A 461373-nucleotide genomic window follows, 5' to 3' on the forward strand; every position below is an offset into this window, starting at 1 on the left:
GGAAATGCAGTTCACACAGCACTCTCTTTTAATATGGTGGGCGAAGATGTTCTGATCACAGGAGCAGGTCCAATTGGTATGATGGCTGCTATGGTTTCAGACCATGCTGGCGCAAGAAATATTGTGATCACAGATGTAAATCAATATCGTTTAGACCTTATCAAAAAAATTCTTCCACGTGTAATTACAATCAATGTTGAAAAAGAATCAATAAGCCGTGACATGATGAAGTCTGTGGGTATTTTTGAAGGATTTGATGTGGGACTCGAAATGTCAGGCTCCCCCAAAGCTTTTAGTGGGATGTTAAGCCTTATGATTAATGGCGGCCATATCGCTATGCTAGCAATCATGCCTGCAGGTTCTGGCATAGATTGGGATATGGTGGTCTTCAAAGGCCTCACAATTAAAGGTATCTACGGCCGGGAAATTTTTGAGACTTGGTATAAAGGCACCATGATGGTTCAAAGTGGTCTGCCTTTAGAAAAAATGATTACACATCGATTCCCTTACACTGAGTTTAAAGAAGGTTTTGACATTATGCGATCAGGCAAGTCTGGCAAAATTATCTTAAATTGGGAAAATTAATGTTAAGGATCTTTAATGAGCTTTAAAAAAGCTAAAGAAAGTTTTTCGTCTGATTTAGAAGAAATTAAAAAAGCAGGACTATGGAAAACTGAGCGTATTATTAATTCTGATCAGAAAAGTAAGATTCAGCTTTCTGATAATCAAGAAGTTATTAATATGTGTGCGAATAACTATCTTGGTTTGGCTAACAATCCCGAAGTCATTCAAGCGGCAAAAGATGGTCTTGATCGATGGGGCTTTGGTCTTGCCTCTGTAAGATTTATATGTGGAACACAAACACTACATAAAACGCTAGAAGCAAAAGTGAGCGAGTTTTTAGGCACAGAAGATACGATTCTCTATGCTGCATGCTTCGATGCAAATGGTGGTTTATTTGAAACCATACTCACAGCAGATGATGCTGTTATCTCTGACGAACTCAATCATGCGTCCATTATTGATGGCATTCGTTTATGTAAAGCGCAACGTTATCGTTATAAAAATAATGATATGAATGATTTACGTGCAAAACTAGAAGAAGCCAAGAAAAATAAAGCGAGACGTATTCTAATTACCACCGATGGCGTATTTTCTATGGATGGTACGATTGCACAATTAGATAAGATTTGTGATCTTGCAGATGAATTTGATGCCATGGTGCATCATGATGATTGCCATGCAACAGGATTCATGGGAAAAACAGGCCGCGGCATTCATGAGTATTGTAATGTCATAGATCGCGTGGATATCATCACAAGTACATTTGGCAAAGCTTTAGGTGGGGCCACTGGTGGTTTTACATCCGGACGTAAAGAAATTATTGATATGCTAAGACAAAGATCTAGACCTTATTTATTTTCAAATACACTTGCCCCTAATATTTGCACTGCTTCGTTAAAAGTTTTTGAGATGCTAAAAAAATCAACTGCACTTCGTGATACGTTGGAAAAAAATGTCCATTACTTTAGAGCTGGAATGCAAAAAGCTGGCTTTGATGTAAGCGATGGTGATCACCCTATTGTTCCTATTATGTTAGGTGATGCCAATATTGCCCAATCAATGAGTAAAAAATTACTAGAAAAAGGTATTTTTGCGATTGGATTTTTTTATCCAGTTGTGCCGCAAGGAAAAGCTAGAATTAGAACGCAAATTTCAGCTGCGCATACATTTGAAGATCTAGACAAAGCAATAGATGCTTTTGCAACAACCAAAGCTCAGCTAGACTAACTGTCAGAATATTTCGTGCCTATGGCGCTAATAAATCTTTACTGAGCAAATAGGGCAGGTACATTTCCAAGAATGAACAAACCAGTCAAATGCTTCATTTTTATTTTTATATTTCATAGTTTTCTCACAAGTAATTAAACGCAATCGCCCATTGCTGACGAATATCTATGCCAGCAGTCTTTGTCATTCTGTTTACATACAAAATTATTTTCATCTGAATTTTTTGACATTTCTGAATTTTTTAAATTTTCATTTTTCTCTAAAATTTTAGATGTTTTAATTTCTTTTTTTGATTTCATTTTCATTTCCTCACAAATAGTTTCTATGAGCAAATTCTATGTCTCTTGTTTAGATAAATCCAATGAATTGTTCTTAAGTATGTGATAAGTATTACTTATCAATAGCAAAACCTATCAAGGGTAATGGTAAGTCCTAATGATAGATTTTTGGTAAGGCGGTAATAGGGCTATCTTACAAAGCGTCAAAACTTTTAGAGACTTTTAGCTTTATTATTTTTTGCTACTAAGCTTCGACAGCTTATTTTTAATCTTTATATACTCTTGTTCGGTAGGATCGCTCCAGTTGCCGCCAGAAGCATTCACCATATAAATTAAGGCCCCAGAAAAGTCTTCTAAAGTTAAATCAGGCTTCCCGCCTTTTGCCGGCATTTTTCTCACACCGTTATATGCTTCAGCAATTACATGAACCTTGCCTTCTTTAATAATAGGAGCCCAGTCGCGATTATTCTGAAATTTAGGAGCCCCATTCATACCGGCAGCATGACAAGCTATACAAACCGCTTTATAAGTAGACTCTCCATTTGCAGAAGAAGTTAATGGGACTAATGTAGTCAGTACAAAGAATGAAAAAATTATAATTTGTCGTAGCATAAGGTTTATTGATAGCACATTCGATATTTGTAAAATTTGGAGGTGTAGCTAAAAACACATTTTAGCTGGGAGTTTAAAGGGTGTGCAAGCAAAAGCTAGATTTTGTGTTAATTTCTAAGTTATGAAGAATACGAATTAACTAAATGCTACATGTCTACATCTAATCAATCACTATTGAATCAACTATTAAGTAGAGACCTTACTTATACTTACCACTGCTCACCTTTTATAAAAAGGTTATTTGAGGCAGATAAAGCGCTTGAGCAATTCTCACTTCAGCATATTAGTCATCCTTTTAGTCGGCAAGAAATGGAATCATGGCTAGATAGCCGACGAATTTCTGACGAGATTAGTTTAAATAAATCTCTTCGTATACTTCGTCAGCAAGTGATAGCAAATATTATTCTTCGCGATCTTAATAAATTAGCTGATTTAGATGAAGTTTTAAAGTCAGTAACAGCGCTTGCTGAAATCACTCTAATTCATGCACATCAATTTCATTTCAATGCCCTGAAGTCTATCCATGGTGCTCCGATAGGATTAAGGGGAGAAGAGCAGCTATTAAGTATTGTCGGCATGGGAAAGTTAGGTGGAGAAGAGCTTAATGTGTCATCTGATATTGATCTAATCTTTGCTTACCCAGAAGAAGGAGATACTGAAAGTAAGGAGTCTATAAGCAATCAAAGCTTCTTTATTAAACTTTGCAAAAAAATTATATCGAGCCTTAATGATGTGACAGAAGATGGGTTTGTGTTTCGCGTAGATATGCAATTAAGACCTTTTGGTTCTGAGGGGCAGATTGTATGTAGTTATCAAATGCTAGAAGATTACTATCAAAAATACGGGCGAGAATGGGAAAGATATGCTTGGGTCAAAGGTCGAGTTATTGTAGGACCTCAAATAGAGCTTACTAAAATTATTGAGCCATTTGTTTATCGTAAATATTTAGATTACGGTGCATTGAATTCTATGCGTGATTTAAAAACTCAGATTCAAAATGATGTAAATAAAAAGGGCATCCAAGAAAATATTAAAGTTGGTCGAGGCGGTATTCGTAAGATTGAGTTTATTGCACAAGTTTATCAATTGATACGAGGTGGCCAAGATAAAACATTAAGACTTAAATCGCTTTTACCTGCATTAGCACTTCTCGAAACTAAAAATTTATTATCTAAAAATGGAGTTAAGTCATTAACTGAGGCTTATAAGTTCCTAAGAAATTTAGAGCATAGACTTCAGTATATGGAAGACATGCAAACGCAAGAGCTACCAAAAACAGATGAAGGTAAATTAAGAGTGGTTCAGTCTATGCATTACCAGGACTGGAATATGTTTTATCAAGATCTTGAAATTCACAGAGCAAACGTAGAATTCTATTTTGATGAGGTTTTTAAAGAAACAATTAAAGATGAAGATTCGCCGCAATTAAATTTAACTAAAGTGCTATGGAATAGTGCTTTAACTTTAGAAGATGCATATAAGTATCTAGAGGAATTAGGATTTAAATTACCTGATGAAACCTATCAGATTCTTCAAGGATTAAAGGGTAGTTCACGTTATTTACATTTACCTGAAGTAAGTCGACAACGATTCGATCTCCTCATGCCTTTAATTATCCATGAGGTTTCTTCAGCTTCTGATCCTAATTTAGATTCAACGCTGATTAGAATCATTTCAATTTTAGAGAGTATATGTAGGCGTGCGAGTTATCTTGCCATGCTCACAGAAAATCCAAGTGCATTAAAGATACTTATTAAACTATCTAAAGCGGGCCCGTGGCTTACGCAATATCTTATTCAGCATCCGATATTGATTGATGAATTGCTTGATATTAATCATTTTTATTCAAAGCCAGATTTTGTGGCAATAAAAGAAAAGCTTCATAAAGATTTATTGGAAGCTAAAGATGATATTGAGCAGCAAATGAATATCATGCGCAATATTAAGCACGCTAACATTTTTAAGCTGGCTGCATTAGAAGTCATAGGTGATGTGTCAGTTGAAAATCTCTCTGATTACTTAACTGAGCTTGCTGACCTACTTATAGGAGAAACGCTCTTATTGGTATGGCGTCATATGTATCCAGAGCAAAATGACCCACCTAAATTTGCTGTTATTGCTTATGGGAAATTCGGAGGTAAAGAAATGAGCTATACCTCGGATTTAGACATTGTGTTTATCTATGATGACAAGCGAGATGGCATGGCAGAAAAATATGCAAGATTTGCACAGAGGATTAATAGTTGGCTCAACACTTACACATCCTCAGGCATTCTCTATGAAATAGATCTTGCATTAAGACCTGACGGAGCAAGTGGTCTATTGGTGAGTTCTATTGATGCTTTTAAAGATTATCAATCAAAGAGAGCTTGGACATGGGAACACCAAGCAATTACCCGTGCGCGCTTTTGCGCTGGAGATGAAAGTATAGGCAAGCAATTTGAAAAGGCTCGATTAGATATTCTAGAAATGCAAAGAGATATAAAGCAGCTAAAGATAGACGTATTGGATATGCGCGAAAAAATGCTCGAGAAACACAAAGTCGATCATGAGCTTTTCGATCTAAAACAAGATCGTGGCGGCATTATTGATATTGAATTTATTGTGCAATATTTTGTTTTAGCTTTTGGTTCTTCAAATAAGGCACTTACTCAAAATATAGGCAATATTGGATTACTTAATCTTTTTAGTGAGCAAAATTTAATGGACGCTCTCACAGCTAAAAAACTCATCAGCGCTTATCGATTATATAGAGAGCTTCAACATCAATTAGGTCTTGAGACTAAATTAGATGGAAAAATAAAGTATTCTGAAGTTACTAATCACCCGGCTGAGGTTGTATCTATTTGGAAAAGTATTTTCAATAGTTAATTTTTTTTACGCTTGAAAATATTTAATCTCAATAAAAGCAATAGAGAAACTATGACAGCGTAAATAAGTGGCTCAGTCAAATCCTTTTTTACAAGCCATACAAAATGAAGTACACCTAGTATAGCTATGAGGTAAATAAGGCGATGCAATCTTTTCCAATTTACTTTAAGTCTTCTCATCATCCTATCTGAAGAAGTGATAGCTAATGGAAGTAATAAAAGCCATGCTAAAAAACCTACAAGCACATAGCGATGTTTAATAATGTCATTTTTGATATCGATCCATGCAAAATGGTAGTCAAGCCATATATAGCAAAATAGATGAATTGATGCGTAGAAAAATACAAAAAGTCCCAGCATTCTTCTGTATAGAATCCACTGACTAATCGTTGTAATGTTTCTTAAAGGTGTCATGCTAAGTGTTAAACATAAGAAAATGAGCGTCCATTTTCCGAAGTGACGTTCAATAAACTCTATGGGATTAGCTCCAAGATTATTTTGTAATATATCTATGCCGATAGAAAAAATAGGCCAAAGACCTAAAATAAAAATAAAGCGTTTGATATAGATTGGATTTAACTTCAAGGCGAATTAAAAATTTTTATTTAAATCCATACCTTGATAAAGATGAGCTACTTCTTCTTTATAGCCATTAAACATTTGCGTTTTAAGTCTAGGAGATAAAAGGCTTTCTCCAATTCTTCTCTCGGTAGCTTGTGTCCATCGAGGATGATCTACTTCAGGATTCACATTGGAATAAAATCCATACTCTTTGGGATTGGCTTTCATCCAAGTAGATATAGGCATTTTTTCTACTAATCTAATCTTAGTAATTGCCTTGATACTTTTAAAGCCATATTTCCAAGGGACTACCAACCTAATAGGTGCGCCATTTTGTTTTGGTAAAACTTTTCCATATAAACCCACTGCCAAGATAGTGAGTGGATGCATAGCTTCATCTAATCTTAGTCCTTCCGTGTATGGCCAATCTAGCATGTCATCTTTTTGCCCAATCATTTCGCTTGGGCGCTTTAGTGATACAAATTCAACATATTTAGCATTTCCTGTTGGCGTTATTTTTTTAAGTAACGAATTTAATGGAATACCTATCCAAGGAATCACCATAGACCAACCTTCAACACAGCGAAGTCTATAGATGCGTTCTTCTATTGGTATGAGCTTTATGAGTTCATCTATATCAAGTTTTAATGGTTTCGCTACAGAACCTTCAATCGAAATCGACCATGGGTCAATTTTTAATAAATGCGCATGATCTTGTGGATCTGATTTTGAAGTACCAAATTCATAATAATTGTTATAGCTTGTAATATCTTTAAAAGAAGTGAGCTTTTCATTACCATGGTCTTTTGATTGAATAAAGGAAGGGAGAGTATTAAGCGCAGTGAAACCCGTGTTTGTAAATGTGGATAGTGCAGTAGAGCTTAAAATTAGACCTAAATTTTTTATAAAATTTCTGCGGTCATTATAAATATGCTCAGGTGTAATTTCTGATGAGGGTATTTTTTTAAATGTAGTCATAGTGAATTCTAACTATTTTTTCTATATAAAGCTGAGCTAATATCTCTAGAAGTAGATATTTTAATGAATTTGATAGTTTGTCAGAAGTTTTTAGGGTTATGAATTTTGGCAGTATAGAATAGCGAAATACAAATGCAGATTAAATAGTATTGAACTTTAAAAGTAAGAAATGTATCTAGATCACTTCATTAATATGAAAGATAAAAAAATGGCAAAGAAAAAATGTAAATATAATTGGCATATGGCTTTTAGATGCGGCCTTGGTTCAGCATTTTATATATTAGGTATTGCCGCTTTTATTAAATATTTATTCAATTAGGTCTGATGTCAAAAAAAGAGACTTTATTAACCGAAGGAGATATTTCCAGGCTGATCGAAATGGCTTGGGAGGATAAAACACCTTTTGAAGCCATCTTAAAGACGTATCAACTAGATGAGCCTTCTTTAATGAGGCTCATGCAAAAGCACCTTAAGCCTTCATCTTATCGATTGTGGAGAAAGCGTGTTAAAGAGCGATCAAGTAAGCATTTAAAACTTAGATCGCCTGACATTAAGCGAGATCACTGCGTTACTCAATATAAAATTAGCCGTTAAATTATTATGGGAATGGTAAAAAAAGAAAACTTACCGACAAAAATTTGCCTAGTTTGTCAAAAGCCTTTTTCTTGGAGAAAGAAGTGGCAGCTTGTTTGGAATGATGTTAAATACTGCTCAGAGCGATGTAAGCGTCATAAAAATTAAGCATGATCGGAAAAATTAGAAAAAAACTTCTACCACCTATATTATCAGAGGCCATTCCGGACACTATAATATGCCCAATATGTAGCAGAGTTATTCCAGAATCTCAAAAAGATGCGCACCATTTAATTCCAAAATCTAAAGGCGGTAAATCTACGGAATATCTTCACCGAATCTGCCATAAACAAATCCACGCTTTATTTAATGAAAATGAACTCGCTAAAATATTGAATACTGCAGAGTCATTAAGAAACCATTCCGATATGCAAACGTTTATTAATTGGGTGAAAAATAAGCCAGATAATTTTTACGAGAGAGCTGCTAAAAGTTCACGTATTAAGAAATAGTGAGATCATTCATAGTATTTTTTGCAACACATAGAAAAGTATGATCATAAGAATTGTTACCATCATCATTGAAGTGAAGAAGCCATAACCATTTTTAAGTAACCAACTAAATAAAGGTAATACAGGCATTACTGGCAATACGTAAATAAAATTTTCATTGGCTAATTTAGCAATTTTCTCTGTATCTTTGCTTTCAAACCAAATCATCGTATAAGCAGTAAAAGAAATAATTGGCAGCGCTAACAAGAGCGCAGCTAATTTTGTATCTTTCTTGCTTAACTCAGTAACAAGAACAATCACCAAGACAGCGATAATAATTTTTATGAGATAAACCATTAGTAAACGATCTGCATGTTTGGTTTCTCAGGTATTTTTGGTATATATGAAGCTTGATTATTTGCTATTCTTTTAGCGCTCCATAAAACAACGAGGGCATCTAAAATATCATTATCCATTACATCTTTTTTTTGATATTTAGTTCGGATGGCATCAAAATTTAAATTCAGAAAATGTTTATCAAGAAGAGACTTTCTTATTTTAAAGCCTTCATCTGTCTTTTTGCTCTCAAGGATTATTTTTTCATTATTCATAGCTCTAAAGCTTAGCTCCGGATGTATTTCAAATACTTTTATATTCTCATAATGAAGTATATTTTGGACATCCTTTATCTTGGGAAATAAATACCAAGATTGAAGTGACATGGATTTCCCAATAAGTTTTTTAGATACAAGGGATGCTTTCTCATAATTCGGTTGATCTAGCATTTCTGGTGTTGGCGCTGTAAATACAGAAGAGGCTTTTTTACTAAGAAGTTTTCTAGCTAATTGATCGGCTTGTCGAGGCATCACTTCCGATAAGATGACGGGTATATCGATACCAATGATTAACTGATTGGTCCCAATAAAAAAATTCTTGAGATTACTTATGCTTTGAAAAATAGCAGTTTCAATAACCCCCTCTTGATTCTGCCAAGCTGCAAACCAACCAGATTTACATCCATCGATGCCGACGATTAAAGGCAACTAATTCACCCTGCAGTATTTCATTTTATTAAAGCGCCATAGAGCGAAGTATGAATAGAACACTTTACTCAGTTGGTAAATTAATGGCATTTTGATTATAAAACTTAATAATCTCCAGCCTTCTAGGTTGTTCCATATAAGACAAAATGCATCTACACCCCTATAAAGTCTCTCTTTTCCATCGATAGCATGAAGACTTAATAAAGCATCCTTCTGCGCAATGCCATATTTACGAAGTAATTCATGATGCGTATGAAGATTGCACCATAAGAAAACGCCTTTCGGTGCGATTGATTTATAGTAGTTAATCTCTTTTGAACAAAGGCTGCAGTGTTGATCGTAAAGAATTTTTATCATATTTTTTAATCTTTAAAAGAGAAAGGCTCCAAACCATTCGGGGGAAAAATTTGGAGCCGATCGAGCAATATTTCAGCTTATTGCTTCTTAACTAGAGTTTAAAAGCCAATAAAAATTCATTTTTTATAAAAATATACAAAAAATGTAGCCTATAGATAACAGTTTATTAACTGTCAAGAATTTGAGCCATTTCAGGTGGCTTTATTACAATTTAAGCTGAAGATTTATTGTGGAAGATAAAGTAAAAAATCCCCTCCATTCTGCATGTTCTAAAAGGATAGTAAGTAACAAAAACGAAGGGGCGAACTTAGAAAAAATTTACATCAAAATAAATTTTAACTGATCTAATTTATTTATGCTTTTTTTTATAAAAATCAACACATTAAAGCACATTTATTTATTTCCATAATTTAGTTATGGTTAATGATAACCATGAAACAAAATTTAAGTGTTTTGAAAAATTCAAATCACAGGCTAAACTGACATTTAGATAATTTACTTAAACACTAGTTAATTATTTTAGTTCTTGAAAGTTGTTTTCTATCAACCATTAGGAGGTTCCTATGTTTCAAGGTTTTTTTAAATCGGTAAAAAATAAGAGCTTATTAGGTTTGTCTTTATTAGGCTTATCGACATTAGCTTTTGCAGAGGGCCATTCAGCCCAAGTTCTCCAATCAAGTGATTTTGTTGGCATTACTTTTTGGTTAATTTCAATGGCATTAGTTGCTTCAACTGCTTTTTTCTTTCTTGAAAGAGATCGCGTAGTAGGTAAGTGGAAAACTTCTCTTACTGTATCTGGACTAGTTACATTAGTAGCAGCTGTTCACTATTTCTATATGCGTGACGTGTGGATTGCAACAGGATCAACACCAACAGTGTATAGATATATTGATTGGTTAATTACAGTGCCTTTATTAATGATTGAATTCTATTTAATTCTTTCAGCGATTACGAAGGTTTCTACAGGTGTCTTTTGGAGACTTGTAATTGGTACATTAGTAATGCTTGTTGGAGGTTATGTCGGTGAGGCTGGTTATGCCGATGTTATGACATCATTCATTGTTGGTATGCTTGGATGGTTCTATATCCTTTACGAAATTTTTGCTGGTGAAGCAAGTAAAATCGCTGCAAATAAAGCTCCAGCAACAGTTCAAAAAGCCTTCAATACAATGCGATTAATTGTTACATTTGGTTGGGCAATTTATCCATTAGGCTATTACTTTGGTTATTTAACTGGTTCAGATCCTGCAAGCAGCATGGCATCATTAAACATCATCTATAACTTAGCTGACGTTTTAAACAAAATTGCTTTCGGTGTAATTATTTGGTCTGTAGCAGTATCAGAATCAAAATAAGTAAAGTAAGTATGTAATTTCTTTAAAAAACTGTGCAGCTTAGGCTGCACAGTTTTTTTATTTTTACTAATTAAATTTAATAATATCAATAGGTTAAGATAACTAATATCGATACACTAACCCCATGAGCATAGATGAGTTTAATTTAGTATATAACGCGATCTCTTTTGCAATCGCTGCTTTTGGAGCATCAACCGTATTTTTCCTCCTGCAAAGGTCACAGGTTTCACCCGCATACAAAACTGCATTAACCCTTTCGGGACTTGTTTGTTTAATTACAACTTACCATTATTTAAGAATTTTTGAGAGCTTCAACAGTGCTTATATATTGAAAGATGGTCTAGTGATACAAAGTGGTATGCAATTTAATAATGCATATCGATATGTTGATTGGCTATTAACCGTTCCCTTATTACTTCTAGAATTTGTATTAGTCTTAAGATTGCCTCATACGGAAACATACAAAAAAGGTCTGGGGCTAACTTTAGCTTCTGCGATTATGGTTTTATTGGGCTACCCTGGGGAAACCCTTACAATTGGATTTGCTAAGATTATTTGGTGGATTTTAGCAATGATTCCATTTTCTTATATATTGTATGAAATGATTAAAGGGGTCGGTGCATCAATTAAAACTCAACCTTTAGTTGTTCAGCCATTATTCAAAAAAACAAGACTACTGATTATTCTGTCATGGTCATTTTATCCGCTTGTTTATATCCTACCTTTATTTGGTCTGTCCGCATTCGTCAGTGTTCAGGTTGGGTTCACTGTTGTTGATATAGTTGCTAAATCAGTTTTCGGGATTTTGATTTATATTATTGCGCAAAGAAAATCAGAAATTGGCGCTTAGTTAAGTCTTTGACAAACAGATATATTGTATACATATATTCTTTTAAATAAGACTCATTATGATTTCAAACGAAAGTGATTCACTAGAGAGCGTTAAAAAACAGCTAGCCAAGTCTTTCGAGGTGAACGAAAAAAATTTATCTCTATGGCTGAATTGGCATGGAGGGTCGGAAGGAAAATTAATTCGCTCTCACTTGGCACTTTCTACCGGAGAAGCATTAGGACTATCAAAACATACAGCAATTATTTGGGCAGTGGTTTGTGAGTTAATTCATAGCGCCTCGCTTTTGCATGATGACATTTGTGACAGCGATGAGATTAGAAGAGGTAAGGTAAGCGTATGGAAAAATTTTGGTATACCAGCTGCTATATGCACTGGCGACTATTTAATAGCAGAATCCTTTAAAAAAATTACTGAAATTGAGCAGGGCTGGCATCAAAATATTTTACTAGGGTTACTTTCAGGCACCGTTAAGGAAATTGTTTTTGGCCAGTCAGGCGATGTCAACACAAGCTTCTTAAGTCTAGGCTGGGAAGAGTATAAAAGTCTGGCCACAGCAAAAACATCACCCCTTATTTGTTTGCCTATCATGGGAATGTTTAAATGCGCTGAACTAGATGAACCTTATTATATTAATTTAAGAAAAATGACAGACGAAATAGGACTTGCTTATCAAATTGTTAATGACTTAGAAAATATTTTATTAAACCAAGTAGATGAAATTCCTACAGATATTGAGTTTGAAAGAATGAATGCATTGCTAGTTTTAGTTAAAGAAAAGTCTTCTGAAAAAGAAATTAATTTTTTGAAAAAAAATAAAGCTGAATTTAAGCAATTTTTAATATCTTCAAATATTAAAGATGATTTAATTGATAGGATTCAATTGATACTAGAAAATATTAAAAATTCTTTACACCTTATGCCGGTCGTCATCAGACCTATTATTTCTTCTCTTTGTGAAGAGATAAACAAAAAAGCTAGCCAGTTTACACATGCAAAATAAAAAAATAATTGTAATCGGAAGTGGTTTTGGGGGAATCGCTGCAGCTTTGCGAATGAGGGCTAAGGGTTATGAAGTCGATTTGCATGAAAAATTAGATCAAATTGGTGGAAGAGCAAGGCAGTTTAATCGGAACGGCTTTGTTTATGACGCGGGGCCTACAGTCATTACCGCACCCTATCTTTTTAGGGAATTATTTGAAATTTTTAATGAAGAAATTGATGATTTTATTCAATTTATCCCTTTAGATCCTTGGTATCGATTTAGATTTCATGATGGGACATTTTTTAATTATGGCCCAGATCAAGATCAGTTATTAGAGCAAATAAAAGCCATTGAGCCTAGAGATGTAAATGGCTATCTTAAAATGCTTCGGCATGCTGAGAAAATATTTGAATTAGGCTACCTCAAGCTTGCTGATCAGCCTTTTCATAAATTAAGCAGTTTAATTAAATATACCCCCGATATTATTAAGTTAAAGGGCTATCAATCTGTTTATCAATTTGTATCAAACTATTTAAGCCATCCAAATTTAAGGCAAGCTTTCTCAATTCAGCCCTTACTTGTTGGAGGTAACCCTTTTAATACAACTTCAATTTATGCTCTTATTCACGCGCTTGAAAAAAAATGGGGAGTATTTTTTGCTAAGGGAGGAACTGGAGAAATAATATCTCAGTTAAAGATGCTGATGGAGCGCCAGGGTGTAAATATATTTCTTAATAGCGAAATTAAGAAAATTGTTACTCGCGACAAAATGGTTGAAGGCATAGAAACTGAGGAAGGTAAATTTTATAAGGCTGATTATTTAATTACAAATGCAGATCCTATTTATACAAATACCAATTTAATAGAACATAAAAAAATTTCCTTGCATAATAAATTTGTAAAGAAAACAGCCAAGCACTCCATGGGTTTGTTTGTTTTTTTCTTTGGAACAAAAGTTAAATATGAGGATATTGCTCACCATACTATTTGGATGGGGCCGCGCTATAAAGAATTGCTTAGTGATATATTTGATCGCTATAAATTATCCGAGGATTTTTCTATTTACCTTCATAGACCCACAGCAACTGATCCTGATTTTGCCCCTACAGGTTGCGATAGTTTTTATGCGTTAGTTCCAGTACCAAATTTGAAAGGAAATATTAGCTGGAAAGAAGAGGCGCCGAAATTTACACAATCTATTATTAAGGCTCTAGAGCAAACCATGATGCCAAAACTTAGTGAATATATTTGCGAATCTTTTGTAATGACCCCTGACGATTTTCTTCAAGATTACAACACGCCTTTTGGCTCAGGATTTTCTATTGCTCCGTTATTTAGACAATCTGCTTGGTTCAGGACGCACAATAAGGATGATTTATATCAGAACCTTTTTTATGTAGGTGCTGGGACTCATCCGGGCGCTGGTGTTCCAGGCGTCCTGAATTCAGCCAAAGTCATCGATAAATTGATTCCATAGTATGAAGAATAGTTTATTGATGCGTAAGCATGGAAAAACTTTTTATTGGGCCTCTTTTTTTCTTGATAAGACCAAAATGCAAGCGATTTACTCGATTTACAGCTTTTGTCGAAAAATTGATGACATGGTTGATGAAGCTAAAAACTTAAGTGTTGCCAAAAAAAAGCTTCTTATATTTATAGGTGCATGGAATAAAGGCACGCCTCATCCGGTCATTAGCGTATTAAATAATATTCCAAAGGAAAATTGGCCGAACCAAAAGCTTGTAAAAAATTTTCTGAATGGACAAATATACGATATTAAATTTTCCTCATTTAAGTCAGAAAAAGCCTTAATCATTTATTGTTATCAAGTTGCAGGTACAGTGGGATTAATGGTGTGTGACATTTTCGGCGTAAAAGATAAAAAAATGCGTTATTTTGCAATTGATTTAGGCATTGCAATGCAATTGATAAACATTTCTCGAGATATTTATGAAGACAGTTTGCGAAATAGAATCTATCTACCTGAGAGCCTCATGGGTAAACATTCAGCTAAAGAAATAGCCCACCCAACAAAGGAAGCTGCAGCAAAAATAGACTACACTCGAAAAAAACTTATTAACCTAGCAAATATTTACTTTGCCAGTGCTAGTAGTGCGATTGATCACCTCCCTCGAGGTGCCTCTCTTGCAGTTAAATTGGCTTCTGCACTCTACCAGCAAATTGGACATCAATTAATTCAGACCCAATATCAACATAAAGAAAAAAGATGCTATGTGAATACCTTATGTAAGGTGCTGATTACCTTTAAGATTATTACTAAATTTTTGCTTACTTTTAAAGCTAAACTAAAGCCTCATGATAAGAATCTGCATAAATTCATAATGACACTTCCAGATGCTCACTTTTAATATATGAAACAAAAATTTGATATTGGAATTATTGGTGCTGGCTTATCTGGATTAACTCTTGGAAATTCTCTTCTCAGTAAAAAAATTAAAAATTTCATTTTAATTGAAAAAAATTCCCACTTAAAAAATGATAAAACATACAGCTTTTGGTCAGGACCAGGATTGTTTGATATTAAAAAAAGCTTCAGTGTAAAACCGAAAAAAGAATGGTCACAAATAGAAATTAAGGTTAAAAATAAATCTTACAAGATTGATCTTGGTAGTTACAGGTATGCATGTTATAGCTCAGAATCCATTCTAGACGAACTATATAAAAAGATTACTAAAGAGGGGATTAAGGTAGAAAGAGGCCAATCAATTAATCATGTTAAAAAAAATCAAGATGGCTGGGAAATTAAAGTAAAGAATAAAAAAATATTACTGAAGAATGTAATAGATAGCAGACCCAATAAAATATTTGATGATAAGTATCCATCTTTGAAGCAAGTTTTTGTGGGTTCTGAGATTATTTCAAATCAAAATATATTTGATGAAAATGTGGTGACATTGATGGATTTCTCTGAGTCGAACAAAAATGTCATTTTTACTTATATTCTTCCATTCTCAAAAAATAAAGCTTTGATAGAAACAACCTTTTTCTCACCCGAGATAAATTTCAAGCAAGTTGGAAAGATACATGATCTTACTTTAAAAAAGTTTGATATAAAGGAAATAACAAGAACAGAGAAAGCTGTTCTTCCGATGTCGCCATATATTGACAGGAAAATGGAAGAGCAATATTTTAGGATTGGGAACTTTGCAGGAGCATCTAGACCTGCTTCGGGGTATGCATTCACTCGAATCGCACTCTGGGCGAACCAAATTAAAACAAAAAAAGAATTTTGCTATGACATGATTCATCACAAAGAAAATTATCTTATAAATTGGCTAGATAAAATCTTTCTTTCTGTATTGAGATCTAATCCTAAAAAAGCCCCTGAAATATTTAAAGTTTTTTTTACCAAAGTGCCCATTTCATCTGTTATTAGATTTTTATCTGACCAATCAAGACTGGTCGATTATTTTGTGATTATTTTGAAATTACCAAAATTAGTAATGTTTAGAGGCTTAATAAACTTATATGTTAAATAAAGTCAGAATTCACCAGTTCTTTTATTTGATATTAAGTTTTTTCTTAATATTTTTTTCTCAACAGAATAGTTTTTTGAATATTACTGATATCAATTCATCTCTCGCAATCTTATTTCTAATTATTATGTCTTTTGGTATCTCTCATGGAGCTGCTGATTCCATTATCATATGGAAAACTTTTCCTAAATTTAATACCAAAGCTATAGCTTTCTTAATTTATTTATCAATTGTTCTATTGGGGCTTATTTTATGGTTTCAAAGTCCCATATTAGGTTTAGTTCTTTTACTTTTAATGTCAATGTTCCATTTTGGTCATAGCGATCTTTCATACCTAGCTCGGGGCCCTCAAAGCATCAAGATTTCATGGGGTATTGTCATGACATTACTCCCTGTCATTTTTTTTGAAAAAGAAGTTAAATCAATTTTTGATGCTTTAACAAATTCAGATATAAACCTTCAAGTATTTGTTATGCTTAAATTTATTACAATTGCCTTTATAGCTAGTTTTTTAATTTTGCTTTATCTCGATAAGGTTATTACCAAAAAAGATAAGCTCTTTCTTGCCTTCGAGTTTTTAGTTACAATCATTCTTGCTAGTCTTCTGCAGCCAGTTTATTGGTTTACCTTCTATTTCTGTTTTTTACATGGTCTTAGAGCATTAATTAATATTGGAATTAAGTCTTTAAGAGACTTAATGTTTTTAGTAGCTTTTACCTTGCCAGTTACTTTCTTTTCCTACTTTCTTCTTTTTGAGCATTTGCAAATTAACTATTTAAATATCATTTTCTCTGTTTTAATGGCTCTTACAATTTCTCATATGCTCTTACCTTTAATTAATCGCTTACTGCTCAGCAGAGTCTATAAGCGGTAAAATTATTGACGTTCGTTTATTCTGCTACAATCTATTTCAACCAATAACTTGTTAATTAATAACCATGCTTAGTGCTCTCATTATTATTTTTGTAATTACATATGCCGCAATCACACTTGAGCATTCTATAAAAATCAATAAATCAGCCACCGCACTATTGGGAGCAGGTTTGCTCTGGACTATTTACGCAGTTTCAACAGGTGACCATAAACTCGTAGGTCATCAACTAAGTGAATCTATAGCTTCTACCGCAGAAATTGTTTTCTTCTTAATTGGTGCTATGACCATTGTTGAGGTGATTGATGCACATAATGGCTTTGAAGTTATTACATCTCGCATTAAAACTAAAAAACTTTCACATTTATTGTGGATAGTTGGATTCCTATCCTTTTTCTTAAGTGCAGTTTTAGATAATTTAACAGCCACTATTGTCATGATTTCTCTCACAAGAAAACTTTTACAAAAACAAGAAGATCGTCTCCTATTCGCAGCAATGGTAGTGATTTCTGCTAATGCAGGGGGCGCTTGGTCTCCTATTGGAGATGTTACAACGACCATGTTATGGATTGGTGGGCAGATTACAACACTAGCGATTATTCAAGGATTGTTCTTGGCCTCGTTAGCTAATCTCATTGCACCGTTATTGTTTGTTAGTCATGCCATGCGAGGCAAACTTATTTCAACGCAAACTAAAACATACAGCGCCTCTTCAATGATGACATCTGATTTTGAGCGAAATACCATGTTTTATTTGGGGCTTGGTATTTTGATTTTAGTACCTGTATTTAAAACAGTGACGCATTTACCACCTTTTATGGGCATCCTTTTTGGATTAGGAATTCTTTGGTTGGTAGGGGATTTGATACATTATAAGAAGGACGATGCTGACAAACAGCAATTCACTCTAGCCCATGCTTTGCATCGAATTGATATGACTTCCATTGTTTTCTTTATCGGTATTTTATTAGCTGTGGCAACGCTCGAGCATAGCCATATACTTCACTCATTCTCTGAATTTTTAGATAAAACAGTGGGTCGTCAGGATTATATTGTGACGTTATTGGGATTATTGAGTGCTGTTGTTGATAATGTACCCCTTGTCGCAGCTTCAATGGGCATGTATGACTTAACTCAATATCCGGCTGATAGTTTCTTATGGGAATTTATGGCGTATTGTGCAGGCACAGGTGGATCCATACTCATTATTGGTTCAGCTGCAGGAGTTGCTGCAATGGGCTTAGAAAAAATACCATTCTTTTGGTACGTTAAAAAGATTAGTTGGTTAGCTTTAATTGGGTATTTCGCAGGTATAGCTGTTTATATCACTCAATACAATCTAACTCATTAAAACGCTATCTAGATTTAGTGCGCGATGATTAGCTGATTCCAGTTAGTTGTGTAGTTCCTTGATTTGAATTGAGCCTTCATTTCCCATTCTTTTGTTATACCTTCACTTCCTAACTTTAATTTACCTTTCCATCTTTGGTTGATGGTGTCCATGATCTTCATGCGAGAATTTGAAATCGTATCGCTGAATAAATGGCCTTGCATTTTATGTTTGGAAGTTAAATTACATAATGTAATACCAGCTTTTTGATAATCAAAACCCTCACGGTAAATATAATCTAATCCCAATAAGGCTGCATTGGTTAATACCATTGAATCATCACTCGGCTGAAATAAGGGAATGTTGACTCCGTTCGCATATTGTTTCTTATCATCATGTGGACTTGTTCTAATGTAGATATATAAGGATGTAGCGACTGATTCTTGTTTTCTCATTCTTTCAGCAGCGCGGGTGGTATATGAAGTCACAGCCTCTATGAGTTCTTGTTTGTCTCTCACTCGTCTACCAAAAGAACGCGATACTATAATCTCTTTATTAGGTTCTTCTATATCTTTTAATTCTATACACATCACACCATTAAGTTCACGTACTGTCTTTTCAAGGACAATACTAAATTGTTGACGTATATAGTCTGGATCTGCATGTTTTAAATCTAGGATAGACATAATGCCAAGTTGATTAAGTTTAGGCGCTAATGATCTACCAACCCCCCAAACATCAGTAACAGGAAAATGACTCATCCAGGTTTCAAGCGTGTCTTCATCCATGACATTTAAATTACACACACCTTTAAATGATTGATTCTTTTTTGCAATGTGATTAGCTAATTTAGATAATGTTTTGGTTGAGCCTATACCAATAGACACAGGTAATCCTGTCCATTGTTTAATTTTAGTTTTAATTTGTTGGCCATACTTAATGAGATCTTTGGATTTGAATGAGGTTAGATCTAGGAATGATTCATCCACAGAATAGATTTCTTGGTCAGGGCTAAATTTGGACAATAATGTCATTACGCGATGACTCATATCTAAATAGAGTGTGTAGTTAGATGATAGAGCTGTGACATTCTCTTGCTTGGCAAACTCTTTAAATTTAAACCAAGGTGTACCCATTTTAATGCCAAGCTCTTTAGCTTCATTAGAACGAGAGATAGCACAGCCGTCGTTGTTACTTAATACCACCACTGGTTTATTTTCTAGCTTAGGATTAAATACCCTTTCACAGCTTACGTAGAAGTTATTAACGTCAATAAGGGCGATGGATTTCATAAATTTATTTTACTTGAAAACAAGGGCTTCCAGCAGGTTAGGGCGTGCGGATTTTTTAAATAAATCTGTGCTAAACTGCCGTTATGTTTAAGCGCCTCTATAGTATTTTATGTTTAATCTTTTTGTTTGCTTTTAGTCAGCAAGCAGCGATTGCGCATGAAATTTCTCATATACAGGAACACACTCAAAAGACCCAATCTCATAAGTCAGATCTTAGCTCTTGTACCCAGTGTATTGGTTTCGCAAAACTTCAGCATATTAATGATAGTGAATTTGTTTTCAATCTTGAAGAATTAAATCATTACACGGTATTTGTAGTCCAGTCTCATTCATATGAATCTCTCACAGCAATTCACTTTGCTGCTCGCGCTCCACCTCAAACTTCAGTATTAAATTAAATTTAATTTACCTCCTTAAATCTTTTAAGGACGTTTGCTTTACTAATTTTTTATTGAAGAGATTTCAAAATGAAGCTCAAAAAAATAACATATGCATTATTTTTTATGTTTACTTTTCCGGCGGTAGCTGCGGATAAAGGAACTTTAACTATACCCACCACGGCAGTAACTGGAAATCCTTTAGGTGTTGGCTCTGATCAAATGGTGGTCCCCATTTCAATTTTAAATGGCCGTGAACTTTCATTAAAACGAGAAAATACTTTAGCTGAAACATTAAATAGCATTCCAGGTGTAAGCAATAGCTCTTTTGGCCCTTCAGTGGGGCGTCCTATGATTCGAGGTATGGATAGTGATCGCATTAAGATTCTGCAGAATGGTGTTAATAATTTAGACGCTTCTAATTTGAGTTCTGATCATGGTGTATCGATCGATCCTTTAATTATTGAGCAGATTGATGTGATTCGCGGACCTGCGACCCTTCTTTATGGGGGTGGGGCAGTTGGCGGCGTAGTAAATGCCATTGACCATAGAATTCCTAAAGAAAAACTCGAGGGTATTACGGGTCGTGGGGAAGTGCGTTACGGAGGTGCCAATTTAGAACAAAGTAATGCGGCTGTGGTTGATGTGGGCACAGGAAATTTTGTGATGCACTTTGACGCTTATAACCGAGATTCGAAGAATTTACGAATACCCGGTAACGCAATCTCAAGCAGACTTGAGTCCACGCAAGTGTGGGACCCAGCAGCCGGTACTTCTGGAGATGGCGATTACGAGAGATATTCAACTAATCATGGCAGAAAAAAACTTCTTAACAGCCAATCTGAAACAAGAGGTGGTGCAGTGGGAGCTTCGATGATTTTTGATAGAGGTTATGCTGGTGTCAGTTACGCCAAACATCAAACCAAGTACGGTAGCGTTAAGGAGCCCGGTATTCTTTTGGATATGGATACGGATCGTATTGATTTCGCATCTGAAATAAGAGACTTAGGTAGTTTTTTTGAAAGGGCTAAATTTAGAGCTGCTTATACTGATTATCGTCATCATGAGATGGGCGGGGGTGAAATTCATAGCACCTTTAAAAATAAAGGGATAGATGGTACTTTTGAGTTAGCGCATGCTCCGTTGATGGGGCTTAAAGGTATTCTTGGTACGCAATTTGATAATGGTAAGTTTGATGCAATCGGACACGAAGCTTTTCTGCCCAATTCAAAAACTAACTCACAGTCCCTTTATGTTTATGAAGAACTTCCTCTTAACCAACATAAAATGACCTTTGGTCTCAGACATGGTAAACATGAGGTTGAGAGTAAGGGTGGAGGGGAGGATGCACAATTTGGTAATCCTTCAAGAAAGAAATTTAATACCAATAATGCAGCAATTGGCGGTTTATATGCGCTCAATGAGCAATGGTCATTAACAGGTAATTTATCCCATAACGAAAGAGCGCCATCTTATTTTGAACTCTTTGCAAATGGGGTACATACAGCAACAGGAACTTACCAAGAAGGTCAGTCAGATTTAAAAAAGGAAAAATCGAATGGGCTAGATGGGCAGATTCGCTGGAAGTCTGGCCAGGACAGTTTAACTTTTGGGGCTTATTTTAATAAGTTTTCAAATTTTATCGGTCTTTTATCAACTGACTCACCAGGTCTTGCCCATGCCGAGGATGGGGGTGATATTACCTACAAAAAATCTACATTTTCAGGTATTAAAGCTGAATTTAAAGGTGTCGAATTAGAAGGTAAAACTATGTTGACAGATTACGTTCAGTTTAATGTAAGAGGAGATTATGTAGACGCAAAGGATAAAACGAATGGTGGTTATGTACCTCGTATATCACCCCTTAAATTAGGCGCAGGTCTTAAATATGAATTTGATCGTTTTGGCGCAAGGTTAGATGTGCTCCATGCTTTCAAACAAGATCGTGTTGCGACAAATTATAATTACGAAGGAACTAAGGAGCTTATTACAGATGCTTATACAAACATCAGTATGATGGCGACTTATAAATTACCTACACAATTAAATTTAGAAGCTTTCACGCGGGCTAATAATTTATTGGACGAAGAAATTCGTGAGCATACATCTTTCTTAAAAGATATAGCGCCGATGGGTGGACGATCAATCATGTTTGGACTTCGAGGCGAATTCTAGCAGAAAAAATTTGAGGCCCAGGCAAAGGAATTTTGCTTGGGCTGGAGAAGGCCTTTGATGCAAAGGTCTTGAAAAATTTAACTCTTGAATAACCTATTTAATTAGCTGGTTTATTATCTTTATCTAACGACTTAGATTTGTACAATGTCTTTGATTTGACGTCACCATTTCTTTCCCAATAAGTTTCGTATCCCACTTTTTCACCATTGACAAAATTAGATTCAGATCGCTTGGTACCGCTGTCATAAAAAAGTGTAAATAAACCATCTTCTTTTCCATTTTTGTAATGTGCTTCTAGCTTTAGTTGGCCATTTTCGAACCACTGATTCCAGATGCCATCTTCTTTATCATTCTTATAGCTTGTTTGAATATATTTTCCGCCAGTGATGTACCAAAAAGTTTCTAAACCTTCTTTTTTTCCATTAATGTAATTAACTTCATATTTTAAATTTCCATTGTGGTACTTCTCAGTGTATTTGCCAGTTAATGGCTTTTCGGATGTTTCATTGGCATGTGTCGCAAATGAAAAGAGCAGGATACCTAAAAGATAAAATACCTTAAAGTTTTTAATAGATAACATATAGGAATATTACCTTAACTTGCTAAGCAGCTTTTAGAGAAATCTTTAGTTTGTCTTAGTGAAGTTTTAAGATCTTCGCGAGGGTAAAAATGAGGTTCATTAATATAAGACGCTTCAACTTGCTTACAATTTTTATTGTCTAGTTTATTAATGCTCGCAATAAAGCATGAAGGGTTGTATTTAATGAGCTCCTCAAGCACTCCTGCATATTTTGATCTTTTTTCTTGGTCAGAGGTATTTTGAATGGCTTTTTTGATAAATTCATCTAACTGATTAGAGTTCATGCATTGGTTGATTTGACCAATGAAAGCTCTTTGATTTTCGAGCTTCTTTATATCTATAACGTTATTATTTGCAGCCCATAGCTGCTGGCTTAAGGCCAAAAGTAAGAAAATAAGATGTTTCATAAAAATCCATATAAATTTAATGGTTCTTTGTCATATATTCTTGGAAAAAGTTCACAATAAGGGTCAAAATAATTCAAAATGGAATAATCTAAAATCTAGGCATTTTGGATTGAACTCAACGAGGCTAAATTAACTCTTAAAAACAATATGATAAAAAGAATCATTCATCATGAAGCTGGAAGTTTTTCCGACTACTTTGCTTTAGTTTGTACTAAATTTCTACGTGTCTTTGCCGATACTTTCTTTGCAGGACGTTATGGACATAGGGCAGTAGTTTTAGAGACCGTGGCGGGTGTGCCAGGTATGGTGGGTGGCACATTGCAGCATCTTAAGTCTTTAAGGCGTATCGAAAATGATCAAGGATGGATAAAGACACTTCTGGATGAGGCCGAGAATGAACGTATGCATTTAATGACTTTTATTGAAATTGCCAAACCCAATACATTCGAGCGATTTTTGATTATTTTAGCGCAAGGTATTTTCTATAATTTATTCTTTTTGCTTTATTTGATATCGTCCAAAACAGCTCATCGTTTGGTTGGCTATTTTGAAGAAGAGGCTGTCTATAGCTATACAGAATATTTGCAGGGCATTCAAGAAGGCAAGTATGAAAATATTCCAGCACCTCAAATAGCTATTGATTACTGGCATCTTAAAAAAGATGCACGCTTAAGTGATGTGGTTATAGCGGTTAGAGAAGATGAAATGAATCACAGGGATGTCAATCACTACTTTTCGAATCAACTTAATAAAAAAGCCTAGCAGAAGCTAGGCTTTTTAATTTAGGACACTAATAAACAATTACTTGTTCATTACGTACATAGTTACTTCAAAGCCAAAACGCATTTCTGTAGCTGCTGGAGTTGTCCACATAATATTTTCCTTTAATAGTTAGTTGCATTATTTTCTTCACAAGCGTTTAACTTGTTGTAGTGATATTACTCTCACACCTAAAACGCAATAGACGTAGTCCACTCAATAGAGCCTAAGTAAATTCATGAAGAATCATTAAAAAAAGATTAGACCCTAAGTATTTCAAGGGTCCAATTTAGATCTAATGAGGCAATATTTCAGCATATTGCTCATTTAGTTGATTGAATGGAAAAGGAAAAATTTGTTGTATGATTTGTATACTTAACTAAGGATCATTACTGATGAAAATAAAAACTCTTTTATTTGTAGGTGTATTAACTCTCCTTCTTTCCTTAAATATTTTCTCGTACCCAAGAGACGAGGGCGTATTGAATAAGCCCTCAGTAAGCTTTGCTAACCTAAAAGATGGAGATAAAGTCAAAAGCCCTTTTAAGGTTGTATTTGAATTAAGTGGCATGCTTATTAGTCCAGCAGGAGAATATGTAGAAGGCTCCGGCCATCATCATTTATTGATTAACCAGCCATTCATAGCAAAAGGTTTAACAATTCCAGCAGATTCAAATCATTTGCATTTTGGTAAAGGGCAGAAAGAAATCGAGCTCAACTTAACTTCGGGCACCTATAAGCTTACCCTTCAGTTTGCAGATGGATATCATCGCTCGTACGGCGAAGAACTAAGTAAAACTATCCAAATTGAAGTCCAATAGTTATTTCAATTTATGACTCTTCAGCATAAACAAGATAAGCAATTTGCAAAATCAGTTTTATTTGTTGCATTTGCTAATTTAACTTATTTTTTTGTAGAGTTTATAGCAGCAAATACTATACATTCCAGTTCTCTTTTTGCTGACAGTATTGATTTTCTCGAAGATGCGTCAATTAATATTCTTATTTTTTTAGCGCTTGGATGGTCGATCAAAAACAAAGCAAGGCTGGGTAAATGTTTAGCAATGATTTTGGTAATACCTGCCCTTGCTTTTTTATACACAATTTGGCAAAAATTTAATATGCCGTCAGTTCCAGATCCTTCTATTCTCTCTCTGACAGGTTTTGGGGCATTGCTTGTGAACCTTACCTGTACTTTTATTTTAATGCGATTTAGAAATTATCAAGGCAGTTTAACGAGAGCCGCCTTTCTTTCTGCACGAAATGATGCGTTAGCTAACATAGGCATTATTATTGCAGGCTTAATAGGATACATTTGGGTATCGATGTGGCCAGATTTAATCGTTGGGTTTTTGATTATGGCCATCAATCTTGATGCAGCGAAAGAAATCTGGGAAGCTTCAGAGAGTCACGAAATACCCTTGAAACCCTAATTTTCAAAGCGCTGCTATTTAAGGCTAAATTCTGGAACAAAAGATAGATTATAAGGTCGTATAGATATGAAATTTTTCTTTTTGTTAGTTAGTCTTTTTTCACTAATAAGTATTAGTGGTTGCCAGTCCCTTGCAGAGAAAAATCCCACCCTCAAAGCTGAGCTCACTGTCTTCCATGAACTTCCTAATGACTTTAAACCCACTACCATTGCGATAGTTCCATGGCATCAGTCTCAAAAAAGCTCATTGGAATTTAAAAATTATGCAGGGATCCTAAAAGATCGTATCGAGAAATTAGGTTTCACTGTCATTGATCACACCAAAAAACCTGAGTTACTCCTTTTCTTTGACTATGGCGACGACAACGGAAAAGAGATGACAGAGACTTATACAGTGCCTGATTTTGGCATGATTGGTTATACGGGATATTCACTAAATTCATGGGCTATGTATCCTGGCTTGCCAATGTATGGATATCGTGGCTACCAAACGCATACTAATAAATATACTTTGTATACAAGATATATCCATATTGATATAGCAAAACCCAAATCTAAAGACAAAGAGCTCGATAAACTTTTTGAGGGGAGTTTAAGAAGTAAAGGTACTTGTTCAAAACTTACATCAACGCTTCCATATTTAATTGATATGTTTTTCAATAATTTTCCCGGAAAGAATAACGAGACTCAGTCATTAGAAAAATCTTGGAGTGGTATTTGCTAGCTCTTGTGATGAAAAATTTTTCCTTTAAAAAATTTAGCTTTATTTTATTTTTTTTACCAAGCATTTGTTTTGCAAAAGACTGGAACTTTGATGTGCTTATGGATGGTAAATTGATTGGTGAACATACTTTCCAATTAAAAGAAGAAGAAAAATTTCATCAGCTAACGAGTAATGCAAATTTTAAAGTCACAGTCTTATCAATACCCGTTTATAAATACAAACATATATCGCAGGAACTTTGGAGTAAAAACTGTCTTCACTCGATAAACGCTTCAACGCAAGATGGAGGTGATGATTACAAAGTTATTGGAAAATTTGAAACCAATACATTTAAGTTGATTGAGCCTGCAAAAGAAGCTTTTTCTGCCGAGTGTCCTATGACTTTTAGCTATTGGAATCCATTAATGTTAAAGCAAAGTAAATTATTGAATGTCCAGATGGGCGAATACACTGAAGTACAAATTAAAAGTTTAGGCAAGGAAACTATTAAAGTAAAAAATGAAAATATAGAAGCCGACTCCTATCGAATCACGGGACCTAAAATTAATATCCAGATTTGGTATAAAGATAATAAGGAGTGGGTCAAGTTAGAATCAATCACACCTGACGACCATCACATTTCCTATATTTTGAAGTAGATTAGATTTCTCGAGTTGGTCGGCTTAGTTATTTGACTGGGCGAAATTTAGATTATCTTAAAAGCTGTCAAAATTTTGACTCTTATTAAAGTTAAAATATTTAAAAAAATTCTTCAAATTTTTTACATTCAAAATAAGCATTGATAGTTTTTTATTATTTTATTGCTTAATTAAAAAAGGCCTTTATGCAGCTATTACTAAAAGCGTTATTTGTCACGATTGTATTTTCTAGCACCGGTATTTCGGCTCCAGCCTACATTATTCCCGTGGCGCCTGGTTGGAAAGTGCAGCCAATTATCACTGTAGGTGAATCTGCTGGTAATGGCTATGCCATGGCTGGTGTGCCAGATGGTTTAGGTGTTTTTGCAAATAACGATGGTACTTTTAATTTGCTTATGAACCATGAGATTCCTAACGATAAAGGAGCGACTCGCACTCATGGTGAAAAGGGTGCTTTTGTTTCTCGTTGGGTCATTGATATTGAAAGTCTCAAGGTAAAAAGTGGTTCGGACTTAATTAAATCAACTGTTCCAACTGGCTTAAAATTTAATCGATTTTGTTCTGCGGATTTGCCACCTATTTCGGCATTTTATAATGCAGCGACGCGTAAGGGATTTAACGGGCAGTTATTTTTAAATGGCGAAGAAGATAAAGCAGGTGGTCGCGCATTTGCGCACACTCTAGAAGGTATCAGCTACTTAATGCCTGATTTCGGGCATATTGCATGGGAAAACTTATTGGCTAATCCTGTAAGTCAAGATCGTACTTTGGTCATTGGTTTGGATGATATTCAAGATGGTTTGCTATTGGTCTATCTGGGCAATAAAACAAAAGTGGGCAATCCGGTTGAACAATCTGGATTAGTTGGCGGGCAGTTGTATGCGATTAAAGTCACTAACGAGCGCTTTAGTTTAGTGCCTTTGATAGGTATGACAAGCCTAGATGGCAAAACTCTCAGAGAGGAAGCTAAGAAACTTGGCGCTACTGGGTTTGCAAGGCCGGAAGACGGTGCTTGGGATGCTTTAGATGCTAGTAAATTTTGGTTTGCTACGACCGATAAAATTGGGGGCGATAGCCGATTGAATCAATTAGTTTTTGATGACATCTCAAATCCTCTGCATGGCGGACGAATTGGCACCCCCTTAAGCGCTCAAAGTATAGGCGCTGAAATGTTTGATAATATTGTTGTAGATGGTGATGGTCGAGTATTGGCGCAAGAAGACCCAGGAGAAAATGCGCGTTTGGCAGTGATTTGGATGTATGAGCCTATGCTAAATAAAACGACTAAACTATTTGAATCTAATCCAGATTTATTTAAACCCGGAGTAGCTGATTTTATGACTATCGATGAAGAGCATTCAGGTATTGTTGAAATTACATCCTTGTTGCGTAAAGCTTCATGGTTTGATACCAATCGCAGGTATTATCTTGGCACCACGCAAGCTCATCTTGATCATAAAGATACAAAGTTAGTTGAGCATGGACAGTTATGGCTGATATCAGGCCCATCAATAAAAAATTAATCGTTAAATTATTATGGATACATTAAGTCATGCCTTATGGGGCTATGGATTATTTGGATATAAGAGGTATCCATGGGCTGCAATTTTTTTTGGTGCAATGCCAGACTTAATTTCATTTGGCATATTTTTACTCATCAATATCACAACAGGAAATTGGTATTTTGGTAAGCCTGCCTTGGAGTCCATTCCAGATTGGCTCTTCTTGAGTTACTCAGTCGGCTACAGTTTCATTATATGTTTGCCGATTATTTATTGTGTTTATCGGTTTAATCGAGCATTGGCTATGGCCATGCTGGCTTGGCCATTTCATATTGTTCTCGATTTTCCATTTCATTCAAAAGCTTTTTTTGCTACGCCAATTTTTTGGCCAATATCAGATTTTAAGATAGATGGTATTCCATGGACGCATTGGTATATCTGGTATCCAAACATTTTATTTCTTTCTTTTTTACTAATTTATCGCTTTAGAAAAAGATAAATTAAATTCATTTGGATATGTACTAAATCCATCATTTATAACTTCTTATTTTTTGTTGGCTATTAAGGTTTCAATTTGATAGCTATTACTTTACAATTGCCGAAACCTTAAGCTTAATCTGAATTAGAGGCAATTATCATGTCAGAAAAAAACAACATTGATAAGAAATTATCTAGCATCAAAAACTTGCTAGCCAAGCAAAACTTAGTCGGAAACCTCATTCAAAGGCAAGAAATGTCTCGCCAAGACATTGTCGAATCTTTAGTTCAAAAACAAAACTCAATTGAATTAGAAAGACTCATTAAGAAGCTTGAAGTCAATGAAATCGCCCGAATTCTAGAGGCTTTATCAGAACAAGAGCGTATCGTCGTTTGGGATCATATTGAGTCAAGCCGTCGTGACGATGTGCTCCTTGATGTTTCTGATGATATCCGTATGGACCTTGTGTCAGATGAAACGCCAAACAAAGAACAAATTACGGCGATTCGAGTATTCGACCTCTTTAAAGGCCGCTTGCGTCAGATACCTATCTACAGCAGAAAAGATCTTGAAAAGGCCAAGCCTATCTGGGTAGATCTTGTGACACCTGAAATTGAGCAGCTCGAATGGGCAAGGGAAATTTTTGGTGCCCATATCCCCAATCCTAACGAATTGACTGATCTTGAGACAAGCGCACGTTTTTATATTGAAGATAATGGTGAAATCCATCTTCACTCTAATTTCTTGCTAGACACCACTAAAGAATCTAAGAATGTTACCGTCGCCTTTGTGCTTAAAGACAAAATACTCTTTACAGTGCGAAACGAAGAGTTGCCTGTATTTAGACTTCAACGATTAAGAGCGCGTGCAGAGGCAGGTTACGTGTCACAAGCTAAAGATGTCTTATTGGACTTATATGCAGCAGATATTGAGTATTCAGCCAACGCACTAGAAGATGTTTACTCAAGGTTAGAAAAAGTGGGCAGTCAAGTTGTGAAGTCTTACATGACGAATAGCCAAGCTGCGACCATACTCTCTGATATAGCGATCGAAGAAGATTTGAACGGTAAGATTAGACGCAATGTGATGGATACTAGAAACGCGCTATCTTTTTTAATGCGCTCAAAACTTTTATCTGCAAGTCAGCATGAAGATGTTAAAGAAATTTTACGTGACATTGATTCTTTAGATGGTCATACATCATTCTTATTTAATAAGATCAATTTCCAGATGGATGCTACGGTGGGTTTCTTGAACGTAAATCAAAATATTGATTTGAAAAGATTAACAATTATTAGCGTGGTGTTTATGCCAGTGAATATTATTGCAGGTATTGGCGGTATGTCTGAATTTAGCATGATGACTAATGGCATTCCATGGCCATTAGCTTACGGTTGTTTTGTTTTAATTATGGTTGCTATTGGCGCACTAACTTTTATTGGATTAAGAGCTTTTGAAAATAAGCGTATTGAACGATTAAGATCTGAAAATAAATAATTTTTTATAGATATAAAAAAGCCACTCTTACGAGCGGCTTTTTTTTTCATTTCATTCTAACTTCTTGTTGAAGTTAATGTTTATCGAGCACGTTTGAATATTTTTGTTGTGGGCGTTTTATTTCTAGCAAATTGATGCATTCGTCTGGAATGATTTTCAGATAAAGGTTGTCTTGCAGGGATGAGATGTTTTTTGCTATCTCCAATTAAATCAGTTCGACCCATGCGTTGTAATGCCTCACGTAACATTGGCCAATTTTTAGGATCATGGTAACGAATGAATGCTTTATGAAGTCTTCGTACACCACCTGCTCGAGGAATAGGAATTTCTTCACTATCTTTCGTCACTTTACGTAAAGGATTTTTACCTGAGTGATACATAGCTGTGGCCATTGCCATCGGTGTTGGTGTGAATGTTTGCACTTGGTCTAATTTAAAATCGTGCTCTTTCAACCATAAAGCCAAGTTCATCATATCTTCATCAGTGGCACCTGGATGCGCTGCAATGAAGTAAGGAATTAAGTACTGTTCTTTACCAACTTCTTTTGAGAAGCGATCAAACATTTCTTTGAATTTATTATATGAACCTATACCTGGCTTCATCATTTTAGATAATACATTTTCTTCCGAGTGCTCAGGCGCAATTTTTAGATAGCCACCCACATGGTGCTGCACTAATTCTTTTACATACTCAGGCGAAGTAACAGCTAAGTCGTAACGAAGGCCTGATCCAATGAGTACTTTTTTAATGCCTTTGGTATTTCTTGCTTTTCGATAAAGCTCTATGAGAGCAGTATGGTCAGTATTTAAATTTTCACAAATGCCTGGGTAAACACAAGAAAGTTTTCGACACGAAGCTTCAATTTTTTCTGACTTACAAGCCATCCGATACATATTAGCTGTAGGTCCCCCGAGGTCTGAAATGACACCTGTAAATCCATCTACCTTATCTCTAATTTCTTCAACCTCTTTTAGGATACTTTCTTCTGAACGACTCTGAATAATTCGACCTTCATGTTCTGTAATAGAACAGAAAGTGCACCCACCAAAACACCCGCGCATAATATTGACTGAGAAGCGAATCATTTCCCATGCAGAAATTTTCGCATCGCCGTAGCTAGGATGCGGTTTTCTTGCATAAGGAAGGTCGTATACATAATCCATTTCTTTTGTAGTGAGCGGAATAGGGGGCGGATTAAGCCAGACTTCTCTATCACCATGTCTTTGGATAAGCGCTCGCGCATTTCCTGGATTGGCTTCTAAATGAAGAACACGCGATGCATGTGCATAAAGTACAGGGTCATCAACCACTTCCTCAAAGCTTGGTAAGCGAACAACCTGCATACTTCGATCAGCTTTTGTTTTTCGAACCACCTTGATAACTTGCATGCCGTCGGGTAATTTTTCCTCATTCGATTTGGCGTTAGTTTCACATTCAGTGCCTGCGCCCATTTTCATCTCATAAGGATCTATATGTGTTTCAACTTTTCCAGGGCGGTCAAGATGCGTGGAAGCTATTTCCTCCCAGCCTTCAGGAATTTTTTTACGCAAGAAAGCCGTGCCTCGAATATCTTGAATATTTTCTACTTTTTCTCCATCAGCGATGCGATGTGTAAGTTCAATGAGCGCTCGTTCAGCATTGCCATATAACAAGATATCAGCCTTAGAATCTACAAGAACTGAGCGACGCACTTTGTCAGACCAGTAATCGTAATGTGCAATTCTACGAAGACTTGCTTCAATACTGCCAATCACTAAAGGCACATCAGAAAATGCTTCTCGACAACGCTGAGAGTAGACGAGTACTGCTCGATCAGGTCTTTTGCCAGCAACAGCACCTGGTGTATAGGCGTCATCTGAACGAATCTTTCGATCAGCCGTATATCGGTTCACCATGCTATCCATATTGCCAGCCGTGATACCAAAATAAAGATTAGGCTTTCCTAATGCTTTAAATGGTTCGGCACTTGACCAATCAGGCTGCGACAAAATACCTACTCGGAATCCTTGCTCTTCTAGCAGTCGCCCAATTAAAGCCATACCGAAACTAGGGTGATCTATGTAAGCGTCACCTGTCACCAAAATGATGTCACAACTATCCCAGCCTAATGCATCCATCTCCAGGCGTGACATAGGCAGCATAGGGGCAGTGCCAAAGCGCTTAGCCCAATAAGGGCGGTATTTATTAATCGCTTGCGGCGTTGAATGTGTGGCATTTTGCATAGTTGAGTATTTTACCCTGATAATTCTATTAAACGCTTTATAATTAGCTACTTAAAAGAATTTAACTCAGTAAACGAGGGGTCTTTATGTACTTTGAATTGATTGATGTAGCGATTAGCTTTTGTTTATTAATTGGCGCAGTCTTATATACATCGGTAGGACATGCTGGTGCGTCAATCTATATTGCGATTATGACCTTATTTAACATTCCAAGTGCTGTGATTAAACCTACCGCATTAGTTATGAATATTTTTATTGCCTCATTTACGAGCTGGCGTTTCATACGAAAAGGGTTTTTTGATTTTAAAGTTTTATTACCGATCGCAATCGGCGCAATACCTTTTGCATTTTTAGGTGGTTTTATAAATGCACCTAGTCATATCTACAAAACTATCGTGGGCATCATTCTTTTAATATCAGCTATTTCTCTCGTAACGAACCTTTCTACTAAGATCGATAAAAAACTTAAGAAGCCTCCATTTTTTTTAGCAGTTATTATTGGCTCATGTATTGGATTTTTAGCCGGCTTGACTGGAACAGGAGGTGGAATCTTTTTATCTCCACTTATTTTATTTTTAGGATGGAGTTCAACAAAAACAACTTCAGGAATCACAGCGCTTTTTATTTTAATTAATTCAAGCTTTGGTTTACTTGGAAATTATTCTTCAGTACAAAATTTACCAGATCAATTACCGTTATTTATAGGTGCTACATTGATAGGTGCTTTGATTGGCACAACACTCGGCATAAAGTTTTATACAGCCAATACCATTAAAAAAGTATTAGCATTAGTTTTGGTAATAGCAGGCTTTAAATTGTTGCTTACATAAAACAAAAACCCCCACATACCGCGATATATATGTGGGGAAAAAGCTATCCCAAGGGCTAGTTTTTTTATGAGGTCTTAGCTAAAACAGACGGATGAATTCCAAATCTTGCCTTGAAATTCACTGAGAATCTCCCCAAATGCTTATATCCAACGTCTAAAGCAACATCTGTAGTTTTTCTAGTTTTTTTATGGCTTTTAATTAATTCGTACGCAAGCATTAGTCTTTGTTCTTCGATATATTCAAAAGGCGTTTTCGAAAAATATTTTTGAAATAAAAGCTGAAGCGACCTTTCCGAATACCCCGTAAATGTCTTTAAATCAGCCATAGTTATTTTATTAGAAAGTCTAGAATTAATATATTGCGTAGCTAGCTCTAGCGCTTTGTGAGTATTTACTTGAGTCATTTAGCTGAGAGACATATGGTCAGTGTGGAGAATTACATCTGAAATTTTTAGATCAAGTGCTTTAGCATATTTTTTAACACATACTAATTTAAGTGTTGGGGATGGAAAGTGATGAGGTTTATTTTCTTCAATAGATATAATTTGTCTTTCAGCCAAACATAACTCATGAGCAATGTCTAAAGTTGACATACCTCGCTCAATTCTTTTTTGTTTCAATAAGCTAAAGTTATATAAATCTTTTTCCATGGAAAGATAATAAAGTTATATTCGTTCCATGAATATCCTTCAAAAGGATGATGTTGAGGGGGGGCAGACTACCTAGCTAATTCGATCAACTTAGAAAGTGAATTTACCTTCAATTTCCTCATCACTTCAGACTTGTATTGCTTAACGGTAGGCAATGATAAATGGAGCTTGTCGATAAGCTCTTGGTTGTTTAAACCCTGAAGAAGTAAATTGTAGACTTCAAGCTCTCTCGGAGATAAATTTTTGAGTAGGACGTTTAAATTGATTTCCTTTAGTTCGATACGAATAGCTTTTGTAACTGCATTAATCAATTCGTCAATATCAAATGGCTTTACTAGGAATTCAATAGCGCCTTGTTTCATGGCATCAACACTTTGCTGAATACTAGCCTCGCCACTAATAAAAATTATTGGGGGGTTGATATTTTTTTCCAAAAGCATACGATGCAAATCAACGCCGCTTATATCAGGAAGTTGAATATCAACAATTACGATTGCCGGCCTTTCAAAGGGTAGGGTTTGTAAAAAATCTTTAGCCGTATTGTATGATTTTGTAATAAAACCTTTGAAAGCTAATAAAGATTCAATACTACCCCGCTGCGAAACATCATCTTCTATTAGATGAATAGTAATTTTTTTATCTGATTTACTAGACATTGTTTGATATCGGAAGCTCAATTAAGAATTCCGCACCACTTAAGTATGCTTTATTGACGCTCAGGCTTCCCTTATGTCTAGTAATTATATATTTTGATAACCATAAACCTATACCAGAATTCGAAATTTTTGAGCTTTCATAAAGTTTAAATATTTTGCCCTGCATTTTTCTTGATATACCCGGACCGTTGTCAGTAACCGAGCAGAATAATTTATTATTTTTAGTGAAAGTTTTAATTTCAATCACTTTATTTTTTTTTGATGTCAAAGATAAAGCATCAATTGAATTTTGTATGAGATTAGAAAATACCTGCCTTAATTCATCTGTATTCATATTTACCTTTGCAGATGAATTTAATAGAAATTTAATTTTTATATTTTTTTCTTTTATTGATTCTTTAAATATAGGCTCCAAAGACTGAACAAAAGTATCAAATATCTCAGATCGATAAATAGACTTATTTTTTGAAAACATGGATTTCAAAGTTGCTATAATTTTCGCTGCCCTATCATTGTCCTTAATAATATTTTTGATAAGTATTTTTTCTTTTTTACCCTTAATCAAGAGATTTAAATGTTGACTATTTGTTTTCATAGAACCAAGAGGCTGATTAATCTCATGGGCAATGGAAGCAGAAAGGGCAGCAGAAATCGCTGTTTTATTTGCTGTCACGAGTGAATTGATAAGTTTGTATTTTTCGTTCAACAATAGTTTAATTTTGGTATTTTCAATTATATTTTTTGTGTTTAAAGCAGCCATTTTCTCTGACCAATAACCATTAATAGAAATATATGACCATATATTCACAATTAAAAGAACCCAAAGCAGTGCCGCTGGGATTAAAGGTACGTCATTCAGGCTATCAATAAATCCATAATCGCTTGATAGAAGAATGATTATTCGAGCAATAAGTAATATAAATTCAGCAAAAGTTGTAATTGCGAAGATTTTAAGATAATACGACTCACGAAATAATTTCTTCTCTTTAATCTCTGAGAGCAATAAAAAATAAACTATAAATGCCAGACAAGCACTAAAAATTTGTCTATCAATAAAGTTACCTTTATTTCTTATAATTTCAAAGCCTATGGCATAAAAGATAATTAGTAGCGTATAAATTTTTACATGTCGAGGTGTAATTTCTTCTTTCAGACTCTTTGTATAAAAAATCATTAATACAAGTGAGATAAAATAAATAGTGTTACTGAGGGTGAGAAAAAAAGAACCTCGATCTAAGCTTGACATTATCAATGATCCAACAGCGACGCCTAAGATACCAAGCGAACTTAGAATAAGGGATATAGACCAGTATTTCAGTGATTTTTCTTTAGGATATATTTTTACTAAGGATATGGAATTTACAAAAATACCTATTTGTATTAGTGCAATCGTAATAAAAATAAAGGGAATAAGAAAATTCAATTAATTGACCTCTTTAAAATTTAAATGCATATCTTGCAATAAGACGATGATCTTCAATATAGCTATTTTCGTTTGTAAATTCTGAACCATACTGCAGCATGAGTCGACCAAAATTATAGATACCTTGCCCTGTTAATTGGTAGCGATGAATTTTGTTGATATTACCTTGGTCGATACTATCTAATGTATTCTCACCCCCCACAGTATAAAAATAACCAACCGACGCTGAATATGTTGGATTGAAAACATACTGTAATCCGGTTTGAAAATTATAGAGCGGATCTTTTTCTAACTTTCTGTTCCCCAAAAATTGATTGTTATCACTGGCTAAAACTACATCTATCGCGGTCATCCAGTTAATATTATCAACCAGCTTTCTTTGATACCCTGCCTGAAATGCAGTTTGATAAACGTTACTTCCAATATTTACAGTACGATTTTTATCATAATCACCTGTTGGTAGAGTCAGGTAAGTAGCAAGACCAAAGTATTCCTCTTTCGCTCGATCGACATAAGGCCATAAAGCAAATGCAAAAGTAGTGTCACCAATACCATTTGAATTAGCATTAGCTAAACCCACAGGAATATTTGTATGTTCAAGATGATTTATAGATGTTTGTGCATAGACAACAGACGGTATTTGATTAATTTCAAAAGCATGACTAAGTCTTAATAGAAAAGCATTTTGATTGATATTGCTAGTGTTTGGTGTTTTAGAGCCGTGAGAATATTTGTCACCTTTTTCAACATACACATAAGACATCTGTGCCGCATTGAATGTCCCTACGGGCGCTCTTATTTCGCCTGGCTGAAGGTCGATTGCAAAAGTGATGTTACTTATCATCGCGAGTGTGATGACATATAAAAGTTTGAATTTATTCAGATAGTTAATTAACATTAAGTCACTTTAACTGAATAGACAGTTGATTGATTATCCTGCGATCGTAGGATATTGTTCGTCTCGATTTTAAAAAGGCAAAACTGAACCTGGAGTTGCCAAGGTTAAAACATCTCTAAAAGAGCCTTGAATTCTTTCAAGTGCAATTTTATTCTCAGCTTCAAATCTTAAAACAATGACGGGTGTTGTATTTGATGCGCGCATTAAACCAAACCCATCTTCATACTCAACTCTTAATCCATCGACTTTAATAATTTCGAGTGCATTATCGAATTGTGCTTCCGTTTGTAATTTTTTAATTAAAGCGTGAGGTTCACCTTCTTCCATTTTAATTTGAAGTTCGGGTGTGCTAATGCTATTTGGTAAATTATTTAAAACTTCAGATGGATTATCAAAGCGACTTAATATTTCAAGAAGTCGAACGCCTGCATAAATACCGTCATCAAATCCATACCAACGTTCTTTAAAGAAAGTGTGTCCACTCATTTCTCCTGCAAGTGCGGCATTTTCTTCTTTCATTTTAGCTTTAATAAGGGAATGACCTGTTTTCCACATCAAAGGCTTACCGCCTTTATCTTTGATCCACTGAAATAAATTACGTGTTGATTTCACATCAAAAATAATCGTCGCATTTGGATTGCGACTTAATACATCCTCTGCGAATAATAAAAGTTGTCGATCGGGATAAATGATTTGACCATCTTTTGTCACAACACCTAAGCGATCCGCATCACCATCAAATGCAAAGCCTAATTCAGCATCACTTTTCTTAAGGTGTGCTATGACGTCATTAAGGTTGTGAGGTTCGGAAGGGTCGGGGTGGTGGTTAGGGAATGTGCCATCCACATCACAAAATAATTCTTCAACAGAACATCCAATACTTTCATAAATTTTTCGAGCATAAGCCCCTGCAACACCATTGCCACAATCTATGACAATTTTCATGGGGCGTTTCAAATGGATATGATTTTTGATCGCTTCAATATAATCATTCGCAATATCATATTTTTTTTCAATGCCCTGGCCTTCATAAAAACTTTCTTTTTCTATACGGGCGTAGAGTTTTTGTATGGCCTCTGTGGATAGCGTGTCGCTACCTAAAACCATCTTCAAGCCATTGTAGTCAGGCGGATTATGACTTCCTGTCACCATCACGCCTGATTGGGTTTTAAGAAAGAAGGTAGAAAAATAAACCATGGGTGTGGTGACCATGCCGAGATTAATGACGTGAATACCTGTTTTAAGTATGCCTTTTATAAGTGCGTTCGATAGTTCTGGGCCTGAAAGTCTTCCATCAAAACCAACGCAAATTTCTGTTTGCTTTCGGTCAATCGCTTCACTGCCAATCGCGCGACCTATGATTTCTACAAATTCAGGTGTTAGAGTTTTGCCTACAATGCCCCGGATATCGTAGGCTTTAAAAATCTCTTTCGGAAGTAAAGCCATGATTTATTCGGACTCTTCAATCCATGCGAGCTGAATGGCTTCTAGAATTTTTTCCCCGCATTTATTAGGGTCATCCTGAAAGCCTTCAAGATCTAGGATCCACTGGTATAAGTCAGTAAATCGAATTGTCTTAGGGTCTATATCAGGATGTTTGTCGTATAAAGCCTCAGCAATCCTTTGACTATCAGTCCAATGCATAGAAACCTTCCTCTTCAATATAGTTGAAAGGATTATAACTTTTAGATTTTATCTAAGATAGAACTTCATTAAGAAAGATAGGTCAGACCCATGATAAAATATCGATTTTCTGAGATAAAAATCTCTAATCATTTTAAATACATAGCGGAAATATAGACATGTTTAGCAAAGCTCAAAAATTAAGTATGGTGGACCCGGAAATTGCACTTCAAGTCACTCAGGAAGTAAAACGACAAGAAGACCACATTGAGCTCATTGCTTCTGAAAACTATACAAGCCCTGCCGTGATGGAAGCTCAAGGTTCTCAGCTCACAAATAAATACGCAGAAGGATATATTGGTAAGCGTTTTTATGGCGGCTGTGAATTTGTAGACAATGTCGAACAAATCGCGATCGATCGCCTTAAAAAATTATATGATGCTGAATATGTGAATGTGCAACCTCATTCAGGTAGCCAAGCTAATCAAGCTGTTTACTTTTCGATACTGAAACCCGGCGATACGATCATGGGTATGAATTTAGGGCATGGTGGGCATTTAACTCACGGCTCACCTGCAAACTTATCAGGCAAACTTTTTAAAGTCGTACCTTATGGCCTCAATGCAAATGAGGAGATTGATTACGATGAAATGGAAAAGCTTGCGATTGAATCAAAGCCTAAACTTCTTATTGGGGGCGCTTCAGCTTATGCCTTACGTTTTGATTGGGAGCGCATGTCGCAGATTGCAAAAAAAGTGGGTGCTTATTTTATGGTAGATATGGCGCACTACTCAGGACTTATTGCTGCAGGCGTTTATCCTAGTCCAGTGCCTTTCGCAGATTTTGTAACATCCACCACACATAAAACTTTAAGAGGCCCTCGTGGCGGTATTATCTTGGCGAAAGCTGAATTTGAAAAAAGCATTAATAGTTTTGTGTTCCCTGGTATTCAAGGCGGGCCATTGATGCATGTGATTGCAGCTAAGGCAGTTGCTTTTCTAGAGGCTTTAAAACCAGAATTTAAAGTGTATCAAACACAAGTGATTAAAAATGCACAAACGATGGCTGAGTCACTAAGTAAACGTGGTGTACGTATTATTTCTGGCCGCACTGAGTCACATGTCTTTTTAGTTGATTTAAGACCTAAAGGTTTAACCGGAAAAGCAGCAGATGTTCTTTTGGGACAAGCACATATCACGGTCAATAAAAATTCAATTCCTAATGATCCAGAAAGTCCTTTTGTGACTTCAGGGATTCGTATCGGATCTCCTGCAATCACAACCCGTGGTTTCAAAGAAAAAGAAGCTGACATGGTGGCGCAAATGATTGCAGACATCCTCGATCATCCTAACGACGAAAAAGTTATTAATGAGACCAAAGCCAAAGTAGTTGCTTTAACGGCTCAATTCCCAGTTTATGGGTCTTAAATATAGATTTTCATATCCCAAGTGAGATGCCCATTCTGCGGAACTGATGATACCCAAGTCGTTGACTCAAGAGTAAACGATGAAGGCAATTCCATTCGACGTCGACGTCGTTGTTCAGAATGTGATAAACGTTTTACAACTTATGAATCAGTCGAACTCACACTTCCTCAAGTTGTGAAGCAAAACGGTAAACGCGAAGACTTTAGTCGAAACAAACTTCACCAATCATTTAGCCGCGCGCTTCATAAACGCCCGGTGCCTGTTGAATATATAGAGCAAGCCATTGAACGTATCATTCAAAAAGTTTTAGCTTATGGTGAGAAAGAAATCACCGCTAGAGAGCTAGGCGAAAACGTCATGCATGAATTAAAAAAAATGGATAAGGTGGCTTATATCCGATTCGCATCTGTCTATAGAAGTTTTTCCGATGTCGAAGATTTCCATGATGTTATCCGCGATCTTGATTAAATGAACTCACAATCACCTCAATTTTTCATGAGTGAAGCTTTGAGGCTTGCAGAAAAAGCTTTATTCACAACATCCCCCAATCCAAGAGTTGGTTGTGTCATTGTTCAAGATGGTGCAATTGTAGGTCGTGGCTTTCACGAAAAAGCTGGTGAGTCTCATGCTGAAGTGATTGCGTTAAAAGAAGCAGGCAGCCAATCTGAAGGCAGTGATGTATATGTCACATTAGAACCTTGTTCGCATACTGGCAAAACACCACCATGTGTAGATGCATTAATTGAAGCTAAGGTTAAAAAAGTATTCATTGCGATGCAAGATCCGAATCCCATAGTTTCCGGCCGAGGTATTCAAAAATTAAAAGACGCTCATATTGAAGTTGAGCTAGGCGTGATGGAAGCCCAAGCGCAATTATTAAATATAGGTTTTATTTCTCGCATGACAAAGCAATTGCCTTATGTAAGAGCGAAGCTTGCAGTATCAATAGATGGCAAGACTGCACTTCATAACGGCAAGAGCCAGTGGATTACAGGCGATGCAGCCAGGGCTGATGTTCAATACTGGCGCGCTTCTTCCTGCGCAATTATTACAGGTATTGGTACTGTATTACATGACAATCCAAAACTCTCTGTGAGACTTTATAAACATGCGCGGCAACCTTTACGTGTAGTTGTGGATTCAGAATTAAAAATTCCATTAGAGTCAGACATACTTCTTGAAAAACCATTACTTATTGCTTATGCAAATGATAAGCAAAAAAAGTTACCACAATTAAAATCATTGGGTATCGAATGTATTCAATTAGACGATAGCGGCAAAGTTGATTTAGCATCACTTCTAAAAGAGCTCGCAAAAAGAGAGGTGAATGAAGTATGGATTGAAGCGGGAGAGGGTCTTAATGGCGCATTCCTAAAAGCTAATTTAATTGATGAGCTGATCATTTATTATGCACCTGTGATTTTAGGTTCAGAAGCTAAGGGTATGTTTACACTGCCGGCTTTTGAAAATTTAGAAAATAAAATTACCACAACACTTTTAGATCATCGCTGGGTTGGTCAAGATCTAAGAATGCGATTCAAACTAAAGTAACCATTCACCATGCTCATCGATAGCCACTGTCATTTAGATGCATTAGAGTTTAGAGATGAGCAAGATGCAATTATTAAAAACGCGCTTCATCATGGCGTTGAAAAAATTATTATTCCCGCAGTTAACCGAAAAAGTTTTGATGACGTCATCGAGCTTAGAAAAAAATTTCCCAATTGCTTTTACGCTTTAGGTTTTCATCCTATGTATATTCATGACATGAAGGATGGTGATATGGACACGCTGAAATCTTATTTAAAAACATACGAACCGGTCGCAGTAGGTGAGATTGGTTTAGATTTCTTTGTGACTAAAGATAATAAGACCATTCAAGAAGAAATTTTTGTGGCTCAATTAAAATTAGCAAGTGCTTTTGATTTGCCAATCATTATGCATGTCAGACAAGCGATTGATGATGTGCTTAAAAATTTAAGACGCTACCCAGTCAAAGGTGGTATCGCTCATGCCTTTAATGGCAGCATGCAACAAGCTGAAGCTTTTATTGAGATGGGATTTAAATTAGGCTTTGGTGGTGCAATGACATATAAGAGGGCGACACATATTCAAGCGCTAGCTAAATCATTACCTATAGAGTCTATTGTGCTAGAGACAGATGCGCCTGATATTCCGCCATCATGGCTAGGACATCAAGGAAGAAATACTCCTGGAGAATTACATCAGATCGCAACTTTTTTTGCCGAATTACGAGGTATGAATTTAACTTCCGTGATTGAAACGTCACATCAAAATACGCTCGATGCACTCCCCAAAATAGTGCAGTTATGCACATCTGCTGAGAATTTACATTAAGTGTGAACAAAAATCCTAATGGAATTAGGGACATAAGTTAAGTCATTGATTTTAAATAACTTTTATTTAGCTTAAAAAATAAGCGATCCAAAAAAACGCTTATAAATTCAAGAGTTATAAATTTATGTCATCTTTATCCACAAAGTTATCCACAGATTTTGTGGAGATGTTTTTTTAGTAAAACGGGTTGACAGCGCTCTATTTTATCCATTTAAAGAAAGCCTATTTTCTTGTTGATTTAGATAAAAAACGTTGAAATCCCTTTCCCTATTTGAGAAACCTCAAACTTCAATTGTGAGACACATAGCTTTAAAGTAAAATAGACTCCCGTCAGCAATTATTTAAAAGCCTTTCCATGACCAAATACGTGTTTGTTACTGGCGGTGTCGTTTCTTCCTTGGGGAAAGGTATCGCAGCCGCTAGTCTCGGTGCAATCTTAGAGTCACGAGGTATCAAAGTAACGATGCTCAAACTCGACCCTTATATTAACGTCGACCCTGGCACGATGAGTCCATTCCAGCATGGCGAAGTCTTCGTTACAGATGATGGCGCAGAAACTGATCTTGATCTTGGCCATTACGAGCGGTTTATCTCAGCGCGTATGGGTAAGAAAAATAATTTTACGACAGGCCAAATATACGACAGCGTGATTCGCAAAGAGCGACGTGGTGAATATTTAGGCAAGACCGTTCAGGTCATCCCGCATATTACAGATGAAATAAAATTACACATTAAAAATGGCGCTAATGGTGCCGATGTGGCTATTGTTGAAGTCGGAGGGACAGTAGGCGACATTGAGTCACTTCCTTTTCTAGAGGCTATTCGACAAATTGGATTTGAAGAGGGTCGTGAAAATGCATGTTACATCCATCTGACTCTTCTTCCTTTCATTTCAACAGCAGGTGAATTAAAAACAAAGCCAACTCAACATTCTGTTAAAGAGTTAAGAGAGATTGGTATTCAACCAGATATTTTAATTTGTAGAGCTGATCGCGCTATTCCTGATGAGGAAAGAAAAAAAATAGCGTTATTTACAAATGTTGCACCTGAAGCAGTCATCTCAGCAGTTGATTCAGATTCCATTTATAAAATACCAAGTTTATTGCATCAGCAAATGATTGATGAAATCGTTTGTCACAAATTAAATATTCTGGCAAAACCAGCAGACCTATCTAGCTGGGAAAAAATTACCGATGCACTTAAACACACCAAACATAATATTGATATCGCATTCGTGGGTAAATATGTAGACCTCACTGAGTCTTACAAGTCTCTCACAGAAGCATTAATACACGCTGGTATCCATACATCATCAAAAATTAAAATTCATTATCTTGATTCAGAAGAAATTGAAAAAAGTGGTACCAAGCCATTAGCAAATATGGATGCTATTTTAGTGCCTGGTGGTTTTGGTAAGCGAGGTACTGAAGGCAAAATTAAAGCAATTCAATTCGCACGAGAAAATAAGATTCCATATTTAGGTATTTGTTTAGGCATGCAACTCGCTGTGGTTGAGTTTGCAAGACATAAAGCCATGCTTAAAAATGCAAACAGCTCTGAATTTGATCAGGATGCTGAACATCAAGTTATTGGATTAATTACGGAATGGAAATCATCTGAAGGTGCGATTGAAAAAAGAGATGATTCTTCAGACTTAGGCGGCACCATGAGACTAGGCGCACAGAAGTGTCCAATTGAATCTGGAACTTTAGCACATAAGATTTATGGAGCTGAAGTAAACGAACGTCATCGCCATCGTTACGAAGTAAATAATCATTATGTAGATCAATTGATTAAAGCAGGACTAATAATTTCTGCCAGAACGCCTTTTGAACAGCTCTGTGAAATTATAGAATTACCGCAAGATCAGCATCCTTGGTTTATTGGCTGTCAGTTCCATCCAGAGTTTACTTCTAATCCAAGAACAGGTCATCCATTATTCAAAGCGTACATTCAAGCAGCGCTTAAATATAAACAATCTAAAGGAAGTGCATCATGAAACTATGCAACTTTGATGTTGGATTAAATCACCCACTTTTCTTAATTGCAGGTCCATGTGTTATAGAGTCTGAAGCAATGACTTTAGATGTAGCAGGGCAATTAAAAGAAATTACTACAGCGCTCAATATTCCATTTATTTTTAAATCCTCTTTTGATAAAGCTAATCGAAGTTCTAATAAAACCTTTAGAGGTTTTGGTATCGATGAAGGATTAAGAATTTTATCTGAAGTAAAAAAACAAATTGGTGTACCCGTTTTAACCGATGTGCATGATCAATTTCAAGTTGAGCAAGTTGCAAGCGTTGTGGATGTTCTACAAACACCCGCCTTTTTATGCCGACAAACGGATTTTATTAATGCTGTTGCAATTTCAGGTAAGCCTGTAAATATAAAGAAAGGCCAATTTTTAGCCCCTGGCGATATGAAACAAGTGGTTACCAAAGCCAAAGAAGCTAATGGCGGCCTAGATAATATTATGGTGTGTGAGCGAGGCGCATCTTTTGGTTACAACACGCTTGTCTCAGATATGAGAAGTTTATCTATTATGCGAGAAACAAATTGCCCAGTCGTTTTTGATGCAACACATTCAGTGCAGCAACCTGGAGGGCAAGGGGATAAAAGCGGGGGGCAAAGTGAATTTGTGCCTGTCTTGGCAAGAGCTGCTGTGGCGAGTGGTATCGCAGGTATTTTTATGGAAACACATCCAAATCCAAAAGAAGCATTATCTGATGGCCCCAATGCGTGGCCACTTAAAAAAATGAAAGCTCTACTTGAAGTGTTAGCTGAGATTGATAGGTCAGTTAAAAAAGCAGGCTTCATTGAAATGTCTTAAATAATTAACTGCACATGAAGGAATAAGAATGAGTTTTGTGAAACAAATCGTTGCTCGAGAAATTATTGATTCGAGAGGTAACCCAACTATTGAAGCTGATGTTTTTTTAGATTCTGGCGTGATGGGAAGAGCGATGGTTCCGTCAGGTGCCTCCACAGGAAGCAAAGAAGCGATTGAGCTTCGAGACGGTGATGCGAAACGTTATTTTGGAAAAGGTGTGTTAAATGCAGTAAGGCATGTCAATACAGAAATTGCGAAAGCTGTAATAGGTCTTGATGTGGATGATCAAACATTGATTGATCAAACCATGATTGAACTAGATGGAACTGATAACAAAGGCCGATTAGGTGCCAACGCTATTCTTGCGGTTTCAATGGCATCTGCTGTAGCCGCAGCCAAAAATTCTAATGTACCTCTTTATCGTTATCTTGGTGGCTCAAGCCCCATGCAATTACCTACACCTATGATGAATGTGATTAATGGTGGTGCGCATGCAGACAATAATGTCGATATGCAAGAGTTTATGATTATTCCAGCTGGAAGACCCACATTTAGAGAAGCAATGCGCTGTGGTGCAGAAGTTTTTCAATCACTTAAAAAAACATTAAGTAAAAAAGGATTTTCAACCACCGTGGGTGATGAAGGTGGTTTCGCACCGAACCTTCCATCTAATGAGTCTGCTATCCAGATGATTATGGAAGCAATATCTCAAGCGGGATATGAGCCAGGTCGTGATGTCTATCTTGGACTTGATTGTGCAAGTACTGAATTTTATAAAGACGGGAAATATCATCTTGCTTCTGAAAACTTATCTTTATCAGGTGAGCAATTTACTGACTATCTAGCTACATGGTGTGACAAATATCCAATCATCAGCATTGAAGATGGTATGAGTGAGTTTGATTGGGATGGATGGCATGTATTGACACAAAGACTAGGCAAACATATTCAGCTTGTTGGTGACGATCTTTTTGTAACCAATCCAAAAATTTTAGATGAAGGCATTAAGCGTAAAGTAGCCAACTCTGTTTTAATTAAAGTAAATCAAATTGGCACGCTCACTGAAACATTTGAGACTATTGCGATGGCAAAAAAAGCAGGTTATACCGCAGTCATTTCCCATCGTTCTGGTGAAACTGAAGATACAACCATTGCTGATTTAGCGGTTGCTACGAATGCATTGCAAATTAAGACGGGCTCACTTTCAAGATCTGAACGTATTGCAAAATACAATCAATTGCTTCGCATTGAAGAGGAGCTTGGTAGCGCTACATCTTACGCAGGCCTTGCTTGTTTTTATCAATTGAGTAAATAATTTGATATGAAATCTTTAACCATTATTTTTGTTGTGTTAGTAGCTTTAATGCAATATCCATTATGGTTTGGCAAAGGTAGTTGGTTTCGCGTTTGGAGTTTAAATCAACAAATCGAAATTCAAAAGAATACAAATACTGATAATCAGATAAGAAACAATGTGCTTAATGCTGAAGTAAGTGATCTAAAGCAAGGTTTTTCAGCTATTGAAGAAAGAGCTCGCAACGAACTCGGTATGATTAGGCAAGATGAAATATTTTTCCAAGTCACAAATCACGAAAAAGATAAAAAAGACACTGAAGTTCCAAGTAATACAAAAGCTAAAAACTAATCAAATATTTTTTTATCTTCAGACATAATTTCTATTACATGGTTTTTGATAAAGAGCGCTTCTTGCGCTTGATCTACTCTTATTTCAATCAGCATGTTAGTTCTAAGTTCATTTTCTTTCGCTGACCTTACTAGCTGACCTATGACTTCTTTTTTTTCATTGATGATTTGGTCACCAGGCGTCAGATCATCTTCTAATTCGATAAAGGCTCGGAACATTCGTCTTTTAACTTTACCTAAATAGTGAGTTCTCGCAACGATTTCTTGCCCTGTGTAACAACCCTTTTTAAAATTAATACCATCAATAAGATCCATATTTATAGACTGCGGGATGAAAGCTTCTTGTGTGGTTGGGTAAATATTAGGAATGCCATCAAAAATATTTAAATTGTCCCAGGATTCCATACTCATAGACGTATATTCAGGTAAGTTGAGTTTCATAAATGTATTGACTTTGGCAGTGTCACCCATTAATTGATAACGTTCAGTATTTTTTCCTACACGCATAATCATGACGTTATGCGATCTCACAATATCTAAATAAGTTTCCGGAAGTTTAATATCTTGATTAAGGAGAGGTTTAGATCCTACAAAACCTACGCATGTAAATTGATTGTCTAGTAAATTCAAAGAAACTTTTGATCGCAGAACGTACATTTTAAGTCGACGAAGAATAGGTTCTGCAATCGAGCTATCTATCTGTATATGAATTGAGTCATGCTCTTCGAAACACAGCATAAAGGCCAAGACTCTTCCTTTAGGATTGCAAAAGCCAGCAAACAAAGCTTTATCATGTGAGATGAGTTTGATGTCTTGTGTGAGCTGACCTTGCAGGAACTTGACCCGATCGTCACCCTCAACTTTAATCATTGAAGAGGTGCTAAGAAGAATGAATTTATTGTCTAAATTTAATGACATGTTGAATTATTTTTTTTATCGAAATAAATCGAAGACTAAAAATGATGCCTGCGAGCGAAGCAAAAAACCATTTAAGGTGAAAATCTGCTTTATCTTGCCATGCAGGTTTTTGTTTTTTCATCGCACTTAAAATATTAAGGACTGAATCTCCTCTTACATAAATACCATTAATTTGTTTTGTAATATCTTTGAGGTAAGCCTCATCTAATTTAGACATATAACGATCACTTTCACCGCCTGCGACATTATCATCTCGTGTACCAATATTTGCTTCTGAGATTTGTGCTATACCTGGTTGCAAGGCAAAGCTTTCGTTAGACCAATAGCCAATCAATTGATTTTTTCCATCGAGTTTTGGAATAGGGGCTCCCTTCAGGCTTCCAATCCCTACAATCACCCAGTCACTCCCCCCTTGAAATTGAGCTAGGTCTTTTGTATTGAATGCATGAAGCTTTGGTGCTTCTTCGCCATCCGTAAAATAAACCACTTGCGAGTTTTCAGGGAAACTTCTAATTAAACGTGCGAGCGTAAAAAAGGACTCTCGCACCCGAGAATTGCCAGACCAACCTGACCGCCAATCTAGATGATCGATTGTATCTTCAATGGCATCAAAATTTTCACAGACTTCAATAGGCGTATAAGAAGCTGCCACACTTACACCCACGAACATTCCAATACTTACTTTTGTGCCACAAGGGAGTTCAGACATAATTTCATGAAGACTATGCTTCATATACTGGAGTCTTGATACGGGCTTATTCATGATGGACATATCTACTGTGTTCATGCTTTGAGAAATATCAGCCACAAACATGTAGTTATAAATATTATGTTTAAGCGGTATGGATGGATTGATGATGGCGAGCGCCATAAATCCGATAGCTACGATTAGTGAGAGGGTGTCCGAATCGAGATTGGATCTCGATTTTATTTTCTTAAGCCACTCTTTCATAAACTTAAGGTAAGCCTACGGGAATATTCCCCAGAATCAGTCCAGGTGAATCCGAGTCGCCAATACCTGGTGTTGGGTTGGCAGGTAATATCATCAGGACACGATCGAGATTATGTTTCACATCCCACGCATGGTTATCTATTTTAATTGAGAGCATATAAGCTGCTTTTGCTTGCCTAAATAAATACTCAGTTTCATTCTTTACGGTCATATCTGTTCCATTGATCGCTAATGCACGTTTAAAGAAAATATTGCCGACATTATAATGAATGTCTGCTTTCTGTGACTGAGTAGCCACAGGTAAAAGATTTGAAAAAAGAATACCTGCTTCCTTATATCTTTCTTTAGTCGTGAGCCAGTAAGCTGTTGCATAACGAGCCTCAAAACTATTGATGAACATACGAGGCGACTTACCTTCTGAAATGTTTTGATTAAATACTTGAATATTTTTTAACTCGATAAATTGTTTAATAAATATACCGAGAGAGGTGATAAGAAGTGCAACAAAAAGCCAAGTAAGTTTTTTGGTGCTAAAAATATTTTTTGTGATTAAAGCCATGACCTTACCTCTATCAGTTTAAGTGTAAGTAAAGCAATCATTAAAAGTGCAGCCGTGACAAAGCAATGTGTTGAATAATCTTGCCCAGGAATTTTTTCGAAATATTTAATTGGTTTCTTTTCTTTTTGATTAATATCTTCGATCGCTTTTTGGAGTGTTTTAGGATCTTCAGCTTCATAAGCTTGGAAGGGTGAGTTAAGTGACTTAAAGAATTCATTTAATTCGATTTGAGGGGGTAGCGCATCATCATCTCTTGCTTTGAATGATGTGTTAAAAATACTGATACCACCAGGCTGTCTTAATACAATCCAATAAAGACTAATTTTAAGTCGGCCAAACCAATCTTTAATTTTTTCTTGAGTCGCAGCATCAATACGTCCAGCACCATCTGAAAGTAAGATCACAGCTCTTGAGCCTGAGTCTGGTACCTTGTTAAATAATTCTGCGCCTGTCGTCAGTCCACTTCCTATATTGGTTTGAAATAATGCGTTTCCAGCCGTGGCTCTGACCGCTGCAATGATTGCATTTTTATTGTCTGTTAATGGTAAAACATACATCGCAGAGTTACTAAAAGAAACCATACCCATCATGTCGTTTTTTCTTGAGTTTACAAAATCTGTAATCAATCTTGCCGCCGCTGCAGATTTCATTTCGCCTACTTTTGATTCATCCTTCCCTGCAAAGGGATCATCCATACTGGCACTTCGGTCTAATACCAAACCAATTTGAGCGCCTATCCCTGTTTTTTCAATTTCTCTTTGTTGAGAGTGGGGACCGCTCAATCCTACGATAATTGTAATTAGAATGAGTGTGGCAATAAATTTTAAAATGATTGCAATGATGCTTGAGAGACGGTCTTTTGGAATCATTTCATTCCATGAATAATATTGAAGAGAAGTCTCTTTAAAAATTAGCGGAATAAATGCTAAGGGTAAAAACCATAACACCCATGGAAATGAAAGCGTCATTTAGCAATACCTTCCACAAGTGAGCTTTTATCGACGATCAGTTTTCTTTCACAATCTCGACAATGCTTCGAGAAATTCTTCAGCCATTTGAGTATTGCTTCGTTGTCCTGTTTTTTTGATGAAGCATTAAAAAATACGAGCGTTGAAAGCTTAAAAAACTCTCGAAGTTCCGCGTCGATATTTTCAAAAGAATTATTTTTTGCGTAAAGAAGAGATAGCGTGTCTTTAAATAGTGTTTTTCCTGTCACAAGATCGAATGCGCGATGCATATCTGTCATCGCTTTTTCAACAGAAGCAGGTGTGGCTTTGAGTTTACTAATGGTGCGATGTGTTCTTGCAAATACACCCCGCGCATTAGGTAGCCAAGCATATTGACTATAAATATAAAGGAGGCCGATTAATGAGAGAAGCGCAATGATGCCAGAAATTTTTAAGGTTTTAATGGGGCCTGCTTCGTCTATTAAAATGACACCTCGGAGAGGGCTCATATCTTCTTCGATTTTGACATTACCAAATATAGAAAGTGGGGAAATTGCGATTCGACGTTCAGGGATTCTATATTTAAATACTTTCTTTTCAGGGCTATTAGGATTTAAGACTCGAATATATTCAGCGGGTAAAAATCCTGGCTTAGCGACCACGTTATTGGTAAAGATTTGGTAAGTGAGATCAAGCGTTAATGTTGTTGATGTTTTACCTTCTTTTAACACATGCTCCATAGTATCTAAAATAATGCCCAAATCTTGACCCTTGTATTTTCTTTCATAGCCAGGAATGGGGAGAGACTCTTTGATAAGCACATAAGGTTTTTTAATAGTGATTTCAATATGTCTTGAAGATTTATCACCAATCGTATAACCGACTTGCTGTAAAGGCTCTTTGATTTTGATAGATACGATACCCTCTTTAATATCAGGCCATTCTTGAGCATCTAGCGCAAAACTTGAGGTTGACAGTAAAAGCATCCAGAAGGAAATAAGATATTTCATAACCTTAGGCGCCTACAAATTGATTAAAGTATTCAGTCATTTTATTTGCATCGAAATGCTCATCTACAAAAAAAGGTGGGATATCAAAATTCATAAAAGCTTTTGTAATCGCCGCACGTCTTTTTTCAAACGAATCTACAATTTTTTCTTTTAATTCTTTTCTTAAGAAAAGCGTGTCCTTTTTGCCGCTCTCAGGATCGGTAATAGTCACAATGCCAAAATTAGGTAGGTTGATATATTCTTTCTTGTCCCACAGCACAATAGGAACCACGTGATGCCTCATAAGATTCGATAAACAATTTTCCAATTCAACTTCTGGTATATGAAAGTCTGAAATGAAGAAAATAAGTGCGCGCTCGCGCGGCATGTATTGGTAAAGATCTTTAATGGCTCGGTTTGATTTATTTGTGGATGTAAATTTTTTAAGGTCATGGATGAGCGTCATGGCATGTTGCGATCTAAATGAAATAGGCGCTAACCAATCCTCTCTAATTTCATCATCAAAACCTACAAGCCCTAGCGCATCGTGACGGTCAATCACTGAATGTGCAATCGATTGAGCAACTTCGGCTGCAAGATTAATTTTTTTATTTTTTCCACCAAAATTCATACTGGCAGATAAGTCACACACAATCATGACGGGTGTTGCACTTCGCTGATTGAATATTTTGACGTGAATCTCACCTAAAGGATCTCGAATCGATTGACGAATATCAATGCGCCTTGGATCAGGATAAGAGAGGAGTGTTGTGTGACCCGCAAACTCAATACCCATCCCTCTCTGGTTGCTTTTATGGCGACCAGGATGTTTGCCTTTAGATTTCCACCCGATGTGGTAATCAAATAATGGAGCGGCTTGTGTCATGTTCTTTAAGGTGCGTTGATAGCGTTTAGAATACCATTCGTTAAATCGCGAGCAATCACAGTTCTTCGCATTTCATAAACAGGATTAAATACGAGTCGATGTGCAATGGTTTCGTGGAATACGGCATGGATATCTGCAGGGGTTACGGATGTGCGATCATTAAGCCATGCATTTACACGCGCAGCTTTCATCATCATACTCATGCCGCGCGGACTCGCGCCTGATACGATCAATCGGTTCATATCAATATCGGATAGCTTGATGCCATAATCGCCTGGATTTTTTGTAGCTTTCCATAAGCGCAATGCATAATTTTTTAATGCTTCAGTCGCTTTAACATTTTCTTGAATCGTTTCTGAAAGTTCATTGAGCTTATTGAATTTAATCAAATCAGGTTTCACTTCCTCAATGAGCTTATCTGCATTATGAAATTTAGTTTCAAAGACGAGGTCTTTCATCATCTCATCTGCTTTTGGAATAAGAATAGGTATTTCCATCATGAAGCGATCTCGGGCTGCAGAGGGAATCTCAAATGTTTCTTCGCGTTCTACTTGGTTTCGATCCGCGAATACCACCATATGTGGGAAGTAGTGTTCTTTATTAAATGCAGACAATGTTTTCTCTGCCATGATTCTTAAGAGCAATGAATGCACTTGTGGCCTTGCTCGGTTAATTTCATTAAAGAAGAAAATAGATAGATCACTGCCTGACATCAAAATAGGGCCGGGGCTTACATGGGGCTTACCATCTTCACCAAGATAGGTGTGATAAATAAGATCGTTTGGCATAAGATCAATCGTACCTTCAATACGTTGATAGCCGCCACCAATGGCGCGCGTGAAAGCTTTAAGTAGTGTTGTTTTTCCAACACCCACATCACCTTCTAGCAGAACGTGACCACGTGCAAAAATTGAAGTAGTAATAAGCCTTACAGGACTCTCTTGTCCTACAATGACTTTATTAATTTCTGTTTCAAGTTTGACTGCAAGCTTTCTCCAGTCGGCCAGATTTTGGTCGCTCATATGGAATCCCTAATAGATGAAATTGTTTGTTGAGTGTTTTACTATGACTTTCATAGTAGCGTAATAATTTATCAGGGTAAATAGATAAAAACACGATAAAATAGTTGAATTATCAAAGAACATTTTCCACAATTTTTATTATCAACTGCTTATAAATTCAATGTCTAAAAAAAATAGCTATACAAAAGAAGAGCTTTTGTCTTGTGGTCGAGGGGAGATGTTTGGGCCAGGAAATGCTCAACTTCCATTACCTCCTATGCTTATGTTCGATCGTATCGTTGCCATTACAGATGAGGGTGGCGAATATGGCAATGGACAGATTATTGCTGAACTAGATGTCAATAAAGACCTTTGGTTTTTTGGTTGTCATTTTGAGGGTGATCCTGTGATGCCGGGCTGCCTTGGACTCGATGCAATGTGGCAGTTGGTTGGTTTTTATCTAGGATGGAAAGGCGGCTTAGGTCGGGGCCGTGCACTAGGCGGCGGAGAAATTAAGTTTACAGGCCAAGTATTACCTACTGCTAAAAAAATTACCTATGTTATTGATTTAAAAAGAGTAATTATGCGTAAACTCATTATGGGTATTGCTGATGCTAAAATGTCAGTCGATGGCCGAGAGATTTACCAAGCTAAAGATTTGCGTGTCGGTTTATTTACGCGTACTGACAATTTTTGATCGTTATTTAATGGGAGGCGACGCATGACCCGTCGTGTTGTTGTTACTGGATTAGGGATTGTATCTAGCCTAGGTAATAATAAAAAAGAAGTTCAAGATAGCTTATATCATGCTCGTTCTGGCATTACATTTCAGCCAGATTATGCTGCCATGGGATTACGCTCACATGTTGCAGGCTCCATCAAAAATCTTAATCTTGAAGAATTAATCGATCGTAAATTATTCCGCTTTATGGCGAAAGGTCACGCTTATGCATGGCTTGCTATGCAAGAAGCCATCGCAGATTCAGACTTGTCCGAAACTATGGTCTCAAATATACGTACCGGTTTGATTGTGGGCGCAGGCGGCGCTTCTCATGAAAGTATTCTAGACGGCATAGATACTATTCGAGAAAAAGGTATTCGACGTGTAGGCCCTTACATGGTGACTAAAGCGATGGCGAGTGGCGTTTCAGCATGTCTTGCCACAGGTGCCAAAATTAAAGGTGTGAACTATGCGATTACTTCTGCATGCTCAACAAGCGCACATTGTATTGGTGCAGGCGTTGAACAAATTCAACTAGGTAAACAAGATATTATTTTTGCAGGTGGCGCTGAAGAAGAGCACTGGACACTTTCTTTCATGTTTGATGGTATGGGGGCTCTTTCAAGTAAATACAATGAAACTCCAGAAAAAGCCTCGCGTACCTATGATGTGAATCGCGATGGTTTTGTCATCTCAGGTGGCGGCGGTATTTTAGTTCTAGAAGAATATGAGCATGCAAAAGCGCGCAATGCAAAAATTTATGCAGAAGTCGTAGGTTACGGTGCGACATCTGATGGTTATGATATGGTGGCACCAAGCGGCGAAGGTGCTGAGCGATGTATGACGCTTGCACTTCAAGGAATCGACCATGTCGATTACATGAATACACATGGCACAAGCACCCCTGTGGGTGATGTCAAAGAACTTGAAGCAATTCGTGCTGTATTTGGGGATAATAAATATGGCCCTATGCCACATATTGCGTCGACGAAATCTTTATCTGGCCACGCATTAGGTGCAGCCGGCGTCAATGAAGCGATCTACAGTCTTATCATGATGGAAAATAAATTTATTGCGCCATCAGTCAATATCGAAGAATTAGATCCTTTAGCGAATGGCCTTCCTATTGTGACAAAGCGTATTGATAATATTGAAGTGAAAACAGCTATTTCAAATAGCTTCGGTTTCGGCGGTACAAATGCGTGTCTTGTATTTTCAACAAAAAATCTTTAAAGCATAAGCGCAAGTAATACTTTACGCTCTTCGTTTGCCAAAATATTGTAGGTTCTGCATGCGGATTGATTGCTCATAGATTCAATAGCTATATTTTTCTTTGAAAAATATTCCAAGAGTCTGGGCTCAAGATGTTCTTGAGTATTGCCAGTACCCAATAAAATAATTTCAATATCTAAAGATTTGATAGCTTCAAAACTATTCTCGTTGATATCTTTAATGGTTTTGACCGACCATTCAAGAAGCAGTTGATCAGGGGTCACAATAAGACTTGATTGATGACGCACTTGGTTAACTTCCACCCAGTTTAAATCGTACCCCGTAATGAGATTTTTATTGTCAGATTGAATTAAGTGAAATTTCATAACATCGTGTTTTTAAAGAAATAAATTAAATCAAAACCCTCTCATTTGTTGGCGGAATGCGCGTTCACAAGGTAAGATATCATATATTCAAATATAGGTAATTAAATTGGCTCAGCTTAAAAAATCAACGAAATTAAATAACGTCTGTTATGACATTCGCGGACCTGTTTTAGCGCACGCTAAAAAAATGGAAGAAGAGGGTCATCGCATTATCAAGCTTAATATTGGTAATCCAGCAGCCTTTGGATTTGAGGCGCCCGAAGAGATTGTGCAAGACGTTATTCGTAATATGGGTAAAGCATCCGGCTATACAGATAGCAAGGGGCTTTTTGAGCCTAGAAAATCTATCATGCATTACACGCAGGAAAAAAACATTCCAAATGTGGATGTTGATGATGTGATTATTGGTAATGGCGTTTCAGAGCTTATCGTGATGTCGATGCAGGCATTGTTAGACAACGATGATGAAGTATTAATCCCAATGCCAGATTACCCACTATGGACTGCGGCTGTGACGTTGGCAGGCGGAAAACCTAGACATTATTTATGTGATGAAGCTTCTAATTGGTATCCTGATCTTAAAGATATCGAAAGTAAAATTACAAGCAAAACAAAAGCGATCTTAGTTATTAATCCTAACAATCCAACAGGCGCGCTTTATCCAAAAGAAATTTTAGAGGGCATTATTCAGATTGCAAGGAAACATAAGCTTGTTGTTTTTGCAGATGAGATTTACGACAAAGTGGTTTATGACAAAAAGAAACATATTTCGATCGCATCCCTTGCAGACGATCTTCTTTTTGTGACATTGAATGGCTTATCAAAAAACTATCGCGCATGTGGTTATCGTGCAGGATGGTTGGTCGTGTCTGGAAACAAAAAAGAATCTGGGGATTATATTGAAGGCCTTAATATGTTAGCTTCCATGCGTTTATGTGCGAACGTACCTGGACAGCTTGCCATTCAAACCGCTTTGGGCGGATATCAAAGTATTGATGATCTCGTAGCACCTTCAGGACGACTTTTTAAGCAAAGAGAACTTGCATACGACATGCTTGTGTCTATACCTGGTGTAACTTGTGTTAAGCCAGAAGCTGCGATGTATCTATTTCCTAAATTAGACCCAAAGATATATCCAATAAAAGATGATCAAGAATTTATTTTAAAATTATTAATTGATAAAAAAGTTTTATTAGTTCAAGGCACAGGATTTAACTGGAAAGATCCCGATCATATAAGAATTGTATTCTTACCCAATGAAGATGATCTTAAAGAGTCAATTAAGCGTATTGCAAATTATCTTGAAAACTTTAAAAAAAATACTGCGAACTAGAAAGTCATAGCCGATGAAAAGAATGAATATAGGTTTATTGGGTATTGGCACAGTCGGTGGTGGTGTATTTGAACTTCTAAAATCAAACATTAACGAAATACAGCGCAAGACTGCGACTGATATGAAAATTGTTGCTGTTGCAGACAAGAACATTGTGCGTGCAAAAGAAATTGCAGGAAGCGCTATTGAAGTGACTGACGATCCATTTAAATTAGTCGCTGATAAAGAGATTGATGTCATTGTTGAGCTTATTGGCGGTACAACCATCGCAAAAGATTTGGTTGTAAAAGCCATTGAAAACAAAAAACATGTCGTAACAGCCAATAAGGCATTGCTAGCAAATTTTGGAAATGAACTCTTTGCATTAGCCAAAAAAAATAATGTCACTTTAGCTTTTGAAGCTTCAGTTGCTGGCGGCATACCTATATTAAAATCAATCAGAGAAGGTTTAGCTGGAAATAAAATCGAGTGGGTGGCAGGCATTATTAATGGCACTACAAATTTTATTTTGACCGAGATGCAAGAAAAGGGTGTTACTTTTGCTAAAGCTTTATCTGAAGCTCAATCTTTAGGTTATGCGGAAGCAGACCCTACATTTGATATTGAAGGTATTGATGCTGCCCATAAGTTAACAATTCTTGCTGGTTTGTCTTTCGGTATTCCTATGAATTTTAAAGATGTTTATGTGGAAGGTATTAAAGCGCTTGAGCAAAAAGATATTCAGTACGCAGAAGAATTAGGCTATCGCATTAAATTATTAGGTATTGCTAAAAGCAGAGACAAAGGCATTGAATTAAGAGTGCACCCAACATTAATCCCAGAAAAACGTTTGATTGCCAATGTAAATGGCGCAATGAATGCCATCGTGGTTAAAGGCAATATGGTTGGACCAACACTTTATTATGGCGCTGGCGCTGGTGCGCTTCCAACAGCAAGTGCCGTAGTAGCTGATCTTATTGATATTTCTAGATCATCTCATGTGCCACCTCATGGATTTGAAGACAATAAGATTAATTCGATTCCTATCTATAAAATTGAAGATGCAATCAGCGGTTATTATTTAAGAATTAGAGTTTCAGATAAACCAGGTGTGCTAGCTGAAATTACAAAATTATTCGGCGATAAGAAAATTTCAATTGATGCAATGCTTCAAAAGGAATCTAAAGAACATGAATCTGAGGCAGATATCGTCATACTCAGTCACTTAGCTGTTGAAAAAGATATCAATACTGTAATTCTCGCTATTGAATCCTTGTCAGCCACCATTGGTAAAGTTATTAAAATTAGATTAGAAGAGCTTAGCAAATAAAGGTTTTATGAAATATATTTCAACGCGCGGCCGGTCAGAACCACTTTCCTTTTCAGAGATTTTATTAGGAGGTCTTGCTCCTGACGGTGGCTTGTACCTGCCAGAGACGTATCCAAAATTTTCATCGCAAGATTTAAATAGCATGCAAAGCATGACCTATCCTGAGCTTGCCTTTCATATTATTTCTAAATTTGCAGATGACATCCCGAAAGATGATTTAAAGACGATTATCAATAAAACATATACAAAAGAAGTATATGCGTTTTCAAGGTCAGAACAAAAAGCTGAAGACATTACGCCAATTTTAAAAGTTAAAGATAATCTTTATATTCTTTCACTTTCGAATGGACCAACGCTCGCATTTAAAGATATTGCAATGCAATTACTCGGCAATCTTTTTGAGTATGTACTCACAAAAAATAACGCTGAAATTAATATTTTAGGAGCAACTTCCGGAGATACAGGTTCAGCTGCGGAGTATGCAATGCGAGGCAAAAAAGGTATCAATGTCTTTATGTTGTCACCTTATCAAAAGATGAGTCGTTTTCAGTCTGCCCAGATGTTTAGTATTCAAGACCCTAATATTTTTAATTTAAGCGTCAAAGGTGTTTTTGATGACTGCCAGGATATTGTAAAAGCTGTATCTAATGACTTAGATTTCAAAAGAGATTTTAAAATTGGAGCTGTGAATTCAATTAATTGGGGCAGAATTTTAGCGCAGATCGTTTATTACTTTAAAGGTTACCTCGCTGTTGCCAAAAATAATGAAGAAGTTAGCTTTACAGTGCCCACAGGTAACTTTGGTAATATCTGTGCAGGCCATATTGCTCGCATGATGGGTCTACCTATTAAGAGGCTTGTGGTTGCTACAAATGAAAATAATGTTTTAGATGAATTTTTTAAGACAGGTGTATATAAGCCTCGGGATTCAAAGAATACTTTCCACACATCAAGCCCTTCGATGGATATATCCAAAGCGTCTAATTTTGAACGTTTTATTTTCGATTTACTGGGACGTGATAGTAAAAAATTAAATGCGTTATGGAAGTCAATTGATCAAGGCGGTAATTTTGATCTAAACCAAGAAGGTATCTTCGAAAAAATTCAAGCTTTTGGTTTTACATCTTCCTCAAGTACTCACAAAGAACGTATTCACTATATTAAAGAAATCTTTAACCAATATAAAATTGTTATCGATACACATACGGCAGATGGTTTTAAAGCAGCTTATGAACATACAGACGACAATGTCCCAATGATTGTTCTTGAGACAGCGTTGCCTACTAAATTTGAAGATTCTATTGTAGAAGCCATAGGTCAAAAACCTGAAAGACCGGAATCATTAAAGCATTTAGAAGATCTCCCACAAAAATTTAAAGTTTTTGATAATCAAGTAGATCTTGTTAAAACATTTATAAGGCAAAACGTTTAAGATCATGAAGCAATATTTAGATTTACTTAATCACGTTAAAAATCATGGCGACGTCAAACATGATCGAACAGGCACAGGGACTATTTCTGTGTTTGGCTATCAAATGCGTTATGACTTATCACAAGGCTTTCCTCTTCTTACCACTAAAAAAGTCCATCTAAAGTCGATTATTCATGAGCTTTTATGGTTTTTAAGTGGCAGCACAAATATCAAGTATTTAAAAGATCATGGTGTCAGTATTTGGGATGAATGGGCTGATGAAAATGGTAATCTAGGCCCTGTCTACGGCTACCAATGGAGAAGCTGGCCTTCCTCAGATGGGAAGCATATTGATCAAATAACCGATCTTATTGAATCGATTAAAAAGAATCCAGACTCAAGAAGATTAATTGTATCTGCTTGGAACGTTTCGGAAATTTCTAAAATGAAATTGCCTCCTTGCCATGCATTTTTCCAATTTTATGTTTCGAATGGCAAGTTATCCTGTCAGCTTTATCAGAGAAGTGCAGATATATTCCTGGGCGTACCTTTCAATATAGCGTCTTACGCACTTCTTACAATGATGGTAGCTCAAGTATGCTCATTAGAGCTTGGTGATTTTGTCCACACATTAGGTGATGCGCATATTTATTCTAATCATATGGACCAAGTGAATGAACAATTATCAAGAACACCTAAAACTTTACCTCGTATGAAAATTAATCCTGAAGTTAAAAGTATATTTGATTTTAAATTCGAAGATTTTGTTTTAGAAAATTATGATCCTGATCCTGCAATTAAAGCGCCTGTAGCAGTCTAGTGTCTAAGTTATCTATTATTGTTGCGATGAGCTCTAACCATGTCATTGGTGTCAACAATACCCTGCCATGGCATTTAACTGAAGATCTAAAGTATTTCAAATCTTTAACAACAGGTCATACCATTATCATGGGCCGAAAAACATACCAGTCCATTGGTCGTCCTCTTCCTCACAGACGAAATATAGTAATTAGTCGAAATACTGAAACTTCTTATGAGGGTGCCGAAGTTGCCCATAGTATTGAAGACGCTATTTCTATCTCAAAGAATGATAAGGAAGTGTTTGTGATTGGCGGAGCAGATATATACAAACAAGCACTAAACCAAGTGGATCATTTGTATATTACTGAGATTAAGAAAAGTTTTTCAGGGGATGCCTTTTTCCCTGAGATTGATAAATCAAAATGGAGTGAAATTTCCAGAGAAGACCATGCGACAGAAGATGGTCTTGAGTTCTCTTTTGTAAGCTACCAAAAAAATACTAAATAGAAACGCAGTCTACAAAGTAGTGTGCTTTGCCATCAATCTTTTGTTTAACTAATCCGTGGTTGTCTGTTTCGAATCCAGGAAATTTTTCATTAAAATCTCGCGCAAACTTTAAATAATTCACAATAATATTATTAAAGCGCTCGCCAGGAATCAAAAGTGGAATGCCAGGTGGGTATGGGGTGAGGAGCACCGCAGTAATTCTACCTTCTAGATCATCAATCGCGACACGCTCAATTTCTTTATGGGCCATTTTTGCAAAAGCTTCTGTAGGTTTCATTGCGGGCACCATATCTGAGAGATACATTTCTGTTGTAAGTCTTGCGATATTATGTTTTTTGTAAATTTCATGAATTTCCGTGCATAGATCTCTAAGACCGATGCGCTCATAACTTGGCTGTTTCTGAATAAACTCAGGCAACACTTTCCACAAAGGTTGATTCTTGTCGTAATCGTCTTTGAATTGCTGAAGGGCAGCCACAAGCGTATTCCAACGACCCTTAGTAATACCGATAGTAAACATAATAAAGAATGAGTAGAGGCCAGTTTTTTCTACAATTACGCCATGTTCTGCCAAATACTTCGTAACAATAGATGCGGGTATACCAAACTCTTCAGAAAACTCGCCATCTACATTAAGTCCTGGGGTGATAATGGTTGCTTTAATAGGGTCGAGCATATTGAAGCCATCTGCGAGATCTCCAAAGCCATGCCAATGGTCATTAGCATTTAACATCCAAGCATCTCTATCTTCGAGACCTTCATCTGATAGGTCGTTAGGACCCCAAACTTTAAACCACCAGTCAGATCCCCATTCAATATCTACTTTTCGCATCGCGCGTCTAAAGTCTAACGCTTCCATAAGTGACTCTTCTACAAGAGCTTTACCTCCAGGCTCCTCCATCATTGCCGCTGCAACATCGCAACTCGCAATAATTGAATATTGTGGACTGGTAGAGCTATGCATAAGGAATGATTCATTAAAGACTTCTCGATCGAGTTTATTTTTTTCTGCATCCTGAACGAGAATTTGCGATGCCTGACTTAACCCTGCCAAAAGTTTGTGTGTAGATTGTGTTGAAAAGACTAAGCTGTCTTTACAGCGGGGACGATCAGCACCAATCGCATGATAGTCACCATAAAAATCATGGAACGTTGCATGAGGTAACCAAGCTTCATCGAAATGTAGTGTGTCAATTTTTCCATCTAACATTTCTTTAATTTCTTCAACGTTATAAAGAATGCCATCATATGTTGATTGGGTAATTGTTAATACACGAGGCTTATCTTTTTTGTTGGTGATGAATGGATTCTTTTGAATTTTATCTTGAATATTTTTCCATTCGAATTCCTTTTTAGGAATAGGTCCAATAATGCCAAAGTGATTTCGAGTGGGCATTAAGAAGATTGGAATAGCGCCTGTCATAATAATAGAATGCAGCACTGATTTATGGCAATTACGATCAACAATCACAATATCACCTGGTGCAACAGTTGAATGCCACACCATCTTGTTTGATGTTGATGTGCCGTTTGTCACAAAGTAGAGATGATCACAGTTATAGATGCGCGCTGCATTTCTTTCTGAAGCGCCTACCGGTCCTGTATGGTCGAGTAACTGACCTAACTCATCAACTGCGTTGCATACGTCCGCGCGAAGCATATTTTCACCGAAGAATTGATGAAACATTTGACCGACGGGCGATTTGAGAAAAGCGACGCCGCCAGAGTGCCCAGGGCAATGCCAAGAGTAGGAGCCGTCACCTGCATAATGCGTCAACGCTTTAAAAAATGGCGGGGGTAAGCTGTCTAGGTAAGTTCTTGCTTCTCGAACGATATAACGCGCCACGAATTCTGGCGTATCTTCGTGCATATGAATAAAGCCATTTAACTCTCTTAAAATTTCATTAGGAATGTGACGGCTCGTTCTGGTTTCACCGTGAAGAAATATTGGAATTTCTTCGTTACGATATCTGATTTCATCTACGAAGCTTTTTAATTGCTGTAGTGCAGTTTGATTTTCTTCGACAAATTCTTCATCATCAATAGATAGAATAAATGCAGATGCTCGGCTTTGCTGTTGTGCAAATGAAGTTAAGTCACCATAACTTGTAACTCCTAGCACCTCAAAATTTTCTTCCTCAATCGCTTTTGCTAAAACTCTAATACCAAGACCAGACGAATTTTCGGATTTAAAGTCTTCATCAATAATGACGACGGGGAAGTTAAATTTCATATGAACCCTTTATATTTTAGGTAATGTTACACCTACTTGGCCTTGGTACTTTCCACCACGATCCTTGTAGGATGTTTCACATACTTCATCGGACTCAAAGAATAGCACTTGAGCGCAACCTTCGCCTGCATAAATTTTTGCAGGAAGGGGTGTTGTATTACTAAATTCTAAAGTGACATAACCTTCCCATTCTGGTTCGAAGGGGGTGACATTCACAATAATGCCGCATCTAGCGTATGTTGATTTACCTAAACATATAGTGAGAACGCTTCTGGGTATTCTGAAATATTCAACTGTTCTTGCAAGTGCGAATGAGTTTGGAGGAATGATGCAATAATCCCCGTTAAATTCAACAAATGAATTAGGATCGAAATTTTTTGGATCCACAATAGTGCTATTGATGTTAGTGAAAACTTTAAATTCATTAGCACAACGGATGTCGTACCCATAACTCGATGCGCCATAAGATACAATTTTTTGATTATCTTTTTCGCGAATAAGCTTAGGCTCAAATGGCTCAATCATGCCATGTTCTTCAGCCATTTTTCTTATCCATTTATCTGATTTTATCGTCATAATTTTCTTGTCTCAAAAAAGAAAAATCCCGTTTGCACAATCTTGACGCTACGGGATTTCCAATGATTTAAATTTTCATTACTTTAGAGCTTATTTTCACCGATTTCAATACTCTGACGCCAAAATTGTTCAGGCTTATCAAAAATGATTTTGGATTCAGCAGGATCTGCACTTCCAGCAGGGTAGGTAAAGACTGGGCTCTTATCTTCATTCCAGGCTTTAATGACTGGATCAAGGAGTCTCCAAGACGCCTCTACTTCGTTAATATGAAGGTATAGCGATTGATCACCTTGCATAAGGTTAAGGAGAAGTGACTCGTAAGCATCTACACTCTCATCCCCTGTAATTCTATTGGGAGCATCCATCGCTACTGTTCTTACCTTAGTATCGAGTCCTGGAATTTTCGTTTGGATTTCAAAGCGGGTAAATTCTTTAGGTTGAATACTAATAACGAGCCAGTTGTCTGCTTGAACAGGAAGCGAAAGGGGTGCTTTTTTAAATTTAATAGCAATAGCAGTATCGGATGCATGAAGACGTTTTGCTGTTCTGACATAGATAGGTACACCCTTCCATCGAGGCGTGTTGATGTAGAACTTGAGTGCCGCATAAGTTTCAACCACACTTGCCGGATTTCCTAATTCTTCTAGGTAACCTTTGACTTCCTCACCGTTGATTTTTCCCCGTCCATACTGCGCCCTAAAGGTATGTTTTTTAAGCTCACCAAGCGGAATAGGTGTAATCGATTCGAGTACTTTTATTTTTTCAGCGCGAATGTTTTCAGGGCTTAATGTTTCGGGCATTTCCATCGTAGTTAATGCAAGCATTTGCATCAGATGACTTTGAATCATATCTCTTAGGGCACCTGTTGCATCGTAAAATTGCGTTCTTTCGCCGACACCTAGCGTTTCGTTATTAGTAATTTGGATATGATCAATATGCTCATGCGTCCAAAGAGGATCAAATATATGGTTTGCAAAACGGGTGAGCAGAATATTTTGTAATGCAGATTTACCAAGATAATGATCGATACGATAAATTTGTGTTTCTTTTAAATGTTTAGTGATTGATTTTTGGAGAGCTTGTGCTGTTTCTAAGTTGGTACCAAATGGTTTTTCAATGACAACACGACGCCAGGCTTTGGTTTCATCTGTTAAGCCAACGCTTGCAAGTAAATCCACAATAGATGCAAAGTCAGACGGTCTAACAGATAAAAAGAAAGCTAGATTTTGTGGGAAAGTTGACGCATCAGAAAGTCTTTCGCTAAGACGTTTAAAAGCATTTTCATCATCAGGAGGATTTGCGTGATAAAAATTTCTAGCAATGAAACGGTCAAATACTTTTGCGTCGTAATTTTTTTTAAATTTAATATCAAGCATCGACTTAATGTCATCTCGCCATGCTGATTCTTTAACATCAGATCTACCGACAGAAAGAATTTTCATTTTTTCAGGGAGTCTGCCAAGAGAGTCAAGCCTAAAAAGACCTGGAATAAGTTTTATTCTAGAAAGGTTTCCGCTTGCACCGAAGAGGACTAGGGTGCAGTCATCAATTTTTGTCATAGATAATTTGAGATTGTATAAAAGTTATTTAGATTTTTTTACTGCATGACCACCAAATGCATTACGCATAACTGATAGCAATCTATAACCATAACCTTGTTTTTCTTGGCTTCTGAATCTTACTTGCAATGCAAGTGTAAGCACAGGCGTTGGAATACCTTGTTCAATGGATTCAACAACAGTCCATCTACCTTCGCCTGAGTCGGCTACATAAGGAGCAACTTCATCAAGTGTTTGATCTTCCTTGAGCGCATCTGCAGTTAAATCTAATAACCAACTTCTAACAACTGAACCATGTTTCCATAATTCTGTAATTTGCGCTAAATCAAGTTTAAATTCGCTTTTTCCTTTAAGGAGTTCAAGGCCTTCAGCGAATGATTCCATCATGCCGTATTCGATACCGTTGTGAATCATTTTAGTAAAGTGACCTGAACCTACAGGGCCTACATGAGCCCAGCCACGATCTTCGTGCGCTAGTGCTTGGAGAATAGGTTTTATTGTTGCTGCAACTTCTTGTTTTGCACCCACCATTAAGCAGTAACCGTTTGCTAAACCCCAAACGCCACCTGATGTTCCACAATCCATAAAGCCAATACCTTTTTCTTCAAGGAATTTACCGATACGCTGAGAATCTTTGTAATTTGAATTACCGCCATCAATAATAATATCGCCTTTATTGAGCATGGGGATGAGTTCATTGATTTGTTCTTCGGTAGGGTTGCCTGCTGGCACCATAAGCCATACGATTTTTTGACCATCTAATTTTGTTAAAGCATCAGCAACTGAAGTTGCACCAATAATCTTTGCTTTTTCTTCTAGCGTTTTTACAACTTCTGCACTTCGGTCAAAGCCTACAACTGAAATACCTTTTTGAACGAGGCGAGTAGCCATATTGCCACCCATTTTTCCGAGACCAATCATTGCTAATTTCATTTTTTTACCTTTTTATGGAAGATTTGTCCTTACTTAATCTTTTGGATTAAAGCAAATTAGTTTAAAGTGCGATACAAGTTAAATTATATCAAACGCAAGCCCCTTCAAGGAATTGATTTCGATATAAAATCTTCATTATTTTGAAAGATTTTCATGAATTTGAAAAATATTAAATGGCAGTCATTTGAGAGCCAGGTTTCCCTTGATCGAGCTGCTATGGCGAGGGTTGAATCACTCTCCGAGTCTTCAATTGAAGCAAGAGGTCAATTTCATCTAGTATTGGCAGGAGGGTCGACGCCTAAAAACGTCTACACCCTGCTTAAAAACATCAGCACAGACTGGCATAAATGGCAGATCTATTTTGGCGACGAGCGCTGTTTAGAGTCGGGTCACCAAGAGCGAAATAGCACTATGGCATTTGAAGCGTGGCTTAATCATGTCGATATCCCTGAACAAAATATTCACGTTATCCCCGCTGAACTAGGGCCGGTTGAAGGTGCTCATTTATACAATCAAACATTAAGCAAACTAGGTGATTTTGATTTGGTTCTTTTAGGGCTTGGCGAAGACGCCCATACAGCAAGCTTATTTCCTGGGCATAGCTGGGATAACAATTTAGATGCTTTAGCGGTCTTTGATGCGCCTAAACCGCCTCCATTAAGAATATCGATGTCGCCCGCGCGCTTAAGCCGATCTAAATCTGTACTTTTCTTAGTCAGTGGAAAAGAAAAACAAACGGCGATAAATCAATGGAAGGCTGGGGATGCCATACCTGCAAGCACAGTCACTTGCGATAATGGCGTAGATGTATTTTGCTTTAACGTAAGTTAGGTTTTTTGAATCACAATATTTGGGAACTTATTGCTGTAATCTTGAGCAAGTTTAGATACCTTAATTGCTGTTAGTCGAGCAATTTTCTTATAGGTTTTTGCAGCACTACTTTCAGGTTCCGCTACTACCGTTGGGTTACCGTTATCAGATTGTTCCCTAATCTTAATATCTAAAGGCAAGCTTCCTAAAAGAGAGACGCCATAATCTTTACACATTTTTTCAGCGCCACCCGATCCAAAGATATGCTCCTCATTGCCACATTTTGAACAAGTATGCATGGCCATATTTTCTACAATACCAATAATTGGAATATTTACTTTTTCAAACATTTTTAATCCTCGTCTAGCATCTAGAAGCGCAATATCTTGAGGTGTTGTGACGATAATAGCTCCTGTTACAGGCACTTTTTGAGATAAGGTAAGCTGAATATCACCGGTACCTGGCGGCAAATCGACGACAAGGTAATCAAGATTATCCCACCTTGTTTCTTTTAAGAGCTGCTCAAGCGTGCTTGTGACCATAGGGCCGCGCCAGACCATAGGTGTTTCTGTGTCTACAAGAAACCCAATCGACATAGCTTGAATGTTGTGAGCCATAACGGGCTCCATAGACTTCCCATCTTTACTTTCTGGTTTCGTATATATCCCTAACATTTGTGGCTGGCTTGGGCCATAAATATCAGCATCTAAAATACCAACGCGCGCACCTTCAGCCGATAAAGCGAGAGCGAGATTGACTGCAGTTGTAGATTTTCCAACACCACCTTTGCCTGAGGCGACAGCAATAATATTTTTAACGCCAGGAATAAGTGCGATACCTTTTTGTGCTGCATGGGAGGTAATCTTGAAATCAACCTCAATGTTTAAATTAATTTTGGGCAGTGTTTTTTGAATTTGAGTGGTAATTAAATTCTTGACCTCATTCAGTTGGCTTTTGGCAGGGTAGCCAAGCACGACTTTGATATTAAGATCATTATCCTTAATGGAAATGCTCTTAATAGATTTATCATTAATGAAGCTGTCGTTTGTATTTGGATCAACAACATCCTTTAATAGATCTTTTATTTGTTCTTCTGAGTAAGCCATGAGGCAGTAATTTTAACCTATCTTAGTTAAGGCGTCATTTGATAGAATAGGGACTTAGTCAAATCCATAAAGTTTCTCAATTCATGCGAAAGATCTTAATTACATCAGCTCTGCCTTACGCGAATGGAAGCATTCATTTGGGCCATTTAGTAGAGTATATCCAAACTGATATTTGGGTGAGATTTCAAAAGATGCAAGGCCATGAAGCATACTATGTATGCGCGGATGATACCCATGGAACTCCTATTATGCTTAGGGCTGAAAAAGAAGGCATTACGCCGGAAGCGCTTATAAAAAAAGTCCATGTCGAACATTCAAAAGATTTTTCTGATTTCTTTGTAAATTTCGATAATTTTTATTCTACAAACTCCCCTGAAAATCTTGAGCTATCTCATATTGTTTATAAAAAACTTAAACAGAACAATAAGATTTATACGAAAACGATAGAGCAATTTTACGATCCAGCGAAAGAAATGTTTTTGCCTGATCGCTTTATTAAAGGTGAATGTCCAAAGTGTCACGCCAAAGATCAATATGGGGATTCATGCGAAGTTTGTGGTGCCACATATGCACCTACAGAATTGATTAACCCTACATCCTCTGTCTCAGGTGCTGTGCCCGTCAGAAAAGAAACGGAGCATTACTTCTTCAAACTATCAGAGTGCGAAACATTTTTAGCCGACTGGACATCTTCTGGAACGCTTCAACAAGAAGCGGCCAATAAAATGAAAGAGTGGTTTAAATCGGGCTTAGCGGATTGGGATATCTCGAGAGATGCACCTTATTTTGGGTTTGAAATTCCAGATGCACCAGGCAAATATTTTTATGTATGGCTTGATGCCCCCATTGGTTACATGGCTAGCTTTAAAAAACTTTGTGAAGATAAGAAAATAAATTTTGACGAGTTCTGGAATGCGGATTCAAAAACTGAGCTCTATCATTTTATTGGAAAAGATATTCTTTATTTTCATGCGCTATTTTGGCCTGCAACCTTAGAATTTTCAGGCTACAGAAAACCTACTAAGATTTTTGCGCACGGTTTTCTCACAGTGAATGCGGAGAAGATGTCTAAATCGCGTGGCACTTTTATTACTGCCCGAAGTTATTTAGATCATATTAAAAATCCAGATTATCTTAGATATTATTATGCAGCTAAGTTAAATAGCACAATGGAAGACATTGATCTTAATTTGGATGACTTCCTATCTCGGGTTAATAGTGACCTTGTAGGTAAGTTTATTAATATCGCAAGTCGAACATCAGGATTTATTCATAAGTATTTTGAAGGCAAACTTTTTCTTGATGATTCAAAAACTGATCAAGAGCATATTTCTATTACGCAAAAATGCAAAGATATAGAAAATGAAGTTAAAAATTGCTTCGAGTCCAGAGAGTATGGTCGTGCGGTTCGTGAAATAATGCGTGTAGCAGATATTACAAATGAGTACGTGAATACAAAAGCGCCTTGGACGCTCGCAAAAGATGATGCGCAGCATAAACCTGGCTCAGAGTTACATATTATATGCAGCCGAAGTCTTGAAGCCTTTAGAAGACTTTCTATTTACCTCACGCCAATACTTCCAAAGCTCACGAAAGATATCGCAATATTCTTTAATGAAAAAGAATTTGCGTCGTTTAAAGATATTGATAAGAAAGATATTACTGTCAATGAGTACCAACACATATTAACTAGAGTTGAAAAGAAAGATATCGACATGATGATTGAATCAAACAAAGAATCGCTAGACAAACAAACTGAAGCCCCGAAAAAAGTAGAAGCTGATCAGTCAACTATTTCGATTGATGATTTTATGAAGATTGATTTAAGGGTCGCGCTGATTAAAGAAGCCTCTTTCGTAGAAGGCGCAGACAGTCTTCTTAAGCTAACTCTCGATCTTAATGATGGTCGACCAAGACAAGTTTTTGCAGGTATCAAGTCTAAGTATAATCCTGACCAGCTTGTTGGAAAATTAACTGTGATGGTTGCTAATTTAAAGCCTAGACAAATGAAATTTGGTTTATCCGAAGGTATGGTGTTAGCCGCAAGTAATGAATCAGAAGGACCGTTTGTTTTATATCCAGATCAAGGCGCTAAACCTGGGATGCGTATTAAATAATTAACTTTGGTTAATTTCGAAGTAAATCTTTTCTAAAGTTTTTAATGGATCATCTGATTGAGTAATGGGCCTTCCGATCACTAAGTGACTAGATCCAGCCTTTATAGCATCAGAAGGTGTCATAGTTCTTATCTGGTCATCCGCAACATCACCCGTCATTCTTATACCTGGTGTTACAAATAAAAATAATGAGTTAAAGTGATTTTTTAGAAATGCTAAATCTTTTGCTGAGCAAACAATGCCATTAAGTCCACTTTTTTCAGCTAACTTCGCAAGGCGCAATACCTGGTCTTCTAAATTTCTAGATACACCAATTTCTTCTAAAGTTTTTTGCTCCATACTTGTTAATACAGTTACCGCAATGAGAAGAGGGGATTGCTTAGCTTTACTTACTCCTTCTAAAGCAGCCTCCAACATCTTACTTCCGCCTGAAGCATGAACGTTGATCATCCATACCCCTAACTGACTTGCAGCCTCACATGCTTTTTTAACTGTGGTAGGAATGTCATGAAATTTAAGATCAAGGAATACTTTGAAATTTTTACTATGCAGATATTCAATGAAGGCAGGGCCGGTTGCAGTAAATAATTCTTTACCGACTTTAAGATTGCAATATTCTGGATTTAGTTTCGAAACTAATGATTTTGCATCTGCGAGATTTGCATAATCAAGTGCTACAGTAACTTTATGAGCTGCTGCCATCAACTAATTTCATTCATCTCTGTTGGTTCTGATGGAAGCGCTTCCCAAGCATTACAAGCAGGACATTGCCAATGATGCTGTTTAGCTTTAAATCCACAGCCGCTGCATGTAAATAATCGTCTATTACCAATAGCATTTCGAACAGTTTGTTGAATAAGTTGAATATCTTGTTCCTTATGTTTGCTATTCATAGCGCGTGCTTGAAATAATTGATCTAAGGCTTGAAGGCTTGGTTTTCTTATAAGCTCTTTTCGTGCAAGCTCTTCCGCCATTTCAAAGCCTTCTAATTTTAATGTCGCTTCATAGATCACATTTAGCAATGATCTTAATTTGTAATTTTCAAAATACAGATTTAAAAGCGATAAACCTTCTTCAGGTTTTTTGAGTTTTTCAAACGAATTAAGTATTTTAGATGCTACAAGACCTAGAGACTCTGGGTCTTGAAACTCAATTTTTTTCCAATAATTGATCGCTTTATTGTGTTCGCCATCTTCTGCATCTAAGTCACCGAGTAAGATATTTGCACGAACACATTTTTTATGAGCGTTAAGCGCATCATTCAGTGATTTAGACGCTGACTTCTTGTCTTTATCTAGAATCGCATTAAGCGCAATCTCGCAATGGTAATGGCTAATTTGTAATCTAAATGAGACGCCTGATTCTTTTTCTAATTTCGTTGCCATCTTAATTGCATTTTGCCATTCGCGTTCTTTTACATAAATTTCCAACAGTGCATTAGATGCATATTGTTTATATTTGCCAGATTCTAATTTTAGGAATAATTCTTCAGCGCGATCAAATAAGCCGGCTTTAAGATAATCTTGCGCGAGCTCTGCTTTTACAGACTCTTCTTGTGCTGGATTAAGGTCTCGATTTTCTAATAAATCTAGGTGCATATTAATAGCGCGATCTATATGACCTATTCGTCTTAAGATGCTCCCTAAAGCAAAGTGCAACTCAAGAGATTCATTGTTAATTCGAACCGCATCCATAAAAGCATTAACTGCTTTTTCATATTGGTTAGTAATGAGGTAGTTAAGACCTTTAAAGTAGGTCGCAGGAAGGCTCGTAGATTCTTTCATGAGCTGTTTAATATCTATGCGAGCGGCTATCCACCCCAGCGCAAAGAAGAAGGGGATAACAAGGAGCCACCAATATTCGAATTGAATCATAATTGATTTATTGTATAACTATTAATTGATAGATCAAAAAAAAAGCATACCCCGGTAAGGAGATATGCTTTTAAATGGTGTTTAGTCTTATTTATCAACGCGATCTCTAAGTTCTTTACCAGCTTTAAAATGTGGAACATATTTTTCTGGTACTTCCACTTTTGAACCTGTTTTAGGGTTTCTACCTAAACGAGGTGGTCGGTAATTTAAACTGAAACTGCCGAATCCTCTAATTTCGATTCTTTTACCTTTAGAGAGCGTTTCGCCCATAGCATCAAGAATTGTTTTGACGGATAACTCAGCGTCTTTATAGACTAACTGAGAGAACCGGCTAGCAAGTAAGTTGATTAATTTAGACTTGGTCATAATCTTAATTATTTTTTACTATCTAATTTTGCTTTTAATAAGGCGCCAAGATTAGTTGTGCCGGCATTATCAGAACTTTCTTCAGCCTCTACTTTTTTCTTAGCCGCTTTAGGTTTAGTTGCATTTTTAGCTTTAAATGAAAGCTGAATTGTTTTTTCTTTTGCGTCGACATTAAGAATTTTAACTTCAATTTCGTCGCCAACTTTAACAATAGCCGAAGCGTCGTCAACTTTATCTTCACTTACTTCGCTAATATCAACTGTACCTTCAACCTGGTCAGCTAAAGTTACTAAGATGCCTGTAGCATCTGCAGACTTAACTGTGCCTTTAACAAAACTACCTTTGTCATTAGCTTTTGTGAAGCCTGTAAAGTTATCGCCTGATAATTGTTTAAGACCAAGAGAAATTCTTTCTTTCTCAACATCGATCGCCACGATGAGCGCTTCGAGTTCGTCACCCTTTTTAAAGTTTCTAATAGCCTCTTCACCTGTTTTATCCCATGAGATATCAGATAAGTGGATAAGACCATCTATGCCACCATCAAGGCCAATAAAGATACCGAAGTCAGTGATTGATTTAATCGGACCGCTAACTTTGTCACCTTTTTTGTGTGTTTCAGAGAACTCTGCCCATGGGTTTGATTTACATTGCTTCATACCCAATGAAAGTCTTCTTCTGTCTTCATCAATTTCAAGAATCATCACTTCAACTTCGTCGCCGAGTTGTGCAATTTTTCCTGGGTGAATATTTTTATTAGTCCAGTCCATTTCTGAAACGTGAACTAGACCTTCAATACCTGCTTCAATTTCAACGAATGCACCGTAGTCAGTTAAGTTAGAAACTTTACCGAATAGACGTGTACTTACTGGATATCTTCTAGATAAGCCTTTCCAAGGATCATCATCGAGTTGTTTTAAACCTAATGAAACACGATTTTTTTCTTGATCAAATTTAAGTACCTTAGCTTCAACTTCATCACCAATATTTAAAATTTCAGATGGATGTTTTACGCGTCTCCATGCTAAGTCAGTAATATGAAGTAAGCCATCAATACCACCTAAGTCAACGAACGCACCGTAATCAGTAATATTCTTAATGATGCCTTTTACAGTCGCACCTTCAGTAAGCGTGCCAATAACAGCATCTCTGTCCGCACCTGAAGATTGTTCCATCACTGCTTTTCTTGAAACAACCACGTTGTTTCTTTTCTTATCAATTTTAATAACTTTAAGATCCCATTCTTTGTTTTCAAATGGTGACGTATCTTTAACTGGTCTTACATCAACAAGCGAGCCTGGAAGGAATGCTGTGATTCCGTTTACAGAAACTCTCAACCCACCTTTGACACGGCTACTTACAAAGCCTTTAACTACTGTGCCTTCGTTCATTGCATCTTCAAGATCAAGCCATGCTTGCATTTTCTTAGCTTTATCTCTTGAAAGGATCGTTGATCCAAAGCCATCTTCTAATTTTTCAATTGCAACTTTAACAAAGTCTCCCACTTTAACGTCAAGTTCGCCTTGGTCATTAAGGAATTCTTCTGCTTTGATAACACTTTCTGATTTAAGACCTGCGTTTACAATCACAAAGTCATTATCAATAGATATAACTTCTGCTGTAATTACTTCGCCCGAGCGCATTTCTTGAAGCGCTATGCTTTCTTCAAATAGAGCTGCGAAACTTTCTGTGGAATTTGATTCTGTATTTTTTGCTGTCGTTGCCATTAATTGTTACCTATAAAGTCCTACCTAGCGATAGGGATGTTAAAGTTAGCAATAGATCTTTGAAATCTATTACACCTAATATTGTTTAAGACGTTTGAGACTTTAAACTGAAGAGATGGGTGATGTTATCAACGGCATCAGATATGCTTAATGAGTCTGTATCTATTTCTATAGCGTCTTTTGTTTTCAAGAGGGGAGAGATTTCTCTTTGTAAATCCCGCTCATCTCTTAAAATAATTTCACTTAAAACCGAGGCCATATTAGCAGGGTTTCCTTTTGAGATCAACTGTTTATATCTTCTTTCAGCTCTGATTTGGGCGCTTGCAGTTAAGAATATTTTGATACCAGCATGCGGGAAAACTACTGAAGTCATATCTCTTCCCTCAGCAACCAATCCAGGGCTTTTTTCAAAGCTCCTTTGAAACCCAAGAATCGCTTCTCTGAGAGCTCTGTGAACCGCAACTTCAGAGGCTCCTCGACCAGATTCCTCGCTACGTATAGCCTCAGATACATCTTTACCATTGAGTAAAATATGATCATTTTTAAAGCTTAAGTTAGCTTTCTCGAGAACTTTAAGAAGTAAAGCCTCATTATTGAGGGGTATATTTTGTAAGCGACCTGCATAAGCGATCGTTCGGTAGATTGACCCTGAATCTAGATAGTGAAAATTTAGTTTTTCCGCAACAAGTTTAGCAACTGTTCCTTTTCCAGAAGCTGAAGGGCCGTCAATCGCGATAATAGGAACGTGAGATGTCATTTATGTCTTTACTATACTTTCTAGGACCTCAAAGTAAGTTGGAAATGTTTTGTTAACACACGCCGGGTCGTTAATTGTGATTGGTATATTTCTTAGACTAACTAGAGAAAAACACATAGCCATTCGATGATCGTCATAAGTATCAATCTCAACATGCTCTTTAATCTTAAGAGGAGGTGTGATTTCTATAAAATCATTACCTTCAGTAACAGCCGCACCTAATTTTCTAAGTTCAGTTGCCATGGCTTTAATGCGATCAGTTTCTTTAACGCGCCAGCTTCCAATATTAAGAAGCTTAGTCGTGCCTTTTGCAAATAGGGCTAATACCGCAAGCGTCATCGCAGCATCTGGAATATGATTACAATCAAGATTTATTGCTTGAAGAGCAGCGACTTTTGTAACCTGAATAGATGCTTCAAGGATATTTATGTCAGCGCCCATAAGTACTAAAGCCTCAGCGAATTTCACATCACCTTGAATGCTATTTCTACCAATACCTTTAACTTCGATATCGCCGGCAAGCGCCCCTGCTGCTAAGAAATAAGAGGCCGATGAAGCGTCACCTTCAACAAATATTTCACCTGGGCTCACGTAGGAACTTGAACCGGGAATAACAAAATGTTTCCAGCCTATTTTTTTAACATGTATACCAAATCGCGCCATTAGATTAAGCGTAATATCAATGTAAGGTTTTGAAATTAAATCACCCTCGATTTCAATAACCACTTCTTTTTTTGTAAGTGGCATTGCCATTAGAAGAGATGTTAAAAATTGACTTGAAATATCCCCTCTAATTTTTATAGGACCGTTAATCATAATTTCAGATGGAGATATCTTTAAAGGAGGATAACCTTCTTGACCGAGATAGGTTATATCTGCATTTAATTGCAAGAGCGCGTCAACAAGATCTTTAATAGGGCGTTCATGCATTCGAGGCAAACCGCTTAGCGTGTATTGGCCCTTGGAAAAAGATAATGCCGCAGTTAAAGGCCTAAATGCAGTACCCGCATTACCTAAAAAAATTTCAGCTGATTTATTTTTAAAATTACCTCGAGTACCATGAATGAGAATGTCACCATTATCTTTTTGCGTAAGATCAACTTGAAGTTTTTTTAATGCATCAATCATATGAAGCGTGTCATCAGAAACAAGAGGCCCTATGATAGTTGTTGCACCATCTGCAATGGCAGACAAAAGAAGAATACGGTTAGTGATACTTTTAGATCCAGGGAGAGTAACTTGACCAGAAACAGATTGAACAGCTTTTAATTTCTTTTGATTTGTCATGCGCTTAAATTATCGAGACCATTCGCTTCGAGTTTTGCTTGCATTTTCGAATAACATCAAAATCTTTTTTTCATCTTCATGCTCAATAGCTTCTTTTAGCAATTTGATTTGATTTTCAAAGTGCTTAATATCATCAAGGATAAATTTTTTATTTGCGAGTGTAATGTCTTTCCACATCTCAGGAGAGCTTGCTGCAATTCTTGTAAAATCTTTAAATCCACTTGCAGCAAATTTTAAAAGTTCATTTGCATTTGCTCTTTGGGTAATCATATCCACGAGTGAAAAAGCTAAAAGATGTGGAAGATGGCTGATTGTTGAAAATATTTTGTCATGATCGCTATGAGACATATTTGAAACTATAGCGCCTGCATTTTTCCATAGCCCTTCAATTACCTCTTTTGCGCGAGGAGATGTATCATGATCTGGCGTTAAAATCACATTTTTATCTTTAAATAAATCAATATGAGCTGCCGTTGCACCATGTTTTTCTGATCCAGCAATAGGGTGACCGCCAATAAACTGTGAGTATTGACTACCTAAAATTTGTTTTGCTGACTCAATAACACTTGTTTTGGTACTTCCAACATCAGTGATAATTGTATGTGAAGATAAATGAGGTTGAATCGTTTTAAGTATCAAGGGGAATTGCGCCACCGGTGTTGCAATAATAATGATATGAGCCTCTGCAATATCTTTATTTAATTCTTGGCTCGTACGATCAATAAGTTTAAGTTTAATGGCATCATTGAGATTATCTTGGTTTCTGCCGACGCCAACAATATCTGAAGCGAGACCTGATTTTTTTGCAGAGAGTGCAATAGATCCCCCGATAAGACCGACACCAAAAATAAGAATTTTATTCACTGTATATAGTTGATTTATTTGATATTGTTTAACAATTGAATTGTATCATGTTCACTATTAAATGATCGCCATTCGTTATTGATGAATAGCTCAAAAGGTTTAAAGTGAGTTTTGTAATTCATCTTTTTGCTTTCTTGAATCCAGTAGCCCAAATAAACATAATCTAATTTTTTTTCAGCACACCAATTAATGAGCCATAGTATGGAATAAGTTCCATAGCTGAATGATTTATCAGACGTATCAAAAAATGTATACACCGCAGAAATGCCGTCTTCAACTATATCGACAAAACTTACAATTTTTAAATCCCCTTGATCTTGAAATTGAATTAATCGACTATCAATATTGCTTTGTAATAAAAACTCACTGTACTGATTAACATCATCATCCGTTGCTTTTATTTTTTCATGTCTATTTTTTTGATATTCCAAATAAAGCTTGAAATGATCCTCGTGAAAGGAAAGGGGAAGTACAGAAGTTTGAAGATGCTGATGATTTTTAATAATTCTTTTAGCGCTTTTTGAGCGCATAAAATCTTTAACATTAATACGAATAGGAATACATGCACTACAAAGTTCGCAATAAGGTTTGTACGTAAATTTACCGCTCCTTCGAAAGCCTTTTTTTATAAGATCATCGAAGTGTTTTTGGCTAATAAGGTGATGAGGCGTAGCAACTAATGATTGAGATGCTCGACCTTCTATGTAGCCACAGGCATAACTTGTTGTGACGTAGAATTGAATCTTATGACTTGATAATTCGTCAGGAAGGCTCATGTTTTAATATAAGTATTAAGTAGTTGAATAAATCGGTCACGAGAGATCTCTTTAGCACCTAAACTTAAAAGATGGTTCGTTTTCATCTGACAGTCTACCATCTTAATGCCTATGTTTTTTAGATGCTGAATGGCAAGAACAAAAGCTATTTTAGAGGCGTCTCTTTCATAATGAAACATAGATTCACCAAAGAAAACGCCATCTAAAACTATTCCATAAAGGCCGCCGACGAGATTTTCATTAACGTAGATTTCAAAAGAATGAGCAATTTTTGATTGATGTAATTCTGTGTATGCATTAATAATGCGATCGTCAATCCATGTGCCATCTTGGCCTTTTCTTTTAATCTCACTGCAATGTTTAATAATAGATGAAAAATCATTGTCTATTAAAAATCGATAATTATTTTTCCTAATTTTCTTGGATAGTGACGATGAAATTATAAGGTCTTCAGGGAACAATATTAATCTTGGGTCGGGTGACCACCATAAAATAGGTTCGTGTTTATTGAACCAAGGAAATATTCCTTGCTTATAAGCCTCAATAATTTTTTTAGCTTCAAGTGTTTTTGATATTGCGATAAGGCCATTAGGTTCAATAAGCGCTTGATCAGTCTTAGGAAAGGGGTCATGATTACTAAGTAAAGCGATGGAACCGAATTCAGTTTTTATCCATTGAGCCATGTTTTTGTGAGGAAAGCTTAATTTAATTTCAAGGTATGAAACGTTTTTTAATATTAGTTATATTACTCTTAAATACAGTCTCATTTGCTAACGCTAGTGAGCGAGGATTATTCTGGAAATTAAAAGCACCGAATGGTTTGACGCATTATTTATTCGGCACTATTCATACAGATGACAATAGAATTATTAAGTTCTTGCCTGCCGTTAAAAAATCCATCAATGCATCTGATCTTCTTTTGGTTGAGATTACCCCTGGCGACCATTCACAAAATCTTTTTATGAAGAATTATTCTCTCGTATCAAACTTAAATGCTGAAGAGCTTAATCAAATTAAAAAACTTTCAGAATTTCATGTTATGTATTTCGAGAATGTCATAAGAATGAAGCCTTGGCTCTTGGCTATTATCTTCGACTCTCCTAAGCCCCATACCGAATTTAATCAAGATTATCTTTTAATGGCAATGGCTGAGGATTTAGATAAAGAAGTGTTAGGAATTGAGTCATCAAAAGAACATTTTGCTTCGATGGACTCCCTCTCGCTAGATGAACAACTAATGATGCTTAGAGCGGTTTTAAAAAAAACAGAGAAAGAAAGATTGTATGATTACAATCTGCTCATGAAGGAATATCTCTCGGCCGATGTTGAGCAAATACGTAAAACTGACGAACAATTAACAGGTAAGTTATTACCCAAAGCTTTGTGGGCTAAAATTAAAATTCAGCTTATGGATGAAAGAAATAAAAAGATGGCCATAAAAATTAAAGAGCTTGCACAAGACAAACAATTATTTATTGCAGTCGGAGCATCACATCTTTCAGGTAAGGATGGCTTGTTAAGTCAGTTAAGAGATTCAGGGTTTAAATTGACACCTTTAAAAGCATTTGAATAGTATGAAACGACAGCTCATCTCATCTCGTGGCAATCAGCATTTCAAGCACTTAAAAAAACTTAACGAGTCACCTCGTTATCGGCATGAGGTTCAGCAAACTATCTTAGATGGTATTCATCTTATCGAATCTTATGCTGAGCGCTTTGGTTCACCCGACTCTGTGGCTTTAATTCAGGGCAGTGATATTGATAAAATTGCACCATATCTTAATGAAGATACACAAGTATTGGAATTTCCAGCGGGGCTCTTTTCTGAAATAGCACCAGTGATATCACCTACAGGCATTCTTGCATCTATTAATATTCCACATTTAGAAACTCCAGAAAATCAAAACTGTATTTTATTGTTAGAAGATATTCAAGATCCAGGCAACTTAGGTAGCATATTAAGATCTGCAAGTGCCTCAGGTGTAGATCTTGTTTACTTGTCTGATCATTGCGCTGATATTTGGTCGCCTAAGGTATTAAGAGGCGGACAAGGCGCACATTTTTATTTGCCATGTATTGAGAATGCAGTTTTTTCTGATATTACAAAAGCATTCAAGGGAAAAATTTTTGCAACTGAATTAACTGGGAAATCTGTATTTAAAGAGAATTTAAAAGGACCTGTTGCTTTTATTTTTGGTAACGAGGGCAATGGGCTTCAGTCAGAAACAATAGGCTTAGCTTCCGATTCAATTCATATACCTATGGAAAAAGGTATTGAATCTTTAAATGTTTCCGCTGCTGTATCGATTTGTTTATATGAAAAATATAGACAAGAAAATTCTAATGTTTAACCGAATTATTTGACTCGTTAAATACAAAAACTACTTCATCTTCTGAATATTTGTAACATTCATTGCAGAAATCGCAGTGAATCGTAATCGACGCTTGTTCTTCGATGATAGATTCACACTCTTTTTTCCCAATAAGGCGAAGCATATTTTCCACACTTTTTTTAGAGCAGCTGCAATAAAAACTAAGATAGGTAGGATCGTATAGGCGAATTGTCTCTGTTAAAAATACATTCTGAAGAATTTCAGATGCCTCTAATTCTGGACCAAGTGAATTAAAAGATTGGTTGGCAGATTTCACAACACTTTCCCAAACCCCTCTCATTTCATCCTGATTTAATTCCTGTGTTGAAGAATTAAATGGAAGTTTTTGAATAAGAAGCCCACAGAAAATATCATTTTGAGAATGAATCCAGAGTTTGGTTTGGATCTGTTCTGACCTTAACATATAATTTTCAAGGAGCTCGCTGATTGAATTCCCTTCCATAGGCACGATACCTTGATAAGGCGTCTTTGCATTTTTTTGTACTAAAGTAATAATGAAGTGACCTTCTTTTATAAGGTCAATGGGCGATAGAGATTCTATAGGGCCGCTCCATTTTACTGTGCCCCGCATACCTAAATTTCCATTGCATTCAGCAATTAATAATTTTAGTGGTCCATTGGTTTGAATTTGTAATGTGAGTGAGCCATCTAGCTTAAGAGTGGAAGCTAGAAGGGCACTTGCCACCATAAGTTCTCCGAGAGCGGTATGAAGATTTTTTGGAAGTGCTTGATGTTGTGTGGCCTCTTCGATTGTATGACTTAACTTCACATAGTTACCTCGAATGTCCGTATCTTCAAAAATAAATCGATATAATTTGTCTTCTGAGTTATGCATAAAATTTAAATTTCAATAGTTTTTATTTTGGGCACAAGTGAGATGTCCCATAATTGAATAGCTGTGGTCCAAAAGTTTGTAAGTGTATTTTCTTTTCTAATAACTTCATAGTCTTGTCCAAGAAATTTAAGGCATGCAATTAAATTATCTTTTACGTTTGAAATGTTAATAGGCATAGATTGGTTTTCTTTACTTAGTTTTTTTTGATTTAAAGTAGCCACAGGGACATGGCCATAGGTGACTTTAGGTAGCGATAAAATTTTTTGTAAGTATATTTGTCTTGATGAAGAGTCAATGAGGTCGCTTCCTCTTATGATGGTATTGATATTTTGCAATGCATCATCAATCACTACAGCAAGTTGATACGCATAAATGCCATCTGATCTTTTTAAAATAAAATCTCCAAATTCTTTTAATATATTCTGTTTAATCCCGCCTTGAATTTTATCTTCAAACTCTATGAATAAATCTTCTACTTTCACTCTTAAGGCGTGATGATTTGAATCTAATATTTTATTTCTGCAAGTCCCCGGGTAAATCATTCCATCAATACCAGTTATGGCTGAGTCGGCAATTTCTTTTCTGCTACATTCGCAATAATAGGTAATTTTTTTTTCATTTAATTTCGATAAGAAAGACTGGTATATATCTAGTCGGTGGCTTTGATAAACAACTTCATCATCCCAATGGAAACCATGCTGATGAAGCGTATCCAAAATTGTTTTGTCACTTCCTTTGACAGTTCTTGGTTGGTCGAGATCTTCTATGCGCACCTTCCAAATACCATGTTGGTGTTTAGCATCAAGATAACTTGCGACTGCGGTAATTAGTGATCCAAAATGCATTGGGCCTGTTGGAGAAGGTGCGAAGCGACCAATATACATTTAAGAAACTGTATTGATGTAGGGTGGAATATGCCAGTTATGTAAGTGCTTGCCCAAGAGGAAGAGATTACATTTGATTCGATCATTTGTGGAGCTACTTACCATGAATTCGTAACATCTTAATATGGCAACCTGACCTTCTTCATTTCGTTTTAAAGTAATTTTTTCGCATGCAACCGTTTCGTCTAAAAATTGTAGATCAAATTGTTTAGATAAATTTTTCCCAAACTGAATAGCAAGTTCACGTTTTGAGATTGAATCAATCCAAAACCAAACGATCACGATTAGTAAAGCAAGAAGGGTATATTCCAGCATAAATGTAATTTAAAAAATGATCTTCATATCTTAAACGCGCTTCACCATCACTTAGTGGTTATTTTTATGCATTATTTGTGTGCATAAAAACATTAATTCATAAAAATGCACATAAATAGTGCTTAAAAATAGAAATTTTGAAAATTTTAAGATAAAAAAAACACAATTTCTTATTTTTATTCATTCTTATATAAAATTATATTTAATTTAATACTCTAAAGATAAGGAATGTCCGCCATGGATAACTTAATTGGTGCAAATGATGTTTTATTTGTTTTATTGGGCGCGATTATGGTGCTTGCTATGCATGCGGGTTTTGCATTTCTAGAAGTGGGCACTGTGCGTCATAAAAATCAAGTCAATGCCCTTGTTAAAATCCTTGTCGATTTTTCAGTATCTACACTTGCCTACTTTTTTATAGGTTATGGCATTGCCTATGGGGTGAGTTTCTTATCACCTGCAGAAACATTGTCTGCTAAAAATGGCTATGAACTCGTAAAGTTTTTCTTTTTACTTACTTTTGCTGCAGCTATTCCTGCAATTATATCTGGGGGCATAGCTGAAAGAGCTAAATTCAATTCTCAATTAGCAGCTACCTTCGCTTTGGTGGGTTTCGTATATCCATTTTTTGAGGGTATTGCTTGGAATAATCATTTAGGTGTCCAATCTTTCCTCGAAGGTAATTTTGGATTTAAATTCCACGATTTTGCAGGCTCAGTAGTTGTGCATGCAATGGGAGGCTGGATTGCTTTGGCGGCGGTTTTATTGCTTGGGGCAAGACATGGAAGATATGGTAAAGATGGAAGGCTTCAAGCTTACCCACCATCTAATATTCCCTTTTTAGCTTTAGGAGCTTGGATCTTAACTGTAGGGTGGTTTGGCTTTAACGTCATGTCAGCGCAAACAGCGAATGGTATTTCAGGGCTTGTAGCGATTAATTCTCTGATGGCATTAGCAGGGGGCACCATAGCAGCTCTTATCGTTGGAAAAAATGATCCTGGCTTTATTCATAATGGACCTCTTGCAGGCCTTGTTGCGGTGTGTGCAGGATCAGATATTTTTCATCCCATAGGCGCTCTTATGACTGGCTTAGTTGCAGGCATTCTTTTTGTATGGGCTTTTACCCTTACACAAAACCGTTTAAAAATTGATGATGTATTGGGCGTGTGGCCATTGCATGGACTTTGTGGTGCTTGGGGTGGTATTGCCGCTGGTATTTTTGGATCTACTTATTTTGGTGGCATGGGAGGTGTTAGTTTTGCATCTCAACTTATAGGAACTTTATTAGGCGTATTTACAGCGCTTGCCGGGGGATTTTTAGTTTACGGCATTATTAAGTATTTCTTTGGGATTCGACTAACGCAAGAAGAAGAATTTAATGGCGCTGATATTTCGATTCATAAAATTGCAGCTAATTCAGAAGATTAATCTTATCTCTTAAAAGCATTACCTGATGCCATGTTAAAATTTCCCATGGCAAAATTTCACATCATTATTCCAGCAGCAGGCTCAGGTTCAAGAATGGGGTTGGGCCAACCCAAACAGTACCTTAAAATTCATAAAAAAACTTTCATTGAAAGAGTAATTCGAGTTTTTGAAAATATCTCTCACGTCGACTCTATTCATATTGCTCTTCACCCAAATGATGATATGTGGAATACACTCAATCTTTCTTTGTCATCTAAAGTTAGCACGCATTATTGTGGCGGTGACTCTCGAGCTAAGACGGTCCTGAATACATTAGAAACTATAAAAAAACATACGGACGAGAATGATTGGATTTTAGTTCATGATGCGGCCCGCCCAGGCATTCAAGAAAAAGATGTTATTCATCTAATAGAGACTTTAAAAAATGATCCCGTAGGTGGCTTACTTGCTTACCCTATAGCTGACACTATAAAAAAATCTGACAAAGAAGATAGAGTTATTGATTCGCCAGTAAGAGATCATTTATGGCAAGCGCAAACACCACAAATGTATAGGTATAGAATGTTAACCGAGGCACTTAAGTCATTTAATGGCATTCCAACCGATGAGTCTCAAGCAATCGAGAGTTTAGGAATGAAACCAAAATTAATTAAAGGTGATTTTAGAAATTTTAAAGTAACTTACCAAGAAGACCTTAATATTCTTGAACATTTAATAACTGAATAGGTATTTATGATGATAAAAGTGGGGCAAGGTTTTGATGTTCATCAGTTAGTTAGTGGAAGAAGGTGCATTATTGGGGGGGTGGAAATCCCTTTTCATAAAGGATTAGACGGCCATTCAGATGCTGATGTTCTTTTACATGCAATTGCAGATGCAATTCTTGGTGCTGCTGGTTTAGGAGATATAGGCCAGCATTTTCCAAATACAGACCCCTCTATTAAGGATATAGACTCCAGAGATATTTTAAAAAAAGTAATTTTATTAATTCAAGAAAAAAAATACTCGATTATTAATATTGATGCCACGGTGATTTGTGAATTACCTAAATTGGCACCGTATATTGATCGCATGAAAAATAATATCGCATTAGATTGCGGTCTTGATATCAAAGCAGTCAATGTGAAAGCAACAACAACTGAAACTCTTGGATTTACTGGAAGAGGCGAAGGTATTGCAGCTCAAGCTATTTGTTTGATAGAGTCGCAATAAGTTTTATGTTTCAACGCTTTGAAAAACTCCTTAATCCTTTCCCCGAGTACTTTTTAACCACGCCACCCAAAACCCTGTTGTTGTTTGTATGGGCATGCACTAAAAATCTTAGGTGGCTCATTTTATTTATGGCCCTATTAACAGCGGTGATAGGGAGCTTTGAAGCTATTTTATTCTCATATATGGGTTCTTTGATTGACTTACTAAATCATTCAAGCCCAGAAAATTTTTGGTCTCAAAATACTTCTATGCTTATTTCAGCATCAGTAGTTTTAATCTTAAGTACATTACTTGTTTTATTCCAAACCTTAATTAAACATCAATCCCTTGCAGGTGCATTTCCAATGCGAATGCGTTGGAATTTTCACCGATTACTTCTTAATCAGAGTATGAATTTTTATCACAATGAATTTGCAGGGAGGGTTGCTGCAAAAGTGATGCAAACTGCTCTTGCGGTTAGGGATTTATGGTTCATTTTGGCTGACATTTTGGTCTATGTAGTTATTTATTTTTTAACGATGATTTTTGTTGTAGGCCAATTTAATTTGATACTAATGCTTCCATTTCTTAGCTGGTTTCTTTTGTATATTTTGGTCCTTATTTATTTTGTACCCCGCTTAAGTAAATTGTCGAGAAATCAAGCTGATGCAAGGTCATTAATGACGGGGCGCATTACAGATGCTTATACGAATATAAGCACCATTAAACTCTTCTCGCATGCTGGACGAGAAGCGAACTTTGCTAAAGTTGCAATGAATGATTTTTTAGGCGCTGTAAATATGCAAATGCGATTAGTCAGTTGGATTGAAATTATTAATCATTTTTTAAGTATGTTACTTGTGATTGGGACAGGTATTGTTTCAATTTGGCTTTGGTCGAAGAATGAAATCATGGTGGGAGTGGTCGCAACTTCTACAGCAATGGCTTTGAGATTGAATGGCATATCGCACTGGGTCATGTGGGAAATGACATCCTTATATGAGCAAGTTGGAACTCTTCAAGACGGCCTCAATACACTTTCAATTCATCAAGAAATTCAAGATGTTGAAAATGCAGAAGATCTCATCATCAAAAAAGCTTCAGTTTCATTTAAAAATATTGTTTTTAATTATCCTAATCAAAAAACATCAGTCATTCATAATTTTTCATTGAATATCAAGCCTGGAGAAAAAGTTGGTCTAGTAGGTAAGTCTGGATCAGGTAAATCTACACTCGTAAATTTATTATTGCGATTTTATGACCTTAAATCAGGTGTAATTACTATCGACAATCAAGATATATCAAAAGTAAATCAAAATAGCTTGAGAGAAAAGATTGGTATGGTTACACAAGATACATCCTTACTTCACCGCTCAGTTAAAGACAATATAGTTTATGGACGGCCTAATGCCACTCGAAACGAAATGATTGGCGCAGCAAAAAGAGCTAAAGCTCATGATTTTATAATGCGACTGGAAGATAATCTTTCTAGAAAAGGCTATGAAGCTCATGTCGGAGAAAGAGGTGTTAAGTTGTCGGGTGGTCAAAGGCAACGTATTTCTATTGCAAGAGTTATGTTGAAAGATGCACCTATATTGTTATTAGATGAAGCGACAAGCGCACTTGATTCTGAAATTGAAGTTGTAATTCAACAAAGTCTTTATCAATTAATGGAAGGTAAGACGGTAATCGCAATTGCACATCGACTATCAACGATTGCTGCAATGGATAGGCTTATTGTGATTGATAAAGGCAAAATTATTGAAGAGGGGTCTCATAATGAGCTTATTAAAAAGAAAGGGTTGTATGCGAGACTTTGGAAGCATCAAAGTGGAGGCTTTTTAGGCGAAGCTTAATGCGCAGTTAATAAAACAATAACTGCTCCACTCCCTCCGTCGTGAGCTCGAGCTTGAGCGTATGCGATGACTTCTTCTTTTTGCGCTAACCAATGCTTAAGTTTATTTTTAAGAATGGGTTCTTTGTTTTTAGAGTTATAACCTTTTCCATGCACGATACGAACGCAGCGTATATTATTTTTTTTACATTCAGCTATAAAGTGAACTACATATGCTTTCGCTTCATCGGAAATCATGCCATGAAGATCAATAGATTTTTGAACGACCCAGTAACCTTTCCTTAGTTTTTTTAAGACATCGGGCGAGTGACCTTGCCTGATATAGAAAAGCTCCTCACCATTTTCAATATCATGCAGCGGCTCGTAATGATCGCTAATAGAATCAATCAGCGCTTGTTTTTCATCCCTAATAAAATTTAGAGGTACGGGCTTGGGTTTTTTTTGAGGTGCTTTATGTTCTTTTTTTTTCGAACTGATTTTTAATGGAGTTGCGCCTTTAATGGCTTCCCTGAATAAATCAATTTCGTCTTTCTCATTTTCATTTTTTGCCATGACATTATTTCGTTAAAAATCTTTCTGCATCGAGGGCTGCCATACAACCGGTTCCAGCACTTGTTACTGCTTGGCGATAAATATGATCTTGAACATCCCCAGCTGCAAATACGCCAGGTATTGAAGTCGCAGTAAAATTACCATGACGACCCGCATTTGTGATGATATAACCATTTTCCATATCCAACTGACTTTCGAAGATTGAGGTATTAGGTTGATGACCAATGGCAATAAAAACACCTTTGAGTGCTATCGATTTACTTTCATTTGTATTTACATCTTTAATTTTGATTCCAGTTACGCCTGAAGCATCACCTAGAACTTCCTCTAGAGTTTTAAATGTTTCAAGGACAATTTTTCCTTCTTTCACGCGATCGTGAATTTTATCCATTTGAATAGCTTCAGCTTTGAATTTGTCGCGCCTGTGAATTAATGTCACTTTATTTGCGATATTGGATAGATAGAGCGCCTCTTCGACAGCTGTATTTCCGCCACCAACAACAGCTACCTCTTGGTTTTTATAAAAAAAGCCATCGCATGTTGCACAAGCAGAAACACCCTTGCCTAAAAATGCAGTTTCACTATCTAATCCAAGATATTTTGCTGATGCACCAGTTGAAATAATAAGTGCGTCACAAGTGTACTCAGATGAGTCCCCAATAAGTCGAATAGGTTTTTCTTTAAGGTGTGTTGTATGAATATGGTCAAACACAATTTCAGTGTTGAAGCGCTTAGCATGTTTTTCAAAGCGTTCCATAAGCTCAGGCCCCATAACCCCATCAGGATCTGCAGGCCAATTATCAACATCTGTCGTAGTCATTAATTGACCCCCTTGAGCAATCCCTGTGATAAGAACGGGATTAAGGTTTGCTCTGGCAGCATAAACTGCAGCAGAATAGCCTGCTGGACCAGAGCCTAAGATGATAAGTTGGGCATGTTTTGCCATAAAAAATTCCTGAAAAGAGTGTGAAGTTACAAACGATCAATTTTAGTTTTCATCGTCTGATTAAGCAAACCTATTTTTGACAGAAGGGCCTTTTTTTGAGGCTTTTTTCATCATTTTTTGGCACTTCAAACTGATATAATTGATGAAACATTCCGAGCACTTATAACCTTGTTTTTTAAAAAAAAATCAGAATCTGGAAAAGCTAGCCAAACTCCACAGGATAATAAACTTAGTGGGATTAAAAGTAAGCTCACACGCGAAGCTTGGTGGTTAAGTTTAATTTTTTTAGGCTTTTATTTAACCATCACCCTTGCGACATACTCTAGCCAAGATCCGTCGTGGTCTCATAGCGTCAGTGGCACACATTCAATTCATAATGCTGGCGGAATTATTGGTTCGTATTTATCTGATTTACTCCTCTATATTTTCGGTTTATCAAGCTGGTGGCTGAGTTTCTTATGTTTCTTTAGTATTTGGCTTCTCTACCCTCAATACAATAAAGATTTAAAAGGCTATCGCTCTTTTTTGCTTTTTAATTATTTTGGTTTCTTTCTATTAATTTCTGCTTCATCTGCTTTTGAAGCAGGTCACTTAATAGACCTTCCAGCCCAATTTCCACTAAGCCAAGGCGGCTTGCTTGGAAGATTATTCGACCAAGCATTGCGTTCGTCTTTAGGTTATGTCGGCTCAAGTATTTTCTTGATCACATCGATTGCGATCGGATTCAGCTTATTTACAGGATGGTCATGGCTTAAAATTTCAGAGCATTCTGGACACTTTACTTTCGCTCTATTCCAAAGAGGTCAGTATCGATATAGAGATTGGCAAGATCGCAAACATGGGAGAATTATTGAGCAGCAGAGATTAGAGCTCTTAGAGAGTGAACGAAGAAAATCTGAAAATAGATCCCCAGTTAATATTGAGTCTCCGGACGTACAAATTAAAAAGAGTGAGCGCGTACAAAAAGAGAAACAAATTCCATTATTTAATTTTAGTGACAATTTACTACCACCTCTTCATCTTCTAGATCAGCCATCTCATCAAGTCGAACCTCAATCACCAGAAACAATTGAATTTATATCCCGACTCATTGAAAAGAAATTAATGGACTTTGGTATTGAAGCCAAAGTAATTTCAGCCCAACCTGGTCCTGTGATTACCCGTTATGAGTTTGAGCCAGCACCAGGGGTTAAGGGTAGTCAAGTCACTAACTTATCGAAAGATTTAGCGCGCGCATTGTCTGTAGTGAGTGTTCGTGTTGTTGAAACCATTCCTGGTAAAACATGTATGGGCTTAGAGATACCCAATCCTAAAAGGCAGATTGTTTACTTGTCTGAAATTATGAGCTCTCAAACCTTTGCAGATACGAGCGCTTCTCTCACAATTGCTTTAGGAAAAGATATTTCTGGTCGCCCAGAGGTTGCTGATTTATCGAAAATGCCACATGTATTAATTGCAGGTACTACGGGTTCGGGTAAGTCGGTTGCGATCAATGCATTAATTTTAAGTCTACTTTACAAGGCCAACTCTGAAAAAGTGAGGATGATTTTCATTGATCCTAAAATGCTTGAGTTATCTGTTTATGAAGGAATACCGCACTTATTAGCGCCGGTCGTAACTGATATGCGTCAAGCTGCCAACGCATTAAATTGGTGTGTAGGTGAAATGGAAAGACGTTATAAGCTGATGTCGATGTTGGGCGTTCGAAACTTAGCTGGTTACAATCAAAAAATTAAAGACAGCATGAAGGATGGCTCTCCTATTGCAGATCCTGTAAACCCAGAAAATACTGAACCATTATCTGAAATGCCACTGATTGTGATTGTGATTGATGAGCTTGCAGATTTAATGATGGTAGTAGGCAAAAAAATTGAAGAGCTCATTGCTAGACTTGCTCAAAAAGCTAGAGCTTCTGGTATCCATTTAGTGTTAGCTACACAAAGACCATCAGTAGACGTGATCACAGGACTCATTAAAGCTAATATTCCTGCAAGAATTGCATTCCAGGTATCTAGCAAAATTGATTCCAGAACAATCTTAGATCAAATGGGTGCCGAGACGTTACTTGGACAGGGTGATATGTTATATCAGCCAGCAGGCTCAGGTTATCCTCAAAGAATTCACGGAGCATTTGTTTCTGATCAAGAAGTACATAAAGTTGTGAGCTATCTTAAGTCACATGGTGAGCCAAATTATATTGAAGGTATTTTAACCAATGAAACTTCAGAGAGCGGGGATTATGGCGACTCATCTTCGAATTTCTCAGGCGAAAAAGATCCGCTTTATGATGAGGCTGTGGAATTGGTATTGCGAACAAGAAAGCCATCCATCTCTTCAGTTCAAAGACACTTGCGTATTGGATATAACCGTGCCGCAAGAATTATTGAGGATATGGAAAGAGCCGGACTTGTTTCAGCAATGCAAAGCAATGGTAATAGAGATATCCTAGCTCCAAATCAAAATGAATAAACTGTTTTTTGTTTTTCTAATGCTTTCTTTAAATGTATTTGCAGAAGGCATCTCAGATCTAAATGCTTTTGTAAATAATGTATCAAGCATGTCTTCTGAATTTAGTCAGGTTGTTTTAGATAAAAAGGGTTCTAAACTTCAAGATGTTGAAGGTGTAATGCTATTTAAAAGACCTAACAAGTTTAGATGGGATTATTTAAAGCCATATCAAAATCAAATTATCAGCGATGGTGATCGATTGTATATGTACGATCAAGATCTTAGACAAGTTTCTATTAATTCGATAGCCAAAGTGGGCGGCTCAACTCCGCTTTTAATTATCGCAGGCAAAAACATTGAAAAATATTTCACTCTTAAAAATATAGAATCTCAGGCTGGAGATGAATCCAGTCAAAATATTAAATGGGTCGAGGCTATTCCGAAGGAAGAAGGTGCTGGATTTAGTAAAGTCATGCTTGGTTTAACTGAAAATAAATTATCAGTGATGAAAATTGTTGATGCATTTGAACATATAACAACGATTAGCTTTAAGAATGCTAAATACAATGTGAGCTTATCTGATAATGATTTTTTATTCAAACTGCCTAATGGTGTTGACGTTGTTCAAAATGGCGGTGTACCAACCAATTTATCGACAACTTCTAATCCTAATAAAAATAAAGACGCGGAGTTAATTGCTTTTGCTAATGACTGGGCGAATGCGTGGTCAGCTAAAGATATCGATCTTTATTTAAGTAAATATGCACAAGATTTTAAAACTCCTAATGGCGGTGCATTTTCTTTGTGGCAAACCTCAAGGAGACAAAAAATTTCTTCTCAAGGAAAGATTCTCGTTGAAATAGAAGATATAAAACTAAGCATGAAGACCGAAAATTCTGCTCGCATACAATTTAAACAAAAATATACCTCCGATAAGCTGACTGAGATGTCTAATAAATCGCTCGTAGTTAAAAAAATTGATGGCCGTTGGTTAATTCAAGAAGAAATCTCAGGTAAATAACACCAATGAATCAAATGTTCGAACCTAATCAATCTCAATTGCCACTTGCTGAGTATTTAAGGCCTAAATTTGTTGGCGAAATAGCAGGACAAAAACATATTTTAGGTGAGGGCAAGTCTTTGCGTGTAGCTATTGAATCTGGCAATTTACCTTCAATGATTTTATGGGGGCCGCCAGGCGTAGGAAAAACTACTATTGCTCGAGTCATCGCTAATTCTATTGATGCAGAATTTATATCTGTATCTGCAGTGCTATCTGGCGTTAAAGATATTCGAGAAGCTATAGATAAAGCCCAGCTTAATTTGCAGCAATATAATAAAAAAACAATTTTATTTGTAGATGAAGTTCATCGCTTTAATAAAAGTCAGCAAGATGCATTTTTGCTACATGTTGAATCAGGATTAATTACTTTTATTGGAGCGACTACAGAGAACCCATCTTTTGAAGTTAATTCAGCTTTATTAAGTCGATCTCAAGTTTATGTTTTAAAAACGCTTGATGAAGAAGATCTTTTTTCAATTTATGAAAAAGCTAAGATATACATTGCGCCAGAAATCGAGGTGGATCATGAAGCACAGCAAGAGATTATTGCTCATGTGAATGGCGATGCTAGAAGACTGCTCAATTTTCTAGAATTGCTCTTTAATACAGCAAAATCTTTAAAAGCCAATAAAATTGATCGAGACTTTTTAAAGAAAACAATTACAAGCAAGATACGACGTTTTGATAAAGGTGGAGATCAATTTTACGACCAAATTTCAGCGCTTCATAAATCTGTGAGAGGGTCTGATCCAAATGCTGCTTTATATTGGCTTCATCGTATGTTAGATGGAGGCGCTGATCCACTTTATTTGGCGAGAAGAATCGTTAGAATCGCTGTTGAGGACATAGGCTTAGCTGATCCAAAGGGGCAAACTATGGCGCTCGAAGCTTACCAGATATATGAACGCCTTGGTTCACCTGAGGGTGAGTTAGCGCTTTCTAACGCAGTGATTTACCTATCAATTGCCGCCAAAAGCAATGCGGCATATATGGCTTTTAATGAAGTAAAAGCATTTGTAGCCGAAGGAGATAATAGTGATGTACCAGTTCATCTTCGAAATGCCCCGACTAAGCTGATGAAAGAGTTAGATTACGGAAAAAACTACCGTTATGCTCACAATGAACCTGATGCTTATGCGGTGGGTGAAAAATATTTTCCAGATAATTTAGACCCTATTGAATTTTATAAGCCTACAACTCGAGGATTAGAGGGTAAAATTCTCGAAAAAATGAATTATTTAAAATCTCAGGACAAGCAAAAGAAATAGGTTATTTATGATTGATATTCAAATACTAAGAAACGATATTGGGATTGCTAAAGATAAGCTCTTAAGCAGAGGATTTGATCTTGATGTAGCTACCTTTCAAGCATTGGAAAATGTAAGAAAAGATCTGCAAGTTAAGACGCAAGATCTTCAAGAAAAAAGAAATTCCATCTCAAAAGAAATTGGTATTTCTAAATCTAAAAATGAAAATACTGATTTACTGATGAAGAGCGTTAATGCACTTTCAGATGATTTAAAGGCTGGCGAATCAGAATTAGCAGAGCTGCAAGAAAAGATTAATCAATTCATGCTAAATATCCCTAATATTCCTCATGATTCTACCCCGATAGGTAAGTCCGAAAACGACAACCAAGTTGTGAAGACAGTTGGCGAGCCTAGAAAATTTAATTTCAAAGTTAAGGATCATGTCGATGTAGGTGCTCCGCATGGTCTTAATTTCGATTTAGGTGCAAAGCTCTCAGGCGCTCGTTTTGTTGTAATTGAAGGTAAGCTTGCGAAATTACATCGGGCTATTACGCAATATATGCTTGATACTCAAACAGATAAACATGGCTATAAGGAATGTTATACACCTTATTTGGTTAATAGCGATTCATTAATAGGCACAGGGCAGCTACCTAAATTTGAAGCTGATCTTTTTAGTCTTTCACATAACGAAAGTAAATTGTATTTAATCCCAACTTCTGAGGTGACTCTCACAAATTTTGTTCGTGACGAAGTCGTTAAGCAGTCTGACCTTCCTATTAAATTGACTGCTCATACACCTTGCTTTAGATCAGAAGCAGGATCTTACGGTAAAGATACTCGGGGCATGATTAGACAGCATCAATTTGATAAAGTTGAGATGGTTCAGATTGTGCATCCAGACAAAAGTTATGATGCGCTAGATGAAATGGTTTCCCATGCTGAATTTATACTTACCTCACTAGAGCTTCCATATCGATTACTATCCTTATGCACAGGTGATATGGGTTTTGGAGCTGCGAAAACCTTCGACTTGGAAGTTTGGCTTCCATCACAAAATACTTATCGTGAAATTTCGTCTGTTTCAAATTGTGAAGCGTTTCAAGCAAGACGCTTAAAGGCAAGGTTTAAGAGTGAGGATGGAAAAAATTTATTTGTTCACACGCTAAATGGTTCTGGACTTGCAGTAGGTAGAACATTGGTAGCGATTATTGAAAACTATCAGAATGAAGATGGCAGTATTACGATACCTAAAGTCTTAGTTCCTTATATGAGTGGTATTGAAAAGATTTAGTTTTTCCAAATCTCACGAACTTTTCCATTGCTACTAATTAAAGCGCCATGGGCGATATTGTAAAAAATACCATGTTCTACAATCCCAGGTGTTTGACACAGAAGCGCGTTTAATTTTTCAATATTTTTTTCAGTATAATTAAAATCGAGTACGAAATTACCGCAAGAGGTAATTGCATATCCATCTTTTGCTGAGTTAATTCTAATGTCGCCTGTTCCTTTTTTCATTAAGATATTTTTGACAAGCTCCCATGCAAAAGGTTGAACTTCAGAAGGAACAGGAAAGTTATCTCCAATATTTTCAACAATTTTAGATTCGTCAGCAATAACAATAAATTTTTTAGCAGATCGAGCTAACAGCTTCTCTCGAACGAGATCGTAACCGCGTCCTTTAAGTAAAGTAAGGTCTGGTGTAATTTCGTCTGCACCATCAATATAAAGATCAATTTCATTGATTTGCTCCATAGCTATAATTGGTAAGCCAGCTTCTTTTGCTTTAATCATGCTTACCACAGAGCTTGATACTGTTCTTATGTTTAGCTTTTCTTCTTTATTTCGCTTAGCTAAAGCGTCAATGAAGCAGTTAGCGGTTGATCCTGTACCCAAGCCGATAATCATATTCTCGCTAACATATTGTAAGGCTTGCTGCGCGACTAATTCTTTATCATTCATGACATTCCCTCTCAATGAATACTAGCTTTAAAGCTTATAATATTGTTAATCATTTATACATGCAATATATGCCATTAGAAGCAAATTATCAAAGTAAAGAATCACTATCAACGGCTGAAATTGACGGCTCTGATAGTTATTCTCTAGTTAAATATATTCGAGATGAAATTGTTAAAAGTAAAAAGTCTTTAGCAATTTTTACGGAGACAGCATTTGAAGCAAGGCGTCTTATGGAAGAGATGCTTTGGTTTAGTCCAAATTTAAAAATTAACTTATTACCCGATTGGGAGACTCTTCCTTACGATCACTTTTCACCGCACCCAGATCTAATATCAGAAAGACTTCTAACTCTTTATCAAGTCACTCAGAAAAGTTTTGATGTAGTTATTATTCCAGTAACTACAGCTCTTCACTTATTACCCCCTAAAAGTTATATACAACTATTTAGCTTTCATTTTCGTAAAGGCCAAAAAGTTGATATTGAGGCTTTTAAAAACCAACTAACATTAAATGGATATATGAATGTGGTTCGCGTCATGGCTCCTGGGGAATTTTCAGTAAGGGGAAGTCTTATTGATCTATTCCCTATGGGCAGCATAGTGCCGTATCGCTTAGATTTCTTTGATAACGAAATTGATTCAATTCGAACATTCGATGTTGATACACAAAGAACACTTTACCCAGTCAATGAAATTAAGTTACTTCCTGCCCGTGAATGTCCCATGGATGAAAATTCTATTAGTACATTTCGACAAAATTATCGAGAGCGTTTTGAAGGAGATCCTTCCCGCTCTTCTATTTACAAAGATATTAGCAAGGGCATACCCATTGGCGGCATTGAGTGGTACATGCCGCTATTTTTTGAAGAGATGAGTGATATTTTTAGTTATTTTTCAGATGACACGATCATTTATAAACACGGTAATCTTGATCTTGCTTGCAGTCATTTTTGGCATGAAACCGAAAAACGATTTCGGTTGTTTGCTTATGATGCTGAGAGGCCAATTTTAGAGCCTCAAAATCTTTTAATTAAACCCGATCAATTTTTTAAATCTATCAATGCCTATAAGAAGTTTGATTTAAAGCGCGTAGAAGTAAATGAAAAAATCCCTGATATATCTATTGACCGAAAGAACATTAAACCTTTAGCGAAGCTTGAAAATTTTATTATAGAAAATCCTAAAAGAGTTTTTATTTTGACGGATAACTTGGGTCGTCGAGAAACTGTCTCTGAACTTCTAAAGTTAGCTGGCATTAATTTTAAGGCGACAGATGATTGGTCATCGGCTGCAGATATAAGCGATCAAGTGGTGTTGACTGTCAGCCCAATACATCAGGGCTATATTTCATCTGAGCATGTTGTAATTACAGAATCCGAGCTTTATGTAAATACTGTGCGTCAAACAAGAAGACGTCATCGTGATAAAAATTTCTCAACTGATGCAATGATACGTGATTTGTCTGAATTAAAAGAAGGTGACCCTATTGTGCATGAGCAGTATGGTGTAGGCCGATTTAAAGGATTGTTTAATTTAGATTTTGGTGAAGGGGAGAGTGAATTCTTACTTTTACAGTATTTTGGTGACGATAAACTTTATGTACCTGTATCCAATTTAGACCTTATCTCAAGATACTCGGGAGGTCCGGCTGAAACTGCGCCTTTGCATAGGCTGGGTTCAGATCAATGGGATAAGGCGAAGAAAAAAGCCTTAAAACAAATTCATGATACTGCTGCAGACCTCTTAAACATTTATTCACAGCGCTCCATTAAAAAAGGCTACGCCTTTAAAATTAATTTACAGGATTATGAGAGATTCACCGATGGATTTCCATTCGAAGAAACCGATGATCAACTAACAGCAATTAATGCTGTGATCAATGATATGGAGTCTCAAAAGCCGATGGATCGTCTTATATGTGGCGATGTGGGGTTTGGCAAGACGGAGGTTGCATTAAGGGCGGCTTTTATTGCAGCTAATGATGGAAAGCAAGTTGCCATATTAGTCCCAACAACACTCCTTGCTGAACAGCATTACAATAATTTCATGGATCGTTTTTCAGATTCAGCTATTAGAATTGCAGAAATTTCTCGTTTTAAATCTAAAAAAGAACAAGCTGAGTCACTCATTAAATTAGCTAATGGTGAGATCGATATCATTATTGGCACACATAGACTTATTCAAAATGATATTAAATTTAGAAATTTAGGGTTAATTATTATTGATGAAGAGCACCGTTTTGGTGTGCGTCAGAAAGAATTACTTAAATCCATGCGAGCAGAAGTTGATGTCTTAACTCTTACAGCGACTCCAATTCCTCGAACGTTATCTATGGCTATGGAAGGTTTGCGAGAGTTTTCTATTATTTCTACTCCCCCACAAAAACGTTTATCAATTAAAACATTCGTAAATAACTATTCAGAAGGCATTATTCGTGAAGCAGTTTTAAGAGAATTTAATCGAGGCGGCCAAGTGTATTTCTTACACAACGATGTTGACACTATTGCTTCGATGAAAGAAAAATTAGAAAAGTTAATACCTGAAGGGGTAATTGAGATTGCACACGGACAAATGAGAGAGCGAGAGCTTGAAAGAGTGATGCATGATTTTTATCAACAAAAGGCTAACATCTTGCTTTGTACAACAATTATTGAAACCGGTATTGATATTCCATCAGCGAATACAATCATAATGAATCGTGCAGACATGTTTGGACTAGCTCAACTTCACCAATTAAGGGGTCGGGTGGGGAGGTCTCATCATCAAGCATACGCATATTTGCTTATTGATCCAGATAGAAAGATTAGTGGCCACGCACAAAAACGATTGGAAGCTATTCAGCTTCTTGAAGATTTAGGTGCAGGGTATTATCTTGCTATTCATGATTTGGAGATTCGAGGAGCAGGGGAGTTGTTAGGTGACAATCAGAGTGGGCAAATGCATGAAATTGGATTTAATCTGTATGTAGAAATGCTTAATTATGCTGTGAAGCAACTCAAAATTGGCAAAAAATTAAGTCTTGATACCCCGCTTCAAAAAAATACAGAAATTAATCTTCATACCCCAGCCATCATTACTAATGCTTATTGTGGCGACATTAATGAAAGACTTGTTCTCTATAAGCGCTTGTCAGGACTTAATGAGGAAGAGCAATTAACCGAAATGAAAGAAGAACTAATAGATCGTTTTGGTGTGATGCCCGAACAAACACAATCTCTTATTTCTTTTCATGATTTAAGAATTTTTATTCAACATCTTGATATTAAAAAAATAGATGCAAGTGATGTATCAATTCAAATCACATTTGCGAGTGACAGCAAAATTGACCCTCTCAAGCTTATTAAGTTGCTAAGTGAAGACAAGCGTTGCCGTATGAATGGACCAGACAAGATTAAGATATCTGTTTCACTTTCCGATATCTTAGAGCGTGTAAAATTTATTAAAGACTTCTTAAGTAAAATACTTTTGACTTGATAACTGTAATAGGATACTTATTTGATTTATGCTTCTTTTCCGATAGATTAGAATCGATTCTAAATTAACTTCAATCGCATAAGCTTTGGAACAAACTCTTCGATTTTGCCGCTTTCAATGTCTATATCAATATTTTCTATAGGTTTTACCTCGTAAAAATTATTGCCGTATATGTTCCATAGCATTGATAAAAAAGAATTTGAAGCAGGCTTTATTTCATCCTTATGCATAACTGACCCTACAAGGTGAAGTTTTGTTTTTGCTCTTGTCATGGCAACATAAAGAAGTCTTTTTAATTCATTTTCTTCCCTACTTTTTTCTATTCCATAAATTAAATCATGCAAATGAGGGGATTTATTATCAGGCTCGCTAAATGCTGTGATGTCAAAGATACGACTATTTTTTACCGAAGCGTCAGATACAATCATCTTTTTGTCTGATGCTCGTGTTGTTGAATTAAGTGAAGGAATAATGACAGTATCAAATTCGAGACCTTTGGCTTTATGAATTGTAAAAAATTGAATACGTTCTTCAGCTGAAGGAATATCGGATAAATACGTTTTTGTAATTTGATGTTCGACAAGTTCAAAGTCGATAGCTATAGGGGAACTTGATGTTTGTAGTATGTTGAAAAATTTATTAATGTCTACAATATCATTAGGGTTATGAAGACATAGTTCACCACCTAAATTCATCCAAACTGATTCTATAAGTCTTCTAATGTGAGTCTTGCTTTGATTATCGAATGCATTTTTTAGGATATCGATGAGTCGTCGAATTCTTCTCCTTCCATCAGGGGAAATTTCACTCATTTTTTTTTCATCTTGAATAATTTCCCATACTGTTGAGGTATGGTCATTTTGAAATAGGAGCGCTAGGTCACTCAATATAATCCCACACCAGGGCGCACGAAGAATCGCAAGCCAGTGAATCCGGTCATTTAAGTCAAGCATAGCGTAGCTTAAGGAAAGAATATCCTGAATAGATTGATGCTTGTCTAAGGCATCAATTTCTACTGCATTAAATTTTAGAGTAGGTTTGAATTTTCTAATGTAATTAATTAATTCAGAGAGATGGCTTCTGGATCTAGTGAGAATAGCGATTTTTTCATATTCAGGAAATGTATCAATAAGATTACATACATACTTTGCTTCTTCAGTATCAATATCTGTACTTTCAGTGAATGTTAATGCATGAAATTTGAACTCACTTACATTAGAATCATGCTCTTTTTTTGCCGATACAAAAGGTTTGTAGGATACAGCGCCTTCTTGAATTGAATCTTCTTTTGGAAGTATATTTTCAAATATCTGATTTATTTCATTCACAATAATAGAAGAGGACCGGTAATTATCTCTAAGCTGAATAGTTTCTAAGGGGATGGTATTAAAGCCATTTTTTTTGGCTTCAATAAAAATACTGACATCAGCCTCCCTAAATTTATATATAGATTGCATAGGGTCACCCACACAGAAAATGGTTTTTTGTGCTTCAGGAGTCCAGCCATCCACAATTTTCTTTAGGAAATTAAAATGACTTCTGCTTGTATCTTGGAATTCATCGATAAGTAAGTGTGAAATTTTATAATCTAAAGATAATAAAAGATCGCTTGCCGCATCATTTTTACCAAGCGCCTCATTAGCAATCTCTATAATTTCAATAAAATCGACAGTATTTCTTTGTTTAAATAGCTGTCGTAGTTTTTTTTCGCACTGTAAGAGAATATTTGCAATAGATCTTAGTTTTAAAGCATATGTTTCGCTAAGAGGTTCCGGTATAGCTTTAATAGCCAATAAAAAATCGATATTTGGGAGATTGCGACATTTATTTTTATATATTTCTCCTTCGTCATCGTTCTTAAATCCTTCTCGGGCTGTAATGTTTTCGCGTCTGGTATTTTTATCTGTGAATAAAATTTTTGTGATCGTTTGCCATAATGGGATTTCTTCTGAATCAAAATTAAAACTGTTTTTATTTTTTAGCTTTATATCTTCTCTAAGATTGGTACTTTCTAAGTAGTGAAGAATTTCAATAAGATCATTTAGTTGATCTTGATTGAGTTCAGCCCTAATTTTTTGATATATAGGCTTCGTCAAATGTTCAAGGTAAGCATTGCCTTCCTCAATAATTTGCCCACTTGATTTTTGGGTAAGCATATAACATCGATATTTCCACTGGTCTCGAATTGACATCATCGCCACTAAACGACGATTAATCTTTTCATACTCATTGTCATAATGAGTGAAGACAACTTTAATGTCCTCGATGCCATCTTTAGCCTGTAAAGTTTGTTTGACTGACTCTTCGTAAAATTTTTCAGGGGTATCAGTAATATTAGGCTTGCTCCCCATTTTGCTTAACACAGGAATTTGACTGACCACGTTATGACAGAACTTATCAATCGTCATTACTTTAAGTCGGGAGAGATTATGTTCAATATCCCAACCTTTCTCTTCTGACCGCTTTAGAATTGTTTGAGCAAAAGGACTTTTGCTTTCTTTAATTCGCTCAATGATCTTAGCCTTCATTTCTGAAGCTGCTTTTTTTGTGAAGGTGATTGCTACAATCTCTTCTGGCATATCAACGACGGTAAGCAATTTTAAAAATCGATCAGTAAGTAAGCTCGTTTTACCAGAGCCTGCCGGCGCCTCTACTATAAACGAGCTTAAATGAAGCGCTTTCTCTTTTAATTCGCCGTCATTCATTGCTTAGTTTTCTCAAATTGTAATGTTCGCTCAGGGAGCCTTAGGATAGGTTTAACATGACAGTAAGTCATGTCTTTTTCACGTGCAAATCTAACAGCTGCATCGCCCAATTCGTAGCTTTTAGCCGCATCATTGATGCGATACCTCCAAAAGGCAAGTAAATCATCCCAAGATTGGTATTGAGCAGAGCAGGAAGCATCCTTTATGCCTTTAAGAAGTTCCATATCGCGACCTATGCCAACCCATTGAGGTTTTGATGAATTAATAACGCCAATAGCAATTGCATCAATAGGCTTATCTGACGCAAAGAGGGCATAGAATGGCATTTGCAACTCTCCATAGGCATTTAGAAACCATTCGTTAAGGGTTTTTGTGGCTCCAGATTTGTAATCAATAACAATCTTGTTTTGATTGACTTCATCAATACGATCAATCTTGATATTAAAGTTAAGACAACCTAAATGGATGGGTATATTTTTTTCTGTCTCTTTAACTTCAAAGTCACCACGCTTTAACTCAAATTGAATCCAATTTTCAAGGTAATTAATTAAGCGTATTTCTTCAATATTGAAAAACTCAGGTAAGATTCTGGGGTACTTTTTCTTTTCCGCTGAAATGTTCTTATGCGCAATATCTTGAATTTTCTTTGAGAGCTCGTCTTTGCTAAAAGCACTTACTAGAAATGATGATTTATATTTCATCCAAAACTGCTCTAAGGTTTTATGAAAGAGATTTCCGCGAAGTCTAGTAGTTAAATTTTCCTCATCTTCATCTTCTAGTCTTTTGGCCCCGAGCCTAAATTCATAGAAAGCCCAAGCGGGGCAGATGGACTGTGCTTCAAGCAGTTTAATTCCCGATTTTGAAGTTTGTGCAACGTCAATTTTAATTGAAGTATTATCTTCAATATATTCTATAACATTATGATTAAATGTATCTTTTTTATAATTAAAATTAATATCTTCATGTGGTTTCGAGGATATGAATGGGTACAAAATAGGCGACGGAAAGATATCTTCTTCTCCCATTTTTTTAGCGTAAGAAAGTGTTACCAAGCCGGACGTATGAGTGAATTTGTCTAAAATATTTGTGGCATGTAAATGGCGTTTTTCATGGGTATTGATGTGGCAATCATGCTGAATTTTGATAGGGATAAAGGGATTAAATTGCTGAGGTGTAGGCCAATTATGTTCATTTAAATTCATAATCCACGTAGCATCATAGGTTTCATAGGTTATTTCATGAAAGCCTAAAATATCAATTTTAAAAATACCCTCGTGTTGATGTTGATGGGTAGTTTTCTTGAGGTAATACTGAAGTGTCTCTAACATATCTTGAATAGATATTTCATCTGTAAGCCTGTCTAGCGAGGATACAGTTTCAGTAATTTTCTTCCACGCCTCATAAACACCCTCTTCATAACCATCTTTTGGATTTAAAAGGCTGGATTGAATATTCTTTAAATACGCATCAAATGTTTTAATCCATGCGGAAGGGGCTCTTTTTTCTCTCCATTCATGATGTGAGACTTGTATTTGATCTAAATGCTTCATTAGAGATGGCGTTGAATGAACTAACCCCTCAGCTGTCTCTAGGATTTCAATAAGCTCGTGAATTGAGACATTACCTCTACGTTTTCTCTCTAGTTGGTGAATAAGCCTATAACGAAGAAATAACTCTTGATCATTTGACCAGCCGTTATTACACAAGATATTTTTCAGGTCTTTAATATTAAAAAACCCTCGCGCGCCAAATTCTATTAGCTTTATATTTAAATAAATCATGGATAAATGAAATAAAGGCGTATTTAATGAGAACTGATAAATTCTTTTTTCTTGAGATAGGCTTGGGGTGAATGATTCAGGATGGAATGTTTTGTCAAGTAAGCTTGTGAGACGATCTATGATTTGATCAAGCTGGGGCGTCACAATAAGTATTTTTTTATTTTGTTCTATTTGATTTCTGCACCATTCCACAACCTGCATACATTCATGCTCTTCATTAAGAAAAATACGCGACTCAATAGAAGGCTTTATTTTAGTATCTACAAAAAAAGTCACGTCAATTTGAGTTTGACATGCATTAATAAATGATTCTTCAATCGGCGTTCTAAAATCAAAATTTACAAAATGAATTGGGCAGTCAATAGATATATCCTTCGATGTGATATGTTCAATTGCTATTTTTATAAGACCATTGAAGGTGATGATACTTTTATCGTTGCAATATTTTTTAAAGATTAAACGCCAAGCGTTAAAAAACGCATGCTCTTCACTGCGCTCTTCACTTTTTAAGGTATTTTCGCCAATAAGAAATTGATCTATGAGTCGATTAGCCTCGCTAGCAGTCTCACTTAAGCTTTCAATATTAGATAAATCAAATGAGGATTTTTTGTATTGTTTAATGCTGCTTTCCCATAGCAATTTTTCTTCGATACCATTAAGAACTCGGAATGGCATGTTGATGTTTGGGTGTTTTTTAAAGAGATTATTGATGAAGTCATGAAGAGCCATCACTTTTTCTTTTGAGTTAAAGTGTTGGCTTAATTTAAAAGCTTCTTTTGAATTACGACAGAGATAGATAGGCTTTTGCTCAGAATGCATGCTTCTATTGTAAACTTATCCCCGTTAATTATTATTAAAAAATATGGCTGAACGCAAAAATTACATTACTAAACAAGGATATCAGTGCCTAAAAGATGAGCTTGATTTTTTAGTTAAAGTTGATCGTCCTAAAGTAGTAGCAGACGTTTCCTGGGCAGCAAGCAATGGAGATCGCAGTGAGAATGGAGATTATATATATGGAAAAAAACGCCTCCGTCAGATAGATGCAAGAGCGAAATTCTTATTTGGTCGGATTGATGAGGCTGTAGTGATTGATCCATCCTCACAAGAACAGCAGGATAAGATTTTTTTTGGCGCGTGGATCACACTTCTTAATGAGTCTGATAACTCAGAGCATCATTTTCGTATTGTAGGGCAAGATGAGATTGATACAGAAAAAGGCTTTATTAGTTGGGTTTCACCTATTGCTAAGGCGCTTTTAGGAAAAGCCTTAGATGATGAGGTAAAAGTCGAGACTCCGGGTGGCTTAGTTAATTTTAGAATTATTGATGTGTCGTATCATGAGTAACAAAAGTCTTATAGCTTGTCATTTAATATGCAAGGTGATTGATTTTTTCGGTGATATTGGTGTTGCATGGCGCATAGCAAAACAACTCAAAGTTGATTTTAATATTGAGGTGCATCTCCTTGTGGATGATCTTATGACTTCTAGAAGGCTCATCCCTTCATTAGATATTTCCTTAAAAAAACAAACGGTCGATGGTATTACTATTCATCATTGTGATTTTAGTGAAGATTCAAAATCACTTCCGCCACCTCCAGCTTTTGTATTTAATCTTTTTAATATTGATTTACCTAATGCCTATAAATTGCTTATGCAAAGCGAAAAGTCCAAATATATTGCCATTGAATATTTGTCAGCTGAGCCATGGGTCGAGAATTTTCATTTAAAACCTTCAATAGATCCTGAATCAGGCCTTATTAAAACTTTCTTTTATCCTGGCTTTACTGGTCAAACAGGCGGCCTCATCCGTGAGAAGGATTTACTATCGCGTCGAGAGTCTTTTGTTCAAGCTAATCGTGATAAATTTATTAAGTCATTTGGCGGAAATCCTAACCTCTATTCAATATCACTTTTTTATTACCCAATACAAAAAATTGAAGCTTTTTTAGATGTTATGGAGCTTATGAAAAAGCCTATTCAATTTTTCATACCTCAATATTTATTTGATCTTTTAAAAGCAAAAAAGAATTATCAGTATCTTCATATCATTTCCTATCCATTTTTAAGCCACGATGATTTTGATGATCTACTTCGGTCATGTAATCTTAATTTTGTGCGCGGTGAAGATAGCTGGATAAGAGCAATTTGGGCCGGCAAACCTTTTATTTGGCAGCCATATATCCAAGAAAACAGTATCCATTTAATTAAACTAAAAGCTTTTTTGAAGAGCTATTGTGAGGATTGTGAACAAGAGTTATCAGAGGTTTTATTTAAAATGCATGACGATTGGTCGAATAATAAATTTAATGAAGCTTTATGGCTCGATTTTTTCAAAAATCAGTCTTCTTTGGAGTCTTTCGCATTGAAGCGAAGTCATCACTATTTCAAAGAGCCATCATTTGTCGAGAGTTTGGTTGATTATTGTTCTGAAACATAATTTTCGAGTATAATTTCTCCCTTTTATTTAGTAAGCATTCCCAAGGATCAATATTATGAAAATCGCTCAAGAGCTTCGCGCTGGTAACGTTATTATGGTTGGCACTGACCCAATGGTCATTTTAAAAGCTGAATATAATAAATCAGGTCGAAATTCAGCTGTGGTAAAGATGAAAATGAAAAATCTTTTGACTGAAGCGCCTAGCGAAAACGTTTATAACGCCAGTGATAAATTCGAAGTGATTGTGTTGGATAAAAAGGATGTTACTTATTCTTATTTTTCAGATCCTGCTTATGTGTTCATGGATGGTGAATATAATCAATATGAAATTGATGCTGAAAATATGTCAGAAGCTTTAAATTTCTTAGAAGATGGTATGCCTTGTGAAGTTAAATTTTATAATGGGAAAGCTATTTCTGTAGAGCTTCCAAATTCTGTTACCCGAGAAATTACTTACACTGAGCCTGCTGTAAAAGGCGACACTTCAGGTAAGGTAATGAAGCCAGCTAAAATTAATACGGGCTTTGAAGTAATGGTGCCTTTATTCTGCAATACCGGTGACAAGATTGAAATTGATACGCGTACCTTAGAATACAAAAACCGCGTTTTATAATCCTAAGCAGTTCCACCTACAACTAAACTGTCAATCTTGATAGTGGGTTGGCCTACACCTACAGGAACACTTTGACCTTCTTTACCGCAGGTTCCTACCCCTGAATCCAATGACATATCATTGCCAATCATACTGACTTTCTTTAATACTTCAGGGCCATTTCCTATCAACGTTGCGCCCTTGACTGGATAGAGCAGTTTCCCGTCTTCAATCATCCAAGCTTCAGCTGCAGAAAATACAAACTTTCCGCTTGTGATGTCTACTTGGCCGCCGCCAAAATTAACTGCATAAATTCCTTTTTTTACTGACTTGATAATTTCTTCCGGAGTTTTTGTACCATTTAGCATATAAGTATTTGTCATTCTTGGCATGGGCAAATGTGCATATGATTCTCTTCTTGCGTTTCCAGTAATAGGCATATTCATAAGTCTCGCATTTAATGTATCTTGAATGTAGCCTTTTAGAATGCCATTTTCAATAAGCACGGTTCTTTGTGTTTCATTACCTTCATCGTCAATATTAAGTGACCCTCGTCGATCCTTGATAGTGCCGTCATCAACGACAGTAATATCTTTTGCAGCAACTTGTGTACCAATTTTATTGCTAAATGCGGAGCTACCTTTTCGATTGAAGTCACCTTCGAGACCATGACCAATAGCTTCGTGAAGAAGAATACCAGGCCATCCGGGACCCAAGACAACTGTCATACTTCCAGCAGGAGCCGGCTTAGCATTTAAGTTGGTTGTGGCTTGGTGAACCGCTTCTTGCGCATATTGTTTTAATATTTCGTCTGAGAAATATTCAAATCCAAAACGTCCACCCCCCCCTGATGAGCCTTGCTCTCTTTTTCCATTCGATTCTGCAATAACATTAATAGATAATCTTACTAAAGGCCTAATATCAGCAGCAATTTTTTGTTCATTATTGATTACTAAAATTACTTCATACTCCCCAGCAATTGAAGCTGTTACTTTAGTAATCCGCTCATCCATTTTTTTAGCAAAATTTTCTATTTTTTCAAGAATCTTAATTTTTGTTTCTGCAGACACGGCCGAGAGAGGATCTTGACCTCCATATAAATTAGCAGTTATTTTTGGATGATCTAATTTATGAATTTGATTTAAGTTTTTCGAAGCAATAGCTTTAGCAATGCTTGAGGAAGATAAAAGAGCTTCAATAGATATATCATCTGAATAAGCAAATGCAGATTTATCTTTATTAACTGCTCTAACACCTACACCTTGATCGATTGAGAAGCTCCCTGACTTAACTTGACCCTCTTCAAGACCCCAATATTCATTTTTTGTGTATTGAAAATATAGGTCTGCATAATCGACACCATGAGCCATCATGCCATTAAGTATTTTATTTAGATCGTTAATTTCAATGCCAGATTGAGAAAGAAGCAAATTTTTTGCATGAGAAATTTTATGTTCCATAAGAAGTATTATTTTATAGTTCGATGTTTAAGAGCAGGCAAAGATTTGCGAATGGATTTGATATATTCCTTGTTAAGATATCCGGTAATTACTCCAGAGCCTCGCGATAGACGATCTAATATAGTGCCCCAAGGATCAACAATAAGTGAGTTACCATGTGTTTCTCTTCCAGATAGGTGATAGCCACCCTGAGCAGGGGCTAGCACATAACATTGATTCTCTATAGCTCTTGCTCGAATCAGAATTTCCCAGTGAGCCTTTCCGGTCGTTTCTGTAAAAGCTGATGGAATTACTAGAAGGTCTATTTCCTTCATTGCTCGAAATAATTCTGGAAATCGAAGGTCATAACAAATCGCAATTCCAATTTTACCAAATGGAGAGTCGACAACTACAACATCAGAACCCGCTTCAATTAATTTATCTTCTCGATAAAATTCCTCGCCCATATCAAATCCAAAAAGATGTATTTTGTCGTAGCGATGAACTAAATTTCCTTTGTCATCATAAATTAAACAACTATTTCTGATTTTATTTTTATCTTTCGAAACTAAAGGAATAGAACCACCAATAATCCACACTTTATTTTTTTTGGCTTGCTTTGATAGGAAGGATTGAACGAGGCCGTGATCAGGCTTCTCCTTCGCCTTTAATTTTTCAGAGTCCTTAGAGCTCATAATAGAGAAATACTCAGGGAGGGCAATAATTTTAGCGCCTTGATTAGCGGCAATTGTAATTAAATTTTCAGCTTCATTAAGGTTTGATTTGATATCTGGCCCAGATGCCATTTGTATCCCTGCAATTTTTACGATATCTTTATTAACTAATCTTGCTTTAGTCGTTTTTACTTTAGATTTAATTGCCATTTTTATTTTTTATCATTAAATAAGTTTTTGGTATTATCAATTGTCGTTTTAATTTTATCTGACGCAGAATTATTTACTTCTTCTGGATTTTCCCATGTACCAATAATTCTATATTCAGAGGTCAGTACTTTGTTAAGAGGATCTTTAAGTATTTTTTGTGCAATAAATGCTGCCGCTCCTACAAGTGGACCTCCTGCAAGAGCTGCAATAGATAGGCTATCGCTAATATGAGGGGTAACTTTCACGTTTAAATCTTGAGTTTCATGGATAATATTTGTTTCACCAGTCATAAATACTTCAGCCGCCGGGCCATTCATTCTAAAATTACTTGTTTTCATGATGCCATTATTTACTCGAACAGATGCATTCATAGTATCAAGCACAAATCCGCTGCCAAATAAATCTCTGAAGTCTAAACTGAGCCTTCTAGGTAAGCTTTGCAGGGTAACAAGGCCAAAAAGTCTTCCTATGCCAGGCTCAACTTTTTGAATTGTTCCTTTACGTACATCAAGGTTAAATGATCCATCCACTTTGGTTTTATCGAAGGATAAGGGATTACCAGGCCATCTAAATTGACCAGATAAGTCGGCTTCACCATCTTTTATAAAATTAGGATAGCCAAGGAAATTGAGTGTATCGCCAAGATTATCAATCTTCCAGCTAAAATTAATATTTGATTTAGAATTCTTATTCCAATCTACCCACTCCCCATCTGCTTGAAAAACATTTTTATCATTTACAATTTTAAATTTTTGAATATTAATATTTTGATTTAAGGTATTGGAGACGAGTTCAAGTTTCCCGACTTTCTTGCCATCTAACTCAAGCGAATCAATTTTAATGTCTAAATTAGGTACCTTTTGAGTAGCTGAGCTTTGAGTTGAAGATATTTTTTTAATTTCACTTGGCATCTTGAATCTATTTAATCTAGCTATCAGTTTGTTTTCCTTTTCAGCCCACAAAAGACTTCCCGATGTTTCATTGGAGTTTATTTTGAATTTTGTGCTTCCACTGGCTGGCGCTATTTCTATTTTGATATTACTAAAACGCCTATCAAAGAGATCAGCATTTCTGAGGGCTATATCAGCTTTGTCAATTTTAAATCCTCCACCACTATCTTCTCCACTATAAATACTTATAAAGTCATCTAAGTTTACATAGGGTAAATTAGCCTTGAGATAAAGTCCTTTTTGAACACTTGTTTTAATGTCTGAGTTAATTGAGATATAACCCTTATCTACTGACATGATATTATTTTTTTTGATACGAGTTATTTTTGAATTCACAATATTGCTATATTTAAATTCAATTTCATCTGTTTTTGTATTATTTTGTTTTTTTGTAAAATAGAGTTTCTCTTCCTTATCGCGTGCTTTATTGAATGGAGCAGGGTAGCTCATTTCAATTCCTTTTAGATCCGAAGATAATTGTATGTTGAGTAAAGGTTTTTTATATTCCACTAGTCCGTCCCAATTAGCCGATCCGTTTATTTTAGAAAAACTTGTTCCTAATTTTTCTTCAATACCTTTGTCAGTAAACTTACCACTTAATTTCACCTTAATGGCCTTGCTTGAGTCTGCAGTAAGTAAAATATTAGTATTGCCTCCAAACATAATGCCAGTGAGATTTTCAGTTTTAACATTTTTTTCATCAAAAATTACTAAACCCTTTATTTTTTCGATCTTTGGAATCCCCATTGATGGATTGGCTAGATTGCTATCTAAAAATTGGTAATTACCTTTAAAAGTAATGGCGTCAAGATTATCCATAGGGATATCAATATTTACTCTGAGCTTACCTTCTCCAGATCCAGTTGCCTCATCAAATAAATGTTGAACAGATTCTTTTATAGGACTGTTATTAACAAATTTAATAGCCTCACGTGTAGGGCTATTTAGCGTGCTTTGCAGATTTAGTAGGGGATGCTCGATCGCTATTGCGGGAATGGTTGTTTTAAGCTCTTTAATAGTGTTACCTAGGAATTGACCTTTCTTGCTTAGCAGTTCGAAGGTCCCAGCATTAACTGACGCATTAAAATCAAATTTTTCAATAACTGGCCATCCCGTACCATATTCGATCAAGGTATTTTTGCCTGTAGTTGTAACAATAAAGTTACCTTTATTGGGATCAGCACGGTTCTGCGCATCAACAAATGGGAAATCAGCTGACAAACCTTTAATTGAAACTAAAGTATTTTCTAGGCTGCCCTCAAGTAGCGAGGTGTCAAGCCAGTGCAGACCTTCGGCACCTATTGTTTTTGGGTAATAAGCTTTTGCATGCTTTAAGTCTATAAAAGGAATTGAAGCTTGAATATCTAAATAAGCATCTTTTTGAGACATCTGTTTGATGCTGCCATTAATTGAACCATTAATAAATGGGTTATTAAAACTAATATTTTTAAACATTAAATAATTTTTTGTCCATTTTAAATCACCATGCAAATCACTAAATTTGAGTGCTTCTCTAAATAATTTATTATATGTAAGTGAAACATCAGTTGACTTAAATTTTATAGAGCCATCTTCATTAGATAGATGAATTGAGCCTGTTAGATTTTCGAATCCTGGCAAATCTTCAAAAGTTTTTAAGCTTAATTTATCAAATTGAGCTTTGAGGCTTAATTCAATTTTTTTATTGTCCATCCACCTAAGATCAATGTTAGTAAGTGAGCCCGATGGTTGGATTGCACTAACTTTATTTTTAATATCATCAAAGTAAGGAATTGTTTGCAGTATTTCATTTGCTGCATCTAGCTGAATCTTATTTATTTTAAGAGAGAAGGCGATTGGTTTATTCGTTTCACCTGAAATGGTAATAGCCGTATTTGCATTTTCAATATTAATTCCATTATTTGTAAGAAGATAAAGGTTATCAAATATGACTTCGTGACTATATTTATTTGAAAGCCAAATAACATTACCTGAAAAATTCTTCAGATTAAGCTCATTTTTATTAGCTTGATTTAATTCAGTTTTAAAATTTGTGAGTTTGATTGATGCTTTGATTTTAGCGATTGCTGCATTGGTGATGCTTGCAGTTAAATTTAAATCACCAGTGCCAGTATTAATTTTTAGTGGGTAGTTCACCCAGGGCGTATAAGCTGATAGATTAATATTGTTAGCTTTAATTTTTACTTCAGAATCCCAGGAATTTATATCTTCAATCTTTTTCGCATAAATTTTTCCGCTAAGACCAACAAACTGGTTATCACTATTGCTGATTCTAAAATTGAGATCGAACTTATGTTGACCAATGAGCTCGATGATAAAAGGTGTTTTATAGCTAAGATTTAAATCTTTTAGCGTGAGCACTGGCGCTTGTTTATATTCATCCAGCCAATCAATCTCGCCTTGCTCGATAGACACTTTCTTCTGATTAAGAAGCCAGTTTGTTAATTTATTATTAGCAGGACCATCAATTGATATGCCCCCAATAAAAATTTTATTAGTCATATCTCGTCGGATTATAAGTTTGGGCGTTTTTAATTTTATTTCAGAAAGTGTTGGACTTAAATAAAATGGACTTAACCAAGAAAAGTCAGCACTAATTTTTTTCAGCGCAAGGGTTGTATTATTTTGACTGTCATAAAATACAACTTCATTTAAGGCAAACTCCGGATTAATAAAATCCCATCGACCTTCAAGTGAATTTATTTTGATCGTTTGCCCTGTTGCCTCTGAAGCAAGAATTTCAATCCTTGATTTATAGTTATTTAAATTAGGCTTAATATAAAATTGAAACGCAAGGCTAGAGATAACGATAAAAAAAAGGTAGGTAATTACGAATGCAATACCTATTTTTTTTGCGTAAGGAATTAATTTTTGTTTCATTGGTCTTTCTTAAACGTACTTAAACTTAAACCGCTTACGCTATTTTACTTTAAATTATTGAATTGATTGTTTTAGTTGTTCAAGAATAGATGGGTTGTCGAGGGTTGAAATATCAGATGTAATTTCTTCTCCTTTGGCAAGAGAGCGTAAGAGTCTGCGCATAATTTTACCTGAACGTGTTTTGGGTAAGTTATCTCCAAATCGAATATCGTCAGGTTTAGCAATAGGACCTATTTCTTTTCCAACCCAATCCCTGAGTTGATTAACGATCGCTTTAGCTTCGTCGCCTTCAGGCCTTTTGCCTTTAAGTACCACGTAAGCTACGATAGATTCACCTTTAATTTCATGGGGCTTTCCTACTACTGCTGCTTCAGCCACAAGAGGATTTGAAACTAATGAAGATTCAATTTCCATGGTGCCAAGCCTATGTCCTGAAACGCTCAATACATCGTCGATGCGACCCATAATCGTGAAATATCCAGTCGTTTTATCTCTAATAGCCCCATCTCCTGCCAGGTAAACATTTCCGCCTAGTTCCTGAGGGTAATAACTCTTCTTATATCGCTCAGGGTCACCCCAGATGGTTCGAATCATTGAAGGCCAGGGTTTCTTGATCACCAATAAACCGCCTGTGCCCCATGGGACTTCATGCCCCGCTTCATCAACAATAGCAGCATCAATACCAGGGAAAGGAAGTGTGCAAGAGCCTGGGACTAATGGTGTTGCGCCAGGCAATGGTGTAATGACGTGACCACCTGTTTCTGTTTGCCAAAATGTATCTACAATAGGGCAGTGATGATGGCCAATTTTTTCGTAATACCACATCCATGCTTCGGGATTGATAGGCTCACCTACTGAGCCTAAAAGACGAAGACTGGATAAATCGTAAGTGTCAGGGTTAGATTCTTTATTTAATTCTGAAGCTTTAATGAGGGATCTGATTGCTGTGGGCGCTGTATAAAAAATAGTAACATGATGCTTTTCTATCATTTGCCAAAACCGACCTGCATGAGGAAAAGTCGGAATGCCTTCATAAATAAGTTGTGTGGATCCCGAAGCAAGAGGACCATAAACCACATAGGTATGTCCTGTTATCCAACCCACGTCAGCCGTACACCAATAAACATCATCCCCTTTAATATCAAATGTCCATCTCATAGTATTTAAAGCATGGAGAAGATAGCCTGCTGAAGAGTGCTGAACGCCTTTAGGGGTTCCAGTTGAGCCTGACGTGTATAGTAAAAATAAGGGGTGTTCGGCATTAACATATACCGGATCACAATCGGTCAATTGATTTTTAATTAGCTCATGCCACCAAATTTCTTTAGCTTTTAACTCAATCACTTCTTTTGATTTCTTTAACACTACAGTGCCAATCACTGATTCACATCCGCCTAAACTAAATGCTTCATCCACTGCAGATTTAAGGGGAAGTGTTTTGCCGCCTCGAAATTGCACGTCTGCTGTAATGACAAGTCTAGCTTGAGCATCTTTAATCCGCTCTTGAATACTTTTTGCTGAGAAACCTCCAAAGACAACTGAGTGTGTTAATCCAATTCTGGCACAAGCAAGCATGGCGACAACCGCTTCGATTCCCATAGGTAGATAAATAAGAACTCTGTCAGCTAGATCTAAATTGAATGTTTTTAGGCCATTGGAGAATTGACAAACTTTTTCATAAAGCTCTTTGTAAGAGACGTTGCTAATATCACCATTATCAGCTTCAAAAATAATTGCGGTTTTATTAGGTTGAGTAATTAAATGCTTATCAAGACAGTTATATGAAACATTTAATTCGCCATCTTCAAACCATTTATAAAAAGGAGCATTAGAATCATTAAGTGTTTTAGTAAACGGTTTTTTCCAAATGATTAATTCGCGAGCGAGGTCAGCCCAAAATTTCTCATAATTTTCGTTTGCAGAAGAGCAAAGTTTTTCGTAAGCAGCCATGCCAGATACATTGGCATGATCTACAAATACTTGATCTGGATGAAATATTCTATGTTCGCTTAAGACTGATTCAATACCCATACGTTTTAACTTAAAATCAACTTTAAAATTTAAACCTATTATTGGTAGTAATTTATTTTATGTAAAGCGAAAAAATTACACTTCAATTATTTTCATTATTTAACGCTTGTGAGCTAGGCTTTATGTGTGGTAAAAGTCATCCATTACTATGATTATTATCAGTACATTATGAATTTAAGAGTTAGATTAAATCTTTTAATTACAGCCATCTTGCTGATCTTTTTTGTTTCAATGGGTTACACCATGATGAAAGGATCAAAAGAATCTATTCAAGAAGGTGTAGAGTCAGCTAATCGCGTGACGATGCAGCTATTAGATACAGTCATCATAAGCTCATCTCAAAATCCAGAATGGGGCTATACCCATGACGTCTTAAAGAGATTTTTAGAAGAGCTAGGCCATGTTAGAAGCAGTAATATTTATTTATATACCCTTCAAGGCGAACTTCTTTACGCCTCCCCACTTTCTAAATATCGTATAAACGATCCCCCACCACCCAAATGGTTTGAATCTTCTCTAGCACCAAAAGAAGTTATAGATACCAGAACAGTAAGGTTTGGTAAGCTCATTGTAAAAACAAATCCTACCGGAGCTATAAAAGAGTCCTGGGCCAAGATGAAGCACTTCTTTTTGATCACGTGCGTATTTTTTGTATTGTTAAATATATTGGTGTATTGGATGCTTGGTTTTTGGTTGCGACCACTTGAACCAATGGTTGAGGCAATTACTAAAATGGGTGAAGGTGATTTTGAAGCGAGACTTCCTGATTTTAATCTTCCTGAATTTGCAGTCATAGCAAAAAACTTTAATCGTATGGGCGATTCACTCCAAGCGAAAGTTCGCGAAAATCAAAGTCTCGCATTAATTGCCCAACAAACTGCAGATGCTATTGTTATTCACGATCTACAATCTAAAATTTCCTTTTGGAATGCTTCGGCAGAAAAAATATTTGGGTATTCTTCAAAAGAAATATTGGGGAAGTCTGCTTACGTTCTTACCACCAAAGCTCATGAAAATGAGTTAAGAAAAAGCTTTCAACTAATTCATTCAGGAAAAAATATCCATAATGTTGAAACACAAAGAACCAAGAAAAACGGAGAAGTGGTTGATGTCGCTATATCATTTTCGCCGCTTAAAGATCCTATAACTCATGAAATCATTGGTGATATTTGTAGCATGAGAGATATCAGTGAAAAGAAAATTGCAGAAGAGTCAAAATTAAAACTCGAAGAAAATAGAAAATTCACTCAATTAATTCAAAGTCATATTGAAGATGAAAGAAGAAGTTTGGCAAGAGAGCTGCATGATGAATTAGGACAGTACGTATCCGCTATTAAGATATTCGCTTCTAATATTTCAAATAAGGCTAAAAAATTATCACCTGAAATTGAAAAAAATGCAGACTCTGTCATCTCTGCTGCAAATCAGATTTATGATGGAATGCATAGTATTATTAAGCAGTTAAGACCAGGTTCTCTCGATAACCTGGGTTTAGCTGAAACCATTAAAGACACAGTGAATACCTGGCAAAAACAATATGAACATTTAAAAATTCATTTGTTAATTAAAGGCGATCTTAATCATCTAAATGAAACTTTAAATATTAATATTTATCGAATTATTCAGGAGGCTATGAATAATGCTTTAAAGCATTCTAAAGCTAAAGCGATTAACATTAATTTGGTATTAAATAAAAAAGGATTTTTGGAATTAAACTTTAGTGATGATGGTCAAGGTATGGATCTTAAAAAAGTAGATCAAACAAAAAATTTCGGTATTCTGGGTATGCAGGAGCGCATTCAATCTTTGAATGGTTCGTTTGAATTAATTTCTAAAAAGAATCAAGGTACGCAGATTTTAATCTCTGTACCAACTTAAAAAGGATATAGATTGAGTCAAATTAAGATTTTGCTTGTCGACGATCATGCAGTAGTTCGCATGGGCTTTAAGATGCTTATAGAAGCCGAAGATGATATTACAGTCATCGGTGAAGCAGAGAGTGGTGAGGTTGCTATTAAATTATTTCAAGAATTGAAACCCGATATTATTGTGATGGATATCACAATGCCTGGTATCGGAGGTCTAGAAGCTATTGATCGTATTATAGCTAAAGATAAAAATACCAAAATTCTTGTTTTATCAGCCCATGAAGATTCAGTTCATCCCAAGCGAGTGCTTAATGCTGGCGCGATGGGCTATTTGACAAAAAGAAGTGCTGCGGAAGAGTTAATCAAAGCAATTAAATCTATTCATCAAGGAAAGCGTTATCTAGAGCCTAATATTGCGCAACAAATGGCTATTACACAATTATCAGGAGAAACAAATCCAGTTGAAATTCTTTCAGACCGAGAGTTTGAAGTTTTTATAGCATTAGCTAAAGGTAAAAGTACAAATGAAATTGCAGATACCTTATGTCTCAGTCCAAGAACAGTTGGTACGCATTTATATAATATTAAGCAAAAGTTAAATGCAAATAATTCAGCCGAGATTGCTTTGATCGCTATTCGCTGCGGCTTAATTGATCCTTGATTTCAAGCTAATATTTGAAGCGATAGCGCCACTTATAATAATCATAAGCGCGCCCAATACATCCTCAATCCTCATTGACTCGTTAAAATAAAGAAGGCTGATAATGCCGGAAAAAACGATTGCTAGATAAGATAGCGTGCCTATGACAATAGAATTGCCAAGTCTGTATGCGCGTGTCATTGCAATTTGTGCAATGGTGGCAGACAAGCCAAGAGGGATTAATATCCAAATATCATTCCATACCAACTTTTGATAGTCGGTAAAACTAATCCACAATCCCGATCCTATTGAGGATACAAGCGTAAAATAAAAGACAGTTCGCCAATCAGGCTCGTTAAGTTTGCTTAGCTGTATGACGTGAATGTAAGCCAAAGCAGCACCAATACCCGAGACCAATCCCACTAAACCCGCAAACCAACTTTGCCATTCGCCGTGGGGATCAAGAATTAATAAAGCGCCAGTAAAGCCAACGATTGTGCATATAAAAATCGATTTTTTTATTTTTTGGTGCGAGATAAAGGGCAAGAAAAATCCAAGAAATATAGGCGAGGTGTAATTGAGGGTCATGGCAGAGCCTAAATTGAGATGTGCGATGGCATAAAAGAAAAAAGCTAAAGATAAGAAACCTACGACACCGCGGTCAATTTGTTTTCTAAGGTGCGGTGTTTTAATTTCTTTGTGACTTATAACAATGTAAAGAAAAAGAAATACGAGACTTATAAATGAACGGTAGAACACAAGTTCAACACTAGAAAAATGTGTAGAACCAAGTTTTACAAATGACCCCATGAGGGAAAAAAAGAAGGTCGCTATAATAATCCATAGCATGCCTTTTTTCTGATCTGTCATAGATGGGAAGACATTTCTGTTTGATACCACTGATGAAAATGTTTTAAGCCATCTTCCAATGGTTCGTGATAAGGGCCCATATCTTCTTGTTTGTTTTTGAAAAGTGAGCGTCTTCCCTCATGCATTTTTTCACAAATAATTTTATCTTCAAGAGCAGTTTCGTTATAGGCAGCTTGTTGCGCAGTAATATAGTCTTGATCAAAGAGAATGGTTTCTTCTGGATAATAAAACTCAATAATATTTCTGCAATGATCGGCTTCATCAGGAATGAGATGAGAGACGACGATAACATTCGGATACCATTCGATCATGAAAAAAGGATAAATCGTTAGCCAAATTGCTCCAAATGGTGGTTTTGAATGCCCACTTTGCTCATTGATTTTGGATTTCCAAAGGTCATAAACTTTAGAGCTTTTTGAGTGATTTTTTTCTCTAAAAGGTACTTTTTGAATAGATGAAAATGCTTTAAATTCCCATGATAAATCATCACAATCTACGATGTTATTAAGACCGGGGTGAAATGCCCAAACATGATAGTCCTCAAGATAAACCTCAATAAATGTTTTCCAATTAAAATCGTAATGATCAATTTTGACGCTATGAAGTTTATATGCATCAAAATTCAATAATTGATTTAATTGTTTAAACTCCATTGCATCTTTGACATTTATCGATGACTGCTTATATGTTTGTTTAAAAATGAGATTGTGAATTTCTTCGGCTGGAAATGACTCTAAGTTTAAGCATGGATTTTCCTTGAAGTAGGGCGCGCCTTCCAATGTGCCATCAAGCCCATAAGTCCAACGATGAAGAGGGCAGACAATATGCGAAGCTGAACCTTGATTTTCCAGCATAAGCGCTTGTCTATGACGACAAACGTTACTTAATACGTTAATTTTGCCGTTATTATTTACAAGCACTGCTGATTTATTAAGCGCTTCTAGAACATGGTAATTACCGTGTTGAGGCACCATTAGCCGATGACCTAAATATTTTGGATATTTATCGAAAATTACTTTTTTTTCTATTTCGAAAATATGAGGGTCTATATAGCTATGAACAGGTAGCTGACTAAAATTCTTAGCTTTGGAATCAACCGTCTTGAGTGTCAACATACGAGATTATTATGTATTAGGAAATGATTTTTAAAAACTAGGGCAATTTTGCCTTAAATCGGTTTTTTTGCAAACTTAATTCGCCTTTTAAGCCCGCTATCTTGCTTAAATCGGGTATTTAAGCTACTCTCATTCTTTGAATATTTATGCATTTTTTTAGAGGAGTTTTTAGATGAAAAATCCACTTGATTCAATTTTAGGAACAATCATTTCAGGCTTGGTTCTAACGCTAGTGCTCTACGTTTTTCTTAAAAACTTTATTTTGTAGGAGTTTGAATAATGGAATTTATACCTGGACTTGCTAGATGGCTTCATGTTGTAGCCGGTATTACATGGATTGGTTTACTTTATTACTTTAACTTAGTGCAAATTCCTGCATTAAAAGACGCAGCTGCAGATGGGTCAGCGGGCGGTATCACAAAGCATGTTGCACCTCGTGCTTTATTATGGTTTAGATGGGCTGCTGTAGCAACTTGGTTAGCAGGCGCTGCAATTCTGCAAGAAAATTTCATTGCTGCATTTACATTGCAAACTGGCTACGAAGGTATTGGCATAGGTTCTTGGTTAGGCACGATCATGCTATTTAATGTGTGGGTTTTAATTTGGCCAAACCAACAAAAGATTCTGGGTATGGTTCAAGCTACTGATGATGAAAAAGCAAAAGCTCGCAGAGTCGCATTTCTAGCATCAAGAACCAACTTAATGCTTTCTCTCCCAATGCTTTTCTTTATGGCAAATGGATTGAGTCATCGCGCATTAATCGGTCTTTAATTTAATTTAAGCTGAAACAAACGGAGGCTTAAGCCTCCGTTTGTGTTTATAAGTACGGAAAATTGTATGTCAAAAATGATGGATACTTACGCTAGACAACCCGTAACCTTTGAAAAAGGCCAAGGCGTTTGGCTATGGGCTAAAGATGGTAAAAAGTATTTGGATGCACTATCCGGGGTAGCTGTAAACGGCTTAGGCCATACACACCCAAAATTAATCAAAGCCATTAGCGAGCAAATATCACGACTCATTCACGTATCTAATGTTTACCATATTGCTGAACAAGAAAAATTGGCTGAAAAGCTCACAGCAATTTCTGGCATGGATAATGTATTTTTCTGTAATTCAGGATGCGAAGCGAATGAAGCGGCTATCAAATTAGCAAGGCTTTATGGACATCAAAATGGCATTGATACGCCAGAAATTATAGTAATGGAAAAAGCGTTTCATGGTCGAACGATGGCAACGTTATCAGCGACTGGTAATCGAAAAACACAAGCTGGCTTCGAGCCTCTTGTGGGCGGATTCATTCGAGTAGCTTTTGATGATTTAGAAGCCATTCAGCAGATTGCTTCAAGAAAAAATAATGTAGTTGCAATTCTTGTCGAGCCGATTCAGGGCGAGGGTGGTATTAATATCCCAAACAATATTCAAAATTATCTCAAAGGTTTAAGGGACATCTGTGACCAGCACAATTGGTTATTAATGTTAGATGAAGTACAAGGCGGTATTGGCAGAACTGGAAAGTGGTTTGTGCATCAACATAGCTCTATTAAGCCTGATGTCATGACGCTTGCGAAAGGCTTAGGTTCTGGCGTGCCTATTGGCGCTTGTCTTGCAAAAGGGAAAGCAAGCCATGTCTTTACACCAGGTAAGCATGGATCTACATTTGGTGGTAATCCATTAGCAACTGCTGCAGGTTTCGCAACATTAAATATTATTGAAGAGGATAAGCTTTGTAATCATGCATTAAAAATGGGGACACTAATTAATGAAGAATTTACTAAGCAATTAAAAGATTGCCCTCAAGTTAAAGTGGTTCGTAACTTAGGTCTCATGATCGGTATAGAGTTTGATCAGCCATGCGGTGAATTAACCAAATTAGCTTTAGATGAAGGGCTGCTTATTAATGTGACAGCGGAGAAAGTGATTCGTCTTTTACCGCCTCTGATTATTAAAGAAGAGGAAGTGTTGGAACTTGTAGAAAGATTATCCAAAGTGATTAAATTTTTTTTAGCAAAGTAATATAAGCAGAATTTCCTTTATGAAAACAAAACATTTTTTAAGATTTAATGATCTCAAGCGAGATGAGTTTGAATATATTTTCGCGAGAGCAAGTTGGATCAAAAAACAATTTAAAGAGTACAAGCAGTACTGGCCTCTTGTCGACAGAACTTTAGTAATGATTTTTGAAAAAGCTAGCACTCGGACGAGGTTATCGTTTGAAGCAGGCATTCAACAGTTAGGCGGCTCAGCAATTTATTTAAATACGAGAGACTCTCAATTAGGAAGGGGTGAGCCTGTAGAGGATGCAGGACAGGTTATTTCCCGCATGTGTGACCTTGTGATGATCCGAACATTTGAGCAAGACATCATTGACCGATTTGCACAAAACTCGAGAGTGCCTGTGATTAATGGATTAACCAACGAATATCATCCATGCCAAATTCTTGCAGATATTTTTACCTATATTGAACATAGAGGCTCCATTCAAGGCAAAACAGTTGCATGGATTGGTGATTCGAATAATGTATGTAATACATGGCTCCAAGCGGCTGAGGTATTAGATTTTAATGTGCATGTTTCTACGCCTAAAGGTTATGAGGTTGAAGTTGAGCGAGCAGGCTTATACGGCGATAAACATTTTGAAGAATTTGAAGACCCTATGGATGCAGCGAAAGACGCTGAGATTGTTACAACTGATGTATGGACGAGTATGGGATTTGAATCTGAAAATGAAGAACGTTTAAAAGATTTTGCAGATTGGCAAGTAGATCAGGAGATGATGTCAGTTGCATCATCAAATGCATTGTTTATGCATTGTCTTCCAGCACATCGAGGTGAGGAAGTCACAGCAGAAGTTATTGACGGTACTCAAAGTGTTGTATGGGACGAGGCTGAAAATCGTCTTCATGTTCAAAAAGCATTAATGGAGTACCTGTTATTAGGAAAAATGAAAAATGAGTGATATTAAAAAAGTTGTTTTAGCTTACTCCGGTGGATTAGACACGTCAGTTATTTTGAAGTGGCTACAAGAAACCTATCAATGCGAAGTGGTAACTTTTACAGCCGATTTAGGGCAAGGTGATGAGCTAGAGCCTGCAAAAGAAAAAGCTAAAGCTGCCGGCGTCAAAGAAATATTTATTGAAGACTTGAAAGAAGAATTTGTTCGAGACTTTGTATTCCCAATGTTTAGAGCAAATGCTGTTTATGAAGGTGAATACTTGCTTGGCACTTCAATTGCAAGACCGCTTATAGCAAAACGTTTAATTGAGCTTGCTAAAAAAACAAATGCAGATGCTATTTCTCATGGCGCGACAGGTAAAGGGAATGATCAGGTTCGCTTCGAATTAGGAGCGTATGCACTTAATCCTGATATTAAAATTATTGCACCATGGCGTGAGTGGGATTTACTTAGTCGAGAAAAACTACTTCAGTTCGCTGTCAAAAATAATATTCCAGTGGAGATGAAGCATAAAAATGGTGGAAGCCCTTACAGTATGGATGCCAATTTATTGCATATTTCTTATGAAGGGCGTCATTTAGAAAATCCTGGCGCTGAGCCTGAAGAAGATATGTGGCGATGGACTGTAAGTCCTGAAAAGGCACCTAATGAATCTGAAACGATTGAGATTCAATTCAAAAAAGGTGACCCAGTGAGTCTTAATGGCAAAACCATGAAGGCGCATGAACTATTAGCGGCTCTTAATCAATTAGGCGGTAAGCACGGTATAGGCAGATTAGATCTTGTAGAGAATCGATATGTAGGTATGAAATCTCGAGGCTGTTATGAAACACCCGGCGGCAGTATTTTACTAAAAGCGCATCGAGCAATTGAATCTATAACACTAGATCGTGAAGTGGCTCATCTTAAAGATGACTTGATGCCAAGATTTGCTTCTTTGATTTATAACGGCTACTGGTGGAGTCCTGAGAGGCTTGCATTACAAACACTCATCGACCATACGCAAAATAATGTGAATGGTTGGGTTAAATTGAAGCTTTATAAAGGCAATGTGAGTGTGATTGGAAGAGATAGTGCAACAGACTCTCTTTTTGATACATCCATTGCAACATTTGAAGATGACGGAGGCGCATACGATCAAAAAGATGCGGCAGGGTTTATTAAACTCAATGCTTTAAGAATGAGAATCGCAGCAAAAATTAAAAAATAAGGTGAATTTAAATGGCTCAATTTGACAATGTAAGTGTAAAGAAAAAAGCAAATATTTATTTTGATGGTAAATGTGTGAGTCATACCATTCTTCTTCCAAATGGAACAAGAAGTACGGTCGGCGTAATTTTTCCAAGCACATTAACTTTCAATACTCAGGCGGCTGAAGTGATGGAAATTCTTGCTGGCCAGTGCCGCGTAAAATTACATGGCGCTTCTGAATGGGTCGAGTTTAAAGAAGATCAAAAATTTTCTGTACCCGCAAATTCATCATTTGAAATTGAAACATCAGACACACTTCACTATGTTTGTCATTTCGAATAAATAAATTTTTTAAGTAAGGAGATTTTGTATGCCATCTTTTGATGTTTCATCCGAAGTAAACATGGCTAATTTAACTAATTCCATCGATGTCGCGTCTCGAATGATTATTAATCGATATGACTTTAAGGGAACGAGCGCGAAAGTTGAATTTTCAGAGAAAGACTTAACGATTACTCTCTATGGAGATTCAGATTTTCAGTTAGGTCAAATTAAAGATATTTTGCTACCTGCTATGGAAAAAAAAGAGGCTGATAGCTCTAAAAGAATAGACCCTCAAGACATTCAAACCGTATCTGGAAATAAAACAAAACAGGTGCTGAAATTAAAGTCAGGTATCGATACTGAACTTGCAAAAAAAATTGTTAAATTACTCAAAGATAGCGGTCTGAAAGTTCAGTCAGCTATTCAAGGTGAAAGTGTTCGTGTTTCCGGCGCCAAAAGAGATAACTTGCAAGATGCTATTGCATTCATTAAAAAAAGCATTACAGACTTTCCCCTTCAATTTGGAAATTTTAGAGATTAGTTAGACGCATGCAACCCAAAACACTTTATGAAAAATTATTTGAGAGCCATATTGTTAGAGAAGATGCTGGCACTTATCTCATATACATTGATCGTCATCTTGTTCATGAAGTCACAAGTCCACAAGCTTTCGAAGGTTTAAGAATTAATCATAGGCCTGTATGGAGAAATAAATCTGTTCTTGCGGTCCCTGACCATAACGTCCCTACAACAGATCGTTCACTTGGAATTTCTGATCCTATCTCTAAGATTCAGGTCGAAACGCTCGATGAAAATTGTAAACATTTCGGATTAACACAATTTCCTATGAATGATAATCGCCAAGGCATTGTTCACGTCATTGGACCTGAGCAAGGAAGTACATTGCCTGGCATGACTATAGTATGCGGCGACTCTCATACCAGCACGCACGGTGCATTTGGTGCTCTTGCTATGGGTATCGGAACTTCTGAAGTTGAACATGTTTTAGCTACTCAATGTTTAATCCTAAAAAAATTTAAAACAATGGAAGTTCGGGTAGAGGGAAAGTTAAATAAAGGTATTACGGCAAAAGATATTGCTTTGGCTTTAATTGGAAAAATTGGAACAGCAGGTGGTACAGGCTACGCGATTGAGTTTACTGGTGAATCTATTCGTACTCTTTCTATGGAAAGCAGAATGACGATTTGCAATATGGCAATTGAAGCGGGCGCTAGAGCCGGTATGGTTGCAGTTGACGAAGTCACGATATCCTACATTGAAAATAGACCTTTCTCACCTAAAGGTGAAGCATTTGAAAAAGCAAAAATCTATTGGAAAACATTACATAGTGATAAAAATGCAAAATTCGATAAAACAATCACGCTTAACGGAAATGAAATTCTCCCTCAAGTGACTTGGGGAACTTCACCTGAAATGGTGGTAGGTATTGATGGCATGACTCCTGATCCAAGAAAAGAAGACGATTTGTCGAAAAGAAAAAGTATTGAAGATGCATTAGCCTATATGGGCCTTGAACCGAATCTTCCCGTAAATCAAATTAGTGTTGATAAAATTTTTATTGGGTCTTGCACTAATTCGCGCATCGAAGATCTGCGAGAAGCTGCAAATGTGCTTAAAGGTAAAAAAATCGCCAAAAATATTAAATTAGCACTTGTGGTTCCTGGGTCAGGCCTTGTAAAACTTCAGGCCGAAAAAGAAGGCTTGGATAAAATTTTCATAGATGCAGGATTTGAGTGGAGAGAGCCTGGTTGTTCAATGTGTTTAGCTATGAATGCAGATCGTTTAGAATCAGGCGAGCGGTGCGCGTCAACTTCAAATAGAAATTTTGAAGGCCGACAAGGTCAGGGGGGTAGAACACATCTTGTAAGCCCCTCAATGGCAGCAGCAGCAAGTGTTCATGGCCATTTTGTAGATATAAGAGCTTTAAGTTAATTTATGAAACCATTTGTTACTCATACAGGTATTTTGGCCCCACTTGATCGTGCAAATGTAGATACGGATGCAATTATTCCAAAACAGTTTTTGAAATCGATTAAGAAGACAGGTTTTGGGGCACACCTTTTTGATGAATGGAGATATCTCGATCACGGGGAGCCTGGTATGGACTTAACGCAAAGAAAAAAAAATCCTGACTTTGTTCTCAATCAAGACCGATATGAAAAAGCTACTATCTTAATCGCGCGTGAGAATTTTGGTTGTGGCTCAAGTCGAGAGCATGCCCCGTGGGCAATTGAAGATTTCGGCTTTAGAGTAATTTTGGCGACTAGTTTTGCTGATATTTTCTTTAGTAATTGTTTTAAAAATGGCTTACTACCCATCGTTTTGCCAGCTGAGACCATCGATCATTTATTTGATTTAACTTATTCAAATAAAGGTTATGCAATAACGGTTGATTTGGAAAATCAATCCATTATTCTGCCTTCTAAAGAAAAAATAAGTTTCCAGGTGGATACGTTTAGGAAGCATTGCCTAATCAATGGATTAGATGATATTGGTTTGACAATGCAGCATAGCGAAAGCATTAAAGCTTTTGAAAAGACTTACTACCAAAAAAATTCATGGCTACTTTAAAATTAGAAAGACTTTCTAAATAAAATGAAAATTGCAATATTACCTGGCGATGGCATCGGACCTGAGATTACAAAACAAGCGGTTGATGTTTTAAAAGCGCTTAATCTAGGTGCAGAATTATTAGAGGCAGAAATTGGGGGAGCTGGTTATGATAAGTTCGGCGATCCACTTCCAGACTCAACACTTGATCTAGCCGTCAAATCTGATGCTATTCTTCTTGGTGCAGTAGGTGATTGGAAATATGACGCACTTCCAAGGGATAAGAGACCCGAGCGTGGATTGCTTCGCATTAGAAAAGAGCTGAATCTATTTGCTAATTTAAGACCTGCTATTTTATATCCTGAGCTTGTTGGAGCCTCTTCACTTAAAGCTGAAATTGTATCTAACCTCGATATTATGATTGTGAGAGAACTCACAGGTGATATTTACTTTGGTCAGCCTCGCGGTATTCATGTGAATGAAAAAGGTGAGCGTGAAGGTATCAACACAATGCGATATTCAGAATCTGAAATTAAACGCATTGCTCATGTCGCGTTTAAGATCGCAATGAAGCGATCGAAAAAACTATGCTCTGTAGATAAAGCTAATGTTTTAGAAGCAACAGAGTTATGGCGTCAAATTATGATCGATATTTCAAAAGAATATCCCGAGGTTGAATTGACTCATATGTATGTTGATAATGCCGCGATGCAACTCATAAAAAATCCAAAACAATTTGACGTATTAGTTACAGGAAATATCTTTGGAGACATTTTATCGGATGAGGCTTCTATGTTAACTGGCTCTATCGGTATGCTCCCTTCCGCATCTCTCGATAGCAATAATAAAGGTATGTATGAGCCTAGTCATGGTTCAGCGCCTGATATTGCTGGAAAAAATATTGCAAATCCGCTTGCCACAATTTTATCTTTGGCCATGATGTTTAGATACACATTCAATGATGAAAAAAATGCGAATAAAATTGAATCAGCTGTAAAAAAAGCATTAAGCCGCGGTTTCCGAACAGCAGATATTTATTCTGCTGGTGATAAAAAAGTAAGCTGTAGTGAAATGGGTGAAGCGGTAATTGCATCACTTAACTAATTAAAGAACAGGAATTTTAATGAATCGAGTTGGTTTTGTCGGTTGGAGAGGTATGGTAGGTTCAGTTCTCATGCAACGCATGCAAGAGGAACATGACTTTAAGGAATTTGACTCAACCTTTTTTTCTACTTCTCAAACAGGAAACGTAGCGCCATCTTTTTCTGGAAGTAAAAGTGCTTTGAAAGACGCACATGACATTAAAGAACTAGCAGCCATGAATATTATTCTTTCTTGTCAGGGCGGAGACTATACATCTGAGGTATACCCTAAATTAAGAGATTCGGGGTGGCAGGGACATTGGATTGATGCGGCTTCTTCATTGAGAATGGAAAAAGACGCAGTAATTATTTTAGATCCCCTAAATAGTGACCTCATTCAAGAAGCATATAAAAAAGGCAATAAAAATTGGATTGGTGGAAATTGTACTGTATCCCTAATGCTTTTAGCGCTTGATGGCTTGTTCAAGAAAGATCTTGTTGAATGGATTTCATCAATGACCTATCAGGCAGCAAGTGGAGCTGGGGCTCAAAATATGAGAGAGCTTATTTCTCAAATGGGAGATATTTACAACCATGCAAAAGATTTAATCAATGATCCCAAGACATCTATTTTAGATATAGACAAAAATGTTTCCTCTACACTTAAATCTCGAGATTTTCCAATTGATAATTTTGGTGTCCCTTTAGCGGGAAGCTTAATTCCTTGGATTGATAAAGATTTAAATAATGGTCAAAGTAAGGAAGAGTGGAAAGGTTCGGCTGAAACCAACAAAATTCTCGGAAGAGAAAACAATCCAATTGTCATTGAGGGATTGTGTGTGCGCATTGGCGCTATGCGATGCCATAGTCAAGCCTTAACAATTAAATTAAAAAAGAGTATTTCTTTGGAGGAAATTAATCAAACCATAAGTAACGCTAATCCATGGGTGAAGTTAATTCCAAATGAGAGAGAAATTTCAATGAAAGAGTTAAGTCCTGCTGCAGTCTCAGGCAAGCTTTCTATTCCTATAGGCAGAATTCGAAAACTTAATATGGGGCCTGAATATATTTCAGCTTTCACAGTGGGTGATCAATTGCTATGGGGTGCTGCAGAGCCTCTTAGACGTATTTTAAGAATACTTATTAAATCTATTTAAAAGAAATTTATGAGCCAAAAAATTAAAAACTTATTTTTATTTTGCTTACTTTTGCTACCGCTTGTTGGCAATGCGTTGCAGCTGGGTAAAATCGTTGTGACATCATCTCAAGGGCAGCCTCTAAATGCTGAAATTGAAATGATGTTAACGCCAGGTGAAGATTTATCGAAACTTAAGACATCACTGGCAACGAAAGAGAGTTATGAGTCGCAAGGTATAGAGCGTCTTGCTATCCATAATAATATTTCTGTTGAACTACAAAAAAATGAAAAAGGTCAGACCATCCTAAAGCTGAAAAGCACTCAGCCTGTGCCGGATCCATTTTTAGATTTGCTCATTCAAGTCGATTCAGCAAAAGGAAGAAATTACCGTGAATATACCGTACTTCTCGACCCACCAGAGACACCTATTATTCAGCAGGAGAAAATTGTAGCTATTGATAAAGCAGAGCCATTGCCGATGAATGATAAAAATGAGGTAAAGGAAAGCGTTGATAAAAATAAGATTATTCTTGAAAAAGAAAATAAAAATAATCTTAAGCCTTTAGAGAAAAATAAGCCTGCTGATCTATCCTCAAAATCAATAACAGTTAAACCTGCAGATACTATATATAAAATTGCAAGGGAAAATAAAATACCTGGTATTACTACCGAACAAATGGTTGTTGGTATTTTTAATCTTAATGAGCTTGCTTTTACGAATAAAAATATTAACGGTTTAGAAGTTGGACAGAAGATTGCCTTGCCAACAAAAGATGATTTTATGAATTTAACCCATGCTAAAGCGATGGCTGAAATTAAAATTCAATCTTTGCAATGGAATAAATATAGTACAAAAACTGCTGAGGCTGTTGCAAATAGCCCGAAAGTAATTTCGACTCCGCCTGAAGTGCCTTTAACGCCTGCAACCATTATTCAAAATCAGCCAGCTTCTTCTTCTGCGCCGCGCATTAAATTAACAGGTGATACGTTAACTAATAATAAAAATAGTAAAGAGATTGTTCAAAAAGAAATTAATCAGATTAATGATGATAAGACAGCCTTAGAAAAAAATATCAAAGATGCCGAACAAAAAATTATTCTTTTGGAAAAAGAACTCGCTGATGCAAAAAAAATATTAACCATATCTAATCAAGCCTTATTCGATCTTCAAGAGAAATCAAAGCAAGTTAATCAAACTAAAGATTCAACTACCAAAGCACCCATAGTTGAATCTAAACCAGAACTTACCTCGCTCATCAGTCAGGCAAGTGAAGCAGATGCGAATAAAAATGATATAGCCGTCCCTGCGGACACATCTTTTAAATCTTCTATTTCTGATAGCCCTAGTGAGGAAAAAGCAAATGCGCAATTGGCATCTGATAAGGAAGCTTCAAGCGTATCATCGTCTAGCGGCCTATTTATTTTCTTAGGTGTTCTATTGGCTATCTTAATTATGCTTTTTGTTATTAAAATTAAAAGACAGAAAGAGCAAAAAGAACTTATTGATTCAATGAGTATTGATAAAGATAAACTTTATTCTGAAGTAGCTGGTTCTGAAGCGGCACCAATCAAAGAACAAAGCACTATAGAAGATATCGATTTATCAGGCACTACAATCAATTTATCGGATAAAGATCAGAAGCCAACTCATTTTGATTAGGCCATTGAACGATTAAACTATCGTGCATGCATTAGTTAAATTGGTAGGTATTTTATGTGCTTTATTGCTAATCAATAAATATAATTTTAGTTTTAATCTTTTTTTGCTTTTTTTTATTTTAGTTTTTTCTTTTTTTATAAAGTTTTCAATACCTAAACTTATTATTAGGTTGAAATTTTTTCTTATCATCACCTTTTTGCTCTATGTTTTTAATACGCCGGGTGAATATGTGTTTCTTTGGCCCTACCTATCTCCATCATACGAAGGTCTTTTATTAGGTTCAACTCAAATTATGCGTCTTATTAATTCAGTTGCTATTATTACGATGATGATTTCATTAATGACTTATCAAACCTTAATCGAGACTTTTTATTTAATTTTTAAGCCATTAAAACGATTTGGTATTGATGCAAAACGTTTTGCTGTTCGTCTTTATTTAACAATGGAATATGTGAAGACTTTTCAATCAAAACGTAAACTTCGCTTTACCCTTAACGATTTGTCTTCGTTACTCCTATATTCAAGCAATAAAAATCATATGAATCTTTCACATATTCAAATTAAAGAAGAAAGAGTTAATGGCTCATCTTTACTTTTAATTATCTCAATGATCTTCACTACTCTATTTTTAATTTTTTACTTATAAACTGCTATGAAAATCGCATTGTGTATTGAATATGATGGATCTAATTTCTCTGGATGGCAGAAGCAAAACGATGTGGATTCGATTCAAGGTGAAATTGAAAAAGCGCTTGAAAGTATTGCGCTAGAAAAATTGGATACTTACGCTTCGGGTCGAACCGATACTGGTGTTCATGCGCTCGTTCAAATAGTTCATTTCGAAACTAAAATTCAAAGACCTATCACTGCTTGGGTAAGAGGTGTTAATGCCTTTTTACCATCATCTATTCGAGTGTTATGGGCGCAAGAAGTTGATGATACTTTCCATGCGCGGTATTCAGCCTCACAACGTCATTACGAGTATTTAGTTTATAACGCTTCTTTTCCGTCTGCTTTGTGGGCTAATAAGGCAGGATGGATTCATGATGAGCTTGATTTTAAAAAGATGAAAGAAGCCATTCAGTATTTTGAGGGTGAGCATGATTTTAGTGCGTTTCGATCTTCAGAGTGCCAGGCCAAAAGCCCCATAAGAACAATGTCCCGAATATCTCTTATAAACTACCATCCTTTTTATCTATTTAAGTTTTCGGCGAACGGTTTCCTTCACCACCAAATTAGAAACATGATGGGAGCTATTTTGTATATTGGTAAAGGAAATTACCCAAGCGATTATATTGAAGAATTATTGTTATCTAAAGATAGGACAAAGTCACCCCCTACATTTTCACCTGACGGTCTTTATTTGTCTGGTGTGGATTATGACGTGAGATACGCATTTCCTTTTATGCGCAGAACTCTCAATATTTTTGACAATAATCATTTATGACAAGATCGTTAATCCTTATAATGAATATCTTTCATCTTGAATTGATTTTACATTGAGAACACGCACTAAAATTTGCGGCATTACTCGCTTGGAGGATGCAAAAGCTTCCATCCTTGCAGGTTGTGATGCGCTTGGTTTCGTTTTTTATAAAGAAAGCCCACGTTACATTCCTTTAGATGCTTTTAAAGGTATTGCTAGAGAGTTACCTCCATTTGTGACTAAAGTTGGCCTTTTTGTGAATGCTGATCCTACTTTAATAGAAGAGGTGATTCGATCTGGATTAGTGAATGTTTTACAGTTTCATGGCGATGAAACACCTGATTTTTGCAGACAATTTAAATTTCCTTATATCAAAGCAGTTGCAGTCTCCTCTTCGGTAGATTTGTTACAATATGCCAAGGATTTTTATGATGCAGAAGCTTTATTACTTGATGCGTCTCATGAGTACCTTAAGGGCGGCACAGGCCAAACATTTGATTGGAATTTAATTCCCCATTCGCTCTCTAAACCAATTGTATTGGCGGGCGGACTTAATGTGGACAATGTTAAAGAAGCTATAAACCAAGTGAAACCTTATGCAGTTGATATCAGCGGTGGCGTTGAAGATTCAAAAGGTATTAAAAATTCTCTTAAAATTCAAGCATTTATAAAGGAAACTCAAGATGCAACCGTATGATATGCCAGATGAAAAAGGCCATTTTGGTCAATTTGGCGGCGTATTTGTCGCAGAAACTTTAATTGAAGCGCTTGATGAATTAAGAACGATGTATGAAAAATATCGTCACGATCCTGATTTTCTTGCTGAACTTCAATACGACTTAAAGCATTTTGTAGGTCGTCCAAGCCCAATCTACCATGCTAAAAGGTGGTCTGATCGAGTGGGTGGTGCGCAAATTTACTTGAAGCGGGAAGACTTAAATCATACAGGCGCTCACAAAGTTAACAATACTGTAGGTCAAGCTTTACTCGCGAAACGTATGGGCAAGCCACGCATCATAGCCGAGACGGGGGCAGGGCAGCATGGGGTTGCAACAGCGACTATCTCAGCACGTTTAGGCCTTGAGTGTGTAGTTTATATGGGAGCTGAAGATGTAAAAAGACAGGCGCCTAATGTATACCGTATGAAACTTCTTGGCGCTACGGTTGTTCCTGTAGAAAGCGGGTCTAAAACTCTAAAAGATGCGCTTAATGAAGCGATGAGAGATTGGGTGACTAACATCTCTACTACCTTTTATATCATTGGTACTGTGGCAGGACCTCACCCTTACCCTATGATGGTTCGTGATTTTAATTCTGTCGTAGGTGTTGAATGTAAATCGCAAATGAATGAAATGATTGGTCGGCAACCAGATGCAGTGATCGCTTGCGTGGGCGGCGGTTCAAATGCGATGGGTATTTTTTATCCCTATATAGATTTGCGCGAAGTTCGATTAATTGGCGTTGAAGCTGCAGGGCATGGTATCGAAACAGGCAAACACGCAGCACCTTTAACTGCCAATAGCCCTATAGGTGTATTGCATGGCAATCGAACATACTTAATGCAGAATGAAGAAGGTCAAATTATTGAAACACATTCAATTTCAGCAGGTCTTGATTATCCAGGCGTTGGCCCTGAACATGCTTGGTTAAAAGATATAAAGCGCGCTGAATATGTTGCTGTTACAGATACAGAGGCTTTAGATGCGTTTCATAGTCTATGTCTTACCGAAGGTATTATTCCAGCGCTTGAAACTAGCCATGCTCTCGCATATGCAGAGAAGCTTGCGAAAACGATGAAGCCTGACCAAGTCATTCTTGTTAATTTATCTGGCCGTGGTGACAAGGATATTAATACTGTGGCTAAAATTTCAAATATCAATCTATAAAGTTTTTATGTCGAGAATTACAAATACATTTAAAACGCTTAAAGAAAAAAATAAAAAAGCTTTAATTCCTTATATTACAGCGGGGGACCCCCATCCTGATCTCACCGTATCTATGATGCATGCTTTGGTAGATTCGGGTGCTGACATGATTGAATTAGGTATTCCTTTTTCAGACCCAATGGCAGATGGTCCCACTATTCAAAGAGCAAGCGAAAGAGCTTTGGCCCATCATGTAGGTTTATCTCATGTATTTAAAATGGTTAAAACTTTTAGAGAAAACGATGATAAAACACCCATCATCTTAATGGGCTATGCAAATCCTATTGAAGCGATTGGTGCTGAGACTTTTGTGGAAAGAGCAAAATCTTCTGATGTGGATGGAATTATTACTGTAGATTACCCTCCTGAAGAGTGCGTGGAATTTACAAAACTTCTAAAAGAAAAAAACATTGATAGTATTTTTTTATTGTCGCCAACCTCAGAATTAGACAGAGTAAAATTAATTATCGAGCAAGCTTCTGGATTTTTATATTACGTCTCCTTAAAGGGCGTTACAGGCGCTGCTAATATTGATATTGAGCAGGTGAAGTCTAAAGTTGGTATGATTCGGGAATTAACGGATCTTCCTATTGGCGTGGGTTTTGGAGTAAAAGATGCAGCAACAGCGAAAGAAGTTGCTAAGATTTCCGATGCAGTTGTCGTTGGCAGTCGCATGGTTCAGGAAATTGAGAGTTCAAATAAAGAAAATTTAATTCAAAACATTTCGAAGTTAATGAAAGAATTAAGAGAAGCAGTTAATTAATGAGTCGAGTACAACTATGAGCTGGTTAAAAAATGTTATACCTCCAAAAATAAAACGTATTGTTGGAAGTGTATCTAAAAAAAATATTCCCGAAGGTTTATGGTGTAAATGCCCTTCATGTCAGGCTGTGCTCTATCGAACAGACCTTGAGCAAAATATGGAGGTTTGTCCAAAATGTTCTTTTCATAATCGAATTTCAGCTCGCTCACGTATAGATACCTTATTAGATAAAGACAAAAGAAAAGAAATTGGTGCGCTCATCCAGCCTTTAGACTCTTTAAAGTTTAACGATACGCAAAGTTATGCTGATCGTATTAAGTCATCACAAAAAGATCTGAACGAAAAAGATGCAATTGTTGTGATGCAGGGTTTAATGGAAGGCAAACCTGTTGTGATAGCCGCTTTTGAATTTAAGTTCATGGGCGGGTCTATGGGCTCAGTCGTGGGTGAAAAATTTGTACGCGGTATTCAGGCTGCTATTAAAGCGAAAGCCACATTCATATGTGTCTCAGCAAGCGGTGGCGCCAGAATGCAAGAAGGATTACTTTCACTTATGCAGATGGCAAAAACGAGTGCTGCTTTAACTAAACTAAGCGAAGCTAAATTACCTTATTTTTCAGTTCTCACCGACCCAACTATGGGTGGTGTATCCGCTAGTTTTGCAATGTTAGGCGATGTAATTATTGCTGAACCTAAAGCATTAATCGGTTTTGCAGGTCCTCGTGTGATCGAACAAACCGTGAGAGAAAAATTACCTGAAGGATTCCAGCGCTCTGAATTTCTTCTCACACATGGTGCCATTGATATGATTGTAGATCGCCGTGACATGAAGAAAAAGCTTACTAATTTAATATCTAAATTATCTAAAAATTAATTTAACCCCCTCCAAGTTCTCGCACAATCGCCCTATGAATCTTACCGACTGGCTAGGGTATATCGAATCAACACATCCTTCCACGATTGACCTCACGCTAGAACGTATCAGGATTGTTCTTGAACGTTTAAATTTAAATGTTTCCTTCCCTATCATTTCTGTTGGCGGCACTAATGGTAAAGGCTCAACTTGCAGCATACTAGAATCAATTTATAAAGAAGCTGGTTATAAAGTTGCTTGTTACACCTCGCCACATTTTTTACATTTTAATGAGCGTATTAAAATTCAAGGCGTGGCTGTTTCAGATGAGCTTATTTGTGAGGCTTTTTCAAAAATTGAATCGGCAAGAGAAGAAGTAACACTTACTTACTTTGAATATGGAACAATTGCCGCCATGATTATTTTTTCAGAAGCCGATGTTGATGTTGCTGTTCTCGAGGTAGGCTTAGGAGGAAGATTAGACGCTGTAAATGTTTTTGATGCCGACTGTGCCGTTGTCACAACTGTTGATCTTGATCATATGGATTATTTAGGGCACACAAGGGAAGCTATTGGATTTGAGAAAGCTGGCATTTACCGTACTGAAAAAACTGCAATTTTTGGCGACCTCGATCCTCCACAATCTCTAATAAAACATTGTGAATCAATTCGTGCTAATTTAAAAATTATAGGCAAGGATTTTGATTATAAAACCCATCATGATTCTTTTGATTTTTTAATTGAATCGTCATTCGTAATGAATGTACCTATGCCTAAGTTACAAGGTGATTTTCAGTTAGCTAATGCAACAAATGCGCTTATGGCAGTTACAGCCATGGAAGATAAATTACCTTTAACTGAACTTTCAATTCAAAAAGGTATTTCATTGGCATTATTACCAGGGAGATTTCAAGAGGTTAAAAAAATGCCTTCTTTGATTTTTGATGTGGCTCATAACCCACAGGCTGCAAGATCTTTAAGCCACAATCTAAAGGCACATGCTATTTCCGGTAAAACCATTGCAGTGTTTTCTATACTTAAGGACAAAGATATTTTCGGTGTAATTACAGCATTAAATTTCGATATTAACGATTGGTTTATTGCAGAAATTCAAAACGAGAGGGCGGCAAGTATTGAAATTATTTCTAATGCTATCCAAAAAATTAATCCATCTGCTCATATCAAGTCTTTTAAAAATATACAAGAAGCATATCAATTTGCGTCCAATGAAGTCACGAGAAATGATAGAATAATTGTATTCGGATCTTTCTTTACTGTTGCCGATATTATGAAACTCATTTCCTAGGTTATGAACGAAGACAATTCAATACAGCCTCAAGAAGATAAACTGATTAGTCAGGCCAAAAAGAGGCTTCTTGGCGCAAGTGTCATTTTATTTATTCTTCTTATATCAGCGCCTTTTATTTTAAAAAATCGTAATGAGGAGGGTGCTACTGAACCCATTAAAATTTCAATGGAAAGCACACCTGAAAATGTTGATGTTAATGTTGAAAGCATTAAACCGCCAGAGACTAAACAGGAAATTACAGAGTCATCGATCTCTCCGATTAAAAAAGAAGCACTCCCACCTAGTGATGTAAAAACAAAAACTGAAGTAGTAATGACTTCTAACTCTGGTATTTATATTCAGTTGGGTATTTTTTCAGATAATGAAAAAATAGAATCTCTTCAGCAAAAATTAAATCAATTAAATATCCAAACTAAAAGTGAAACAATTAAAGTTAATGGCGCTGATAAGATAAGATTGATTACAGACGAATTTAAAACAGAAGCTTTGGCCAAAGAAGTACTAATCAAAATTAAAAATGCAGGGATCACCGGCATTATCAAGAAGACTAGTTAATGACTTTTGTTGATTATGGTTTTTTTATGACCATCATCATCTCTTCTCTTCTCGGTTGTTATCGTGGCTTTGTGCGCGAACTTCTTTCCATCATTGCTTGGTTTTTTGCTTTCTACTTAGCGCAATCTTTTTCTCCTGCTCTTGCTTCCAAATTGTATTCGATTGATACAGAGTCGGTCCGTGACTTAGTTGCTTATTTTCTGATTTTTATAGCTGTTCTTATTTTATCCATGGGTGTGATTGCTATCTTGAATAAATTTATTAAATACACCGGACTCACCTTTCCTAATATTTTATTAGGTGGATTATTTGGCATCGTTCGAGCTCTTCTTATTGCGCTTGTCTGTCATTTTGTTATTCAGTCAACCTCATTTGAAAAGAGCGCTGCATGGCAGGACGCCCTGATTAAACCTTATTTCGAATCTTTTACAGCTATAGCAGGTGTTTATTTGCCACTTGATATCCTTAAGCATGTAAAATATTCCCAACGAACATAATTTTAAGGCGCTGAAATGTGTGGAATCCTTGGAATAGTCGGTAAAAACCCGGTTAATCAGCTACTTTACGATGGCTTGTTAGTTCTCCAGCATCGGGGTCAAGATGCCGCTGGTATTGTTACTTGCGACGGCAATACTTTCTTCATGCATAAAAATAATGGTCTCGTGAAAGATGTATTTCATACGCGCCATATGCGAAATCTTATTGGCAATGCAGGTATTGCTCACGTCCGCTACCCGACAGCAGGTTCATCTTCAGCTGCAGAGGCTCAACCATTTTATGTAAATTCGCCTTTTGGAATTGTCTTAGGCCATAACGGTAATTTAACTAATGCTGAAAAGCTTAAAGAAGATATTTTTAGACAAGACCTTCGTCATATAAATACTACATCAGATTCAGAAGTTTTACTTAACGTGTTAGCGCACGAAATAGAAGAGTCTGCAAAGAGTACCGTGCTTAATAGTGATGTTGTTTTTGATGCTGTCACTTCAGTTCATAAGCGATGCAAAGGCGCTTATGCTGTTGTTTCAATGATTGCCAATTTTGGCCTTCTTGCGTTTAGAGACCCCCACGGCATTCGCCCGCTTGTGATTGGTAAACACGAAGGTCCTCAAGGTGTTGAATATATGGTGGCATCTGAAAGTGTAGCCATTGATGTACTAGGATTTAAGTTAGTAAGAGATGTAGAGCCTGGCGAAGCAGTCTTTATTGATATGAATGGTAATTTTTATTCTAAACAATGCGCTAAACCTAATCATCATCCTTGTATATTTGAGTATGTCTATCTTGCAAGACCTGACTCCGTGATCGATGGTATTTCTGTTTATCAAACACGACTTAATATGGGTAAGACATTAGCGCAGAAAATTAAAAAAGCTTGGGCCCATCTCGATATTGATGTTGTGATTCCTATTCCTGATACGAGTAGGCCTAGCGCTTTACAACTCGCACTCGAATTAGGTCTTGATTATCGCGAAGGTTTTATTAAAAATCGTTATATTGGCCGTACGTTTATCATGCCGGGTCAGGCATTAAGGAAAAAATCAGTACGACAAAAACTTAATCCGATTAAAATTGAATTTCAAGACAAGAATGTTTTACTCGTAGATGATTCGATTGTGCGAGGCACAACATCAAAAGAGATTGTTCAAATGGCCAGAGAGGCGGGTGCTAAAAAAGTTTATCTAGTTTCAGCAGCGCCACCTGTAAGATTTCCTAATGTTTATGGTATTGACATGCCTTCGCGCACTGAATTACTAGCGCCTAATAAAACGGACGAAGAAATTCGAAAAGAAATTGGCGCAGACGAATTGATTTATCAGGATCTAGATGCGCTCATTGAAAATATTGCATCTATTAATCCAAAACTTAAAAAATTTGATGCCTCTTGTTTTGATGGCAAATACATCACAGGTGACATTGATGAGTATTATTTAAAAAATATTGAAACACTTCGTGCTGACTCTTATATGTTTGATAAGCCTTCAAATGCCAGCACACAAATGGATTTAAATTTAAGTAAAAACGAAGAGGAAGCGGCTTAATAATAAGCGTTTCTTGACGTATTTTTTTTATCGTGCATAATTTCAAGTGCGCTGATTTGAGTGATAAAGTTATTTCTCAGCTTGCGGGCGCGTTAAAAATACAGCTAAAGCGAGGTCTGTCCCGTTTTAGCTTTTTGTGAAACGGGTTTTTTTATGCCCAAAAAAAGGTAACAGATTATGAATAACGATCCATGGAAATTTGACACACAAGCGATTCGAGCGGGCTCATTACAATCTGAGTTCGGTGAGAATTCTGAAGCTATCTTTTTAACTTCAAGCTATGTGTTTGATTCATCTGCGCAGGCTGCCGCAAGATTTGCAGGTAATGAGCCTGGCAATATCTATTCACGTTTTACGAATCCTACAGTGACTATGTTTCAGGATCGCCTTGCAGCTTTAGAGGGCAGTGAGACATGTGTCGCGACTTCAAGTGGTATGTCAGCTATTTTAGCAACGATTATGGGCCTATGTTCTGCTGGAGAACATATCGTGGCGTCTAGAAGCATTTTTGGTACAACCGTGCAACTCTTTAGCAATATTTTAAAGCGTTGGGGTTTAGAGGTTACTTTTGTATCACTCACTAATCTTAATGAGTGGGAAGATGCTATTCAAAAAAATACAAAACTTTTCTTTGTAGAGACTCCGTCTAATCCTTTAACTGAAGTCGCTGATATCCAAGCACTTTCAAAAATTGCACATCAAAAAGATATTAAATTAATAGTGGATAATTGTTTTTGTTCGCCTGCACTTCAAAAGCCTTTGTTATTGGGTGCTGACATTATTATTCATTCTGCTACTAAGTATCTTGATGGACAGGGACGATGTTTAGGTGGTGCAGTGTTAGCAGATAAAAAAACGATAGAGCCGGTTTATCAATTCCTGAGGTCAGCAGGACCTACGATGAGCGCATTTAATGCCTGGGTCTTTTTAAAGGGTCTAGAAACACTCCCTATTCGCATGGATGCTCATTCTAAGAATGCACTTCATTTAGCAAGTTGGCTTGAGTCTCAACCTCAGGTCGATCGTGTTTACTATCCTGGATTAGCCTCTCATCCGCAGCATAAACTCGCTTTAACACAGCAAAAAACGGGTGGAGCTATTGTATCTTTTGAGGTAAAAGGTGGCCAAAAAGAGGCATGGAGCTTAATTGATTCCACTCGATTGATCTCTATTACGGCTAATTTAGGTGATGTTAAATCTACGATTACACATCCATCTACGACGACTCATTCAAGAGTCAGCCCTGAAGAGCGTCAAAAAGCTGGTATCAAGGACAACCTTGTCAGAATCGCTGTAGGCCTTGAGGATATAGAAGACCTAAAAGCCGATTTGTCTAGTCTTTCGCGCTAAAAAATACCTTTAGCAGGGTAAAAATACAGCCCTGCTACATGCTAAAATTTGGGTACTTTTCTACTTGAATTATCGATCTAAATCCTATGAATCAATTTGCTAAAGAAACCATCCCAATAAGCCTTGAAGATGAGATGAAACGCTCTTACCTCGACTACGCTATGAGCGTTATTGTCGGACGAGCGCTTCCAGATGTCAGAGACGGATTAAAGCCTGTTCATCGTCGTGTGCTTTTTGCGATGCATGAACTTAATAACGACTTTAATAAACCTTATAAAAAATCAGCACGTATTGTCGGTGATGTAATTGGTAAATACCATCCTCATGGTGATACAGCTGTGTACGATACGATCGTTCGTATGGCGCAGGATTTTAGCTTGCGATATATGTTAGTAGATGGTCAGGGAAATTTTGGCTCAGTGGATGGTGATAATGCTGCTGCGATGCGTTATACGGAAATCCGTATGTCTAAAATTGCACATGAGCTTTTAGAAGATATTGATAAAGAGACGGTGGATTTCGGTCCTAATTATGATGGCTCCGAACAAGAACCTCTTATTATGCCGGCGCGTATTCCTAATCTTCTTATCAATGGAAGCTCTGGTATTGCTGTAGGTATGGCAACCAATATTCCGCCTCACAATTTAAATGAAGTTGTTGATGCGTGTTTATTACTTCTAGAAAAACCTGAGTCATCGATTGATGCATTAATTAAATTAATACCAGCACCAGATTTCCCAACAGCCGGAATTATTCATGGCACTACAGGCGTTAAAGAAGGCTATAGGACCGGTCGAGGCCGCGTTGTTATGCGCGGAAGAACGCACGTTGAAAAACTCGATAAGGGTAATCGTGAAGCCTTGATTGTTGACGAACTTCCATACCAAGTTAATAAAAAAACATTTATCGAGAAAATTGCAGAGCTTGTTAACGATAAAAAGATTGAAGGCATTTCAGATTTAAGAGATGAGTCAGATAAATCAGGTATGCGTGTTGTGATCGAATTAAAGCGCGGTGAGAATCCTGATGTTATTTTAAATAATCTTTACAAACAAACACAGCTTCAAGATAGTTTTGGTATGAACATGGTAGCGCTCATTGACGGGCAGCCAAAACTTCTTAACTTAAAACAAATTTTAGACGCCTTTTTAAGGCACCGTCGTGAAGTTACTACAAGAAAAACCGTATTTGAATTAAGAAAAGCGCGCGAGCGTGGGCACATGTTAGAAGGTTTAGCAGTCGCATTAGCTAATGTCGATGAGATGATTAAAATCATTAAAGCTGCACCAACACCACCTGACGCCAAGAAAGAATTGATGGCACGCACATGGAAATCTTCTGTGGTTGAAGCTATGTTGAATGGTGCCGCGATGGAATTTTCTAGACCTGAAGGGCTGTCGAAAGAATTTGGATTGACTGAATCAGGCTATAAGTTATCAGATGTTCAAGCACAAGAAATTCTCCAATTAAGATTACAACGCTTAACAGGCTTAGAACAAGAAAAAATCGTTAATGAATACAAAGAGATTATGAATGTCATCACAGATCTCCTAGATATTTTAGCAACCCCTGCAAGAGTCACGGCGATTATTGTCGATGAACTTAAGGCGATTAAAGACCAATATGGCGACAAACGTCGAAGCGAAATTGTCGAGAATGCATTAGATTTATCTACAGAAGATTTAATTACACCTGAGGATGTTGTGGTCACGCTCTCCCATACAGGCTATATCAAATCACAAGTGTTAGATGAATATCGTGCCCAAAAACGAGGTGGTAGGGGTAAGCAAGCAGCGACTACCAAAGACGATGACTTTATCGACAAAATGTTTGTAGCAAATACTCACGATAATATTTTATGTTTTTCAAGTCGTGGTCAGGTGTATTGGTTAAAAGCTTACGAAGTACCACAAGGAAGTCGCACAAGTCGAGGTAAACCTATTGTTAATTTATTCCCACTTCAAGAGGGTGAAAAAATTAATGCGATTCTTCCTATCAAAGAATTTGATGATAAGCATTATATTTTTATGGCCACTGCATTAGGCACAGTTAAAAAAACACCGCTTACAGATTTCTCTAATCCACGTAAGTCAGGCATCATTGCAATTAATCTTGATGATAATGACTTCTTAATTGGCGCTGAAATTACTGACGGCTCAAATGATATTGTTTTAGTTTCAAATGGTGGCAAAGCCGTGTGGTTTGACGAAGAGGACGTCAGAAGTATGGGTCGGAATACCCGAGGTGTTCGTGGTATGAAATTACAAGAAGACCAACAAGTGCTATCTCTTCTTATTGCCAGTGATGATCAACAATCTATGTTAGTTGCTACTGAAAATGGCTATGGAAAACGAACTGTTTTATCTGACTTTAGACATTCTGGACGAGCCACGCAAGGCGTCAAAGCGATACAAGTGAGCGAACGTAATGGTCTTGTTGTTGCTGCAAAACTTGTAAACGATGAAGATGAAATTATGTTGATTACAACAGGTGGTGTGCTCATCCGAACACGTGTAAGCGAGATTCGCGAATTAGGCCGTGCGACACAAGGTGTGACATTAATTAATTTAGGTGAGAATGAAAAATTATCAGGCCTCGAGAAGATTGTAGAAACTGATGATGATCTAGAGGAATAGCTTTTAATTCATCATGAAATGTACTTATAACTTTTCAGCGGGTCCTGCCGTATTACCCAAGTCAGTGATGCTTCGGGCTCAAGCCGAGATGATTGATTGGCATGACTCAGGAATGTCTGTGATGGAAATGTCTCATCGTGGCAAGCACTACATGTCGATCATTGAGAAAGTGGAAAGTGATTTTAGATCACTCTTTAATGTGCCTAAAAATTATAAGGTACTCTTTCTTCAAGGCGGTGCCATTGCTCAAAATTCAATGGTGCCCTTGAATCTTCTTAATGGTAAAAAAGCTAATTATGTTGTAAGTGGATACTGGTCTAAGCGCTCTTATCAAGACGCACTTCCTTTTGGCGATATGTCTATTGCCGCTTCATCCGAGTCTATTGGTTATACGAAAGCTCCTGATCTTCAAGAGTGGAAGATAGATTCTTCAGCTTCATATATTCACTTCTGTTCTAATGAGACTATCCATGGCGTTGAATATTTTGATTTGCCTTCCGTTAAAACTATTCCAGTAGTTGCCGATATGTCGTCCCATATTCTTTCAAGACCAGTCGATATTAGTCAATTTGGGGTTATCTATGCCGGTGCGCAAAAAAATATTGGCCCAGCAGGTTTAACAATTGTGATCGTGAGAGACGATTTGTTAGAAGTGGCTTCGCCATTGACACCTTCCGTTTTCAATTGGAAGACGCAAGCTGAGAATCAATCCATGATTAATACGCCAACGACTTATAGTATCTATATGGCAGGACTTGTATTTGAATGGTTGATCGAGCTTGGCGGCCTTGCGGCGATTGAAAAACAAAATATTAAAAAAGCTGAATTGCTATATAGCTACATCGACTCTTCAGATTTTTACTCAAACCCTATTGATATCAAAAATCGCTCGCGTATGAATGTCCCTTTTAGAATTCAAAATGAAGATTTACATACTTCTTTTGTAACAGGTGCTGAAAATTTAGGTATGATCGGTTTAAAAGGTCATCGACTTGTAGGTGGTATTAGAGCCTCAATCTACAATGCTATGCCGATTGAAGGTGTTCAAGCCCTAGTTGATTACATGAAAGACTTTGAAAAGTCACATTAATATATGACAGATGAATTAAAAAAATTAAGAGATGCGATTGATAAAATCGATAACGAACTTTTGGATCTTATTTCTAAAAGAGCAACGTTAGCATCGAACATTGGAAGTCTTAAAACAGACGGTGTGATTTATCGTCCAGAGCGTGAAGCTCAAGTCTTACGTCGTTTGGTTGAGCAAAACCAAGGACCGCTTTCTAACGAAAGTATCGAAAGTATTTACAAGAGCATTATGTCTAATTGCAGAGCGCTTGAGAAACAAATCACCGTTGCATTTTTAGGTCCACTTGGTACGTTCAGTGAAGAAGCCTCCATGAAGCAGTTTGGAGAATCGATTGTGTCTATGCAAACATCGAGCATCGATGAAGTGTTTCATCTTGTGGAATCACATAAAGCGCATTATGGTGTTGTGCCTGTTGAGAATTCGACTGAAGGTGCAATTAACCGCACACTTGATTTACTCCTCACATCTAACACAATGATCTGTGCCGAGATTATTTTGCCTGTGCATCATAATTTAATTAGCAATGAAAAAGATGTCTCGAGCATTAAAAAAATATATTCACACACGCAATCTTTATCTCAATGTCATCAGTGGTTACTTAACCATGCACCGGGCATTGAATTGCAATCTGTTTCTAGCAATGCTGAAGCTGTGAAAATTGCATCAAAAGAAAAGGGCGCAGCTGCTGTTGCAAGTGTCCGAGCTGCAGCGTTATTTAATGTTCCTCTATTGGCTGAAAATATTGAAGATGATCCTAAGAATTCAACTCGATTCCTGGTGATTTCGAATCACGAGGTTAAACCTTCCGGATTAGATAAAACGTCGATTATTGTTGCTGCAAAAAATCAGCCCGGTGCGATTGCATCTATGATTGAACCTTTTGCAAAAAACAAAGTAAGTATGACTAAGCTTGAATCTCGCCCTTCAAAAACAGGCCTTTGGGAATACGTTTTCTTTATTGATGTCGAAGGTCATATGACTGACTCAAAAGTAGCAGACTCGCTTAAAGAAATTGAATCTAAAGCGTCATTTTTAAAAGTCTTAGGATCTTATCCGCAGTCTAATTTGACTTAATGGATTGATGTTTTAGCATGCCATTTAAGATTTTTTAATATTTTATTATGTCGATTCATTCATTAATCCCAAAATATATTTGTGATATTGCGCCTTATCAAGGTGGCAAACCAATCGCCGAGCTTGCGCGCGAATATCAACTCGAAGAGTCTTCAATTGTGAAGTTGGCTTCCAACGAAAATCCATTGGGCATGAGTCCTAAAGCTCGTGAGGTGATTTTAAAATCCATTGATGAGATTTATCGTTATCCCGATGGCAATGCCTTTCAGCTTAAAAAAGCTGTCAGTCTTAAGTTTAATTTACATCCTGATAGTTTAATTTTTGGAAATGGATCAAATGATATTTTAGAATTGTCAGCGCGCACATTCTTAAAAGTCGGTGATGAAGCTATATTTTCTCAGCATGCTTTTGCTGTGTACAGTCTTGTGACTCAATCCATGGGTGCAATTGGGGTCAAAGTGCCCGCCAAAGATTTTGCGCATGACCTTGCCAAAATGTTCGCGGCAATCACTTCAAAAACCAAAATGATTTTCATCGCTAATCCTAACAACCCAACAGGAACTCTAATTGCCAAGGATGAACTGAAAGCCTTTTTAATGAAGATTCCTCCACATATTATTGTGGTCTTGGATGAGGCTTACGATGAATATTTGGATACTGAATATAAGTCCGTGAGTTTTTCATGGCTTACTCAATTTCCCAATTTGATTATTTCAAGAACTTTCTCAAAAGCTTATGGTTTGGCTGGGCTAAGAGTGGGTTTTGGAGCGTCAAATCCAGAAATTATTCAATTTATGAATCGTGTGAGACAGCCTTTCAATGTAAACAGTCTTGCTCAAGATGCTGCAGTGGCAGCATTAATGGATGACGCATTTGTCAGTGAGAGTAAAATACTGAATAATAATGGAAAAAAACAATTAGAATCAGCACTTCAAAGGTTAAAGTTAAGTTTTATTCCTACTTTTGGTAACTTTATAAGTTTTAAAGTAGATAAAGCATTCCAAGTCTACGAAGCCTTACTAAAGGCAGGTATCATTGTGCGTCCAGTGGCTAATTATGAGATGCCTGATTATTTGAGGGTGAGCATTGGTCTTAAAGAAGAAAATGAAAGATTTATTCAAGCACTAGAAGCGATTATTTAAATAGGATCTAGCATGATTATTGTAATGAGCAACGCAGCAACCGAAGAGCAAATTGAATCGGTTATTAAGCGTATCGAAGAAAAGGGACTGGAAGCTAATGTTTCCCGTGGCACCGAAAGAACCGTTATCGGCGCGATTGGAGATGAGCGAAGTCTTGACCCTGAGCTTCTAGAATCTCTTCCTGGTGTTGAGCAAGCGCTTCACATTGTTAAGCCTTATAAAATTGTTGCGCGTGAGTGGCATAAAGAAGATACCGTTATCGATATTCAAGGTAATCTCATGGGCGGTAAGCAGATCCAAATTATTTCAGGCCCATGTTCCGTTGAAACACCCGAACAGATGGAAAAATCTGCGAAAGCAGTTAAAGCCGCTGGTGTAAGACTTATGCGTGGCGGTGCGTTTAAACCACGAACAAGTCCTTATACATTCCAGGGTACAGGTGTTGAAGGCTTGGAAATGTTTAGAAAGGCTGCAGATAAAGAAGGCTTGCCTATAGTCACTGAGCTTATGGATGCAAGACAGCTCGACACCTTTATGAAATATAAAGTGGATGTGATTCAAATTGGTACGCGCAGCATGCAAAATTTTGAGCTTCTAAAAGAAGTTGGCAAGGTCAATGTACCAGTCATTTTAAAACGCGGGATGTCAGCAACGATTTCAGAATGGTTAATGGCTGCAGAATATATAGCAGCAGGTGGCAATCATAATATTATTTTCTGCGAGCGCGGTATTCGAACTTTTGAAACTTATTATAGAAATGTATTAGATGTCACAGCGATCCCGGTGCTTAAGAAAGAAACGCATCTTCCTGTTATCGTTGATCCTTCTCATGCAGGTGGAAAAGCATGGATGGTGGCAGCATTATCTAGAGCGGCAATTGCAGCAGGTGCAGATGGTCTTTTGGTTGAAATGCATCCTAACCCATGTGAGGCATGGTGTGATGCAGATCAAGCTATCAATCCGCAAGAACTTATTTCACTCATGGGTGAGTTAAGAGGTATTGCTAAAGTGATTGGCCGCGAAATTCTTTAAGGAACTCATGGATTTCATGAGTTCTATTTAGCTAATTTCCACTATGACATTAGGTGCTTTTCCCGCAGTATCATTTCATTATTAAATATTAGTCTCATTGACAGGGTTCTATGCATATTCATGTCTTAGGTGCAGGTGCGGGTGGTGGATTTCCTCAGTGGAATTGTAATTGTCAAAATTGCGATGGTCTTCGTAAAGGGACTATTAAAGCTACAAAACGCACACAGTCATCTATCTGTGTAAGTTCTGACGGCGTTCATTGGGTGCTATTTAATACATCGCCTGATGTGTTGCAACAAATTCAAGATTTTCCTCCTTTACAACCGGGTCGTGCTATTCGTGATAGTGGTATTTCAGCCATTATACTTATTGATGCACAAATTGATCACACGACAGGATTGTTAATGCTTCGTGAGGGCACACAAAAACGTGAACTCTATTGCACAGATATGGTATATCAAGATCTCACCACAGGTAATCCACTCCTAAAAATTTTAGATCACTACTGTGGAATTAATCATCACGAAATTCCAACTGATGGCAAAACTTCATTTGAAATACCTAAAATAGAAAATCTTACATTCACGCCTGTTGCATTAAAGAGTGCTGCACCACCATACTCACCGCATCGAAATAATCCCCATCCAGGTGACACGATTGGTATGCTGATTGAAGATAAAAAAACACAGAAGCGATTATTTTACGCACCAGGCTTAGGTGAAATTGAACCTCACCTACCACCTTTATTTGAAAAAGCAGACTGTATTATGGTCGATGGTACTTTCTGGACGAATACAGAAATGATGGATATGGGTTTAATGACAAAGAAAGCACGAGACATTGGCCATAATCCTCAGTCAGGTGAGGGCGGTATGATTGAAGTGTTAGATCGTTATCCCAACGCTAAAAAAGTGCTTATACACATTAACAATACAAACCCAATTTTGCGAGAAGATTCAAAAGAGCGTCAGATTTTAACTGACCATGGCATTGAAGTGGCATATGACGGTATGGATATTGTTTTATAAAAGGATTCGTTAGACATGGATAAAATTTGGACAAGAGAAGAATTTGAAGAGAAGCTTCGCGAGAAGGGTCGTGGTTATCATATCTATCATCCTTTCCATGTGATGATGTACGAAGGAAAGCTCACCAAAGAACAACTCCAGAGCTGGGTACTAAATCGCTTTTATTATCAAATTGGTATTCCACAAAAAGATGCAGCCATACTTTCTAATTGCCCTGACGTTGAAGTCAGAAAACAGTGGATCGTTCGTATCACAGATCATGATGGTGTGGATGATGCGGTAGGTGGAATCGAAGCTTGGATTAAATTAGGTGAAGCGGTTGGCTTAACGAGAGAAGATGTCACTTCCTTAAAGCACGTGAGCCCAGGTGTTCGTTTCGCAGTGGATGCTTATATTAATTTTGCAAAACAAAGACCTTGGCAAGAATCAGTATGTTCATCGCTCACTGAGTTGTTTGCGCCACATATTCATCAACAGCGCATAAGCTCATGGCCTGAAGTCTACCCATGGATCAATGAATCTGGACTCTCATATTTCAAAAAACGCTTAACAGAAGCAAGGCGCGATGTTGAACAAGGCTTATCCGTGACGCTAGATTATTTTAGTCAATCTCGTGCGATGCAAGAGCGCGCATTGGACATTCTTCAATTTAAACTCAATGTGCTATGGGTGATTGCAGATTCCATTATGCTCGCATCTTCAAATATTAAAGTTGAAGATCGCGATTACCTAAGACAGCCTGTATTTTAGTCATGACGATCGAACGCCAAGATATTTTAAAGATTGCAGCACATCACAGATTCCAGTGGGAAGAAGCGCAGCAGTCTCATGTCATTTTATTTCCAGAAGGCATGGTCAAATTAAATGGAAGTGCGGGTGAAGTTTTAAGTTTGGTTGATGGAAAAAACTCAGTCGATCAAATTGTCAGCGCCTTAAAAGAAAAATTTAAAGATGTCGAAGGTATCGAAAAAGATATTTTATCTATGATTCAATTCGCTTTAGATAAAGCCTGGATTGAGAAAGCTAATTAAGGGGAAATACGATGGCAATACAAAATAATGGTGTAGCAGCATCCGTCACACATACACAACCTTTATGGCTATTAGCTGAAATCACATATCGATGCCCACTTCATTGTGCATTTTGTTATAACCCTACTGATTATGACAAGCATACACAGAATGAATTATCGACAGAGCAGTGGATTAATGTTTTACGTGATGCAAGAAAATTAGGCGCACTTCAATTGGGCATTTCAGGTGGTGAACCGCTGCTTCGTGATGACATTGAAGAGATTGTGGTAGAAGCAAAAAAATTAGGCTATTACAGCAATCTTATTACTTCAGGTGTAGGCTTAACTGAAAAAAGAATCCAAGCATTCAAAGAAGGCGGATTGGATCATATTCAGCTATCAATGCATGACATTACTGAAGAAATTAATAACTTCATTACAAATACCAAAACTTTTGAATTAAAGAAAAAAGTCGCAGCAATGATCAAGAACCATGGCTATCCAATGGTACTTAATGTTGTAATCCATCGCTATAACATTGGCCATATCAAAGAAATCTTAGAGATGGCTGAAGCTTTAGGTGCTGACTATGTTGAATTGGCTAATACGCAATATTACGGATGGTCACTAGTGAATCGTAATCAATTAATGCCCACCAAAGAGCAAATTGATCACGCAGAAAAAGTTACCAATGAATTTAGAGAAAAAGTTGGTAACAAAATGAAAGTTTTCTTTGTGGTGCCTGATTATTTCTCAGATCGCCCTAAGAAATGTATGAATGGATGGGGTGAAGTCTTTATGATTGTCACTGCCAATGGCGATGTACTACCTTGCCATTCAGCACGGGTATTGCCTAATATGGAATTCCCAAATGTCCGAGATAAAGGCCTTATGTGGGCATGGCAAGATTCTCCAGCATTCAATCGATATCGAGGTGATAGTTGGATGAAAGAGCCTTGTAGAACCTGCCCTGAAAAAGAAAATGATTTAGGCGGTTGCCGTTGCCAAGCATTCCTTTTATCAGGCGATGCAGAGAGTGCTGACCCAGTATGTAGTTTGTCGCCCAATCATCACATCATCGAAAAAGCGATTGAAGATGCTAAAAATCCTGTTCTTCAAGCGCAACCGATTCTTTTTAGAAATGATAAAAACTCTAAGAAAATTCTCTCCGGCGAAGCGAATGATTTAATTAAAGACTTTCACGCAACACCCTAAAATCTTTTAGTTTCATCTTTCCTCTATAATCTAAAACTATGAACTCATCTCATATGGTGCGTGTTTTTGTATTGGCTAGCTTGGCTGCATTAGCGCCATTTGCTATTGATACTTATTTGCCTGCATTTCATGTGATGACTAATGATTTAGAGACAAACCCTCACGCTATTCAGCAAAGCCTTACCTTTTATTTATTTCCTTATGCATTGATGACTTTATTTCATGGTGCTATTTCTGATGCGATTGGTCGTATTGATACAATCAAAATTGGCTTAGGTATTTTTATAGTAGGTTCTCTCTGTGCTGCATTTGCAACGAGTGTAGAAATATTATGGCTGGGTCGAATTTTGCAAGGCATAGGGGGAGGAGCAGGTAATGTGGTTGCTCGCGCTATGGTGCGTGATTTATTTCAGGGCCCCGAAGCTCAACGTGTTATGGCAACTATACAAATGTTATTTGGTATTGCGCCTGCAGTAGCACCTATGATTGGCGGCCTTCTATTAGGTATTCATTGGCATAGTATTTTTATATTCTTGGCAATCTATGCGACTATTTCATTAATTGCTGCAATTAAATATTTACCTGAAACAATGCCAGAATCAAAACGCGTTTCTTTTTCATTCTCAGCAGTCACACATCGATATAAAACTATTTTTTCAGATAAAGAATTTTTGCTGCTTGTCATTGCACTAGGCGCAAATTTTTCAGGATTCTTTTTGTATGTTTTATCAAGCCCGATATTTATTGTTGACCACTTAGGCTTGAGTTCGACACAATTCGCGTATTTATTTATACCCACTGTGTCAGGCATGATTTTTGGCTCTTACTTATCAAAAAAAGCTGCCGGAAATTTATCTCATAAAAAAACAATTCAAATTGCCTACATATGGATGGGTCTTATAGCCTCTCTTAATGTGCTTTTTTGTACCTTCTTTGAAACGAACTTATTAATTAATATTGGTTTCGTGGCTCTCTATAACATAGGAATGTCGCTTGTGATGCCAGTACTATCGATTGCAGCGCTTGATCGTTTTGAAAAGATACGGGGCACAGCTTCCTCAGGACAAGCTTTCATTCAAATGCTGCTTTCAACAGTATCAGCAGGTCTGATAGTTCCTATTCTTTGGTTTTCACCTCTTGGCTTGTCTATTGGTATGTTTGGATATTTTATTATTAGTATTTTAGTAATTTCTCAAACAAAATCACTAAGTTAATTATCCAATAAACTTCTTTTATTTGGTTTTCCGTTAAAAGAATCTGCATCAGGAAGCGGTTCTTTTCTTGAGGAAATCACAGGCCAAATTTTAGACATGTCTGCATTGATCTTGATAAAATCTTGCTGATCTGCTGGCACATCATCTTCTGCAAATATAGCTTCAGCAGGACATTCAGCCACACATAATGTGCAGTCAATACATTCATCTGGGTTAATAGCTAAGAAATTAGGGCCTTCAACAAAACAATCGACAGGGCAGACGTCCACACAGTCGGTATATTTACATTTAATACAATTTTCGGTTACCACGTAGGTCATATCTGTCCTTTTATCTCTTCAATATTGTTATTTTAATCTATTTTTTTTCTTGATCCAATAATTATGCAATCATACCGGCACCTACCGTATGGTAAGTGGACTCATCAATAATGATAAAAGACCCTGTGGATCTATTATTTTGATAGGGGTCGGCCATAATAGGTTGCGCCAATTTAAATGTCACTTGAGCAATATCATTCATACTTAAATTTGAAATAGCTTCGTGAGCCAGTGTTTCGATATTCACTTTAAAATCGATTTTATCTAATTTCGCTTTGGATTCTCGAGAGGTATGACGAATTAAATAAGTTCTCGATGAAGCCATAGGTGTCTCAGATAGCCAACACACCATCGCATTAATATTTTTTGTAGGCTCTATAGCATCATCTGACTTGATAATCATGTCACCACGTGAAATATCAATTTCATCTTCCAGAAGAATGGTCACAGATTGTTCGGAGATCGCCTTTTTAAGTTCTGTATCACCCAATTGAATTGATTTAATTTTTGATTTGTATTGGGAAGGCAGCACTGTAATTTCGTCCCCAACAGCAATAGATCCAGATTCCACTCGACCCATAAATCCTCTAAAGTCGTGGAGGTCAAGATTATCGGAAGCATGTGGACGGCAAACGAATTGCACGGGGAACCTAAAGCTCTTATCTTTGCCAGCATAATCTGCGGTTGTTTTTTCTAAAACATCAAGAAGTGTAGGGCCTTTGTACCAGTTTATAGATTCGCCGCGATCTACAAGCATGTCTCCATTAAGCGCTGACATAGGGACAAATTCAATAGTACGATTTTCTGATAGTTTAATTTCCTTTGCAAAAGCTTTATAACTTTCGCAAATTGCTTTGTACTTACTTTCATCGTAATCGATTAAGTCCATTTTATTAATTGCGACAACAATATGAGGAATACCAACTAGTTTTGCTAAAAATGAGTGACGTCTTGTTTGAGTGAGTACGCCTTTTCTTGCATCAATGAGAATAATAGCTAAATGAGCGGTAGAAGCTGCAGTTACCATATTGCGTGTGTATTGTTCATGGCCTGGAGCATCCGCAATAATATATTTACGTGTACCTGTACTAAAGTATCTATACGCAACATCGATCGTGATACCTTGCTCACGTTCTGCTTGAAGTCCGTCAGTAATCAAAGATAAATCAACGGCTGTCATACCTCTTTTTTTAGAGGTTTTTTCAATTTGAGTGAGTGTATCTGTAAGAATGGTTTTAGTATCAAAAAGAAGTCGTCCGATGAGTGTACTTTTGCCATCATCAACACTTCCGCATGTCATAAAACGTAATAAGCTATCTTGAATATTTTCTTGTGACATTTTAGAAGTAACCTTCTTTTTTACGTTGTTCCATGGACGCATCTGAAGTTTGATCATCCAATCTTGTTGCACCACGTTCTGTGATAGTTGTACTCGCGGTTTCAATAATAATTTTCTCCACACTATCAGCCACACTTTCAACTGGGGCTGTGCAAGTAATATCTCCGACTGTTCTATAGCGCACCATAATTTCTTCAACGACTTCATTATCTTTTTTGGGCGTAAGGGGTGTAATGGGAACAATGGCACCGCCACGTCTTACAATGGGACGCTTATGCGCGAAGTAGATGCTAGGTAAACCTAATTTTTCTCGTTCAATATATTGCCAAACATCCATTTCAGTCCAATTGGAAATAGGGAAGGCACGAATATTTTCACCCTTATGAACTCTTGCGTTGTAGAGATTCCATAACTCAGGCCTTTGGTTTTTCGGATCCCATTGACCAAATTCATCCCTAAAGCTCATGATCCTTTCTTTAGCGCGCGCTTTTTCTTCATCACGTCTTGCTCCACCAATACAACAATCAAATTCAAATTCTGCTATAGCTTCTAAAAGTGTGACTGATTGATGTTTATTGCGTGGCTCATCTGCTGATTTTAAAACCACTGTTCCGCGCTTCATCGAATCTTCGAGAGAACGCACAATTAATCTTTCATTAAGTTCTTTGGCACGAAGATCTCTAAACTGAATCACTTCATCATAATTGTGACCTGTATCAATATGAAGCAGGGGAAAAGGAAAGCGCCCTGGTCTGAATGCTTTTTCTGCTAACCTTAAGAGACAAAGTGAGTCTTTGCCGCCTGAGAAAAGAAGTACTGGATTGCTGCATTGACCAGCGACTTCTCTTAAGATATGAATAGCTTCAGACTCAAGCCAATCAAGATGCGTTAAATTTGAAAGTGTTGTCATATTATTTTACGTGTAGTCCACATTCTTTATTTTGAGGATCTTCCCACCACCAGCGCCCAGCTCTTACATCTTCTCCTTCAGAGATAGCCCTCGTGCACGGTGCGCAACCGATGCTTGGATAAAAATGATCATGAAGTGCGTTATAAGGCACTTCATAGTGTTTAATATAAGCCCAAACCTCTAGCTCACTCCAAGCGCTTAATGGATTCAGTTTTTGAGACTGATGTGCTTCATCAAATTCTTCTTCTTGAAGCGTTTGTCTTGTTTGAGATTGCTCTTGTCTCATACCTGTGATCCAAGCTTTTTTATCTTTTAAAGCGCGATTTAGGGGTTCAACTTTTCGAATACCACAACACGACTTCCTTAAGTCTAAGGAATTATAAAAAGCATTGATGCCATTTGTATTGACATAGTTTTCTACTTTTTCTTGGTTAGGGAAATAAAGTTTAATTTTGAATTGATACTTGTCTTCTACCATTTGAATTAAATTATACGTTTCAGATGGCAGCCTTCCTGTGTCAATAGAAAATATCTCAACATTAAGTTTATTTTTTTGGATGAGATCAACAAGCACCATGTCTTCAGCCCCCAAACTATTTGCAAAGGTGACAGAGTTATGTTTTTCAATATTCTTTTGAATAAGTGAAATGACTTTTTCTGATTTTTCTTTAATCGTTTTAATAAGTGCATCATTGATATCGATTTTATCGATATGTTTTTTCTGGGGCTTTATAGGTTGGATACTCATGAACGCACCTTCCTTTTCCAGATAGGCTCTTTAATATCGACAGCCCCCTGATATGGATCACTAAATGACTGAAGGGCTTTTAATGCCTCATTGGCATCTTTGCCAGCTTTAATCAGGTAGCTATCAAATCCTGAACGTTTTAGGTAAAACAATTGATCTTGTAAGACATCACCAAAAGCTCTTAATATATTTTTAAAGTGATAACGTGAGCGCAGTAAATTGCCTAATGTAAATATGCGACCATCTTGAAATCGTTCCACAAATACAGCAATCAGTGGAAATACATTAATGTCTTTTTCTAGAAGTAATAACGCATCTAAGGTTTCATGTGTCGCTACCCACAATGCAATTTCTTTATTTTTAACTCTTATCTGCAATGCATCACGATTTTTTAGATATACACTTAATGGCAAAATAATTTTTCCAGTTTGCGGGATGACCGTTTCACTGATTTGTAAGTCGGTAGGGAGTGATTCACCAGTTAATTTAAATAACACTACTTTACCCGCTTGTTTTTTTACTTCTTCATTACCACTTGGCAAGCTTACAAATGTCCATTCATCTTCTACAATGGACTGATTGAGAATAAGCTGAGAATTAAGCATACACATGCTCTTTAAAAGGATTCACACCTAAGCGTCTTACAGTGTCTATAAATCTTTCTTCAGGGTTGCGATGTTTAATATAAACATCAATAAGTTTTTTAATTACGCCAGGCATTTCTTCGGCAGCAAAAGAAGGGCCTATCACAGAACCTAAGCTTGCATCATTGCCTTGTTTGCCACCAATAGTGACCTGGTACCATTCAGAACCGTCTTTATCAACCCCTAATACGCCGATATGGCCAATATGATGATGTCCACATGCATTCATACAGCCTGAGATATTAAGTTCCAACTCTCCAATATCATGAAGGTAGTCAAGATTATCAAAAGCTTCTTGAATAGAAGTTGCAATTGGAATACTTTTCGCATTAGCAAGCGAACAGAAGTCCCCACCAGGGCAACAGATAATATCTGTTAATAAACCTATATTAGGCGTAGCTAATTGATGTGCTTTTGCTTTTTCCCAAACCTTAAAAATATCTTGTAATTTAACATCCGCCAAAATGAGGTTTTGTTCGTGCGATACACGTAGCTCACCAAAGCTATATTGCTCTGCAAGTTCAGCCACAATTCTCATTTGGTCTGACGTCGCATCACCTGGAGCTAAGCCGTGCGGTTTTAGGGACAAGGTAATAGCTCGATAACCTTTTTGTTTGTGAAGATGAACGGATCTTTTCGCCCATGATGCAAAAGCTTTATTATTTTGAATAGCTTCATCATAAGTATCATCTTGATCATTTAATTTTTCATAAGGCATTGCTGTAAAAAATTTTGCAATGCGTTTTAATTCAGATTCATCAATGGTATTTGGTGAATTTTTTAAATGGTGCCATTCGGCTTCCACTTGTTTTTTAAATTCTTCAATACCTAAAGCCTTCGCTAAAATTTTAATGCGTGCTTTATAGATATTATCGCGACGTCCATGAAGGTTATAGACACGAATAATAGCTTCGCAATAAGTGAGCACATGCTCCCATTCAAGATGTTCACGGATAATAGATCCAAGAATAGGCGTTCTACCTAAGCCTCCACCCACCCATACACGAATGGCCATCTTTTGATCTTTATCATAATAAAATTCAAGCCCAATATCGTGAGCTTGCACAATCGCACGATCTTGTTGACTCCCTGACACTGCAATTTTAAATTTACGCGGTAATAATGAAAATTCTGGATGGAAGGTACTCCATTGTCTTAAGATTTCAGCAATTGCTCTTGGATCAATAATTTCGTCAGGTGCCACACCTGCAAATTGGTCAGTAGTGATGTTGCGAATACAATTGCCTGATGTTTGAATAGCATGCATTTCAACTTTAGAAAGCTCTTCTAAAATATCAGGCGTTTCTTCTAATTTGGGCCAATTGAGCTGAAGATTTTGTCTGGTACTAAAATGACCGTAACCTCGATCAAACTGATCTGATATGTCTGCCAATTTACGTAATTGTTTTGAAGATAAAAGACCGTAAGGAACTGCAATACGAAGCATAGGTGCGTGACGTTGAATGTATAGACCATTCTGTAGACGAAGTGGTCTAAATTCATCATCGGTAAGCTTACCGCTTAAATAACGTGATGTTTGATCGCGGAATTGTGCAACGCGTTCATTGACTATGGTTTGATCGATATTATCGTACTGATACATAATTTTTTTTAATGCTTAATGAAAAATAAGTTTCTGGCCAACATAAATTAAGATCAAAGCCAATACATAGCGAACAGATTGCTCGCTGACTTTAGAACTTAAATGACTGCCTATATAAATGCCTGGAATTGAACCAATTAAAAGGACGCCTAGAAGTGAGTAATCGACGGTGCCTAAACTTGCATGGCCTATCCCAGCAACAAGGGTCAATGGTACCGCATGTGCAATGTCGGTTCCAACAATTTTTGTAATGCCAATCTTAGGGTAGATAAGCAATAAAGCTGTGACACCAAGTGCACCTGCGCCGACCGAAGTTAAAGTTACTAAGCCACCTAAGATTAATCCTAGAATAATGGTTGCTATCTCGATGGCACTATCCGTTTTCAAAAGAGTGACTTTTGATTTTTCAATGAGATAAGGCCTAAAGATCACAGCAATTGAAGTAAGTAATAGCGCAATACCTAAATAAAATTTGATGATATCGACAGCCCCTGTAGATGCCACATCAATTTGTCTTAAATAATATGTCGTGAGAATGGAAGCGGGGATGCTACCTACCATAAGTCTTTTGACAATTTTCCAGTCAATATTACCTAGTTTTCCATGCGCAAAAATACCAACAGATTTAGTCACTGATGCATAAAGAAGATCAGTGCCTACAGCAAGCGCTGGTTTGATGTGGAAAAATAACACGAGGATAGGGGTCATGAGGGATCCGCCGCCTACGCCTGTAAGACCGACTAATAGACCAACTATAAATCCAGAAAATATAAACCCAATATCCATTATTGCCCTTTTTAAAACATTAACTTTTTGGTGTTAAAGTGGACGTCACTATAGCAAGTTTTGATATTATAAAATAATAATATAATATTGTACCTTTATATCTTTTAGTTATATGGGATTAAGGCATGAAACTCCAACAGTTGCGCTGTATTCATGAGGTGGTCAAAAATGGTTTTAGTATTTCTAAAGCCGCCGAGGCATTACACACATCTCAACCAGGGGTAAGCAAACAAATCCAGCTTTTAGAAGAAGAGGTTGGCCTTCATATTTTCATAAGACATGGAAAGCGTTTAGTAGGGCTTAGCGAACCTGGACAACATGTTTATCAACGTATCAATGAAGTCATACGAGAAATCAAAAGCATTAAACAAGTCAGCGAAGAATTCAGTCAATCAAGCCTCGGTGTGTTGACTATAGCAACGACGCATACGCAAGCGCGATATAAGCTTCCAAGTGTTGTTCAGGCTTTTATGAGTAAATATCCTGATGTAAAACTTAATATTCACCAAGGAAACCCGACACAAGTGACTGATCAGGTTGTGAAAGGCGAGGCTGATATTGGCATTGCTACTGAGTCCATAAGCCATAATGATAAATTATTTTGTTTGCCTTGTTACACGTGGAATCGTTGTTTAGTGATGCCAGCAAAACACCCACTTGCCAAAGAAAAAACAGTTACGCTCGCTAAACTTGCCACTTACCCTATCATTACTTATGACTATGCATTTACAGGAAGCACGATTGTGTCAAAAGTTTTTCATGATGCAGGCTTAACCCCCAACATTGTCCTTACAGCGATTGATGCTGACGTGATTAAAACATATGTAAACCTGGGTTTAGGTATAGGATTAATTGCACAAATGGCTTACGACTCTAAAAGAGACCAAGGTCTAGTCAGTATTGATGTGAGTCATTTATTTCCTACAAGTACAACCTATTTAGGTATTAGACGTGATGTATTTTTAAGAGGTTTTATGTATGATTTTATTGAAATGTTTATACCGGAGTATCCAAAACAAGTTGTTAAGAAACTTATATTAGAACAGGAAAATATTTAATTTAAGCCCTTATGAACTCTGATGTAGAAATTAATCAAGCAGCACAATTAAAATCGATCGATGAGATAGTCAAATCACTTGATATCAAAATAGACGACTTATTTTTCTATGGCCCGTATCAGGCTAAATTAAAGCCTTCTTTCACAAACACTTTAAAAGAGTACAAGACATCTAAATTAATTTTAGTGACGGCAATGAGTCCCACACCTGCAGGCGAAGGAAAAACAACCACAACGATTGGTTTGGCTGACGCACTTTTTTCAATCGGTAAAAAATCAGCTGCATGTCTTCGTGAACCTTCTTTAGGCCCGGTCTTTGGGATGAAGGGGGGCGCCACGGGTGGCGGTTATGCGCAAGTAGCCCCTATGGATAAAATTAATTTACATTTCACAGGTGATTTTCATGCCATCACATCTGCTAATAATCTTTTGGCAGCTCTAATTGATAATCATATTCATCACGGCAATGAACTCAATATTGATATCAATCAAATTTCTTTTAAGCGATGTCTTGATATGAATGATCGCGCTCTAAGACATGTCGAATTAAAGCTTGGTCAAAATCATCGAGATACAGGTTTCGATATTACAGTCGCAAGCGAAGTCATGGCCATTTTTTGTTTAGCAGAATCATTGGAGGACCTTCAAAATCGATTGGGAGAAATTGAAGTAGCCAAAAGAGTAGATTCAACATCCGTTTATGCTAAAGATTTAAAAGCGCAAGGGGCTATGACAGCACTTTTAAAAGATGCATTTCAACCCAATCTGGTTCAGACATTGCATGGAACACCCGCTTTTATTCATGGCGGCCCATTTGCTAACATTGCACATGGATGTAACTCAGTCATCGCCACAAAAACGGCATTGAAGTTAGCTGATTACGTAGTTACAGAAGCGGGCTTTGGTGCAGACTTAGGCGCTGAAAAGTTCATAGATATCAAATGTAGGCAGTCGGGTATTAAGCCCGATATTATTGTTTTAGTGGCTACCATTCGTGCACTTAAATTTCATGGAGGCATAGGTGTTTCTGAATTAAATCAAGAAAATCTAAAAGCACTCGAACTTGGTTTTAATAACTTAAAGCGTCACATTGAAAATTGCTCAGAACATTTTGGACTAGATGTCATTGTTTCAATCAATCAATTTAGTTCTGATACAGAAAAAGAAATGACATGGCTTCAAAGCGCAGTAGATAAGTTGGGATTCAAAGCAATCCTTTGTTCGCATTGGTCGGACGGCGCTAAAGGTGCTAAAGATTTAGCTAACGCTGTTTTGGGTCAGTTAAGCAAACCTAAAACATTTAAATTCTTATATGAAGATGATTTGAGCTTAAAAGACAAAATTACCACCATTGCTTTAAAAATATATCGTGCGAAAGAAGTGCAGTTTTCCGATAGTGCTTTAAATAAACTGTTATCACTTGAAAAAAACTATGCAAATTTACCTGTCTGTATTGCTAAAACACCTTATTCATTCTCAAGCGATCCTAAGGAATGTGGCGCGCCTGAAAACCACACGCTTATGATAAGAGAATTAAGATTAGCAAGAGGTGCGGGTTTTGTAGTTGCGATTTGCGGTGATCTTATGACCATGCCAGGACTTCCCAAAAGACCTGCAAGTGAAAAAATACAATTAAACTCAAAGGGTCTTCTTGAAGGGCTAAATTGAGGGGATGAATTGTTTTAAAAGTATTTCAACCCAAGAACAAACTATTCAAAAGTCTAGGTTTATTGGATACACCTTTATAGGTGAAACAAAACAGGATATTTTGCGTACTTTACAATCCATTGCCAAAGAACATCCACATGCAAGTCATTTAGCTTTTGCCTATCAACTCAAAACAGAACATGGATTTGAGCCTTATTATTCCGATGCAGGTGAGCCTTCAGGTACTGCTGGAAAACCTCTCTTGCAATTAATCGATGCACATCAAATTATAGGCGGCGGTATTGGCGTCATTCGTTATTATGGCGGCATTAATTTGGGTACAGGTGGCCTTACAAGAGCTTATGGAGGTACCGGCAAGCTTGCTCTAGCACATTCAACTATTGAGGCTTATGTCGAATATATTAAATTAAAATTAAATATAAATTACAATGAGTTAGATAACTATATTCATGTTATACATTCAATGAATGGGAGCATTCTAGATAAAGGGTTTGACGAAAAAGTGAGCCTTTTGGTGAAGCTACCCGAAACGCAGCTTGGTAAATTAAAAGAGCGTTTTCCCATGACAGAAATGAATCGTTTTTAATATGTTAGATAATAAAACCCCCTAAAAAACATCCGTTATAATCAAGTTATGCTTAATTTTATTTTTGTGCTTCTTATTCTTTTGTGCGGTTTAGCAGGTTATCTATTATGGCGTTTTCAAAGTCAATCACCTGAAGCTATTATGCTAAAAGCTCTTGAAGAAAAACACCGAGAAATGATTGTCGGTTTAAACGATAGTTTAAATAAATTGACCGATCGCCTTAACTTAGCCCTTGCTGAACAAGGCAAGATACAAGGTGAGATTATTCGTGACACCATGGATAACGCGACGAACCAATTGAAAAATTTGCTTAATATGAGGTTGCAAGACATCGATAGCAAGGTTAAAGAAAGTTTGGAAGAAGGGTTTAAGAAAACTAACGATACGTTCGATCGCGTCATGAAACAGCTCTCTACGATAGATGAGGCACAAAAAAAGATCGATGGCCTCACCACCAACATTGTGAGCTTTCAGGAGTTATTGGGAGATAAAAAATCTAGAGGCGCATTTGGAGAAGTCCAACTCGAAGGTCTTGTTCGTAATGCGTTACCACCTGATGCATTCTCAATGCAGCATACATTATCGAATGGCAATCGAGCGGATTGTGTTCTATTTTTACCAGAGCCAACAGGCAGTGTCGCTATTGATTCTAAATTTCCATTGGAAAGCTACAGAAAAATGTTGGATACCAGCTTGCCACCAGATGAAATTAAAAATGCGCAAAAGCAGTTTAAGCTTGATATCAAAAAACACATTCACGATATCGCGAGTAAATATATCATTTCCAATGAAACGTCGGATGGCGCAGTCATGTTTATTCCTGCTGAAGCAGTTTTTGCAGAGATTCATGCTTACCATTCTGATTTGATAGAAGAGGCGATGAGTCAAAGAGTATGGCTCGTATCACCTACCACACTTATGGCTGTTCTCAATACTGCAAGAGCCGTATTAAAAGATGTTGAAACACGTAAACAAGTCCATATTATTAAAGCTGAACTTGGAAGACTTGGGCAAGAGTTTGAACGATTTGATGTGCGTATGAAAAAATTAGCTGACAACATTAGGCAGGCGCACGAGCACGCTCAAGATGTTCATGTCACAAGCCAAAAAATATCTAGACGTTTTTCGCAAATTGAACGTGTTGAGTTGAAAGATGATCCGAACGCTTTATTAGAATTTGAAGAAGAAATTTATACACAACAAGAAGAGCAAAATAAAGATGAGAGTTAAGTTATTTTATTTTGCAAAAGTGAGAGAGGCCCTAGGGGTTGATCGGGAAGAAATAGATCTTGCAGGTAGCATTCAAACAGTTGCTGACTTGGTGGGGTTTTTAAAAAGTAGGGGCAGCGCTTGGCATACTACCTTTAATGAGCTTTCATCAATCAGAATGGCGGTTAATCAGGAAATAGTTGAAGATGATCATGCGATAAGAGCCAATGATGAAGTTGCCTTTTTTCCGCCTATCACGGGCGGTTGATTATGGCTGTCCATGTTCAAGAAGGTTTATTTGATTTACAAATCATCGCCCAAAAACTAAAAAAACTACATAATAGTGGTGCTTCAGTTACCTTTGAAGGGTATGTAAGAGATTTTGATCTAAATCAGGATAAGTTGGACATACTTGAGTTGGAACACTATCCTGGAATGACTGAAAAAGCATTATTAGATATTGAGCTGTTAGCATTTCAGCGATGGAATTTAGATGATATTTATATTGTGCATCGATATGGCAGGTTAAAAGTCGGTGAGCCCATTGTTGGTATTATTGTATTTTCAAAACACCGAAAAGAGGCCTTTGAGGCTTGTCATTTTATTATCGATTTTTTAAAAACAGATGCTCCTTTTTGGAAAAAAGAGATTACCAACCAAAAATCATACTGGGTGGAAGCTAAAAAGTTAGATGACGAAGAAAAGAATAAGTGGAGTTAAATTTTTTAATAAATACATGTACTTATATATTTAAACTAAAGTTAAGTATTAAATAATAAACGCCTATGAAAGTGATTTTATCCCTATGAAAGCTATAAAAAAAGCTGTATTTCCGGTAGCCGGTCTCGGTACGCGTTTTTTACCTGCCACGAAAGCCAATCCAAAAGAGATGCTTCCAGTTGTTGATAAACCTTTAATTCAATATGCGGTAGAAGAGGCAATTCAATCAGGCATTACTGAACTTATTTTTGTCACGGGTCGAAACAAAAGATCTATCGAAGATCATTTTGATAAGAATGTTGAGCTTGAAGCTAGTCTAATCGCTTCCAATAAAAATCTTCTCTTGGAATCTATTCGATCCATCATTCCTTCTCATGTGAAATGTATCTATACCAGACAATCAGAACCCTTAGGTTTGGGTCATGCTGTTCTTCAAGCAAAAACCATTATTAACGATGAGCCATTTGCTGTTTTATTGGCTGATGATTTAACTGATGCTAATACGCCTGTTTTAAAACAATTAATCATGCAACACCAAAAAGAACAATCATCAGTTATTGCGATTGAAGATATCCCTAAAGAAAAAACGGTGCAATATGGCATCGTCGATGTAGGGGGTTCCAATAATAATTTATACAAAATTAATTCAATTGTAGAAAAACCCCAGCCAATAGATGCACCATCTACATTAGGTGTCATTGGTCGCTATGTATTTAATCCAGAAATTTTCGATTGTCTAGAAAAAATTAAACCTGGGAAGGGTGGAGAAATCCAGCTCACTGACGCTATTCAAATGCTACTTGATCAGCAAACTATCTTCGCATATCTATTTGAAGGTAAGCGTTATGATTGCGGTGATAAATTGGGCTTCATGAAGGCCAATATTGAATTTTCAAAAAAACATCCAGAAATAGGAAAAGAATTCATAGCATTTCTAAAATCAGTATCATGATTCAGTTTATTAATTGATGGATACCATCCAAACATTAATTAGTAAATCTTCTGTCATCTATTCAGAAATTGAAATAAAAACTGTAATTCAGAATATTGCAGATCAAGCCAATCAAACAATTAAAACTGATGATCTTTATGTTTTATGTGTAATGAATGGCGCATTAATTTTTGCAGGACAACTTTTACCTCGGCTAGAAAAGAATGTTCAATATAGCTACATTCATGCAACGCGTTATGCAGATTCTCTGACTGGTGGATCCATTGATTGGCTCGTAAGGCCGCCTAAAGAAATTGAAGGGAAGACGGTTTTGATTCTTGACGATATCTTGGATCAAGGCATTACACTTAGAGAAATTGTTGCTACATGCGAAGCAATGAAAGCTAAGGCTGTCTATACCGCTGTGTTATTTGATAAAGAGATAGCAAAAGAAAAATCTTACTCTCCAAATTTTATAGGCCTTAAAGTGCCTAATCGTTTTGTATTCGGATACGGCTTAGATTGCAAGGGTTTGGGTCGAAATCTTCCACATTTGTATGCTTTGGATTAAAAGCATCTTATGTTTTCTTAATTTAATGTCACAATGACACACATATGAGTAAAAAAAATAAATCTATAAGACAAGATGATCCTCAAAAAGAACGTGAGGCTATGTTTTATGAAAAACCTCTCCCTAGTCGAGAATTAATATTAAAGATAATGGCTGATCAGGGCGTTCCTCTTTCAATTTCAAAGCTGAATGAATTACTTGAAATTGCTGATGACGAATCCGAAGCATTTAATAAGCGTATTAGAGCCATGGAAAGACAAGGCCAGATTATGCGAAATCGAAAAGACGATTTTTGTATTTCTGAAAAGTTAAATCTTATTCCAGGACGCATACAAGGCCATGCAGATGGATTTGGCTTCCTTATTCCAGACCAAGGAGGCGATGATATTTTCTTGTCTTCTAGAGAAATGATGCAAGTCCTTCATAACGATCGCGTTATGGTTCAAACCATAGGACAAGATAGAAAAGGTCGTCCTGAAGGTAAAGTGATTGAGATTCTTGAAAGAAAGAATGAGACTTTAGTAGGCAGGGTAGTGCAAGGGCAAGGCGTTACTATCGTTGCTGCTGAAGATAAGAGAATTAATCAAGACTTCCTCATTCCCTATCATCTTGATATGGGCGCTAAACCGGGTCAAATTGTTGTTATTGAAATTACTGCTCAGCCTTCATTTAAATCCAGACCTATGGGCAAGGTAATTCAAATCCTTGGTAATTATGCAGACAGCGGCATGGAAATTGAAATTGCCTTAAGAAAACATCAACTTCCTTACAATTTTTCAGAAGAGACAGTTCGCATTGCGGAATCTTTTTCTAAAAAAGTATCCGAAAATGATTTTAAGGGAAGAGTTGATTTGCGTGATTTACCTCTTATTACTATTGACGGAGAAACTGCAAGAGATTTTGATGATGCAGTTTATGCAGAAAGTGTCGATAAAAATTGGCGTTTAGTTGTCGCTATTGCTGATGTAAGTTTTTATGTACAACCTGATAATGCTCTAGACAAAGAAGCTTTTGATAGAGGTAATTCGGTTTATTTTCCAAGAAGAGTCATTCCAATGTTGCCGGAGGCACTATCAAATGGCCTTTGCTCACTTAATCCACATGTCGATCGATTATGCATGATTTGTGACATGCTTATTGACCAGCACGGAAAAGTTCTTTCTTATAAATTTTATCCGTCTGTTATGGAGTCAAAAGCACGTATGACTTATACAGACGTAAGTGCGCTATTGAAAGAAACATCACCTGAGCTAACAGAAAAATATAAATCGATTATCCCGCACATTAAAAATCTTGAGTCAGTATATAGAATACTCACCAAGCAAAGACATATAAGAGGCGCTATTGAATTTGATTCCTCTGAAACCATTATGATTTTCAATGATCAAGGAAAAATTGATCGTATTGAGCCTGTGATCCGAAATGAAGCACATCGTCTTATTGAGGAGTGCATGTTAGCGGCCAATGTGTGTGCAGCTAATTTCTTAATTGAACAAGAACATCCAGCGCTTTATAGAATTCATGAAGGCCCAACTGAAGAGCGTTTAGAAAATTTGCAAATATTTTTAGCTGAATTTGGATTTATGTTAACTGGTGGAGATAAGCCGAGCATTAAGGATTACGCTGCTTTAATTGAAAAAATTAAAGGTCGACCAGATGAACATTTATTGCAAACGGTTTTATTAAGGTCAATGCAACAGGCTGTTTATAGCCCAGACAATATTGGTCACTTTGGTTTGGCTTATGAGGCATATGCACATTTTACTTCTCCGATACGTCGATACCCTGATCTTTTAATTCATCGTGCGATTAAAGCTACTTTAGAAAAGAAGAAAATGCCTGCCTCAAATTGGCATGTCTTAGGCCAACATTGCTCTATGACAGAAAGAAGAGCTGATGATGCTACGCGAGATGTTTCAGCATGGCTTAAGTGTTATTACATGCAGGATAAAATTGGTGAGATATACGAAGGTACTGTTGCAGGTGTAACAAGTTTTGGTTTATTTGTTTCTATTGACGATATTTATATTGAAGGTTTGTTGCATGTGACAGAGTTAGGTAACGATTATTTTACTTATGACAAAGCAAGGCACGCAATGGTTGGTGAAAGATCTCACGTCATTTATCGCTTAGGAGATCGCTTAAAAGTAAAATTAGTGCGTGTGGATTTAGAGCTTAGCAAAATTGACTTTAGCCTTGAAAGCCATCAAGAAGTTCAAAAGTCTTCATTAAAAGATAGAAAGCCAAAAAATTTCTTTAAAGAGAAAGTAGCACATAAAAAGAAAGCCCATCCTGGAAAACATAAAAGTGGTTCAAAGGTATCTGGTTCACCAAGAAGTAAAAAGAGAATAAGAGCTAAATAACATGTCTCAAAGCCAGATTATTTTTGGGTTTCATCCTATTATCAGTCAATTAAGACAATCTTCAAGAAGCATTCAAGAAATCTATTTGGATAGCGATCGTAACGATCCAAGAGCTAAAGAAATTGTTGAGTTAGCTAAAGAAAATAATATTCGTATACTCATGGTTGATCGAGCAAGATTAGACGGCATTGCTTCACAAGCCAAACACCAGGGTGTAGTAGCAAAAATTATTCCTTTAGTAATTCCTTATAAAACGGTAGAAGATATTTTAGAGGGTGACCTCAAAGAGCCCGCTTTTTTTCTCATACTAGACGGTGTTGAAGATCCTCATAATTTAGGAGCATGTTTACGCGTTGCAGATGGTATGGGTGTCCATGCTGTTATAGCACCTAAAGATCGAGCGGTAGGGTTAAATGCTACTGTGAGAAAAGTCGCTTCAGGCGCTGCTGAATCAGTACCTTTTATCGTGGTGACAAATTTAGCGAGGACTATTCGTCAGCTTAAAGAGCAGGGCGTGCTTGTGGTTGGAACAGCAGAAGATGGGGCCGAATCTCTTTACCAATCAAATTTAAGCGGACCCATTGCTGTCGTATTAGGTTCAGAAGGTAGCGGCCTTAGAAGACTCACTCGTGATGTATGTGATTTATTAATTAAAATACCTATGCTAGGGGCTGTTGAAAGTTTAAATGTGAGTGTTGCTAGTGGAATTGTCTTATCAGAAATTAGACGACAGCGTTTTAAATCTTAAATCCCAGTGTTTTGTAAGTAGATCGTCGAGTTTTATTAAATAAAGATGGCTGCTTACTCAAGTCTTGATTATATGATGGCACCATCTTTTCAATTTTATCCTTCCATATCTTGGAATTTATTCTTCCCTTAAAGCTTTTCTCAATCACATTCAACATTGAGAAAACAGATGTGGAGGCTCCAGGAGAGGCGCCCAAAAGTGCGGCGAGTGATGAGTCGTCTGACCAAACCACTTCTGTTCCAAATTCTAATTTGCCACCAATTTTTTTGTAAGGCTTGATGATTTGAACTCTCTTACCAGCTGATGCTAGCTTCCAATCTTTTTCATTAGCTAAAGGATAAAACTCTTTCAATGCATTCATTTTATCTTTGTAGGAGCTGCCTGACTCTTTAATAAGATAAGTTAGAAGATTTAAATTGCAAATAAATACATGTAGCATTGGCAAAATGTTTTGGATGCGAATCGATTTCAATAAATCGAAATACGAGCCCGTTTTTAAAAATTTAAATGTGAAACTTGCAAATGGGCCAAACATAAGTTGCCTTTTACCATTAATAATCCTTAAATCTAAATGAGGTGCCGACATCGGAGGCGCTTTAGGACCTGCTATGCCATAAATTTTAGAAAAATGTTTTTTTGTAATAGAAGATTTCTTACATATTAACCATTCTCCATTCACCGGAAACCCTGCATAGCCAATTTGATTTTTAATATTACTTTTTTGAAGTAAATGAATGGTGGATCCGCCGGCGCCAATAAAAATAAATTTTGCATTTACTGAAATTACTTTTTTGCTCTTCGCGCAGTAAATTTTTATATCCCAAGTTTTATCATCAGCCTGTGATATAGATTTAATTTCATGGTTTACATGAATTGAAAACTTTTTATTTGTCGATAAAATTTTTAACATTTGATGACTAAGTGATTCAAAATCAACATCACTTCCGTAATTTATTCTTGTCATCGCAATATCATCTTTTAAGTCTTCAGCTATGAGGGGCGCCCATTCTTTAATTGTTTCTTTGTTTCGAGAGAATTGCATGTCTTTGAATAGGGGAGTTTTGCTTAAGGCTTCATATCTTCTCTTTAAAAAAGATATATTCTTTTCACCTTTAACATAGCTTATGTGAGGTACTTGGGTAATAAAGGATTTAGGCTTAAAGCTTTTATATTTCCTAGTTAAAAAACTCCAAAACTCAAGTGACACTTCAAATTCTTTGTTAATCTTTAATGCCCTATCTACATTTATATTTTGTTGCCTATTCATAGGGGTGTAATTAAGTTCACAGAAGCCAGCATGACCAGTTCCTGCGTTATTGATCGATTGAGAGCTTTCTAGGGCGCAAGAAGCCAGCTTCTCGTAAATGGTAATATCTATATCAGAATCTAACTCTTGAAGTAATCTGGCTAGTGTGACGCTCATGATTCCACCGCCAATACAAACGACATCTTTTTTAATGTTCACTATCTACCAACCTAATTTCCTTAATTTTATTTTTTTGATTTTATAAGTTGTTATAATCTATCGAAATAATTTACCTTTAAATTAACCATTAGTCACTAAATTAATGCCTAAACTTTCCGTCATTATCATTGCAAAGAATGAATCTGAAAATATTGCTGAATGCATTAAAAGTGCAAGTTTCGCTAATGAAGTTATTGTTTTAGATTCAGGTAGTTCTGATAATACCGTGCCTCTTGCAAAGAAATTAGGCGCTAAAGTTTTTAATAGGCCATGGAAAGGTTATGGCCAACATAAAAATATGGCCATTCAATTAGCTAAGCATGAATGGATTTTTTCTTTGGATGCTGACGAAAGAATTTCGCCCGCGCTCAAACAAGAAATTTTAAAAGTGATTAATCGACCAGACTTCAATGTTTACGATGTTCCTAGACGCTCCTTATTTGTTTCAAGATTTATAAAGCACTCAGGTTGGCAGCCAGATAGGACAAAAAGACTTTTTAAAAAAGGCAGCGCTAAATTCTCAGAGCATCATGTGCATGAACATCTTGAAAGTAAATATGAAATAGGGCATTTACTGCAGCCTTTAATTCATTATTCATACAGAGATTTTGAGACGGTATTAAAAAAGATCAATGTCTATTCAAGCTTGGGCGCCAAAGATCTTAAAAGCAAAGGCAAAAAAGGCAGCCTTAAAAAAGCAATTCTTCATGCTTTATGGGCTTTTATTCGAACCTATATTGTAAGGTTTGGTTTTTTAGACGGTCGCGAGGGCTTAATGCTTGCAATCTCTGTAGCAGAAGGCACTTATTATCGCTATATCAAACTTATCTATTTAAAATAAAAAAGCCCATATGCATGGGCTCTTTGAATTTGGCTCCTCGACCTGGGCTCGAACCAGGGACACACGGATTAACAGTCCGTTGCTCTACCAGCTGAGCTATCGAGGAATTGAGAACGTGATCATAAAACAGTTATTGCTGTAAGGTCAACTTAAACAAGCTGTAAATTATACTTGAATTGACCCCTCATTTAAACAGAGAGGGCACGTTTGATGCGTTTCATTGCCTCTATTAGATTTTCCATGGAAGTTGCAAATGAAATTCTGAAATAACCATCCGAACCAAATGCAGATCCAGGAACTACTGCAACACCTTCTTTTTCTAGTAAGTAGTCAGCTAAAGCAAGATCTGTTTTTTCTTTTAAAACCTTTTGATTAAACAAATGTTCGATGGCTTTTCTTGCATCAGGGAAAGCATAGAATGCGCCTTCAGCTTCTATGCATGATAAGCCAGGGATTTCATTAAAGCTTTTTACAACATAAGCGTGTCTTTCTCTAAAGGCTTTAATCATAGGATCCATGCAGGCCTGATCTCCTGAAAGAGCAGCTTCGGCAGCAACTTGGGAAATTGAGGTAGGATTAGAAGTCGATTGTGATTGAAGTATTTCCATGGCTTTAATAATATAACTTGGCCCTGCTGCATAACCTATTCGCCATCCAGTCATCGAATATGCTTTAGATACACCATTCATAACTACACATCGATCTTTTAATGCTGGGTTTACATTTAGAATGTTATAAAAGGGCATATCTTTTAATTTGACATGTTCGTACATATCATCAGTGCCAATTAAAATATTAGGGTGTTTAATAAGAACGTCAGCAAGTGATGTCAATTCTTCTTTTGAATAAACAGCACCTGTTGGATTTGAAGGTGAATTTAAAATTACTAATTTTGTTTTCGGTGTAATTACTTTTTCAAGTTGTGATGCGGTCATTTTAAATTTTTGTTCAATGCCACATTCAATAATGATCGGTTTAGCATCAGAAACTAAAGCAATATCAGCATAAGATACCCAGTAAGGTGCTGGAATAATAACTTCATCACCTGAATTTAAAACTGCAAGACAAAAATTAAAAACACATTGCTTACCACCCACGCCAACAATAACTTCATTAAGACCATATTCGAGATTATTGTCACGTTTAAATTTTTCAATAATTGCTTTTTTTAAAGAAGGAATGCCTGAAACTGGCGTGTATTTCGTGAAACCATTGTCGATTGCTTTTTTTGCTGCGTCTTTAATGTGTTGGGGTGTATCAAAATCAGGTTCGCCAGCGGCAAGTCCAATAATATCCTTGCCTTCTGATTTATAGCGCGCAGCTTTTGCCGTAATAGCAAGCGTTGGAGATTCTTTGATACGTCTGACACATTCAGATAATTTGATGGCTGACAATTTTAATCCAGGGATGATTAATCAATGCCCTTATTTTACGCAAAAAGAACTTGAGTTGAAATAGACTTTTAATCTATTCGCAAGTCTTAGAGCATCCAACGAGCTTATAATAATCTTCAAGTAGGTCAGGATTAATTTTAGAAATTTTTTCTTGAATTGCCTTAATTTCCTTCTTATCGTCTTTAGATTTGGCAATAAATCCTAACCTCAAAAGTGCATCTGTATTTTGGTCATCTAACATGATGGATCGGCGATATGCTGTTTCAGCTGCATTAAGATCCTTAAGACGTTCATTTGCTAAACCAAGTTCAAACCAGGCTTCAGCATTATTATTTTCTTTTTTTGTCCATTCTAAAGATATATCAAGTAATTTTTTCCAGTCTTCTTTAATGGTTGGAATAGCTATTTGAAGGAAGAGTGGTTTTTTGTCCTCTTCTTCTTCCCATAAAGCTTTTCCGACAACTGGAAATGAAGTTTCATTGGGTTTGTTCTTGAGTGCATTGAGCCATTCAATCGGCAGGGCATAGTAAAAAGAGTTTCGTCCAGAAGTTTTAAAGGTGTTGATGCCGATTAGCCTTCCTTCGGTATCAAATAACCCACTTCCAGAAGCGCCCATTCTGAATTGCGCTGTACTTAAAATAATTTTACCTTGATCAAGATCGTAGGTCGATTTCACAACGCCTGCTGAAGTTAAGGGGGCAGGAGCTCCATTAGAATGTCCGATAGCTATGACTCCTTGACCTTTTTTTAGGTCAGTACTTTTACCTATCAGGACGGGTTTAGTTGCCATGCCAAAAGTTGTAACTAAACATAAATCATGCCAATGATCAGCTTTTACTGCTGTCACTGAATACGTCTCTTCACCTTGGGATACCCAGGGCTGTTTTGTTTTTCTTAAAACATGACAGTTAGTTATCACTTGATTGTCGCCTACAACAACACCGGATCCATAAGCCAGACCACCTGCATCGTTATATCCTCTAATCATAACAACACTAAAAAACGAACTCATTAATTGATCTTTATTTAATGACCATGCATTTCCGGAGTAAAGAAAGATACTTACGAGTACAAGGGATATAAATTTAAATAATGGGTACATAAGATAAAGTTTCTAAAAAGTATAATATTTACTTGACTGGGTGCTCCATTAAAAGTTCTTATTAGTTTTGCACATATTTTCTTTTCTAAATCTTTTTTAAAAGTAGAATATCACTATCTTGTTACTTTCATTTCCAAATAGCCCATATCAGTTATTTCAACCATTCTCCCCTGCAGGCGATCAGCCTCAAGCCATTGATCTTTTAACAAAAGGCATTGTAGATGGAAAGAAATTTCAAACGCTTTTAGGTGTTACAGGCTCAGGTAAAACATTTACGATTGCAAATGTCATTGCAAGAATAGGTAAGCCTGCCATTGTCATGGCCCCTAATAAAACTTTAGCAGCACAACTTTACTCAGAATTTAGAGAGTTTTTCCCACAAAATGCAGTGGAATATTTTGTATCTTATTACGATTATTACCAACCAGAAGCTTATGTCCCTGCACGAGATCTTTTTATTGAAAAAGACTCGAGTATTAACGAACATATCGAGCAGATGCGGCTATCCGCGACTAAAGCACTTCTTGAGCGTGACGACAGTATTATTGTAGCTACAGTTTCGGCAATCTATGGCATTGGGGATCCTGTCGATTATCAGGGTATGGTCATGCAACTGGTACAGGGCGAAAAATTGTTACAACGTAATATTATTTTACGGTTAGTTTCCATGCAATATGATCGCAATGATTTTGATTTTTCACGTGGAGCTTTTAGAGTTAGAGGCGATACGATTGATATATTCCCCGCTGAAAACTCAGAAACCGCAATTAGAGTCACTTTGTTTGATGACCTCATTGAATCTATTACGCTATTTGATCCTCTAACAGGACAAATGTATAAAAAGGTAAGTCATTTTACTGTGTATCCATCAAGTCATTATGTTACCCCTCGAGACACGGTAGTTAGAGCTATCGAAAAAATTAAAAATGAATTGAGAGAGCGCTCTGATTACTTTGTTAAGGCAAATAAATTAGTTGAAGCACAAAGGATTGAACAGCGGACTCGTTTTGATATTGAGATGTTAAATGAAATAGGTTTTTGCAAGGGCATTGAAAATTATTCGAGACATTTGTCAGGAAGAAATCCAGGCGACCCACCCCCAACTTTAATTGAGTATTTACCTAAAGATGCTTTAATGATTATTGATGAAAGCCATGTCACTGTCCCTCAGGTAGGCGGCATGTATAAAGGAGATCGCGCAAGAAAAGAAAATTTAGTGGAGTATGGTTTTAGATTGCCTTCAGCCTTGGATAATCGACCTTTAAAGTTTGAAGAGTTTGAAAAAACAATGCGGCAATGTATTTTTGTATCTGCAACGCCAGCCGATTATGAGGCCGCCCATACAGAGCAAATTGTAGAACAGGTCGCAAGGCCTACTGGACTTATTGACCCGGAAATTACTGTGAAACCGGCAGATACCCAAGTGGACGATTTGTTGAGTGAGATTAATCTCCGTGTTGTTAAAAATGAAAGGGTATTGGCGACTACTTTAACTAAACGTATGGCTGAAGATTTGACTGATTATTTATCTGAACACCAAATAAAAGTGCGTTATCTTCATTCCGATATTGATACCGTTGAACGTGTTGAAATTATCCGTGACTTAAGATTGGGTAAGTTTGATGTTGTCGTAGGTATTAATTTATTAAGAGAGGGCTTAGATATTCCTGAAGTTTCATTAGTTGCTGTCTTAGATGCTGACAAAGAAGGATTTTTAAGATCCGAACGTTCGCTTATACAAACAGCTGGGAGAGCAGCCCGGAATCTCAATGGACAAGTGATTTTTTATGCTAATAAGATCACGCGAAGCATGAAGATTGCAATCGATGAAACTAATCGAAGACGCACTAAGCAAATTGCATTTAACCTCGAGAATGGCATTACGCCAGTGGGGGTGATTAAAAAAATTAAAGACATTATTGAAGGTACTTTTGATAAAGAAGAAGTGGACTTTAATCGAGCTCTCAAGAAAGAAGAGGCTCGCTATGACCATCTTAATGAAAAGCAGATGGCCAAAGAAATCCAAAAAATTGAAAAGGGCATGCAAACGGCGGCTCGTAATTTGGAGTTCGAAAAAGCGGCTCAACTTCGAGATGAGGCCAAATTCCTTAAAGAAAGGCTTTATGGGGCAGGGCTTAAGGACCGAATTGACCTTTAAAAACCATTGATTTAATTCAAAAAACACCTATAATACTCGATCTTTCTACCTTGCTTTACAGTGAGTTGCATCACTGAAGGCTTTTAACCATAAGGGGATTTATATGCGACATTATGAAGTAGTATTTATCGTACATCCTGATCAAAGCGAACAAGTGCCTGGCATGATTGAACGCTACAGATCTCTAGTAACATCCAAAGGTGGAAAACTCCACCGCCTCGAAGATTGGGGTCGCAAACAGCTTGCTTACATGATTGAAAAAATTCATAAAGCTCATTATGTGCTTATGAATATCGAATGCGACATTGAAACACTTGCAGAATTAGAGCATGCATTTAAGTTTAATGATGCCGTTTTACGTCATTTGATTATGAGCACAAAAACAGCCGTGACTGCACCATCGATTATGATGAAAGAAGAAAAATCAAAATCAGTGCTTGATAAAGATGAGCGCGCTGCACCTGAGGTTGCTGTAGCTTAATCTAGATTGAATTGCTTAGAGATTTCTGGGGAAGTGTGCCATGTGGATCCGGTACGTTATACCCCCGCAGGAATGCCAGCACTTAATCTTATTTTAAAACATAGCTCAGAGCAGATTGAGGCAAATTTAAAGCGAACAATCAATTGTGAGTTAAGCGCAAAAATTATGGGTAATGATGCATTGATACCTTTAAAAATTGGCGACAGAATTAAAACAAAAGGGTTTATTGGAAATAAAAGCGCAAAAAGTAATCAGCTAATTTTCCATATTAATTTTATAGAATATCTATAGGAGTTTACGATGGCTAGAGAAATGTACAAAAGAAGACGTTACTGCAGATTTAGTGCTGAAGGCATTAAAGAAGTGGATTACAAAGATGTTGATTTATTAAAAGACTTTATTACCGAAAATGGAAAACTTATTCCAGCTCGTATTACAGGTACTAAGGCGATTTATCAACGCCAACTCAATATTGCGGTGAAGCGTGCTCGTTTTTTAGCGCTTTTACCATACACTGATAAGCACTAAGGAGATTACAAGATGCAAGTTATTTTATTAGAGAAAGTAGCTAATTTAGGAAACCTTGGTGACATCGTTAAAGTTAAGGACGGCTTTGGCCGTAATTTTTTAATTCCACAAGGTAAGGCTAAACGCGCGACAGATTCAAACAAGGCTGAATTTGAGGCAAAACGTGCAGAGCTTGAAAAACAACAAGTGGTACTTCTTGACGCTGCTAAAGAAAGAGCGAAAGCGCTTGCTGGTTTCACTTTATCTGTCACGCAAAAATCTGGCGTGGATGGCAAACTTTTTGGGTCAGTTACAAATACAGATATTGCTGAAGGTTTAACAGCAAAAAATATCAAGGTTGTGAAAGCTGAAATTCGTATGCCAAACGGTCCACTTAAAACAGTGGGTCAACATCAAGTGACTATTGCTTTACATCATGATGTAACAGTTGATATTTCAATTGACGTGATTGGTGAACCTGCTTAATAAAAAGCAATCTATTTTTTTAAGGCTGCCTAGAGCAGCCTTTTTTTATTCCGTTATAATTAATCCATGGCAGACGATATTCTTAATAATCTTAAATTACCACCTCACTCTATAGAGGCTGAGCAGTCCTTATTGGGCGGCTTGCTGATTGAAAATGAAGCGCTCGATAAAATCGCCGATCTTGTATCGCCAAATGATTTTTATCGTCAAGATCATCGCTTAATTTACCAACATATTATTAAGCTTGTTGAGCAAAATAGCCCAGCCGATATTGTGACGGTTGCCGAATCCTTAGAAAAGAATGCTGAATTGGTGACGGTAGGGGGTATAAGCTATTTGGGCTCATTGGCACAGAATACCCCAACTTCTGCAAACATACGTCGATACGCCGAGATTGTTCGCGAACGTTCAATTATGAGACATTTAGTTGAGGTGGGATCTGATATTGCTGATAGCGCATTTGCTCCTCAAGGACGAGATGCTCAGCAGCTCCTTGATGAGGCAGAGGCAAAGATCTTCCAAATTGCTGAAAAAGAGAAGCATGATCAATCAGGCTTTAAAGATATTAAAGAGCTTTTACCCCAAGTAGCTCAAAGAATTGATGATTTATTCACTGCGGGAGCTAGTGATGTTACAGGTGTTCCTACAGGCTTTTCAGATCTAGATGCTATGACTTCAGGACTTCAGCCTGGCGATCTTGTGATCGTTGCAGGACGCCCTTCAATGGGTAAGACCTCATTGGCACTTAACATGGCAGAGAATGTAGCCTTAGATACAGGGTTGCCGGTTGCAGTATTTTCAATGGAAATGGCATCTACTCAATTAACGATGCGTCTTTTAGGTTCGGTTGGTAGGCTGGATCAGCACAAAATGAGAACAGGGCGCCTAGAGGATGATGATTGGGAAAGATTAACACATGCATTAGGCAGGCTTAATGAGGCGCCTATACATATTGATGAAGGCGCTGGTTTAAACTCTTTTGATATTAGAGCTCGCGCCAGAAGACTTTCAAGGCAGTGCGGTAAATTAGGCTTGATTGTTATTGATTATCTTCAGTTGATGTCGGCACCTGGTGGTCGACAAAGCGAAAATCGTGCGACAGAAATTTCTGAAATGTCACGATCGTTAAAAGCATTAGCAAAGGAACTAGATGTACCAGTTGTCGCATTATCTCAGCTTAATCGAAGCGTTGAGCAGCGACCTGATAAACGGCCTGTAATGTCAGATTTAAGAGAATCAGGAGCGATTGAGCAAGATGCCGATTTAATACTTTTCATTTATCGAGATGAAGTCTATAACCCTGATACGCCAGAAAAAGGTGTGGCAGAGATCATTATCGCAAAACAAAGAAATGGCCCTATTGGAAGAGTAAAACTGACATTCTTAGGCGAGTATACGCGCTTTGAAAATTTTGCTAACCCAGCCTTTCAATCTTACGACGAATAAATTAGATGCGCCCTCTTAAGGTATTTGTTGATCAGGCTTCGCTGCGACATAACTTCGCCATTGTTAAGCAATTAGCTCCTAAATCAAAGATCATGTCAGTTGTAAAAGCAAATGGCTATGGACATGGGCTTATTAATGTCGCACAAGGCTTAAGCGAGAGCGATGGTTTTGCAGTACTTAATTTAAATGAAGCTATTGATTTGAGAGAGCATGGTTTTGAGCAAGATATTTTATTGCTAGAGGGTGCATTTGAATCTTACGAAATTTCTATTGCAGCAAAAATGCGTTTTAATCTTGTAGTTCATAATCTTCATCAATTACAAATGATTGAAAAATTAAAACTTAATCATCCAATCGACATTCACTTTAAGATTAATACGGGTATGAATCGTTTAGGTTTTAATCCTAAAGAAGCAAAAGATATCCTTAAATCCATGAAAAAAACATCTTATTTTAAATCAATTACATTGATGACTCATTTTGCAACTGCGGATGAGCCTAGAGGTGTTGATTGGCAATTTGACGTTTTTAATGACATTGCTAATGATTTTGATTTTTCTCGCTCAGTTGCAAATTCTGCATCTATCATAAATTTTAAAAATACTCACCTTGATTGGGTGCGTCCTGGGATTATGCTTTATGGAGCGTCGCCGATTGTGGGTCGAAAAAGTAGTGCACTAAACCTTAAACCAGCTATGTATTTGAAAAGCAAAATTATTGCATTACAAAATTTATCTAAAGATGATTCAGTTGGTTACGGAGAAACTTTTAAAGCTAAAAATGATATGCGGATAGCTGTTGTTGCATGTGGCTACGCTGATGGTTATCCTCGTCATGCACCATCGGGAACGCCTGTATATGTTGAAGGAAAAAAAACTTCGACAGTTGGAAGAGTTTCGATGGACATGCTTTACATTGATGTTACCGACATACCTCATGCATCCATTTCAAGTGATGTTGAGTTATGGGGTGAACATATACCTGTAGATGATGTTGCAGAAAAAGCCGGTACAGTTGGTTACGAACTGCTCTGCGCTATGTCAGCTTCAAAAAGAGTTCCTATAGAAATAATCCATGGCTAAAAATAAAGTTGCCTATGTTTGTACTGAATGTGGCGGCCAATCAACTAAATGGCAAGGTCAATGCCCACATTGTATGACTTGGAATACAATGGCTGAAAGTATTATTGAAGCTTCTGTTCCCAGTCGATATGCTTCTTTGACACAAACTTCAGAATTAAAAAAACTTAATGAAGTGAAAATGTCAGCCGTTTATAAAAGAACGACTTGTATCAGTGAATTTGATCGAGTCCTCGGAGGTGGTTTTGTTCCGGGTGGTGTCGTTTTAATTGGCGGTGATCCAGGTATAGGTAAATCAACACTTCTTATTCAAGCGCTTTCTCACATGACGAATGATAAGACTCAAACGCCATGCAAAGTCATTTACGTAAGTGGCGAAGAATCTCCCCAGCAAATTGCGATGCGAGCAAAACGATTAGAGCTCGAGGTTTCAGATATTTTTATATTGTCTGAAATCAACTTAGAAAAAATTATTCAGTCAATTGAAAAAAATAAACCAGATGTAGTTGTTATTGACTCCATTCAGACAATATATTCAGAAGAGTTACAGTCTGCTCCAGGTTCAGTCACACAAGTAAGAGAGTGCTCTGCACAATTAACGCGTATCGCAAAACAATTAGAAGTAAGCATGATATTAGTAGGGCATGTTACAAAGGAAGGTTCTTTAGCAGGACCTCGTGTATTGGAGCATATTGTAGATACTGTGCTTTATTTTGAGGGTGATCAAAATTCAAGTTTTAGAATGGTTCGAGCATTTAAGAATCGTTTTGGTGCTGTGAATGAGCTTGGGGTATTTGCTATGACAGAAAAAGGTTTACGTGAAGTGACAAACCCTTCTGCATTGTTTTTATCACATCACCACGAAGAAGTTTCTGGATCATGTATCACAGTGACACAAGAGGGCACAAGACCGCTTCTGATAGAAATTCAAGCTCTTGTAGATAACGCCCACGGAGCTTCACCTAAACGCTTAGGCGTAGGTTTAGAGCAGAATCGACTCTCCATGCTTCTTGCAGTATTAAATCGACATGGTGGTATTGCATGTTTTGATCAGGATGTTTTTGTGAATGCAGTGGGGGGTGTCAAAATTACTGAGCCAGGTGTGGACCTTGCTATTTTATGTGCCATCGTTTCTTCATTTAAAGATCAGCCCATTAATCAAAAGACAATTATTTTTGGTGAGGTAGGCTTAGCAGGAGAAGTAAGGCCTATTCAAAGAGGCCAAGAGCGCATCAAGGAAGCCGCAAAATTAGGATTCACACGAGCTATCATTCCCAAGGCAAATATTGCAAAACAAAAAATTGCAGGTATTGAGGTATTAGGTATCGAATACCTTTCTCAAGCACTTCAGTTGCTCAAAGCGTAAAATTTATTTTTAAAGAAACATGCAAGTATGACGAGCACTTTTCTAAAAGGGGGCAGTAAGACTTTATGATTGAGTGTTTGTTCTGGCTTGTCTCTCTTAATTTCAAGGAGTAATGTTTCATAAATTTTACCCATGATCAATCCAGGAATTTGTGGATTAATATCTTCTTTCGGTAGCTTTTGGTAAGCGTTTTTATAAAAAACTTCTGCGCGTGCAATTTGATGGAACATTAGGTTTGATAGATGATTGCTTTCCTTAAATTTTAGAATTTCATCCTCAGACACACTAAATTCTTTAAGTTCGTCGAGCGGAATGTAGATTCTATTTTTTCTTGCATCCTCTCCAATATCTCGAATAATATTTGTAAGCTGAAGTGCGATGCCAAGATCATGTGCATATTTTAAAGTCGCTTGATTTTTAAAGCCTAATATTTTCACGCTGAGTATACCGACCACACCTGCAACTCGATAACAGTATAGTTGAAGCTGTTTAAAGTTTTCGTAGCGGTTAAATTTTAGATCCATTTCCATGCCATCTAACATTTCTATGAAATAGGCTTCATTAAGCTCATAGATGTGGATAAATTTTAAAAGTGATTTCGTCACAGGGTGCTGAGGTGTTTCATGAAATAAACGATTGATTTCAGCTTTCCACCAATTTATCTTTGCTGTAGCAACCTCAAGTTCTAAAGTCTCATCGACAATGTCATCAATTTCTCTGCAAAAAGCATACAGTGATATCAGTGCATCTCGCCTATCCTGGCTAATAAAGTAAAAAGCCCAAGTAAAATTTGATTTACTTGTTTTGACTTTTTCGTAGCAATATTGAATAGGTGTCATATTGAGCGCAGTGCAACCTTAAAAAAAATGAAAATCCAATCTGATGTATTAATTTTAGGTGGGGTAATGAATAAATTACAGCTATTTCTTCCCAGTCTTTTTAAAAGCAAGAGTGCTGCACATTCGACCATTTGTATTTCAAAACCTAGCCTACCCTTTATTTTTTTTCCAAGACCCAGTCCTTTCTTAAGGATTTCATAATTACGCTCGACCCAATATTTTTTATACTTTACCCACTGACTCGTAAAATTTCTTTTTTGGATGTCCTCAACCTTTAAATTAAATCTTTTCATTTCGTTTTTAGGTATATAAATTCGGCCTTTCTCAAAATCTTCCACAACACCTTGAGCGAAATTAATAAGGGCTAATGCTGTGCAAATCGCATCGGATTGGCGAACATTTTCTTTGTTATCTAGCTCTACAAGACTTAAAATAAGTTCGCCTGCAGGATTTGCAGCGTCATCACAGTATCGCAATAAGTTATTAAATCTAGCGTATTGTTTATGATTAATATCTTCATTAAATGCGTTAATAAATCTTTTTAAGTTATTGATTTTAAATTTATATTTTAAGTGTAATTTATGTAATAAATTAAAATAACTATCATTAGTTTTTTGATTTAATTCAATTTTTTTGAGATGATTTTTGAGATACATGATTTCCTTAGAACGTTCTTTTTTTGACTTATTTCCTTCATCCGCAATGTCATCACCAAGTCTAGCAAAAGCATATAGAGTAATAATTGCCTCTCGCATTTCTTTACCTAGAACTAAAGACCCTACGGTAAAATTTTCGTAATGGTTTTTTGATTGAGCAATTTTGTAACGGCTCATTATTGATTGTGTCGGTTTCATATGCGCTAGTATGTTATAGAATAGAAATCTTTAATAGATAAGGTGAGTTTCATGTTCGGTATTATTGGTGGTACTGGGTTGGCATCAATCCAGGAACTAAAAGTTTTAAAGCGAGAACTTATTAGGACCCCTTACGGAGAACCATCTCAACCCCTTATTTTTGGAACTTTGTCAGGCAAAAGTGTTGTTTTCTTAGCTCGTCACGGCTCAGGTCATACGATTCCGCCCCATGAAATTAATTATCGCGCCAATATATGGGCATTACAATCAGTGGGTGTTACAAAAATAATTTCTGTAGCAACAGTTGGCGTGATTGACGACAAAATAAAGCCTGGCACCATTTGTATTCCTGATCAGATCATTGATTACACTTATGGTCGAAAAAATACTTATTTTGATGGCACTGAAATGCCGGTGAAGCATATTGATTTTACTTACCCTTATGACGAACCTTTAAGAAAAACTATTATTGATATCGCACAATCTTCTTTAAATACATTAATAGCTGAGGGTGTATATGCTGCAGTTCAGGGGCCAAGATTAGAAACAGCCGCCGAGATTAATCGTCTTGAAAAGGATGGGGTTACTATCGTTGGCATGACTGGAATGCCAGAAGCTGTCCTAGCAAAAGAACTCAATATAGCTTATGCGGCAATATGTCCTATGGTAAATCATGCTGCAGGAAGAGGGCAGAGTAAAGATGCTATTTCATTTTCTAGTATCAATGAACTTTGTGATAATGATGTATGTCGCTTAATGATGACGGATGTGGTTAAGTTGATTCAAGAAGTCATCTTAAAAAATTAAATGACTATTAGGCAAGTATTAAAAATGGGAGACCCGTTGCTCTTGAATATTGCAGAGCCGGTTCATGATTTTAAGAGTCAAACCTTAAAAGCTCTCATTGAAGATATGCAAGATACGATGCATGCTCTAAATGGTGCAGGTCTTGCAGCACCGCAAATAGGCGTTAGCTTAAGAGTTGTTATCTTTGGTGTAGAAAAAACACCAAGGTACCCAGATGCAGAAGAAGTACCCTACACCATTTTAATTAATCCAAAACTTACTTTCCTTGACGATGAAATGGAAGAAGGTTGGGAAGGGTGTCTTTCTGTTCCTGGTATGAGAGGATTAGTCCCAAGATTTAAAAAGCTTCGCTACCAAGGCTTTGATTTGAATCACAATCCAATTGATCGAACAGTGAGCGACTTTCATGCACGAGTTGTTCAGCATGAGTGCGATCATCTAGATGGTGTTCTCTATCCTATGAGAATAGAAGATTTAAGTAATTTTGGATTCTCTGAGGTTTTATTTCCAGATTCAGACCTTCAAGATGATTAAAGGTTATGATAGAATTCTCGCTCCGGAAGAGTGGCTGAGCGGTTTAAGGCAGCGGTCTTGAAAACCGTCGAGGGTTCATAGCCCTCCGTGAGTTCGAATCTCACCTCTTCCGCCAAATCAATATCAGTTTTTTATAATATAAATCATTTAAAATCAATAGTTTACACACAAATATACTGCATTTTTAAAGTGTATTTTTTGCAATTTTGTCCATAATTTTGTCCACTTTAGACTAAAAATTTTGATATTTCTTCTACTTAATCAAGTTGGATACCTATTATTGATATGTATCAAATTTGTCAATGATTCTTCAACCTCTGTAAGTTGATAAACAGAAAAAGAGTGATGATTAAGTTAGCGTATTAATTTATAACGATAGAAGAAAAGATATCCTGAATTGACTGTGAGTTCTATCTTGTCTAGGTCGACACTAAAAATTTAAGCAGTTCACGATAAATTAAGAGTCCGCTGCTCTACCAGCTGAGCTAATCCCCCAGGAACGGATATTTTACAGTAATTGTCTGGGTTGTAGAGGAGGTTTCAGTGTGCTAACAGTGCTCTAAAGTTTGTGGTGCGTAATTGAAAGTTAAAAAAAAGTAGATTTTTGTCTTCGCTTAGAGGGCTTTTTTTAACTATTTCCCTTAAGTATTCCTACGGTCGCAGGATAGTCAAAGCAAGGGGGGGGTAGATATTATCTTCATGCACTGTAAAAGTATACATTGTGATGCCTATTTTGATATAGGCTTTTTTTGAAATTTATCACCATTTTTAGCATGGAAAATTTTGAATATAACTTTGAGCTATTAAAAGCTACACGCCTAAGCAAAAAAATCTCAGCGCAAAGTATAGCTGCTGATTTATGTTTAGCAGAACGTCAGATCATTTCTATCGAAGAAAATAGCGCTCAATATTTTCCTTCTAAATCTCTTAAATACACCAGCTTAAAAAAATACATAGCAGCACTTGGTTTAAAAAATGAGGATGTCATCTTCAATTTTAATGAAGTTGACCCCACCCCAAGTTTGTTAAAGAAGCCATAGAGTATGCGAGCATTTGGTAATCTATTAATAATCTTAAGTGCGATCATCCCAATACTCTTTGGACTTGAGTATTTTTCTGAAGCTACAATTGTGTTCTTAGCATTTCTTTTATATCTCACCGGTCATTATGTGAGGCATGATTTTACCTATCGCAATTTTAAGATAAGCACACGATCAAAACCTTTTTTTGAATCAATATTAAAAAATACAATACAAGCCATTATCTATATAACGATTTTCACCTTTGTAGGCTATTTACTGCTAGCCATCTCAAAAACTGATTTTTATCTAAATCATCTCCAAAGTTTGATGCAAGGCACTATTAATTTAATAGATGAAATGATTAGATTTTGGATTAACTTACCTTATCGATTGATGAAATATGGACAATAAGCATCCTTTATTGACGAGTGCTTGTGAATATATAGAAATAAATCTTCATCTTAAGATTTCGATGTTAGATCTCAAGCGCCATACTAAATACTCTGAACGATCTTTACAGTTAATATTTAAAAAACATTTAAATAAAAGTCCATTTGAATATATTGAAGAGCAAAGATTGTTAAAGGCCTACGAATTAATTAAACAACATAAACAATCAAAGAACACCACTGACATTGCTTCAGAAGTAGGATTTAGACATTTGGGAAGATTTTCTGTGAATTTTAAAAGAAGGTTTGGCATTCATCCTTCCGCATTGGCTCGAAGTTAGTGTAGTTAATTTTTAATCATCAAGTTCGTGTTGAATCCGCCAAAGAGCTATTCTCGTTTTAGGTCCAATTTTCCCGGTTTGCTCTAAATCTTTAGATTTTTGAAAGGCTTTTATCTTTTCTGGAGTTGAGACATCAGGCATAGGTGTTTTGCATATTTTCTTTTTATCAAAGATATTAAATACGCGACAGTCTTTTCCTGATAATGCACTTAAAGCATGATCGGTTAAAGTTTTCTTTGTGACGGCAGCGCTTCCAACATCACCAGCTGTTTTTAACATATCAATGGTTTGTGCGGTCTGAACAGTTGCCACTGAACCACCTGCAGATGACGCTAGCAAAACACAGCCTTGGAGGCAGGTTGATAGCAGGAATAACAAAATAAGTTTTATTGAAATTTTCATTTAACTTGCAACGTTAAACTGATTATGTGGCTAGTTTGTGACAACGTCAAAACTTTTGACACTCGGTGTGCTTAGGTGTGCTTGCTGAAATTACTTCCGAAAAAACTTCTACTTCTGCCACTGCTAGGATCTTACAGGGTCTCTAGTCTTGATATTTAACTGATACTGCGAGTCCGCTGCTCTACCAGCTGAGCTAATCCCCCAGAAAGTGATATTTTACAGTATTTGTCTGGGTTGTAGAGGGTTCAAGGCGGGGGGGATTTTGGCAGGGGTGGAATAGGGGTGTGTTTGTAAGTGCTGGTTTTTTTAGTTCAAATTTCTCTAATAGCCGTGCTAATGACTTTATAGGATGAGCGTAGCAAAAAGATTGATAGTGCTAATCCCACCACGATATCTGCCCAACCACTCTGTGTAAACCACACAATAAGTGATGCAATGATGACAGCAATATTATTTGCAATATCATTTCTTGAACATTCCCAAACAGATGACATATTAATATCTTGATCTTTGTGTTTTGTAAGCAAATACAAACAAGTTAAGTTTCCTACTAATGCTATAACACCTACAATACTCATGATTTCAAAAATAGGTGTCGTATGGTCAATGATATTTTGAGTGACTTGTGATAAAACAAAGAGCGCACCTATTAAAATTAATATCCCTTTAAAAAGTGCTACACGAGCTTTAGCTTGATTACTTTTGTAAATAACAAATAGACTTAATGCATAGGTGATTGCATCTCCTAAATCATCTAAGCTCTCTGACATAAGACCTGTGGATTGAGCAATCAAGCCTGAACTAAAAACAACAATAAATAAAAAGACATTAATCGCTAAAACGATTTTTAATGTTTTAGACTGATTCACTTTCATAGCTTCAATAGCACAGCTTTTATTTTCGCAGCAATCTGACATTTCTTATCTTATTAAGTTGAGTTTTAGCTGCTTGACCCTTTGAGCTAATCCCCCAGAAAAGAACATTTTACAGTATTTGTCTGCTAGACAGAAGGTTCAAGGCAGGGGATTTTGGCAGGGGTGGAATAGGGGTGTGCTAGGAAACATCCAGAATCAGGAGATTTTTGGATGATATTGAACTTTCAATAATAAAAGCGTATCATAAAAGTATGAAAGCTATTAGAAATTATCTAGTTTTATGTTTATTGCTTGCAATGCCACTGCAAAGCATTGCAGCTAGCTTCCAGCTTGTCTGCCAGAACGACCACAAAACTTCAGTGACTACTGAAACAAAGATGAGTCATTGCCACCAAGCTCAAGCTAAAGAAAATAAACAATCAAAAGAAGTGCAAAGCCAGAATACTTCCCATCATTGCTTATCATTTTGTGCACACGCAGGCATGGCTGCATTAATTCAGGATGCTACTTTAATATTTTCTCAAGATAGCGAAATTGTTTCTAACCAGTATTCATATCATTACGATTCTGTAATTTCCCCGAGCATTCAAAGACCACCCATCAGCTTTTCTTAAAAATTGAGTTGGGCTTAATTTAAGCCTTATTTTTATTATTTAAGGAAATCTATGTTTACATTTAACATGAGATTATGGGCTATCCCCTTAATCTTTTTATCAAGTCACCTAGCATTTGCAGCACCTATGGGTTTTGAGGGTTCTGTGATGACTATGGGGGACTTCAATCAAAATTGGCGTGAAGTGGGATTCAATTATGCGATTACATCTCGTGACGCTTTGGGATTAATGCATCTTGAGTTTCGTTCAGATAATTACAAAGATAAACGTGAAGTCGATACGCTTAATTACACACGTCTATTGTCTCGTTGGAATTCAGAGCATGCTCAAAGTAATCTTTGGCTGTTTATGGGGTTAGGTGAAGTAAGAGGAGTCGCTAATAATCAAAGTATAGATAGTAAAGTCATTGCATCCCCAGGCTTTCAGTTTGATTATGAAACGACGCGCATTTACTTTGCGGCCACTCATAAACTTTACCGAGCTTCAAATTTAAATCACGACAACACATCAATTCGTGCTGGTTTTTCTTTTTACGAAGCTGATTACAATCAAACACAGCCGTGGTTTATTTTAGAAACAAAATATACCAATCAGATCTCGGACAAGATTGAAGTGATCCCTATGTTAAGACTTATTAACAAAAATATCTTTGTGGAGGGCGGTGTGAACAATAGCGGCCAACCTCGTTTAAATTTTATGTATACATTTTAAGGAGCTTTTATGAAACATTTACTATTAGTAGTAGGTTTAGGATTATCTTTAACTAGTTTGAGTGGCTTTGCGACACCATCTTACAAAGTCACTATGAAAGGCATGGTATGTTCTTTTTGTGCGCAAGGCATTGAAAAGAAGATGAAAGCTTTAAGCGAAACAAAGGACGTATATGTTGACATGAAGAATCGTCTAGTCGTAGTTGAAGTCAAAGAAGGTTTAACTTTGTCTCAAGATGTCATTAATAAAATCATCAAAGATGTAGGCTATGAAGTTAAAAGTATTGAAGTAAGCGAGCATCCTATTGAGCATATCAAATCAGGAACGGATAAATGATGCCAAAAGATCATTTACATCCCAATCTAGTTAAGACTAAACATTTATCCTTGCTTAGTTTATTTTCGTCGGGAGGCACACTGATTTGTTGTGCCTTGCCTGCGTTATTAGTAAGTTTAGGCGCAGGTGCTGTGATGGCGTCTTTGGTGAGTTCTGTGCCACAAATTGTTTGGTTTTCAGAACATAAATTAGGTGTGTTTATATTTGCAGGAGTGATGTTATCAATATCTGGATTTCTACAATGGAAAGCTAGATCCTTACCTTGTCCGAGTGATAAAGAGTTAGCGGAACTTTGTAATAAAACTAGAGTAAACTCACTAAGAGTTTATTTTTTTTCAGTTAGTGTATTTTTGATAGGTGGCTTTATGGCTTTTGTAGCACCTTGGTTAATCAGTTAATTTTTCATAAGGAGAAATAGTATGGAACATATGATGGGTGAAGCACACTGTTGGCATATGGTAATTATGTGTTTACTAATGACAACGTTTTTGGTTTTAGGTATTGCGTCATTTATTAAGTATTTGTTTTATAGCAAAAAGAAATAAGAAGTAAGAAGTAAAAAGCCACTCTTGGTAGTGGCTTTTCTTATCTGTGGTGTGCTTAGGTGTGCTTCGAAGAAAGCTTAGGAATAGACTTCTGTAGCTATTAATCTTTAATTTTTGCCAAAAATTTTAGTGTCACATCCCCTATATAAGACGAAGGGGTGGAGGGGGTATACACCTCTTTTATAACTCCGTTTTATTCAATTCTAAATCCTTAAAAGTTAATTATATTCACACTTAACTATATGATTTATATAGGATTTATGTAGCTGACTTAGAGTAAACTCTAAGCACTCTAGATGACTCTATATTAGAGATAGCTAGATGGAATATAAACTCTAGCTCTCTATACACCCTAAGGGGGTAGAGAAGCTGGAGTTATTCGTTCATACCTTTGTCAGTAATCCATATTTGGTCACTTAAATTACCTCTTAAACCAGTTCCAACCAATCCTTTGATAACTAAGTTGCCTATAACTTCTCTCATGTCATGACTTCTTTTCGCTGACGGATGTTCAGTCCAAAGTTTGCAGCATTGTTCTATTACCTTATCCATATCATCATGACTTGATGACAATGTTAGAAGCCAATCTTTAACTAAATTAAGCACTCTTGTTTGCTTGTCTGATAATCTAACTTTTTTCTTTTTATCTAAAATTTCCCCAAGCTTATCTAATGTGCATGTTGTTTCAACTTCACCATTCATTTCTACTTCAATAGTTTCTAATCTATAGCCGTATCTAATTCCACATTCACTATCTTTGGATTTTTCTAAAGACCATTCACAATTTCCATTGCTATCTTGTTTGACATAAATGATGGTATCCATTGACGCTTTAAGACTTGAACTTCCTCTCATTCCTCTAGACTCATCTTTACCTGAATGATGAATGATTAATACAGTAGAGTTTAGTTTCTCAGTAATTAATTTTGCTTGCCTAATAACACCACTCATTTCAGACGCAGAGTTCTCTTCTATATTTGGACAAGCCATGTTTAATGTATCAATGATGACCATCCCACTATGAAATTCTTTTTCCTTATAATGATTGATAAAGCTTTCAACAGAGCCATTCTCACCCAAAAGTAAAGTGTCAGGCGTTATAAGCATATTGGAAGGTGATATGGAATTTTTCTTACACCATCCTAATATTCTCTTTCGTAAACCTGTAAACCCTTCTAATGCTGTATAGACAACTGGTATTTCTCTTGAAACTGGAAGTCCAAACCATTCTGACCCAGAGGCTAAATGCAAAGCTAAATCTATAGCTAGGAATGATTTTGTAGAACCACTTTCACCATAGATGGTTGCTATACCTCTATCAACTAAGATATCTTTTATAAGCCAATTAATCTTAGGAAGATTTTCAAGTTCATGAATTCTATAACTTCTTCTTGTTTCTATTTTGCTAATTTCTTGTGAGCTTATTTGCATGATTTTTCCTTAGCATTTTGACTATCTAACCATGCTTGGATATCTTCTTCTTTCCAAAGTGTAAGTCTTGAGGTGATTTTTATGGGCTGAGGAAAATTACTACTTTTATCTGAACATAGCTTCCAGATGGTTGATTCACCCATTGATAACATTTCTGCTAAATCTTTAACTCTATAAGTCTTTTTTTGCATTCCTATTTCCTTTTTAAAGTTTCTATAAATATCCCTATTAGTTCTGGGATTAAACGAGACTATAAAATTGAAATGAAATCTGAATTCAGATTGGCAAAGGTATTCAATCTGACTTTTGGATAGGCGTTTCTTTTAAGTTAATTATTCCACCTTGTTCTGATATACCAATATCAAAATACTTTTTTAATGCTTTTCTTTGTTTTTCTGTGAGGTCTTTATTAAGATTAGTAAACTTAACTTTATTAACAACACGCTGATGAACAAACCAATTTTGAAGGCAATATAAGGAATATTCATTAAGTTGCTGCATAAGATATTTCACTTCTTTATCAACGCCTCTTAGCTGGGCTTCTTTGCATGCCTTAGTTAAGTCATATTCATTATCCAAAATATCTTTAGTGATATCGTCAAGGTAATCAGGATATAAGAAAGGATGTTTTTGTTTTCTTCCTACCAAGTTTAGACAAGCGTCAGTTGTTAGTCCGCCTTTAAGAATTTTTGTAAAACAATCTCTACAATACTCTAATAACTCTTTAGGAATTTCCTTTTTATTGTTTATACAGTAACAAAAATACTCAAGCATTGCTCTTGCACTATCAGGATAGTATTCCTCATCAGGAAAGCTATTAAAAATATCAGGTCTTTTATTATAAGTTTCCAATCCAACATGCACGACATATTCCAGCATCAAATTTTTATCAATATTTCCCTCAAATTTTTTGCCTAATCTTTTTGCTTCTTCAATACCACTTTTAACCCTTTCTGTTTCTTGTTGAATTCTTTGAAGCAGGTCTAATTCTTTGTCTCTCTTACTCACTTAGTATTTTCCTTTTTTCTTTTACCAATACTTATAGTTTGTTCATAATCTTTTTTTCTAGCTTCTAAATAACTTAATAACCAATCAACAAGCTTTCTTCTTTCATCCAGCCAATCATAATCAGCCATATAAGACCTTTCAACTGCTGAACCATACTCATGGTCAAGTTGTTTCTCAATAACTACATTTGGAAATCCAGAATGTCTTAAACAAGTTAATTTAACTATTGTTCTATTTCCATGAGCTGTAGCATCAAATCCCATTTCCTTAATTAATAATCTAGGTCTGCTTGATGCATAGGCATCACCAAAACGATTAGTAAATATGAAATCATCTTTGCTTGCCTTGAGAATGTCTTTAAGTTCATTAAGTAAATTTACCGCAATGTTTGGAAGGGGAGTTACAAATGAATTGCTGCTCTTCATAAACTCTTTAGGAATACTTAATGTTTTTTTAGCTGGGCTATACCAACTCCATTTTGCATTAGACAAAGAACCAACTCTTAAGCCTGTAACAATATTTATGATGAGATATACCTTATCTTGAACAATTGGGAGTTTTTGAACCTTAGACCAATACATTCCTAAGTCTTCTAAATCAACAGACTTATGGCTGATTGTTTTGGTTTTCTTAAATACTTTATTTTTTCTAATCTTATCTAGTGGGTTATCCCCTTTATATGCTCTTTCTTCAGATGCATATTCATAAACGAGGTTGATAAGTGACTTGGCTAAATTCATCGTAGTGGTTCTGTTATATCGTTGGATATCTTTCTTTCCACTCACTAATTTAACTGGATTGGATTTAACTTTTTTTAAAGTTTGGAGTAGGTCAGAGTCAGTAATTGATAGGATGGATTTATCCTTTAAATCTGCCTCTAAATAGTTCTTATAAATGCCTCTAGAACGCTTAATATGAGACTTAGACCACACTTTATCAAGCATGGTAGAGCGATACTCCACCATATCTTCAAATAGGGTAGAGAACATGAATTTATCACTAGATTTCTCTAGGTTTTTATTCTTAATATTGTTGAAATAATCTCTAGGATGAATACCTTGTTTGAGCTGTTGCTTAGAGATATCCCTTAATCCTCTGGCTTCATCTAATCCAACAGAAGGGTAAGTGCCAAAACTTAATTGTATTTCTTTACCACCTAACTTGCCTCTGAATAGCCAATACTTGGAATTTGGTTCAACACGCAACCTTAATCCACCCCCATCATTCTCATAGATGTAAGCTTTGCCATTAGGGCAAGTTGAATTTTTTACTTTAACGTTGCTTAGAAGGTTAACGCCATAACCCATAAATTTTTGTCCACTCTTTTGTCCACAATTGAGAAAGATTCTAATATAGGGTTATAGACTAAGCAAGAGTAATTAATGCCTTAAGGCTTATATATAATGGTTATTTGAGGGGTATTGGTAGGGTGTAAGAGGGTGTTAGAAATTAAGTGTTAGAGGATAAATAGGTCACACCTCTTCCGCCATTTTGTTTTAATCTAATTCGCATTAAATCTATTCCTTATAGCTTTGCCATAAACTTCCAGAGATGATTTATACATAACATCTAAAGTAAAGGGCCTGTGTATATTTTTCATTTGTTTTGTATTGGGAGTTTTCATAATTTTTAGCATTGCTTTTGATAATGGTTCTGGACTTTGAGGTTTCACTAAGACAGCTTTTTTGTATTTACTTAAAGTTTCTGGAATGCCTCCGACTGGGCAGCTAATTATTGAAAGACCCACAGACATCGCTTGCAATAATGCTTGAGGAACACCTTCATTCGCATAACTTGGCAATACAAAACAATCCATTGCTTGCAAGTAGGGTACGATATTTCTAATATCACCAACTAATTTTATATTTTCAGGATAAGAAGAAGCTTTAGCCAATTTTTTACAATTTTCCATTTGTGGGCCATCGCCTATGATAATTAAAGTACACATTGGATTTTTTAAAAGATTAAATGCTTGAATTAAATCACTGTGTCCTTTCCATGATCTCAATGTGGCCGCAATGCCAAAAATAAAATGTTTCTGTGGAAGATTTAGTGATTTTCTTTGTTGTATTTTATTGCCAGGTACAAAAATATCAGTGTCGATTCCAGTGGGGACAGATTTAGTGGGGGTGCGAACAAATTTATCTATAGTTAAATCATCTTTTATAGATTCGCTCGTTGTCATGATTGATTCACAGCCTTTGTTATAGAGCCATTTGGAAGACATATTTCTATGAACATGAGTGCTTATATGCCTCGTTCTTACAATCGCTGGTTTTATATTTAAGGTTAATCTAGCAAGCGCTGAAAGCCAATGATCGGTGCTTGAATGACAAGAAATAATATCCGGCTTTACTTTTTTAATAAGTTTTCTTAAAGAGAGTAAATCAGCAAAGCGCTTTTTTTGAAGATCAATACCCTCACACCTTACTCCGTAAAGATGAGCTCTTTTGGCAATTAAACTTTTTTTATCTGCTGCGATAATGACTTCATGTCCATATTTAGAATATATCTTTGCTTCCGTAAGCACTCGAATTTCTTGACCACCCCAGCCTAATGAAGACTCCGTGTGTAAAACTTTAATTTTCTTTTTATTTGCTAATTCATTGTATAAATGAAGCCATTCTTTATTTTTAATATTTATGTCAAAGGCTTTAGCTGCTTTTAAAGCATTTTTTGAAAATAATTTTCTTTTTCCCCATGCTTTAATTAAAGCATCAGCAATACTATGTTTATCTTTCTTGCAAATGACACCCGCAAGATTCTTTTCAATATGAGGGGCTAAGCCAACATCTTTTGTTAAAACGATAGGTAGTCCACAACAAAGCGCTTCAAGAGCTGCATTAGGAAGGCTGTCATAAAGAGAGGGTAGGCAAAATATATCTGATGCATCTAAATATTTTTGAATATCATCTTGGGGTCCAGTGATAAGAACGTTATGCCCGCGAGCAAGATCCCTTAATTGTTGAATTTTCTTATCTTGACCTACGATAATGGCCTGAAATTTTGGGAGCAATTTAATGGCTTCAACAATTTCAAAAGCACCTTTTCTTTCAAAACCTGAACCTACAAAAAGCACTACAGGTAATTTTGGATTAAGTGCTAATTGTTTTTTAGTGGCTTCTTTTTTTGTAGCCGATACAGGATGAAATGATTTTATATCAATACCATTTTCAATCACTTTAATTCGAGATTCTGGTACTTTGTAGTATTTATATAATTCATTTTTAACAAGATCACTATTTGCGACAAAAAAAAGGCTTTTGTCTTCAGACATCTCTTTTTCGATACACATTATTTTTTGATGGTAGGGGTCAATGCTAAGCCAAGCCTTTTTATACCAGGGGCTAATTTTTTTCATTCTATCGATCCAGGCTGCATGAATGCCATCTCCCAATCTGTAAATGTCCACTCCGGTCAATCTTTCGTGAGATTGAATAAGATCAAAATTATTTAGACTAATAATTTTCATAACGGATTTTTGGAAGCTTAGTAATTTTGAGAATCTAAATAAGCCATGTGACTTGGCTTCTATCCAATGAATGTTTTTTGAGTTATTGGCATTTTGCTTCCAAAGCTCGGAAATAATAAAAAAGTTAATGCCAAGCTGACTTAATCCAGACGATGCTCGCAGAATGAAATTTTCCGCACCCCCAAAGGCTGTAAACTTTCGTCTAATAATTGCTATTTTCATATGACAACATTGTATATATTAATGGGATTATAGGTGACCAACATCTCACGCTATGACAGCTTTTAATTTTTCAACTAAATTATCTATCTTATTTTGATTCATTTTTAAGTTATTTTTGTATGCGACTAAGAATGTATCTTCAGCTCTAGACCCCAGCGTATTTATTTTTGCTTGATTAATAGATATATTTTCTTTTGAAAGTTGATCAGAAATCAGGCTCAAAAGTCCATTTCTATCGTCTGTAATGATATCCAATTGGTAAATAGGCGATTCGTCAACCTGAGCGATAGAAATCTTTGTATCAAAAGCGAAGTGTGTGGCTTGCCGGCTTCTTTCCGAAAGCTTTGTTGGTTTAGTTTCTTTGCTAGTTTCCAATCGACCTACTAATTCTTTTTCGATAAATTTAAATAAGCCTTCATAGCTCACAGATTTTGGATTGGCATCAAGCAAATCAAAAAGATTGAGCGCATAATTATGTTGCGTTGTGAATATTTTTGCTGCTGCTATGCTGTATCCAATTTCATCAAAGAAATGGCAGGTCTTATTAAAAATATGCATTGTATTTTTTTGGTAAATAAGAACTTCAATACCTTCGCCATTTGAGCGATGCCTAACTCGAATGATAGGTTTTTTTGGCGCCGTGTGGGTAAACAGAAGTCTCGTTTGCCATGCAATTTCTTCTTCCGTATATTTGTAAAAGTAGTTTTCTCCAAAATTCTCCCAAAGATCCTTGTAATGATCATCTCTGATATTGTATGTATTCAGTATTAATGCTGCTTTCTCTTTTCTTTTTGCAATTGAATCTTCGTGTGATAAATTGCCTTGTTCTAAATAGTTGAGCGTATATTTAAAGAGATTTTTTAGGAGGGTGGCTTTCCACTGATTCCAAACGTGTGGACTGGTAGCTCGAATATCTGCAACCGTTAAAAGATAAAGTGAAGTCAAATTTTCTCTATTGACAACTTTTCTTGCAAATTCTTCAATAACCCTAGGATCTGATAAATCTAACTTTTGCGCTGTATGTGACATTACCAGATGCGATTTAACTAACCATTTGATGAGCGCTTCATCATGAGATGGTAAATGATTTAGTTTTGAAAACTCATGAACATCTTTAGCTCCAAGTTCAGAATGATCTCCACCCCTACCTTTTGCAATGTCATGAAATAGTGCTGCAAGATAAAGAATATGTTTATGGGTATAGTTTTTAAACAAATCATGGCAGTCAGGAAATTCATGTTTTAACTCATCTTTTGCAAATCTTCTTAAATTTTGAATGACATTGAGAATATGTTCATCAACTGTGTAAATATGAAATAAATCGTGCTGCATTTGACTTACAATTTTCCCAAAGGCAGGAATGTATGATCCAATGAGATTGCATTTATTCATGATTCTTAACGATCGATTGACCTTCTCATTTGACTTAAGTATGGATAAGAACTTTGCTTGCTGGTTCTTATCTTTTCTAAATGTATGATTTATTCTGTTTGCAGCACTTCCAAGTAGCAAGAGCAAGTTGGGACCTAGAGAATTGAGCTGTTTATATTTTTGAAAGGTCATGAATACATCAAAAATATATGGCTTTATATTTTTATTTTGAAATTTAGAATTTATTTCAAGATAATTATTTTTGATTATCAAGAAATGACTATCAGTAATTTTGGTTATCTTGTCTGATTCGATTGGATTAAGTTTTTTTAAAAGCACTTCGTTAATGAAAGTTGTAAAATTAATTGCCTCATAAACATCCTTCATAAATAACTCACTTCTTTTCTTATGAGTAGTTTTTTTATACTTTAATAACAATGCCAATTCATTCTGGTAATCAAAAAGCAATCTATCTTCACTTTGTTTTGCTGTGACATGAAGAAGGATTCTCAAGTTTTTAAAAAAGATGTCAGTTTTAATAAGTTTCTGATAATTTTTCTTATCAAGATATTTTTTTTGATTTAACTTTGTTGGTGTAAATCTTTTAATACAACTTTTGCCTACCCATTGAATCATTTGCAGGTCCCTTAAGCCGCCGGGACTTTCTTTTATATTTGGTTCTAATTGATAGGCAGATTGGTTATATTTTTGATGACGATGGTCTTGTTCTTTTATTTTGCCTTGATAAAACTTTGCAGGAATAAGCGTTTCATTAATAATTTTTTTTAAATTTTTATAAAGTACCTTGTCACCATTAAGATATCTGCTCTCCAAAAGGTTTGTTTGTACTGTAATATCCCTTTTGATTTCAATTTTCGTTTGATTTATATTTCTAACGCTGTGGCCGACTCGTAAGCCAAGATCCCATACCAAACTAATAAACTGTTCAATTTTTTGACTTAGAGACTTGTGAAGGCTCTTTGGGATTAATATTAGTAAATCAATATCAGAGTAAGGAAAAAGTTCTTGGCGGCCATAGCCTCCGCAAGCTATAAGAGTTGCGCTATTTCTTAATTCTAGATCTTGCCAAAGTCTGCTTAACGTTTTATCAATAAGCTGTGAGTGATTTTGAAGATAAGAAATACCATCTCTTTTTTTCAAAAATACTTTAATGAGATTTAACTCATTTAAAGCTAATTCTTTTTTAAGGCTTAGTATTTCTTTTTGAATCAAGATTTAATTAGCAAATGCTGGAGGAGGGGGTGTTTTTTCAGAAACTGTAAGGACTTCATAGCCGCTATCCGTAACTAATATTGTATGTTCCCATTGTGCTGATAGGCTTCGATCTTTGGTGACGATAGTCCAGCCATCGGGCATTTGTTTAATATCTCTTTTGCCTGCATTAATCATAGGCTCAATCGTAAAAATCATACCCGCTTCTAGAGTAACTCCTGTGCCAGGCTTTCCATAATGAAGGACTTGAGGCTCTTCATGAAAACGCTTACCAATGCCATGACCACAAAATTCTCTCACAACACTAAACCCATTTTTTTCAGCAAAGTCTTGAATGACAAATCCGATATCACCTAATTTTGCACCTGGCTTAACTTTTTGAATACCAAGCCACATAGCTTCATAGGTGAGTTTACATAAACGCTTAGCTTGAATTGAAGTATCTCCCAAGAGAAACATGCGGCTTGTATCGCCATGGAAACCATCTTTAATAACCGTAATATCTATATTTACAATATCTCCATCTTTAAGTGCCTTTGGGCCTGGCACACCATGGCAAATCTGATGATTGATGGAAGTGCAAATAGATTTTGGATATGGAGTATGTCCATCCGGTGCGTAATTTAAGGGGGCCGGGATTGTTTTTTGTACATTCACCATGAAATCATGACAAAGCTTATCAATTTCTTCAGTGGTAATGCCTGGAATAACAAAAGGTGTAATATAATCAAGTACTTGTGATGCTAGCGCACCAGCAATACGCATTTTTTCTATTTCTTGGGAATTTTTGATGTGTATTGTCATGATTACTACGTTTAGATTACGTTTGAACTTGTTTTTTGTGCTATTATAGCGCGCTTCTTCAAGGTTCTTGAGGAAATAATTTTGCATTACCTAACGTTAGGGTGTCTATGAAAATAGATGTAATTAGGTGATGTTTTTTTAACCCATAACAACGGAGTCAATTATGTCAGTTACTATGCGTCAAATGTTAGAAGCGGGGGTCCATTTCGGCCACCAAACCCGTTACTGGAATCCAAGAATGGCACCATATATTTTTGGTGACAGGAATAAAATTCATATTGTTAACCTAGAAAAAACATTGCCAATGTTCCAAGAGGCCTTGAAGTACATCCGCACTCTTGCTGCAAACAAAGGACGTATTCTTTTTGTAGGTACGAAAAGACAAGCCCGAGAAATTCTTAAAGAAGAAGCTTCTCGCGCTGGTGTTTCTTACGTGAATCATCGCTGGTTAGGCGGTATGCTCACAAATTTTAAAACAGTGAGACAGTCTATTAAACGTCTTAATGATTACGAAGCGATGCTTGAAGATGGAAGTTTACTTAAGTTTAATAAAAAAGAAGCATTAGGCTATAAGCGTGACTATGAAAAATTACAACGCTCAATTGGCGGTATTAAAGATATGACAGCACTGCCTGATGCAATTTTTGTAATCGACGTAGGTCATGAGAGTGGCGCTATAGTTGAAGCAAATAAGCTTGGTATACCTATCATTGGTGTTGTTGACACTAATAATTCACCTGATGACATTTCATATGTGATTCCTGGCAACGACGACTCAAGCAGAGCCATTAGACTTTACGCAAGAGGTATGGCTGACGCAGTATTAGAAGGTAAAAGTCAGGCATTAAATGAACTTGCTAAGTCAGTATCGCAAGAAGAAGAATTTGTAGAAGTGACTGAGGCGGTCGCTGAGTAATTTTTAAAGCATTATTTAAAAGGGGCTTCATGCCCCTTTTTTAATAATAAATTTATTCATACAGTATTTAAGGAGTAATCAAAGTGGCAGAAATAACAGCAAGCATGGTCAAAGACCTACGTGATCGCACAGACGCACCTATGATGGATTGTAAAAAAGCATTAACTGAAGCTGATGGTGACAGTGTGCGCGCTGAAGAAATTTTAAGAGTTCGTTTCGGAAATAAAGCAAGTAAGGCTGCGGGAAGATTGGCCGCTGAGGGTATTGTGATTGCTTTTGTAGCTAAAGACGGCAAAACAGGAACGCTGCTTGAAGTTAACTCAGAGACAGATTTTTGCGCCAAAAATGAAGACTTTTTAAAGTATACAAACGAACTTGTAAGCACCATCAATGAAAAGAACCCAGCCAACATTGAGGCTTTAACAAGTTTAAATATGGCTTCTGGCAATGCTGAGGAAGTTCGTACTCAGCTTGTGGGTAAAATTGGAGAAAATATTACACCACGTCGATTCGTTCGTTATCAAACAACGGGTCAAATATTTAGTTATATCCACAGCGGAAGAATTGGTGTGCTTCTAGATCTTCAAGGTGGAGATGAGGCTTTAGGAAAAGATTTGGCTATGCATATTGCAGCAAATAAACCCAAAGCACTTAATGCATCTGGCATTGATGCTGCATTAATTGAGGTTGAGAAACGTGTAGCGATTGAAAAAGCAAAAGAGGCTGGAAAACCAGAAGCTATGTTAGAAAAAATTGCAGAAGGCACGGTGCAAAAATTCCTTAAAGAGGTCACATTACTGAATCAACCTTTTGTGAAGGATGACAAAGTAAGCGTTGAGCAATTATTGAAAGCTAACAACGCAACTGTGAATGCTTTCAGCATTTATTCTGTAGCTGAAGGCATTGAAAAGGCGGTAGTAGATTACGCTGCAGAAGTTGCAGCGGCAGCAAAGGTTTAGTCTTATCAAAGCACATAAAGGATTGTATGATTTATACAGTCCTTTTTTTATGTCCCCTGGTTTAAAAATACGTTAAACTTTAAGGAAAATTATGGCCCAATCTGCATACAAAAGAATTATGTTGAAAATATCAGGCGAAGCCTTGATGGGCGAAGATCCGTTTGGTATTAATCAGCATACTATTTCAAATATAGTTCATGAGATTAAAGAAGCGCTCGATTTAAAAATTCAAATGGGTATTGTGATTGGTGGTGGCAATATTTTTAGAGGTGTAGCTTTAGGCGCTGCAGGCATGGATAGGGCGACTGCAGATTATATGGGCATGATGGCTACTGTGATGAATGCATTGGCTCTTCAAGATGCCATGAAACATGCAGGAATTGTAGCCCGTGTTCAATCAGCGCTAAATATAGAACAAGTGGTAGAACCATATATTCGTGGCAAGGCTATTCGCTATCTTGAAGAGGGTAAAGTGGTTATATTCGCTGCAGGAACAGGCAATCCCTTCTTTACGACTGATACAGCAGCAGCATTGCGAGGCGTAGAAATGAATGCAGATATTATGATTAAAGCGACCAAAGTCGATGGTATTTATTCAGAAGACCCTAAAAAAAATCCAAAGGCAAAGCGATACGAAGTTGTCAGTTTTGATGAAGCCATTCAAAAGGATTTAAAAGTCATGGATGCCACTGCCCTAACTTTATGTCGAGACCAACAATTACCGATCGCAGTATTTAATATATTTAAATCAGGGGCATTAAAAAATATTTTATTAGGACAAAATGAAGGCACGCTCGTGATGCCTAATATACATTGATTAAAGAGGATGGTCATGACTGAAGCAATTAAAGTAAATGTAAGTGAAAAGATGCAAAAATCTCTAGACTCTTTTAAGTCTGATCTTGCAAAAGTTAGAACAGGTAGAGCACATACTGGACTTTTGGATCATATTGTCATTGATTATTATGGTTCTATGGTTCCTATTAATCAGGTAGCTGGTGTTAATTTAGGGGATGCAAAAACAATCAATGTGCAGCCTTATGAGAAGAGTATGGTCGGTAAAATCGAAAAAGCGATTCGCGATAGCGACCTTGGGTTAAATCCCGCAACATCTGGTGACCTTATTCGCGTCCCTATGCCCACACTGACAGAAGAGCGTAGAAGGGATCTTATAAAAGTTGTTCGAACAGAAGCTGAGTCAGCTAAAGTTGCGATGCGAAATATTAGACGCGATGCAAATGACTCCCTAAAAAAATTAATCAAAGAAAAAGAAATCAGTGAAGATGATGAACGAAGATCGCAAGATGAAGTTCAAAAAATTACAGATAAGTTTATCGCCGAAATCGATAAACTTCTTCAAACAAAAGAATCTGAATTACTCGCAATTTAGTGTTTAATTTCTTTCGTCCATTACGAGCCAAAGAAGCACTATTAGAAAAACCTAAACACATCGCTATTATTATGGATGGTAATGGGAGATGGGCAAAGAAACGACTAATGCCACGCATTTCCGGCCATAAAAAAGGTTTAGAATCAGTTAGAACAGTCATTACGCAATGCCAAAAATTAAACATACCTTTTCTAACATTATTTGCTTTTAGCACAGAAAATTGGTTGAGACCTGCACAGGAAGTTAATTTTTTAATGTCATTGTTTCAAGAATCAATTAAAAAAGAATCGTCAGCTCTCATTAAGCATAATGTCAGATTTAAGTTAATTGGCGACAGAAAACCGTTTCCAAAAAAACTCGTTGATAAAATAAAAGAACTTGAAAAGCTTACTGAAAAAAATACCGGGCTAACATTAAGTGTTGCAATTAATTATGGTGGAAGATGGGATATTGTGAATGCAGTTAATAAGCATCAAAAAGAAACGCTTTCTAAAAAACCATTAACTCAAAAAAATCTCATTCAAAACCTATCTTTAAATTACGCACCAGATCCGGACCTCTTAATTAGAACCGGCGGAGAAAAACGTATTAGTAATTTTTTAATTTGGCAGTTTTCATATTCTGAGCTTTATTTTACAGAGACGTTATGGCCTGATTTTAATGAAAGGGCGCTTATGACTGCATTGTTTGAATTTCAAAAAAGAGAGCGCCGGTATGGCAAAACAAGCGAGCAATTATAAATGTTGATATCAAGAATATTCTCAGCTTTTATTATGCTTTTAGTTTTTTTATCTTCTTTATTTCTATTTTCAGGAAGTTTTTTTTCATTTGTCATCTATGTAACTTCACTCTTAGCGCTCTATGAATGGTCAAAACTTTTATATTTCAAATCTCTTGAAAAAAAGATTTTTTTAGCCATCTCGTTATGCTTCATTTATCTAATTGATAAATTTCTCACTTATGATCATGCTAGATTTATTTTAATTGGCGCCTCCATCTTTTGGATTTTTATAGCACCTTTATTTTTAGTATTTAAAATACATCTTAAAAATTTCTACTTTAGTTCTTTGATTGGCTGGATGTTGATCATTCCACTTATTGTTGCTTTAAATTATTTGATTCAATTAAGTCCTTGGGCTGTGCTTCTCGTTTTAACGACTATTTGGCTTGCGGATTCGGGTGCTTATTTTTTTGGAAAACAATTTGGTAAGAGAAAGCTTGCGCCGTCTATTAGCCCCGGCAAAACATGGGAAGGCTTTATAGGAGCTCTATTTGTTGTTTCATTATTTTCGATCACACTGACTTATTTTGGCTTTGTTAATTCTTACGAATCTATTTTATTTTTTATTTTAATTTTATTGTTAAGTGTTGAAGGCGATTTATTTGAGTCATACATTAAGAGAGTGGCTAAAGTTAAAGATAGTGGCGATTTAATCCCTGGTCACGGTGGCGTTCTTGATCGGATTGATAGTTTGTGTTCTAGCCTTCCTCTCGCGACTTTAATACTTGTTTCACCGTCTTTTTTCGGGCAACTTATTTAAGTGGAAACAATTGTTATCTTAGGCTCAACTGGAAGTATTGGTTGCAATGCGCTTCAAGTTATAAACCTTCATCAAGACAAATATAAGGTTTTTGCGCTCACAGCCAATGGAAATGTTGATCTATTAACAGAGCAATGCAGTGAATTTGAACCTCAATTTGCCTTTGCTTTAAATCGAGAGGCAAACCAACAACTTAAGAAAAATCTACTTGCATTGAATTCAAAAACAATCGTTTTAGATGATGAAAATTCTCTAGATTGGCTTGCCTCTCATAAAGAAACGAACACAGTTATTTCAGCTATTGTAGGTGCGGCAGGACTTAAGCCTACAATGGCAGCTGCAAATAGTGGAAAAAAGATTTTGTTAGCCAACAAGGAAACGCTTGTCATGGCCGGGGAATTGTTTGTTAAAGCTGTAAAACAATCCAATGCCACCTTAATACCTATAGATAGCGAACATAATGCGATTTTACAAGTGCTGCCACAAAGTAAAAAATTAAACTATAAATCCAATGGCATTAGAAAAATTTTATTGACTGCATCTGGCGGACCTTTTAGGACTTCTACTAAGGAAGAGCTTAAACATGTGACACCGAAAGAGGCTTTACGTCATCCAAATTGGATTATGGGCAAAAAGATTACGATCGATTCCGCAACGATGATGAATAAGGGTCTTGAAGTAATTGAGGCTTGTTGGTTATTTGATATTCCAGCTTCAGATATTGAAGTGGTTATTCACCCTCAGAGTATTATTCATTCCCTTGTAGAGTATGTTGATGGAAGTACGCTTGCGCAATTGGGCAATCCCGACATGAGAACGCCTATTGCTTATGCATTAAGTCACCCTGAAAGAATTGAATCTGGAGTTTTGGGGCTTGATCTTATTAAAACAAAAAGACTTGATTTTGAAGCGCCTGATTTAGATAAATTTCCTTGCCTTGGATTGGCTTACAAAGCGCTTCATATAGGCAAGAATGCACCTACCATTCTTAATGCAGCTAATGAAGTAGCTGTCGAAGCTTTTTTAAAAGAATCTATCACTTTTAATCAGATCGCAGAATTGATTGAATTTTGTATGGATGCTGTTGAGCCTCAAAGCTTGGATTCTATCGAAACAGTTTTAGAGGTAGATAGTAAGACACGTCATCTTGCACTTTCTTGGATTGATTGCCACAACTTAACTTCATGATAACTTTTTTTGTCTTTATTCTTACGATTAGTATTGTTGTAGGTATTCATGAATTTGGCCATTTTCAAATGGCGCGTTGGTGCAATGTTAAGGTATTAAAGTTCTCAATTGGATTTGGCAAACCTCTTTTTACTTTTCGTTTTGGCAAAGATAGAACCGAATTTGCTATATCTTCGATTCCCTTAGGTGGCTATGTAAAGCTTTTAGACGAAAATAATATTGAGACAAGTGAAAAAGTTAACAAAATTGATCTTAAAAGAGCATTTAATCGACAGCCTTTAATCAAACGTTTTCTTATTGTGGCTGCCGGCCCCTTAATTAATATTATTTTGGGTATTTTGATTTTTTCTTTTATCTTTATGCATGGTTCAAAGCAAATTAAGCCATCCATTAGTGAACTTCCAATTTCGAGCGAAGCTTACCAGTTAGGACTTAGAGCGGGGGATGAGATCGCATCCCTTGATGGCAGTGAAATCGAATCTTTAGAAGACTTACTTACTTCCATAAAAGACCAAAAAAATGTATTTCAAGATGTAGGCTTGAAGCGGAATGGCGAGATCACCCATATTAAAAATCTTTTATGGACCGATGAAATCAAGGTTTTTCCATATGGACTCCCCATTTTAATTCAATCAGTGGAGGCAGGAAGTATTGCTGAAAAAATAGGGTTACAGACACATGATCAAATGCTTATGGTAGATCAAATTCCCATTAAAGACATTCCGGATTTGATCGCTAGTGTGCAAAAAAACTGGTCACAATCTTACACTTTAACGATAAAAAGAGAAAATATTATTCAATATATTCATATAGATAAAGAACTTTTTGAAAGCAAAGTCGATAAAAAAAGAATTGGGATTGCACTAGGTTATGATGATGTAATTATTAAGACTCATTTGGTTGAAGTAAAGCGTACATTTGAAGAGTCTATTAAAAAATCATTGGTCCAAACTTATGCTTTTTTCAACCTAACCTTAAAAACATTTAAGAATCTACTTACACAAAAAACCGATTTTAAAGATTTGGGTGGGCCTATAGCAATTGCACATATGGCGTCTTCTTCATTTGTGGAAGGTACTTTCCCTTATATTCAGTTTATTGGATTGATTAGTTTAAATATTGGGATATTGAATTTATTGCCTATTCCATTATTGGATGGGGGTTACTTGCTTTTCTATCTCATTGAGTTTGTTAGAAGGAAGCCCTTATCAAACAAAAAAATGATGATAAGTCAAAGGGTTGGAATGTTAATTTTGGGTTTACTTACTGGAATTGCGTTGTATAATGACGCCTGTCGATACCTATTAGGAAGCTAATGACTTTAAGATCTAAACTAGCTTTATTCATTTCACTCCTCCTACTTTCTATTGCAGCCTTTGCTATGGAACCTTTCGTCATCAAAGATATTAAAATTGAAGGTCTTCAAAGGACGGAGCCTGGCACCGTTTTTAATTACCTTCCAGTGCAAGTTGGCGATACGATGACTGAGGATAAATCATCCGAAGCCATTAAATCACTTTATCGCACAGGCTTTTTTAAAGACGTGCGTATAGAAGCTGATCAAGATATTCTTCTTATCACCGTGCAAGAGCGACCTTCGATCGCTGATATTCAGTTTTCAGGTAACAAAGCTTTTCAGTCTGACAAGTTAAAAGAAGGTATGAAAGCAATCGGTCTTGCTGAGGGCCAGATTTATGATAAATCTAAACTAGAGTTCGCTCAGCAAGAAATTAAAAAACAATATTTAGCTCAAGGTAAATATACAGCTATTGTTAAAACTTCAGCTTCTCCTTTAGAGAGAAATAGGGTGGCAATTCGCTTTGATATTGAAGAGGGTATCGTTTCACGTATTAAAGAAATTAACGTAGTTGGAAATCAGCTTTATAGTCAAAAAGACATTACGTCTCAATTCCAACTTCAAACAACGAATTGGCTGTCTTGGTGGTACAAAGATGACCAGTATTCAAAACAGAAACTAACAGCTGATCTCGAAACATTAAAATCATTTTATATGAATCGTGGGTATTTAGAATTCTCAATAGACTCAACACAAGTTTCTATTACACCTGATAAAGATGATGTCTATATTACGATTAATATTTCAGAAGGCCCTAAATATAAAGTATCGGATGTGAAACTTGCGGGTGATCTCCAGCAAGTCCCTGAGGCTGAATTACAAAGCTTAATTAAAATTAAAAAAGATGATATTTTTAATCGTGAAAAAATTACTGAATCAACTAAAGGCATGAACGCTCGTCTAGGTAATGACGGTTTTGCATTTTCAAACGTCAATGCAATTCCGGAAATTAATAAAGAAGAGCACACTGCTTCTTTTACATTTTTTGTGGATCCCGGAAGAAAGGTATCTGTTAGACGAATTGACATTGAAGGTAATCAACGTACGCGAGATGATGTTATTAGGCGAGAATTTAGGCAGCTTGAATCAGGATGGTATGCAGCAGATAAGATTGATCGCTCTAAAGTGAGGCTCAATAGAACACAGTTCTTCTCCGACGTTAATATCGAAACGCCAGCAGTTCCTGGAAGCGCAGACCAAGTTGATTTAAAAGTTAAGGTTACTGAAAAAAATACAGGTAGCATTATGCTTGGTGCGGGATTGAGTAGTAGTGAGGGTGTTGTAGGAAGCTTTAACGTGACTCAGGCCAACTTTCTTGGAACAGGTGACCGTGTTTCTGCCCAAATTAATACTGGCAGAATTAACAAGACCTATTCATTGAGCGTAACAAAGCCATTTTATACGCCCGAAGGCATTAGTCTTAGTTATGACATCTATAGACGAGATGTTAATACCTCCGCATTAAGAACAGTTAGCTATAATACTTCATCATTTGGTGCGGGTATTCGATTTAGCGTACCTCTTACTGAAAAAAATTCCATCTCATATGGCTTAACCCTTGATAATACCGAGGTAAGTAATTTGGCGTTAGATAGGTCGCCTACGCGCTATATTAATTATTGCTCATCTGTAACCAACACAATCAATTCTACTGGTTGTACGATGAATTCATTAACTGCAAGCATTGGCTGGGCGATAGATAGTCGTGATGATATTTTGTTTCCTAGAAAAGGTGAGTTAAGACGAGCAAATGCTGAAGTTTCAACTCCTGGCCTGGACATTCAGATATATAAAGTTACTTTGCAAGAGAGTTGGTATAAAGACATAAGCAAGGATCTTACGGTCATGTTAAACGGTCAGATTGGCTATTCAAATAGTTATGGCGGAAAAGAATTTCCATTCTTCAAAAACTTCTATGTAGGTGGCGTTAATTCGGTTCGCGGATATAGGCAAAGCTCAATAGGCCCTGTTTGTTTGCAAGGTGATACCTCCTGCGGAATAAGCACTACTACAACCAATATGTTTTTGGGCGGTAATAAGCAGATTATTGCGAATGCAGAATTATTTATGCCAGTGCCATTTGTAAAGAATAATAATAATCAATTTCGCTTGAGTGCATTTATAGATGCTGGTAATGTATATGGGCATGATGAGTCGATAAATTTATCTACCATAAGATATTCCGCAGGTATGGGTGTGTTATGGGTCTCACCGTTTGGACCCTTAAAAATTGTGTACGCTGTTCCATTTAATAACCAAAGTACTGATAGAACTGAAAGCCTTCAGTTCCAAATGGGCCAGCAGTTTTAAATTGTTAACTTAAAAAATCCTAGGAGAAAGTAATTGAAATTTAAATTTTTAGCTTTTACAAGTTTGTTTCTTATAAGTTTAAGTGTGTATGCTGACCTTAAAGTAGGATTTGTTCAGGTAGATAAAATCTTACAAGAAGCGCCACAAACAATTGAGAGTAATAAAAAACTAGAAAAAGAATTTAGTTCGCGCACAGACAAACTAAAAGCAGATGTTAAAACCTTAAAGGAAAGGGAATCTTCTTTTTCTAAAGATGCTTTAACAATGAAAGATTCCGAACGTGATACTAAAGAAAAGTCACTTTCTCAACTCCGTGTTGACGTTCAGCGTAAAGAGCGTGAATTAAGGGAAGATATTAATATTAGACGAAATGAAGAGCTTGGCGGCCTTCAAGAGCAGATTAATAAAGCTGTCACATCTGTTGCTAAAGCAGAAGGATTTGATCTTGTTTTATATAATGGCGTTGCTTACGCTAGTGAAAAAATTGATATTACAGATAAGATCTTAAAATCATTAGGTAAAAAATAATAGCTGGCCTAAATTGTTCTTATGGGCCATACAGTCACATCTGGTGATCTAGTAAAAAAATTAGGTGGCGAGTTAATAGGCGATCCAAACTTACTTATTAACTCGGTCGCCTCTCTTGAGTCAGCCAATCAAAATTCAATTTCTTTTTTTAATAATCCGAAATATTCAGATTTATTAAAACGCACAAAAGCAGCAGTTGTTATAATTAATAGAGATGATCTTCCTGATCGCTCAGGCGCCTACATAGTTATAGATAATCCATATTTGTATTTTGCCAAGGTATCTCAGTTACTAAATCCTAGCAAAACTTTAAAAAAAGAAATTCATAAATCCACAATTATTCATCCGAGTTGCAAATTGGGTAAGGATATATATATTGGCCCCAATGTTGTTATTGAGGAAAATGTTTCTCTTGGTGATGACGTCGTTATTCATGCAGGCTCAATAATTGAGTCTGATAGTGTAATTGGTAATGCTTCAGTTATTCATCCCCATGTTGTCATAAAGGCAAATACAATTATCGGTCAAAACTGTATCCTTTACGCCGGCTGCATCATTGGCTCAGATGGTTTTGGTTATGCAAAAGGTGATAGCAAGTGGCTAGCGATTCCTCAAATAGGAAGAGTGATTTTAGGTGATAACGTTGATATTGGCTCAAATTCAACCATAGATCGAGGTGCTTTAGATGATACTATTATCTTTAGCGGCGTAAAAATTGATAACTTAGTGCAAATTGGTCACAACTGTTTGGTTGGTGAAAATACGATTATTGCAGGATGTGTTGGTATTGCAGGCAGCGCTAAAATCGGGAAAAATTGTGCTATCGGAGGAGCTGCTATGATCTTAGGGCATTTATCAATTACAGATAATGTGACTATCTCACCTGGCTCAATGATTACAAGATCAATCAAAACTTCGGGAACCTACACTGCGCTTATGCCTTTCCAAGATCATGAAACGTGGCTTAAGACAGCAGCAAAAATTAAAAGACTAAAATAATAGGAATAGCAAAGATGGCTGAAAATACTGCAATGGACATTCATGAAATTTTAAATCACTTACCGCACAGATATCCTTTTGTGCTTATTGATAGAGTAATTTCAATGGAACTCGGGAAAGAAATTTTCGCCATCAAAAATGTTTCAATTAACGAACCTTTTTTCCCAGGCCACTTTCCTTACTATCCTGTAATGCCAGGCGTTTTAATTGTAGAAGCAATGGCACAAGCTGCAGCTATTTTATCTTTTAAAACAATGGATACAAAACCATCAGATGATTCTGTTTATTATTTTGCTGGAATAGATAGTGCACGTTTCAAAAAACCAGTTTCCCCTGGTGATCAACTTATTATCCATGTAAAGATAGATCGCGTGTTAAAAGGTATATGGAAATATATTGCAGTCGCTAAAGTCAACGATGAAATTGTGGCTGAAGCAAGTATGATGTGTATTTTAAAACCTATCGAAAAAAAATAAATTTATAGAGTTGTAACACTATTTTGATTCATCCTACCGCAATTGTTAGCCCTAAAGCCAGTTTAGATTCCAGCGTTAAAGTTGGGCCTTATTCTATTATTGATGCAGAGGTTAAAATTGGAGCAGGTTCAGTTATTGGAAACCATGTAACTATTACTGGTAATACTACAATTGGAAAAAATAATCATATCTACCACTACAGCTCAATCGGCGAAGCGCCTCAGGATAAAAAATATAATCAAGAAAAAACATTCCTAGAAATTGGTGACAATAACACCATTAGAGAATTCTGCACTTTTAATCGAGGTACAGCTCAAGATCATGGAATAACAAAAATAGGTAATGATAATTGGATTATGGCCTACGTCCACATAGCCCATGACTGTGAAATTAAAAATCAAATCATACTAGCGAATAACACATCCCTAGCAGGCCACGTATCGATTGATGATTACGCGATTCTTGGAGGATTCACTCTTGTTCATCAGTTTTGTAAGATTGGCAGCCATATCATTACAGCAGTCAATACAGTGGTCTTTAAAGACATCCCGCCTTATCTTATAGCAGCTGGCTATGATGCAAAGCCAAATGGTATTAATGCAGAAGGGTTAAAAAGAAGAGGCTTCGATCCAAAGATTATTGCAAAAATTAAAGAAGCTTATAAGATTTTATATCGCCAAGGCCTTTCTCTAAACGAGTCTGAAGAAAAAATTAAATTGCTAAGTAAAGATACCGACGCTCTGAATCTTTATATTGATTTTATTGAAAAATCTACCCGCGGTATTATTCGTTAATTATGAAAACGATTGCCATAGTTGCCGGAGAATCTTCCGGAGACTTGCTAGGAAGTTACTTAATTAAGTCGTTAAAATCAACCCGTTCTGACCTTAAGTTTATAGGTGTCGCTGGACCAAAAATGGTTAAAGAGGGTGCCTTATCATATTTCCCAATGGAAGAGCTTTCAGTAAGGGGTTACTTTGAAGCTATCAAAAAGTTATTTCACCTCTTAAAATTAAGAAAAAATCTTTTAAATCAAATTCTCGATGCAAAACCTGATTTGTTTATTGGCGTTGATGCCCCTGACTTTAATTTTTGGATTGAAAGAAAATTAAAGAAAAAAGGTATTCCTGTGATTCACTACGTCAGTCCATCTATATGGGCGTGGAGAGGGGATAGACTTAAAATGATTAAAAAATCGATAGATCATATGCTGACTATATTTCCCTTTGAAAGAAAAATTTATTCAAAAGCTAATATCGAATCTACTTTTGTAGGGCACCCGCTTGCTGAAATGATTCCCCTCAATCCAAATAAAAAGAAAGCTCAAGCTAAACTTAAAATTATTAAAGCTACTAAAGTTATAGCACTTCTTCCTGGAAGTAGGCAAGGGGAAGTGAAATGGCATGCGCAACTCCTTATTGACTCAGCGATTGAACTTTCAAAAAAAATACGAGATGTGAAATTTTTGGTACCACTACCTACCAGACAGACATATGATATTTTTTCGAGAGTTTTATTTAAAAATACTCATGCTGAGTTAGATATCCAGCTTCTTATTGGCCACGCCTCAGATGCAATAAACGCTGCTGATTTAGTTATTGTTGCATCAGGAACTGCAACGCTTGAAACAGCTCTTTATAAAAAGCCTATGGTAGTTATCTATAAAATGTCATCGATCAGCTGGCAAATTCTTAAGCGCATGCGTTATTTGCCTTATGTAAGCCTTCCAAACATACTTCTTAACAAATTTTTTGTACCGGAGCTTTTGCAAAAAGAAGCTACACCGGAAAATATCACTTCAAAGGCTATCGAAATTTTAAAAGATGCGCCTTATAGAAAAAATCTTTTAGTTCAATTTACGAAAATACATCACCAACTAAAACAAAATACATCTGATCGCTTAAATAAAAATATTTTAAAATTCATTAAATAAAAATGCGGACAAATTTAATTTGTGGTGTTGATGAAGCGGGAAGAGGACCTTTGGCCGGGCCAGTTTATGCAGCTGCCGTTATTTTGGGTCCTGATTTCGACACCGAAGGCTTGCGTGACTCTAAAAAAATATCCGAATCTAAAAGATATACTCTTGCAGCACATATAAAGAAAAATGCTTTAGCTTGGTCATTAGGCATATGTAGTGCATCAGAAATTGATGAGCTTAATATCCATCAGGCAACATTATTAGCTATGAGAAGAGCAATTGAAGGTTTAAACGGCTACACCTCAATCAAAATTCTGATAGATGGATTATTTTGCCCTCAAGTAGATCATCCTTGTGAGGCGATTGTCAAAGGCGACGATAAAGTTGCTGAGATTTCAGCGGCTTCAATTATTGCAAAAACAGAACGTGATCTTAAAATGATAGAGATTGATAAGATTTATCCTAAGTATCAATTTAAAAAACATAAGGGTTACCCAACAAAATTACATATAGAAATGATTAAATACGAAGGTCTTTGTGAGTATCACCGAAGAAGCTTCTCACCTATAAAAGAAATGTTAGCATTGTAGTAAAAATACGCAGGGCTTATTTTTTAAATCTGGCGTCGTTTCTTTTTTCCATTCTTTTATATTTTTCATTAAAATAAATTCATTTTCTGATGACATATCTAATGCAACACAAAGCTTTGTTCTGTCCTGAAGTTTACTTATCAAATCATTAAAAATATGCTGGTTTCTGTAGGGCGTTTCTATAAAAATCTGAGTTTCATGATTCTTGCTTGAATCATTTTCAATTGAAATAATTTTCTTTATTCTGTCTTCTTTATCTGAAGGAAGGTAGCCATGAAACTTAAATTGCTGCCCATTAAGGCCTGATGCCATAAGGGCTAAAATGATTGACGACGGGCCTATCATCGGTATGACCTTAATATTTTTTTGGTGGGCCAAAGCAACCATTTTTGATCCAGGGTCAGCTACTGCTGGGCAGCCTGATTCTGAAATTAAACCAATATCAAAACCTTCCAAAAGCGGCCTTAAATAATTTGTAATTTCTGCTTCAATTGTAGATTTATCTAATACTTCAAAATGTAATTGATTGATAGGTTTTTGAAGATTAAGAGCGCTTAAATGAAAACGTGCTGTCTTCTCATTTTCCACTACAAAATAATCCAGACGTTCGACAATTTTTCGATGGTATTCTAAAAGAACAGATTCCTTAGCATTTTGTTCAATCGGAACAGGGATGAGGTACAAACACCCATTTTTCTTATCTGTCATTACAATGCTAAACCTTCATTTTCAAGCATGTTCGATAGCTTAATGAGTGGCAGTCCTATGAGCGCTGTAGGATCCTCGCCTTTAATATATTCAAGAAGAGTAATACCAAGACCTTCAGACATGACGCTTCCTACACAATTATATGGCTGTTCTTTCAGCAAATAAGATTCAATTATTTTCTGATTTAATTTTTTATATTTCACCTCAAAATCAACGACACATTCTTGCACTTGTTGTGTTTTCGTATTCAACAAACAAAGCGAGGTATAGAAAGTTGCAATTTTCCCACTTAAAAATTGAAGTTGTTTTACAGCATTTTCATGTGTGTTTGGTTTTTCAATAATTTGATTTTGACATTCCGCTGTTTGATCAGAGCCGATGATCAATGAATTTGCATAGTGGGGAGCTACTTTAAATGCTTTTTCTCGTGCAAGTCTGAAGGAGATGTCTTTTGCTTTTTCATCCATGTGAGGGGTTTCATCAATATCAGGACTAAAGACATCGAAAGGTAATTTAAGTCGTGATAGTAATTCTCTTCTATAAGGCGATGATGAGGCCAAAACAATCGTTAACATGCATTGGTTTCTTTATGATTCAGGCTGAATTTCAAGTAGCGTTTCATCTGGGGACACTGCTTCACCTTTTGCTACATGAATCGCAACTATAATACCCGAAGTAGGGGATTGAATTTCATTCTCCATTTTCATAGCCTCAATCACAATTACACTGTCTCCAGCCTCAACTCTGTCGCCAATTTTAACTTTAACGTCAATAATTGTTCCTGGCATAGCTGTAGTAATACAGCCCTCGTGATTGGGTCTAGATCTTGCTGATTTAGATGTTTCTTGAGACTGTTTTTTTGAAGATTTTTTTCCATTCGTGACTTCAACTTCATGTAAAGTTTCGACTAACACCTCTTCCGAAATGCCATCTACGGATACATAAAATGGCCTTCTTGCTTCACCGGTATAGCCTGATCCCGTTAATTTGATATTGAATGTTTCGCCATGAAGCGTGACATTAAATTCACTAGGTGCAAATTTTTCAGCAGATGAAAATATATTGTCTTTTGGAAGAAGTGGTTCGGGTTGAATGCTACCTGCATTTCTTTCTTGCAAGAATATCTTGGCAACGTCAGGAAACATGGCATACGTTAAAATATCATCATCAGATTTTGTAATTTGCTCTGCTTCAATTTTAAGTTTTGCAAGTTCAGGCTCCAAAAGATCGGCAGGTCTAGATGTCAGTGGTTTTTTTTCACCGATGGCCATCATTTGAATTTTTTGATTCACTTTACCAGGTGCTTTTCCATATTCGCCCATGAAATAACTTTTTACCTCATTGGTTATCGATTTATATCTAGCGCCTGTTAAAACATTTAAGACTGCTTGTGTACCTACAATCTGGGAAGTCGGTGTCACAAGTGGTGGGTAACCTAAATCTTCACGCACTCTAGGAATTTCAAGAAGCACTTCGTTCATACGATCAAGTGCACCTTGCTCTTTAAGCTGATTAGACAAATTAGAAATCATACCGCCAGGGACTTGATTACTAAGTACCCGTGTATCTACGCCAGTGTAATCAGATTCAAATTGCCAATATTTTTTTCTTACAACCTTTAATTGCTCGCTAATCTCTTCAACTTTTTTAATATCAATACCCGTTTCGTAGCCTAAATCCTCTAAGACAGCAATTATAGATTCTGTTGATGGATGACTTGCACCTTCTGCAAAGCTTGAATTACATGTATCAATAATGTCCGCACCATTTTGTACAGCAGTTAAAAGATTAATACTTGCTAATCCTGAAGTTGCGTGTGAATGAACGTGAATTGGTAAGGAGGTAGATTTTTTTAAAGACGTTACAAGCTCTTTAGTGGCTGACGGCGTTAAAAGACCCGCCATATCTTTAATGGCTATTGTGTCACATCCGTAACTTTCCATTTCTTTTGCAAGATTAACGAAATACGGGATGTTATGCACAGGGCTTGTGGTATAGCTTAATGTACCTTCTGCGTGTTTTTTATATTTTTTGACTGCTTTTATTGATGTTGTAAGATTTCTTACATCATTCATGGCATCGAAAATTCTAAAAACATCGACACCATTATTGGCTGATTGTTTGACGAATGCGTCAACAACATCATCTGAATAATGACGATAGCCTAATAAATTCTGACCTCGAAGTAACATTTGTATACGAGAATTTGGGAGGGCTTTTCTTAAAAGTTTTAGACGCTCCCATGGATCTTCTTTTAAAAATCTTACACAAGCATCAAACGTAGCTCCACCCCATGCTTCAATTGACCAAAAGCCAAGTGAATCTAATTGTGGACATATAGGAAGCATGTCCTCAGTGCGAAGTCTAGTCGCAATTTGACATTGATGCCCATCCCTTAAAACTAATTCTGTAATATGTATTTTTTTCATATCTATTTAAATACCTTCATGTGCTGCAATCGCTGCTGAAATAGCTGCAGCCATTAACTCAGGTGGAAATTGACTTTGATAATTTATAAGCTCCGGATGGTCGTCCACAAAGCTTGTATTGAAATTCGCTTCTTTAAACTGTTTATTATTCATAATTTCTAAATAATAAGGGATTGTTGTTTTAACTCCAAATACAACAATATCATTGAGGGCTCTCTTGCCACGTTGCATCACACTTTCCCAGTTTAACGCCCATACAGTTAACTTTGCGCACATAGAGTCGTAATAAGGGGGAATGACATAGCCAGTATATATCGAAGCATCAATTCTAACGCCGGGTCCGCCAGGCGCATAATAACGCGTAATTTTTCCAAAGGATGGCATGAAGTCATACTTTGGATCTTCCGCATTAATTCGATATTCAATTGCAAAGCCTCGAAACTGAATTTCTTCTTGTTTGTATTGTAATGATAATCCAAAGGCAATTCTTATTTGCTCTTGAACAATATCAATACCGGTAATTGATTCAGTAATTGTATGTTCAACTTGAAGACGGGTATTCATCTCCATAAAGTAAAAATTATTTTCAGCATCCAAAAGGAATTCTACGGTACCCGCGTTCTCGTAATTCACAGCTTTGGCAGCTTTCACTGCAAGTTCACCCACATAATTTCTTTGAGCGTTTGTAAGCTGAGGGGAGGGTGCGATCTCAATGAGTTTTTGATTGCGCCTTTGAATAGAACAATCCCTTTCAAAAAGATGAACCACATTGCCAGAGCTATCAGCCAGAATTTGAACTTCGATATGCTTAGGCGATACGATACATTTCTCAATAAAAACCTCGGGTTTGCCAAAGGCTTTTGTAGCTTCAGAAATTACTCGATCATAATTAGCAATGAGCTCTTTTTCATTATTACAACGTCTAATACCTCGTCCACCACCACCGTTAGTCGCTTTAAGCATGATAGGGTAACCAATAGAAGAGGCAAGTTTTTTAGCTTCATCAAGACTCTCAATATTGCCTTCACTTCCAGGAATAACAGGTATTACAGCTGCAATCATTGCTGTTCTTGCTTGAATCTTATCTCCCATTTGACGAATAATATCGGCATTAGGGCCAATAAATTTGATATCTCGTCTGGCACATATTTCGGCTAATTCAGGGTTTTCAGATAAAAACCCATATCCTGGATGGATTGCATCACATCCTGAAGTAACGGCGATATTCACAATATTATGTGCGTTTAAATAGCCGGCAAGAGGGTCTGCACCTACATTGTAGGATTCATCGGCTTTTTTGACGTGAAGCGCATGGCGGTCAGCATCTGAATAAATGGCTACGGAAGTGATATCGAGCTCAGAACAGGCACGAATCAGCCTTACCGCTATTTCACCACGGTTCGCTATGAGAATTTTTTTAAACAATGAAAAGCCTTAAGTTTTTAGTGAAATGTCACTAAATTAGGGTTAATTTAAGAAAATTATAGCATGTCATTTCTTATATAATAATGATGTCTTTTACCCCGAAATCTATTGATGGAACAGCATATAGACAATATTGATTTTTCAAGAAAATCGAGAGAAATTCGTGATATAATTCGCCTCTCTGATTTTGAGCGATTGCAAGATTTATGCTTAAATCTCGAAGATTCAATTGCTTTTGTTTTAAGAGGCTTCGAAAATAAACATAGAGAAGCTTGTTTAGAACTATTCATCGAAGGTAAATTAGATTTAATTTGCCAAAGATGTTCGGAAAAATTAGAGCATACGATTTTTTTAAAATCAGGATTTTTAATTAAAGAAGAGACGCAGTTAACTGATTTTCAAGTTGACGATCATGCGGATTACGACTTAATTGAGGGTAGTGCAAAGATGGATGTATTAAGTCTTATTGAAGACGAAATCTTACTTTCTATGCCTGGTGCACCAAAACATGAAAATGATAAGTGCTACTACAAAAAAACTGATGGTGTGTTAGATCGCATTCATCCGTTTGCTGATTTAAAACAAAAATTATATAAAAATTAAATTTAGGAGTTGCTATGGCTGTTCAGCAGAATAAAAAATCACCTTCAAAACGTGGAATGCATCGTTCTCACGATTTTTTATCAAATCCCCCACTTGCTGTAGAACCAACTACTGGCGAAGTTCATTTACGTCATCACGTTAGTCCAACAGGCTACTATAGAGGCAAAAAAGTTATTCAGAATAAATCAGAATAATTCTTCTTAATTATTCTGATTTATTACTTTCATTGCTCTTAAACGTTAAGAGAACAAATGACAATTACCCTAGCAGTTGACGCAATGGGAGGGGATCATGGTCCCTCAGTCACTATCCCAGCCTCCATAAATGCGCTATCAAAATATGACCAACTTCACATTATTTTAGTTGGCGATAAAGAGCTTATTCAAACAGAGCTCCAAAAAAATAAATATACCAATACCCGTTTATCTATTCAGCATGCAAGTGAAGTGGTTGAAATGGATGAATCTCCTCAAAGCGCTTTAAAAAATAAAAAAGATTCTTCCATGCGTGTTGCAATTAATTTAATTAAGGAAGAGAAGGCTCAGGCTTGCGTAAGTGCTGGCAATACCGGTGCACTTATGGCAACCGCCCGTTATGTATTAAAAATGTTGCCAGGGATTGATAGACCTGCCATCGCATCGAGCTTGCCTAGTCAAAAAGGTACAACTTACATGCTGGACCTAGGCGCCAATACAGACTGCACGGCCGAGAATTTATTGCAATTTGCAGTCATGGGCGCCATGCTTGTCAGTTCTGTGACGGGCAATCCAAAGCCTTCCGTAGGGCTTCTCAATATTGGCTCAGAAGATATGAAAGGTACTGAAGTTATAAGGCAAGCAGGAGAATTACTTCGTCGAAGTCATCTTAACTTTTATGGTAACGTTGAAGGTAATGACATCTTTAAAGGTACAACTGATGTCGTTGTATGTGATGGGTTTGTGGGGAATGTTGCATTAAAAACAGCTGAAGGTATTGCGCAGCTTATGGGCCGATTTTTAACACAAGAATTCAAACGTAATTGGATTACAAAATCTATGGCATTTGTTTCTTTGCTTGTCCTTAATCGATTCAAAAAAAGGCTTGATCCTAGAAGATACAATGGCGCTAGCTTTTTAGGTCTTAAAGGTATTGTAGTTAAAAGTCATGGTGGGGCTGATAGTTATTCTTTTTTCTATGCTATTCGGACAGCCATTGAAGAATCCAAAAATAATGTTTTAGAGAACATACAAAAACAACTTGAATTAGAAATGCCCCTAGGTATTTCATCGTCAGAAAATTTATGATTTATTCAAAAGTTACAGGGACTGGAAGCTATCTTCCCGAAAAAATATTAAGCAATCTTGATCTTGAAAAAATGTTTGAGACGACGGACGAATGGATTACGACAAGAACAGGTATTAAAGAAAGACATATTGTTTCAGCGCATCAATATACAAGCGATTTAGCGACAGAAGCGTCTAAACAAGCAATAAAGGCTTCTGGTATTGATGCAAATAAAATTGATCTTATTATTGTGGCGACAACTACGCCCGATAAAGTATTTCCAAGCACAGCTTGTATTGTTCAAACAAAGCTTGGCTTATCTTTATGTCCAGCATTTGATATTCAAGCGGTATGCAGTGGTTTTGTGTATGCGCTATCTGTTGCAGATAGTTTCATTAAAACAGGTGCAGCAAAATGTGTGCTAGTGATTGGTGCAGATACTATGTCTCGCATTACAGATTATTCAGATCGAAGCAATGCTATTCTTTGGGGTGATGGCGGGGGTGCTGTTATTCTTGAAGCATCAGATGAACCGGGTATCTTGTCTACCCACATTCATGCGGATGGCGCTTATGAGAAATTACTCCATGTCCCCAGCGGTGTATCTCACCAAAAAGGTAAATCTACTATAGAAATGCAAGGCAACCAGGTTTTCAAAATAGCTGTGAATACATTAGATTCTATTGTAGATGAAACACTTGAAATGAATCAATTAGATAAGTCAGACATTGACTGGCTTGTTCCCCACCAAGCCAATATTAGAATTTTAGAAGCAACTGCAAAAAAATTGAATATGAGCATGGATCGCGTTATTGTTACTATAGACCGACATGGAAATACTTCAGCTGCTTCGATCCCTTTGGCCCTTGATACGGCCATTCGTGAAGGTAAAATAAAAAGAGGGGAAACGCTTTTGATGGAAGCATTCGGTGGTGGATTTACCTGGGGATCTGCTTTAATAAAGTATTAAAAATCATATAGTTAATGATAATATATCAAGTAAATTATGAATAAGTTTTCTTTTATTTTTCCTGGTCAAGGCTCACAAACTGTCGGCATGATGGCGGATTTTAATAACCATCCATTAATTCAATCGACTTTTAATGAAGCGTCTCAAATTCTTAATATTGATTTTTGGAAAATGGCGACCGAGCCTAATGAAGACATAAACCAAACAGTTCATACGCAACCTATACTTCTTACAGCGGGCATAGCGACTTGGCGTGTTTGGAAATCTAAAACAGATCTACTCCCTAGTTATCTTGCAGGTCATAGCCTGGGTGAATATACCGCTCTTGTTGCTTCAAATGCGATGGAATTTAAAGACGCGTTAAAGCTTGTCAAATATAGAGCTGAAGTCATGCAAAAAGCTGTGCCTGAAGGTGTAGGTGCTATGGCTGCTATTCTTGGTATGTCTGACTCAGATGTCATGAATGCATGCAAAGAAGCTCAAGGAAATGAGGTTGTAGAAGCAGTCAACTTTAACTCACCAGGGCAAGTTGTGATTGCTGGAAATGTTTTAGCAGTAGAACGAGCTATTGAAATAGCAAAATCAAAAGGCGCTAAGCGAGCGATTCTGCTTCCCGTTAGCGTTCCTTCACATTGCTCTCTTATGCAAAAAGCATCTGAAGAATTAAAAGAATATTTAACCAATATTACAATTAAAAAACCAAATATTCCTGTTATCCATAATGTGGATGTTTTGGAACATAATGATGCAAATGAAATTAAAGATGCACTTTCAAAACAACTCTGTCATCCAGTAAGATGGGTTGATACCATTGAAAAGATAGCATTTAATAAAATTAGTGATATTGCAGAATGCGGCCCAGGCAAAGTTCTTACAGGCCTAACCAAGAGAATCTCTCCTGAATTAAAAGGTGTTTCTCTTGTTAATGAAAGTGCAATAGATGAATTTAAAGCACTTATACAATAAAACTATCTAGGGAAAATTATGTTTATTAATCTTGAAAATCAAGTTGCACTTGTCACTGGCGCTAGCCGAGGTATTGGACAATCAATTGCTTTAAGTTTAGGAAAACAAAATGCTTTTGTCATTGGCACCGCAACAACGGAAGATGGCGCTCAAAAAATTTCAACATTTCTCAAAGAGCAAAATGTTTTAGGTAAAGGTATTAAATTAGATGTGAATGATAATGAAGCTATCTTAAAAACTGTTGATGGCATCATTAAGGAGCATGGTGATATATCAATCCTTGTAAATAACGCCGGGATTACTAAAGATATGTTACTCATGCGCATGAAAGAAGAAGAGTGGGATGATGTTATGTCAACCAATTTAAAATCTATTTTTCGCATGAGCCAGGCCCTTATTCGCAGCATGATGAAAAGTCGCTACGGTAGAATTATTAATATCACTTCTGTAGTTGGTCATATGGGTAATGCAGGTCAAACAAATTACGCTGCCGCAAAAGCTGGCGTAACTGGATTCACAAAATCATTAGCTAAAGAAATTGGTAGTCGAGGCATCACTGTCAATTGTGTTGCGCCTGGCTTTATTGATACGGATATGACAAAAGGATTGTCAGATGAACATAAAAAGCAGCTTCTCGATCATGTGCCATTAGGACGACTAGGAAGTCCTGAGGATATTGGTGCTGCAGTAAGCTTTTTAGCTTCAAAAGAAGCTTCTTATATCACAGGTGAGACACTTCATGTCAATGGCGGAATGCTAATGATTTAGTTATTTTTTTAACTTTATTACAAAATTCTTAACAAGATTTGTTAAAATAACGCATGGCCTGAGGGTCATTTCTTAAATAAAGGGGTATTTTAGATGTCTGACATCGAACAACGTGTAAAAAAAATTGTTGCAGAACAACTTGGCACTAAAGAAGCTGATGTAAAAAATACATCATCATTTGTAGATGATTTAGGTGCTGATTCACTTGATACAGTTGAACTCGTAATGGCTTTAGAAGAAGAGTTTGATTGTGAAATTCCTGACGAAGAAGCTGAAAAGATCACCACAGTTCAGCAAGCTGTTGATTACATCAACAAAAATCTAAAATAATTCATATGTTATTTAACCTTTTCTAAATATTGAAAGGGTTGGGTTTATTCCATGACGAAGAGAAGAGTTGTAGTCACCGGTTTAGGTTTGATTACTCCTGTTGGTATAGGGGTAGCAGAATCATGGGCTAATATCATCAATGGTCAATCAGGCATAGGTAAAATTACCAAATTTGACTGCTCAGCATTTCCTTCACAAGTTGCAGGTGAGGTCAAAAATTTCGACCCGCTTGCGTACATTCCTCCCAAAGATGCAAGACGCATGGATACCTTTATTCAATTTGGTATCGCAGCAGGCATAGAAGCATTTAAAGATTCCGGTATTGAAGTAAATGACAGCAATAGTGAGCGCATTGGCGTATCGGTTGGGTCTGGCATTGGTGGCATTAATTTGATTGAATCTACAGGTGAAGTATTTGATGAAGGTGGTGTTCGGAAGGTATCGCCATTTTTTATTCCTGGCACGATTATCAATATGATTTCCGGCAATCTTTCTATTATGCTTAATTTAAAAGGCCCTAATGTTTCTATTGTTACTGCATGTACAACAGGAACTCATTCAATAGGTGATGCGGCACGTATGATCGAATATGGCGATGCAGATGTGATGTTAGCTGGGGGTTCGGAAGCTGCTATTACTGAATTATCAGTCGCTGGATTTTCTTCAGCCAAAGCACTTTCATCACGCAATGATGATCCAAAAACAGCAAGTCGCCCATGGGACAGAGACCGCGACGGTTTTGTTATTGGCGAAGGTGCTGGAGTAATGGTGCTTGAGGAGTATGAACATGCAAAACAAAGAGGCGCTAAAATTTATGCAGAACTATCAGGCTACGGAATGAGTGCTGATGCATATCATATTACCGCGCCCAATATGGACGGTCCAAGACGCTCAATTGTCAATGCATTGAAAAATGCGCATGTGAATACAGATAATGTGCAATATATTAATGCGCATGGAACATCTACACCTCTTGGCGACCTTAATGAAACTAATGCGATTAAAGCCTCATTTGGAAACTACGCAAAAAATCTTGTTGTAAATTCTACAAAATCAATGACAGGGCATTTATTAGGCGGGGCAGGCGGCATTGAGTCCGTATTCACTGTGCTGGCTATTCATAACCAGATTTCTCCGCCCACTATTAATATTTTCAACCAAGATCCTGAATGTGATCTTGATTATTGTGCCAATGAAGCAAGGCCAATGAAAATTGAGGTTGCACTTAAAAATAACTTTGGCTTTGGTGGCACTAACGGAAGCCTTGTATTTAAAAGGCTATAGATTTTTATAAATGGGTTTAATCCAAAATGAACTCATTGATTAATTCACAACTGGCCGTTTAACTTGTCAAAACAATTCCTCATTAACGGTAAATTTCAGCATATCAGTCCATTTGACCGTGCATTCCAATATGGCGATGGTATTTTTAGAACTTTTGTAGTGGAAAATAAAAAGCCTCGCCATTGGAAATATCACTATAAAAAAATAGCTCAGGATTGTCTTGCGATTAAAATCAAGCCTCCCAAAGAAAAAGAATTGCTTTCTGATATTGCTTCTTTGTTTAGAAGTAATAAAAAAGCAGTAGGAAAGTTTATTATTTCGAGAGGCCTTAGTCAGCGAGGTTATAAATTCAATAAGGACATCGTTCACAATCGTTTTTTAATTAAAACTAAAATGCCAAGCTACCCAAAGGCGATCTTTAGGTCAGGCGTCAATCTTTATGTATGCAAGCACAAACTTAATCCTACTGTTCTTTCAGGAGTTAAACATCTAAATAGACTAGAGAATATTATGGCAAGACAGGAGTGGAAAAGTGATCAGTATGCCGATGGTATTCTTCTTGATAGTGATGGTAATGTCATCGAATGTATTTCAAGCAACATATTTATGCGTATCGGTAAAGTTATTTACACTCCGAAAATAAGCAACATTGGCATTAAAGGAGTCACAAGAGAATTAATCATTAAAATATCAAGTCAGTTAGGCTTTAAAGTGAAAGAAGCTATATTTAGTTTAAATAAACTTTTAGAGGCTGATGAGGTCCTAATAACAAACAGTTTGTTTGGTGTCTTGCAGGTTAAGAAAATTAAAAATATATCTTGGAAACATCAAGATTCAGCATCACTATTTAACCAGTCACTCGAGAGTTTAAATACATGAAAAAATGGTTAATTCGATTAATGATTATTTTCATACCTTTATTGGTTTGGATCATTCACTTCTTGGTAACACCGCTTAATATCAATAAAGCAGATTTAGCCATTGAAATTGAACCTGGCAGCAGTCTTAAGGCGATAGCCTTTCAACTTGTTGATGAAAAAATACTTAATGAACCATGGCGATTTATTATTCTCACTAAAGCATTAGACCAATCTAAAAAGCTAAGACCAGGCAATTACAACCTTAATCCAAATATTACGCCTTATCAGTTATTAAAATCATTCGTAGAGGGAAGGGCAACCGAAGGATCAATAACTTTTATAGAAGGACAAGACTTTCAATCAATGTTGGAAAAAATAAAAGCTAACGATAGTATTAAAAAAACAATGAAGCCTTATGATACTAAAGCTATTGCAGCAGCAGTAGGTATTCCATACGAATCAGTTGAAGGACAATTTTTCCCTGATACTTATTATTTCAGTAGAAATACTTCAGACATTGAAATTTTAAAAAGAGCTTATAAGGCCATGCAAAAAAAATTAAATTATGAGTGGGCCCGCCGAGCAGAAGAGGTCCCCTATAAGAATAGTTATGAGGCGCTGACGATGGCATCCATTATTGAAAAAGAAACAGGAAAATCCATAGAGGCTAATCTTATTTCAGGCGTATTTATACATCGATTAAATATTAAGATGAAACTTCAAAGCGACCCTACAGTCATTTATGGGCTTGGTAAAAAATTTACGGGTGATATTACAAAAAAAGACTTGCTTACAGACACCCCTTATAATACTTATACAAGAGAAGGATTGCCCCCAGCCCCTATTACTATGCCAGGTTTAATTTCTATTCGGGCCGCACTTCACCCTACAAAAACTGATGCACTTTATTTTGTGGGAAAAGGTGATGGGACCCATTATTTCTCTGCAAATTTAAATGAACATAATAGCGCTGTTAGAAAGTATCAGATCAAATGACAATTAAAGGTAAATTTATTACGTTTGAAGGTGTCGATGGCGCAGGTAAAAGTACACATATAGATGAAGTTATTTCATTCTTTGAGTCACAAAAAATTGCAGTGAAAAGAACAAGGGAGCCTGGTGGAACAAAACTTGGAGAAAAATTAAGAGAATTGCTTCTTTATGATGATATGGATCCAGAAACAGAAACGCTTCTTATGTTTGCCGCTAGAAGGCAACACATAGCAGAAATAATTAAGCCAGCCCTAGATGCAGGAATTTTTGTACTGTCTGATCGGTTTACTGATGCAACTTATGCATATCAGTATGGTGGTAAACAAGTGGCCTACTCTAAAATACAAACACTAGAAGCATGGGTTCACCCTGACCTTAAGGCTGACCTTACATTGCTATTCGATTTACCTGTTGAGATAAGTATTGATCGGTTAAAGAGAAATAGAACACCTGATAAATTTGAAAAAGAAAGTGAAGCTTTTTTTAACCGGTTGAGAAATGTCTACCTAGATCTTGCAAGGCAAAATCCTAGTCGCTATAAAATCATAAATGCAAATCAACCCATTGAAGCTGTGTCTCAGGATGTTATTGAGGCTATTAAAACTATCTTATGATCGATTCCATTTACCCTTGGTTTCAAGATACTTGGACTGCCATTTATAAAAATGAAAAATTACCGCATGCATTAATTTTTAAAGGCAAAGAGGGAATTGGAAAATACGATTTTGCAATCACATTTGCAAAGTCTTATTTATGTCAAACTCCTCTTTCTAATCATTTGCCTTGTGAGACATGTTCAAGTTGTGAGTGGTTTCCAGATTCGCATCCAGACTTTAAACATATTGCACCTATTGAAAGCGACGATGATACATCTTCAAAAAGAAAAACTATCCGTAAAAAGAGTATTGTTATTGATCAAATTCGTGAGCTTTCAGAATATTTAGAACTTTCAGCTCATCAAGAAAAAGGTAGGCGTATTATTTTAATTGAACCAGCAGATTCACTTAACCAGCCTGCGTCGAATGCGCTCCTGAAAATTTTGGAAGAACCACCAGAAAATACTCTATTTATTCTGATAACCAGCCAAGCACAAAAATTAATTGCTACTATTCGTAGTCGCTGCCAATTGCTAGATCTTCGAGGTCCATCATTAGATGAGGCGAGACTATTTTTGGATGGAAAAAAAATAGCGCATGAGGAAAGTTTGCTTTCATTTACTGGTGGCTCGCCATTCAACGCTATTAAAGAGTTAGAAAATCAATCGGAGAGAACTGTTATTACACAACTATTGTCTCAGGGACATAAGATTGATCTTACTAAAATCAATTATACGATTCTAACTCAAGGATTAGATTGGACAGTAAATATGATTCAAAAATGGGCTTTTGATTTATTGCTTAGTTTCCATACACAGCAAAGTTATTATTTTAAAAACGAAGAAGCGCGAATCCATTCACAAGCTAAGCAGGTTAACTTAGGTGCATTACTTATATTTGCAAATGAATTGAATGAATTAAAAAAAATTGCATCTCACCCCATTAATCAAGAACTTCAATTGCAAAATATTTTTATTAAATATAAACAGATTTTCGAGCCGTCATGACTAGTTTTGTTGATTCTCATTGCCATATTAATTTCCCAGAGCTTTACGCAAATATAGATACTATTTTTTCTAAAATGGTGTCTAATAAAGTCACACATGCCTTATGTGTGAGCGTAACTTTAGATAAGTTTCCTGATATTTTTAAAATAGCAAATACCTACCCACATATTTTTGCTTCCGTAGGTGTCCATCCTGATTATGAGGACATTGTGGAGCCTACCGTTGAAGAGTTGTGCCGATACGCTAAAGAGAAAAAGGTGGTAGCTATTGGCGAAACTGGACTTGATTACTTCAGAGTCCAGGGTGATCTTACATGGCAAAGAGATCGTTTCAAAACGCACATTCAAGCTGCTATTCAATCAAATTTACCCCTTATTATTCATACACGAAATGCTGCAGAAGACACTTTAAAAATTATGAGAGAAGAGGGCGCTGATAAAGTAGGTGGCGTGATGCACTGTTTTACAGAGTCGCTTGATGTAGCGTTAGAAGCTATTAAGCTTAATTTTTATATTTCATTTTCAGGCATTGTGACCTTTAAGAATGCCACTGAACTGAAGGAGGTTGCAAAATCTATTCCTCTTGATCGCATCCTTATCGAAACTGATTCACCTTATTTAGCGCCTGTGCCTTATCGAGGAAAAATAAATGATCCATCAAATGTAATTCATGTGGCAGAAGAAATAGCGAGACTAAAAAATATTTCAGTGGAAGAAGTGGGTCAAGCTACAACCAATAATTTCTTTAAGCTTTTTTCGAAATGCAGCCAACCGAATTAACAATACTCGGCGCTGGCTCAAGTGCGGGCACACCGGTAGTCGGATGTCATTGTCAGACTTGCATATCAACTAACCCCAAAAATAAACGTACCCGCTGCTCTTCGCTTATTAAATTGGGAACAGGAGAGCATATTCTTATTGATACGAGCCCAGACTTACGTTTTCAATCCTTGCGAGAGTCCATCCCTAAAGTTGATGCAGTCCTTTATACCCATACCCATGCTGATCATCTTCATGGCATTGATGATTTAAGGGCTTTTTGTCAAATACACAAAATGCAAATACCTATTTACGGAAAGAAAGATGCGCTTGATCATATTGCTTTAAAATTTGGCTATGCTTTGGGAGAGCCTAAGGGTTTTTGGGAAATGCCGGTTTTAAAAGCTATGCCTATCCAATCGCCATTTCATCTCTTTAGTGAGATTGTTACCCCCATACCCGTCATGCATGGAAAAGCAGAAATTTATGGTTATCGCATCGGAAACTTTGCTTATTTGACTGATGTATCTCATATCCCTGAAGATTCATTGAAACTTTTAGAGGGGCTAGATATCCTATTATTAGACTGTTTGCGCTTAAAGGAACATCACACACACATCAATCTTGAACAAAGCTTGATGTTTGCAAATCAAATAAAAGCAAAGAAAACATACTTGATTCATATGACACATGATTTAGAATATGAGTCACTAAAAAAAGAATTACCTGATCATATCGATGTGGGGTACGACGGGCTTAAAATCACCATTAATTAAAGGTCAATATGTCAAAATTATTTAAAAAATTATTATTTATATTCATAGCTTTAGGATTATCTTTTCAAGTATTAGCTGAAGGAAAGAAACTCTATACTGAAAATGAATTTCTCGATGCATTTGGAGCTAAATCTAAAGAAAAAGTATTGCAAATTCTAGGTGAGCCAGCCAGAAAAGAGATGTCTGTTAAACCTACAAATGCTAGCTCTGTGATTGGAAGACCTACAGAGAATCGAGTAGGCGCTAGCAAGCGTGTCAATATTGAGATGTGGTATTACAACAATCTTGTGAAATCTGACGATAAAAATGTCTGGAAACAAACCGAGCTTACGATTATGGATGGTAAAGTAAATAACATTGGCTTCTTTAATATTCGTTAATAGTTATGCGTGGCTCCGAGGATAAAGAGCTCCTTAACCAAGCAATTGTTTTCGCAATCAACGATTCATGGGATGCCTCCCACCAAATTGTTCAGGACCTTCACTCCTCAAAAGCTTACTGGATTCATGCAGTACTTCATAAGATTGAGGGCGATGAATTTAATAGTCGTTATTGGTATGAAAGGGCACAACAATCTTACGATGCTTATAATGACCCAAAGCAAGAACTCACCTTCATACAAAACAACTTATAGGAAGGCTTTATGGACAATCAAGACGCTGTTGACGTTACCTGCACAGATAATGGTAAGAAGGTCACTGGATATATCCTAAATTACAGAGCAAAGGACCAATTAGAAATTTCCTTAAATACAGTTAAGATTCGAATGCAATATAAATCAGGTATTTTTGTAGGCTCTATGGCAGGAATGGAATTTGTGGTGCAAGAAGAGGCTTTACCAAGGCAATTTAAAGACTTTCATCGTTAAAAGAAAAAAATCTCCTTATTTGGACTGGTTAGGTTAAGCTTGTATCCTGTTTAAGCCTTGTATCCTGTTTAAGCAATCTTTATCTTAAAAATAGTTAACAAGGACTCTCTGTGAAAAATGCCTCATATCTCTTCTTCTTATATCTTCTTCTTATATCTTCTTCTATTATTGCAGGGGAGAGGTATGACCACTCCGGGATATATTTAGGCTTAGGCGCTGAGAAGTCATGGATTCATAATCAGATAAGAACAGTAAGCCCTAATGGTGGATCACAGGGCACGCTTGGTGGAGGCACCCTTACTTTTACTTGTGGTCATTATGCGATCGGTTGCGGAGGCGGAGAATCAATTAATCTTAATGATGCTTCTATTGCGCCATTTTTTGGCATACAAAAACAATTTTCTAATAATATCGTTCTTGGTATTGAGGCTAAATATGACTCTTTATCTGCAAGTCAACAAAAAATTCCCCCTTCTTCATTTAATAATGATATAGCCTCTGTAAAAATTAAAAATATTGCAACAATCGCTGCGAAATTTGGCTATGCTTTTCAGGCAACAAATCCTATATTAGATAATGTCTTGATATATGGAAGACTTGGTTATGCATCCGGTAGGTCAGAGACCGACTTATCCGACCAAGAGGGCGATCATCAAATGCAAGGAAATAAAATAACACAGCATGGTGTTGCCTATGGTTTTGGGGTAGAGAAGCCCTTAGGTTTTGTTTATAAGTCACTTGAAAATACATTAATCGGCATTGAGTATGCCCGTATCAATCTAAACTCAAAAACTAATAGTGCTATTGATAATTATTTTGAGGGTCCTATCGATGGGCAGGGTGTAGCATCTAAATCTGATATTGATTCATTAACCTTTAAGCTTCAGTATAAATTTAAAGGTTTGTAATTCGATTCGGTTTTATCACTTCGCATAATGTATATTATGTAAAATAGAATATACAGTCTTACTTAAAGAGTCTTAAAAAGCGTTTTTAAGTCCTCTGCTCCAATATCGTTAGCAATCTTATTTGCTTCATCTAACTTAGACTTACTAAGATCCATATTTGATTTCTTTTTGTAATAATTACTTTGGGTGAACAATACTTTAGCAAGATAATACATTCCCCCGTTCTCTCGAGAAAACTTCTCAAATTTTAAAAGTGTTCTTTCAGCTGAGGCTTGATCATTAGCCTCTGAATAATACAAAGCGAGATTGATACCAGACTCTACATATTCTCCTAACAAACCCGTACGATCGAAAGCCATATTAGCCTTTAATTCGTACTCAACAGCTTTTGTGTAATTTTTAAGTAACGCATATGAAAAGGCAGTTCGATCTAAATTAGAGGCACGTTCTTCATCATTGGCAGCAAATGCGTAAGCCTCAAGGAATGTATTTACTGCTTCATCATATTTACTAAGGAGCAATAAAGTCTCAGCAATTTCAACTAAATAAAGGCGCTTAAAGGTTTTATTAGCTTTAATGAATGAATAAGAATTATTAAAATGTATAAGAGCATCATCTAATCTTTTAGCTTCTTTTAATGCCATGCCTACAAGTAAATCAGCCATAAAATGATCAGTATCACTTTTGGATAACTTACCCGCTAACTTAAAGTTTTTTATAGCTTCATCGAAATTTTTAAGCCTTAAATTAACTTGTCCGTGACAAAAGGTCGACTTAAATTCACCTTTTTTTGTTTTTAAAGCTTCTTCATATTGGTTATCACTTAATAACTCATCGCAAGTTTTGATCGCCTCTTTAGAATAAATATTTGTTGAAATAAATAGACTAAGTAGCATCAATAAAAATTGTGTTGTAAATTTCATAGTTTTTAAATTATAAGTTTTAAAAGTTCTTGTTGCGAAATAATTTTAAGACCAAGCTCTTGTGCTGTGGTTAATTTACTACCAGCATCTGATCCAGCAACAACATAATCAGTCTTCTTAGAAACGCTTCCTACAACCTTTCCACCGTTCATTTCAATGATAGATTTTGCTTCTTCACGCGACATGGAAGGCAGGGTGCCAGTTAGTACAAAAGTTTTGGTTGCAAAAATTCCTGAAGAAGATTTTTTAATATCGTACTTGGGCCAATGAACGCCTAATCCTATCAAGGAATTAATAACTTCCCTGCTCTTGGTTTGTCTAAAAAAATCACTGATTGATTTTGCAACTGTAGGGCCAATATCTGGAACAATCTGTAAACTTTCCTCCGTTTGTTTCATAATTTCATCCAGATCACCATAAAAGCCAGCAAGATCTTTAGCTGTAGACTCGCCTACATTACGGATACCAAGCGCATAGATAAATCGAGGTAGTGATGTTGATTTGCTTTTTTCAATAGCGTCTAATAAGTTTCGGCTCGACTTTTCTGCCATACGATCAAGGTTAATTAATTGTTCAAGTTTTAACTTAAAAATATCAGGTAGCTCATGAATCAAACCTACAGTAACTAATTGCTCAACAGATTTATCTCCCAGTCCTTCTATATCCATAGCTTTTCGAGATGCAAAATGAATAATAGATTGTTTTTGTTGTGCAGGACAGACTAGCCCTCCAGAGCAACGAATGATGGCTTCATCATCAATTCTGACAAGAGCCGAACCACATTCAGGACATTCTGTTGGCATTCTAAATTTCTTAATTGTCTTGGGCCTTTTATTAATAAGCACCCTTACAATTTCAGGGATCACATCCCCTGCTCTTCGAACGCTTACTATATCTCCAATATGAACATCTTTGCGAGTCATCTCATCTTCATTATGAAGGGTTGCATTCGTGACAGTCACTCCACCTACAAAAACTGGTTTCAACCTTGCTACAGGTGTTATAGCACCTGTACGACCAACTTGAACATTGATGTCTAAAATTTCAGTTAAGGCTTCTTCTGCAGGAAATTTATGCGCTATAGCCCATCGAGGAGCGCGAGATAAAAAACCCAGCTCATTTTGATAGTTAAACGAATTAACTTTGTATACAACACCATCAATATCATAGGCTAATGCGTTCCTTAACTTTGATACTTTGTCATAAAAACTTTGCAACCCTTTTACACCTTTAACACTTGTAGACAAATCAGAAATAGGCAAATTAAATTGCTTTAAAAGCTGAATTGTTTGTGTATGAGTTTTTAAATTTAAATTGGGTTCGCATACACCGAGACCATAAGAAAAAAATGTAAGTGGTCTTGTTGCAGTTATCCTTGGGTCAAGCTGCCTTAAACTTCCTGCTGCAGCATTTCTCGGATTTGCAAATTGTTTTTCGCCCAAAGACTCCTGTTTTTGATTTAGCAATTCAAAATCTTTCTTAAGCATTAAGACCTCACCCCTTACCTCTAGGAGCTTAGGTGGATGAATGTAATTTAGTTTGGTTGGTATGGAGCGAATAGTTTTTAAATTATGTGTGACATTTTCCCCTGTATAGCCATCACCACGGGTTGCTCCTTGCACAAAAATACCATTCTCGTAAGTAAGTGTGATTGCAAGTCCGTCGAATTTTGGTTCAACCGCATACTCAACTTCGTCGATGCCAATATCATCTTTTATGCGCTTATCAAAAGCTATAAGCTCATCCTCATCGAAAGCATTATTTAAAGATAGCATTGCTTGACGGTGAATGACGCTTTCAAAAGCATCTAGTGCCTTACCCCCTACCCTTTGAGAAGGAGAATCAGGCCGAATGAGTTCTGGATTCTCATTCTCTAAATCAACAAGTGACCTAAAAATTTTATCGTATTCAAAATCTGAGATAGAAGGATTATCTAAAACGTAATATTGATAATCGAATGTGCTTATCTTTTCGATTAGCTCTTGAATTTTATCCTTAATATTTTCTTTATTTGCTTTCATTTAAGAAAATAATCTTCGAGCGCATGAGCTTCCAGGGGGAATATTTTTAGCTACCATTTGATTTTCAATTTTTTCAACTTGATATCTAATGCGCTCAATATGGTTAATATTTAGTTCTTTTTTGTTGGAATCAACTAGCATACATTCAAGTTCTTTTTGAAAATTAGTAATAGATTCCAACATTGCATCAAATGAATCTTTACAACTTAAAGTAAGTGGCAGATCCATTTGAAAAAGAATACCTTGAATGTATGGATCAAGATTAAAGCTTAAGGGCTGTTGATTCAAAGAAGTCACTCGAAATAAAGGGTGCTTATCGCGACCCTTGAAAACATGATAGCCATCTTTATCTACTTTAAAACCATCTACTTTTAATGTTTCAATAAGTTTTTCGTTATCGAACATGCCATTATTTTTTGGGATGAGAGTTAAGGTCATCATATGATCAACAAGAGCACAAAATTGATTTAGCTCATTTGCATCTTCTTCAATATTTGCGTGAGAAAGCCAAATCAGACTACCGTCTAAATCATTCTTGGTTTTCTCTGATAGCATTCTAAATGTTTGTGTGTGTGCTTGTGAAATTGGGCCTTGGCGATCAACCAGCTGAATAGCTAGAAGTATTTGGTCGAATGAAGCTGAGCCACTTAAGTCACCTGTAGACTGCCATACATCTTCATTTCTACGAATGAAACTATGAGCATTTGGAAGCTCAACAAAGTCTCTTAGGCTTAATTTAGAAATAGCATGACTTGGTTTGTTAAGTTTTATAAAAGCAATAGCATCGATATCACGATAGATATCTTGAGGTAAATTTGAAAGTAAATATTTTTCTGAGATGCTTAAATCTTGAACGTAAGGATTTTTTTCTTCTGGGCTTAAATCATTTTCATCTCTATATAAAAAAGAATTTTCTGCATGGTTTTTTTTACGGTACTGGATAAGACGAATCCAGTTAAAAATGATCATAATAAGGATAATTATTACAGCTAGAATCGTCAGGGCAAACTGAATGTCAGACATGCTTGTAATAAGTCCTGTTAACTTAATTTGCGAGCTCCATCTTCTTGACTTCCTCCAATGACACCTCAACAATTCTTGATACACCAGATTCTTGCATCGTAACACCAATGAGTTGCTGGGCCATTTCCATCGCTATTTTATTATGTGACACGTAAAGAAATTGTGTATTTTTAGACATCTCTGTAACCATATTTGCAAAGCGAAGTGTATTACTATCATCAAGTGGTGCATCAACCTCATCCATAAGACAGAATGGCGCTGGGTTTAGTTTAAATAAGGCAAATACAAGGGCTGTAGCAGTTAATGCTTTTTCTCCACCGGACAATTGACTGATGGTTGTATTCTTCTTGCCTGGGGGCTGGGCTGTAACTTGAATACCTGTATCTAAAATCTCTTCGCCTAATAGTTCAAGTTTTGCTTGGCCTCCATTAAAGAGCACTTTAAAAAACTCTGTAAAGTTCTTATTTACTTCATTAAAAGTTGCGATTAATCTATCCCGCGTTTCTTTATCAATACGTTTTATAGCGTCTTCTAAGGTGTTGCTTGCTGAAGTTAGATCCTCCACTTGACTATCAAGATAACCTTTTCTTTCTTTTTCAGAGGTAAGTTCATGAATAGCAGCGAGATTGACAGGGCCTAATAAATTAATTTCTTCTTGAAGTTTGTTACAAAACTCTTGCACTTCTTTAACGGTTGTTTTGTCTGTGATTGATTCCGAGAGTATCACCTCATCTAATTGCGACTCATTGATCTCATTTTGAAATTGTTCAAATAATAATTTTGATTCTTGCTCATTCAAGCGAGATTGTTCGAGTTTGTCGCGAATTGGGTGAACTGCTTGTTCAGTTTGTAAGCGCTTTTGTTCACTTTCACGTAGATCAGTTTCTTTTTGAGCAAGATTATCGCGGGATGCAATAAGGACTTTTTCCCGCTCATCTTTCACTGTAAGTTTTTCTCTTAAACTAGCTTGCAGTGTATCAATTTGTTCAGTGTTGATTGAGGCTTTAGCAAGATTTTTTTTATTATTAAGGGAATTATTATCTTCAGATAACAGGGTTACTCTATTATTTAATTCGCCAATTTTATTATCAATAATTTTTAAATTGAAATGGCTTTCCTGAAGTTGAATTTCTGCTTCGTTGACTTGCTTTCTAGCGCTTTCGTATTCAAATTCATGGTTCTTTTTAATCTCTTCAGCAGCAGTTCTTTTCTCCAAAAATCTAAGTAAATCACCTTCTAAATTTTGAATAAAGCTCGATTTAGATGTCTTATCTATCTCAATTTGAGTCAGTTTCACCTGCAGTTCATTTTGCTCGCGCGTAATATTGCTATGCTTTTCATTAGCATAAGCAATGCTTTGTTGAATTTTTTCTACTTCAATCTCTCTTTGATGAAGCTCATTTAAAGCATCTTTCAATTCTTCACTGTATGAGTCTGCCTGCTCTTCATAGTCACTTAATTGGATTTCGGCTTCATTGAGCTTATTTAATACATCTTTATAATTATTTTCTATAGACGGGAATTTAACCTGAAGCGCTTTGAGTCTCTCTTGGCGGATAAGAATCCCATTGAGGGATGCATCTTTGCCGTAGAAAGAAACGCTATTTTTAGTAAAAATATCACCTTGTTGGTTAACTAAGAATTCACCCTGCTCTAAATTACCAATGAAATTTTTATAACTTTCTCCCTTTGGAATAAGATAACAATCCGATAGCCATTCTGATAAAAGATTCATCAAAAGTGGATCGCTAATTTCAATAACATCTAAAGCGGAATTTAATTTATTATTTTTTGGCTTGTAAGCATGAGTAGTATTTAAATTAGCAAGTACCATAGACGCAGGTGGTCTATGAGCTATTGATTCATATTGAGCTAAGATCGCATTCAATTTTCCGCCCAGTGCAGATTCGATAGCTGTTACCCAGTCTGTTTTAATCTTGAGCTTTTCCCACAAGCGATTTGAAGTATTTATATTATGCTGAGAAGTCCAACTTTTAAGGCTTTCATTTCCTTGGGTATCATCCTGAATTTGAGCAAGCGTTTTGATCTCACCCTCAATTTGACTTAATTCCTTTTGTATTTCAATTTGATGCTGTCTTAAAGTATCAATTTCTTCTTCAAGATCGGATGAGAGTGATTTGTTTTCACTTATCTTGTCTTCAATTTTTTCTGCATCTGACCGCTTGTCATTTAAATCAGTTTCTTTATCTTCAAGTTGAGATTTACCAGACAAATCAATATTGATAATCTCATTATTTAGAAAGGAGATACGTGCATTTGTTTCTTCTTCAGTTTTATGAATAAAGTCTATCGTTGCCTTCTCAAGATTTATTTTCTCTTGCGTTGACTGGAATTGATTTACAGTTTGATTAAATTGTTCTGATGATGAAAGGTATTGTGCTTCTACTGATTGAATTGATGACTTAAGAGTATTAAAGCTCTCTTCTTTCGTCTTAAAGAGTTCGCTTAATGCATCTTTCTCAATAACTGCTTCTTCAATTTCTTTTGTAAATTTAAGCTGGTCTTCCGAATTCTTAGCAAGATTAGCTTCAATTTCAACCAATTCTTTTTTACTTCGCTCTAAAAGCTCATTTTGATTTCTAATGTTATTTTCAATATTAGAAACTTCAGAATTGATTTCATAAAAGCTTGCTTGGTTCTTATTGATTTCATCAGAAGCATTAATATGAGCTTGTCTTAAATTTTCGACCTCAGCTTCTATCTTTCTTAAAGCTGCGGTTTGCTGTTCTAACTCATTTACAAGCTTTTCAACTTGAGACTGATGTTTTTTCCAAACGATACTAGCATCACGTTTTTTTAAAACCCAAACTTGTGCTTGATGAAATTTATGTTTCTCGGTTAATTCGTTATACTTTGTTGCAATAACTGCTTGAGATTCAAGCTTTGCAATTTGCTGAATAATTTCATTTACAACGTCCTGAATGCGGCTTAAATTTTCTCGCGTGTCTCTGAGTCTGAATTCTGTTTCACGACGACGCTCTTTGTATTTACTAACGCCCGCAGCTTCCTCAAGATAATTTCTTAATTCCTCAGGTTTGGCTTCAATAATTTGTGAGATGGTATTTTGGCCGATGATGGCGTACCCTCTTCCACCTAAGCCTGTTCCTAGAAAAAGATCAGCAATGTCTTTACGTCTTACAGCTAAATTATTGATGTAATAGGTAGAACCCTTTTCTCTTTCGATAACTCGCTTTACAGATATTTCTGCATACTGCGCCCATTCCGTAGGGGCTTTACCCAAAGAGTTATCAAAAATAAGCTCTACGCTTGCACGAGAAATCGGCTTACGATTTTCTGACCCATTAAAAATAACGGAATCCATATTTTCACTTCGCATCTCCTTAGCTGAAGACTCACCGAGAACCCATTTGACAGATTCCATGATGTTGGATTTCCCACACCCATTAGGGCCTACAATGCCGACTCTTTGACCTTGAAGTTGAATAGTGGTGGGATCTACGAAAGATTTAAAACCGGCTAATTTAAGTTGTATAAGTCGCACAATATTCTTTTATTGAAGTGAAGTAGGTGTTATCTAATAACAGTATAATAACTTTTTTTACTTTCTTATTTTAATCTATGAACGCACTTTCTTTGGGAAAAAAACCAAGCGCAAAACCTACTAAAAAGCTTGAAACTTTCGTTAATCCATGCCCTTCTCGTGACTTCCATATTCATATGCAAATCCCTGAATTTACCTGTTTATGCCCTAAGACAGGGCAGCCAGACTTTGCGACTTTATATCTTGATTACATTCCTAATAAAAAATGTGTTGAGTTAAAAAGTCTTAAGCTTTATATCTGGTCTTTTAGAGATGAAGGCTGCTTCCATGAGGCCGTTACTAATCGAATTTTAGATGATTTAGTAAAGGCAACAGAGCCTCGATTTATGCGTCTTCGAGCTGAATTCTTTGTACGTGGCGGTGTCTTTACGAACGTTGTAGCTGAACACAAGAAAAAAGGTTGGAAGCCTGAGCCTACAATTGACTTAACGCAATTTTCAAAACAATCTAACACCCGATCCTAAAAGGATTGACGCGCCTATCGCTAGAACCTAAGATGGCGTCTTTGATAAATTACCTGGGGGTATAGCTCAGCTGGGAGAGCGCTTGCATGGCATGCAAGAGGTCAGCGGTTCGATCCCGCTTATCTCCACCAAATACCTTATATCAAACGCTGTTCTATAGTAGAATAGCACCTTCTTTTCTTAGGTCCCCATCGTCTAGAGGCCTAGGACACCTCCCTTTCACGGAGGGAACAGGGGTTCGACTCCCCTTGGGGACGCCAATTACCAAGCTAGCTCATCAATTCAGAGATAGCTTCAAACATGCTAGAATCACTTTTTTTAAATTTTCCCATAAAAACTTATGAGCTTAGATAACGTCCTTCCTGGTAAAGATGTTCCAACACATTTCAACGTCATTATTGAAATACCCATGAATGCTGATCCAATCAAATATGAAGTCGATAAAGAGTCCGGTGCGATCTTTGTAGATCGATTTATGGGTACTGCAATGCACTATCCTACTAACTATGGCTACGTTCCAAAAACAATTGCAGGTGATGGTGACCCTGTGGATGTGCTTGTTGTTACACCATTACCTTTAATACCAGGTGTGGTTGTGAGTTGTCGCGCTGTTGGCATATTAGATATGGAAGATGAACAGGGTCAGGATGCAAAAATTTTAGCAGTTCCTGAAGATAGAATTCTTTCAATCTATTCTCACTGGCAAAAACCTGAAGACATGAATCCTTTGCGCCTCAATCAAATTCAACACTTTTTTGAGCACTATAAGGATTTGGAAAAAGGTAAATGGGTTAAAGTTAAAGGATGGAAAGGCCCTCAAGATGCGCACAAGGAAATTCTCGAAGGCATTGAAAGATACAAAAAGAGTTAGTTATTAAAATCCATGGCGACCCACAATCTCAGACGGGTCTTCATCTTTAAGAAATACGTATTCGCCTGTGACATCAATTTCTACCCAGTCACATACCAAAGACAAAGTTTCGAAGTTTTCATCAATGACGCAGCAATCCAGCCACTTTTTTTCGCCATTGATTAAAATAGCTTGAAAGCCAATTTCTCTCCAAGCATTCACTAAATTTTCCATATCAATAGGATTCATAGCGCCATCTCGAAAGAGGTGTTCATCGTACCAAACTCTAGTGCCTAGCGAAGAAGCATGGTCAATCAAGCACTGATCCCATCCGCCAGGATATTTATCTTCTATGGTTGATCTTCGAACAATAAAATTAAAATGCTCTAATGCAATAGCCATTTAAAAATTTTCTTTCTCTTCTAAAAATCTCCACATACCTGTGGGCAGATCACCAAGTAAAACACTACCAATTCTTACCCTTTTTAATCCAGTCACACGAAGCCCAACAAGCTCGCACATTCTTCTAATTTGTCTATTTCGTCCCTCAGTTAAAACAAAACGCAATTGATCGTCATTTTGCCATTCAACTTCCGCATGCTTTAGCTTGTAGCCATCGAGAGAAAGTCCATGTCTTAATAACTCCAAACCTTGATTTACTAACTTTCCTTCAACTCGAACTAAGTATTCTTTTTCGATAGCACTCTGCTCACCAATAATTGTTTTAGCAATTCTTCCGTCCTGCGTAAGCACCAACAATCCGGAAGAATCAATATCAAGTCTTCCAGCTGGAGCCAATCCATCGGTATTAAATCTTGGATTTCGAGACGAGTGCTGTTTAGAAACCTGAAAATTATCTTGGGTCACGAGACTGGCGGCAGGCGTAAAAGCTTTATCGTCATCAAGATGTGAAATATAACCCACGGGTTTATTTAAGATAACGGTAGCTTTGGAAGACTGCTGAATAGCTGCTTGCTTTTTTAATTCAACTTTTTGTGATCGGAAAGCGCGTGTACCTAATTCAGTGACAACCTTTCCATCAAGCATGACAAGGCCTTGTTCAATATAAGTATCAGCTTCTCTTCTCGAACAAAGGCCAAGCTCAGATAGTATTTTTGAAATACGAACAGCTTCTTCCATTTATATAAGCTTTATGATTATTTAAGTTTGTAAACCAAGATGTTGTCACCCTCTTTAAAACCAAAGATAGAATTACCACCTGCAGCAACAGCAATATATTGCGTACCATCAATCTCATAACTAATAGGTGGTGCATTAACACCTGCATCAACTTTATTTGTCCAAAGTAACTTTCCAGTTTTAGCATTGTAAGCATTAAAATTCCCATTACCCTCACCCATGAAAACAAGATTACCTTCAGTCGCTAATAAGCCTCCTGTTAATGGTTGATCTGTCTTAACTTGCCATTTAATTTTTTTACTATTTAGATCTATAGCAGAAAGTAGTCCCCATCTCTCATCTTGCGTAGGTTCGGAAGAAGCATATCTAATCGCAGGTAAATCATCACGCGCAGGCTCATCAACTAATGTGTATTTAATAGGTGCATGAATAGCTGAAACAAATGCAATTTGATTTTTTTCATCTAGGGAAGTTGGGCCCCAATTAGCACCACCTAAAATACCCGGGTATAAAACTGTACCCTCAGCTGAGGCTTTTGCAAAAAGATTTTTTTGTGGCACAAAGGGTTCTGTTTTTGCCAAAAGATCACCCGTGACACGATTGTGAATGTAATACCAGCCGGTCTTACTGGCCTGACCTACAGCAGGAATCGTTTTACCATCTTTCTTATATTCAAATAATACTGGAGGGCTAGCAACATCATATCCCCATACATCATGAGGAACTTGCTGATAAAACCATTTTAATTTACCTGAGGTTGCATCAAGCGCTACAAGGGAAACAGTATATAAATTGTCTCCGGGTCTTGAAATATCATTCATCTGTGGAGAAGGATTACCTGTACCAAAATATAAAGTATTTGCTTCTTCATCAATAGCTGGGGTGCTCCATGCTGAGCCTCCTCCATACTTCCAAGCCTCTTTATTATTTTTAAGACTTTCTTTTTCTTGAGCAATATTACGGTTTAAAGAAATATTACCTTCAATTGTTTCTCTAAATTTACCCTCCCATCCTTCTGATGGAATCGTATCGAACTGCCAGACACGCTTACCTGTTTGAATGTTATATGCTGCCAAAAATCCTGGACGTCCAAAACGACCATCCACCCCAATCACAGCGCCCATTGGTGCATCTGGTCTGGGTGTATCGACATGTAATCCATATCCCACCCCTGTAATGCCCACAATTACTAAATCTTTGTAAGTTACTGGTGCCATAGCAATGCCTACACCAGTTTGACCATAAACATCCTTTTGACTCTTGCTGTCGGACTGACTTAGTGAGTTACTACTTTCAAATTTATTATCATTATCAGCAACATCAATATCCCAGATTTTTTTACCTGTTTTCGCATCTAAAGCAACCAGTCTTGCATCAACGGTACCTATAAAAATTTTATTACTTGAATATGCCAATCCTCGATTTGCAGGACCGCAGCACATTCTCCAGCTATCTCTTTTTTTATGGTTATAACGCCATAACTCTTTACCTGTCTTTGCGTCTAATGCGACTACATGGTTATGCGGAAGACTGATGAACATTACATTATTAATAACCAATGGGGATGCTTGAAATGTCGCTGCAACACCCGATTTAAATTTCCAAGCGAGTTCAAGATTTTTGACATTATCTTGATTGATTTGAGTTAAGGTCGAAAAGCGTTGATTGGTAAGATTCTTACCATATGAAGGCCATTGCTCGTCTGAGCCAAATTTGAATGACGGAAGCTTGGGTAGAGAAATCTTATCTAAAGACAATGCATCCAGGGAAATAGAATCCATAGAAGCGCAACCTGTGAATATAAGAAAAAAGAAGCTTAATAGAGCCGCTCGGATAGATTTCAACGTATACCCTTTCAAAACGATCGTATGAGATTACTAGATTAAAAAAGCACTTTATGGTTAATGCCTAATACTGATATCTTATCGCAAGCAATCTTTTTTTAATACCAGATATAGACTGACAACCTTACATGCAAAAAAATATAGCAATCATTGGAGCAGGCATTACAGGCTGTTCATTGGCACATTTTTTAGCAAATACCGGATGGGATGTCACATTAGTAGAGAGCCAAGATGATATAGCTTCCGGGGGCTCGGGAAATCCAGTGGCAGCAATTTATCCCAAATTTATGCTTAACGATAAGGCATACAATGATTTCATGCTAAAAAGTTTTATGTTTACGACAGCATGGATAGATAAATCAGGTCTAAATAAAGATGATTATCGATTTAATGGTGCGATTGAAATTTTAGAGGGCGCATATGCTCATAAATTAGAAATTAATTTATTAGGGAAAATGTTAGAAAAAGAAAAATTTTTAAGCTTAATAGATAAGTCTATGCATAAAAAATATCTAATAAAGAAAGATTCAAGTGGTCTTTTTTTTCACCAAGGGGGTTGGGTAAATCCAATTGCTCTATGTCGCCATTTAACAAATCATTCGAATATTAAAGTAATCACAAATCAGGAAATAGTATCAATTGAAAAATTAAATGATCAATGGACGCTTAAAACTAAAGATCAAAAAAATTTCAATGCTTATCATGTTGCTATTTGCAATGCAGCGAATCTACATCAATTCGATTTAACACAACATCTCTATACAGATGCGTTCCGAGGACAAATCAATTGGGTGAATTCAACTTCATTCCAAATGCCGTCAGTCGTGATTTGTGATGAAGGATACCTATCTCCCCTCATTAGAGATAAACATATTTTTGGTGCAACCTACGCCATGAATGACTTTAATAAAGATTTAAGAATAAGCGATACAAAAAAGAATATAGCGTCCATTAAAGAAATACATCAAGGGTTTCATAAACATTGTCTAGCGCAAAAAAAAATTGCTGGTAGAGTGGCTTGGCGAGCATCTCCAAAAGATAGAAAACCCTATGTAGGTCGTGTGTTTAATAATCAAATATTTGAAAAAATGCGCATAAGAGAGCTAGCCCAAGCAGATCATCTTCCATGGTTAGAAAATTTATATATTGCAAGTGGATTTGGTTCCCGAGGGTTCACATTTGCCCCCTACTGCAGTTCTGTGCTCGCAAATTTAATTAATGATAATTTATCACTAGAAGATAAAAAAACATTAAATTATACAAATCCAGAAAGATACCGACTTAAAAAAATGAGTTTAAAAAAAGTGGCGAGCCAAATTTTTAAGGTATAAATTTATATTATGTCGAAAATATTGATTCAAGAAGCAAAAAAATACGAAAGTGAAGGGAATGTTTCTCAAGCTATTATTTCATTTAAGAAAGCCCTGCAATTAGAGCCTGAAAATTACATCATTCAATTGGAATTAGGAAATCTTTGTGCTTCTAACAAACAATTTGAAGAGGCTGCCGGCTATTTTAGAAGATGTCTATATCAGTTCAAAGATAATATAGAAATTAAAAATGCACTTTGTTTTTCTCTTACTTCATTCGGTAACGAGTATTATTTAGAATCAAATTTTCAATTATCAGAAGCTTGCTTTGAAGAAGTTTTAGAATACGAAAAAAATAATTGGGTTTACTACTACAATCTTGCAAATACACAAGATAAGCTTAATAAAATTTCTAAAGCTTATGAGAATTATCAAAAAGCTATCCAACTAAATCCGAATGATGCTGATCTTTGGAATAACAATGGCAATTCAGAACGCAAACTGGGCTATTTGGATAAAGCATTAATATCCTACGAGAATGCCTTGAAGATCAAGCCTTCTCTTTTTCATGCACTAGCCCACCTTACTCATCAAAAACAACATATGTGTAACTGGCATGATATTGACAAATATTTCCAAAAAATATGTTCTGTTGTAAACACAAATGCAGAAGCACTAATTTCACCTTTTGCTTTCGTTGCAAATCCACTATCGTCTTCTCAAGATCAGCTAATATGTGCAAACCAATGGACACAAAATCATTTTAAAGACCGACCTTTTAAGAAAGAAAAATGGAAACAAAAAAATAAAGTACGTATCGGATATTTATCTTCAGACTTTAAACTTCACCCGCTATATTTTTTAATTCGCGATGTTATCAGATATCACAATCGGGATATTTTTGATATTTATGCATATGATGCAAGCCCACATGAAAATACCAATGAGCGAAATACACTTATTAGCTTATTTGATTTTTATAGGGATATCTCAAGCCTCAATGATGAAAAGGCTATAAGCCTTATTAATAACGATGAAATTGATATTTTTATTGATTTAACAGGCTATACCAATAATAGTCGTGCATTTATTGCACCGCAACTTAAAAATACAACGACTATAAATTGGCTAGGCTATCCAGGCTCGATGGGATTAACCCAAGAAAAACCACTTTATGATTTTATCCTGGCTGATGACTTCATTATTCCTGAAAATGATGAAAAATATTATGCAGAATCTATTTTAAGACTACCCTTTGCCTATCAGCCGAATATAGAAAATCGTTACCAATTGAATCATAAAAATCGCCAAGATTACGGCATACCCTCAGATGCATTTGTATATTGTGCATTTAATCAATCATTCAAAATTACTGAATTCATATTCAAAGCCTGGCTTACTCTTTTAGAAAAATATCCGAAAAGCATTCTTTGGCTGACAGAATCTAATAGCTGGGCAACAAATAATTTAAAAAACTACGCAGAGAGGCACGGCATTAACTCTGAGAGAATTATTTTTGCCAAACGGGTTCCCAATGAAGAGCATATTGCTCGTCACGCCTTGGCAGATATTTATTTAGATACCTTACCTTATAACGCACATACCTCAGCAAGTGATGCATTAGCTATGAATATACCTATCGTCACACTTAAGGGCAAAACATTCCCTTCGAGAGTGGCGGGAAGTTTGCTTCATAGCTTAAATTTAGATGACCTTATTACGGAAGACATTGAAAGTTATATTAAATGCGCTTCTAAGCTGACTGAAGATTCAACATATAGACAAGATATTACTCTTAGACTAACAGAGGCCAAAGCAACTTCGCCGAACTTCAAGCCGCAGTTATTTGTAAAAACTTTGGAGAATATCTATCAAAAACTCATTTAATTTTTCGAAGCAAGAATAACACCAGCGATAATTAAAATTCCACCTAGCCACTCTTGAAGCGCAATAATTTCACCTACAAGAAAATAAGATGAAATTGCAGCGACCACAATTTCAAATAGAAAAAAACTAGAAGCCTCTACTGCTTTAATTTGTGTAACGCCAAATTGTACAAGTAATGTTGAAAAAAAAAGGCTTAATGCAATCACCATCATAATCATGGCATCCACCGGTGTAAAAAAATCCAATGTTGGCATAGTGTTTCTATCAAACATAATACATATAGTAGCTACTAAGATTACACCAAGCCATATTGCGAGTGCTTTTTGGTCGATCGTCATATGTTCATGCTTCCGTGTCATAACATTTGTTATGGCAAAGCCTATACCTGAGCTAAGAGCTAACCAATCACTTTTTGAATCTAAATGAATCAGATAGCCAGGCTCCCAAAGCATAATGAAAGCACCAATAAGAGAGATAAAAATAGCAATGTAGTGCCGTTTTTGTGTATCTTCATTCAACATAAAATGCGCTAAAAAAATAGTCCAAACAGGAGAGAGGTAAAATAAAAGCATGACACGCACTACCTCTCCGTCAATAACAGCAAGCACATAACTAATATTTGTATAACCTGCGACGAGAGAGAGAAGCCAAAAATCTCTTGACCATATAGGAATCTTTTTCTTAGCAATAAAAAAATAAGGCAGCGCTATTGCAAGTGTCAAAGTAAAAACATAAAGACTGGAATAAATACCTGAAACCCCTACTTTTGCCATCAAGCGATAGGGATACCAAATAATTCCCCAGACAAGAGCACCAAAAAGTAGGGCAAAAATTGGAGGGTAAAGTTTTGTGTTCATGAGAGTCTTGCCCTAACGAAAGCTATCGCTTCATTACATATGTCGTCATTGGAAGCATCAAATAAATTAAGATTTTCCATACTCCTCATCCAAGTCATTTGTCTTTTGGCTAGCTGGCGAGTTGCAAAGACAATCTTATCGATACATTCTTTTTCTTCAATGTCCCCATTAAAGTACTCAAGAGTTTGACGATATCCCACTGATCTCATGGATGGCATATGACTCTGAAGTGTAGGATATTTTTGAAGTAAAGATCTCACCTCTTCAAATAAGCCGGCCTCTATCATTTCATGAACTCTAAACTCAATTCGCTGATGAAGAATTTTTCTATTGCTTGGCATGAGTCCTAATTTACAAACTGAAAACGGGAACACATCTTTATTTTTTGATTGATGATAAGAAGATAGAGGTTTTCCTGATGAGTAAAAAACTTCTAAAGCACGACTGATGCGCTGGGCATCATTAGGATTTAACTTTGCTGCCGTTTCTTTATCAACGGATTTAAGCTTTTCATAAAGCTTAGGCCAGCCGACTTGGCGCGCTTCTTCTTCTATAACTTTTCTAAACTGATCATCAGTCGCTGGCATTTGATTAATTCCTTTTTCAAGGGCATTAAAATACATCATAGTGCCTCCAACAAGGAGCGGAATACGCTTTCGCAATAAAATTTCATCAATACGCTGTAGAGCATCTTGTGTAAATTGCGCTACGGAGTACGATTCATTTGGCTTCATGATATTAATAAGGTGATGAGGTGCCTTTTCTAGAATGTCTTGATTTGGTTTAGCTACACCAATATCCATGTCTTGATATATTTGTGCTGAATCAACGCTAATAATTTCGAAAGGAAAGGTTTTAACAAGCTCAACAGCAAGACTTGTTTTGCCTGAAGCTGTAGGACCAATCAAAAAAAATATAGTTGGCTTGTCTATAGCCATAGTTTAAAAATTCTTAGCGATATTAGGATTGGAAGCTAAATATTTTTTTATACCAATTAAAATATTTTTAGCTAGAAGTTCTTGGTGCTCTTCATTATTTAAAATCTGCTCTTCCTTTGGGTTGCTTATAAAAGCTGTTTCCACAAGAATAGATGGAATATCAGGCGATTTAAGAACTGCAAATCCGGCCTGTTCTACATTTGACTTATGTAGATCATTAATGTCGCCCAATTGCTCCAGCACAAAATTTCCAAGTTTTACACTGTCATTGATCGTTGCTGACTGAGATAAATCGAGCAATGTCTTAGCAAGCATCGGATCTTTATCATCCAAACTTACGCCACCAATTAAATCAGACTCATTTTCTTTATTCGCTAAATATTTAGCGGAAGCTGATGTAGCTCCTCTTTCTGACAATGCAAATACAGAAGAACCTTTAGCCTCTGGATTTGTAAAAGCATCTGCATGAATAGAAACAAAGAGGTCTGCTTTTAATTTTCTTGCCTTAACAACACGTCCATGAAGAGGTACAAAATAATCATCATCCCTTGTAAGCACAGCTCTTAATTGCTCATCATCATCAATAATTTTTTTAAGTTTCCTTGCAATAGATAAGGTAATATTTTTTTCTAAGCTGCCGGCTGCCCCTCTAGCTCCAGAATCTTCACCACCATGTCCAGCATCCAAGGCAATCACGATTTTTTTGTTTAAATTTTTATTTACTTGAGTTGGTAATAGGGCCTCTTGAGATGTTTTTTCTTTTTTAATTTCTGGAGCTGTTAAGACAATCTCTTTTTTTGACGGCGTGAGATCTTTTTTTTCTTTATCTTGAACGAACGCCATTAATTCATCAACTCTTGGATACACATCTATGACCAAACGATGTTTGTATCCACCTGCAGGCTTTAGAGAAAAAATATTAATTTTAGACTCTGTTCTTAATTCAATCACGACTCGAGAAACCTGGTTATTAAACTTCGCAACACGAATTTGTTTAATATTAGGATCGCTTGATAATATTTTAGTGCTTAAATTTTTTAAATCGTCATTAAGGTCAATATCATGAAGATCAATGACCAGGCGATCTGGATTTTTTAATATCATTTGATCATTACTAATAGCTTTAATGGACTCAAGAGTTACACGCGTATACTCTCTTGCGGGCCATACACGTGCTGATTCAATCGAATTTTTTGCCCAGACGTGATTGGAAAATATCCCCAACGTGAGGATAAAAATAATTTTTAGATAATAGTTTTTAAGCATTCACTTCCTATAGTAGTGCAGCCAATCAGATGAAGATGACGGCCAAATGACTCATGGCTTAGCTCAATCGAAATATCAGGCTCCGGAAGAAAATGCCCCGCTTTTTCTGGCCACTCGATTAAACAAATAGACTTTTCATTAAAGTATTCTCTAAATCCAGAATCATCCCACTCATGCTCGCCTTTGAAGCGATAAAGATCAAAGTGATAAATCATAAATTTTTCAAAGTGATAAGGCTCGACTAATGTATAGGTTGGGCTTTTCACTTTATCCTGATAACCAAGCCCGCGAAGGAGACCTCTCACAAATGTCGTTTTTCCTACACCTAATTCGCCTTTTAAATATAAATTCATACCGGGATGTAAATGGTTCGCCATGCTTTCTGCGAAACGAAGTGTTTCACTTTCATCTTTTAAGTCATAATTAGAATCAAACATCATAGACACTACTTATATAAAAAATAATTAAAACATGGCAGACATTTGGGATCAATTAGCATTGCAAATTAAAGACTGGGGCCGAGAAATTGGTTTTAATCAAATTGGCATTGCTGATATAGACCTCAATCATACAAAAGATCATTATCTAGAATGGATTAAACAAGGGTTCCATGGTGAGATGCATTATATGGTAAAACATGGTTCTCGGCGATATCAGCCAGCTGAGTTGGTGCCAAATACCATCCGAATTATTACGGCCAGACTCAATTATCTCCCCCACTCTCACAATTCAGAAACTATTTTAGAGGATGGTCAAAAAGCTTTCATTTCTCGATATGCTTTAGGCCGTGATTACCATAAAGTGATGCGTACTAAATTAAAAAAACTTTCAGAAAAAATTCAAAAAGAAGCATATAAAACATTAGATCGATCATTTGAATTTAGATTGTTTACAGATAGCGCTCCTGTCATGGAGGTTGAGCTTGCTGAAAAATCTGGACTTGGTTGGAGAGGAAAACATACCTTACTCATCAATAAAGAGCATGGCTCCTGGTTTTTCCTAGGTGAGATTTATATCAATTTACCCCTACCCGTTGATAAAAAAGTAGAAAATCATTGTGGAACATGCACAAGTTGTATCGATGTATGTCCCACCAAAGCTATCGTAGGGCCTTATATGCTTGACGCAAGAAAGTGCATTTCATACCTCACTATTGAACATAAATCCTCTATACCTTTGGAATTTAGAAAACAAATTGGCAATCGTGTTTATGGTTGTGATGACTGCCAATTGTTTTGTCCTTGGAATAAATTTGGCCAAATAACTAATGAGGAAGATTTTAAAGTGAGGCACGGTTTAGATGATATTGAGCTTGTGGAATGCTTCTTATGGACTGAAGCAGAGTTCATCAAATACATGGAAGGTAGCGCAATCCTTCGTATTGGTTATGACCAGTGGTTGAGAAATATTGCGATAGGACTTGGGAACGCTAAAACATCTGAAACTATCGTGAATGCTCTTAAAGGAAGATTAAATGAAGCCTCTCCGCTTGTGAAAGAACATATATCCTGGGCACTTGCGCAACATAATTTTCATATGAATTAAGTATGTCTTTGCTATAATGAGCGGCTATATTGAAATTTTCATCATTAAATCCTTGAGTTGAACGTTATACATGTCGCAAATTAATCAGTCGCCTATCTGGCAAGCGCTAAATCAACATAAAAAAGATATCGAACCCATTTCACTCCGCGAGATGTTCAAATCAGACGCTACTCGGTTTGATCAATTTCATATTCAGTTTAATGATTTACTTCTAGATTATTCAAAACATCTGATTTCAAAAGAGACGATCAACCTCTTAGTTAAGCTTGCAAAAGAAGCTGATATAGAAGGTTGGCGAGATCGTATGTTTAAAGGTGAAAAAATAAACTCCACTGAACATCGTGCAGTGCTTCATACAGCACTTCGTAATCAAAATGAAACACCTATCATGTCCGATGGCGAAGACGTCATGCCTAAAGTTAAAAATGTACTCAAAAAAATGAGACGTTTTAGCGAAGAGGTAAGATCAGGTCAATGGAAAGGCTTCACTGGTAAAGCAATTACGAGTGTTATTAATATCGGCATAGGCGGTTCTGATTTAGGTCCTGCTATGGTATGCCAAGCCTTGAAACCTTACGGCTCAAAAACTATTACACCCTATTTCGTTTCTAACGTAGATGGTGCTGATCTTTCCCAGGCATTAGAAAAATGTGATCCAGAAACAACACTTTTTATTATTGCCTCTAAAACATTTACAACGCAAGAAACAATGACCAATGCATATTCAGCAAGGGATTGGCTTCTCAAGGCTGCAAAAGATAACCAACATATTAAAAAGCACTTTGTTGCATTATCTACAAATCAACATGTCGTATCGCAATTCGGTATCGACACAGAAAATATGTTTGAGTTTTGGGATTGGGTAGGCGGTCGTTACTCTCTTTGGTCTGCGATCGGGCTTTCTATCGCGCTATATATTGGTATGGATAGCTTTGAAGAGTTACTTAAGGGTGGATTTGAAATGGACGAGCATTTTAAAACAGCGCCCATACAACAGAATATTCCAATGATGATGGGATTGCTAGGCATTTGGAATATTAATTTCTTCAACTTTTCAACCCATGCGATCTTAGCTTACGATCAAGGATTGTCAAAACTCGCACCTTATCTTCAACAAGCAGATATGGAAAGTAATGGTAAATTTATCAATCGCGATGGCGAGCACATCGACTTTCATACAGGCCCTGTGCTCTGGGGTGAGGTCGGCACCAATGGCCAGCATGCTTTCTATCAACTCCTGCATCAAGGTACTGAAATCGCCCCTGCTGATTTCATCATGCCTATAGAATCCCATTATAAGATAGGTAAAGACGGTGATGAGCATCACAAAATCTTGCTTTCAAACTTTATTGCGCAAACACAATCCCTCATGCTAGGGAAAACATATGATGAAGCGCGAACTGAGATTGAAAAACAAGGCTTCGAAGGGGAGGATATTGAAAGCTTTATCCCCCAAAAAACATTTGAAGGTAATCGGCCCACTTCATCCATACTTTTTCAAAAACTAACCCCAAAGACTTTGGGTCAACTTATTGCGATGTATGAACACAAGATCTTCACCCAGGGCATCATATGGAATATCAATTCATTTGATCAATGGGGTGTGGAATATGGCAAGCAAATTGCAAAACAAGTTTTACCTAAACTGTCTGAAAAAACACCTACACATGACTTTGACAGCTCTACAAATGGATTAATTAATTACATTAAAAAATATCTATAACCTATTGATATTATTTAATAATCAATTTTTGATTTAATATAGCTGTTCGTAAAGATTCATTCATAGAAGAGCCTAAGCTTGCACCAAATTTACGTGCAAAACGATCAGCAAAACCTTCGTAAGTCGTGAAATCAACTACCTCTTCAACTTTAATAATTTCACGCGCAACATAATCGTAATTACCAAAACTGTCAGCTAACCCTAATTTTATTGCAGCCTCACCATTCCAAAAAAGACCACTAAATGTGTCTGGGGAGTCTTTGAGTCTATTACCACGGCCATCTTTTACCACTTGGATAAATTGTTGGTGCACCTGATTTAGCATTTCTTGAACAAAAGCTTGTTGCTTTGAATTAACTGGAGAGAAAGGGTCAAGCATGGCTTTGTTTGAGCCTGCTGTCATAAGTCGTCGTTCAACCCCTACTTTCTTCATGGTATCTGTAAAACCAAAGCCATCCATAAGGACGCCAATAGAACCTACGATACTCGCTTTATCCACAAAAATTTCGTCGGCAGCCACAGCAATATAATAACCACCTGAAGCACAGATATCTTCTACTACAGCATAAACAGGAATATGGGGATGTAATTTTTTTTGTCGTTTAATTTCATCATTAATCATTCCTGCTTGAACTGGACTTCCGCCTGGGCTATTAATTTTTAAAATAATGCCTTTTGTGCCGCGACTGTCATAAGCCCTTTGTATGCTCTCGAAAAAGTCTTTTGCATTAACCTCATCCTTTTCACCTATCACGCCATTTATTTCAATCAATGCAGCGTGGCTGCTAGAGCCGCCTTTGGTATGCGTAGCGCCAAATGCAAAAAACAAAAGCACAAAAAGATATAAAAATGTAATGGATTTGAAAAAAATACCCCAGCGCCTTGCAATTTTTTGCTCACCTAAAGCTGAAAGCGCAATTTTTTCTAAAGCCTCTCTTTCCCAATGCGTATTTGTTTTGCTTGTCGTTTTTTTTCTCACTGCCATTTGCTATGCTCCATAAATGCTTTAAATAATTTCAACACATAATACATTGTTTGATTCTGTTACATTTAATTTTTGTAAAGCTTCACCGCGACAAGGACCTGAAATACATTCTCCAGAAGCAGGATGGTATATGGCGCCATGCGTAGAACATACAATCCATTCTTTTTGGTCATCCATAAACTCATTGGGCTTGTAATCAAGCTCAATTGGCATATGCCGGCATTGATTAAGATAGGCATGGTACTTGCCTTCAAAAAGAACTACAAAACCTGATTGCGTTGCAGAGGCTATTTGATATTCAAATTTAACGGTTGAGCCTTCACCCTGAAAATCTTTTTTATCTATTTCAATTTTTACGTTTGCACTCATGACAACAAGAAATCTACAACTTCATTAAAAGAGTCAAAACAAGCCAAAGGCTCATAACTCAACAACACGTCTTTAGGCTGAGCTCCGTAAGTCACTGCTATAGTTTGAATATGTGCATTCTTTCCCATTTCAAGATCGTAGTGAGTATCACCTACAATCACTGCGCGGTTAGCTGGAATCTGAGTTTCTTCTAAAATAGCTTCTACCATATGAGGATGGGGTTTAGAAAAGCACTCATCGACAGTTTTAGTTGATAAAAAATATCTATTTAATTCAGTATCTTGCAATGCAAACTTCAACCCTTTTCTGCTTTTACCTGTAGCAACAGCGAGCTTACATTTATTCTGATAAAGTCGCTCAATACCTTCTTTTACCCCATCGAAAAGATATGAATTACCTTCATTTGCATGATAATGCGAGCGGTAACCTTCAGCCACTTTCTCTAATAATTCAGAGGATAAATGAGGAAACAATTTAAGTAATAATTGGTTTAAGCCTAGACCCAAAGTTTTTAAAATTAAAGCTCTGGGGGGTGCTATAACACCAGCGCCTTCGGCTGCTGAAATAACGGCATCCACAATGATGCCTGTCGAATCTGCTACAGTGCCATCCCAGTCTAGAATTACTAAATCAAAACGTGGTGATTTCATATAGCTTGCTGACTTAAAAATGCATCAAGTTCCCGTGGCAAAGGGGCTTTTAACTCCAAAGGCTCCTCAGTTAAGGGGTGTTTCATTTTCATAGAGAATGCATGAAGAAACATCCGTTTTAAGCCCTTTTTTTGGAGCACCTTGTTTAAGGAAAAATCTCCATATTTATCATCTCCTAAAATAGGAAAGCCTAGATGCGCAAGTTGAACCCTTAGTTGATGGGTTCTGCCAGTGATAAGCTTAGCTTCAAGGAGGGTGTAAGGCCCTAAAGATTTTTTTAAATAGAAGATGGTTTTGCTCATTTGATTTTGGCTATCATCTTCATCCTCAGTCACATTGACACGCCTCTCGCCCCCTTGGGTGAATGTTTTTTTGAGCAAAAGTTCGACTGTTTTTTTGGGGTCAGTCCACTCTCCCTCAACCATCATGGTATATTTTTTTTCAATGCGATTATGTCGCATCATGTCGTGCATATTCACGAGCGCCGACCGCTTTTTAGCAATCAATAAAATGCCGGAAGTTTCTCGATCAATACGATGAACGAGCTCTAAAAACTTAGCCTTAGGTCTTGCATGACGAATCAGTTCTATAACACCAAAGTTGAGGCCACTGCCACCGTGGACAGCATAGCCACTTGGCTTATTAATTGCCAATAACGCGTCATCTTCGAAAATAACATTTGTGTCTAACCAAGCCGTTTGTTGTTGTTTGGGCTCAATAACATGTGGCGCTCTTTCTCCTTCAACAGCGATAGGAGGGATTCTTACTTCATCATCTATTTGAAGACGATAAGTGGTATCGACTCGCTTTTTATTCACTCTCACCTCGCCGCTTCTAAGGATTTTATAAATATGGCTTTTAGGCACATTTTTTAAAATTTTTAAGAGAAAGTTATCGATTTTTTGTGTTTCACTTGCTTCGTCCACAATAACAAATGTGGCTTTTTCATGAGAAAAAATATTTTTAGTGTTTGTGTTTTGCGTCATATTTTGTTTAATTGGGTTTATACCCTATACTAGATGTGTTCAGTCTCTCTTAATCAATTGAATTGAAGAGATAATTTAAGCTGAATTATACCGTGACAACAAATTACTAAGGCTTTTTCCGCTCGCCTTATTTTAAGTAGCGGCCTTGAAACAAGGTTTAAAAATTTAAAGAATATTTTAGTTTTATTGCACATGTACATAACAAAGATTCATAAATATTTTGCTCAACAATCTTACAAATAAGATCTGTGACTAAGTAAATAATTTAAAAAAACTTTTTGAATAGAAAAAGTTTTAATTTAAGAAATACTAACCTTCCTTAAGGTTAGATGTGCACCTGAATAGCTGAAATACATTCTTTATCTTAAAACCTACTTGTAGGAGTTTTAGATAATGAAACGTATGCTTTTTAATGCAACCCAATCAGAAGAATTGCGTGTTGCCATTGTAGATGGTCAAAAATTAATCGATCTTGATATTGAACGTGGAAGTCGCGCTTTAAAGAAAAGTAACATCTATAAAGGCATTGTGACTCGTGTAGAACCTTCACTTGAAGCTGCTTTTGTAAACTATGGTACAGAGCGACATGGCTTTCTTCCCTTCAAAGAAATTTCTCCGCAATATTTTAAAGATGCAACTCAAAATCGCCCTCGCATTCAAGACGTTATTGAAGAAGGTCAAGAAATTATCGTTCAGGTCACAAAAGAAGAACGAGGCAATAAAGGGGCTGCACTTTCAAGCTACCTTTCTCTTGCAGGACGATACATTGTATTAATGCCAAACAATCCTGATGGCGGAGGCGTTTCAAGACGTGTTGAAGGCGAAGAACGTAATGAATTCCGCGATCATATTTCAAACTTAGATATTCCAGAAGGCATGAGTGTCATTGGTCGAACAGCAGGCGTGGGTTCGTCTCTTGAAGAACTGCAATGGGATTTAAATTATTTAAAGCAATTGTGGACAGCAATTGCTGAAGCATCCCAAGGTCAATCAGGCGCATTCCTGATCTATCAAGAAGGCAATCTTGTGATTCGCGCCATCAGAGACTATTTCCATCCTGAGATAGGTGAAATTCTTATCGATACGCAAGAGATCTATGATCAAGCCACACAATTTATGAATCATGTGATGCCAAATTATGTAGACCGCGTAAAACTCTACGAAGATGAGGTTTCTTTATTTTCCCGCTTCCAAATTGAACATCAAATTGAATCTGCTTTTTCAAGAGAAGTTAGATTACCTTCCGGTGGCGCTATTGTGATTGATCATACAGAGGCTCTTGTTTCTATTGATGTGAACTCATCAAGAGCTACTAAAGGAAGTGATATTGAACACACCGCATTTAATACCAATATTGAGGCTGCTGAAGAAGTGGCTAAACAATTAAGGCTTCGCGACTTGGGCGGTCTAGTTGTAATTGACTTTATTGATATGGAAAGCCAAAAAAATCAACGTGAAGTAGAAAATCGATTTAGAGATGCGCTTCATCACGATCGCGCAAGAGTCCAAACAGGCAAAATTTCGCGTTTTGGATTGCTCGAGCTTTCGCGTCAACGACTTCGTCCAAGTATTGGCGAGTCAAGTAATAGTATATGCACTAAATGTAATGGCACGGGCTCAATTAGAGATATTCAATCTTCAGCATTACATATTCTTCGTATGATTCAAGAAGAAGCAATGAAAGAACATAATGCAACTATCTCAGCTCAATTACCAATTGAAGTTGCTACATTCCTTTTAAATGAAAAACGTTCAGATATCTTTAGTCTTGAACAACGCTTAAAAGTTGAAATTATATTAATCCCTAACAAACATCTTGAGCCTCCAAATTATTCTATCTCAAGCGCCAAGCAAGAGGATCTTGCAAATCAATCTAAGCCAAGCTATCAAATGATGGAGTCACTTAACGAGGGCAATCAAGTCTTAAATTATAAACAGGCATCTAATGAACCAAAACAAGAGCCTTTAGTAAAAGGTATCATTCCTGACACCCCTGCTCCGTCAGGATCAGGCAAGCCAAATAAAACATTATTTGGCTTCTTTAAAAATCTGATTGCTGGTGATGATGAAAGCACTGGAAATTCTAGTGAAGAAAAAACGGAAGTTTCTGAAGCAACAGAAAACAATCGTCCAAGACCGCAGCATAATAATCGAGGACGTAATAATCGTAATCAGAAATTTAAACAGCACAATAAAAAGCAACCTCAAGGAGAGATTCAGCCTTCTGAAACGGATGCAAGTTCAGCTTCAGAAAAAGTAACTCCTCCAGTTTCAAGACCAAATCAAGATAATAATAAACGAGGAAGAAACAATAATCGCGGACGATTTAATAAAGATCGTGGTGCGAGATCTAATCAGGGTCCAAATGATTTTGAGAAAAAAGCTTTAGCATCTCAAGAGGCACCCATTTTGAATAAATCTGCTGCTGAAGCAAGACCTAGTCAAGTAACAAAAACAGAGTCTAAGCCAATTGAAGCATCGAAAAAACCTGCTCCTCCCAAGCCTAGAAAAAAAGTAGAAGAAAAGCCAGTTGACCTAAAGGCAATCGGTCTTGAGCTTGTAGAAACAAAAGCTAAATCAAAACCTAAGGTTGCAAAAGAAGTAGAAGAAAAGCCGAAAAAAGTAGCGCCAAAGAAAACAGCTGCTTGGCAAAAGAAAGAAAAAGCTAAAGATGAGCCTATCGTAATGGTTGAAACAAAAGCTGCAAAGAAAAAATCTACTAAATAGATTGTTTAATGAAGCTTACTGATAACCAACCAAGGTAAGCGATTAATACTGACCCAACGACATGAAGCGCAATAAGAGTGAGTGAGGCGACAAGCTCATTCTTTTGCAGTAACTGAAAAATCTCAGCAGTAAATGCAGAGAATGTAGTAAGTCCCCCTAAAAAACCTATATTAATAATAAGTTTCAAATCTGGACTTAAGTCACTAAATAGTTCAAAAGCCCCCATCGATATCCCCATTAAGTATGCGCCTGCAAGATTAACTGTTAATGTGCCCATCGGATATATCGGATGAAGGGTATTTAATAAAATACCTATGCCCCAACGACTCCATGCGCCCATAGCTGCAGCAAAACCTATATATAGAAAATTTTTCAAGATAATTTTAAGAAATGCTCTCGATAATATTTTAATTCGTCGATCGAATCATATATATCCGATAAGGCTTCATGTTTGCTTGTTTTTTTAAAGCCTTGATAGAGCGTGGGTCTCCATCGACGTGAAAGCTCTTTAAAAACACTGACGTCTAGATTTCTATAATGAAAATAACTTTCCAAATTGGGCATATGCTTTGCCATAAAACGTCGATCTTGACAGATTGAATTGCCGCACATCGGAGATTTATTGGGTGCAATATGTTTTTTTAAGAATTCAATGGTTGCTTCTGAAGCGTAATTTTCATCAAAAGACGACTTTTTAACTCTTTCAATCAACCCTGATTTTGAGTGGGTAGATTGATTCCATGTATCCATACCATTCAATATCTCATCTGTTTGATGAATAACAATGACTGGGCCTTCTGCAATAATATTTAAATGGGGATCAGTCACCACAGTTGCTATTTCAAGTACTTTGTCGGTCTCGGTATTAAGGCCGCTCATTTCCATATCAAGCCATATTAAATTATCGTCCGAAGAGCTCATCATGATTTCCATTAAAATAATACTAATTGAGTGAAACAATCTACAACGCAAGATTGTTTTCATACAGAATACTAGAATATTAACTTAATTCAGAGACATTATGGACGAAATACTACGCAACACCTTTATTGCTGTTCTTACCTTAAGCACAGGCATTCATCTATGGCTTGCGCGAAGACATATTAACTTTGTATCCAATCATAAGAACAAAGTCCCTGATGCGTTTAAAAAAAATATCACCCTTAAAGATCATCAAAAAGCTGCAAATTATGCAATCGCAAAAAGTGAATTAGGTTCAAAAGATACAATCATCCAAGCTTCATTGCTTCTTCTTCTTACTCTAGGAGGATTGATTAGTGCGATCTCACATCTTTTTGATTCAATTTCATCGCCCCTCTTAAAAGATATTGCACTAATCTTGAGCGTCATGCTTGTTACCAGTCTGATTGATCTACCTTTCAATTACTACAAAACATTTAAGATTGATGAAGCATTTGGCTTTAATCGTATGACAAAGAAACTATTTTTTTCAGATCTTTATAAGCAGATGATTTTAGGGTTATGTCTTGGTCTGCCTATTTTATTTGTTGCATTATGGATGCTGCAAAATGCTGGGGTCTATTGGTGGTTTTATCTATGGGCAGTTTGGAGTTTATTTAATCTTTTAATTCTTGCAATCTACCCTACTTGGATCGCTCCATTTTTCAATAAGTTCTTACCTCTCAAAGATAAGACCTTAAAAACTAAAATTATTGCGCTATTAAAAAAATGTGGTTTTAAGTCTCAAGGATTATTTGTCATGGATGGATCTGCAAGAAGTAACCATGGAAATGCTTATTTCACAGGCTTTGGCAAAAATAAACGTATCGTATTTTTCGATACGCTTTTAGAACGTCTTAATCACAATGAAATTGAAGCTGTCCTGGCTCATGAGCTTGGGCATTTTCATCACAATCATGTTAAAAAAAGAATTGTAATGATGTTCCTTGTAAGTTTTATTGGCCTTGCAATTTTGGGCTATCTAAAAGATCAAACATGGTTTTATCATGCGCTGGGTATTAGCGAGCCAACAAATGGTAGCGCCTTACTTCTTTTTATGTTGGTTGGCCCCACTTTCATTTTTTTTATAAGGCCTATCATGGCATTCTATTCAAGGCAAAATGAATTTGAAGCTGATCGCTACGCTAAAACACACTCGAGCGCAAAATATCTTAAAGAGTCATTAGTTAAACTTTACCGAGATAATGCATCAACTTTAACGCCCGATCCATTATATTCGGCATTTTATGACTCTCACCCCCCTGCATTACAGCGTATTGCAAGACTGTAACATTTCAAGGAAGCTTTTTTAACAGCACCAATGGTAAAATGTCGTATACCTTTACGGCACAGCGCTTATAAAAATGGATATTACAACACGCCTAGAATTTGATGCGGGGCATCGCATACCCAATCACAAAAGTAACTGTAAAAATCTACATGGTCATCGTTACGCAATTGAGGTCACGGTTACGGGCCCTATTCATGACGACAGAAAAAGTTCAGACTTTGGTATGGTGATTGATTTCTCTGATGTAAAGCAAATCATTAAGGATTTAGTAGTTGAGCCTTGGGATCATGCGTTCATTGTTTATCAAGACGATAAAGAGATTGTGAATTTTTTAAAAACACTACCAGATCATAAAACCGTTATATTTCCAGTGGTACCAACAGCAGAAAATATGGCATCAGAAGCTCACCGAATTTTAAATAGTGAATTTAATAAACGCTTTGATGGCCAACTTAAAATAAAACAAATTCGTATGTATGAAACGCCCAACAGCTGGGCTGATGCTATATAACTCAGATTACCAAATAAGCTTTTTTTCGCCTTTCATTTTATCCAAATAAGCTTCGTGACTTTTAAGCTCTTCGTCACTTGCTTTAAGAATAAAAAGATTGGCGGGGCGATGAGTATTTTTTTCTCCTGCAATATCTGTTCCACTATATTGAAAATCAATCATTAGATCTTCTTGTCCGCGAGTCATAGCAAGGTAAACTTCAGCTAAAAGTTGTGCATCCAGCAAGGCACCGTGGAGACTTCTTTGCGAATTATCTATATTATAAAAACGGCATAAAGCATCTAAACTATTTCGCTGGCCTGGCCTCATATCCTTTGCCATTTTTAACGTATCAATAATATTAGCGACCACGTTTTCAATAGGCTGTCTTTCGATTAGTCCAAGTTCCATATTAATAAAACCCACATCAAATGGCGCATTATGAATAATCAGCGTTGTATCTTTTATGAATTCAATAAAATCAGAAGCTATTTCCGTAAATTTTGGTTTGTCTTGCAAGAAGTCTAGAGTAATACCGTGAACTTCTTGAGCTGCAGGATCTATTTCCCTGTCTGGATTCAAATAAAAATGAAAAGAATTATTTGTGGGTCGGCGATTTACGATTTCAACCGCTGCTATCTCAATAATTCGATGGCCCTGATTTGCATATAAGCCAGTTGTTTCTGTATCTAAGAAAATATGTCTCACTATAACCCTTTCAATAAGTTATCAACGCCCTGATTTGCTAGTTGATCAGCTTTCTCATTTCCATCATGACCTGCGTGCCCTTTAACCCAAAGCCACTCAATAACGTGCCCGGAAGCCAATTCATCAAGTCTTTGCCATAAATCTATATTTTTGATAATTTTCTTACTGCTATTTTTCCAGTGATTACGTTTCCATGTATGGATCCACTCCGTAATTCCTTTTTGCACGTAAGTAGAATCCGTGTATATTTTAATCTCTGAAGTCTGCTTAATGATTTCAAGGGCTTTAATTACAGCTAATAGCTCCATACGATTATTTGTAGTATCTTTTTCACCGCCACATATAGATTTCTCATTAGCTCCAGAGATTAATAATGCACCCCATCCGCCGTCTCCAGGATTACCTCTGCAAGCACCGTCTGTATATATGGTAATTGCAGGCTTCATCATTTGACTTTGAAAGTTCTGGATTTTTGTGCTGAATACACCGGCGCTTTAATCAATTTCTTTTTCCATGAAGGTTTAATAGTCGTCATACCATGCACTCTCTTTTGTATAACAAGAAAATAAAAACCTCCCAACATAGGCCACCATCGATCTCCTAGTTTCTCTATAGCATGTATTTTTTTTAACCATGATACTTGCTGAATAGGGGGAACATAACATCCCATTTTCCCTTCAGCCATTTCTAATCCCACAATAGGAAGCCATTCTTTAATTTTACTAAGTGATATAAATTTTGTATTCCAAGGGTAATCAATATCAAAACTTAAAAGTCTTTTTAAACCCCATAAGCTCGCTGGGTTAAATCCAGTAATGATGAGACGCCCTTCCGGCATAAGAACTCGATGGATCTCTTTAAGCAACTCATAAGGCTCGACCATTTGCTCAAGTATATGGGGTGCGATAAGTAAATCTACCGATGCTTCATCAAAAGGTAATGCATCGTTCGACGTCATTAAATCAGCGTGATTTGAGTTTAATGAAAACTTATTTTGGATGCGTGATTGATCTAGAAAGTCAATATCGAAATTACCCATTTGAAACGCATAAAATCCAAACGTATCCATGACCACAGGATTTATATAATCATATTCTAACGTAAGTAAATATTGGCCTAAGGGGCTTTTAAACCATTCTTGTGGTGAAATTTTAGGCATAAATGTATCTTATAATGATCGAAATACTTTACTATGAATACAAATGACAGGCTACAAAGAAAATCAATTAATTCATATAGATCCCATTGAAGCTTTTCAAGATAATTATATTTGGTTAATTCATAACGATCAAAATAGTATTATCGTTGACCCAGGTGATGCTAATCCCGTCATAAGCGCCTTGGAGAGAAAAAAACTAAATCTAGTCGCTATTTTAATCACCCATCATCATGCCGATCACATTGGCGGTGTTATCGCTCTTCAAGAGAAATATCCACATATAAAGATCTTTGCGCCACAAAAAGATAAATATGACTTTGTCAATATAAGCCTTAAAAATGGGGACGAAATTAATATTCCGGAGCTTCAAATAAACTATAAAATAATTGAAATTCCTGGGCATACCCAAGGTCATATCGCGTATTACGATATGAAAAACCTTTTCTGCGGCGATACACTTTTTGCCTGTGGTTGCGGAAGAATATTTGATGGAACCCATGAGCAAATGTATAACTCGTTAAAAAAAATTAGCGCACTACCCAAAAGCACAAAAGTTTATTGTGCGCACGAATACACTAAAAAAAATATTGCATTTGCCTTATCCCTTAATCCAAATGATGTAAATCTCAAATCAAGAGAAAAACTTCTATCTAATGTAAAAAATACGATTCCATCCTCTCTCGAGGAAGAATTAAAAACAAACCCTTTTTTAAAATGCACTTCTTTTGAAGCATTTAAGAAGCTTAGAGATCTCAAAGATCAATATTAATATGTCATCGCTATTTAAATATGCCTTATTTTTTATTTGCATCTCAGTATCGATGGCACCCATTGCTTTTGCCGAAAAAAATACCCTAGGAGAAGAAATTAGTATTCTAGATGTCGATGTACTTGATCAAGAAATCAATAAGCTAAATTCATTAAACCTAAACTCAGCAGCCCCACCAAGTAAAACACAAAATTACCAAGCCAATAAAGTCGAAATAAATCTATGGCAACGTATTTATTCTAGATTTGAAATTAAGAATGAAAATAATTCAAGATCTAAGAAATATGAAGATTGGTATTCTGCGCGGCCTGAATATGTAGAAAGAATGATGGATCGCAGCCAAAAATATTTATTTTATGTTGTAGGTGAAGTTGAAAAAAGGGGTATGCCATCAGAAATAGCCCTTCTTCCCATGATAGAAAGTGCTTATAACCCTATTGCAAATTCAAGGAGCAAAGCTGTAGGAATATGGCAGTTTATTCCGTCTACAGGGCGAGTCTATGGTTTAAAACAAGATTGGTGGCATGATAAAAGACGTAATGTTGTGGAAGCAACAAATGCTGCTCTTGATTACCTTCAAAAGCTTCATGCATTGTTTGGCTCATGGGACCTTGCTTTGGCTGCTTACAATGCTGGCGAAGGTACTGTAGGTCGGGCCATAGCTAAAAATAAAGCGAAAGGGCTCCCCACTGACTATGCGTCTCTTAAGCTTCCAGGCGAAACGAAAGATTACGTACCGAAGCTGCAAGCTATTAAAAATATTGTTTCAAACCCAACTCAATACGGACTTTATATAGATCCCATACCTAATAAACCTTACTTTACATCTGTGGAAGCACCTGCCGTTATTGATGCTGATCTTGCTGCAAATCTTGCTGAAATTTCTTATGATGAATTTTTACTTTTAAATGCTGAACATAGAAGACCTCTTATTAGAACAAACGATAAATCACAACAACTTATTTTGCCTATCAATGCTGCAGATACGTTTGTAAAAAATCTTAGTCAAAATGAAAAACCTTTGGTGTCATGGAATATATACCAACCAAAACATAACGAGAAAATAAAAGCGATAGCAAATAAATTTGACATGCAAGAAAGCGATCTCATCAAAGCAAATGATTTGAATCCGCAAAGAACAATCAAGACCTCAACGATGATATTGGTATCTAAAAAAGAAGGTGCGGGATCTAGTGCGATCCAAGAGATTGATGAGTTAAAAATTCAAAGTAATAAAAAAACTGAAAGCTCAGTTAAGCCAAACAGGCATAAAGTAAAATCAGGAGATACACTTAATAAAATTGCAAAAAGATATGATATGCATATTGATGAATTAAAAGATATCAATCAAATGACTTCCTCAGATATTCAAATTGGGTCTATCCTTCAACTTCAAAGAAGTAATTAATTGACTACACATATGTATTTCAAATATATATTCCTCTTATTCGTTTTGGCTAATATAACATCGTGCAGCGATAAAAAAGAAATCGCATACAACTATGAAGGCACATTCCAAAGTGAAAGAGGCGGAATGCTTATCGATGCCATGTCTGGTGAGCCAAGCAATCTCATTTCCATGATTGCAGGAGACTCAGCATCATCAGCTATCTCAGGAAATATTTTTAATAAACTTATTAAATACGACAAAAATTTAGAGCTTGCTCCTGAAATAGCAGAAAAATGGACGATTTCAAGCGACCAAAAAACAATTACCTTTTATTTAAAAAAGAATCTTAAGTGGTCTGATGGTCATGATTTAACCAGTGAAGATGTTCTTTTTACATGGAAACTTGTTACCGATGACAAAACAAGGACTCCTTATGGCTCCGATTACAAGCTAGTGGATAAGGCAGAAGTTCCAGATCTTCATACGTTCAGAGTTGTATATAAAAAAGCTTATGCGCCTGCCTTAGATAGCTGGGCAACACTTCAAATTCTTCCGAAACATATTCTGAAGGATGAGGATATTAATCGCACTTTTTTCTCAAGAAAACCTGTTGGCTCTAGTTACTATAAATTAGCAAATTGGGTAAATGGTGAGAAATTAACTCTGGAGGCTAGCTCCTCTTCTGTGATGGGTGAGCCTAATATAAGTAAACTCACTTCCCGTTTCATACCTGATACATCGTCTCAATTTTTAGAATTGATCGCTGATAATATCGACCTTATGAATATTAATCCTATTCAATTTGCTCGCGTTATTCCTTCTAGACCAGACCTCAAGAATAAATTAGCACTTTATAAAGAGCTTGGAAATAGCTATACCTACCTTGGCTTTAACTCAAAACGTTCTCCATTTAATGATATTAGAGTCAGGCAAGCGATTAATTATGCGCTTGATAAACAGGAAGTTATAGATGGCGTTCTCTTAGGCCTGGGAGAGCCTGTCGCATCACCCTATAAACCTGGGACTCGATGGAGCGATCGAGCACTTCACCCCTACCCCTACGATAAAAATATGGCACTTAAGTTACTCCATGAAGCAGGCTTTAATGACACTAATCATGATGGTATTTTAGAAAAAGATGGCAAACCTTTCGCATTTGAAATTCTCACCAATCAAAATAAACAAAGAGAGATGACTGCAGTTCTTATTCAAAGAAGACTTAAAGATGTGGGTATTGATGTGAAGATTCGTGTGATTGAATGGGCAAGTTTTGTAAACCAATTTATTAAAACGAGTGATTTTGATGCTGTTATTCTTGGCTGGAGCTTATCGCTCGATCCTGATCAATATAATATTTGGCATTCATCTCAACAAAAACCTGGCCAATTTAATTTTATTGGATACAGCAATAAAGAAGTTGATCAATTACTTGAAGAAGGTCGAACTGAATTAAATCCTGATAAACGAGAAAAAATTTATCATGCTTTTTCAAAAATCTTACTCAGAGAAAGCCCTATAGTTTATCTTTATGCTGGATATGGTCTAACTGCTATGAGTAAACGTATCAAAGGTATTGAGTCACCTACGCCACCTGCCGGAATTGCGTATAATTCTTACGAATGGTTTATTCCTTCCACCCTTAGAAGAAATGAAATAACGCCATAAAATGCTTAACTATCTAATTAAACGTTTGTTATGGATGATTCCAATGTTAATTGGTATCAGTCTTATTTCTTTTTTTATTATGCATCTAGCTCCAGGGGACATCACCGCATCAGAATCAGCCTTTAATCCAAAAGCATCTGAAGAATCTCGTCAAAAACTAAGAGCACTTTACAATTTAGATAAGCCCTTGATGACGCAATACAGTTTATGGTTAAAAAGAATTGTGAAATTAGATTTTGGGAATTCTTTTGCTTCGCATCAGCGTCCTGTTTTATGGGAAACGAAAGATGAAAAAGGCAATATCACCAAAGGCATGATTCAAGATGCCTTACCAATAACGCTTATGATTAATCTGATAGGCCTACTTATTATTTTTGTGCTTTCGATATTTTTGGGCGTTGTTTCAGCAGTAAATCAAAATAAATGGCCGGACCGACTCATAACTATTATTGTATTCGTAGGCTTTGCTATCCCTGGTTTTTGGTTAGCACTTTTACTGATGTATTGGACTGGGGTGACACATTCTTGGCTCCCCATTTCAGGTCTCCATAGCGCAGGGTATGAAAATATGGATTTAATTTCACAATATCTAGATTTATTTAAACATCTGATACTACCGGTCTTTGTTTCAAGTTTAGGCGGCCTCGCAAGCATTTCTCTGTATGTGAGAAATGGAATGTTAGATGTGCTGCAACAAGAGTTCATAACAACTGCACGCGCTAAAGGACTCACGGAAAATAAAGTGATTTATGGTCATGCATTAAGAAATACATTATTACCGCTTATCACTATTGTAGGCCTATCAATTCCTGGCTTGATTGGTGGCTCTGTAATTGGGGAATCTATTTTTGCAATTTCTGGTATGGGTAAATTATTTTTTGACGCTGTATTAATGAGAGACTTTCCTGTGGTCATGGGAATCCTTACAATTGGATCCGTCTTAACGCTATTTGGAAATCTAATCGCAGATATTGGTTATGCTTGGGCCGATCCGCGAATTAGACGAGGTATTTCAAATTGAATATCCTCACGCAAAACCCATTAACTTTAAGTGGAATTATAATTATTTCCCTCGTTTTATTTATTGCGGTATTTGCACCATGGCTATCGCCTTACGATCCAAATTACATTGATATTCATTCAATACTTTTGCCACCTTCCGTCTCGCATTTTATGGGAACTGACGGACTAGGAAGAGATGTTTTTTCACGCATGCTTTATGGATCTAGAATTTCACTTTTAGTAGGCATTGTAGCTGTAGGCATTGCTACAGTAATTGGCACTTTTTTAGGTGCCATTGCTGGATTTTATCGTGGATATATCGATTCTATAATCATGCGCTTTGTAGATATTATGTTATCCATTCCTACTTTTTTTCTGATACTTGCGGTCATTGCTTTTTTAACACCGTCAATTTGGAACATTATGATTGTGATTGGACTGACTTCCTGGATGGGTGTTACTCGCCTTGTTCGGGCAGAGTTTTTAAGTCTCAGAAATCGAGAATATATATTAGCAGCTGAAGCTATGGGCGCTTCAGATTACAGGCTTATTTCAAAGCACCTACTCCCTAATAGCCTAACGCCCATCATCGTAACTTCTGTTTTAGGAATTGCAAGTGCAGTATTAACCGAATCTGGATTGAGTTTTCTTGGGCTTGGAGTTCAAGCACCACAGTCCTCATGGGGTAATATTTTGACTGATGGTAAAGAGTACATTCAGTTTGCATGGTGGCTATCATTATTTCCAGGACTGGCCATTCTGATTACAGTCCTAGGTTATAATTTACTCGGTGAAGGGTTAAGAGATCTGCTTGATCCGAAAAATAAGAATCAAAGAAAATAAAGGAATACATGATGGGGTTTTTAACTGGTAAACGGGTTTTAATTCTCGGTCTTTTGAGTGATCGATCTATTGCTTATGGTATTGCTTCCGCAATGAAACGTGAAGGAGCTGAATTAGCCTTTACTTATCAAATGGAAAAACACGATGAACGAGTAAAAAAACTTGCTCAAGATTTTAATTCAAACATCGTGCTACCTTGCGACGTTTCAAGTGACGAGCAGATCGATAATCTATTTCCTTTGTTAAAGAAACACTGGGATAAATTAGATGTTATTGTTCATTCGCTAGCCTTTGTTACTAAGGAAGCTTTAAAGGGAGATTTCGTTGAGGCAACAACGCGTGAAAACTTCAGAGTAGCTCATGATATAAGCTCTTACAGTTTTACAGCATTAGCTAAAGCAGCACTGCCGATGCTGAGCGAGCATGCCAGTTTACTTACATTGAGTTATCTTGGCGCGGAAAGAACAATGCCAAACTATAATGTGATGGGACTTGCCAAAGCAAGTTTGGAGGCTAATGTAAGATACATGGCTCAAAGCTTGGGGCCAAAAGGTATTCGAGTTAATGCAGTTTCAGCAGGACCAATAAAAACCCTTGCTGCATCAGGAATTGCTGACTTTGATCGCATGATAGGCTTCAATGAGAAACATGCTGCATTAAGACGAAATGTTACGATTGAAGAAGTTGGAAATGCTGCTGCATTTCTATGTAGCGATCTTGCATCAGGTATTACAGGCGAAATTACTTATGTAGATGGCGGCATGAATATTACTGCCGCAGGTTCAATCGATTAATTCTTTTGCGTTGCTTCAAAGAATTTTTGATTAACTGATACACTCGACTTTGCTTTTAATCCTTTCAGATAAGCACTCAGGTATTCACTTGATAATGCCTCTGTATAACTAGACGCAAATTCTTTTTTATTCTCTTCATTGTCATCGTTCGGAAATGCTACTTTACTTACTTTAACAATCACATAACCGTTATTACCATCTACAAAACCACTATAGCTCGGAAGCTTGTCTGTAGGCATCTTATAAGCGTGATTAGTGACAGCCTGACTCAAGCCTTTTGTGTTTTTGCGGTCGACTAAAACTGTAGCCTGCCAATCAATTTTACGAGAAGCATCAGCAACAGACTTTAATGCTGCCTCACCTTCAGTAGATACTAATTTTTTTGCAGCTTCAAATTTTAAATAATCTTCAATGCTCTTTTTAACCTCAGCAAATGGTTTTGTTGATTGCGCTTTGTAATCAACTACACGGGCAGAAATTAAGTTATTAGGAGTGACTTCAATCGCTTCAGTATTCCTTCGGTCCTTAATTGATTCTTTTGAATATAAAGCATTCATCAGTGCTTCATTTTTAAAAAATTTATCTGATTCGTTACGGCTAATCCAATCAGTTTTTTGAATGGGCAGATTAAATTTCTTCGAAACCACATCAAGACTTGATGACTGCTCGTAAACTTTATTACTAAAATCTTCTGCAAGGGCTGCATATTTATCTTGAGCTTTTTGGTAGATTAATTCGGCTTTAATTTGTGGCTTTATGGCATCGAAACCACCCCCTTCGCCTATGACTTTTGTTAGCTTAATAATGTGGTAACCAAAGTCAGACTCAACAATACCGCTAATCTCGTTAACTTTCATTGAGAAAACAGCATCATCAAAAGGCTTAACCATCATGCCACGGCCAAACGCACCCAAGTCACCGCCTTTTTTAGCGGATTCAGGATCTTGTGAGTATTTTGTTGCTAGCTCCTCAAATTGCTTAGGATTCTTTTTAATCTGACTTAAGATATCTTCAGCTTTTGCCTTAGCCTTAGCTTTTTCTGCAGGTGCGGCATTCTTAGATGCAGCTATTAAAATATGACTTGCTTCTCTTTGCTGCTGATTTTGATATTTATCTGCATTTGTTTTATAAAAAGCCTTCACTTCATCTTCAGATACAGTAATGCTCGGAAGAATGCTTGTTAATGAAAATACAACAAATTCGGCTTTCACCTGTTCAGGTGCTAAGAACTTTGATTTATTTTGATCATAGAAAGTCTGCATGTCTTTTTCGGAAATATTTGCCTTAGCCATATATTCTTTTGTTTTGAATTCAGCAACAGTCACTTCTCTTTGTTGAGATGTTGCTTTTAATGTTTCTGTTAAATTATTTGGTGGAATAAATGTAAGTTTTTGAAGCCCATCTCGCACTTGCTGAATGAGTAAATCGTTTCTGATGCTTTCTTCAAATTTCTTAGGGTTAAGCTGATTATTTTGTAGAACTTTATCGTAAAGTTCCTGTGAAAACTTTCCATCTTTTTGAAAATCAGGCATACCAATAATATATTGGCTTAATTGTTGGTCTGTGATTTTAAATTGAGATTTTTTAATATCGTTGTTGATTAATTGTTTTGTGATAAGTCCATCAACCACTGACTCTTTGAATTCAAATGAATCAAACATTGCTGGGTCTACTTTCTTGCCTTCACTCATCATCCGATTACGGACATTTTCAATGGCACGGTTATATTCTGGAAGTGCAATTTTATAACCATCAACTTTAGCAATGCTTAAATTATTGCCGGCTTGGTTGAGATATGAATCAATGCCAAATAATGCGAAAGGAATAAGAACGAGCGCTAAAATAACTTGGGCAGCCTTAGTTTGAGCGTAACTTCTAAATTTGTCTAACATTGGATTTATCCTATTATCTTTATAAGCTTTATGATAAAAAAAGTTACCAAAAAGTTCTCACTGAATGAACAAAAAGGCGAATCTTAAGATTCGCCTTAATGATTTGGCGGAGTGGACGGGACTCGAACCCGCGACCCCCGGCGTGACAGGCCGGTATTCTAACCAACTGAACTACCACTCCAAAACTTGTTACTAAAATTGGTGGGTGCTGACGGGGTCGAACCGCCGACATTCGCCTTGTAAGGGCGACGCTCTACCAACTGAGCTAAGCACCCATGCACACTCGTTAGTAAGGCGGCTATTTTACAACATAGTCCTTACCAACGCTAGGTTTACGCTAATGTGTAATGGATTTTGTGATAGTGCTGGCGTTTTTATGGGGTACAGGAACGGCTTTTTGGTCCTTTGTGGCAATATTTTTTGGCATTTTAGTCAAAGCAAGCTCTAAAACTTCGTCTATCCAGCGCACAGGATGAATTTCTAAGGCATTTTTAACTTCATCAGAAATTTCAGTTAAATCTTTGACATTTTGCTCTGGAATAAGCACGGTTTTGATGCCGCCTCTATGCGCTGCAAGCAGCTTCTCTTTTAGGCCGCCAATTGGTAAAACTTCACCTCTTAATGTTATTTCCCCTGTCATAGCGACATCAGCTCGGACTGAAATATTAGTTAAGGCCGATACAATCGCTAAAGTAATGCCAATACCGGCACTTGGGCCATCCTTAGGCGTTGCTCCTTCGGGTAAATGAATATGAATATCATTTTTTTCGTAAAAATTTTCGGCTATTCCTAGTTTGTTGGCACGACTTCTCACAACGCTCATCGCAGCATGAATAGACTCTTGCATGACTTCGCCTAACTTACCTGTAATGATTGTTTTTCCTTTGCCTTGTAAAACGACAGCCTCAATCGTCAATAATTCTCCTCCGACCTGAGTCCAAGCGAGCCCCGTAACCTGGCCTATTTGATTTTTCTTTGAAGCAAGTCCAATGTCGTAGACTTTAACGCCTAAATAAGCCTCTAAATTCTTGCTATTCACAATGACTTTTTTGAGCGATTTTTTGCTCAATAACTCCTTAACTGCCTTTCGACATATTTTAGAGATTTCTTGTTCTAATTTTCTAACGCCCGCTTCTCTCGAATAATACTGAATAATTTCTCTTACAACTTTAGAGGTAATGCTAATTTCAGATTTTTTTAAACCATGCATTTTAAGTTGCTTGGGTAATAAGTATTGCATTGCAATATTAAGCTTTTCTGCCTCTGTATAACCCGATAGACGAATAATCTCCATTCGATCCAAAAGTGGTTCAGGAATATTCATTGAGTTAGCTGTTGCGACAAACATCACATCAGATAAATCATATTCGACTTCTACATAATGATCTGTAAAAGTATGATTTTGTTCTGGGTCTAAAACCTCTAAGAGCGCTGAGGCTGGATCACCCCGATAATCTTGACCCATTTTATCTACTTCATCTAGTAAGAATAATGGGTTAGTCACTCCAGCTTTGGTCATGCTTTGTAAAACTTTACCGGGCATAGAGCCAATATAAGTTCTTCGATGGCCGCGAATCTCCGATTCGTCTCGCACCCCGCCCAAAGCCATACGAATAAACTTACGATTTACTGCTTTGGCAATACTTTGTCCTAAGGATGTTTTCCCGACCCCCGGAGGGCCTACCAAACATAAAATAGGCGCTTTCAGTTTATCAACTCGTTGTTGAACTGCAAGATACTCAATAATACGTTCTTTGACTTTCTCGAGACCGTAGTGATCTTCATCCAAGATCTTTTCTGCAAGCGCTAACTCACGACTAATTTTAGTTTTTTTCTGCCAAGGCAATCCTATTAATGTATCAATATAATTTCTTACTACTGATGCTTCAGCCGACATTGGCGACATCATTTTTAATTTTTTGAATTCAGACTTAGCTTTATCGAGAGCCTCTTTTGACATGCCAGATTCTTGAATACGTTTTTCAAGCTCATCTAAATCTGCTCCTTCATCCTGCTCACCCAATTCCTTTTGAATGGCTTTGACTTGTTCATTAAGATAGTATTCCCTTTGGCTTTTTTCCATTTGACGTTTAACGCGGCCACGAATTCTTTTTTCAACTTGAAGAATATCGATTTCAGATTCCATGATCTTCAGAAGATGATCCAAACGATTTTTAATTTTTAATGTTTCTAAAATTGTTTGCTTCTCTTCTAACTTTAACGTGAGATGCGCTGCGATCATATCTGCCAGCCTGCCAGGGTCTGTAATAGCAGCAAGAGATGTTAAGATTTCAGGAGGGATTTTTTTATTTAATTTAACGTATTGATCAAACTGTGAGAATACTGTCCTCATCAATGCTAATGATTCTTTATCTTTAGGTTCAGGGATATTGATTTCATCGAATCGAGCGACGAAACAAGCTTCTTGGTCAAGTACTTCTTTAATTTTTACGCGGCTTAAACCTTCAACTAAAACCTTGACTGTGCCGTCAGGTAATTTAAGCATCTGAAGAATAGATGCAACGGTGCCGTATTCGTAAAGATCTTTGGCATCAGGCTCATCTTTACTTGCAGATTTTTGAGCTACTAAAATTATCTTTTTATCTTTATCAGATGCAATTTCTAAAGCTTTTACAGATTTTGTTCGTCCAACAAACAGTGGAATCACAAGATGCGGATAAACAACTACATCCCTTAAAGGTAAAAGGGGCATGAAATCTTGTTGGGGATCTTTAATTTTAATTTCTTGAGCCATTAGGAGCTTTCATAAGCGTTAATTAATCTTGAACATTGGGTCAGTTTATAATATTTCAAGGCCTTACTGACCAACTGCGAAGCTTATTTTTTTCCTGAAACTTGTTTCTTTTCTGAGAATAAAAGTATAGGTTTGCTTGATTGTTCGATCACACCATCATCAATGACAACCTTTTCAAGATTCTTAATTGAGGGTAATTCATACATCGTATCTAATAAAACATGCTCCATAATTGAGCGAAGACCACGCGCTCCCGTCTTTCGTTCTAGCGCTTTTTTTGCAATTAGCCTGAGTGCTGAAGTTCTAAATTCTAGCGATACATGTTCCATCGCGAAAAGTTTAATATATTGTTTGGTTAGCGCATTTTTAGGCTCGGTAAGAATCTGAACTAGAGCATCTTCACTTAAGGACTCAAGAGTTGCAACAACAGGAAGTCTTCCAATAAATTCAGGAATTAAACCAAATTTAATTAGATCTTCCGGCTCAACATCTTTAATGACATCACCGATTACTTTAGCATCTGCCTTACTATTTACTTGAGCTCCAAAACCAATGCCACCTTTTTCTGATCTTTGTTTAATAATTTTTTCTAGCCCATCAAAAGCACCACCACAAATAAACAATATATTTGTAGTGTCGAGCTGAACAAATTCTTGATTTGGATGTTTGCGACCACCCTGAGGCGGAACTGAAGCGACAGTGCCCTCAATAAGTTTTAAAAGAGCTTGCTGAACACCCTCTCCTGATACATCTCTTGTAATTGAAGGATTTTCAGATTTTCTTGAAATTTTATCGACTTCATCGATATAAACAATCCCTCTTTGGGCCTTTTCAATATCGTAATCACATTTTTGTAATAATTTTTGCATGATGTTTTCAACATCTTCACCAACATAACCAGCTTCAGTAAGTGTTGTTGCATCTGCCATTACAAAAGGAACATCAAGTAATTTTGCTAGCGTTTGTGCTAAAAGTGTTTTTCCGGAACCTGTGGGACCAATAAGAAGAATATTACTTTTAGAAATTTCAACATCTTTGTGTTCAATATCTATCTCAGAATTACTATCTCTAAGTCTTTTGTAATGATTGTAAACAGCCACAGCTAAAGTTTTTTTAGCGCTTGTTTGTCCAATGACATGCTCATCAAGTTGATCACAAATTTCTTTTGGTGTGGGAAGCTGATCGTGATCTTTAGCTTCTTTTGACGGGCTTTTAACTTCTTCTTTAATAATGTCATTACATAAATCAACGCACTCATCACAGATGAAGACAGAAGGACCTGCAATTAGTTTTTTTACCTCATGCTGACTTTTGCCACAGAATGAGCAATAGAGTAATTTTTCGTTATCGCTTTTAGTAGCCATAAATAGATAACATCAAATGACTTGGGATCTCTTTGAAATAACTTGGTCTACCATACCATAATCTACAGATTGCTCAGCACTTAAGAAGTTATCTCTATCTGTATCTGCAGCAATTTTTTTAAGTGTTTGCCCAGTATGGGTTGCTAAGATTTGATTTAACTTTTCTTTTAAAAATAAAATTTCTTTTGCGTGTATTTCTATGTCTGATGCTTGCCCTTGGAATCCACCTAAAGGCTGATGAATCATTACGCGAGAATTAGGTAAACAGAACCGTTTTCCTTTTTGCCCTGCAGCAAGTAATAAAGCACCCATGCTGGCCGCTTGTCCAATACATAAAGTACTTACATCAGGTTTAATAAATTGCATTGTGTCGTAAATAGCCATTCCTGCCGTGACAGAACCGCCTGGGGAATTGATATACAAAGAGATGTCTTTATCGGGATTGTCTGCTTCTAGAAAGAGTAACTGGGCAACAATAACATTCGCTGTCATGTCATCTACGGGACCTACTAAAAAAATGACACGCTCTCTTAAGAGTCGCGAATATATATCGTAAGCTCGCTCACCTCGACCGCTTTGCTCAATCACCATAGGCACATAGCCTAAATTATTTGGGGTTGTATAAGCCATAATTATGCTTTAGCTGGTCCAGACATAAGCTCATCAAATGTTGTTTTTTTATTTTGCACTTTACACTGCGTCATAAACCACTCAACTACATTTACCTCAGTTGCAAGAGCTGTTGGCTCTTCAAGTCTTGAAGGTTCGGCATAAAACCATTGAACGGCTTCTTCTGTGTCATCAAAATTAAGTGCAAACTCATTCACCATCGCTTTAATTTGATCTGCAGTAGCGCGCAAATTATTTTTTTCTACAATTTCAGCGAGAATCAGTCTGAGCTTGCATGTTTTCTTCGCTTGATCTTCAAACATTGAGGGTTCTAATTTGAATTGTTTTAAATCAGCTCCACGCTGTTTTAAATTAGCGTAGGTCGATTGAGCCATGCGATTGATTTCAACATTAATTAATGTTTTAGGTAAATCTGCCTTACAAATATCTAATAACTGAGTAAAGACCTGCTCTTTTAATTTAATTTTTACTCTTTTGTCTAATTCTTGCTCTAGACTTTGTTTAATTTCTTCACGCATTTGATCAACATTACCATCAACAACGCCTAGCGATTGCGCAAACTGCGCATTAACTTCTGGAAGCTTAGGTTTTGCAATTAAAATAAAATTCACATTATATTGAACTGTTTTTCCTGCTAATTCTTTGGGGTTATGTGTTTCTGGATAATTCACTTCAAATGTTTTGGACTCACCTGCTTTTCCACCAACAAGATGATCATCAAAAATTGCGAAACGAGAATCGTCACCAAGGATAATCTGAATAGGTTTATCGCCTGTCGTTTCAACTTGTTTGTCATTAATAAAGGAAGTTAAAGTTAAAGTAAGTCGATCGCCTTTAGCGGAAGCTTCTTTAGACTCAATAAATTGGGCTCTTTGTTTAAGGAGGACATCGATGGTTTTATTCACATCTTTATCGGTAATTTGAGCGTCAGGCTTATCAATTGAAGCAGCTTTAAAGTCGCCTAAAGTGACTTCAGGGAATACTTCGAATGTCGCTGTATATTCAAAATCTTCATTTACTTGATTAAGGGGCTTATGCTGAATATTAGGCATGCCAACAACACGCAGTTTATTTTCTTGAATAGCTTGGCCAAATGAAGTCTCAATAGCTTCAGAGAAAACTTCTTCTTTTACTTGAGGACCATATTGTTGCTCAATCATCTTTAGAGGCGCTTTACCGGGTCTAAAACCAGGAACTTTTGCTGTTCGAGTTAGACGTTGAAAACGACTCGACATCTCTTTTTGAAGAGGTTCGACAGGCACTTTAACGGTTATGCGTCTTTCTAAATTACTTAATGTTTCAACTGCTGTAGCCATACTTAAAATTCCCTAAAATTCATATCTGTGGTGCGAAAGGAGAGACTCGAACTCTCACGCCTTGCGGCGCTGGAACCTAAATCCAGTGCGTCTACCAATTCCGCCACTCTCGCGATGATTAAAAAAGTTATATATAACAAAAATTTAGCTCTATTTTATAACAAGTTAGTCTTTATCTAAAAGGAATAATTCAATGAATCAATGAAATACGTAGATATTTTGATTTAAGATGTCATAAATTATTAGAAACTATAAAGTCACAAACCCAAAAGATTCAAATTGAAAACACGAGCCCTTAAATTGCAATTTCTCCCGTCCCTATTTTTCGTATGTCTTATGGCGTTCTATCTATCGGGCTGCAATTTTATCAGTTATGAGACCAAACCTATTGCGAATCAACAGGTTATTGAAAAAATCACCGCCAAAGAACCAGAAGATCCGAGATTTAAAGAATTTTTAAAAATTCAGGGATTTAAGGAGGATAGCCTTCCAATTAAAGAATGGGGGCTTAATGAGCTTATGCTTTGCGCACTTTTTTTCAACCCAAGAATTGAAATTGCAAAAAAAGAATGGGATGTTGCAAAGATTCAAGAAATGATCGCTCCAATTAAAGCGCCCTCCTCTGTTGGTTTTGAAAGCGGCAGACAAACTACAGGCGTCAAAGAAAACTCAAGAGATGCTTTTGGATTAAGTTTCACCACGTTATTTGAAACAGCTGATAAAGCTAAAATTAGAGAGGAAAGAGCAAGAAATCAGTCTTTGATCAAACGCTTAGAGCTAAGAAAGCTCGCATGGGATATTAAAACAGATCTCACATTAAATTATCTTCGCTATCATCAACTACTTCTAAATCTTCAAATAATAAGAAGCGAAATTAAACTGCAAAATGAAATCTTAAATATGTTGAAAAAAAGAAAGTCACTTGGGCTAAGTTCATCAATAGATAGCAATTTCAATCAAATTGAACTGAATAAAAACATACAAAAATTAAATGAGGAGCAATACCAACTTAATGAAACAAAATCAAAATTAGCCTCGATTTTAGGTATATCAGCAGAAAAACTTAATACAATGAGAATTGCAAATATAAATATGGATCAAAGCATTGAGATCTTCAGCAAAACGCTTGATGATGAAACAAAACAACGGGATGTTATCAATCTTGGGCTTTTTAATCGTATTGATTTAAGAATAGCTTTAGCAAAATATGCAGTTTCAGAATCGCAACTAAAATTAAATGTAGCAAATCAATATCCAGATATTAGATTTTCACCTGCTTATATTTTTGATTACGGATCCAGCAAATGGCTTCTTGGTGTAACTTCACTAATTCCAACAGTGGAAAAAAATAAAAATCTAGTTGAAGAAGCAAAAAAACTAAGGGACATTGAAAGCTTACAAGTTGAAAAAATCCAAACGTCTATCATTAATGAACTCGCAAAACTAAGAGATAATTATACAAATGCTAAAGATATGGTGAGAAAAGATACTGAGGATCTATCTGCTGCAAATGCCTTAGAAAATTCAATTGAAAGTAAATTTAACCAGGGTGAAATTGACCGAATTGAATTAACTCAACAAAAATTAATTACTATGCAATATAAGCGAAGATTTTATACCAACAAAATTACACTAATGAAAATAGGATTTGATTTTGAAGCGCTTTTACAAGAACCTCTAAACACTAATAAAAATAATGAAAAATAAACTGAATGCCTTTCTTGTCATCCAAGCAATACTAATCCTAATTCTGGTTTGGTTATTAACTTATTTCGGCCGAGATGAATTTAACAATATAAAACCTAATTCAGATATTTCAAAAAACACTCAAAGTTTAATAAAGTCAGCCAATGGGGTTAACTATATAACTCTTAGCCCAGAAATACAGTCAAATAGCGGAATAAAGACCCAACCGGTTCAAACTTCAGATTACATAAAGAATCTTACAAATTATGCAACAGTCCTCAGCATTGACTTATTGATTGAACAAAAAAATAGATTTAATGAAATTAAAAATCAAATAAGCCTCTTATCCAATGAGTTAGAAAGGGATAAAAAAAATTACGAAAGATTCAAAGCTCTTAATGATGATAATAAAAACGTATCAGACAAAGCTTTACAAGAAATGAAAGTCAATTTTGAAAATACAAAAATAAAACTTCAGACCACCCAAGAACTTATAACTGGGATTAAGCAAAATATTAGAGCTCAATGGGGAGAAATAATACTATCGATGATTGACGCTGGGGCACGAAAAGAATTATTTGAATTTCTTGTTCAAGGAAAGGCAAGGATTATAAAAGTAACATTACCTGAAAATGCTGATAATCAACCTCCGAAAAATATTAGTTTAGCTTTAATCGACAATCTAAATGAAAAATTTTTAGCAAGTTATCTTGCAGAATCGCCTACATTAGATAAGTCGATAAAAGGAAAAACTTATTTTTACATTGTTTATAGCAATCAATTAAGAATTGATTCCAAAGTAATTGCAAATCAAGTTCAAGATAAACTATCTTCTGAATCCGGCAAGTACTTAGCAATTCCAAAAGAAGCAGTAATATGGAACTCAGGCCAAGCATGGGTTTACGTTCAATCAAGTGAAAATAAATTTTTCCGTAAATCTATTGAAACAAATACTGAGAGCTCAAATGGTTGGATTGTCAAAGAGAATCAAATTAAAGAAAATGACCTTATTGTAATTAATGGCGCTCAACTTTTACTCTCGGAAGAATTTAAATATCAAATAAAAAATGAAAACGATGATTAAATCAAAATGATGTCTTCTATCGTAAAGTTTTCAATAAGATATACAGGGGTCATCATCGGCCTTGCAGTTATTGCAATAATATTTGGGTTATACCAAATTACCAGAAGTCCCTTGAATGTTTTTCCTGAGTTTGCTCCTAACCAAGTTATTATTCAAACAGAATCTCCAGGACTTTCATCTGATTTAGTAGAGTCGCTCGTTACCCTACCTATTGAGAAAAATTTAGGGGGAACTATCGGCATTGAAACAATAAGATCCCAATCCATCCCTGGACTATCGGTTATCACAATCATTTTTAATGAGCAGACAGACATCTATAGAAATAGGCAGGTAATTTCTGAAAGACTTTCTTCGATTTCAAGCAGTATGCCTCCAGGTATTATCCCTAAAATAACGCCACTAACATCGGCAGCATCATCAGTTTTGGGTATTGGAATTACATCAAAGACAAAATCTTTAACTGAAATTAGGACAGTGACTGATCGAGTAATTATTCCTCATCTCTTGTCAATCCCAGGCGTTGCAGATGTAAATATATTTGGTGGCAAAGTTAAGCAATATCAAATTGAAATCCAGCCAGAAAAATTGATTCAATCAAATATTTCGATTGAACAAATAATTAATGCGGCTAGCAAGTCTTCTGGGGTAAGAGGGGCAGGTTTCATTGAAAATAGCAATCAAAGAATTATTGTTAATACAGAAGGCCAATCTAAATCTTTAGAAGATATTGGTAAAACACCTGTAATTAGTAATAAAAATCAGATCATTTATCTTAAAGATCTAGCTGTGATCAAAGAAGGGTCAGTCCCCACGATCAGCGCAGCATCAATCAATGGTGAGGAAGGAATTTATTTATCTGTCCAAGGCCAGTTGGGTTCTGACACTTATAAACTCACCCAGCTAATTGAGGCAGCAGTTTTAGATATAAAACCATCACTTCTTGATCAAGACATTCAAATTAACCCCGAATTATTTAGACCTGCAAATTTTATTGATGCTTCGATAAAGGGCGTTCGTCTTGACATATTAATTGGCTCATTGCTTGTTATTATAATTTTATTTTTATTTTTATTTAACCTAAGAACGGCTTTTATATCAGCAACAGCAATACCACTTTCACTTCTAAGTGCAATTATTGTTTTAAGCTATTTTAATCTTGGTTTAAATATTATGGTTTTAAGCGGTCTCGCTATTGCTCTGGGCGAGGTTGTTGATGACGCTATAATTGATTCTGAAAATATTTTTAGGCGATTAAAAGAAAATATAAAATTAAAGAATCCACTACCAATTAGCAAGGTTGTTTACGACGCATCAATGGAAGTGAGAAGTTCTGTAGTATATGCCACGATGATTGTTGTAACTGTTTTTCTTCCTCTTCTTTCGTTAAATGGCGTTGCTGGAAAACTTTTTGGCCCGTTGGGTATTGCATACATCCTATCAATATTAGCTTCTTTAGTTGTCGCGCTAACAGTCACCCCTGCTCTATCTTACCTCCTTCTTGGTAAATCAAACTTCAAGTCATCTGAATCACCATTAATGTCTTACATAAAGAATAAGTACATTGATGTACTTCATTTCATAGAAAAAAAATCAACTGCAATCATTTTGCTAACGTTCACATTTATCTTAATAGGATTTTCATTAGTCCCATTATTTAAAACACAATTCATTCCTCCACTTCACGAGGGTCACTTCATTATGCATATGACTACACTTCCGGGGACCTCAGAAAAAGAATCCTTGCGCATAGGAAACGAAATAAGTAAAAAAATTCGTGATATAACCGGGGTGAAATCTGTTGCACAGTGGGTAGGTAGATCACCAATGGGCGCTGATACATTTGGGACGCATTATAGTGAATTTGAAATTGAACTTAAAAATTCAGACGGGCCAACACAAGATAAAATCTTAGAGCAAATTGAAGACTTAACACAAAATAATAATTATGTAGGACTAAATTTTGCTATTAATACATTCCTAACAGAACGTATCGAAGAGACGATTTCAGGTTACTACTCTTCGGTAGTAATCAATATTTTTGGCACAAATCTTGACACTATTGACCAAGATACTCAAAAAATATCTTCTACTCTGGCTTCTATTAAGGGTGCAAAAAATATTAATATAGTATCCCCTGCTGGTACTCCTCAAATTACGATACATTTTTTATCTGAAAAATTAAGCCAATGGGGCATTCAAAAAACCGATCTTCTGAATGCTATTCGTGCAGCGTTTGAAGGTCTTCCAGTAGCGCAAGTATACGAAGGAAATGCAAAGGTAAATATTTCTATTATTTTAAACAAAAACTTTCGAGATGATATTACAGATATTCAAAAATTACCTATCATGGCAGCAGATGGCAAAATTGTTGAGCTAGGACAAGTTGCCTATATTGCTCAAGAAAACGGAAGGTCTAAAATTCTTCATCAAGGAGGAAAGCGCATTCAAACTATAACAGCTGATATTGATGAAAGAGATATTAATGATTTTAATAATGATCTAAAGAGTGAACTAAATAAACTTAAGTTAAATCAAGGTAACTACTATGAAATTACTGGGGCAGCTCAGGCGAATGCAAAATCACAAGAGGAACTTATAGTCCACTCTATTATTGCAGGTGCAGGCATACTACTAATGCTATATATAGCTTTTGGAAATCTGCGAAATTTATTACTTACATTATTTAATCTACCTTTTGCATTAATTGGGGGTGTATTTGCTGTTAGTTTTAATGCAGGTTGGATATCTATTGGCTCACTTGTTGGGTTTGTAACGCTTTTTGGAATTACCTTACGAAATTCAATAATGCTGATATCTCATTACCAACATTTAATTAATGTTGAGAATCACACTTGGAATTTGGAAACATGTATTAAAGGGGCTTCTGAAAGACTTCCTTCTATTTTAATGACTGCCATAGTCACTGCATTAGGTTTGCTTCCATTGGCTCTGGGAAGTGGTCAGCCAGGTAAGGAGATTGAAGGTCCTATGGCTAGTATTATTGTAGGCGGTCTTGTCACATCTACTATATTGAATCTTCTAATACTGCCAAGCATTATGTTACATTTTGGAAAATTCGAAAAAGAAGAATAAATTAATTTTCTTTAAAGAAATCAATCCATTTTTTAATATTAGAAGCCTTGTAAGCAATTTCATCAAATTCGCTTTTTGGATTCGATTGCGCAACAATCCCTCCTCCCGAATAGAAATGAAGCGTGTTATCTTTTTTGATCAATGTACGAATTGCAATATTAGTATCCATTTGGCGATTAAACCCGATATAGCCAATCGAGCCACAATAAATGTCACGTCTATGGGGTTCTAACTGATCAATAATTTCCATTGATCTAATTTTTGGAGTCCCTGTAATGGACCCTCCAGGAAAAGAATCTTTAAGTAACTTAGGCAGAGATGAGTGAGGCTTTAAAATACCTTCTACTATACTTTCAAGATGATGCACATTGCTATATGACTTGAGTTCACAAAGCGCTTTAACATTTACACTTCCAGGAATACAATTTTTACCCAGATCATTACGTAATAAATCAACAATCATTAAATTTTCTGCGCGATCTTTTTCGCTCTTAAGTAAGCGCTCTGCATTCTCTTTATCAATTGAAGGATTTGGATCTCTCGGCTCAGTGCCCTTAATAGGCCTCGTTTCAACATTTCCATCCGTTGATTTAATAAACCTCTCAGGAGATCCACATAAAACATCAAAATCTTCATGATGTAAATAGGCCATAAAAGGTGAGCGATTAATTGTTCTTAATTTTTTATATCCTGTCCAGCCACTACCTTCACACTGAGCATGATATTTATTGGAAATATTTATTTGGTAACAGTCGCCTGCTTTAATAAAAGCTAAAATTTTATTTACAATCAACTCGTAGGCATTGAAATCTAAAAGTGGTTTAGTTGATGAGCGAGTCTTAAATGAGTGATGACTAGCTTTTGCATTCTTAAATTTTTCAGCAAGATCGTTTAGATAATTATTTGTATCTTTATTTAATAAATGAGATGCAATACATGCTTTTTTTTCTTGATGATCTACAATCAAAGCCCAGTCATAGATACCAACCATCATAAGGGGAATGCCAACATGATCTTTATCGTTCTGAACGTATGTTTGCCCTAATTCGTAAGAAAAGTATCCTAAAGCTCCTCCAGTAAAGGGTAGCGAGGAATTTTGAACTTCAAATCGCGCAAGAACTTTATCTAAAACATCAAAAGCATTTTCCTTAACAATTTTTTTTTGATTGTCTTCTTCAATGCTGACAGTATTTTCATCTGCGATTATTTTGATAAATGGACGGCTGACTATAATGTCGAATCTAGATTTATCTGAAATATTTTTATCTAAATCATCATGAATACCGCTATCTAAATAGCAAGACCATGAATCATCAGCAATAGCTTCAAAATAAACGGAGCTATCCGAAAAGTAAGGCAATGAAATGAGGTGTGTATTATTCAACGGCTGTTGAGATTTAAACTTAATGATCTGAAATTATATGCTGATTAAATAATTAAGGGCGCATAAAGCGCCCTTAATTATTTAATGCCTTATAGAAATTTACTCTAGGTTTGCGTGAATTGCGCGCATACCTTCTTCAGTCAATCCTTTAGCATGAATTAATTCTGAAATAACTGCTTCAAGGTAGATCAATGTAGATAATTCAAATGAAGTGCCCATAGGCATTCCTTGGGTAAGACCAAAAGAATCATCATTACCAATTTGTACAGTTAAATCAGCCATATCCGACATAGGTGATTTATTTTTCATTGAAACAACAACGATCTTAGCGCCTTTTGATTTAGCAGTTTCAAGAAGCGGCAAAAGTGTTTTTGTGCCTCCAGAACCTGAAATCACTAGAAATAGATCGCCTGCTTTAATTGCTGGCGTCACAATTTCGCCCACCATATTAACCTGATAGCCACTATGCACGAGACGCATTGCAAAAAAGCGTGAAACAAGTCCTGATCGCCCAGCGCCACCTACAAAAATACGACCTGCTTCATCTATAAGCTTAAGAAGCTTAGCCGCATTACTTTGCTCAGTCACTGCTAAAACGCTTGAAATTTTATCTAATAGTAATTTTTGATGCATGTTGAACCCTTTTTATTTAAAAATAAACAGCCTATAAAAAAAATCCCGACTCATTGCTAAGTCGGGACTTGATTTAGTTTATCAATAATTGTTTCTTAACAATTATCCATGAGCAATTTTTGTGATTTCTGCAGCAGCAGCAGCTGGATCAGCAGCGCCGTAAATTGCAGCACCAGCAACAATAATAGATGCACCAGCATCTTTAACTTGCTGAGTCGTAGCAGCTTTAACACCACCAGCAACTGAAATTTTAACGCCAGTTTTTAAACCAGCAATCATAGCTAAGTCAGCAAAAGGAGTGTGACCAGCAGCTTGTGCATCAAGACCAGTGTGAACACCGATAATTTGAACGCCTGCAGCAACACATTCTTTTGTTAAAGCTTCTTTGTTTGCAACGTTGATCATGTCAACTTGAACTTCTTTACCATATTTCTTAGCAGCAGCAACTACGCCTTTGATTGTAGCAATGCCTGAAGCGCCAAGAACTGTACAGATGTCTGCGCCAGCTTTGTAGAATGGCTCAGACTCATATTCACCTGCATCCATTGTTTTTAAGTCAACAAGGATTTGGTTCTTTGGGAATTTTGCTTTTAATGTTTCAAGAAGCTTGATACCGTTATGCTTAATGCATGGTGTACCAATTTCAAGGATGTCTACGTGTGGAGCAACTTTAGCTGCTAATGCAACTGTTGCGTCAAAATCTAATGAATCTAATGCCATTTGTGTTAAAGCCATGGTTTTTCTCCGTATTTATTACAAGTTTTCTAAAATAGTTCGTTGCTAAAAGGAAGTTTGAACTTCATGAAGCAGGAAACCGATCATATAGGGCTAATCATTTTGTGTCAATAATCAACCCTACTCACTCTATAGTCATTTAAGGTCATTTTTATGACAATAAATGGTTTATAGCTTTTCGTTTAAAGCTGTTTCGAGTTTGTTTTGATCCACTACGAAACCACGAATACCTTCTGAAAGTTTTTCAGTTGCCATCGCATCTTCATTCAATGCAAAGCGGAATTCATCCTCAGTCATTTTAGCTGGGGCTGATTTTGTAGCGCCGCCGTCTTTGAGTAACCTTGGCAAATCTCCCTGGGTTGCTTCAAGCTCCTGAAGTAAATTTGGTGCAATTGTTAAGCGATCACAACCAGCTAGTGCTGTAATTTCACCGATATTTCTAAAGGATGCGCCCATCACAACTGTTTTATATCCATGCTCTTTATAGTAAGCGTAAATTTTACGAACAGATATAACGCCTGGATCTTCTTCTGAAGAATAAGTATTACCAGTTTTAGCTTTATACCAATCAAGGATACGACCAACAAATGGTGAAATAAGAAATACGCCAGCCTCAGCGCATGCGCGGGCTTGTCCGAAACCAAAAAGAAGTGTTAAGTTACAATTAATGCCTTCTTTTTCTAAAATTTCGCCTGCTTTAATCCCTTCCCATGTGGAAGCCAATTTAATAAGTACGCGATCTTTTTTAACGCCAGCCTCATCGTAAAGACCAATTAATTTTCTACCCTTTTTAACCATCGCATCAATATTGAAGGATAAGCGCGCATCTACTTCAGTAGAAATACGGCCAGGAATATGTTTTAGGATTTCAAGCCCTACAAGCACAGCTAACTTGTCAGCTGCATCTTCAACTTGCTGAGCTTTGTTACTGCTTTTAGATTTAGCGTATGCAATAGCTTCTTTAATCATAGGCTCACACTGAGGGAGCGTACTTGCTTTTAATAACAAAGATGGGTTAGTCGTTGCGTCGTAAGGTTTTACTGTTTTAATTGCTTCCACGTCACCAGTGTCTGCAACGATCGTTGTCATGCCTTTTAATTGCTCTAATAATGTTGCCATTGCTTTAAATCTCCAAAAAATGATGTCTTTGAAATCGGATCGTAAATTATATATGAATTGACTCTCAATCCTAAGATTTCAAAACATGTTTTACGCTTTAAATCACTAATTTTTGAGTAAACCTAGCATTTCTTCATAAAAATAAATATGAATATTACATTTTAATGAAAATTAACAGACTTTAATGCTTTTTAAATGCATTTTAAGAGTATTTAGCTACATATTTTGTAATATGATGCTGATTTTCATTACCTTTTCCACCCTCCACAATCACCAGCACATTAAACCAAAACACTAGGATAAGGATTCAGATGACAATAAGGTGTTAATTTGGCAAAATGACGTCTTTTTATGACGCCTCACATTAAAGATTTTTGAAGTTAACTGTCTTTGTCTTAAAAACCAATTAAACTAAAACACCATTACTAAAAATTAAATTCTAAGTTCTTCAAGTTACTAACCTAAGGGCCTTTATGTCAGCACATGTCATTCCACTAGAAAATCTTCGAAATACAGATGTTGGGTCTGTTGGAGGGAAGAATGCATCTCTAGGTGAAATGATTTCTCAACTTCATGCTAAAGGTGTTCGAGTACCTACTGGATTCGCAACCACAGCACATGCATTTAGAGAATTTTTAGCCCATAACGCGCTCGACGAAAAGATTGCCAACGAACTTAAAACATTAAATACAGACGATACTTCTGCACTCGCAATTAGCGGAAAAAAAGTAAGGCAATGGATTATTGATACACCCTTCCCGTCTTCTTTAGAAAAAGCTATTGAAGAAAACTATACACGACTCACAAAGAATTCTGCAGAAGGGATGACTTTCGCAGTGAGATCTTCTGCTACCGCAGAAGACTTACCTGACGCCTCATTTGCAGGCCAGCAAGAAAGTTTTTTAAATATCCATGGTGTAGAAAATATTAAACATGCGATCAAGGAAGTTTTTGCGTCACTCTATAATGATCGGGCTATTTCATATCGCGTACATAAAGGTTTCGTGCATGCTGATGTTGCAATTTCAGCAGGCGTGCAACAGATGGTAAGAAGTGATATTGGCTGCTCAGGTGTAATGTTTACGATCGACACCGAGTCTGGATTTAAAGATGTTGTATTTATTACCGCCTCTTATGGTTTAGGAGAAACGGTTGTTCAGGGGGCTGTTAATCCAGACGAATTTTACGTCTTCAAACCTCTTTTAAAAGTAGGTAAACCAGCAATCGTCAGACGCTCCATTGGATCTAAAAAAATTAAAATGGTTTTTAGTGACGCAACACAAGCTGGGAAAAGTACACATACGATTGATGTAGATCCTAAAGAAAGTGATTCGTTTAGCTTAAACGATCAAGATATTTTAGAGCTTGCTCAATATGCCGTCACTATTGAATCTCATTATGGATGTCCTATGGATATTGAATGGGGTAGAAATGGTTTAGATGGAAAAATTTATATCCTCCAAGCAAGACCTGAAACCGTAAAGTCTCAATCAAAAAACGCAATTGAAGTTTTTAAATTAAAGGGAACTGGTAAAGCCATTGTCGCTGGACGTGCGGTCACCCAAAAAATTGGTGTTGGTCCCGTTCGCATTGTGAAAGACCCATCTGAAATGCATTCCGTGCAACCTGGCGATGTTCTGGTTGCAGATATGACTGATCCAAATTGGGAGCCTGTCATGAAAAGAGCTGCAGCACTCGTTACTAACCGAGGTGGTCGCACATGTCATGCCGCGATCATTGCGCGCGAACTTGGTATTCCAGCTATTGTAGGAAGTGTCGATGCAACTGAGCTTCTTCAGGAAGGTGAGATTGTCACCGTATGTTGTTCAGAAGGAGAAACTGGATTTGTTTTTCAAGGTGCCCTTGAATATGAGGTGAATACAGAAAAAGAAACTATCCTTTCTACCCCACCAGTGAAAATTATGATGAATGTCGGCAATCCAGATATGGCATTTACGTTTGCTCAAACACCAAATGATGGCGTAGGTTTAGCGCGTCTAGAATTTGTGATTAATAATATGATTGGGATTCATCCTAAAGCCATTTTAAATTATGCCGCCATGCCGCAAGATATTCAAAAACAAATCGCATATCGTGCGCGCGGCTATGCAAATCCTAAACAATTTTATATCGATAAAGTGGCTGAGGGTGTTGCAACGATTGCAGCAGCGTTTTACCCAAAACCCGTGATCGTAAGAACCTCTGACTTCAAATCGAATGAGTATAAAAAATTAGTAGGTGGAGATATTTACGAGCCAGATGAAGAAAATCCAATGATCGGTTTTAGAGGTGCAGCACGTTATATGTCAGAAGATTTTAAAGAGTGTTTCGTCATGGAATGCCAAGCTATGAAAAAGGTACGTGAAACATTAGGCTTAGTAAATGTTGAAATCATGATTCCATTTGTGAGAACACTGGAAGAAGCAAAAGAAGTGACATCAATCATGGCAGCAAACGGACTTAAACGCGGGGAGCACGGACTTCGTTTAATTATGATGTGTGAAGTGCCGTCTAACGCAATCTTAGCTGAAGCATTTCTTGAGTACTTCGATGGATTCTCAATTGGATCAAATGATTTAACTCAACTGACATTGGGTACCGATCGCGACTCTGGTATTTTGGCAGATGGTTTTGATGAAAGAAATGATGCAGTAAAATTATTAATTCAAATGGCAATTAAAGCCGCTAAAAAAACAAAGAAATATATTGGGATTTGTGGCCAAGGTCCATCAGATCATCCCGACTTTGCTGAATGGCTTGTTAAAGAAGGTATTTCATCTATGTCACTCAATCCTGATACAGTGATCAGTACCTGGAAACGTATTAGCCAAAAATAATGTCACAACAAAAAAGAACAGCGTTCTTTATCTCAGATGGAACAGGCATTACAGCTGGCGCATTAGGCCAACTTTTAGCACACTTTCCAGAAACACAATTCACGCAAATTAGAATTCCATTTACTGATTCCGACGCTAAAGTGGATGATGCGCAAAAACGTATCGTCAATGCAAGAATGGAAAATGGGCAAAGACCCATTGTCATCATGTCGATTGGCAATCAAAAACTTCGCGCTGAACTTAAAGAAGTTGATGCTTACTACATCGATCTTTTTGATTCATTTATTGATCCTTTAGGTGTTGAATTAAAAGAAGAACCGCTGACACGACCGGGTGTGGCACATAGTATTTCAGGCACTAATTATTCAGACAGAATGGAAGCAATTAATTTTGCATTAGGCCACGATGACGGCATGACACATAATGGTTTAAATCAAGCCAATGTCATTTTAGTGGGCGTATCAAGATCAGGCAAAACACCAACAAGCATTTATCTCGCGATGCAATTTGGTATTAAAGCCGCGAACTACCCTCTCACACCTGAAGATTTTGAAAGAAAAGCGCTGCCGCCTATTTTAGAAGGTTATATTGATAAAATTTTCGGGCTAACAATACAAGCAGATCGCTTAAGTAGCCTTCGAAGTGAAAGACGACCAAATAGTACATATGCTTCGCTTGATAACTGCAGAAAAGAAATTACTGATTGTGAAAATCTTATGAAGCGAGCAGGCATTCCTTGGGCAGATTCGACTACACGCTCAGTCGAGGAACTATCAGCTATCATCCTACAAAAAATCCGCCAACCAAATACCTAAAAAGTATTACTTTAATTCGGCTTTAATTTTATCTACTATCTCTGGTGAGTCAGGCGCTACATCACTCGTAAATGCATATACTTTTTTACCTTGAGGCAATATTAAGTATTTATGAAAATTCCATTGAGGCATTGAACCTGAGGCCTTAATGAGCTCTTGATAGAATGGATTTGCATTTTTACCAGTGACGTTTGATTTTGATGTCATTGGAAATTCAACCGCATAAGTTAATTTACAAAAATCTTTAACTTCTTTATCAGTACTTAACTCTTGGTTAAAGTCATTAGATGGAAAGCCGATCACCAATAAACCTTTACTATGGTATTTCTTATAAAGCGCTTCTAAAGAATTAAACTGTGGCGTAAATCCGCACTTACTTGCGGTATTCACGACAAGTATAGGTTTTGACTGATAATCACACAGGTTGATTTTCTCACCTTGAAGTGTATTAAATTGATGGTCATATAGAGGAAGGCAAGCTGCATAAGACATAACAGGAATCATCCAAAAAAGTAATAAAGATTTTAAAAGGTTTTTCATGAACTAATTATCCTGAATTAATGTCATTATGACAATTGGCATTTTAAATAATTCAACTATATGAAAAAAATTAAATTTTATATTTTTCTGATTTTCGCTTTTAATATCATTTGTGCGCATGCAAATTCTGGAAATGATTATCTTATATATGTAAGTAGCAGTTTTGATAAGCATCCTACTTATCTCAAATCGTACTCTATAGGCTATTGGATTCCTCAGGCATCTATCCTTAAAAATTCAAGTAAGTCAGTTTTCACTTCAAGCGCTTCTTGCGAAAAAGATCATTATGGAAGGCTGATTCTATCTCTAGAGCCACATCTTTTTTATAACCCACTGATGAAAATACTTTACGGAGGTATTACAACAAAAGTGTATGGATATAACGGAAAAATAATTACAACGATAAAGTCTGAAGATGAGGTGCCAGGATATCTCACCATATTGCACGAAAAATTAATTGATCAGCTTTATAAAAAAATCTTAATAAAACTTCAAAATCAAATTAGTTCTAATGAAGCAGTTAATTTATATTTAAAGCAAAAAAATGGGCCTATTGAAGGGACTTTTTGTTTAATGCTTAACTAAGTTTTTACGAGGAAGCCTTGAGAGGAATCGATTTATTTTTCCATCGAGATGGCGCTTCTGAATAAATAGACTTGCCATGAGCGTCGATAGATACCATTACTGGCATATCTTTCACTTCAAATTCATATATAGCTTCCATACCTAATTCAGGAAATGCAACTACCTTAGATGAAGTAATGGCTTTTGAAACCAAATAAGCCGCACCCCCTACTGCGCTTAAGTAAACGGATTGATATTTTTTGATTGTCTGCACCGCACTTTCACCGCGTTCTGCTTTTCCAATAGTGCCCATAATACCCAATTCGGCTAACATCATTTCCATAAACTGATCCATACGTGATGCAGTTGTAGGGCCTGCTGGACCTATTACTTCATTACGAACAGCATCAACAGGCCCCACATAATAAATAAATTTATTTTTTAAGTTTACCCCAACAGGTAAAGCTTCTCCCTTCTTAAAGAGATCAGCAATTTTTTTATGTGCACCATCTCTTGCAGTGAGTAATTTTCCAGATAATAAAAGTAAGTCGCCTTCTTTCCACTCTTCAATTGATTTTTTATCGATTGAGTCAAGATTAATTCTTTTAGCTTCTTTTTGAGCAGCCCAAGTATCTTTAGGCCATAAACTTAAATCAGGTATTTTAAAATGTGCTGGGCCTGAGCCATCCAAGGTGAAGTGCGTATGTCTTGTTGCTGCACAATTTGGTATTAATGCAACAGGCAAGGAGGAAGCGTGGCAAGGATAATCGATGATTTTAACGTCAAGCACAGTGGTTAAACCACCAAACCCTTGTGCGCCTATACCTAGCTGATTTATTTTATTATAAAGTTCTATACGCAACTCCTCCGTCTTATTCTTTGCGCCGCGCTTAACGAGCGAGTGAATATCGATCGGCAACATCAGTGACTCTTTTGCCATTAACATGGCTTTTTCAGAAGACCCGCCAATACCAATACCAATCACGCCAGGTGGACACCAGCCCGCTCCCATCTCAGGAACGACTTTTAATACCCAATCTACAATACTATCCGATGGGTTAAGTGTTATGAATTGAGCTTTATTTTCTGAGCCTCCACCTTTTGCACTAATAGAAATGCTTACTTTGTTACCTTTGATTAACTTCACGTGCGTGATTGCGGGTGTATTGTCTTTTGTGTTCTGTCTCTTGCCAGCTGGATCTGACACCATAGATGGGCGAAGCGGATTATCTTGATTTGAATAAGCGCGTTTAACACCTTCATTCACCATATCTTCGATTGAAAGATCTGATTCCCACTCCACATTCATTCCAACTTCAATAAAGGCAATCACAATGCCCGTGTCTTGACATATAGGTCTATGACCTAAGGCGCTCATTTTTGAGCTCGTAAGAATCTGAAGCATGGCATCTTTAGCAGGAATAGATGTTTCTTTTTCATATGCTTCACGCATAGATAGAATAAAATCTTCTGAATGATAGTAAGAAATAAATTGCAAAGCATCACTGATGCTTTCGATAAAATCTTCTTTTTTTATAGATGTCTTCATGTATTAAATTTCAGTAATCTCGATCACTTTTTTTGGTTTGTATTCTGGCATCTGATCAAAATTTAAATATCGATAAATTGAATCTAAGTCTTTCGAAAGTTTTTGATTACTAATAGCAAGATATTCATCAAGCGTTGGAATTTTTCCTAAAGAAGCGCAAACTGCTGAGAGTTCTGCAGATCCTAAATATACTTGCGCATCTTTTCCCATGCGATTATCGAAATTTCGTGTGCTTGTTGAAAAAACATGTGCTCCATCATCAACTCTCGCCTGATTTCCCATGCATAGAGAACATCCAGGTACTTCTGTTCGAGCGCCTACTTTATTGAAGACATCATATACACCCTCTTTCTTAAGCTCTGTTTCATCCATACGAGTAGGAGGTACGATCCATAATCGTGTTGGGATTTTATCTGTATCTTCAAGCACTCTAGCTGCTGCTCGATAATGTCCAATATTAGTCATGCAACTTCCAATGAATACCTCATCAATTTTATTACCTGCAATCTCAGACAAGGGCTTAATATTATCTGGGTCATTTGGACATGCAATTAATGGCTCTTTAATTTCATCAAGATTAATTTCAATAATACTTGCGTACTCTGCATCATGATCAGCTTCTAATAATGCTGGATTTTTTAACCAATCCTCCATTGCTTTCATGCGACGCAATAATGTTCTTTTATCTTCATAATTGTTATCAACTAAATTTTTAATAAGCGCAATATTAGATTTGATATATTCAATAATCGGTTCTTTATTAAGTTTTACCGTACATCCATTTGCAGATCTTTCAGCCGATGCATCAGCAAATTCAAATGCTTGTTCAATTTTTAGATCAGGCAACCCTTCAATTTCTAAAATACGTCCATTAAAAATATTTTTTTTATTTTGTTTTGCTACCGTGAGATCACCATTTTTAATAGCAGCATAAGGTATTGCATTTACGAGATCTCTTAATGTAATACCTGGTTGCATCTTTCCCCTGAATCTCACCAAGACTGATTCAGGCATATCAATTGGCATGGCTCCCATGGCTGCTGCAAAAGCTACAAGGCCTGAGCCTGCTGGGAATGAAATACCTATAGGAAAGCGCGTATGGGAGTCACCACCTGTGCCTACAGTATCTGGAAGTAAAAGGCGATTAAGCCAAGAGTGAATAATTCCATCGCCAGGTCTTAAAGTAACCCCTCCTCTACTCGACATAAACTCAGGAAGCTCGTGTTGTAATTTAAGATCTACAGGCTTCGGATAGGCTGCTGTGTGGCAAAAACTTTGCATGACTAAGTCAGCATTAAATCCGAGACAAGCTAATTCTTTTAACTCGTCTCTTGTCATTGCACCCGTTGTATCTTGCGAACCAACAGAGGTGACTTTCGGCTCACAATATGTGCCAGGCCTAACACCAACACCTGCCGGCAAGCCGCAAGCCCGACCGACCATTTTTTGCGCAAGCGTAAATCCTTTTTTAGAAGAGATAGCTGGCGCAGGAGTTAAGAATAGAGTGCTTGCAGATAATTTTAAAAACTCCCTTGCTTTAGATGTTAATCCTCGACCAATAATAAGAGGTATCCTGCCACCTGCGCGATATTCATCTGCAAGCGTAAATGGTATTAAATTAAATGTAGCGATGGATTCGTTTTTACTATTTAGAATTTTTCCTTCAAATGGTTGAATAGTAATTTCATCTCCTGTTTTCATCCGACTAACATCACACTCAATAGGAAGTGCGCCTGAATCTTCTGCTGTATTAAAAAATATAGGCGCAATCTTATTACCTAATACAATGCCACCCGTTCTTTTGTTTGGAATAAAAGGAATATCACTTCCCATGTGCCATTGAAGAGAGTTAATTGCTGATTTCCTTGATGAACCTGTTCCTACAACATCACCCACATAAGCTATAGGTAATTGTCTTGTTTTTAAGTCCTGAATTGTTTTAATGCCGTTTGGCATTTTATTCACTAACATCGCTTTTGCATGTAATGGGATGTCTGGTCTCGACCAAGCTTCTTGCGCTGGGGAAAGGTCATCGGTATTTGTTTCGCCATCTGCTTTAAAAACAATTGCTTTTATTTCTTTGGGTAATGCGGATTTTTTTAAAAACCAATCGCCATTCGCCCATGACTCCATTAGCTTCATTGCAGCTTTATTACCTGACTTTACTTTTTCACTTACATCGTGAAACGCGTCAAAAATTAAAATGATATGAGATAAAACTTTAACAGCATCATCAGCAAGATCTGAGTCTAGAAGAGAAATAAGTGATTGAACGTTATAACCACCAACCATGGTTCCTAATAATTCAATAGCATACTTAGGTGAAATGATTTTTGATTGTTCTATACCCTTCGCAATATCTGTAAGGTAAGCAGCCTTAATATAAGCAGCTTGATCAACACCTGATGGAACGCGATGACAAAATAATTCCATCAACGTCTGAGTATCTTTTGTATCGGGTGACTTTAATAAGGTGACGAGTTCTGCGGTTTGCTTTGCTGTCAGAGGAAGTGGCGGCAGGCCCTCATTTAAACGGTTAGCGGCTTCTTTTCTGTAATCATCGATCATTGGATTTTGATGGGCTTTAAAAAGGTAATTGAATATCGATTAGTATAAAGCCAATGCATTCGTCTTTAAAAGATAAATCACTAGAATATGGCGGAAGGGGCGGGATTCGAACCCGCGTTAGGTTATTCACCTAAACACGCTTTCCAGGCGTGCGACTTAAACCGCTCATCCACCCTTCCGAAAAGAGTCGGCATTATAACTTATGCCTCACTTCGCTTTAAGAATGATCTTTTCTCTCTTGATTAAAATTCGCAGTCGTATTAAGGTTGACCTATTGAATTTATTTACCGTACGTCTACCGCAGTACATCCGTTTTAATAATTTCATAACTTATTGATTTATTTAGCATTTATTATTAATTAACTATTAACTTAGGGGCGATTTATGGGCTTAGAAACATTAAATAATCTTGGAGTAAAACATCCATTTAAGGCCAAATATGACAATTATATTGGCGGTAAATTTGTACCTCCAGTAGACGGCAAATACTTTGAAAATATTTCACCAGTCACCGGCAAAGTTTTTTGTGAGGTTGCACGTTCAAACGAAAAAGATATTAATTTGGCGCTAGATGCAGCGCATGCAGCCAAAGATGGCTGGGCTAAGAAGAGCCCTACTGAACGCGCAAATATTTTGATGCAAGTAGCAGACATCATGGAAAAAAATCTTTCAACGATTGCGATTGCTGAAACAATCGACAACGGCAAGCCTCTCCGTGAAACTACTTATGCTGATATTCCATTAGCGATCGATCACTTCAGATACTTTGCAAGCTGTGTTAGAGCGCAAGAAGGCAGTATCGGTGAAATTGATCACGAGACAATGGCTTATCATTTTCATGAGCCTTTAGGTGTTGTCGGACAAATTATTCCATGGAACTTCCCTATTCTTATGGCAGCCTGGAAATTAGCGCCTGCGATTGCTGCAGGTAATTGTGTAGTCATTAAACCAGCAGAACAGACACCTGTATCACTCCTAGTTGTGCTTGAGTTAGTAGGTCATCTCATCCCCCCTGGTGTATTAAATATTGTGAATGGTTTCGGTTTAGAAGCTGGTAAACCACTTGCAAGCTCGCCACGTATTGCAAAAATTGCATTCACAGGCGAAACATCAACAGGTCGATTGATTATGCAATATGCATCACAAAATCTTATTCCAGTAACTTTAGAGCTTGGTGGTAAATCACCTAATATCTTCTTTGAAGATGTGATGGATAAAGATGACAACTTCTTTGATAAAGCGCTAGAAGGCTTTACATTGTTTGCGCTCAATCAAGGTGAAGTATGTACATGCCCTTCACGTGCCTTAATCCAAGAATCTATTTACGATAAATTTATGGAGCGTGCACTTAAACGTGTTGCGGCAATCAAACAAGACAATCCCCTTGATATGACAACAATGATCGGCGCTCAAGCATCAAGTGAGCAAGTTGAAAAAATTATGTCTTATATGAAGATTGGTCAAGAAGAAGGCGCTCAAATCCTCATCGGTGGTAATCGTAAAAAATTAAGTGGTGAACTCGCAGAAGGATATTACATTGAACCTACTGTATTCAAAGGTCATAACAAAATGCGTATTTTCCAAGAGGAAATTTTTGGACCTGTCGTTTCCGTTACAACATTTAAAGATGAAGATGAAGCGCTTGAAATTGCAAATGATACGCTCTATGGCTTAGGCTCAGGCGTATGGTCACGCAACGGCAATCGCGCATTTAGAATGGGCAAAGGCATTCAAGCAGGTCGTGTATGGACTAATTGCTACCATGCTTATCCTGCACATGCAGCATTTGGTGGCTATAAACAATCAGGTATCGGTCGCGAAACACACAAGATGATGCTTGATCACTACCAACAAACAAAGAATCTTCTAGTGAGCTACAGTGAAAATAAACTTGGTTTCTTTTAAGATTCAATTTAACTAAAATCAAAGGCAGGACTTATACGTCTTGCCTTTCTTTTTTATGGAAAAAACTTTTACACGCATAGATACAACAGAAACTGCAAACACACTGATTGATTCTTTAAAGGAAAAATATGGTGAAATTATATTTCATCAATCAGGTGGCTGTTGTGATGGAAGCGCACCTATGTGTTATCCCAAGAGTGAATTTTATTTAGGCGGCTCAGACGTTGAAGTTGGTATGACGCATGGTGTTCATTTTTATATGGGCGCTAGTCAATTCTCCTACTGGGAACACACACATTTAACGCTCGATGCCATACCAGGCAATGGTGGCCAGTTTTCACTAGAAAATGGAACAGGCATGCGCTTTATTATTCGGTCGCGTTTATATAGCGATGAAGAATGGGCGTATTTAAGCCAACATCCTGTTAAACATTGCGGGTAAAAGGCGTTCCCTTAGGTTAAAATAATCACTGGCGGGCCTCCCCGCATTGTAATTTAGCCAACCTGGTCAGATGCGGAAGCAAGCAGCCACAACTAAAGAAACAAGTGCCGGGGGTCTGGCTCGCCTCTTATTAAATTGGATTGGTTAAAAATTATTCATGAGCTATCAAGTTCTTGCACGCAAATATCGTCCCCGTTCGTTTGATACGCTCGTCGGTCAAGCGCATGTTGTGCAAGCACTCAAAAATGCACTCGATCAAAAAAGACTTCATCATGCTTACTTATTTACAGGTACACGTGGTGTCGGCAAAACGACATTAGCGCGAATTCTAGCGAAAGCGCTTAATTGTGAAAATGGGATTAGCTCCTCACCCTGCGGCACTTGTTCCGCATGTACGGAAATTGATCAAGGCCGCTATGTAGATCTCATTGAAGTCGATGCGGCATCCAATACGCAAGTCGATAATATGCGAGATTTGTTAGATAACGCTCAATACGCACCGACCCAAGGGCAATTTAAAATCTACATCATCGACGAAGTGCATATGCTTTCAAAAAGTGCATTTAATGCAATGTTGAAAACATTGGAGGAACCTCCTGAACATGTCAAATTTATTCTAGCAACTACTGATCCGCAAAAAGTCCCAGTCACTGTTTTATCAAGATGCCTCCAATTTAATTTAAAACAGATGCCGTCTGCTTCTATTTCAGAGTACATGGAAAAGATATTAAAAGAAGAAGCAATTAATTATGAAATCAATGCAATTTATTTAATTGCAAAAGCTGCAAATGGAAGCATGCGTGATGCGCTATCAATCTTAGATCAAGGCATTGCCTATTGTGGTGGAATAATAGAAGAAGCGACAATTAAAAAAATGTTAGGTGCAATAGATCAATCATATTTATTTAATTTAATTCAAGCGGTTATTGATCAAGACGGGCAAAAAGTGATTGAAATTGCAAAACACATGGATGAAAGAAATTTATCTTTTGAAGCGGCACTTAATGACTTAGCAAATCTCATTCAAATAATTAGCGTGACTCAAGCAATTCCAGAGAGCTTAGAAGTTTCTTATCTTGATCGCAATCAAGTGATCACATTATCCAAAAAAATAAGTGCAGAACAATTACAACTTTTATATCAAATTACGATATTAGGTCGACGAGATCTTTATTTGGCACCCGATGAGTATGCAGGCTTCACAATGACGCTTCTTAGAATGCTTTCCTTTTCCCCTCAAGATGCAGTGATTGCCAAAAATCCAGCAATTGCAAAAAATGATGTTGCTCATAGCGCAACAAAAATGGAATCTGCGGCAATATCGAGAGATGTTTCATCTGAAACATTTGAAATTAAAAAAAAAATTGAAGTAACTCAAGAAATTGATGAAGATATATCAGATAAAGAAATATCAAAAGAAGCAGTCCCATTTAATGGAAATTGGCGTGAACTTGTTAACCAACTAAAACTAGGCTTAGTCAAAGCGCTTGCGCAGCAGTCTGAACTTGTAAGCTTTAAGAATAACGAAATAATTTTGTCAATTGCAGATGAGCATAAGCATCTTCTTAATGAAGCCTATCAAAAAAAATTAGAACTGAGTTTGTCAGAGCACTTCAGTCAACGCATTAAACTTGTAATCCTTCAAAAAGGTGCAAATAATTCACCGCTCAAACAAAAACAAGAAGAACGGTCAACACTTATGAAAGATACTGAAAATGCTATCCTTCAAGATCAATTCGTAAAATCACTACTTACTGAATTTAATGCTGAGATTATTCCATCTAGCATTAAACCTAATCAAACTACATAAGGAGTCATCATATGATGAAAGGCGGCATGGGCAATTTAATGAAACAAGCGCAAATGATGCAAGCTAATATGCAAAAAGCGCAAGATGAACTTGGGCTAATAGACGTTGAAGGTTTAGCAAGTAATGGGCTTGTTAAAATCGCTATTTCTTGCAAGCATCAAATTAAAAAAATATCGATCGATCCTTCTGTCATGAATGATCACGAAATGTTAGAAGATCTTCTCATTGTAGCTTTTAAAGATGCATTGCAAAAAATTGAACAAACTACCAATGCTAAGATGGGCAATATGTTGCCTCCTGGCATGAAATTACCTTTCTAAATTCACTGCATGAAAAATACTGAAGCACTGGAACAGCTCGTTGATGCCTTAAGGTGCTTACCAGGTATTGGCCCTAAATCAGCTTTACGTATGGCTTATCATCTTCTACAGCACAATAGAAAAGGTGCCTCGCAACTCTCAAGCGCTATTGCTAACGCAATCGAATTAGTTGGTCACTGCTCACATTGTAATAACTTTTCTGAAGAAGTGATTTGTTCACTTTGCTCATCGAAAGATCGTGATCCATCCATACTCTGCGTGATCGAAATGCCAAGTGATCTCATGATGTTGGAACAAACGCATTCCTATAACGGCATGTATTTTATTTTAATGGGCAAGCTCTCACCTTTAGATGGTATTGGCCCTAAAGACATTCATCTAGACAGGCTTTTAAAACGTCTTGATGCTGGAATTGTTAAAGAAGTAATCTTAGCGAATAATTTTACGGTCAGTGGAGATGCGACAGCCCACTATGTCACTGAGCTCCTTAAAGCACGTGGTATTCGGTTAAGTCGAATAGCAAGAGGTTTGCCCATGGGTGGTGAAATTGAATACGTGGATAGCGGGACTCTTGCTCAGGCAATGATTGAACGTAAAATAATTAAGGACTGAGATAGCTTAAGAGATCAGACGGCTTATCAATAATGTGCTGAGCATTCCAAGTGTTTGCATCATCCCCTGCTTCTAAATAACCATACCGTGCCACTATACTTACCATACCAGCATCATTTGCAGCCATGACATCACGTCGATCATCGCCTAAATAAATAATATCAGATGGTTGTATTGAGAGGAGTTGTGATGCTTTAAGAAGTCCTTCGGGTGAGGGTTTGGGGACGCCAACTTCATCACCTGCAATCAGACATTCTGTACTTGATAAAAGTGGATGAGAAGACACCAGAGGCTGTGCAAATTTCTTTGCTTTATTCGTGACAATACCCCAAGAAATTTCTCTAAGATTTAAAGTATTAATCAATTCTTCAATACCTTCCATACATTGCACATTATGATTAAAAACTTCTTTATAAATATCTAAAAATTCTTGCACACGAGCATCATAAGCAGGATCATTTTTATCCATATCAAAACCTGCTTTAAGCAAACCTGCCGCACCATGGGAAGCAAAAGGACGGCCTACCAAAAAAGGGATGGGGGGTAAATTATACTGTTGTCTTAATTGATTAAGTGCTCCTACAAGTTGTGGTGCGCTATCAATCAAAGTACCATCTAAGTCAAATAGAACAGCTTTCATGATGAATCTTTTGCAACTTCAATTAGATAATTCACCGAAACATCATCGCCTAACTTATACACATCTGTGATGGGGTTATAAGTCATACCTTTTAAAGTCACAATCGTTAAATCTTGCTGCCGACACCAAGAAATGAGTTCAGAAGGTTTAATAAATTTTTCATAATCGTGCGTGCCACGTGGTAATAATTTAAGAATATATTCAGCACCAATGACTGCAAACAAATAAGCTTTTATATTGCGATTAATAGTTGACATAAAAAGCGTGCCACCTGGCTTTAAAAGTTTTGCGCATAAAGATACAACAGCCGAGGGCTCTGGGACATGCTCTAACATTTCCATACATGTAATCACATCAAAAATAGGCTTATGTTTTGACGTAAACGCCTCTAGGGAAGTGCATTGATAATCGATATCTAATTTTGTCTGAAGCGCGTGAAGTTTTGCAATATTGATCACTTTCTCACCCATATCAATCCCTGTGACATCTGCACCTAGATTTGCCATAGATTCAGAAAGAATACCTCCGCCACAACCGACATCGAGCACTTTTTTATTCTTTAAGTTTATTTTTTCATGAATAAAATTAAGACGAAGAGGATTGATGTCGTGAAGTGGTTTAAATTCACTCGTCTTATCCCACCATTTGTGAGCAAGCTCATTAAATTTAGCGACTTCTTCTTCTGAAACGTTTATACGTTTTGTTTTAGCTTGAGTTGCCATCTTAGCGCTATATCCTTACATGTTTGAACATCAATAGATGTGAGATGTCCTTCTTCGTATTGCAATAAACCATTGACCCATACATGACTAACTTCTTCTCGGGTGGCTGCATAAACTAAGTGGCTCATAGGGTCATACATCGGCAATGTAGATATGTGATCCATATTAAATACTGTCAAGTCTGCGAGCTTTCCTTTTTCAATCGAACCAATACAGTCTTCAAGTCCAAGCGCTTTGGCACCATTAATAGTGACCATTTCTAAAGATATTTTAGCATCAAGTATCGCAGGGTTTTTTGTCATGCCTTTAGCAAGCAAAGATGCTAATTGCATATCATGCAATACGTCTTGCTTATTATTGCTGGCACTTCCGTCTGTACCAATACATACATTAATATGTTTTTTTTGTAACGCTTCAATATGAGCGATACCACTCCCTAATTTTAAATTGGATGTCGGACAATGAATGACAGATGCAGACTCTTTTGATAGCGTGTTTAAATCTTCATCGTTCAGATAAACAGCATGCACAGCCATAAATTGTGGGCTCAGAATCCCAAGACGATTCAGTCTCTCAATGGGTCTTAGTTGATATTCCTTTAGACTACTATTGATCTCGTGTTCCGTTTCATGCACATGCATATGAATCGTAAGATTGAGTTGATTCGCATAGGTTACGACTTGATTTAATGTTTTATCTGAGACTGAATAGGGAGCATGAGGAGCTAGGCTTGATGTGATAAGATTTTCATCACGCCAGCCATCTCTAGCTTCAAGCCCTTTCATTAAATAATCCTCTCCGTCATTCGCGTAATTAGAGGGGTAATCCATTACAAAAAGACCGATGTTAGCTCTCATACCAATTTGCTTAATCGCGCGAGAGGCTGCCTCGGGATAAAAATACATTTCATTAAATGTAGTGATCCCACTCTTTAACATTTCAGCGCATGCAATCAATGTCCCGTCATGGACAAAATCAGGTGTGACCCATTTTTTTTCAAGCGGCCAAATAGAGTCATTAAGCCATGTATCAAGGGGTTGATCGTCGGCAAACCCTCTAAATAAATTCATCGCAGCATGTGTATGCGCATTTATAAGACCAGGCGTAACGATATGATGATGAAGCTGAAAGTGTTGATTAGTTTGATAAAGGGATGCGACTTTTTTTGTTTCTATTACATCAATGATTCGATTCTCATCAATAATAATCGAATGATCTTCGAGTACTGTATTCTGGGGTCTCACGGGACAAATCCATTTGGCAGAAATAATCGTGCTGACAATCTGGATACGAGTATCTGTCATGAGCTATTATTCGAAAGGGTGTTTAAGGACGATCGTTTCATCACGCTCAGGGCCGGTCGATACAACATGAATCGGCACTTCACATAATTTTTCTAGTGTCTTGAGGTATAGCTGCGCGTTCTTCGGGAGATCATCCATCGATTTAATACCGAAGGTGCTCTCATCCCAACCATCGACTTCAATAAAAATAGGTTTACAACGCTCTACTTGATCAGCACCCAAAGGTAGAAGATCAATTTTTTTACCATCTAACTCATAGCCCACACAGATACCAATTTTTTTAATGCCATCTAAAACATCAAGTTTGGTGATACATAAACCTGTAAGACTATTAATCATCGCGGAGCGTTTTAATGCAGCTGCATCAAACCAACCGCAACGTCTTTTTCGTTTAGTCACTGTACCAATTTCCTTACCTTTGGTTGACATTTGATACCCTGGCGTCCCTTGAGTTTCTATATCAAGCTCACTTGGAAAAGGTCCGCCACCAACTCGAGTCGTATAAGCTTTTGTAATACCTAAAATATAATGCAACATATGTGGGCCAACACCAGCACCTGCTGCTGCTTGGCCTGATACGCAATTTGACGAAGTGACATAAGGATAAGTCCCGTGATCAATGTCTAGAAGTGAACCTTGCGCGCCTTCAAATAATAAATTCTTATTTTTAGCATTGGCTTCATAAAGTTTCTGTGAGACATCAGCAAGGAAAGGTTTTATTTTTTCTGCATGCGACATAGAAAGATCAAATTGCTCATTGACATCAATCGGATTTTTTTTTAAATAATGCTGCAAGACAAAGTTATGGTAATCCATGACTTCAGCAAGTTTATTTTTGAAATTATCTGGATTTAGTAAATCGTAAACACGAAGCGAACGGCGAGCCACCTTATCTTCGTAAGCAGGCCCAATACCTTTACCTGTGGTACCTATTTTAGCTTCACGCATCGCTTCTCGACCCTGGTCGAGTGCTATATGATGTTTTAAGATTAGAGGGCAGCCTGGACTTACAAATAAACGACTTTTAACTTCAATACCATCGGCTTCGAGCGTCTTGATTTCGTGAAGCAAGTGCTCAATATCTAGCACGACACCATTGCCAATAAAGCAATCTACATTTTTACGAATAATACCTGAGGGTACTAAATTTAGTTTATATTCTTTTTGGCTTGAGCCTTGGCCAATGACTAATGTATGACCTGCATTATGCCCCCCCTGAAAACGAACGACACCTTCTGCGTGATCGGTTAGCCAATCAACAATCTTACCTTTACCTTCGTCGCCCCATTGTGTACCAATGACTACTAAATTTTTTGCCATCTTAAATTAAACCGTTTTAACTTTCCACGCTTTATTCGCGTCTTGCATTAATATGCGATCACAATTATTTTCTTTAGCGTTCATATCACCAAATAAATCAATGGCGACTGTTTCGCCTTGTTGGCGAAGTGATTCAATGGCATTTTGTAAGTCACGCTCGCTACCTTGGGGCGCTAGAATTGCTTTCGCTTTTTTTCCATTTGGGAATAAAGTGACAATATTTTTTAAATCCATCGTGAAGCCTGTGGCTGGTCGGTTACGACCGAATGATGCGCCAATATTGTCGTAGCGACCACCTAATGCAATGGGTGAATAACACTGATCTGCATATACTGAAAACACTAAACCATTGTGATACTGGTAGCCCCGAATATCACTCAAGTCATATGACACTTTAATCTGATTGTTTTTTAAAGCCTGATCAAGTTGGTTTAAAAATTGCAACGCACTTTTAATAGCCTGATCTTGTGGCAATAATTTCTCAGCTTCTTCTAGAACATTGACATCACCATAAAGACTCACTAATTCAATGAGAGCATCTCGATTTTTTTTATCTAATGATTTAGTTAAACCAATCACTTCTGATTTATCTTTTTTCTGCATCGCTTGATACAAAAGATCAAGTTGATCACGTTCCATATTGGATGATGCGATTAAGGACGTAAAAATATCAAGGTGATTAAAATCAATTACTGGATTTTGAATACCGATGGTACTCAGTGTCTTAATTAAAAGCGTTTGTATTTCAAGATCAGCTTCGATGCCTTTAAACCCATAGAGCTCAGCTCCAATTTGGAATGGCTCTCTTGACTGAAGAAAGCTGGCTGGCTTTGTTCTTAACACCGAGCCTGCGTAAGACAATCTTGTGACTTCATCATTTTGAATAAGGTGTGCATCAATACGTGCGACCTGAGGTGTGATATCAGCGCGAACACCCATAAGTCTTCCTGTCAACTGATCAACAACTTTAAATGTATCCAGATCCATATCCTGGCCATTGCCATTTAAGGATTCAATGTATTCCAACATAGGGGGAATAACATATAAATAGCCGTGCGTTTGATAGAGATCAAGAATAGAGCGTCTTAATGACTCGAGATAGACTGCTTCATCGGGAAGCATGTCTTCAACATAATCTGGGAGTGTCCATTGATTCATCAGCTAGCGGCCTAAAAATAAAAAAATTAATCCTAGTGAAAAAGATATCAAACCCATAAAACGAATCTGACCACCTTTCATGGTAATCATTTTTCTGAAAGTATTACGCCAACCCTCTGGAAAAAATAAGGGCATGAGACCTTCTAAAATCAACATAAGACCAAAAGATGAAAAAAGCCAACTTTTCATGGCTAATCTTTTTTCTTCTTAGAACTACGCATGTACCTTAAAAAATCTGAGGTTGGATCTAAGACCAACACGTCAGCTTTATCCTTAAAGCTTTTTTTGTAAGCTTCAATGCTTCGATAAAAGGCATAAAATTCGGGATTCTTAGCATAGGCATTGGCATAGATTTCTGAGGCCTTTGCATCGCCATCACCCTTTACTTTCTGTGCTTCTTTATAGGCTTCCGCAATAATGACATCACGCTGCTTTTCAGCATCAGCACGAATTTTTTCTGAAGCTGCAAAACCTTGTGAGCGCAACTCATTGGCCACTGATTTACGCTCAGCTTCCATACGCTGATAAACAGACTCACTCACCTCTTTAGGAAGATCAACGCGTCTTAAGCGCACATCTAAAATTTGAATACCCATCGAACGTAAATCTCGGTCCGCACGATCTGTCAGAATTTGCATAATTTCACCACGTTCGCCTGATACGACATCATGAATGGTCCTTTTACCAAACTCCGCGCGTAATCCATCATTCACTGTTTGAGAGATTCTTCTCTCAGCTTGCACTTCATCACCCTTCACAGATACATAATATTTTGCAGGGTCGACAATTTTCCATTTAATGAATGAATCAACAAGTACGTTTTTCTTTTCGCTCGTGATAAAACGATCAGGCTCTTGCCAATTCAGTGTCAAAATTCGATTGTCAAAAAACTGCACATTTTCGATGAGCGGTGTTTTGAAATAGAGCCCTGGCTCTTTTTTAATCGATATGATTTCACCTAAGCGAAATACAATGGCGTACTCTCTTTGATCTACAGTGAAAGTAGACATCGCTAAAATCATGATGCCTGCTAAAAAACTCACCAATACATATGTAATATTTTTCATATTCTTTATCTCACTTCTCGTTCTCTTGATTTAAAGGCATCTCGCGTTCGCTCCACATTTTGCAGTGAAGACTGATTCATGTCGACTTGCGGTATGACATCCACCCTGGGCGATGTTGTGTCTGGTGTTGCTTGCTGAATCAATTTATCCAAGGGCAAATAAAGCAAATTATTCGAGTTTTTTTGATCGATAAATACTTTAGAAACACTCGATAAGATTTGCTCTTGAGCTTCAATATAAAGTCGATCTCTCATCACTTCGGGTGCACGATTATATTGCGTCAATATTTGCTCGAAACGACTTGCGTTACCCTTCGCTTCATTTTCAACCCTTAAACGGTAGCCTTGCGCTTCTGCTGTGAGCCTTGATGCTGTGCCTTTGGCTTTCGGGATGATGTCATTGGCATAAGCTTGACCCTCATTTTTTTGTCGCTCTAAGTCTTGCTTAGCTTTTACAGCATCATCAAATGAAGCTTGCACCTGCTCTGGCGGCTGTGCATTTTGCATAGTGACACTTGTCACATTAATGCCCGTATTGTATCGATCCAAAATTTCTTGCATAAGTTTTTTGGCTTTGACTGCAATCTCTTCGCGACCTTCGTATAACGCAAAATCCATTTTACTTTTACCAACGATTTCGCGAATGGCCGTTTCAGCAGCGCCTCTTACTGAGGACTCCGCCGAACGATTATTAAATAAAAAATCTTCCACTGACTTTAAGTTGTATTGCACAGCAAATTGGAGGTCAATAATGTTTTCATCATCCGTTAACATCAATGACTCTCTTAGTTCTTTTGACCTCGCAGCAGCATCGCCTGCAGAACGATAGCCAACTTCAATGGTTCGCACCTGTTCAAGGTTCACAACCTCAGCTGATTCAATCGGATATGGAATGTGCCAACGCGGTCCTGGCATGGTGACTTCTGTATTTTTGCCGAATCTTAAAACAACACCTCGTGAACCCTGATCTACGATATAAAAGCCTGTGGCTGCCCAAAGTAGAACCACAATAAGGAGAATGGGTACGATAGGAAGTTGGTCATTTCCTGAGTTCGGTGTCGGATTACCTCCGGAAGATTTGGGTGTTTTTTGATCTATTTCTTTTTTACCAAATATACGCCCTATTTTTTTTCTTAAATCATTTAAAAGCTCGTCTAGATCAGGAGGTCCTTCTTCTTGGTTATTGTTTTGCCCAGAGTTTTTTGCCATAAATTTATACTATCTAATTAATTAAGGGGATTTTCTTCAAATATTTTGGTTTCAGTTGACTGCTTTGCTACATGTAGTTGGAGGATAGCCTCTTTTAAAAGTTCAATACCCTCGCCTGTCTTTGCAGATAACTGAATAGTAGAAATTCTACCATATTCATCTTTTTCATGATTTGCCTTTATATCAAGTCTATCAATTTGATTTAAAACAAGAATTTGAGGTATTGCCGCCGCTTTTATTTCTTCTAGAATCTTATTCACCGCTGCGATTTGCTCGCTATGATTTGGGTTGGCCATATTCACGACATGAAGAAGTAAATCAGCCTCTCTTGACTCTTCAAGGGTCGATTTAAATGCCTCAATTAAGGTAGTAGGAAGCGCCTTAATAAAACCCACCGTATCTGAGATTACGCATTCCACCCCTTCTTGAATAAAAAGTTTTCGAGAGGTGGTATCTAGTGTTGCGAAAAGCTGATTCATCGCTAATGCATTCGCATGCGTCAGCTGGTTAAAGAGTGTGGATTTACCGGCATTGGTATAACCTACAATGGAAATGTTCAATACATTCGAGCGACTTCTTTTTTTTCGCTGCATCGTGCGTTGTCGTTTTAATTTATCTAGTTTTTCTTTCAACTGCTTAATGCGAAGTTTTAACATGCGGCGGTCAAGTTCTAATTGTTTTTCACCGGGGCCTCCCCTGACACCAATCCCCCCTTTTTGCCTTTCTAAGTGACTCCAGCCTTTAATCAGTCTTGTCGATAAATGATCAAGCTGGGCTAATTCGACCTGAAGTTTTCCCTCGTGACTTTTAGCGCGCTTTGCAAAAATTAATAAGATGAGTGCGGTGCGATCAAAGATGCGTGTACTAAAATATTTTTCTAAGTTTCGCTCTTGGGAGGGGCTGAGGTTATGATTAAAAATGACGGTATCAGCTTTTGACTCTTGAATGATGAACTTCACTTCTTCGGCTTTTCCTGAACCCAAAAAATACTTAGGATCGGGTGCCGATCTCTTAATATTCACTGTGCTCACAATTTTCATGTCAGCACTTAATACGAGCTCTTTAATTTCTTCGACACTCTCTTCGAAATCGGTATCCCCAAAATTAATACTAATAACGCAAGCAGACTTTCCTTCGTTAGGACGTTCAAACATCAATCGTCATCTGCTGGTGGCTCGATATTGACATTGCGCATGGGCACAATCGTTGAAATAGCATGTTTATAGACGAGTTGACTGACAGTATTTTTTAATAAAATAGCGTACTGATCGAATGACTCAATATTACCTTGCAGCTTAATACCGTTCATCAAATAAATGGAGACTGATACATGTTCTTTTCTGAGTTGATTTAAAAACTCATCTTGTAAATGTGTATTCTTTTTTTCCATAGAGGATTCCAAATATAGTTATAAGTAAAGATTCAATCGTTTCATCGTTTCATCGCGTCCTAAGATCGCCATCACAGCATCAATACTTGGTGATTGTGCGATACCTGTCAAAAGAACACGCAGTGGCATCGCAAGTTTTGGAAATTTAATCGCATGTAAAGTCACCACTTCATTCATTACATTATGAATGGCTTCTTTCGTCCAATCAATCTTATTTAAAGAGGCTTGAAAAGATTTAATAAGCTCTAAGGCTTCAGCATTAATATGCTTTTCAAAATCTTGCTGATTCGGCTTTTGAACTTCAAATATATAAGCGATATCCTTCGCAAGATTTGTTAAATGGTTTGCGCGCTCGCGATGAATATCAATTGCACCTATTAAGAGATTTTGATCGATAGGCGTATGAACCACTTTTTTTAGATAGGGCTCTATAGCCGAACTTATGCGATCAAGTGGAAGTGTTTTGATGTAATGGCTATTAAGCCAATCTAATTTTTCAGTATTAAATTGTGCAGATGAGGAAGTGATATGGTCCAAATCAAACCATTGACAAAAGTCAGTCATGCTAAAAATTTCGTCATCGCCATGACTCCATCCGAGCCGGGCTAAATAATTGAGAATCGCCTCAGGCAAATAACCTTGATCAAAATATTGCATCACACTGACAGCGCCATGTCTTTTAGATAGCTTTTGGCCATCATCGCCTAATATCATCGATAGATGCGCATAGGCTGGAATGTTTGCATTTAGAGCTTTCAAGAGATTAATTTGACGTGGTGTATTATTAATATGATCATCCCCGCGAATGACATGTGTCACTTTCATTTCCCAATCATCAATCACCACACAAAAATTATAGGTAGGTGTGCCATCTCCTCTTGCAATGACGAGATCATCAAGTTCTTCATTCGCAATCGTGATTTCACCTTTCACTAAATCATGCCAAGACACAACACCTGATGTTGGATTTTTAAAACGCACGACCGGTTGAATGTTCTTAGGCGTTGGGGGTAAACTTTTTCCAGGTTCAGGCCGCCACTTACCATCATACTTTGGCTTTAAGCCTGCTTTCATTTGTGATTCACGCAACACTTCTAATTCTTCTTTGGATGAATAACAAAGGTAGGCTTTATCTTCTTTAATCAATTGATCAATATATTGTTTGTACACAGCCATGCGTTTTGTTTGATAGATAGGACCTTCATCGAAATCAAGATGAAGCCATGTCATACCATCCATAATGGCTTCTACTGCTTCAGGGGTTGATCTTTCTATATCAGTATCTTCAATACGTAAGATAAATTGGCCCCGATGTCTTTTGGCATAAGCCCAAGAAAATAATGCAGTCCTCGCGCCACCAATATGAAGATAACCTGTGGGGCTCGGTGCAAAACGGGTGACAACGGTCATAGGGATTTCTTCTTAAACATTAGGGCCTGCGAACAAATCATGTTGATCATAAGATTCAATTTTAACATCGACAAAATCACCTGGCTTTAAAAGCTTGCCGTCCCTTAAATAAACTTTGCCATCTATATCGGGTGCATCTGCCATCGATCTTGCAATCGCATAATCACCGTCATGACTATCGACTAAAACGGTGAATGTTTGCCCCACTTTGGATTCGAGTTTTTGATGACTAATGCGCGCTTGGGTTTCCATAAATTTTTGTAATCGTTCTTCTTTAATGTCTTCAGGGACTTGGCCCTCTAGAAGATTTGCACTCGCACCATCCACAGGCGAATATTTGAAACAACCGACACGATCTAATTGGGCCTCTTCAAGAAAATCTAAAAGCGCTTCAAATTCAGCCTCGGTCTCTCCTGGAAAGCCTACGATAAAAGTACTGCGTATCGTGATATCAGGACACACTTCTCTCCATTTGTTGATACGCAAAAGATTATTCTCAGCACTTGCAGGACGTTTCATGAGTTTTAAAATCCGAGGGCTTGCATGTTGGAAAGGCACATCAAGATAAGGCAAAATCGAACCCTCACTCATCAAAGGAATGATGTCATCGACATGAGGATAAGGATAAACATAATGCATTCTGATCCAGACTCCTAAAGATCCAAGAGCTTGAGCTAAATCATACAGTTTAGTTTTAACGGGGCGACCATTCCAAAAACCACTTCGATATTTGATATCCACACCATAAGCACTTGTGTCTTGTGAAATCACTAAAATTTCTGATACACCACTATTAACTAGCGTTTCCGCTTCAGTCATCACATCATCAATCGAACGACTCACCAGGTCTCCACGCATGGATGGAATAATACAAAATGAACATCGATGATTGCAGCCTTCTGAAATTTTTAAATAAGCGTAATGTTTAGGCGTTAAACGAATGCCTTGAGGTGGCACTAAATCACTAAAAGGATCATGTGGCTTTTCTAGGTGGGTATGCACAGCCGACATCACTTCATTTAATGCATGCGGTCCTGTAATGGCGAGTAAATTTGGATACTCTTTTTCAATGATGTCTTTTTTGGCACCCAAACAACCCGTGACTATCACTTTGCCATTTTTTTTAACGGCTTCACCAATCGCATCCATCGATTCTTTAACCGCTGAATCAATAAAACCACAGGTATTCACTACAACCAGATCAGCATCTTGATATGACTTAGAAATGTCATAACCTTCTGCACGTAATTGCGTCAATATTCTTTCAGAATCTGAACCGGCTTTGGGGCAGCCTAAGGATACAAAACCTACTTTAGGAGTATGTAACGCCATTAGCCTTCAACAATCCATTGTGTGAGAGCCACAGATGCAACGCCTAACACGATAAGTGCGACTTGAAATATAGTGGAACGTAATTCAGTTTTTTTATGTAGGCCTGGAATCAAATCAGCGATTGATACATAAATCATACTGGATGCTGCAAGCGCTAAAATAAATGGCACCCAGTCCATCATGGACTCCAAAATGAAATAAGCTAATAGCCCGCCTAAAACAGTAAAAGAACTTGCGAGAAGATTAAAAATAAAAGCTTCTTTTTTCTTATACCCCGAATGAAGCAGAATTAAAAAATTACCTACTTCTTGAGGGATCTCGTGCGCAATAATTGCTAATGCTGTCACGATACCTACACTGGTACTCACCATAAAAGCCGAACCAATTAAGATACCATCAACAAAATTATGAAATAAGTCACCGACCATAATCATGCTACCGCTTCGTCCTGCATCATGACTATGTTGATGATTTTTAGAAGCATGGCTGTCTTGATGCACGTCATGCACTTCACAATGGTCACCATGACAGTGACGCCATAACAATAATTTTTCTAACACAAAAAATAAAAGAATGCCGAATAAAACGACAAAGGTTATCGCTTCTATATGATTGGTAAGTTTAAAAGCATGAGGTAATATTTCTAAGAAAACTGCACCCAACATGGCACCCACAGCGTAACTTACTAAATGAGAAACAAGATGCGTTCTTGTATTCATTGTTACGAGCGCTGCAGCAGTCACGCTTAATAAACCACCGATAAAGCAAGAAAATAGAATCCAAAGAAGTGTATGCATGAGGTTAAACTATGGTGAAATAATTAAGCATTATAACGAAACTTGAAATGATTGGATGTCTTTATGCATCGATCCAGATGAGGGAGGCCATTCTGCCTGTCATGCCATCACGCCTATAGGAAAAATACTCTAATTCATTAGCAAAAGTGCAGTAATCATCCGACATGCTGCCGCCATAAATTTGGTGGACACCACATCCATTGAGTCTTATTTTGGCAAGCGTGTAAATATCAGCTAACCATTTTTGATCTGAAATTAAATGAAAAGCTTTTTCAGACTCAATATGTTTTTCGCAAAAACTATTTTTTACATCAAAGCCTACTTCAAAATGCTTTTGACTGATGGCAGGTCCTAACCACACAAGACAATCATTTGGCGAGACATTCATTTTCTCAATGGTATTTTCAATGACACCATTTAAAAGGCCACGCCAACCGGCATGAATAGCAGCCACTATTGTCCCCTCATTATTTGTCACTAATAAAGGTAAACAATCAGCTGTCTGAACAACACATATTGTATTTGTTTCTATCGTATAAGAAGCATCTGCATTAAATGAGAGTGAAGGGAGTTTTATCACATCCACACTATGCGTCTGATTTAGCCAATGAGGCGCGCTAGGTAAAAATTGATTAAGTCGATCGCGATTCAAATGAACAGCATTGATGTCGTCATTCACATGTGTCGCTAAATTAAAACTGTTGTATTTGCCTTGGCTGTTTCCCTCAGCTCTCAGCGTTTGCATGGATTTAATATGCGAAGGTGCAGGCCAGTCTGGAATAAAAAAATTACTCATCATCCTCCAGCATGTCATCATCGATATCGTCACTGACCTCATCAAGATAGTCATCAAAACTTAAATCTTCTAGAGGTTCTGTAACACCCACCTGCTCAGCTCGAATGATTTCAAGTAAAACCTTCATATCATCGGGTAAATCAATCGACCATTCCATCGCCTCACCACTTAATGGATGAATCAGTCCTAAGCGAATCGCGTGAAGTGCTTGACGATTAAAACCTAACACATGCTGGCGTAACTCATCACTCATGGATTTAATCGGCATAATACTTTTTAAACCATAGACAGGGTCGCCCACAATAGGTGCTTTTAAATATTGCATATGCACTCGAATTTGATGTGTACGACCTGTCTCAAGATTGCATCTTAAGTAAGTGTGAACGCCAAATCGCTCTAAAATCTCATAATGCGTAATCGCTGGCCTACCGGATAAATGAATAGCCATGCGAGTGCGAATGGATGGATGCCGGCCAATGGGCTGATTCACTGTGCCATTTTTCCATAACTGTCCCCACACAATCGCTCGATATTCTCTTTTTACAGATCTTGCTTGAAGTTGTTGCACGAGATGTGTTTGTGCATTTAAGGTCTTAGCCACGACTAGAAGCCCGCTGGTTTCTTTATCCAATCGATGCACAATACCGCAGCGAGGGATATGTGCGATATCTGGCATATGATGCAGAAGCGCATTCAGAAGCGTGCCAGACCAATTGCCAATTGCCGGGTGAACCACCATGCCGGCGGGTTTGTTAATGACGAGCAATGTCTCGTCTTCAAAAATAATATGAAGCGGAATCGCTTCAGGTAAAAATGCATTGTTCTCTGGGTTTGATTGAACGATGACTTTAATTTCATCCCCCGCATACACCTTATGTTTTACTGACACATAGGATTGATTCACCAGCACGAACTCATCTTTAATCCATTCTTGCAATTTGGAGCGAGAAAATTCCGGTAAAAGTTGCTGCAAAGCCACATCCACCCTTAAGCCGGCGTGCGTATCTGGGACGATCAATAATCTTTCATCATCATTCATAATGCTATAATTCTTCGTATATTTTTATAGTTAAAGGTTCGTATGCGTATTGGTATAGTCGTTATTATGATGCTTTTTCTTGGGTCTTGTGCCATTTTTGGCCCGCCTACTGAGCTTGACGATACCAAAGGCTTATCAGCTGAACGCATCTATGAAAAAGCATCGGAAAAAATGACCGATCGAGATTATAAAAAATCTATCGAGTATTTAAAAAAATTAGAATCGCGCTACCCTAATAGCAAATTTGGTGCGCAAGCAAAACTTGATATGGCCTATGCCTATTACAAGCAACAAGATGCGGCGCAATGCGTCTCATCGGTTGAGCGTTTCATTAAAATACATCCTAATCATCCGAATCTCGATTATGCCTATTACTTAAAAGGCGTCGCTTACTTTAAGGAAAGAGGCATCGTCGAAAAAGCGACTTTCCAGGATATCAGTGATCGCGACCCTAAAGTCTTAAGGCAGTCCTTTCTTGCCTTTAAAGATTTACTGACGCTTTACCCCAACACGCGTTATGGCAAAGATGCCACGGAACGTATGATTTATTTAAAAAATAAATTAGCCGATCATGAACTTCATGTGGCGCGTCATTATATGAAAGTGAAGGCGCATGTCGCGGCGTTGAACCGGGCTAAATATGTCATTGAATCTTACCCTGATTCTAATTTTGTTGAAGAAGCGCTTGTGATTATGATCAGCGCTTATGACAATTTAGGGATGGATGATTTGAAAGAAGATACCTTAAGGGTTTTAAAACAAAATTATCCAAATAGTGCTATGTTCACTAAAGGCCAAGATACTAAGAAAAAAGATTGGTGGAAATTCTGGGATAAAGACTAGCGCTTCTTCGCTTCTAGTTTATTTTTATCTGTAAGTTTTTTACGAAGCGCATTCTTGCGACGACGCATCGATACCACACCCTCTTTAGGTTTTCTTTTTTCTTCATCCAGGTAAGGATTTTCACCTTGCTTAAATTGTACCCTTAACGGTGTGCCAATAATTTGAAACGCTTGTCTAAAAGCTCCTTCTAAGAATCGCATATAACTATCCTTAATGGCATTGACATGATTGCCATGAATCACAATGACAGGTGGATTGGATCCGCCTTGATGCGCATAACGCAATTTAGGGCGAATACCTTTTGAGATTGGTGGCTGATGCTGTTGCAATGTATCTATGAGTGCGCGTGTTAGTTTAGGTGTCGACATTTTAATGAATGCACCACGATAAGCTTCATCGACCGATTTTAAAATTTCAGTGAGGCCTTTTTTCTTTAAAGCTGATACATATTGAAATTCTGCAAACTTTAAAAATTGTAATTTACGTTGGATATCTTGCTTGACGATTTCTCTTTCATCTTCTTTTAATCGATCCCATTTATTAATAGCAACCACAAGTGCACGACCTGCTTCTAAGATATAAGCCCCCACGTGCGCATCTTGCTCTGTGATGCCCTCTTCGGCATCTACGACAAGAATCGCAACATTCGCCTCTTCAATCGCTTGCAAAGTTTTAATGACAGAAAATTTTTCAACTGCTTCAAAGACCTTACCTTTTTTACGAATGCCTGCGGTATCGATCAGTGTGTAATTTTTATCATGGCGCTCTATATCAATTTGAATTGAATCACGCGTCGTTCCAGGTTCGTCAAAAGCAATCACACGATCTTCACCTAGAAATGCATTCACTAAAGTTGATTTACCGACATTCGGGCGACCTACAATGGCAATCTTCGGAATTTTTTGCTGCACTTCATCTGTGTCAATGTCTTCTTTTTTAAAAGGTTCCAATGCCATCTGAATCATGTCACGCACACCTTCGCCATGTGCTGACGAAATACCTAATGGATCGCCCAAACCAAGTTCAAAAAATTCGGCCGTGACAATACCTCTTTGCATACCTTCTGTTTTATTGACTAACAAATAAATATTACGATTCATCTTGCGAAGTAAATCTGCAATCACACGATCGTGAGGCGTGACCCCTTGTCTGCCATCGGTAATAAAAAAAATTACATCGGCTTCATCAATGGCGAGTAGCGTTTGCTTCGCCATTTCTTTTTGAATGCCTTTTTCTATCAAAGGCTCGAAGCCTCCTGTATCAATGACGATATAAGGCATGTCGCCCCCTACACCTCGCCCATAATGACGGTCACGTGTTAAGCCAGGAAGGTCAGCTACAAGGGCGTCACGCGATTTCGTTAAACGATTAAATAAAGTGGATTTGCCGACGTTAGGTCGACCCACAAGGGCGATGGTGGGTAACATGATTATTGAATAGCGATGGCGTAGAGTCCGCCATTTCGAGTTTGCGCTAAAAACTTACCTGTTTCAAATTCAACCAGTCGACGCATCACAGGTAAAGCATCGTCGTCTAATTGAATACGGCCTAAAAAAGTACCCGTTTCTTTATCTAAGATATGAATATAACCTTCTAAGTCGCCTACAACCACGTAATCGCCCATGCCTAAGGGTGTGGTGAGTTTACGGTTTAAGAGGTCGCCTTGACGCCAATAGGTCTTACCTGATTCAAGCGCTAACGAATAAACAGCGCCACCTGTATGCGATAGATAAATCCTAGCACCATCAATATTTATACCTGTATAACTTGAAATGTCGCGGCTCCATAAAGTTCTCGCATTCACCCGATCGACTGCAGCCATTTTGCCTTGGTAAGCCACCGTATAAATATTTAAGCCATCGATCACGGGTGAACTTGTGACATCAGATGCACGTTCAATTTCAGTTACCCCTTTCGGTTGGGCCACCGTCATTTCCCAAAGGAGTGAGCCGTTATCTTCTCGAATAGCCGCTAATTTACCACCTGGAAATCCGGCATAAATCACACCGTCACTTGCCACCACCCCTACACTGGATCTTAAACTCAAAGGTGGGCCGACTCTTGAGAAAGTCCATTTTTTTAAACCATCTTTGACATTGACCCCATGAATAAGATTATCTGATGTTCTCACAATCACAAGACCTTCATGAATGGTAGGCGCACTTAAAATTTGGCTCGATAATCTCGTTTTCCAAAGCAACTTGCCATTTAAATCATAAGCCACTAATAAACCCGAAGATGTGCCCACGGTAATTTCATTCACCCCAACACCTACACCGCCTGATAATTTTTCACCCGTATTAATTTTCCAAATGGCTTTACCACTTTTCAAATCAAATTTAGCTAAACTTCCATCGGATGATGCAGCGTATGCTTCTTCTCCAATAATGCCAGGATAGAATTCAAATGACTCAGTGCCTTCTAATTTTGCAGACCAAAGTATTTTAGGGTTAAGTTTCGCTTTAAATTCTTTAAGACTTGCAGGAGGGTCAATGGGATCTTGACCTACAAAGCGCTCCTGAATTTGATCCGTCAAATCTTTAACGGGACCGCAAGCTAAAAGCGAAATAGATAAAAGTGCGAGAAGAAGATAACGAAATAAAATCAAACCCTATACCCCAAGTGATTCTAATTTTTCTTCTGTGAATCTTGCATAAGGGTCTTTAGGTCCAAATCGTTTTAATGCTTCTTGATAGGCTTTTTTAGCGTCTTCTTTTTTACCCATCGCATTTAAAATGTCACCCTTTAAATCATTCGATAGACCAAGGTAACCTTCATTATCGACATCATTCGCTTTCTTTAAAGCATCCTCATATTTTTTTTCTTCAACTAATATTTGACCTAATTGAATGAGCGCTATCGATTCTGTGGCAGATTCTTTTGCGTGGCGAGATGCCCACTCCAATTTTTCTTTGGCCTTGTCTTTTAAACCTTCAGCATAGCTTGCCTTCGCAAATAAAATAGCCGCGCGACTTGCATAAGGTGTACCGCCATATTGATCGATTAAGCTTTGTGCTTTTTGCATAATGTCTTTGGTATTTTTTTCATCCAATACCACAATGCTTTGATAAAGTTCAGAAGCGCTCAATGATTGCTTAGTTTGGTAATAACCCCATCCTTGATAGAGGCCATATAAAACAAAGAATGCAATCACACCCCGCGTAATATAAGTCCCATATTTTTTCCACAGCGCTTTAAGTTCGTCTACCTGTTCTTGTTCTTCTAAATCGAGTGCCATAGCTTTTTATTTCCTTTAAAAAAAAATTAACTGACTTTAAATTTAAAATGATTGCCCGGAATTGCATTTAAGAGTTCACGCGTGTAATTCGCTTTTGGTTTTTCATAAATGCCTTTAATAGAACCTTGCTCTACAATTTTCCCTTGATGCATCACAGCAATACTATCTGCCATATGTCGGACGACTCTTAAATCATGACTAATAAAAAGATAGCTCAAACCTAATTCTTTTTGTAGTTCTTTTAGTAATAATAAAATCTGCGCTTGAATCGACACATCAAGGGCTGAAACAGGCTCATCACAAATCACGAGTTCGGGTTCTACAATTAAAGCTCTTGCAATACCAATTCTTTGTCTTTGCCCGCCTGAGAACTGATGCGGGTATTTATTTAAATCAGACACCTCCAACCCTACTCTTTTAATCATGTCACGCATCTTTTTATCGCGCGAAATTTTATTGCCTAAATCATGAATTAATAAGCCTTCTTCTAAAATCTCAGCAATCTTCATGCGAGGATTTAGTGACGCATAAGGATCTTGAAATACCATTTGTATATGGCGTTTAAGATATTTTTTACCTTGCACATCTAAAGTGGTGAGATTTTTACCTTTAAAGAAAAGCTCACCCTGATCAAGCGACAGCAATTGTAACAGACATCGAGCCAAGGTTGACTTACCACTGCCTGATTCACCTACAATCGCTAACGTTTCTCCTTTTTTAATCGATAAACTGACATTATTGAGCGCTTTGATCACTCTTTGTTTTTTTACAAAAAAGCCAGACGTTTGCGTATAGGTTTTATAAAGGCCCGTAGCTTCTAACAACACTTCATTTTTAACAATTTTTGCCATGGTTTAAATATGACTCTTAAATAAATGTACGATGTTGAATAGGTTTTAATTTATTTATACCTTTTGCATCTGGCACACATTGCAGCAAAGCTTTGGTGTAAGCATGTTTTGGTTTTTTTAATACGTCCTTCACGCTTCCCTTTTCAACAATGTGGCCTTGATACATCACAATGACATCGTCTGCGATTTCCTCTACCACACCAAAATCGTGCGTTATAAAAAGCATGGCCATGTGTCTTTTTTCTTTTAAATCAGATAGGAGTTTTAAAATTTGCGCTTGCACTGTGACATCCAAAGCGGTCGTAGGTTCGTCTGCGATTAAAATTAAGGGTTCACAAGCAATACTCATCGCGATCATGATGCGTTGTCTTTGTCCACCTGACAGCTCATCGGGGTAACTTGAAATACGATCGCCTGGAATACCCACCTCTTTTAAAAGAGAGATCACTTTTTTATTTAAACTATTGTTATCTAAATCAAAATGCACACTTAATGCTTCTTTAATCTGATCTCCAACCGTTAAGACAGGATTTAAAGATGTCATCGGCTCTTGAAAAATCATCGCCATCGATTGACCACGAAAAGGTCGCATCTCCACATTAGATAATTGAGATATATTTTTTCCTTCAAAAGAAATATCACCTGTTTGTTTGAGTTGAGATGACAAAAGTTTCATGATGGAGAGTGCGGTGAGACTTTTACCACTGCCTGATTCGCCCACAATGCAAGTGGTGCGGCCAGGATATAAATCAAATGAAACATCACTCACTAAAATTTTACGTGGCTCATTCATGGGAGACACTTTTAAATGTTTGACTTCAAGTATTTTTTTCATGATGTTTGTTTCAACAAGAATTGAGCTAATTCATCTAATGGCATCTTCGATTGCACATTTTCAACCCTTAAGGATTTCACTTGTGCCACCCCTTCTTTCATTTCATCCTCACCTAAGATGACAGCAAATGCTGCACCACTTTTATCAGCACGTTTCATTTGTGATTTAAAGCTACTACCACCTGAATTTAAAACGACTTTTAATCCTTGAGTTCGAAGCGTTTCAGATAATTTCAACGCGTATTTTTCGGCAGCATCACCTAAGTTCACAAGGTAAATATTGGGTTCGTTTTGGAGAACCACACCCATATCTTCTAAAAGTAAAATGATGCGTTCCATGCCAATACCAAAACCACAAGCAGGTGTTTTGTCTCCCCCTAAACGCTCAATCAAATAATCATAGCGGCCACCTCCTGCAATGGTACCTTGGCTTCCCAAACGGTTGGTCACCCACTCATAAACTGTTCGATTGTAATAGTCTAATCCTCTCACCAATCGGTGATTAAGTTTGAAAGGAACGCCCGCTTCTTTGAGATAGCCACATACTGAATCAAAATGAGCTTTTGCTTCACTGTTTAAATAGTCAGATAGTTTTGGTGCTCCTTCAATCATGTCTTGCATGGCAGGATTTTTACTATCCAAAATCCGCAATGGATTTTGATGGAGTCGCCTTTTGGCATCTTCATCTAGGATATTTTGATGACCTTCAAAATAACGAATGAGCTCAGTTCTATATTTCAATCGATCTTCAGGGTCCCCAATCGAATTAATATGAAGTTCCACGTCTTTTATATCAAGGGCTTTCCAAAGACGGCTTAATAATAAGATTTGTTCGGCATCGACATTAGCGTCAACCAATCCAAAAGCTTCAGCTCCCACTTGATTGAATTGGCGCTGACGTCCTTTTTGCACATTCTCGTGCCTAAACATCGGGCCTTGATACCACAAACGAATAGGTCCATTGTAGGTTAAATTATGTTCAATGACCGCTCTCACACATCCAGCAGTGCCTTCAGGGCGTAAGGTCAATTGATCATCATTTAAAGGATCTACCCATGAATACATTTCTTTTTCAACAATATCGGTATGTGTGCCAACACTGTCAATGAAAAGCGAAGTAGGTTCCACTAAGGGTAAATTGATTTTTTCGTACGCATAAAGATTTAACACTTCACGCATTTTATCTTCGACAAAATGCCAGAGCGGTGTCTTATCAGGTAAGACATCATAGAAACCTTTAACACTTTGTAATTTTTGCGCCATAGTGACTATTTTAACTTTGAATAGTGCGATTCCACATAGTTCATCACAATCGCCTTAAATTCATTCGCGATATTGTCACCCTTTAGAGTGACGGTTTTTTCACCATCGACAAACACAGGGGCCACTGGAATTTCACCGGTACCAGGAAGACTAATCCCAATATTGGCGAGCTTTGATTCTCCAGGGCCGTTGACCACACACCCCATGACAGCGACTGACATATCCTCCACACCTGGGTAGGTATTTTTCCATTGCGGCATGGACTCACGTAAAAATGTTTGAATGTTGAGAGCCAACTCTTGAAAATAAGTCGAAGTCGTTCGGCCACATCCAGGACAAGCCGTGACAAGTGGTGTGAAAGAACGAATCCCCATGGTTTGTAAAATCTCTTGGGCGACCACCACCTCTTTGGTACGAGGCTCATCGGGCGTTGGGGTGAGTGACACGCGAATCGTGTCGCCTATGCCTTGCTGTAAAAGAATTGCGAGAGCAGCGGTCGATGCCACAATACCTTTCGATTCCATACCGGCTTCGGTGAGCCCTAAATGTAAGGGATATGCAGTTCTTTGGGCTAGCTCTTGATAAATGAGAATTAAATCTTGCACATGACTCACTTTGCAAGAGATAATAATTTTGTTTTTTGGGAGTCCCCACAAAATCGCTTGTTCAGCACTTTCTAATGCAGATTGAATTAAAGCTTCATGCATCAATGCATCGGATGATAATGGGTTTTTTAATTTCGCATTTTCATCCATCATGACGGCTAATTTAACCTGATCTAAACTTCCCCAATTAACTCCTATACGAATCGGCTTGTCAAACGTTTTAGCAATTTGAATCATCGCTTCAAATTGCTCATCGCGACGACTGCCCTTACCTACATTGCCTGGATTGATGCGATACTTAGCGAGTCCTTTTGCACACTCTGGATAAGCTTGTAATAATTTATGGCCATTAAAATGAAAATCGCCCACGATCGGCACAAAACAATTTCGCTTATTTAAGGCTTCAATAATGTAAGGAATCGCATCTGCTGAGGCTTCATTATTGACCGTGACTCTCACAATTTCAGAACCCTTTTCCCATAACTCATACACTTGCTCAGTCGTTTTTGCGATATCTGACGTTTCAGTATTGGTCATGGATTGCACCACAACAGGAGAACCACCCCCGACGGGGACGGATCCCACCATCACTTGATAGGTCGGTTTTTTAATTAAAATTTTTTTCATTTATAGTCTAATAATCAATAAGTTATTCAATTAAGTTAATTCTTTTTAGAGATCTTGTCGTCTTATCTTTGACCTGTCCTGCGAGCTGCCCACAAGCGGCATCAATATCGTCCCCCCGCGTTTTTCTGACCGTCACAATATAATTTTGATGCATCAACACTTCTTTAAAACGTCTTATTTGTTCATATGATGAACACTTATATCCGCTATTCGGAAACGGATTAAAAGGGATTAAATTAAATTTACATGGCACGTCTTTGACGATTTGTATTAAAGCTTTTGCATCTTCCACCGAATCATTAATACCATCCAACATGACATATTCAAACGTCACAAAATCCCGCGGTGCTTTTTCTAAATAACGCTGACACCCTGCCATGAGTTCTTTAATAGGAAATTTTTTATTGATGGGGACAATTTCATCCCGCAATTTATCATTCGATGCATGAAGCGATACGGCTAACGCCACAGGACAATCCTCTTTTAAACGATCCATCGCGTTGACAAGTCCACTGGTAGAAAGCGTGACACGGCGGCGACTTAAACCATAAGCTCTATCATCTAACATCAATTTCATCGCACTCACGACATTGTCGTAATTTGCGAGTGGCTCCCCCATGCCCATCATGACGACATTACTGATAATGCGTTCTGAATTCGCTAATCCGTTATAACCTTCTTGCTGCCTGACATAAAAATTAGCGAGCCAAAGCTGGCCTATAATTTCAGCGGTCGTTAAGTTGCGATTAAAACCTTGGCGACCTGTGGAACAAAATGTGCACTCGAGTGCACATCCAACTTGGGACGAAATGCATAAAGTGCCTCGATCATCTTCGGGAATAAATACAGTCTCGATGCCATTATTTCCACCCACATCAAAGAGCCATTTACGTGTGCCGTCATCCGATAGCGCATCACTCATAATACTAGGTAATTGGATGGAAACCTTCTCTTTTAATACATCACGAAATACTTTAGAAATATCCGTCATCTCATTGAAATCAATGAGATTTTCTTGATAAATCCAATGCATTAACTGCTTGGCTCGATAAGGCTTTTCACCAAACGTTTCGATATATGAAACGAGGTGCTCGTAGTCCAAATCGAGCAAGTTTGTCATTTAAAAAATTAACCGAAGAAGTATTTGATTTCAATTTTAGCGTTGTCTAATGAGTCCGATCCATGCACGGCATTGGCATCAATACTCTCCGCAAAATCTGCACGAATGGTTCCAGGTGCTGCATCTTTAGGATTAGTGGCACCCATCAAATCGCGGTGTTTTAAAACAGCATTGTCACCTTCTAAAGCTTGAATCATCACAGGCCCTGAAATCATAAAACTCACTAAATCTTTAAAGAAAGGGCGGTCTTTATGCACCGCATAAAAACCTTCAGCCTCTTGTTGTGTGAGATGTGTCATTTTAGCTTTGATAATTTTTAAACCAGCAGCTTCAAAACGTGCATAAATTTGTCCGATGACATTTTTTTTAACTGCATCAGGTTTAATAATAGATAAGGTTTGTTCGATTGCCATTGTTGAATACTCCGTAAGATTTAAGATCGTTGAAAAGACTGATAAAATAACATTTTTGAAAGAATTAATAAATAACAATTCGTTGATGTCACACACCTATTTAACCACCGCGATGTACTATTTTGTGAGCCTGCCTCACTTTAAAACTTTACGTGAACCACTTTTACATTTTTGTGTGTCGCACGATATCAAAGGTACCCTTCTTTTAGCTGATGAAGGGATTAATGGCACCGTCGCTGGATCTGAAAAAGCGATTTGTGAGTTACTTAATTATTTAAAAACCGATCCGCTTTTTGAAGGTCATTTTAAAAATCTAGGCCATAAAGAATCATGGTCGGATAAACACCCCTTCTACCGCATGAAGGTTAAATTAAAGAAAGAAATTGTGACCTTAGGAGTTCCCGGAGTTTCGCCCACAAAAATAGTTGGTACTTATGTGAAGCCTCAAGACTGGAATGCCATTATTTCAGATCCTGAAGTTGTGTTGATCGATACACGTAACGACTACGAATACGCGATTGGGACTTTTAAAAATGCCATTAATCCTAAAACCAATACATTCCGTGAATTTCCGGAATATGTAAAAACGCACTTTGATCCTAAGAAGCATAAAAAGGTCGCCATGTTCTGTACCGGCGGTATTCGTTGTGAAAAAGCCTCTTCTTATATGATGAGTGAAGGCTTTGATGAGGTCTACCATTTAGAAGGTGGTATTTTGAAATATTTAGAAGAAGTGAAACGAGAAGAGAGCTTATGGCAAGGCGAGTGTTTTGTATTTGACCAAAGAGTTGCAATTAAACATGGGCTTGAGATAGGTGATTATGATCAGTGCTATGCGTGTCGGTATCCATTATCTGAAGATGATATAAGGAGTGATAAATATACCCCTGGCATATCCTGTCCTCATTGCTATAACAAACACACCTCTGAAAAACTCAAAAGCCTTACTGAGCGACAAAAACAAGTAATTTTAGCTAAAAAACGAGGGGTTAATCATATAGGATCATAATTAAATTTCCACTTAATTAAATACTTTAAAAAAGAATTAAGGTGTATCAAAAATAATTTTATAGACTTTGATGACCCTCTTTCAAATCGATGGACTATAGAAAATTGTGATGAAAAGTAATTATTTTTTAACTTATGCATTCGTCGTGAAATATCGACATCCTCCATGTAAAGAAAGAATCTTTCATCAAAACCACCTAGCTTTTGAAAGTCTCTTGTTTGGGCTAACAAAAAACATCCGCTAACACACTCGACAGGGTAAAATCCTGGTGAGTGTTTTACTGAATACTTAAAAAATTTACTCTTAAAAAAATCAAATAAACCAGGAAAAGGTCGAAAAGAAAAATGATGCTTACCATTATAAAATTTTATGGCCGGTATAAGAAAACCAATTCTCTCCCAATTAAAAGATGAAATCATACTCTTTAATAAATTTGGTTCAAAAGAAACATCAGGATTAAGACAAAGATGAAATCTTGAATTCAGAGAACCTAAAATGACAATATTATGAGCACTTCCAAATCCTATATTTGCATGTGTATTTAAAACATGAATTTTTTTATTGCCCAAAATCTCCTTAGGTAATACTTTTTTGCTATTATTTATTATGAAAATTGATAATCTCAAACCTTTGCTATTCAACAAAGATTCTATAGTTTTAAGAAAAATTTCCATTGGAGTATCAAAATAAACAACTGAAACTGACAAATCACTCGTCTCTTGCGATAACAAACTAAAACTAGGAGGAAGAATTTGGTTAGAGTTAAATTGAATTTGATAGATTTTTTTAGATATCTTTTTCAATATACTTAATATGCTGTATTTACCTGAAAATAAAAGCTCGCTATTCGAAGTAAATATTGCAAAAATATTTTTTGAGCTTTTTCCGCCATCTCTCATGACGGTTGTAAAATTATTCAAATAAACAAATCTGCTAGGCTTTAGAGCTTCGACTGTTCTTGAGATAAGATCATAATCTGCAGCAATTTTAAATCTCGTATCAAAAATACCCACTTCTTTAATAAGTGAGGTTCTAACAAAAAAACTTGGGTGTGGGATATTAAGCGGAAGTATCTTATTACTATGTAGATGTGAACGTAAATTTATCCACTTTCTAAAAACTCTAAAAGGATAGTAATTATTTACAATAAATATATTCCCAAAAAGCGCATCAACTTCTTCACCAAGACCTAAAGAGACCTCTTTTAAGACGTCTGAAGAATAATACCAATCATCTGAATTAAGAAAGACTATAAATTCTCCTTTTGCTATTGAAAAAGCTTTGTTCATGCCAAAGTAAATTCCTCTATCTTTAGAAGAAATAAAGATTACATCTTTATATTTACTAACAATTTCTTTAGTTCCATCAGTTGACGCGCTATCTATAACAATATGCTCAAAATTCCTAAACGACTGATCTTTCAATGAAAGTAATGTATCTTCAATTGTAGATGCGGAATTCTTGGTTATAGTAATAACTGAAAACCTTGTGTTCAATTAAAATCCTTTAACTTGCTACAAAAAACTTGCCATGAATTATCTGCCAAGTAAGCTGGAGAAAATTGAGATAAGTTGTTACTAAAGACCTCAAGGATTACCCTCTTAAAATCATCAATATTCTCATTTTGATAAAAAAAGGTACCGATTTTACATACCTCCCTAGAGTAAGGCAGATCAGGGCATATAATAGGAATGCCTAGTGATTGGGCTTCAATTAATGGAAGGCCTAATGATTCTTTTTGAGATAAGTAAACAATACAATCTATAGAGCGATACAACTCGAGTATTTTATTGTAACTAAGAACACCAGTACATTGAATTAATCTAGATCTTGGGGCTGGATTTAAATCAGGATCAATTGTAAGTATGATCTTATCTATATATAAATCTAAAGATTTATCTGAATCTAAAAACTTCAAGAAATCATGATTCTTATGTAAGTAGAATGCAGATGGATATAGCAGAGTAAGCGCTTTTTTGGGCCGTCGATGCTTAAAAGATAATCTAGCATTAAGAATAGCAGGCCTTTTCGCAATAAAATTTAAGCTAAGAGGATTGTCCAATAAGGATAATTGGCTTTTTTTTCTTAAGAAACTTAAATTCAAGGTAAGGCCTGATCTCATCACCCTCGTTTGAACATAAATATTTTTTATATGTGTACTCATTTTAGAGACAAAAAATAAAAAAAGAAGTTTTTTAATCAAGTTTGAAAGATTTATTGGATAATCTGAAAAAGATTCCGAATAAATAGGGTTATGAACAAGAACATTTTGCTTAACTTTTAAGTTAATTGGTATGTCTCCCAGCACAATAGTATTCAGAGGCTGAAAAAAAAAACGGGAAAAAAATAATTCAAAAAATCTAGAAATATAATTAGGGAAGTGTCTCCTAAAAATTGAAATTTTTTTATTTTTTTTAAGTTCGATTGGTAGTGAATCAAAAAGTGATTGCGAAACATACACCCTGAAAAGATTTTCGTCTGAAATCATCAAACTAATAATGTCCCTACATAAAACAACTGCTCCCAATCCGTTTATATTAGTTGCATGTATGCAAAACTTCATAAAAAAAAGTTTACCAATCTAAAATAATAGCTTTTGATATAATAATAAAGTTTATTATCACCGTAGACCGCAAGTCTTACTTTTAATGCTTCACTTCTCGCTTTTGATTCAAATTTGACCATTTTTCGTTCTTTATGAATTCTATTGCATGACACAACCCAATTAGCATGATGCATTTTAATAGAGTTATCTTGCATGAAATGAATCCACAGATCAAGATCCATAGAATAATTTAAATCAGTATTCAATTTATATCTCTCAAAAAGATTCTTTTTAAAAAAACAAGTTGGCTGAGAGAGACTATTAACATAAACTAATTTCATAGTATTCATACCAATAAATGATCTCTCTTTTATATATTCTCCAACTTCATTAACGAGAATATCATTACCATAAATGAAATCATAATTATGTGACTCGAAGAGATTATTAATTTTAAATAATATATTCTCATCGACAAAAAAATCATCATAATTTAACCAAAATAAGACATCGCCAGTGGCCAATGAAAATCCTTTGTTGAGAGCATCAGCTTGACCTTTGTCTTTTTCTGAAATAACTTTTATAAAAGGAAGATGAGTATATTTTTCGATAATTTTTATTGTATCGTCACTAGAAACTCCGTCGATAATTATGTACTCAAAATTTTTATAATTCTGACTTACCACAGAACTAATGGTTCTTTCTATATATTTTTGACCATTTAAAACTGGGGTAACTATTGAAAACTTCATAGTATTAAATAATTTTTAAAGAATTTATATAGATCTCTAGAATATTTAATATACTTTAAATTCACATTAGCGTTCGTTGCGATGAACGCTGCCTGATTCTCACTATACGAAGAATATCCATGCATTGACTTACATGCTCGAACACCAAAGAAATTCGGTACAAACATCATTCCTTCATTTAGCCTAAATATAATATCGCCAAAGTCTTTATTTGTAATTCCAAAAGTCTTTCTCTCCTGTCTGTTAATAATTTTTCCATACTTATACCCTTTAAGGTATTTAAGGATGTCCAAATGAAATACTTTGTCATATGTCCAAAATCTAATAAAGGTAGAATCTATAAAATAATGATAGGTAAAGTCAGAAGGTTTACCAAAAATATGCTCAACATTTAATGCAAGAACTTTTGTAACATTCGACATTCCATGATCTGAAAAAATAAAAATATTTAAAGATTCTAATGGCTTATTAGTTTTAAAAAAATTAATAAGCCTTAACAAGTGAAAATCAAGAAGCTTTAAATGGGAGTCATACTGCTTAGAATTAACGCCGTATATGTGAGAAATATTATCAAGATCAACAAGAGATAAGAAAGTATTTTTTGAGTATGATTTATACAAACTATTAATAGCAATCAAATCTCTTTTGCCAACACTTTTTTTTATCTGTGAGGAATCTGAAATTAAGAAATTAAAATCTTTAATTATATTTGGCGATTTGAAAAAGCTAAAATGATGGGGTCCATTTGATTGGAACATATTAAAATATGAAAAGGGTATATTAAAAAAATTAAAGCCGCATTTTTTTAAAAATAAACGTATGGCAAGATTCAGATACTTAATGCCTCTAAAATAGTCGAGAAATTTGTAAAAAGATACTTTCCGTGAGGTTGGAAATCTACATAATGACCACTCATTGAAATATCCAATTTCGTCTGGTGTTTTACCTGTAACTATCTCAGCGTAAATATTATTACTAAAACCAACTCCTGGAATCACCTTTTTAACTTTAAAAGTATTTATCAGAGAGAGTTTTCTTGAATTTTTGAACGACAAGCCGTCAATAAATATCAAAAGATTCAATGTGTAAACCTTTCTTTACTTGGATTAAATAATATGCAGGAAAAAATACTCTCGAGGTTCTTATATGATTGCATGTAAATTTCATAAGAGCTTCGATTTTTAGTTAATAATTTATTTTTAAAAATTAGATTATGATTTTTAATGATGTTTAATAGCGTTTCTTTAGATTTAACATCTGATTGCTTTTTTGCAATAACAAAGGTATGCATATCTATCAAAAGTTGCGCCAAATTATTCCTAAAGTTTATTGGTTTTTGCTGAAAAATTAGGTGAAAAGCTCTTAATTTGAGCAAAAAAAATCTAAATCTATAGCGAATATCGAATTGTTGACTATCTTTTTTATGCTCAATCTCATGTAATAAATCTTTGTACATCTCAAGAAAATTACTCAATTTTATTGGGCTATTCAATGGATGTTTTATATTTAATTTGATATCTAAAGCGGTTACAAAGATGTTCTTATATTTAGTTGTGAAATCATATCGATGAGTATTTATATAGTCATTTCTTGATTTGTACGAAGATCTAAGTATGCCTTGGTTTGGAAGAAAAATAGTTAGCGCATCCAGGCAGTTTCTCGCAATCATAAAGTTTAGGTTTTCTTTTGTTTGTTTTTCACTTATAAATCTTAATGAGTGCCAAAGCCTGACATAAATCAAATCATTTACAGAGTTTAAAGAGAGATTATTGATATTTATTTGTTTAAAAAAATGATTTAATAATATATTATTTTTTCCCAGTAAAATTCCATTTACGGATAATTCATATTTCCAGATAGAATTTGGTGACATTAGCAATTTAAAAATTGAATAAAATCCATAATCAATCTCAAAGAAAGGGCTGTAACTTAATAGCCCATTATTGTGTTTATCTAAAACTCTTAGAAGCTTTGTTTTAAATATTTTGGTTAGAAAAAAAGGATATAAAACAATAAATTCAATATCACTATAGAATTTTATTCCTTTTTTTGAATATTTATAGGAAAGCTCATTCCTAGAAGTACTTCCTATCAACAAAATATTAACGAAGTAATTCTCATGTATTAATAAGGCCAAATCATCAAACAGAGCTATTAAATATGTAGCTACTATTTCGTGATAAAAAAACTTAATTTTTTTTTTAAATTTACTTGCTTTTGTGTTTTTCAATCAATAATTCCGTAAATTTTTCCATTTTTTCTTTTTTAAGCGTCATGTTCATTCCATGAATATGATATTTATATAAAGGAAGGCTTACATAGCCAATTCGATATTTATGTTTGAATCTTATTCTCAAATCCTCATCTTCTCTAAATAAAAAGTTGGTATCATAAAGCCCAATATCAATAAGCTTATCTGCCCTGTACATGATTCCACATCCAATAGGAAATTCTTCATGTCGTTTTCTTTCTGATACATTTTGTAAATCATCAATTAGTAAATAATCGCAAGCAAATGCGTCAATATCATTATTAAGCTGAAGATGTATCATTAAGATATACAAATAATCTTCATGGACATAGTCATCGGAATCAACTCTCACTATAAACTGACCTTTTGCTTTTAAAATTCCAGCATTTAATGCTGCTGGAAGACCAAGGTTATTGTCATGTTCAATTAACTCAATACTTTCGCTATATTTTTCTAGGATTTTTTTGGTATTATCTGTGCTTGCATCATTAATAATAATTATTTCAAATAATTCTGGATTAATTTTATTATTTAATATCGATCTAATACATCTCCCGATATATTTTTCAGAATTAAATACTGGGACAATAACTGATATTTTCGGATTTTTCATTTTTATATAAAAAACGAGAAGGTAAGGTTATATTACTCTGTTTTATAAATCTATCGGAAAATTCTTCTTTGTTACTATCTATGTAATTCAGGATTGCATTAAGATTATTTGTCTTGGGATCAAAATTAGCCAAGACTTTTTTTATGAAAACAAGATCCTTAGGAGTATCTATAGTCAATGATAGATTTGAAAATATTTTTTTTACTTTTCTAGAATTGTATTTATTTACTAGAAGTTTGTCGGGTCTTTTTAGCATGTATGTCATGTACTCCGTACAATCTTTTCTTCTGATATTTGCATGAGCTTTAATAAGTGCCTTGAGATTTATAATTTCAGAGCGAGTTCCTATTGGCGAATCTACTGTGTAAGTGTAATCGCTCTTTAGATAAAGATGACTTTTTAACATACTTTGCATTAAGTAAGGATCCGTAAGAGGGTTGTCACCTGTGACCCTGATTATTGTTTCGGCATTAAATTTTAAACCGCAATCAATAAACCTTTTCATAACATCAAGCCTGCTCCCAGAAAAAAACCCAATATTATATTTTCTTGACCACTCTGACAGTTGTTGATCTTCGGGGGAGTTTGAAGTACAAATCACAAGATTTTTTCTTGGAATTACTTTTAGTAAATTTCCAATAAGAATAGAAATTAATGGCTCTCCATTAATTTTTCTAATTGCTTTTTTAGGAAGGCGCTTAGAGTTCAATCTTACCGCTATTAAAACAACTGAATTATCCCAAATCTTCATTAGAAATCATCTGTCCAGCATTTAATGTAGTTAGAAAAACTTTGTAGTTTTTATTTGAAAAATCTATTCTAGCAAGCCCAGGGCTCGATGTTCTTTTAAAAACAATTTTATCAAGGCTAAATGGCTGGTTTTTTTCAATATGTTCTTTTGCAATAGCAAATTTTTTCATATTTTCCCTGTAGTTGCTTTCAGCAGGATCTAATAAATTAAATTCACTCATTTTCATCATCTCTGCTACATTTTTTATGTCAGAAATGAAAATCTTAAATTCATCGATATTAAGGGCGGAATGATAGTCTGATTTTTTTAAAAACCTATCTGGTGATATGTGCTTTTCTATATATGACGCTCCAAAAGCAAGCGCGAGGAAGCACGGAATATCTCTAAGTTTGTTGTTGCTATCAGTATGATCAGCATATCCAACATCAAATTTAAATGTATCGGACAGCCATTTAATTTTACTAATATTAACATCATCAATTTGCGTTGGAAAATTTTGAAATCCGTGTAGTAAAATAGTTTTGTTTTTATATTGTTTTAGGTGCTCAGCTAGAATATATATTTCATCTATAACGGCTCCACCCACACCTATAAATACTGGCTTATTATATGAATAGATTTTATGTATAAGTGAAAAGTCATTTATATCAGATGTTGGAATTTTATAGGCATAGATTAATGAGTGGTTGTTTATAAGCCCAACTGATTTTTCGTCATAGAATTCACATATAACCTTTAAATTACATTTCGACGCTTCATGAATTAGTAAATCCCAGTCGCTAGGTTTAATGTAGATCGAATTCAGGGGGGAGTTAACTACAGAGTCTGCAACTAGTTCACTTGTATCAAAAATTTGAAACTTTACAAATTCCACCCCAATACTACTAATAGATCGAATTAGTTGCAAACAGGCAGAAAAACTTCCTTCATGGGATGAAGCAATTTCGCATATTATCTTCGGCACATCATTTAATTTATCCATTCATAAGTATCCTTAAATGAGCAACCCTTGCAAACCTCTATTTTATCGATATTTCCTTCGATATGAGATTGTCTTACTTTATTAATTTCCATGCCATTCCAGATGTCTTTTAAGGAGCTAATTTTTTCCAATGGCTTGTTAAAAACAGGAGGTAGCTTAACTCCTGACATTAAGTCAAAGCCCTTTTTGGATTCATTTATGCTTTTAATAACTATATATTTATCTTTATGGGGGTCCCCAAAAGGCTTGTCTGAAATGAAGCCAACAGGGTGCATCGAACCCCAGTCATAGCAGCACATAGAAACTCTGCCATCGTATGTCACCATAAGCCTCTGAAATGGTTGCTCACATGGCTTGCGCTTATTAGCCACAAATAAAATACCACTTGGATCTTTCAAATAGGCAGGATTATTAACAAGATTATGCTTTTTGCAAAGATTTTGATAATTTTGTAAATCAAATTCAGACAAATGACTCACTTCGCCGCCTCTTTCTGTGTATTGAGTAACAGTTACGTCATCAACATAATTAGAAAATAATTTAAAAAAACTATCAATTTCACTTGAGGTTTGATCTGTGAGAATCATTTGAATTTTTGTCGTAGGAAACTTAGCCCCCAATCCACTTCTAATCTTTTTAAAATTTTTAATATTTTCATAAACATCATCAAAACTATTAAACTTAAATCTGCCAGGCCTCATTTTTTCATAAGTTTCCTTCGATCCGCCATCAAATGAATAAATAAGATGGTCGAGGCCAGAATTAATTAAACTATGAGATTTTCTTTCATCCAAATGAGTGGCATTGGTATTAATAATAGTATCAATAATTCCATTTTCTTTTGAATACCTTATGTACTCATGCAATCTTGGATTTAGTAGGGGTTCGCCCCTCCAATTAAATTTTAGAGATGGAACTCCCAAATCTGCAGCCTGATCAATAACATTAAAACATAGCTCATCCGAAATAATTTTATCTGGCGTAGCTAGTGACTCTCGATAACAAAAAGGGCAAGCTAAATCACAAATTGCAGCAGTTTCAATATCAACACACAATGGAATATTCTGAACTTTTTCTGGGTTATGAATTCTGTTAATTTGATCTGCGGGCTGTCTCTTCCAATTTTTACGATAAGTAATAAAGTTATTTTTAAATAAATTTAATGCCTCATTAAAATTAGCAGAATTTTTCGTCATAAAAGTCTTGAAGGCAAGATTTTCAGACATATTTTCAACCATAAAATTTTCACGATCAAATGTAGTGGTATTTTTTGAAACAATTGACGAGCCTGTTAAAATTTTTTGCTTATATAAATTAATTTTTTCCATCAATCTACTCCAGATCTTGCCATTGAATAATATGATCTTCACTTAAATCAATTTTTACTTTTTTCCCAATTACAGATTCAAGCTTCATCGGGCAAATTCCAGTTCCTGGCCTTTTAGAAATTAGCATAGATTCAGTTATAGTCATTCCCTTGGAAATTTTGCAGTTTGTAACCAGGCTTCTTCTTGCATTTTTAATGGAAAGTAACTCAGAAGCTCTAAATTCCATAGAAAAATTTGGGTTATAAATACTAAAGAATTTATCAATGTTTTTTCTTAAAATAATGAGGTCAGTAACATCCATAGCATGATAATGATCATTGCCAGGAAGAGTTTTATCATAAGTGAAATGCTTTTCTATTATTCTTGCACCAATGGAAACTGAACTAATTAGAGTAAATGCGTCCATTTCTGGAATTGTATGATCTGAATAACCAATCAAGCAATCTATAAAATTTTCCTTGAGTAAATTTATGCCTCTAAGGGAAGCATTTTCGAAGTCAGTTGGGTAATTTAAAATGCAATGTAAAAGTGCAACATTTGGCGCACCATTTTCTTCTAGAATAGTCTTAGCACTTAAAACTTCATTTAAATTACTAGCCCCTGTAGATAAAATAACAGGTTTCGATTTTTGACCTATAGCCTTAAGTAGTGGCAGGTTTGTAATATCAGAAGAGGAAACCTTAAAAAAACTTACTAAAGTGTCTAAGAAGTCAACTCCATCAATATCAAAAGGGGTAGAAGAAAACTCAATCTCCTTATATTTGCAGTACTCAAAGAGCTCTCTATAATCCTCATGGGTGAAATTATCGTATTTTTTAAATAGTTCGTATTGAGACTTTGTTGGTTCCTTTGACAAATCCCAGTATGACGGACTATTTTTCGAAGCTAATTTGTTAGCAGTATACGTTTGAAATTTGACTGCATCAGCCCCGCCACTTTTTGCTAGGTCAATCATTTTCTTCGCTTTTTTGATAGAGCCTTCGTGGTTGACACCAATTTCAGCAATTACAAAAACATAATTGTCAGTATAGGATTCTAGAAAATTAAGGTAAGTCATAACTAGTTTTTTTTAATTTTAATAATATAGTCAAAATATTTAGCAAGGAAGTTATTATGAGTAACAAGAATTACAGTAGCAATCTTGCTCGATTTTAAAATTAATTTAATAGCACTAAACTCACTTTCTTTGTCCAGAGAACTAGTCGGCTCATCTAAAATTAATATTTTTGGCTCAAGATATAAGGCTCTAGCAATGTTAATTTTTTGTTTTTCTCCTCCGGACAAATCCTTTTTTCCAATATTAAGATGATCATCGAGAGATACTGATGTTAGGTTAACAGATTTCAACAAACCCAGCAAAAATTTATCCCCTTTACGTGGAAAATTTTTATCAAGCGTAATATTCGCTCTCAATGTATCAGATAAGATTAATGTATCCTGGCTCAAATAAAAAACCTCATTTGGAAAAAAATTAAAATTCAAATTATAGGGTTTTTTGTCTACGATAATACTGCCAGACTCTGGCTTAAGTAAGCCAGCAATTATATTCACTAATGTAGTTTTTCCAGATCCACTTGGGCCTAAAATACAGTATGTCTTACCTTTTTGAATTTTCAAATTAAAAGGCCCGATTTCACTTTTTTTATTCGGGAATCGGAAAAAAATATCCTTATATTCGATCGTATTCCAGGATTTTTTTATCATAGAAACCTTCGAATTTACTCTCGAAAAATTAAATCTTTGAAAATTACTAATCAAACCTTCACATGTGCCCACTGAAAACTTCAAGTTATTAATATGTGAAATCGACCTCGAATATACAGGCGAAATTCTTAGGGCAATCAAAGTGTAAAAAATAAATACATACGACAGATCATTAAAATTTTCTTTATGAGAAATAAGGTAATAAGAAAATATTAATATAATTGAAACAACAACAAATTCGATGCCAGCCTTGATATTGGATTGGCTTCTGTGCAGCTTAATTGATAACCTAGCAGATTCCTCAACTGAGTTATTTAAACCAACATTAAATAACTTTATTTTATTAATCTTTACGTTTTTAAGAAAAGCCAGGAAGTCACTAAATAAACTATTTTTTTTTCGAACACTCAACCTTCTTAAATTTCCTAACTCAATAAATTTGGCTGAGTATAAATGCTTATACGAAAGGTAAAATAATAAAAGTGTGCTGCTGGCTATCAGTACTGGATAAAAACCCATGTAAATAAGAGGTATGAATAAAATTGCTATAAGAATAAAATCTGAAATAAGTTGAAGGAATGGCATAAAAAAAAGATGAGTAACGCTATCTATTTCATTGCTAATAATTGACTTTAACGAATTTTTGTTAGAGTTAATTATATTTATGTAATCTGATTTTTCGATTCTGCTGAAAAAATTAGAGTGTAATTCTTTGTTTATATAAAAAATAAAATTATAATAATATTTTATATATTGATCATTAAATATGAATTTAACTAGAAAAAATAAGAAAGAAAGAATATAAATTACTTGAAACTCAATTTCATAACCAAAAAAAATAAATTGCTCGTTAGAGAAAATCGCTTTCACAGTTGGTATGAGGATTGTAATCCCAAGTAATTCAAATAAACCGTAAAGAACTGTAAGAAATAAAACTTTGTATATGCTTTTGTATATATACCCTTTAAGTATAGAGTCGAACTTTGATAAAATTAAAAAATAATTTTTCATCTGTCTCTTATTTCAAATTAATAGCCAGCATCTTTTAAGACCAAGCGTTGCTTTGCTTCTATATAATCATTAGATATCATTTCATCAATGAGTAGTTCAAGATCAAATTCAGGTACCCAATTCAAATCTTTTGCTGCTTTAGACGAATCCCCACATAAAGTATCAACTTCCGATGGTCTAAAATATTTAGCGCTCACTTTTACAATTACGTCTCCTTTACTTATGAAGGGGGCTATTTTTTTATCTACCCCTACAACTTTACCTTCCTCTTTAATCCCTTTATTTACAAACTCCAACTCCAATCCAATTTTTTTTGCGCTCGCAACAATAAAATCTCTTACACTATATTGTTTACCAGTTGATATTACATAATCAACAGGTTTTTCTTGTTGAAGCATAAGCCATTGCATCCGGACATAATCTTTTGCATGACCCCAGTCTCTTTTTGCATCTAAATTACCAAGATAGATGCATTTTTCAATTCCAAATGCAATATTCGCTAACCCTCTAGTAATTTTGCGAGTAACAAAAGTCTCCCCTCTTCTTGAGCTCTCATGGTTAAATAAAATTCCATTGGCAATAAACATCTGGTATGACTCTCTATAGTTAACTCCGATCCAATATGCAAAAAGTTTAGATACTGCGTAAGGCGATCTCGGATAAAACGGCGTGGTTTCTTTTTGAGGAGATTCTTGAACAAGGCCAAAAAGTTCAGACGAGGATGCCTGATAAATCTTAACCGAATTCTCCATACTCAGCATTCTTACAGCTTCGAATATCCTTAGCGGACCTAAAGCATTTACATTAGCAGTATATTCTGGAACCTCAAAAGAAACTGCTACATGGCTTTGCGCACCCAGGTTATAAATTTCGTCAGGACAAACTTTCCTTATAATGTCCACGCAAGATAAGCTGTCAGTAAGGTCTCCGTAGTGCAGAATAAAATTTTCACTTGCAGGTCCCTCAATGAGATGGTCAATTCTTTTTGTATTGAAAGAGCTTGATCTTCTTTTGATACCGTGGACTAAATAATTTTTTTTTAGAAGAAATTCAGCCAAATAAGAACCATCCTGCCCAGAAATTCCAGTTATGAGTGCAACTTTTTTCTTCATATAAAACCACTTTCTTTTAGATAAGATTTGTAGGTCATAATTAATCCATCTTCCAGATTAACCCTAGGATTCCAGCCTAAAGATTTTATTAATCTAGAGTCCAAGAGCTTCCTCTCTGTACCATTCGGCATCTTACTATTAAAAACAATTTTTCCTTCATAACCAACTATTTTTTTTATGATATTTGCTAAACTAACGATATCGATGTCTTCACCATAACCGACATTTATATGTGATTGATTTGGAGAAATAAACGTGTTGAATTCTTTTTTTTCTATATCCATTAATTTAAGTGATGCCTCAGCTAAATCATCTACATATAAAAACTCTCTAAGTGCACTTCCCGAACCCCAAATTGATACTTCTTTCGTACTTTTAATTTTGCTCTCATGAAATCTTTTAATAAGACCTGGAATAACATGTGAATTCTCAGGATGATAATTATCGCCAGGACCATAAAGATTAGTCGGCATAACAGATCTAAAATCAGTACCAAATTGACGATTATAGCTTTCGCACATTTTAATACCCGCTATTTTAGCAATGGCATAAGGCTCATTAGTTTCTTCTAGCTTTCCTTTAAGTAAATCTTCCTCTCTTATAGGTCGGTCAAGATTTGCAGGATAAATACAACTAGAACCAAAAAATAAAAGTTTTTTGACAGAATGCAGCATTGAGAAATGAATTACATTCGATTGAATCATTAAATTTTTATAAATAAAATCAGCAGGAAAAGTGTTGTTAGCGTATATACCACCTACAAGAGCAGCACACAAATACACCTCTTCTGGTTTGTGCAAACCTAAAAAATTTTTCACTTGCTGCTGATCCTCCAAGTCTAAATCAGAGCGCCTTACAGTAATAATATTTTTATAGCCTCTCCTTATTAATACTCTATGAATTGATGAACCAACCATTCCTTCATGTCCAGAAATATAAATTGCTTTATTTTTTTTATTATCGTTTTTGTCAGTCATCATGTCTCGATATTTCTACCTATACTATAGATAAACAAGATTGAATTTCCATAACTTATTTATCCCATTAAAAAGTTAAGAATATATATATATTCTCAAATAAATTTAGGGTTTTTGTTTGTAAAATTTGCTTGAAAAGAAGCCATATAGGTTACCCAAAAAAAAAGAAAAAAAATTATCGAATAAAATTTCATAAATATTTATATCAATTTTATTAATACAATATTAAAAGGACCATGCAGCCTTCTTTCTAGAAAATTTCTTGATGATTAAGATAAGAGACTCTACATTATTACTTATTCTATATTTCTTAACCTCTAATTTTCCGAGAGATATAAGTTCTTTACGCTTGTTTTTATCTCGAAGGAGTAAATTTAAATGCTTGGCCATAGATTTTGGATCCTCGAGGTCCATGAACAGAGCCGCTTTGTTAGCCTGGGTTTTGAACTCAGGAAGATTTGAATATAAAACTGGAGTACCTAAGTAAAATGCTTCTAATGGAGGTATATTTGTCGGCCCGAAATATGTAGGCATTACTAACGCAATGGCTTGTTGATAGATCGATGCTATTTCTGAGTTAGCTACAAATCCAATAAAATGAACCCTAGAAGTCAAATCTAACTTTGCAACCTTTTCTTTTATAAAATTCATATTACCGCGATCGGAACCAGAAAAAATAACACTAATTTTCTTATTGTAATATTTTTCAAGAACTTTAATACCTTCTAAGAGATAGCTATGATTTTTATGGGGCCAAAACTGAGCAGGATAGAAAATATATGGATACTTTACATTAAATTTTTTTCTTACATCAATCATTTTTTCTATTTTCACTAAAGCATTCTCACTCAAAATTGCTTTTGAAGGAAAAAGATCAATAATTGCACATCGCTCGGGTTTAACACCATATTGTTCGATTACTTTTTGCTTCCCAATTTCAGATTCAACAATCACAGCAATAGATTTTTTTAAACTTTTTTTATAATAGTTCTCTCTAATTTCAAATTCCTTATGTTCCCGAACCTCTGGAAACTCTGGATGATCAATGTGACATAAATCCCAAACGGTTAAGATAAAATTAATCTCATCTAAATATTCTGAATATCTGCATGGCGAAATAAAATAAATTAAATCAACTTTTCTCTTAATAAAAAAATCTTCAAATTTATTGTAACCAAATAAATATTTGATGGTTTTCGAAATTCTTTTATTGAGAAAGGAATTTCTTATATTAATAATAAATTTATCAAAAAAAGTTATTTTTAATACTTGAGCATCTATTCCGTAATCCGAAAGAATTTCGGCATTTAATTTAGAATTTGTAATTACTTTTACTTTAGCAACTTTATTTGGTATTTTTCTTAAAGCGAATAATATATTTATAGATTGCTGAAATCCTCCACCCGAATGCAATGGCTGATCGAAGAAAACAGCTAACTCTATGGGGCGATGATTATATTTCACGAATTTTTTTCGCAACATAACAAGAACCCCAAGTCTTCTCGGAAAGTTGTTTTGAGGTCATCCACTCAAAATTTTCCATGAGTTTAAATCCGGCTTGTTCTAGAAAATACTCAATTTCACTCTTAAAGTAATAGCGGACACGATGCACCTCATTAAAATCGATATTTTTTTTAGAAATTTTATCGGTAATTCTTATTTTATACTCCACATCAACGACACTCTCTCTTTGGAGTAAGTTTGGATAAGCAACTCTAGTTAATTTAAAATCTTTTTGTTTTATATGTTTATATTTTATTTTTGGCGGGTGGCTAAGAACGGCAGGACCATACCAACAGTCAAATATAAAGAAACTATTCTTCTTTAGGTTGATGTTTGCGGTTTTGAACGTATCTAAAAGATCGTAGTAATTTAACTGGTAGCTTATGACATGAAAAAGAGAAATTACAGCATCAAATAACATAAGACTTCGAAATTTTCTGACGTCACCAATCTCGAAATTGAGCTTAAGGGTTTTTTGTTTTTTGGCCAAACGCACCATATCTTTGCTTATATCTATTCCATGAACTGAATAATTTAATTTTGATAATTCAACAGCATGCTTTCCAGTTCCACAACCCAATTCGAGAATATTTGCTTTTGTTTTCACTTTTAGCTTCATTAAAATCGCATTGAGATAATTTACTTCTTTTTTGTAATCTTTGTGGCTATATATCAAATCATAATAGTCTGCATATTTCTTAAACAAGAAGCTCAATTAAAGATCTCCCAGGCTGCATCTGCAACAATTTCAATTTCGTTATCAGTTATGCCTAATCCACTTGGAATATAAAAACCATGCTTGTAAAGACTTTCTGAATTAGGGAATGTTTCATTTCTAAAGAATCCTTTTTTCTTCAAAACTGGCTGCATATGCATGGGATAGAAAAAAGGTCTACATCCAATGTTTTTGGCAAAAAACTTTTTAATTGCTGTTTCAGCAGTCATTGGATTTGCTCTTTCAATTACTAAGCTAAATACCCAATAAATATTTTCAGCAATTTCATTTTTTTTTACTGGGAGCTGTATATTGGGTAAGCCATTAAGCAGCTTATTATATCTTTTCCCTATGTCTCTTTTACGCTTAATAAATTCCTCAATTCTCTCTAGCTGGGCCACACCAACAGCTGCTTGGATATTTGTCATTCTCATATTCCAACCCAAGCGATTATGAACAAATCTTTTTTTTGGGTTAAAACATAAATTTCTTAAGCCTTTACATGTGTCAGCAAGGGCCTTATTATTGACAGCAACCATTCCACCCTCTCCAGTGGTAATGTGCTTATTTGAGTAAAAACTAAAAGTACTAATGTCTCCGAAGCTTCCACATGGCTTACCTTTATAATCTTGTCCAAGAACCTCGGAAGCGTCTTCAATAATAAAAAGATTGAATTTTTTAGCTAATCTTAAGACTGGATCCATATCTACTGGCATTCCATATATGTGAACTACCATTATAGCTTTAGTCTTTTTTGTAATCTTTTTCTCAATCTCCTCAACATTCATATTGAAGGTAAATGGATCGCAGTCGAGCAAAATAGGAACAGCAGAGCATCTAATAATTTGATTTATGCATGAAATTATTGTAAACGATGGCATTATTACCTCATCCCCAGCACTTATTCCCAATGCTTCAATTGCTAAATCCAGAGCGGCTGTGCCATTAGAAACTGAAATGGCATATTTTTTTTCTATTTTCTTGGCAAACATTAACTCGAAACGCTCAACAAAGGGGCCTTCAGAAGAGATCCATCCCGAATCAATACATTCATTAAGGTACTTTTTCTCATTGCCATTTAATAAAGGTCTATTTACAGGGATAAAAATAAGTTACTCCTTTAGAATAATTATCGTGTAGCTCAGCTGTATTATAATTAACAAGTAGAGTTTTTGCGCAAATTTAGATCAAATCAAGGTTGGAAATCAAGGGGGGGTGCAGTACATTTAAAATATGATTTTTTCTTTTAATATTTGATTTATCTAAATTTCTGTAAATTGAAGATAAATACTCGTAAAGGACTTCTGAATCAGTTACCTTAGTAACGTTTTTGCTATAAAAATCGAATTCATTTTCGTAATCCACCTGAATGCTCACCTTACCAAAAATTGATCCCTCCTCTAAAAGCGAAGTAAATTTAGAAATAATGCAATCTGAAAAATTCAAGATATCATAAGGATCAATATGGTCTTCGAAAAAAAAGAAATTATTTAATTTTTGTTTATTCAAATAATTAAATAAAAAATCAGTTCTGGATGGGCGTTTTTTTAAAATTACACATACGTCTTGATGTTGAGATAGAAACCTAACTAATGTAATAAAAGTTCTATTAAAATCATTGTAAGAATAAAATCCTTTTAAAATCTCATTGGTAACAAAAAAAATTTTCATCTTAAAATTTTTTATGCGAGAAAAAACTAAATTTTTATCCAGTTCTAACGATTTACTAAGGGCGCTATTTCCCAACATTTTTTTCTCAATCAACGATCTCATTATGGAACCTAAAATAATAGTTTTCTTGCTACCTCTAACATTAATTAAGTATTTATGATGATATCGATTGTTAGCAAGATTTAATACATTAAATTTTTCATTTATTCTCCTAATTTCACTAAGTGGATATATAAAATCAAAATTAACATTAAAATCATAATTCATAAAAAATATTGTATCTTTATAAATTTTAGATGACAAATCGAAAGTGATCTGACCATAGTTAAGTGACTGAGTGGAAGGCCTAACAAAATTGAAAACATTTTTAGTGTATAGTTTGGCAAGAGCCATCCTGAATAACATGTGAGAAAAAAGATTCATATGAACGCTAAAAATGATTTCTTTCTTTACAATATCCTTAATATTTTCTGGTAATGCAATATCGCTAACAAAAAAATTTAAATTCGTATAAACAAAATGAAATAATTTTATTTTTTGTTTAAAAGCGCCTATTAGGTTTGTGAGTGATACGTCATTGATTAAGTAATATTGGTGATCATAATTTGAATAAATATTAAATTTTTCTCTAGGATTCCAAATTATTATCAGTGCATTGCGCTTGCCAAATTTAAGTGCTTTCGACAATGCAATTGAGGGGCGAAAATGCTTCTCTAAAACACTATTTTGATGAATAGCAACATCGTATTTAGCTAAACTATAAGCATGAGATCCTACATAAAGAATTTTTCGATATATAAAAAATAAAATTAATCTAAAATCATAAAAATATAATTTCATTTTTTTCTTAATTTTATTCAGTAAGTTCAAGAAATGGAATTTTTTGAACCTGATTGCTATTTTTGCGTCAGTACAATAATTAATTACAGACTCAACTTCAACAATATCAAGGGAATCAAGCACAACAGTATCAAAATTATATTTAGTATGTAATTTTTTTAAATAGTTAAAGTCAAAAAAATAATTTTGAATTTTACTTAAAAAATTATCACCTTCTGCGTGACCTTCAATTTTAAGAAAAAAATAATATATTGAATTAAGTTTACAAAAAGACCTTATCTTTTCATTGATCAATTTATATACTACATTTGTCTGCTTTTGAGACTTATTTAAGCTATCTGCGTGTTCGCCATAAATTAGACATTTGCCTTTATTTACTTGCTTAGAAAATAACAAATTATTTGTAAGGAAGACAGCTGTATGGCTGTCGTAATCGAGAATTTTATTTATATTATTCGTAATGAATAATGTTTCATATTTCGAGCCTAATAAAGGTTTTTTTAAGGCCATTTTTAAAAATCCAGCTTTTTGTTATGCAATCTAATAAAAATTAAAATCTTTCTTTATCCATATCATCATTATAGGGTCCTTGTTTTACCTCGATAATCTCTGTATCTTCAAGCATTTCAAATCCATGCCCTCCTCGAGCCAGAAGTAGAACATCGCCTGCACTAAGAACTAAGGAGTCAAAAAAAATTTTATCCTCAGTATAGAAATTAACTTTGACTTTGCCAGATTTTATAAATAATGTTTCCTGTGTAAGCAATATTTCTCTTTTTGTGATTTTATGAATATGAGGAGGAATAACATAGCCTTTTTTTCTATTCATGTAACCTAACTGCTGCGAGTAATTTTTAGGTGTAAAAAAAGCAATATCGTTGCTTTTGTAATCGCTTCTTAATATAATTGCGTAAGTTGTTGAGTTATAGTTAATAAAATTAATATTAGGGATTTTTGACATTTTGACCCTTTCGTAAGAACTTAATTAATTACTTTTTTTAGATACTATCATTTATTTGATAGTCCACCATTTATTTATTATTAAGTATCAAGGAAAAAATAATGAAAATTATAGTTCTTGGAGGAGATGGATTTTGCGGCTGGCCAACTTCTTTGCACCTTTCAAATTTGGGGCATGAAATAACAATTATTGACAATCTTTCTAGAAGAAAAATTGATATAGATTTAGAAACAAATTCCTTAACTCCGATTAAACCAATTCATAGGAGAATAAAAACCTGGGAAGAAATGACTTCTAAAAAAATTAATTTTTTAAATATTAATGTTGCAACAGATTATGAATTAATTAAAAAAGCGATCGCAGACGTCAGCCCTAATGCAATAATTCATTTTGCTGAACAACGCTCAGCACCTTATTCAATGATATCAGCAACAACAAAGAGATATACCGTCAATAATAATGTGAATGCAACACACAATATCTTAGCTGCTATAAGCGAACTTAAAAAAGATATTCATCTAATTCACCTTGGCACAATGGGCGTTTATGGCTACGGTCAAACTGGAGAGAATCCAATCCCTGAGGGATATTTAGAAATTAAAATTGATCAACCTGATGGAAGTCAGGTCAGCAAAGAAATTCTTTATCCTGCGGCGCCTGGGAGCATTTATCATACAACAAAAACACTCGATGCACTTCTTTTCTACTTTTACAACAAAAATGATAATTTAAGGATCACTGATCTTCATCAAGGCATCGTGTGGGGTACAAATACATTCGAAACAAACCTCCATGAAGATTTAATTAATAGATTTGATTATGATGGTGATTATGGAACAGTTTTAAATCGTTTTTTAATGCAGTCTGCAATAAATCACCCACTAACCGTTCATGGTTCGGGCAATCAAACAAGAGCCTTTATTCACATTCAAGACTCTGTTAAGTGTATAGAAATAGCCTTAAACAACCCTCCTCAGGCGCAAGATAAAGTACAAATTTTTAATCAAATGTCGGAATCTAAAAAGCTGATTGATCTAGCAAATATAGTTTCAAAATTGACAGGCGCAGAAATTTTACTATTAAACAACCCAAGAAACGAAGCTGACTGCAACGAATTAAATGTGATAAATACTAAATTTATTGGTTATGGGCTGTCCCCACTTAAATTGAGCGAAAATTTGATGTACGAAGTTACTGAAATTACTAAAAAATTTACCCACAGAATAAACAAAGATAAGATTTTAGCAAAAGCTAAATGGTAATAAGAACTATTCCGGTTTTATTTTTTTGCTTTAACAGACCATACCACGCTCAAAAGTGCCTAAAATCCCTCAAAAAAAATTATAAATCTCATGAAATTACACTGTACATATTTATAGATGGGCCCAGAAATAGCGATGACCAAAAAAAATTATTAAAAATGGAAAAATTAGCTTTAGGGCAAACCTGGTGTAAAGCCCTATATATAAAAAAGCAAAAAGAAAATATAGGATGCGCTAAGTCCGTTATAAAGGAAACGTCATCAATTTTAAAAAAATATAAAGCTGCAATAATTTTAGAAGATGATAATTATCTAAGTCCATACTTCTATGACTATTTAACAACAGCCCTAAGGATGTATGCTGAAGACATAAGAGTAATGGAAATAAGTGGTTACAGATATCCCTGTGCCACCAAAGATAAAAGTTCATTGTTTATAAATGGCTCTGCTGGGTGGGGTTGGGGAACATGGGCGCGAGCATGGTCTAAATATGAAATGAATGGAATAATGTTAAAAAACAAGATTCTTAAAGATAAAAATTATATTAACAATTTTACTTACGGGAAAACTCTTAATGCAATTGAATTGCTTGATAAACAAATAAATAAAGAAATTGGGGGTTGGGATATATTATGGCATGGAACAATAGTGATAAATAATGGGCTGACTTTAATACCAGCAAAATCATTAGTTAGAAATATAGGACACGACGGATCGGGTACAAATTCAGGGATAACAAAAAAGTGGGATGTTAAGCTAAGCAAAAATAAAATTGAAGATTACCCAGACACAATTTCACCTAACGAAACCTTTCAAATAGCTTTAAAAAAATACTTTTACACTACAAATCGATCATTTAAACATTACATTCTAAATCAAATAACAAGAATATCTAAAAATTGGCAAAGATCGCTATAATAGGCGCAGGCATTTATGGCTCAACGATTGCTATATCGCTAGCAAAACAAGGGATGTATGTTGATCTTTTTGACCCAAATGGCGTTTTAAATCAAACATCATCAATTAACCAATTTAGAGTTCATGCAGGTTATCATTATCCTAGAAGCACTGAAACAATAGACGAAATTCAAAGCTCAAGAATATCTTTTAAAAAAATTTATAAAAATGCAATCTTTAAAGCAAAAAAACATATATACGCAATCCCATTTAAAGACACCAAAATAAACTGTACCCAATACGAACAAATATTAAATGATCACAATTTAAGTTACAAAATAATTAAATCGAGAATTTTTGATAAAGCAAAAATTGAGCAAGCATATGAGGTTGAAGAAGAGCTCTACGATCCAGATCTTCTCAGAAAAATCATCTCGCATAAAATAAATAAATTTAATATAAATCTAAAGTATCAAAAATATAAAGATGACTTCAAAAACGATTATGATTTCATAGTATGGTGTACATATGGATTTAACTATCCGGATAAAAAATTAAATATAAAATATTCACTAGTGGAAAAATGTTATTTTAAGCCCCCAAGCAATTTAGAGGGTTTGTCTGTAGTAATTATTGACGGGCCATTTACGGCTTTTGACACAACAATTAATAATAAAGTTTGTATTTTTGGATCTGCAAAATATACAAATATAAAATCTTTTTCTATGCTACCAAGCAATTATGAATTAAAAAAATATCGAGATTACTTGAATAAGCCTTTTCTAATAAAATCAGAAAAATCAAATTTTCAAATCCTAAAAGAGCATGGATCAGAATTTATCCCGAAATTGAGGAATGCAGAATATTTAGGATCTAAATTTACATTTAGAGTTACAGAAAATAACCCTAATAAAGATAATCGAATTCTACATATAGATAAATGCAATAATGAAATTTATGTGTTCTCTGGGAAAATTGTATCCTGCATTAAAGCAGCTAATGAAATCAAAAAACTTTTACTATAAATCATGGAAACATATAAATACGCCATTATTGGTCACGGAAACTGGGGATTAAAAGTAAGAAATTGTCTTTTAAAAATGGGAAGAGATGTTGCATTTTTAAAAAAAACAAGAATTAACGTAAATGAGGAAATAAAAAATTTTCAAGAAAGAATGGAAGATAAATTCTCAAAAACCTCAGCAAATGTCATTTGGCTTTGCACTCCACCATCAGACATAAGAGATGTGTTAATAATTGCAGCAATTAAAAATAATAAAAAAATAATTGTTGAAAAGCCGTGGGTAACGAACAAAATAAGATCTCATCACATAACAAAATTATGCAAAGAAAATAAAATTAATATATTTTTAACTCTACAATATTTGTTTATTAAAAAATTTTCACAGGTAAATTTAAATAGATTTAATAAAAAAAAATACTATTTTGAGGGAACATTCAATACAAAAAAAGAAAACCCAAGGATTGATGCAAAGTTAAACCTTGGTTTTCATTTAATTTCTATTCATCAGAATTTTTTTAAAAATACAAAAATTAGAAAGATTAATACTTCGTATAATTCAATTAATCAAAGATCAATTAAAATTTATTCAAAAAATGAATTAATTTTTGAGTGTGACTTCACTAAAAATAAAGAACCTATTCTTGAAAGATATATTTTACATTTTGAAGATGAGTCAAAAAAATTAATTTTAAACATAGAATTTTATTCTAGGATATACAAATTAATTAATCAACTGCATGCGAAAGAATCGTCAATGGTAAAATTATTGTAAGATCTTTGTGTGCAAATAAAAATTTATAGAATACAAATTAAATACAAATAGCCCCAATAAATTACAATTCCTCTATTATTTCTAGTAAATAGCTATCTAAAAACTATAATGAAATTTATAAACTTCGCTCGCACATAAAGCAAAGTAGTAAAAGCAAAGTAAAATAATACAAGGCTTGTATTATTGCTATTAAGTCGAAGTAAAATCGAAATAACAAATTACTTCAAAGCAGAAAATAACTTGAGAATTATTTTAGAAAGGCCAAAAAAAAGTTTTTCTTAAATTAGAAAAAAATAATTTAAAAAAAATATTATCATTAATTTAGTCCGATTTTGTAGCCAAAGATTTTTACAGTTTAGGGTATAAAGCATTCCTAAGAATAAAAAGTCTGAGAAATAAGCCCATCAATACGAACTGAAAAATTCTTAATGGCGAAAATATTGGCAGATCCTGATAGAATAAGAAAAAAATAACAAAAATAATGGCACCATTTACCTTAAAAAATCTTTTATTTAAAAGGTAAAATATAACTATTACACTTATGGCTCCAATGTATCCTGCTTCGACAAATAACTGCAATATATAAAAATTTAAAACATATAGTACGTTGCTATTATCGGTAAGTAAATTTACTTTATGCATTGAAGTGTACACAGATAAGTTATTAAATCCTATACCAAAAGAATTATTTGCTAACACATCAAGTCCAGTAAAGATTTTATAGGCTCTATATTTAAGACTCGCGTCTAAAGTATGGTCAGATATTGAAACAAAAAGATTTAAAGAATGTTTAAGTCTATCCATCGAAATCAAAATAAAAGGAAGTAATAAAACAGAAAATAGGTATTTATATATAATTTTTACTCGTAAGTTATACAATTCAAATAAAATAAAAGAAATTAAGAAAATATTAACATATAAGGATCTAGCTATTATTATCCCAAATATTAAAATTAAAAAAAATAAGAATTGTGATTTCCTTTGGATTTTTATTACACCTTTTTTTACTAGCGAATAGTTTAGCAAAAAAATTACAGTTAAAATAAAAGCAAAGTGTGAAGGCTCTTTGAAAATTGAAGTTGCCCTATATATACCGTCATCATAATGAATTGCAGAGTAACCAATCAAACTAGGATTATTAAAAAAAAGAATTGCCCCATAGCTGCAGGAGGGTGATCTACATCCAGTATTGAATATAATAAACTGATAAATGCCATAAAAAACTAGAATAATTGCAACTGAATTTATGAATTTAAATTGATTCAGGGCTTCTCGCACATTTAACTTGTCATAGATTTTTTCTATTGATGCCAAAATAAAAATCATCAATAATAGTTGTAGCAATCCTTTCAAGTGCAAGGAAAGTGAAAAAAAATCGCTATAAAAAAAACCTACTGAGCTGAAAAGAAAAATGATAAAAGATTTTAAACCTAAGCTAAAAAATTCCTTTTTTGATACATGAATTAAAGATAAAGAGATGAGTAATATTTGACCGAGCGTGTCCAATCTAAGTATTGAAGGCGGATATATGTCTTTTGGATTTTCAACTAAAGATACTCCATTAAAGAATTCACTGAATATTACGTGGCCATTATTAAATGACAAAATACTAATTCCTGGAAATAGTAAAGTTAGCAATGAAATACTAATTAATATATTTACCACCCTAGAATTGAGTTTTCTTTTCAAGGCACCTAAAATATTTATACTCATATTTAACAATTCTTAATAGTCTGCTTCAAGGTATTAAATCTTTCACTTCATCTGAAGGGAATTGAATGAGTCAATGCACATTTCTTCTAAGCTTCGAGAAGACTTCCAGCCCAATAGCTTTAAAGCTTTTTCAGCACTTGCGTAAACAATAGCAAGATCGCCTTTACGACGCCCTGAAAACTTAGTGGGAATTTTTGTGCCTGTAGAATAAGCAAATGTTTTAACTAGCTCAAGAATTGATATTCCAAATCCTGTGCCCAAATTAATAGCCACATAACCATTATTTGCTTGAGAGTAGTTTAGCGCGGCTAAATGCCCTTCGGCTAAATCAGAAACGTGAACAAAATCTCGAATACATGTTCCGTCATTAGTTGGATAATCGCTGCCATAAATTTCAAGGTAATCTCTTTTTGCTCTTGCAACACTTAAAATCAAAGGCATAATGTTTGTGGCGGGAGTTCTTGGGTTTTCTCCCAAAAGCCTGGATCTATGGGCCCCGATAGGATTAAAATATCTCAGAGAAACAATACTCCAATTTGAGTTTGCATGCGAAATATCAAAGCATATGTCTTCAATAATTGATTTAGACTTAGAGTAAACATTGCTGGGGTTTTTTTTAAAGTTTTCGAACAACGGAGAATTTTCTTCTTCGCCGTAAACTGAAGCTGAGGAAGAAAAAATTAGATTACTAACACCAAATTCAGACATCACATGCAGTAAATTAGTCGTAGAATTTAAATTATGATAATAGTATTTTAATGGATCATAAAATGACTCAGTAATTGATTTTAACCCAGCGAGATGAATAACAGAAGATACGTTATTTTCAATAAATATATTTCTGACCATGCCAACATCCAATAAACTAGACTGATAAAACTTAGGAACAGTCCCTGAAATTTTCGAAATAGAAATTAGCACCTCTTTTTTACTGTTTGATAAATCATCTAAAATAATAATATCGTGACCTTTTTCTATTAATGTCACGCTCACATGGCTTCCAATATATCCAAGCCCTCCTGTGACAAGAATGCTCATACTAATTTCCTAAAATACATAGTAAAAAACAAAATTGATATGCAAGAGCTTACAATAATACTAATTTCAAAATCATAAAAATTAATCATTAAAAACTTTACAGAAAAAATTAAAATGCTAAAAAATAAAATTGGCAACGAATTTCTCAGAATTAAAGTTGAAGCGCCATGAACAACAATAAAATAGAGTGTAATCACCTCTAAAATAGATCTTAAGGCAAAAGCTGAATACATACTATCTGAAATATAATGTTTATCATTTGATAAAATCAAACCTAACGTATTGATAGAAAAATACAAAAAAAAGATCATACAAAGAGTATAAAATACATTAAATGATTTTAAAAAGCTTTTTGTTCTTAGGTACGTAATATTATTGTTAACTTTACTAAAGGCGATTTGCCCCCAAAACTGATTATTTATTAAATAAAGCGGCTGAATAACAATTTGAAAGATTCGCTGGCAAAGATTAAAGCCTACTAGTCCAAATATTCCATAATATTTAATAGCTATAAAATAGTCGCCCGTTATTAGAATCACATAAGCTAAAGTACTCACAAGATAGGGAAATGAATTAACTAAAATTTTCTTTGTAGTTTTAAAATTACTTAAATTCAAGAAATTTCTAAAAAGCTTTTGCCTAAAATTAAATTTGATAAAAAGTATAAGATTAACGAAAATAGGCACAATAAGATTTAATAATAAAAGTAATGTGATATTTAGTTTAAAACTATAAAAATTTGATAAAAATAAAAAAATCATAGTCAAAAGATACCCGCAGATGCTATATATGTGGAGATAATGCATCTTTAATTGACCAAATAGTATCCTTTCAAAACCATTTGTTATCATCGAAAAGGAAGATAGTATGATAAATATTAAGTACGTAGAATTAAAAATTTCAGTGTACATTTCACCCTGACTTGAAATTATTTTTTTTATTAAGTAGGCCTTAAAGCTATATAAAATCAAGAAATAGGAAATGGCTATTACGGCTAAGCAAATAATAATGTTTACTGCCATCTTATCCAAACGGAATCTATTTGCCTTGGTTGAAACATAGTTAGCAAAAAAACTGTTTATTCCAAGATCCGCAAATAAAAATAAACCGGAAAGACCTGTTAAGGTAAGCCAAAAAGAAATTTGCGACTGATCCAAATATTTACTTGATAAATAAATGGACAGAAAAACAGTTATTATCTGAAGTAATTTCGAAAATAAACTTAGGATAATTGAATTATTGTGTTTGCGATTCCATATATGGGTATAAAATATAAATTGCTTAAAATTTTTCATAAAAAAAATGGCCCATCACAATCAATTAAAATTTATTGAACTTACAATAAACGAATTTTTTAGCAATTCCCGCCACCTTAAAATTCTGGAAATTGGATCTTATAATGTAAACGGTATTGATCTAAGAAAATTTTTTCTAAGTCCAAATTATACGGGCTCAGACATAATAGCAGGTCCTAATGTAGATTTGATATGTGCTGGACAAAAAATAAGGCATCCAAAAAATTACTATGACATAACAATGTCTTGCGAGTGCTTTGAGCATAATCCGCATTGGAAATCTACCCTTGCTAATATGATCAGAATGACAAAAAAAAATGGTTTCGTAATATTTACTTGTGCAACAAAAGGTAGAATCGAGCATGGCACTGCAAGATCTTCACCTGAGTCCTCGCCGGGAAATTGGGTAAGAAAAATTGATTATTATAAGAATCTTACAAGCGATGATTTTCCACCTAGCTTACTTAAAGAATTTTCTACTTTTATGTTTTTTTCAAATAACCAATCTTTTGATCTTTATTTTATTGGAATTAAAAAATTTCGAACTAATAAAATTGCAATTCCTGAAGGGCTAATAAAAAAAATAAATTTAATTAAAGAAAAAAAAGGTGTCTTTTTTTACTTATGGAAAGTACCCCTACTTATTGCTTCGAAGACTCTCTCAGAGGAGTCTTACCAAAAATTTGGAATTAGTTGGTATAGGCTTGCATCAAAAATCAAAAGTTTTTTTAGCCTATACTCGTGATAAATAATACCCCCCCTCTTTTAATTCCGGTAATCCTATCTGGCGGAACAGGAAGTAGGCTGTGGCCTCTCTCTCGTGAAGGGCATCCTAAGCCTTTCATTAAGCTATTCGATGGCGAGACTCTTCTTGAAAAAACTTATCGTCGTATAAGTCTGTTAGATCATATACCCAAAATAAATGGCAAACCTTTCGCCCTAACTATTACAAACCGTGAATATTATTTTATCAGTAAGGATGAACTTGAAAAAACTGATCTTAATAGTTTTTTTCTGCTGGAACCAGAGGCTAGAAATACTGCGCCAGCGATCTCAATGGCGGCTCTTTGGATTAGAGAACATTATGGCCAAAATGCCACAATGCTTGTCTTGCCAGCTGATCATATTATTGAAGATCAAAAGAATTTTGCATTAAATGTGTATGAAGCGCTATCACTGTCACATCAGGACCCAGCATATTTTGTTACTTTTGGCATTAAGCCACAATCAGCAGATACAGGTTTCGGTTACATTGAATCAGGAAAGGCTTTGAAAGGCGGATTTGAAGTAGCTCGCTTCTATGAGAAACCTGATACTAAAACAGCAGAAAACTTTATTAGATCAGAACATTTTTATTGGAATTCAGGTATTTTTTGTTTTAATGTAGGTCATTTTTTTGATGAAATGGCAACGCATTCTCCCGTAGTTTTGCAGCATGCTGAAAAGACATGGGATATCTATTCTAAAAGTCCATCAAAAGACCACTCAAAAATTGAAATTCCACTTCCCTCCTTTAAACAATGCCCCAGCATTTCAATTGATTACGCCCTCATGGAAAAATCAAAAAAAGTTGCTGTGATTCCAGCTAATTTCGGATGGAATGATATTGGTTCGTGGTTGAGCTTTTCAAGACTTATCAAACCTGACTCACATGGGAATAGCATGATCGGTGAAAGCTTGATTTTTAAGTCACAAAATACTTTTATTCAATCAAGTCATCGAGTTATTGCTGCCGTAGGAGTAAATAATCTTATTATTGTCGATACTCCTGATGCGCTTCTTGTTATAGACAAAACACATACTCAAGATATAAAACTAGTCACCTCAGAACTAAAACTAACCCATTCGGAAGTTTTACACTCTCACAAAACTATTAAAAGACCTTGGGGTAAATTTACGACACTTCAAAGCGGGCCTTCTTTTAAAATCAAATGTATCGAAGTTAGTCCATTGAAGTCATTAAGTCTTCAATCTCACAAATATAGGAGTGAGCACTGGATAGTCATCGAAGGTGAGGCGGAAGTTATAAATCAAGACAGGACATATAGGATAAAGACAAATGAATCTACATTTATTTCGCAAGGCTCCAAGCATCGATTAATTAATCCATTACCCAATAAAACTTTGAAAATTATAGAAGTACAATCAGGCTCTTATCTTGATGAAGATGATATTGAAAGATTTGATGATCAATATGGGCGAGTCTAATCTGTTCTTTCGTAAAAAATTCAAGATTAATACATTCTGAAATATATTTAATTGCATAAAATACTTACAACTGGGGGCAAGAGTTTCTTTATTTTTTCATAAAAAACTTTGGGCATCCATAATGCTTTACTTAATCACGCATTTAAATCTAGAGTTAATAACAGGCCTTTTTTATTAACAGTGTTTGATAACAATAAAAGGATATAAGCAGCAGATAAAAAAAGATTGCCATTAGAGCAACCTCTTTTACATTTCACTGGGCCTCCCAGAACTCGAATCAGCGGCCAATCGATTAACAATACTTCGTCAAGCTAATTCATAGATAACTACTTTTGCAGGTTAGTTACGATTGTATAAAGTACGCCATAAAAAAACATAAATAAAATAATGGCAATCCAGATGAAAAGAGATTTGGGATATCCCCAGCAAATCGCAATTAAGGGAAATAACCAAAGCAGGCTTAAAGTTGGAGTTACAAGCGCACTAGCCATTTTTTTACAAGCAGGCCGTGATTTGTAAAAATAAAAAAATTTGAGATGAAGATGAGCTGTATCAGGATGATAAATCGAAACGCCCATGATGGTTCGTCGCAACAAACTAAAGATAACTTCTGTTGCAGGGTAAATTAAAATAAGCACTGCACCCCAAGGAGAAATTTCAGGATGACGGCCAAAAAGTATGATTGTGAGAAGGCTAGTTATAAGTCCCAAGCTATAAGCTCCTAAGTCACCTAGAAAAATTTTTCCATTAGGGTAATTAAGGATTAAAAATGGAATTAAAATTAGGACCGTACTAAAGATAGTCGAAAGCATAACCTCGTCACTTGTTTTGTAGCTTAAAAATAAAAGTGCACCTAAGGTAGATAGAACAACAGCTCCACATAAGCCATTGACCCCATCGACGAGGTTCATGCCATTGGCTACAGTTACCATACTTAATATATAAAAAAAACTAAAACCGCCTTGTAAGGCTAGTAATTTACCTATTAAAGGTATATTGGTCAGATTTGGAACTGGGCCGTTAAATTGGGCTATAAATAGCCATCCCGAAAAAAGAAGCGCGAGCAATCTTATTGCAGGCTCTACATTATGGAAAAGATCTTCTTTGACTCCAATGATAATAATAGGAATCAAACATATAAGTATCAATTTAAGAAGTTGAATACTTTCATTGGTGGGGCAATACATCACGAATGATGCGAGTGAAAGAATAAAAACCAGCCCACCTAATCTTGGCGTTTCATTTAAATGAATGCGCTGAATAGCTTGATAAGATTTAAGGCCTAGTTTTTGATAAAACTTTTTATGCCATAGATATATAATTGAAACATTTAAGACTAATGATATACCCATGAATATAAGGACATTAAAATCAAACCACTGCACGACATTAAAATTCATAGAAATAATTTTATCTTAAATGTTATCTATGGTTATCAAGAAAATAATGAGCTCGATTTAAAGTTTTCACCTAAAAGATCTTTGGGAGATAGTTGAATATTCAAATTTTTAGGCCATTTGATATTTAAAGTAGCATCATTCCATAGAATACAACGTTCACTTTCAGGATGATAAAAATCAGTTGTTTTATACAGAAATTCTGAAGTTTCAGACAACGTTAAAAAGCCGTGGGCAAAGCCTTTAGGAATATAAAGCTGCTTTTTATTATCACTTGATAAAATTTCAGCAATATATTGTCCGCATGTGGGAGATGATTCTCTTATATCAACTGCAACATCTAAGACCTCCCCCTCTAACACACGGACCAATTTGCCTTGCGCGTGAGGGGAGAATTGATAATGGAGACCTCGAAGAATACCTCGAAATGATTTTGAGTGATTATCTTGTACAAATGAAACGTTTAGTGAAGTTTCTTTTCTAAAAATATCTGCTCTAAAGCTTTCAAAAAAAAAGCCGCGAGCATCTTCAAACACGCGAGGTTCAATTAAAAAAACATCAGGAATACTTAAAGGAGTGACCTTCATATTTAAATAATTTTTTCTTGTAAGATACGTTTTAAATATTGACCGTAACCATTTTTCAATAATGGCGCTGCCAGCGCTTCCAGTTCGTTTGCGGTAATCCAATTTTGACGATAAGCAATCTCTTCAGGGCATGCCACTTTTAAACCTTGACGATTTTCTAATGTCGCAATAAAATGACTCGCTTCAAGAAGAGATTCGTGGGTGCCTGTATCTAACCATGCATACCCACGCCCCATCACTTCAACATGCAATTGATTTTGATCTAAATAAAGTCGATTAAGGTCCGTGATTTCAAGCTCATTTCTTTTTGATGGCTTTAAACTTTTTGCCATTTTCACGACATCTTGATCGTAAAAATAAAGACCGGTCACTGCATAATTGGATTTTGGTTGAGAAGGTTTTTCCTCTAAAGAAACGACTTTATTTTTTTCATCAAACTCAGCGACACCATAACGCTCGGGATCATTAACATGATAAGTAAATATGGTGGCACCCTCTTCCCTGTTTTTTGCATTTAAAAGAAGTTGATTAAAGTCATGGCCATAAAAAATATTATCACCTAAAACTAATGTTGAATGATGATTCCCAATAAACGACTCACCTAAGAGAAAAGCTTGCGCTAACCCATCGGGAGAATTCTGCACACAGTAGTGAATATCAATCCCCCATTGACTGCCATCTTTTAATAATGCCTCGAAGCGTAGGGTGTCTTCTGGTGCTGAAATCAATAAAATATCTCTAATACCTGCTAGCATTAAAGTAGTTAAAGAATAATAAATCATGGGTTTATCGTAAACAGGTAATAATTGTTTGGAGATTGCTTGCGTCACAGGATAAAGACGTGTGCCTGAGCCCCCCGCAAGAATCAAACCTTTTCTACTGTTTTTAATTTCTGTCATTTATTGAATGATTTCTTTTAAAATCCTTTTAACTTCCTCTTCCCAATGTGGCAATTCTAGCATGAAGGTCTTTGTAATTTTATCTGTGTAAAGTCTTGAATTAAATGGGCGTTTAACTAGAGTTGGATATAGATCGCTTGCAATCGGTTTGATATCTTTAGATGTCATGGTCGTTTTAAATCCTAAAGCTATTGCTTCATCAACGATAAAGCATGCATAACGACACCAATTAGTATAACCCATTGAAGTCACATGATAGGTACCAAAATCTTTGAAGTTTGGATTATTTAAAATAGTTTTTACAATGTTGTAAGTTACATCAGCTAATACTTCACTTGAAGTGGGTGTGCCTATTTGGTCACTCACCACATTTAAAGAAGATCTTTCTTGGGAGAGTTTGAGTATAGTTTTTAAAAAGCTTTGGCCGTGAAAACTAAAGACCCAGCTTGTTCTTAAAATAATATGTTTCCTGTGATGACGAATGGCTTCTTCACCTTCCACTTTTGTTTGACCATAAAAGGATTGTGGGTTGACTCCGTCAGTTTCTAAATAAGGCTCATGTTTTAAACCATCAAATACGTAATCTGTTGAAAAATGAATAATGGGAATATTAAGTTCGGATGCTTTTTCAGCTAAAACTTTGGGGGCGATCGCATTGATTTGATGGGCTAATGATTTTTCAGATTCAGCTTTATCAACTTGCGTGTATGCAGCAGGATTGATAATAATGTCAGGTTTGGTTTTATCGATAAAGGCTGTAATGGCTTCGGGACTCTCTAAATCAAGCTCATGCCGATTTGTAGCAAGCACTTCACCCAATGATGCTAATTTTTTATGTAATGCAAATCCTACTTGACCATCTTTACCCGTGAGTAAAATTTTCATGAATACTGCTTTTTAACCCAGTGCTGGTATTCACCTGACACCACATGATTGACCCAAATATCATTTTCCAAATACCAAATAATCGTTTTACGAAGTCCCGTCTCAAAAGTTTCTTGAGGTCTCCACCCGAGTTCGCGCTCTAATTTTGAAGCATCAATCGCATAACGTCTATCGTGACCTGGTCTATCTTTAACATAGGTAATTTGATTTTCATATTTTGATCCATCTGCTTTAGGTTTTAATTCATCTAAGATACCACATAAAGTCTTTACGACATTAAGATTGGTCTTCTCATTCCAACCACCTACGTTATAAGTTTCGCCGGGTTGCCCGCGAGCCAAGACTTCACGAATCGCATCACAATGATCTTTCACATAGAGCCAATCACGAATTTGTTGACCGTCGCCATAGATAGGAAGTGGCATGCCGTTCAATGCATTTAAGATACATAAAGGAATTAATTTTTCTGGAAAATGATAAGGTCCATAATTATTTGAACAATTTGTGGTTAAGACAGGTAACCCGTAAGTATGAAACCAAGCTCTGACTAAATAGTCACTTGCGGCTTTACTTGCGCTATAAGGGCTATTAGGTTGATAAGGATGTTTCTCAGTAAAGGCCGGAGCTTTTTCATTTAAAGATCCATAAACCTCGTCGGTCGATACATGTAAAAATCTGAAAGCTTTTTTGGCTGTTTCATCAAGATTGTTCCAATATGCTCTGACTGACTCTAATAAGTGATAAGTGCCAACAATATTAGTTTTGATAAAATCTCTTGGTCCATGAATCGATCGATCCACATGGCTCTCCGCCGCAAAATGAATAATAGCTCGAATGCGATGTTCTTCTAAGAGTTTTGAGACTAAATCATAGTCACCAATATCGCCATGCACAAAATGATGGTGAGGATTTTGATCTAATGAAGATAGATTTTCTAAGTTCCCTGCATAGGTTAATAGGTCTAATGATACAATATCTTCATTAGACTCACTAAACCAATCAAATACGAAGTTGGAACCAATAAACCCGGCTGCGCCTGTGACAAGAATTGTCATATTATGTAACTTTATAATAGATATAAAAATAAATGATAAAGTATAATTAGACTTAATTCTTATAAGTTTTGAAAATTTTATTTATTATGATTAAAAATCTTAAAACTTTCGATTTATTCATGTTAAGTCTCATGATTGTGAGTCTTCCAAGTGTGGAAGCTCCTAAAAATTTTTTTTTAGTGGGCTATCTCCTCACCCGTAGCATCTTTGAATTTATCGAATGGAAGAAAAGAAAAATAAAATGGACCGATTGGGATAGTCTATTTTTTGTATTCGTTTTAACAGCTTTTTTAAGCACAATATATGCTGGCATGCCTCACTTAGAAGAGTGGAAAGGTTATATGGTTCTGTTGACAGCTATTCTTTCTGGGTGGCTTTTAAGTCGAGCCCAATATTCACGGGAAAATTATCAAGGTCTTTTTCAAATAATAGTGCTAAGTGCACTCGCTCCTTTGTTAGTGGGGCTTTATCAATATCTCATTATTCACACTAAACCCGACCTCCAACTTCACTCTGTTGGCCACGTGAACCATTCTGCTATTTATTTAGTAATGATTTTTGGTGCTTCACTTGGCTGGTTCTTAAGTCATGTTAGTTTAGATAAGTTGAAGCTATCTAATCTATATCTTATTGCTCTAGGTATTTTAAGTTTAATTTTCTTTGTGAGTTTAATTATTGGTCAGTCAAGAGCCGCATATGGCGTAGGTATTATTTTAGGCTTATTAATTTTTTACTTTGTAACCAAGAGCAAAAAAATTAAACTAATTGGGAGTATTTCTATAATACTTATAGTTTTACTTTCATTTATTCTTAAAACAAGTGTAATTGAAAAACAAATCGCCAATCAAAAAACCAATAATGTACTTGCTTATAGAGATAAAGTCTGGAATGTATCTCTTGAAGCCTCACGATTCTCTCCTCTTTTGGGTATAGGCCTAAGTAATTGGCATTTTATTACTCTAGATCAACTGAAAAAATCTGTTGAAGGTAGGGGAAAGATATTTGATGCTAAGAATTACATTTTCCCTGGCCATTCACATAATCATTACCTAAGCGCACTGGTTGAGCGGGGTATTGTAGGACTTCTGGTTACCCTTACATTTATGCTACTTTGGATTAGACATATCATTACAACTTTTAAATGGGCAAATAAAACGAAAGAGTCAATTCTTCTATGGTCGGGTTCATTAAGCGCATGGGTTACAACTTTTGGGGTTGGCTTGGTAAATACGACGTTTCATCATGAACACGCTATTCTTGCATGCTTATTTTTAGGTATTTATTTAAGCTATACCCGTCAGTACCTCCCAAGAAAATAACTAAGATAGCTCTTCACTTCGATGATTAAAATAATTATCTTGAAACGCGACAAGCTGGGCGATCTTCTCTTAACAACACCCATGCTTCAACTTTTAAAAAAGCTCCATCCAAAATCCGAAGTTGCTGTCGTTGCGCCAGAATCTTCAGCCTGGATTTTAAAAAATGTATCATTTATCGATAAGCTATATAGCTATCCCCAACCCAAATCTTTTAATTTAAAAAGTATAACTTCTATCTTTATACAACTTTTTATTTTTTTGAAAATAAGACTAAAACATTACGATATTGCAATTGCAGCAGGTGGTGAATATTCTCATAGGGCGGTCAAGCGACTTATCTGGATAAAAGCCAAAAGAACTATTTCATTTATGCCTAAAAATAAAGCCATTACAGGAATTACTGATCCAGTCATTGAACCGAGCCACAAAAAAAAAGGTCGTCATGAGTCACAAAGAATGATCGAGCTACTAAAACCAATCATCAAATCAAAAGAGCAATTAACTCTGCCAAGTATTTATTTTAAACCTCCTCAGGAATGGCTGCAAAAAGCTCAGTTTTTTTTAACGGAAAGCAAGCTTAAAAAAGAGCAATATATAGTATTTGGACTTGGGGCAAGACGAGAAAAAAAACAAGCATCAAAAGAGCAGATTATTGAAACGGCAATGTATGCTTACAAAAAACATAAGCTTAAAACAGTTTTAGTATGGACCCCGGGTGGTAAAAATAATAAAAATTACCCGGGTGACGATGAAATAGCATATGGCATTCTAAAAAATGCACCAAAAGAAATTATTCCTTTAAGGGCCCCGCTTGATCTAACTATCGGGGTCATTTGGCTTGCAAAAAAATCTATTTTTCCTGATAGTGGTTTAATGCATTTTGCTTCAGCAAGTCCGGGTGGAGTTATTGGCCTTTTTGCAGACACTACAATCACTCCCAATCCAGATCAGTGGGCCCCGTTAGGTCTAAAATCAAGTTATATTGAAGCTAAAAAATCTATTAAAGAACTTGGTATCACTTTTTTACATAAAGAAATAAGTCGCTTATAACGATATAATGAAATTAAGATTTCAAATATATCTATTTTAGTCATATTTATTTTTAAAGAGTTTATATCAGAATGAATGATGCCCTTAATATCCAAGCTTCAGAAATTATAGAATTGCACGATGCGTATCTGTTAAATAAGGCTTGGCCAAATGAAACTGAAATGAAATATCAAGCATCCGATTCTCTTTTTAAATTTATTGAAGCCAATCATTTCTTTAATACCAGGCTATGGAACGAAGAAGATCTTGCTCGAAGACAGAATGTTTCAGATAGCGAAATCACAAAAAACAAAAGAGCGATCGACAAATTTAACCAATCCAGAAATGACCAAATAGAACAGATTGATAGTTTTATTCTTGAGTTTGCTAAAAAAGCAATTTTAAAGGAAGCGAAACAAAATAGTGAAACTCTTGGAGCTATGGTCGATAGACTATCTATATTGAGCTTAAAAATATTTCATATGTCCATTCAAACCCGAAGAGAAAATGTTTCAGAGCTTCATATTCAAACATGTTCAAAAAAATTAGAGGTTCTAAAAATCCAACGAAATGATTTGTGCGCTTGTTTTGATGAACTTCTTTATGATTGCATACTTGGCTTTCGATATTTTAAACAATACAAACAATTTAAGATGTATAACGATCCTAATTTAAACCCTCAACTCTATGCTGAAAAATCGGAGTTTAAGCAAAATTAAAAAATTCCACTCATTAAATTAATTAAAGAAAATTATTGAAATTTAATCTGGAACATACCTAGAAGAGAATGAAATTGAGAGATTTGAAAATCAATTTGGGCACGCCTAGGTTCCTCTTGGATCAAGTCTCAACCAAGACATTAATTTTGGCCTACCTTCTGAGGCAATAAGCCATCTATCAGAATCTTCGTAATCAAAGAGCTCAGGAAATTTTGATAAATCTCTCGATGTTGTAGCTAAAGTTGAAATTTTAAAAAAAGGTTTTGCATTCGACAATAATTCAGTCATTTTTTTCTTGCCATCTTTAAAAATCCAATCATGCAATTCAATAAAAATAATTGATTTTTTTAGATTACTAAATAGCTCACTATCCAGCAAGGAAAATTCAGCGCCTTCAATATCAATTAAAATTACCGCTGAATCCAAATCTTTTTTTGGGATATTCTTGTAAAAAACTTTAGTTGCCTCGCCAAATATATGCAATTTATTACTACAATTATTTAAGGTAGCATTTTTTTGTATAACTTGCCTTCCTTTAATTGATATTTCAAAAGCATAACTTACTTTAAATTTTTGACTAATTAATGAGCCAATGCTGTAATAGCCGTCTGCAGCGCCAAGATCAATAAAAACATTATATTTTTTTTGAACAGACATTATTGAATTTAATATCTCTTGCTCATAAATACCAAGAAGCATTGCTCCTCTGTCTGAATTTCCCCACCAATGGTCACGACTAAAAATCATCCCAGCAAATGGGCCGTATTTGATAGTATTTTTAAGGGTCATACTTAATTCCTGTGATAGTAATTTTCGCTTTTTATGAATAGCAATTGACATGCCTCTTTGATCCATTAAAAGCATTGAAAATATTTTTCTTAATCCCATGCTTGATTCCCTTAAGCCCTGAAAAAAATTACCTTAAATTCAAAAGATATATTTTTAGATTTGAGCAAGTTTTAATTTAACAATCTGTTGTATTAATAAATATAAAGTTAGCTTTTTAAAACTCCCTCAAAATATTTAATTGTTTCTTTTAACCCGTCTTTTAAATTTACCTTAGGCTCCCAGCCTAACTTATTCTTTGCTAAACTAATGTTAGGCTGTCTCTGTTTGGGGTCGTCTTCAGGAAGAGTTTTGAATATAATTTTAGATTGACTGGAAGTTAACCTTAAGACAAGCTCTGCGAGTTCTAGCATAGTAAATTCATTAGGATTTCCTATATTCATAGGCCCTGTAATAGTCTTATCACTCTCCATAAACTTAATCATGCCTTCAATTAAATCACTCACATAACAAAAACTTCTGGTTTGAGATCCATCTCCATAAATTGTAATTGGTTTATTTTGCAAAGCTTGCACTATAAAGTTACTAACGACACGTCCATCGTTAGGATGCATTCTTGGACCATATGTATTAAAAATACGCATCACTTTGATCTCAAGATGATGTTGCCTAAAGTAGTCGAAAAATAGAGTTTCAGCGCATCGCTTCCCTTCATCATAACAACTCCGAATTCCTATAGGGTTAACCCTCCCCCAATAATCTTCAGTTTGAGGATGAACTTCAGGATCTCCATATACTTCACTTGTGGATGCTTGCAGAATTCTTGCACCAGTTCTTTTCGCGAGCCCAAGCATATTGATTGCCCCATGAACACTTGTTTTAGTTGTTTGAACGGGATCAAATTGATAGTGAATTGGTGATGCTGGGCATGCAAGATTATAAATCTGATCTACTTCAACATACAAAGGAAAGGTGACATCATGCCGCATCAACTCAAATTTTGAGCTGCTAATTAAGTGTGAGACGTTATCTTTACTTCCAGTAAAAAAATTATCTACACATAAAACGTAATGGCCTTGTTTGATTAGCGCATCGCAAAGATGGGATCCTAGAAAGCCTGCGCCGCCTGAAATTAGAGATTTATGAGACATTTACTAAGAATCTTACCATCGAAAATTGATAATCCTGAATGATAATTTGAAGATAGTTAAGTCAAATGGGCGTTAAATTCAAACATGCATTCCCTTAAGGCTAAAATCATAGGTAGTTTGGGTGTAGTTTGGGTCTTGAACAAGATTTAAATCATAAAACAGACCGATTAACAGCTTCGGGTGTTTCAGGATTAACGAGTGAGAATTTTAGTGGTAACTTACATCACACAAGACCTGTGGAATCTTTGGGTGCTACTTATGACATTGCTAAAACACAACGCCTCACAGGTGAAGTCTTAGCGCAACAACTACCCTTCCAAAGCACTGCGGGTGCTACAGCCTACTTTAATTACATGATTGGGTTTTAAGGTATAAAAAAACCACCTCTCGGTGGCTTCTTACTCTAACTAAGGTGTGGTGGAGCTGCACAAAATGGGATTGCTTTGTTTTCCCGAATTTAATCAATAACCTGTGGGTTTTGAGAACCCCTTCTACCCACAAAACTACCCACAAAAAATTAGGATGGGTTTTGAGGCCCTGCTCCAGTTTTATGGGCAGTTTAGCAGATGTAGGTTTAGGGGGGAGGTTTTCGGGTTTTATGCCTTTATCTCATATACAGTATCTGGATAGTTGTTTATAGTCCTAATATAATTTAGTGGCCCGCTTAAAACCAATGTTACTTCGCACAATTCAAAAACTATTTTTAATTACAACGTTTGCTTTGGTATCAAATGCTAATGCACTTGTTATTAACTTTGACGACCTTCTTAATCAAGGGGAAGGCACAGTAATTTCAAATGGATATAGCGGGTTAAATTGGAGTAACTTTTGGGGGTTTGATGGAGCTTCTGGGACCGGCAGCGGATATTCCGCTGGAACTGTAAGTTCTCCGAATGTTGCCTTCAATGGCTATGGAAACCCTGCTTCATTTTCATCTACTGCGCAATTTAATTTAGTAAGCGCTTATTTCACAGCTGCCTGGAATCCTGGACAAATAACCGTTCTAGGTTTAAATAGTGGTACCCAACTTTACTCAACTACTTTTTCAGTTGTCACAACATCGCCAACCTTAACTTCTTTTAATTGGTCTGGAATTAACGAGGTACGCTTCAGTACAAACTTCGCTCAATTTGCCATAGACAATTTATGTTTAGATGGTTCATGTGGTACAGGTCCCGCAGCTGCTGACACCCAATCCTCCATGCGATATCAAGCAAGCCAATTACGCTCTGCATTTAATGCGCAAACAGTCGCTGCTAACTTTGCTTTGAATTACGACTGTAATGTGTTTGATGTTAAAGGCATGTGTATTTCAGCAGGTGGCAGATACACAACTATTGATAATCCAAACATTAATAATTCAGCAGCGGTTGTGACATTAGGTTACAAGGTCAATCCTAATATCCGTGTGGGTGCTTATTTAGACCAGAACATTAATATCAGCAAACCTACAGGCATTGATATCGGTAACAACACGCCTCTCATGGGTTTATATGCTGTGTGGAATAAAGAACAAAATGGTTTAGGTTATCAAGTGAGACTCGCTAACACTTATCAAGATAAAGATGTGACGCAAACTAGAACAGTATTTGACACTTCAGAAGCAGGTACGGGTAAATCAAGCCTTCAATCACAAAGTTATCTAGCAGAACTCTCTTACGCATTTCAATATGAAGATAAAACACTCGTGCGTCCTTATGCAGGTTTGCGTTACACACATTTAAAACAAAAAGGTTACACAGAAGCAACCACAGATACAGTGACAGATCCTTTAACAGTGGCAGCTTTAAGAGATAAAGGTATCACCGCTTTAATAGGTGTCAAAGTCAATCGTTCATTGACGGATAAAGCCACACTCACAGCCCAATTAGGATTTGAACAAGATGTGCATCACAACGTGGGTCAGTATTCAGCGACCGATTTAAATGGCAGTGATTTAACAGCGGTTGCATTTAATTCAAACATTAAACGCACAAGACCAGTGGTAAGTGCTGGTGCTTATTATGATGTCACCAAAACACAACGCGCATCAGCCACCATCAACTACCAACAAACTGCATTCCAATCGACCGGAAGTGCGACTGCTTATTTCAATTACATGATTGGGTTTTAAGGTATAAAAAAACCACCTCTCGGTGGCTTCTTACTCTAACTAGGAAGTGGTGGAGCTGCACAAAATGGGATTGTCATGTTTTCCCGAATTTAATCAATAAGTTGTGGGTTTTGAGAACCCCTTCTACCCACAAAACTACCCACAAAAAATTAGGGTGAGTTTTGATGCTTTAGCTCCAGATGTTGGAGGTAGTTTAGCAGAGGTGGGTAATTTTAAGATTTTTCTTGTAGGCGAATAAATGGATTCATCAAGTATTCCTTGAGTGAGTCTCCAACAGGGCTTTCTCTTAAACTGATGCCTGATTTCATTGCTCTCATTTGTATAGCTGTTTTTGATACATATGTACCAAATAATCTATCCCAAAAAGAAAAAATAATTCCAAAATTTGAATTACCCTCCTTCATATCCAATGAATGATGGACTCTATGAAAGTTCGGCGTCACAATGAGAAAGCTTAAAATCTTGTTCCATTTTTCAGGAAGTAAAACTTTAAAGTGGGTTAAAGGTGCGTGAATAGAATTCAATACGCCATAAAGTAATATCACTGGAACCGGGACATCAAATAATACAAATATCAAGGCTGCTAAAAAGACAGTTGCAACTTCCTCCAGCGGATGGTGAAAAAAAGTTGTAATGGTATCAACCTCTCTATCAGAGTGATGGAGTTTATGTAACTTCCATAAGACTGAAATTTTATGAAATAACAAATGGGCAACATACCCAGCGAAATCAATAAATACAAAAGAAATTACTATACTTAAATATCTAGGTAATGGTAAATTTGAAAAGCTAAAAATTTCAAATGGTGCTATAAAATTAACAAATAGAAGCACAGCAAAAAATTTTAAGAGCCAAGTAAAAAATTGGCTAATGCCTAATAGCGTTAATATGGAAGCATCTCTTTTCTTAAAGAGCAAATCAGAAGAATTCAGCTTTTCAAAAACAATTAAAGCGAGCGGAAGTGCGATAAGCGCAATTGGCAGTACTCTATCAAACAAGGTATTTACTCCATTTTTAAATCATTTAATCGTGTATATTGTAGAAGGAATTATTGCAAGGCTTTAATTATAAGGAATCTCTTAATGGGATCTATCACTTTCTCAAAACTGGCTTTAGTTTTTTGTTTTTTTCTTTCCTCTTCAGCTTTTGCAGGTAAGGTTCTTGGTTACGACCTTATTCCGGGAGCCACTGGTGCAAGTTTAACTGACAATCGTGCATATGCCGGACTTAAATGGACACTTAATGAAGGCATTAAACCCCAAGCTGTGTTGGGCCTCAAACATGCACGCATTAAATCTAATGGAGATACTGATGGAGGTGATTTATCAATTTCAGCCAAAATTATAGATGGTTTTCAGTTGGGTAAATTACGAGCTAAATACTTCAATGGTAAAGAAAATGTTCAAGGTGAAGTTGGTGCTGGCTATGACTTTACTAAAGGATTATTTACTGGAGTTGGCGTTCATGCGCCTCATTCCTTAATTGGATTAGATTTGCATCCGTTTGTAACTGACAATAAACTAGAGCCTTATATTCAAATTGACACAAATAAAAAATATAAGAAAAATAATAGCACCGCAAGTCAATGCGTCTTCAATCCTGGTAACGTACCATTAGGTCCTTGGCTGGATTCACAATGCACCATATTGAAGTGATTTAGCCCTCATTTACAATTTAGGAATTTCCTACAAGTTCTAATAAAAAAACCACCTCTCGGTGGCTTCTTACTCTAACTAGGAAGTGGTGGAGCTGCACAAAATGGGATTACTTTATTTTCCCAAATTTAATCAGTTAATTACCTTAAGTATTTTGTATTACCTGCCCCCAGACTTGCCCCCATATCAAATTCGGTAAATGGGGAACAAAACCTTGTTCCTTTTCCGAATATTGTAGCAGAGATAGTGGCTGACTTCTTATAACTCCGAAACTTGAAAAACCTTCTACTTTATCAAGTTACCTCTTAATTAATTACCCTAACTCATTCATGGGTAAGTTATACTGCAAACAGTTTCAAACACTAAAGGTTGTTAACCTTTTAGTCTAATCCTCATCATTCTTGTTAATGAGTTTTTCTCTAAAACTTTTTTACAAGGAATTCTCTGATGAGGAATTTTTCTAGTTTATCCCAATGCTTTTTATTCTGCACTGCCATACTTTTTAGTTTCAAAAGTTTTGCAGATTGTCCAGCCCTAGGAAGCGGAATAACTTCAAGCACAACTTGCACAGGCAATATCACGACGAGCAACAGTTGGGTTACTGGCATCTATTTGGAAAATGGTAGTGGTAGCACCAACAGCAACACTGTCAACATGACAGGCAATATCACGACGAGTGGTGGTAGGAGTTACGGCATCCGTTTGTATAATGGCTATGGTAGCACCAACAGCAACACTGTCAACATGACAGGCAATATCACGACGAGCGGCATTAATACTGATGGCATCGATTTGTTAAATGATAGTGGTAGCAACAACAGCAACACTGTCAACATGACAGGCAATATCACGACGAGTGGCATTAATGGTTATGGCATCTATTTGTTAAATTTTGATGGTAGCACCAACAGCAACACTGTCAACATAACAGGCAATATCACGACGGGCACTAATGGTTATGGCATCTATTTGTTAAATGATAGTGGTAGCAACAACAGCAACACTGTCAACATGACAGGCAATATCACGACGAGCGGAAATGGTAATGGCATCTATTTGGAAAATTATAGAAATAGCAACAACAGGGACACTGTCAACATGAACAGCAACACTGTCAACATGACAGGCAATATCACGACGAGCGGAAATGGTGCTTATGGCATCTATTTGTTAAATTATTATGGTAGCACCAACAGCAACACTGTCAACATGACAGGCAATATCACGACGAGCGGAAATGGTGCTTATGGCATCTATTTGTTAAATTATTATGGTAGCACCAACAGCAACACTGTCAACATGACAGGCAATATCATGACGATTGGTAATGAGTCTCACGGCATCTATTTGGATAATTATTCTGGCACCAACAACATCAACATCGTCAACATGACAGGGAATATCTCGACGATTGGTAATGAGTCTCACGGCATCTATTTGGATAATTATTCTGGCACCAACAACATCAACATCGTCAACATGACAGGGAATATCTCGACGATTGGTAATGATGCTTACGGTATCTTTTTGAATAATTATCTTGGTAACAGCAACACTAACACCGTCAATATGGCCGGTCGTATTTCAGCTACCGGCTCTCCCTATGCCATTTATGCCTTCAATTCTAGCTCAACGACTTCCAATACCGTTCAACTGAACAAAGGCTCATCTGTCATTGGTGCTATTAGTGGGACCGGCATTTTTGATTACACAGCAAATAATTTCTTAAAACTGAATCTTGGTGCAGGTGCATCTTATAGTTTTGCAACCACAGGATTTACAGTGCAAGACTTAAATGGTCGTCCTATGGTCGCAGGTTCAGCTCATGCGGCAGGTGTCGGTAATATCACAACTGCTTCACAAAGTTTGTACGAAAGAACTTCACAAATCACTCAAAGTTTAGATGACCGTGTCAGAACTTATGATTTAAAACAAAATACTTCACAAGATTTTTGGGTGAATACTTACTACAGTGATTCCAATCGCGGGGGTCAAGGTTTGTCAGGTTCTAACTTAAGCTTTAATCAATATCGTTCAGGGATTACTGCAGGCTTTAATGTCAAAAACAGCTATACACCCACTGAACTTATTGTGAATTACGAACATGGTAAATTAAATATTGATGAAGGTAATCAAGGTATCACTTCCAACAGTGTCATGGCAGGTGCCTTATTCCCTGATATTAAAAAACTATTCACAGGGACTTTAAGTGCTAAAGCATTAGTCGGGTATTCAGATTTTAGTGGTGACAGAAAAGTCTTAACGAATGATGTTGCATTAAATGGTTCACGTAATGTCACAGCCAACTATCAATCATCACACTTAACGATTGGTTCTGCTTGGACTAAAACCTTATATCAAACAGATAAAGTGATTTTAGATACATTAGTCGGTATTGATTTAAATACACAACACATCAATTCATATAGTGAGAGTGATTTATTTAAATGGAATGGTAGAACGATTAATCAACTTCAAGAGCGTGTGACATTAGGTATGGAAATAAAACCGTTGGTGAAACCACTCACCCTCTTTGGCAGAGTCGGTATTGAACGCCGTGATTTAATTAGTGGTGAAAACCAACACTATGCGATTAATAATACCGCTGTGAGTTATAACGATAGTAACCAACGGAATACCTATGCCACATTAAATGCAGGAGCTTATTACCCACTCACGCCAACAGTCAAAGCATACGCACAAGTGAGATATTACGATTCCACAAAAGACATTGACTCTCTATCAGGCAGTATTGGGATTTCAGGGCAGTTCTAGTTTATTGTCTGCTAGTTTTTAAGGGTATAAAAAAACCACCTCTCGGTGGCTTCTTACTCTAACTAAGGTGTGGTGGAGCTGGGGGGAATCGAACCCCCGTCCGTAAGCACTCTACAGAAAGTTCTACATGTTTAGCTATCGTTGTTTTTGTTTAACGGTTCAATCACCAACGAGCAAGCAATTTCGCCGCGAGTCACCTTAGTTTGATTATTAGTTAAGTGACCCAACCAATAACGAGCTTCTCTTTATGACGCTGCTGTGGTTGCCCACCCGACCGAGAAGCGCTTCGGTGCAGCGTCCAGCTGGATTAAGCAGCTAGAGCGTAAGTTTCGTCGTTTGCGACTATACTTGTTTCTAGATGGATTTACGAGGTAACTAGGCCTCGACATGCCCTCACCTGCTTTGCAACCCACGTCGAAACCGGGTCAGCCCCAAAGCAAGTATCATTATACTACTTCTTGTTAGCAGCCCGCATGATTCTTGCCTTGTCCCGCTCCCAATCGCGCTCTTTTTCAGCGTTACGTTTGTCGTATTGTTTTTTGCCCTTAGCCAAACCTATTTCAATTTTGATACGTCCACCTTTGAAGTGCATATCAATGGGGACTAAGGTGTAACCTGAGCGCTCTACTTTACCGATGAGCTTTGCAATTTCTTCATTGTGTAAAAGTAGTTTTCGGGTGCGAATCGCGTCAGGACGAATATGGGTTGAAGCTGCACCCATGGGCGTAATATGGCAACCAATGAGGTAGATCTCGCCTCTTTGAATAATCACATATGCTTCCTTGATGTTGGTTCGATTATCTCGAATAGCTTTAACTTCCCATCCTTCCAATACGATACCCGCCTCATATTTTTCTTCGATGAAGTAGTCGTGGAAAGCTTTTTTGTTTTGAACAATACTCATGGAAACTAACTAATCCTTTAAAATGTGTATTTTACGCTAATTCAATTTATCTCATGGCTGATGTCAAAAAAAATGTGATCGTGAATCACTCGGTGGACCGGATGTTTAACCTTGTCGATCGTATTGAAGACTATCCTCTATTTTTACCCTGGTGCGGCGGCACTAAAGTCTTAGAGCGAAATAGTGAGATTACAAAAGCTTCGATCCTCATTAAATATAGCGGAGTGAATCAAAGCTTCACCACACAAAATACTAAACATTATCCCAATCGTATTGATTTAAAACTGATCGATGGGCCTTTTAAGGTGCTCGAAGGTTATTGGATTTTTACAAAGATCAATGAAGAAGCATGTAGCATTGAATTTCATTTGCATTACGAATTTTCAAATTTTATTTTAGATAAATTGATTTCGCCAATATTCAGTCAAATTGCGAATACGTTTGTGGATGGTTTTGTGACGCAAGCTGATAATATATACAAAATAACTCAAGATTAAAAATAGCTTATGCCAAACGAAATTTTGATTGAAGTCGCTTATGCGTTGCCAAAGAAGCAGCTCATTATTCCTGTGAGAGTAAAACAAGGCATTTCAGCAGAAGAAGCGATTAAACTTTCAGGTATTGTTAAAAAGTTTCCTGAAATTGATTTAAAAGTGAATCAAATTGGTATTTTCGGAAAGCTGACACAACTAGATCACATCATGCGTGAGCGTGATCGTATCGAAATCTATCGCCCCCTGATTGCTGATCCAAAAGAGATTAGACGCCAACGTGCCGCCGAAGGTAAGGTCATGAAAAAAGGTGGGGATAGCGCATAAAAGCTAGCATTTCTTAGCTATAACGAGACTTTTTCTGTATAATTTCTTTTTGCGCAAAGGATCAAAAGATGCGTTTAATACAACAAGCACTCACTTTTGATGACGTGCTCCTCGTTCCATCTCATTCCACGGTATTGCCTCGTGAAGTTAATTTAACTACGCAATTAACTCGAAAAATCAAACTTCATATTCCTATTGTGTCTGCAGCTATGGATACAGTGACTGAATCTCGCTTGGCCATAGCATTAGCTCAAGAAGGCGGGCTCGGTATTATTCATAAAAATATGACGCCTAAAGAACAAGCTTACCAAGTCTCACGTGTCAAACGTTTTGAGTCTGGTGTGGTGAATGATCCCATTACGATTGAGCCTAATATGTCAGTTCGCGATGTGATGAACCTCACGGCACTTCATAAAATTTCAGGCCTACCTGTGATCGATGGTGGCAAAATTGTCGGCATCGTCACAAACCGAGATTTGCGTTTTGAAACTAATTTAGATCAGCCGATTAAAAATATCATGACACCACGTGATCGATTGGTCACTGTTAAAGAAGGTGAATCCAAAGAAGAAGTGATTCGTTTACTTCATCACCATCGTCTAGAGCGTGTATTAGTGATTGATAAAAATGATGCGTTAAAAGGTTTAATTACGGTTAAAGATATCCAAAAATCATCCGACCATCCTTATGCATGTAAAGACGATAAAGGTCGACTTTGTGCAGGGGCCGCTGTGGGTGTGGGTGAAGGTACTGAAGAGCGTGTTGAATTATTAGCGAATGCTGGTGTTGATGTGATTGTGGTGGATACAGCGCACGGTCATGCACAAGGGGTGATTGATCGTGTCACATGGGTTAAAAAACATTTCCCACATATCGAAGTGATCGGCGGCAATATCGCAACAGCGGATGCTGCAAAAGCGCTAGTGGATGCGGGAGCTGATGGCGTCAAAGTAGGTATCGGTCCAGGTTCTATTTGCACCACACGGATTGTGGCAGGTGTCGGCATTCCACAAATTACTGCGATTAGTAATGTCGCTGAAGCATTAAGTAAACTTAATATTCCATTCATTGGTGACGGTGGCATTCGATTCTCAGGTGATGTTGCAAAAGCGATTGCGGCAGGTGCCAATTCTGTGATGTTAGGTTCCATGTTTGCAGGTACCGAAGAAGCCCCGGGTGAGGTTGAACTCTTCCAAGGTAGATCTTATAAATCTTATCGCGGTATGGGGTCTATTGGTGCAATGCAAAAAGGATCTTCCGATCGTTACTTCCAAGATTCTGAAAACAATGCAGATAAATTAGTGCCCGAAGGTATTGAAGGGCGCGTCCCTTATAAAGGCAGTGTGATTAGTGTCATTCACCAATTGATGGGTGGACTTCGTGCTTCTATGGGTTATGTTGGCGCAAGAAACATCGATGAGATGCGCAATAAAGCTAACTTCGTTCAAATCACAAGTGCAGGTATGCGAGAATCACATGTGCATGACGTACAGATCACTAAAGAAGCGCCCAATTACCGTATTGATTAATTTAAATCTATCAACCAAAAAGCCTCCGACCAATGAAGCTTTTTAAATCCTATGGATAAAATTCTTATTCTCGACTTTGGTTCTCAATACACGCAACTTATCGCACGCCGTGTAAGAGAAATGCATGTCTATTCAGAACTTCATGCGCATGACATGAGTGAAACTGATATCAAAGCATTTAATCCAAAAGGTATTATTTTGTCAGGCGGGCCTAATTCAGTTTACGAATCAGATACGCCAATAGCACCTCAAATCGTTTTTGAATTGGGTGTGCCTGTCTTAGGCATTTGTTACGGCATGCAAACGATGGCAGCTCAACTTGGTGGCAAAGTTGAAAATGCACATACGCGTGAATTTGGTTATGCAGAAATTAGAGCGCATAGCCACTCGCCTCTTTTAGATAATATTCAAGATAAAACGAATCCAGAAGGTCACGGGCTTTTAGATGTTTGGATGAGTCATGGCGATAAAGTCACAACATTACCTCCGCAATTTAAAGTGATCGCAAGTAATGCATCTACCCCGATTGCCGGCATGATGCATGAAACAAAAAAATTCTATGGCGTGCAATTTCATCCAGAAGTGACACACACCAAACAAGGCTTTGCCATTTTAAAACAATTCGTCACTAAAATTTGTGATTGTAGACCAAGTTGGACCATGCCTAATTATATTGAAACGGCAGTTAAACATATTCAAGAGACTGTGAAGGATGATGAGGTCATATTGGGCTTATCGGGCGGGGTCGACTCATCAGTTGCAGCTGCACTTATTCATCGTGCGATTGGCGATCAACTCACTTGTGTATTCGTTGATAACGGTTTACTGCGTTTAAATGAATCGACACAGGTCATGAAAACATTTCATGACAACTTAGGTGTCAAAGTCATTCATGTCGATGCCTCAGATAAATTTTTAAATGATTTAAAAGGTGTGACAGATCCCGAACAAAAGCGAAAAATTATCGGCCGTGAATTTGTGGGAGTATTTCAGAATGAAGCTAAAAAAATTCCAAAAGCGAAATGGTTAGCACAGGGCACAATCTATCCTGATGTCATTGAATCAGCATCTGCTAAAACTAAAAAAGCACATATGATTAAGAGTCACCACAATGTGGGTGGTCTACCTGAAACGCTCAATTTAAAACTCTTAGAACCTTTGCGTGAGCTCTTTAAAGATGAAGTGCGTGAATTAGGTGTGGCATTAGGCTTACCTAAGACGATGGTCTATCGTCACCCCTTCCCTGGCCCTGGTTTAGGTGTGCGTATCTTAGGTGAAGTGAAATCAGAATTTGCAGACTTACTTCGTCGTGCTGATGCAATCTTTATAGGTGAGCTTATCCATTCCGGTTGGTATGAAAAAACATCACAAGCCTTTGCGGTATTTTTACCTGTAAAATCAGTGGGTGTCATGGGTGACGGTAGAACATATGAATATGTTGTGGCATTAAGAGCGGTTGTGACTTCTGACTTCATGACAGCTAATTGGGCAGAGCTGCCTTATGAACTTTTAAGTAAAGTATCGAATCGTATTATTAATGAAGTGCGAGGAATTAATCGTGTTGTCTATGATATTTCAGGCAAGCCCCCTGCAACCATAGAGTGGGAGTAGAAACTCTTACCTAAGCTGTTGATTTATATAGGTTTTGTAGTTACACAAAACAGACACACACCCAACTAAGTTGTTGATTTAGTTAGGCATTGGCAGGACACAGCAATATGGCGACTACACAACGCTACATTGATTTGCGTCCTGCTATGTTGAAAGCTGCTGTTGAGTTGGTTTGATTATATTTTTTCAATAATCTTTTTTTCAACTTCGTAAACAGGTAATCCTTTAATCACGTCGAGTCTCTTATCTGCCGTAATAAATGTTAGGTTTCCGTGCTCGTCTCTGCTTTCGCGGTAGTTTGAAGGCGAATAAGCTGCTTCAACAGACAACACTTTCACCTTGTCATTTAGCAAGTCATTGCGAACATAGAAGGCATTATTGCCTGCGGTGTTAGTTCCTACTAATGAGTAGCCCTTTTTGTCCGCAAGATATGTCATAGCTGCCAATGAAGCTCCCCAATACAAGTTTGAGTGGTGTGTGTTGGTTCTGTAAAAGTCAGCTTGATAAGGAATAGTTATTTTTCTGCTACCACCAAAAACAGGGTTGTATTCGCAAATCAGAATACGTGGACTAAAGTTATTGATTGCTTCAAGTATAAAAAAGTCATTTCCGTCTAAGTCAACGGACAATATTCCTAAATCATTTTCAAAGCCACTTGTAGCGAGAATGTCTTCAATATTTTCTTTGGTAATGAACTTGTCAACCGCGTCTAAGTGGTGCTTCCAATAAAAGTATGAGTTTTTTAATCTCTGAATGTTTGACTTTGAGCCGTCAATAACAAACCCCTTCCAATCGTCCTTCATTAGCAAAAAGCGGCAGTTAGATTCAAAAAAATCTTCTACTCCAAACTCAATAAAAGTCTTATTTTTTATTTCTATTGATTTGGTTAGGTGCTGAATGATTCCATCCTCACCCCATTGAGAGAATACTTTGAACTCATAATCCATTAGATTGCTTGTTGCCTTGCTCTCATTTAGCGAAGAAAGTATTATTCCTTGATTGATTTTTACTTCGTCAAAACGTTCGTTTATCTTTGAAATAGTAGAAAGTGCTTGTTTAAGCCTTACTATTGCCTTTTTAAGGTAGTTCATTGGGTTCTCTGTTGTGCTAACGTGTTGACGATTGAAGTCTATTTTACTTGTAGCAAGAGTGTGTGGCGAGCGAAAAAGCAGCTCAAAAAGTTTTTTTCAGTGTCCTAACAACTTTTAAGAATGAACTACGCAGCACATTGCGTAGGTTGCTGTGTGTAAAATGTAACAAAATCAACAGCTTACACTTTTTTGTGTTGAGCTGATATGCTTTATAAGTTACGCAAAAGTTACACACTCACTTTTTGGAGACGTAAGTGCCTGAAAATGAATAAGAAAAAACATACGTTACTATTGAGTGGGAATAGTTACTTTATCTTTAGGTGAAAAATGAAAAAAAAATTTATCACATATACTTTTTTTATTTTAGTTTTATCTACCTACACATCTGTAATGGTGAAATGGCAATTCTCACCCTACCTATTTTTTGTTAAAGATCTAAAAAAAAATATTGCATTAGTCATTCATCCATCCTTTATAAATACAACAGATTTAACTCTCGAGACTGATAACTCTAAAGATCGAAACTTTGGTGCATTAGCAAATCTTAACAATACTAAAATGACCGAATCTATTACGCTAAATAATTTTAACGTTCATTGGGGTAAAGTTAAAGCCAAGGATCTCAGGAAGATAGGTGCCGCTGAATTAAGGGGAGAAAACATTTGGTATGTTAACCAGGACGATTACCATTTAATTAATAAATTAGGACTCGATAATAAAATTACCTCAAATGGTGGAATAAAATCGATATTTTCAATCAATAACAAAAGTTATGTTTATATTGCTTACGTCGATGGGGTTTGTGCAACTGCTAGATTAGTGGATTTAGCCTCTATGAAAATAGCTTTACAACTCTCATGTTTACCAGACGCAGAGAATGCAGACCTTAATGCCGTCGGAGGTGGTTGGTTAAAAATTTCAAATAATACAGTACTGCTTTCAACAGGAACACCAACTATGGTAAATGTAGATCATAAAATAAACCAAACCGCTCAATTGGATGAGAGCTTATGGGGGAAAATACTAAAGCTACACTTAGTAAACGACAAACTGATGGTCGAAATTTTTAGTAAGGGGCATAGAAACCCACAAGGAATTGTAAAAATCGGAAAGGATATTTTTGCTGTTGAACATGGCCCCATGGGAGGTGATGAAATTAATAGAATTCAGAAGGGTAATAACTATGGCTGGCCTATACAATCGCTAGGCTCTCAATACGACTTAGAGTCTATCAATAAATCATATATAAAACCAACTATGACTCAAGCACCTTTGCTATCCTTTGTGCCTTCAATTGGAATTAGTGATATTGATAAATGCCCTCAGATTTATACTGATTATTATGCACCAAATGATTGTCTGGCCGTTTCTTCGATGCGAGGAAAAGCTATAGACTTTATTGTTCATAAAAATGGTGCGGTATTATTTACAGAAAAAATACAATTCAAAGATCGCATACGTAAGTTTTTTGTTCGGGGAAATACCATTGTTGCAGTTACAGATTTTAAAGGTGTCATTATTGGAAATTTGAGCACGCTACATTAAATACAGTCTGCATATCTTAATATCGAGTCGAACAGAAAATTTATATAGTAAAGACAGGGAAAAAGTAAAGGGTAAGATTAATTGTTTAAATCTAAAAAAAATAAAAAAATAATATCACGCCATATATTATTTGCAATTGATTCTCTTACCGGCCGCGGCGCTGAAAAAGTTGTAATTAATCTTGGTGAAGAACTTCTAAAACTGGGGCATCAAGTCACTTTTGTTATTTATGAGAACATTATTGAATTTAATATTGATCCGCGAATTAATGTTTACAAGCTCAATCCACTAATTCATAAAGGCCTTCGTATTTACAGCCGGATCACTGATCATAAAAATGTAAATTTATTTAACTCCTTATTGCGCAATATAGAAATCCAATTCGGCTATGTTGATCTAATTCTTTCCTCTTTGCCGCGCATGGACAGAATTTTAAGTCTTATCAAAAGCAATAGGGTATATCACATTATTGGCAACCCATTATCAATGCAGAGTGGTATTCGAAAAAATAAATGGCATAAGAAAATCTCACGAATTTGGCATATGAAGAGAATATATGATGGCCGACAAATAATTGGTATGTCTTATGGCATTGGCGATGATCTGGTTGATTATGTTAAGGTTCGCCCTGCTTCATTTAAGGCGATATATAACCCCTTCGATTTTGATCAAATAAAGACTTTGGCAAACAAACCATTTGAATTGCCCAGAAACCTGACTAGCAAAGATTATTTACTACATATAGGTGCATTTACGCTTCAACAAAAACGTCAAGATTTGCTTATCGAAGCCTTCGCCTTATCTAAACTTAAATGCAAATTAGTATTGCTTGGTAAGGGTAAAGATGAGCACAAAATACGTAATCTAATTAAGCGCTACGGAGTCTCTGGTCAAGTTGTACTCGCGGGATTTCAAATAAACCCTTTCCCATGGATAAAGCATGCTCGCTTATTTGTTCTCTCTTCCGATTATGAAGGGTTTGGAAATGTTTTAATCGAGGCTATGATTTTAGGCACTCCCGCTCTTTCAACTGACTGCACATCCGGGCCAGGAGAAATTTTTATAAATGACATGAAGAACTCTTTAGTGAAGTGTGGAGATGCGAAAGCGCTTGGTGAAAAAATGCGGGAGTTCTATTTAAAACCCCCGCTTATTAATGAGAAAAGTTTAAAACGTTTTGAAGCTACAACTATAACAAAAGAATACCTAGAGCTTATTCCTTGATAGCTTGAAAAGTTTTGTTTTATAAATTTCAACATTAATTATTTTAGAGATTGTATTGACTCAGTTTTCGGAGTAATTATTAAAAATATTTCTGTTATATTTAAACTTTCATCAACCTGGAAAATAAATCACTGTTAAGTAAAGTATCTAAAACTTGTTTTGGGGTAATTGCTTCCATACATGCTCCGGGCGTTCTGCATTCCTTAATGCCTCGTCCACACCTCTTGACCCAATTAACTTTACGTCTAAATAAAATTTTTTGGTCTCGACACGGGAAGGAGGAAACAGTGATATTCATATGAGGATTTAATTTCCAAAAATTGCCTGCGCCGTGAGTTACTGGTGAACCAGGACCAAATAGAGTAACAATTGGTGTATTGGAAAGTTTTGCAAGATGAGCAATGCCAGTATCAACAGAAATTAATAATTTGGCATGCTCAATTAAGTACCACATTTCTAATAAAGAGCAGGTTCCAGCAATATGCAGACATTTACTATCGGGATCAGCTTCTCGTATAAGATATTCTTCACCAGGGCCAACTGAAATAAAAATGTCAAATCCCATGTATTTCAATTTATCAATTAACACTTTCCAGGATTCTGCAGGCCAGAATTTTAATGGGTTAGAAGCACCTAAATGACAAACTACGTAAGATTTAGATGGGATAAATGATAATGTTTTTTTTATATTAGGACGCGACCATTCATCTTTTTTGTAAGGCTTGGGGTCTCTACCATCGACTAACCTTCCCATCATGTCTGGCCATGTAGCAGGCTTTAAATCAAAAGATCTAACTTCATCTAACATCCAATTCTTCCATTGCGGTTTGTCGTCACTAATACCTACAATCCACTTTGAGCCTATTGCTCTTGCAAACCAACTGTAGCGATTATCGCCAGCGATGTATGATAAATCATAAGGACCTAAAGAAAACATCTTCCATATATCTAAAAAATTTTTTGGGTCAAATGTAAGCGCTTTAAATCCATATGGTGTATTTGCAAAAAGAGGTATGAATCCAGGTTTCGCTAGAATAAATTTTTTAGCATCAGGATATTTCTCATGAATACGCTTCATTAAGGGGGCTAATAATAAAGTGTCGCCGAGAAGTAAGTTGTGTGCGATAAGAATTTTTTTAGGTACTGTTTTTTTAATTTTCAAGAAAAACACATTTTGGACAATCGCCAATAAAATAATAATCAAACGAATAAGGCCACGCATCTTAAATTGTATTTTTATGAGTAGAAGTTGAATTTATTAGATTTAGCCATGCATCGATAATTTTTGAAGGTTCGATGTCTTTTACATGCTCTGTATTTTTTTGTAATATTTTATAAGGCACCCCCCACGGGCGCCATCTTTTCGGATTAGAATCCCCAAATAAAGCAACGATAGGTCGATTTAATGCAGCAGCAATATGCATTGCACCTCCATCCACCATAATCATGCTGCCACATGTTTGGATGCTTTTAATTAAAGACTCAAGAGTGGGTGTCGGCATAAAATTAACAGGCAAATCTTTAAGTTCTTCTTTTAAAATTATAGCCTTGTCATCATCTCCAGGATGCATAGGACTTTTTGAATCTCCTGGCGACCAAAAAATATGAAAGGTAAGTTTAGTGTCTAAATCATGAAGTGCTCGAATAAGCTTAATCCATTGCGCGACAGGGTATTGCTGTCGGACACGCCGAGCGCTGATATGAATCCCTAGAATTTGGGTATTTTTTATATCCGAAGATGAGGAATAAAGTGATAATGCTAGAGGGCCTGGCACCCCTTTTAAGCCAATTCTTTGGCCTAATTCCCAGGCTCTTTCAACTTCAGTTTGATCGGCCCAATCTTGAATTGGCGTTAGTACTTTAGTTTTTCTTAAATAACGCGTTAAATTTAGGGCGCGGTGATCAAATGCCAAAATATAATCGTAATGATATTTTCTCAAATTGAAAATTAGGCGAAACCTTTCAAATGCTGCATTTAGAAAACTGATGTGACCGTGCTTTAATTTGTGGTAGATATAAAGACTATCAATGAGATGGCTACCTTTTAAAACAGGAGCCACATAAGAATTTGTGACCACATCAAGTCGGCTGACTTTCAACTGATCTTTTAATCCTCGTAATAACGGTGTTGTGCATAATAAATCACCAATATTATCGCGTCTAATAATAAGGATATTCAAGGTACTTTCTCTATTCCTTAAGTTATAAATTGTATTGAAGTTAAGCTATATGAATACTACTACAAATGATAAAATTACGAATTAATAAAACAGTTGCTTTATAAAAAATGAGTCGCGCATTTGTCAAAGAAAATGATTTAGAGCATGCAGGGATTGACATTCCTGAAAGACCCATAAGTGATGAGCCTAATTATGTGACACCCCGTGGATTGAATCTTCTGAATCAAGCCATCGATGATTTGGAAAAAGAACGTGAAGCTTTAAATGATAAAAAAGATGATCCAATGGTGAGACAAAAAGTAGCTGTGATTGAACGTGATATGCGTTACTTTGCAGCACGCATTGAATCAGCGATTTTAACGAATCCTAAAGAAGAAAGTCCCTCTCATGTTTTATTTGGCACGAAAGTGACAGCGGAAGATGAGGAAGGAGATTTGCTCACCTTCGAAATTGTCGGTGAAGATGAAGCCAATATTCATGAAGGTCGTGTGAGCTATCTATCTCCTTTAGCTGAAGCGCTTCTTGGTGGGGCAATTGGGGATGAGGTCTTGTGGGAAAAGCCTTTAGGCAACAGTTATCTTACGATTCAAAAAATCAGCTATTAAATTATCAAAGGGAAATACAAAAAATATGCATGTGAATGAAGCTATCCAATTAAGACGATCCATCAAACATTACGATCCAAAGCATGTCATGACAAAAGTTGAGATTAACACTCTTTTATCGAATGCTATATTGTCGCCCACTGCTTTTAATATCCAAAATTGGCGGTTTGTAGTGGTGACAGATCAGGCCTTACGTCAAAAAATTCGTGAAGTCAGCTGGGGTCAAGCGCAAGTTGAGGAGGCTTCGATTCTTATTGTTTTAGTAGCTGATTTAATGGCTTGGAATAGAGAGCCTGCTCGTTACTGGAAAGATGCGCCGAAACCAGTTCAAGATTACTTGGTACCAGCTATTCAGCAGTATTATCAAAACAAACCAGAAGTGCAACGCGATGAAGCGATGCGCTCTTGCGGCATGGCTGCTATGAATTTAATGCTTACAGCTAAGTCGATGGGTTATGATACCTGCCCTATGGATGGCTTTGATTTTGATAAAGTTAGCAAGTTATTAAACCTGCCAAATGATCATATCCCAGCCATGTTTGTCTGTGTCGGTAAAGGTATTAAAGAAGCCATGCCGCGAGGTGGTCAGCTTCCACTCGATGACGTTGTGATTCAAAACCAATTCAAATAAAAAATTTAAAGGAATTAAAGCGTGCTTATCAGTAACAACATCACCATACAGTTTGGTGCAAAACCTCTTTTTGAGAATGTCTCAGTCAAATTCGGTGACGGCAATCGTTATGGGCTAATCGGTGCTAATGGATGCGGTAAATCTACTTTCATGAAAATTCTTGCGGGTGTTCTAGAGCCCACTTCAGGTAATGTGGCTTTAGATAAAAATGAACGTATGTCATGGCTTAAGCAGGATCAGTTTGCTTATGAAGATCAGCGCGTATTGGATGTGGTGATGATGGGCCATGAAGAAATGTGGAAAGCCAATGAAGAAAAAAATGCGATCTACATGAATCCGGATGCGACTGAAGAGGATTATATGAAAGCTGCAGAACTTGAAGGTGTTTATGCAGAGTTTGATGGATATACAGCGGAAGCTCGAGCGGGAGAATTATTGATAGGCGTAGGCATCCCCATTGAGCAACATCAAGGCCCAATGAGCGCTATTGCGCCTGGTTTTAAATTACGTGTTCTATTAACACAAGCCATTTTTTCAAACCCAGATATTTTGTTACTTGATGAGCCGACCAATAACCTAGATATTCATACTATTCAATGGTTGGAAGATACATTGAATAATCGTAATTCCACCATGATTATTATTTCGCATGATCGCCATTTTTTAAATCAAGTATGCACGCACATGGCTGATATGGATTATGCAAAACTTACTGTATACCCAGGTAATTATGATAATTACATGGAAGCCTCCACCATGTCTCGCGCGCAGAAACTAAAAGATAATGAAAAGGCCAAAGAACAAATTGCTGAGCTCCAAGAGTTCGTTCGCCGCTTTTCAGCAAACGCTTCAAAAGCAAGACAAGCTACAAGCCGAGCTAAACAAATCGACAAAATTAAAGTGGAAGAATTTGTACCTTCGAGCCGTCAATATCCTTATATTCGTTTTGACTATGACGACCGAGAAAAGCTTCATCGTCAAGCAGTTGAGATTAAAAGTCTCACACATGGTTTTGATCATGATTTATTTAAAAACTTTAATTTACTTGTTGAAGCAGGAGAACGTGTTGCGATTATTGGTGAAAACGGAATTGGTAAAACAACATTTTTACGATGTTTAGTAGGCAGTCTTAAACCTAAGCACGGTGAAATTAAGTGGGCCGAAAAAGCTAAGATTGGTTATTTCGCTCAAGACCACGCAAGTGATTTTGAAAAAGATGTCACACTTTTTGATTGGATGAAAGATTGCGCACAGTCAGGTGAGGATGATCAAGCGATACGAAGTATCTTAGGCAGGCTTTTATTTTCAGGAGAAGATACTAAAAAGTCAGTCAAAGTATTATCAGGCGGTGAACAAGGTCGCATGCTTTTCGGCAAACTGATGCTCGCAAAATCAAATGTGCTGCTTATGGACGAGCCCACCAATCATATGGACATGGAGTCTATTGAGTCCCTTAATACAGCGCTTGATAAATATAAAGGTACCCTCTTCTTCATCAGTCATGATCGCGAATTTGTGAGTACGATTGCCACTCGCATTTTAGAAATCAAAGAAGATCGTATTATTGACTTCTCTGGTAATTATGAAGATTACTTACTGACTCAAGTGGCTACAAGTTAATTTTTCATTTAGCGAAGCATACTTAATGCTTCCTGGATAATCATAGAAGGCCTCATTTGAATTAAGCATTGACTTACTTTAGTACCCTCGCATCCATCTTGACCGCAAGGTCTGCATGCAAAAGTGGGTGAATTCTCAGCTGTTAAAGCAATCACACGATGTTTCCCTCCCCAAGGTCCCCAATTTTTTTCATTGCTGGGTCCAAAGATACTGATCACAGGTGTTTGCGTTGCACTTGCGAGATGTGTGGACATGCTATCAATCGTTAATACAAGATGAGCCAGGCTATAAAGTGCTGCTGTATCCTCTAGTGAAAAGTTATGAGTGATAGTAGGCTTCATTCTGCAAGATGCGTGAATAGCTTGGTTAGTTAAAAGATCATCTTTTGACCCACATAACACCACTTCATATTTCATATCCAGAAGCGCGTCAATGACATTAGCCCAGGTTGCAATCGGCAGCTCTTTAAATTTCCAACGTGAAGGTGCATGAATCACCACAAGCTTTTTATTTGAAGTAATAGATTTTTTAGAAAGCCAGTTTTTAATTTTTAATTTTTGTTTTGCTGAAGGCTTGACGAGATAGGATGGTGCTTTAAATTGACCATAAAGACCCACAGCCCTTAATAAATCAACATCTTGCTCGGCGATCGGCCGTATATCATCTAAACTTTCGGTTAAGACATCAAACGATTGATGCCAGAAACGACCTCGACGATGCGTTTTCCGACCTACACTCAATATGGCATCTGAAAAACGCGCAAGTATTGCACCGCGCCAATCATTTGAAAAGTGCGCCAATAAATCATAAGAGTTTGCTGAAATCTGTTGATAGAATTTAAAGTAAGCCATGACTTTTCTAAGCCCTTTTAGATGTCGTGGAATCACAAATACGTGCCTTACGCGAGGATGCATTTTAAAAATAGCTGCACTTTCAGGCAAACACACAATATCAACATAACGATAGCTTTGAGAAAGTGCGGATATAGCGGACGTCAATATAATTGAGTCCCCTATATTTTTCGTTTTTAAAAAAAGAGCTTGTTTAATTTTTCAATCCTAAAACATGTAATTTCAATTTGTAAATAATACGTAATGCAAAATCAATAGCTTGATCAATTTCTTTTTCTAAAGCTTGATACTTATAAACAGTCATCACACCCGCTTTAATATAAGGATTGATAAAAACACGATCTCGAAAATGATTATTATTATCTGCATGGAAAACAAGAGTGGGAATATTTGACATTGATGACATTGTCTTAAAGGCACTTTCTGCACCAATTAAAAGATCACAATATTTAACAACGGCCAAATTAGAAATAATATTTTTGTGTGAAGCAAAAATAAGATTTGGATGAGAACCAAGATGAAGTGTTTTTAGTTCATTTTGTGTTCCAAATAGAACCACAGTCATTTTTTGATCTAAAAGTGTACTGATAAGCTTAAGTGAAAATTTATTATCTAGCTGTCCGCCTGTTTGATTACTTGTACTCATATGAAATCCAATCACTGGCTTTATCTTAAATTGCGAAAGAGCTGTTTGGCTAAAGGGTTCCTTTTTAAAGAAAAGCTCCCTCGGACACACATAGGAATCCTTCTGTTTTTTTAATTTATTTTTAATGGCACGATGCTGCTCACCACTCTCATAATAGTAAATTTTATTTACGCTAATTTTTAATACCCGAAAGAATTCTTTGGCTTTTGAAAAATGTGTTACCACAACATAATTCTCTTTTGGGTGTTTCATCATAAATGGAAGGTGCTGCAAGAAATCGCCAATACCGCCATGGATTTCTAAATAACAGGACTTAGAACTTTTTTCATAAGCATGCATATATTGAAATTGCACATCAAGAAAGAAGGTTCTGAATTGAATAACTTTTGAATAATAAGGGAGTGATCTGTCATAAAAACCAAACAGACATAAGCATCTTGCTAGCAAATAAAAATAATATTTTTTAATATGGCGATTCATAAAAAATATTCTATAGACATTTAATCTATATAGGGATACTTATTCTTTAGATGCGCGTTTACGTTCGTGTTCAAGCAAGAAACGTTTTCGAATACGAATCGATTTAGGTGTAATTTCAACCAACTCATCATCCTCAATAAATTCGACCGCGGATTCTAAAGTAAGTTGTATAGGTGGAACGAGCCTCACCGCTTCATCTGTACCTGATGCACGCACGTTTGTGAGTTGTTTACCTTTAATCGGATTCACAATTAGGTCGTTGTCTCTAGAATGGATACCAATCACCATACCTTCATACAATTTATCACCCGGACTTGAATACATGCGACCACGATCTTGAAGCTTCCATAAAGCATAGGCCACTGCTTCACCATGCTCGGCTGAAATCAACACACCATTTCGACGTCCTGGCATATCAGGTTTGACGGGTGCGTATTCATCAAAGACGTGAGCCATAAGCCCTGTGCCTTTAGTCATCGTCATAAATTCACCTTGGAAACCAATGAGTCCACGTGCAGGAATTTTGTATTCTAAACGTGTGCGTCCGTTACCATCAGACTCCATGTTTTGAACTTCGCCGCGACGGCGACCGAGCTCTTCCATCACAGCACCTTGTGTATCATCTTCCAAGTCAACGGTTAAGACTTCATAAGGCTCACATTTTTGACCATTGATTTCACGATAAACGACACGTGGTTTACCTACAGCCATCTCGAACCCTTCACGACGCATATTTTCTAATAAAATGGTTAAGTGGAGTTCGCCACGACCTGAAACGCGGAATACATCAGCATCTTGGGTATCTTCAACACGTAACGCTACATTGACTAATAATTCTTTTGTTAAACGATCTCGAATTTGTCGGCTCGTTACAAACTTACCTTCAGTTCCTGCAAGAGGCGAAGTGTTCACCATAAAGTCCATCGTAAGTGTCGGTTCATCCACGGCCATGATAGGAAGACCCACTGGGTTATTCGTGTCAGCAATGGTGACCCCAATACCAATTTCCTCAATACCAGAAATAATCACAATGTCACCCGCTTCAGCTTCTTCAACCGGAATTCTTTCCAGTCCTTTAAAGCCTAACACTTGATTGATACGACCTTGAGACACTTGTTTATCGCCATGCATGACGACCACGGATTGGCCTGACTTGATCACACCATTTTTAATTTTACCCACACCCAAACGGCCGGTGTAAGTTGAATAATCGAGGGCTGAAATTTGGAGTTGAAGTGGCTTATCGCGACTTCCCTCTGGAGGTGAGACGTGTTTGAGTACCGTCTCAAATAACGGTTTCATCGTGTCTGATTTTTGGTTCATATCAAGCGTTGCAAAACCATTCAATGCAGATGCATACACGATCGGGAAATCGAGCTGTTCATCGGTCGCACCTAAGTTCGCAAATAAATCGAAGGTATGGTTAATCACCCAATCAGGGCGAGCACCTGGACGGTCTACTTTGTTAATCACGACAATGGGTTTTAAACCGAGTGCCAATGCTTTTTTAGTCACAAAACGTGTTTGGGGCATAGGGCCTTCAACCGCATCCACGAGTAACACCACACCATCGACCATACCTAATACGCGCTCGACTTCACCGCCGAAGTCGGCATGTCCTGGGGTGTCTACAATATTAATGTGGGTGCCTTCAAAATTAACGGCCGTATTTTTAGCTAGAATCGTGATGCCACGTTCTTTTTCAATATCGTTGGAATCCATGACACGTTCGGTCACTGCCTGATGCTGTGCAAAGGTGCCTGATTGCTGAAGAAGTTTATCGACGAGGGTGGTTTTGCCATGGTCCACGTGGGCGATGATGGCAATGTTTCTTAAATTGCGTGACATAAAAAGTGCTACCAAAATTGAATTGAGGCCGAATTCTAGCATATTATGGTCAAAATAAGCTTTGATATTCATGGATTTATCTATATACTGCGCACTCACATCAAGTAACACCTTGCGCGTTTAAATCTAGTGATTGGAAGTTTTGAATTTTTTAAAAGATTAAATGCACCTAACCCTTTTTTAAGGAGTACGACATTGTCTTTTGAATCATTAAACCTCGACCCACAAATCCTGCGCGCTTTAAGTAGCGTAGGCTATTCTACCCCCACCCCTATTCAAGCTAAATCTATCCCTGTGATTATGGAAGGTCATGATCTCATGGCATCTGCACAAACAGGGACAGGAAAAACAGCGGCATTTATTTTGCCAGCATTAAATTTATTAGCCACACCGCATCCTGTAAAAGATCGTGGTCCACGTATTTTGGTACTCACTCCAACGCGTGAATTGGCAGCGCAAATTAATGAAGCCGCACGTAAGTACGGCACATTTATTAAAGCTAAAACAACCAGTATCGTGGGCGGCATGCCTTACCCATTACAGAATAAATTATTGTCACAACCGCTCGATATTTTAATCGCGACTCCTGGTCGACTTCTAGATCACATGGAGCGCGGTCGTATTAACTTGTCACGACTACAAATGTTAGTCTTAGACGAAGCTGATCGTATGCTTGATATGGGATTTATTCCTGACGTTAAAAAAATATGTGCGGCCATTAATACCAAACACCAGACCTTATTATTCTCAGCCACATTAGATGGTCAGATTAGTAAAATCGCAAAAGATCTTTTAACTAATCCTAAAACCATTGAGATATCACACTCTAAAGAAAAACATGAAAATATTACGCAAAATATGTATTTCGTGGATAACTTAAACCACAAAAATAAATTACTCGAACACTTGCTCATTCAACCCGGTGTCAAACAAACGATTATCTTTACCTCGACTAAACGTCATGCAGATTTATTAGCTGATGAGCTCTATAACGCAGGTCACAAGACAGGGGCACTTCATGGTGACATGACGCAAGGGGCTCGTAATCGAACACTGACTAAATTTAGACATGGCGATATCAGTGTATTAGTGGCAACAGATGTCGCAGCACGCGGTATTGACGTCGATGGTATTACACACGTGATCAATTATGACCTCCCTAAATTTGCAGAAGACTATGTGCATCGTATTGGTCGAACAGGTCGAGCTAAAAAAGAAGGTGTCGCAATTTCATTTGTGGCTCCTATGGATGGCAAAGCACTCCGTGATATTGAAAAATATACAGGCCACAAAATTGATGCAAAAGTGATGGCAGGATTTGAACCTAAGGTTCAATCACGTGACCAATTAGGCGAAGAAAGAAAATCTAAATCACGCGGTGGTAAACGTAGCTTCGGAGATAAGAAATCTTTTGGCGACAGAAAGCCTTTTGGTGAAAAAAAATCTTTTGGGGATAGAAGTTCTAGCGAACGAAAATCATTCGGTGATAAAAAGCCATATAGTGATAGACCATCTTTTGGAGAAAAGAAATCCTTTGGAGATAAAAAACCTTTTAGTGATAAAAAACCATTTAGAAAAGATTTTGGTGCGACAGATGCACCTAGACGCGATAGTGAACCTAGAACGCCCAGAAGTCCTTTTGAGAAAAAAGCTGTTGAAAAAAGACTATTCGGAAAAACATCGGACAAAAAGCCTAGCTTCAGTCGAGCAGATGCAGATAAAAAATCATTTGGCGATAAAAAGACTTTCGGTGAAAAAAAATCATTTGGTGATAGAAAACCAAGTGACAGAAAAGTAAGTGATCGAAAGCCAGCTGCCAAACGTGAATCTGCGCCAAAAACATTTGCTAAAAAACCATCTACGATTAGAACATTTAGAGCTTCCGATTCAAAATCAGAAGCACCAAAACGTAAATCACGCGTTTAAAATAATTACTGATTTCGCATGAAGTCAGCGATGGGATAAAGCGCATTCAAAAGCGCTTTTATTTTTTCCTCTTCCATCTTTAAATTAAGCATGCCCTTTGTCATACAATAAATCCATTGATCACGCTCGTCTTCCCCTATTTTAAAAGGTAGATGACGACGTCTTAAGAAGGGGTGTCCATAACGCTCAATATAAAGTTGTGGTCCACCTGTCCAACCACTTAAAAACATAAAAAGTTTTTCGCGGGATGAAGTTAAATCTTCCGGATGCATGAGGCGAATGGTTTTTGCCTTTTCATCACTATCCATCACATCGTAAAATGCTTCGACGATTTCGCGAATTTTGTGCGTAGCTTCTGGCTCACCACCTAATAAATCATATAGTGTTTGAGGAGTTGACGCTGAGGGTTGAGACATTAAACGGATGTTTTAACGAAGGATGCTACTTTTTGGGCTCGCGTTCTTGCTTCACTCACATTGTCTGCAGATGCTAAAGCCACACCCATGCGTCGACGCTTAAATGAAGTGGGCTTACCAAAGAGTCTTAGATCTGATTCTGGAACTCCTAATGCTTTTTCAATATTTTCAAAATGAATACCATCGGCATCGTGATTGCCATAAATGACAGCGCTTGCAGAAGGTCTGGATAAACTTGTATTGACAGGTAAACCTAAAATGGCACGCGCGTGCAATTCAAATTCATTCTGACGTTGGCTCGCCATAGTCACCATACCCGTATCATGTGGCCTTGGACTTACTTCTGAAAACCATACTTGGTCATCTTTAATAAAGAGCTCCACACCAAATAAGCCTAAGCCACCTAAGGCGTCCGTAATTTTTTTAGCAATCTCGCGAGCTTTTTTTAATGCCACTTCATGCATAGATTGCGGTTGCCAACTCTCCACATAATCCCCCTGCTCTTGTTTGTGACCAATCGGCTCACAGAAATATGTTTCGATGTCACCCTTTTCGTTTTGGGCTCTAACAGTCAGTAGCGTAATTTCATAATCAAAATCGATTTGGCCTTCTACAATCACCACACCTTTATTGACCCGTCCTGCAGAGGCTGCGTAATCCCATGCGTCTTTGACTTTTGATGCATCAGTGATCCGTGACTGACCTTTACCGGAAGATGACATCGTGGGTTTTACAAAGCATGGATAACCAATGCCACTATCAATTGCTTTTTGTAATTCGTCTAAACTTTTAGCAAATGCAAATGGGGACGTAGGGAGTTTTAATTGATTTGCCGCTAAATTACGAATACCTTCACGATTCATGGTGAGTTGCACGGCATTGACTGTAGGAATCACAATCGCATCGCCACTTTTTTCGATTTGAGCTAACACGTCAGTATTGATCGCTTCAATTTCAGGAACAATATAATGGGGCTTTTCTAGTTTGACTAAATTTAAGAGGGTATCACTGTTCGTCATATCAATGACATGAGAACGATGCGCAACCTGATGTCCCGGGGCATTTTCATAACGGTCCACCGCAATGACTTCCACACCTAAACGCTGCAATGCAATAATCACTTCTTTACCAAGTTCACCACTTCCAAGAAGCATGACACGCGTGGCATTTGGGGATAAGGGGGTACCGATCTTCATGTTTAAAATGATAGCACGAGGGAGGGCGCTCTTTTAACTTCTTAGGATAAAAAAAGGGATTCAAGAATGAATCCCTTTTAAAAAACCCTTTACTCGTGGAGTCGAGTGCGTCTCATTATAAGCTTTTATGGCAAGTATTAAGACAACACCACTTTAGCTCTTCCCTTTAAATTACACCTGATCTTAACTCCCAAAATTGTTTGAGAATTCTTCCCGAAAAAACCTAATTTTTAATGACACCCACTTTAATCGCATAGCGAATCAGTTCAATCGGGGTATTGATATTAAGCTTTTGCTTGATCATGGTTTGATAATTCGACACCGTCTTAGAACTTATATTAAGTGTTGATGCGATCGCATCAATATCCAAGCCTTCTGCTAACAATCGAAAGATCTCAAACTCACGCGCTGATAATTCGTGGATAGGATCTTGATTCCCTGAAATCGATTGCATGGCCATTTTTTTAGCGATCTCATCACTTAAGAAAACATCTCCCTGAGTTACTGTTTCAATCGATTTTACCAAGTCATCCGCCAATGTATTTTTAGTAAGATACCCTTTAGCTCCTAACTTCAAGGCTTGGTTCGCAAATGATAAATCTTCGTGCATGGATAAGACTAAAATTTTAGCTTTTTCATAGCGCATCAAGATGCGACGAATCGATTCTAATCCGCCCATACCGGGCATTGACAGATCCATCACCACCACGTCAGGTTTCAATTCCCCAAAGATTTGGTAGGCCTTTTCTCCACTTTCAGCTTCGCCTATCACCTCAAATAGAGACTCCTGCTCAAGTAGACGTCTCACCCCTGCTCTTACCACAGCGTGATCATCCACTAATAGGATGGTGGTTTTTTTGGCCATTTATTTTTTTCTTATAATAGGTAATTGAATATTTAACTTAACACCGCGATTAGTGTCACTTGTGATGTTTATTTTCCCATGGATCTCATTAATACGTTCACGCATGCCTGACAATCCAAAGCCATCACGATGAGTTTTACTCAAACCTACTCCGTCATCATTCACGGCAATATCAATAAAAGCGCTAGATGTCTTCTTTTTGATGTAATCAATATGAATCTCAACGTTTTTAGCTTTGGCGTGTCTTGAGATATTCGTTAAGCACTCCTGAATAATGCGATAGCTTGTAATGGATATCGTTTCATTTATCTTAGGCAATGCTTTTAAGTTAATTTGATAGTTAAGATTAATTTTTGGGTATCTTAATTGCCATGTATTTAATAAGTCCTTTAATGCTTCTTCTAATCCCAACTCATGAAGCACACCTAACTTCAAGCTATTTAGCATGCCCCCCACGAGATTCATGAGATGTTTCGAGAGGTCTGAAATCGCATTCACAGAAGGTTTAATCTTTGGGTAGTCCTTATTTGCCAGTACCTTTAATACGGCAGCGTCTGCATGAATCGCAGTGAGGGATTGTCCAAACTCATCATGAAGATCACGCGCCAAACTTTTTCTCTCCTCCTCTTGGATGCGGATTAATTTACGAGAAAGCTGGTGATTTTGTTCGATGCTGGCACTTAATGTTTTAACCATGTTATTAAACTTAATACTAATTGCAGACAATTCTGAAGTTTTTAAGTTAGGCATCTTCACCTTTAAATTACCAGCCTCTAATTCAGTCAAAGCTTTCAAAATAAATTCCACAGGGCTCAATGCTCTAAACACAATCCACGCCACCAAAATATTGGTCAAAATAAAAAAAGCGCATGCCAGATAAAAGATCCCTGCGAATTGATTCCATATCTCACCAAACTCATAACTCGGGTCAGGGGTAATCACGATGGCACCCTTAGCTTGACCTAGAATCTCAACAGGCAAGCGCTGGAGTTGCCAAGGCTCTGATATTAAACCCATAAAGTTCACAAACCAGTTAGGGGCTTGGTCAATGGCTTTGGTATGCGTTTCAGAAACATTACTGTCGACTAACTTACCCTCTAAATTAAAGAACTCGATTTTTAGATGTCGCATGTGGACCAAGCTCTGCAAATTAAGCGGCTTAAATTCGCTCTCAATCGAGTAGTATTTTGGATTGTTTAAAACGCCAATATCAAATAAATAGAGCGCTAATTTTTCAGCCGAGGCTACCTCAGCCCGCACGTTTTTTTTAGCCGTATCAATCGCTAAAACGCCTCCTAAGATGAGAATAAGAAGCAATACCGCGTTGATAATCAATATAAGACGAAGCTTTAAGCTCAAACTCTCACCCTTCTTTATGTGTTTGCTATTGTGACGTAATTGATACGAAAGCATATCAGGAAAACTTCCTAAATAATTTTAGGATGAATTCATGGATAGGTTTGGGAAGATCGTTTTAGGATGGCTCACTTATTTATTTGAATCAACTTTACTATTATGATTTGTTACGAATGCGGTCATCGTATTAGACGAGATTTTGCTAAATTCTGTGATCACTGCGGATCAAGTTTAGAAATCAAACCAAAAAAAGCATTTTTAAAAAAAGAAGTTGTAGTTAATATCGAGTATGAAGTTGATCGGGCAACTAACCTATTCCTATTGTGGAATAGTGTGATTGCCGCGACGTTTGTTTTTTATATCATTCACGTCGTGACGGATGGTTACATCTACTTATTTCTTTTAGTGCTATTTATGTTGGTCTTGTCTTGGATGCTTCTCTTAACAAAGCTCCATGATTTATCTTTAAGACACCATCAGCCCACCAAGCAATTTATACTGACAAATTTTGGATTTCCCATCATCGGTACCTTTTATTCATTTATCAAACTCACACAAAAATAAAAAAAGGGAGCTTAAAGCTCCCTTTTTTTAACTAACTAATATTATTACTTAGTTTCTAGTGCACCACCAAACTCGTAACGAACACCAATCCAAGCTGCACGAGGCGCTCCTGGGATAACACCTCTTGATTTAATTTCTGCACCATAGCCTCCGCTAGCATCAAACATGGTCTCAGCTAAACGACCTGCCACATAATAGTCATTATCGAAGATATTGATTGCTTTAGCGAACGCCTTCCAGCCCCCGCCAAAGTTATATTGGGTATCAAGATTTACAACTGTGTAATCTGAAATTTTACCTGAACCACAAGCTCTATCATTGTTTCTTAATGGCAGACAAGTTGCAGTATTTGCTTCATGTTTATTATTTTCATTACCCATCACGTATTGATCGGAGAAATAAACCAAGTTTGTACCGACTGACCACTGAGGTGTCACGTCATATTGCGCCCTCGCCTTAAACTGGTGCTCAGGAATGCTCGGCATTCTATTTCCCTTAGTCACATTGTAAATATTCTTATTTGGGTCATCATCAGGAGCAGAAGAGTTAGCGCTATTGACTAGTGAAAAATCGCTATCAAACGTGGCGCGGATATAACTATAACTCGCGTTCCATCTGAAACGATCGTGCTGACCACTTAATCCTAAATCTAAACCCTGTCTTTGAGTTCTTCCTACGTTAGAGTAGTAACCGCGCGATGTTGAATTACCAGCTCTAATAAACTGAAGATCCTGATGGTTCATAGCATGATAAATGGAGGCATTCCATTTAATTTCTTCAGTAAGCGATCCTCGAGTACCAAAGTCATAGGTCTTCGCCACTACTTGTTTCAAAGGAGGATCATCCGCCATCGCTGAAGGGAGTAAGCAACCTACAGCAGGATTCGAACAACCGACTTCAATCGATGTGGGTGCGCGACTTGATTCGCTATAGGTAGCAAATATAGATAATTTATCTGTCGGTGTATGAGTAATACCAATAGTTGGATTAAGACGTTTATAGTCATCTGTCGCTGTTAATGACCTTTCGTTCGCGGCTGAATGAGGGCCTCTCAAGATATCATTATTGTCCACTTTGGTATGATTGTAGCGAGCCCCAGCGTTCAGATGCCATTTGTCATTTAAGGATAGCGTATCGGTTGCGAATAGACTTGCTGTCCATTGTTTTCCTGTTAAGCCGACAGTTTGCGTTTGGGGTAGTGCACCAAGCCCAGTTAATATGGCTTCTCGAGAGGGGTCAAAAACCACTGCGGTTGCTCCGCCCTCCTCTTCGTCATAAGAACGGTTACCGGGTAAACCGGTTAAATCACCTTCACTTTGATTTGAGAGATTTACACGTTCGTTTTGTTTAAACCTAATAAGGCTGTAATCAAATCCCGTGCCTGCAATAAATTGATTCTTCATGCCCATGAAGTCTTGATTAAAAGTCATCTGGGCTGAAACACCATAATTATCCTGCTTTGTGTGAGAGGTATTCAATACAGATCCCTTGAGTTCGCACTCAGCGGTGGACAACTCATCACAAATTATATCATTATAATTATCATGCCTTTCTGTGCCATCTATTTCGTATTCATACAAGTCGCCATTTTTGGTATGTCGATTTGATTTTCTCCAGTAAGTGTTTCCTGAGAGCATCACGTCATTATTGATCCAATGTGAACCATTGAGAGCCAAGTGGTGATAATAGTTATTCGTCCAATCGGGTCTTGTATGGATTTGATCGCGATCACCGGATAACATATGCTCAGGGGTAAATCCATTACCGATGAGTTTGTTGTCTGTTCCGATGTAACTTAAATCAAGTTTTGTTTTTTCACTTTGCCAACCCGTTTTAGCAAAAGTTTGATTAAGGTGACTGGGAGAAAATTGACGCCACCCGTCTTCTTTAGTTGTTTGATGACCAATGTAGAAATCCATTGAGCCGTCTTTAGAAACGCCGCCATATTCAACCAACGCACGTTGGCGATTCCAAGAACCATACTCAGCTTCAATACCAACGCCTTGAGCTTGACGTCCACTTTTCGTTTGGATCGCAATTGCACCACCTAATGTGTTTAGACCGTACATTGGATTAGAGCCAGGCACTAATTGCATACCGCCAATCGCAAAGTTAGGAATCTTGTCCCAAAGTGTTACATCACCAAAGGGTTCATTCACACGAACACCATCCACAAAAGTCGACATACCTTGCGGCATACCTAACAATGGCGAAGCTGAGTATCCTCTGAAAGTCACTTCTGGTTGCCATGGATTGCCGCCCATTTCTGTGACAGACACGCTTTGCATGTTAGTGCTCATATAGTCAGCTAAGCTCACGCCAGATTGTGCATTGATCGCCTTAGGTGTGGCGATTTGAATGTTGGCAGGGATAATGTTAAGAGGCAAACCAAGTGAAGGTAATGGTGTTGCACTATAAACGTTGATCGTGCTCGTCGTTAATTTCTCAGCGGCGCCAAGAGATCCTGAGCTAGCGAGTGCTAAAGCAATGATTGCAGATATTCTTAATTTCATGGGTTGAATCCATAAGAAAATGATAATGATGCGACTTTAATGAAACTTGTAATGAATTTCAATGGCTTAGAGCATTAAATGCCTAGGAAAAATTCCCGAAGAAATGCCCCCCCCAATGAACATAAAAAATATTATATAAATCAATAATTTAACATGTTGCAAAAGTAGCAATGTGATCATCATTTTGTTGCCGAAAAACAACAAATCATTTTATAAGCGTAAATTTGATCTCTAAGCCAGTCAATTGCGGTTCTACCTGATATTTTTGATCAACCCCAAAATTCGGTACAGCAGCTAACTTGTCACCTACAAAAATCATAGGAAAAAATTCCCTTTCCCAGGGCGGCAAATCTGATTCCTGTAAAAGCTGTTTGATTTTTTTAGTGGGTCTTTTGGAGTCGGGTTTAAAAAATTCCCCACCTTGTCGATTTCTAATCTTTAACTTTTGATTATTCAAAAGTTTAAAACTTATACCCCTGCCTTTGACTTTTTTAAAATTTAATTGAGTACCATTCGGTAATAAAATTTCAGATTCACCAGCCCAAATAATTTCATAATTTTTTAGGTTTTTATGATTTTTTGTGACGATATAAATCTCATCTTGATAACGACGAATTTCAAATTCTTTTGATAGCTGAATTTTCAATTCTGCATCTTTTTTGGCCGTTAAAACTTGCCTTAAAAGTTCGTCTAAGAGGTCTTTAGATGGCATCATGTGATCATTGATTTCGATCCAGTAGCGCAAGACATTTTTAGCCCTAGAAAGTGACAATTTTTCTAAAGCTTTTACTTTAAGTTTATGTTTATAATTATCTGATTTTAAAGATTTTTTTAAATCTATTTTAGCTAAGTCATCGAGTAAATGTTGTGCCTCTGCTAAGTGTGATGCTGACCTAGAAATCACTTTAATAATATGATTAAACCTATTCTTTAGTAGAGGAAAAACTTTAGATCTGATGAAATTTCGATCAAAATCGATGTTTTGGTTACTTTCGTCCTCAATCCACTTTAATTTGTGCTTTTTGGCATAGCTTTCAATATTAATTCTTGAGGCATTTAGGAGTGGTCGCCATAGTCGTCGAGTGGCATCAAAATGTGCCATGGATGACAAACCTTTCACCCCTGCTCCACGAATGAGTTGGAGTAAAAATGTCTCAGCTTGGTCGTCTTCATGATGGGCTAAAACGACCAAATCTGTTTTGGATTGAAGGAGTTTTTCATAGCGAAGTCGTCTTGCTTCCCCCTCAATACCGAGTGCCTTTTTTTGCGGTAATTGGATATAGTTTACATCCAAAGAAATAGATAATTTTGCACATAATTTCTCACAAAACTTGACCCACTTGTCTGCATTTTTACTTAAACCATGATGCACATGAGATGCTTTTAAAGTGAAATGATGAGTCTTTTGCAGTTGATGTAGGAGATGTAAAAGTACCACCGAATCTACACCACCACTTAAGGCAATAGTCATTGATTTAATCTTCTTACTAGATGCTGGTAAAGATACAAAAGCCTTATCGACTAAATCGGGTAAGGATGGTGATTTGGTTTTTTTGGAGGTAGAAGCTGGAATTTTGTTACTTGGCGGTTTCTTTGAACTTGCCATAGCTAAGTAAACGTTCGTATCTTAAGTCAAGAAGTTGCTTTAAGGATTTCTTTTGGAGTTTAGTTAAGTGTTCTTTTAGAGATTTACGAACCGTTTCCATGAGTTGATTAGGATTGCGATGTGCTCCTCCTAGAGGTTCAGGCAAAATCGTATCGATCAAGCCTAATTCTTTTAAGCGGGTGGCTGTAATGCCTAGAGTCTCGGCTGCAGTGGATGCCTTATCCGCACTCTTCCATAAAATAGAGGCACAGCCTTCAGGGGAGATCACAGAGTATGTTGCAAATTGCAGCATGATGAGATGATCCACGACACCAAGGGCTAATGCGCCACCTGAACCGCCTTCACCAATCACGATACCAATCATAGGCACTTTGAGTTCTGCCATGACATATAAGTTACGCGCAATAGCTTCTGATTGACCGCGCTCTTCTGCGTTAATACCTGGATAGGCGCCTGGAGTGTCGATCAGAGTCACAATCGGTACATTGAATTTTTCGGCTAATCGATAGAGGCGTAGGGCCTTACGATAGCCTTCAGGTTTTGGCATGCCAAAGTTACGGAATTGTCTTTCTTTAACATCGCGTCCCTTTTGGTGACCTATGACCATCACAGGCATACCTTCAAATAAAGCTAAGCCGCCTACAATCGCAGGATCATCCGCAAACGCGCGATCGCCATGTAACTCTTCAAAATCTGTGAAAAGTTTCTCAATATAATCAAGGGTATAGGGTCTTTGTGGGTGACGTGAGACTTGGGAAATTTGCCAAGCGTTTAAGTTGTCGTAGATCTCGTGAAGTAGTTTTTCAGTCTTACCTTCTAACTGACTGAGTTCTTTTGAAATATCAAGATTCTTATTCTTGTCATGCGTCTCTGTGAGCTTCTGGGTCTGAGCTTCAAGTTCTGAGATTGGCTTTTCAAAATCTAAATAGCTAATTTTCATTGATACGAAACTTTTAAAATCGGGAAATCAATTATAAAGGATTTTTACGTTTTCTTCGCTCAACCACTGGGTTAAACCGTCTATCAATTCCTCATGTAAATCGACCTGCCAATCTTGCCCTAGAAGAAGTTCTACATGACCCTTTTCATTATGGTAATCAATTTTAACGCGGCAACGTTTGAGATTATTTTGAGAGGCTCCACAGTAAGGCTTTAGGATGTCTCTTAATTTAGCGGCATCTGATTGACCGTTGCATGAGATTTTTAAATGATGTGCGAATTGATTCCGGGCTGTGGCTAAATCAAAAAGTTTGCGCGCAGTGACACGAATGCCGCCAGTGAAGTCATCATGACTGACCCGACCTTCGACAATTAAAAGCTGATCTTCTTGCACTAACCTTTGTGATTGTGTGAGAAGTTCATTACCTACCACGACATCCACCCGAGAAATCGCATCATCTAATGTGACAATCGCCATTTTGCCGCGCGCCGTCATGCGAATACGAATCGCCACAATCACGCCTGCAATTAAATAAGGTTGCTCTTGCGGTTTTAATTCTTTAATTTGAGTCTTTATAAATGGTCGCACACGCTTTTCAAAGAAAGTGAATGGATGGCCACTAAAATAAAATCCGAGCGCTGCTTTTTCTTCCTGAAGTTTTTGCTGCGGCGTCCATGGATCCACATGCACCATATCCACTTTTTGTGTCTGCTCTTCACCAAATAAACTATTTTGTGCGATGTTCGCCTTGCCTTGTTCGGCTGCCGTGATGGCTAAATTCACACTCGCCAAGAGTGATGCACGATTAGATTCAAGTGTGTCGAATGCACCGCCGCGGATAAGAGACTCCACCACACGACGATTCACTTTTCTTAAATCAAGTCTCGCACAAAAATCAAAAAGATTTTTGAATGGGCCCTTGCTTTCTCGAGACTCTAAAATAAGTTCAATCGCAGCTAAGCCAGTGCCTTTAATCGCACCTAATCCATATAAGATCTGTGTCGTATTGGTTGGAATAAATTCGAAACCACTTTGATTGATATCGGGTGGCAATAATTCCACACTGTTCGGTTTGCAATCCTCAAAAAATATTTGAATGTTGTCGGTGTTATTCATATCAGCCGACATGGAAGCCGCTAAGAATGCTGCGGGGTAATGTGTTTTTAAATATGCGGTTTGGTATGCGACCATCGCATACGCTGCCGCATGAGATTTGTTAAAACCATAGCCTGCAAACTTTTCAAGTAAGTCAAAAAGTTCACGCGCTTGTCTTTCATTGAGTCCATTCTTTAAAGAGCCTGCGATGAAACCTTCGCGCTGCGCATCCATCTCTTCAACTTTTTTCTTACCCATCGCACGACGCAATAAATCAGCTGCACCTAATGAGTAACCTGCAACCGTTTGTGCAATCTGCATCACCTGCTCTTGGTAAACAGCAATACCGTAAGTTTCTTTTAAGATCGATTCAGTGGAGGGATGGGGATATACGATGCGCTGTTGTCCGTGTTTACGTTTACAAAAATCAGGGATCAAATCCATGGGGCCCGGACGATAAAGTGCTACGAGTGCCACGATATCTTCAAAGCAATCTGGCTTCGCTTGTTTTAACATATCCTTCATGCCACGAGATTCAAGCTGGAAAACGGCAGTGGTATTTGCACTCTTTAATAACTGGAACACCGTTTTGTCATCGAGTGGCAAATGATTAAGATCAAGTAGTGGTAGGTTTTCTGCTTCACGCAAAATATTTGCGTTCTTTAATGCCATCGCAAGAATGGTCAGTGTCCGAAGTCCTAAGAAGTCAAACTTCACCAAACCTAAAGCTTCGATATCATCCTTATCAAATTGACTCACCAAGCTATCGCCATTCGCCTGACAATAAATCGGTGTGAAGTTTGAAATTTTTCCGGGAGCAATTAAAACGCCACCCGCATGCATACCGACGTTACGAACCACACCTTCTAACCTTAATGCAAGTTCAATCAATTCTTTAACTTCTTCTTCTTTGTTATAACGATCTTGCAACTGCGGTTCTTTATTTAATGCATCTTCTAGTGTAATACCTAATTCCATAGGGATGAGTTTCGCAATGCCGTCGACAAAATTAAATGGGAGATCAAGGACACGACCTACATCTCGAATCACAGCGCGTGCTGCCATCGTACCGAAAGTGACAATTTGTGAAACCGAACCTGCACCGTATTTCTGTTTGACGTAATCGATCACGCGATCGCGACCTTCTTGGCAAAAGTCGATATCGAAGTCCGGCATCGAGACACGATCAGGATTTAAGAAGCGCTCGAAGAGGAGCTGATATTGAATGGGATCGAGATCCGTCACACCTAAACTATAGGCTACAAGAGATCCAGCACCTGAGCCTCGACCAGGTCCTACCGGGACTTCATTATTTTTAGCCCAATTAATAAAGTCAGCGACGATTAAGAAGTACCCTGCGAAACCCATCTGATTAATGATGGAAGTTTCAAAAAGAATACGTGCATCATAATCATGTCTGACTTCATGACGTTTTACTTCATCTGGGAAAAGTTCTTTTAAGCGAACTTCTAATCCTTTTTTAGATTCTGAAATTAAAAAATCTTCGAGCTTTTCTTGGTTCGGTGTTGGGAAGTCAGGTAAATAATTTTTACCAAGAGTAAATTCAAAGTTGCAGCGTCTTGCAATCTCCACTGAATTTTGAAGCGCTTCTGGAATGTCACTAAATAGAGCGGTCATCTCTACTTCATTTTTAAAATATTGTTCGTGTGAAAATAATTTAGGTCGACGGCTATCTGCCATCATGAAACCTTCGGCGATACAAGTTCTCGCCTCATGCGCCCTATAATCGTCTTGATCCATAAATTGAATCGGTTGCGTCGCTACCACTGGAATTTGTAAACTTGTGGCCAAACTTAAAGACTGATTGATAAAACGCGCTTCATTTTTTTTATCATCGCCCTCAGCAATCCTTTGGATTTCGATATAGAAACGATTCTTAAAATGCGTTGCCCAATCTTTCATAGCGTTCATCGCGACATCGGTATGTTCCTGAAGAATGGCTTGACCCACATCTCCCATAGCAGCGCCTGAGAGAATGATGAGGCCTTCATTCTTTTCAAGTAACCAAGATTTTTTCACTTCAACGCGGCCACGATACTGATTTTCTAAGTAAGCACGCGATAAGATTTCGGATAAAGCTAAGTAACCTTGATTGTTTTGACAGAGCGCTAAGATACGATAAGGTTGATCACGATTAACTTCATTCTCAATCCAAAGGTCAGCACCTAAAATAGCTTTGATACCTTTTTCTCGCGCTGCCTTATAAAATTTGACTAAACCAAATACATTATTTAAATCCGTGAGTGCCAATGCAGGCATATGTTGAGATGAAGCCTTGTCGATATAGTCATCAATGCGCACAATCCCATCGGTGATGGAATATTCACTGTGGCACCTTAAATGAACAAATGAGACGGGATGAGCTTCAGACATGACTCTATTTTAAAGGATGAATGACTTAAAACTGAGGGCTTAGTCACAAAAAAAGTACTTGATCTACCATTCCAAAAATAACTGATGTATATTGTCAACTATTACTCAATTTCAAAGGAATCTTCATCATGGCAGTGACTCTTAAAGGCGGCCCAGTCAAAATAGGTGGTCAATTTTTAAGCAAGGGACAAAAAGCACCTGACTTTAGTCTCGCAGATAAAACGCGTGCAGATGTAGGTTTAGCTCATTTTGCTGGCAAACGAAAAGTACTCAACATTTTCCCAAGTATAGATACGCCAACATGCGCTACGTCTGTCAGAAAATTTAATGAAGCAGCGGCTAAATTAAATAACACGGTCGTTTTGTGTATCTCAGCTGATTTACCTTTTGCGCAGAATCGTTTTTGCGGTGCTGAAAAAATTGAGAACGTACAAACGCTCTCCACCTTTCGTAACACGAAAAAATTTGCAACAGACTTTGGTGTATCGATTGACGACACGAGCTTGGCAGGTTTGACTTCTCGCGCTGTGATCGTGTTAAACGAAAACAATGAAGTACTTCATAGCGAACTTGTTTCAGAAATTACAGAAGAACCTAACTACGAAGCTGCTTTAAACGTACTTTAGTCTTTTGGTTTTCGGTTACTACCTGCCACCATTTTAATTTCGAACAAACGACACTCTAACGCCCCGTTATACAACGGGGTTTTTTTTGAAGGTTTTAATCGCATATCTTTTGGCATCTCAAGATCTGCAGTTAAAAAATAAGTATTCCAACCCCCGAAGGATTCTTTCATATGCTTTGCCCAGACGGGATAAACTTCTTTTAAATCTTCATCCTCCCCTATACGTTGTCCATAAGGCGGATTGGTCACAAGCGTTCCTTCTGATGCGGGAGGTTCTAATTTTACAAAATCACTTTGTATGACTTTTGCAACTTCTTCCAAGCCTGCAACTTTTAAATTGTGACGCGCAACTCGCACTGCCCTTAAATCCATATCTGATCCATAAATATCTAAAAACTCAATAGGCTTCATTTTATTCATAGCTTCGGTTTCAATTTTTTTCCAAAGGCCTTCATCGAATGAAGTAAGTTTTTGAAAACCAAATGTACGTTTCATACCAGGTGGTTGATTCACTGCCATCATGGCTGCTTCAATTAAAAAAGTACCACTACCGCACATGGGATCTAAAAATGGTGTGCCTGGTATCCAACCGGACAGCATAATGATGCCAGCCGCTAGGTTTTCGCGTAAAGGTGCGATCACACTCACATCACGAAATCCTCTTTGATAAAGCGGGGCACCCGAGGTATCGAGATAAAGTTGGTATTGATCTTGTGTGAGATAAGCATGAATACGAACGTCAGGATCTCTGACACTTACTGATGGTCTTAACGCACCCTCTTCACGGAAACGATCACACACAGCATCTTTAATACGGAGCGTCACAAAGTCTAAACTTTTTAAAGGACACTTCACTCCTGTGACTTTGACGCGAATCGTTTGATTCACTTTAAACCATGAAGGCCAATGAAGTTTAAACGTCGCTTTATAAATATCTTCTTCAGTAGCATAACTACCCTGACCTACTCGAGACATAATGCGCGTAGCTATTCGACTATGTAAATTGATGCGATACATCGTGTCTAAACTACCTTCAAACGATACGCCTCCATCAGTCACAACAATCTTTAATGCACGCTGTGCTAAAAGTTCATCTGCAAGTAGGGCTTCAAGACCGCGTGGACAAGTAGCAAAAAATTGGAAATTCAACTGTTTTAACCTTTAAGAATTATTGATCGAATATGATCGTGTTCGACGCCTGGTGATTATGAAGCATAAGCTGATTAAAAAATGCTAAAAATTCGAGCCCATAAGTTTTTTCGAGTGATTTGGCCTTTGATCGCAATGTCTTCACATCAAGCTCAAGAGGCATGTCATTAAAACCTAATACAATTTGATTGCCGGGTTTACCTGTGGGAATAATCAAGATGAGTCCTTCGAAGACACGACGCATGCGATCAATATAAAGATCGTAATGAGGATCACTTGCCCATATGTTCATCACAAAAATACCATGTTTACGCAAAGTCGATTTGCATACATCAAAAAATGAGAGGCTCCTAAAGTTACGCGGGATACCATCAGGATCAAAAGCATCAATCATTAATATATCCGTCGACTCCGGATGCTCTTTCATAAAAGGGATGCCATCCCCATGAATGACTTTTAAAGATTTATCATTCGGCGGGAGATGAAACATAAGATGTGCAACACCAATCACTTTTCGATGAATCTCGAGGGTAATCGATTTCATATCAGGTAAGAACCGGTGAATAAATTTAGGGATGGATGCACCGCCTAAGCCAATCAATAAAATTTTACGAGGACGCGCATGAAAGAGAAGAAACATCATCATCGCTCGCGTGTAGGTCAGCTCCAAATGGAAAGGTTTTTTTAAGCGCATCGAGCTTTGAATCGCGTGCGATGCAAAATGAAGCGAACGAACACCCTCTGATTCACTGACATCAATACTGATGTCATCATCACTCACTTCTTCACGAAAAATTTTTTTAAATAAGTCTCTCATGGGTAATAAGGAATATCCTCCAGCGCTTTTTCTAACCGTTTAAGTGAAACGGGATATGCCGTTTTTAAGTCTTGTGCAAATAATGATACGTGAAGCTCTTCAATCTGCCATTGAAAATCTTTTAGGATTTTAGGTGGTGCCATTTTTTTAGTTATATAAGGCTTTAATCGCTCACCAAGCAATTGATGAATGCGATCAATGTCTTTTTGCATGAGTGCATCTTTATCAACTCTTGAAGGATATTTTTCAATACGAATGATAAGGGCCTTCAAGTATCTGGGTAAATGAGAGAATATATCTGAGGGTGTTGTTAGTATAAATTCATTATGAATTAAAAAATTCATGCGATTTACGAAGATTGATTCTGATCTTTTTTGAACTGGACTTAAAGCTTTTAATAATTGTTTGAGTTGGTGATAATGGGTAGCGCTCAGATGAATGGTATCTAATATAGCCTTCATAGTTTGCGGTAGCATATTTTTGATACGCTTAATGAGTGTAATGAAATCACTTGAAGTCCTGGGCATTGCAATCTCGGAATTCAAAGCTGCATCTAAGACCATTTCAACTACATCCCCTCTCAATTCTTCAGGTTCAATACTATCCCTTAAAAAAAGTTGGGCTTCTTTCAATTTGTTCAAATCTTTTTCAAGCTGTTTGAGTTGTGGTTTTAATTCAAAACTAAGCAACCTTAAAACACCTTGACGATGAGATACTTTGGCCTCTTCTTCGGAGACAAAAACCCGAATAGACACCGCCTCGTCATCATCGGATAATGCCACAAAACCTTTGTAATCTTTTTGATGAGTATTTAATAGAATGTCATAAGGTAACTCATCGAAATCCCATCTTTTTAAATCAAATCGCTCAACCGCATTCGCCTTATCATTCTTTTTGACATGCACTTGCGGCTTGACTGAGCCTTTTAAAAGATTTAAATCACGGCCTTGTGATACGAGTTCATTTTTTTGGTTTCTCACTTCGATATTCATAAAGCAATGGCGAGGGAGACTTTCTATTTCCTCTTCATTGATCATGTGAGGCTCTTTTGTTTTCTTTAAAACAAAATCACTGATGGATTGAAATAAATGATGATGGGTTTTATATTGCGTTAAGAATTCTGTCACGCTATCCGTAAGAGGAAAGAGTTGAGTGCGAATATTTTTTGGCAATGACTTAAAAATACAATTCATTTTTTCACGAATCATACCGGGCACTAGCCACTGTAATATATTTAAATCTAGCTGATGAAAATCAATCTCAGAAATCACAGCAGTGACCCCATCATCTGGATGTCCGGGTTCAAACCGATATTTAAGTGGGATCACAATACCCTCGATAGTTAAAGATTCAGGGTATTGAATCTCAGTGATCTCATTCGCATCCCGCTTCATCAGAAGTGCTTTTGTGAGAAATAAAGCTTGCGGATCTCTCAATTCTGTCTCGCGTCGCCAATCCTCAAATCCATCACCGTTAATAATGCCTTGAGGTATTTTATTGTCATAAAACTCAAAAAGATCTTCTTCATTGACTAATACATCAAGGCGTCTTGCTTTGTGTTCTAAAAGCTCGACCTCTTCGATAAGATCCTGATTATGTTTCCAAAATAATCCTTTTGAAACATAGCCTCCAGAGACAAGCCCTTGTCTAATAAAAATCTCACGCGCAATTTCAGGATTGATGGGTCCAAAGTGCACATTGCGTTTAGGGACAATGGTCAGTCCATAAAGTGTAATTCTTTCATGTGCATTTACACGAGATAATTTAGTGTCCCAATAAGGATCAGTATGATGATGATCAACTAAATGCATACTTAATGATTCGATCCATTCCACATCAATCTCAGCGGCCGTTCTTGCATAAAGTTTTGTCGTATCCACAAGGTCTGCCGCCATGACCCACTTCGACTTTCTTCTTTTTATATTTGATCCGGGTGACAAATGGAATTGAATGTTACGAGCGCCTATATAAGAATCATCTTCTAACGCTTTTATCCCGATATTACCTAAAAGCCCAGACAAGATGGATCGGTGAATTTGGACATAATTAGCAGGCTTATCATTCTCTTTATAATGCATATCTAAAATGAGATCTCGGATTTGATCGTGAAGATCGCGCCATTCCCTCATACGAAGATATGATAAGAAATGGGCATGACAAAGTTTTCTTAAATTGTTTTGTGTTGTCTTCTTCTGAATCGCCTCATCAAAGAATGCCCAAAGTTTTAAATAAGATACAAAATCGGATTTCTCATCAAAGAATCTAACCTGCGCCACTTCACTTTCGGCTTTTTTATCCAAAGGTCGTTCTCTTGGATCTTGGATACTTAATGCACTCACAATAATTAAAAGCTCAGCTAATGCATTTTCTTTTTTAGCTTGGAGTAGCATGCGGCCTAATCTTGGATCCATAGGCAGTCTTGCTAAATCTCGACCAATCGGTGTTAACTCATATTGATCATTCACGGCACCTAACTCTTGTAACAATAAATACCCATCTTGTATAAATCGTCGACTAGGAGGTTGTATAAAAGGAAATTGTGATACGTCGCCCAAATGAAGCGAAGCCATTTTTAAAATAACAGAGGCTAAAGAGGATCGATAAATTTCAGGGTCTAGGAATAAAGGTCTCGCGTTAAAATCATCTTCTGAATAGAGCCTTACACAAATGCCATCAGACACGCGCCCACATCGACCGCTTCTTTGCTTAGCAGATGCTTGAGATATTTTCTCCACCTGCAACTGCTCAACCTTATTCCTCGTACTATATCTATTCACTCTGGCAATGCCTGGATCAATCACATATTTAATTCCTGGAACAGTGAGCGATGTTTCAGCGACATTCGTGGATAAGATGATCCGACGTCCGTTCGATCCTCTAAATATTTTTTGTTGCTCTTCATTGGAAAGTCTTGAAAAAAGTGGAAGGATTTCGTAATGCGGTGGCAATTTATTTTTTAGAAATTCAGCGATATCTCGTATTTCCCGCTCACCCGGCAAAAATACTAAGGTGTCACCTCCTGCCTTTGAGAAATCTTTTACAACATCAAGGATAGCTTCCTCAATTTTTTCTACTTGGTCGTCTTCGTCTTTGACTTCCAAGGGTCGGTAACGAATCTCAACGGGATATGTCCTACCTGACACTTCAATAATGGGTGCCTGGTTAAAGTGTTTTGAAAAACTTTCGACATCAATGGTCGCACTCGTAATAATAATTTTTAAATCAGGACGTCTTAAAGTGAGCTGCTTTAAGTAACCCAAAAGAAAATCAATATTAAGACTTCGCTCATGAGCTTCGTCGATAATTATGGTGTCGTATTGTTTAAGGTCAGGATCTGTTTGAGTCTCAGCTAAAAGGACGCCATCGGTCATCACTTTAATGAGTGTTTGTTGAGACACTTTATCTGCGAATCTTATTTTAAATCCTACTGCATCACCTAAGGGTGACTTGAGTTCCGATGCTATACGAGAGGCCACAGATCTCGCCGCAAGACGTCTAGGTTGTGTATGACCAATGAGGCCTTTGATACCCCGACCTAAATGAAGACATAGCTTAGGCAGTTGTGTGGTTTTACCTGATCCGGTTTCGCCACACAAGATCACAACTTGATGATTAAGAATCGCTTCATTAATCTCTTTGATTCTTTGTGAGACTGGAAGTGTTTCGGGAAAATCAATAGGTAACAAGCTTTCTAGTCGAGCCTGTCTTGATGCTTCAATCGCTACATTTTTATCTTTGTTTTTTAATAGCTCACTCACAATTTAAAAATTACTGCTTCACGCAATCTTCAAACCCTGAATTACCACCCTTAAATTGTGGTTCAAAATAAAACTTATGGAATTGCCATTGGCCTTTTGCATTTTTACTAAACTGTGCAATACCTGTTCCATAATCATGTGTGGATTGGTCTTCTAATGCAAAGTGAATCGCAGCACTTAAACCATTCGCTGCCATATGGCCTGGGTACTTACCATAACCAGGTACCTCGAGTAAAAAGTCATAACTTCCATACTGAGCCTGACTATGTTCTTTTTTTAGCTTGATAGTTACCTTACCTTTATATGTGCCTTCATGCATATCCAGTCCGGTACATTGATAAACGCCAGTGAAATCAGGTCCAGTGAACGCAGGGATTTTATGTGCTGCAAAACTGAGTGACGAGGCAATCAAAAAAATAAAACTTAAAACAAAACGCATACCGCTCTCCTTTTTCTAAATGATAGGTAAAAATCTAGATTTTAAAGACTCTAGATGACATGTTTTTAAAATTTCTTCTAATCGATCTAATGCAATTTTTTTAGGCTGATAAATATTCTCAGCCATGATCAGTTCATTTTTCATGGAGTGTTCCCAACCAACTAACTCAGTAACTGTGACCTTGTAACCCATACCTTCCAGTAATAAACATCTTAATACATTCGTGAGATGACTTCCAAATTCTCTTGTATGCATCGGATGTCGCCATAATTCAGATAATGTATATTTTAGTTGATCTGATTTGTCCGATCGTAAAGTTTTTGATACCTCTGCCTGACAACAAGGAATGAGCACAATATATTTCGCCTCCTTTTTAAGTCCAAAAAGAATGGCATCATCTGTGGCTGTATCACATGCATGAAGTGCTGTCACCATATCTACTTTTTTTGGAAGGCTCGAATCATCCAGTGAATTTTTTATATCGGATGCAAAAAAATGCATGCGGTCAAATTTTAAAGTGTCAGCCAACGCTTTAGCTTTCTCAATGAGCTCTGGTCGGTGTTCAATAGCGAAGAGTGCCCCACCTTTATCTTTTAAAAAAAGATCGTACAAGATAAAGCCTAAGTAAGACTTTCCGGCACCATGGTCTACCAAAGTAAATTGAGGATTCGTAGCTAAGGCTTTTTCAAGATAAGGTTCAATCAACTGATAGAGATGATAAACCTGCTTGAGTTTCCGCCTTGAATCTTGATTCATCCGGCCATCCCGGGTAAGGATATGGAGCGCCTTTAAAAGCTCAATAGATTGCTGGGGTTTAATGTCTTTTAAATCTTCCATAACTTGACCAGTTTAACGTATACGTGTTCACTTATGACAGAGTAAAATGGTGCTGTATAAATGAAAAATTAATTATGAGCATTCAGTGGTTTCCAGGACACATGGTCGCAGCCCAAAAAAAAGCTGCTGAAACCATGGAATTTACCGATGTAGTCATCGAAGTACTAGATGCGAGGATTCCGGGTGCGTCACAGAATCCAATGATTAAGGAGCTTGGTGCTACTCGCCAACGAGCTCATCTTAAGATACTTAATAAGTCCGACTTAGCAGACCCGAATGTGACTGAACAATGGATTCATTACTTCAACAAAATACCCAAAACAAAAGCCGTTGCCATCTCATGCAAAAAAGTGAATGAGCCAAAAAAAATACTAGCGCTTTGTCAAACATTAGCGCCCCATCGAGGCGACACACTCAAGCCTCTTCGTATGATGATTATGGGTGTGCCTAACGTTGGTAAATCAACACTTATGAATGCCATTCTGAATCGTCGAATTGCTAAAGTTGGTGATGAGCCTGCGATCACCAAACAACAACAACGACATCAAATTAACGACCACATGATACTCATCGACACACCTGGCATGATGTGGCCAAAAATTCGCTACCCCTCTGATGGTGATTTATTAGCGGCGAATAACAATATAGGTAAGAATGCTTATTTCGAGGAAGAGATAGCGGATAAATTAGCTGGCATTCTTCTAGAACAATATCCAGCACTTATTAAAGCACGTTATAAATTAGAAAATTTAATTACAGATGGCATTGCACTCTTAGAATCGATTGCAAAGAAAAAAGGATTTCCGCTTAAAAACCATAGTATCGATTTGGAAAGAGCAGCTATTACTTTATTGAATGATTATCGACAGGGTTTATTAGGTCGCATCAGTTTAGAAACGCCTGAGTCTAGAATGCTTATGATGAGCCGTCAAACAACGATAGGAGAAGATAATCCTTCTCAAGATAAAGAAACTTAATATTTTGATGTGCTAAAAAAACTATGTTTAGATCTCTATCTTTTAAAATTATCTTTTTTATATAACTTCAATAGAGCTTTAATGCCTTTGATAATAAAAAAAATGATAAGGCCTGCGTTAATAATGTAAAAGACAAAAATAGAAATATCAATCAAATTAATCTTTGAAATCCATTCCAAAAAATCTACTATGATTTGCATAAAAAAATTGCACCTATATTAATTTATGTATTTAATTTTATACAGCCTACTGAAATAAATAAACTTTTACGTTTAAGAAAATTTAACTAACCGACCTTTCGGTCTTCAAGGGTTTTAAATTTTCCTGCAGCATAAGACGCTGCAAATGCATTGGGTTTGACCATTGGAATCACATTACATGTGCCACGAATATAGCCAATAGCCTCATGAATGACACAATTAGAACCAAACATTTCATCTGGATTGATATCGAGATGAACTTCTACAGCTCTATCCTCTAATATATCGGCTAATTTAAGATACAAGTCGGATACTTTATATACTTCGTTCATTAACCTATAGCGAGGTTTATTCTTTTTTTGATCATAATCTCTCTCGCGCGCTACTTCGCCAAAAATTTTGCATCCGTTATTGCCATTAATATGAACGACTATTGCCATGACATAATCTGCATACCAATCTTTTCCAATTCTAATTCTTTCAGAATCACAACCAATATAAACTTTTGATTCTAAAGTTTGTGCCTCAATAAAATTTCGAACCTCTTCTAAATTTATTTTTTTCATTATTTATTTAATAGTATTTAACAAATTAGTTTCTTCATGACGGCTATACATCTGAATTCTTTTTAACGTCTTCGCTTCTTCCAAGTGTAATCTGACCCATCGGGACACTTGCCTTCAAACACAAAATCAACACCAAATAACCCAATGATTTCAATACCATGACCTTCAATAGTTACTAGTTCATTTATGTCCTTGGCTGACTTCATAGCTTCATCTAGAGTCATCACTTCGATTATTTTTGTTTTGCTCTTAACTTTGTACATTCTGATTAAATAGTCTCAGACTTTATAAGAAAACATCTAAAAAATCTTTTACGTTGCAAATCCTCACTTAATTTATAAAGCTGACTTATTGACTATATTTTGCTCTATTTAACACACTGAGTATAGTTATTACCCTATGAGATATTTTATTCTTGAGTCTGACTCAAAAGATTTATGTTTGGTACAAATCAAGAATCAGAAAGGTTATTGTTATAGTATCCAATCTAGTGATATTAATAATCAGTATTTAGCTATACTAAAATAGGATTGAAATGAAAAAACTAAATTTATTTCTTACTCTAATCTTTATAAGCTCGCCCGTTTATGCCGAGCGGATAAAAATTTGGGAGTCTGATACGAGTGAACATTTTATTAAATCAGACACAGTGAAATACAAAGGTAAATTGGTAACATTTTGGTTATTAACGAATAATTATTTGCCGGATGAATCAGGTCATTTATCTTATAAACAAAAAATTGAAATTGATTGTAGTTATGATCAATTAAGAATGCTCGCACAAATAGGTTATCAACAAACTATGGGATCAGGGACATCAACTCGCTTCCGCAAAACTTATGAAGAATGGGCCGAAATTGTACCTGAGAGCCTTGGTGGTGAGCTTTATAAGTATCTTTGCACAAAAAAATAAAATGAAGTTAATTGCGATGAAATTGCGATATTTCAAAAAAAACGTTACAAATTTTGACCCCTTAACGTTCTGAAGAGTGGCGCCCTCGACACGAATCGAACGTGTGACCCTCCCCTTAGGAGGGGGATGCTCTATCCACTGAGCTACGAGGGCAAAATTTAAAAATTATTTTTGTAAAACTTTTTTCAAAACCTGAATACCAAAACCCACACCAAATCCATTGACTTCACTTAGCGCAGCCCCAAGACCACCCTTTCGATTACTCGATGAGAGATCGGTATGTAACCACGGCACATTGTTTTCGATAAAACGATTTAGGAATCGTGCCGCATGGATATGATCAGCGCCACCTTCAAGCGTGCACTGCTTAATATCAGCGATGCCACTCTCAAGATCCTCTTCATAATCTTCATCAAATGGGAATGCCGCAATCCGCTCTCCAGCATCACTTCCCGCACCCACGGCTAAACAAGATAATTCAGGTCGATTAGATATTACACCACTGTAACGGTCACCCAGTGCTGTTGCCATGCTGCCTGTCAGTGTTGCAAAATCGATCATCATGTCAGGCTTCAAGCGGGAGGCTAACGTTAACGTGTCAGCCAAGACCATGCGCCCTTCCGCATCGGTATGAATAATTTCGATGCTCGTGCCATTAAGAGACTTCACCACATCATTTTGTTTATAGGCTTTAGGTCCAATATGATTTTGCGCAATAGCTAACCAGCAATCAATTTTAATAGGGAGCTTTAAAAGTGTCGCACTTAATAAAATACCAAGGGAGACTGCAGAACCATTCATGTCTTCATGCATGCCATGCATATAACGTGCTGGTTTTAAATTGTGCCCGCCTGTATCAAAACAAATACCTTTGCCAATGACTGCAATATTTTTCTTAATTTGTTTGGGCTTATAAGTGAGATGCACAATTGCAGCATCTTGAGGCTCAGAACCTTGCCCCACTGCCACAAAAGCGCCTGCGCCCATCTTTTTTAATTTCGCCATATCAAACTCTTCGAGCTTCCAGCCATTCGCTTTCGCGAGTGATTTTATTTTTGTGCGATAAATAGATGGGGTTAATTCATTTGGTGGCAACATCGTCAATTCACGTGTCAGTGAATTGCCACTCACAATAGCAATTTCATGTGCAAATTTATCTTTAAGCTCAATACCAAATACTTCAATGGACTTGATATTTTTTTTGGCACTTTCTTTTTTATAACTAGGCAATCTTTGACTGTTCATAAGTGCAACATAGACTGCAGCGCGCGCATTTATCTCTTTTAAATCTTCATCGCCAAATAAAGCGATATTAAGTGTTTCAGGGTTTTCCGCAATTAAAGGCTTGAGTGCTTTTCGAATTAAAGTATGACGCTGAAAAGTATTCATTTTTTGATCTAAGACAACAAAACTTAACAAACGGCCATCCTGAATCTCAATAGTGACAGGCTCCTTGGATAGGCTTGCCATTTTTTTGTGGGCACGCTTTAGTTTTCGATCAAGCTCTTTTATAAAAGGAAATGTCTTTGATGTCGCGTCACTTAAAACACAAAGGAGATGACTCCCTTTGATGTTTTTTTCTGTCGCAACGCCTCTTTTTTGTACAATTTGAATTCCCATAAGCCCTAATCCTTAAATGAAAGTCCTATAAAAAAATATCAATAAAATCAATAGAATATTACTTTTTTTAACACTTTTAACTTGCTTTTTTACTTGACCCAAACGGTTAAAAACGCCAAACTTGAACCTATATGAGTTCATTCAAGTGTTATCGCTCACAAAATTGGAAACCCCTTTAGGCGTTCGGTAAATACTGTAATTATTATACCGTTAGCGTCCTCATAAATTTCTGGAGTTACATTAAAACATGGCATCTATACCTGACATCGACAATCAAGAAACGCAAGAGTGGCTTGACGCACTCAATGCTGTCATTGAAACAGAAGGTGTAGAACGCGCTCATTTCTTAATCGAATCCATGATTGATCAGGCGCGTCGATCTGGGGCTAATTTGCCTTATAAAGCCACCACCGCATACGTCAATACCATCCCTACCCATTTGCAACAACGCCATCCAGGAAACCCTGACATGGAGCGTCGCATTAGAGCCCTCATCCGGTGGAATGCCATCATGACGGTATTACGTGCGAATGAAAAATCACCTGGCGTGGGAGGTCATATCGCAAGCTTTCAATCAGCAGCAACTTTGTATGATGTTGGCTTCAACCATTTCTTTAGGGCAGCCAATGATAAATTCCAAGGGGATCTTGTGTACTTCCAAGGTCACTCGTCTCCTGGTGTTTATGCGAGAGCGTTTCTAGAAGGCCGTATCAGCGAAGACCAATTAACTAACTTCCGTATGGAAACCGGCGGCAAGGGATTATCAAGCTACCCTCATCCATGGCTCATGCCTGACTTCTGGCAGTTCCCAACGGTATCGATGGGATTAGGTCCGATCATGGGGATTTACCAAGCACGATTCTTAAAGTATTTACATGATCGTGGTATTGCAGATACCTCAGATCGTAAAGTATGGGTCTTCTGTGGTGACGGTGAAATGGATGAACCTGAGTCACTCGGTGCTATTTCATTAGCGTCTCGCGAAAAGCTCGATAACCTTATTTTTGTGGTCAACTGTAACTTACAGCGTCTTGATGGTCCTGTGCGTGGCAACGGCAAAATTATTCAAGAACTCGAATCAGACTTTAGGGGTTCCGGTTGGAATGTAATCAAAGTGATTTGGGGCTCGTACTGGGATCCATTAATAGCGATGGACAAAACAGGATTACTCAAAAAACGCATGGAAGAATGTGTCGACGGTGAATATCAAAACTTTAAAGCTAAAGGTGGCGCTTACACACGTGAACACTTCTTTGGTAAATATCCAGAACTAAAAGAGATGGTAGCTGCTATGTCAGATCAAGATATTTGGCGCTTAAATCGTGGCGGACATGATCCTCATAAAGTTTTCGCTGCATACGCTGCAGCCACTTCACATAAAGGCCAACCTTCAGTCGTCTTAGCTAAAACCGTTAAAGGTTACGGCATGGGAGATGCAGGTGAAGGTCAAAATATTACCCATCAACAAAAGAGCATGGATATTGATTCTTTAAAAGCTTTCCGCGATCGTTTTGATTTGCAAATTACTAATGAAGAAGTTGAGAAGTTATCTTTCCATAAACCTGCGCCTGATTCTCCTGAAATTAAATACATGATGGAAAGACGTGAAGCGCTTGGTGGATTTGTACCTCAACGTAAACGTAAAGGTAACTCTCTTAAAACACCACCCCTATCCGCTTTCGAAAATATGCTCACAGCGACAGGTGAACGAGAAATTTCAACGACGATGGCGTTTGTGAGAATTTTATCCACCCTTGTACGTGATAAAGAGCTCGGTAAATATATTGTACCTATTGTGCCTGATGAGGCGCGAACATTTGGTATGGAAGGCATGTTTAGACAGCTTGGTATTTATTCGTCCGTCGGTCAATTGTACGAACCTCAAGATTCAGATCAAGTCATGTTCTATAAAGAACAAACAGACGGTCAAATTTTAGAAGAAGGTATCAATGAAGCAGGCTCATTCTCCTCCTGGGTAGCAGCTGCGACTTCATATACCGTTAACGGCATTCAAATGATTCCGTTTTATATTTTCTATTCAATGTTTGGTTTCCAACGTATTGGAGACCTTGCTTGGGCGGCTGGTGACTCACGTGCACGTGGATTCTTATTAGGCGCTACCGCAGGTCGAACTACATTGAATGGTGAAGGTTTGCAACATGAAGATGGTCATAGTCAATTGATGGCCGCTATGATTCCTAATTGCGTGTCATACGACCCTACTTTTGCATACGAACTTGCAGTGATTATGCAAGACGGTTTAAAACGCATGATTGAAAATCAGGAAGATGTTTTCTATTACATCACAGTCATGAATGAAAATTATAGCCACCCTGAAATGCCTAAAGGTAGTGAAGCAGACATTATTAAGGGTATGTATTCATTCTCCACTTCAAAAATCAAAGGTGAAAAAGTTCAGCTCATGGGCAGTGGTGTGATTTTACGTGAAGTGATTGAAGCGCAAAAAATATTAGAAAGTGATTATGGTGTGTCAGCCGATGTATGGAGTGTGACGAGTTTTAATGAGCTTCGTAAAGATGCATTAGAAGCGGATCGTTGGAATCGCATGAATCCTGATAAACCACAAAAAGAATCCCATGTGGTAAAACTGCTTAAAAAAGCAGAAGGTCCCATCATTGCATCGACCGACTATATGAAATCATTCGCAGAGCAAATTGCTGTCTTCTTACCTCATAAATTTGTGGCTCTCGGTACTGATGGTTTTGGACGCTCTGACTCAAGAGAAAAATTACGTCACTTCTTTGAAGTCAATCGTCATTATGTCGTGGTGGCAACACTCAAAGCTTTAAGTGATGAAGGTAAGATTAAAGCATCAGTGGTCACGGATGCGATTAAGAAATTTAAGCTTGATCCTAATAAACCTAATCCGGTGACGCAGTAATTATGGCTATTGAAAAAATACTTGTTCCCGACATTGGAAACTTTGATAGTGTTGATGTGATTGAAATCATCGCGAAGATAGGCGATGCCATCAAAAAAGATGACCCACTCATTACGCTAGAAACAGATAAAGCTTCGATGGATATTCCAGCCCCTCATGCAGGCACTGTGAAAGAGATTTTTTTAAAAGTGGGTGATAAGATCAAACAAGGCTCACCTATATTGATGCTTGATATTGTGGAGTCTGATAAAAAATCGGAAGTGAAAGAAAGTCCGAAAGAAACTAAAAAAGAAGAAGCGATAAAAACTTCTATGCCTGAACCTTCTCGTCCAGCACCAGAGCCTCCACAAAAAATTATGCCACAGCAAACGCCAGCGCCTATTGGCGATAGTGTGGTTGTGGCGCCCAATAAAAAATCGCACGCGAGCCCTTCAGTCAGAAAATTTGCGCGAGAGCTGGGTGTTAATTTGGCCTTCGTGCAAGGATCAGGTCCTAAAAATCGCATCCTTGAATCTGACATACAAAGTTATGTGAAAAGTGAGTTGGCGCGACCTCGCACGGACAATATGGGTAACGCCCCGACTGTGATCCCAATGCCTGTGATTGACTTTAGTCAGTATGGGGACATTGAAACCAAACCACTTTCAAAAATTAAAAAATTATCAGGAGCAAATCTTCACCGCAATTGGGTCACCGCACCGCATGTCACACAATTTGATGAAGCGGATATCACTGATCTCGAAGCTTTTAGAAAATCGATGCAAGTCGATGCTGAAAAAAAAGGTGTCAAGCTCACTCTTCTTGCTTTCCTTATGAAGGCTTGTGTCAATGCACTTAAGACTTATCCTAACTTTAATGCCTCTCTTTCAGCGGATGGGGATCAACTTATTTACAAGAGTTATTACAACATCGGCTTTGCATGCGACACACCCGATGGTTTGGTGGTACCTGTCGTGCGTGATGTTCATCAAAAAGATGTGCTCGCAATCGCTAAAGATTTAGGTGAGCTTTCCGCCAAAGCGCGCGAACGCAAACTTAAGATGGAAGAAATGCAAGGTGGATGCTTTACGATTTCAAGTTTAGGCGGTATTGGTGGCACGAAATTTACACCGATTATTAATTGTCCTGAAGTGGCCATCCTTGGAATTTCAAGGTCATCCATGGAGCCTATATACGATCCTAAAACGAAAGTATTTGAAGCAAGACTTATCTTGCCTCTCTCTCTATCATACGATCACCGCGTCATTGATGGTGCAGATGGTGCGCGTTTTACCAGCCACTTACGCATGATGCTATCTGACGTGCGTCGATTGCTTCTTTAATATTACATGGCTAATACTTTTCAAATCACGGTACCTGATATCGGCAACTTCGATAGCGTTGAAGTCATCGATGTGATTGTCAAAATTGGTGACACCATTAAGAAAGAAGATTCACTCATTACGGTTGAATCTGATAAAGCATCTATGGATATTCCTTCCACACACGAAGGCAAAGTGACCAAGATTGATTTAAAAGTAGGTGATAAAGTTAAGCAAGGATCCAATATTCTTGTGATTGAATTAAGTGAGTCTAATGACAAACCGCAAAAGGCTGAAACTAAAACAGAAGTTAGGGTTGAAGCAAAAGCAGAAGTAAAAAAAGAAATGTCTTCGGAAGTGTCTTCACAAACCAGCACTAAAAAATCAAACATTACATCGACACATGAAACTGAACTTGTTGTTTTGGGTTCAGGCCCAGGCGGTTACACAGCTGCATTCCGCGCTGCAGATTTAGGTAAGAAAGTAGTGCTTATCGAAAGATATGGAACCTTAGGTGGTGTATGCCTTAACGTGGGCTGTATTCCATCGAAAGCACTTTTGCATACAGCTAAAGTAATCACAGATGCTGAAGAAACAGCAGAGCATGGTGTGACTTTTGGTGACCCTAAAATTGATTTAGAAAAAATTCGTCATTGGAAAGCAAACGATGTGGTCGGTAAATTAACGCAAGGCTTAAGTGCCATGGCCAAACAAAGACAAGTCACTGTGATACAAGGTGTCGGTGAATTCACATCACCTCATCAAATTAAGGTCACAAAAGCAGATGGGAGTTCTGAAACGATAGGTTTCGAGCATTGTATTGTGGCTGCAGGATCGCAAGCGACAAAATTTCCAGGGGTACAAGATGATCCACGTATTATGGATTCCACAGGTGCGCTGGAACTGAAAGACATACCTAAGCGTTTACTCATTGTAGGTGGTGGCATTATCGGACTTGAGATGGGAACTGTATACGATGCATTAGGTAGCCATGTGAGCGTCGTCGAATTATCAGATGGGCTCATTCAAGGATGTGATCGAGATTTAGTGCGTCCATTACAAAAACGTATGGAACAGCGCTTTGAAAAAATTATGCTCAATACGAAAGTTAATGCCATTGATGCTAAAGCAGATGGTATTCATGTGGCCTTTGAATTTGAAGGTAAATCAGAATCGCAAATTTATGATCGCGTTTTAATTGCCATTGGTCGTCGTCCTAATGGCAAAGTGATTAAAGCTGAGTTAGCTGGAGTCAACGTCACGGATCAAGGATTTATTCCGGTAGATAAACAAATGCGCACAAACGTATCACATATCTTTGCCATTGGAGATATTGTAGGTCAACCCATGCTGGCACATAAGGCAACCCATGAGGGTAAGGTCGCAGCGGAAGTCATTGCAGGACATAAAGTTGAGTTCCAAGCGATCGCGATTCCATCTGTTGCCTATACCGATCCTGAAGTTGCTTGGGCAGGTATGACTGAAACAGAAGCTAAATTACATAATATTGAAATAGAAAAAGCAAGCTTCCCATGGGCAGCGAGTGGTCGAGCGTTAGCTAACAATCGATCAGAAGGTACAACTAAACTTATTTTTGATAAAGAAACACATCGACTTATTGGTGCGGGTATCACAGGTATTAACGCAGGAGAACTCATTGCAGAAACGGTATTGGCGATTGAGATGGGTGCTGATGCACATGATCTTGGCTTAAGTATTCATCCCCACCCTACACTATCTGAAACAGTTTGTTTTGCAGCGGAAGTTAAAGAAGGAACGATCACAGACCTATACATTAAAAAACGTTAAAACGTTTTTTAAATATTCGCGAAAACAAAAAGACCTTCAAGCACTAAATCTTTTTTAATTGAGATGTATTTTTTTAAACTTTTATCCATATGCTGATCTATCAACTCAGCATCACCACCGCTTAAAATAATCGCGACATCTTGAGATTCTGAACACGCAATATCAAATAAAGATTTGATATTGCCTAGCACACTCAATACAAATCCTGACTTAATCGCATTGGCTGTATTGATGGGTGGCATTTGAACAACACCCTCGAAATTTTTTAAATCAGCAGTATTATTTGCTAAAGCATTTTTTGTAAGATGCAGCCCTGGCAAAATCACACCACCTTCGAAAGTATACTGATTATTTTTTTGATCAAAGCTCACATAATCTATCGTCACAGCAGTTCCGACTGAGACAATGACTGCAGACTTCTTGATATGATGGGATACACTTAATGCAGACAACCATCTGTCAGCGCCTAGTGTTGTAGGTTCTTGATATCCATTTAAAAGATACTTGTACTTTTTTTGTGGCTTAATAAATTCAACAGGGCACGAAAATTTTTTAAGTTTAATTTTTAAAATGGCTTCTTTTTCAAAGCCTGCCACATTTGAAATAAGTATTTTTTTAATTGCAACATCGAATTCAAAATGATCTTGGTCTATATCTTCCGTTAAAAAAGAATCGTATTTATAAATGCCATGATGATCACGAAGCATCCATTTTGTTTTGGTATTGCCTATATCTATAAGAAGAAACATATTTATACTTTTCTTAATGTAATTTCACCTGATGAGAATGTTTCGAGGCCAGCTGATGGCGTTTCAATGATAAGTGCGCCATCATCGGTCACCCCTTGCGCGAGACCTGTGACTCCTCTTCCGTCACCTAAAGATAATGTCACTGTCTGATGTTGATAGGCATGATAGGACATCCACTCTTCTTTTAATGAGCTAAATTTGGATGTATTAAATTGACCCAATACATCTGCCAAATCTTTTAAGATTTGTCCAAGCAACTCATTAGGATCGATCACTTCTAACCCCACGCTTACAAGATCGATCGCTGGCTGATCAATATGGCTCATACTTTTTTTAGAAAGTTTTAAATTAATGCCAATACCAATGACAGCGCTACTCTGCCCTTCCATATCACCTTGTAGTTCAATGAGAATACCCGCTAATTTTTTATATTGAGACCCATCTTGAATTAACACATCGTTAGGCCATTTAAGCTGTGCCCCCATCACACCGAATCGATGCAAGCTTCGTATGAGAGCAATGCCAACCGCTAAACTTAATCCTGAAAGAGTTGCAGCTCCACCATTAAATCGCCATAGAAGTGAAAAAGTTAAACTTTCACCTAAAGCAGATTGCCAACTTCTACCGCGACGGCCGCGACCTTTCGTTTGAATATGCGTTACTGCTACAGAGGCATGAGGATGGTCTAAAGAGGCCTTTTCCATAAGGTAACTATTGGTGGACTCCATCACGTCAAAAATTTCCATGTTAAACCAGTGGTGAATTTCGCCCATGACGTTTTGGATAGAAGATTTTTTTAAAAGCGTAATGGGTTGAATCAACTTATAACCACGGCCACGCACAGAATAAATCTCCACACCGAACTCTTCCGCTTTTTTAATGGCATTCCAGATCGAGACGCGAGAAATATCGAAAGTTTTAGCAATAGATTCTCCCGAATGAAATTTACCATCGGAGAGCACATCTAAGACTTTAAAAACGAGGCTATGCTGCATAAAACTCGTATGACATTAAAAACTTGATCTTATCATATGAGCCTATGTTTTAGCTTTAAGATCAATGGATTGGGGGAAATTAAGCCATCATTTCAGTGTAGAATATTGCCTATATTATGTCAGACAACAAAACTACATCTCAAGTACCTTCTAATTTTATTCGTGGCGTGATCGAACGCGACTTAACTAATAAAAGTTATGACGGTAAGACCTGGGCAGGCTCTCCAGGAGATGCTGCGCATCATGCAAAAGCACCTATTGATACGGCAAAAATTCGCACCCGCTTCCCTCCTGAGCCAAATGGTTATCTTCATATAGGACATGCAAAGAGTATTTTCTTAAACTTTGGATTAGCTAAAGATTACGACGGTATTTGTCATTTGCGTTTTGATGACACCAATCCTGAAAAAGAAAATCAGGAATATGTAGATAGCATTAAAAACAATGTGTCGTGGTTAGGTTTTTCATGGGAACAAAATAAAATATCACATCTCTATTTTGCGAGTCACTATTTCGACTTTATGTATGAAGCTGCTGAATCTCTTATTCAATCAGGTCATGCTTATGTTGACAAACAAACACCTGATGAGATTCGAATTAATCGAGGGTCTCTAACCGAACCTGGTAAAAATTCTCCATGGCGTGATAAATCATCAGAAGAACATCTTGCATGGTTCCGCGAAATGCGTGATGGCAAACATCCCGATGGGTCGATGATATTAAGAGCTAAAATTGATATGACATCGCCTAATATTAATTTGCGCGATCCTGCAATCTATCGAATTAAACGCGCGCATCATCACAATACTGGAGATACATGGTGCATTTATCCTATGTATACTTTTGCGCACCCCATTGAAGATGCACTAGAAAAAATTACACACTCTATTTGTACTTTAGAGTTTGAAGATCAACGTCCTTTTTATGATTGGATTTTAGATCGACTTATAGATAATGGTTTGTTATCTAAACCCCAACCTCGCCAGTATGAATTCGCAAGGTTAAATTTAACTTACGCAGTCCTCTCAAAAAGAAAACTCATTGAGTTGGTTGAAAATAAACATGTCACGGGATGGGATGATCCAAGGCTACCAACTTTAGAAGGTGCGCGTCGCCGGGGATACACACCTGAAGGCTTTAAACTTTTTACGGATCGCATTGGTGTATCTAAAGCGGATTCTTGGATTGATTATGCAACACTCGAAGAGTCAATGCGAGAAGTATTAAATCTGTCATGTGAAAGACGCATCGCAGTTTTAGATCCCATAGAACTTGAAATTACAAACTATCCAGTTAATACAGATGAAGATTGTTTCGCACCGAATCATCCACTTAAACCTGAGCTTGGTAAACGTGTCGTTAAATTATCTAAGTCTCTCTGGATTGAACGCGAAGATTTTATGGAAGAACCTTCCAAACAATTCTTTAGATTGTATCCAAACAATATGGTGAGATTAAGATACGGCTATGTTGTGAAATGCACATCCTTTGAAAAAGATGCAAACGGTAAAGTTATAAAAGTAATATGTGAATATTTACCTGATACAAAATCAGGCACACCTGGAAGTGACAGTATAAAAGTTAAAGGCAACATTCATTGGGTATCTAAAGCTCACAGCTATCGAGGTGCGATTCGCTTATATGACAAACTCTTCAGCACAGAACATCCTGGCAGTCATGACTCAAATTATTTAGAACAGCTTAATCCAAATTCGTGTATGACGATTGAAGCAGAATTAGAAAAAAGTTTAGAGACTATAAAGCCTGGTGAACAGTTTCAATTTGAACGTCACGGTTACTTCGTAGCAGATATAAAAGATTCAAAAACAAATCTTCCTATCTTTAATCGAACTGCAACACTTAAAGACACGTCACAAAAAATATAATTTCATTGTAAAAGTTACAGACAATAAAAAACCCTAAACTCAAATCTGAGCTTAGGGTTTTTAATATAAGAAGCTTGGCAGTGACCTACTTTCGCATGCAAAAAGCATACTATCATTGGCGATAAGTCGTTTCACTGTCCTGTTCGGGATGGGAAGGAGTGGTTCCAACTCTCTATGTCCGCCAAGCAAACTGGTTGAGATAATGATCAAAGATCAATGTCTCGAATTCGGACAAAATTTGAAGAAGTAAAGTTATTGTGTTTCTTGATTACAATGTCAGCTTTAAAAAAATCATATACCTTAAAAAGAACAAGTCTTAAGGTTATAGGATCAAGCCTCACGAGCAATTAGTATCAGTTAGCTTAACGTATTACTACGCTTCCACACCTGACCTATCAACGTCCTGGTCTTGAACGACTCTTTAGTGTGCTTAAAGCACAGGGAAGTATCATCTCGAGGCGAGTTTCGCGCTTAGATGCTTTCAGCGCTTATCTCTTCCAGATTTAGCTACCCGGCTATGCCATTGGCATGACAACCGGTCCACCAGAGATCTGTCCACTCCGGTCCTCTCGTACTAGGAGCAGCCCCCCTCAAACTTCCAACGCCCACGGCAGATAGGGACCAAACTGTCTCACGACGTTTTAAACCCAGCTCACGTACCACTTTAAATGGCGAACAGCCATACCCTTGGGACCGGCTACAGCCCCAGGATGTGATGAGCCGACATCGAGGTGCCAAACTCCCCCGTCGATATGAACTCTTGGGAGGAATCAGCCTGTTATCCCCAGAGTACCTTTTATCCGTTGAGCGATGGCCCTTCCATACAGAACCACCGGATCACTATGACCTGCTTTCGCACCTGCTCGACCTGTCCGTCTCGCAGTCAAGCAACCTTATGCCATTGCACTATCAGTACGATTTCCGACCGTACCTAGGTTACCTTCGCACTCCTCCGTTACTCTTTGGGAGGAGACCGCCCCAGTCAAACTGCCCACCATACACGGTCCCCAACCCCGTTTCGGGGTCTAGGTTAGAACCTCAACAACATCAGGGTGGTATTTCAAGGTTGGCTCCACATGATCTAGCGACCACGCTTCAATGCCTCCCACCTATCCTACACAGATCTTGTCAAAGTCCAATGTAAAGCTACAGTAAAGGTTCATGGGGTCTTTCCGTCTAGCCGCGGGTAGATTGCATCTTCACAAACATTTCAACTTCGCTGAGTCCCAAGAGGAGACAGTGTGGCCATCGTTACGCCATTCGTGCGGGTCGGAACTTACCCGACAAGGAATTTCGCTACCTTAGGACCGTTATAGTTACGGCCGCCGTTTACCGGGGCTTCAATCAAGAGCTTGCACCCCATCATTTAACCTTCCGGCACCGGGCAGGCGTCACACCGTATACGTCCACTTTCGTGTTTGCACAGTGCTGTGTTTTTATTAAACAGTCGCAGCCACCTTTTCACTGCAACCCCATCGGCCTTCGCAAGTAAATTGCTACAACCTACCGGGGCGCACCTTCTCCCGAAGTTACGGTGCTAGTTTGCCGAGTTCCTTCTCCTGGGTTCTCTCAAGCGCCTTAGAATTCTCATCCTGCCCACCTGTGTCGGTTTGCGGTACGGTCTCAACTTAACTGAAGCTTAGTGGCTTTTCTTGGAAGCATGGTATCAGTCACTTCATGAGCAAGCTCACTCGTTATCACGCCTTGACATTGACTCTCCGGATTTGCCTAAAGAATCTGTCTACACGCTTGAACCGGGACATCCAACACCCGGCTGACTTAACCTTCTCCGTCCCCACATCGCATTAAATTGAGGTACAGGAATATTAACCTGTTTCCCATCGACTACGCATTTCTGCCTCGCCTTAGGGGCCGACTCACCCTGCACCGATGAACGTTGTGCAGGAAACCTTGGGCTTTCGGCGAGGGTGCTTTTCACACCCTTTATCGCTACTCATGTCAGCATTCGCACTTCTGATACCTCCAGCATCCTTCACAAGACACCTTCGCAGGCTTACAGAACGCTCTCCTACCGTGCATATAAATATGCACCCGAAGCTTCGGTTACGTGCTTAGCCCCGTTACATCTTCCGCGCAGGACGACTCGACTAGTGAGCTATTACGCTTTCTTTAAAGGATGGCTGCTTCTAAGCCAACCTCCTAGCTGTCTATGCCTTCCCACTTCGTTTTCCACTTAGCACGTCATTTGGGACCTTAGCTGTCGGTCTGGGTTGTTTCCCTCTTGTCCACGGACGTTAGCACCCATGGACTGTCTCCCGTAATTGCATTTCTCAGTATTCGGAGTTTGCAATAGTTTGGTAAGGTCTTATGACCCCCCTAGCTATAACAGTGCTCTACCCCCGAGAATGATATACGAGGTACTACCTAAATAGTTTTCGGAGAGAACCAGCTATCTCCAAGTTTGTTTAGCCTTTCACCCCTATCCACAGCTCATCCCCAAATTTTTCAACATTTGTGGGTTCGGACCTCCAGTACGTGTTACCGCACCTTCATCCTGGCCATGAATAGATCACTTGGTTTCGGGTCTACACCCAGCAACTGAATCGCCCTATTAGGACTCGCTTTCGCTGCGCCTCCCCTATCGGTTAAGCTTGCTACTGAATGTAAGTCGCTGACCCATTATACAAAAGGTACGCAGTCACCCTTGCGGGCTCCCACTGTTTGTATGCATACGGTTTCAGGATCTATTTCACTCCCCTTCCGGGGTTCTTTTTACCTTTCCCTCACGGTACTAGTTCACTATCGGTCGATTACGAGTATTTAGCCTTGGAGGATGGTCCCCCCATGTTCAGACAGGATTTCACGTGTCCCGCCCTACTTGTCGTTACCCTAGTTCCACACACGGGTTTTCGTATAAGGGGCTATCACCCTCTATGGCCGGACTTTCCATTCCGTTCTACTAACACGTGTGCTAAAAATAACAGGCTGCTCCGATTTCGCTCGCCACTACTATCGGAATCTCGGTTGATTTCTTTTCCTCGAGTTACTTAGATGTTTCAGTTCACTCGGTTCGCCTCTTGTCTCCTATGTATTCAGAGACAGATACCCTTGCGGGTGGGTTTCCCCATTCGGACACTTCCGGATCAAAGCTTGTTTGCCAGCTCCCCGAAAATTTTCGTAGACTACCACGTCCTTCATCGCCTGTAATCGCCAAGGCATCCGCCATATGCACTTATTCACTTGACCCTATAACATTAAAACCTGAGCCCTTTTAAACTCAAATTTTGGTGACGCATGAGACGTCTTGTTATAAGTTTTTCTAAAGCAACTTAAGACCCATATTTACATCCTTATAAAAAGCTACATATATAAGGTATAAACAAAGTCATATGTTGTTTCTGATTTTGCAATCAATTACCCATTTGAATTTATCTGCTCATCACAAGTCAGATAAATTCACTTTACTTCTTCCATTTTGTTAAAGAACATACCTAGCAATAAAGCTAAGCGTTAAAGATTGTGAATCACAACCCTTAAGGCTTGTCTTTAGTTATCAAAGAATTGGTGGAGGATGACGGGATCGAACCGACGACCCCCTGCTTGCAAAGCAGGTGCTCTCCCAGCTGAGCTAATCCCCCATGTTTCGGAAAAAAAGATTAAATCTGGTGGGTCTGGTTGGGCTCGAACCAACGACCCCCGCCTTATCAAGACGGTGCTCTAACCAGCTGAGCTACAGACCCCTTAAATAAAACGGGCCAATGATTCTTTGATAATGCCTAACAACTGATAAGTGTGAATGCTTGATAGTTCAAGACGTTCTCTAGAAAGGAGGTGATCCAGCCGCACCTTCCGATACGGCTACCTTGTTACGACTTCACCCCAGTCATGAATCCTACCGTGGTAATCGTCTTCCTTGCGGTTAGACTAACTACTTCTGGTAAAACCCACTCCCATGGTGTGACGGGCGGTGTGTACAAGGCCCGGGAACGTATTCACCGCGACATGCTGATCCGCGATTACTAGCGATTCCGACTTCATGCAGTCGAGTTGCAGACTACAATCCGGACTACGATCGGCTTTCTGGGATTGGCTCCCCCTCGCGGGTTGGCAACCCTCTGTACCGACCATTGTATTACGTGTGAAGCCCTGGCCATAAGGGCCATGAGGACTTGACGTCATCCCCACCTTCCTCCGGTTTGTCACCGGCAGTCCCATTAAAGTGCCCAACTAAATGATGGCAATTAATGGCAAGGGTTGCGCTCGTTGCGGGACTTAACCCAACATCTCACGACACGAGCTGACGACAGCCATGCAGCACCTGTGTTACCGTTCTCTTTCGAGCACTTGAACATCTCTGCTCAATTCGGTACATGTCAAGGCCAGGTAAGGTTTTTCGCGTTGCATCGAATTAATCCACATAATCCACCGCTTGTGCGGGCCCCCGTCAATTCCTTTGAGTTTTAATCTTGCGACCGTACTCCCCAGGCGGTCAACTTCACGCGTTAGCTACGTTACTCATAGATTTTACTCTACCAACAACTAGTTGACATCGTTTAGGGCGTGGACTACCAGGGTATCTAATCCTGTTTGCTCCCCACGCTTTCGTGCATGAGCGTCAGTGTTATCCCAGGGGGCTGCCTTCGCCATTGGTATTCCTCCACATCTCTACGCATTTCACTGCTACACGTGGAATTCTACCCCCCTCTGACACACTCTAGCCTTGCAGTTTCGAACGCAGTTCCCAGGTTGAGCCCGGGGATTTCACATCCGACTTACAAAACCGCCTGCGCACGCTTTACGCCCAGTAATTCCGATTAACGCTCGCACCCTACGTATTACCGCGGCTGCTGGCACGTAGTTAGCCGGTGCTTCTTATCAAGGTACCGTCAACCTCATGATTTATTCGATCATAAGTTTTCTTCCCTTGCGAAAGAGCTTTACAACCCGAAGGCCTTCTTCACTCACGCGGAATGGCTGGATCAGGGTTGCCCCCATTGTCCAAAATTCCCCACTGCTGCCTCCCGTAGGAGTCTGGACCGTGTCTCAGTTCCAGTGTGGCTGGTCGTTCTCTCAAACCAGCTACTGATCGTCGCCTTGGTGAGCCTTTACCTCACCAACAAGCTAATCAGATATCGGCCGCTCCATTAACGCAAGGTCTTACGATCCCCTGCTTTCCCCCGTAGGGCGTATGCGGTATTAGCGAATCTTTCGACTCGTTATCCCCCATTATTGGACACGTTCCGATATATTACTCACCCGTTCGCCACTCGCCACCAGAGAGCAAGCTCTCCGTGCTGCCGTTCGACTTGCATGTGTAAAGCATTCCGCCAGCGTTCAATCTGAGCCAGGATCAAACTCTTCAGTTTAATCCAAAACTATTACTTGATCCTTATCTTGCGACAAGGATCGGTATATTGCATTTGCTTTATTAAATCTCAAATTCATTGAAAAGGTTATTAGCTCATAAATGAGCTAAATGTCTTGTCATAAATTTAAAAAGTGTAAAGCACTTATATTTTGAGATCCTTATGACGAACAAAGTTTGACCTTTGTAAGTCATAAGGATTTGTCATGAACTATAAGCACTCACACTTATCAGTTGTCTATTTGTTAAAGAACGGTATTTGATCTTGGTTGCGGGGACAGGATTTGAACCTGTGACCTTCGGGTTATGAGCCCGACGAGCTGCCAGACTGCTCCACCCCGCGATCGATCTGCATACATGACGCAGAGAGGTGAGACTATAGCACTTTTTTCGAAGGGCTGTCAAACATTAATAGCCCCAAACTATAGGCTATTCGACTAAAAATTGATTAATTTTCTTGACAAAAGCAACCGGGTCTTTGAGCTGGCCGCCTTCAGAAATCAAGGCCTGATCAAAAATCACTTCAGCGAAATCGTTGAAACGTGCTGAATCATTAGTTTTTTCGAGCTTTTGAATAAGCTTATGCGTGGGATTAATTTCTAAAATCGGTTTTGTGTCCGGTGTTTTTTGACCTGCCGCCTTGAGTAGACGCTCTAGATTGCCTGATAAATCATGCTCTCCAGCCACCAAGCATGCCGGTGAATCCGTTAAGCGATGTGTGACTTTTACTTGTTTAACTTTATCACCCAATGCTTTTTGAATTTTTTCCACGAGTGATTTTGCATCTTTCTCGATTTTCTTTTTCTCTTCTTTTTCTTTTTCGTCTTCTAACTTTCCTAAGTCAAGATCACCCTTGGCAATGGATTGTAATTTCTTACTTTCAAATTCGTTGAAAGTTGAAAGTAGCCATTCATCCACGCGATCGCTCAGTAATAAAACTTCAATACCCTTCTTCTTAAAAATTTCTAAGTGTGGGCTATGCTTCGCTGCCTCATAGGAGTCGGCTGTGATGAAGTAGATAACTTCTTGTCCATCTTTCATGCGAGACACATAATCTTTTAAAGACACTACCTGTGCATCTGTTTCTTCGTGTGTGGAATTGAAGCGAAATAGTTTTGCAATTTTTTCTCTATTTGCAAAATCTTCGCTGTGACCCTCTTTCATCACAACACCAAATTCTTTCCAGAATTTTTTATAGTCATCTGGTTTTTTTTCACTCATATCTTCTAAGAGATCAAGCACTTTTTTAGTAGAGCCTGCACGTATGGCTTCCACTTCTTTACTGTCTTGTAAGATTTCTCGTGAGACATTAAGAGGAAGATCAGCACTATCAATCACACCCTTAATAAAGCGTAAATAATTAGGCATGAGTTTTTCTGACGCTTCCATGATGAAGATACGCTTCACATAAAGCTTCACACTATGATGACGTTCACGATCAAATAAATCGAAAGGGGCCTTAGCTGGTATATAAAGGAGTGAGATATATTCTTGCTTACCTTCAATACGATTATGTGAATAAGTAAGAGGTGGCTCTTGATCATAAGAAAGATTTTTATAAAATTCTTGATACTCTTCTTCTTTAATATCATTTTTATTTCGAGCCCATAATGCTGATGCCGCATTGACTGTTTCATCTTCATCCGTCGGAATTTCTTCGCCATCTTTCCATTCGGATTTTTTCATAACAATTGGAAGCGTGATGTGGTCAGAATACTTTTTAATAATGCTCTTTAGTGTCCAGTCACTTAAGAATTCATCTTCATCTTTTTTAAGATGCAAAATGATGTCAGTGCCGCGCGTTTCTTTTTCAACTTCACTAATCGTATATTCGCCCTCACCTTTAGATTCCCATTGGATAGCTTCTTTGCTTCCAGCACGTCTCGTGATCACAGTCACAAGATCAGCAATGATGAATGAAGAATAAAAGCCCACACCAAACTGGCCAATCAAATTAGCGTCTTTGGCTTCGTCACCCGTTAAATTGTTCAAGAATTCTTTGGTGCCTGATCTTGCAATTGTGCCGATATTACTAATCACTTCTTCACGATTCATCCCAATACCATTATCTGAAATGGTTAATGTGCGCGCCTTTTTATCAAAACTTAATCTGATTTTTAATTCAGAATCCTTTTCATAAAGGCTAGCGTCTTTAAGTGCCTCGAAACGTAATTTATCTGCAGCATCACTTGCATTTGAGATGAGTTCGCGAATCACGATCTCTTTATTACTATATAAAGAGTGAATCATGAGATGAAGTAGTTGCTTAACCTCTGCTTGGAAGACTAATTTTTCAGATGCATTTTCTTTTGTTGCCATGTTCAATTACCTTTTAAAAAAATAATATTGGGATTTACTTAAAATGGGGTTGAGTTATGAAATTTCAAGGGCTTTTATAAGAGTAATTTCTTTAAAGCGAGTGATGCTGCCATAAAACCAAAAGTGGCTGTGATCATCACACTTGAGCCATATCCGCCACAATGAAGGCCTGTGAGAGCTTCATCTGCCTCACATGCATCTTCAGGTTTTATCATAATCTCATCGGTAAAGACCACATCAATCCCTACCTTTTGTGATTCTTTTAATTGCAGTGCTTTTTTGACATCATGCCGAATCTTGGCTGTGAGCCTATCCCCATGCGTTAAACCTAAGTCCGCTATCTTAATAAACGAAGGATCAATACGGCCCCCTGCGCCACCTGTCATGACGAGTGGAATTTTTTCTTTTAAAGCATGAAGTGCCAAACTTGTTTTAATGCTTGCCTGGTCAATCGCATCAATGACGACATTAAAATGTTGCTTAATGAGCGCATTTAAATTTTCGTTCGATATAAAGTCATCCACAGTATCCACCTGACACATGGGATTAATTTCTAGAATTCGTTCCTTCATAGCCAACACCTTAGATTTTCCAAGGGTGTGACTTAGTGCATGAATTTGCCGATTGATATTCGATTCAGCAATATGATCTAAATCGATGAGCGTGAGATGACCTACGGCACTTCGTGCCAATGCTTCAGCCGCCCATGATCCAACACCCCCAATACCAATGACACAGATATGTGCTTTCTTAAAAAGGGTTACAGCATCTTTGCCATAAAGTCGTTCGACACCACCAAAGCGCCGATTGAAATCGATGTCTTCCATTTAATTTTTAAGTTTCGAGAACAACAAAGGCAGTCGCAATATTCTTTTCATCCGAAATAGAAATATGCTGACTTAAGATATTTTTTTGTTTTAAGTAGTCTTGTAATTCTTTATCAAATTCTAGAATAGGCTTTCCTAAATCATCATGGCCTACGATAATATTTTGAAAACGTACCGGTGATCTAAACCCTGTGCCTAGTGCTTTAGCAAAAGCTTCTTTGGCAGCAAAGCGTTTCGCTAAGAAACGAGATTGCGTGGATGATTGTAAATAACTTTCGAACTCGGAATCACTTAAAATACGACGCGCAAAAGTATCGCCAAATTTTTCGATGGATTCGTGAATGCGAGAAACTTCGACGACGTCTGTCCCAATACCAAAAATCATAATAAGGTTGTCTTTTTAAACATTACTTCGAATAATCACGTAACAGTAATTTCATTTCACGGATCGCATTATCCCACCCTACAAATAATGCATGCGCCACAATCGCATGCCCAATATTAAGCTCTTCAATACCAGGAATGGCTGCAATTAAATTCACATTATGATAATGAAGCCCATGACCCGCATTGACAATCAGACCTAATGACAACGCGTGCTCTGCAGCTTCTTTGACGCGTTTAAGTTCTTTCTGCTTTGTCTCTTCATCTTCTGCATCTGCATAACTCCCGGTATGAATTTCGATCACGGGGGCCCCCATCTTTTTCGCTAAATCAATATCTTTTAGATCAGGTGCAATAAAAAGCGATACACGACTGCCTTGCTCTGTAAGCGTTTGTGTTGCGCGGTAAATATGATCATAGGATTCTTTTAAGTTCAATCCACCTTCAGTCGTTCGCTCTTCGCGTCTCTCAGGGACGATGCAAACATCTTGGGGTTTTACGCGTGATGCAATGGCAATCATTTCATCAGTGGCGGCCAATTCTAAATTCATTTTCGTTTGCAGCAAGGGTCGAATGGCAAAAATATCTTCGTCTTGCATATGACGACGATCTTCACGAAGGTGAAGTGTAATACTATCAGCTCCGGCTTGCTCAGCGCGAAGCGCTGCCTCGACAACGCTTGGATACTTCGTTCCGCGCGCTTGTCTTAAGGTGGCAACATGATCAATATTAATACCGAGCTTTATCATAAAAAAATCTTATCCTTGTAAATCAACAAAGAGTTGTTTCGAATGCAGCGGCTTATCGCCTAAATAAAAACCTAATAAATAACGCATCAATTGCTTACTTTGTTGTTGTGTTTCTTTATCAATGTATTGGTCGCTTGCCATATCAAGCAAGGTTTTGCCTAACACTTTAATGCCGCGATCAGTCTTCGTTAAATCACACGCGCCATATTCAGCCTCATAACGGTATATTTTATCAGGGATAATTGGATTTGAATCTTCATCATGATCTAAAGTGACTGCATAACCTAAAGCTTGTAAAAGTTTTAATTCGAATCGACGTAATGTAATCGTGAGTTCATGACCTTCACTTAAGGCTAAAATAGTTTCATGATAGAAATGAAAGAGGTCAGGATGAGGCTCATCTCTTGGCAATAGACGCATCATCAATTCATTAAGATAAAATCCGCACATCAACGCGTCACCTTCTAAAATAGTAAGCTTCTCGCACCACTCCAATCCATTTAAACTTTTAAGTTCAGATTTACCTGACCAGTTCGCAAGCAACACTTGAAAGGATTGAAGCATGCCACGAATAGATGATCTTGGTCGTCGAGCCCCTTTAGCTACCACTGGAATGCGGCCAAATTTTTCTGTGAAAACTTCTGCGATTAAACTTGTTTCTTTAAAAGGATATGTGTGCAAGATATACACACGCTGATTTTCTTGACGATGGTTGGGAGTCGCCATTTATAAAATTAAAGGCCTAATGATTTTAAAACGCGCTGATCTGTCGACCAACCACTTTTGACTTTAACCCAAGTCTCAAGCCATACCTTACCCCCGAAGAGCTCTTCCATGTCTTGTCTAGACTCAGTTGAAATTTGTTTTAACTTTTCACCGTCTTTACCGATCAACATGGGTTTCTGACTATCCTTATCCACGATAATCGCGGCAAAGATGCGACGCAAATTACCTTCGACTTCAAATTTTTCAATTTCGACGGCAATGGAATAAGGCACTTCTTGGCCCGTGAGACGGAAAATCTTCTCTCTGATGATTTCAGACGCAAGAAATCTTTCGCTCTTATCCGTAATCTCATCTTCACCATAGATGAATGGCTGTTCGGGTAAAAAATCTCGAACGGTCGATAGTAAATGGTCTAGATGTTTATTTTTTTTAGCAGACACAGGCACCATAGCTTTAAAAGTATATGTCTCGCTCATGGTTTTGATTTGTTCTAAAAGTGCATTCTTGTCTTTCATTAAATCTACTTTGTTCATGACGAGAATCGTCGGGCGATCTTTAGGAATGAGTTTCATCACGGCTTGATCTTCTTCCGTCATGCCTCGAGACTCAATGACAAAAAGAACTACATCGACATCACTTAATACTTGGTGCACGGTTTTATTTAAACCCTTATTCATGAGGTTTAAATGTTTAAGCTGAAAACCGGGTGTATCAATAAAAAGAAACTGGGTATCATCTATCGTTTGAATGCCTAATAATTGATAGCGTGTGGTTTGCGCTTTTTTTGAAGTAATACTGATCTTGCTACCTACCAAATAATTTAAGAGTGTCGACTTACCTACATTAGGTCGACCAACAATAGCGATCGTACCGCAGCGTGTGATTTTATGTTCGCTCACTAGATGATCTCCAACATAAGTTGATAAGCTTTTGCTGCAGCTTCTTGCTCCGCAATTCTTCTGCTGTTTCCTATCCCTTGCGTTTTAATATCAGATTTCTTAATGATGCATTCAATGGTAAAGGTTTGGCTGTGCGCTTCCCCTTCAATGGAGACGACTGTATAAATCGGTAAATCACTCTTCTTACTTTGTAATAATTCTTGTAGTAAAGTTTTTGGATCCTTTTGAATAAGTTTTGGATCAATCTCATTTAACTGATTTTCAAAAAAACGATGTACAAATTGATGTGTAGGCTCTATGCCACCGTCTAAATAAATCGCACCAATCATAGATTCAAACGTATCAGCTAAAATGGATGGGCGTCGCCATCCTGCACTTTTTAATTCACCCTCGCCTAATCGGATAAAGTCACCCAAACCAATGGATGTGGCAATAGCACTTAATGAGCTTTCTTTAACAAGTTGTGCACGCAGGCGACTTAAATCACCTTCATCAATACGTGGGAATCTTTTATAGAGCTCTTCGGCGATGAGAAAACTTAAAACGCTGTCGCCTAAGAATTCGAGCCGCTCATTATGTTGCCCTGAAAAACTGCGATGCGTGAGAGCCATGATCATAAAAGCAGAATCATTAAACGTGTAATGAATGATTCGACTTAACGAGGCCTGACGCTCTTTATCCATTAATGAATGATAGACCCAATACGTTTAAATTCGCTGAAATTAAACCAAATAAAAAAAGCACGTCCCACTAAATTATGTTCGGGCACAAAACCCCATACGCGACTATCAGCACTATTATCTCGATTATCCCCAAATGCTAAATAGTGGCCTTGAGGCACTTCAAATTTAAAATTTTCTCCAGGCAAATCATGAATCAATATGGAATGATTTACACTACCCAATGACTCCTTCAATTCTTTAGCTTCAATGTGATGAATTTCATTCATGAGGTATGGGTATTTACCAACGAATGTTTGCTCTATTTTTTTATCATTAATATAAAGTGTTTTACTTTTATACTCGATCACATCGCCTGGAAGACCTACGACACGCTTGATATAGTCAATTGATGTTTTAGGTGGGTAGTGAAATACAAACACATCACCACGATGAGGCTTGTCTACTTCTATGATGGTGTGATTCAAAATAGGCACACGAAAACCGTAACTAAATTTATTGACTAAAATAAAATCGCCTGCTAAAAGTGTCGGCATCATGGAGCCTGAAGGAATTTTAAAAGGCTCTGCAATAAATGAGCGAATAAAGAACACTAAAAAAATCACAGGGAAAAAACTTTTCGAATATTCAACCAGGATAGGTTCTTTTGCATTCGCCGCTCTTTTTTTGCTTAAGACAAAAATATCAAGTAACCAAATCAGACCTGTGATGGTTAAGACGATGACCATGATTAGCGCAAACATCATTTTTCTTCTACCCTTAAAATAGCTAAGAAAGCCTCTTGAGGAATTTCAACATTCCCAACCTGCTTCATACGCTTCTTACCCTCTTTTTGTTTTTCTAATAATTTCTTCTTACGCGAAATGTCGCCACCATAACATTTGGCCAACACATTCTTACGCATGGCTTTCACTGTTTCACGCGCAATGATGTTAGCGCCGATGGATGATTGAATAGCAACATCAAACATTTGTCTTGGGATCAATTCACGCATCTTAGATGCCACTTCTCGTCCTCGATAAATACTATTTGAACGATGCACAATTAATGATAATGCATCTACACGTTCACCATTCACCATGATATCAAGCTTCACCAAATCAGCTGCTCTAAATTCTAAGAATTCATAATCCATAGACGCATAACCTTTTGAAATCGATTTCAATCGATCAAAGAAATCGAGCACCACTTCATTAAGTGGCATCTCGTAAGTCAGCATCACTTGTCGACCTAGGTATTGCATATTTTTTTGAATGCCTCGCTTGCCATTACATAAAGTCATCACAGGGCCTACATAGTCTTGCGGCATCAGTAAGTTAATGAGAATAATCGGCTCACGAATTTCTTCGATACGAGATGTGTCAGGTAATTTGGATGGATTTTCAATTTGGGTAACTTCACCGTCTCTCTTAAGAAGTTCATACACAACGGTCGGGGCTGTAGTGATTAAATCCATATCATACTCACGCTCTAAACGCTCTTGCACGATATCCATATGAAGAAGGCCTAAAAATCCACAACGAAAACCAAAACCTAAAGCTGTCGAATTCTCTGGTTCAAAACGAAGGGATGAATCATTTAAACTTAATTTTTCTAAAGCCGTTCTTAAGGCTTCGAATTGATTGGATTCTACAGGGTAGAGCCCTGCAAATACTTGGGGTTTAACTTCTTTAAATCCAGCCAAAGCTTCGGATGCGGGTTTGTCTGCTAACGTAACTGTATCACCCACCTTAGCACTTGCGAGCTCTTTAATACCTGCAATAATAAAACCTACCTCGCCTGCAGACAGTGATTCTTTGCTTCTCGATTTTGGTGTGAAAACACCCACTTGCTCACACAGATATTGATCAGCTGTCGCCATCAATTTAATTTTATCTTTTGGTTTTAAGCTACCATCGACTACACGCACTAACATGACAACACCTACATAATTATCAAACCAAGCATCAATGATGAGCGCCTTTAATGGTTTAGTCACATCGCCTCTTGGCGGTGGCACGCGAGAAACGATTGTTTCTAATACATCTCTCACACCTTCGCCTGTTTTAGCCGAGCAGCGAATCGCATCTGAGGCATCAATGCCAATCACATCGCCTATTTCCTCGATCACACGATCTGGATCTGCAGATGGTAAATCAATTTTATTTAACACAGGCGTGACTTCCACACCTTGCTCAATCGCGGTATAGCAATTAGCGACTGTCTGCGCCTCAACCCCTTGACTTGCATCAACGACTAAAAGCGCGCCCTCACAAGCTGCAAGAGAGCGACTCACTTCATAAGTGAAGTCGACGTGGCCGGGTGTATCAATGAGATTGAGATTATAAATCTTACCGTCAAGTGCTTTATATTGAAGTGCGGCTGTTTGCGCTTTAATCGTAATACCGCGTTCACGCTCAAGATCCATCGAATCTAAAACTTGCGCTTCCATCTCGCGATCTGATAAACCACCGCAATACTGAATGATACGATCCGCCAAGGTCGACTTGCCGTGATCGATATGCGCGATGATTGAAAAGTTTCTAATGTTTTCCATGAAGAATAATGATGCCTTGAGTTACCTAATAACAAAGGCGCTTAAAACTCTTTAAGCGCCTTTGATTGAAAGCATGTATTTTACAACAAAGCTTTTATGCCTAGCTGATTTTATCGCTCATTCGTGATCTTGACCGGCACGTAAAGTGTCTCATCATTTCTTAAAATGAGGAGCGCTACTGTCTTGCCATTTGGGATAGTGGAGATTTCTTTGGTAAAAGCCTCAACGCTTTCGACTTCGCCGTTGTTAAGCGCTAAGATAATATCGCCTCGACGAATACCAGCTGCTGCCGCTGAACCTTGCGCATCAACTACTAACAATCCCTTTTTGCCATTCATTTTTTTGCGTTGTTGTGGAGGGGCTTCTTTTAAAACCAAACCTAAACGATTCACGTCTGCTTTTTCAGGGGCCTTATTACTTGCAATTACTTCAGATTGATCAGATGGCATCTCACCAACAGTTAAGTTGAGCGTTTTGATGCTGCCTTTTCTAAACACTTCAGCAATCACCGTTTTACCTGGTTTCGTATTACCCACCGCTTTAGGCAAGTCAGAAGAGGACTCAATCAACTTACTATCAAATTTAGTAATCACATCCCCAGGCTGAAGACCACCCTTTTCCGCAGGCGCTCCTTTTTCAATCCCAGCGACTAATGCGCCATTGGTATTTTTCATACCGAAGGATTCGGAAAGTTCTTTGGTCACTTCTTGAATCGCAATACCTAACCAACCTCGAATCACTTTACCGTTAGTCCTAAGTTGACCCATGACGTCCATCGCCACATTGATAGGAATGGCAAATGAGAGTCCCATATAACCGCCAGTGCGGCTATAAATTTGCGAGTTAATCCCGATCACCTCACCTTTTAAATTAAATAACGGACCACCTGAGTTACCTGGATTAATCGCCACATCGGTTTGAATAAAAGGTACAAAATTCTCTTGAGGTAATGCACGACCTTTAGCGCTCACAATACCAACGGTCATTGTATTTTCTAAGCCAAAAGGAGCGCCAATGGCAGCGACCCATTCGCCGACTTTAATGGTGTCAGGATTTCCAATACTTACTTTCGGTAAGCTAGTCGCATTGACCTTTAATACGGCAACATCCGTTCTTAAATCAATCCCAATCACTTTTGCTTTGAATTCACGCTTGTCATTAAGTTTTACCATCACTTCATCTGCGTCTTTGACAACATGCGCATTAGTTAATATGAAACCATCTGTCGTCACAATAAATCCAGATCCTGTGGCAGACACTTGTTTATCTGGGGTAGGTTGTTGGCCGCGACCATTATGAGGTGGCATACCTGGCGGTACTGGAATTCCAAAACGCTTAAAAAATTCTTGCATTTGCTCATCTTCAGGCGATCCTTGTCCCATCACATTCGCACGATTTTTTTGAATCGAGCTGATATTGACGACGACAGGACTTTGTTTTTCAGCGAGCTCAGTAAAGTCCGGAAGTTCTTTAGCAACTAATCCGGTCAGAATTAAAAACTGAAATATGCATACATAAAAAAGACGTCTTATCATGGTCTATCTATTCCTTATGTGAATTATTTAAAACGAATGAGTTGTGCTTCATTGTAAAACATTTGCATTTTCTCGTTAATAGCACGCTTAATCATCATGACACCTAAAGATAACCCTAATACTGCACCCATCAACGTATAAAATTCGATCATATGTGTGACGAAACTATTTGCAATCGCCATACCTAAAAACATTAAAAGAAGTGGCACGCCGTAAAGCATGAGCGAACCTTTGAGCATAAGCGTTTCATCGATACCTAGAATCACAACATCCCCTAATTTCGCATTCAAATTGTTTCTGGTTTCAATGAGGCCTGATTGATGTGAGAAAATTTTTCCCCAGATTGAATTACCGCATCCCCTTACCTGTCCACATAAACCACAAGGCTTACTTCGCACCACTTCGAGTGTGACATGCTCTTTTGAAGCTTTGATTACAATGGCTTGCTCTTCGATCATCTAATGCGCTTTCATATCTTGAATCGAATTCGAAATTTTTTGAATGGTTGCTTGTGGCACTGCACCTACCACCATAATTTGATTACCATTCATGACTCTCGCATAAACATGGGATGAGCCCACGCGCGTTTCCCCCACACGAGACTTCTGGTCTTTAGGTATAGGGTTTACAAATAAAGAGACAAAGGAAAGTCCATCTGAGAATACCCAGTGATGAACAAGTTGTGGTTGATTGCCCATGGTTCTGGTCACGTGACTAACTTCTTTATACCCCGCAGGCAAATTAGAAATGGTGCAATATTTTTCGTGGGATATTTTATTTTGAGGCGCTTCATTCATGATGTATTTTTTATGTGTATCAACATTGGGTTTAAACCAATTTAAATCTTGTCCACTAAATAATGCAATTTGATTAAAACTTGCTTGTTCAATCATTTTTTGTTGATGATCTAAAATGCTCATCTTCAGAATCAAGCCAAATTCTTTATCGAGCCATAACTTGTAAAGATATCGAAACTGATCTTTGGGTTCAAGGTAAACAATTTGAGCTTCGCGGCCACCAATTCTTTCTTGATTCGCAAAGCGAAGGGTATAAATCGCTTTAACACTTTCGATGTCTGGAGGCAAAATCGCAGGAAATAAATTCTGACCCTGTCTTTCCTGAATCATGACATTTTCTTTATTCGAATTAAACACCATCATATTTTTGCCGCGTGATAAGGCTTCATGAGGCTGGCCATCTAAAGTCACCATGCGAGCGAATTCTTCCTCGCCATTATTAAGATGGGTGATTTCGATTGAGCGGACATCTTGAAAATTTTGATAAAGAAAAATACCTTTGTAACTTAATTTTCTGGCGGCTTGAGAGGCTTTTTCTAGATGAAGCCAAGGATCCTCAGCGGCTTGTGCATAACAACTTAAGACAAGGGTGATTAAACCAACGACTACTCGCTGCATAAAAAAATTACTTAGCTTGTGTTTCAACATAAAACGCGACATTAGTCGGCGCTAACGTTTGATGCGCTTCAATATATTCATTTGGAATATTCTCGGCAATTTCAATCGTATTCGTTGGTTTCATATGAAATGTATTTGTCGTGATCATCGCACCTACAAAAAGAACAGCAATAAATGATGCCGCTACCGGCCAAGACATCCATGACGCTGCAGGGAGCGCAATCGCAGATTGAAACTTAGAGGACTTATTAAACTTTAACTGGATAGGCTCTTTATCAATGGCATCTAAAATAGATTTGGATGAAAGTGTTGAGTCAATCAATTCATTTTTAATGGAGTCACGAATCAATTGGTAAGTTTCGAAGCGCTCACGTAAACGGCTGTCTTTGTTAATGTCTCTTACCGTTTGACTTGAGCTTTTAAGATCGAGCTCATCATCGAGGAGTGTTGAAATTTTTTCTTTCATATAACTTTTCCTTAAATTTAAATTTACCAACGTTTATTATTGTGTTGTGACAAAAGCGGTTTTAATTTTTCCGCAATCGTTTCGCGCGCTCTAAATATACGAGAGCGCACAGTGCCAATCGGACACTCCATCATCTCTGCAATCTCTTCATAACTTAAGCCTTCAATTTCACGTAATGTAATCGCCACCTTTAATTCTTCTGGTAAGGATTCAATCGCGGCATTGACAGTAATCCCGATTTCTTTCGTGAGTAATGTGGTCTCTGGATTTTCAGCTTCCGCCACTTGGTGCGTTTCTTCAAACTCACCATCCTCATTTTCAAATTCAGTCATATTGCGCGGGCGTTTGCCCATCGCCACTAAATGATTCTTTGCGGTATTGATACCAATGCGATAGAGCCAGGTATAAAAAGCACTGTCGCCTCTAAAATTAGGGAGGGCACGATACGCTTTAATGAATGTTTCTTGGACAATGTCTTCAATCTCGGCTTGATCACGCACCATACGGGTGAGAATGCGACCGAGCTTGCGATGATATTTTTCGACTAAAAGACCGAATGCTTTTTTATCGCCCTGCTGAGCGCTTTCGACTAAAACTTGGTCGAGTGCACGATTCGGATTTTCGATTTTCTCACTCACAACGTCTGATAGCGAAGGTTTAACATGCTCGGAAGTATACACGGCAGACTTATCTTCAACGAGTGATAATTTCTTTTGTTCTATGTTATTGTTAAGTATTGGCATGGGTTTTTAGCTTAATTTTGTTCGTCAAAAAAAACATAAACATACTATATATACATCTCTGACGCCTTCATTCTTAATTAGTTCATGAAAAATACGCAAAATGTTACGTTGTGACGTGCTCATTATAGGTAGCGGTTTAGCTGGCCTTACTTCAGCTTTAAAGCTAGCTGACCATAAAAAAGTACTGATTGTCAGTAAGCGAGAAATTCTAGATAGCTCAAGCCAGTGGGCTCAAGGAGGCGTGGCTGCGGTCATGTCAAATGAAGACTCCATTGAAAGTCATGTGAAGGATACCGAATTTGTTGGGGGTGGTTTAACTGACCCTAAGGTTGCCAATTTTGTGGCATCTCACGGCAAAGAAGCGATTGAGTGGCTTCATGATTTGCAGGTGCCTTTTAGCCGGGACGAAACAACACAACAATTTCATTTAACCAAAGAAGGTGGTCATAGCCATAGGCGTGTGGTTCACGCAAAAGATGCTACGGGTCGAGCGATCCAGGCAACTTTGAGTGAACAAGTCAAAGCGCACGCGAATATCACGATTCTAGAAAACCATATTGCGGTCGACCTCATTACAGAAAAAAAATCTTTAAAAATTAATCACATTAAATCCAATCGTTGCTTAGGGGCTTATGTGCTTAATAACAAAACCGGGAAAGTTGTGACGGTCTCAGCGCAAGAAACCATTCTTGCAGCAGGCGGCGTCAGTAAAGTTTATCTCTATACAACAAACCCTGATGTCAGCACAGGCGATGGTGTGGCTATGGCATGGCGAGCAGGATGTCGCGTTGCCAATATGGAATTTATTCAGTTTCATCCGACGTGTCTTTTTCATCCCAAAGCTAAATCTTTTTTAATCTCTGAAATTGTGAGAGGCGAAGGTGGTCTTTTAAGATTGCCGGATGGATCACGCTTCATGGATGAGTATGATGGAAGAGGTGAATTGGCTTCCCGCGATATTGTGGCCCGTGCGATTGACTTTGAAATGAAAAAACGCGGGATCGATTGTGTATATTTAGATATCTCACACAAATCACCTGACTTTATAAAGTCACATTTTCCAACCATCTATGCCCGATGCTTAGAGCTTGGTATCGATATCACAAAAGAATGGATTCCGGTGGTCCCTGCTGCGCATTATAGTTGCGGAGGTGTGATGACCAATCTTGAAGGTCAAACCGATTTAGCCCATCTTTATGCCATTGGCGAAACAGCCTACACAGGACTTCATGGTGCCAATCGTTTAGCAAGTAATTCACTTCTTGAATGTTTAGTCTTTGGTGACGCAGTGGCGAAACATATTCTTCAATCTAAAGTCGATACCACTTCTTTTGATTTACCTCACTGGGATGAAAGTCGAGTGACTGATGCGGATGAAGAAATTCTTATCACGCATACTTGGAATGAATTACGACGCTTCATGTGGAATTACGTCGGCATTGTGAGAACTAATAAACGTCTATCACGCGCTCTTCATCGCATTCATATGCTGCGTGATGAGGTGCATGAGTTTTATACGAACTTTAAGGTGAGCCATAATCTCATTGAATTAAGAAATCTTTTACAAGTCGCAGAGTTGATTGTGGAATCAGCGATTGCAAGACACGAAAGTCGGGGACTCCATTTTAGCCGTGACTATCCAAAGCCATTAAAGATCGCAAAACCAACCATCATGACGCCATCTAATTTTTATAGTCTCCTTGATCATAATCACGGACATTAAAATAATTTTAAAAAGTCACACCCCATCTCTTTATATCTTCTATAAAATATTAAAAAACATTTGAAGGAATTTTTTATGCAAGTCTCTATGAACACTGTAGTCACGATGACCTACGAACTGAAAGATGCCGACGGCGTTGTTTTAGAATCAAGTGACCAGCCTGTGGCATATCTCCATGGTGGCTATGACAATATTTTTCCAAAAGTAGAAGAAGCGATGCACGGAAAAAATATTGGTGACACGATTGAATTAGCGTTAGAGCCTGCCGATGCTTTTGGTGAGTATGATGCGGAGCTCGTTCAAATTGAACCGGCTTCAGCTTTCCCCCAAGAAAATTTAAAAGAGGGTTCACAATTCGAAGGTGAAGATGAGACGGGTGAAGTTATTTTATATACAGTGACGAATGTTGCAGATGGGAAAGTAGTGGTAGATGGCAATCATCCTTGGGCCGGTCAACGTATTATTTTCAAAGCAACCATTAAAGATGTGCGTTCTGCAAACCAAGAAGAAGTGACTCACCAACACGTGCACGGTGCGGGTGGTCATCACCACTAAGCTTTAATCTCTTCCGTGAGATGAGGCGCTAAAACTTCTAACATGGCATCATAAATTTTAGGTGAGGCTGCCAATATATTTCCTGACTGAAGCCATCCCTCTTTGCCATTTAAGTTTGAAATAATTCCGCCTGCTTCTTGAACTAAAAGTGAACCCGCTGCAATATCCCAGGGCGACAAACCAATCTCCCAAAAAGCATCCAGCGATCCATTCGCCACATAAGCTAAATCGAGCGCTGCAGAGCCTGGACGTCTAATGCCTGTAGTTTTTTGTAGCATTGATTTAAACATGCCCAAATAAGTATCTAGATGTTTAAAATCGCGAAATGGAAAACCTGTACCTACGAGGGACTCTTGAAGCTTGTCGCATTTTGAAACACGGATACGCTTATCATTTAAGAATGCACCGCGACCTTTGGTCGCCGTATAAAGATCATTTCGATTCGGCTCATAAATTACTGCTTGTGTAATTTCGCCTTTATGTTGAAGTGCGATTGACACGCAGTACTGTGGAAAGTTATGCAAGAAATTAGTCGTCCCGTCTAAGGGATCGATGATCCAAATGAAATCACTTGTGTGAGTGGTTGAACCTGATTCTTCGCCCAGGAAACCGTGTGTGGGATACACCTCTTTTAAGGTGTCAATAATCGCACGCTCGGCGGCGACATCCACCTCACTAACAAAGTCGTTAAAGTTTTTGCTCTTCACCGTGAGTGTGCCGATATCTTGAGACGCTCGATTGATAATAGCACCTGCGCGTCTTGCGGCTTTAACTGCAATGTTTAACATCGGATGCATAAAATGAATTTCTCTCTATTTTTATAAGAACGTGTCTATTTAAAGCTTCGTTTTTTAATAGACTTGATAAAATGCTATTTTACATGAAGGAACTCCATGGTCGCTACTTCAGATGCGTTCGATCGCATCCGCATCATACTCTGTCAAACAAGTCACCCCGGAAATATTGGCGCCACAGCGCGTGCGATGAAGACCATGGGTATTCACAGACTCTATTTAGTGAATCCTAAAAAATTTCCGCACCCTGAAGCGACTGCAATGTCATCTGGCGCTGATGATATTTTACAACATGCGTTCGTCGTTCAAGATTTAGAAGAAGCCTTAAAAGGTGTGAAGCTTGCTGTGGGATTATCTGCGAGGCGACGCGAGTTGACACAACCTTATCTAGATGTGCGTGAAGTGGCGCATGAAATGATTCGTGTCGCAGATCATTCAGACGTCGCTTTTGTCTTTGGCACTGAAATGAGTGGGCTCTCAAATCTTGAGGTACACCAATGCCAAATATTAAGTTTTATCGATGCTAACCCGCATTACTCATCCCTTAATTTAGCGCAAGCCGTGCAAGTGGTATGTCATGAATTAAGACAGGCTTCTATTTCGACAAAACCACCCAAGCTCTATACCAAAGACCTAAATCTTTTAGCGGATCACGATAGCTTAATGGGATTTTTATCTCACTTAGAGTTAGTGCTCGAGAAAATAGAATTCTTAGATAAGGTTCAAGGTGAACGGTTAATGCAACGACTGCATATCCTTTTTGCGAGATCACAACTTGAAGTCGATGAGATTAATATTTTGCGCGGCATCTTAACGCAGGTACAAAAAAAATTAAAATCTTAAAGTCCACTTGTATTAACCTAGTAATTTAGTCAAGTTAATCATTTCATGCGATAATTACGCCCATGTTTAAAAAAATTAGAGAAGATATCGCGATTGTCTTTGAGCGCGACCCTGCTGCAAGGTCGACACTCGAAGTCTTAACGACCTACCCTGGCGTGCATGCATTGCTGATTCATCGGGTGGCCCATGCATTATGGCGGATCAAGCTTTACTGGCTAGGCCGCTTCATTTCCCATATCGGACGCTGGTTTACTGGTATTGAAATTCACCCAGGGGCGACTATCGGTCGTCGTGTTTTTATTGATCACGGCATGGGTGTCGTGATTGGGGAAACCGCGATTATCGAAGATGATTGCACGCTTTATCATGGCGTGACATTAGGTGGCACCTCTTGGAACAAAGGAAAACGTCATCCGACTTTAAAACAAGGTGTTGTGATTGGGGCGGGTGCAAAAATCCTAGGTCCTATTACTATTGGGCGTGGCGCTAAAATCGGATCGAACGCCGTGGTGGTAAAAGACGTGCCAGCTAAAGCAACAGCCGTGGGAATTCCTGCGCGCATTGTCGAAGAAGAAGGGCAAACCAAACAAAAAAGTGCAGTTCAACTTCCAGCCTTTAACGCCTATGCGTTGGGCCGAGATGAGGATGACCCGATGCACAAAAATCTTGATCAGTTGATGCAAGCCATCAAAAAACAAAATCAAACCATTGAGCGTTTAGAGGGCCAAATCAAATCCTTGAAACCTCGTACCAACGAGGATCTTAAACTCGCCAAAGCCTTCTCGCACAAGAAAAAGGCGTCCAAATAATACTTGATTAAAATAATGGGTTATTCTATACTTTAAGCTTCAGAAACTTAACGTTTCTTATGAGTCTTAAAGATAAAGGATCTTATTATGCGTCTCACCACTAAAGGCCGTTTTGCAGTGACTGCTATTTTAGATCTCGCCCTGAACGAGAAAGAAAAGCCTGTGACCTTAGCTGACATCAGCGATCGACAAGCGATCTCTTTATCCTACCTCGAACAACTTTTTAGTCGTATGCGTCGTGGAGGCATTGTAAAAAGTATACGAGGGCCTGGCGGTGGGTATCACTTAGCCAAAAAACATCAAGAGATTACTGTGAAAGATATCATCACAGCGGTCGATGAAGAAATTGATGCAACGCAGTGCTCCGGTAAAGAGAATTGTCACGATGGTGGTCGTTGTATTACCCATGATCTTTGGGTGTCCATCAATCATAAAATATTAGACTATCTTGAGAGTTTAACTTTAGCGCACTTAGTTGAGGCGCAATCTAAAGATAGCAAGAATCGTGAGAGTGCGATTTTTTTCTTAAACGATAAACTTAGTCAAGGAAATTTAGCGAAAGCTGTTTAATAAACATAATGCAAAAAGTTTATTTCGACCATAACGCAACGACAGCCATAGATAAAAAAGTCTTAGGCGTCATGATGCCTTATATGGAAATGCAACAAGGCAATCCTACAAGTCAGCACAGCTTTGGTAGGCATGCCAGAACCGCCATTGAAGAAGCGCGTGAACAAGTAGCCCTTGCTATTCATGCACACCCGTCTGAAGTGATCTTCACATCGGGAGGCACTGAAGCAAACAACATGATCGTGCATGGTGCTGCTATCAAACATAGAGAAAGTACATTAGTAAGAAGTAATATTGAACACCCATGTGTCGCTCGTCCGATGGAGGCAATGAAGCATCAAGGTTGGCAACAGGCATTATTAAATGTCAGTGAAGATGGTGTGGTCAGAAAAGAAACTTATAAAAATATTTCAGCTGAAAATGTCAGTCTTGTATCGGTCATGTTAGCGAACAATGAAACAGGTGCCATTCAAGACATGGCACTCCTGCATGATTTTGCAAAAGAAAAAAAAGCACTGTCGCATACAGATGCAGTGCAAGCGTTCGGAAAAATAGATGTGCGCTTTGATGAGCTTCATATCGATGCCATGACACTCTCGAGTCATAAAATATATGGCCCGCAAGGTGTAGGTGCATTAATCTTAAATAAACGTAGTGATATCGAACCTTTGATTTACGGTGGCGGGCAAGAAAAGAATTTACGAAGTGGCACTGAAAATATTGCAGCGATTGTAGGATTTGGAAAAGCATGTGAACTCATTTCAGAATCTATGAAGACGACTTCAACGCATACACGTGAACTTCAAAAAATTCTTGAAGTCCATTTAAAAGATTTAGGAGCTGAAATTTTTTCTGAAAAAGTTGCGCGTTTAAATAACACGACATTTTTTGCTTTTAAAGATATTGAAGGGTCGACACTTCTTACCGCTCTGGATAAAAAAGGCTTTGCCATTGCAAGTGGCTCTGCATGTTCAAGTGTGAATAAAGAGCCGAGTCATGTATTGCTTGCGATGGGTATTGATGAAGATTTAGCGCGTGGTGCACTGCGTATTAGTTTCGGACAAAAAAATTCAGTGACTGAAGTCAAAGACTTTATAGAAGCATTAAAAAAAGAATTACAAACCTTAAAACAACTTACAGCGATAGCGGCATAACATATGACAAAAGACATAGCACGTAAACCGATTTATCTAGATTACTCGTCGACGACGCCGATCGACCCACGTGTTGCTGAAAAAATGATTCCATTCATTACAGAACATTTTGGCAATCCCGCATCAAGAAGTCATAGCTTCGGCTGGACGGCAGAAGAAGCCGTTGAAGAAGCGCGTGATGAAGTAGCTAAACTTGTCAATGCGGATCCTCGAGAAATTGTATGGACATCAGGTGCGACTGAATCGAATAACTTAGCTATTAAAGGTGCGAGCCATTTTTATAGTACCAAGGGTAAACATATTTTAACTGTCGCCACTGAACATAAGGCAGTAATCGATGCAGTGCGTGAACTTGAGCGTGAAGGATACACAGCCACCTATTTAGAACCTGAGCCAAATGGCATGGTCGATTTAGAAAAGTTTAAAAAAGCGATTCGCCCTGATACAGTTCTTGCGTCAGTGATGATTGTGAATAATGAGATTGGTGTCATTCAAGATATTGAAGCGCTTGGCAACATCTGTCGCGAACATAATGTCATCTTTCATGTTGATGCTGCGCAAGCAACTGGAAAAGTGGATATTGATTTAGAAAAACTGCCCGTCGATCTTATGAGTTTTTCTGCACACAAAACTTACGGGCCTAAAGGTATTGGCGCACTTTACGTGCGACGTAAACCACGCATTCGTATTGAGGCACAAATGCATGGAGGTGGTCATGAGCGCGGTATGCGTTCAGGTACGCTTGCTACCCATCAAATTGTAGGTATGGGTGAAGCTTTTAGAATTGCACGCATTGAAATGCAATTAGAAAATGAACGGATCAGAAAATTACGCGATAAATTATTACATGGCCTTCAAGATATGGAAGAAGTCTATGTGAATGGTGATTTGAAACATCGTATTCCACATAACCTTAATATCAGCTTCAACTATGTGGAAGGTGAGTCGCTCATTATGGCGGTAAAAGATATTGCAGTCTCCAGTGGATCTGCTTGTACATCGGCAAGTTTAGAGCCAAGTTATGTATTACGTGCTTTAGGGCGCTCAGATGAATTAGCACATAGCTCCATTCGTTTTTCTATTGGACGATTTACGACAGAAGCTGATGTAGATTTTACGATTCAATTACTTAAAGAAAAGATTCAAAAACTCAGAGAACTCTCACCATTGTGGGATATGTTTAAAGAAGGTATTGATATTAGTAAAGTTGAGTGGGCTGCCCACTAAAATTTTAAAAGGATATATATGGCTTACAGCGATAAAGTATTAGACCACTACGAAAACCCAAGAAATGTGGGCACACTTGATAAAGATGACCCGCATGTAGGGACTGGTATGGTGGGTGCGCCTGCCTGTGGCGACGTCATGAAATTACAAATTAAAGTGAGCGATGATGGCGTCATTGAAGATGCAAAATTTAAAACTTATGGTTGCGGATCTGCGATCGCTTCCAGCTCACTTGTCACTGAGTGGCTTAAAGGTAAAACATTAGATCAAGCCTCTGAGATTAAAAACTCAGCGATTGCCGAAGAGTTAGCGCTACCTCCTGTCAAAATTCACTGCTCAGTCTTGGCAGAGGATGCTATTAAATCTGCGATTGCTGACTTAAAGAGCAAGCAAGGTAAATTAAACTAAGATGGCGATTTCCTTAACACATAAAGCTGCAGAGCGTGTTGAAAAATATCTAAAGAATCGAGGCAAGGGCTTAGGGCTTCGACTTGGTGTTAAAACAACGGGCTGCTCTGGTATGGCATACACGCTAGAGTTTGTCGACGAAGCTTTGCCTGAAGATCAAGTCTTTGAGAGTCATGGCATAAAGATCATGATAGATCCAAAAAGCTTGGTCTATATTGATGGGACAGAACTTGATTTCGAAAAAGAAGGTTTAAATGAAGGGTTTAAATTTAATAACCCTAACGTCAAAGCAGAATGTGGCTGTGGTGAAAGCTTTACAGTGTGAGCTTAAATTTTTTCACCCTCCTTCAACTTCCGGAAACATTTGTTATTGATTTAAAAAAGCTTGATCAAAATTACCAGAGCATCCAAAAAGAAATTCACCCTGACCGTTTTGCATCCCTTGCTGATGAAGAAAAAAAAGCCTCTATCAAAAAAACAGCAGAAGTGAATGATGCTTATCAGACCTTAAAATCTCCGATTCGACGTGCTGAATATTTACTTCACTTACATGACATAAATATTCATGATGAGAAATATACAGCAGTATCGCAAGATTTCTTAATGCAACAGATGGAATGGCGTGAAAAGCTCGAAACACACAAACAAAATAAAGAAGCACTCGAAAAGTTAGCGGGTGACATTCAAAAAAATAAAAATGAAATTATGAGTCAACTTCCAGAAATCTTTAAAAACAATCTTCATGATGCTATCAAGATAACGCGTGAACTTAATTTCATTGAGAAAATTGAACAGCATATTAATGATGCTTTAATTGAAATTATTTAAAAATATGGCACTTCTTCAAATCGCAGAACCTGGACAAAGTACACTGCCTCATCAGCACAAGCTCGCAGTGGGTATTGATTTGGGCACGACAAATTCTCTTGTAGCAAGCGTTCAAAGCGGGCTTCCAACCATCTTAAAAGATATGGGTGAGCATAAGCTCATTCCCTCAATCGTCTATTACGGTAAAAATGAAACTAAAGTAGGTCAGGCAGCATTACCCTATTTATCCACTGACGCTAAAAATACGATCGCTTCAGTGAAACGCTTTATGGGCCACGCGCTCTCTGATATTCAATACCGAGAATCACTTCCTTATGAATTTAATGGATCGAGTGCTGATATTCAAATTAAAACCAGCCAGGGATATAAACATCCTATTGAAATTTCATCTGATATCTTAAAAAAATTAAAAGATACAGCTGAAGTTTCTTTATGTGGTGAAATTACAGGCGCGGTGATTACGGTCCCCGCCTATTTTGATGATGCTCAGCGGCAAGCCACAAAAGATGCTGCAAAATTAGCAGGACTCAATGTATTAAGACTCATTAATGAACCTACAGCAGCAGCGGTTGCATATGGTCTCGATCAGAAAAAGGAAGGCACCTTCGTTATTTATGATTTAGGTGGTGGAACATTTGATGTCTCTATACTAAAACTTCATAAGGGTGTTTTTGAAGTCCTAGCTACGAATGGTCATCCTTATTTAGGTGGTGATGATTTTGATCAAGCGATAGCCGAGATGATAAGACAAGAGAATCAACTCGATCAGCTTTCGTATGAAGATAAGCGCTCTTTAATCACGCATGCTAAAACATTGAAAGAAAAGCTCACGAAGAGTTCATCTGCTAAAACAATCATCAAGTTTTCAAGTGGCAAGGAAGTTACATTTTTACTTGATCAAGATACTTTCTTTAAAGCCACACATGATTTTGTACAAAAAACAATTCAGCCTATCCGGCGCGCTTTAAGTGACGCTAAATTATCTATAGACTCGATTGATGGCATTGTGATGGTCGGAGGGGCTACACGCATGCCTCACATACAATCCGAAATTAAAACATTCTTTAAGAAAGATTTGCTTAACGACCTCAACCCAGATGAAGTAGTAGCATTAGGTGCTGCAAGACAAGCGCATACATTAGCTGGTAACAAATCAGAACAGGATTTACTTCTTCTTGATGTGACCCCTTTGTCGTTAGGTATTGAAACTATGGGTGGTTTAGTTGAAAAGATTATCCATAGAAATTCCACTATACCGATTGCTAAAGCACAGGAATTTACGACATATAAAGATGGACAGACAGCCATGTCGATCCACGTATTACAAGGTGAGCGTGAGCGTGTATCTGATTGCAGATCGCTTGCCAACTTTACCTTAACTGGTATTCCGCCTATGGTTGCAGGTGCTGCAAAAATTCGCGTGACTTTTCAGATTGATGCAGATGGGCTGCTCTCGGTATCAGCGTCTGAGCTATCTACAAATAAAGAAACAACCATGACTGTCAAACCTTCATACGGTTTATCTGAAGAGCAAATTACAAGCATGCTAAAACAATCATTTGAAAAGGCTAGTGAAGATAAAGAAATCCGTGCACTCGGTGAAGCTAAAATTGAAGGAGAACAAATTATCACCGCAGTTCAAAATGCATTAGATAAAAATGGTAGTCAATTATTATCAGATGATGAAATCAAAAAAATTGAATCTGCAATGCTTTTACTTTCATCTTCACTTCAACTCGATGATCCTGATTTAATTATCAGTCATACAAAGAATTTAAATACGCTCACTGAATCTTTCGCAGCAATGCTAATGGATGAATCAGTGGATAAAGCTCTTAAAGGTCAGTCAATAGATAAGGTAAACTTGTAATATGCCAAAAATTATTATTTTGCCTCATTTTGAAATTTGCCCTAACGGTGAAGTGATTGACGCTAAACCAGGACTTTCTATTTGTGAGAATTTACTGCAAAACCACATTGACATAGAGCATGCTTGTGATCAGGTATGTGCTTGTACAACTTGCCACGTGATTGTGCGCGAGGGATTTGATACATTAAATCAAGCGGATGATTTAGAAGAAGATCTTCTTGATAAAGCGTGGGGATTAGAACCTAAATCCAGACTCTCCTGTCAGGCGATAGTTGATAAGCATGACCTCACGATTGAAATTCCTCGTTACACTATCAACATGGCAAAAGAAGGTTAGGTTTTAAGTTTTCTTTTTGCCGGTTGCGCCGCAACGCTATACTTAAGTAATAAATTCTGCTGGCCTGATAATTTAACGTTTGAAGATGGTATCGATTGTTTGTAAAGTCCATCGGCATTCATATTCCAGCTCGAAACATCCTTCAACAATTCATTTAAGCCTTCATTAATTACTTTTTGTTTTAATTCAGGATCGAGTATAGGAAATGCCACTTCAATTCTTCGAAATAAGTTGCGATCCATCCAGTCAGCCGAAGATAAATAAACCTCTTCCTTGCCATGCGCATAAAAATAAAAAATACGGTGGTGCTCTAAAAATTGTCCCACGATAGATCGCACACGAATATTTTCAGAGAGTCCTTTGACTTTGGGCTTAAGTGCACATACACCTCGCACAATCAAATCAATCTTGACACCCGCTTGTGATGCTTTATAGAGTTCATTAATGACAGCAGGCTCTAAAAGTGAATTTACTTTTGCAACAATTCTTGCGGGTTTGCCTAACTTTGCTGCCTTAGCCTCATTTTGGATGTGCTTTACAATCTGATCAAACATCGTGAATGGTGAATGCCATAAAGACTTCAGTTTGATTAAGCGGCTCGTACCTGTAAGTTGCATAAATATCTTATGTACATCATCACAAATTGATATATTTGATGTCATTAGGCCAAAATCTGTATATAACTTTGCTGTTCTTGGGTGGTAGTTTCCAGTACCTAAATGTACATAGCGTTTTAAAATGTGCTCTGGTTTTCTTTTTCCTTTTGCCGGCAGTAATTCTTTTCGCACAATCATGATCATCTTGGCGTGACATTTGTGCTTTACCACACCATAAACAACGTGAGCACCGACTTCTTCTAATTTAGCAGCCCATGAAATATTTGTCTCTTCATCAAAGCGCGCTAAGAGTTCTACAATCACCGTCACCTCTTTGCCGTTCTTAGCTGCTTCAATGAGAGCATCCATGACGGGCGATATATTACCTGTTCGATAAATGGTTTGTTTGATGGCTAGAACATCAGGGTCCTTTGAAGCTGTCTTAAGCAAATTTAAAACCGGCTCAAAACTTTCGTAAGGGTGGTGGAGTAAAATATCTCTCGTTTTTAGTTCGTCAAAGATAGTGCCTTTGATGAGAGGTAACTTCGGCGTATGGGCTGGAAACTTTAGATCGGGTCTATTCACAATGTCAGCTACTTGCATCAGTCGCATTAAATTTACAGGGCCATCAACGCGGTAACAATCTTCAGGATTTAAATCACAAGATTTTCTTAAATATTTAAGAAGATGATCTGGAATATCTGAGGATATCTCGAGCCTAACCGCATCGCCCAAATGTCTTGTGGATAACTCTCCCTTTAAAGATTCTTTTAAATCGGAAATGTCGTCATCGGATACAAATAAATCTGAATTTCTTGTGACTCTAAATTGATAACATCCTGTAATTTTCATGCCCGGAAAAAGCTCATGCACAAATGATTGCATAAACGTCGATAAGATCACAATCCCGTAAGGTTTTTGGCTGATGCGAGCTGGCATTTGAATGACACGAGGTATTGATCTTGGTGCCTGAACTACTGCTAATTTCGGCGTCCTCCCAAAATCGTCTTTGCCTTCTAGCGTCACAAAAAAGTTCAAGCTTTTATTAATGACTTTAGGAAAAGGATGTGCGGGATCTAAAACAATAGGCGTAAGAAGTGGGACTAATTCTTTTTCAAAATAGGTTTTAGCCCAGCGATGTTGGCTTGGTGTCCATGCACTTTCAAAATGAAGGTGAATCCCCTCCCTCTCAAGTCTCGGTAAAATATCTTTCTGAAATATTTTGTATTTATGGCTAACAAGTGTTTGTGTTTCTTTCACAATGTTTAAATACGCATCGCCTACTATGAGGCCATCTTGTGTCTTGCTTTTAGGATTTTTTCTTAACTGTTCTTTGAGGACCGCGATACGAATTTCAAAAAACTCATCCATATTACTGGAAACAATACAAATATATTTTAGGCGCTCTAAAAGTGGTATTTTGAGATTTTGAGCCAAAGAAAGGACGCGTCGGTTAAATTCGAGCGCCCCTAATTCACGATTTAATAAATTAAGTTTAGATTTCACAGCATTCATACTATCATTGTGATTAATGAATGTGACATTTACATGACATTTATAAGATATGTCATCGATATGTCACAAACTTGATTTAAATTAGCGTCCTTTATGATCTTACCTAAACTCAAAACAGAAAAATCTCCAGAACACGTCAACGGCTTATATGCCTCTATTGATCTAGGATCCAATAGTTTTAGGATGATGATCGCTAAAATTAACTACCTTCCTACAGGCGTTCAATTTCAGACCATTGATACCCTAAGAGACACGGTAAGGCTTGCCGGTGGTCTTAATAAAGATAATGAATTGAGCGAAGAATCCATGACTAAGGCGCTGGCTGCCATTTTAAGATTTGGTGACCGTCTTCGTAGCTTTAGTCCTAATCAAGTTGTAGCGGTTGCTACCAACACTTTCCGTGTCGCTCGAAATGCCAAAAAATTTGTTGATGAAGCCGAAAAACTTTTAGGTTTCCCCATCGACGTCATTTCAGGTAATGAAGAGGCAAGACTCATCTATATTGGCGCCTCTCATATCGCACCCATGTGCATTGGCAAACGTCTTGTTTTTGATATTGGTGGCGGCTCTACCGAGATCATTATTGGTGATGGCCACGAGCCCAAGCTTTTAGAGTCGCTTCCTATTGGATGTGTTTCTTTTAGTCAAAGATTTTTTTCGGAAGGTATCGTTGATGAAGAAAATTTTAAAGCAGCTCAAAGTGCGGCCTTAAAAGAAATAAAAACGATCGCTCCTTTCTATAAAAAAATGGGTTGGGAGCAAGCAATTGGTTCCTCAGGCACCGCAAGGGCGATTGCAGAACTTATCGCTCTGAATGGTTTAAGTGGGGAGCCCCACGATCTTCCCGTTGAGGAAACGGGTGGTGTCATCACGCGTCATGGATTAGATCTGCTCAAAAAAACTGTGCTTGAAACAAAACATATCGAACGATTAAATTTATTAGGATTAAAAGCGGATCGAAAACCTGTACTTCCCGGAGGTCTCGCTATTATGATTTCAGCCTTTGAGGAATTAGGTATTGAGCATATGGAAATTACTGAAGCCGCGCTTCTTTTTGGCTCACTTCATCATCTGTACGATCAATCTAAAAATGGGGCACATACTAAGAAAAAAGGCATTCTTAAAACGCTGTTTAACTCTTTTGGTAAATTAGAAAATCTAGACAAGAGACACGGGCTTATTGAGCAATTAGGTAAGCGCTTTAATGTAGACGAAGCACAGTTTAAAAGTGTCAACGAGACCGCAGATTTTTTTCTAGATCAATTACCTACCTTCAAAAATGAGGACAGGAAAAATAATCGTAAACTTTTAACCTGGGCGTCATTCTTGCATGAAATTGGTTTGGCGGTATCTCGTACTGACTATCAAAAACATTCGGCTTATATTATTTCTAATGCTGACCTCCCGGGCTTTTCTAGATTAGATCAGGCAAGGTTAGCTGGACTTGTGTTAGGTCACAACGGCAAGCTAAATAAACTTCCTATGAGCGCAGGTTATATCGACTGGCATCTATTATTCTGCTTAAGACTTGCCCATGTGGTCTCTAGAAAAAGAGAGAGTGGGGCATTGCCACTTATAAAAGTGCAACAAAGTCCTAAAGGATTTAAATTAAAAATTTCCAAAGCTTGGTTAGACAAAAACCCATTCATTCAATTTGGACTCAATAAAGAAGCGTCGGACTGGAAAAAGATTGAATGGAAATACGAAATCGAACTTTATTAAGTTGATTCTTTAGCGTTACTGATTCTAGTATCCATGTATCGTGATAAAGAGGACTTTTGATTGATAGTGCTCTTATAAAACTTAGCTACTTTTTTAGCTAAAACACCCGCTCCCCATTTCTCTTGCGCATATTGTTTGCCCTTTTCGCCAATCATCTGACGTTTGGGAGCATCAGAAAGAAGAACACTTACTTTATCTGCAAAGTCATTAATATCATCTTTTGCAATAAGTACGCCCTCACCTTCAATTAAAATCGATTTAGTACCAAGTTCTGCAATAGCGACGACAGCTGTACCTTGAGCCATTGCTTCCAAGAGCACCAGACCTTGTGTTTCACTTTTTGATGCAAATACAAAAATATCCGCGGCTTTATAACAGGCAATTAATTCATGACCGCGATCAAGATAACCAATCATTCTGACTTTGTTTGAGATACCTAATTTCTCAATGGATTGCTTAATCGACTCCTCAGCTGGCCCCTCTCCTGTAATCACGAGCAACGCATCAGGATGGTTTTTAATAAGCTCTACATGCATTTCAAGCAAGAATCCAATATTCTTTTCGTGCGCAACACGGCCTACAAATAAAAGCATGGGCTGGGTTAAAGGAATGTCATGACTCATACGGAAATGCTCTCCATCCACGCTCGCAAAACTCGAGTCATCTAACCCTGTTGCAACCACTTCGGCAGGGGTTTTAATCCCGTATTGTTTTAATACATCTAACATCGGCTTTGAGGGTGAAACAATCCCATCTACCGCATTACATTGTCTTCTTGATATCGTTCTTGCAAGTTTTCTTGAAATAAACTGTGGAATGAAAGGGAGGTAGTGATGCAGATAATCCTCAAAGAATGTATGGTAAGTTTCAACCACAGGGATGTCTAATTTTTTACCAAAGTGAATACCAACATAATGCGCTGTAAATGGCGTATGAATATGAATCACATCAAAATGTTTATCTCTGATCCATGGCAATAAGGCTTTTAATTTACCAAAGTTCATTAAACGATCTTCGGGATCAAAATAAATCTTATGGGAAGGCACTCTAACAATCCATTCTTCTTGTTTATCTTCATCCGTGTAAGAAGGTGCTATGAGTGTGACTTGATGTCCAAGCGCTCTTAATTCTGTTGCAAAGGTATTAATTGAAGTGGATACCCCGTTGACTCGCGGGAAAAAAACGTCTGAGATAAAAAGTATATTCATTTAAATGATAGAAAAAGAAATAAGTGAAATTAAAGTGCCAATCAAAGCACCTACTAAAACATCGCTTGGATAATGGAGTCCTAGTATAGGTCTCGATAATCCAATTAAAATCGTGAATGGAATTAAGCCGAGAGATAGCATTGGATAATAATGAATAGCAACGAGGGTAAATATAACCGCATGCAATGTATGGCCTGAGGGAAAGCTAAATTGGTCTAAAGGAATACTTCTGAGTGAAATTTGTTGATACACATTATAAGGACGTGGGCGCAAAGTTTTCACTTTCAACCACTTATAAATTAAGGTACCTGTAAATCCTGCGATTATCATATGAAGAACAGGCAATAGCGCTTGAGTTTTGTCTATAAGCAACATCAAAGCCATAAGGCTATACCAAAAAATACCGTCGCCAAGACGGCTAATCGCTTTAAAGAAATTTCTGATAAGAATATTATGGCTTGTTCGATTAAATGTAATACATAAATGACTATCAACATGATGGAAATGATTCATGTATAACCGAAGCTTATTTGGCATAGTATTGACCCATACATGTTATTTATGACACCAGGTTAAAGTCTAATTGTGAAATTTTTATGACAAATTCTGTGATAAATTTTTGTGGATTATTTCTTGTATATAAACGGCTAACTCCTTCCGGTTTCCACGAGGTCTTATGGGCTGAAGCACATCGACCTCAACACTGATATCATTTTCATTTTTAATTTTCATAATCGAATCTACAAGCGACATATCCCCAACAAATGCGACCTTATCTGAATAGATGCTCTTCTGTTTGTATCTTAGGCATAAAGGCAAAATACTTTTATTTGTGTCAATTGACGCCTGAAATAAATTACTTTTAAAAGGGAGTAGGTATCGCCCATTAGTTGAAGTTCCCTCTGGGAAGATACATACTGACCTCTTCATTAAACGTCGCTTCATCTTCTTTAATGCTTTTTTTATGTCTGATACCTTCTCGCGCTTAATAAATATAGTACCTATCATTTGTGCAACCCAACCAAAAAGAGGCCAAGATGCCACATCAGATTTAGCAACAAAAATCGAGGGTTTAATGGATTGAATCACAATGATATCTATCCACGAAATATGGTTAGCCACCATTAAATATTGCTTTTGGTTAGAAAGAAAGCTATCAAGGCCTAGCACTTCCACTTTAATTTTAAAGATTGATAGAAGCCTCTTACACCAAAACTGAATTATTTTTTCTTGTTGTCTCTTTGTAGAAATAAGGATTAAAAGACAGAGCGGTATCACAAACAGTATATGTAAAAGTATTTTTAAAGTTTTCATTGCCATATATTAATCATCTTCTATGTCATATTTGTGACACTGTTTTGTCACGAAACTTTCACACTCATCCTATTTAATGCACACATATGAAACGTTATCGTGCAATTTGGATTTCTGATGTACATCTTGGCACTACAGAGTGCAAAGCCGATTATCTTCTCGACTTCCTTAAAAACAACACCGCAGAAACCATATATCTTGTAGGCGACATCATTGATGGATGGGCTCTAAAAAAACGTTGGTATTGGCCACAAAAACATAATGATGTCATTCAAAAGCTCCTTCGAAAGGCTCGAAAAGGCTCGAAGGTTATTTATATTCCTGGAAACCATGATGAGCTAGGTCGTCAATTTATTAATATGACATTTGGTGATATTGAAATTAAAAATGATTTGATACATACCACGCTCGATGGTCGAAGACTATGGGTCACACATGGCGATTTATTCGACAATATCATTGCATGCGCTAAATGGCTTTCATTTGTGGGTGACACGCTTTATTACGTGATCTTAAGAATAAATCATTTCTCGAATACCTTAAGACATAAATATGGCTTTCATTACTGGTCATTTTCTTCTTATATCAAGAATTCAATTAAGAATGTCGTGAAGTATGTTGAGAATTTTGAGGGGCTTATGGCACGAGAAGCTAAGCGAAAAAAATGTGATGGCGTTATTTGTGGTCATATTCATAAGGCTGCGATAAAGAAGATTGAAGGTGTTGAGTATTATAACGATGGTGACTGGGTCGAAAGCCTTACAGCGCTTGTTGAAACTAAGAATGGTAAGTTAAAGCTTGTTCATTGGCATAAGAAAACATTGTCATAAAAAATTAAAGCTACCTTCACATAAATGAAATATTGCAGTTTTAAAGTGGTACAAACTTTACAGAGGAACTTGTTATGAGCGAATTAACTTTAGATCCAGCATTACTAAGCGAATTATCAACTCAAAATCAAGAACAACTTCATTCCCATCAGAATCAAAAAGATGCCATCCAAATCTCTTGGGCACA

434 protein-coding genes, 12 tRNA genes, 3 rRNA genes, 2 other RNA genes and 1 pseudogene (2 of these 452 only partly in view) are annotated in these 461373 nt (G+C 37.0%); 230 read left to right on the forward strand and 222 right to left on the reverse strand.

Annotation, left to right across the window (positions count from 1 at the left end; all coding sequences use genetic code 11):
* Together tdh and kbl are read left to right on the forward strand one after the other, a co-directional pair.
* On the forward strand, positions 1 to 585 hold the 3' portion of the coding sequence (gene tdh, locus FIT70_RS02595) for an L-threonine 3-dehydrogenase (RefSeq protein WP_028817815.1). The gene continues 450 nt to the left of window position 1, outside the view; 585 of the gene's 1035 nt are visible here — the last part of the coding sequence; its start codon lies beyond the left edge, outside the window; the stop codon is at positions 583 to 585.
* Between the two features lie 15 nt (positions 586 to 600).
* Positions 601 to 1791, forward strand: coding sequence for a glycine C-acetyltransferase (gene kbl / locus FIT70_RS02600; RefSeq protein WP_139884289.1), 1191 nt, complete (start codon positions 601 to 603; stop codon positions 1789 to 1791).
* A 134-nt stretch (positions 1792 to 1925) separates the two neighbouring features.
* Here kbl and FIT70_RS06895 read toward each other — a convergent pair whose 3' ends face one another.
* The gene (locus FIT70_RS06895; protein ID WP_189340871.1) at positions 1926 to 2090 is read right to left on the reverse strand and encodes a hypothetical protein; all 165 of its coding nucleotides are present in this window, start codon (positions 2088 to 2090) and stop codon (positions 1926 to 1928) included.
* 210 nt (positions 2091 to 2300) lie between these two features.
* Complete coding sequence (locus tag FIT70_RS02605; protein WP_139874405.1) at positions 2301 to 2681, reverse strand: c-type cytochrome; 381 nt, start codon at positions 2679 to 2681, stop codon at positions 2301 to 2303.
* A gap of 150 nt (positions 2682 to 2831) precedes the next feature.
* On the opposite strand from FIT70_RS02605, the gene glnE reads away from it, so the two are divergent.
* A complete protein-coding gene (glnE, locus tag FIT70_RS02610; RefSeq protein WP_139930495.1) occupies positions 2832 to 5552 on the forward strand; it encodes a bifunctional [glutamate--ammonia ligase]-adenylyl-L-tyrosine phosphorylase/[glutamate--ammonia-ligase] adenylyltransferase in 2721 nt (906 codons plus the stop codon).
* On the opposite strand, the gene FIT70_RS02615 is transcribed toward glnE, so the two are convergent.
* Positions 5549 to 6136: a protein-methionine-sulfoxide reductase heme-binding subunit MsrQ gene (locus FIT70_RS02615; protein WP_139930497.1), complete on the reverse strand. Its 588-nt coding sequence runs from the start codon at positions 6134 to 6136 to the stop codon at positions 5549 to 5551. The two genes, glnE and FIT70_RS02615, sit on opposite strands and share 4 nt — an antisense overlap.
* A 6-nt stretch (positions 6137 to 6142) precedes the next feature.
* Positions 6143 to 7090 (reverse strand): protein-methionine-sulfoxide reductase catalytic subunit MsrP, encoded by a 948-nt coding sequence (gene msrP / locus FIT70_RS02620; RefSeq protein ID WP_139930499.1) that lies wholly within the window; start codon positions 7088 to 7090, stop codon positions 6143 to 6145.
* Between the two features lie 324 nt (positions 7091 to 7414).
* On the opposite strand from msrP, the gene FIT70_RS02625 reads away from it, so the two are divergent.
* The 3 genes from FIT70_RS02625 to FIT70_RS02635 are packed head-to-tail and all read left to right on the forward strand — an operon-like array spanning position 7415 to position 8175.
* Positions 7415 to 7684 carry a TIGR03643 family protein gene (locus FIT70_RS02625; protein ID WP_139867384.1) on the forward strand — a complete coding sequence of 90 codons (270 nt, stop codon included), beginning with the start codon at positions 7415 to 7417 and terminating at the stop codon, positions 7682 to 7684.
* A 12-nt stretch (positions 7685 to 7696) separates the two neighbouring features.
* Positions 7697 to 7831, forward strand: coding sequence for a DUF2256 domain-containing protein (locus FIT70_RS02630; protein ID WP_082092869.1), 135 nt, complete (start codon positions 7697 to 7699; stop codon positions 7829 to 7831).
* 2 nt (positions 7832 to 7833) lie between these two features.
* On the forward strand, positions 7834 to 8175 hold the full coding sequence (locus tag FIT70_RS02635; RefSeq protein ID WP_189340872.1) for an HNH endonuclease: 342 nt from the start codon (positions 7834 to 7836) through the stop codon (positions 8173 to 8175).
* A gap of 9 nt (positions 8176 to 8184) precedes the next feature.
* Here FIT70_RS02635 and FIT70_RS02640 read toward each other — a convergent pair whose 3' ends face one another.
* The 3 genes from FIT70_RS02640 to FIT70_RS02650 are packed head-to-tail and all read right to left on the reverse strand — an operon-like array spanning position 8185 to position 9554.
* Positions 8185 to 8511 (reverse strand): hypothetical protein, encoded by a 327-nt coding sequence (locus FIT70_RS02640; protein ID WP_139870203.1) that lies wholly within the window; start codon positions 8509 to 8511, stop codon positions 8185 to 8187.
* Entirely contained in the window at positions 8511 to 9197 is a 687-nt protein-coding gene (locus FIT70_RS02645; RefSeq protein ID WP_139930501.1) for a DUF429 domain-containing protein, read from the reverse strand. The genes FIT70_RS02640 and FIT70_RS02645 overlap by 1 nt, the downstream gene beginning before the upstream one ends.
* A complete protein-coding gene (locus FIT70_RS02650) occupies positions 9198 to 9554 on the reverse strand; it encodes a thiol-disulfide oxidoreductase DCC family protein (RefSeq protein WP_139930503.1) in 357 nt (118 codons plus the stop codon).
* A 563-nt stretch (positions 9555 to 10117) separates the two neighbouring features.
* Between FIT70_RS02650 and FIT70_RS02655 the strand changes: the two genes are divergently transcribed.
* The 8 genes from FIT70_RS02655 (at position 10118) to nhaD (ending at position 18463) form a co-directional block, all read left to right on the forward strand.
* Positions 10118 to 10909 carry a bacteriorhodopsin-like gene (locus FIT70_RS02655; RefSeq protein ID WP_139867393.1) on the forward strand — a complete coding sequence of 264 codons (792 nt, stop codon included), beginning with the start codon at positions 10118 to 10120 and terminating at the stop codon, positions 10907 to 10909.
* A gap of 124 nt (positions 10910 to 11033) precedes the next feature.
* Positions 11034 to 11759, forward strand: a complete 726-nt coding sequence (locus tag FIT70_RS02660; protein WP_139930505.1) for a bacteriorhodopsin — start codon at positions 11034 to 11036, stop codon at positions 11757 to 11759.
* A gap of 58 nt (positions 11760 to 11817) precedes the next feature.
* On the forward strand, positions 11818 to 12762 hold the full coding sequence (locus FIT70_RS02665; protein ID WP_139930507.1) for a polyprenyl synthetase family protein: 945 nt from the start codon (positions 11818 to 11820) through the stop codon (positions 12760 to 12762).
* On the forward strand, positions 12752 to 14221 hold the full coding sequence (gene crtI / locus FIT70_RS02670) for a phytoene desaturase family protein (RefSeq protein ID WP_139930509.1): 1470 nt from the start codon (positions 12752 to 12754) through the stop codon (positions 14219 to 14221). Before FIT70_RS02665 ends, crtI begins: the two co-directional genes overlap by 11 nt.
* Before the next feature lies 1 nt (position 14222).
* A complete protein-coding gene (locus tag FIT70_RS02675; protein ID WP_139930511.1) occupies positions 14223 to 15113 on the forward strand; it encodes a phytoene/squalene synthase family protein in 891 nt (296 codons plus the stop codon).
* A gap of 3 nt (positions 15114 to 15116) precedes the next feature.
* Positions 15117 to 16244: a lycopene cyclase family protein gene (locus FIT70_RS02680; protein ID WP_139930513.1), complete on the forward strand. Its 1128-nt coding sequence runs from the start codon at positions 15117 to 15119 to the stop codon at positions 16242 to 16244.
* Positions 16245 to 16368: 124 nt separating this feature from the next.
* On the forward strand, positions 16369 to 17115 hold the full coding sequence (locus FIT70_RS02685; RefSeq protein ID WP_189340873.1) for a Brp/Blh family beta-carotene 15,15'-dioxygenase: 747 nt from the start codon (positions 16369 to 16371) through the stop codon (positions 17113 to 17115).
* A 64-nt stretch (positions 17116 to 17179) separates the two neighbouring features.
* Positions 17180 to 18463 (forward strand): sodium:proton antiporter NhaD, encoded by a 1284-nt coding sequence (gene nhaD, locus FIT70_RS02690; RefSeq protein ID WP_139930517.1) that lies wholly within the window; start codon positions 17180 to 17182, stop codon positions 18461 to 18463.
* 14 nt (positions 18464 to 18477) lie between these two features.
* Here nhaD and FIT70_RS02695 read toward each other — a convergent pair whose 3' ends face one another.
* Complete coding sequence (locus FIT70_RS02695; RefSeq protein WP_139930519.1) at positions 18478 to 19734, reverse strand: Y-family DNA polymerase; 1257 nt, start codon at positions 19732 to 19734, stop codon at positions 18478 to 18480.
* 83 nt (positions 19735 to 19817) lie between these two features.
* Here FIT70_RS02695 and FIT70_RS02700 point away from each other — a divergent pair, with 83 nt between their 5' ends.
* Positions 19818 to 20132: a hypothetical protein gene (locus FIT70_RS02700; RefSeq protein WP_049814239.1), complete on the forward strand. Its 315-nt coding sequence runs from the start codon at positions 19818 to 19820 to the stop codon at positions 20130 to 20132.
* Positions 20133 to 20201: 69 nt separating this feature from the next.
* A complete protein-coding gene (locus tag FIT70_RS02705) occupies positions 20202 to 22286 on the forward strand; it encodes a TonB-dependent receptor (RefSeq protein ID WP_139930521.1) in 2085 nt (694 codons plus the stop codon).
* Between the two features lie 97 nt (positions 22287 to 22383).
* On the opposite strand, the gene FIT70_RS02710 is transcribed toward FIT70_RS02705, so the two are convergent.
* Both FIT70_RS02710 and FIT70_RS02715 read right to left on the reverse strand, forming a co-directional pair.
* Positions 22384 to 22866, reverse strand: coding sequence for a toxin-antitoxin system YwqK family antitoxin (locus FIT70_RS02710; protein WP_139874420.1), 483 nt, complete (start codon positions 22864 to 22866; stop codon positions 22384 to 22386).
* A gap of 14 nt (positions 22867 to 22880) precedes the next feature.
* Complete coding sequence (locus FIT70_RS02715; protein WP_139870216.1) at positions 22881 to 23273, reverse strand: hypothetical protein; 393 nt, start codon at positions 23271 to 23273, stop codon at positions 22881 to 22883.
* 147 nt (positions 23274 to 23420) lie between these two features.
* Between FIT70_RS02715 and FIT70_RS02720 the strand changes: the two genes are divergently transcribed.
* Complete coding sequence (locus FIT70_RS02720; protein WP_139867422.1) at positions 23421 to 24035, forward strand: alternative oxidase; 615 nt, start codon at positions 23421 to 23423, stop codon at positions 24033 to 24035.
* 39 nt (positions 24036 to 24074) lie between these two features.
* Here FIT70_RS02720 and pqqA read toward each other — a convergent pair whose 3' ends face one another.
* A complete protein-coding gene (gene pqqA / locus FIT70_RS02725) occupies positions 24075 to 24146 on the reverse strand; it encodes a pyrroloquinoline quinone precursor peptide PqqA (RefSeq protein ID WP_012777389.1) in 72 nt (23 codons plus the stop codon).
* 281 nt (positions 24147 to 24427) lie between these two features.
* On the opposite strand from pqqA, the gene FIT70_RS02730 reads away from it, so the two are divergent.
* The 7 genes from FIT70_RS02730 to FIT70_RS02760 all read left to right on the forward strand — a co-directional run bounded on the left by FIT70_RS02730 (position 24428) and on the right by FIT70_RS02760 (position 30303).
* On the forward strand, positions 24428 to 24853 hold the full coding sequence (locus FIT70_RS02730; protein WP_139874421.1) for a DUF4399 domain-containing protein: 426 nt from the start codon (positions 24428 to 24430) through the stop codon (positions 24851 to 24853).
* Positions 24854 to 24865: 12 nt separating this feature from the next.
* The gene (locus FIT70_RS02735; RefSeq protein ID WP_139874422.1) at positions 24866 to 25465 is read left to right on the forward strand and encodes a cation efflux transmembrane domain-containing protein; all 600 of its coding nucleotides are present in this window, start codon (positions 24866 to 24868) and stop codon (positions 25463 to 25465) included.
* Positions 25466 to 25531: 66 nt separating this feature from the next.
* Positions 25532 to 26188, forward strand: a complete 657-nt coding sequence (locus tag FIT70_RS02740) for a DUF4136 domain-containing protein (protein WP_139874423.1) — start codon at positions 25532 to 25534, stop codon at positions 26186 to 26188.
* Positions 26189 to 26196: 8 nt separating this feature from the next.
* Complete coding sequence (locus FIT70_RS02745; RefSeq protein ID WP_139930523.1) at positions 26197 to 26826, forward strand: DUF6134 family protein; 630 nt, start codon at positions 26197 to 26199, stop codon at positions 26824 to 26826.
* Positions 26827 to 27011: 185 nt separating this feature from the next.
* Positions 27012 to 28349, forward strand: a complete 1338-nt coding sequence (locus FIT70_RS02750; RefSeq protein WP_139930525.1) for a PhoX family protein — start codon at positions 27012 to 27014, stop codon at positions 28347 to 28349.
* A gap of 13 nt (positions 28350 to 28362) precedes the next feature.
* The gene (locus tag FIT70_RS02755; RefSeq protein ID WP_139930527.1) at positions 28363 to 28827 is read left to right on the forward strand and encodes a hypothetical protein; all 465 of its coding nucleotides are present in this window, start codon (positions 28363 to 28365) and stop codon (positions 28825 to 28827) included.
* A gap of 138 nt (positions 28828 to 28965) precedes the next feature.
* The gene (locus tag FIT70_RS02760; RefSeq protein WP_139930528.1) at positions 28966 to 30303 is read left to right on the forward strand and encodes a CorA family divalent cation transporter; all 1338 of its coding nucleotides are present in this window, start codon (positions 28966 to 28968) and stop codon (positions 30301 to 30303) included.
* 80 nt (positions 30304 to 30383) lie between these two features.
* Here FIT70_RS02760 and FIT70_RS02765 read toward each other — a convergent pair whose 3' ends face one another.
* Positions 30384 to 32525, reverse strand: a complete 2142-nt coding sequence (locus FIT70_RS02765) for a YgiQ family radical SAM protein (RefSeq protein ID WP_139874427.1) — start codon at positions 32523 to 32525, stop codon at positions 30384 to 30386.
* 86 nt (positions 32526 to 32611) lie between these two features.
* On the opposite strand from FIT70_RS02765, the gene FIT70_RS02770 reads away from it, so the two are divergent.
* Positions 32612 to 33355, forward strand: a complete 744-nt coding sequence (locus tag FIT70_RS02770; RefSeq protein ID WP_139874428.1) for a sulfite exporter TauE/SafE family protein — start codon at positions 32612 to 32614, stop codon at positions 33353 to 33355.
* A 64-nt stretch (positions 33356 to 33419) separates the two neighbouring features.
* Here the strand turns inward: FIT70_RS02770 and FIT70_RS02775 are convergent, their stop codons facing one another.
* The 7 genes from FIT70_RS02775 to iscX form a co-directional block, all read right to left on the reverse strand.
* Positions 33420 to 33758 (reverse strand): helix-turn-helix transcriptional regulator, encoded by a 339-nt coding sequence (locus tag FIT70_RS02775; protein ID WP_139874429.1) that lies wholly within the window; start codon positions 33756 to 33758, stop codon positions 33420 to 33422.
* Positions 33759 to 34004, reverse strand: coding sequence for a helix-turn-helix domain-containing protein (locus tag FIT70_RS02780; protein ID WP_139874430.1), 246 nt, complete (start codon positions 34002 to 34004; stop codon positions 33759 to 33761).
* Positions 34005 to 34072: 68 nt separating this feature from the next.
* A complete protein-coding gene (locus FIT70_RS02785; protein WP_139930530.1) occupies positions 34073 to 34660 on the reverse strand; it encodes a response regulator transcription factor in 588 nt (195 codons plus the stop codon).
* Positions 34653 to 36083: a sensor histidine kinase gene (locus FIT70_RS02790; RefSeq protein ID WP_139874432.1), complete on the reverse strand. Its 1431-nt coding sequence runs from the start codon at positions 36081 to 36083 to the stop codon at positions 34653 to 34655. The genes FIT70_RS02785 and FIT70_RS02790 overlap by 8 nt, the downstream gene beginning before the upstream one ends.
* A 13-nt stretch (positions 36084 to 36096) precedes the next feature.
* On the reverse strand, positions 36097 to 36981 hold the full coding sequence (locus FIT70_RS02795) for a transporter (protein ID WP_139874433.1): 885 nt from the start codon (positions 36979 to 36981) through the stop codon (positions 36097 to 36099).
* Between the two features lie 69 nt (positions 36982 to 37050).
* Positions 37051 to 38427 (reverse strand): phosphomannomutase/phosphoglucomutase, encoded by a 1377-nt coding sequence (locus FIT70_RS02800; RefSeq protein ID WP_139930532.1) that lies wholly within the window; start codon positions 38425 to 38427, stop codon positions 37051 to 37053.
* A gap of 3 nt (positions 38428 to 38430) precedes the next feature.
* Entirely contained in the window at positions 38431 to 38625 is a 195-nt protein-coding gene (gene iscX, locus FIT70_RS02805; protein WP_028817852.1) for a Fe-S cluster assembly protein IscX, read from the reverse strand.
* 158 nt (positions 38626 to 38783) lie between these two features.
* Here iscX and glyA point away from each other — a divergent pair, with 158 nt between their 5' ends.
* From glyA to ftsB, 8 genes are all read left to right on the forward strand, one after another.
* Positions 38784 to 40031, forward strand: a complete 1248-nt coding sequence (glyA, locus tag FIT70_RS02810) for a serine hydroxymethyltransferase (protein ID WP_139930534.1) — start codon at positions 38784 to 38786, stop codon at positions 40029 to 40031.
* A 21-nt stretch (positions 40032 to 40052) separates the two neighbouring features.
* Positions 40053 to 40499 (forward strand): transcriptional regulator NrdR, encoded by a 447-nt coding sequence (gene nrdR / locus FIT70_RS02815; protein WP_028817854.1) that lies wholly within the window; start codon positions 40053 to 40055, stop codon positions 40497 to 40499.
* A complete protein-coding gene (gene ribD / locus FIT70_RS02820) occupies positions 40500 to 41582 on the forward strand; it encodes a bifunctional diaminohydroxyphosphoribosylaminopyrimidine deaminase/5-amino-6-(5-phosphoribosylamino)uracil reductase RibD (protein WP_139930536.1) in 1083 nt (360 codons plus the stop codon).
* A 9-nt stretch (positions 41583 to 41591) separates the two neighbouring features.
* Positions 41592 to 42389: a TatD family hydrolase gene (locus tag FIT70_RS02825; RefSeq protein ID WP_139930538.1), complete on the forward strand. Its 798-nt coding sequence runs from the start codon at positions 41592 to 41594 to the stop codon at positions 42387 to 42389.
* A 355-nt stretch (positions 42390 to 42744) separates the two neighbouring features.
* Positions 42745 to 44388, forward strand: a complete 1644-nt coding sequence (locus FIT70_RS02830) for a CTP synthase (protein WP_139867453.1) — start codon at positions 42745 to 42747, stop codon at positions 44386 to 44388.
* Complete coding sequence (gene kdsA / locus FIT70_RS02835) at positions 44385 to 45221, forward strand: 3-deoxy-8-phosphooctulonate synthase (protein ID WP_139930540.1); 837 nt, start codon at positions 44385 to 44387, stop codon at positions 45219 to 45221. The genes FIT70_RS02830 and kdsA overlap by 4 nt, the downstream gene beginning before the upstream one ends.
* A 28-nt stretch (positions 45222 to 45249) precedes the next feature.
* Complete coding sequence (eno, locus tag FIT70_RS02840) at positions 45250 to 46536, forward strand: phosphopyruvate hydratase (protein WP_139870227.1); 1287 nt, start codon at positions 45250 to 45252, stop codon at positions 46534 to 46536.
* 6 nt (positions 46537 to 46542) lie between these two features.
* Complete coding sequence (gene ftsB, locus FIT70_RS02845; protein WP_139930542.1) at positions 46543 to 46866, forward strand: cell division protein FtsB; 324 nt, start codon at positions 46543 to 46545, stop codon at positions 46864 to 46866.
* On the opposite strand, the gene ygfZ is transcribed toward ftsB, so the two are convergent.
* The 7 genes from ygfZ to FIT70_RS02880 are packed head-to-tail and all read right to left on the reverse strand — an operon-like array spanning position 46863 to position 53138.
* Positions 46863 to 47783: a CAF17-like 4Fe-4S cluster assembly/insertion protein YgfZ gene (gene ygfZ, locus FIT70_RS02850; RefSeq protein ID WP_139930544.1), complete on the reverse strand. Its 921-nt coding sequence runs from the start codon at positions 47781 to 47783 to the stop codon at positions 46863 to 46865. The genes ftsB and ygfZ overlap by 4 nt on opposite strands.
* A complete protein-coding gene (locus tag FIT70_RS02855; protein ID WP_139930546.1) occupies positions 47761 to 48735 on the reverse strand; it encodes a vWA domain-containing protein in 975 nt (324 codons plus the stop codon). The genes ygfZ and FIT70_RS02855 overlap by 23 nt, the downstream gene beginning before the upstream one ends.
* Before the next feature lie 4 nt (positions 48736 to 48739).
* On the reverse strand, positions 48740 to 49294 hold the full coding sequence (locus FIT70_RS02860; RefSeq protein ID WP_028817860.1) for a hypothetical protein: 555 nt from the start codon (positions 49292 to 49294) through the stop codon (positions 48740 to 48742).
* Positions 49285 to 50262: a vWA domain-containing protein gene (locus FIT70_RS02865; RefSeq protein ID WP_139930548.1), complete on the reverse strand. Its 978-nt coding sequence runs from the start codon at positions 50260 to 50262 to the stop codon at positions 49285 to 49287. The genes FIT70_RS02860 and FIT70_RS02865 overlap by 10 nt, the downstream gene beginning before the upstream one ends.
* Entirely contained in the window at positions 50259 to 51251 is a 993-nt protein-coding gene (locus FIT70_RS02870) for a hypothetical protein (protein WP_139930550.1), read from the reverse strand. The genes FIT70_RS02865 and FIT70_RS02870 overlap by 4 nt, the downstream gene beginning before the upstream one ends.
* A 4-nt stretch (positions 51252 to 51255) precedes the next feature.
* Entirely contained in the window at positions 51256 to 52116 is an 861-nt protein-coding gene (locus FIT70_RS02875) for a DUF58 domain-containing protein (protein WP_139930551.1), read from the reverse strand.
* A gap of 5 nt (positions 52117 to 52121) precedes the next feature.
* Complete coding sequence (locus FIT70_RS02880; RefSeq protein ID WP_139874443.1) at positions 52122 to 53138, reverse strand: AAA family ATPase; 1017 nt, start codon at positions 53136 to 53138, stop codon at positions 52122 to 52124.
* A gap of 160 nt (positions 53139 to 53298) precedes the next feature.
* Between FIT70_RS02880 and fabA the strand changes: the two genes are divergently transcribed.
* Both fabA and fabB read left to right on the forward strand, forming a co-directional pair.
* On the forward strand, positions 53299 to 53814 hold the full coding sequence (gene fabA, locus FIT70_RS02885; RefSeq protein ID WP_139930553.1) for a 3-hydroxyacyl-[acyl-carrier-protein] dehydratase FabA: 516 nt from the start codon (positions 53299 to 53301) through the stop codon (positions 53812 to 53814).
* A gap of 24 nt (positions 53815 to 53838) precedes the next feature.
* Entirely contained in the window at positions 53839 to 55071 is a 1233-nt protein-coding gene (gene fabB, locus FIT70_RS02890) for a beta-ketoacyl-ACP synthase I (protein WP_139930555.1), read from the forward strand.
* Here fabB and FIT70_RS02895 read toward each other — a convergent pair.
* Complete coding sequence (locus FIT70_RS02895; protein WP_028817867.1) at positions 55068 to 55436, reverse strand: Mth938-like domain-containing protein; 369 nt, start codon at positions 55434 to 55436, stop codon at positions 55068 to 55070. The genes fabB and FIT70_RS02895 overlap by 4 nt on opposite strands.
* 106 nt (positions 55437 to 55542) lie before the next feature.
* Between FIT70_RS02895 and FIT70_RS02900 the strand changes: the two genes are divergently transcribed.
* The 5 genes from FIT70_RS02900 to FIT70_RS02920 are packed head-to-tail and all read left to right on the forward strand — an operon-like array spanning position 55543 to position 60797.
* On the forward strand, positions 55543 to 56769 hold the full coding sequence (locus tag FIT70_RS02900) for a pyridoxal phosphate-dependent aminotransferase (protein ID WP_028817868.1): 1227 nt from the start codon (positions 55543 to 55545) through the stop codon (positions 56767 to 56769).
* A gap of 13 nt (positions 56770 to 56782) precedes the next feature.
* A complete protein-coding gene (locus tag FIT70_RS02905; protein WP_139879450.1) occupies positions 56783 to 58078 on the forward strand; it encodes a homoserine dehydrogenase in 1296 nt (431 codons plus the stop codon).
* 7 nt (positions 58079 to 58085) lie between these two features.
* On the forward strand, positions 58086 to 59510 hold the full coding sequence (gene thrC / locus FIT70_RS02910) for a threonine synthase (protein ID WP_139930557.1): 1425 nt from the start codon (positions 58086 to 58088) through the stop codon (positions 59508 to 59510).
* A 4-nt stretch (positions 59511 to 59514) separates the two neighbouring features.
* Positions 59515 to 60309, forward strand: a complete 795-nt coding sequence (locus FIT70_RS02915) for a thymidylate synthase (protein ID WP_028817871.1) — start codon at positions 59515 to 59517, stop codon at positions 60307 to 60309.
* The gene (locus FIT70_RS02920) at positions 60309 to 60797 is read left to right on the forward strand and encodes a dihydrofolate reductase (protein ID WP_028817872.1); all 489 of its coding nucleotides are present in this window, start codon (positions 60309 to 60311) and stop codon (positions 60795 to 60797) included. The genes FIT70_RS02915 and FIT70_RS02920 overlap by 1 nt, the downstream gene beginning before the upstream one ends.
* Here the strand turns inward: FIT70_RS02920 and FIT70_RS02925 are convergent.
* The 4 genes from FIT70_RS02925 to gnd form a co-directional block, all read right to left on the reverse strand.
* A complete protein-coding gene (locus tag FIT70_RS02925; protein WP_028817873.1) occupies positions 60790 to 63030 on the reverse strand; it encodes an arginine/lysine/ornithine decarboxylase in 2241 nt (746 codons plus the stop codon). The two genes, FIT70_RS02920 and FIT70_RS02925, sit on opposite strands and share 8 nt — an antisense overlap.
* A gap of 9 nt (positions 63031 to 63039) precedes the next feature.
* On the reverse strand, positions 63040 to 63606 hold the full coding sequence (dcd, locus tag FIT70_RS02930) for a dCTP deaminase (RefSeq protein WP_028817874.1): 567 nt from the start codon (positions 63604 to 63606) through the stop codon (positions 63040 to 63042).
* An 83-nt stretch (positions 63607 to 63689) separates the two neighbouring features.
* Complete coding sequence (gene zwf, locus FIT70_RS02935) at positions 63690 to 65165, reverse strand: glucose-6-phosphate dehydrogenase (RefSeq protein ID WP_139930559.1); 1476 nt, start codon at positions 65163 to 65165, stop codon at positions 63690 to 63692.
* A gap of 24 nt (positions 65166 to 65189) precedes the next feature.
* Entirely contained in the window at positions 65190 to 66098 is a 909-nt protein-coding gene (gene gnd / locus FIT70_RS02940; RefSeq protein WP_139930561.1) for a phosphogluconate dehydrogenase (NAD(+)-dependent, decarboxylating), read from the reverse strand.
* Between the two features lie 153 nt (positions 66099 to 66251).
* Here gnd and pgl point away from each other — a divergent pair, with 153 nt between their 5' ends.
* The gene (pgl, locus tag FIT70_RS02945; protein ID WP_139930563.1) at positions 66252 to 66929 is read left to right on the forward strand and encodes a 6-phosphogluconolactonase; all 678 of its coding nucleotides are present in this window, start codon (positions 66252 to 66254) and stop codon (positions 66927 to 66929) included.
* Here pgl and apbC read toward each other — a convergent pair.
* Positions 66926 to 68014: an iron-sulfur cluster carrier protein ApbC gene (apbC, locus tag FIT70_RS02950; RefSeq protein ID WP_139930565.1), complete on the reverse strand. Its 1089-nt coding sequence runs from the start codon at positions 68012 to 68014 to the stop codon at positions 66926 to 66928. The genes pgl and apbC overlap by 4 nt on opposite strands.
* An 83-nt stretch (positions 68015 to 68097) precedes the next feature.
* Between apbC and metG the strand changes: the two genes are divergently transcribed.
* Entirely contained in the window at positions 68098 to 70131 is a 2034-nt protein-coding gene (gene metG, locus FIT70_RS02955; protein WP_139930566.1) for a methionine--tRNA ligase, read from the forward strand.
* Here metG and pyrF read toward each other — a convergent pair whose 3' ends face one another.
* From pyrF to aat, 9 genes are all read right to left on the reverse strand, one after another.
* Positions 70132 to 70833 (reverse strand): orotidine-5'-phosphate decarboxylase, encoded by a 702-nt coding sequence (pyrF, locus tag FIT70_RS02960; protein ID WP_139875553.1) that lies wholly within the window; start codon positions 70831 to 70833, stop codon positions 70132 to 70134. It lies immediately after the preceding gene.
* Positions 70833 to 72005, reverse strand: a complete 1173-nt coding sequence (lapB, locus tag FIT70_RS02965; RefSeq protein ID WP_189340874.1) for a lipopolysaccharide assembly protein LapB — start codon at positions 72003 to 72005, stop codon at positions 70833 to 70835. The genes pyrF and lapB overlap by 1 nt, the downstream gene beginning before the upstream one ends.
* A gap of 87 nt (positions 72006 to 72092) precedes the next feature.
* Entirely contained in the window at positions 72093 to 72371 is a 279-nt protein-coding gene (locus FIT70_RS02970; protein ID WP_028817882.1) for an integration host factor subunit beta, read from the reverse strand.
* An 8-nt stretch (positions 72372 to 72379) separates the two neighbouring features.
* Positions 72380 to 74095: a 30S ribosomal protein S1 gene (gene rpsA, locus FIT70_RS02975; protein WP_139867497.1), complete on the reverse strand. Its 1716-nt coding sequence runs from the start codon at positions 74093 to 74095 to the stop codon at positions 72380 to 72382.
* Positions 74096 to 74180: 85 nt separating this feature from the next.
* Positions 74181 to 74852: a (d)CMP kinase gene (gene cmk / locus FIT70_RS02980; protein ID WP_028817884.1), complete on the reverse strand. Its 672-nt coding sequence runs from the start codon at positions 74850 to 74852 to the stop codon at positions 74181 to 74183.
* Positions 74853 to 76139, reverse strand: coding sequence for a 3-phosphoshikimate 1-carboxyvinyltransferase (gene aroA / locus FIT70_RS02985; protein ID WP_139930568.1), 1287 nt, complete (start codon positions 76137 to 76139; stop codon positions 74853 to 74855). It abuts the gene before it with no gap.
* A gap of 9 nt (positions 76140 to 76148) precedes the next feature.
* Positions 76149 to 77003, reverse strand: coding sequence for a prephenate dehydrogenase (locus tag FIT70_RS02990; RefSeq protein WP_139874455.1), 855 nt, complete (start codon positions 77001 to 77003; stop codon positions 76149 to 76151).
* A 14-nt stretch (positions 77004 to 77017) separates the two neighbouring features.
* Positions 77018 to 77779: an arginyltransferase gene (locus FIT70_RS02995; RefSeq protein ID WP_139867505.1), complete on the reverse strand. Its 762-nt coding sequence runs from the start codon at positions 77777 to 77779 to the stop codon at positions 77018 to 77020.
* On the reverse strand, positions 77776 to 78462 hold the full coding sequence (aat, locus tag FIT70_RS03000; protein WP_049814254.1) for a leucyl/phenylalanyl-tRNA--protein transferase: 687 nt from the start codon (positions 78460 to 78462) through the stop codon (positions 77776 to 77778). Before aat ends, FIT70_RS02995 begins: the two co-directional genes overlap by 4 nt.
* 35 nt (positions 78463 to 78497) lie before the next feature.
* On the opposite strand from aat, the gene FIT70_RS03005 reads away from it, so the two are divergent.
* Both FIT70_RS03005 and FIT70_RS03010 read left to right on the forward strand, forming a co-directional pair.
* Positions 78498 to 79352: a TraB/GumN family protein gene (locus FIT70_RS03005; protein WP_139930570.1), complete on the forward strand. Its 855-nt coding sequence runs from the start codon at positions 78498 to 78500 to the stop codon at positions 79350 to 79352.
* A 1-nt stretch (position 79353) separates the two neighbouring features.
* A complete protein-coding gene (locus FIT70_RS03010; protein WP_028817888.1) occupies positions 79354 to 80130 on the forward strand; it encodes a TrmH family RNA methyltransferase in 777 nt (258 codons plus the stop codon).
* On the opposite strand, the gene hslO is transcribed toward FIT70_RS03010, so the two are convergent.
* Genes hslO through FIT70_RS03025 form a run of 3 tightly spaced genes read right to left on the reverse strand, consistent with a single transcriptional unit; the run spans position 80120 to position 82206 of the window.
* A complete protein-coding gene (gene hslO / locus FIT70_RS03015; RefSeq protein WP_139930572.1) occupies positions 80120 to 81007 on the reverse strand; it encodes an Hsp33 family molecular chaperone HslO in 888 nt (295 codons plus the stop codon). The two genes, FIT70_RS03010 and hslO, sit on opposite strands and share 11 nt — an antisense overlap.
* A 5-nt stretch (positions 81008 to 81012) precedes the next feature.
* On the reverse strand, positions 81013 to 81891 hold the full coding sequence (gene gluQRS / locus FIT70_RS03020; RefSeq protein ID WP_139930574.1) for a tRNA glutamyl-Q(34) synthetase GluQRS: 879 nt from the start codon (positions 81889 to 81891) through the stop codon (positions 81013 to 81015).
* A complete protein-coding gene (locus tag FIT70_RS03025; RefSeq protein ID WP_049814255.1) occupies positions 81892 to 82206 on the reverse strand; it encodes a DUF3301 domain-containing protein in 315 nt (104 codons plus the stop codon). It lies immediately after the preceding gene.
* A gap of 237 nt (positions 82207 to 82443) precedes the next feature.
* On the opposite strand from FIT70_RS03025, the gene FIT70_RS03030 reads away from it, so the two are divergent.
* Genes FIT70_RS03030 through FIT70_RS03045 form a run of 4 tightly spaced genes read left to right on the forward strand, consistent with a single transcriptional unit; the run spans position 82444 to position 86681 of the window.
* Positions 82444 to 83634, forward strand: coding sequence for an ammonium transporter (locus FIT70_RS03030; protein ID WP_139930576.1), 1191 nt, complete (start codon positions 82444 to 82446; stop codon positions 83632 to 83634).
* Positions 83635 to 83679: 45 nt separating this feature from the next.
* The gene (ispD, locus tag FIT70_RS03035; protein WP_139884329.1) at positions 83680 to 84360 is read left to right on the forward strand and encodes a 2-C-methyl-D-erythritol 4-phosphate cytidylyltransferase; all 681 of its coding nucleotides are present in this window, start codon (positions 83680 to 83682) and stop codon (positions 84358 to 84360) included.
* A gap of 9 nt (positions 84361 to 84369) precedes the next feature.
* The gene (ispF, locus tag FIT70_RS03040) at positions 84370 to 84846 is read left to right on the forward strand and encodes a 2-C-methyl-D-erythritol 2,4-cyclodiphosphate synthase (protein ID WP_139931370.1); all 477 of its coding nucleotides are present in this window, start codon (positions 84370 to 84372) and stop codon (positions 84844 to 84846) included.
* Positions 84847 to 84851: 5 nt separating this feature from the next.
* Positions 84852 to 86681, forward strand: a complete 1830-nt coding sequence (locus tag FIT70_RS03045; protein WP_028817895.1) for an ABC transporter ATP-binding protein — start codon at positions 84852 to 84854, stop codon at positions 86679 to 86681.
* On the opposite strand, the gene FIT70_RS03050 is transcribed toward FIT70_RS03045, so the two are convergent.
* Together FIT70_RS03050 and trxB are read right to left on the reverse strand one after the other, a co-directional pair.
* Positions 86678 to 87232 (reverse strand): Smr/MutS family protein, encoded by a 555-nt coding sequence (locus tag FIT70_RS03050; protein ID WP_028817896.1) that lies wholly within the window; start codon positions 87230 to 87232, stop codon positions 86678 to 86680. The genes FIT70_RS03045 and FIT70_RS03050 overlap by 4 nt on opposite strands.
* Positions 87233 to 87236: 4 nt before the next feature.
* Positions 87237 to 88178, reverse strand: coding sequence for a thioredoxin-disulfide reductase (trxB, locus tag FIT70_RS03055; protein ID WP_139930578.1), 942 nt, complete (start codon positions 88176 to 88178; stop codon positions 87237 to 87239).
* A 168-nt stretch (positions 88179 to 88346) separates the two neighbouring features.
* On the opposite strand from trxB, the gene FIT70_RS03060 reads away from it, so the two are divergent.
* From FIT70_RS03060 to serS, 4 genes are read left to right on the forward strand one after another with little or no spacing between them, the layout of a single operon-like run.
* Positions 88347 to 90647 (forward strand): DNA translocase FtsK, encoded by a 2301-nt coding sequence (locus FIT70_RS03060; protein ID WP_139931372.1) that lies wholly within the window; start codon positions 88347 to 88349, stop codon positions 90645 to 90647.
* On the forward strand, positions 90640 to 91647 hold the full coding sequence (gene lolA / locus FIT70_RS03065; RefSeq protein ID WP_139930580.1) for an outer membrane lipoprotein periplasmic chaperone LolA: 1008 nt from the start codon (positions 90640 to 90642) through the stop codon (positions 91645 to 91647). The genes FIT70_RS03060 and lolA overlap by 8 nt, the downstream gene beginning before the upstream one ends.
* Positions 91648 to 91652: 5 nt before the next feature.
* Complete coding sequence (locus FIT70_RS03070; RefSeq protein ID WP_139930582.1) at positions 91653 to 92957, forward strand: replication-associated recombination protein A; 1305 nt, start codon at positions 91653 to 91655, stop codon at positions 92955 to 92957.
* A 7-nt stretch (positions 92958 to 92964) separates the two neighbouring features.
* Positions 92965 to 94233, forward strand: a complete 1269-nt coding sequence (gene serS / locus FIT70_RS03075; RefSeq protein ID WP_139884331.1) for a serine--tRNA ligase — start codon at positions 92965 to 92967, stop codon at positions 94231 to 94233.
* Here the strand turns inward: serS and rpiA are convergent.
* Positions 94230 to 94904 (reverse strand): ribose 5-phosphate isomerase A, encoded by a 675-nt coding sequence (gene rpiA, locus FIT70_RS03080; protein ID WP_139871396.1) that lies wholly within the window; start codon positions 94902 to 94904, stop codon positions 94230 to 94232. The genes serS and rpiA overlap by 4 nt on opposite strands.
* A gap of 68 nt (positions 94905 to 94972) precedes the next feature.
* On the opposite strand from rpiA, the gene mfd reads away from it, so the two are divergent.
* Positions 94973 to 98377, forward strand: a complete 3405-nt coding sequence (gene mfd / locus FIT70_RS03085; protein ID WP_420897692.1) for a transcription-repair coupling factor — start codon at positions 94973 to 94975, stop codon at positions 98375 to 98377.
* Between the two features lie 59 nt (positions 98378 to 98436).
* On the opposite strand, the gene FIT70_RS03090 is transcribed toward mfd, so the two are convergent.
* Both FIT70_RS03090 and FIT70_RS03095 read right to left on the reverse strand, forming a co-directional pair.
* Positions 98437 to 101082, reverse strand: coding sequence for a UvrD-helicase domain-containing protein (locus tag FIT70_RS03090; protein WP_139930584.1), 2646 nt, complete (start codon positions 101080 to 101082; stop codon positions 98437 to 98439).
* On the reverse strand, positions 101079 to 103682 hold the full coding sequence (locus FIT70_RS03095; protein ID WP_139930586.1) for a PD-(D/E)XK nuclease family protein: 2604 nt from the start codon (positions 103680 to 103682) through the stop codon (positions 101079 to 101081). The genes FIT70_RS03090 and FIT70_RS03095 overlap by 4 nt, the downstream gene beginning before the upstream one ends.
* 43 nt (positions 103683 to 103725) lie before the next feature.
* Here FIT70_RS03095 and greB point away from each other — a divergent pair, with 43 nt between their 5' ends.
* Genes greB through efp form a run of 3 tightly spaced genes read left to right on the forward strand, consistent with a single transcriptional unit; the run spans position 103726 to position 105917 of the window.
* The gene (gene greB, locus FIT70_RS03100; protein ID WP_139867536.1) at positions 103726 to 104211 is read left to right on the forward strand and encodes a transcription elongation factor GreB; all 486 of its coding nucleotides are present in this window, start codon (positions 103726 to 103728) and stop codon (positions 104209 to 104211) included.
* A complete protein-coding gene (gene earP / locus FIT70_RS03105) occupies positions 104204 to 105304 on the forward strand; it encodes an elongation factor P maturation arginine rhamnosyltransferase EarP (RefSeq protein WP_189340876.1) in 1101 nt (366 codons plus the stop codon). The genes greB and earP overlap by 8 nt, the downstream gene beginning before the upstream one ends.
* 55 nt (positions 105305 to 105359) lie before the next feature.
* Complete coding sequence (gene efp / locus FIT70_RS03110) at positions 105360 to 105917, forward strand: elongation factor P (RefSeq protein WP_028817911.1); 558 nt, start codon at positions 105360 to 105362, stop codon at positions 105915 to 105917.
* Positions 105918 to 105919: 2 nt separating this feature from the next.
* On the opposite strand, the gene tldD is transcribed toward efp, so the two are convergent.
* The 4 genes from tldD to acs are packed head-to-tail and all read right to left on the reverse strand — an operon-like array spanning position 105920 to position 114080.
* A complete protein-coding gene (gene tldD, locus FIT70_RS03115; RefSeq protein WP_139874472.1) occupies positions 105920 to 107356 on the reverse strand; it encodes a metalloprotease TldD in 1437 nt (478 codons plus the stop codon).
* An 8-nt stretch (positions 107357 to 107364) separates the two neighbouring features.
* Complete coding sequence (locus tag FIT70_RS03120; protein ID WP_139884336.1) at positions 107365 to 108219, reverse strand: carbon-nitrogen hydrolase family protein; 855 nt, start codon at positions 108217 to 108219, stop codon at positions 107365 to 107367.
* A gap of 2 nt (positions 108220 to 108221) precedes the next feature.
* Positions 108222 to 112049, reverse strand: coding sequence for a YhdP family protein (locus FIT70_RS03125; protein ID WP_139930588.1), 3828 nt, complete (start codon positions 112047 to 112049; stop codon positions 108222 to 108224).
* A 54-nt stretch (positions 112050 to 112103) separates the two neighbouring features.
* On the reverse strand, positions 112104 to 114080 hold the full coding sequence (acs, locus tag FIT70_RS03130; protein WP_139884338.1) for an acetate--CoA ligase: 1977 nt from the start codon (positions 114078 to 114080) through the stop codon (positions 112104 to 112106).
* 168 nt (positions 114081 to 114248) lie between these two features.
* Here acs and FIT70_RS03135 point away from each other — a divergent pair, with 168 nt between their 5' ends.
* Together FIT70_RS03135 and FIT70_RS03140 are read left to right on the forward strand one after the other, a co-directional pair.
* On the forward strand, positions 114249 to 115958 hold the full coding sequence (locus tag FIT70_RS03135; protein ID WP_139930590.1) for a PAS domain S-box protein: 1710 nt from the start codon (positions 114249 to 114251) through the stop codon (positions 115956 to 115958).
* A gap of 12 nt (positions 115959 to 115970) precedes the next feature.
* Positions 115971 to 116609, forward strand: a complete 639-nt coding sequence (locus FIT70_RS03140; RefSeq protein WP_139867550.1) for a response regulator — start codon at positions 115971 to 115973, stop codon at positions 116607 to 116609.
* On the opposite strand, the gene FIT70_RS03145 is transcribed toward FIT70_RS03140, so the two are convergent.
* Both FIT70_RS03145 and FIT70_RS03150 read right to left on the reverse strand, forming a co-directional pair.
* Complete coding sequence (locus tag FIT70_RS03145) at positions 116595 to 117458, reverse strand: DMT family transporter (RefSeq protein ID WP_049814227.1); 864 nt, start codon at positions 117456 to 117458, stop codon at positions 116595 to 116597. The two genes, FIT70_RS03140 and FIT70_RS03145, sit on opposite strands and share 15 nt — an antisense overlap.
* Complete coding sequence (locus FIT70_RS03150; protein ID WP_139874476.1) at positions 117455 to 118573, reverse strand: aromatic ring-hydroxylating oxygenase subunit alpha; 1119 nt, start codon at positions 118571 to 118573, stop codon at positions 117455 to 117457. Before FIT70_RS03150 ends, FIT70_RS03145 begins: the two co-directional genes overlap by 4 nt.
* A gap of 279 nt (positions 118574 to 118852) precedes the next feature.
* On the opposite strand from FIT70_RS03150, the gene FIT70_RS03155 reads away from it, so the two are divergent.
* The 32 genes from FIT70_RS03155 (at position 118853) to FIT70_RS03310 (ending at position 151161) form a co-directional block, all read left to right on the forward strand.
* Positions 118853 to 119344, forward strand: a complete 492-nt coding sequence (locus FIT70_RS03155) for a urate hydroxylase PuuD (protein ID WP_028817916.1) — start codon at positions 118853 to 118855, stop codon at positions 119342 to 119344.
* 66 nt (positions 119345 to 119410) lie between these two features.
* Positions 119411 to 120589, forward strand: a complete 1179-nt coding sequence (locus FIT70_RS03160) for an aspartate aminotransferase family protein (protein WP_139930592.1) — start codon at positions 119411 to 119413, stop codon at positions 120587 to 120589.
* Between the two features lie 19 nt (positions 120590 to 120608).
* On the forward strand, positions 120609 to 121532 hold the full coding sequence (gene argF / locus FIT70_RS03165) for an ornithine carbamoyltransferase (protein ID WP_028817918.1): 924 nt from the start codon (positions 120609 to 120611) through the stop codon (positions 121530 to 121532).
* Positions 121525 to 122739 carry an argininosuccinate synthase gene (locus tag FIT70_RS03170; RefSeq protein WP_139884341.1) on the forward strand — a complete coding sequence of 405 codons (1215 nt, stop codon included), beginning with the start codon at positions 121525 to 121527 and terminating at the stop codon, positions 122737 to 122739. Before argF ends, FIT70_RS03170 begins: the two co-directional genes overlap by 8 nt.
* 11 nt (positions 122740 to 122750) lie before the next feature.
* Positions 122751 to 123062, forward strand: coding sequence for a pyrimidine/purine nucleoside phosphorylase (ppnP, locus tag FIT70_RS03175; protein ID WP_139874478.1), 312 nt, complete (start codon positions 122751 to 122753; stop codon positions 123060 to 123062).
* 28 nt (positions 123063 to 123090) lie between these two features.
* Positions 123091 to 123585, forward strand: coding sequence for a YajQ family cyclic di-GMP-binding protein (locus tag FIT70_RS03180; protein WP_028817921.1), 495 nt, complete (start codon positions 123091 to 123093; stop codon positions 123583 to 123585).
* Between the two features lie 8 nt (positions 123586 to 123593).
* The gene (gene leuC / locus FIT70_RS03185; protein ID WP_139930594.1) at positions 123594 to 124997 is read left to right on the forward strand and encodes a 3-isopropylmalate dehydratase large subunit; all 1404 of its coding nucleotides are present in this window, start codon (positions 123594 to 123596) and stop codon (positions 124995 to 124997) included.
* A 3-nt stretch (positions 124998 to 125000) separates the two neighbouring features.
* Entirely contained in the window at positions 125001 to 125636 is a 636-nt protein-coding gene (gene leuD, locus FIT70_RS03190; RefSeq protein WP_139930596.1) for a 3-isopropylmalate dehydratase small subunit, read from the forward strand.
* A 24-nt stretch (positions 125637 to 125660) separates the two neighbouring features.
* The gene (gene leuB / locus FIT70_RS03195; protein WP_139874480.1) at positions 125661 to 126719 is read left to right on the forward strand and encodes a 3-isopropylmalate dehydrogenase; all 1059 of its coding nucleotides are present in this window, start codon (positions 125661 to 125663) and stop codon (positions 126717 to 126719) included.
* A gap of 19 nt (positions 126720 to 126738) precedes the next feature.
* On the forward strand, positions 126739 to 127854 hold the full coding sequence (gene asd / locus FIT70_RS03200) for an aspartate-semialdehyde dehydrogenase (protein WP_139874481.1): 1116 nt from the start codon (positions 126739 to 126741) through the stop codon (positions 127852 to 127854).
* 9 nt (positions 127855 to 127863) lie between these two features.
* Positions 127864 to 129495 (forward strand): type IV pilus assembly protein FimV, encoded by a 1632-nt coding sequence (locus FIT70_RS03205; RefSeq protein WP_139930598.1) that lies wholly within the window; start codon positions 127864 to 127866, stop codon positions 129493 to 129495.
* A 292-nt stretch (positions 129496 to 129787) separates the two neighbouring features.
* On the forward strand, positions 129788 to 130141 hold the full coding sequence (locus tag FIT70_RS03210; RefSeq protein ID WP_139871419.1) for a hypothetical protein: 354 nt from the start codon (positions 129788 to 129790) through the stop codon (positions 130139 to 130141).
* Positions 130142 to 130147: 6 nt separating this feature from the next.
* The gene (gene truA, locus FIT70_RS03215) at positions 130148 to 130942 is read left to right on the forward strand and encodes a tRNA pseudouridine(38-40) synthase TruA (protein ID WP_139930599.1); all 795 of its coding nucleotides are present in this window, start codon (positions 130148 to 130150) and stop codon (positions 130940 to 130942) included.
* Between the two features lie 52 nt (positions 130943 to 130994).
* Complete coding sequence (locus FIT70_RS03220) at positions 130995 to 131618, forward strand: phosphoribosylanthranilate isomerase (RefSeq protein WP_139874484.1); 624 nt, start codon at positions 130995 to 130997, stop codon at positions 131616 to 131618.
* Positions 131605 to 132807 carry a tryptophan synthase subunit beta gene (gene trpB / locus FIT70_RS03225; protein WP_139867575.1) on the forward strand — a complete coding sequence of 401 codons (1203 nt, stop codon included), beginning with the start codon at positions 131605 to 131607 and terminating at the stop codon, positions 132805 to 132807. The genes FIT70_RS03220 and trpB overlap by 14 nt, the downstream gene beginning before the upstream one ends.
* A 7-nt stretch (positions 132808 to 132814) precedes the next feature.
* Entirely contained in the window at positions 132815 to 133609 is a 795-nt protein-coding gene (gene trpA / locus FIT70_RS03230; protein ID WP_028817928.1) for a tryptophan synthase subunit alpha, read from the forward strand.
* A 16-nt stretch (positions 133610 to 133625) separates the two neighbouring features.
* Positions 133626 to 134483, forward strand: coding sequence for an acetyl-CoA carboxylase, carboxyltransferase subunit beta (gene accD, locus FIT70_RS03235; protein ID WP_139874485.1), 858 nt, complete (start codon positions 133626 to 133628; stop codon positions 134481 to 134483).
* Between the two features lie 34 nt (positions 134484 to 134517).
* Positions 134518 to 135768 (forward strand): bifunctional tetrahydrofolate synthase/dihydrofolate synthase, encoded by a 1251-nt coding sequence (gene folC / locus FIT70_RS03240; protein ID WP_139930601.1) that lies wholly within the window; start codon positions 134518 to 134520, stop codon positions 135766 to 135768.
* A 3-nt stretch (positions 135769 to 135771) separates the two neighbouring features.
* Entirely contained in the window at positions 135772 to 136326 is a 555-nt protein-coding gene (locus FIT70_RS03245) for an SPOR domain-containing protein (RefSeq protein ID WP_139930603.1), read from the forward strand.
* Positions 136326 to 136823: a CvpA family protein gene (locus tag FIT70_RS03250; protein WP_139930605.1), complete on the forward strand. Its 498-nt coding sequence runs from the start codon at positions 136326 to 136328 to the stop codon at positions 136821 to 136823. Before FIT70_RS03245 ends, FIT70_RS03250 begins: the two co-directional genes overlap by 1 nt.
* Positions 136824 to 136838: 15 nt before the next feature.
* Positions 136839 to 138368, forward strand: a complete 1530-nt coding sequence (gene purF, locus FIT70_RS03255; RefSeq protein ID WP_139930607.1) for an amidophosphoribosyltransferase — start codon at positions 136839 to 136841, stop codon at positions 138366 to 138368.
* A gap of 177 nt (positions 138369 to 138545) precedes the next feature.
* Positions 138546 to 139718 carry an O-succinylhomoserine sulfhydrylase gene (locus FIT70_RS03260; protein WP_139874489.1) on the forward strand — a complete coding sequence of 391 codons (1173 nt, stop codon included), beginning with the start codon at positions 138546 to 138548 and terminating at the stop codon, positions 139716 to 139718.
* Between the two features lie 86 nt (positions 139719 to 139804).
* On the forward strand, positions 139805 to 142354 hold the full coding sequence (gene gyrA, locus FIT70_RS03265) for a DNA gyrase subunit A (protein ID WP_139874490.1): 2550 nt from the start codon (positions 139805 to 139807) through the stop codon (positions 142352 to 142354).
* Between the two features lie 13 nt (positions 142355 to 142367).
* Complete coding sequence (serC, locus tag FIT70_RS03270) at positions 142368 to 143444, forward strand: 3-phosphoserine/phosphohydroxythreonine transaminase (protein ID WP_139930609.1); 1077 nt, start codon at positions 142368 to 142370, stop codon at positions 143442 to 143444.
* 3 nt (positions 143445 to 143447) lie between these two features.
* A complete protein-coding gene (gene pheA / locus FIT70_RS03275) occupies positions 143448 to 144518 on the forward strand; it encodes a prephenate dehydratase (RefSeq protein WP_139874492.1) in 1071 nt (356 codons plus the stop codon).
* 47 nt (positions 144519 to 144565) lie between these two features.
* Positions 144566 to 145660 (forward strand): histidinol-phosphate transaminase, encoded by a 1095-nt coding sequence (hisC, locus tag FIT70_RS03280; RefSeq protein ID WP_139930611.1) that lies wholly within the window; start codon positions 144566 to 144568, stop codon positions 145658 to 145660.
* A gap of 12 nt (positions 145661 to 145672) precedes the next feature.
* The gene (aroF, locus tag FIT70_RS03285) at positions 145673 to 146692 is read left to right on the forward strand and encodes a 3-deoxy-7-phosphoheptulonate synthase (protein ID WP_139870288.1); all 1020 of its coding nucleotides are present in this window, start codon (positions 145673 to 145675) and stop codon (positions 146690 to 146692) included.
* Positions 146693 to 146802: 110 nt separating this feature from the next.
* On the forward strand, positions 146803 to 147720 hold the full coding sequence (gene pqqB, locus FIT70_RS03290; RefSeq protein ID WP_139867599.1) for a pyrroloquinoline quinone biosynthesis protein PqqB: 918 nt from the start codon (positions 146803 to 146805) through the stop codon (positions 147718 to 147720).
* Between the two features lie 15 nt (positions 147721 to 147735).
* A complete protein-coding gene (pqqC, locus tag FIT70_RS03295) occupies positions 147736 to 148470 on the forward strand; it encodes a pyrroloquinoline-quinone synthase PqqC (RefSeq protein WP_139867601.1) in 735 nt (244 codons plus the stop codon).
* Positions 148471 to 148472: 2 nt separating this feature from the next.
* Positions 148473 to 148751 carry a pyrroloquinoline quinone biosynthesis peptide chaperone PqqD gene (gene pqqD, locus FIT70_RS03300; protein WP_139867603.1) on the forward strand — a complete coding sequence of 93 codons (279 nt, stop codon included), beginning with the start codon at positions 148473 to 148475 and terminating at the stop codon, positions 148749 to 148751.
* A gap of 11 nt (positions 148752 to 148762) precedes the next feature.
* A complete protein-coding gene (gene pqqE / locus FIT70_RS03305) occupies positions 148763 to 149947 on the forward strand; it encodes a pyrroloquinoline quinone biosynthesis protein PqqE (RefSeq protein WP_139867605.1) in 1185 nt (394 codons plus the stop codon).
* Positions 149948 to 149985: 38 nt separating this feature from the next.
* The gene (locus FIT70_RS03310; RefSeq protein ID WP_223257750.1) at positions 149986 to 151161 is read left to right on the forward strand and encodes a multidrug effflux MFS transporter; all 1176 of its coding nucleotides are present in this window, start codon (positions 149986 to 149988) and stop codon (positions 151159 to 151161) included.
* Here the strand turns inward: FIT70_RS03310 and fdxA are convergent.
* From fdxA to FIT70_RS03345, 7 genes are all read right to left on the reverse strand, one after another.
* Positions 151158 to 151481, reverse strand: coding sequence for a ferredoxin FdxA (fdxA, locus tag FIT70_RS03315; RefSeq protein WP_139870292.1), 324 nt, complete (start codon positions 151479 to 151481; stop codon positions 151158 to 151160). The two genes, FIT70_RS03310 and fdxA, sit on opposite strands and share 4 nt — an antisense overlap.
* Positions 151482 to 151542: 61 nt before the next feature.
* Entirely contained in the window at positions 151543 to 152820 is a 1278-nt protein-coding gene (locus FIT70_RS03320) for a sulfate adenylyltransferase subunit 1 (protein ID WP_223257751.1), read from the reverse strand.
* 1 nt (position 152821) lies between these two features.
* A complete protein-coding gene (cysD, locus tag FIT70_RS03325) occupies positions 152822 to 153730 on the reverse strand; it encodes a sulfate adenylyltransferase subunit CysD (protein ID WP_139867611.1) in 909 nt (302 codons plus the stop codon).
* Between the two features lies 1 nt (position 153731).
* A complete protein-coding gene (locus FIT70_RS03330) occupies positions 153732 to 154478 on the reverse strand; it encodes a phosphoadenylyl-sulfate reductase (RefSeq protein ID WP_139930613.1) in 747 nt (248 codons plus the stop codon).
* A complete protein-coding gene (locus FIT70_RS03335; RefSeq protein WP_223257752.1) occupies positions 154475 to 155083 on the reverse strand; it encodes a DUF934 domain-containing protein in 609 nt (202 codons plus the stop codon). The genes FIT70_RS03330 and FIT70_RS03335 overlap by 4 nt, the downstream gene beginning before the upstream one ends.
* Entirely contained in the window at positions 155076 to 156725 is a 1650-nt protein-coding gene (locus FIT70_RS03340; RefSeq protein ID WP_139884359.1) for a nitrite/sulfite reductase, read from the reverse strand. Before FIT70_RS03340 ends, FIT70_RS03335 begins: the two co-directional genes overlap by 8 nt.
* 15 nt (positions 156726 to 156740) lie before the next feature.
* Positions 156741 to 157511: a sulfite exporter TauE/SafE family protein gene (locus FIT70_RS03345; RefSeq protein ID WP_139930617.1), complete on the reverse strand. Its 771-nt coding sequence runs from the start codon at positions 157509 to 157511 to the stop codon at positions 156741 to 156743.
* A gap of 125 nt (positions 157512 to 157636) precedes the next feature.
* Here FIT70_RS03345 and FIT70_RS03350 point away from each other — a divergent pair, with 125 nt between their 5' ends.
* The 10 genes from FIT70_RS03350 to rlmB all read left to right on the forward strand — a co-directional run bounded on the left by FIT70_RS03350 (position 157637) and on the right by rlmB (position 167364).
* Positions 157637 to 158569, forward strand: a complete 933-nt coding sequence (locus FIT70_RS03350) for a CysB family HTH-type transcriptional regulator (protein ID WP_139930619.1) — start codon at positions 157637 to 157639, stop codon at positions 158567 to 158569.
* Between the two features lie 11 nt (positions 158570 to 158580).
* On the forward strand, positions 158581 to 160236 hold the full coding sequence (locus tag FIT70_RS03355) for a formate--tetrahydrofolate ligase (protein WP_139930621.1): 1656 nt from the start codon (positions 158581 to 158583) through the stop codon (positions 160234 to 160236).
* 4 nt (positions 160237 to 160240) lie between these two features.
* The gene (locus FIT70_RS03360; protein WP_139930623.1) at positions 160241 to 160822 is read left to right on the forward strand and encodes an IMPACT family protein; all 582 of its coding nucleotides are present in this window, start codon (positions 160241 to 160243) and stop codon (positions 160820 to 160822) included.
* A 48-nt stretch (positions 160823 to 160870) separates the two neighbouring features.
* Positions 160871 to 162052 carry a DNA recombination protein RmuC gene (locus FIT70_RS03365; RefSeq protein ID WP_139877243.1) on the forward strand — a complete coding sequence of 394 codons (1182 nt, stop codon included), beginning with the start codon at positions 160871 to 160873 and terminating at the stop codon, positions 162050 to 162052.
* Positions 162042 to 162299, forward strand: coding sequence for a molybdopterin converting factor subunit 1 (gene moaD, locus FIT70_RS03370; protein ID WP_139871464.1), 258 nt, complete (start codon positions 162042 to 162044; stop codon positions 162297 to 162299). Before FIT70_RS03365 ends, moaD begins: the two co-directional genes overlap by 11 nt.
* Positions 162300 to 162301: 2 nt before the next feature.
* Positions 162302 to 162751, forward strand: a complete 450-nt coding sequence (locus tag FIT70_RS03375; RefSeq protein WP_139930625.1) for a molybdenum cofactor biosynthesis protein MoaE — start codon at positions 162302 to 162304, stop codon at positions 162749 to 162751.
* An 85-nt stretch (positions 162752 to 162836) separates the two neighbouring features.
* A complete protein-coding gene (galU, locus tag FIT70_RS03380) occupies positions 162837 to 163703 on the forward strand; it encodes a UTP--glucose-1-phosphate uridylyltransferase GalU (protein WP_139928488.1) in 867 nt (288 codons plus the stop codon).
* A gap of 16 nt (positions 163704 to 163719) precedes the next feature.
* Positions 163720 to 164253: a hypoxanthine-guanine phosphoribosyltransferase gene (locus FIT70_RS03385; protein ID WP_139874506.1), complete on the forward strand. Its 534-nt coding sequence runs from the start codon at positions 163720 to 163722 to the stop codon at positions 164251 to 164253.
* Positions 164254 to 164297: 44 nt separating this feature from the next.
* Positions 164298 to 166616, forward strand: coding sequence for a ribonuclease R (gene rnr / locus FIT70_RS03390; RefSeq protein WP_139930627.1), 2319 nt, complete (start codon positions 164298 to 164300; stop codon positions 166614 to 166616).
* 1 nt (position 166617) lies between these two features.
* Positions 166618 to 167364 (forward strand): 23S rRNA (guanosine(2251)-2'-O)-methyltransferase RlmB, encoded by a 747-nt coding sequence (rlmB, locus tag FIT70_RS03395; protein WP_139867640.1) that lies wholly within the window; start codon positions 166618 to 166620, stop codon positions 167362 to 167364.
* Here rlmB and mqo read toward each other — a convergent pair.
* Entirely contained in the window at positions 167354 to 168829 is a 1476-nt protein-coding gene (gene mqo, locus FIT70_RS03400; RefSeq protein WP_223257753.1) for a malate dehydrogenase (quinone), read from the reverse strand. The genes rlmB and mqo overlap by 11 nt on opposite strands.
* 103 nt (positions 168830 to 168932) lie before the next feature.
* Between mqo and FIT70_RS03405 the strand changes: the two genes are divergently transcribed.
* Positions 168933 to 169670 (forward strand): glycosyltransferase family 2 protein, encoded by a 738-nt coding sequence (locus FIT70_RS03405; RefSeq protein WP_139930629.1) that lies wholly within the window; start codon positions 168933 to 168935, stop codon positions 169668 to 169670.
* A gap of 30 nt (positions 169671 to 169700) precedes the next feature.
* Here FIT70_RS03405 and FIT70_RS03410 read toward each other — a convergent pair.
* The 3 genes from FIT70_RS03410 to FIT70_RS03420 all read right to left on the reverse strand — a co-directional run bounded on the left by FIT70_RS03410 (position 169701) and on the right by FIT70_RS03420 (position 172076).
* Positions 169701 to 169776 (reverse strand) — tRNA-Asn (locus FIT70_RS03410).
* Positions 169777 to 169858: 82 nt separating this feature from the next.
* Positions 169859 to 171064, reverse strand: a complete 1206-nt coding sequence (locus FIT70_RS03415; protein ID WP_139930631.1) for a pyridoxal phosphate-dependent aminotransferase — start codon at positions 171062 to 171064, stop codon at positions 169859 to 169861.
* A 73-nt stretch (positions 171065 to 171137) separates the two neighbouring features.
* Positions 171138 to 172076: a trypsin-like peptidase domain-containing protein gene (locus FIT70_RS03420; RefSeq protein WP_223257754.1), complete on the reverse strand. Its 939-nt coding sequence runs from the start codon at positions 172074 to 172076 to the stop codon at positions 171138 to 171140.
* Between the two features lie 208 nt (positions 172077 to 172284).
* On the opposite strand from FIT70_RS03420, the gene uvrB reads away from it, so the two are divergent.
* From uvrB to radA, 8 genes are all read left to right on the forward strand, one after another.
* A complete protein-coding gene (gene uvrB / locus FIT70_RS03425) occupies positions 172285 to 174324 on the forward strand; it encodes an excinuclease ABC subunit UvrB (RefSeq protein WP_139867648.1) in 2040 nt (679 codons plus the stop codon).
* 103 nt (positions 174325 to 174427) lie between these two features.
* A complete protein-coding gene (rpsF, locus tag FIT70_RS03430; RefSeq protein ID WP_046487989.1) occupies positions 174428 to 174805 on the forward strand; it encodes a 30S ribosomal protein S6 in 378 nt (125 codons plus the stop codon).
* A gap of 42 nt (positions 174806 to 174847) precedes the next feature.
* Positions 174848 to 175096: a primosomal replication protein N gene (locus FIT70_RS03435; protein ID WP_420897688.1), complete on the forward strand. Its 249-nt coding sequence runs from the start codon at positions 174848 to 174850 to the stop codon at positions 175094 to 175096.
* A gap of 9 nt (positions 175097 to 175105) precedes the next feature.
* Complete coding sequence (gene rpsR, locus FIT70_RS03440; RefSeq protein WP_046487999.1) at positions 175106 to 175333, forward strand: 30S ribosomal protein S18; 228 nt, start codon at positions 175106 to 175108, stop codon at positions 175331 to 175333.
* A 12-nt stretch (positions 175334 to 175345) separates the two neighbouring features.
* Positions 175346 to 175798 (forward strand): 50S ribosomal protein L9, encoded by a 453-nt coding sequence (gene rplI / locus FIT70_RS03445; RefSeq protein WP_139867652.1) that lies wholly within the window; start codon positions 175346 to 175348, stop codon positions 175796 to 175798.
* Positions 175799 to 175864: 66 nt separating this feature from the next.
* Positions 175865 to 177244, forward strand: a complete 1380-nt coding sequence (dnaB, locus tag FIT70_RS03450) for a replicative DNA helicase (protein ID WP_139930635.1) — start codon at positions 175865 to 175867, stop codon at positions 177242 to 177244.
* Between the two features lie 5 nt (positions 177245 to 177249).
* Entirely contained in the window at positions 177250 to 178326 is a 1077-nt protein-coding gene (gene alr, locus FIT70_RS03455) for an alanine racemase (protein WP_139874513.1), read from the forward strand.
* On the forward strand, positions 178319 to 179689 hold the full coding sequence (gene radA, locus FIT70_RS03460; protein ID WP_139870313.1) for a DNA repair protein RadA: 1371 nt from the start codon (positions 178319 to 178321) through the stop codon (positions 179687 to 179689). The genes alr and radA overlap by 8 nt, the downstream gene beginning before the upstream one ends.
* Here the strand turns inward: radA and hpnD are convergent.
* Positions 179671 to 180528 (reverse strand): presqualene diphosphate synthase HpnD, encoded by an 858-nt coding sequence (gene hpnD, locus FIT70_RS03465; protein ID WP_139930637.1) that lies wholly within the window; start codon positions 180526 to 180528, stop codon positions 179671 to 179673. The two genes, radA and hpnD, sit on opposite strands and share 19 nt — an antisense overlap.
* Positions 180525 to 181361, reverse strand: a complete 837-nt coding sequence (locus FIT70_RS03470; RefSeq protein WP_189340877.1) for a squalene/phytoene synthase family protein — start codon at positions 181359 to 181361, stop codon at positions 180525 to 180527. The genes hpnD and FIT70_RS03470 overlap by 4 nt, the downstream gene beginning before the upstream one ends.
* A 72-nt stretch (positions 181362 to 181433) precedes the next feature.
* Between FIT70_RS03470 and FIT70_RS03475 the strand changes: the two genes are divergently transcribed.
* The 6 genes from FIT70_RS03475 (at position 181434) to FIT70_RS03500 (ending at position 184475) form a co-directional block, all read left to right on the forward strand.
* Entirely contained in the window at positions 181434 to 182189 is a 756-nt protein-coding gene (locus FIT70_RS03475) for an S-methyl-5'-thioinosine phosphorylase (protein ID WP_139930639.1), read from the forward strand.
* Entirely contained in the window at positions 182190 to 182723 is a 534-nt protein-coding gene (def, locus tag FIT70_RS03480) for a peptide deformylase (RefSeq protein WP_139930641.1), read from the forward strand.
* 24 nt (positions 182724 to 182747) lie between these two features.
* A tRNA-Ser gene (locus FIT70_RS03485) sits at positions 182748 to 182838 on the forward strand.
* 658 nt (positions 182839 to 183496) lie between these two features.
* Positions 183497 to 183763: a helix-turn-helix domain-containing protein gene (locus FIT70_RS03490; RefSeq protein WP_139930643.1), complete on the forward strand. Its 267-nt coding sequence runs from the start codon at positions 183497 to 183499 to the stop codon at positions 183761 to 183763.
* Positions 183764 to 183766: 3 nt separating this feature from the next.
* Positions 183767 to 184156: a hypothetical protein gene (locus tag FIT70_RS03495; protein WP_139930645.1), complete on the forward strand. Its 390-nt coding sequence runs from the start codon at positions 183767 to 183769 to the stop codon at positions 184154 to 184156.
* Positions 184146 to 184475 carry a helix-turn-helix transcriptional regulator gene (locus FIT70_RS03500; protein WP_139930647.1) on the forward strand — a complete coding sequence of 110 codons (330 nt, stop codon included), beginning with the start codon at positions 184146 to 184148 and terminating at the stop codon, positions 184473 to 184475. Before FIT70_RS03495 ends, FIT70_RS03500 begins: the two co-directional genes overlap by 11 nt.
* 12 nt (positions 184476 to 184487) lie before the next feature.
* Here the strand turns inward: FIT70_RS03500 and FIT70_RS03505 are convergent, their stop codons facing one another.
* Both FIT70_RS03505 and FIT70_RS03510 read right to left on the reverse strand, forming a co-directional pair.
* Entirely contained in the window at positions 184488 to 184877 is a 390-nt protein-coding gene (locus tag FIT70_RS03505) for a peptidoglycan-binding domain-containing protein (protein WP_139870192.1), read from the reverse strand.
* Between the two features lie 311 nt (positions 184878 to 185188).
* Positions 185189 to 185794, reverse strand: coding sequence for a cation efflux transmembrane domain-containing protein (locus FIT70_RS03510; RefSeq protein ID WP_139930649.1), 606 nt, complete (start codon positions 185792 to 185794; stop codon positions 185189 to 185191).
* Between the two features lie 209 nt (positions 185795 to 186003).
* Here FIT70_RS03510 and FIT70_RS03515 point away from each other — a divergent pair, with 209 nt between their 5' ends.
* Genes FIT70_RS03515 through FIT70_RS03530 form a run of 4 tightly spaced genes read left to right on the forward strand, consistent with a single transcriptional unit; the run spans position 186004 to position 187811 of the window.
* Positions 186004 to 186366, forward strand: coding sequence for a hypothetical protein (locus FIT70_RS03515; RefSeq protein WP_139930651.1), 363 nt, complete (start codon positions 186004 to 186006; stop codon positions 186364 to 186366).
* Between the two features lie 51 nt (positions 186367 to 186417).
* A complete protein-coding gene (locus FIT70_RS03520) occupies positions 186418 to 187077 on the forward strand; it encodes a hypothetical protein (protein WP_139930653.1) in 660 nt (219 codons plus the stop codon).
* A gap of 9 nt (positions 187078 to 187086) precedes the next feature.
* Positions 187087 to 187413, forward strand: a complete 327-nt coding sequence (locus FIT70_RS03525; RefSeq protein ID WP_139930655.1) for a heavy-metal-associated domain-containing protein — start codon at positions 187087 to 187089, stop codon at positions 187411 to 187413.
* On the forward strand, positions 187413 to 187811 hold the full coding sequence (locus tag FIT70_RS03530) for a hypothetical protein (protein WP_139931378.1): 399 nt from the start codon (positions 187413 to 187415) through the stop codon (positions 187809 to 187811). Before FIT70_RS03525 ends, FIT70_RS03530 begins: the two co-directional genes overlap by 1 nt.
* A 522-nt stretch (positions 187812 to 188333) precedes the next feature.
* On the opposite strand, the gene FIT70_RS03535 is transcribed toward FIT70_RS03530, so the two are convergent.
* The 7 genes from FIT70_RS03535 to map all read right to left on the reverse strand — a co-directional run bounded on the left by FIT70_RS03535 (position 188334) and on the right by map (position 197499).
* Entirely contained in the window at positions 188334 to 189389 is a 1056-nt protein-coding gene (locus FIT70_RS03535) for an AAA family ATPase (protein ID WP_139930657.1), read from the reverse strand.
* Complete coding sequence (locus FIT70_RS03540) at positions 189380 to 189580, reverse strand: helix-turn-helix transcriptional regulator (protein ID WP_139930658.1); 201 nt, start codon at positions 189578 to 189580, stop codon at positions 189380 to 189382. Before FIT70_RS03540 ends, FIT70_RS03535 begins: the two co-directional genes overlap by 10 nt.
* A gap of 103 nt (positions 189581 to 189683) precedes the next feature.
* The gene (locus FIT70_RS03545) at positions 189684 to 190397 is read right to left on the reverse strand and encodes a hypothetical protein (protein WP_139930660.1); all 714 of its coding nucleotides are present in this window, start codon (positions 190395 to 190397) and stop codon (positions 189684 to 189686) included.
* Positions 190394 to 191704, reverse strand: coding sequence for a tyrosine-type recombinase/integrase (locus FIT70_RS03550; protein WP_139930662.1), 1311 nt, complete (start codon positions 191702 to 191704; stop codon positions 190394 to 190396). The genes FIT70_RS03545 and FIT70_RS03550 overlap by 4 nt, the downstream gene beginning before the upstream one ends.
* A 194-nt stretch (positions 191705 to 191898) precedes the next feature.
* Complete coding sequence (locus FIT70_RS03555) at positions 191899 to 194091, reverse strand: glycosyltransferase family 4 protein (protein ID WP_139930664.1); 2193 nt, start codon at positions 194089 to 194091, stop codon at positions 191899 to 191901.
* 45 nt (positions 194092 to 194136) lie between these two features.
* Complete coding sequence (gene glnD / locus FIT70_RS03560; protein ID WP_189340878.1) at positions 194137 to 196695, reverse strand: [protein-PII] uridylyltransferase; 2559 nt, start codon at positions 196693 to 196695, stop codon at positions 194137 to 194139.
* A gap of 3 nt (positions 196696 to 196698) precedes the next feature.
* Positions 196699 to 197499, reverse strand: a complete 801-nt coding sequence (gene map, locus FIT70_RS03565; RefSeq protein WP_420897689.1) for a type I methionyl aminopeptidase — start codon at positions 197497 to 197499, stop codon at positions 196699 to 196701.
* Positions 197500 to 197662: 163 nt separating this feature from the next.
* Between map and rpsB the strand changes: the two genes are divergently transcribed.
* The 15 genes from rpsB (at position 197663) to rnhB (ending at position 211674) form a co-directional block, all read left to right on the forward strand.
* Entirely contained in the window at positions 197663 to 198415 is a 753-nt protein-coding gene (gene rpsB, locus FIT70_RS03570) for a 30S ribosomal protein S2 (protein ID WP_139867674.1), read from the forward strand.
* A gap of 83 nt (positions 198416 to 198498) precedes the next feature.
* A complete protein-coding gene (gene tsf / locus FIT70_RS03575; protein ID WP_139867676.1) occupies positions 198499 to 199374 on the forward strand; it encodes a translation elongation factor Ts in 876 nt (291 codons plus the stop codon).
* A 91-nt stretch (positions 199375 to 199465) separates the two neighbouring features.
* Positions 199466 to 200191: a UMP kinase gene (gene pyrH / locus FIT70_RS03580; RefSeq protein ID WP_139867679.1), complete on the forward strand. Its 726-nt coding sequence runs from the start codon at positions 199466 to 199468 to the stop codon at positions 200189 to 200191.
* Positions 200192 to 200206: 15 nt separating this feature from the next.
* The gene (gene frr / locus FIT70_RS03585) at positions 200207 to 200764 is read left to right on the forward strand and encodes a ribosome recycling factor (RefSeq protein WP_139867681.1); all 558 of its coding nucleotides are present in this window, start codon (positions 200207 to 200209) and stop codon (positions 200762 to 200764) included.
* Complete coding sequence (locus tag FIT70_RS03590) at positions 200764 to 201504, forward strand: isoprenyl transferase (protein WP_223257713.1); 741 nt, start codon at positions 200764 to 200766, stop codon at positions 201502 to 201504. The genes frr and FIT70_RS03590 overlap by 1 nt, the downstream gene beginning before the upstream one ends.
* Positions 201505 to 202305 (forward strand): phosphatidate cytidylyltransferase, encoded by an 801-nt coding sequence (locus tag FIT70_RS03595; RefSeq protein ID WP_139930668.1) that lies wholly within the window; start codon positions 201505 to 201507, stop codon positions 202303 to 202305.
* Positions 202306 to 203493 (forward strand): 1-deoxy-D-xylulose-5-phosphate reductoisomerase, encoded by a 1188-nt coding sequence (ispC, locus tag FIT70_RS03600; protein ID WP_139930670.1) that lies wholly within the window; start codon positions 202306 to 202308, stop codon positions 203491 to 203493. It abuts the gene before it with no gap.
* Positions 203490 to 204809: an RIP metalloprotease RseP gene (rseP, locus tag FIT70_RS03605; RefSeq protein ID WP_139930672.1), complete on the forward strand. Its 1320-nt coding sequence runs from the start codon at positions 203490 to 203492 to the stop codon at positions 204807 to 204809. The genes ispC and rseP overlap by 4 nt, the downstream gene beginning before the upstream one ends.
* Positions 204809 to 207160, forward strand: coding sequence for an outer membrane protein assembly factor BamA (bamA, locus tag FIT70_RS03610; RefSeq protein WP_139930674.1), 2352 nt, complete (start codon positions 204809 to 204811; stop codon positions 207158 to 207160). Before rseP ends, bamA begins: the two co-directional genes overlap by 1 nt.
* Before the next feature lie 33 nt (positions 207161 to 207193).
* Entirely contained in the window at positions 207194 to 207688 is a 495-nt protein-coding gene (locus FIT70_RS03615; RefSeq protein WP_139930676.1) for an OmpH/Skp family outer membrane protein, read from the forward strand.
* Positions 207689 to 207709: 21 nt separating this feature from the next.
* Positions 207710 to 208687 (forward strand): UDP-3-O-(3-hydroxymyristoyl)glucosamine N-acyltransferase, encoded by a 978-nt coding sequence (gene lpxD / locus FIT70_RS03620; RefSeq protein ID WP_139930678.1) that lies wholly within the window; start codon positions 207710 to 207712, stop codon positions 208685 to 208687.
* A 14-nt stretch (positions 208688 to 208701) separates the two neighbouring features.
* Entirely contained in the window at positions 208702 to 209163 is a 462-nt protein-coding gene (fabZ, locus tag FIT70_RS03625; protein ID WP_046489284.1) for a 3-hydroxyacyl-ACP dehydratase FabZ, read from the forward strand.
* Between the two features lie 20 nt (positions 209164 to 209183).
* On the forward strand, positions 209184 to 209957 hold the full coding sequence (gene lpxA / locus FIT70_RS03630; RefSeq protein ID WP_139930680.1) for an acyl-ACP--UDP-N-acetylglucosamine O-acyltransferase: 774 nt from the start codon (positions 209184 to 209186) through the stop codon (positions 209955 to 209957).
* A 2-nt stretch (positions 209958 to 209959) separates the two neighbouring features.
* Positions 209960 to 211096, forward strand: a complete 1137-nt coding sequence (lpxB, locus tag FIT70_RS03635; RefSeq protein ID WP_139930682.1) for a lipid-A-disaccharide synthase — start codon at positions 209960 to 209962, stop codon at positions 211094 to 211096.
* 2 nt (positions 211097 to 211098) lie between these two features.
* The gene (gene rnhB, locus FIT70_RS03640) at positions 211099 to 211674 is read left to right on the forward strand and encodes a ribonuclease HII (protein WP_139930684.1); all 576 of its coding nucleotides are present in this window, start codon (positions 211099 to 211101) and stop codon (positions 211672 to 211674) included.
* Here rnhB and FIT70_RS03645 read toward each other — a convergent pair.
* The 4 genes from FIT70_RS03645 to FIT70_RS03660 are packed head-to-tail and all read right to left on the reverse strand — an operon-like array spanning position 211663 to position 216236.
* Complete coding sequence (locus FIT70_RS03645; RefSeq protein WP_139930686.1) at positions 211663 to 212382, reverse strand: SAM-dependent methyltransferase; 720 nt, start codon at positions 212380 to 212382, stop codon at positions 211663 to 211665. The two genes, rnhB and FIT70_RS03645, sit on opposite strands and share 12 nt — an antisense overlap.
* Entirely contained in the window at positions 212382 to 212957 is a 576-nt protein-coding gene (locus tag FIT70_RS03650) for a Maf family protein (protein WP_139930688.1), read from the reverse strand. The genes FIT70_RS03645 and FIT70_RS03650 overlap by 1 nt, the downstream gene beginning before the upstream one ends.
* Before the next feature lie 12 nt (positions 212958 to 212969).
* Positions 212970 to 214811, reverse strand: coding sequence for a sodium-extruding oxaloacetate decarboxylase subunit alpha (gene oadA, locus FIT70_RS03655; RefSeq protein WP_139930690.1), 1842 nt, complete (start codon positions 214809 to 214811; stop codon positions 212970 to 212972).
* Between the two features lie 6 nt (positions 214812 to 214817).
* Positions 214818 to 216236, reverse strand: a complete 1419-nt coding sequence (locus tag FIT70_RS03660) for an acetyl-CoA carboxylase biotin carboxylase subunit (protein ID WP_139930693.1) — start codon at positions 216234 to 216236, stop codon at positions 214818 to 214820.
* Positions 216237 to 216347: 111 nt separating this feature from the next.
* On the opposite strand from FIT70_RS03660, the gene FIT70_RS03665 reads away from it, so the two are divergent.
* From FIT70_RS03665 to FIT70_RS03750, 18 genes are all read left to right on the forward strand, one after another.
* Positions 216348 to 216839: a YceD family protein gene (locus FIT70_RS03665; protein WP_139867707.1), complete on the forward strand. Its 492-nt coding sequence runs from the start codon at positions 216348 to 216350 to the stop codon at positions 216837 to 216839.
* A 14-nt stretch (positions 216840 to 216853) separates the two neighbouring features.
* On the forward strand, positions 216854 to 217033 hold the full coding sequence (gene rpmF / locus FIT70_RS03670; protein ID WP_028817942.1) for a 50S ribosomal protein L32: 180 nt from the start codon (positions 216854 to 216856) through the stop codon (positions 217031 to 217033).
* 57 nt (positions 217034 to 217090) lie between these two features.
* Complete coding sequence (plsX, locus tag FIT70_RS03675; RefSeq protein ID WP_139930695.1) at positions 217091 to 218122, forward strand: phosphate acyltransferase PlsX; 1032 nt, start codon at positions 217091 to 217093, stop codon at positions 218120 to 218122.
* Positions 218119 to 219072, forward strand: a complete 954-nt coding sequence (locus FIT70_RS03680) for a beta-ketoacyl-ACP synthase III (protein ID WP_139867711.1) — start codon at positions 218119 to 218121, stop codon at positions 219070 to 219072. The genes plsX and FIT70_RS03680 overlap by 4 nt, the downstream gene beginning before the upstream one ends.
* Positions 219073 to 219108: 36 nt before the next feature.
* Positions 219109 to 220038: an ACP S-malonyltransferase gene (gene fabD, locus FIT70_RS03685; RefSeq protein ID WP_028817780.1), complete on the forward strand. Its 930-nt coding sequence runs from the start codon at positions 219109 to 219111 to the stop codon at positions 220036 to 220038.
* An 18-nt stretch (positions 220039 to 220056) separates the two neighbouring features.
* A complete protein-coding gene (gene fabG / locus FIT70_RS03690; RefSeq protein ID WP_139874538.1) occupies positions 220057 to 220806 on the forward strand; it encodes a 3-oxoacyl-ACP reductase FabG in 750 nt (249 codons plus the stop codon).
* A gap of 93 nt (positions 220807 to 220899) precedes the next feature.
* Entirely contained in the window at positions 220900 to 221136 is a 237-nt protein-coding gene (gene acpP / locus FIT70_RS03695; RefSeq protein ID WP_028817778.1) for an acyl carrier protein, read from the forward strand.
* A gap of 51 nt (positions 221137 to 221187) precedes the next feature.
* Complete coding sequence (gene fabF / locus FIT70_RS03700) at positions 221188 to 222420, forward strand: beta-ketoacyl-ACP synthase II (protein ID WP_139874539.1); 1233 nt, start codon at positions 221188 to 221190, stop codon at positions 222418 to 222420.
* Between the two features lie 63 nt (positions 222421 to 222483).
* Complete coding sequence (pabC, locus tag FIT70_RS03705) at positions 222484 to 223299, forward strand: aminodeoxychorismate lyase (protein WP_189340828.1); 816 nt, start codon at positions 222484 to 222486, stop codon at positions 223297 to 223299.
* Positions 223296 to 224276: an endolytic transglycosylase MltG gene (gene mltG / locus FIT70_RS03710; RefSeq protein ID WP_139874541.1), complete on the forward strand. Its 981-nt coding sequence runs from the start codon at positions 223296 to 223298 to the stop codon at positions 224274 to 224276. The genes pabC and mltG overlap by 4 nt, the downstream gene beginning before the upstream one ends.
* Complete coding sequence (gene tmk, locus FIT70_RS03715; protein ID WP_049814230.1) at positions 224273 to 224887, forward strand: dTMP kinase; 615 nt, start codon at positions 224273 to 224275, stop codon at positions 224885 to 224887. The genes mltG and tmk overlap by 4 nt, the downstream gene beginning before the upstream one ends.
* The gene (locus tag FIT70_RS03720) at positions 224884 to 225876 is read left to right on the forward strand and encodes a DNA polymerase III subunit delta' (RefSeq protein WP_139930697.1); all 993 of its coding nucleotides are present in this window, start codon (positions 224884 to 224886) and stop codon (positions 225874 to 225876) included. Before tmk ends, FIT70_RS03720 begins: the two co-directional genes overlap by 4 nt.
* Positions 225873 to 226655, forward strand: coding sequence for a TatD family hydrolase (locus FIT70_RS03725; RefSeq protein WP_028817773.1), 783 nt, complete (start codon positions 225873 to 225875; stop codon positions 226653 to 226655). The genes FIT70_RS03720 and FIT70_RS03725 overlap by 4 nt, the downstream gene beginning before the upstream one ends.
* Positions 226637 to 227410 carry an MBL fold metallo-hydrolase gene (locus FIT70_RS03730; RefSeq protein ID WP_028817772.1) on the forward strand — a complete coding sequence of 258 codons (774 nt, stop codon included), beginning with the start codon at positions 226637 to 226639 and terminating at the stop codon, positions 227408 to 227410. The genes FIT70_RS03725 and FIT70_RS03730 overlap by 19 nt, the downstream gene beginning before the upstream one ends.
* Positions 227411 to 227418: 8 nt before the next feature.
* Positions 227419 to 227790, forward strand: a complete 372-nt coding sequence (locus FIT70_RS03735; RefSeq protein WP_139930699.1) for a hypothetical protein — start codon at positions 227419 to 227421, stop codon at positions 227788 to 227790.
* 5 nt (positions 227791 to 227795) lie between these two features.
* Positions 227796 to 228044, forward strand: coding sequence for a hypothetical protein (locus FIT70_RS03740; RefSeq protein ID WP_139867727.1), 249 nt, complete (start codon positions 227796 to 227798; stop codon positions 228042 to 228044).
* 9 nt (positions 228045 to 228053) lie between these two features.
* Entirely contained in the window at positions 228054 to 228278 is a 225-nt protein-coding gene (locus FIT70_RS03745) for a hypothetical protein (protein ID WP_028817769.1), read from the forward strand.
* Positions 228279 to 228388: 110 nt separating this feature from the next.
* Positions 228389 to 229186 carry an outer membrane protein gene (locus FIT70_RS03750; protein WP_139930701.1) on the forward strand — a complete coding sequence of 266 codons (798 nt, stop codon included), beginning with the start codon at positions 228389 to 228391 and terminating at the stop codon, positions 229184 to 229186.
* A gap of 62 nt (positions 229187 to 229248) precedes the next feature.
* On the opposite strand, the gene FIT70_RS03755 is transcribed toward FIT70_RS03750, so the two are convergent.
* The 4 genes from FIT70_RS03755 to smc all read right to left on the reverse strand — a co-directional run bounded on the left by FIT70_RS03755 (position 229249) and on the right by smc (position 236676).
* Positions 229249 to 230109 (reverse strand): tetratricopeptide repeat protein, encoded by an 861-nt coding sequence (locus FIT70_RS03755; protein ID WP_139874547.1) that lies wholly within the window; start codon positions 230107 to 230109, stop codon positions 229249 to 229251.
* A gap of 5 nt (positions 230110 to 230114) precedes the next feature.
* A complete protein-coding gene (gene ligA / locus FIT70_RS03760) occupies positions 230115 to 232130 on the reverse strand; it encodes an NAD-dependent DNA ligase LigA (RefSeq protein WP_139884406.1) in 2016 nt (671 codons plus the stop codon).
* The gene (locus FIT70_RS03765) at positions 232131 to 233099 is read right to left on the reverse strand and encodes a cell division protein ZipA C-terminal FtsZ-binding domain-containing protein (protein WP_189340829.1); all 969 of its coding nucleotides are present in this window, start codon (positions 233097 to 233099) and stop codon (positions 232131 to 232133) included.
* A 76-nt stretch (positions 233100 to 233175) separates the two neighbouring features.
* Positions 233176 to 236676 carry a chromosome segregation protein SMC gene (smc, locus tag FIT70_RS03770; protein WP_189340830.1) on the reverse strand — a complete coding sequence of 1167 codons (3501 nt, stop codon included), beginning with the start codon at positions 236674 to 236676 and terminating at the stop codon, positions 233176 to 233178.
* A 77-nt stretch (positions 236677 to 236753) separates the two neighbouring features.
* On the opposite strand from smc, the gene queF reads away from it, so the two are divergent.
* From queF to ppa, 4 genes are all read left to right on the forward strand, one after another.
* Positions 236754 to 237200: a preQ(1) synthase gene (gene queF / locus FIT70_RS03775; RefSeq protein ID WP_139870355.1), complete on the forward strand. Its 447-nt coding sequence runs from the start codon at positions 236754 to 236756 to the stop codon at positions 237198 to 237200.
* Between the two features lie 55 nt (positions 237201 to 237255).
* Positions 237256 to 237331 (forward strand) — tRNA-Ala (locus FIT70_RS03780).
* Positions 237332 to 237384: 53 nt separating this feature from the next.
* A tRNA-Glu gene (locus FIT70_RS03785) sits at positions 237385 to 237460 on the forward strand.
* A gap of 80 nt (positions 237461 to 237540) precedes the next feature.
* On the forward strand, positions 237541 to 238071 hold the full coding sequence (ppa, locus tag FIT70_RS03790; RefSeq protein WP_028817763.1) for an inorganic diphosphatase: 531 nt from the start codon (positions 237541 to 237543) through the stop codon (positions 238069 to 238071).
* Between the two features lie 3 nt (positions 238072 to 238074).
* Here the strand turns inward: ppa and FIT70_RS03795 are convergent, their stop codons facing one another.
* From FIT70_RS03795 to FIT70_RS03805, 3 genes are read right to left on the reverse strand one after another with little or no spacing between them, the layout of a single operon-like run.
* Positions 238075 to 238452 carry a hypothetical protein gene (locus FIT70_RS03795; RefSeq protein WP_139870356.1) on the reverse strand — a complete coding sequence of 126 codons (378 nt, stop codon included), beginning with the start codon at positions 238450 to 238452 and terminating at the stop codon, positions 238075 to 238077.
* Positions 238453 to 239190, reverse strand: coding sequence for a pseudouridine synthase (locus FIT70_RS03800; RefSeq protein ID WP_139928549.1), 738 nt, complete (start codon positions 239188 to 239190; stop codon positions 238453 to 238455). It abuts the gene before it with no gap.
* A 17-nt stretch (positions 239191 to 239207) separates the two neighbouring features.
* Complete coding sequence (locus tag FIT70_RS03805; RefSeq protein ID WP_139874552.1) at positions 239208 to 240971, reverse strand: pyrroloquinoline quinone-dependent dehydrogenase; 1764 nt, start codon at positions 240969 to 240971, stop codon at positions 239208 to 239210.
* A 191-nt stretch (positions 240972 to 241162) separates the two neighbouring features.
* Here FIT70_RS03805 and mnmC1 point away from each other — a divergent pair, with 191 nt between their 5' ends.
* Positions 241163 to 242365, forward strand: a complete 1203-nt coding sequence (gene mnmC1, locus FIT70_RS03810) for an FAD-dependent 5-carboxymethylaminomethyl-2-thiouridine(34) oxidoreductase MnmC1 (RefSeq protein WP_139874553.1) — start codon at positions 241163 to 241165, stop codon at positions 242363 to 242365.
* Positions 242366 to 242374: 9 nt separating this feature from the next.
* Complete coding sequence (locus tag FIT70_RS03815; protein ID WP_139930705.1) at positions 242375 to 244231, forward strand: O-linked N-acetylglucosamine transferase, SPINDLY family protein; 1857 nt, start codon at positions 242375 to 242377, stop codon at positions 244229 to 244231.
* On the opposite strand, the gene FIT70_RS03820 is transcribed toward FIT70_RS03815, so the two are convergent.
* Genes FIT70_RS03820 through tsaE form a run of 4 tightly spaced genes read right to left on the reverse strand, consistent with a single transcriptional unit; the run spans position 244228 to position 247732 of the window.
* Positions 244228 to 245088 carry a DMT family transporter gene (locus FIT70_RS03820; RefSeq protein WP_139875662.1) on the reverse strand — a complete coding sequence of 287 codons (861 nt, stop codon included), beginning with the start codon at positions 245086 to 245088 and terminating at the stop codon, positions 244228 to 244230. The two genes, FIT70_RS03815 and FIT70_RS03820, sit on opposite strands and share 4 nt — an antisense overlap.
* The gene (gene miaA, locus FIT70_RS03825) at positions 245085 to 246026 is read right to left on the reverse strand and encodes a tRNA (adenosine(37)-N6)-dimethylallyltransferase MiaA (RefSeq protein WP_139930707.1); all 942 of its coding nucleotides are present in this window, start codon (positions 246024 to 246026) and stop codon (positions 245085 to 245087) included. Before miaA ends, FIT70_RS03820 begins: the two co-directional genes overlap by 4 nt.
* Positions 246027 to 246029: 3 nt before the next feature.
* Complete coding sequence (locus FIT70_RS03830) at positions 246030 to 247292, reverse strand: N-acetylmuramoyl-L-alanine amidase (protein ID WP_139884412.1); 1263 nt, start codon at positions 247290 to 247292, stop codon at positions 246030 to 246032.
* On the reverse strand, positions 247271 to 247732 hold the full coding sequence (tsaE, locus tag FIT70_RS03835) for a tRNA (adenosine(37)-N6)-threonylcarbamoyltransferase complex ATPase subunit type 1 TsaE (protein WP_139884413.1): 462 nt from the start codon (positions 247730 to 247732) through the stop codon (positions 247271 to 247273). The genes FIT70_RS03830 and tsaE overlap by 22 nt, the downstream gene beginning before the upstream one ends.
* Before the next feature lie 31 nt (positions 247733 to 247763).
* On the opposite strand from tsaE, the gene queG reads away from it, so the two are divergent.
* Positions 247764 to 248837 (forward strand): tRNA epoxyqueuosine(34) reductase QueG, encoded by a 1074-nt coding sequence (queG, locus tag FIT70_RS03840; RefSeq protein WP_139930709.1) that lies wholly within the window; start codon positions 247764 to 247766, stop codon positions 248835 to 248837.
* Positions 248838 to 248907: 70 nt separating this feature from the next.
* The gene (gene pgi / locus FIT70_RS03845; protein ID WP_139930710.1) at positions 248908 to 250560 is read left to right on the forward strand and encodes a glucose-6-phosphate isomerase; all 1653 of its coding nucleotides are present in this window, start codon (positions 248908 to 248910) and stop codon (positions 250558 to 250560) included.
* Positions 250561 to 250570: 10 nt separating this feature from the next.
* Here pgi and sppA read toward each other — a convergent pair whose 3' ends face one another.
* Genes sppA through FIT70_RS03865 form a run of 4 tightly spaced genes read right to left on the reverse strand, consistent with a single transcriptional unit; the run spans position 250571 to position 253550 of the window.
* Positions 250571 to 251545, reverse strand: a complete 975-nt coding sequence (gene sppA, locus FIT70_RS03850; RefSeq protein WP_139884416.1) for a signal peptide peptidase SppA — start codon at positions 251543 to 251545, stop codon at positions 250571 to 250573.
* 21 nt (positions 251546 to 251566) lie between these two features.
* A complete protein-coding gene (locus FIT70_RS03855; RefSeq protein ID WP_139870366.1) occupies positions 251567 to 251914 on the reverse strand; it encodes a Rieske (2Fe-2S) protein in 348 nt (115 codons plus the stop codon).
* Entirely contained in the window at positions 251911 to 252564 is a 654-nt protein-coding gene (locus FIT70_RS03860; protein WP_139928561.1) for an HAD family hydrolase, read from the reverse strand. The genes FIT70_RS03855 and FIT70_RS03860 overlap by 4 nt, the downstream gene beginning before the upstream one ends.
* Positions 252561 to 253550, reverse strand: a complete 990-nt coding sequence (locus FIT70_RS03865) for an RluA family pseudouridine synthase (protein ID WP_139870367.1) — start codon at positions 253548 to 253550, stop codon at positions 252561 to 252563. The genes FIT70_RS03860 and FIT70_RS03865 overlap by 4 nt, the downstream gene beginning before the upstream one ends.
* A gap of 393 nt (positions 253551 to 253943) precedes the next feature.
* Between FIT70_RS03865 and FIT70_RS03870 the strand changes: the two genes are divergently transcribed.
* On the forward strand, positions 253944 to 256277 hold the full coding sequence (locus tag FIT70_RS03870; RefSeq protein WP_139930713.1) for an Rne/Rng family ribonuclease: 2334 nt from the start codon (positions 253944 to 253946) through the stop codon (positions 256275 to 256277).
* Here the strand turns inward: FIT70_RS03870 and crcB are convergent.
* Both crcB and orn read right to left on the reverse strand, forming a co-directional pair.
* Positions 256270 to 256653 (reverse strand): fluoride efflux transporter CrcB, encoded by a 384-nt coding sequence (crcB, locus tag FIT70_RS03875; RefSeq protein ID WP_139930715.1) that lies wholly within the window; start codon positions 256651 to 256653, stop codon positions 256270 to 256272. The genes FIT70_RS03870 and crcB overlap by 8 nt on opposite strands.
* Positions 256650 to 257198 carry an oligoribonuclease gene (orn, locus tag FIT70_RS03880; RefSeq protein WP_189340310.1) on the reverse strand — a complete coding sequence of 183 codons (549 nt, stop codon included), beginning with the start codon at positions 257196 to 257198 and terminating at the stop codon, positions 256650 to 256652. The genes crcB and orn overlap by 4 nt, the downstream gene beginning before the upstream one ends.
* 100 nt (positions 257199 to 257298) lie before the next feature.
* On the opposite strand from orn, the gene FIT70_RS03885 reads away from it, so the two are divergent.
* Complete coding sequence (locus FIT70_RS03885) at positions 257299 to 258528, forward strand: M48 family metallopeptidase (protein ID WP_139884419.1); 1230 nt, start codon at positions 257299 to 257301, stop codon at positions 258526 to 258528.
* 73 nt (positions 258529 to 258601) lie between these two features.
* Positions 258602 to 259039 carry a 6-carboxytetrahydropterin synthase QueD gene (gene queD / locus FIT70_RS03890; RefSeq protein WP_139867771.1) on the forward strand — a complete coding sequence of 146 codons (438 nt, stop codon included), beginning with the start codon at positions 258602 to 258604 and terminating at the stop codon, positions 259037 to 259039.
* A gap of 6 nt (positions 259040 to 259045) precedes the next feature.
* On the opposite strand, the gene dnaQ is transcribed toward queD, so the two are convergent.
* Genes dnaQ through FIT70_RS03905 form a run of 3 tightly spaced genes read right to left on the reverse strand, consistent with a single transcriptional unit; the run spans position 259046 to position 260885 of the window.
* Complete coding sequence (dnaQ, locus tag FIT70_RS03895; RefSeq protein ID WP_139930716.1) at positions 259046 to 259726, reverse strand: DNA polymerase III subunit epsilon; 681 nt, start codon at positions 259724 to 259726, stop codon at positions 259046 to 259048.
* On the reverse strand, positions 259726 to 260175 hold the full coding sequence (rnhA, locus tag FIT70_RS03900) for a ribonuclease HI (protein ID WP_420886371.1): 450 nt from the start codon (positions 260173 to 260175) through the stop codon (positions 259726 to 259728). The genes dnaQ and rnhA overlap by 1 nt, the downstream gene beginning before the upstream one ends.
* Positions 260172 to 260885, reverse strand: coding sequence for a class I SAM-dependent methyltransferase (locus FIT70_RS03905; protein WP_139930718.1), 714 nt, complete (start codon positions 260883 to 260885; stop codon positions 260172 to 260174). Before FIT70_RS03905 ends, rnhA begins: the two co-directional genes overlap by 4 nt.
* A gap of 43 nt (positions 260886 to 260928) precedes the next feature.
* On the opposite strand from FIT70_RS03905, the gene gloB reads away from it, so the two are divergent.
* The 6 genes from gloB (at position 260929) to FIT70_RS03935 (ending at position 267348) form a co-directional block, all read left to right on the forward strand.
* Complete coding sequence (gloB, locus tag FIT70_RS03910; RefSeq protein ID WP_139930720.1) at positions 260929 to 261654, forward strand: hydroxyacylglutathione hydrolase; 726 nt, start codon at positions 260929 to 260931, stop codon at positions 261652 to 261654.
* Between the two features lie 52 nt (positions 261655 to 261706).
* Positions 261707 to 263062: a transglycosylase SLT domain-containing protein gene (locus FIT70_RS03915; protein ID WP_189340831.1), complete on the forward strand. Its 1356-nt coding sequence runs from the start codon at positions 261707 to 261709 to the stop codon at positions 263060 to 263062.
* A 126-nt stretch (positions 263063 to 263188) separates the two neighbouring features.
* Positions 263189 to 264709, forward strand: a complete 1521-nt coding sequence (locus FIT70_RS03920; RefSeq protein ID WP_223255751.1) for a peptide-binding protein — start codon at positions 263189 to 263191, stop codon at positions 264707 to 264709.
* Between the two features lies 1 nt (position 264710).
* Positions 264711 to 265730 (forward strand): ABC transporter permease, encoded by a 1020-nt coding sequence (locus FIT70_RS03925; protein WP_139930723.1) that lies wholly within the window; start codon positions 264711 to 264713, stop codon positions 265728 to 265730.
* Positions 265727 to 266554: an ABC transporter permease gene (locus FIT70_RS03930; RefSeq protein ID WP_139930725.1), complete on the forward strand. Its 828-nt coding sequence runs from the start codon at positions 265727 to 265729 to the stop codon at positions 266552 to 266554. The genes FIT70_RS03925 and FIT70_RS03930 overlap by 4 nt, the downstream gene beginning before the upstream one ends.
* Before the next feature lie 11 nt (positions 266555 to 266565).
* Complete coding sequence (locus FIT70_RS03935; protein WP_139872353.1) at positions 266566 to 267348, forward strand: enoyl-ACP reductase FabI; 783 nt, start codon at positions 266566 to 266568, stop codon at positions 267346 to 267348.
* Here the strand turns inward: FIT70_RS03935 and FIT70_RS03940 are convergent.
* From FIT70_RS03940 to FIT70_RS03975, 8 genes are all read right to left on the reverse strand, one after another.
* Complete coding sequence (locus FIT70_RS03940) at positions 267345 to 269240, reverse strand: SurA N-terminal domain-containing protein (protein WP_139930727.1); 1896 nt, start codon at positions 269238 to 269240, stop codon at positions 267345 to 267347. The genes FIT70_RS03935 and FIT70_RS03940 overlap by 4 nt on opposite strands.
* A 104-nt stretch (positions 269241 to 269344) precedes the next feature.
* A tRNA-Asp gene (locus FIT70_RS03945) sits at positions 269345 to 269421 on the reverse strand.
* Positions 269422 to 269439: 18 nt separating this feature from the next.
* A tRNA-Val gene (locus FIT70_RS03950) sits at positions 269440 to 269515 on the reverse strand.
* Between the two features lie 62 nt (positions 269516 to 269577).
* Positions 269578 to 271995: an endopeptidase La gene (gene lon, locus FIT70_RS03955; RefSeq protein ID WP_139930729.1), complete on the reverse strand. Its 2418-nt coding sequence runs from the start codon at positions 271993 to 271995 to the stop codon at positions 269578 to 269580.
* Between the two features lie 83 nt (positions 271996 to 272078).
* Positions 272079 to 273359, reverse strand: coding sequence for an ATP-dependent Clp protease ATP-binding subunit ClpX (gene clpX, locus FIT70_RS03960; protein WP_139870375.1), 1281 nt, complete (start codon positions 273357 to 273359; stop codon positions 272079 to 272081).
* 12 nt (positions 273360 to 273371) lie between these two features.
* Complete coding sequence (gene clpP, locus FIT70_RS03965; RefSeq protein ID WP_139867789.1) at positions 273372 to 273989, reverse strand: ATP-dependent Clp endopeptidase proteolytic subunit ClpP; 618 nt, start codon at positions 273987 to 273989, stop codon at positions 273372 to 273374.
* A 2-nt stretch (positions 273990 to 273991) separates the two neighbouring features.
* Positions 273992 to 275305 (reverse strand): trigger factor, encoded by a 1314-nt coding sequence (gene tig, locus FIT70_RS03970; RefSeq protein ID WP_139867791.1) that lies wholly within the window; start codon positions 275303 to 275305, stop codon positions 273992 to 273994.
* A gap of 28 nt (positions 275306 to 275333) precedes the next feature.
* Positions 275334 to 275418, reverse strand: a tRNA-Leu gene (locus FIT70_RS03975).
* Positions 275419 to 275641: 223 nt separating this feature from the next.
* Between FIT70_RS03975 and FIT70_RS03980 the strand changes: the two genes are divergently transcribed.
* The 3 genes from FIT70_RS03980 to FIT70_RS03990 are packed head-to-tail and all read left to right on the forward strand — an operon-like array spanning position 275642 to position 281168.
* Positions 275642 to 277012 carry a TolC family protein gene (locus FIT70_RS03980; RefSeq protein WP_139928577.1) on the forward strand — a complete coding sequence of 457 codons (1371 nt, stop codon included), beginning with the start codon at positions 275642 to 275644 and terminating at the stop codon, positions 277010 to 277012.
* Positions 277002 to 278075 (forward strand): efflux RND transporter periplasmic adaptor subunit, encoded by a 1074-nt coding sequence (locus FIT70_RS03985; protein ID WP_139928579.1) that lies wholly within the window; start codon positions 277002 to 277004, stop codon positions 278073 to 278075. The genes FIT70_RS03980 and FIT70_RS03985 overlap by 11 nt, the downstream gene beginning before the upstream one ends.
* Positions 278076 to 278081: 6 nt before the next feature.
* Positions 278082 to 281168 carry an efflux RND transporter permease subunit gene (locus FIT70_RS03990; protein WP_139930731.1) on the forward strand — a complete coding sequence of 1029 codons (3087 nt, stop codon included), beginning with the start codon at positions 278082 to 278084 and terminating at the stop codon, positions 281166 to 281168.
* Position 281169: 1 nt separating this feature from the next.
* On the opposite strand, the gene pabB is transcribed toward FIT70_RS03990, so the two are convergent.
* The 4 genes from pabB to tal form a co-directional block, all read right to left on the reverse strand.
* Positions 281170 to 282528, reverse strand: coding sequence for an aminodeoxychorismate synthase component I (pabB, locus tag FIT70_RS03995; RefSeq protein ID WP_189340832.1), 1359 nt, complete (start codon positions 282526 to 282528; stop codon positions 281170 to 281172).
* 123 nt (positions 282529 to 282651) lie between these two features.
* Positions 282652 to 283185 carry a 6-phospho-3-hexuloisomerase gene (gene hxlB, locus FIT70_RS04000; RefSeq protein WP_028818082.1) on the reverse strand — a complete coding sequence of 178 codons (534 nt, stop codon included), beginning with the start codon at positions 283183 to 283185 and terminating at the stop codon, positions 282652 to 282654.
* 102 nt (positions 283186 to 283287) lie between these two features.
* Complete coding sequence (hxlA, locus tag FIT70_RS04005) at positions 283288 to 283920, reverse strand: 3-hexulose-6-phosphate synthase (RefSeq protein ID WP_028818081.1); 633 nt, start codon at positions 283918 to 283920, stop codon at positions 283288 to 283290.
* 168 nt (positions 283921 to 284088) lie between these two features.
* Positions 284089 to 285039, reverse strand: a complete 951-nt coding sequence (gene tal, locus FIT70_RS04010) for a transaldolase (protein WP_139884428.1) — start codon at positions 285037 to 285039, stop codon at positions 284089 to 284091.
* 473 nt (positions 285040 to 285512) lie between these two features.
* Between tal and ppsA the strand changes: the two genes are divergently transcribed.
* Positions 285513 to 287876 (forward strand): phosphoenolpyruvate synthase, encoded by a 2364-nt coding sequence (ppsA, locus tag FIT70_RS04015; protein WP_139930733.1) that lies wholly within the window; start codon positions 285513 to 285515, stop codon positions 287874 to 287876.
* Positions 287876 to 288691: a pyruvate, water dikinase regulatory protein gene (locus FIT70_RS04020; protein ID WP_139930735.1), complete on the forward strand. Its 816-nt coding sequence runs from the start codon at positions 287876 to 287878 to the stop codon at positions 288689 to 288691. The genes ppsA and FIT70_RS04020 overlap by 1 nt, the downstream gene beginning before the upstream one ends.
* A 6-nt stretch (positions 288692 to 288697) precedes the next feature.
* Here the strand turns inward: FIT70_RS04020 and FIT70_RS04025 are convergent, their stop codons facing one another.
* Positions 288698 to 289231 carry a glutathione peroxidase gene (locus FIT70_RS04025; protein WP_139930737.1) on the reverse strand — a complete coding sequence of 178 codons (534 nt, stop codon included), beginning with the start codon at positions 289229 to 289231 and terminating at the stop codon, positions 288698 to 288700.
* Positions 289232 to 289291: 60 nt separating this feature from the next.
* On the opposite strand from FIT70_RS04025, the gene FIT70_RS04030 reads away from it, so the two are divergent.
* Entirely contained in the window at positions 289292 to 289816 is a 525-nt protein-coding gene (locus FIT70_RS04030; protein WP_139930738.1) for a hypothetical protein, read from the forward strand.
* A gap of 4 nt (positions 289817 to 289820) precedes the next feature.
* On the opposite strand, the gene FIT70_RS04035 is transcribed toward FIT70_RS04030, so the two are convergent.
* From FIT70_RS04035 to FIT70_RS04045, 3 genes are all read right to left on the reverse strand, one after another.
* Entirely contained in the window at positions 289821 to 291344 is a 1524-nt protein-coding gene (locus FIT70_RS04035; RefSeq protein ID WP_139930740.1) for a fumarate hydratase, read from the reverse strand.
* Between the two features lie 3 nt (positions 291345 to 291347).
* Positions 291348 to 293912, reverse strand: a complete 2565-nt coding sequence (acnB, locus tag FIT70_RS04040; RefSeq protein WP_139930742.1) for a bifunctional aconitate hydratase 2/2-methylisocitrate dehydratase — start codon at positions 293910 to 293912, stop codon at positions 291348 to 291350.
* 88 nt (positions 293913 to 294000) lie between these two features.
* Positions 294001 to 294091 (reverse strand) — tRNA-Ser (locus FIT70_RS04045).
* A 205-nt stretch (positions 294092 to 294296) separates the two neighbouring features.
* Here FIT70_RS04045 and adh point away from each other — a divergent pair.
* The 6 genes from adh to recR all read left to right on the forward strand — a co-directional run bounded on the left by adh (position 294297) and on the right by recR (position 299001).
* Complete coding sequence (gene adh / locus FIT70_RS04050) at positions 294297 to 295817, forward strand: aldehyde dehydrogenase (protein WP_028818088.1); 1521 nt, start codon at positions 294297 to 294299, stop codon at positions 295815 to 295817.
* 55 nt (positions 295818 to 295872) lie between these two features.
* Entirely contained in the window at positions 295873 to 296259 is a 387-nt protein-coding gene (locus tag FIT70_RS04055) for a DUF779 domain-containing protein (RefSeq protein ID WP_139884435.1), read from the forward strand.
* A 30-nt stretch (positions 296260 to 296289) separates the two neighbouring features.
* Positions 296290 to 296387, forward strand: an RNA gene (gene ffs / locus FIT70_RS04060) — signal recognition particle sRNA small type.
* A 29-nt stretch (positions 296388 to 296416) separates the two neighbouring features.
* A complete protein-coding gene (gene dnaX, locus FIT70_RS04065; RefSeq protein WP_139930744.1) occupies positions 296417 to 298069 on the forward strand; it encodes a DNA polymerase III subunit gamma/tau in 1653 nt (550 codons plus the stop codon).
* Positions 298070 to 298080: 11 nt separating this feature from the next.
* Positions 298081 to 298389 (forward strand): YbaB/EbfC family nucleoid-associated protein, encoded by a 309-nt coding sequence (locus FIT70_RS04070; protein ID WP_028818091.1) that lies wholly within the window; start codon positions 298081 to 298083, stop codon positions 298387 to 298389.
* A gap of 9 nt (positions 298390 to 298398) precedes the next feature.
* Positions 298399 to 299001 (forward strand): recombination mediator RecR, encoded by a 603-nt coding sequence (gene recR / locus FIT70_RS04075; protein WP_139867820.1) that lies wholly within the window; start codon positions 298399 to 298401, stop codon positions 298999 to 299001.
* On the opposite strand, the gene FIT70_RS04080 is transcribed toward recR, so the two are convergent.
* From FIT70_RS04080 to rluD, 15 genes are all read right to left on the reverse strand, one after another.
* Entirely contained in the window at positions 298991 to 299641 is a 651-nt protein-coding gene (locus FIT70_RS04080) for an HAD family hydrolase (protein WP_139930746.1), read from the reverse strand. The two genes, recR and FIT70_RS04080, sit on opposite strands and share 11 nt — an antisense overlap.
* The gene (gene ubiG, locus FIT70_RS04085) at positions 299638 to 300363 is read right to left on the reverse strand and encodes a bifunctional 2-polyprenyl-6-hydroxyphenol methylase/3-demethylubiquinol 3-O-methyltransferase UbiG (RefSeq protein WP_139870387.1); all 726 of its coding nucleotides are present in this window, start codon (positions 300361 to 300363) and stop codon (positions 299638 to 299640) included. The genes FIT70_RS04080 and ubiG overlap by 4 nt, the downstream gene beginning before the upstream one ends.
* The gene (locus FIT70_RS04090) at positions 300333 to 301667 is read right to left on the reverse strand and encodes a TRZ/ATZ family hydrolase (RefSeq protein ID WP_139930747.1); all 1335 of its coding nucleotides are present in this window, start codon (positions 301665 to 301667) and stop codon (positions 300333 to 300335) included. Before FIT70_RS04090 ends, ubiG begins: the two co-directional genes overlap by 31 nt.
* A gap of 6 nt (positions 301668 to 301673) precedes the next feature.
* Positions 301674 to 302987, reverse strand: a complete 1314-nt coding sequence (locus FIT70_RS06900; protein ID WP_189340833.1) for an adenylosuccinate synthase — start codon at positions 302985 to 302987, stop codon at positions 301674 to 301676.
* Between the two features lie 6 nt (positions 302988 to 302993).
* Positions 302994 to 304145, reverse strand: a complete 1152-nt coding sequence (locus FIT70_RS06905) for an ATP phosphoribosyltransferase regulatory subunit (RefSeq protein WP_189340834.1) — start codon at positions 304143 to 304145, stop codon at positions 302994 to 302996.
* Between the two features lie 3 nt (positions 304146 to 304148).
* A complete protein-coding gene (locus tag FIT70_RS04100; protein ID WP_139871607.1) occupies positions 304149 to 304334 on the reverse strand; it encodes a DUF2065 domain-containing protein in 186 nt (61 codons plus the stop codon).
* 2 nt (positions 304335 to 304336) lie between these two features.
* Positions 304337 to 305212, reverse strand: coding sequence for a protease modulator HflC (hflC, locus tag FIT70_RS04105; protein ID WP_139930749.1), 876 nt, complete (start codon positions 305210 to 305212; stop codon positions 304337 to 304339).
* Between the two features lie 5 nt (positions 305213 to 305217).
* Positions 305218 to 306420, reverse strand: a complete 1203-nt coding sequence (gene hflK, locus FIT70_RS04110; RefSeq protein ID WP_139930751.1) for an FtsH protease activity modulator HflK — start codon at positions 306418 to 306420, stop codon at positions 305218 to 305220.
* A gap of 17 nt (positions 306421 to 306437) precedes the next feature.
* Positions 306438 to 307574 (reverse strand): GTPase HflX, encoded by a 1137-nt coding sequence (hflX, locus tag FIT70_RS04115; protein WP_139930753.1) that lies wholly within the window; start codon positions 307572 to 307574, stop codon positions 306438 to 306440.
* Positions 307574 to 307810, reverse strand: a complete 237-nt coding sequence (gene hfq, locus FIT70_RS04120; protein WP_028818102.1) for an RNA chaperone Hfq — start codon at positions 307808 to 307810, stop codon at positions 307574 to 307576. Before hfq ends, hflX begins: the two co-directional genes overlap by 1 nt.
* An 18-nt stretch (positions 307811 to 307828) precedes the next feature.
* Complete coding sequence (gltX, locus tag FIT70_RS04125) at positions 307829 to 309220, reverse strand: glutamate--tRNA ligase (RefSeq protein WP_139930755.1); 1392 nt, start codon at positions 309218 to 309220, stop codon at positions 307829 to 307831.
* 12 nt (positions 309221 to 309232) lie between these two features.
* Positions 309233 to 310552: a 30S ribosomal protein S12 methylthiotransferase RimO gene (gene rimO, locus FIT70_RS04130; RefSeq protein ID WP_139930757.1), complete on the reverse strand. Its 1320-nt coding sequence runs from the start codon at positions 310550 to 310552 to the stop codon at positions 309233 to 309235.
* Complete coding sequence (locus FIT70_RS04135) at positions 310552 to 311349, reverse strand: ZIP family metal transporter (RefSeq protein ID WP_139930759.1); 798 nt, start codon at positions 311347 to 311349, stop codon at positions 310552 to 310554. The genes rimO and FIT70_RS04135 overlap by 1 nt, the downstream gene beginning before the upstream one ends.
* Before the next feature lie 61 nt (positions 311350 to 311410).
* Complete coding sequence (gene pgeF / locus FIT70_RS04140; RefSeq protein WP_139931382.1) at positions 311411 to 312145, reverse strand: peptidoglycan editing factor PgeF; 735 nt, start codon at positions 312143 to 312145, stop codon at positions 311411 to 311413.
* Complete coding sequence (rluD, locus tag FIT70_RS04145) at positions 312138 to 313184, reverse strand: 23S rRNA pseudouridine(1911/1915/1917) synthase RluD (RefSeq protein WP_139930762.1); 1047 nt, start codon at positions 313182 to 313184, stop codon at positions 312138 to 312140. Before rluD ends, pgeF begins: the two co-directional genes overlap by 8 nt.
* 42 nt (positions 313185 to 313226) lie before the next feature.
* Here rluD and FIT70_RS04150 point away from each other — a divergent pair, with 42 nt between their 5' ends.
* Positions 313227 to 314027: an outer membrane protein assembly factor BamD gene (locus FIT70_RS04150; RefSeq protein ID WP_139930764.1), complete on the forward strand. Its 801-nt coding sequence runs from the start codon at positions 313227 to 313229 to the stop codon at positions 314025 to 314027.
* Here FIT70_RS04150 and der read toward each other — a convergent pair.
* From der to ndk, 9 genes are all read right to left on the reverse strand, one after another.
* A complete protein-coding gene (gene der, locus FIT70_RS04155; protein WP_139930767.1) occupies positions 314024 to 315454 on the reverse strand; it encodes a ribosome biogenesis GTPase Der in 1431 nt (476 codons plus the stop codon). The two genes, FIT70_RS04150 and der, sit on opposite strands and share 4 nt — an antisense overlap.
* Before the next feature lie 2 nt (positions 315455 to 315456).
* Positions 315457 to 316635 (reverse strand): outer membrane protein assembly factor BamB, encoded by a 1179-nt coding sequence (gene bamB / locus FIT70_RS04160; RefSeq protein WP_189340835.1) that lies wholly within the window; start codon positions 316633 to 316635, stop codon positions 315457 to 315459.
* Between the two features lie 3 nt (positions 316636 to 316638).
* Positions 316639 to 317265: a YfgM family protein gene (locus tag FIT70_RS04165; RefSeq protein ID WP_139930769.1), complete on the reverse strand. Its 627-nt coding sequence runs from the start codon at positions 317263 to 317265 to the stop codon at positions 316639 to 316641.
* Positions 317266 to 317291: 26 nt separating this feature from the next.
* Positions 317292 to 318116, reverse strand: coding sequence for an ATP-binding cassette domain-containing protein (locus FIT70_RS04170; RefSeq protein WP_139930771.1), 825 nt, complete (start codon positions 318114 to 318116; stop codon positions 317292 to 317294).
* Between the two features lie 16 nt (positions 318117 to 318132).
* A complete protein-coding gene (locus FIT70_RS04175) occupies positions 318133 to 318951 on the reverse strand; it encodes an ABC transporter ATP-binding protein (RefSeq protein WP_139930773.1) in 819 nt (272 codons plus the stop codon).
* The gene (gene hisS / locus FIT70_RS04180; RefSeq protein ID WP_139930775.1) at positions 318948 to 320213 is read right to left on the reverse strand and encodes a histidine--tRNA ligase; all 1266 of its coding nucleotides are present in this window, start codon (positions 320211 to 320213) and stop codon (positions 318948 to 318950) included. The genes FIT70_RS04175 and hisS overlap by 4 nt, the downstream gene beginning before the upstream one ends.
* A 5-nt stretch (positions 320214 to 320218) precedes the next feature.
* Positions 320219 to 321406: a flavodoxin-dependent (E)-4-hydroxy-3-methylbut-2-enyl-diphosphate synthase gene (gene ispG, locus FIT70_RS04185; protein WP_420897693.1), complete on the reverse strand. Its 1188-nt coding sequence runs from the start codon at positions 321404 to 321406 to the stop codon at positions 320219 to 320221.
* A 61-nt stretch (positions 321407 to 321467) separates the two neighbouring features.
* Complete coding sequence (gene rlmN, locus FIT70_RS04190; protein WP_139930779.1) at positions 321468 to 322565, reverse strand: dual-specificity RNA methyltransferase RlmN; 1098 nt, start codon at positions 322563 to 322565, stop codon at positions 321468 to 321470.
* 8 nt (positions 322566 to 322573) lie between these two features.
* Complete coding sequence (ndk, locus tag FIT70_RS04195) at positions 322574 to 322978, reverse strand: nucleoside-diphosphate kinase (RefSeq protein ID WP_139930781.1); 405 nt, start codon at positions 322976 to 322978, stop codon at positions 322574 to 322576.
* Between the two features lie 85 nt (positions 322979 to 323063).
* Between ndk and trhO the strand changes: the two genes are divergently transcribed.
* Entirely contained in the window at positions 323064 to 323987 is a 924-nt protein-coding gene (trhO, locus tag FIT70_RS04200; protein WP_139930783.1) for an oxygen-dependent tRNA uridine(34) hydroxylase TrhO, read from the forward strand.
* On the opposite strand, the gene FIT70_RS04205 is transcribed toward trhO, so the two are convergent.
* From FIT70_RS04205 to FIT70_RS04290, 18 genes are all read right to left on the reverse strand, one after another.
* Complete coding sequence (locus FIT70_RS04205; protein WP_420897680.1) at positions 323972 to 325411, reverse strand: glycosyltransferase; 1440 nt, start codon at positions 325409 to 325411, stop codon at positions 323972 to 323974. The two genes, trhO and FIT70_RS04205, sit on opposite strands and share 16 nt — an antisense overlap.
* Before the next feature lie 68 nt (positions 325412 to 325479).
* Complete coding sequence (locus tag FIT70_RS06910; RefSeq protein WP_189340836.1) at positions 325480 to 326151, reverse strand: glycosyltransferase; 672 nt, start codon at positions 326149 to 326151, stop codon at positions 325480 to 325482.
* Positions 326152 to 326546: 395 nt separating this feature from the next.
* Positions 326547 to 327284, reverse strand: a complete 738-nt coding sequence (locus FIT70_RS04215) for a glycosyltransferase family 2 protein (protein WP_139930789.1) — start codon at positions 327282 to 327284, stop codon at positions 326547 to 326549.
* Positions 327281 to 328366 carry an alkaline phosphatase family protein gene (locus tag FIT70_RS04220; protein WP_139930791.1) on the reverse strand — a complete coding sequence of 362 codons (1086 nt, stop codon included), beginning with the start codon at positions 328364 to 328366 and terminating at the stop codon, positions 327281 to 327283. The genes FIT70_RS04215 and FIT70_RS04220 overlap by 4 nt, the downstream gene beginning before the upstream one ends.
* A complete protein-coding gene (locus FIT70_RS04225) occupies positions 328363 to 329514 on the reverse strand; it encodes a hypothetical protein (RefSeq protein WP_139930793.1) in 1152 nt (383 codons plus the stop codon). Before FIT70_RS04225 ends, FIT70_RS04220 begins: the two co-directional genes overlap by 4 nt.
* Positions 329492 to 330148: a glycosyltransferase family 2 protein gene (locus FIT70_RS04230; RefSeq protein ID WP_139930795.1), complete on the reverse strand. Its 657-nt coding sequence runs from the start codon at positions 330146 to 330148 to the stop codon at positions 329492 to 329494. The genes FIT70_RS04225 and FIT70_RS04230 overlap by 23 nt, the downstream gene beginning before the upstream one ends.
* Complete coding sequence (locus FIT70_RS04235) at positions 330108 to 330899, reverse strand: cytidylyltransferase domain-containing protein (protein WP_139930796.1); 792 nt, start codon at positions 330897 to 330899, stop codon at positions 330108 to 330110. Before FIT70_RS04235 ends, FIT70_RS04230 begins: the two co-directional genes overlap by 41 nt.
* Positions 330883 to 331881, reverse strand: coding sequence for an N-acetylneuraminate synthase family protein (locus FIT70_RS04240; RefSeq protein ID WP_139930798.1), 999 nt, complete (start codon positions 331879 to 331881; stop codon positions 330883 to 330885). Before FIT70_RS04240 ends, FIT70_RS04235 begins: the two co-directional genes overlap by 17 nt.
* On the reverse strand, positions 331869 to 333209 hold the full coding sequence (locus FIT70_RS04245) for a radical SAM/SPASM domain-containing protein (protein WP_139930800.1): 1341 nt from the start codon (positions 333207 to 333209) through the stop codon (positions 331869 to 331871). Before FIT70_RS04245 ends, FIT70_RS04240 begins: the two co-directional genes overlap by 13 nt.
* A gap of 4 nt (positions 333210 to 333213) precedes the next feature.
* The gene (locus tag FIT70_RS04250) at positions 333214 to 334266 is read right to left on the reverse strand and encodes an N-acetylneuraminate synthase family protein (RefSeq protein ID WP_139930802.1); all 1053 of its coding nucleotides are present in this window, start codon (positions 334264 to 334266) and stop codon (positions 333214 to 333216) included.
* Between the two features lie 2 nt (positions 334267 to 334268).
* On the reverse strand, positions 334269 to 335924 hold the full coding sequence (locus FIT70_RS04255; RefSeq protein ID WP_139930804.1) for an ABC transporter ATP-binding protein: 1656 nt from the start codon (positions 335922 to 335924) through the stop codon (positions 334269 to 334271).
* A 17-nt stretch (positions 335925 to 335941) separates the two neighbouring features.
* On the reverse strand, positions 335942 to 337036 hold the full coding sequence (gmd, locus tag FIT70_RS04260) for a GDP-mannose 4,6-dehydratase (protein WP_139930806.1): 1095 nt from the start codon (positions 337034 to 337036) through the stop codon (positions 335942 to 335944).
* Positions 337033 to 338016, reverse strand: coding sequence for a GDP-L-fucose synthase family protein (locus FIT70_RS04265; protein ID WP_223257715.1), 984 nt, complete (start codon positions 338014 to 338016; stop codon positions 337033 to 337035). Before FIT70_RS04265 ends, gmd begins: the two co-directional genes overlap by 4 nt.
* Before the next feature lie 222 nt (positions 338017 to 338238).
* A complete protein-coding gene (locus FIT70_RS04270) occupies positions 338239 to 339477 on the reverse strand; it encodes a glycosyltransferase family 4 protein (RefSeq protein ID WP_189340837.1) in 1239 nt (412 codons plus the stop codon).
* Positions 339467 to 340231, reverse strand: coding sequence for a class I SAM-dependent DNA methyltransferase (locus tag FIT70_RS04275; RefSeq protein ID WP_139930810.1), 765 nt, complete (start codon positions 340229 to 340231; stop codon positions 339467 to 339469). Before FIT70_RS04275 ends, FIT70_RS04270 begins: the two co-directional genes overlap by 11 nt.
* Entirely contained in the window at positions 340228 to 341340 is a 1113-nt protein-coding gene (locus tag FIT70_RS04280; protein ID WP_139930812.1) for a DegT/DnrJ/EryC1/StrS family aminotransferase, read from the reverse strand. Before FIT70_RS04280 ends, FIT70_RS04275 begins: the two co-directional genes overlap by 4 nt.
* Before the next feature lie 73 nt (positions 341341 to 341413).
* On the reverse strand, positions 341414 to 343252 hold the full coding sequence (locus tag FIT70_RS04285; RefSeq protein WP_139930814.1) for a hypothetical protein: 1839 nt from the start codon (positions 343250 to 343252) through the stop codon (positions 341414 to 341416).
* 40 nt (positions 343253 to 343292) lie between these two features.
* Positions 343293 to 343703 carry a cupin domain-containing protein gene (locus tag FIT70_RS04290; RefSeq protein ID WP_139930815.1) on the reverse strand — a complete coding sequence of 137 codons (411 nt, stop codon included), beginning with the start codon at positions 343701 to 343703 and terminating at the stop codon, positions 343293 to 343295.
* 101 nt (positions 343704 to 343804) lie between these two features.
* Between FIT70_RS04290 and FIT70_RS04295 the strand changes: the two genes are divergently transcribed.
* From FIT70_RS04295 to FIT70_RS04310, 4 genes are all read left to right on the forward strand, one after another.
* A complete protein-coding gene (locus FIT70_RS04295) occupies positions 343805 to 344965 on the forward strand; it encodes an NAD-dependent epimerase/dehydratase family protein (RefSeq protein WP_139930817.1) in 1161 nt (386 codons plus the stop codon).
* 158 nt (positions 344966 to 345123) lie between these two features.
* Positions 345124 to 345882 carry a hypothetical protein gene (locus FIT70_RS04300; RefSeq protein ID WP_139930819.1) on the forward strand — a complete coding sequence of 253 codons (759 nt, stop codon included), beginning with the start codon at positions 345124 to 345126 and terminating at the stop codon, positions 345880 to 345882.
* Positions 345864 to 346886 carry an FAD-dependent oxidoreductase gene (locus FIT70_RS04305; protein ID WP_139930821.1) on the forward strand — a complete coding sequence of 341 codons (1023 nt, stop codon included), beginning with the start codon at positions 345864 to 345866 and terminating at the stop codon, positions 346884 to 346886. Before FIT70_RS04300 ends, FIT70_RS04305 begins: the two co-directional genes overlap by 19 nt.
* Positions 346887 to 346889: 3 nt before the next feature.
* The gene (locus FIT70_RS04310; RefSeq protein ID WP_139930823.1) at positions 346890 to 347657 is read left to right on the forward strand and encodes a Gfo/Idh/MocA family oxidoreductase; all 768 of its coding nucleotides are present in this window, start codon (positions 346890 to 346892) and stop codon (positions 347655 to 347657) included.
* Positions 347658 to 348005: 348 nt separating this feature from the next.
* On the opposite strand, the gene FIT70_RS04315 is transcribed toward FIT70_RS04310, so the two are convergent.
* From FIT70_RS04315 to FIT70_RS04325, 3 genes are read right to left on the reverse strand one after another with little or no spacing between them, the layout of a single operon-like run.
* Positions 348006 to 349370, reverse strand: coding sequence for a hypothetical protein (locus FIT70_RS04315; RefSeq protein ID WP_139930825.1), 1365 nt, complete (start codon positions 349368 to 349370; stop codon positions 348006 to 348008).
* Positions 349371 to 349412: 42 nt separating this feature from the next.
* Positions 349413 to 350408, reverse strand: a complete 996-nt coding sequence (galE, locus tag FIT70_RS04320; RefSeq protein ID WP_139930827.1) for a UDP-glucose 4-epimerase GalE — start codon at positions 350406 to 350408, stop codon at positions 349413 to 349415.
* Positions 350405 to 351565, reverse strand: a complete 1161-nt coding sequence (locus FIT70_RS04325; protein WP_139930829.1) for an MATE family efflux transporter — start codon at positions 351563 to 351565, stop codon at positions 350405 to 350407. Before FIT70_RS04325 ends, galE begins: the two co-directional genes overlap by 4 nt.
* A gap of 145 nt (positions 351566 to 351710) precedes the next feature.
* Between FIT70_RS04325 and FIT70_RS06965 the strand changes: the two are divergent.
* From FIT70_RS06965 to FIT70_RS04335, 3 genes and pseudogenes are all read left to right on the forward strand, one after another.
* Positions 351711 to 351977 (forward strand): annotated as a pseudogene (locus tag FIT70_RS06965) (hypothetical protein); the annotation flags it as partial.
* A gap of 21 nt (positions 351978 to 351998) precedes the next feature.
* The gene (locus tag FIT70_RS06970; protein ID WP_420897697.1) at positions 351999 to 352448 is read left to right on the forward strand and encodes a hypothetical protein; all 450 of its coding nucleotides are present in this window, start codon (positions 351999 to 352001) and stop codon (positions 352446 to 352448) included.
* Entirely contained in the window at positions 352445 to 353911 is a 1467-nt protein-coding gene (locus FIT70_RS04335) for a mannose-1-phosphate guanylyltransferase/mannose-6-phosphate isomerase (protein ID WP_223257716.1), read from the forward strand. The genes FIT70_RS06970 and FIT70_RS04335 overlap by 4 nt, the downstream gene beginning before the upstream one ends.
* Before the next feature lie 326 nt (positions 353912 to 354237).
* Here FIT70_RS04335 and FIT70_RS04340 read toward each other — a convergent pair whose 3' ends face one another.
* From FIT70_RS04340 to rfbB, 5 genes are read right to left on the reverse strand one after another with little or no spacing between them, the layout of a single operon-like run.
* Complete coding sequence (locus FIT70_RS04340; RefSeq protein ID WP_139930833.1) at positions 354238 to 355311, reverse strand: MraY family glycosyltransferase; 1074 nt, start codon at positions 355309 to 355311, stop codon at positions 354238 to 354240.
* Between the two features lie 35 nt (positions 355312 to 355346).
* Positions 355347 to 355895 (reverse strand): dTDP-4-dehydrorhamnose 3,5-epimerase, encoded by a 549-nt coding sequence (gene rfbC / locus FIT70_RS04345; RefSeq protein WP_139930835.1) that lies wholly within the window; start codon positions 355893 to 355895, stop codon positions 355347 to 355349.
* 2 nt (positions 355896 to 355897) lie between these two features.
* Entirely contained in the window at positions 355898 to 356794 is an 897-nt protein-coding gene (rfbA, locus tag FIT70_RS04350; protein ID WP_139930837.1) for a glucose-1-phosphate thymidylyltransferase RfbA, read from the reverse strand.
* Positions 356795 to 357679, reverse strand: coding sequence for a dTDP-4-dehydrorhamnose reductase (rfbD, locus tag FIT70_RS04355; protein ID WP_139930839.1), 885 nt, complete (start codon positions 357677 to 357679; stop codon positions 356795 to 356797). It lies immediately after the preceding gene.
* Positions 357676 to 358734, reverse strand: a complete 1059-nt coding sequence (gene rfbB / locus FIT70_RS04360) for a dTDP-glucose 4,6-dehydratase (protein WP_139930841.1) — start codon at positions 358732 to 358734, stop codon at positions 357676 to 357678. Before rfbB ends, rfbD begins: the two co-directional genes overlap by 4 nt.
* Positions 358735 to 358820: 86 nt before the next feature.
* Here rfbB and FIT70_RS04365 point away from each other — a divergent pair, with 86 nt between their 5' ends.
* The 3 genes from FIT70_RS04365 (at position 358821) to FIT70_RS04375 (ending at position 361801) form a co-directional block, all read left to right on the forward strand.
* On the forward strand, positions 358821 to 360053 hold the full coding sequence (locus FIT70_RS04365) for an O-antigen ligase family protein (protein WP_139930843.1): 1233 nt from the start codon (positions 358821 to 358823) through the stop codon (positions 360051 to 360053).
* A 21-nt stretch (positions 360054 to 360074) separates the two neighbouring features.
* Positions 360075 to 361103, forward strand: coding sequence for a glycosyltransferase family 9 protein (locus tag FIT70_RS04370; protein ID WP_139930844.1), 1029 nt, complete (start codon positions 360075 to 360077; stop codon positions 361101 to 361103).
* Positions 361104 to 361174: 71 nt separating this feature from the next.
* Positions 361175 to 361801, forward strand: a complete 627-nt coding sequence (locus FIT70_RS04375) for a DUF4254 domain-containing protein (protein WP_139930846.1) — start codon at positions 361175 to 361177, stop codon at positions 361799 to 361801.
* 105 nt (positions 361802 to 361906) lie between these two features.
* Here FIT70_RS04375 and FIT70_RS04380 read toward each other — a convergent pair whose 3' ends face one another.
* Positions 361907 to 362689, reverse strand: a complete 783-nt coding sequence (locus FIT70_RS04380; RefSeq protein WP_139930848.1) for a class I SAM-dependent methyltransferase — start codon at positions 362687 to 362689, stop codon at positions 361907 to 361909.
* 107 nt (positions 362690 to 362796) lie between these two features.
* Positions 362797 to 363738: a UDP-glucuronic acid decarboxylase family protein gene (locus tag FIT70_RS04385; protein ID WP_139930850.1), complete on the reverse strand. Its 942-nt coding sequence runs from the start codon at positions 363736 to 363738 to the stop codon at positions 362797 to 362799.
* Between the two features lie 128 nt (positions 363739 to 363866).
* Here FIT70_RS04385 and FIT70_RS04390 point away from each other — a divergent pair, with 128 nt between their 5' ends.
* Both FIT70_RS04390 and FIT70_RS04395 read left to right on the forward strand, forming a co-directional pair.
* Positions 363867 to 364106, forward strand: a complete 240-nt coding sequence (locus FIT70_RS04390) for a hypothetical protein (protein WP_139930852.1) — start codon at positions 363867 to 363869, stop codon at positions 364104 to 364106.
* A 305-nt stretch (positions 364107 to 364411) separates the two neighbouring features.
* Entirely contained in the window at positions 364412 to 365851 is a 1440-nt protein-coding gene (locus tag FIT70_RS04395) for an autotransporter outer membrane beta-barrel domain-containing protein (RefSeq protein ID WP_139930854.1), read from the forward strand.
* A 212-nt stretch (positions 365852 to 366063) separates the two neighbouring features.
* Here the strand turns inward: FIT70_RS04395 and FIT70_RS04400 are convergent, their stop codons facing one another.
* A complete protein-coding gene (locus FIT70_RS04400; protein WP_139930856.1) occupies positions 366064 to 366849 on the reverse strand; it encodes a sterol desaturase family protein in 786 nt (261 codons plus the stop codon).
* Between the two features lie 84 nt (positions 366850 to 366933).
* Here FIT70_RS04400 and FIT70_RS04405 point away from each other — a divergent pair, with 84 nt between their 5' ends.
* Positions 366934 to 367506 carry a hypothetical protein gene (locus tag FIT70_RS04405; RefSeq protein WP_139930858.1) on the forward strand — a complete coding sequence of 191 codons (573 nt, stop codon included), beginning with the start codon at positions 366934 to 366936 and terminating at the stop codon, positions 367504 to 367506.
* 447 nt (positions 367507 to 367953) lie between these two features.
* Positions 367954 to 370281 (forward strand): beta strand repeat-containing protein, encoded by a 2328-nt coding sequence (locus FIT70_RS04410; RefSeq protein ID WP_139930860.1) that lies wholly within the window; start codon positions 367954 to 367956, stop codon positions 370279 to 370281.
* Positions 370282 to 370351: 70 nt separating this feature from the next.
* Here FIT70_RS04410 and ssrA read toward each other — a convergent pair.
* Positions 370352 to 370714, reverse strand: a transfer-messenger RNA (tmRNA) gene (ssrA, locus tag FIT70_RS04415).
* An 18-nt stretch (positions 370715 to 370732) separates the two neighbouring features.
* Positions 370733 to 371185, reverse strand: a complete 453-nt coding sequence (smpB, locus tag FIT70_RS04420; RefSeq protein ID WP_139881591.1) for an SsrA-binding protein SmpB — start codon at positions 371183 to 371185, stop codon at positions 370733 to 370735.
* 53 nt (positions 371186 to 371238) lie between these two features.
* On the opposite strand from smpB, the gene FIT70_RS04425 reads away from it, so the two are divergent.
* The 4 genes from FIT70_RS04425 (at position 371239) to guaA (ending at position 375143) form a co-directional block, all read left to right on the forward strand.
* On the forward strand, positions 371239 to 371682 hold the full coding sequence (locus FIT70_RS04425; RefSeq protein ID WP_139930862.1) for a type II toxin-antitoxin system RatA family toxin: 444 nt from the start codon (positions 371239 to 371241) through the stop codon (positions 371680 to 371682).
* Positions 371683 to 371691: 9 nt separating this feature from the next.
* Positions 371692 to 372003, forward strand: coding sequence for an RnfH family protein (locus FIT70_RS04430; protein ID WP_139930864.1), 312 nt, complete (start codon positions 371692 to 371694; stop codon positions 372001 to 372003).
* A gap of 68 nt (positions 372004 to 372071) precedes the next feature.
* On the forward strand, positions 372072 to 373532 hold the full coding sequence (gene guaB / locus FIT70_RS04435) for an IMP dehydrogenase (protein ID WP_139930866.1): 1461 nt from the start codon (positions 372072 to 372074) through the stop codon (positions 373530 to 373532).
* A 51-nt stretch (positions 373533 to 373583) separates the two neighbouring features.
* Positions 373584 to 375143, forward strand: coding sequence for a glutamine-hydrolyzing GMP synthase (gene guaA / locus FIT70_RS04440; protein ID WP_139930868.1), 1560 nt, complete (start codon positions 373584 to 373586; stop codon positions 375141 to 375143).
* A gap of 176 nt (positions 375144 to 375319) precedes the next feature.
* Here guaA and FIT70_RS04450 read toward each other — a convergent pair whose 3' ends face one another.
* Entirely contained in the window at positions 375320 to 376234 is a 915-nt protein-coding gene (locus FIT70_RS04450; protein WP_139930869.1) for a hypothetical protein, read from the reverse strand.
* Between the two features lie 327 nt (positions 376235 to 376561).
* Here FIT70_RS04450 and FIT70_RS04455 point away from each other — a divergent pair, with 327 nt between their 5' ends.
* Together FIT70_RS04455 and FIT70_RS04460 are read left to right on the forward strand one after the other, a co-directional pair.
* Entirely contained in the window at positions 376562 to 377779 is a 1218-nt protein-coding gene (locus FIT70_RS04455; RefSeq protein WP_139930871.1) for a PQQ-dependent sugar dehydrogenase, read from the forward strand.
* 81 nt (positions 377780 to 377860) lie between these two features.
* The gene (locus FIT70_RS04460; RefSeq protein WP_139930873.1) at positions 377861 to 379003 is read left to right on the forward strand and encodes a glycosyltransferase; all 1143 of its coding nucleotides are present in this window, start codon (positions 377861 to 377863) and stop codon (positions 379001 to 379003) included.
* A gap of 100 nt (positions 379004 to 379103) precedes the next feature.
* Here FIT70_RS04460 and FIT70_RS04465 read toward each other — a convergent pair whose 3' ends face one another.
* Both FIT70_RS04465 and FIT70_RS04470 read right to left on the reverse strand, forming a co-directional pair.
* Positions 379104 to 380225: a glycosyltransferase family 9 protein gene (locus tag FIT70_RS04465; RefSeq protein WP_139930875.1), complete on the reverse strand. Its 1122-nt coding sequence runs from the start codon at positions 380223 to 380225 to the stop codon at positions 379104 to 379106.
* 1 nt (position 380226) lies between these two features.
* Positions 380227 to 381183 carry a glycosyltransferase family 9 protein gene (locus tag FIT70_RS04470; RefSeq protein WP_189340839.1) on the reverse strand — a complete coding sequence of 319 codons (957 nt, stop codon included), beginning with the start codon at positions 381181 to 381183 and terminating at the stop codon, positions 380227 to 380229.
* Between the two features lie 107 nt (positions 381184 to 381290).
* Between FIT70_RS04470 and FIT70_RS04475 the strand changes: the two genes are divergently transcribed.
* From FIT70_RS04475 to FIT70_RS04485, 3 genes are read left to right on the forward strand one after another with little or no spacing between them, the layout of a single operon-like run.
* Positions 381291 to 381788, forward strand: a complete 498-nt coding sequence (locus FIT70_RS04475) for a GreA/GreB family elongation factor (protein WP_139930880.1) — start codon at positions 381291 to 381293, stop codon at positions 381786 to 381788.
* A gap of 25 nt (positions 381789 to 381813) precedes the next feature.
* Positions 381814 to 382419, forward strand: coding sequence for a nitroreductase family protein (locus FIT70_RS04480; protein WP_139930882.1), 606 nt, complete (start codon positions 381814 to 381816; stop codon positions 382417 to 382419).
* A gap of 21 nt (positions 382420 to 382440) precedes the next feature.
* Positions 382441 to 384039, forward strand: coding sequence for an ABC-F family ATPase (locus FIT70_RS04485; RefSeq protein WP_139930884.1), 1599 nt, complete (start codon positions 382441 to 382443; stop codon positions 384037 to 384039).
* 8 nt (positions 384040 to 384047) lie between these two features.
* Here FIT70_RS04485 and FIT70_RS04490 read toward each other — a convergent pair whose 3' ends face one another.
* Genes FIT70_RS04490 through typA form a run of 3 tightly spaced genes read right to left on the reverse strand, consistent with a single transcriptional unit; the run spans position 384048 to position 387864 of the window.
* Positions 384048 to 385037: a glycosyltransferase family 9 protein gene (locus FIT70_RS04490; RefSeq protein ID WP_139930886.1), complete on the reverse strand. Its 990-nt coding sequence runs from the start codon at positions 385035 to 385037 to the stop codon at positions 384048 to 384050.
* A 46-nt stretch (positions 385038 to 385083) separates the two neighbouring features.
* Complete coding sequence (locus tag FIT70_RS04495) at positions 385084 to 386016, reverse strand: glycosyltransferase family protein (protein WP_139930888.1); 933 nt, start codon at positions 386014 to 386016, stop codon at positions 385084 to 385086.
* Positions 386017 to 386055: 39 nt separating this feature from the next.
* Complete coding sequence (gene typA / locus FIT70_RS04500; protein WP_139931389.1) at positions 386056 to 387864, reverse strand: translational GTPase TypA; 1809 nt, start codon at positions 387862 to 387864, stop codon at positions 386056 to 386058.
* 195 nt (positions 387865 to 388059) lie between these two features.
* Between typA and FIT70_RS04505 the strand changes: the two genes are divergently transcribed.
* Positions 388060 to 389790, forward strand: coding sequence for a DEAD/DEAH box helicase (locus tag FIT70_RS04505; RefSeq protein WP_139930890.1), 1731 nt, complete (start codon positions 388060 to 388062; stop codon positions 389788 to 389790).
* 5 nt (positions 389791 to 389795) lie between these two features.
* Here the strand turns inward: FIT70_RS04505 and FIT70_RS04510 are convergent, their stop codons facing one another.
* The 4 genes from FIT70_RS04510 to FIT70_RS04525 form a co-directional block, all read right to left on the reverse strand.
* Entirely contained in the window at positions 389796 to 390206 is a 411-nt protein-coding gene (locus tag FIT70_RS04510; RefSeq protein ID WP_139930891.1) for a group II truncated hemoglobin, read from the reverse strand.
* Positions 390206 to 391402 (reverse strand): formate-dependent phosphoribosylglycinamide formyltransferase, encoded by a 1197-nt coding sequence (gene purT, locus FIT70_RS04515; RefSeq protein ID WP_139930893.1) that lies wholly within the window; start codon positions 391400 to 391402, stop codon positions 390206 to 390208. The genes FIT70_RS04510 and purT overlap by 1 nt, the downstream gene beginning before the upstream one ends.
* 223 nt (positions 391403 to 391625) lie before the next feature.
* Entirely contained in the window at positions 391626 to 392267 is a 642-nt protein-coding gene (locus tag FIT70_RS04520) for a response regulator (protein WP_139930895.1), read from the reverse strand.
* Positions 392268 to 393626, reverse strand: coding sequence for a sensor histidine kinase (locus tag FIT70_RS04525; protein ID WP_189340840.1), 1359 nt, complete (start codon positions 393624 to 393626; stop codon positions 392268 to 392270).
* A gap of 156 nt (positions 393627 to 393782) precedes the next feature.
* Here FIT70_RS04525 and FIT70_RS04530 point away from each other — a divergent pair, with 156 nt between their 5' ends.
* Positions 393783 to 394187, forward strand: a complete 405-nt coding sequence (locus FIT70_RS04530; RefSeq protein ID WP_139930899.1) for a zinc ribbon domain-containing protein — start codon at positions 393783 to 393785, stop codon at positions 394185 to 394187.
* Positions 394188 to 394231: 44 nt separating this feature from the next.
* On the opposite strand, the gene FIT70_RS04535 is transcribed toward FIT70_RS04530, so the two are convergent.
* The 4 genes from FIT70_RS04535 to dnaE all read right to left on the reverse strand — a co-directional run bounded on the left by FIT70_RS04535 (position 394232) and on the right by dnaE (position 402735).
* Positions 394232 to 396700, reverse strand: coding sequence for a TonB-dependent receptor (locus tag FIT70_RS04535; protein ID WP_139930901.1), 2469 nt, complete (start codon positions 396698 to 396700; stop codon positions 394232 to 394234).
* A gap of 205 nt (positions 396701 to 396905) precedes the next feature.
* On the reverse strand, positions 396906 to 398306 hold the full coding sequence (tilS, locus tag FIT70_RS04540) for a tRNA lysidine(34) synthetase TilS (RefSeq protein ID WP_139930903.1): 1401 nt from the start codon (positions 398304 to 398306) through the stop codon (positions 396906 to 396908).
* Positions 398278 to 399246 carry an acetyl-CoA carboxylase carboxyltransferase subunit alpha gene (locus FIT70_RS04545; RefSeq protein ID WP_139930905.1) on the reverse strand — a complete coding sequence of 323 codons (969 nt, stop codon included), beginning with the start codon at positions 399244 to 399246 and terminating at the stop codon, positions 398278 to 398280. The genes tilS and FIT70_RS04545 overlap by 29 nt, the downstream gene beginning before the upstream one ends.
* Positions 399247 to 399273: 27 nt before the next feature.
* Positions 399274 to 402735: a DNA polymerase III subunit alpha gene (gene dnaE, locus FIT70_RS04550; RefSeq protein ID WP_139930907.1), complete on the reverse strand. Its 3462-nt coding sequence runs from the start codon at positions 402733 to 402735 to the stop codon at positions 399274 to 399276.
* A 125-nt stretch (positions 402736 to 402860) separates the two neighbouring features.
* On the opposite strand from dnaE, the gene tpx reads away from it, so the two are divergent.
* A complete protein-coding gene (tpx, locus tag FIT70_RS04555) occupies positions 402861 to 403361 on the forward strand; it encodes a thiol peroxidase (protein ID WP_139930909.1) in 501 nt (166 codons plus the stop codon).
* Here the strand turns inward: tpx and FIT70_RS04560 are convergent.
* Genes FIT70_RS04560 through FIT70_RS04580 form a run of 5 tightly spaced genes read right to left on the reverse strand, consistent with a single transcriptional unit; the run spans position 403358 to position 410360 of the window.
* On the reverse strand, positions 403358 to 404509 hold the full coding sequence (locus FIT70_RS04560; protein ID WP_139930911.1) for a THUMP domain-containing class I SAM-dependent RNA methyltransferase: 1152 nt from the start codon (positions 404507 to 404509) through the stop codon (positions 403358 to 403360). The two genes, tpx and FIT70_RS04560, sit on opposite strands and share 4 nt — an antisense overlap.
* 19 nt (positions 404510 to 404528) lie before the next feature.
* Entirely contained in the window at positions 404529 to 405326 is a 798-nt protein-coding gene (locus FIT70_RS04565; RefSeq protein ID WP_139930913.1) for a fused MFS/spermidine synthase, read from the reverse strand.
* Complete coding sequence (gene hrpA / locus FIT70_RS04570; protein WP_189340841.1) at positions 405323 to 409084, reverse strand: ATP-dependent RNA helicase HrpA; 3762 nt, start codon at positions 409082 to 409084, stop codon at positions 405323 to 405325. Before hrpA ends, FIT70_RS04565 begins: the two co-directional genes overlap by 4 nt.
* Before the next feature lie 10 nt (positions 409085 to 409094).
* Positions 409095 to 409523: a hypothetical protein gene (locus tag FIT70_RS04575; protein WP_028817952.1), complete on the reverse strand. Its 429-nt coding sequence runs from the start codon at positions 409521 to 409523 to the stop codon at positions 409095 to 409097.
* Positions 409524 to 409538: 15 nt separating this feature from the next.
* Positions 409539 to 410360: a class I SAM-dependent methyltransferase gene (locus FIT70_RS04580; protein ID WP_139930917.1), complete on the reverse strand. Its 822-nt coding sequence runs from the start codon at positions 410358 to 410360 to the stop codon at positions 409539 to 409541.
* Positions 410361 to 410434: 74 nt separating this feature from the next.
* Between FIT70_RS04580 and ylqF the strand changes: the two genes are divergently transcribed.
* Positions 410435 to 411337, forward strand: coding sequence for a ribosome biogenesis GTPase YlqF (gene ylqF, locus FIT70_RS04585; RefSeq protein ID WP_139930919.1), 903 nt, complete (start codon positions 410435 to 410437; stop codon positions 411335 to 411337).
* 286 nt (positions 411338 to 411623) lie between these two features.
* Here ylqF and FIT70_RS04590 read toward each other — a convergent pair whose 3' ends face one another.
* Positions 411624 to 412103: a ribonuclease H-like YkuK family protein gene (locus FIT70_RS04590; protein ID WP_139930921.1), complete on the reverse strand. Its 480-nt coding sequence runs from the start codon at positions 412101 to 412103 to the stop codon at positions 411624 to 411626.
* A gap of 62 nt (positions 412104 to 412165) precedes the next feature.
* On the reverse strand, positions 412166 to 412366 hold the full coding sequence (locus FIT70_RS04595; protein ID WP_139874665.1) for a hypothetical protein: 201 nt from the start codon (positions 412364 to 412366) through the stop codon (positions 412166 to 412168).
* Between the two features lie 272 nt (positions 412367 to 412638).
* Here FIT70_RS04595 and FIT70_RS04600 point away from each other — a divergent pair, with 272 nt between their 5' ends.
* Positions 412639 to 413016 (forward strand): surface-adhesin E family protein, encoded by a 378-nt coding sequence (locus tag FIT70_RS04600; protein ID WP_139930923.1) that lies wholly within the window; start codon positions 412639 to 412641, stop codon positions 413014 to 413016.
* A 77-nt stretch (positions 413017 to 413093) separates the two neighbouring features.
* Here the strand turns inward: FIT70_RS04600 and FIT70_RS04605 are convergent.
* Together FIT70_RS04605 and FIT70_RS04610 are read right to left on the reverse strand one after the other, a co-directional pair.
* Positions 413094 to 413169, reverse strand: a tRNA-Arg gene (locus tag FIT70_RS04605).
* 12 nt (positions 413170 to 413181) lie between these two features.
* Entirely contained in the window at positions 413182 to 414636 is a 1455-nt protein-coding gene (locus FIT70_RS04610; protein ID WP_139930925.1) for a M17 family metallopeptidase, read from the reverse strand.
* Positions 414637 to 414883: 247 nt separating this feature from the next.
* Between FIT70_RS04610 and aceE the strand changes: the two genes are divergently transcribed.
* Genes aceE through lpdA form a run of 3 tightly spaced genes read left to right on the forward strand, consistent with a single transcriptional unit; the run spans position 414884 to position 420648 of the window.
* Positions 414884 to 417538 (forward strand): pyruvate dehydrogenase (acetyl-transferring), homodimeric type, encoded by a 2655-nt coding sequence (aceE, locus tag FIT70_RS04615; protein ID WP_139930927.1) that lies wholly within the window; start codon positions 414884 to 414886, stop codon positions 417536 to 417538.
* A gap of 2 nt (positions 417539 to 417540) precedes the next feature.
* Positions 417541 to 418860: a dihydrolipoyllysine-residue acetyltransferase gene (gene aceF / locus FIT70_RS04620; RefSeq protein WP_139930929.1), complete on the forward strand. Its 1320-nt coding sequence runs from the start codon at positions 417541 to 417543 to the stop codon at positions 418858 to 418860.
* A gap of 6 nt (positions 418861 to 418866) precedes the next feature.
* Positions 418867 to 420648 (forward strand): dihydrolipoyl dehydrogenase, encoded by a 1782-nt coding sequence (lpdA, locus tag FIT70_RS04625; protein WP_139930931.1) that lies wholly within the window; start codon positions 418867 to 418869, stop codon positions 420646 to 420648.
* An 8-nt stretch (positions 420649 to 420656) separates the two neighbouring features.
* Here the strand turns inward: lpdA and FIT70_RS04630 are convergent, their stop codons facing one another.
* Both FIT70_RS04630 and FIT70_RS04635 read right to left on the reverse strand, forming a co-directional pair.
* Positions 420657 to 421397, reverse strand: a complete 741-nt coding sequence (locus tag FIT70_RS04630) for a type III pantothenate kinase (protein WP_139874671.1) — start codon at positions 421395 to 421397, stop codon at positions 420657 to 420659.
* Between the two features lie 2 nt (positions 421398 to 421399).
* Positions 421400 to 422392 (reverse strand): biotin--[acetyl-CoA-carboxylase] ligase, encoded by a 993-nt coding sequence (locus FIT70_RS04635; protein ID WP_139874672.1) that lies wholly within the window; start codon positions 422390 to 422392, stop codon positions 421400 to 421402.
* Positions 422393 to 422508: 116 nt separating this feature from the next.
* Here FIT70_RS04635 and FIT70_RS04640 point away from each other — a divergent pair, with 116 nt between their 5' ends.
* On the forward strand, positions 422509 to 424278 hold the full coding sequence (locus FIT70_RS04640; RefSeq protein ID WP_139930933.1) for a glutamine--tRNA ligase/YqeY domain fusion protein: 1770 nt from the start codon (positions 422509 to 422511) through the stop codon (positions 424276 to 424278).
* 72 nt (positions 424279 to 424350) lie between these two features.
* Here the strand turns inward: FIT70_RS04640 and rrf are convergent.
* The 20 genes from rrf to rpoE form a co-directional block, all read right to left on the reverse strand.
* Positions 424351 to 424464 (reverse strand): 5S ribosomal RNA (gene rrf / locus FIT70_RS04645).
* Between the two features lie 140 nt (positions 424465 to 424604).
* Positions 424605 to 427485 (reverse strand): 23S ribosomal RNA (locus FIT70_RS04650).
* Positions 427486 to 427801: 316 nt separating this feature from the next.
* A tRNA-Ala gene (locus FIT70_RS04655) sits at positions 427802 to 427877 on the reverse strand.
* A gap of 25 nt (positions 427878 to 427902) precedes the next feature.
* A tRNA-Ile gene (locus FIT70_RS04660) sits at positions 427903 to 427979 on the reverse strand.
* Positions 427980 to 428063: 84 nt separating this feature from the next.
* Positions 428064 to 429605: ribosomal RNA gene (locus tag FIT70_RS04665) — 16S ribosomal RNA — on the reverse strand.
* Together the 16S, 23S and 5S rRNA genes with 3 tRNA genes alongside form the textbook arrangement of a ribosomal RNA operon.
* 265 nt (positions 429606 to 429870) lie before the next feature.
* Positions 429871 to 429947: transfer RNA gene (locus FIT70_RS04670), tRNA-Met, on the reverse strand.
* Between the two features lie 86 nt (positions 429948 to 430033).
* Positions 430034 to 431923 (reverse strand): molecular chaperone HtpG, encoded by a 1890-nt coding sequence (htpG, locus tag FIT70_RS04675; RefSeq protein WP_139930935.1) that lies wholly within the window; start codon positions 431921 to 431923, stop codon positions 430034 to 430036.
* Between the two features lie 74 nt (positions 431924 to 431997).
* Positions 431998 to 432750, reverse strand: coding sequence for a tRNA threonylcarbamoyladenosine dehydratase (locus tag FIT70_RS04680; protein WP_139930937.1), 753 nt, complete (start codon positions 432748 to 432750; stop codon positions 431998 to 432000).
* Between the two features lie 7 nt (positions 432751 to 432757).
* Complete coding sequence (acpS, locus tag FIT70_RS04685; RefSeq protein ID WP_139868018.1) at positions 432758 to 433135, reverse strand: holo-ACP synthase; 378 nt, start codon at positions 433133 to 433135, stop codon at positions 432758 to 432760.
* A gap of 22 nt (positions 433136 to 433157) precedes the next feature.
* Positions 433158 to 433883, reverse strand: coding sequence for a pyridoxine 5'-phosphate synthase (gene pdxJ, locus FIT70_RS04690; protein ID WP_139884542.1), 726 nt, complete (start codon positions 433881 to 433883; stop codon positions 433158 to 433160).
* A gap of 9 nt (positions 433884 to 433892) precedes the next feature.
* Positions 433893 to 434609, reverse strand: coding sequence for a DNA repair protein RecO (recO, locus tag FIT70_RS04695; RefSeq protein WP_139874677.1), 717 nt, complete (start codon positions 434607 to 434609; stop codon positions 433893 to 433895).
* Positions 434610 to 434617: 8 nt separating this feature from the next.
* Positions 434618 to 435508 carry a GTPase Era gene (era, locus tag FIT70_RS04700; protein ID WP_049814363.1) on the reverse strand — a complete coding sequence of 297 codons (891 nt, stop codon included), beginning with the start codon at positions 435506 to 435508 and terminating at the stop codon, positions 434618 to 434620.
* Positions 435508 to 436191: a ribonuclease III gene (gene rnc / locus FIT70_RS04705; RefSeq protein WP_139930939.1), complete on the reverse strand. Its 684-nt coding sequence runs from the start codon at positions 436189 to 436191 to the stop codon at positions 435508 to 435510. The genes era and rnc overlap by 1 nt, the downstream gene beginning before the upstream one ends.
* Positions 436191 to 436934, reverse strand: coding sequence for a signal peptidase I (gene lepB / locus FIT70_RS04710; RefSeq protein WP_139930941.1), 744 nt, complete (start codon positions 436932 to 436934; stop codon positions 436191 to 436193). Before lepB ends, rnc begins: the two co-directional genes overlap by 1 nt.
* Entirely contained in the window at positions 436931 to 438724 is a 1794-nt protein-coding gene (lepA, locus tag FIT70_RS04715; protein ID WP_139870496.1) for a translation elongation factor 4, read from the reverse strand. The genes lepB and lepA overlap by 4 nt, the downstream gene beginning before the upstream one ends.
* A 110-nt stretch (positions 438725 to 438834) precedes the next feature.
* Entirely contained in the window at positions 438835 to 440259 is a 1425-nt protein-coding gene (locus tag FIT70_RS04720) for a DegQ family serine endoprotease (RefSeq protein ID WP_139930943.1), read from the reverse strand.
* 23 nt (positions 440260 to 440282) lie between these two features.
* The gene (locus FIT70_RS04725) at positions 440283 to 440717 is read right to left on the reverse strand and encodes a SoxR reducing system RseC family protein (RefSeq protein ID WP_049814361.1); all 435 of its coding nucleotides are present in this window, start codon (positions 440715 to 440717) and stop codon (positions 440283 to 440285) included.
* Complete coding sequence (locus FIT70_RS04730; protein WP_189340842.1) at positions 440718 to 441674, reverse strand: MucB/RseB C-terminal domain-containing protein; 957 nt, start codon at positions 441672 to 441674, stop codon at positions 440718 to 440720.
* A 7-nt stretch (positions 441675 to 441681) separates the two neighbouring features.
* Entirely contained in the window at positions 441682 to 442140 is a 459-nt protein-coding gene (locus FIT70_RS04735; protein WP_139874683.1) for a sigma-E factor negative regulatory protein, read from the reverse strand.
* Positions 442141 to 442163: 23 nt separating this feature from the next.
* A complete protein-coding gene (rpoE, locus tag FIT70_RS04740) occupies positions 442164 to 442883 on the reverse strand; it encodes an RNA polymerase sigma factor RpoE (protein WP_139930945.1) in 720 nt (239 codons plus the stop codon).
* A 100-nt stretch (positions 442884 to 442983) separates the two neighbouring features.
* On the opposite strand from rpoE, the gene nadB reads away from it, so the two are divergent.
* Positions 442984 to 444606, forward strand: coding sequence for an L-aspartate oxidase (gene nadB, locus FIT70_RS04745; RefSeq protein WP_139930947.1), 1623 nt, complete (start codon positions 442984 to 442986; stop codon positions 444604 to 444606).
* Positions 444607 to 444681: 75 nt separating this feature from the next.
* Positions 444682 to 445161, forward strand: a complete 480-nt coding sequence (locus FIT70_RS04750; protein ID WP_028818313.1) for an FKBP-type peptidyl-prolyl cis-trans isomerase — start codon at positions 444682 to 444684, stop codon at positions 445159 to 445161.
* Here the strand turns inward: FIT70_RS04750 and FIT70_RS04755 are convergent.
* Positions 445158 to 445958: an inositol monophosphatase family protein gene (locus FIT70_RS04755; RefSeq protein WP_139930950.1), complete on the reverse strand. Its 801-nt coding sequence runs from the start codon at positions 445956 to 445958 to the stop codon at positions 445158 to 445160. The two genes, FIT70_RS04750 and FIT70_RS04755, sit on opposite strands and share 4 nt — an antisense overlap.
* A gap of 96 nt (positions 445959 to 446054) precedes the next feature.
* Between FIT70_RS04755 and FIT70_RS04760 the strand changes: the two genes are divergently transcribed.
* From FIT70_RS04760 to fdx, 10 genes are all read left to right on the forward strand, one after another.
* Positions 446055 to 446798: an RNA methyltransferase gene (locus FIT70_RS04760; RefSeq protein ID WP_139930952.1), complete on the forward strand. Its 744-nt coding sequence runs from the start codon at positions 446055 to 446057 to the stop codon at positions 446796 to 446798.
* 62 nt (positions 446799 to 446860) lie between these two features.
* Positions 446861 to 447607, forward strand: a complete 747-nt coding sequence (cysE, locus tag FIT70_RS04765; protein WP_139930954.1) for a serine O-acetyltransferase — start codon at positions 446861 to 446863, stop codon at positions 447605 to 447607.
* Positions 447608 to 447694: 87 nt separating this feature from the next.
* Complete coding sequence (iscR, locus tag FIT70_RS04770; protein ID WP_139930956.1) at positions 447695 to 448177, forward strand: Fe-S cluster assembly transcriptional regulator IscR; 483 nt, start codon at positions 447695 to 447697, stop codon at positions 448175 to 448177.
* Positions 448178 to 448185: 8 nt separating this feature from the next.
* Positions 448186 to 449331 (forward strand): cysteine desulfurase family protein, encoded by a 1146-nt coding sequence (locus FIT70_RS04775; RefSeq protein ID WP_139930958.1) that lies wholly within the window; start codon positions 448186 to 448188, stop codon positions 449329 to 449331.
* A gap of 3 nt (positions 449332 to 449334) precedes the next feature.
* Positions 449335 to 450558, forward strand: coding sequence for an IscS subfamily cysteine desulfurase (locus FIT70_RS04780; RefSeq protein WP_028818307.1), 1224 nt, complete (start codon positions 449335 to 449337; stop codon positions 450556 to 450558).
* An 18-nt stretch (positions 450559 to 450576) separates the two neighbouring features.
* The gene (gene iscU, locus FIT70_RS04785; RefSeq protein WP_028818306.1) at positions 450577 to 450966 is read left to right on the forward strand and encodes a Fe-S cluster assembly scaffold IscU; all 390 of its coding nucleotides are present in this window, start codon (positions 450577 to 450579) and stop codon (positions 450964 to 450966) included.
* Position 450967: 1 nt separating this feature from the next.
* The gene (gene iscA, locus FIT70_RS04790) at positions 450968 to 451291 is read left to right on the forward strand and encodes an iron-sulfur cluster assembly protein IscA (protein WP_139868050.1); all 324 of its coding nucleotides are present in this window, start codon (positions 450968 to 450970) and stop codon (positions 451289 to 451291) included.
* On the forward strand, positions 451288 to 451794 hold the full coding sequence (gene hscB / locus FIT70_RS04795) for a Fe-S protein assembly co-chaperone HscB (RefSeq protein WP_139930959.1): 507 nt from the start codon (positions 451288 to 451290) through the stop codon (positions 451792 to 451794). The genes iscA and hscB overlap by 4 nt, the downstream gene beginning before the upstream one ends.
* A gap of 4 nt (positions 451795 to 451798) precedes the next feature.
* Positions 451799 to 453664 carry a Fe-S protein assembly chaperone HscA gene (gene hscA / locus FIT70_RS04800; RefSeq protein ID WP_139931391.1) on the forward strand — a complete coding sequence of 622 codons (1866 nt, stop codon included), beginning with the start codon at positions 451799 to 451801 and terminating at the stop codon, positions 453662 to 453664.
* A 1-nt stretch (position 453665) separates the two neighbouring features.
* Positions 453666 to 454001, forward strand: a complete 336-nt coding sequence (gene fdx, locus FIT70_RS04805) for an ISC system 2Fe-2S type ferredoxin (RefSeq protein ID WP_028818302.1) — start codon at positions 453666 to 453668, stop codon at positions 453999 to 454001.
* Here fdx and ppk1 read toward each other — a convergent pair.
* Positions 453998 to 456112, reverse strand: coding sequence for a polyphosphate kinase 1 (gene ppk1 / locus FIT70_RS04810; protein WP_139874693.1), 2115 nt, complete (start codon positions 456110 to 456112; stop codon positions 453998 to 454000). The genes fdx and ppk1 overlap by 4 nt on opposite strands.
* A 93-nt stretch (positions 456113 to 456205) precedes the next feature.
* Between ppk1 and FIT70_RS04815 the strand changes: the two genes are divergently transcribed.
* Positions 456206 to 457834, forward strand: a complete 1629-nt coding sequence (locus FIT70_RS04815; RefSeq protein WP_139874694.1) for a Ppx/GppA phosphatase family protein — start codon at positions 456206 to 456208, stop codon at positions 457832 to 457834.
* Here FIT70_RS04815 and FIT70_RS04820 read toward each other — a convergent pair.
* The 3 genes from FIT70_RS04820 to FIT70_RS04830 all read right to left on the reverse strand — a co-directional run bounded on the left by FIT70_RS04820 (position 457831) and on the right by FIT70_RS04830 (position 460356).
* Positions 457831 to 459042, reverse strand: a complete 1212-nt coding sequence (locus FIT70_RS04820) for a glycosyltransferase (protein WP_139930962.1) — start codon at positions 459040 to 459042, stop codon at positions 457831 to 457833. The genes FIT70_RS04815 and FIT70_RS04820 overlap by 4 nt on opposite strands.
* Positions 459043 to 459555 carry a phosphatase PAP2 family protein gene (locus tag FIT70_RS04825; RefSeq protein WP_223257717.1) on the reverse strand — a complete coding sequence of 171 codons (513 nt, stop codon included), beginning with the start codon at positions 459553 to 459555 and terminating at the stop codon, positions 459043 to 459045.
* An 81-nt stretch (positions 459556 to 459636) separates the two neighbouring features.
* Positions 459637 to 460356, reverse strand: a complete 720-nt coding sequence (locus FIT70_RS04830) for a lysophospholipid acyltransferase family protein (RefSeq protein WP_189340843.1) — start codon at positions 460354 to 460356, stop codon at positions 459637 to 459639.
* An 86-nt stretch (positions 460357 to 460442) separates the two neighbouring features.
* On the opposite strand from FIT70_RS04830, the gene FIT70_RS04835 reads away from it, so the two are divergent.
* Together FIT70_RS04835 and FIT70_RS04840 are read left to right on the forward strand one after the other, a co-directional pair.
* Positions 460443 to 461186 carry a UDP-2,3-diacylglucosamine diphosphatase gene (locus FIT70_RS04835; RefSeq protein ID WP_139930968.1) on the forward strand — a complete coding sequence of 248 codons (744 nt, stop codon included), beginning with the start codon at positions 460443 to 460445 and terminating at the stop codon, positions 461184 to 461186.
* Between the two features lie 74 nt (positions 461187 to 461260).
* Positions 461261 to 461373: the 5' portion of a GNAT family N-acetyltransferase gene (locus FIT70_RS04840; protein ID WP_139877524.1), read on the forward strand. It continues 685 nt past the right edge of the window; the window shows 113 of its 798 coding nt (coding positions 1–113); it begins with the start codon at positions 461261 to 461263; its stop codon lies beyond the right edge, outside the window.

This window comes from Candidatus Methylopumilus universalis, assembly GCF_006364435.1.
Lineage (GTDB): Bacteria > Pseudomonadota > Gammaproteobacteria > Burkholderiales > Methylophilaceae > Methylopumilus > Methylopumilus universalis.

What these genes read in the sequence shown, in the direction of transcription:
- kbl (WP_139884289.1), top strand. Translation starts at nt 601, where the DNA reads ATGAGCTTTAAAAAAGCTAAAGAAAGTTTTTCGTCTGATTTAGAAGAA.
- FIT70_RS06895 (WP_189340871.1), bottom strand. Translation starts at nt 2,090, where the DNA reads ATGAAATCAAAAAAAGAAATTAAAACATCTAAAATTTTAGAGAAAAAT.
- FIT70_RS02605 (WP_139874405.1), bottom strand. Translation starts at nt 2,681, where the DNA reads ATGCTACGACAAATTATAATTTTTTCATTCTTTGTACTGACTACATTA.
- glnE (WP_139930495.1), top strand. Translation starts at nt 2,832, where the DNA reads ATGTCTACATCTAATCAATCACTATTGAATCAACTATTAAGTAGAGAC.
- msrP (WP_139930499.1), bottom strand. Translation starts at nt 7,090, where the DNA reads ATGACTACATTTAAAAAAATACCCTCATCAGAAATTACACCTGAGCAT.
- FIT70_RS02625 (WP_139867384.1), top strand. Translation starts at nt 7,415, where the DNA reads ATGTCAAAAAAAGAGACTTTATTAACCGAAGGAGATATTTCCAGGCTG.
- FIT70_RS02630 (WP_082092869.1), top strand. Translation starts at nt 7,697, where the DNA reads ATGGTAAAAAAAGAAAACTTACCGACAAAAATTTGCCTAGTTTGTCAA.
- FIT70_RS02635 (WP_189340872.1), top strand. Translation starts at nt 7,834, where the DNA reads ATGATCGGAAAAATTAGAAAAAAACTTCTACCACCTATATTATCAGAG.
- FIT70_RS02640 (WP_139870203.1), bottom strand. Translation starts at nt 8,511, where the DNA reads ATGGTTTATCTCATAAAAATTATTATCGCTGTCTTGGTGATTGTTCTT.
- FIT70_RS02650 (WP_139930503.1), bottom strand. Translation starts at nt 9,554, where the DNA reads ATGATAAAAATTCTTTACGATCAACACTGCAGCCTTTGTTCAAAAGAG.
- FIT70_RS02655 (WP_139867393.1), top strand. Translation starts at nt 10,118, where the DNA reads ATGTTTCAAGGTTTTTTTAAATCGGTAAAAAATAAGAGCTTATTAGGT.
- FIT70_RS02660 (WP_139930505.1), top strand. Translation starts at nt 11,034, where the DNA reads ATGAGCATAGATGAGTTTAATTTAGTATATAACGCGATCTCTTTTGCA.
- FIT70_RS02665 (WP_139930507.1), top strand. Translation starts at nt 11,818, where the DNA reads ATGATTTCAAACGAAAGTGATTCACTAGAGAGCGTTAAAAAACAGCTA.
- crtI (WP_139930509.1), top strand. Translation starts at nt 12,752, where the DNA reads ATGCAAAATAAAAAAATAATTGTAATCGGAAGTGGTTTTGGGGGAATC.
- FIT70_RS02675 (WP_139930511.1), top strand. Translation starts at nt 14,223, where the DNA reads ATGAAGAATAGTTTATTGATGCGTAAGCATGGAAAAACTTTTTATTGG.
- FIT70_RS02680 (WP_139930513.1), top strand. Translation starts at nt 15,117, where the DNA reads ATGAAACAAAAATTTGATATTGGAATTATTGGTGCTGGCTTATCTGGA.
- FIT70_RS02685 (WP_189340873.1), top strand. Translation starts at nt 16,369, where the DNA reads ATGTCTTTTGGTATCTCTCATGGAGCTGCTGATTCCATTATCATATGG.
- nhaD (WP_139930517.1), top strand. Translation starts at nt 17,180, where the DNA reads ATGCTTAGTGCTCTCATTATTATTTTTGTAATTACATATGCCGCAATC.
- FIT70_RS02695 (WP_139930519.1), bottom strand. Translation starts at nt 19,734, where the DNA reads ATGAAATCCATCGCCCTTATTGACGTTAATAACTTCTACGTAAGCTGT.
- FIT70_RS02700 (WP_049814239.1), top strand. Translation starts at nt 19,818, where the DNA reads ATGTTTAAGCGCCTCTATAGTATTTTATGTTTAATCTTTTTGTTTGCT.
- FIT70_RS02705 (WP_139930521.1), top strand. Translation starts at nt 20,202, where the DNA reads ATGAAGCTCAAAAAAATAACATATGCATTATTTTTTATGTTTACTTTT.
- FIT70_RS02710 (WP_139874420.1), bottom strand. Translation starts at nt 22,866, where the DNA reads ATGTTATCTATTAAAAACTTTAAGGTATTTTATCTTTTAGGTATCCTG.
- FIT70_RS02715 (WP_139870216.1), bottom strand. Translation starts at nt 23,273, where the DNA reads ATGAAACATCTTATTTTCTTACTTTTGGCCTTAAGCCAGCAGCTATGG.
- FIT70_RS02720 (WP_139867422.1), top strand. Translation starts at nt 23,421, where the DNA reads ATGATAAAAAGAATCATTCATCATGAAGCTGGAAGTTTTTCCGACTAC.
- FIT70_RS02730 (WP_139874421.1), top strand. Translation starts at nt 24,428, where the DNA reads ATGAAAATAAAAACTCTTTTATTTGTAGGTGTATTAACTCTCCTTCTT.
- FIT70_RS02735 (WP_139874422.1), top strand. Translation starts at nt 24,866, where the DNA reads ATGACTCTTCAGCATAAACAAGATAAGCAATTTGCAAAATCAGTTTTA.
- FIT70_RS02740 (WP_139874423.1), top strand. Translation starts at nt 25,532, where the DNA reads ATGAAATTTTTCTTTTTGTTAGTTAGTCTTTTTTCACTAATAAGTATT.
- FIT70_RS02745 (WP_139930523.1), top strand. Translation starts at nt 26,197, where the DNA reads ATGAAAAATTTTTCCTTTAAAAAATTTAGCTTTATTTTATTTTTTTTA.
- FIT70_RS02750 (WP_139930525.1), top strand. Translation starts at nt 27,012, where the DNA reads ATGCAGCTATTACTAAAAGCGTTATTTGTCACGATTGTATTTTCTAGC.
- FIT70_RS02755 (WP_139930527.1), top strand. Translation starts at nt 28,363, where the DNA reads ATGGATACATTAAGTCATGCCTTATGGGGCTATGGATTATTTGGATAT.
- FIT70_RS02760 (WP_139930528.1), top strand. Translation starts at nt 28,966, where the DNA reads ATGTCAGAAAAAAACAACATTGATAAGAAATTATCTAGCATCAAAAAC.
- FIT70_RS02765 (WP_139874427.1), bottom strand. Translation starts at nt 32,525, where the DNA reads ATGCAAAATGCCACACATTCAACGCCGCAAGCGATTAATAAATACCGC.
- FIT70_RS02770 (WP_139874428.1), top strand. Translation starts at nt 32,612, where the DNA reads ATGTACTTTGAATTGATTGATGTAGCGATTAGCTTTTGTTTATTAATT.
- FIT70_RS02775 (WP_139874429.1), bottom strand. Translation starts at nt 33,758, where the DNA reads ATGACTCAAGTAAATACTCACAAAGCGCTAGAGCTAGCTACGCAATAT.
- FIT70_RS02780 (WP_139874430.1), bottom strand. Translation starts at nt 34,004, where the DNA reads ATGGAAAAAGATTTATATAACTTTAGCTTATTGAAACAAAAAAGAATT.
- FIT70_RS02785 (WP_139930530.1), bottom strand. Translation starts at nt 34,660, where the DNA reads ATGTCTAGTAAATCAGATAAAAAAATTACTATTCATCTAATAGAAGAT.
- FIT70_RS02795 (WP_139874433.1), bottom strand. Translation starts at nt 36,981, where the DNA reads ATGTTAATTAACTATCTGAATAAATTCAAACTTTTATATGTCATCACA.
- FIT70_RS02800 (WP_139930532.1), bottom strand. Translation starts at nt 38,427, where the DNA reads ATGGCTTTACTTCCGAAAGAGATTTTTAAAGCCTACGATATCCGGGGC.
- iscX (WP_028817852.1), bottom strand. Translation starts at nt 38,625, where the DNA reads ATGCATTGGACTGATAGTCAAAGGATTGCTGAGGCTTTATACGACAAA.
- glyA (WP_139930534.1), top strand. Translation starts at nt 38,784, where the DNA reads ATGTTTAGCAAAGCTCAAAAATTAAGTATGGTGGACCCGGAAATTGCA.
- ribD (WP_139930536.1), top strand. Translation starts at nt 40,500, where the DNA reads ATGAACTCACAATCACCTCAATTTTTCATGAGTGAAGCTTTGAGGCTT.
- FIT70_RS02825 (WP_139930538.1), top strand. Translation starts at nt 41,592, where the DNA reads ATGCTCATCGATAGCCACTGTCATTTAGATGCATTAGAGTTTAGAGAT.
- FIT70_RS02830 (WP_139867453.1), top strand. Translation starts at nt 42,745, where the DNA reads ATGACCAAATACGTGTTTGTTACTGGCGGTGTCGTTTCTTCCTTGGGG.
- kdsA (WP_139930540.1), top strand. Translation starts at nt 44,385, where the DNA reads ATGAAACTATGCAACTTTGATGTTGGATTAAATCACCCACTTTTCTTA.
- eno (WP_139870227.1), top strand. Translation starts at nt 45,250, where the DNA reads ATGAGTTTTGTGAAACAAATCGTTGCTCGAGAAATTATTGATTCGAGA.
- ftsB (WP_139930542.1), top strand. Translation starts at nt 46,543, where the DNA reads ATGAAATCTTTAACCATTATTTTTGTTGTGTTAGTAGCTTTAATGCAA.
- ygfZ (WP_139930544.1), bottom strand. Translation starts at nt 47,783, where the DNA reads ATGTCATTAAATTTAGACAATAAATTCATTCTTCTTAGCACCTCTTCA.
- FIT70_RS02855 (WP_139930546.1), bottom strand. Translation starts at nt 48,735, where the DNA reads ATGAAAGAGTGGCTTAAGAAAATAAAATCGAGATCCAATCTCGATTCG.
- FIT70_RS02860 (WP_028817860.1), bottom strand. Translation starts at nt 49,294, where the DNA reads ATGGCTTTAATCACAAAAAATATTTTTAGCACCAAAAAACTTACTTGG.
- FIT70_RS02865 (WP_139930548.1), bottom strand. Translation starts at nt 50,262, where the DNA reads ATGACGCTTTCATTTCCATGGGTGTTATGGTTTTTACCCTTAGCATTT.
- FIT70_RS02870 (WP_139930550.1), bottom strand. Translation starts at nt 51,251, where the DNA reads ATGAAATATCTTATTTCCTTCTGGATGCTTTTACTGTCAACCTCAAGT.
- FIT70_RS02875 (WP_139930551.1), bottom strand. Translation starts at nt 52,116, where the DNA reads ATGACACAAGCCGCTCCATTATTTGATTACCACATCGGGTGGAAATCT.
- FIT70_RS02880 (WP_139874443.1), bottom strand. Translation starts at nt 53,138, where the DNA reads ATGAGCGACCAAAATCTGGCCGACTGGAGAAAGCTTGCAGTCAAACTT.
- fabA (WP_139930553.1), top strand. Translation starts at nt 53,299, where the DNA reads ATGTCTAAAAAAAATAGCTATACAAAAGAAGAGCTTTTGTCTTGTGGT.
- fabB (WP_139930555.1), top strand. Translation starts at nt 53,839, where the DNA reads ATGACCCGTCGTGTTGTTGTTACTGGATTAGGGATTGTATCTAGCCTA.
- FIT70_RS02895 (WP_028817867.1), bottom strand. Translation starts at nt 55,436, where the DNA reads ATGAAATTTCACTTAATTCAATCTGACAATAAAAATCTCATTACGGGG.
- FIT70_RS02905 (WP_139879450.1), top strand. Translation starts at nt 56,783, where the DNA reads ATGAAAAGAATGAATATAGGTTTATTGGGTATTGGCACAGTCGGTGGT.
- thrC (WP_139930557.1), top strand. Translation starts at nt 58,086, where the DNA reads ATGAAATATATTTCAACGCGCGGCCGGTCAGAACCACTTTCCTTTTCA.
- FIT70_RS02915 (WP_028817871.1), top strand. Translation starts at nt 59,515, where the DNA reads ATGAAGCAATATTTAGATTTACTTAATCACGTTAAAAATCATGGCGAC.
- FIT70_RS02925 (WP_028817873.1), bottom strand. Translation starts at nt 63,030, where the DNA reads ATGAAATTTAACTTCCCCGTCGTCATTATTGATGAAGACTTTAAATCC.
- dcd (WP_028817874.1), bottom strand. Translation starts at nt 63,606, where the DNA reads ATGACGATAAAATCAGATAAATGGATAAGAAAAATGGCTGAAGAACAT.
- zwf (WP_139930559.1), bottom strand. Translation starts at nt 65,165, where the DNA reads ATGACAAAAATTGATGACTGCACCCTAGTCCTCTTCGGTGCAAGCGGA.
- gnd (WP_139930561.1), bottom strand. Translation starts at nt 66,098, where the DNA reads ATGAAATTAGCAATGATTGGTCTCGGAAAAATGGGTGGCAATATGGCT.
- pgl (WP_139930563.1), top strand. Translation starts at nt 66,252, where the DNA reads ATGAATTTGAAAAATATTAAATGGCAGTCATTTGAGAGCCAGGTTTCC.
- apbC (WP_139930565.1), bottom strand. Translation starts at nt 68,014, where the DNA reads ATGGCTTACTCAGAAGAACAAATAAAAGATCTATTAAAGGATGTTGTT.
- metG (WP_139930566.1), top strand. Translation starts at nt 68,098, where the DNA reads ATGCGAAAGATCTTAATTACATCAGCTCTGCCTTACGCGAATGGAAGC.
- pyrF (WP_139875553.1), bottom strand. Translation starts at nt 70,833, where the DNA reads ATGGCAGCAGCTCATAAAGTTACTGTAGCACTTGATTATGCAAATCTC.
- lapB (WP_189340874.1), bottom strand. Translation starts at nt 72,005, where the DNA reads ATGATTCAATTCGAATATTGGTGGCTCCTTGTTATCCCCTTCTTCTTT.
- FIT70_RS02970 (WP_028817882.1), bottom strand. Translation starts at nt 72,371, where the DNA reads ATGACCAAGTCTAAATTAATCAACTTACTTGCTAGCCGGTTCTCTCAG.
- rpsA (WP_139867497.1), bottom strand. Translation starts at nt 74,095, where the DNA reads ATGGCAACGACAGCAAAAAATACAGAATCAAATTCCACAGAAAGTTTC.
- cmk (WP_028817884.1), bottom strand. Translation starts at nt 74,852, where the DNA reads ATGACATCTCACGTTCCTATTATCGCGATTGACGGCCCTTCAGCTTCT.
- aroA (WP_139930568.1), bottom strand. Translation starts at nt 76,139, where the DNA reads ATGACAAATCAAAAGAAATTAAAAGCTGTTCAATCTGTTTCTGGTCAA.
- FIT70_RS02995 (WP_139867505.1), bottom strand. Translation starts at nt 77,779, where the DNA reads ATGAGCCTTCCTGACGAATTATCAAGTCATAAGATTCAATTCTACGTC.
- aat (WP_049814254.1), bottom strand. Translation starts at nt 78,462, where the DNA reads ATGGCTCAATGGATAAAAACTGAATTCGGTTCCATCGCTTTACTTAGT.
- FIT70_RS03005 (WP_139930570.1), top strand. Translation starts at nt 78,498, where the DNA reads ATGAAACGTTTTTTAATATTAGTTATATTACTCTTAAATACAGTCTCA.
- FIT70_RS03010 (WP_028817888.1), top strand. Translation starts at nt 79,354, where the DNA reads ATGAAACGACAGCTCATCTCATCTCGTGGCAATCAGCATTTCAAGCAC.
- hslO (WP_139930572.1), bottom strand. Translation starts at nt 81,007, where the DNA reads ATGCATAACTCAGAAGACAAATTATATCGATTTATTTTTGAAGATACG.
- gluQRS (WP_139930574.1), bottom strand. Translation starts at nt 81,891, where the DNA reads ATGTATATTGGTCGCTTCGCACCTTCTCCAACAGGCCCAATGCATTTT.
- FIT70_RS03025 (WP_049814255.1), bottom strand. Translation starts at nt 82,206, where the DNA reads ATGCTGGAATATACCCTTCTTGCTTTACTAATCGTGATCGTTTGGTTT.
- FIT70_RS03030 (WP_139930576.1), top strand. Translation starts at nt 82,444, where the DNA reads ATGGATAACTTAATTGGTGCAAATGATGTTTTATTTGTTTTATTGGGC.
- ispD (WP_139884329.1), top strand. Translation starts at nt 83,680, where the DNA reads ATGGCAAAATTTCACATCATTATTCCAGCAGCAGGCTCAGGTTCAAGA.
- ispF (WP_139931370.1), top strand. Translation starts at nt 84,370, where the DNA reads ATGATAAAAGTGGGGCAAGGTTTTGATGTTCATCAGTTAGTTAGTGGA.
- FIT70_RS03045 (WP_028817895.1), top strand. Translation starts at nt 84,852, where the DNA reads ATGTTTCAACGCTTTGAAAAACTCCTTAATCCTTTCCCCGAGTACTTT.
- FIT70_RS03050 (WP_028817896.1), bottom strand. Translation starts at nt 87,232, where the DNA reads ATGGCAAAAAATGAAAATGAGAAAGACGAAATTGATTTATTCAGGGAA.
- trxB (WP_139930578.1), bottom strand. Translation starts at nt 88,178, where the DNA reads ATGGCAAAACATGCCCAACTTATCATCTTAGGCTCTGGTCCAGCAGGC.
- lolA (WP_139930580.1), top strand. Translation starts at nt 90,640, where the DNA reads ATGAATAAACTGTTTTTTGTTTTTCTAATGCTTTCTTTAAATGTATTT.
- FIT70_RS03070 (WP_139930582.1), top strand. Translation starts at nt 91,653, where the DNA reads ATGAATCAAATGTTCGAACCTAATCAATCTCAATTGCCACTTGCTGAG.
- serS (WP_139884331.1), top strand. Translation starts at nt 92,965, where the DNA reads ATGATTGATATTCAAATACTAAGAAACGATATTGGGATTGCTAAAGAT.
- rpiA (WP_139871396.1), bottom strand. Translation starts at nt 94,904, where the DNA reads ATGAATGATAAAGAATTAGTCGCGCAGCAAGCCTTACAATATGTTAGC.
- mfd (WP_420897692.1), top strand. Translation starts at nt 94,973, where the DNA reads ATGCCATTAGAAGCAAATTATCAAAGTAAAGAATCACTATCAACGGCT.
- FIT70_RS03090 (WP_139930584.1), bottom strand. Translation starts at nt 101,082, where the DNA reads ATGAATGACGGCGAATTAAAAGAGAAAGCGCTTCATTTAAGCTCGTTT.
- FIT70_RS03095 (WP_139930586.1), bottom strand. Translation starts at nt 103,682, where the DNA reads ATGCATTCTGAGCAAAAGCCTATCTATCTCTGTCGTAATTCAAAAGAA.
- greB (WP_139867536.1), top strand. Translation starts at nt 103,726, where the DNA reads ATGGCTGAACGCAAAAATTACATTACTAAACAAGGATATCAGTGCCTA.
- earP (WP_189340876.1), top strand. Translation starts at nt 104,204, where the DNA reads ATGAGTAACAAAAGTCTTATAGCTTGTCATTTAATATGCAAGGTGATT.
- efp (WP_028817911.1), top strand. Translation starts at nt 105,360, where the DNA reads ATGAAAATCGCTCAAGAGCTTCGCGCTGGTAACGTTATTATGGTTGGC.
- tldD (WP_139874472.1), bottom strand. Translation starts at nt 107,356, where the DNA reads ATGGAACATAAAATTTCTCATGCAAAAAATTTGCTTCTTTCTCAATCT.
- FIT70_RS03120 (WP_139884336.1), bottom strand. Translation starts at nt 108,219, where the DNA reads ATGGCAATTAAATCTAAAGTAAAAACGACTAAAGCAAGATTAGTTAAT.
- FIT70_RS03125 (WP_139930588.1), bottom strand. Translation starts at nt 112,049, where the DNA reads ATGAAACAAAAATTAATTCCTTACGCAAAAAAAATAGGTATTGCATTC.
- acs (WP_139884338.1), bottom strand. Translation starts at nt 114,080, where the DNA reads ATGGGTATTGAATCAGTCTTAAGCGAACATAGAATATTTCATCCAGAT.
- FIT70_RS03135 (WP_139930590.1), top strand. Translation starts at nt 114,249, where the DNA reads ATGAATTTAAGAGTTAGATTAAATCTTTTAATTACAGCCATCTTGCTG.
- FIT70_RS03145 (WP_049814227.1), bottom strand. Translation starts at nt 117,458, where the DNA reads ATGACAGATCAGAAAAAAGGCATGCTATGGATTATTATAGCGACCTTC.
- FIT70_RS03150 (WP_139874476.1), bottom strand. Translation starts at nt 118,573, where the DNA reads ATGTTGACACTCAAGACGGTTGATTCCAAAGCTAAGAATTTTAGTCAG.
- FIT70_RS03155 (WP_028817916.1), top strand. Translation starts at nt 118,853, where the DNA reads ATGGAATTTATACCTGGACTTGCTAGATGGCTTCATGTTGTAGCCGGT.
- FIT70_RS03160 (WP_139930592.1), top strand. Translation starts at nt 119,411, where the DNA reads ATGTCAAAAATGATGGATACTTACGCTAGACAACCCGTAACCTTTGAA.
- argF (WP_028817918.1), top strand. Translation starts at nt 120,609, where the DNA reads ATGAAAACAAAACATTTTTTAAGATTTAATGATCTCAAGCGAGATGAG.
- FIT70_RS03170 (WP_139884341.1), top strand. Translation starts at nt 121,525, where the DNA reads ATGAGTGATATTAAAAAAGTTGTTTTAGCTTACTCCGGTGGATTAGAC.
- ppnP (WP_139874478.1), top strand. Translation starts at nt 122,751, where the DNA reads ATGGCTCAATTTGACAATGTAAGTGTAAAGAAAAAAGCAAATATTTAT.
- FIT70_RS03180 (WP_028817921.1), top strand. Translation starts at nt 123,091, where the DNA reads ATGCCATCTTTTGATGTTTCATCCGAAGTAAACATGGCTAATTTAACT.
- leuC (WP_139930594.1), top strand. Translation starts at nt 123,594, where the DNA reads ATGCAACCCAAAACACTTTATGAAAAATTATTTGAGAGCCATATTGTT.
- leuD (WP_139930596.1), top strand. Translation starts at nt 125,001, where the DNA reads ATGAAACCATTTGTTACTCATACAGGTATTTTGGCCCCACTTGATCGT.
- leuB (WP_139874480.1), top strand. Translation starts at nt 125,661, where the DNA reads ATGAAAATTGCAATATTACCTGGCGATGGCATCGGACCTGAGATTACA.
- asd (WP_139874481.1), top strand. Translation starts at nt 126,739, where the DNA reads ATGAATCGAGTTGGTTTTGTCGGTTGGAGAGGTATGGTAGGTTCAGTT.
- FIT70_RS03205 (WP_139930598.1), top strand. Translation starts at nt 127,864, where the DNA reads ATGAGCCAAAAAATTAAAAACTTATTTTTATTTTGCTTACTTTTGCTA.
- FIT70_RS03210 (WP_139871419.1), top strand. Translation starts at nt 129,788, where the DNA reads ATGCGTCTTATTAATTCAGTTGCTATTATTACGATGATGATTTCATTA.
- truA (WP_139930599.1), top strand. Translation starts at nt 130,148, where the DNA reads ATGAAAATCGCATTGTGTATTGAATATGATGGATCTAATTTCTCTGGA.
- trpB (WP_139867575.1), top strand. Translation starts at nt 131,605, where the DNA reads ATGCAACCGTATGATATGCCAGATGAAAAAGGCCATTTTGGTCAATTT.
- trpA (WP_028817928.1), top strand. Translation starts at nt 132,815, where the DNA reads ATGTCGAGAATTACAAATACATTTAAAACGCTTAAAGAAAAAAATAAA.
- accD (WP_139874485.1), top strand. Translation starts at nt 133,626, where the DNA reads ATGAGCTGGTTAAAAAATGTTATACCTCCAAAAATAAAACGTATTGTT.
- folC (WP_139930601.1), top strand. Translation starts at nt 134,518, where the DNA reads ATGAATCTTACCGACTGGCTAGGGTATATCGAATCAACACATCCTTCC.
- FIT70_RS03245 (WP_139930603.1), top strand. Translation starts at nt 135,772, where the DNA reads ATGAACGAAGACAATTCAATACAGCCTCAAGAAGATAAACTGATTAGT.
- FIT70_RS03250 (WP_139930605.1), top strand. Translation starts at nt 136,326, where the DNA reads ATGACTTTTGTTGATTATGGTTTTTTTATGACCATCATCATCTCTTCT.
- purF (WP_139930607.1), top strand. Translation starts at nt 136,839, where the DNA reads ATGTGTGGAATCCTTGGAATAGTCGGTAAAAACCCGGTTAATCAGCTA.
- FIT70_RS03260 (WP_139874489.1), top strand. Translation starts at nt 138,546, where the DNA reads ATGAATAACGATCCATGGAAATTTGACACACAAGCGATTCGAGCGGGC.
- gyrA (WP_139874490.1), top strand. Translation starts at nt 139,805, where the DNA reads ATGAATCAATTTGCTAAAGAAACCATCCCAATAAGCCTTGAAGATGAG.
- serC (WP_139930609.1), top strand. Translation starts at nt 142,368, where the DNA reads ATGAAATGTACTTATAACTTTTCAGCGGGTCCTGCCGTATTACCCAAG.
- pheA (WP_139874492.1), top strand. Translation starts at nt 143,448, where the DNA reads ATGACAGATGAATTAAAAAAATTAAGAGATGCGATTGATAAAATCGAT.
- hisC (WP_139930611.1), top strand. Translation starts at nt 144,566, where the DNA reads ATGTCGATTCATTCATTAATCCCAAAATATATTTGTGATATTGCGCCT.
- aroF (WP_139870288.1), top strand. Translation starts at nt 145,673, where the DNA reads ATGATTATTGTAATGAGCAACGCAGCAACCGAAGAGCAAATTGAATCG.
- pqqB (WP_139867599.1), top strand. Translation starts at nt 146,803, where the DNA reads ATGCATATTCATGTCTTAGGTGCAGGTGCGGGTGGTGGATTTCCTCAG.
- pqqC (WP_139867601.1), top strand. Translation starts at nt 147,736, where the DNA reads ATGGATAAAATTTGGACAAGAGAAGAATTTGAAGAGAAGCTTCGCGAG.
- pqqD (WP_139867603.1), top strand. Translation starts at nt 148,473, where the DNA reads ATGACGATCGAACGCCAAGATATTTTAAAGATTGCAGCACATCACAGA.
- pqqE (WP_139867605.1), top strand. Translation starts at nt 148,763, where the DNA reads ATGGCAATACAAAATAATGGTGTAGCAGCATCCGTCACACATACACAA.
- FIT70_RS03310 (WP_223257750.1), top strand. Translation starts at nt 149,986, where the DNA reads ATGAACTCATCTCATATGGTGCGTGTTTTTGTATTGGCTAGCTTGGCT.
- fdxA (WP_139870292.1), bottom strand. Translation starts at nt 151,481, where the DNA reads ATGACCTACGTGGTAACCGAAAATTGTATTAAATGTAAATATACCGAC.
- FIT70_RS03320 (WP_223257751.1), bottom strand. Translation starts at nt 152,820, where the DNA reads ATGTCACAAGAAAATATTCAAGATAGCTTATTACGTTTTATGACATGC.
- cysD (WP_139867611.1), bottom strand. Translation starts at nt 153,730, where the DNA reads ATGACAACACTTTCAAATTTAACGCATCTTGATTGGCTTGAGTCTGAA.
- FIT70_RS03330 (WP_139930613.1), bottom strand. Translation starts at nt 154,478, where the DNA reads ATGAGTATCCAACCTATAAAGCCCCAGAAAAAACATATCGATAAAATC.
- FIT70_RS03335 (WP_223257752.1), bottom strand. Translation starts at nt 155,083, where the DNA reads ATGCTTAATTCTCAGCTTATTCTCAATCAGTCCATTGTAGAAGATGAA.
- FIT70_RS03340 (WP_139884359.1), bottom strand. Translation starts at nt 156,725, where the DNA reads ATGTATCAGTACGATAATATCGATCAAACCATAGTCAATGAACGCGTT.
- FIT70_RS03345 (WP_139930617.1), bottom strand. Translation starts at nt 157,511, where the DNA reads ATGGATATTGGGTTTATATTTTCTGGATTTATAGTTGGTCTATTAGTC.
- FIT70_RS03350 (WP_139930619.1), top strand. Translation starts at nt 157,637, where the DNA reads ATGAAACTCCAACAGTTGCGCTGTATTCATGAGGTGGTCAAAAATGGT.
- FIT70_RS03355 (WP_139930621.1), top strand. Translation starts at nt 158,581, where the DNA reads ATGAACTCTGATGTAGAAATTAATCAAGCAGCACAATTAAAATCGATC.
- FIT70_RS03360 (WP_139930623.1), top strand. Translation starts at nt 160,241, where the DNA reads ATGAATTGTTTTAAAAGTATTTCAACCCAAGAACAAACTATTCAAAAG.
- FIT70_RS03365 (WP_139877243.1), top strand. Translation starts at nt 160,871, where the DNA reads ATGCTTAATTTTATTTTTGTGCTTCTTATTCTTTTGTGCGGTTTAGCA.
- moaD (WP_139871464.1), top strand. Translation starts at nt 162,042, where the DNA reads ATGAGAGTTAAGTTATTTTATTTTGCAAAAGTGAGAGAGGCCCTAGGG.
- FIT70_RS03375 (WP_139930625.1), top strand. Translation starts at nt 162,302, where the DNA reads ATGGCTGTCCATGTTCAAGAAGGTTTATTTGATTTACAAATCATCGCC.
- galU (WP_139928488.1), top strand. Translation starts at nt 162,837, where the DNA reads ATGAAAGCTATAAAAAAAGCTGTATTTCCGGTAGCCGGTCTCGGTACG.
- FIT70_RS03385 (WP_139874506.1), top strand. Translation starts at nt 163,720, where the DNA reads ATGGATACCATCCAAACATTAATTAGTAAATCTTCTGTCATCTATTCA.
- rnr (WP_139930627.1), top strand. Translation starts at nt 164,298, where the DNA reads ATGAGTAAAAAAAATAAATCTATAAGACAAGATGATCCTCAAAAAGAA.
- rlmB (WP_139867640.1), top strand. Translation starts at nt 166,618, where the DNA reads ATGTCTCAAAGCCAGATTATTTTTGGGTTTCATCCTATTATCAGTCAA.
- FIT70_RS03405 (WP_139930629.1), top strand. Translation starts at nt 168,933, where the DNA reads ATGCCTAAACTTTCCGTCATTATCATTGCAAAGAATGAATCTGAAAAT.
- FIT70_RS03420 (WP_223257754.1), bottom strand. Translation starts at nt 172,076, where the DNA reads ATGAGTTCGTTTTTTAGTGTTGTTATGATTAGAGGATATAACGATGCA.
- rpsF (WP_046487989.1), top strand. Translation starts at nt 174,428, where the DNA reads ATGCGACATTATGAAGTAGTATTTATCGTACATCCTGATCAAAGCGAA.
- rpsR (WP_046487999.1), top strand. Translation starts at nt 175,106, where the DNA reads ATGGCTAGAGAAATGTACAAAAGAAGACGTTACTGCAGATTTAGTGCT.
- rplI (WP_139867652.1), top strand. Translation starts at nt 175,346, where the DNA reads ATGCAAGTTATTTTATTAGAGAAAGTAGCTAATTTAGGAAACCTTGGT.
- dnaB (WP_139930635.1), top strand. Translation starts at nt 175,865, where the DNA reads ATGGCAGACGATATTCTTAATAATCTTAAATTACCACCTCACTCTATA.
- alr (WP_139874513.1), top strand. Translation starts at nt 177,250, where the DNA reads ATGCGCCCTCTTAAGGTATTTGTTGATCAGGCTTCGCTGCGACATAAC.
- radA (WP_139870313.1), top strand. Translation starts at nt 178,319, where the DNA reads ATGGCTAAAAATAAAGTTGCCTATGTTTGTACTGAATGTGGCGGCCAA.
- hpnD (WP_139930637.1), bottom strand. Translation starts at nt 180,528, where the DNA reads ATGACACCTATTCAATATTGCTACGAAAAAGTCAAAACAAGTAAATCA.
- FIT70_RS03470 (WP_189340877.1), bottom strand. Translation starts at nt 181,361, where the DNA reads ATGAGCCGTTACAAAATTGCTCAATCAAAAAACCATTACGAAAATTTT.
- FIT70_RS03475 (WP_139930639.1), top strand. Translation starts at nt 181,434, where the DNA reads ATGTTCGGTATTATTGGTGGTACTGGGTTGGCATCAATCCAGGAACTA.
- def (WP_139930641.1), top strand. Translation starts at nt 182,190, where the DNA reads ATGACTATTAGGCAAGTATTAAAAATGGGAGACCCGTTGCTCTTGAAT.
- FIT70_RS03490 (WP_139930643.1), top strand. Translation starts at nt 183,497, where the DNA reads ATGGAAAATTTTGAATATAACTTTGAGCTATTAAAAGCTACACGCCTA.
- FIT70_RS03495 (WP_139930645.1), top strand. Translation starts at nt 183,767, where the DNA reads ATGCGAGCATTTGGTAATCTATTAATAATCTTAAGTGCGATCATCCCA.
- FIT70_RS03500 (WP_139930647.1), top strand. Translation starts at nt 184,146, where the DNA reads ATGGACAATAAGCATCCTTTATTGACGAGTGCTTGTGAATATATAGAA.
- FIT70_RS03505 (WP_139870192.1), bottom strand. Translation starts at nt 184,877, where the DNA reads ATGAAAATTTCAATAAAACTTATTTTGTTATTCCTGCTATCAACCTGC.
- FIT70_RS03510 (WP_139930649.1), bottom strand. Translation starts at nt 185,794, where the DNA reads ATGTCAGATTGCTGCGAAAATAAAAGCTGTGCTATTGAAGCTATGAAA.
- FIT70_RS03515 (WP_139930651.1), top strand. Translation starts at nt 186,004, where the DNA reads ATGAAAGCTATTAGAAATTATCTAGTTTTATGTTTATTGCTTGCAATG.
- FIT70_RS03520 (WP_139930653.1), top strand. Translation starts at nt 186,418, where the DNA reads ATGTTTACATTTAACATGAGATTATGGGCTATCCCCTTAATCTTTTTA.
- FIT70_RS03525 (WP_139930655.1), top strand. Translation starts at nt 187,087, where the DNA reads ATGAAACATTTACTATTAGTAGTAGGTTTAGGATTATCTTTAACTAGT.
- FIT70_RS03530 (WP_139931378.1), top strand. Translation starts at nt 187,413, where the DNA reads ATGCCAAAAGATCATTTACATCCCAATCTAGTTAAGACTAAACATTTA.
- FIT70_RS03535 (WP_139930657.1), bottom strand. Translation starts at nt 189,389, where the DNA reads ATGCAAATAAGCTCACAAGAAATTAGCAAAATAGAAACAAGAAGAAGT.
- FIT70_RS03540 (WP_139930658.1), bottom strand. Translation starts at nt 189,580, where the DNA reads ATGCAAAAAAAGACTTATAGAGTTAAAGATTTAGCAGAAATGTTATCA.
- FIT70_RS03550 (WP_139930662.1), bottom strand. Translation starts at nt 191,704, where the DNA reads ATGGGTTATGGCGTTAACCTTCTAAGCAACGTTAAAGTAAAAAATTCA.
- FIT70_RS03555 (WP_139930664.1), bottom strand. Translation starts at nt 194,091, where the DNA reads ATGAAAATAGCAATTATTAGACGAAAGTTTACAGCCTTTGGGGGTGCG.
- map (WP_420897689.1), bottom strand. Translation starts at nt 197,499, where the DNA reads ATGACAATACACATCAAAAATTCCCAAGAAATAGAAAAAATGCGTATT.
- rpsB (WP_139867674.1), top strand. Translation starts at nt 197,663, where the DNA reads ATGTCAGTTACTATGCGTCAAATGTTAGAAGCGGGGGTCCATTTCGGC.
- pyrH (WP_139867679.1), top strand. Translation starts at nt 199,466, where the DNA reads ATGGCCCAATCTGCATACAAAAGAATTATGTTGAAAATATCAGGCGAA.
- frr (WP_139867681.1), top strand. Translation starts at nt 200,207, where the DNA reads ATGACTGAAGCAATTAAAGTAAATGTAAGTGAAAAGATGCAAAAATCT.
- FIT70_RS03595 (WP_139930668.1), top strand. Translation starts at nt 201,505, where the DNA reads ATGTTGATATCAAGAATATTCTCAGCTTTTATTATGCTTTTAGTTTTT.
- rseP (WP_139930672.1), top strand. Translation starts at nt 203,490, where the DNA reads ATGATAACTTTTTTTGTCTTTATTCTTACGATTAGTATTGTTGTAGGT.
- bamA (WP_139930674.1), top strand. Translation starts at nt 204,809, where the DNA reads ATGACTTTAAGATCTAAACTAGCTTTATTCATTTCACTCCTCCTACTT.
- lpxD (WP_139930678.1), top strand. Translation starts at nt 207,710, where the DNA reads ATGGGCCATACAGTCACATCTGGTGATCTAGTAAAAAAATTAGGTGGC.
- fabZ (WP_046489284.1), top strand. Translation starts at nt 208,702, where the DNA reads ATGGCTGAAAATACTGCAATGGACATTCATGAAATTTTAAATCACTTA.
- lpxB (WP_139930682.1), top strand. Translation starts at nt 209,960, where the DNA reads ATGAAAACGATTGCCATAGTTGCCGGAGAATCTTCCGGAGACTTGCTA.
- rnhB (WP_139930684.1), top strand. Translation starts at nt 211,099, where the DNA reads ATGCGGACAAATTTAATTTGTGGTGTTGATGAAGCGGGAAGAGGACCT.
- FIT70_RS03645 (WP_139930686.1), bottom strand. Translation starts at nt 212,382, where the DNA reads ATGACAGATAAGAAAAATGGGTGTTTGTACCTCATCCCTGTTCCGATT.
- FIT70_RS03650 (WP_139930688.1), bottom strand. Translation starts at nt 212,957, where the DNA reads ATGTTAACGATTGTTTTGGCCTCATCATCGCCTTATAGAAGAGAATTA.
- oadA (WP_139930690.1), bottom strand. Translation starts at nt 214,811, where the DNA reads ATGAAAAAAATACATATTACAGAATTAGTTTTAAGGGATGGGCATCAA.
- FIT70_RS03665 (WP_139867707.1), top strand. Translation starts at nt 216,348, where the DNA reads ATGGAACAGCATATAGACAATATTGATTTTTCAAGAAAATCGAGAGAA.
- rpmF (WP_028817942.1), top strand. Translation starts at nt 216,854, where the DNA reads ATGGCTGTTCAGCAGAATAAAAAATCACCTTCAAAACGTGGAATGCAT.
- plsX (WP_139930695.1), top strand. Translation starts at nt 217,091, where the DNA reads ATGACAATTACCCTAGCAGTTGACGCAATGGGAGGGGATCATGGTCCC.
- FIT70_RS03680 (WP_139867711.1), top strand. Translation starts at nt 218,119, where the DNA reads ATGATTTATTCAAAAGTTACAGGGACTGGAAGCTATCTTCCCGAAAAA.
- fabD (WP_028817780.1), top strand. Translation starts at nt 219,109, where the DNA reads ATGAATAAGTTTTCTTTTATTTTTCCTGGTCAAGGCTCACAAACTGTC.
- fabG (WP_139874538.1), top strand. Translation starts at nt 220,057, where the DNA reads ATGTTTATTAATCTTGAAAATCAAGTTGCACTTGTCACTGGCGCTAGC.
- acpP (WP_028817778.1), top strand. Translation starts at nt 220,900, where the DNA reads ATGTCTGACATCGAACAACGTGTAAAAAAAATTGTTGCAGAACAACTT.
- fabF (WP_139874539.1), top strand. Translation starts at nt 221,188, where the DNA reads ATGACGAAGAGAAGAGTTGTAGTCACCGGTTTAGGTTTGATTACTCCT.
- mltG (WP_139874541.1), top strand. Translation starts at nt 223,296, where the DNA reads ATGAAAAAATGGTTAATTCGATTAATGATTATTTTCATACCTTTATTG.
- tmk (WP_049814230.1), top strand. Translation starts at nt 224,273, where the DNA reads ATGACAATTAAAGGTAAATTTATTACGTTTGAAGGTGTCGATGGCGCA.
- FIT70_RS03720 (WP_139930697.1), top strand. Translation starts at nt 224,884, where the DNA reads ATGATCGATTCCATTTACCCTTGGTTTCAAGATACTTGGACTGCCATT.
- FIT70_RS03725 (WP_028817773.1), top strand. Translation starts at nt 225,873, where the DNA reads ATGACTAGTTTTGTTGATTCTCATTGCCATATTAATTTCCCAGAGCTT.
- FIT70_RS03730 (WP_028817772.1), top strand. Translation starts at nt 226,637, where the DNA reads ATGCAGCCAACCGAATTAACAATACTCGGCGCTGGCTCAAGTGCGGGC.
- FIT70_RS03735 (WP_139930699.1), top strand. Translation starts at nt 227,419, where the DNA reads ATGTCAAAATTATTTAAAAAATTATTATTTATATTCATAGCTTTAGGA.
- FIT70_RS03740 (WP_139867727.1), top strand. Translation starts at nt 227,796, where the DNA reads ATGCGTGGCTCCGAGGATAAAGAGCTCCTTAACCAAGCAATTGTTTTC.
- FIT70_RS03745 (WP_028817769.1), top strand. Translation starts at nt 228,054, where the DNA reads ATGGACAATCAAGACGCTGTTGACGTTACCTGCACAGATAATGGTAAG.
- FIT70_RS03755 (WP_139874547.1), bottom strand. Translation starts at nt 230,109, where the DNA reads ATGAAATTTACAACACAATTTTTATTGATGCTACTTAGTCTATTTATT.
- ligA (WP_139884406.1), bottom strand. Translation starts at nt 232,130, where the DNA reads ATGAAAGCAAATAAAGAAAATATTAAGGATAAAATTCAAGAGCTAATC.
- FIT70_RS03765 (WP_189340829.1), bottom strand. Translation starts at nt 233,099, where the DNA reads ATGATCATTTTTAACTGGATTCGTCTTATCCAGTACCGTAAAAAAAAC.
- queF (WP_139870355.1), top strand. Translation starts at nt 236,754, where the DNA reads ATGAACGCACTTTCTTTGGGAAAAAAACCAAGCGCAAAACCTACTAAA.
- ppa (WP_028817763.1), top strand. Translation starts at nt 237,541, where the DNA reads ATGAGCTTAGATAACGTCCTTCCTGGTAAAGATGTTCCAACACATTTC.
- FIT70_RS03795 (WP_139870356.1), bottom strand. Translation starts at nt 238,452, where the DNA reads ATGGCTATTGCATTAGAGCATTTTAATTTTATTGTTCGAAGATCAACC.
- FIT70_RS03800 (WP_139928549.1), bottom strand. Translation starts at nt 239,190, where the DNA reads ATGGAAGAAGCTGTTCGTATTTCAAAAATACTATCTGAGCTTGGCCTT.
- FIT70_RS03805 (WP_139874552.1), bottom strand. Translation starts at nt 240,971, where the DNA reads ATGGATTCTATTTCCCTGGATGCATTGTCTTTAGATAAGATTTCTCTA.
- mnmC1 (WP_139874553.1), top strand. Translation starts at nt 241,163, where the DNA reads ATGCAAAAAAATATAGCAATCATTGGAGCAGGCATTACAGGCTGTTCA.
- FIT70_RS03815 (WP_139930705.1), top strand. Translation starts at nt 242,375, where the DNA reads ATGTCGAAAATATTGATTCAAGAAGCAAAAAAATACGAAAGTGAAGGG.
- FIT70_RS03820 (WP_139875662.1), bottom strand. Translation starts at nt 245,088, where the DNA reads ATGAACACAAAACTTTACCCTCCAATTTTTGCCCTACTTTTTGGTGCT.
- miaA (WP_139930707.1), bottom strand. Translation starts at nt 246,026, where the DNA reads ATGGCTATAGACAAGCCAACTATATTTTTTTTGATTGGTCCTACAGCT.
- FIT70_RS03830 (WP_139884412.1), bottom strand. Translation starts at nt 247,292, where the DNA reads ATGCTTAAAAACTATTATCTAAAAATTATTTTTATCCTCACGTTGGGG.
- tsaE (WP_139884413.1), bottom strand. Translation starts at nt 247,732, where the DNA reads ATGATGTTTGATTCTAATTATGACTTAAAAGATGAAAGTGAAACACTT.
- queG (WP_139930709.1), top strand. Translation starts at nt 247,764, where the DNA reads ATGGCAGACATTTGGGATCAATTAGCATTGCAAATTAAAGACTGGGGC.
- pgi (WP_139930710.1), top strand. Translation starts at nt 248,908, where the DNA reads ATGTCGCAAATTAATCAGTCGCCTATCTGGCAAGCGCTAAATCAACAT.
- sppA (WP_139884416.1), bottom strand. Translation starts at nt 251,545, where the DNA reads ATGGCAGTGAGAAAAAAAACGACAAGCAAAACAAATACGCATTGGGAA.
- FIT70_RS03855 (WP_139870366.1), bottom strand. Translation starts at nt 251,914, where the DNA reads ATGAGTGCAAACGTAAAAATTGAAATAGATAAAAAAGATTTTCAGGGT.
- FIT70_RS03860 (WP_139928561.1), bottom strand. Translation starts at nt 252,564, where the DNA reads ATGAAATCACCACGTTTTGATTTAGTAATTCTAGACTGGGATGGCACT.
- FIT70_RS03865 (WP_139870367.1), bottom strand. Translation starts at nt 253,550, where the DNA reads ATGACGCAAAACACAAACACTAAAAATATTTTTTCTCATGAAAAAGCC.
- FIT70_RS03870 (WP_139930713.1), top strand. Translation starts at nt 253,944, where the DNA reads ATGAAACGTATGCTTTTTAATGCAACCCAATCAGAAGAATTGCGTGTT.
- orn (WP_189340310.1), bottom strand. Translation starts at nt 257,198, where the DNA reads ATGAGCTCTTCGGACGATAATTTAATATGGCTTGATATGGAAATGAGC.
- FIT70_RS03885 (WP_139884419.1), top strand. Translation starts at nt 257,299, where the DNA reads ATGGACGAAATACTACGCAACACCTTTATTGCTGTTCTTACCTTAAGC.
- queD (WP_139867771.1), top strand. Translation starts at nt 258,602, where the DNA reads ATGGATATTACAACACGCCTAGAATTTGATGCGGGGCATCGCATACCC.
- rnhA (WP_420886371.1), bottom strand. Translation starts at nt 260,175, where the DNA reads ATGATGAAGCCTGCAATTACCATATATACAGACGGTGCTTGCAGAGGT.
- FIT70_RS03905 (WP_139930718.1), bottom strand. Translation starts at nt 260,885, where the DNA reads ATGCCTAAAATTTCACCACAAGAATGGTTTAAAAGCCCCTTAGGCCAA.
- gloB (WP_139930720.1), top strand. Translation starts at nt 260,929, where the DNA reads ATGACAGGCTACAAAGAAAATCAATTAATTCATATAGATCCCATTGAA.
- FIT70_RS03915 (WP_189340831.1), top strand. Translation starts at nt 261,707, where the DNA reads ATGGCACCCATTGCTTTTGCCGAAAAAAATACCCTAGGAGAAGAAATT.
- FIT70_RS03920 (WP_223255751.1), top strand. Translation starts at nt 263,189, where the DNA reads ATGCTTATCGATGCCATGTCTGGTGAGCCAAGCAATCTCATTTCCATG.
- FIT70_RS03925 (WP_139930723.1), top strand. Translation starts at nt 264,711, where the DNA reads ATGCTTAACTATCTAATTAAACGTTTGTTATGGATGATTCCAATGTTA.
- FIT70_RS03935 (WP_139872353.1), top strand. Translation starts at nt 266,566, where the DNA reads ATGGGGTTTTTAACTGGTAAACGGGTTTTAATTCTCGGTCTTTTGAGT.
- FIT70_RS03940 (WP_139930727.1), bottom strand. Translation starts at nt 269,240, where the DNA reads ATGTTAGACAAATTTAGAAGTTACGCTCAAACTAAGGCTGCCCAAGTT.
- lon (WP_139930729.1), bottom strand. Translation starts at nt 271,995, where the DNA reads ATGGCTCAAGAAATTAAAATTAAAGATCCCCAACAAGATTTCATGCCC.
- clpX (WP_139870375.1), bottom strand. Translation starts at nt 273,359, where the DNA reads ATGGCTACTAAAAGCGATAACGAAAAATTACTCTATTGCTCATTCTGT.
- clpP (WP_139867789.1), bottom strand. Translation starts at nt 273,989, where the DNA reads ATGGCTTATACAACCCCAAATAATTTAGGCTATGTGCCTATGGTGATT.
- tig (WP_139867791.1), bottom strand. Translation starts at nt 275,305, where the DNA reads ATGGCTACAGCAGTTGAAACATTAAGTAATTTAGAAAGACGCATAACC.
- FIT70_RS03980 (WP_139928577.1), top strand. Translation starts at nt 275,642, where the DNA reads ATGGCGTTCTATCTATCGGGCTGCAATTTTATCAGTTATGAGACCAAA.
- FIT70_RS03985 (WP_139928579.1), top strand. Translation starts at nt 277,002, where the DNA reads ATGAAAAATAAACTGAATGCCTTTCTTGTCATCCAAGCAATACTAATC.
- FIT70_RS03990 (WP_139930731.1), top strand. Translation starts at nt 278,082, where the DNA reads ATGATGTCTTCTATCGTAAAGTTTTCAATAAGATATACAGGGGTCATC.
- hxlB (WP_028818082.1), bottom strand. Translation starts at nt 283,185, where the DNA reads ATGCATCAAAAATTACTATTAGATAAAATTTCAAGCGTTTTAGCAGTG.
- hxlA (WP_028818081.1), bottom strand. Translation starts at nt 283,920, where the DNA reads ATGGCTTTAACACAAATGGCATTAGATTCATTAGATTTTGACGCAACA.
- tal (WP_139884428.1), bottom strand. Translation starts at nt 285,039, where the DNA reads ATGGCAACATTATTAGAGCAATTAAAAGGCATGACAACGATCGTTGCA.
- ppsA (WP_139930733.1), top strand. Translation starts at nt 285,513, where the DNA reads ATGTCAGCACATGTCATTCCACTAGAAAATCTTCGAAATACAGATGTT.
- FIT70_RS04020 (WP_139930735.1), top strand. Translation starts at nt 287,876, where the DNA reads ATGTCACAACAAAAAAGAACAGCGTTCTTTATCTCAGATGGAACAGGC.
- FIT70_RS04025 (WP_139930737.1), bottom strand. Translation starts at nt 289,231, where the DNA reads ATGAAAAACCTTTTAAAATCTTTATTACTTTTTTGGATGATTCCTGTT.
- FIT70_RS04030 (WP_139930738.1), top strand. Translation starts at nt 289,292, where the DNA reads ATGAAAAAAATTAAATTTTATATTTTTCTGATTTTCGCTTTTAATATC.
- FIT70_RS04035 (WP_139930740.1), bottom strand. Translation starts at nt 291,344, where the DNA reads ATGAAGACATCTATAAAAAAAGAAGATTTTATCGAAAGCATCAGTGAT.
- acnB (WP_139930742.1), bottom strand. Translation starts at nt 293,912, where the DNA reads ATGATCGATGATTACAGAAAAGAAGCCGCTAACCGTTTAAATGAGGGC.
- adh (WP_028818088.1), top strand. Translation starts at nt 294,297, where the DNA reads ATGGGCTTAGAAACATTAAATAATCTTGGAGTAAAACATCCATTTAAG.
- FIT70_RS04055 (WP_139884435.1), top strand. Translation starts at nt 295,873, where the DNA reads ATGGAAAAAACTTTTACACGCATAGATACAACAGAAACTGCAAACACA.
- dnaX (WP_139930744.1), top strand. Translation starts at nt 296,417, where the DNA reads ATGAGCTATCAAGTTCTTGCACGCAAATATCGTCCCCGTTCGTTTGAT.
- FIT70_RS04070 (WP_028818091.1), top strand. Translation starts at nt 298,081, where the DNA reads ATGATGAAAGGCGGCATGGGCAATTTAATGAAACAAGCGCAAATGATG.
- recR (WP_139867820.1), top strand. Translation starts at nt 298,399, where the DNA reads ATGAAAAATACTGAAGCACTGGAACAGCTCGTTGATGCCTTAAGGTGC.
- FIT70_RS04080 (WP_139930746.1), bottom strand. Translation starts at nt 299,641, where the DNA reads ATGAAAGCTGTTCTATTTGACTTAGATGGTACTTTGATTGATAGCGCA.
- ubiG (WP_139870387.1), bottom strand. Translation starts at nt 300,363, where the DNA reads ATGGCAACTCAAGCTAAAACAAAACGTATAAACGTTTCAGAAGAAGAA.
- FIT70_RS04090 (WP_139930747.1), bottom strand. Translation starts at nt 301,667, where the DNA reads ATGACAGATACTCGTATCCAGATTGTCAGCACGATTATTTCTGCCAAA.
- FIT70_RS06900 (WP_189340833.1), bottom strand. Translation starts at nt 302,987, where the DNA reads ATGGCAAAAAATTTAGTAGTCATTGGTACACAATGGGGCGACGAAGGT.
- FIT70_RS06905 (WP_189340834.1), bottom strand. Translation starts at nt 304,145, where the DNA reads ATGAATCAATGGACACTCCCAGATTATGTTGAAGACATGCTTCCCGAT.
- FIT70_RS04100 (WP_139871607.1), bottom strand. Translation starts at nt 304,334, where the DNA reads ATGAAAAGTTGGCTTTTTTCATCTTTTGGTCTTATGTTGATTTTAGAA.
- hflC (WP_139930749.1), bottom strand. Translation starts at nt 305,212, where the DNA reads ATGAAAAATATTACATATGTATTGGTGAGTTTTTTAGCAGGCATCATG.
- hflK (WP_139930751.1), bottom strand. Translation starts at nt 306,420, where the DNA reads ATGGCAAAAAACTCTGGGCAAAACAATAACCAAGAAGAAGGACCTCCT.
- hflX (WP_139930753.1), bottom strand. Translation starts at nt 307,574, where the DNA reads ATGTTTGAACGTCCTAACGAAGGAAAGTCTGCTTGCGTTATTAGTATT.
- hfq (WP_028818102.1), bottom strand. Translation starts at nt 307,810, where the DNA reads ATGGAAAAAAAGAATACACATTTACAAGATGAGTTTTTAAATCAACTC.
- gltX (WP_139930755.1), bottom strand. Translation starts at nt 309,220, where the DNA reads ATGACCGTTGTCACCCGTTTTGCACCGAGCCCCACAGGTTATCTTCAT.
- rimO (WP_139930757.1), bottom strand. Translation starts at nt 310,552, where the DNA reads ATGGCGTTACATACTCCTAAAGTAGGTTTTGTATCCTTAGGCTGCCCC.
- FIT70_RS04135 (WP_139930759.1), bottom strand. Translation starts at nt 311,349, where the DNA reads ATGCATACACTTCTTTGGATTCTATTTTCTTGCTTTATCGGTGGTTTA.
- pgeF (WP_139931382.1), bottom strand. Translation starts at nt 312,145, where the DNA reads ATGAGTAATTTTTTTATTCCAGACTGGCCTGCACCTTCGCATATTAAA.
- rluD (WP_139930762.1), bottom strand. Translation starts at nt 313,184, where the DNA reads ATGAATGATGATGAAAGATTATTGATCGTCCCAGATACGCACGCCGGC.
- FIT70_RS04150 (WP_139930764.1), top strand. Translation starts at nt 313,227, where the DNA reads ATGCGTATTGGTATAGTCGTTATTATGATGCTTTTTCTTGGGTCTTGT.
- der (WP_139930767.1), bottom strand. Translation starts at nt 315,454, where the DNA reads ATGTTACCCACCATCGCCCTTGTGGGTCGACCTAACGTCGGCAAATCC.
- FIT70_RS04165 (WP_139930769.1), bottom strand. Translation starts at nt 317,265, where the DNA reads ATGGCACTCGATTTAGAAGAACAAGAACAGGTAGACGAACTTAAAGCG.
- FIT70_RS04170 (WP_139930771.1), bottom strand. Translation starts at nt 318,116, where the DNA reads ATGGCAAAAATTGTTAAAAATGAAGTGTTGTTAGAAGCTACGGGCCTT.
- FIT70_RS04175 (WP_139930773.1), bottom strand. Translation starts at nt 318,951, where the DNA reads ATGAAAAAAATACTTGAAGTCAAACATTTAAAAGTGTCTCCCATGAAT.
- hisS (WP_139930775.1), bottom strand. Translation starts at nt 320,213, where the DNA reads ATGGCGCAAAAATTACAAAGTGTTAAAGGTTTCTATGATGTCTTACCT.
- ispG (WP_420897693.1), bottom strand. Translation starts at nt 321,406, where the DNA reads ATGGTGGGATCCGTCCCCGTCGGGGGTGGTTCTCCTGTTGTGGTGCAA.
- rlmN (WP_139930779.1), bottom strand. Translation starts at nt 322,565, where the DNA reads ATGACAAACTTGCTCGATTTGGACTACGAGCACCTCGTTTCATATATC.
- ndk (WP_139930781.1), bottom strand. Translation starts at nt 322,978, where the DNA reads ATGGCAATCGAACAAACCTTATCTATTATTAAACCTGATGCAGTTAAA.
- trhO (WP_139930783.1), top strand. Translation starts at nt 323,064, where the DNA reads ATGTCACACACCTATTTAACCACCGCGATGTACTATTTTGTGAGCCTG.
- FIT70_RS06910 (WP_189340836.1), bottom strand. Translation starts at nt 326,151, where the DNA reads ATGAGTACACATATAAAAAATATTTATGTTCAAACGAGGGTGATGAGA.
- FIT70_RS04215 (WP_139930789.1), bottom strand. Translation starts at nt 327,284, where the DNA reads ATGAAGTTTTCAATAGTTACCCCAGTTTTAAATGGTCAAAAATATATA.
- FIT70_RS04230 (WP_139930795.1), bottom strand. Translation starts at nt 330,148, where the DNA reads ATGAAAAATCCGAAAATATCAGTTATTGTCCCAGTATTTAATTCTGAA.
- FIT70_RS04235 (WP_139930796.1), bottom strand. Translation starts at nt 330,899, where the DNA reads ATGAAGATTTGGGATAATTCAGTTGTTTTAATAGCGGTAAGATTGAAC.
- FIT70_RS04240 (WP_139930798.1), bottom strand. Translation starts at nt 331,881, where the DNA reads ATGGATAAATTAAATGATGTGCCGAAGATAATATGCGAAATTGCTTCA.
- FIT70_RS04245 (WP_139930800.1), bottom strand. Translation starts at nt 333,209, where the DNA reads ATGGAAAAAATTAATTTATATAAGCAAAAAATTTTAACAGGCTCGTCA.
- FIT70_RS04250 (WP_139930802.1), bottom strand. Translation starts at nt 334,266, where the DNA reads ATGACTTACCTTAATTTTCTAGAATCCTATACTGACAATTATGTTTTT.
- FIT70_RS04255 (WP_139930804.1), bottom strand. Translation starts at nt 335,924, where the DNA reads ATGAAAAATTATTTTTTAATTTTATCAAAGTTCGACTCTATACTTAAA.
- gmd (WP_139930806.1), bottom strand. Translation starts at nt 337,036, where the DNA reads ATGAAGAAAAAAGTTGCACTCATAACTGGAATTTCTGGGCAGGATGGT.
- FIT70_RS04265 (WP_223257715.1), bottom strand. Translation starts at nt 338,016, where the DNA reads ATGATGACTGACAAAAACGATAATAAAAAAAATAAAGCAATTTATATT.
- FIT70_RS04285 (WP_139930814.1), bottom strand. Translation starts at nt 343,252, where the DNA reads ATGGCCTTAAAAAAACCTTTATTAGGCTCGAAATATGAAACATTATTC.
- FIT70_RS04290 (WP_139930815.1), bottom strand. Translation starts at nt 343,703, where the DNA reads ATGTCAAAAATCCCTAATATTAATTTTATTAACTATAACTCAACAACT.
- FIT70_RS04295 (WP_139930817.1), top strand. Translation starts at nt 343,805, where the DNA reads ATGAAAATTATAGTTCTTGGAGGAGATGGATTTTGCGGCTGGCCAACT.
- FIT70_RS04300 (WP_139930819.1), top strand. Translation starts at nt 345,124, where the DNA reads ATGGAAAAATTAGCTTTAGGGCAAACCTGGTGTAAAGCCCTATATATA.
- FIT70_RS04310 (WP_139930823.1), top strand. Translation starts at nt 346,890, where the DNA reads ATGGAAACATATAAATACGCCATTATTGGTCACGGAAACTGGGGATTA.
- FIT70_RS04315 (WP_139930825.1), bottom strand. Translation starts at nt 349,370, where the DNA reads ATGAGTATAAATATTTTAGGTGCCTTGAAAAGAAAACTCAATTCTAGG.
- galE (WP_139930827.1), bottom strand. Translation starts at nt 350,408, where the DNA reads ATGAGCATTCTTGTCACAGGAGGGCTTGGATATATTGGAAGCCATGTG.
- FIT70_RS06970 (WP_420897697.1), top strand. Translation starts at nt 351,999, where the DNA reads ATGATCAGAATGACAAAAAAAAATGGTTTCGTAATATTTACTTGTGCA.
- FIT70_RS04340 (WP_139930833.1), bottom strand. Translation starts at nt 355,311, where the DNA reads ATGAATTTTAATGTCGTGCAGTGGTTTGATTTTAATGTCCTTATATTC.
- rfbC (WP_139930835.1), bottom strand. Translation starts at nt 355,895, where the DNA reads ATGAAGGTCACTCCTTTAAGTATTCCTGATGTTTTTTTAATTGAACCT.
- rfbA (WP_139930837.1), bottom strand. Translation starts at nt 356,794, where the DNA reads ATGACAGAAATTAAAAACAGTAGAAAAGGTTTGATTCTTGCGGGGGGC.
- rfbD (WP_139930839.1), bottom strand. Translation starts at nt 357,679, where the DNA reads ATGAAAATTTTACTCACGGGTAAAGATGGTCAAGTAGGATTTGCATTA.
- rfbB (WP_139930841.1), bottom strand. Translation starts at nt 358,734, where the DNA reads ATGACAATTCTTGTCACAGGCGCAGCCGGGTTTATTGGTTCCAACTTC.
- FIT70_RS04365 (WP_139930843.1), top strand. Translation starts at nt 358,821, where the DNA reads ATGATTAAAAATCTTAAAACTTTCGATTTATTCATGTTAAGTCTCATG.
- FIT70_RS04370 (WP_139930844.1), top strand. Translation starts at nt 360,075, where the DNA reads ATGATTAAAATAATTATCTTGAAACGCGACAAGCTGGGCGATCTTCTC.
- FIT70_RS04375 (WP_139930846.1), top strand. Translation starts at nt 361,175, where the DNA reads ATGAATGATGCCCTTAATATCCAAGCTTCAGAAATTATAGAATTGCAC.
- FIT70_RS04380 (WP_139930848.1), bottom strand. Translation starts at nt 362,689, where the DNA reads ATGGGATTAAGAAAAATATTTTCAATGCTTTTAATGGATCAAAGAGGC.
- FIT70_RS04385 (WP_139930850.1), bottom strand. Translation starts at nt 363,738, where the DNA reads ATGTCTCATAAATCTCTAATTTCAGGCGGCGCAGGCTTTCTAGGATCC.
- FIT70_RS04395 (WP_139930854.1), top strand. Translation starts at nt 364,412, where the DNA reads ATGTTACTTCGCACAATTCAAAAACTATTTTTAATTACAACGTTTGCT.
- FIT70_RS04405 (WP_139930858.1), top strand. Translation starts at nt 366,934, where the DNA reads ATGGGATCTATCACTTTCTCAAAACTGGCTTTAGTTTTTTGTTTTTTT.
- FIT70_RS04410 (WP_139930860.1), top strand. Translation starts at nt 367,954, where the DNA reads ATGAGGAATTTTTCTAGTTTATCCCAATGCTTTTTATTCTGCACTGCC.
- smpB (WP_139881591.1), bottom strand. Translation starts at nt 371,185, where the DNA reads ATGAGTATTGTTCAAAACAAAAAAGCTTTCCACGACTACTTCATCGAA.
- FIT70_RS04425 (WP_139930862.1), top strand. Translation starts at nt 371,239, where the DNA reads ATGGCTGATGTCAAAAAAAATGTGATCGTGAATCACTCGGTGGACCGG.
- FIT70_RS04430 (WP_139930864.1), top strand. Translation starts at nt 371,692, where the DNA reads ATGCCAAACGAAATTTTGATTGAAGTCGCTTATGCGTTGCCAAAGAAG.
- guaB (WP_139930866.1), top strand. Translation starts at nt 372,072, where the DNA reads ATGCGTTTAATACAACAAGCACTCACTTTTGATGACGTGCTCCTCGTT.
- guaA (WP_139930868.1), top strand. Translation starts at nt 373,584, where the DNA reads ATGGATAAAATTCTTATTCTCGACTTTGGTTCTCAATACACGCAACTT.
- FIT70_RS04450 (WP_139930869.1), bottom strand. Translation starts at nt 376,234, where the DNA reads ATGAACTACCTTAAAAAGGCAATAGTAAGGCTTAAACAAGCACTTTCT.
- FIT70_RS04455 (WP_139930871.1), top strand. Translation starts at nt 376,562, where the DNA reads ATGAAAAAAAAATTTATCACATATACTTTTTTTATTTTAGTTTTATCT.
- FIT70_RS04465 (WP_139930875.1), bottom strand. Translation starts at nt 380,225, where the DNA reads ATGCGTGGCCTTATTCGTTTGATTATTATTTTATTGGCGATTGTCCAA.
- FIT70_RS04475 (WP_139930880.1), top strand. Translation starts at nt 381,291, where the DNA reads ATGAGTCGCGCATTTGTCAAAGAAAATGATTTAGAGCATGCAGGGATT.
- FIT70_RS04480 (WP_139930882.1), top strand. Translation starts at nt 381,814, where the DNA reads ATGCATGTGAATGAAGCTATCCAATTAAGACGATCCATCAAACATTAC.
- FIT70_RS04495 (WP_139930888.1), bottom strand. Translation starts at nt 386,016, where the DNA reads ATGAATCGCCATATTAAAAAATATTATTTTTATTTGCTAGCAAGATGC.
- typA (WP_139931389.1), bottom strand. Translation starts at nt 387,864, where the DNA reads ATGTCACGCAATTTAAGAAACATTGCCATCATCGCCCACGTGGACCAT.
- FIT70_RS04510 (WP_139930891.1), bottom strand. Translation starts at nt 390,206, where the DNA reads ATGTCTCAACCCTCAGCGTCAACTCCTCAAACACTATATGATTTATTA.
- purT (WP_139930893.1), bottom strand. Translation starts at nt 391,402, where the DNA reads ATGAAGATCGGTACCCCCTTATCCCCAAATGCCACGCGTGTCATGCTT.
- FIT70_RS04520 (WP_139930895.1), bottom strand. Translation starts at nt 392,267, where the DNA reads ATGGCCAAAAAAACCACCATCCTATTAGTGGATGATCACGCTGTGGTA.
- FIT70_RS04530 (WP_139930899.1), top strand. Translation starts at nt 393,783, where the DNA reads ATGATTTGTTACGAATGCGGTCATCGTATTAGACGAGATTTTGCTAAA.
- FIT70_RS04535 (WP_139930901.1), bottom strand. Translation starts at nt 396,700, where the DNA reads ATGAAATTAAGAATATCTGCAATCATTGCTTTAGCACTCGCTAGCTCA.
- tilS (WP_139930903.1), bottom strand. Translation starts at nt 398,306, where the DNA reads ATGGCAAGTTCAAAGAAACCGCCAAGTAACAAAATTCCAGCTTCTACC.
- FIT70_RS04545 (WP_139930905.1), bottom strand. Translation starts at nt 399,246, where the DNA reads ATGAAAATTAGCTATTTAGATTTTGAAAAGCCAATCTCAGAACTTGAA.
- dnaE (WP_139930907.1), bottom strand. Translation starts at nt 402,735, where the DNA reads ATGTCTGAAGCTCATCCCGTCTCATTTGTTCATTTAAGGTGCCACAGT.
- FIT70_RS04565 (WP_139930913.1), bottom strand. Translation starts at nt 405,326, where the DNA reads ATGAGAGACTTATTTAAAAAAATTTTTCGTGAAGAAGTGAGTGATGAT.
- FIT70_RS04575 (WP_028817952.1), bottom strand. Translation starts at nt 409,523, where the DNA reads ATGCGTTTTGTTTTAAGTTTTATTTTTTTGATTGCCTCGTCACTCAGT.
- FIT70_RS04580 (WP_139930917.1), bottom strand. Translation starts at nt 410,360, where the DNA reads ATGGAAGATTTAAAAGACATTAAACCCCAGCAATCTATTGAGCTTTTA.
- ylqF (WP_139930919.1), top strand. Translation starts at nt 410,435, where the DNA reads ATGAGCATTCAGTGGTTTCCAGGACACATGGTCGCAGCCCAAAAAAAA.
- FIT70_RS04590 (WP_139930921.1), bottom strand. Translation starts at nt 412,103, where the DNA reads ATGAAAAAAATAAATTTAGAAGAGGTTCGAAATTTTATTGAGGCACAA.
- FIT70_RS04595 (WP_139874665.1), bottom strand. Translation starts at nt 412,366, where the DNA reads ATGTACAAAGTTAAGAGCAAAACAAAAATAATCGAAGTGATGACTCTA.
- FIT70_RS04600 (WP_139930923.1), top strand. Translation starts at nt 412,639, where the DNA reads ATGAAAAAACTAAATTTATTTCTTACTCTAATCTTTATAAGCTCGCCC.
- FIT70_RS04610 (WP_139930925.1), bottom strand. Translation starts at nt 414,636, where the DNA reads ATGGGAATTCAAATTGTACAAAAAAGAGGCGTTGCGACAGAAAAAAAC.
- aceE (WP_139930927.1), top strand. Translation starts at nt 414,884, where the DNA reads ATGGCATCTATACCTGACATCGACAATCAAGAAACGCAAGAGTGGCTT.
- aceF (WP_139930929.1), top strand. Translation starts at nt 417,541, where the DNA reads ATGGCTATTGAAAAAATACTTGTTCCCGACATTGGAAACTTTGATAGT.
- lpdA (WP_139930931.1), top strand. Translation starts at nt 418,867, where the DNA reads ATGGCTAATACTTTTCAAATCACGGTACCTGATATCGGCAACTTCGAT.
- FIT70_RS04630 (WP_139874671.1), bottom strand. Translation starts at nt 421,397, where the DNA reads ATGTTTCTTCTTATAGATATAGGCAATACCAAAACAAAATGGATGCTT.
- FIT70_RS04635 (WP_139874672.1), bottom strand. Translation starts at nt 422,392, where the DNA reads ATGCAGCATAGCCTCGTTTTTAAAGTCTTAGATGTGCTCTCCGATGGT.
- FIT70_RS04640 (WP_139930933.1), top strand. Translation starts at nt 422,509, where the DNA reads ATGTCAGACAACAAAACTACATCTCAAGTACCTTCTAATTTTATTCGT.
- htpG (WP_139930935.1), bottom strand. Translation starts at nt 431,923, where the DNA reads ATGGCAACAAAAGAAAATGCATCTGAAAAATTAGTCTTCCAAGCAGAG.
- FIT70_RS04680 (WP_139930937.1), bottom strand. Translation starts at nt 432,750, where the DNA reads ATGGAAGACATCGATTTCAATCGGCGCTTTGGTGGTGTCGAACGACTT.
- acpS (WP_139868018.1), bottom strand. Translation starts at nt 433,135, where the DNA reads ATGATTTTTGGTATTGGGACAGACGTCGTCGAAGTTTCTCGCATTCAC.
- pdxJ (WP_139884542.1), bottom strand. Translation starts at nt 433,883, where the DNA reads ATGATAAAGCTCGGTATTAATATTGATCATGTTGCCACCTTAAGACAA.
- recO (WP_139874677.1), bottom strand. Translation starts at nt 434,609, where the DNA reads ATGGCGACTCCCAACCATCGTCAAGAAAATCAGCGTGTGTATATCTTG.
- rnc (WP_139930939.1), bottom strand. Translation starts at nt 436,191, where the DNA reads ATGGATAAAGAGCGTCAGGCCTCGTTAAGTCGAATCATTCATTACACG.
- lepB (WP_139930941.1), bottom strand. Translation starts at nt 436,934, where the DNA reads ATGATGTTTGCGCTAATCATGGTCATCGTCTTAACCATCACAGGTCTG.
- lepA (WP_139870496.1), bottom strand. Translation starts at nt 438,724, where the DNA reads ATGGAAAACATTAGAAACTTTTCAATCATCGCGCATATCGATCACGGC.
- FIT70_RS04720 (WP_139930943.1), bottom strand. Translation starts at nt 440,259, where the DNA reads ATGATAAGACGTCTTTTTTATGTATGCATATTTCAGTTTTTAATTCTG.
- FIT70_RS04725 (WP_049814361.1), bottom strand. Translation starts at nt 440,717, where the DNA reads ATGATCGAAGAGCAAGCCATTGTAATCAAAGCTTCAAAAGAGCATGTC.
- FIT70_RS04730 (WP_189340842.1), bottom strand. Translation starts at nt 441,674, where the DNA reads ATGCAGCGAGTAGTCGTTGGTTTAATCACCCTTGTCTTAAGTTGTTAT.
- FIT70_RS04735 (WP_139874683.1), bottom strand. Translation starts at nt 442,140, where the DNA reads ATGAAAGAAAAAATTTCAACACTCCTCGATGATGAGCTCGATCTTAAA.
- rpoE (WP_139930945.1), bottom strand. Translation starts at nt 442,883, where the DNA reads ATGCCAATACTTAACAATAACATAGAACAAAAGAAATTATCACTCGTT.
- nadB (WP_139930947.1), top strand. Translation starts at nt 442,984, where the DNA reads ATGTTACGTTGTGACGTGCTCATTATAGGTAGCGGTTTAGCTGGCCTT.
- FIT70_RS04750 (WP_028818313.1), top strand. Translation starts at nt 444,682, where the DNA reads ATGCAAGTCTCTATGAACACTGTAGTCACGATGACCTACGAACTGAAA.
- FIT70_RS04755 (WP_139930950.1), bottom strand. Translation starts at nt 445,958, where the DNA reads ATGCATCCGATGTTAAACATTGCAGTTAAAGCCGCAAGACGCGCAGGT.
- FIT70_RS04760 (WP_139930952.1), top strand. Translation starts at nt 446,055, where the DNA reads ATGGTCGCTACTTCAGATGCGTTCGATCGCATCCGCATCATACTCTGT.
- cysE (WP_139930954.1), top strand. Translation starts at nt 446,861, where the DNA reads ATGTTTAAAAAAATTAGAGAAGATATCGCGATTGTCTTTGAGCGCGAC.
- iscR (WP_139930956.1), top strand. Translation starts at nt 447,695, where the DNA reads ATGCGTCTCACCACTAAAGGCCGTTTTGCAGTGACTGCTATTTTAGAT.
- FIT70_RS04775 (WP_139930958.1), top strand. Translation starts at nt 448,186, where the DNA reads ATGCAAAAAGTTTATTTCGACCATAACGCAACGACAGCCATAGATAAA.
- FIT70_RS04780 (WP_028818307.1), top strand. Translation starts at nt 449,335, where the DNA reads ATGACAAAAGACATAGCACGTAAACCGATTTATCTAGATTACTCGTCG.
- iscU (WP_028818306.1), top strand. Translation starts at nt 450,577, where the DNA reads ATGGCTTACAGCGATAAAGTATTAGACCACTACGAAAACCCAAGAAAT.
- iscA (WP_139868050.1), top strand. Translation starts at nt 450,968, where the DNA reads ATGGCGATTTCCTTAACACATAAAGCTGCAGAGCGTGTTGAAAAATAT.
- hscA (WP_139931391.1), top strand. Translation starts at nt 451,799, where the DNA reads ATGGCACTTCTTCAAATCGCAGAACCTGGACAAAGTACACTGCCTCAT.
- fdx (WP_028818302.1), top strand. Translation starts at nt 453,666, where the DNA reads ATGCCAAAAATTATTATTTTGCCTCATTTTGAAATTTGCCCTAACGGT.
- ppk1 (WP_139874693.1), bottom strand. Translation starts at nt 456,112, where the DNA reads ATGAATGCTGTGAAATCTAAACTTAATTTATTAAATCGTGAATTAGGG.
- FIT70_RS04815 (WP_139874694.1), top strand. Translation starts at nt 456,206, where the DNA reads ATGATCTTACCTAAACTCAAAACAGAAAAATCTCCAGAACACGTCAAC.
- FIT70_RS04820 (WP_139930962.1), bottom strand. Translation starts at nt 459,042, where the DNA reads ATGAATATACTTTTTATCTCAGACGTTTTTTTCCCGCGAGTCAACGGG.
- FIT70_RS04825 (WP_223257717.1), bottom strand. Translation starts at nt 459,555, where the DNA reads ATGAATCATTTCCATCATGTTGATAGTCATTTATGTATTACATTTAAT.
- FIT70_RS04830 (WP_189340843.1), bottom strand. Translation starts at nt 460,356, where the DNA reads ATGAAAACTTTAAAAATACTTTTACATATACTGTTTGTGATACCGCTC.
- FIT70_RS04835 (WP_139930968.1), top strand. Translation starts at nt 460,443, where the DNA reads ATGAAACGTTATCGTGCAATTTGGATTTCTGATGTACATCTTGGCACT.